At 55.6% G+C, this 426095-nt stretch carries 361 protein-coding genes, 2 tRNA genes and 5 pseudogenes; 211 read left to right on the top strand and 157 right to left on the bottom strand.

The window, feature by feature from the left end; translation table 11 throughout:
• Window positions 1-210 precede the first annotated feature (210 nt).
• The 8 genes from QGM61_RS03805 to QGM61_RS03770 all read left to right on the top strand — a co-directional run bounded on the left by QGM61_RS03805 (window position 211) and on the right by QGM61_RS03770 (window position 8992).
• Complete coding sequence (locus tag QGM61_RS03805; protein WP_281132049.1) at window positions 211-4026, top strand: SIR2 family protein; 3816 nt, start codon at window positions 211-213, stop codon at window positions 4024-4026.
• A 198-nt stretch (window positions 4027-4224) separates the two neighbouring features.
• On the top strand, window positions 4225-4656 hold the full coding sequence (locus QGM61_RS03800; protein WP_281132048.1) for a hypothetical protein: 432 nt from the start codon (window positions 4225-4227) through the stop codon (window positions 4654-4656).
• A gap of 141 nt (window positions 4657-4797) precedes the next feature.
• Window positions 4798-5403: a GNAT family N-acetyltransferase gene (locus QGM61_RS15320; protein WP_411268750.1), complete on the top strand. Its 606-nt coding sequence runs from the start codon at window positions 4798-4800 to the stop codon at window positions 5401-5403.
• Complete coding sequence (locus QGM61_RS03790) at window positions 5381-5962, top strand: hypothetical protein (RefSeq protein ID WP_281132047.1); 582 nt, start codon at window positions 5381-5383, stop codon at window positions 5960-5962. Before QGM61_RS15320 ends, QGM61_RS03790 begins: the two co-directional genes overlap by 23 nt.
• 809 nt (window positions 5963-6771) lie before the next feature.
• Window positions 6772-6990: a hypothetical protein gene (locus tag QGM61_RS03785; RefSeq protein ID WP_281132046.1), complete on the top strand. Its 219-nt coding sequence runs from the start codon at window positions 6772-6774 to the stop codon at window positions 6988-6990.
• A gap of 146 nt (window positions 6991-7136) precedes the next feature.
• Window positions 7137-7577 (top strand): hypothetical protein, encoded by a 441-nt coding sequence (locus tag QGM61_RS03780; RefSeq protein WP_281132045.1) that lies wholly within the window; start codon window positions 7137-7139, stop codon window positions 7575-7577.
• Between the two features lie 117 nt (window positions 7578-7694).
• Entirely contained in the window at window positions 7695-8261 is a 567-nt protein-coding gene (locus QGM61_RS03775) for a DUF1993 family protein (protein WP_281132044.1), read from the top strand.
• A 26-nt stretch (window positions 8262-8287) separates the two neighbouring features.
• Entirely contained in the window at window positions 8288-8992 is a 705-nt protein-coding gene (locus QGM61_RS03770) for an alpha/beta fold hydrolase (protein ID WP_281132043.1), read from the top strand.
• A gap of 80 nt (window positions 8993-9072) precedes the next feature.
• Here the strand turns inward: QGM61_RS03770 and QGM61_RS03765 are convergent, their stop codons facing one another.
• Entirely contained in the window at window positions 9073-9900 is an 828-nt protein-coding gene (locus QGM61_RS03765) for a MipA/OmpV family protein (protein WP_237132729.1), read from the bottom strand.
• A 246-nt stretch (window positions 9901-10146) separates the two neighbouring features.
• Here QGM61_RS03765 and QGM61_RS03760 point away from each other — a divergent pair, with 246 nt between their 5' ends.
• The 7 genes from QGM61_RS03760 (at window position 10147) to QGM61_RS03730 (ending at window position 18203) form a co-directional block, all read left to right on the top strand.
• Window positions 10147-11091 carry a hypothetical protein gene (locus QGM61_RS03760; protein ID WP_281132042.1) on the top strand — a complete coding sequence of 315 codons (945 nt, stop codon included), beginning with the start codon at window positions 10147-10149 and terminating at the stop codon, window positions 11089-11091.
• Window positions 11092-11152: 61 nt separating this feature from the next.
• Window positions 11153-12085, top strand: a complete 933-nt coding sequence (locus QGM61_RS03755; RefSeq protein ID WP_281132041.1) for a surface lipoprotein assembly modifier — start codon at window positions 11153-11155, stop codon at window positions 12083-12085.
• 123 nt (window positions 12086-12208) lie between these two features.
• Window positions 12209-14062, top strand: coding sequence for an oligoendopeptidase F (gene pepF / locus QGM61_RS03750; RefSeq protein ID WP_281132040.1), 1854 nt, complete (start codon window positions 12209-12211; stop codon window positions 14060-14062).
• A 187-nt stretch (window positions 14063-14249) separates the two neighbouring features.
• Complete coding sequence (locus QGM61_RS03745; RefSeq protein ID WP_281132039.1) at window positions 14250-15482, top strand: permease; 1233 nt, start codon at window positions 14250-14252, stop codon at window positions 15480-15482.
• 84 nt (window positions 15483-15566) lie between these two features.
• Window positions 15567-15887 carry a DUF1330 domain-containing protein gene (locus QGM61_RS03740; RefSeq protein ID WP_281132038.1) on the top strand — a complete coding sequence of 107 codons (321 nt, stop codon included), beginning with the start codon at window positions 15567-15569 and terminating at the stop codon, window positions 15885-15887.
• Window positions 15888-15908: 21 nt separating this feature from the next.
• Window positions 15909-16649, top strand: coding sequence for a DNA alkylation repair protein (locus QGM61_RS03735; RefSeq protein WP_281132037.1), 741 nt, complete (start codon window positions 15909-15911; stop codon window positions 16647-16649).
• An 18-nt stretch (window positions 16650-16667) separates the two neighbouring features.
• Complete coding sequence (locus QGM61_RS03730) at window positions 16668-18203, top strand: amidohydrolase family protein (RefSeq protein ID WP_281132036.1); 1536 nt, start codon at window positions 16668-16670, stop codon at window positions 18201-18203.
• A 50-nt stretch (window positions 18204-18253) separates the two neighbouring features.
• Here QGM61_RS03730 and QGM61_RS03725 read toward each other — a convergent pair whose 3' ends face one another.
• From QGM61_RS03725 to QGM61_RS03715, 3 genes are read right to left on the bottom strand one after another with little or no spacing between them, the layout of a single operon-like run.
• Window positions 18254-18649 carry a phosphate ABC transporter substrate-binding protein gene (locus tag QGM61_RS03725; protein ID WP_281132035.1) on the bottom strand — a complete coding sequence of 132 codons (396 nt, stop codon included), beginning with the start codon at window positions 18647-18649 and terminating at the stop codon, window positions 18254-18256.
• Window positions 18650-18660: 11 nt separating this feature from the next.
• Window positions 18661-19812, bottom strand: a complete 1152-nt coding sequence (locus QGM61_RS03720; RefSeq protein ID WP_281132034.1) for a porin — start codon at window positions 19810-19812, stop codon at window positions 18661-18663.
• Window positions 19813-19872: 60 nt separating this feature from the next.
• Window positions 19873-21348, bottom strand: a complete 1476-nt coding sequence (locus tag QGM61_RS03715) for a methyl-accepting chemotaxis protein (protein ID WP_281132033.1) — start codon at window positions 21346-21348, stop codon at window positions 19873-19875.
• A gap of 399 nt (window positions 21349-21747) precedes the next feature.
• Here QGM61_RS03715 and QGM61_RS03710 point away from each other — a divergent pair, with 399 nt between their 5' ends.
• On the top strand, window positions 21748-22425 hold the full coding sequence (locus QGM61_RS03710; RefSeq protein WP_281132032.1) for a glutathione S-transferase family protein: 678 nt from the start codon (window positions 21748-21750) through the stop codon (window positions 22423-22425).
• A gap of 9 nt (window positions 22426-22434) precedes the next feature.
• Here QGM61_RS03710 and QGM61_RS03705 read toward each other — a convergent pair whose 3' ends face one another.
• Window positions 22435-22692, bottom strand: coding sequence for a MarR family winged helix-turn-helix transcriptional regulator (locus QGM61_RS03705; RefSeq protein WP_281132074.1), 258 nt, complete (start codon window positions 22690-22692; stop codon window positions 22435-22437).
• A gap of 53 nt (window positions 22693-22745) precedes the next feature.
• Between QGM61_RS03705 and QGM61_RS03700 the strand changes: the two genes are divergently transcribed.
• The 7 genes from QGM61_RS03700 (at window position 22746) to QGM61_RS03670 (ending at window position 32157) form a co-directional block, all read left to right on the top strand.
• Window positions 22746-23339, top strand: a complete 594-nt coding sequence (locus QGM61_RS03700; RefSeq protein WP_281132031.1) for a GNAT family N-acetyltransferase — start codon at window positions 22746-22748, stop codon at window positions 23337-23339.
• 50 nt (window positions 23340-23389) lie between these two features.
• Window positions 23390-24124: a TMEM175 family protein gene (locus QGM61_RS03695; protein ID WP_281132030.1), complete on the top strand. Its 735-nt coding sequence runs from the start codon at window positions 23390-23392 to the stop codon at window positions 24122-24124.
• Between the two features lie 372 nt (window positions 24125-24496).
• Window positions 24497-26785: a carbohydrate binding family 9 domain-containing protein gene (locus tag QGM61_RS03690; RefSeq protein WP_281132029.1), complete on the top strand. Its 2289-nt coding sequence runs from the start codon at window positions 24497-24499 to the stop codon at window positions 26783-26785.
• Window positions 26786-26898: 113 nt separating this feature from the next.
• Entirely contained in the window at window positions 26899-29205 is a 2307-nt protein-coding gene (locus tag QGM61_RS03685) for a TonB-dependent receptor (RefSeq protein WP_281132028.1), read from the top strand.
• Window positions 29206-29220: 15 nt separating this feature from the next.
• Window positions 29221-30864: a hypothetical protein gene (locus QGM61_RS03680; RefSeq protein ID WP_281132027.1), complete on the top strand. Its 1644-nt coding sequence runs from the start codon at window positions 29221-29223 to the stop codon at window positions 30862-30864.
• Between the two features lie 90 nt (window positions 30865-30954).
• Window positions 30955-31740 carry a hypothetical protein gene (locus QGM61_RS03675; RefSeq protein ID WP_281132026.1) on the top strand — a complete coding sequence of 262 codons (786 nt, stop codon included), beginning with the start codon at window positions 30955-30957 and terminating at the stop codon, window positions 31738-31740.
• Window positions 31741-31809: 69 nt separating this feature from the next.
• The gene (locus QGM61_RS03670) at window positions 31810-32157 is read left to right on the top strand and encodes a tetratricopeptide repeat protein (RefSeq protein WP_281132025.1); all 348 of its coding nucleotides are present in this window, start codon (window positions 31810-31812) and stop codon (window positions 32155-32157) included.
• Between the two features lie 30 nt (window positions 32158-32187).
• On the opposite strand, the gene QGM61_RS03665 is transcribed toward QGM61_RS03670, so the two are convergent.
• Complete coding sequence (locus QGM61_RS03665) at window positions 32188-33639, bottom strand: amidohydrolase family protein (protein WP_281132024.1); 1452 nt, start codon at window positions 33637-33639, stop codon at window positions 32188-32190.
• Window positions 33640-33976: 337 nt separating this feature from the next.
• On the opposite strand from QGM61_RS03665, the gene QGM61_RS03660 reads away from it, so the two are divergent.
• From QGM61_RS03660 to QGM61_RS03650, 3 genes are all read left to right on the top strand, one after another.
• Window positions 33977-34411: an MAPEG family protein gene (locus QGM61_RS03660; RefSeq protein WP_281132023.1), complete on the top strand. Its 435-nt coding sequence runs from the start codon at window positions 33977-33979 to the stop codon at window positions 34409-34411.
• 270 nt (window positions 34412-34681) lie between these two features.
• Window positions 34682-34888, top strand: coding sequence for a cold-shock protein (locus QGM61_RS03655; protein WP_237132750.1), 207 nt, complete (start codon window positions 34682-34684; stop codon window positions 34886-34888).
• Between the two features lie 172 nt (window positions 34889-35060).
• Entirely contained in the window at window positions 35061-36647 is a 1587-nt protein-coding gene (locus QGM61_RS03650) for an EAL domain-containing protein (protein ID WP_281132022.1), read from the top strand.
• 5 nt (window positions 36648-36652) lie between these two features.
• Here the strand turns inward: QGM61_RS03650 and QGM61_RS03645 are convergent, their stop codons facing one another.
• Both QGM61_RS03645 and QGM61_RS03640 read right to left on the bottom strand, forming a co-directional pair.
• A complete protein-coding gene (locus tag QGM61_RS03645) occupies window positions 36653-38266 on the bottom strand; it encodes a methyl-accepting chemotaxis protein (protein WP_281132021.1) in 1614 nt (537 codons plus the stop codon).
• 141 nt (window positions 38267-38407) lie between these two features.
• Window positions 38408-40117, bottom strand: coding sequence for a GGDEF domain-containing protein (locus QGM61_RS03640; protein WP_281132020.1), 1710 nt, complete (start codon window positions 40115-40117; stop codon window positions 38408-38410).
• A 155-nt stretch (window positions 40118-40272) separates the two neighbouring features.
• On the opposite strand from QGM61_RS03640, the gene QGM61_RS03635 reads away from it, so the two are divergent.
• The 10 genes and pseudogenes from QGM61_RS03635 (at window position 40273) to QGM61_RS03595 (ending at window position 49137) form a co-directional block, all read left to right on the top strand.
• Window positions 40273-40518: a hypothetical protein gene (locus tag QGM61_RS03635; RefSeq protein ID WP_281132019.1), complete on the top strand. Its 246-nt coding sequence runs from the start codon at window positions 40273-40275 to the stop codon at window positions 40516-40518.
• A gap of 12 nt (window positions 40519-40530) precedes the next feature.
• Window positions 40531-41484: pseudogene (locus QGM61_RS15245) on the top strand (carboxylesterase family protein); the annotation flags it as partial.
• A gap of 3 nt (window positions 41485-41487) precedes the next feature.
• Entirely contained in the window at window positions 41488-42123 is a 636-nt protein-coding gene (locus tag QGM61_RS15240) for a carboxylesterase family protein (protein WP_317622135.1), read from the top strand.
• Between the two features lie 163 nt (window positions 42124-42286).
• The gene (locus QGM61_RS03625) at window positions 42287-43486 is read left to right on the top strand and encodes an MFS transporter (protein ID WP_281132018.1); all 1200 of its coding nucleotides are present in this window, start codon (window positions 42287-42289) and stop codon (window positions 43484-43486) included.
• Between the two features lie 44 nt (window positions 43487-43530).
• The gene (locus QGM61_RS03620; protein WP_281132017.1) at window positions 43531-44295 is read left to right on the top strand and encodes a YiiX/YebB-like N1pC/P60 family cysteine hydrolase; all 765 of its coding nucleotides are present in this window, start codon (window positions 43531-43533) and stop codon (window positions 44293-44295) included.
• Window positions 44292-44648, top strand: coding sequence for a DUF2200 domain-containing protein (locus QGM61_RS03615; protein WP_237132758.1), 357 nt, complete (start codon window positions 44292-44294; stop codon window positions 44646-44648). The genes QGM61_RS03620 and QGM61_RS03615 overlap by 4 nt, the downstream gene beginning before the upstream one ends.
• A 4-nt stretch (window positions 44649-44652) precedes the next feature.
• Window positions 44653-44868, top strand: coding sequence for a TIGR02450 family Trp-rich protein (locus tag QGM61_RS03610; protein WP_237132759.1), 216 nt, complete (start codon window positions 44653-44655; stop codon window positions 44866-44868).
• 20 nt (window positions 44869-44888) lie between these two features.
• Window positions 44889-45746, top strand: coding sequence for a LytTR family DNA-binding domain-containing protein (locus QGM61_RS03605; protein ID WP_281132014.1), 858 nt, complete (start codon window positions 44889-44891; stop codon window positions 45744-45746).
• A 105-nt stretch (window positions 45747-45851) separates the two neighbouring features.
• A complete protein-coding gene (locus QGM61_RS03600; protein ID WP_281132012.1) occupies window positions 45852-47735 on the top strand; it encodes a pyrroloquinoline quinone-dependent dehydrogenase in 1884 nt (627 codons plus the stop codon).
• A gap of 259 nt (window positions 47736-47994) precedes the next feature.
• The gene (locus QGM61_RS03595; RefSeq protein WP_281132010.1) at window positions 47995-49137 is read left to right on the top strand and encodes an alpha/beta hydrolase family protein; all 1143 of its coding nucleotides are present in this window, start codon (window positions 47995-47997) and stop codon (window positions 49135-49137) included.
• A 6-nt stretch (window positions 49138-49143) separates the two neighbouring features.
• On the opposite strand, the gene QGM61_RS03590 is transcribed toward QGM61_RS03595, so the two are convergent.
• The gene (locus QGM61_RS03590; RefSeq protein ID WP_281132008.1) at window positions 49144-51039 is read right to left on the bottom strand and encodes a DUF885 domain-containing protein; all 1896 of its coding nucleotides are present in this window, start codon (window positions 51037-51039) and stop codon (window positions 49144-49146) included.
• A gap of 242 nt (window positions 51040-51281) precedes the next feature.
• Here QGM61_RS03590 and QGM61_RS03585 point away from each other — a divergent pair, with 242 nt between their 5' ends.
• The 4 genes from QGM61_RS03585 to QGM61_RS03570 all read left to right on the top strand — a co-directional run bounded on the left by QGM61_RS03585 (window position 51282) and on the right by QGM61_RS03570 (window position 56070).
• Complete coding sequence (locus QGM61_RS03585; protein ID WP_237132764.1) at window positions 51282-53120, top strand: monovalent cation:proton antiporter-2 (CPA2) family protein; 1839 nt, start codon at window positions 51282-51284, stop codon at window positions 53118-53120.
• A gap of 5 nt (window positions 53121-53125) precedes the next feature.
• The gene (locus QGM61_RS03580) at window positions 53126-54691 is read left to right on the top strand and encodes an amidohydrolase family protein (RefSeq protein ID WP_281132005.1); all 1566 of its coding nucleotides are present in this window, start codon (window positions 53126-53128) and stop codon (window positions 54689-54691) included.
• Window positions 54692-54784: 93 nt separating this feature from the next.
• The gene (locus QGM61_RS03575; protein ID WP_281132003.1) at window positions 54785-55204 is read left to right on the top strand and encodes a MarR family winged helix-turn-helix transcriptional regulator; all 420 of its coding nucleotides are present in this window, start codon (window positions 54785-54787) and stop codon (window positions 55202-55204) included.
• A gap of 62 nt (window positions 55205-55266) precedes the next feature.
• Window positions 55267-56070 (top strand): penicillin-binding transpeptidase domain-containing protein, encoded by an 804-nt coding sequence (locus QGM61_RS03570; protein WP_411268749.1) that lies wholly within the window; start codon window positions 55267-55269, stop codon window positions 56068-56070.
• A gap of 18 nt (window positions 56071-56088) precedes the next feature.
• Here QGM61_RS03570 and QGM61_RS03565 read toward each other — a convergent pair whose 3' ends face one another.
• On the bottom strand, window positions 56089-56712 hold the full coding sequence (locus QGM61_RS03565; protein ID WP_237132767.1) for a glutathione S-transferase family protein: 624 nt from the start codon (window positions 56710-56712) through the stop codon (window positions 56089-56091).
• A 131-nt stretch (window positions 56713-56843) separates the two neighbouring features.
• Between QGM61_RS03565 and QGM61_RS03560 the strand changes: the two genes are divergently transcribed.
• Both QGM61_RS03560 and QGM61_RS03555 read left to right on the top strand, forming a co-directional pair.
• Window positions 56844-57797, top strand: a complete 954-nt coding sequence (locus tag QGM61_RS03560) for a helix-turn-helix transcriptional regulator (RefSeq protein ID WP_281132000.1) — start codon at window positions 56844-56846, stop codon at window positions 57795-57797.
• A gap of 27 nt (window positions 57798-57824) precedes the next feature.
• Complete coding sequence (locus QGM61_RS03555) at window positions 57825-58370, top strand: DUF924 family protein (protein ID WP_281131998.1); 546 nt, start codon at window positions 57825-57827, stop codon at window positions 58368-58370.
• Here the strand turns inward: QGM61_RS03555 and QGM61_RS03550 are convergent.
• Window positions 58359-58652, bottom strand: a complete 294-nt coding sequence (locus QGM61_RS03550) for a SelT/SelW/SelH family protein (protein ID WP_237132770.1) — start codon at window positions 58650-58652, stop codon at window positions 58359-58361. The genes QGM61_RS03555 and QGM61_RS03550 overlap by 12 nt on opposite strands.
• A gap of 41 nt (window positions 58653-58693) precedes the next feature.
• On the bottom strand, window positions 58694-59167 hold the full coding sequence (locus QGM61_RS03545; protein ID WP_281131995.1) for a hypothetical protein: 474 nt from the start codon (window positions 59165-59167) through the stop codon (window positions 58694-58696).
• A 64-nt stretch (window positions 59168-59231) separates the two neighbouring features.
• Here QGM61_RS03545 and QGM61_RS03540 point away from each other — a divergent pair, with 64 nt between their 5' ends.
• Both QGM61_RS03540 and QGM61_RS03535 read left to right on the top strand, forming a co-directional pair.
• Complete coding sequence (locus tag QGM61_RS03540) at window positions 59232-59948, top strand: glutamine amidotransferase-related protein (RefSeq protein ID WP_281131992.1); 717 nt, start codon at window positions 59232-59234, stop codon at window positions 59946-59948.
• Window positions 59949-60143: 195 nt separating this feature from the next.
• Window positions 60144-60962, top strand: a complete 819-nt coding sequence (locus tag QGM61_RS03535; protein ID WP_281131990.1) for a DUF2189 domain-containing protein — start codon at window positions 60144-60146, stop codon at window positions 60960-60962.
• Here QGM61_RS03535 and QGM61_RS03530 read toward each other — a convergent pair.
• The 4 genes from QGM61_RS03530 to QGM61_RS03515 form a co-directional block, all read right to left on the bottom strand.
• Window positions 60951-62291, bottom strand: coding sequence for an ectonucleotide pyrophosphatase/phosphodiesterase (locus QGM61_RS03530; RefSeq protein ID WP_281131987.1), 1341 nt, complete (start codon window positions 62289-62291; stop codon window positions 60951-60953). The two genes, QGM61_RS03535 and QGM61_RS03530, sit on opposite strands and share 12 nt — an antisense overlap.
• Window positions 62292-62406: 115 nt before the next feature.
• Complete coding sequence (locus QGM61_RS03525) at window positions 62407-62805, bottom strand: DUF6491 family protein (protein ID WP_281131985.1); 399 nt, start codon at window positions 62803-62805, stop codon at window positions 62407-62409.
• A 192-nt stretch (window positions 62806-62997) separates the two neighbouring features.
• Window positions 62998-64956, bottom strand: coding sequence for a transglycosylase SLT domain-containing protein (locus QGM61_RS03520; protein WP_281131983.1), 1959 nt, complete (start codon window positions 64954-64956; stop codon window positions 62998-63000).
• A gap of 92 nt (window positions 64957-65048) precedes the next feature.
• Entirely contained in the window at window positions 65049-66734 is a 1686-nt protein-coding gene (locus tag QGM61_RS03515) for an alpha/beta hydrolase (RefSeq protein ID WP_281131981.1), read from the bottom strand.
• 128 nt (window positions 66735-66862) lie between these two features.
• Here QGM61_RS03515 and QGM61_RS03510 point away from each other — a divergent pair, with 128 nt between their 5' ends.
• The 15 genes from QGM61_RS03510 to QGM61_RS03440 all read left to right on the top strand — a co-directional run bounded on the left by QGM61_RS03510 (window position 66863) and on the right by QGM61_RS03440 (window position 81761).
• Complete coding sequence (locus QGM61_RS03510; RefSeq protein WP_281131979.1) at window positions 66863-68029, top strand: P1 family peptidase; 1167 nt, start codon at window positions 66863-66865, stop codon at window positions 68027-68029.
• Between the two features lie 323 nt (window positions 68030-68352).
• Entirely contained in the window at window positions 68353-69141 is a 789-nt protein-coding gene (locus QGM61_RS03505) for a hypothetical protein (protein WP_237132779.1), read from the top strand.
• Window positions 69142-69239: 98 nt separating this feature from the next.
• On the top strand, window positions 69240-69515 hold the full coding sequence (locus tag QGM61_RS03500) for a hypothetical protein (protein ID WP_281131976.1): 276 nt from the start codon (window positions 69240-69242) through the stop codon (window positions 69513-69515).
• Between the two features lie 83 nt (window positions 69516-69598).
• On the top strand, window positions 69599-70120 hold the full coding sequence (locus QGM61_RS03495; RefSeq protein ID WP_281131974.1) for a GNAT family N-acetyltransferase: 522 nt from the start codon (window positions 69599-69601) through the stop codon (window positions 70118-70120).
• Between the two features lie 103 nt (window positions 70121-70223).
• Window positions 70224-70901, top strand: coding sequence for a uridine kinase (gene udk / locus QGM61_RS03490; protein ID WP_281131972.1), 678 nt, complete (start codon window positions 70224-70226; stop codon window positions 70899-70901).
• Window positions 70898-72106 carry a NupC/NupG family nucleoside CNT transporter gene (locus tag QGM61_RS03485; protein ID WP_281131970.1) on the top strand — a complete coding sequence of 403 codons (1209 nt, stop codon included), beginning with the start codon at window positions 70898-70900 and terminating at the stop codon, window positions 72104-72106. Before udk ends, QGM61_RS03485 begins: the two co-directional genes overlap by 4 nt.
• A gap of 18 nt (window positions 72107-72124) precedes the next feature.
• Window positions 72125-73063, top strand: coding sequence for an isopenicillin N synthase family dioxygenase (locus QGM61_RS03480; RefSeq protein WP_281131968.1), 939 nt, complete (start codon window positions 72125-72127; stop codon window positions 73061-73063).
• Between the two features lie 41 nt (window positions 73064-73104).
• Window positions 73105-74649 carry a leucyl aminopeptidase family protein gene (locus QGM61_RS03475; RefSeq protein WP_281131967.1) on the top strand — a complete coding sequence of 515 codons (1545 nt, stop codon included), beginning with the start codon at window positions 73105-73107 and terminating at the stop codon, window positions 74647-74649.
• Window positions 74646-76085: an aspartate ammonia-lyase gene (aspA, locus tag QGM61_RS03470; protein ID WP_281131965.1), complete on the top strand. Its 1440-nt coding sequence runs from the start codon at window positions 74646-74648 to the stop codon at window positions 76083-76085. The genes QGM61_RS03475 and aspA overlap by 4 nt, the downstream gene beginning before the upstream one ends.
• Before the next feature lie 88 nt (window positions 76086-76173).
• On the top strand, window positions 76174-76704 hold the full coding sequence (locus tag QGM61_RS03465; protein ID WP_281131963.1) for an RNA polymerase sigma factor: 531 nt from the start codon (window positions 76174-76176) through the stop codon (window positions 76702-76704).
• Window positions 76694-77221 carry a hypothetical protein gene (locus tag QGM61_RS03460; RefSeq protein ID WP_281131961.1) on the top strand — a complete coding sequence of 176 codons (528 nt, stop codon included), beginning with the start codon at window positions 76694-76696 and terminating at the stop codon, window positions 77219-77221. Before QGM61_RS03465 ends, QGM61_RS03460 begins: the two co-directional genes overlap by 11 nt.
• 61 nt (window positions 77222-77282) lie before the next feature.
• Entirely contained in the window at window positions 77283-78251 is a 969-nt protein-coding gene (locus QGM61_RS03455) for a DUF4097 family beta strand repeat-containing protein (protein WP_281131959.1), read from the top strand.
• Window positions 78252-78271: 20 nt separating this feature from the next.
• Window positions 78272-79930 (top strand): hypothetical protein, encoded by a 1659-nt coding sequence (locus tag QGM61_RS03450; protein ID WP_281131957.1) that lies wholly within the window; start codon window positions 78272-78274, stop codon window positions 79928-79930.
• Window positions 79931-80073: 143 nt separating this feature from the next.
• Window positions 80074-81204: a hypothetical protein gene (locus QGM61_RS03445; protein ID WP_281131955.1), complete on the top strand. Its 1131-nt coding sequence runs from the start codon at window positions 80074-80076 to the stop codon at window positions 81202-81204.
• Window positions 81205-81380: 176 nt separating this feature from the next.
• Window positions 81381-81761 carry a VOC family protein gene (locus QGM61_RS03440; protein ID WP_237132794.1) on the top strand — a complete coding sequence of 127 codons (381 nt, stop codon included), beginning with the start codon at window positions 81381-81383 and terminating at the stop codon, window positions 81759-81761.
• A gap of 27 nt (window positions 81762-81788) precedes the next feature.
• Here the strand turns inward: QGM61_RS03440 and QGM61_RS03435 are convergent, their stop codons facing one another.
• Window positions 81789-81974, bottom strand: a complete 186-nt coding sequence (locus QGM61_RS03435; RefSeq protein ID WP_281131953.1) for a hypothetical protein — start codon at window positions 81972-81974, stop codon at window positions 81789-81791.
• A 5-nt stretch (window positions 81975-81979) separates the two neighbouring features.
• Complete coding sequence (locus QGM61_RS03430; protein WP_281131951.1) at window positions 81980-82885, bottom strand: DUF1295 domain-containing protein; 906 nt, start codon at window positions 82883-82885, stop codon at window positions 81980-81982.
• Window positions 82886-83074: 189 nt separating this feature from the next.
• On the opposite strand from QGM61_RS03430, the gene QGM61_RS03425 reads away from it, so the two are divergent.
• The 3 genes from QGM61_RS03425 to QGM61_RS03415 are packed head-to-tail and all read left to right on the top strand — an operon-like array spanning window position 83075 to window position 84406.
• The gene (locus tag QGM61_RS03425; RefSeq protein ID WP_281131949.1) at window positions 83075-83623 is read left to right on the top strand and encodes an RNA polymerase sigma factor; all 549 of its coding nucleotides are present in this window, start codon (window positions 83075-83077) and stop codon (window positions 83621-83623) included.
• Window positions 83610-84089, top strand: a complete 480-nt coding sequence (locus tag QGM61_RS03420; protein WP_281131947.1) for a DUF4880 domain-containing protein — start codon at window positions 83610-83612, stop codon at window positions 84087-84089. The genes QGM61_RS03425 and QGM61_RS03420 overlap by 14 nt, the downstream gene beginning before the upstream one ends.
• Window positions 84086-84406 (top strand): YbjQ family protein, encoded by a 321-nt coding sequence (locus tag QGM61_RS03415; RefSeq protein ID WP_237132799.1) that lies wholly within the window; start codon window positions 84086-84088, stop codon window positions 84404-84406. The genes QGM61_RS03420 and QGM61_RS03415 overlap by 4 nt, the downstream gene beginning before the upstream one ends.
• A gap of 24 nt (window positions 84407-84430) precedes the next feature.
• Here QGM61_RS03415 and QGM61_RS03410 read toward each other — a convergent pair whose 3' ends face one another.
• The gene (locus QGM61_RS03410; protein WP_281132071.1) at window positions 84431-86356 is read right to left on the bottom strand and encodes an ATP-binding cassette domain-containing protein; all 1926 of its coding nucleotides are present in this window, start codon (window positions 86354-86356) and stop codon (window positions 84431-84433) included.
• Between the two features lie 99 nt (window positions 86357-86455).
• On the opposite strand from QGM61_RS03410, the gene glnE reads away from it, so the two are divergent.
• From glnE to QGM61_RS03380, 6 genes are read left to right on the top strand one after another with little or no spacing between them, the layout of a single operon-like run.
• Window positions 86456-89476, top strand: coding sequence for a bifunctional [glutamate--ammonia ligase]-adenylyl-L-tyrosine phosphorylase/[glutamate--ammonia-ligase] adenylyltransferase (gene glnE / locus QGM61_RS03405; protein ID WP_281131944.1), 3021 nt, complete (start codon window positions 86456-86458; stop codon window positions 89474-89476).
• Complete coding sequence (gene waaF / locus QGM61_RS03400; RefSeq protein ID WP_317622127.1) at window positions 89473-90543, top strand: lipopolysaccharide heptosyltransferase II; 1071 nt, start codon at window positions 89473-89475, stop codon at window positions 90541-90543. The genes glnE and waaF overlap by 4 nt, the downstream gene beginning before the upstream one ends.
• Entirely contained in the window at window positions 90531-91610 is a 1080-nt protein-coding gene (gene waaC / locus QGM61_RS03395) for a lipopolysaccharide heptosyltransferase I (RefSeq protein ID WP_281131942.1), read from the top strand. Before waaF ends, waaC begins: the two co-directional genes overlap by 13 nt.
• A gap of 8 nt (window positions 91611-91618) precedes the next feature.
• The gene (locus tag QGM61_RS03390; protein ID WP_281131940.1) at window positions 91619-92743 is read left to right on the top strand and encodes a glycosyltransferase family 4 protein; all 1125 of its coding nucleotides are present in this window, start codon (window positions 91619-91621) and stop codon (window positions 92741-92743) included.
• Window positions 92740-94302 (top strand): lipopolysaccharide core heptose(I) kinase RfaP, encoded by a 1563-nt coding sequence (gene rfaP, locus QGM61_RS03385; RefSeq protein ID WP_281131938.1) that lies wholly within the window; start codon window positions 92740-92742, stop codon window positions 94300-94302. The genes QGM61_RS03390 and rfaP overlap by 4 nt, the downstream gene beginning before the upstream one ends.
• A 1-nt stretch (window position 94303) precedes the next feature.
• Window positions 94304-96055, top strand: a complete 1752-nt coding sequence (locus QGM61_RS03380) for a carbamoyltransferase (RefSeq protein WP_237132805.1) — start codon at window positions 94304-94306, stop codon at window positions 96053-96055.
• Window positions 96056-96084: 29 nt separating this feature from the next.
• Here QGM61_RS03380 and QGM61_RS03375 read toward each other — a convergent pair whose 3' ends face one another.
• Together QGM61_RS03375 and lpxL are read right to left on the bottom strand one after the other, a co-directional pair.
• The gene (locus tag QGM61_RS03375; protein ID WP_281131936.1) at window positions 96085-97605 is read right to left on the bottom strand and encodes a hypothetical protein; all 1521 of its coding nucleotides are present in this window, start codon (window positions 97603-97605) and stop codon (window positions 96085-96087) included.
• Window positions 97606-97613: 8 nt separating this feature from the next.
• A complete protein-coding gene (gene lpxL / locus QGM61_RS03370; RefSeq protein WP_281131934.1) occupies window positions 97614-98576 on the bottom strand; it encodes an LpxL/LpxP family Kdo(2)-lipid IV(A) lauroyl/palmitoleoyl acyltransferase in 963 nt (320 codons plus the stop codon).
• A gap of 166 nt (window positions 98577-98742) precedes the next feature.
• On the opposite strand from lpxL, the gene hldE reads away from it, so the two are divergent.
• Complete coding sequence (gene hldE / locus QGM61_RS03365; RefSeq protein ID WP_237132808.1) at window positions 98743-100167, top strand: bifunctional D-glycero-beta-D-manno-heptose-7-phosphate kinase/D-glycero-beta-D-manno-heptose 1-phosphate adenylyltransferase HldE; 1425 nt, start codon at window positions 98743-98745, stop codon at window positions 100165-100167.
• A 60-nt stretch (window positions 100168-100227) separates the two neighbouring features.
• A complete protein-coding gene (locus tag QGM61_RS03360; RefSeq protein WP_281131931.1) occupies window positions 100228-100707 on the top strand; it encodes a c-type cytochrome in 480 nt (159 codons plus the stop codon).
• A gap of 199 nt (window positions 100708-100906) precedes the next feature.
• On the opposite strand, the gene QGM61_RS03355 is transcribed toward QGM61_RS03360, so the two are convergent.
• The gene (locus QGM61_RS03355) at window positions 100907-101773 is read right to left on the bottom strand and encodes a cytochrome c (RefSeq protein WP_281131929.1); all 867 of its coding nucleotides are present in this window, start codon (window positions 101771-101773) and stop codon (window positions 100907-100909) included.
• Window positions 101774-101860: 87 nt separating this feature from the next.
• The gene (locus QGM61_RS03350) at window positions 101861-103891 is read right to left on the bottom strand and encodes a PQQ-binding-like beta-propeller repeat protein (RefSeq protein ID WP_237132811.1); all 2031 of its coding nucleotides are present in this window, start codon (window positions 103889-103891) and stop codon (window positions 101861-101863) included.
• Between the two features lie 169 nt (window positions 103892-104060).
• On the opposite strand from QGM61_RS03350, the gene QGM61_RS03345 reads away from it, so the two are divergent.
• On the top strand, window positions 104061-105527 hold the full coding sequence (locus tag QGM61_RS03345) for a flavin-containing monooxygenase (RefSeq protein ID WP_281131927.1): 1467 nt from the start codon (window positions 104061-104063) through the stop codon (window positions 105525-105527).
• Here QGM61_RS03345 and QGM61_RS03340 read toward each other — a convergent pair.
• Entirely contained in the window at window positions 105461-106237 is a 777-nt protein-coding gene (locus QGM61_RS03340; protein ID WP_281131925.1) for a 3-deoxy-D-manno-octulosonic acid kinase, read from the bottom strand. The two genes, QGM61_RS03345 and QGM61_RS03340, sit on opposite strands and share 67 nt — an antisense overlap.
• A gap of 124 nt (window positions 106238-106361) precedes the next feature.
• On the opposite strand from QGM61_RS03340, the gene QGM61_RS03335 reads away from it, so the two are divergent.
• Complete coding sequence (locus QGM61_RS03335) at window positions 106362-107270, top strand: glycosyltransferase family 2 protein (RefSeq protein WP_237132814.1); 909 nt, start codon at window positions 106362-106364, stop codon at window positions 107268-107270.
• A 30-nt stretch (window positions 107271-107300) separates the two neighbouring features.
• Here the strand turns inward: QGM61_RS03335 and QGM61_RS03330 are convergent, their stop codons facing one another.
• Entirely contained in the window at window positions 107301-108569 is a 1269-nt protein-coding gene (locus QGM61_RS03330) for an alpha/beta hydrolase family protein (RefSeq protein ID WP_281131922.1), read from the bottom strand.
• A gap of 275 nt (window positions 108570-108844) precedes the next feature.
• On the opposite strand from QGM61_RS03330, the gene tal reads away from it, so the two are divergent.
• Window positions 108845-109792 (top strand): transaldolase, encoded by a 948-nt coding sequence (gene tal / locus QGM61_RS03325; protein ID WP_272907162.1) that lies wholly within the window; start codon window positions 108845-108847, stop codon window positions 109790-109792.
• A 20-nt stretch (window positions 109793-109812) separates the two neighbouring features.
• Here tal and QGM61_RS03320 read toward each other — a convergent pair whose 3' ends face one another.
• Together QGM61_RS03320 and wrbA are read right to left on the bottom strand one after the other, a co-directional pair.
• Entirely contained in the window at window positions 109813-110958 is a 1146-nt protein-coding gene (locus tag QGM61_RS03320) for an epoxide hydrolase family protein (protein WP_281131920.1), read from the bottom strand.
• A 343-nt stretch (window positions 110959-111301) separates the two neighbouring features.
• Window positions 111302-111901: an NAD(P)H:quinone oxidoreductase gene (gene wrbA / locus QGM61_RS03315; protein ID WP_281131918.1), complete on the bottom strand. Its 600-nt coding sequence runs from the start codon at window positions 111899-111901 to the stop codon at window positions 111302-111304.
• A gap of 129 nt (window positions 111902-112030) precedes the next feature.
• Here wrbA and sppA point away from each other — a divergent pair, with 129 nt between their 5' ends.
• From sppA to QGM61_RS03295, 4 genes are all read left to right on the top strand, one after another.
• Window positions 112031-113899, top strand: coding sequence for a signal peptide peptidase SppA (gene sppA / locus QGM61_RS03310; RefSeq protein WP_281131916.1), 1869 nt, complete (start codon window positions 112031-112033; stop codon window positions 113897-113899).
• Window positions 113900-113968: 69 nt separating this feature from the next.
• Complete coding sequence (locus QGM61_RS03305; RefSeq protein WP_281131914.1) at window positions 113969-115849, top strand: hypothetical protein; 1881 nt, start codon at window positions 113969-113971, stop codon at window positions 115847-115849.
• 264 nt (window positions 115850-116113) lie between these two features.
• Entirely contained in the window at window positions 116114-116452 is a 339-nt protein-coding gene (locus QGM61_RS03300) for a P-II family nitrogen regulator (protein ID WP_237132821.1), read from the top strand.
• Window positions 116453-116469: 17 nt separating this feature from the next.
• Window positions 116470-117777, top strand: a complete 1308-nt coding sequence (locus QGM61_RS03295) for an ammonium transporter (RefSeq protein ID WP_317622126.1) — start codon at window positions 116470-116472, stop codon at window positions 117775-117777.
• Between the two features lie 51 nt (window positions 117778-117828).
• On the opposite strand, the gene QGM61_RS03290 is transcribed toward QGM61_RS03295, so the two are convergent.
• From QGM61_RS03290 to corA, 3 genes are read right to left on the bottom strand one after another with little or no spacing between them, the layout of a single operon-like run.
• The gene (locus QGM61_RS03290; RefSeq protein ID WP_411268748.1) at window positions 117829-118620 is read right to left on the bottom strand and encodes an aldo/keto reductase; all 792 of its coding nucleotides are present in this window, start codon (window positions 118618-118620) and stop codon (window positions 117829-117831) included.
• A complete protein-coding gene (locus QGM61_RS03285; protein ID WP_281131909.1) occupies window positions 118617-119822 on the bottom strand; it encodes an FAD-dependent oxidoreductase in 1206 nt (401 codons plus the stop codon). The genes QGM61_RS03290 and QGM61_RS03285 overlap by 4 nt, the downstream gene beginning before the upstream one ends.
• Before the next feature lie 3 nt (window positions 119823-119825).
• Window positions 119826-120914 carry a magnesium/cobalt transporter CorA gene (gene corA, locus QGM61_RS03280; protein WP_281131907.1) on the bottom strand — a complete coding sequence of 363 codons (1089 nt, stop codon included), beginning with the start codon at window positions 120912-120914 and terminating at the stop codon, window positions 119826-119828.
• Window positions 120915-121107: 193 nt separating this feature from the next.
• On the opposite strand from corA, the gene waaA reads away from it, so the two are divergent.
• Window positions 121108-122400, top strand: a complete 1293-nt coding sequence (waaA, locus tag QGM61_RS03275; protein WP_237132826.1) for a lipid IV(A) 3-deoxy-D-manno-octulosonic acid transferase — start codon at window positions 121108-121110, stop codon at window positions 122398-122400.
• Here waaA and pepQ read toward each other — a convergent pair.
• Window positions 122397-123746 carry a Xaa-Pro dipeptidase gene (gene pepQ / locus QGM61_RS03270; RefSeq protein WP_281131906.1) on the bottom strand — a complete coding sequence of 450 codons (1350 nt, stop codon included), beginning with the start codon at window positions 123744-123746 and terminating at the stop codon, window positions 122397-122399. The two genes, waaA and pepQ, sit on opposite strands and share 4 nt — an antisense overlap.
• A gap of 56 nt (window positions 123747-123802) precedes the next feature.
• Between pepQ and dinB the strand changes: the two genes are divergently transcribed.
• Window positions 123803-124867: a DNA polymerase IV gene (gene dinB / locus QGM61_RS03265; protein WP_317622134.1), complete on the top strand. Its 1065-nt coding sequence runs from the start codon at window positions 123803-123805 to the stop codon at window positions 124865-124867.
• 7 nt (window positions 124868-124874) lie between these two features.
• On the opposite strand, the gene tesB is transcribed toward dinB, so the two are convergent.
• Entirely contained in the window at window positions 124875-125744 is an 870-nt protein-coding gene (gene tesB / locus QGM61_RS03260) for an acyl-CoA thioesterase II (protein ID WP_237132829.1), read from the bottom strand.
• Between the two features lie 189 nt (window positions 125745-125933).
• Here tesB and QGM61_RS03255 point away from each other — a divergent pair, with 189 nt between their 5' ends.
• Window positions 125934-126437, top strand: coding sequence for a lipocalin-like domain-containing protein (locus QGM61_RS03255; RefSeq protein ID WP_281131903.1), 504 nt, complete (start codon window positions 125934-125936; stop codon window positions 126435-126437).
• 39 nt (window positions 126438-126476) lie between these two features.
• Here QGM61_RS03255 and QGM61_RS03250 read toward each other — a convergent pair whose 3' ends face one another.
• From QGM61_RS03250 to QGM61_RS03210, 9 genes are read right to left on the bottom strand one after another with little or no spacing between them, the layout of a single operon-like run.
• Window positions 126477-127904 (bottom strand): MBL fold metallo-hydrolase RNA specificity domain-containing protein, encoded by a 1428-nt coding sequence (locus QGM61_RS03250; protein WP_281131902.1) that lies wholly within the window; start codon window positions 127902-127904, stop codon window positions 126477-126479.
• 36 nt (window positions 127905-127940) lie between these two features.
• The gene (locus QGM61_RS03245; RefSeq protein WP_281131901.1) at window positions 127941-129473 is read right to left on the bottom strand and encodes a complex I subunit 5 family protein; all 1533 of its coding nucleotides are present in this window, start codon (window positions 129471-129473) and stop codon (window positions 127941-127943) included.
• 2 nt (window positions 129474-129475) lie between these two features.
• The gene (locus tag QGM61_RS03240; RefSeq protein WP_317622125.1) at window positions 129476-130996 is read right to left on the bottom strand and encodes a proton-conducting transporter membrane subunit; all 1521 of its coding nucleotides are present in this window, start codon (window positions 130994-130996) and stop codon (window positions 129476-129478) included.
• Window positions 130993-132426 carry a complex I subunit 5 family protein gene (locus QGM61_RS03235; RefSeq protein ID WP_281131900.1) on the bottom strand — a complete coding sequence of 478 codons (1434 nt, stop codon included), beginning with the start codon at window positions 132424-132426 and terminating at the stop codon, window positions 130993-130995. The genes QGM61_RS03240 and QGM61_RS03235 overlap by 4 nt, the downstream gene beginning before the upstream one ends.
• Window positions 132419-132742, bottom strand: a complete 324-nt coding sequence (locus tag QGM61_RS03230) for an NADH-quinone oxidoreductase subunit K (RefSeq protein WP_281131899.1) — start codon at window positions 132740-132742, stop codon at window positions 132419-132421. The genes QGM61_RS03235 and QGM61_RS03230 overlap by 8 nt, the downstream gene beginning before the upstream one ends.
• On the bottom strand, window positions 132739-133665 hold the full coding sequence (locus QGM61_RS03225; RefSeq protein ID WP_281131898.1) for a hydrogenase subunit MbhD domain-containing protein: 927 nt from the start codon (window positions 133663-133665) through the stop codon (window positions 132739-132741). The genes QGM61_RS03230 and QGM61_RS03225 overlap by 4 nt, the downstream gene beginning before the upstream one ends.
• Entirely contained in the window at window positions 133655-133963 is a 309-nt protein-coding gene (locus QGM61_RS03220) for a cation:proton antiporter (protein ID WP_237132836.1), read from the bottom strand. Before QGM61_RS03220 ends, QGM61_RS03225 begins: the two co-directional genes overlap by 11 nt.
• Window positions 133960-134220, bottom strand: coding sequence for a monovalent cation/H+ antiporter complex subunit F (locus QGM61_RS03215; RefSeq protein WP_237132837.1), 261 nt, complete (start codon window positions 134218-134220; stop codon window positions 133960-133962). Before QGM61_RS03215 ends, QGM61_RS03220 begins: the two co-directional genes overlap by 4 nt.
• A complete protein-coding gene (locus QGM61_RS03210) occupies window positions 134217-134741 on the bottom strand; it encodes a Na+/H+ antiporter subunit E (protein ID WP_281131897.1) in 525 nt (174 codons plus the stop codon). Before QGM61_RS03210 ends, QGM61_RS03215 begins: the two co-directional genes overlap by 4 nt.
• 112 nt (window positions 134742-134853) lie before the next feature.
• On the opposite strand from QGM61_RS03210, the gene QGM61_RS03205 reads away from it, so the two are divergent.
• The 5 genes from QGM61_RS03205 to hemH all read left to right on the top strand — a co-directional run bounded on the left by QGM61_RS03205 (window position 134854) and on the right by hemH (window position 140695).
• Entirely contained in the window at window positions 134854-136227 is a 1374-nt protein-coding gene (locus QGM61_RS03205; RefSeq protein WP_281131896.1) for a DUF2868 domain-containing protein, read from the top strand.
• Window positions 136220-137662 carry a GTPase/DUF3482 domain-containing protein gene (locus QGM61_RS03200; RefSeq protein WP_281131895.1) on the top strand — a complete coding sequence of 481 codons (1443 nt, stop codon included), beginning with the start codon at window positions 136220-136222 and terminating at the stop codon, window positions 137660-137662. The genes QGM61_RS03205 and QGM61_RS03200 overlap by 8 nt, the downstream gene beginning before the upstream one ends.
• A 151-nt stretch (window positions 137663-137813) precedes the next feature.
• Window positions 137814-139085 (top strand): O-acetylhomoserine aminocarboxypropyltransferase/cysteine synthase family protein, encoded by a 1272-nt coding sequence (locus QGM61_RS03195; protein WP_281131894.1) that lies wholly within the window; start codon window positions 137814-137816, stop codon window positions 139083-139085.
• A 60-nt stretch (window positions 139086-139145) separates the two neighbouring features.
• Window positions 139146-139565, top strand: a complete 420-nt coding sequence (locus QGM61_RS03190; protein ID WP_281131893.1) for a hypothetical protein — start codon at window positions 139146-139148, stop codon at window positions 139563-139565.
• A gap of 50 nt (window positions 139566-139615) precedes the next feature.
• Entirely contained in the window at window positions 139616-140695 is a 1080-nt protein-coding gene (gene hemH, locus QGM61_RS03185; RefSeq protein ID WP_281131892.1) for a ferrochelatase, read from the top strand.
• A gap of 94 nt (window positions 140696-140789) precedes the next feature.
• Here the strand turns inward: hemH and QGM61_RS03180 are convergent, their stop codons facing one another.
• Window positions 140790-142142 carry a TolC family outer membrane protein gene (locus tag QGM61_RS03180; RefSeq protein ID WP_281131891.1) on the bottom strand — a complete coding sequence of 451 codons (1353 nt, stop codon included), beginning with the start codon at window positions 142140-142142 and terminating at the stop codon, window positions 140790-140792.
• Window positions 142143-142494: 352 nt separating this feature from the next.
• Here QGM61_RS03180 and thiC point away from each other — a divergent pair.
• The 4 genes and pseudogenes from thiC to QGM61_RS03160 all read left to right on the top strand — a co-directional run.
• A pseudogene (gene thiC / locus QGM61_RS03175) lies at window positions 142495-144321 on the top strand (phosphomethylpyrimidine synthase ThiC); the annotation flags it as partial.
• Window positions 144322-144326: 5 nt separating this feature from the next.
• Window positions 144327-145397, top strand: a complete 1071-nt coding sequence (locus tag QGM61_RS03170; protein ID WP_281131889.1) for a 3-deoxy-7-phosphoheptulonate synthase — start codon at window positions 144327-144329, stop codon at window positions 145395-145397.
• Window positions 145398-145553: 156 nt separating this feature from the next.
• On the top strand, window positions 145554-145949 hold the full coding sequence (locus QGM61_RS03165) for a hypothetical protein (RefSeq protein ID WP_281131888.1): 396 nt from the start codon (window positions 145554-145556) through the stop codon (window positions 145947-145949).
• Between the two features lie 119 nt (window positions 145950-146068).
• Window positions 146069-146266, top strand: coding sequence for a hypothetical protein (locus QGM61_RS03160; RefSeq protein ID WP_281131886.1), 198 nt, complete (start codon window positions 146069-146071; stop codon window positions 146264-146266).
• Between the two features lie 125 nt (window positions 146267-146391).
• Here the strand turns inward: QGM61_RS03160 and QGM61_RS03155 are convergent, their stop codons facing one another.
• Entirely contained in the window at window positions 146392-147087 is a 696-nt protein-coding gene (locus tag QGM61_RS03155) for a glutathione S-transferase family protein (RefSeq protein WP_281131885.1), read from the bottom strand.
• A gap of 294 nt (window positions 147088-147381) precedes the next feature.
• Here QGM61_RS03155 and pdsR point away from each other — a divergent pair, with 294 nt between their 5' ends.
• Window positions 147382-148095 (top strand): proteobacterial dedicated sortase system response regulator, encoded by a 714-nt coding sequence (gene pdsR / locus QGM61_RS03150; protein WP_281131884.1) that lies wholly within the window; start codon window positions 147382-147384, stop codon window positions 148093-148095.
• A gap of 33 nt (window positions 148096-148128) precedes the next feature.
• Window positions 148129-150330: a proteobacterial dedicated sortase system histidine kinase gene (gene pdsS, locus QGM61_RS03145; RefSeq protein ID WP_281131883.1), complete on the top strand. Its 2202-nt coding sequence runs from the start codon at window positions 148129-148131 to the stop codon at window positions 150328-150330.
• Here the strand turns inward: pdsS and QGM61_RS03140 are convergent.
• From QGM61_RS03140 to QGM61_RS03115, 6 genes are read right to left on the bottom strand one after another with little or no spacing between them, the layout of a single operon-like run.
• Window positions 150308-150934 (bottom strand): DUF2889 domain-containing protein, encoded by a 627-nt coding sequence (locus tag QGM61_RS03140; protein WP_281131882.1) that lies wholly within the window; start codon window positions 150932-150934, stop codon window positions 150308-150310. The genes pdsS and QGM61_RS03140 overlap by 23 nt on opposite strands.
• Before the next feature lie 57 nt (window positions 150935-150991).
• Window positions 150992-151750, bottom strand: coding sequence for a hypothetical protein (locus QGM61_RS03135; protein WP_281131881.1), 759 nt, complete (start codon window positions 151748-151750; stop codon window positions 150992-150994).
• The gene (locus QGM61_RS03130; protein ID WP_281131880.1) at window positions 151747-152292 is read right to left on the bottom strand and encodes a DUF2878 domain-containing protein; all 546 of its coding nucleotides are present in this window, start codon (window positions 152290-152292) and stop codon (window positions 151747-151749) included. The genes QGM61_RS03135 and QGM61_RS03130 overlap by 4 nt, the downstream gene beginning before the upstream one ends.
• An 8-nt stretch (window positions 152293-152300) precedes the next feature.
• Window positions 152301-153632: an SAM-dependent methyltransferase gene (locus QGM61_RS03125; RefSeq protein ID WP_281131879.1), complete on the bottom strand. Its 1332-nt coding sequence runs from the start codon at window positions 153630-153632 to the stop codon at window positions 152301-152303.
• 8 nt (window positions 153633-153640) lie between these two features.
• Window positions 153641-154390 carry a DUF1365 domain-containing protein gene (locus QGM61_RS03120; protein WP_281131878.1) on the bottom strand — a complete coding sequence of 250 codons (750 nt, stop codon included), beginning with the start codon at window positions 154388-154390 and terminating at the stop codon, window positions 153641-153643.
• Window positions 154391-154395: 5 nt separating this feature from the next.
• Window positions 154396-154842: a nuclear transport factor 2 family protein gene (locus QGM61_RS03115; protein WP_237132857.1), complete on the bottom strand. Its 447-nt coding sequence runs from the start codon at window positions 154840-154842 to the stop codon at window positions 154396-154398.
• 296 nt (window positions 154843-155138) lie between these two features.
• Between QGM61_RS03115 and QGM61_RS03110 the strand changes: the two genes are divergently transcribed.
• The 10 genes from QGM61_RS03110 (at window position 155139) to QGM61_RS03065 (ending at window position 163925) form a co-directional block, all read left to right on the top strand.
• Window positions 155139-155747, top strand: a complete 609-nt coding sequence (locus QGM61_RS03110) for a sigma-70 family RNA polymerase sigma factor (protein WP_281131877.1) — start codon at window positions 155139-155141, stop codon at window positions 155745-155747.
• A gap of 62 nt (window positions 155748-155809) precedes the next feature.
• Window positions 155810-156538 carry a ChrR family anti-sigma-E factor gene (locus QGM61_RS03105; RefSeq protein ID WP_237132859.1) on the top strand — a complete coding sequence of 243 codons (729 nt, stop codon included), beginning with the start codon at window positions 155810-155812 and terminating at the stop codon, window positions 156536-156538.
• A 126-nt stretch (window positions 156539-156664) separates the two neighbouring features.
• Window positions 156665-157303, top strand: a complete 639-nt coding sequence (locus QGM61_RS03100) for an NUDIX domain-containing protein (RefSeq protein WP_281131875.1) — start codon at window positions 156665-156667, stop codon at window positions 157301-157303.
• Window positions 157281-157793, top strand: coding sequence for a DUF1249 domain-containing protein (locus tag QGM61_RS03095; RefSeq protein WP_317622124.1), 513 nt, complete (start codon window positions 157281-157283; stop codon window positions 157791-157793). The genes QGM61_RS03100 and QGM61_RS03095 overlap by 23 nt, the downstream gene beginning before the upstream one ends.
• A gap of 21 nt (window positions 157794-157814) precedes the next feature.
• Window positions 157815-158606 (top strand): 3',5'-cyclic-AMP phosphodiesterase, encoded by a 792-nt coding sequence (cpdA, locus tag QGM61_RS03090; protein ID WP_281131874.1) that lies wholly within the window; start codon window positions 157815-157817, stop codon window positions 158604-158606.
• 45 nt (window positions 158607-158651) lie between these two features.
• Window positions 158652-160571, top strand: coding sequence for a DNA topoisomerase IV subunit B (gene parE, locus QGM61_RS03085; protein WP_281131873.1), 1920 nt, complete (start codon window positions 158652-158654; stop codon window positions 160569-160571).
• 21 nt (window positions 160572-160592) lie between these two features.
• On the top strand, window positions 160593-160814 hold the full coding sequence (locus tag QGM61_RS03080) for a hypothetical protein (protein ID WP_237132864.1): 222 nt from the start codon (window positions 160593-160595) through the stop codon (window positions 160812-160814).
• Window positions 160815-161747: a subclass B3 metallo-beta-lactamase gene (bla, locus tag QGM61_RS03075; RefSeq protein WP_281131871.1), complete on the top strand. Its 933-nt coding sequence runs from the start codon at window positions 160815-160817 to the stop codon at window positions 161745-161747.
• Window positions 161748-161763: 16 nt separating this feature from the next.
• Window positions 161764-162675: a glycosyltransferase gene (locus QGM61_RS03070; RefSeq protein WP_281131870.1), complete on the top strand. Its 912-nt coding sequence runs from the start codon at window positions 161764-161766 to the stop codon at window positions 162673-162675.
• An 8-nt stretch (window positions 162676-162683) separates the two neighbouring features.
• On the top strand, window positions 162684-163925 hold the full coding sequence (locus tag QGM61_RS03065; RefSeq protein ID WP_281131869.1) for a saccharopine dehydrogenase family protein: 1242 nt from the start codon (window positions 162684-162686) through the stop codon (window positions 163923-163925).
• Between the two features lie 25 nt (window positions 163926-163950).
• Here the strand turns inward: QGM61_RS03065 and QGM61_RS03060 are convergent, their stop codons facing one another.
• Window positions 163951-169500, bottom strand: a complete 5550-nt coding sequence (locus QGM61_RS03060) for a VCBS domain-containing protein (protein WP_281131868.1) — start codon at window positions 169498-169500, stop codon at window positions 163951-163953.
• Between the two features lie 172 nt (window positions 169501-169672).
• On the opposite strand from QGM61_RS03060, the gene QGM61_RS03055 reads away from it, so the two are divergent.
• Window positions 169673-170320: a response regulator transcription factor gene (locus QGM61_RS03055; RefSeq protein ID WP_237132868.1), complete on the top strand. Its 648-nt coding sequence runs from the start codon at window positions 169673-169675 to the stop codon at window positions 170318-170320.
• On the opposite strand, the gene QGM61_RS03050 is transcribed toward QGM61_RS03055, so the two are convergent.
• From QGM61_RS03050 to QGM61_RS03035, 4 genes are all read right to left on the bottom strand, one after another.
• Complete coding sequence (locus tag QGM61_RS03050; RefSeq protein WP_281131867.1) at window positions 170312-172759, bottom strand: sensor histidine kinase; 2448 nt, start codon at window positions 172757-172759, stop codon at window positions 170312-170314. The two genes, QGM61_RS03055 and QGM61_RS03050, sit on opposite strands and share 9 nt — an antisense overlap.
• An 84-nt stretch (window positions 172760-172843) precedes the next feature.
• A complete protein-coding gene (locus QGM61_RS03045; protein ID WP_281131866.1) occupies window positions 172844-175273 on the bottom strand; it encodes a YbcC family protein in 2430 nt (809 codons plus the stop codon).
• Window positions 175270-176733 (bottom strand): NADH-quinone oxidoreductase subunit L, encoded by a 1464-nt coding sequence (locus tag QGM61_RS03040; protein ID WP_281131865.1) that lies wholly within the window; start codon window positions 176731-176733, stop codon window positions 175270-175272. Before QGM61_RS03040 ends, QGM61_RS03045 begins: the two co-directional genes overlap by 4 nt.
• A 104-nt stretch (window positions 176734-176837) precedes the next feature.
• Complete coding sequence (locus QGM61_RS03035) at window positions 176838-177713, bottom strand: LysR family transcriptional regulator (protein ID WP_237132872.1); 876 nt, start codon at window positions 177711-177713, stop codon at window positions 176838-176840.
• A 72-nt stretch (window positions 177714-177785) separates the two neighbouring features.
• Here QGM61_RS03035 and QGM61_RS03030 point away from each other — a divergent pair, with 72 nt between their 5' ends.
• The 3 genes from QGM61_RS03030 to QGM61_RS03020 all read left to right on the top strand — a co-directional run bounded on the left by QGM61_RS03030 (window position 177786) and on the right by QGM61_RS03020 (window position 183049).
• Complete coding sequence (locus QGM61_RS03030) at window positions 177786-178805, top strand: hypothetical protein (RefSeq protein ID WP_281131864.1); 1020 nt, start codon at window positions 177786-177788, stop codon at window positions 178803-178805.
• A gap of 156 nt (window positions 178806-178961) precedes the next feature.
• Window positions 178962-182174 (top strand): TonB-dependent receptor, encoded by a 3213-nt coding sequence (locus QGM61_RS03025; protein ID WP_281131862.1) that lies wholly within the window; start codon window positions 178962-178964, stop codon window positions 182172-182174.
• A 143-nt stretch (window positions 182175-182317) separates the two neighbouring features.
• Window positions 182318-183049, top strand: coding sequence for a hypothetical protein (locus QGM61_RS03020; protein ID WP_281131861.1), 732 nt, complete (start codon window positions 182318-182320; stop codon window positions 183047-183049).
• A gap of 4 nt (window positions 183050-183053) precedes the next feature.
• Here the strand turns inward: QGM61_RS03020 and QGM61_RS03015 are convergent, their stop codons facing one another.
• Both QGM61_RS03015 and QGM61_RS03010 read right to left on the bottom strand, forming a co-directional pair.
• The gene (locus tag QGM61_RS03015) at window positions 183054-183815 is read right to left on the bottom strand and encodes an exodeoxyribonuclease III (protein WP_281131860.1); all 762 of its coding nucleotides are present in this window, start codon (window positions 183813-183815) and stop codon (window positions 183054-183056) included.
• A 41-nt stretch (window positions 183816-183856) separates the two neighbouring features.
• Entirely contained in the window at window positions 183857-184981 is a 1125-nt protein-coding gene (locus QGM61_RS03010) for a PA0069 family radical SAM protein (RefSeq protein WP_281131858.1), read from the bottom strand.
• A 138-nt stretch (window positions 184982-185119) separates the two neighbouring features.
• Here QGM61_RS03010 and parC point away from each other — a divergent pair, with 138 nt between their 5' ends.
• Window positions 185120-187369, top strand: coding sequence for a DNA topoisomerase IV subunit A (gene parC, locus QGM61_RS03005; protein WP_281131856.1), 2250 nt, complete (start codon window positions 185120-185122; stop codon window positions 187367-187369).
• Here the strand turns inward: parC and QGM61_RS03000 are convergent.
• Both QGM61_RS03000 and epmB read right to left on the bottom strand, forming a co-directional pair.
• Window positions 187329-189413, bottom strand: a complete 2085-nt coding sequence (locus tag QGM61_RS03000) for an EAL domain-containing protein (protein ID WP_237132881.1) — start codon at window positions 189411-189413, stop codon at window positions 187329-187331. The genes parC and QGM61_RS03000 overlap by 41 nt on opposite strands.
• Before the next feature lie 4 nt (window positions 189414-189417).
• The gene (epmB, locus tag QGM61_RS02995; protein WP_237132882.1) at window positions 189418-190413 is read right to left on the bottom strand and encodes an EF-P beta-lysylation protein EpmB; all 996 of its coding nucleotides are present in this window, start codon (window positions 190411-190413) and stop codon (window positions 189418-189420) included.
• Window positions 190414-190529: 116 nt separating this feature from the next.
• Here epmB and efp point away from each other — a divergent pair, with 116 nt between their 5' ends.
• The 3 genes from efp to QGM61_RS02980 are packed head-to-tail and all read left to right on the top strand — an operon-like array spanning window position 190530 to window position 192463.
• Window positions 190530-191099, top strand: a complete 570-nt coding sequence (gene efp / locus QGM61_RS02990; RefSeq protein WP_237132883.1) for an elongation factor P — start codon at window positions 190530-190532, stop codon at window positions 191097-191099.
• Window positions 191100-191102: 3 nt separating this feature from the next.
• Window positions 191103-192083: an EF-P lysine aminoacylase EpmA gene (gene epmA, locus QGM61_RS02985; protein ID WP_281131855.1), complete on the top strand. Its 981-nt coding sequence runs from the start codon at window positions 191103-191105 to the stop codon at window positions 192081-192083.
• A 59-nt stretch (window positions 192084-192142) separates the two neighbouring features.
• On the top strand, window positions 192143-192463 hold the full coding sequence (locus QGM61_RS02980; RefSeq protein ID WP_237132885.1) for a hypothetical protein: 321 nt from the start codon (window positions 192143-192145) through the stop codon (window positions 192461-192463).
• Window positions 192464-192482: 19 nt separating this feature from the next.
• Here the strand turns inward: QGM61_RS02980 and QGM61_RS02975 are convergent, their stop codons facing one another.
• A complete protein-coding gene (locus tag QGM61_RS02975) occupies window positions 192483-193841 on the bottom strand; it encodes a serine hydrolase domain-containing protein (RefSeq protein ID WP_281131854.1) in 1359 nt (452 codons plus the stop codon).
• 121 nt (window positions 193842-193962) lie between these two features.
• Here QGM61_RS02975 and QGM61_RS02970 point away from each other — a divergent pair, with 121 nt between their 5' ends.
• Entirely contained in the window at window positions 193963-195585 is a 1623-nt protein-coding gene (locus QGM61_RS02970; RefSeq protein WP_281131853.1) for a hypothetical protein, read from the top strand.
• 2 nt (window positions 195586-195587) lie between these two features.
• Here QGM61_RS02970 and QGM61_RS02965 read toward each other — a convergent pair whose 3' ends face one another.
• The 3 genes from QGM61_RS02965 to QGM61_RS02955 are packed head-to-tail and all read right to left on the bottom strand — an operon-like array spanning window position 195588 to window position 197658.
• The gene (locus QGM61_RS02965; RefSeq protein WP_281131852.1) at window positions 195588-196340 is read right to left on the bottom strand and encodes a YggS family pyridoxal phosphate-dependent enzyme; all 753 of its coding nucleotides are present in this window, start codon (window positions 196338-196340) and stop codon (window positions 195588-195590) included.
• Window positions 196341-196373: 33 nt separating this feature from the next.
• Window positions 196374-197129 (bottom strand): anti-sigma factor family protein, encoded by a 756-nt coding sequence (locus QGM61_RS02960; RefSeq protein ID WP_281131851.1) that lies wholly within the window; start codon window positions 197127-197129, stop codon window positions 196374-196376.
• Between the two features lie 52 nt (window positions 197130-197181).
• Window positions 197182-197658, bottom strand: coding sequence for an RNA polymerase sigma factor (locus QGM61_RS02955; RefSeq protein ID WP_237132890.1), 477 nt, complete (start codon window positions 197656-197658; stop codon window positions 197182-197184).
• Window positions 197659-197740: 82 nt separating this feature from the next.
• Here QGM61_RS02955 and QGM61_RS02950 point away from each other — a divergent pair, with 82 nt between their 5' ends.
• On the top strand, window positions 197741-199360 hold the full coding sequence (locus QGM61_RS02950; RefSeq protein ID WP_281131850.1) for a S8 family serine peptidase: 1620 nt from the start codon (window positions 197741-197743) through the stop codon (window positions 199358-199360).
• A 120-nt stretch (window positions 199361-199480) separates the two neighbouring features.
• A complete protein-coding gene (locus tag QGM61_RS02945; protein WP_281131849.1) occupies window positions 199481-200515 on the top strand; it encodes a type IV pilus twitching motility protein PilT in 1035 nt (344 codons plus the stop codon).
• A gap of 57 nt (window positions 200516-200572) precedes the next feature.
• Here the strand turns inward: QGM61_RS02945 and QGM61_RS02940 are convergent, their stop codons facing one another.
• The 6 genes from QGM61_RS02940 to QGM61_RS02915 all read right to left on the bottom strand — a co-directional run bounded on the left by QGM61_RS02940 (window position 200573) and on the right by QGM61_RS02915 (window position 207205).
• Complete coding sequence (locus QGM61_RS02940; RefSeq protein ID WP_281131848.1) at window positions 200573-201409, bottom strand: ion transporter; 837 nt, start codon at window positions 201407-201409, stop codon at window positions 200573-200575.
• Window positions 201410-201454: 45 nt separating this feature from the next.
• Window positions 201455-204343 carry an aminomethyl-transferring glycine dehydrogenase gene (gene gcvP, locus QGM61_RS02935; RefSeq protein WP_281131847.1) on the bottom strand — a complete coding sequence of 963 codons (2889 nt, stop codon included), beginning with the start codon at window positions 204341-204343 and terminating at the stop codon, window positions 201455-201457.
• Complete coding sequence (gene gcvH, locus QGM61_RS02930) at window positions 204340-204723, bottom strand: glycine cleavage system protein GcvH (RefSeq protein WP_237132895.1); 384 nt, start codon at window positions 204721-204723, stop codon at window positions 204340-204342. The genes gcvP and gcvH overlap by 4 nt, the downstream gene beginning before the upstream one ends.
• A 58-nt stretch (window positions 204724-204781) precedes the next feature.
• A complete protein-coding gene (gcvT, locus tag QGM61_RS02925; protein WP_281131846.1) occupies window positions 204782-205897 on the bottom strand; it encodes a glycine cleavage system aminomethyltransferase GcvT in 1116 nt (371 codons plus the stop codon).
• Window positions 205898-205975: 78 nt separating this feature from the next.
• The gene (gene lepB, locus QGM61_RS02920; protein WP_281131845.1) at window positions 205976-206635 is read right to left on the bottom strand and encodes a signal peptidase I; all 660 of its coding nucleotides are present in this window, start codon (window positions 206633-206635) and stop codon (window positions 205976-205978) included.
• Window positions 206636-206812: 177 nt separating this feature from the next.
• Window positions 206813-207205, bottom strand: a complete 393-nt coding sequence (locus tag QGM61_RS02915; RefSeq protein ID WP_281131844.1) for a hypothetical protein — start codon at window positions 207203-207205, stop codon at window positions 206813-206815.
• A 243-nt stretch (window positions 207206-207448) separates the two neighbouring features.
• Between QGM61_RS02915 and QGM61_RS02910 the strand changes: the two genes are divergently transcribed.
• The 4 genes from QGM61_RS02910 to QGM61_RS02895 all read left to right on the top strand — a co-directional run bounded on the left by QGM61_RS02910 (window position 207449) and on the right by QGM61_RS02895 (window position 215705).
• The gene (locus tag QGM61_RS02910; RefSeq protein ID WP_281131843.1) at window positions 207449-211933 is read left to right on the top strand and encodes a DEAD/DEAH box helicase; all 4485 of its coding nucleotides are present in this window, start codon (window positions 207449-207451) and stop codon (window positions 211931-211933) included.
• 72 nt (window positions 211934-212005) lie between these two features.
• On the top strand, window positions 212006-214474 hold the full coding sequence (locus QGM61_RS02905) for a zinc-dependent metalloprotease (protein ID WP_281131841.1): 2469 nt from the start codon (window positions 212006-212008) through the stop codon (window positions 214472-214474).
• Between the two features lie 149 nt (window positions 214475-214623).
• On the top strand, window positions 214624-215010 hold the full coding sequence (locus tag QGM61_RS02900) for a hypothetical protein (protein WP_281131840.1): 387 nt from the start codon (window positions 214624-214626) through the stop codon (window positions 215008-215010).
• An 11-nt stretch (window positions 215011-215021) separates the two neighbouring features.
• The gene (locus QGM61_RS02895) at window positions 215022-215705 is read left to right on the top strand and encodes a fumarylacetoacetate hydrolase family protein (RefSeq protein WP_281131839.1); all 684 of its coding nucleotides are present in this window, start codon (window positions 215022-215024) and stop codon (window positions 215703-215705) included.
• Here the strand turns inward: QGM61_RS02895 and ruvX are convergent.
• The 4 genes from ruvX to gshB are packed head-to-tail and all read right to left on the bottom strand — an operon-like array spanning window position 215692 to window position 218592.
• Window positions 215692-216144: a Holliday junction resolvase RuvX gene (ruvX, locus tag QGM61_RS02890; protein WP_281131838.1), complete on the bottom strand. Its 453-nt coding sequence runs from the start codon at window positions 216142-216144 to the stop codon at window positions 215692-215694. The genes QGM61_RS02895 and ruvX overlap by 14 nt on opposite strands.
• Window positions 216145-216148: 4 nt before the next feature.
• Window positions 216149-216745 carry a YqgE/AlgH family protein gene (locus QGM61_RS02885; RefSeq protein ID WP_281131836.1) on the bottom strand — a complete coding sequence of 199 codons (597 nt, stop codon included), beginning with the start codon at window positions 216743-216745 and terminating at the stop codon, window positions 216149-216151.
• Window positions 216746-216761: 16 nt separating this feature from the next.
• Window positions 216762-217610 (bottom strand): energy transducer TonB, encoded by an 849-nt coding sequence (locus QGM61_RS02880; RefSeq protein WP_281131835.1) that lies wholly within the window; start codon window positions 217608-217610, stop codon window positions 216762-216764.
• Between the two features lie 28 nt (window positions 217611-217638).
• Complete coding sequence (gene gshB, locus QGM61_RS02875; protein ID WP_237132906.1) at window positions 217639-218592, bottom strand: glutathione synthase; 954 nt, start codon at window positions 218590-218592, stop codon at window positions 217639-217641.
• Between the two features lie 144 nt (window positions 218593-218736).
• Here gshB and QGM61_RS02870 point away from each other — a divergent pair, with 144 nt between their 5' ends.
• From QGM61_RS02870 to QGM61_RS02850, 5 genes are all read left to right on the top strand, one after another.
• Window positions 218737-219192 (top strand): PleD family two-component system response regulator, encoded by a 456-nt coding sequence (locus tag QGM61_RS02870; protein ID WP_281131834.1) that lies wholly within the window; start codon window positions 218737-218739, stop codon window positions 219190-219192.
• On the top strand, window positions 219192-221198 hold the full coding sequence (locus QGM61_RS02865; protein ID WP_281131832.1) for a response regulator: 2007 nt from the start codon (window positions 219192-219194) through the stop codon (window positions 221196-221198). The genes QGM61_RS02870 and QGM61_RS02865 overlap by 1 nt, the downstream gene beginning before the upstream one ends.
• A 91-nt stretch (window positions 221199-221289) precedes the next feature.
• Window positions 221290-221802, top strand: a complete 513-nt coding sequence (locus tag QGM61_RS02860) for a hypothetical protein (RefSeq protein ID WP_237132909.1) — start codon at window positions 221290-221292, stop codon at window positions 221800-221802.
• Window positions 221783-222712 carry a glycosyltransferase family 2 protein gene (locus tag QGM61_RS02855; protein ID WP_281131831.1) on the top strand — a complete coding sequence of 310 codons (930 nt, stop codon included), beginning with the start codon at window positions 221783-221785 and terminating at the stop codon, window positions 222710-222712. The genes QGM61_RS02860 and QGM61_RS02855 overlap by 20 nt, the downstream gene beginning before the upstream one ends.
• The gene (locus tag QGM61_RS02850; protein WP_281131830.1) at window positions 222705-223676 is read left to right on the top strand and encodes a glycosyltransferase family 2 protein; all 972 of its coding nucleotides are present in this window, start codon (window positions 222705-222707) and stop codon (window positions 223674-223676) included. Before QGM61_RS02855 ends, QGM61_RS02850 begins: the two co-directional genes overlap by 8 nt.
• A 1-nt stretch (window position 223677) precedes the next feature.
• On the opposite strand, the gene QGM61_RS02845 is transcribed toward QGM61_RS02850, so the two are convergent.
• From QGM61_RS02845 to lptM, 6 genes are all read right to left on the bottom strand, one after another.
• Window positions 223678-224538: a phytanoyl-CoA dioxygenase family protein gene (locus tag QGM61_RS02845; RefSeq protein ID WP_281131828.1), complete on the bottom strand. Its 861-nt coding sequence runs from the start codon at window positions 224536-224538 to the stop codon at window positions 223678-223680.
• Between the two features lie 34 nt (window positions 224539-224572).
• Window positions 224573-228802 (bottom strand): glycosyltransferase, encoded by a 4230-nt coding sequence (locus tag QGM61_RS02840; protein ID WP_281131827.1) that lies wholly within the window; start codon window positions 228800-228802, stop codon window positions 224573-224575.
• A 283-nt stretch (window positions 228803-229085) separates the two neighbouring features.
• Window positions 229086-229775 carry a DUF484 family protein gene (locus tag QGM61_RS02835; protein WP_281131826.1) on the bottom strand — a complete coding sequence of 230 codons (690 nt, stop codon included), beginning with the start codon at window positions 229773-229775 and terminating at the stop codon, window positions 229086-229088.
• Window positions 229776-229808: 33 nt separating this feature from the next.
• On the bottom strand, window positions 229809-230669 hold the full coding sequence (gene dapF, locus QGM61_RS02830; RefSeq protein ID WP_317622133.1) for a diaminopimelate epimerase: 861 nt from the start codon (window positions 230667-230669) through the stop codon (window positions 229809-229811).
• Between the two features lie 120 nt (window positions 230670-230789).
• Window positions 230790-232046: a diaminopimelate decarboxylase gene (lysA, locus tag QGM61_RS02825; RefSeq protein WP_281131824.1), complete on the bottom strand. Its 1257-nt coding sequence runs from the start codon at window positions 232044-232046 to the stop codon at window positions 230790-230792.
• A complete protein-coding gene (lptM, locus tag QGM61_RS15315; protein WP_411268747.1) occupies window positions 232006-232197 on the bottom strand; it encodes an LPS translocon maturation chaperone LptM in 192 nt (63 codons plus the stop codon). Before lptM ends, lysA begins: the two co-directional genes overlap by 41 nt.
• Window positions 232198-232425: 228 nt before the next feature.
• Here lptM and QGM61_RS02815 point away from each other — a divergent pair, with 228 nt between their 5' ends.
• The 4 genes and pseudogenes from QGM61_RS02815 to QGM61_RS15310 all read left to right on the top strand — a co-directional run bounded on the left by QGM61_RS02815 (window position 232426) and on the right by QGM61_RS15310 (window position 240577).
• Window positions 232426-233151: a response regulator gene (locus QGM61_RS02815; protein WP_237132916.1), complete on the top strand. Its 726-nt coding sequence runs from the start codon at window positions 232426-232428 to the stop codon at window positions 233149-233151.
• Window positions 233148-238772, top strand: coding sequence for a GMC family oxidoreductase N-terminal domain-containing protein (locus tag QGM61_RS02810; RefSeq protein ID WP_281131821.1), 5625 nt, complete (start codon window positions 233148-233150; stop codon window positions 238770-238772). The genes QGM61_RS02815 and QGM61_RS02810 overlap by 4 nt, the downstream gene beginning before the upstream one ends.
• A pseudogene (locus tag QGM61_RS02805) lies at window positions 238733-240133 on the top strand (sensor histidine kinase); the annotation flags it as partial. The gene QGM61_RS02810 and the pseudogene QGM61_RS02805, both read left to right, overlap by 40 nt.
• 15 nt (window positions 240134-240148) lie before the next feature.
• Window positions 240149-240577: a response regulator gene (locus QGM61_RS15310; RefSeq protein ID WP_411268752.1), complete on the top strand. Its 429-nt coding sequence runs from the start codon at window positions 240149-240151 to the stop codon at window positions 240575-240577.
• A gap of 140 nt (window positions 240578-240717) precedes the next feature.
• On the opposite strand, the gene argH is transcribed toward QGM61_RS15310, so the two are convergent.
• Window positions 240718-242130 carry an argininosuccinate lyase gene (argH, locus tag QGM61_RS02800; RefSeq protein WP_237132919.1) on the bottom strand — a complete coding sequence of 471 codons (1413 nt, stop codon included), beginning with the start codon at window positions 242128-242130 and terminating at the stop codon, window positions 240718-240720.
• Between the two features lie 124 nt (window positions 242131-242254).
• Here argH and hemC point away from each other — a divergent pair, with 124 nt between their 5' ends.
• The 4 genes from hemC (at window position 242255) to QGM61_RS02780 (ending at window position 245676) form a co-directional block, all read left to right on the top strand.
• Entirely contained in the window at window positions 242255-243187 is a 933-nt protein-coding gene (gene hemC / locus QGM61_RS02795) for a hydroxymethylbilane synthase (RefSeq protein WP_237132920.1), read from the top strand.
• Window positions 243188-243253: 66 nt separating this feature from the next.
• Window positions 243254-244042, top strand: coding sequence for a uroporphyrinogen-III synthase (locus QGM61_RS02790; RefSeq protein ID WP_281131819.1), 789 nt, complete (start codon window positions 243254-243256; stop codon window positions 244040-244042).
• 7 nt (window positions 244043-244049) lie between these two features.
• Window positions 244050-245408, top strand: coding sequence for a uroporphyrinogen-III C-methyltransferase (locus QGM61_RS02785; RefSeq protein WP_281131818.1), 1359 nt, complete (start codon window positions 244050-244052; stop codon window positions 245406-245408).
• Between the two features lie 4 nt (window positions 245409-245412).
• A complete protein-coding gene (locus QGM61_RS02780; protein WP_237132923.1) occupies window positions 245413-245676 on the top strand; it encodes a heme biosynthesis HemY N-terminal domain-containing protein in 264 nt (87 codons plus the stop codon).
• Between the two features lie 10 nt (window positions 245677-245686).
• On the opposite strand, the gene ubiD is transcribed toward QGM61_RS02780, so the two are convergent.
• The 4 genes from ubiD to hemB form a co-directional block, all read right to left on the bottom strand.
• Window positions 245687-247150: a 4-hydroxy-3-polyprenylbenzoate decarboxylase gene (gene ubiD, locus QGM61_RS02775; RefSeq protein WP_237132924.1), complete on the bottom strand. Its 1464-nt coding sequence runs from the start codon at window positions 247148-247150 to the stop codon at window positions 245687-245689.
• 253 nt (window positions 247151-247403) lie between these two features.
• On the bottom strand, window positions 247404-248663 hold the full coding sequence (gene rho / locus QGM61_RS02770) for a transcription termination factor Rho (protein WP_237132925.1): 1260 nt from the start codon (window positions 248661-248663) through the stop codon (window positions 247404-247406).
• A 289-nt stretch (window positions 248664-248952) separates the two neighbouring features.
• The gene (trxA, locus tag QGM61_RS02765) at window positions 248953-249279 is read right to left on the bottom strand and encodes a thioredoxin TrxA (protein WP_237132926.1); all 327 of its coding nucleotides are present in this window, start codon (window positions 249277-249279) and stop codon (window positions 248953-248955) included.
• Window positions 249280-249383: 104 nt separating this feature from the next.
• Window positions 249384-250409, bottom strand: a complete 1026-nt coding sequence (hemB, locus tag QGM61_RS02760) for a porphobilinogen synthase (protein WP_281131816.1) — start codon at window positions 250407-250409, stop codon at window positions 249384-249386.
• 102 nt (window positions 250410-250511) lie between these two features.
• Here hemB and QGM61_RS02755 point away from each other — a divergent pair, with 102 nt between their 5' ends.
• A complete protein-coding gene (locus QGM61_RS02755; protein WP_281131815.1) occupies window positions 250512-252650 on the top strand; it encodes an FAD-dependent oxidoreductase in 2139 nt (712 codons plus the stop codon).
• A 36-nt stretch (window positions 252651-252686) separates the two neighbouring features.
• Here QGM61_RS02755 and fliL read toward each other — a convergent pair whose 3' ends face one another.
• Entirely contained in the window at window positions 252687-253154 is a 468-nt protein-coding gene (gene fliL / locus QGM61_RS02750) for a flagellar basal body-associated protein FliL (protein WP_237132928.1), read from the bottom strand.
• Between the two features lie 110 nt (window positions 253155-253264).
• Between fliL and QGM61_RS02745 the strand changes: the two genes are divergently transcribed.
• Entirely contained in the window at window positions 253265-254569 is a 1305-nt protein-coding gene (locus QGM61_RS02745) for a mechanosensitive ion channel family protein (RefSeq protein ID WP_281131814.1), read from the top strand.
• Window positions 254566-255075 (top strand): disulfide bond formation protein B, encoded by a 510-nt coding sequence (locus tag QGM61_RS02740; RefSeq protein WP_237132930.1) that lies wholly within the window; start codon window positions 254566-254568, stop codon window positions 255073-255075. The genes QGM61_RS02745 and QGM61_RS02740 overlap by 4 nt, the downstream gene beginning before the upstream one ends.
• Window positions 255076-255115: 40 nt before the next feature.
• On the opposite strand, the gene gshA is transcribed toward QGM61_RS02740, so the two are convergent.
• From gshA to yrfG, 4 genes are all read right to left on the bottom strand, one after another.
• Window positions 255116-256693 carry a glutamate--cysteine ligase gene (gene gshA, locus QGM61_RS02735; RefSeq protein ID WP_281131812.1) on the bottom strand — a complete coding sequence of 526 codons (1578 nt, stop codon included), beginning with the start codon at window positions 256691-256693 and terminating at the stop codon, window positions 255116-255118.
• Between the two features lie 68 nt (window positions 256694-256761).
• Window positions 256762-258336, bottom strand: coding sequence for a phosphoenolpyruvate carboxykinase (locus QGM61_RS02730; protein ID WP_237132932.1), 1575 nt, complete (start codon window positions 258334-258336; stop codon window positions 256762-256764).
• Window positions 258337-258459: 123 nt separating this feature from the next.
• Window positions 258460-258861: an RNA-binding S4 domain-containing protein gene (locus tag QGM61_RS02725; protein ID WP_281131810.1), complete on the bottom strand. Its 402-nt coding sequence runs from the start codon at window positions 258859-258861 to the stop codon at window positions 258460-258462.
• Window positions 258862-258888: 27 nt separating this feature from the next.
• The gene (gene yrfG, locus QGM61_RS02720; protein ID WP_237132934.1) at window positions 258889-259566 is read right to left on the bottom strand and encodes a GMP/IMP nucleotidase; all 678 of its coding nucleotides are present in this window, start codon (window positions 259564-259566) and stop codon (window positions 258889-258891) included.
• 282 nt (window positions 259567-259848) lie between these two features.
• Between yrfG and QGM61_RS02715 the strand changes: the two genes are divergently transcribed.
• Both QGM61_RS02715 and QGM61_RS02710 read left to right on the top strand, forming a co-directional pair.
• Complete coding sequence (locus QGM61_RS02715) at window positions 259849-262917, top strand: TonB-dependent receptor domain-containing protein (protein WP_281131808.1); 3069 nt, start codon at window positions 259849-259851, stop codon at window positions 262915-262917.
• 270 nt (window positions 262918-263187) lie between these two features.
• The gene (locus QGM61_RS02710) at window positions 263188-264135 is read left to right on the top strand and encodes a hypothetical protein (RefSeq protein WP_281131806.1); all 948 of its coding nucleotides are present in this window, start codon (window positions 263188-263190) and stop codon (window positions 264133-264135) included.
• A gap of 287 nt (window positions 264136-264422) precedes the next feature.
• Here the strand turns inward: QGM61_RS02710 and QGM61_RS02705 are convergent.
• The 7 genes from QGM61_RS02705 to QGM61_RS02675 all read right to left on the bottom strand — a co-directional run bounded on the left by QGM61_RS02705 (window position 264423) and on the right by QGM61_RS02675 (window position 271754).
• Window positions 264423-264498, bottom strand: a tRNA-Phe gene (locus QGM61_RS02705).
• A 92-nt stretch (window positions 264499-264590) separates the two neighbouring features.
• On the bottom strand, window positions 264591-264860 hold the full coding sequence (locus QGM61_RS02700; protein ID WP_281131805.1) for an oxidative damage protection protein: 270 nt from the start codon (window positions 264858-264860) through the stop codon (window positions 264591-264593).
• Window positions 264861-264898: 38 nt separating this feature from the next.
• Window positions 264899-265969: an A/G-specific adenine glycosylase gene (gene mutY, locus QGM61_RS02695; RefSeq protein WP_281131804.1), complete on the bottom strand. Its 1071-nt coding sequence runs from the start codon at window positions 265967-265969 to the stop codon at window positions 264899-264901.
• Between the two features lie 2 nt (window positions 265970-265971).
• A complete protein-coding gene (locus tag QGM61_RS02690) occupies window positions 265972-267975 on the bottom strand; it encodes an AsmA family protein (RefSeq protein WP_281131803.1) in 2004 nt (667 codons plus the stop codon).
• A gap of 193 nt (window positions 267976-268168) precedes the next feature.
• On the bottom strand, window positions 268169-268543 hold the full coding sequence (locus QGM61_RS02685) for a DUF4168 domain-containing protein (protein WP_281131802.1): 375 nt from the start codon (window positions 268541-268543) through the stop codon (window positions 268169-268171).
• Window positions 268544-268775: 232 nt separating this feature from the next.
• The gene (locus QGM61_RS02680) at window positions 268776-270266 is read right to left on the bottom strand and encodes a sigma-54-dependent transcriptional regulator (protein ID WP_281131801.1); all 1491 of its coding nucleotides are present in this window, start codon (window positions 270264-270266) and stop codon (window positions 268776-268778) included.
• A 51-nt stretch (window positions 270267-270317) separates the two neighbouring features.
• Entirely contained in the window at window positions 270318-271754 is a 1437-nt protein-coding gene (locus QGM61_RS02675) for a sensor histidine kinase (protein WP_281131799.1), read from the bottom strand.
• 109 nt (window positions 271755-271863) lie between these two features.
• Between QGM61_RS02675 and hisB the strand changes: the two genes are divergently transcribed.
• The 4 genes from hisB (at window position 271864) to hisF (ending at window position 274788) form a co-directional block, all read left to right on the top strand.
• Window positions 271864-272469, top strand: coding sequence for an imidazoleglycerol-phosphate dehydratase HisB (gene hisB, locus QGM61_RS02670; RefSeq protein WP_281131798.1), 606 nt, complete (start codon window positions 271864-271866; stop codon window positions 272467-272469).
• Between the two features lie 27 nt (window positions 272470-272496).
• The gene (gene hisH, locus QGM61_RS02665) at window positions 272497-273159 is read left to right on the top strand and encodes an imidazole glycerol phosphate synthase subunit HisH (protein WP_281131796.1); all 663 of its coding nucleotides are present in this window, start codon (window positions 272497-272499) and stop codon (window positions 273157-273159) included.
• A 66-nt stretch (window positions 273160-273225) separates the two neighbouring features.
• Window positions 273226-273969 (top strand): 1-(5-phosphoribosyl)-5-[(5-phosphoribosylamino)methylideneamino]imidazole-4-carboxamide isomerase, encoded by a 744-nt coding sequence (gene hisA, locus QGM61_RS02660; protein WP_281131795.1) that lies wholly within the window; start codon window positions 273226-273228, stop codon window positions 273967-273969.
• 45 nt (window positions 273970-274014) lie between these two features.
• Window positions 274015-274788 carry an imidazole glycerol phosphate synthase subunit HisF gene (hisF, locus tag QGM61_RS02655; protein WP_281131794.1) on the top strand — a complete coding sequence of 258 codons (774 nt, stop codon included), beginning with the start codon at window positions 274015-274017 and terminating at the stop codon, window positions 274786-274788.
• Here hisF and QGM61_RS02650 read toward each other — a convergent pair.
• Genes QGM61_RS02650 through gpmI form a run of 4 tightly spaced genes read right to left on the bottom strand, consistent with a single transcriptional unit; the run spans window position 274783 to window position 280003 of the window.
• A complete protein-coding gene (locus tag QGM61_RS02650) occupies window positions 274783-275796 on the bottom strand; it encodes a divergent polysaccharide deacetylase family protein (protein WP_281131793.1) in 1014 nt (337 codons plus the stop codon). The genes hisF and QGM61_RS02650 overlap by 6 nt on opposite strands.
• Window positions 275793-277193 carry a S41 family peptidase gene (locus QGM61_RS02645; RefSeq protein WP_281131792.1) on the bottom strand — a complete coding sequence of 467 codons (1401 nt, stop codon included), beginning with the start codon at window positions 277191-277193 and terminating at the stop codon, window positions 275793-275795. Before QGM61_RS02645 ends, QGM61_RS02650 begins: the two co-directional genes overlap by 4 nt.
• A gap of 26 nt (window positions 277194-277219) precedes the next feature.
• On the bottom strand, window positions 277220-278431 hold the full coding sequence (locus QGM61_RS02640; RefSeq protein ID WP_281131791.1) for a murein hydrolase activator EnvC family protein: 1212 nt from the start codon (window positions 278429-278431) through the stop codon (window positions 277220-277222).
• A gap of 15 nt (window positions 278432-278446) precedes the next feature.
• A complete protein-coding gene (gene gpmI / locus QGM61_RS02635) occupies window positions 278447-280003 on the bottom strand; it encodes a 2,3-bisphosphoglycerate-independent phosphoglycerate mutase (RefSeq protein WP_281131790.1) in 1557 nt (518 codons plus the stop codon).
• A 139-nt stretch (window positions 280004-280142) separates the two neighbouring features.
• Here gpmI and QGM61_RS02630 point away from each other — a divergent pair, with 139 nt between their 5' ends.
• Both QGM61_RS02630 and secB read left to right on the top strand, forming a co-directional pair.
• The gene (locus QGM61_RS02630) at window positions 280143-280562 is read left to right on the top strand and encodes a rhodanese-like domain-containing protein (protein ID WP_237132950.1); all 420 of its coding nucleotides are present in this window, start codon (window positions 280143-280145) and stop codon (window positions 280560-280562) included.
• A gap of 77 nt (window positions 280563-280639) precedes the next feature.
• The gene (secB, locus tag QGM61_RS02625) at window positions 280640-281167 is read left to right on the top strand and encodes a protein-export chaperone SecB (protein ID WP_237132951.1); all 528 of its coding nucleotides are present in this window, start codon (window positions 280640-280642) and stop codon (window positions 281165-281167) included.
• 118 nt (window positions 281168-281285) lie between these two features.
• Here secB and QGM61_RS02620 read toward each other — a convergent pair whose 3' ends face one another.
• Entirely contained in the window at window positions 281286-281762 is a 477-nt protein-coding gene (locus QGM61_RS02620) for a tRNA (cytidine(34)-2'-O)-methyltransferase (RefSeq protein WP_281131787.1), read from the bottom strand.
• Between the two features lie 158 nt (window positions 281763-281920).
• On the opposite strand from QGM61_RS02620, the gene pilM reads away from it, so the two are divergent.
• The 15 genes from pilM (at window position 281921) to QGM61_RS02545 (ending at window position 296270) form a co-directional block, all read left to right on the top strand.
• Window positions 281921-282859 (top strand): type IV pilus biogenesis protein PilM, encoded by a 939-nt coding sequence (gene pilM / locus QGM61_RS02615; protein WP_281131785.1) that lies wholly within the window; start codon window positions 281921-281923, stop codon window positions 282857-282859.
• A 3-nt stretch (window positions 282860-282862) separates the two neighbouring features.
• The gene (locus tag QGM61_RS02610; protein WP_281131784.1) at window positions 282863-283468 is read left to right on the top strand and encodes a PilN domain-containing protein; all 606 of its coding nucleotides are present in this window, start codon (window positions 282863-282865) and stop codon (window positions 283466-283468) included.
• Complete coding sequence (gene gspM, locus QGM61_RS02605; RefSeq protein WP_281131783.1) at window positions 283465-284157, top strand: type II secretion system protein GspM; 693 nt, start codon at window positions 283465-283467, stop codon at window positions 284155-284157. The genes QGM61_RS02610 and gspM overlap by 4 nt, the downstream gene beginning before the upstream one ends.
• Complete coding sequence (locus QGM61_RS02600; protein WP_281131782.1) at window positions 284150-284554, top strand: hypothetical protein; 405 nt, start codon at window positions 284150-284152, stop codon at window positions 284552-284554. The genes gspM and QGM61_RS02600 overlap by 8 nt, the downstream gene beginning before the upstream one ends.
• 140 nt (window positions 284555-284694) lie before the next feature.
• Window positions 284695-286431: a secretin N-terminal domain-containing protein gene (locus QGM61_RS02595; RefSeq protein ID WP_281131781.1), complete on the top strand. Its 1737-nt coding sequence runs from the start codon at window positions 284695-284697 to the stop codon at window positions 286429-286431.
• Window positions 286432-286450: 19 nt separating this feature from the next.
• Window positions 286451-287371: an ExeA family protein gene (locus QGM61_RS02590; protein WP_281131780.1), complete on the top strand. Its 921-nt coding sequence runs from the start codon at window positions 286451-286453 to the stop codon at window positions 287369-287371.
• A gap of 6 nt (window positions 287372-287377) precedes the next feature.
• The gene (locus QGM61_RS02585) at window positions 287378-288682 is read left to right on the top strand and encodes a tetratricopeptide repeat protein (RefSeq protein ID WP_281131779.1); all 1305 of its coding nucleotides are present in this window, start codon (window positions 287378-287380) and stop codon (window positions 288680-288682) included.
• Window positions 288683-288704: 22 nt separating this feature from the next.
• Complete coding sequence (locus tag QGM61_RS02580) at window positions 288705-290519, top strand: GspE/PulE family protein (RefSeq protein ID WP_281131777.1); 1815 nt, start codon at window positions 288705-288707, stop codon at window positions 290517-290519.
• 2 nt (window positions 290520-290521) lie between these two features.
• Window positions 290522-291838, top strand: a complete 1317-nt coding sequence (locus QGM61_RS02575) for a type II secretion system F family protein (RefSeq protein ID WP_281131776.1) — start codon at window positions 290522-290524, stop codon at window positions 291836-291838.
• A 139-nt stretch (window positions 291839-291977) separates the two neighbouring features.
• On the top strand, window positions 291978-292598 hold the full coding sequence (locus tag QGM61_RS02570) for a type II secretion system protein (RefSeq protein WP_281131775.1): 621 nt from the start codon (window positions 291978-291980) through the stop codon (window positions 292596-292598).
• Between the two features lie 352 nt (window positions 292599-292950).
• On the top strand, window positions 292951-293673 hold the full coding sequence (locus QGM61_RS02565) for a type II secretion system protein (protein ID WP_281131773.1): 723 nt from the start codon (window positions 292951-292953) through the stop codon (window positions 293671-293673).
• 110 nt (window positions 293674-293783) lie between these two features.
• Window positions 293784-294353, top strand: a complete 570-nt coding sequence (locus tag QGM61_RS02560) for a Tfp pilus assembly protein FimT/FimU (RefSeq protein ID WP_281131772.1) — start codon at window positions 293784-293786, stop codon at window positions 294351-294353.
• On the top strand, window positions 294346-294927 hold the full coding sequence (locus QGM61_RS02555) for a prepilin-type N-terminal cleavage/methylation domain-containing protein (RefSeq protein ID WP_281131770.1): 582 nt from the start codon (window positions 294346-294348) through the stop codon (window positions 294925-294927). Before QGM61_RS02560 ends, QGM61_RS02555 begins: the two co-directional genes overlap by 8 nt.
• Window position 294928: 1 nt before the next feature.
• Window positions 294929-295789: a prepilin-type N-terminal cleavage/methylation domain-containing protein gene (locus QGM61_RS02550; protein ID WP_281131768.1), complete on the top strand. Its 861-nt coding sequence runs from the start codon at window positions 294929-294931 to the stop codon at window positions 295787-295789.
• A gap of 58 nt (window positions 295790-295847) precedes the next feature.
• On the top strand, window positions 295848-296270 hold the full coding sequence (locus QGM61_RS02545) for a hypothetical protein (RefSeq protein WP_281131767.1): 423 nt from the start codon (window positions 295848-295850) through the stop codon (window positions 296268-296270).
• Window positions 296271-296310: 40 nt separating this feature from the next.
• On the opposite strand, the gene QGM61_RS02540 is transcribed toward QGM61_RS02545, so the two are convergent.
• A complete protein-coding gene (locus tag QGM61_RS02540; protein WP_281131766.1) occupies window positions 296311-296604 on the bottom strand; it encodes a hypothetical protein in 294 nt (97 codons plus the stop codon).
• Between the two features lie 283 nt (window positions 296605-296887).
• Between QGM61_RS02540 and QGM61_RS02535 the strand changes: the two genes are divergently transcribed.
• Together QGM61_RS02535 and QGM61_RS02530 are read left to right on the top strand one after the other, a co-directional pair.
• Window positions 296888-307411 (top strand): DUF11 domain-containing protein, encoded by a 10524-nt coding sequence (locus QGM61_RS02535; protein WP_281131765.1) that lies wholly within the window; start codon window positions 296888-296890, stop codon window positions 307409-307411.
• A gap of 67 nt (window positions 307412-307478) precedes the next feature.
• A complete protein-coding gene (locus QGM61_RS02530; RefSeq protein WP_281131764.1) occupies window positions 307479-308585 on the top strand; it encodes a S1C family serine protease in 1107 nt (368 codons plus the stop codon).
• 60 nt (window positions 308586-308645) lie between these two features.
• On the opposite strand, the gene QGM61_RS02525 is transcribed toward QGM61_RS02530, so the two are convergent.
• The gene (locus QGM61_RS02525; RefSeq protein ID WP_281131763.1) at window positions 308646-310601 is read right to left on the bottom strand and encodes an ATP-binding cassette domain-containing protein; all 1956 of its coding nucleotides are present in this window, start codon (window positions 310599-310601) and stop codon (window positions 308646-308648) included.
• A 120-nt stretch (window positions 310602-310721) separates the two neighbouring features.
• Here QGM61_RS02525 and QGM61_RS02520 point away from each other — a divergent pair, with 120 nt between their 5' ends.
• Both QGM61_RS02520 and QGM61_RS02515 read left to right on the top strand, forming a co-directional pair.
• A complete protein-coding gene (locus QGM61_RS02520) occupies window positions 310722-311423 on the top strand; it encodes a response regulator transcription factor (protein ID WP_237132974.1) in 702 nt (233 codons plus the stop codon).
• Entirely contained in the window at window positions 311420-312730 is a 1311-nt protein-coding gene (locus QGM61_RS02515; protein WP_237132976.1) for a sensor histidine kinase, read from the top strand. The genes QGM61_RS02520 and QGM61_RS02515 overlap by 4 nt, the downstream gene beginning before the upstream one ends.
• Before the next feature lie 11 nt (window positions 312731-312741).
• Here the strand turns inward: QGM61_RS02515 and QGM61_RS02510 are convergent, their stop codons facing one another.
• The 7 genes and pseudogenes from QGM61_RS02510 to glnA all read right to left on the bottom strand — a co-directional run bounded on the left by QGM61_RS02510 (window position 312742) and on the right by glnA (window position 322453).
• A complete protein-coding gene (locus QGM61_RS02510) occupies window positions 312742-314724 on the bottom strand; it encodes a Gldg family protein (RefSeq protein WP_237132977.1) in 1983 nt (660 codons plus the stop codon).
• A gap of 12 nt (window positions 314725-314736) precedes the next feature.
• The gene (locus QGM61_RS02505) at window positions 314737-315483 is read right to left on the bottom strand and encodes an ABC transporter permease subunit (protein ID WP_237132978.1); all 747 of its coding nucleotides are present in this window, start codon (window positions 315481-315483) and stop codon (window positions 314737-314739) included.
• Between the two features lie 65 nt (window positions 315484-315548).
• A pseudogene (locus QGM61_RS02500) lies at window positions 315549-316238 on the bottom strand (ABC transporter ATP-binding protein); the annotation flags it as partial.
• A 103-nt stretch (window positions 316239-316341) separates the two neighbouring features.
• Complete coding sequence (locus QGM61_RS02495) at window positions 316342-318255, bottom strand: alkaline phosphatase D family protein (RefSeq protein ID WP_281131760.1); 1914 nt, start codon at window positions 318253-318255, stop codon at window positions 316342-316344.
• An 82-nt stretch (window positions 318256-318337) separates the two neighbouring features.
• Complete coding sequence (gene glnG / locus QGM61_RS02490; RefSeq protein ID WP_237132981.1) at window positions 318338-319765, bottom strand: nitrogen regulation protein NR(I); 1428 nt, start codon at window positions 319763-319765, stop codon at window positions 318338-318340.
• 20 nt (window positions 319766-319785) lie between these two features.
• Window positions 319786-320910: a nitrogen regulation protein NR(II) gene (glnL, locus tag QGM61_RS02485; protein WP_237132982.1), complete on the bottom strand. Its 1125-nt coding sequence runs from the start codon at window positions 320908-320910 to the stop codon at window positions 319786-319788.
• 136 nt (window positions 320911-321046) lie between these two features.
• The gene (gene glnA, locus QGM61_RS02480; protein WP_237132983.1) at window positions 321047-322453 is read right to left on the bottom strand and encodes a type I glutamate--ammonia ligase; all 1407 of its coding nucleotides are present in this window, start codon (window positions 322451-322453) and stop codon (window positions 321047-321049) included.
• 360 nt (window positions 322454-322813) lie between these two features.
• On the opposite strand from glnA, the gene thiI reads away from it, so the two are divergent.
• Window positions 322814-324271 (top strand): tRNA uracil 4-sulfurtransferase ThiI, encoded by a 1458-nt coding sequence (gene thiI, locus QGM61_RS02475; RefSeq protein WP_281131759.1) that lies wholly within the window; start codon window positions 322814-322816, stop codon window positions 324269-324271.
• On the opposite strand, the gene QGM61_RS02470 is transcribed toward thiI, so the two are convergent.
• The 3 genes from QGM61_RS02470 to QGM61_RS02460 form a co-directional block, all read right to left on the bottom strand.
• Entirely contained in the window at window positions 324268-325419 is a 1152-nt protein-coding gene (locus tag QGM61_RS02470; RefSeq protein ID WP_281131758.1) for a HupE/UreJ family protein, read from the bottom strand. The two genes, thiI and QGM61_RS02470, sit on opposite strands and share 4 nt — an antisense overlap.
• A gap of 2 nt (window positions 325420-325421) precedes the next feature.
• Window positions 325422-326639 (bottom strand): hypothetical protein, encoded by a 1218-nt coding sequence (locus tag QGM61_RS02465; protein ID WP_281131757.1) that lies wholly within the window; start codon window positions 326637-326639, stop codon window positions 325422-325424.
• 94 nt (window positions 326640-326733) lie between these two features.
• A complete protein-coding gene (locus QGM61_RS02460) occupies window positions 326734-328182 on the bottom strand; it encodes a DUF4331 domain-containing protein (protein WP_237132988.1) in 1449 nt (482 codons plus the stop codon).
• Between the two features lie 388 nt (window positions 328183-328570).
• Between QGM61_RS02460 and typA the strand changes: the two genes are divergently transcribed.
• Together typA and dtd are read left to right on the top strand one after the other, a co-directional pair.
• Window positions 328571-330397 (top strand): translational GTPase TypA, encoded by a 1827-nt coding sequence (gene typA / locus QGM61_RS02455; RefSeq protein WP_237132989.1) that lies wholly within the window; start codon window positions 328571-328573, stop codon window positions 330395-330397.
• Window positions 330398-330430: 33 nt separating this feature from the next.
• Window positions 330431-330868 carry a D-aminoacyl-tRNA deacylase gene (dtd, locus tag QGM61_RS02450; protein WP_281131756.1) on the top strand — a complete coding sequence of 146 codons (438 nt, stop codon included), beginning with the start codon at window positions 330431-330433 and terminating at the stop codon, window positions 330866-330868.
• A gap of 66 nt (window positions 330869-330934) precedes the next feature.
• Here the strand turns inward: dtd and tatC are convergent, their stop codons facing one another.
• The 19 genes from tatC to fabA all read right to left on the bottom strand — a co-directional run bounded on the left by tatC (window position 330935) and on the right by fabA (window position 346423).
• Window positions 330935-331705: a twin-arginine translocase subunit TatC gene (gene tatC, locus QGM61_RS02445; protein ID WP_237132991.1), complete on the bottom strand. Its 771-nt coding sequence runs from the start codon at window positions 331703-331705 to the stop codon at window positions 330935-330937.
• On the bottom strand, window positions 331702-332430 hold the full coding sequence (gene tatB / locus QGM61_RS15305) for a Sec-independent protein translocase protein TatB (protein WP_411268746.1): 729 nt from the start codon (window positions 332428-332430) through the stop codon (window positions 331702-331704). Before tatB ends, tatC begins: the two co-directional genes overlap by 4 nt.
• A 39-nt stretch (window positions 332431-332469) precedes the next feature.
• Entirely contained in the window at window positions 332470-332718 is a 249-nt protein-coding gene (gene tatA, locus QGM61_RS02435) for a Sec-independent protein translocase subunit TatA (protein ID WP_237132992.1), read from the bottom strand.
• Window positions 332719-332777: 59 nt separating this feature from the next.
• Window positions 332778-333122, bottom strand: a complete 345-nt coding sequence (locus QGM61_RS02430; RefSeq protein ID WP_237132993.1) for a phosphoribosyl-ATP diphosphatase — start codon at window positions 333120-333122, stop codon at window positions 332778-332780.
• 9 nt (window positions 333123-333131) lie between these two features.
• A complete protein-coding gene (gene hisI, locus QGM61_RS02425) occupies window positions 333132-333539 on the bottom strand; it encodes a phosphoribosyl-AMP cyclohydrolase (RefSeq protein WP_237132994.1) in 408 nt (135 codons plus the stop codon).
• 17 nt (window positions 333540-333556) lie between these two features.
• Entirely contained in the window at window positions 333557-335128 is a 1572-nt protein-coding gene (gene ubiB, locus QGM61_RS02420) for a ubiquinone biosynthesis regulatory protein kinase UbiB (protein ID WP_281131755.1), read from the bottom strand.
• Between the two features lie 10 nt (window positions 335129-335138).
• A complete protein-coding gene (gene coq7 / locus QGM61_RS02415; protein WP_281131754.1) occupies window positions 335139-335783 on the bottom strand; it encodes a 2-polyprenyl-3-methyl-6-methoxy-1,4-benzoquinone monooxygenase in 645 nt (214 codons plus the stop codon).
• Between the two features lie 78 nt (window positions 335784-335861).
• Window positions 335862-337157, bottom strand: a complete 1296-nt coding sequence (gene purD, locus QGM61_RS02410; RefSeq protein WP_281131753.1) for a phosphoribosylamine--glycine ligase — start codon at window positions 337155-337157, stop codon at window positions 335862-335864.
• Window positions 337158-337186: 29 nt separating this feature from the next.
• Complete coding sequence (gene purH, locus QGM61_RS02405) at window positions 337187-338758, bottom strand: bifunctional phosphoribosylaminoimidazolecarboxamide formyltransferase/IMP cyclohydrolase (RefSeq protein ID WP_237132998.1); 1572 nt, start codon at window positions 338756-338758, stop codon at window positions 337187-337189.
• 51 nt (window positions 338759-338809) lie between these two features.
• Window positions 338810-339109, bottom strand: a complete 300-nt coding sequence (locus QGM61_RS02400) for a helix-turn-helix domain-containing protein (RefSeq protein WP_237132999.1) — start codon at window positions 339107-339109, stop codon at window positions 338810-338812.
• A 7-nt stretch (window positions 339110-339116) separates the two neighbouring features.
• A complete protein-coding gene (gene dusB, locus QGM61_RS02395; protein WP_237133000.1) occupies window positions 339117-340142 on the bottom strand; it encodes a tRNA dihydrouridine synthase DusB in 1026 nt (341 codons plus the stop codon).
• Window positions 340139-340762 (bottom strand): DUF3426 domain-containing protein, encoded by a 624-nt coding sequence (locus QGM61_RS02390; RefSeq protein WP_281131751.1) that lies wholly within the window; start codon window positions 340760-340762, stop codon window positions 340139-340141. The genes dusB and QGM61_RS02390 overlap by 4 nt, the downstream gene beginning before the upstream one ends.
• A 62-nt stretch (window positions 340763-340824) precedes the next feature.
• Complete coding sequence (gene prmA, locus QGM61_RS02385) at window positions 340825-341700, bottom strand: 50S ribosomal protein L11 methyltransferase (protein ID WP_281131750.1); 876 nt, start codon at window positions 341698-341700, stop codon at window positions 340825-340827.
• Between the two features lie 12 nt (window positions 341701-341712).
• Window positions 341713-343065 (bottom strand): acetyl-CoA carboxylase biotin carboxylase subunit, encoded by a 1353-nt coding sequence (gene accC, locus QGM61_RS02380; RefSeq protein ID WP_237133003.1) that lies wholly within the window; start codon window positions 343063-343065, stop codon window positions 341713-341715.
• Between the two features lie 12 nt (window positions 343066-343077).
• Complete coding sequence (gene accB, locus QGM61_RS02375) at window positions 343078-343545, bottom strand: acetyl-CoA carboxylase biotin carboxyl carrier protein (RefSeq protein WP_281131749.1); 468 nt, start codon at window positions 343543-343545, stop codon at window positions 343078-343080.
• A 37-nt stretch (window positions 343546-343582) separates the two neighbouring features.
• On the bottom strand, window positions 343583-344029 hold the full coding sequence (aroQ, locus tag QGM61_RS02370; protein ID WP_237133006.1) for a type II 3-dehydroquinate dehydratase: 447 nt from the start codon (window positions 344027-344029) through the stop codon (window positions 343583-343585).
• Between the two features lie 156 nt (window positions 344030-344185).
• Window positions 344186-344605: a protein-disulfide reductase DsbD domain-containing protein gene (locus QGM61_RS02365; protein WP_281132069.1), complete on the bottom strand. Its 420-nt coding sequence runs from the start codon at window positions 344603-344605 to the stop codon at window positions 344186-344188.
• Between the two features lie 37 nt (window positions 344606-344642).
• Window positions 344643-345860, bottom strand: coding sequence for a beta-ketoacyl-ACP synthase I (gene fabB, locus QGM61_RS02360; RefSeq protein WP_281131748.1), 1218 nt, complete (start codon window positions 345858-345860; stop codon window positions 344643-344645).
• A 23-nt stretch (window positions 345861-345883) separates the two neighbouring features.
• On the bottom strand, window positions 345884-346423 hold the full coding sequence (fabA, locus tag QGM61_RS02355; RefSeq protein ID WP_237133008.1) for a 3-hydroxyacyl-[acyl-carrier-protein] dehydratase FabA: 540 nt from the start codon (window positions 346421-346423) through the stop codon (window positions 345884-345886).
• A gap of 141 nt (window positions 346424-346564) precedes the next feature.
• On the opposite strand from fabA, the gene QGM61_RS02350 reads away from it, so the two are divergent.
• Genes QGM61_RS02350 through QGM61_RS02340 form a run of 3 tightly spaced genes read left to right on the top strand, consistent with a single transcriptional unit; the run spans window position 346565 to window position 350246 of the window.
• Complete coding sequence (locus tag QGM61_RS02350; RefSeq protein ID WP_281131747.1) at window positions 346565-348016, top strand: mannose-1-phosphate guanylyltransferase/mannose-6-phosphate isomerase; 1452 nt, start codon at window positions 346565-346567, stop codon at window positions 348014-348016.
• A gap of 45 nt (window positions 348017-348061) precedes the next feature.
• Window positions 348062-348886 (top strand): UTP--glucose-1-phosphate uridylyltransferase GalU, encoded by an 825-nt coding sequence (galU, locus tag QGM61_RS02345; RefSeq protein ID WP_237133011.1) that lies wholly within the window; start codon window positions 348062-348064, stop codon window positions 348884-348886.
• Window positions 348887-348905: 19 nt separating this feature from the next.
• Entirely contained in the window at window positions 348906-350246 is a 1341-nt protein-coding gene (locus QGM61_RS02340; protein WP_317622123.1) for a phosphomannomutase, read from the top strand.
• On the opposite strand, the gene QGM61_RS02335 is transcribed toward QGM61_RS02340, so the two are convergent.
• The 4 genes and pseudogenes from QGM61_RS02335 to pgi all read right to left on the bottom strand — a co-directional run bounded on the left by QGM61_RS02335 (window position 350243) and on the right by pgi (window position 353779).
• Window positions 350243-350680 carry a GNAT family N-acetyltransferase gene (locus tag QGM61_RS02335; protein ID WP_237133012.1) on the bottom strand — a complete coding sequence of 146 codons (438 nt, stop codon included), beginning with the start codon at window positions 350678-350680 and terminating at the stop codon, window positions 350243-350245. The two genes, QGM61_RS02340 and QGM61_RS02335, sit on opposite strands and share 4 nt — an antisense overlap.
• Window positions 350681-350693: 13 nt before the next feature.
• The gene (locus QGM61_RS15235; protein ID WP_317622132.1) at window positions 350694-351608 is read right to left on the bottom strand and encodes a RimK family alpha-L-glutamate ligase; all 915 of its coding nucleotides are present in this window, start codon (window positions 351606-351608) and stop codon (window positions 350694-350696) included.
• A 78-nt stretch (window positions 351609-351686) separates the two neighbouring features.
• Window positions 351687-352109, bottom strand: a pseudogene (locus QGM61_RS15230) (ATP-dependent zinc protease); the annotation flags it as partial.
• On the bottom strand, window positions 352106-353779 hold the full coding sequence (gene pgi / locus QGM61_RS02325) for a glucose-6-phosphate isomerase (RefSeq protein WP_281131745.1): 1674 nt from the start codon (window positions 353777-353779) through the stop codon (window positions 352106-352108). The pseudogene QGM61_RS15230 and the gene pgi, both read right to left, overlap by 4 nt.
• A 144-nt stretch (window positions 353780-353923) precedes the next feature.
• On the opposite strand from pgi, the gene QGM61_RS02320 reads away from it, so the two are divergent.
• The 5 genes from QGM61_RS02320 to QGM61_RS02300 all read left to right on the top strand — a co-directional run bounded on the left by QGM61_RS02320 (window position 353924) and on the right by QGM61_RS02300 (window position 363052).
• Window positions 353924-354001 (top strand) — tRNA-Thr (locus QGM61_RS02320).
• A 458-nt stretch (window positions 354002-354459) separates the two neighbouring features.
• Entirely contained in the window at window positions 354460-357279 is a 2820-nt protein-coding gene (locus tag QGM61_RS02315) for a TonB-dependent receptor domain-containing protein (RefSeq protein WP_281131744.1), read from the top strand.
• Window positions 357280-357374: 95 nt separating this feature from the next.
• On the top strand, window positions 357375-358955 hold the full coding sequence (locus QGM61_RS02310) for a tetratricopeptide repeat-containing sulfotransferase family protein (protein ID WP_281131743.1): 1581 nt from the start codon (window positions 357375-357377) through the stop codon (window positions 358953-358955).
• Between the two features lie 383 nt (window positions 358956-359338).
• The gene (locus QGM61_RS02305; protein WP_237133014.1) at window positions 359339-362233 is read left to right on the top strand and encodes a TonB-dependent receptor domain-containing protein; all 2895 of its coding nucleotides are present in this window, start codon (window positions 359339-359341) and stop codon (window positions 362231-362233) included.
• Window positions 362234-362392: 159 nt separating this feature from the next.
• Window positions 362393-363052 carry a putative 2OG-Fe(II) oxygenase gene (locus QGM61_RS02300; RefSeq protein ID WP_281131741.1) on the top strand — a complete coding sequence of 220 codons (660 nt, stop codon included), beginning with the start codon at window positions 362393-362395 and terminating at the stop codon, window positions 363050-363052.
• On the opposite strand, the gene QGM61_RS02295 is transcribed toward QGM61_RS02300, so the two are convergent.
• On the bottom strand, window positions 363036-364040 hold the full coding sequence (locus tag QGM61_RS02295; protein ID WP_281131740.1) for a class I SAM-dependent methyltransferase: 1005 nt from the start codon (window positions 364038-364040) through the stop codon (window positions 363036-363038). The genes QGM61_RS02300 and QGM61_RS02295 overlap by 17 nt on opposite strands.
• A 93-nt stretch (window positions 364041-364133) precedes the next feature.
• Here QGM61_RS02295 and QGM61_RS02290 point away from each other — a divergent pair, with 93 nt between their 5' ends.
• Window positions 364134-364559, top strand: a complete 426-nt coding sequence (locus QGM61_RS02290) for an acyl-CoA thioesterase (RefSeq protein ID WP_281131739.1) — start codon at window positions 364134-364136, stop codon at window positions 364557-364559.
• Here QGM61_RS02290 and cobB read toward each other — a convergent pair.
• The gene (gene cobB / locus QGM61_RS02285) at window positions 364549-365286 is read right to left on the bottom strand and encodes a Sir2 family NAD+-dependent deacetylase (RefSeq protein WP_281131738.1); all 738 of its coding nucleotides are present in this window, start codon (window positions 365284-365286) and stop codon (window positions 364549-364551) included. The genes QGM61_RS02290 and cobB overlap by 11 nt on opposite strands.
• A 104-nt stretch (window positions 365287-365390) precedes the next feature.
• On the opposite strand from cobB, the gene bcp reads away from it, so the two are divergent.
• Genes bcp through QGM61_RS02265 form a run of 4 tightly spaced genes read left to right on the top strand, consistent with a single transcriptional unit; the run spans window position 365391 to window position 368708 of the window.
• Window positions 365391-365897, top strand: a complete 507-nt coding sequence (gene bcp, locus QGM61_RS02280) for a thioredoxin-dependent thiol peroxidase (protein ID WP_281131737.1) — start codon at window positions 365391-365393, stop codon at window positions 365895-365897.
• The gene (locus QGM61_RS02275; protein ID WP_281131736.1) at window positions 365894-366679 is read left to right on the top strand and encodes an alpha/beta fold hydrolase; all 786 of its coding nucleotides are present in this window, start codon (window positions 365894-365896) and stop codon (window positions 366677-366679) included. The genes bcp and QGM61_RS02275 overlap by 4 nt, the downstream gene beginning before the upstream one ends.
• A 3-nt stretch (window positions 366680-366682) precedes the next feature.
• Window positions 366683-367426: a pyridoxine 5'-phosphate synthase gene (locus QGM61_RS02270; protein WP_281131735.1), complete on the top strand. Its 744-nt coding sequence runs from the start codon at window positions 366683-366685 to the stop codon at window positions 367424-367426.
• Window positions 367416-368708 (top strand): MFS transporter, encoded by a 1293-nt coding sequence (locus QGM61_RS02265; RefSeq protein WP_281131734.1) that lies wholly within the window; start codon window positions 367416-367418, stop codon window positions 368706-368708. Before QGM61_RS02270 ends, QGM61_RS02265 begins: the two co-directional genes overlap by 11 nt.
• An 11-nt stretch (window positions 368709-368719) precedes the next feature.
• Here QGM61_RS02265 and QGM61_RS02260 read toward each other — a convergent pair whose 3' ends face one another.
• Window positions 368720-369418 carry an arylesterase gene (locus QGM61_RS02260; protein WP_281131733.1) on the bottom strand — a complete coding sequence of 233 codons (699 nt, stop codon included), beginning with the start codon at window positions 369416-369418 and terminating at the stop codon, window positions 368720-368722.
• A 191-nt stretch (window positions 369419-369609) separates the two neighbouring features.
• On the opposite strand from QGM61_RS02260, the gene QGM61_RS02255 reads away from it, so the two are divergent.
• The 4 genes from QGM61_RS02255 to pdxH are packed head-to-tail and all read left to right on the top strand — an operon-like array spanning window position 369610 to window position 374242.
• The gene (locus QGM61_RS02255; protein WP_281131732.1) at window positions 369610-370293 is read left to right on the top strand and encodes an ABC transporter ATP-binding protein; all 684 of its coding nucleotides are present in this window, start codon (window positions 369610-369612) and stop codon (window positions 370291-370293) included.
• Window positions 370286-372931 (top strand): ABC transporter permease, encoded by a 2646-nt coding sequence (locus QGM61_RS02250; protein WP_281131731.1) that lies wholly within the window; start codon window positions 370286-370288, stop codon window positions 372929-372931. The genes QGM61_RS02255 and QGM61_RS02250 overlap by 8 nt, the downstream gene beginning before the upstream one ends.
• A 19-nt stretch (window positions 372932-372950) precedes the next feature.
• Window positions 372951-373580: an MORN repeat-containing protein gene (locus QGM61_RS02245; protein WP_281131730.1), complete on the top strand. Its 630-nt coding sequence runs from the start codon at window positions 372951-372953 to the stop codon at window positions 373578-373580.
• 23 nt (window positions 373581-373603) lie between these two features.
• Window positions 373604-374242, top strand: a complete 639-nt coding sequence (pdxH, locus tag QGM61_RS02240; RefSeq protein WP_281131729.1) for a pyridoxamine 5'-phosphate oxidase — start codon at window positions 373604-373606, stop codon at window positions 374240-374242.
• A 3-nt stretch (window positions 374243-374245) separates the two neighbouring features.
• Here the strand turns inward: pdxH and QGM61_RS02235 are convergent, their stop codons facing one another.
• Complete coding sequence (locus QGM61_RS02235) at window positions 374246-375508, bottom strand: 6-phosphofructokinase (protein ID WP_281131728.1); 1263 nt, start codon at window positions 375506-375508, stop codon at window positions 374246-374248.
• Between the two features lie 149 nt (window positions 375509-375657).
• On the opposite strand from QGM61_RS02235, the gene QGM61_RS02230 reads away from it, so the two are divergent.
• Window positions 375658-376233 (top strand): UbiX family flavin prenyltransferase, encoded by a 576-nt coding sequence (locus QGM61_RS02230; RefSeq protein WP_281131727.1) that lies wholly within the window; start codon window positions 375658-375660, stop codon window positions 376231-376233.
• On the opposite strand, the gene QGM61_RS02225 is transcribed toward QGM61_RS02230, so the two are convergent.
• On the bottom strand, window positions 376199-376684 hold the full coding sequence (locus QGM61_RS02225; RefSeq protein ID WP_281131726.1) for a TIGR02444 family protein: 486 nt from the start codon (window positions 376682-376684) through the stop codon (window positions 376199-376201). The genes QGM61_RS02230 and QGM61_RS02225 overlap by 35 nt on opposite strands.
• Window positions 376685-376764: 80 nt before the next feature.
• Here QGM61_RS02225 and mpl point away from each other — a divergent pair, with 80 nt between their 5' ends.
• Both mpl and QGM61_RS02215 read left to right on the top strand, forming a co-directional pair.
• Window positions 376765-378198 (top strand): UDP-N-acetylmuramate:L-alanyl-gamma-D-glutamyl-meso-diaminopimelate ligase, encoded by a 1434-nt coding sequence (gene mpl / locus QGM61_RS02220; protein ID WP_281131725.1) that lies wholly within the window; start codon window positions 376765-376767, stop codon window positions 378196-378198.
• Between the two features lie 60 nt (window positions 378199-378258).
• On the top strand, window positions 378259-378879 hold the full coding sequence (locus QGM61_RS02215) for an LON peptidase substrate-binding domain-containing protein (RefSeq protein WP_281131724.1): 621 nt from the start codon (window positions 378259-378261) through the stop codon (window positions 378877-378879).
• Window positions 378880-378909: 30 nt separating this feature from the next.
• Here the strand turns inward: QGM61_RS02215 and QGM61_RS02210 are convergent, their stop codons facing one another.
• On the bottom strand, window positions 378910-379398 hold the full coding sequence (locus QGM61_RS02210) for a chemotaxis protein CheW (protein WP_281131722.1): 489 nt from the start codon (window positions 379396-379398) through the stop codon (window positions 378910-378912).
• Between the two features lie 192 nt (window positions 379399-379590).
• On the opposite strand from QGM61_RS02210, the gene QGM61_RS02205 reads away from it, so the two are divergent.
• Window positions 379591-379773: a hypothetical protein gene (locus QGM61_RS02205; RefSeq protein ID WP_237133033.1), complete on the top strand. Its 183-nt coding sequence runs from the start codon at window positions 379591-379593 to the stop codon at window positions 379771-379773.
• Between the two features lie 45 nt (window positions 379774-379818).
• On the opposite strand, the gene QGM61_RS02200 is transcribed toward QGM61_RS02205, so the two are convergent.
• A complete protein-coding gene (locus QGM61_RS02200; RefSeq protein WP_281131720.1) occupies window positions 379819-379977 on the bottom strand; it encodes a hypothetical protein in 159 nt (52 codons plus the stop codon).
• On the opposite strand from QGM61_RS02200, the gene QGM61_RS02195 reads away from it, so the two are divergent.
• The 3 genes from QGM61_RS02195 to QGM61_RS02185 all read left to right on the top strand — a co-directional run bounded on the left by QGM61_RS02195 (window position 379976) and on the right by QGM61_RS02185 (window position 382145).
• Window positions 379976-380782 (top strand): S1 family peptidase, encoded by an 807-nt coding sequence (locus QGM61_RS02195; RefSeq protein ID WP_281131719.1) that lies wholly within the window; start codon window positions 379976-379978, stop codon window positions 380780-380782. The two genes, QGM61_RS02200 and QGM61_RS02195, sit on opposite strands and share 2 nt — an antisense overlap.
• 113 nt (window positions 380783-380895) lie before the next feature.
• The gene (locus tag QGM61_RS02190; protein ID WP_281131718.1) at window positions 380896-381375 is read left to right on the top strand and encodes a peroxiredoxin; all 480 of its coding nucleotides are present in this window, start codon (window positions 380896-380898) and stop codon (window positions 381373-381375) included.
• 20 nt (window positions 381376-381395) lie between these two features.
• Window positions 381396-382145 carry a dienelactone hydrolase family protein gene (locus QGM61_RS02185; protein ID WP_317622122.1) on the top strand — a complete coding sequence of 250 codons (750 nt, stop codon included), beginning with the start codon at window positions 381396-381398 and terminating at the stop codon, window positions 382143-382145.
• 56 nt (window positions 382146-382201) lie between these two features.
• On the opposite strand, the gene QGM61_RS02180 is transcribed toward QGM61_RS02185, so the two are convergent.
• Both QGM61_RS02180 and QGM61_RS02175 read right to left on the bottom strand, forming a co-directional pair.
• Window positions 382202-382828, bottom strand: coding sequence for a CoA pyrophosphatase (locus QGM61_RS02180; protein WP_237133037.1), 627 nt, complete (start codon window positions 382826-382828; stop codon window positions 382202-382204).
• Between the two features lie 50 nt (window positions 382829-382878).
• The gene (locus tag QGM61_RS02175) at window positions 382879-384984 is read right to left on the bottom strand and encodes a TonB-dependent receptor (protein WP_281131717.1); all 2106 of its coding nucleotides are present in this window, start codon (window positions 384982-384984) and stop codon (window positions 382879-382881) included.
• A gap of 344 nt (window positions 384985-385328) precedes the next feature.
• Here QGM61_RS02175 and QGM61_RS02170 point away from each other — a divergent pair, with 344 nt between their 5' ends.
• Together QGM61_RS02170 and QGM61_RS02165 are read left to right on the top strand one after the other, a co-directional pair.
• Window positions 385329-386129, top strand: a complete 801-nt coding sequence (locus QGM61_RS02170) for an SDR family oxidoreductase (protein WP_237133039.1) — start codon at window positions 385329-385331, stop codon at window positions 386127-386129.
• Between the two features lie 66 nt (window positions 386130-386195).
• Complete coding sequence (locus QGM61_RS02165; protein WP_237133040.1) at window positions 386196-386681, top strand: peptidylprolyl isomerase; 486 nt, start codon at window positions 386196-386198, stop codon at window positions 386679-386681.
• On the opposite strand, the gene QGM61_RS02160 is transcribed toward QGM61_RS02165, so the two are convergent.
• Together QGM61_RS02160 and QGM61_RS02155 are read right to left on the bottom strand one after the other, a co-directional pair.
• Entirely contained in the window at window positions 386678-387082 is a 405-nt protein-coding gene (locus tag QGM61_RS02160; protein WP_237133041.1) for a VOC family protein, read from the bottom strand. The genes QGM61_RS02165 and QGM61_RS02160 overlap by 4 nt on opposite strands.
• Complete coding sequence (locus tag QGM61_RS02155) at window positions 387079-388506, bottom strand: aldehyde dehydrogenase family protein (RefSeq protein ID WP_281131714.1); 1428 nt, start codon at window positions 388504-388506, stop codon at window positions 387079-387081. Before QGM61_RS02155 ends, QGM61_RS02160 begins: the two co-directional genes overlap by 4 nt.
• A gap of 165 nt (window positions 388507-388671) precedes the next feature.
• On the opposite strand from QGM61_RS02155, the gene QGM61_RS02150 reads away from it, so the two are divergent.
• The 5 genes from QGM61_RS02150 to QGM61_RS02130 all read left to right on the top strand — a co-directional run bounded on the left by QGM61_RS02150 (window position 388672) and on the right by QGM61_RS02130 (window position 394285).
• The gene (locus tag QGM61_RS02150) at window positions 388672-389820 is read left to right on the top strand and encodes a hypothetical protein (RefSeq protein ID WP_281131713.1); all 1149 of its coding nucleotides are present in this window, start codon (window positions 388672-388674) and stop codon (window positions 389818-389820) included.
• 48 nt (window positions 389821-389868) lie between these two features.
• The gene (locus tag QGM61_RS02145; RefSeq protein ID WP_281131712.1) at window positions 389869-390432 is read left to right on the top strand and encodes a peroxiredoxin; all 564 of its coding nucleotides are present in this window, start codon (window positions 389869-389871) and stop codon (window positions 390430-390432) included.
• A gap of 129 nt (window positions 390433-390561) precedes the next feature.
• A complete protein-coding gene (locus QGM61_RS02140; RefSeq protein WP_237133045.1) occupies window positions 390562-391410 on the top strand; it encodes a DUF3014 domain-containing protein in 849 nt (282 codons plus the stop codon).
• A 4-nt stretch (window positions 391411-391414) separates the two neighbouring features.
• Window positions 391415-393235 (top strand): DNA helicase RecQ, encoded by a 1821-nt coding sequence (gene recQ, locus QGM61_RS02135; protein WP_237133046.1) that lies wholly within the window; start codon window positions 391415-391417, stop codon window positions 393233-393235.
• 66 nt (window positions 393236-393301) lie between these two features.
• Entirely contained in the window at window positions 393302-394285 is a 984-nt protein-coding gene (locus QGM61_RS02130; protein ID WP_281131711.1) for a rhodanese-related sulfurtransferase, read from the top strand.
• A gap of 18 nt (window positions 394286-394303) precedes the next feature.
• On the opposite strand, the gene QGM61_RS02125 is transcribed toward QGM61_RS02130, so the two are convergent.
• Window positions 394304-394525 carry a DUF1653 domain-containing protein gene (locus tag QGM61_RS02125; RefSeq protein WP_237133048.1) on the bottom strand — a complete coding sequence of 74 codons (222 nt, stop codon included), beginning with the start codon at window positions 394523-394525 and terminating at the stop codon, window positions 394304-394306.
• A 123-nt stretch (window positions 394526-394648) separates the two neighbouring features.
• Here QGM61_RS02125 and QGM61_RS02120 point away from each other — a divergent pair, with 123 nt between their 5' ends.
• On the top strand, window positions 394649-394975 hold the full coding sequence (locus QGM61_RS02120) for a hypothetical protein (RefSeq protein WP_237133049.1): 327 nt from the start codon (window positions 394649-394651) through the stop codon (window positions 394973-394975).
• Window positions 394976-395080: 105 nt separating this feature from the next.
• Here QGM61_RS02120 and QGM61_RS02115 read toward each other — a convergent pair whose 3' ends face one another.
• A complete protein-coding gene (locus tag QGM61_RS02115; RefSeq protein WP_281131710.1) occupies window positions 395081-396343 on the bottom strand; it encodes a hypothetical protein in 1263 nt (420 codons plus the stop codon).
• A 288-nt stretch (window positions 396344-396631) separates the two neighbouring features.
• Between QGM61_RS02115 and QGM61_RS02110 the strand changes: the two genes are divergently transcribed.
• From QGM61_RS02110 to QGM61_RS02085, 6 genes are all read left to right on the top strand, one after another.
• Window positions 396632-398380 (top strand): peptide ABC transporter substrate-binding protein, encoded by a 1749-nt coding sequence (locus QGM61_RS02110; protein WP_281131709.1) that lies wholly within the window; start codon window positions 396632-396634, stop codon window positions 398378-398380.
• The gene (locus QGM61_RS02105) at window positions 398381-399313 is read left to right on the top strand and encodes an ABC transporter permease (RefSeq protein ID WP_237133052.1); all 933 of its coding nucleotides are present in this window, start codon (window positions 398381-398383) and stop codon (window positions 399311-399313) included.
• Window positions 399314-399330: 17 nt separating this feature from the next.
• A complete protein-coding gene (locus QGM61_RS02100; protein ID WP_281131708.1) occupies window positions 399331-400743 on the top strand; it encodes an ABC transporter permease in 1413 nt (470 codons plus the stop codon).
• Window positions 400740-401765, top strand: a complete 1026-nt coding sequence (locus QGM61_RS02095) for an ABC transporter ATP-binding protein (protein ID WP_237133054.1) — start codon at window positions 400740-400742, stop codon at window positions 401763-401765. Before QGM61_RS02100 ends, QGM61_RS02095 begins: the two co-directional genes overlap by 4 nt.
• Window positions 401762-402721, top strand: a complete 960-nt coding sequence (locus QGM61_RS02090; RefSeq protein WP_237133055.1) for an ABC transporter ATP-binding protein — start codon at window positions 401762-401764, stop codon at window positions 402719-402721. Before QGM61_RS02095 ends, QGM61_RS02090 begins: the two co-directional genes overlap by 4 nt.
• Window positions 402722-402810: 89 nt before the next feature.
• Window positions 402811-403527, top strand: a complete 717-nt coding sequence (locus QGM61_RS02085; RefSeq protein ID WP_281131707.1) for a DUF3450 domain-containing protein — start codon at window positions 402811-402813, stop codon at window positions 403525-403527.
• A gap of 82 nt (window positions 403528-403609) precedes the next feature.
• On the opposite strand, the gene rimK is transcribed toward QGM61_RS02085, so the two are convergent.
• Window positions 403610-404524: a 30S ribosomal protein S6--L-glutamate ligase gene (gene rimK, locus QGM61_RS02080; protein WP_281131706.1), complete on the bottom strand. Its 915-nt coding sequence runs from the start codon at window positions 404522-404524 to the stop codon at window positions 403610-403612.
• A gap of 252 nt (window positions 404525-404776) precedes the next feature.
• On the opposite strand from rimK, the gene QGM61_RS02075 reads away from it, so the two are divergent.
• From QGM61_RS02075 to QGM61_RS02045, 7 genes are read left to right on the top strand one after another with little or no spacing between them, the layout of a single operon-like run.
• On the top strand, window positions 404777-406435 hold the full coding sequence (locus QGM61_RS02075) for a hypothetical protein (RefSeq protein WP_281131705.1): 1659 nt from the start codon (window positions 404777-404779) through the stop codon (window positions 406433-406435).
• 4 nt (window positions 406436-406439) lie between these two features.
• On the top strand, window positions 406440-407423 hold the full coding sequence (locus tag QGM61_RS02070; RefSeq protein ID WP_281131704.1) for a glycosyltransferase family 2 protein: 984 nt from the start codon (window positions 406440-406442) through the stop codon (window positions 407421-407423).
• Window positions 407420-407785: a DMT family transporter gene (locus QGM61_RS02065; RefSeq protein ID WP_237133060.1), complete on the top strand. Its 366-nt coding sequence runs from the start codon at window positions 407420-407422 to the stop codon at window positions 407783-407785. The genes QGM61_RS02070 and QGM61_RS02065 overlap by 4 nt, the downstream gene beginning before the upstream one ends.
• Window positions 407786-407832: 47 nt before the next feature.
• Window positions 407833-409359: a M16 family metallopeptidase gene (locus tag QGM61_RS02060; RefSeq protein WP_281131703.1), complete on the top strand. Its 1527-nt coding sequence runs from the start codon at window positions 407833-407835 to the stop codon at window positions 409357-409359.
• Complete coding sequence (locus QGM61_RS02055; RefSeq protein ID WP_281131702.1) at window positions 409356-410786, top strand: M16 family metallopeptidase; 1431 nt, start codon at window positions 409356-409358, stop codon at window positions 410784-410786. Before QGM61_RS02060 ends, QGM61_RS02055 begins: the two co-directional genes overlap by 4 nt.
• Window positions 410764-411546 (top strand): SURF1 family protein, encoded by a 783-nt coding sequence (locus tag QGM61_RS02050; protein WP_237133063.1) that lies wholly within the window; start codon window positions 410764-410766, stop codon window positions 411544-411546. Before QGM61_RS02055 ends, QGM61_RS02050 begins: the two co-directional genes overlap by 23 nt.
• Complete coding sequence (locus QGM61_RS02045) at window positions 411491-413026, top strand: RimK family protein (RefSeq protein WP_317622121.1); 1536 nt, start codon at window positions 411491-411493, stop codon at window positions 413024-413026. The genes QGM61_RS02050 and QGM61_RS02045 overlap by 56 nt, the downstream gene beginning before the upstream one ends.
• Here the strand turns inward: QGM61_RS02045 and QGM61_RS02040 are convergent.
• From QGM61_RS02040 to QGM61_RS02020, 5 genes are read right to left on the bottom strand one after another with little or no spacing between them, the layout of a single operon-like run.
• Window positions 413023-414171: a GNAT family N-acetyltransferase/peptidase C39 family protein gene (locus tag QGM61_RS02040; RefSeq protein WP_237133064.1), complete on the bottom strand. Its 1149-nt coding sequence runs from the start codon at window positions 414169-414171 to the stop codon at window positions 413023-413025. The two genes, QGM61_RS02045 and QGM61_RS02040, sit on opposite strands and share 4 nt — an antisense overlap.
• A gap of 39 nt (window positions 414172-414210) precedes the next feature.
• Window positions 414211-414861, bottom strand: coding sequence for an OmpA family protein (locus QGM61_RS02035; RefSeq protein ID WP_237133065.1), 651 nt, complete (start codon window positions 414859-414861; stop codon window positions 414211-414213).
• Between the two features lie 53 nt (window positions 414862-414914).
• Complete coding sequence (locus tag QGM61_RS02030; RefSeq protein WP_281131701.1) at window positions 414915-415505, bottom strand: lipocalin family protein; 591 nt, start codon at window positions 415503-415505, stop codon at window positions 414915-414917.
• A complete protein-coding gene (locus QGM61_RS02025; RefSeq protein WP_281131700.1) occupies window positions 415495-417033 on the bottom strand; it encodes a cryptochrome/photolyase family protein in 1539 nt (512 codons plus the stop codon). The genes QGM61_RS02030 and QGM61_RS02025 overlap by 11 nt, the downstream gene beginning before the upstream one ends.
• A gap of 3 nt (window positions 417034-417036) precedes the next feature.
• Window positions 417037-418620, bottom strand: coding sequence for a methyl-accepting chemotaxis protein (locus QGM61_RS02020; protein ID WP_281131699.1), 1584 nt, complete (start codon window positions 418618-418620; stop codon window positions 417037-417039).
• Window positions 418621-418893: 273 nt separating this feature from the next.
• On the opposite strand from QGM61_RS02020, the gene QGM61_RS02015 reads away from it, so the two are divergent.
• The gene (locus QGM61_RS02015; RefSeq protein ID WP_281131698.1) at window positions 418894-420315 is read left to right on the top strand and encodes a PhoX family protein; all 1422 of its coding nucleotides are present in this window, start codon (window positions 418894-418896) and stop codon (window positions 420313-420315) included.
• A gap of 40 nt (window positions 420316-420355) precedes the next feature.
• On the opposite strand, the gene QGM61_RS02010 is transcribed toward QGM61_RS02015, so the two are convergent.
• Entirely contained in the window at window positions 420356-421351 is a 996-nt protein-coding gene (locus QGM61_RS02010) for a hypothetical protein (protein ID WP_281131697.1), read from the bottom strand.
• Between the two features lie 253 nt (window positions 421352-421604).
• Between QGM61_RS02010 and QGM61_RS02005 the strand changes: the two genes are divergently transcribed.
• Both QGM61_RS02005 and bfr read left to right on the top strand, forming a co-directional pair.
• Window positions 421605-421802: a (2Fe-2S)-binding protein gene (locus tag QGM61_RS02005; RefSeq protein ID WP_237133071.1), complete on the top strand. Its 198-nt coding sequence runs from the start codon at window positions 421605-421607 to the stop codon at window positions 421800-421802.
• A gap of 149 nt (window positions 421803-421951) precedes the next feature.
• A complete protein-coding gene (gene bfr, locus QGM61_RS02000) occupies window positions 421952-422416 on the top strand; it encodes a bacterioferritin (protein WP_281131696.1) in 465 nt (154 codons plus the stop codon).
• A gap of 3 nt (window positions 422417-422419) precedes the next feature.
• Here bfr and QGM61_RS01995 read toward each other — a convergent pair whose 3' ends face one another.
• The gene (locus QGM61_RS01995) at window positions 422420-423403 is read right to left on the bottom strand and encodes an alpha/beta fold hydrolase (RefSeq protein ID WP_281131695.1); all 984 of its coding nucleotides are present in this window, start codon (window positions 423401-423403) and stop codon (window positions 422420-422422) included.
• Window positions 423404-423569: 166 nt separating this feature from the next.
• Here QGM61_RS01995 and QGM61_RS01990 point away from each other — a divergent pair, with 166 nt between their 5' ends.
• Window positions 423570-423890 (top strand): DUF3301 domain-containing protein, encoded by a 321-nt coding sequence (locus QGM61_RS01990; protein ID WP_281131694.1) that lies wholly within the window; start codon window positions 423570-423572, stop codon window positions 423888-423890.
• Window positions 423891-423920: 30 nt separating this feature from the next.
• Here QGM61_RS01990 and QGM61_RS01985 read toward each other — a convergent pair whose 3' ends face one another.
• On the bottom strand, window positions 423921-425918 hold the full coding sequence (locus tag QGM61_RS01985; protein WP_317622120.1) for an alkyl/aryl-sulfatase: 1998 nt from the start codon (window positions 425916-425918) through the stop codon (window positions 423921-423923).
• Window positions 425919-426095 lie beyond the last annotated feature (177 nt).

The following is a 426095-nucleotide window of genomic DNA, read 5'->3' as shown; positions in this document are numbered from 1 at the left end:
GCAGAAAGTTGAGCTCACAGCTGCATAACCATCAATTCCACGCAGCCAGCTGCGCTGGTGCGTGAATACGGGCGTTATACGGTGGGTTTAGTAAGTCCGATTTTGACCCAAAGCGGACATTTGTGGCTTGAATAATTTTAAATAAGTTAGACGCGTTTTTAGGTGTAAAGCATATTAATTGGAAGACCAACTTAGAAGGCAAACAAAAAGATGCGTTTCTCTGAAGACGGACCTAGCATCCCCGACCATTTACTTGAGCGGCGAGATCAAGGCCGAGTTGTCTTTCTGTGTGGCGCTGGTGTTTCTCTCAATGCTGGAATGCCCACTTTCTACAAACTAACAAAGTATGTGGTGGACTTTTTTGACCCACCTAAAGACTCGGCCATAGAGTCGGAGTTTAGGCCCTGGGTAGAGGATAGTGAGAGTGGAGAAGATCGACCGAAAACTCCCCTAGATCAGATTTTTCACCTGCTCTATCAGGAATATGGTCGCGAGGAGGTCAATGCTTTGGTTGCTGATCGTCTGCGGGATACGGAGACGGGCGGGACGGAAAGCATTGAGCATAGTGTCATTGTGAGGATATCGGCTGACCAGGAGGGTAAGCCTCAGATCGTCACTACCAATTTCGATCTTTTGTTCGAGCCTGCGTTGGCGAAAGCAGAAAGCAAGTTCTACGAACCTCCGGCCTTCCCTGATATCAGCCTTGGTGTATCGTTAACTGGAATCACCTATCTACATGGCCGTCTTCAAGATCCGGATGCCGAGCAGCATCCATATGTACTTAGTAGCGCCGATTTTGGACGAGCCTATTTATCTGAGGGCTGGGCTACCAACTTTATCCGCTCGCTACTGAAGAGCTACACAGTTGTCTTAGTCGGCTATCAAGCTGAAGATCCGCCAGTTAAGTACCTACTTCAGGGGCTAAACCACGATGGGCTGTCGGATAGATCTAATCTCTATGCTTTCGATAAGGGAGAGCCTGAGGATATTGAGGCTAAATGGCGCGATCGAGGTGTAACAGCCATCGCCTGCAAAGATTACCCGAGCCTTTGGCAAAGCCTTGAAGCTTGGGCTGATAGGGCCGACGATCCACGGCAGTGGAGATCCAATGTCATTAACATGGCGATGAAGGGCCCTCGCCAGCTTTCTGCTCATGAGCGAGGCCAGGTTGCCCATCTGGTACGTACGACTCCAGGGGCACGGCTATTCGCCAGAACTGATCCCACGCCACCCCCAGAGTGGTTGTGTGTTTTCGATGCTTGGTGCCGAGTGGCTAAAGAGAATAGCGGTTATGGCGAGGGGGCTGAAACTTTCGACCCCTTTAAGGAATATGCGTTGGATGATGACCCTCCAAGAACCTCGGAGTCAGATAAGCAATCCAAATGGGTTCATGATCATATCTTTGAGTGGCGTCGTGGTGATACCAATCCATCCAATCTTCACAGGCTTGGCGGGCGGCCAGTTGCTGGTTTCGAAAGCCTGCCTCCGAGGCTGTGTCATCTCTCCGATTGGATTATCAAGCAGTTAGACAGCCCTGTTACGGCATGGTGGGCTGTTCGTCAGCGTGGACTTCACCCCAGACTGGCGAATGACATTCTGCGTGAGCTAAGAAGGAATGCGGAAGTCAGTTCTGAGGCTCGTCGTGTTTGGAATCTGATTCTCGAATATCACTCCGATAGTCGAAACTATTCTTGGGATCACGGTTGGTTCCAAATTAAGGACAGAATCCAAAAAGAGGCGTGGACTCCGAGCGTGCTCAGAGACTTCGAGGCAGTAACGGCCCCAATGTTGTCTTGTAAGCCTGCTAGGGGTGTTTGCGAGTCAAAGCCGCCATTTGGCAGCTGGGAGGACACAAGCTCCTCAGAGTTGGCAAGCTGGGAGGTCAAATTCCCCGATAGGCATGGTGAAGGGCTGGATGTTCCTGATTCGGTCTTGGAATCTGTATTCCGTATCGCTGAAGGGCATTTCCACCGAGCTATTGGGCTGATGGATGATTTAAAAACAGTCTATTTCACAGCGCCTACATGTTATCCCGAGCGAGAGGTTGAGGGTCGCAATCATGACGGGCATGCCGCCTTTATCTGGTTTCTGGAATTGTTTGCTCTCATGGTTTCAAAATTTCCAGTTAAAGCTCGAGCGCATGCGGCGATGTGGCCAGTCGATGATAGATTTTATTTCAGGGGGCTTAAGCTATTTGCGCTGAACCATGTTGAGTTATTTGGGGCTGATGAAGCTGCTGAAAGCCTACTGGAGGTATCTCAGGAGTGCTTTTGGGATACGAATGTACGTCGAGAGCTACTGTTCCTCATCAAGGATCGATGGCAGGATTTCTCCGCAGCGAATAGAGAGGCATTAGCAGAGCGCCTGCTCAACGGGCCAGACAAAATCGATCACTGGTCGGATGAAGAGTATCCGAAAATCAGGGATGAAATGGCATGTCGCTACACCCGATGGCTGACCCTACAGGGGAAGGAGCTGTCAGAGGAGCAGGCAGCGCGATTGGCCGAGATGATCTCAGGGTTGCCTGAATGGAGAGAAGGTTGGGCATCAAGTTTAGCTGAAGATAATTTCGGTTTTGTCAGAAGTGTTGGTACGGATGAAACACCCGACACAATTATAGATTTGCCGGTCAGCGAGGTTGTGGAACGCGTACAAGCTGAGCACGGGCGTGATTTCGACAGTTTTACCGAGAGGCGTCCCTTCACAGGACTAGTGAAAGTCAATCCGCGTAAAGCGCTGGCGTCACTGTCCCATAAGGCCAGGCGTGGTGAGTATCCTCAGGCATTTTGGTCCACTTTGATTAGTGATTGGCCAGACGAAACTAGTCCTCGGTTATTCCGTGTATTCCTGCACAGGCTTGGTCGCTTGCCGCATGAGGCTATTCGAGAGCTACGGCATCCAGTTGGGCGGTGGCTTCAAGAAAAGCTACTTTCGGCTTATGAGATTGATCAACCGCTTGCCTGGAATACGTTTGACCACCTATTTTCTGGGTTGATTTCTGAAGAGGGAGCCGCCACGGGCAGTGGAATTGGAGAGATGCGTATAGGCGGCGAAGTTGTTGAAAGGTCACGACGAACGATTGATCACGCTATAAATGGCCCTGTAGGACATGCAATGCAGGGGCTACACAACACGCTGAATTCACTAAAATTGGCTCAAGGGACAGAAATACCAGAAGAGTTTAAATCACGTATTGAGTGTTTGCTTGCCGCTCCCGGGGAAGGGGGGGATCACGCCGTTACCATTATAACTCGGCAGATTCGCTGGCTGTATTATCTGGACCCGGAATGGATTAGGGAGCGAGTCATGCCGTGGTTTAGCTTTGATCACGGTTTATCAGAGCCGGCGTGGAATGGATACCTATCAGCAGCAGAGTTTCCCCCGCATGAAATCGGAGTAGCCCTTAAACCACTCCTGCTTGAGTTATTTCCGAGACTTTATAAGTGGAATTGGGATCAACATCTTGCAACTGTAGCGGCTCAGATAGCGATTGAGCTTGCTGTATTTCGTAACGATGAGCCGGATGGTCTGACTGGAAAGGAAGCCCGCCATTGCCTGCGCAATATGAACGACAAAAATAGGCAGGATGCAATATTTAGACTTGGTGTGATAGGTAAGCGTGAGGAGGACGGCTGGTCTGACCATGTGGTTCCGTTTATCAATACTGTTTGGCCAAGGGAACGTACATTTAGGACGTCTAATCTCGTATCGTCGTGGGTGTCTCTGCTGGATGATACTGGTGAAAAATTTCCAGAGGTTCTGAGTGCGGTGCGTCGATTCTTGGTGCCTGTAGAAAGGGAAAGCCACTGGCTCTATCAGTTCAGTAGAGAAGTCGGAGGAGAGGAGCCTCTTACGATAAAGTACCCTGCAGACGTCCTGGAGTTGTTAGATGCAGTTATCCCTAATAGTGCCGAAGATGTTCCATATGAATTGGCGCAAATACTCGACCTTATTGAAGAAACAGAACCAGCCCTTGTTAGTGATCGTCGGTTCGTGCGGTTGATTGACTTGATTGAACAAACATAGTTTCTTAAATCCAATTTTGGTGCCAAGTAATAATCTCTCTTAAAATTTGGATATAACAACATGGACGTCCGCCTTTGGCCGAATTTGGACGTAACGAATTTGATTCAGGTAACGTATAACAAGCGCAAGCAGTCGGAAAAAATACTCGCTGCGCTTCCAATTTTCCGCTGTTGCGAGCGTTAGACAAGGGGCGTCATCGTGAAGTATTTGGTACTAATAATTATGGTTTTACCATGCCTGTCTTTTGCGTGCATTAGGGATAGTGATCCCACTGGTGGTGTCCCCTATAAAGAACGTGTCACCGAATACATTAAAAACGCGGATTACATTTTTTTGGGGAGAATAGATGCCCGTGAATGGAAACGGAATCCTGATTGGCAAAATGAAAATCCTTGGCACTATAATAAAATCTCTGTCATTGAGCAGTTTAAAGGTTCGCTCAATAGTCCAATAGAATATTGGCCTCCTTCTAGCTGTCACGAAGCATTCAGCGAAGTCGGAGAATATTTTGTCATTTTTGGCTATTTGGCAGCTGGCTCCATTCAGTTTCCAATGAACTCGGGAACCATATCGCTTCAGTACGCGAATGAGATAAAGCTATTGGACATATTAAGAGATTGGAACGAGTAAGTATTCTAGCAAGCGCTTCCAGACTGACGCCAAAACTTACGCGTTTTTGTGTTACTCGCTACGCTCAGAAAATAACACAAAAACGCTCCGGCTTCGGCGCAGCTGAAGCGGGCGTTAGGCGTCCGCATGAAGTAGGACACAGTGTTGGATATAAGAATCGACAAGCTGGAGGATTTACAAGTAATCGCATTGATACGCGAGCATCTTGAATCTATGGCGCCTACGGCTCCACCTGAAAGTCGGCACGCGCTTGATCTCGACGGTCTGCGTAGGCCAGATGTTACATTCTGGTCCATTTGGGATGGAGGGACTCTGGTCGGTATTGGAGCGTTAAAACATTTGTCGTCTGAGCATGCAGAAATAAAATCAATGAAGACTTCGACTACATATCTTCGTCAAGGTGTCGCTTCTAGGATGCTAAGCCATATACTGCTTGAAGCCGAAAAACGCGGCTACAATCGGCTAAGTCTTGAAACTGGGTCGATGCAATTCTTCGAGCCTGCCAGAAAATTGTATAAGTCTTTTGGGTTTGAAGCGTGCGATCCGTTTGACAGCTATGTCGAAGATCCAAATAGTGTATTTATGACAAGGTATATTGTTTGTGAAAGCGCCTTACAATTTCTTCCAGTCGGAACAAATCAGGCTGTCACGTGTCACGTCTTTTGCCGTCGGAAAAGCCCCGCCAGCGTGACTTGTCCGCTGAAGAGGGGCGTTAGAAAAAATTATGAGCATCGAAGAAATATTTAGAATAGCAGCAGCTATAATCGCTTCGCTAGGTGGAGGTGCTCTGCTCGTCGGAGCTTTTTCTAATTGGCTTGGGAGCCTATGGGCAAAGCGCATGCTACAGAATGAAAGGTCTAAGCATGAAGCAAGTCTTCAAGATCTCAGAGCTAGGAATGAAGCTGCACTTGAGGAACTGAAAGCTCAAATAGACACGTTGAAACAAAAGGAGCTGTCTCGACACTTTGATAAATTGGCAATCTACAAGGACGTAGTCCATATAGTGTCGGAGATTCTACGAGAATTGGAAGCTGTGTCATCATCAAAGCAATCTTTTATCAACAAAGATGTAGAACATTCATTCGCTTTGAATAGAAACAAAGCATATGGCTATATTGCCTTAGTATCTAGTCAGGCTGTATTGAATAGCTACAATGACATGATCGACTTTTTCATGCCGATAGTTTACGAAGGACAGCAAGCAACCTGGATTGAAATGAGGGGAAAGGCGGATGCAATGCTAAACGAAATGCGTGTTGACTTAGGGATAACCGAAGGGCCTGTTAGTTATCAAGGCGGTCGGTAAATTTATAACAAATGCATGCACAGGAAGCCAACTACGCGCCACCAATTGTGGTGCGCTTTGAGCACATTGCCACAATTGGCTCTGCTCCGTTGTCTCCCATGATGCAGGCGTAGTAAGACCAGCCAGTCGTGGAGTAACATTCAGGAATTAGGAGGGGATGCATGAGAAAAGGAGGAGGATCGATCTTGGGAAATATTTGGAAAGGATTAGTCGGGGACGTCTTTATATTCGGCACGGCATTGTTATTAATTAGTGTTTTCGCCTTCACTTCCATTTCCAATGCATATCTCATAGTTCTATCAGTGGTGGCAGTCATCGTAGTAGCATTTGTGGTTCTCAGAAGGTCCGGAAATAATGCAGATAGCTGAGTCTTCGCATCATAACAAAGCGCATCAGTATTCGCCTGGCGGTGCCGGACACCAGCCTTGTCGTCGCTGCTCCGCACGGTGTGAGAGACACCCGAGTTTGTTGCTCTCGAGACAGAAGGTTTTAATCTAATTGTCCACGTTGCACCGAATGAGAGTTTCGAGACGAATTTCAACACTGTGACGCTATTTCTAACGGTAGCTAGCCTGGACAAAGCGCGAGAGACGATCGCAGCATGCGGTGGTTCAGTCATGGAGGGAGAGTGGAGCAACCCTGTTTTCAAGGTCTGCAATGTTAAAGACCCAGAAGGTAATCATATTCAGATTCGTGAGTTCAAGTCATAACAAACGCGCGCAATATGCCGAAAGAACGCGGCCGTACGTCCTGTTCTGCGCTCTGTGCGTCGTTGGTGCTGGCTATAGGTGTACTGGAGGAGGGTCATCATGAGACTCAGACCGAGAATTAAAGATAAACCAACAGGTGATGGAATCAGCTCGCAAATTATCAGCCAGTGGGTGGCCATGGGTTTGTGTTTTGGAGTCACTGTTGGTGCTCTGACTGACAATGTTGGTTTAGGTATATCGCTGGGAATGTGTTTCGGGGCTGCTATCGGCTCTGTGATTTCCGAATATAGGAAGCGGGAAAAATCGGAAGGAAGTTAAGGTAAAAAGTATTTCCGCAGCAATCTTATTGTTACAGGCGTTATGAGTAGCTTGGTATGGAAGATATTCTAAAAAAAATGACAGGTTACACGCTCGCATTGAGAGATGATTTAGAGCGCACATTGTAATAGCCGAAAACCGGATCCATGGTTGGTCAACGCTATCCGGCGACAACGGGCAAAGGGTTGCCAGATAATGGCTGGAGTTTATTGAAGCGGCAGGAGTCGAGCTTTGATAAACATGACAAGCAAATCAACATTGTTCACTGCGTCCTCCAGTTAGTAGAAACTAAAGGCAGCGTCATGGTTAAAAAATTCTGGTTATTCGGTCCGCTCACGGGCGTTATATTTGCCTCCATAGCGGCACTTATATTTACGATGTGGGACTGGCTGGAAAATCCTGGCGGGATATTTCGTGACGCGAACGGTACAAACTGGAATTTCGTCTACGACACTGCAGTAAGCTGGTTTGTGCCGACATTTATTACCGTGGCGATAATCGCCTCAGCCGGCCACATCCTGTTCTCCGCTTTGCTCCTGGCCTATAGAAAGCGCCTTTCAGCTAAACATGATAGATTCAACACATAGCATTGGGTGCGGCTATCGTAACCACAAAGGCCAAAAAATAAGATGATGGTTCTGATGAGTGAGCTGCAGCCCGTGGTGTCTCTCCAATTGATCCTAACAGCCTGAAAAAGGAAGTATATGTCACTTACAAGTCTAATCGTTCCTACCTACACGCAGATGCTCGGCTCACTTTCTCGCTGGCTCTCAAAGGCGCAGCAACAAATGCCGGGAGACGACGCCGAGGCGCTACTGTCAGCGCGTCTGGCACCGGACATGTTTCCACTTTCCACGCAGATTCGCTTTGCCTGCGTTCAGGTTCATGAAGCGATCAGCAGGCTCCAGGGAGAGCCGCTGGCTCCAGTTGTCCAGGAGCTGCTGGAAGAGGGGCGTAATGCGGCGGATAAGCCTGGAATCCTGGCGGATGCGCAGGCCCTGATAGATAAAACTCTGTCGGCACTCAAGGAGCTCTCGGCAGATGCTCTGGACGTAAACGCAGGCAAACCACTTGTGCATGAGCTGCCGAATGGCATGATTCTGGATCTGACTGCCGAGCAGTACGCGCGCGACTGGTCACTCAGTCAGTTTTATTTCCATGTCATGATCGCTTATGCGATCTTGCGCAACAACAATGTGGAAATAGGCAAGGCCGACTACGTCGCACACATGTTTCCGTATATTCGGCCAGAAACGATACCCAAAGGCTGACAGCCTGGCATTGCTGGAGTCGAACGATGAAAGTACTGCTCGCGATAACATTGCTGCTTGAATCAATGGCCAGCCACTCAGAGGAATGTGTGATTCTGTTGCATGGCCTGGCCAGAACGGCCTCGTCAATGTCAGATATCGAAGAAAGGCTGACCGATGAGGGATACAAGGTTGTAAATGTTGATTATCCCTCGCGGGACGGCACGATCGAAGAGCTGGCTGAACTGGCAGTCAGTGAAGGTCTGGCTCACTGTAATAGCGCGGAAAGTTCCAGCATTCATTTTGTGACCCACTCGATGGGTGGGATTCTGGTACGGCAGTATCTGTCGCAGAACACAATAGAAAAACTGGGCCGCACGGTCATGCTTGGGCCTCCTAATCAGGGCAGCGAAGTTGTCGACAAGCTTGGCGAAATGCCCGGTTTCGAATTCATCAATGGTCCAGCCGGTATGCAGCTAGGCACAGGCACACATGATGTTCCGCAGTCGCTGGGACCAGCCAATTTTGAGGTGGGCATCATCGCCGGGACACGCTCAATCAATCTGATCCTGTCAGTGCTGATACCGGATACGGATGACGGCAAGGTTTCATTGGAGAGCGCCCATCTTGAAAACGAAACCGACTTCATTGAAATGCCGGTGACGCACCCCTTCATGATGCACAACGAAGAAGTGATTGATAACGTCGTTCATTTTCTGAAGAACGGCGTATTCATGGACTCGCAGGTATAAACAGCTGGTTAGAGAAACCAATGTGCTTTTCTCTAACCCGCAGATAGACGGCGCAATGGAGTGCAACTTGCGCCAGATGTTTAGAACACGTAGATAAAGCCTATGCCCACTTCCGCTTCATAATTGTTGCGTGAGATTGGGCTGTCCTTGACGTCGCTGCCATACAACTCGTAAAGCACTTCGCCGAAGATCTGCCAGTTCTCGTTAATGTAGTTGCGGTAAGTGTAATTGAGTCCCAGCGAGCGGAAGCCGCTGTTCAGTTGCGTCTGAGGCAGTCCGGATGCCGCTGCCTGCTGTGTGGTGATACCAAAATCGGTATTGGCCCGGTCGCTGTCATGGATCACGGCAACGACACCCAGTTCAGATCCGGTGCCATCTGTCTGCTCTCCGAAGCGGCGTCCAACGCCAAAGATGCCCAGCGTACCGTTGTCTCCCGTCACCACGCGGCCATCCAGCCAGTAACGCCAATCGGAGCTGAATGCGCGGCGTGCCTGCAGCACAACCTCAAAACTTTCTTCGGCGTTTCCGAGGCCATTCAATCGGCCGTCATCGGAATCGCCTTCTTCGCGGCCTTCTTCAAAACCAATAGCGGCGTCGAAGAACCACGTGTCGGCGCGGCGACCACGCCAGCCCAGTGCCTCACCGGCAAAGTAGAAAATGTTATCGCCGCTGCGCCACTGCACTGAGCCCGCCGGATCGACTTCGAGCCCGAACTCGTCCGAGCCTTCGTACGCAGTCTCATACTCAACACCCAGGCCCAGTCCGAATGCCCAGCCATCTTCACCCCGGGTGAAGTCGTCGATTGAGGGCAGGGGCACCAGGGCTGTATCTCCCCCCTGTGCCAATGCCGATTGAGATATGAACAGGCTGGTTAAAGCTGTCAGTAGTAAACCTGTAGATTTGCTCATATGGATCCGTGCCACCTTAAGCTGATGCAGAGTGATTAGTGAGATGGCAAAAATACGCAAACTTTTCTTGTGCAGATCACAGGCAGAAGGCTCAACCTGGCTGGATGCCGGTGGCGCAGTGTGGGCGGCTGCAGTACCCAAAGCAATTTGCTTGAGTTTTGGAGATGGTTATCGCCAACACCTGGAATAAACCCTCGCCGTATTCGTTAAACAACCGTCAATACTACAAAATGGGAGGAATTGACGATGCGTAAGACGAATATTTCAGATGTATTCAAACCTTCAATGCTCGCGCTGGCTTGCGCGGTGGCAATTGGTGCACCGGCAATTCATGCGCAGGACAATGCCTCTGGCGCTTCTGTAAACGCTCAAACAAGTGTATCGGTGCAAGCCGAGTCAGATACAACGGCCTCATTCGATACTGCTTCTGAGCAATCCACCGCTTCAGTAAATAACAGTAATTCGGTTGAAGCCGAGGCAGAGGCTGACGCCAGCGCCGATGCAGATACCCGCAGCGCGACTGACACTGCAGGTGAAATTGCCACGGCAGCAGAATCATCTGCAGCTCAAGCGGCAGGCACAGTAGAGGCGGGCCTGAGCACGGCTGCAACACAGGCAGAGCAGGTTGCTGTCCAGGCTCAGGCAACGGCCAGTGCCAATGTAGAACGTGCTGAAAACCTGGCGGTGAGCGCCCAGCAGCGTGCAGAAACGGCGGCCATGCGTGCTGAAGCCGCTACTGATTCGGCGAGAGTCGCTGTCATGGCGACTGCCGAGGCAGGTGCTAATGCAACTGGGCTTCTGGTTGCTGAGGCAGCCCAGCAGGCGCGAGAGGAAGTTCGCAACACAGCCGACGAAGCCACTCGCGAGGAAGTGCGGGGTGCAGTTGGTGCTGCGGTGAGCACCGCGGTCACTTCGGCTACCAAGGCTCAGGTCAACGAGTCCGTTCAATCTGACGTCGGCGCAACTGTGTCCTCAGCGGTCCGCTCTGAAGTGTCGCAGAGTGTTGCTGAATCGGCACGCGGAAGCGTCGCGGCCAGTGTGCGTGAGAATGTACAAAACACCGTCAAGGAAGATGTGCGTGGCCAGGTTGGCAATGAAGTGAGTCAGCAGGTCAGCAGCCAGGTTAACAGCTCTGTGCGTGAGAGTGTGCGCGGCAATGTCCGTAACACGATCACTGGCATTGGCAGCTAAGACTGGCGTATGTACGGCCGGCGCCTCCCTGGCGCCGGCTTTTTCCTGAATGGTGAGAGTCATGAAGAAGCTGAAAACTCCAAAATTGAAAACAGAATTCGTGGCACTACTGGCCAGCGGGCTTGTAGCCGGTGCCGCAATAGCGCAGGACGATGCACCACTGACTTTCAGTGGAACTCTCTCGGCCGGTGCTGAATACAACAGCAACGTCAGCGTTGCGGAGCTGGAAAGCGCCAGCGGGCAGTCCGATGTGGCTGCCATTGTTGATGCCGGGCTGGATGCCGACTGGCAGGTCAGCGACCAGCTCAACATCAATGGGGGCTACAGTTTCAGCTCCCAGCGATACCAGGATTTTGATGCTTTCGATCTGGACATGCACATGCTCTTCGGAGACATCAGCTACGATTTTGAGGCATTCACAGTGGGCACCAGTCACTATTTCGCCGATGCCGATCTGGGTGGCAACGAGTTTCTGCAGCTGAACCAGACGTCAATTTACGCCGGTAAGCTGCTGAGTGAACAATGGTATCTGCGCGGTGCTTTCAACATCGTCGACAAGTCGTTCACCGGATTTGAAGCTCGTGACGCCGATACAGAAGGCGTCAGCCTGGATGCATTCTGGTTCTTCAACCAGGGCCGCAGCTCGCTGACATTCGGTTATGCCTACGATGATGAGAGCACACGTGACCCGGCATTCGCCTATCAGGCGGATACGGTGCGGGTGCGCTACAGCAACGCGTTTTCGCTGTTTGGCAGAGACAGCGAAGTGGAGCTGGGCCTGCGGAATCAGCTGCGGGACTATAAGGCCAACACGCCATCTATTGGTGCGCCGCGAGACGACTCGCAGCTGTTTGTGGATGCCAGTCTGAAGATGGCGGTGCTGCCACGTCTGGCAGTGGTTGGCAAAATTGAACGCGGCGATTTTGACTCACGCCTGGCCAGTGCCAACTACTCGGAAGAGCGCGCCAGCCTCAGCCTGGAGTACGATTTCTAACCACGCTGTAACTGCGGGCAGGCCAAGACCTGCCCGCAGTGCCAACTCCCTGATTATGAGCTATTATCGGACGTGATATCTAAATCTGTCCGCATAAATCCGCTGATTTCAGGAGTTGTTGCAGTGAAAAAAGCCCTGTCCGTATTGAGTCTGAGCATTTCAGTTTTGTTGGGTACCCAGGCATGGGCCCAGGACGACACCGTCCGTTATGAATGGGATCTGACCGACATCTATGCCGATGTGCCGGCCTGGGAATCCGCCATGGATACCATTACGGAGCGCATCGATAATCTCTCTACCTTGCAGGGCACGCTGGGCGACAGCTCGGCGTCAATGCTGAGCGCACTGCGTGAAATCTCCGCTACGAACAAAGAGGCTGTGCGGGCATACGTCTACACCTCGCTGGAACGCGACGCCGACCAGCGTGTGGCGGAAACCCAGGAACGCTTTGGCCTGGCCCGCCAGCTGTTTACCAATCTAGGTGAAGCGACCTCCTGGATCAGCCCGGAAGTGCTGGAAGTGGGCGAGGAGCGGGTCAACCAGTTCCTGGCCGAAGAGCCGAGTCTGGCTGACTTCGAGTTCATGTTGCGGGACATACTGAGACGCGCACCCCATACGCTGGATCAGCAAACCGAGGCAATTCTGGCGCAGGCAGGTCTGGTGCTGTCTTCGCCGGAGCAGATCTACGAAAACTATGCCAACGCCGATATCCCCTGGCCGACCGTCACACTGAGTGATGGCCAGGAAGTAACGCTCAGTCAGGCAGGCTATTCACGCTGGCGCACCGCCGAAAATCGCGACGACCGCAAGCTGGTCTTCGATACCTTCTGGAATACCTGGAATCAATATGCCGATGGTATGGGTGCCACGCTGGCTTCCGAGGTACAGTCCAATTTGTTTACCGCCCGCGTGAGAAATCACGAAAGTGTGCTGGCTCACAATTTGTTTGACGATGGTCTGCCACCGGAGATCTACACGCAGCTGGTGAGTCAGGTGAATGACGCACTGCCGGTGTTCCATCGTTATCTGCAATTGCGCGGTCGTATGCTGGGTGTGGACGATCTGCGCTACTACGATATCTATCCACCTCTGGTTGAAGTTGATACCGGCGAGTTCGGCCTCAAGCGTTCCGAAGAGATCACCTTTGCCGCGCTGGAGCCATTCGGTGAGCGCTATCTGGAGCTGCTGGCCTACGGGCTGTCGCAGGACTGGATGCACAGCCATCCGCAACCTGGCAAGCGTTCCGGTGCCTACATGAACGGCTCTGTCTACGATGTGCACCCCTACGTGCTGTTGAACCACACCGACGACTACAACGCGATGTCCACCTTTGCGCATGAATGGGGTCATGCCGTGCATTCGCTGCTGGCCAATGAAAACAATCCTTACGAGACTGCCGGCTACTCCACCTTTATCGCCGAGATGGCGTCCACCATCAACGAGATTCTGCTGGAAGAGTATATGATCGCTAACGCAGAAACCGATGAGGAGAAACTGTTTTACCTGGGTGGTGCATTGGAAAGTATACGTGGCACCTTTTTCCGGCAGACCATGTTCGCCGAGTTTGAACTGGCAATTCATCAGGCCGCCGAGCGTGGTGAGCCGCTGACCGGTCCACGCCTGACAGAAATCTACGGTGACCTGCTTAAACGCTATCACGGTCACGACGAAGGGGTTCTGACCATCGATGATGCCTATGCCGTGGAATGGGCCTTCATTCCGCACTTCTACTATGACTTCTATGTGTTCCAGTACGCCACCTCCATCTCTGGTGCGGCCTGGTTTGCTGAACAGTTCCTGGCAGGAGATACAGAAGTGCGCGATGACTTCATTCGTGTACTCAGCGCCGGTGGTTCCGACTATCCGCACGAGATCCTCTTGAACGAAGCCGGTCTGGATATGACGCAGCCCGAAGCATACGGCCCGGTGTTGCGTCGCATGACAGATCTGATGGACCGGATTGAGGCGCTGCTGTGAAAACGCAGTATAGGATCATGCCTGACAGCGACCCGCCTAATGGGCAGCGGCATGATTGAGCTTCGTTATGATGTCTCGTATGCCTGATGGACGCTCAGCCGAAGTTACAGTGTAGCGGCCTTCCGTTTTTGAGTTGAGGCATGCTAGCGTGCTAGTTTGAACCTCAAACGCTAATCTGGGGTCAACTATGCAAGATTACCTTCAAATCTGGGGTGAGGCTGCAAGTACCAGTCTTGGTTTTTTCTGGATGGCCTTGTGGGCTTTTATCCTGGGATATCTGGTAAGCAGTCTGATACAGGTACTTGTCACACGCGACCGAATGCAGAAGGCGATGGGCAAGGATGGCCCCCGCAGCATGTTGCTGGGCACCTTTTTCGGCTTTATATCAAGCTCCTGCAGTTTCTCCGCCCTGTCTACCACGCGGGCCATTTTTTACAAGGGCGCGAGTCTGGCGCCCTCCATGGCATTCATGCTGGCGTCAACCAACCTGGTGATTGAGCTGGGGATGGTGATTGCGATTTTTCTGGGCTGGCAGTTTGTTGTGGGCGAGTATGTCGGTGGCATTCTGTTGATCCTGATCACCTGGGCACTGATTCGCATTACCCGGCCCAGACGACTGGAAGCGCAGGCACGCAAAAAGCAAAGTGATGATGAAGAACGCGAGGGTAAGAGCGACACTGACTGGAAACAAAAGCTGGTCAGCTTAAAAAGCTGGCAGCAGATTGGTCAGACCTATGTGATGGAATGGCAGATGGTCTGGCGCGATGTGCTGATTGGCTTTACGGTGGCCGGGATCATCTCGGCAATGGTACCTGACAGTTTTTTCCAGGCTCTGTTTATCGGCTCTGGCGGCGACAACAGCGCCAATCCGGGATTTTTTGCCGTTTTGGCACAGACGCTTGTGGGTCCGGTAGCCGCCTTCTTCACATTCATCGGCTCAATGGGCAACATTCCATTGGCCGCCGTTCTGTTCGGGCAGGGCGTGACATTCGCCGGCGTGATGGCATTTATTTTTTCGGATCTGGTTGTGCTGCCGGTGCTGCGAATCAATGCCCGCTATTATGGCTGGAAAATGGCCCTTTATATATTGGCCCTGATGCTGGTCGCTATCGTCATTGCGGCGTTAACCATGCATTATGCGCTGGCTTTTCTGGGGATGCTGCCGGATTTCGCAAGCGCAACGGCGCCAGGTGGGCGGGACTTCTTTCAACTGAATTATCAGCTGGTATTGAACGCCATCATGCTTGTCGCCAATATCGCCCTGGTGTGGTTATGGTTCCGGGGGAAACACAGTCATGACGGACACGGACATCACCATCACGAACATGGTGGAAAGTCCCTGACCGACCGTGTTTTGTCAGTTCTTGCATTTGTGGCGGCCATCTGGCTTATGGGTGGCGCTATCGTTGCAATGCTTTAAAACCAGGAGCAGGGCGACTGATTGATTGAGGTCTATCAGGAAAACGGAAATTCTAATAAGCTACAGAAAAACGGAGAGTGAGAAATGCCGGTATACGCACTGAATCTTTTCGATGTCTCAAACAAAGATGAATACATTGCCTACTCTAAACGCTCGGTCAAAGAAGTGCGGGCGCATGGAGGACGGGTTGTTTCACTGGGCAAATTCCGTCAGGCCGCCCAGGGTGACATCAAGCCACGCACGGTCCTGATCCTGGTTGAATGGGAATCCATTGAGGCGTTTGAGAGCTACAGAAATGATCCCGCGCTGGCTGATCTGCATCCTCACCGCGAGAATGGCACCGAGAACTATATCTGGCATCTGTTCGACAAGCTGGAAGACTTGCGACCCATTTTGAAGGAATAGGCACAGCACAGGAAATTCAACATGCAGACGGCGGATGTACTTAAACTGCTCGAAGCCGAGAGTGATGAGCGAGGCATCGCGCACTGGGACAATCTTGGTGAGCGCCGGGGTGGCCTTCGGAGTTTTGGTATTGGCCTTACGAAGTTGCGCAAGCTGGCAAAGCAGATTGGCCGCGACCGGGAACTGGCGCAGGAGCTTTGGCGAACCGACGTGTATGATGCCCGGATTATTGCATTGCTGATCGATGACCCGAAACAGATCACCTGTGAACAGGCGGAGCAGCAGGTTGATCAGCTGCACAGCGGCATGCTGGCGCATGTGTTTTCGTCCTGTGATGCCACGCTTGCCAAAACGCCCTTTGCCATAGACCTGGCGGACCAGTGGATTCGCCACGGTGACCGAGCGCGACGCGGAAGTGGATACGGCCTGCTGTATGAGACATCCAAGTTCTCGGCAAAGAAGGCACCCAGCGATGAGTTCTTTCTGGAACATGTGGCGCTAATTGCGCAGACCTTCAATGACCAGCCCGAGGGCGTACGCATGGCCATGGGCCTGGCACTGATGGGCATTGGAAAACGCAATGCTGTTTTGAATGAGGCTGCGCTCAATGTCGCGCAGACCGTTGGGCCAATTGAATTTACATCCGCCAGCGGCACCTGTGAACCGTTTGATGTGGCCAGGCACCTGACCACCGAGCGCCTTAGAACAAAGCTTGGTATCCTTAACAATAACGATTCTACTCTCTACAACGCAACACTCTAGTTCTCTCCGGGAGACATCTTGAACTTCAGTTCTTATCTTAAGCGCGTGGCGATTGCGATCGGCGCGATACTGGCTGTGTGTGTTTCACTTTTCCTGCTGGGCGTGGTTTGGCCTGTCAGGTCGCCAGCTCCTGCGCAGGCTGAGACCCCGATCGCGATTGTTAATGTGTCGGTTGTTGATGCACAGGCGAACCAGGTGGTGGCTGGGCAGACAGTACTGGTTGAAGGCGGGCGCATCAGTGCGGTGGGCGATGCCGCAATGGTCGAACTGCCCGAGAACGTTCGTATCGTCAATGGCAGCAGCCGATACCTGATTCCAGCCTTGTGGGATATGCACACCCACATTTACGCAATCTCACCACTTCTTGATTTGCCTTTGCATATTGCCTATGGCGTGACCAATGTTCGCGACATGCAGGGCTGTCCGCAGGAAGGTGACCCGTTTATTGCCTGTGCCGAAGACAAGCGCCGCTGGAGCGACGAAGCCATCGCCGGGCAACGTGTCGGGCCGCGCATTATGGCGACGACCAGTTTTATGGCAAACGGTTCCGTTATCCTCGACCGTATCGCTGGGCTGCCGGCATACTTTGCGACTGAAACACCAGAACATGCTGCGGCATTTGTCCAGCATTACGCAGATAGTGCGGATGCCATCAAAGTGTATGACCGTATATCCCGAGACGGATACGTCGCACTGGTGGAGCAGGCACGACTGGTGGGAATGGATGTGGTGGGTCACCGGCCTCTCGCCGTCAGCGCGATCGAAGCTGCCGCAAATCAGAAGAGCATCGAGCATGCACGTTTTATTCTGCATGAGTCATATGCCGGCAGTGAATCGCTGCGTCAGCTTGCCGGCACGCCTGAATGGGCCGAAGACCGCCGGCGCATGCTGGATGAGCATGATCCTGAAATGGCGAACTCGATTTTCTCAGCCATGCGTGAAGCAGGAACCTGGTATGTACCCACACATTTGACACGCTGGGCGGACGCCTATGCTGACGACGCCAGTGTGCGGGAGGATCCACTGTTACGTTATCTGCATCCATTGATGAAATGGCAGTGGATGGAAGATGTGAACGGCCTGCTGGCTCAAGATCCATCGCCAGAGGCGCGTCAAACCTATCGCGAATTTTATGAGAAAGGTCTGGCGCTAACAGGCGAGGCCCACCGTGCGGGCGTGAAGACACTGGTTGGAACGGATTACATCCTGGCCGGTGCCTATGTACACCGTGAGCTGGAGCAATTGGTGATGGCCGGTCTTACACCGGCCCAGGCACTCAATGCCGCAACACTGGCATCTGCTGAATACTTTGACCTGCAGGCAGAGTACGGAACAGTCTCCGCCGGGAAGGTCGCTGACCTCATTCTTTTGAATGCTAATCCTCTGGAAGATATTGCCAACACACAACAAATCGAGTCCGTTGTTTTTAACGGCAATCTGTACGACAGCGAGGCGATACACCAGATATCGCGACATGTGCAACGCCAGGCCCGAAGCTGGGCCGTTGCCTGCAAGATTCTGTGGCGGTTTATTCTTAATCCGGTGTCATACTGATGGAGCAGTGCCCGACAGGCAAGTTGAGCCTGCCGGGCGACAGAGACAGGTCATTCCAGTGTCAGAATGACCTTGACAGAACCGTTTACGCTGGCTGCGTCAACGTAGCCGATGGCATCCGGATTCGCTGCGACATGCGCGAGCATGGCAGCTTCGTTTGCCAGTTCTGCGGGTGGAGTACCTTTGCCAGTAAATACCAGTTTGGACCAGTATGCCTTGAGCTGGGCAGAAGCGCGACCTGCGCCTTTCTCATCAAACTCGGAGCGGATCGGCATGCCCTCGGCAAGATTGACCGCGGTCAACGCTGATGAGCGGCCAGTGTAGAGTCGATTGAGCTCATCGATATCAATGGCCGCTGCATTGCTTGGGTGTACGATAACAGCGATATCTGCATAGGCTGGCCATGCGACAGTCAGGCAGATCAGTAACAAAATTCTGTTTAACATGGTCGTTCTCCTCAAAATACCAGATCGATGCCGACAGAGATCAATGAACGGCGGTCGCCAGTCAGCTGATTGTCCTGATCGGTAAACTGAGCCTTGAATGCGGCCGACGGATGGAAGTCATATCGGAAGCCCAAGTTCCAGGTGTCATTGTCTGCGGCCTGACTGTCCACCAGGCCTTTGACTGGCACGAACAATTGGGCCGGCAGTGTGGACTGATACGCAGAGTAGGCATCTACCTGTGCGGTGTTGTCATCTTTCTCGTAGGAGATATAAGGCGTGAAACTGCCAAAGCGATGACCTACAGACAGGTAGTAACTGTCCTGTTCCGCGATAAAGCTGTTATCGACTTCGATATTGGTGATCTCAGACACAATGATCCAGTCACCGTTGTCATACGTCACGCCAAAACCCAAAAAGCTCGAATCGTCTTCCTGGATGGCAAGGTCAGCGACCAGTGCCGAAAGACCAACCTGTTCAAGCGTACCGAACAGGCCGCCGAGTGTTACGCCCGGTGCCAGCTGTACAGGCGCTGTATCGAATGTGGTCTCTCCAACCAGGTAGGCAACGCGTCCGCTCAGTGAACCCTGGGTCAGTTCCCAGGTCGCGCCAACGATGCTGTCGATCTGGGCGTCGATTTCGGTGCCGGAGAATGAAGTTGTTGAATCATAGTTGCCCAGTACAAACTGCAGGCTCGAGTCCAGGCGGCCAAACTGGTCGGTACGGTACAGAGAGACACCTTCGATGTTCGCAAAACCCAGACCATAGACGCTCTGTGGTGGTCTGATCCAGTCGTAGGCGTATCCCACATCAAGGAAGTCAGAGTACTTGAAGAATGGTGTGCGCAGTCTGCCAGCGCTGACACGAGTCTGGTCATTCAGTTCGTATGACAGAAACGCCCATTCAAAGTCGACATCAAAATCATCAGCACCGCGGCCCAGCAGCTGACCCGTGACAGACAGTTTATCGCCAAGGTCGGATTGCAGCTGAATGGCAAACAGGCTTTCGTTTTTGAGCTCAAACTTGTCATCGTAGCCGTAAAGGCTTTCGTTGCTGCCAGTGGTCGCACCCGCATTGATGGATGCAAAGCCGTTGATTGTTACATCCGCGACTGCTGCCGAAGAGATGGCAGACGCGACAACAGCCGCACAAATAAACTTGATCATGCTTTCCTCTACTTTACTGAAGTTAAATCCCGATGAAGGAGATGGTGGTGATTGCTGATATCAGGTCTCGAACTTGGAGCTTACGGAAACCAGCGAGTCAGAAAGGCTGCGAAGTTTGTCGGAAATGTCGTAAACAGAAACCTGAATGGTTTTAGCCTCGACAAACGAAGATGTCATTTTATTGGTATTGGCGACAATCTGCTCCGTAGCCATGGATTGCTGCTCAGTAGCTGCAGCGATCTGTGCGTTAAGCAGACTGATCTGCTCGATTTCATTATTGATTTTCAGAATGTACTGTCCGGCATCGTTGGCCAGCGATTCTGATTGCTGGGCAACATCAACGGCCGATCGCATCATTCCCACAGCCGACGAAACGTTGTCATTCAATTGCTTGAGCACGTCCTGGATCATGGTGACCGAACTCGATGTTTTCACTGACAGGCTTCTGACCTCGTCAGCGACAACAGAGAAACCGCGACCCTGCTCGCCGGCGCGAGCTGCCTCGATGGCTGCGTTTAGTGCCAGGAGGTTGGTCTGGTCGGCAATATCGTTAATGCTTTTCAGAATCTCGGTGGCGTCTTTGGTGCGATCTGCCAGGTCTGAAATCACCGATTGAGTCTGCCGTATTTCATTGGACAGCTTCTGGGAGTAGGAGACAACAGTCGACGTTTTCTCCTGTCCGATCTGCGACAGGTCGTGGCCACTTTCGGCATTGCGTGCAGCATTGCTTGCCGACTGACTGATGTCGCGAACCGACAGCTGCAATTCAGACATGCTCTGAGTAACGATCTGCGAGTCTGAAGTCTGCGATTCGGTCATCGCGTCCAGTCGGTCCATCCCTTTGGACAGATTATGCGCGCTGGCGGTCAGTGGTTCGATAATGCTGGTCAGGTCCTTGAATGAGGATTGCAGCATGGTAATGAACTGGTTGAATTCGGTGGCCACGACGCCGAGTTCATCGCGGCCGTGGACTGGCAGCCGGCTGGCCAGACTGCCCTTGCCACTGGCAAGCTCGGCCAGCGAGTCACCCAGTTCGCGCGCGGATGAACTGATACGGTTGGCGGTATAGTGTCCAATGCTGATGGTCAGTGCCAACAGCACGCCGCCGAGAACCAGCATGAATACCAGCGCAAAATTCATGTTCTCAGACAGGGCTTCAATGGCCATTGAGAACTGCGAGTCGGCATTTTCCTCAAACTCGTTGAACTGTTCGTTGAGGCGTTCGAACAGTGCAGTTTTTGTTTCAATATCGGACCCGACGGTGGTGAAGTCGACGACGCCGTCAATAAAGTCCTGGGCAATGTCCGCTGAAATCTCGGCATACTGTGCGGCATCTTCCTGCAGAGATCGGAGTTGTGTCGCGCGCCCTGGATTCAGTGTTATCAGCCGGGAGATATTGGCCAGCAGGGCTTCGTTATTCTGTTGTGCAGTTGCCAGCAGGTCGGGATCCGACAGCGTGACAGCCTGGGTAAAAAACTCATCAACGGCACGAAATTCAGTTTTAACTTGAGACGCCAGTTTGGACGTCTCATACATGAATTCCCCCATTTCCTGGGTCGTAGTGTTATTTCTGGCGGTAAAAAACACGCTTACCGCAACGACTGTCGAGAACGAAATTACTGACAGGCCGAGTACAAGCCATACTTTCTTGACGATCGATAAATTTTTCATAACGTTTATAAATCTGAGCCTTGAGCAGCTAAAAGGGGCCCGTGAACAGATGAGACACATGCTCACCGCCGCGCGGAAAGGGGGCGGGCGGCGCTTTCGATTCAGCGGTATACCCGTTAATCGACGGGCGCAGCCAAGACTTTAGGGGTTTTTGAATAATCTTTACGGGTGGGCGGGCTAACTGTCTGATTCCTATGGCCAGAGTCGCCATGTGAGGCTGCAGCGCGTACAATCGAACAGGTCAATTAACGATAGGGAACAACAATGATCAAACTACACGGCTTCTCCGCCAGCAACTATTACAACGTGCCCAAGCTCGCTCTGCTGGAAAAGGGCATCCCCTTCGAAGAGGTGCTGTCCTATTCAGGGGCCGGTCCCAAATACAAACCTGAATATCTGGACAAAAGTCCGCTGGGCAAGGTGCCGGCGCTGGAAACTCCGGAAGGCTTCATCAGTGAATCGCGGGCCATTCTTGATTACATCGAGCGTAGTTACCCGACACCGGCATTACTGCCAGACACGCCTTTCCACATCGCGAAAGTTCAGGAGTTGGCCCAGTTCATTGAGCTGTATTTCGAGCTGGTTGCACGTCGCCTGATTCCAAGCCTGTTGCTGGGCACCAAGCCCGATCCAACTGCGCTGAAAGAGGTAGAGAAAGGCCTGGAGAAAGCCGTGACGGCACTGCCAAAACTGTCCAGCTTCGAGACTTTTGCCTACGGCGACCAGTTCACGCTGGCCGATATCGCAGCCATCTTGAACCTGCCAATTGTGCGTAATGTGGGCAAGGCCTTCCTGGGCGGCGATCCACTGACCCAGGTGCCCAACCTGGATGCCTATTGTGCGCGAATGGAGGAGCGTCCACACGTCAAAAAGGTGCGTGCTGATGCCGCTGCCAATCGCCCCGACTTCATGGCCCATCTGAAGGCACTTTACGGCCTGTAAGTATTCAGATCAGTTGCGTGCTTCATCCAGGAGCACGCGCAACTTTCTCAGGATGGGCAATGCAGATTTGGCATCTTCGAGTCCAAACTGTGGAATCAGCTTCATCACATCAGCTGTGATGTTTTCGACTGCCCGATTTCTTAAAGAGCGGCCGGCGTCTGTCAGATAAATCAGCTTGCCGCGCCCATCCTGGGGATTAGGTACCATTTCTATCAGGCCGCGCTTTTCCAGCCCTGCCAGTGTGTGAGACATGCTGGTCTTGGGCACCTGAAAGCCAGTAGACTTGATGCAGGCGACAATCGAACAGGACAGACAGGCCAATGACCTTTATCCAGCCCATCACTCTGAACGCGAATGGCATCGTGCTGACACCACTCGACCACCACCATGAAGCTGGCCTGCGTGAGGCAGCGGCGGATGGAGAGTTGTGGAGCATACGGGTGACTTCAGTGCCTGCACCGGGTGAAACCGATGCCTACATCGAGAAAGCTCTGGAAATGCGCAGGCTGGGTACCCGGTTTGCCTTTGCGGTTATCGAAGAGGCCACGGGTACAGTACTGGGATCGACCAGTTATCACGACATCCTGCCGGAAGTGAAACGTGTGGAGATAGGTTATACCTGGTACGCCCGGCGGGCACAGCGCACACATATCAATACCACCTGCAAGCTGATGCTGATGACACATGCTTTTGAGACACTGAACTGCAACATCGTGGGCTGGCGCACCGACAATTTCAATTTCGCCAGCCAACGCGCGATCGAGAGGCTCGGGGCTAAAAAGGACGGCGTGATCCGCGGCAATAGTCTGCGCCGCGATGGCACGATTCGCGACACGGTCATGTACAGCCTGAGCAACGGCGAGTGGCCGGAAGTGCGTGCGCATTTGCAGTATCTGTTAAATCGCCCTCTTTAGTCGTTCAGGAATCTGCGGTATAAGAACCCAATCATTACGCGGGGGACAACATGACAACCGTTTCGCCATGGACCGAGGAACGCCTGGCCAGTCTTGACCAGCACGGACGCTTTCAGCTTCGCGGGGGCAAGGTGACGCGGCTGGAAACCTTTGTCGATGCAGCGTTTGCATTTGCCGTGACCATGCTGGTCATTTCTGTTGACGACGTACCGCAGAATTACAATGAATTCATCGACGCCCTGCTTAGCGCCCCGGCATTTATCGCCAGCTTTTTTCAGGTCATCATGTTCTGGCTGGGCCACCGGGCCTGGAGTCAGCGTTATGGGCTGGAAGATGGAACAGCGCTGTTTTTGTCGCTGGTACTGGTCTGCTGCATCCTGATTGTTGTCTATCCACTGCGTGTCATGTTCGCAGCCGCCTTTGGTTATTTCTCTGGAGGTTGGCTGCCATTTCCCTTTACCTTGGGCTGGGAAGAAATGCGCGCGGTGTTTGCCATTTATGGTTTTGGCTTTTTTGTCATGTGCATGTTTATCAGTGCACTCTACATGCATGCCTACCGTCGCCGCGACTGGCTTAATCTGAATGCAGCCGAAGTAATCGAGACACGTAACGAAATTGAGGCCTGGCTGATTCCGGCACTTACCGGCCTGACTGGCATGGGCATTGCCCTTGTTGCTCAGGGTGAATGGCTTTTGCTGGCCGGGTGGGTTTATATAACCATGTGTGTGAGCCTGCCGCTGCATGATCGTTTTGCTGCGCGCAGACACAGCAAAACGTCAGTCTGATGGTGATACTTCACTGTACCGTTAACATATTAAATTAATCGGATCTCAAGACATACCACCCGCCCTGATCACAATAGACATGCAGAGGGGGCACGGCCTCGCCGAAGGCAGGCGACAGAAATAATCCGGACGAAGAGCAGACGATTCGCCAGCTGCTGGCTGCATGGCGCGAGCGCCAGTGGCCTGTCTCCTCCCAAACCGCCTGAGTCCCGACTTTTCTGGACAAGGCTCTGATTTTTTTAGTAATCTTCCTGGCTTTTGTACCTGAAGGTTGAGGGTGCAGTGGGGCGTCAGGCTGCCAGGAAAGGATACATCTGCCGACATTCCGATTGCGTACAAAAACAAATTTATTCAGTTTTTGGAGGATCAACAGTGGTCGGCAAGCCAAGTCAGCGCAGTTCGCGAAGTATCTGCACGAGTATCATTCCCGCCCTTGTTGCGCTGACGCTGGGGCTTTCTGCTCACACTGTCGTTGCCCAGGATCCCGTTGTCACCACCGAAGTTCGTCCCACCATGCAGGCTGCGCGGATGCCGCAAGGGGCGGAAATTGAGCTGGACGGCCGACTGGATGAGTCGGTATGGGCACTAGCGACGCCAATCACCGAGTTTCGGCAGCAGGAGCCGGTGGAGGGTGGCGTCCCAAGTGAGCCGACCGAAATACTCATCCTTTATGATGACGACGCGCTGTACATCGGCGCCATGCTGTATGACTCCAACCCGGAAGGAATTCTTGCCTATCAGTTGCAGCGTGATGCCGGCCTTGGCACTGATGACCGCTTTATGTGGATTATCAGCACGTTCAACGACAATCGCACCGGCTACTTCTTCGAAACCAACCCGGCCGGTTTGCTGGGTGACGGCCTGATCGAGGGTGGTGGCGGCTTTAACAAGCGCTGGAACGGCATCTGGAATATCCGCACCGAAATTCACGACAACGGCTGGTCAGCCGAGGTCCGCATTCCTTTTTCCACGCTGAACTTCGACCCGTCGGCCGACTCCTGGGGTATCAACTTCCAGCGTACTATCCGTCGCTTTAACGAAGAGATTTTGTGGAATGGCTGGCGCCGTACCGAGGGGCTGTTCAGACCCGTCCATACCGGGCGGCTGGAAGGGCTGGAAGACATAAGCCAGGGGCGTGGCATCGAGCTTAAACCCTTTATCAATGCCTCAACCAATAGCGGACCTGCGGCTGGATCCAGCCGCGGCAGTGACACTGAGGTCGGTATCGATATTACATATTCCTTCACGCCTTCTCTGCGCGGTGCGCTGTCACTGAATACCGACTTTGCCGAGGTCGAAGTGGATAACCGGCAGGTCAACCTGACCCGTTTTCCGCTGCGCTTTCCGGAGCAGCGCGAGTTTTTCCTGGAAGGCTCAGGGGTATTCTCATTTAACTGGGCGGATCCCTTCTTCAGCCGTCGAATTGGTCTGGTGAACGGCCAGGAAGTGCCGATTGATTTTGGTGCGCGCCTCGGCGGCCAGGTCGGTGATTACGAGCTGGGGCTGTATCAGGTACGCACCGGCGATACCACGCTGGATAACGGTGACGGCACCGTCCGGCCATGGGGCGCCGAGGACTTTACCGTCGGTCGCGTCAAACGCCGTCTGTTTCAGCAATCGCATGTGGGTCTGATTTATACACGAAGAGCCTCAGAATCGGTAACTGGCGGTCCGATGCTGGACGATCGGCACACGATCGGTGCAGATTTCGACTTTTATACCTCGCAGTTCATGGGGCGTTATAACGCCCAGATTGAAGGTTTTATGGTCTACCACAACGACCCCGTACCCGGTGGCACCAGCAGTTCGTCGGACCGACGCTCTCAGGGCCTGCGCTGGTCCTTCCCAAACGACTTCTTGCGTGTGCACTCGTCTTATCGTGAATTTGGCGAGGCATGGGATCCCGCTGTGGGGTTTGTTGAGCGTCGTGGTTTCCGTCGTCACCAGCCCACCATCACCATTGCCCCGCGCCCGCAAAGCTGGCCATTGGTCAGGCAGACTGAGCACGAAGTGTTCTTTGAATACCTGACCGATCTGGATGACCGCCTGCTGACCCGCAACCTGAATATCACGCCGCTGCAGCTGAATTTTGAGAGCGGTGACCGTCTGGGTTTTGAAGTCGGTCAGAATTTCGAGCGACTGGATCGGGCATTTGCTGTGTATAACACCAGCGATGAGACCATCATCATTCAGCCCGGCGATTATGACTCCGATAAGTGGTCGATCAGCGGCAACACCGCCGGCCGTCGCATGCTGTCGGGCAGCTTTGAGTACGAGCAGTCCGAGTTCTGGGGTGGTGATCGCACCAGCCTTGATCTGCAGGGTACTGTTCGCTCACGCCGCGGCATGTCCCTGACTGCCAATTATCAGCACAATGAAGTGACGCTGCCGCAGGGCGACTTCGACACCAATCTTGTGCGGCTGTCCTGGGCCTGGAATCTCAACCCTCTGGTCTCATTTACCGGTAATGTGCAGTATGACGACATCTCCGAGGTCGTTGGGCTGTACGCGCGACTGCGCTGGATCATTCAGCCCGGCAACGATGTGTTTGTGGTCTGGAGCAACAACTGGCTGTACGACGATGGCCCGCTGCGGGACAGCCGTTTCACCCGACTGACAAGTGGTGGCGCCATAAAGGTCAACTACACCTTCCGCTTCTGACGTAAGAGCGCGCTGCGACACAGGGTGCGACACTGTGTCGCATTCTCCGTTGGACACCCATCCACTAAAATGCCTCGCATACCAGAAGACTGTTGGTTTGCGAGGTGTCTTACGTGTCTACACAATATGCAAAGTCTGTTTTTTCCCGTTCAGCGCTCTACGGCGCTGTTCTGCTGTCCATGTCTGGAGCGCTTCACGCTCAGCAGGGTGATGATTCGATTGCTGAACCGGCACCCCAGGTAGAAGAAATACTGATCTGGGGCCAGCAGCTTGGTCAGCGCAGCGACCTTTCGCACCCGGCCAGTGTGTTGACCCAGGCAGATCTGGTCAGCATCAACATTGCTACCACCGAAGATATCGTCAAATACGAGCCCAGCCTGGTCATTCGTCGCCGCTTTATTGGTGATTCAAATGGCACCATGGGGATGCGCGGCGCCAATATGTTCCAGACCTCGCGCTCGATGGTGTTTGCGGACGGTGTGCCTCTGCATTATCTGTTGCAGTCGCGCTGGAACGGTTCCCCGCGCTGGACGCTGGTATCTGCCAGCGAGATCGCCCAGGTCGAAGTACTCTACGGTCCGTTCTCCGCCCTTTACAGCGGTAACTCCATGGGTGGTGTGGTCAATATCGAGTCGGCGATTCCGCAGGAGCGCGAATTCCATTTTGACAGTTCCTTCTTCTCGCAGGACTTTAGCGCCTATGGTTTTGAGGATCGCCTGAACGGCTACAAAACCTTCTTCTCCGCAGGCGACAAAATTGGCGACTTCAGTGTATATGCCTCGTTCAACCGCCTGGAGAACGATGCACAGCCGCAGACTTTCTACAACGGCGCACCATCATCTGCAGCCAATGCGACAGAAATCGACGGCGGTGTTGCCGGTAATGACCAGATGGGCATCAATCGCCTGTGGCTGGGTGATACCGGCGTAGTGGATACGGAAACCAACAACTACAAACTGAAGCTGGGTTACGATCTGAACGAGTGGTCGGCCCTGCTGAATCTGGCCTACGAAGATCGCTATTCCGACAATGCCCCGAACAGCTACATGCGCGCCACGGATGGCCGTACTATCTGGGGTGGCACTGTCCGTCAGGATGGCCGGACCGTTTCGGTACCCGCTTCGCGATTCAGTGTTGGCGAGCAGGATCGCGACAGCCTGTCGACAGGCCTGCGGATCCGCGGCCCGGTGCTGGCGCGTTCCGAGTTGGAGCTGAACCTGAATCACTTTACTATCCTGCGCGATGAGTCACGCAACTCGCAGCGTAACCCCGCTGACCCTGCACACACGCTGGCTGGCGAAGTCACAGACTTTGGTGACACCGGTTGGGAAGGTGCGGAGCTTAAACTGGTCAGCCCGCTGAATGACGACGAAACGCTGACGCTGACCACCGGTCTGCGCCACGACAGCTATGAAATGGCCATCGCGGTGTATGACTCCAATAATTATCAGGCTGGCGCCAAGTCATCGCTCTCCAGCCGCAGCGGCGGTCAAACCACACTGCAGGCCGCCTTTGCGCAACTGAACTGGCTGCCGCATGAGCAGTGGGAAGTGCAGATCGGTGCGCGTCAGGAGTGGTTCCGCAGTCACGACGGCTTCTTCAGCAATGGCAGTGGTGCCGGTCTGACGCTGGAGAGTGTACCCGAGCAGAAGCGTAGTTCCTTCTCTCCCAAGTTCAGCACCTCGTACTCGCTGAACGACCGCTGGACGCTGAGCTACGCGGCGGCCAAAGCCTACCGTTACCCGATTGTTGAGGAGCTGTTCAGCCAGTATCAGGCCTACAATGCTATCAACCAGTCCAATCCTGAACTGAAGCCGGAAGATGGCCTGCATCACAACCTGGGTCTGGAGTACGCGATCACAGGTGGTTACATTCGTGTGAACGTCTTTCAGGAAAGTATCGAGGATGTGATTGAGTCGCAGTCGGAGACGCTGCCGGGCGGTCTTTCTGTGCGCACCTTTGTGCCGATAGATCAGGTCGACACACTGGGTACGGAGTTTATTTTTAACGCCAGTGGTCTTCTGGATGACAGACTGGATGTGCGCTTCAATGTGACCTACACGGACAATGAGATCGTAGAAAACCGTGTCGACCCCAGCATCGAGGGCAACGTCTATCCGCGTATGCCTACCTGGCGCAGCAACTTGATGGCAACCTATCGCATCAGTTCGCGATTTGATGTGGGAATCAATCACCAGTACGCTGACAGCAGCTTTGGTCGTAATGACAACATGGACATCGCGCAGGGTGTGTTTGGTGCGCAGGATGGTTATTCGCGTACCGGGTTCAAGAGCAATTATCGCTGGGACAACGGCTTTACAATGAGTGCCGGTGTGGACAATATTGCCAACGACATCGACTATGTTGCGCACCCATGGCCGGGTCGTACCCTGTACCTGAATGTGTCTTATGACTGGTAATAATCGGAGTGATTGATGCGGATTTTTTATAAGACTCTGGTGTTGGTTAAGGCGGGGCTGCTGGCATTTACTGGCAGCCTTGCCGTGACTGTCGCAACCGTTAACGCAGCTGCGTTAGAGCCCTGCGATGTGAGTAATCCCGGGTTGGTCCATTGCGGGTCGGCGCCGAGTGCCACATTTTCAGAAGATGGTACGCTTTGGGTTGTGTTTGAGTACCAGCAGCATGTCTGGTTGACTCAGTCCAGCGACAGCGGTCGGCAGTTTGCAGTCGCCAAACGTGTAACAGACGAGCCAGAAAACATAGAAATCAATGGCGAGAACCGTCCGAAGATTATCATCGACGAAGATAGTGATTCACTGTTTGTTTCCTGGACGCAAAAAACTGAAGGTATGCACACCGGTGATATCCGCTTCACCTATTCACCGGACATGGGCTCGACCTTTGAGTCAGTCAGAACCGTCAATGACGATGGTCTGCTGACCAGCCACCGTTTTGAGAGTATGCTGCTGACCGACGAAGGTCGGCTCTACATTACCTGGCTGGACAAGCGTGAGCTGGAGTACGCTAAAGAGCGTGGTGAAGAATACCGAGGCAGTGGAGTTTTCTACACGTTCTCCGACGACCATGGGCGCAACTTTGCACCCAACCAGCAGATTGCCGACCATAGTTGTGAATGCTGTCGAATCGCCGTAGCTCCACACGGCGACAATGGCATGGCACTGATGTGGCGCCATGTGTTTGATGTTAATACGCGCGATCATGCAATCGCCACCGTTAATGGCACAGAGGTCACACCGGTGGTTCGCGCAACAGTCGATGACTGGCAGATCGATGCCTGTCCGCATCACGGGCCGTCAATGGTGCCGGCTGACTCGGCGGAAAATTATCACATGAGCTGGTTCAGCGCTGGCGACACGCATCGCGGACTGTACTACGGCCGTCACGATGTTGCATCCGGAGAAACTACACTTGTGCGTCAGATGGATGCGCGTCCAGGTGCCGGACATCCCTCTTTGGCGGTTGCCGATGATGTTCTGCACATGGTCTGGAAGCGATTTAATGGTGTCGCCACCGACCTGATCCATGTCAGCTCAATGGATGGGGGGCAGAGCTGGAGTGAGGAGTCGGTACTGGCCAGCACCGAAGGTGGATCCGATCATCCATTGCTGGTTCAGGGCCCGGAAGCGCTTCATGTCAGTTGGATGACGCATGAAGATGGATACCAGTTTGTACGTGTTTCCGATGCAAAGCCTGACATCCGAGCCTTCACAACCACAACACTGGAAGACATCAAGGCGCAGCGTGACGGTGAGCCCTTTGTGCTGGCACTGTGGTCAGTAACCTGTCCGCCCTGCATGGTCGAACTGGAAATGTTTGGTGAGCTGTTGAAGGAATACCCGGACCTTCCCCTGGTACTGGTGTCGACCGATGACATCGCCGCTCTGGAGGATGCTCTGGACTTTCTGTACGACTACGAACTGGAAGGTATTACCTCCTGGATGTTTGCCGACTCGTTCACCGAACGCCTGCGCTTCAGCATTGACCCAAACTGGTTTGGTGAGCTGCCGCGCAGCTACTACTATGACCCAGCACATCAGGCCGAAGCCCACAGTGGCATTCTGAAAGAGGAGCAGGTGCGTGACTGGCTTGGCCTGTAATCAGGTCGTTTCAGGCGGTGTCTGACAGGGGTTGCAGCCAATATCACCTTGTGTGACGATGGACTGACAACCCCTCTCTGGAGTCCACTGATGCGAAACAGCCAGTGCGCTACCCAATCGGAACCCGCCTCCCGTCCAGTTATCTGGAAACGTTCACTTCTTGTTGCTTTGTTGTTGGTTTTGCAGGCCTGCGCAGCCAGACCTTACGGTGATATTGATACTCTGCTGGCCGATCTTGCTGACTTGCATGGAAGCAGACCAGACATCGTTACACCAGATGATGTGCACTATTTGACCGATCAGCAGAAAAGTGAATTTCTGGATTACTTTAACCGTCTTGAACTAAGTGCTTATCCAGCGCACCAGCGGCTGTATTTCTACATGAAGGATAAAGAGTCGGGGTTCAATTACCAAACCGAGACATTGCCGGCAGCTGAGACGCTGGAGACAAACAGTGGGAATTGCCTTTCACTTGCCATCAGGACAACGGCACTGGCGCAGCTGGTTGGGCTGGATGTTGGCTGGCAACTGATGAGTGAAGCGCCGGTCTATGACCTGACTGGCCCCTATGTGGAAAAAGGCGTACACGTGAGATCAGTCGTCTATTCGCTTGAGCACTCTCAATCTGACGGCGATGATAGGCTGAATCCATTTAACAGGGGCATTACAATCGATTATTTTCGCTCTGGTCGGGAGCGCTTCGTGGCCAACCTGAGTTACGAAAGTTATGTTGCGCTGTTTTACCGCAATGTGGCAGTGGAAGCTCTGCGTAAAGGCGATGTGGACCTGGCCTACTGGAACGCTGTTGAGTCGCTGAGATTTGCTCCGGATCACCCCGATGCCCTAAACACACTGGCGGTGATCAATCGACAGTAGGGCCGTTATGATGAGGCCGAGCAGATATACCGCTATGCCATAAGCCATGCTGACGACAAACTGACAGTATTGAAGAACTATCGAAGCCTGCTGGCCATTATGGGGCGTGACGCGGACGCGCGGCGTATTGAGAGACAACTGATGTCCATGCCGGATAGCAGCCCTTTTCACTGGTACCAGGTGGCGCAGTCGGCCATGGAGGAAGGTGATTATCCGCGCGCGATCGAGTTCTTTTACAAAGCGCTGGAAGTGGCGCCCTATCTGCACGAAGCCTATGCCGGCATTGCGAGTGCGAACTACCAGCTCGGCAATATCCACTCAGCCCGTCTGGCGCTGACCGAGGCCATGGAACAGGCATCGCGCCGCAGCGCCCAACGAGTCTATAAATCCAAAATGGCAGCCTACTATTCAGATTGAATATCCATTGAACGTCATTTTCAGGCCCACTCACATCCCGTCTATTTCTGCTACCACGTTCTGCAGCATGGTATCCAGTGCTTCACGATCATAGTACTGTTTTCCCATAAAAACGGCCTCAATCGTCATCGAATTACTGATGTCTTCCAACGGATTGGCGCGCAAAAGGATAAGATCGGCTACCTTGCCGATCGTTAAGTCGCCGTAGTCATCCTGCATGCCCAAAAACTCGGCAGCGGAAATTGTCGCCGCCTGCAGCGCCTGAGCAGGTGTCAGACCCGCCTTGACCAGCTCCTGTAATTCATCATGCGCGCTGGCGCCGAAGTACGAATAGCTGTCCCCTGAGTCGGTGCCCATCAAAATCCGCACGCCCGCGTCCTGCGCCTGGCCGGTCAGCTCCAGCCCTTTCTGATAGAAGCCAGCGACGATGGCTCGCTCCTCTGATGATGGTGCCATGGCCAGCATATTGTCGGCATCCGCATCCCAGCTTTGCAGCACTTCTGGCCAGATGTACTGGCGGCGCGGATCATTTCTAAAAGCGCTGTCTCCCGCCATGGCATCCATGCGTCGGGTGACATGCGTGGGGACGTACCAGGTGTCATTATCAGCCATGGTCTTGAGAATCTGTTCGCACTGTGCGCTGTTGTGTTCGGTTACCATGCGTTGCAGCCAGTCGACCGAAGGGTTCTGGGTGCGTTGCGTGCTGCGGAACTCCGACGAGCCCGGAAAGCAGTCGAATAACAGGTCACGGGCATGCTCCAGACTGTTAAGTCCGACCTGCACAGCTTCTGTCACGGTCATCGGCACAGGCAGATGCCCACTGACCATCAGCTCACGTCTTCCAGCTTCATCCGCCAGCCAGCGGAAGGCTTGTGGGCTGAGTCGAAAATATGTTTTGATCAGGTCAACGCCACGATTGTCCATTTCGGCGACCAGGCCACGGATCTGTTCCTCTGTGGCCTCATAGTCCCAGGGCGGATTGACAGGGAAACTGCTAAGCGCCAGCAGGCGAGGTCCGACAAGCTCACCGGCGTCAATCTGTTGTTGCCAGGTCTGCATTTGCTGCAGGCAGGGCGCGCCTGGTTGCGGGCCATCGCACTCAGAGTTCATCTCCCGTATGCCCGTCACACCATTGGCTACAAACTGTGGAAATATCAGTGTGGCTGCCAGTGGGTGTCGAATATGTGCATGCATATCCATCAGGCCAGGCATCAGGTATCCGTTATTGCTGTCTATTCGAAGAAATTCGGCATTGTGGTCGACGTTGTCTGCCACAGATTCACCAATAGCCACGATACGGCCGTCCTGAAGCAGAACCTGCTGAATGTCACTGACAGTCCCAGCTGTCACATCGATAATGTGCACTGAGTCGAGCAGGATGGTCCGGGGGTTTTGGGCTGTAGCCTGTGACTGGGAAAAGGCGGGCTGCAGAACTGACAGCGTTACAACGATAGTAAAAAGCAGTTTATTAATCCTGGTCATAAGCGTGCTCCTTGTCATTTGCCTCGAGGGCTTTGTTGTTTGTCGCCATTTGCCTGGCGTTGTGCGGAGAGACAATCAAAAATCGGACCAATTTCTATCTTTTTGAAAAGTATGAATATATTGAAGATGATGATGGGGCGCGACTGAAATTCTTAGGCTATCTGACTATTAAGTGGTGCATTTGTTAAGGTATTTATATTGAATTTCTGAACGGGCAAACAGTAAAGTTCGACATCATCCAGCATCATCGTTGTTCATGCTGGCGAGACTGATGCAAAAAAGGCCTGCAAATTGCGGAATACGTAAGCGAAGGACAGCAGAGAAGGAGAATCTCAATATGACCAACAACATTACCCTGCTTGTGGCCGCCACTCTGGCGATGGTCCTCCTGACCTTTCTGGTCGGCGCCAGACTGCTTTACACGCGGGTTACCGAGATGCGCCAGAAGCGTATCCACCCGCAGGCGGTCTCCACCTCATCCAAGATGGCTGCCAAACTGGAGAACGTCCAGACGGCTGACAACTTCCGGAATCTGTTTGAAGTGCCGGTGCTTTTCTATGCATTGGTGGCTGTTTCTCTCTCCGTGCAGCATACGCCAGTCTGGCTGGCTTATGGGGCCTGGCTGTTTGTGCTGCTGCGTATGGCGCACAGCATCATTCACTGCGGCTATAACCGGGTGATGCACCGCCTGGTGGCATTCCTGGGCAGCTTCCTTGTTATTGTCTGCCTCTGGTTGACGTTTTTCCTCTCTTTACTTGGCCGGACTGCCTGAGCAGCCCGGTCTCTGTATGGTAGGTGCCGCGTATTTCATTTTCAGAAACTGACTGAACAGTCATAAAAAATAAAAATAATAATCATTGACGCAGCCCCGGATTGCTGTAGACTGCCACCTATGCCGGAATAAAGGCTATATCTATATCTGCAATACGAAGTGCCGCACGTAGACCCCTCGTCCTGTAAATGTATTTGTAATCGTCGTTTTCTGCTGACCGAAGTTAATTTCGGTGCGTATCTAATTTAAGTAATTTTTAAGGAATATTTTATGTCTACAGTGACAGGTCAAGTGAAGTTCTTCAACGAATCAAAAGGTTTTGGTTTTATTTCCCAGGACGGCGGCGAAGATGTATTCGTACATTACAGCGCCATTAACTCCAGCGGATTCAAAACCCTGACTGAAGGTCAGCGTGTTGAGTTCACGGTCACCAAAGGCGCCAAAGGCCTGCAGGCCGAGAACGTCATCGCTCAGTAATCACCTACTGACGCGGTAAACAAAAAGGCTGCCACGAAAGTGGTGGCCTTTTTTTGTTTCCAGTATTATCTGCAGTGTGGGGGCAGGGTCACCTTGGCGTAATCGTAAGGCGTGGCTACACTGAATGTCCCAGCCAACTGCGCCTGCGAGGCGGCTTGGGTGAACTGGAAACGTGAAGATTAAGAATACAGGCGCAATCTGGTGGCTGCCGGCAATAGTCGCTTTTATGGCGCCTGTTGCCGCAGGGTTCTGGTATGCGCGCGACGAGGCAATCGATCAGCAGAATGCAGCACTGGCATCTGCAGCCGGTACCGTGCTTGCCCGCGCAGAAGACGTTGCCTACCAGTTTCGTGCCGCCACAGAGAGCCTGGTACCATTTGCCCCAGAGCCCTGCGGTGATGAAGCGCTGAGAGCCATGCGGCTCAGCTCCCTCTCCTTTCGCTATGTTCAGTCTGCACTTTACATCGAAGGCGATCGTTTACGTTGCTCCAGTGTAGAGGTACATAGTCCGGCATTTGATCTGGGAGAGTCCACGGGTCGAAACTTTCGTGGTGCCGAAATATGGATAGATGAGCAGCTACCCTGGGCTGTGGCATCCGCCCCTTTGATGATCCTCAAACAACCCTCAGGCTTTGGCGTTGCTCTCAACGCAGATGATATCTTCTATGGTTTTGAACCTGCGGGCACAGCTCTGGTTGTTCTGGAGTTTACAGAGAACGGCCCGGCACCCCTCGCGGAGTTCGGAGACATTCAGCCCGACCTGGCAATGATTGAGTATGTTTCCGGACAGGATAGCGGTACCTATCCGTACAACGAATACGTGCTTCACTATAAGGCCAGTGAAGAGGATCTCACCATTGGTGTGCTGGTTATGGCGTTGCGCAGTGCAGCGAATGCAAGCGTGCTTCAGCAGATCTATCGGGTACTGCCGTTCGCTATTGTAGGCGGGGCGGTGCTGGCTGGTCTGGCTACGCAATTGTTCTTCCGTCGAAGGTCGTTTCGCAAAGACATTGAGGCCGGCATCAGGCTGCGTGAGTTCTATCTGGAATACCAGCCCATCATGGATATTCAACAGCAGCGCTGCATTGGTGCCGAAGCACTGCTTCGCTGGCGCCGCAATGGAGAGCGAATTCAGCCTGATGTGTTCATTCCTCTGGCTGAACGCGAAGGTGTCATCCATGCGATCACTGACGAAGTTCTGCGCCTGATCGCCCGCGACATGTCATCCTTTTTGCAACAGACTGATGACTTCTACGTGTCGATCAATATCAGTGGCTACGATCTGGCCGATCCCAAACTGCCGGATCGCCTGTCGCGGCTTCTGGAAAGCTCTGGTGCTGATGCCAGTCGCTTTCTTGTCGAGATTACCGAGAGCAGTTTTGTCGACCGGCTGACAACACGCGAGGCCATTCAGGCGCTTCGAAGAATGGGATTCCAGATTGCCATCGATGATTTCGGAACCGGGTTCTCCAACTTTGCCTACCTGCAGCTCTACGATATTGATTACCTGAAGATTGATCGCCTGTTCGTAGAGACGATCGCTCAGGACGAAGTGAAAACACAGCTGGTATTCCATCTAATAGAACTTGCAAACAAGTTGAATGTAGAGGTGATTGCGGAGGGGGTCGAGCAGCAGATTCAGGCGGATGTGCTGCGGGAAAAAGGCGTCTGCTGCGCGCAGGGCTGGCTGTACAGCAAACCGGTCACAAGCAGGAGGCTGATTGCTCAGTTGCAGGGCGAGCAGCCAGCCTCTGGCTGATGGTTTCAGGTGTTAAATGCCGACACCAGTGAGGTCATCTTTTTCGCTGACTTGTCCAGATCGTCCGCCGTGCCCGAGGACTTTTCAGCGGCGACGCGAGACTTCTGGGCCTGTTCTACCGCCAGCAGCACATTGCGGTTGATTTCATCGGTAGCGTAGCTCTGCTCCTCAGCCGCCGTGGCAATCTGCGTGATCATGTCCTTGATCGACGCGATGGCCTGACCAATTTCATTCAGCGCCTGCTGTGAATCGCTTGCCAGCGTGACCGCCTCCGATGTTTTGGTCTGCCCGTGCCGCATGGCATCGGCCGCCGCACTCGCGCCATTCTGAAGCTCACTGATAATGCGCTGAATCTCGGTGGTGGATTCCTGCGTGCGCTGCGCCAGGGCCCTTACCTCGTCAGCAACCACAGCAAAACCGCGACCCTGTTCGCCGGCTCGCGCTGCTTCGATGGCAGCGTTCAGGGCAAGCAGGTTGGTCTGTTCGGCGATCGCCTGGATAACGTCCAGCACCGTCCCGATGCTACTGGTGTTTTCCTGAAGACGGTTCATCAGCGTCGCAATATGCTGAACATCGGTCGACAGCGAGTCGATTGCAGTCGAGGTGCTGGTCATCAGTTTGATACCACTTTGTGCGCTCTGATCAACCTGTTCGGCAGCGCTGGCCGCCTGTACGGAGTTACTGGCTACTTCCTGGATGGTCTGACTCATCTCGGTGATGGCAGCAGCCACCTGATCGGTGTAGTTTTCAGAGTCTTGAGTGCGCACATTGATTTCTTCAGAGACTTCATTGATATCACCGGAAGCGGCGGCCAGCGTCGCTGCCTCGCTCTGCACCGAGCGAATAATGCTGGCCACTTTGTCCTGCATCTGCGAGAGCTCGGTGCTCAACTTGCCGAGTTCATCCTTGCGGTTGGATACAATCGGCTCTGCAAAGTCGCCATGTGACATCCGCTCCACGACCTTGCCTATGTCCAGCAAAGGCTGAATGAAGCCCCGGCTGATGACCAGGTGCGTGATCAGCAGCACCAGACCGGCGATCACGCAGATAGCCAGGTAGGACAGCATCACCAGACGTTCACTGCTTGCCGACAATGAGGTGGCAGACTGTTGGCTGGCAGCGCTGAGTTCATCAACCGCTTCCTGAAGCAGACGAGTGGGCTCGCGGTCGATGCCAGATACGGCCTGATCGCCAACCGTATGGTCGAAGCCGCTGAAGACAAATGCATTCAGTCCGCTCTGGTAAGCGTCATACAGCTCCTGGTGACGCTCACGAAAGTTGCTGACCAGCTCACGCGCATCGCCCGGATGCATTCGCTGCAACAGGCTCTGGCTGCGTTGCTGAATGCTTTCATGTAACTCGGTAAACCGTGTCCAGTATTGATCCCGCCGCTCGGCATCTGCGCCTCGCAGAAGGACGTTTTTCCACTCCTGAACCTGAATTTTGAAGTCCAGATTGATGTTTTGAACATCACGTTCTATTGCTACCTGGTCAACAACCAGTTGTTCGTATGCAGCAATGGTTCGCTGCAGCATCGTAATGGCAATAATGCTGGCGACCAGGAAGGCGGCGAGGCCGATTGCCACAACAGTCATCAGTCGTGCTTTGATAGAGTTCATGTCTTTGCTGTCTTGGAAACTAAGTAGAGGAAATGTGTCTAGTCAAAATCAAGAAGCGGCAGTTCGGCGCAGTTCTTTAGGAAATGCGCGACGTTGTCACCAAACTGTCACATTTTTGGGAGGCGCACGACACTTTGTGCACTATTCGGGTGCAGTGCCGGCGTTTTCCGCGCAGATCACCCGGTTACGGCCACGATTCTTGGCGGCGTAAAGGGCATCGTCGGCTCGTGCCATAATACTGATGGTGGTGTCCCCCACTTGATAGGCGGCAATACCCAGGCTGAGCGTTAATGAAATGCGAGCATCAACGGTGTTGATGTCCATACTGGCGACCTGCTGTCGCATGCGTTCAGCAAGCAAGCGGGCCTCTGACGCATCGGTGTTGAGACAGATAACGGCAAACTCTTCACCACCCGTGCGTGCCACCAGATCGCCAGAGCGAGCGCAGCCAGCCAGCGCTGAAGCCACCCCTTTGAGTACCTCGTCCCCCACCAGGTGGCCATACTGATCGTTCACGCGTTTGAAGTGGTCAATATCGATACTGATCAGCGCCAGGTTGCACTGGCCACGCGCGGCGCGGCTCAAGTCGCGATCAAGGCTTTCGAGGAAAAGACGCCGGTTGGAAAGGCCTGTCAAGGCATCGGTTCTGGCGTCCGATTCAGCCTGATGCCGGGCTGCTTCCAGCTCGCGAGTCCGCAGCGCAACCAGTGCTCGCAGACGCCATACGTGCAGCGCAAGCAGAGCCGCCAGGATTAGCGCTGTGGTGGCAGCAAGTGCTATGCGGTAGCGCATTAGCAGGGACCAGAGACTGTCCTGCTGCGAGGGCACGTAGACAAAACCCGCGAGATCGACCGGAACGTCCAACAGTCCCTGCTCCCTGAATATGTTTTCGATGCGCTGCCAGCGCTCCAGGTTCATATAACCAACAGGCACAACGTTGGACAGTATCAGACGCGCTGACTCCTGTGCCTCGAACACCAGGTGTTCCCTGGATTTCTGTTGGGTGTTGTAGTCGGTCATGATCAGGTCAACCATTTCTTCAATGTTGGCAACAGCATATTCCCAACCCCGAATTGTGGCCTGCCTGAAGTTGGCGACGACCTCAGGCTGCGTGTTCAACAGCGATTCGCGTGTGATCAGGATGTCGCCATAAAAATCGACGCCGTAGTCCTGCGGCAGGAATACCCGAAATGGGACATTGCGCTGTTCCAGCATGTAGGGCTCATTGGTGGTGTAGCCGTTGTAGGCATCAGTCCCGCCGTTGATGAGTACATCGATAGAGGTGTTGCCAGGCACTAGCGTAAAGTCATTGCTGGTGATGCCAGCCTGCCGCAGCATTGACATCAGTTCGGCATTCATAAAGCCGCCGGCCAGCATTGCGCGCCTGTTGCGTAAATCGGCCAGGGTGTTAATGCCGGTGTCAGCTCGGGATATTAAAGCAGATGGCGAGTGCTGAAAAATGGCAGCCAGCACCACGATTGGGACACCGCTTGCCCGGTAGAGCAACGCGCCCGTGTCCGCGACCGCAAACTCTACCCGACCACCCATGAGCTGGTCGATAGGAGTGAGACCAGGCAGATGTTCAATCAATGTGACATCCAGGCCGGCCTCTTCGTAAAAGCCCTGATGAAGCGCAGCATAGTAACCGGCGAACTGAAACTGATGCGCCCATTTCAGTTGCACGCTAATGTGCTGCAGCTCTGGGTTTTGTTGAGAGTGACTGATGTTGGGCAGACTGGTCAGCACTGCAGCAGTGAGCATTGGCAATAAGATGCCACGTGTCGCGCGCATCGGCATGCCGCCGCATCGCAACAACACACCATGAAAGTTAAACAATATGCTGTCCCGCATTTGTTTTCTTGTCCGATCATTTTTTGCGTATTGTGTCTGGCAGTATACACACCGTTTATGTGGTCTGGGTATACTGACGGGGTGGTAATGCAGAGGATTACCCCCTACAGTTAATGGATAGTGATTAATCGGGGGCAGGGTATTCAGTTATGCGAATGTCATACAAAAACACTCATCAACCGTTGAAGGCATTCCTGTCAGTAGTGGCACTCGCGGCTTTGCTGGCAGCGTGCAGCCAGGAACAGAACTCCGCGCCTCAATCATCGATGATGGAATCGAATAGTGCCGCGACGGAATCAGCGCCCACGGATCCGACCTTGCGGTCAATCGCTCAAGGCGAGCTGCGCGGCGCGGTGCAGGCGGATGGCAGCCTGGCATGGCGCAATATCCCCTACGCGTAGCCTCCCGTTGGGGATCTGCGCTGGAAGTTACCACAACCACCTGAGCCTTGGACGGGCGTGTATGAGGCAAGTGAAACAATCCAGCCCTGTGTGCAGTTCAGCTCGTCCTTGAGTGCCGGTATTGCGGATCCTGATGGCGATGGCATCGTGGGCAGCGAAGACTGTCTTTATCTGAGTGTTTATGCGCCTTCAGACATCCCGGAGGGAGAGCAGCTTCCGGTGATGTACTGGATTTTTGGTGGCGGCAACAACAGTGGTTACGCAGGTGACTACAATGGCGGTGAGCTGGCGCAGTCACAGGATGTGATTGTTGTGACGGTCAATTACCGGCTTGGCAGTCTGGGCTGGTTCTATCACCCGGCCATTCTGGAACCGGGCGCCAGCGGAGCCGCGGCCAGTGGCAACTGGAGTACAGTCGATACTATTGCTGGCCTGCTCTGGGTTCAGGAAAATATTGCTGCCTTTGGCGGTGACGCCGATAACGTCACAATATTTGGTGAGTCAGCGGGTGGTGGAAATGTCATGAGTCTGGTCACATCGCCAATGGCGGAAGGTTTGTTCCATCGGGCCATCGTGCAGAGTGGTGGTATCGATACAACACCACTGGCGGAAGGCGTGAACTATGTCGATGACGATGTCCCGGGGCACGAACACAGCTCCCGCGAAATCATCAACAAGATACTGGTGCGGGACGGACGCGCGCCTGATCGCGACAGCGCCAAAGAGTTGCAGGGTCTGATGAGTGATGAGGAGATCAGAGAGCTTCTTTACAGTCAGGACGCTGCATCCTTCCTTCAGCTCTATAACCCGGAAGCTGCCCGCAATTACCCGGCGCCCAAAAAGTTCATGGACGGTACGGTGTTTGTCGAGCAGGATCCGCTGGATCAACTGGCTTCGGGAGATTACAACCAGGTGCCGATCATTCTCGGCACCAATCGCGATGAGCGCCGTATCTATCTTTATGCTGCGATGGCAGACCTGATTCGTAACGATCCTGACGAATACATTCGCTTCGCACATTACCCGTCAATCCAGTGGAAATGGCGTGGTGTCGACAACCTGGCACGTCGCATGGCACCAGCGCAGGATGCCCCGGTGTATGCCTTCCGCTTTGACTGGGATGAACAGCTAATCAGCGACGCAGGAATGGATATGTCGATTGCTATCGGCGCGGCGCACTCGACGGAAATGGCATTTATTTTTGGTGACTGGGATGTTGGTTTCATACCCGGAGACGCGCTCTATCACGAAGCGACCAACCCGGGACGCGATGAACTGTCAGCGGCAATGATGTCCTACTGGTCAAATTTTGCCTATACGGGTGAGACAGACCGTGGGCGCGACGGCGACCTGCCGGTATGGCAGCCCTGGCAAAATGGCGAAGGCAATCCAAAGACATTGATCCTCGATTCGGCCAATGACGGCGGCATTCGCATGATGGATGAAGAAGTCACGCTGGAAAGCATCAAGGCGCAGTTTATGGCCGAGACCTGGAGTGATCCGCAAAATCGTTGTCGAACTTATCTGTCCACGTTTGGCGGCACTGAGGCATTTGATGCCGACGAATACGCGGTATTAATCGAAGGCGGGTGTGCTGCGCGCTAATGCAAACCAGGTTGCCAGATGGCGCATACGGCGATCGCCTGGCTGGCCTGGGTTCCCAATCTGATCATCGCTGAGTGGGTGTTTGTTGCAGCCTTGATACCGCGACGCTGAGGCCCGGTTTCATCTGTGGTAGACTCTGCGGCTTTTCCGGAAACCGTAACTCATGTCAGTGCCTGTCAATCGACCGCCCATTTACCTGTTGGTTCCGATCAGCATGCTGTGCACGCTGGTGGCGGTCGTGTTTGGTCGACTGGCATACGGGCTGGTGCTGCCGGTCATGCGCGAAACCCTGGGGCTGACTTATACCCAGGCGGCCAATCTGGGCACGGTCACAGCGCTGGGATATCTGGTATTGCTGCTTTATGCGGGCGTGTTTGCAGGCCGGCACGGTGGCAAACGGTCGATTCTGCTGGGTCTTTCCCTCGCTGCCTGCGGTTTTGCGGGCCTGAGTCAATTCTCGGCTTATCCATTGCTGATGCTGTGCATGACTCTGATGGGGTTCGGCACGGCCTTCACATTCACACCGCTGGTTTCGCTGCTGGGCGCCTGGTACCCCGAGCGTCGTGGCATGGTGATCGGCTTTTCCGGCAGTGGCGTCGGCATTGGCATATTGCTGGCAGGCTCGCTGGTACCGGTTATTACCCAGTCCGGCGAAGAGGCATCCTGGCGTATGATCTGGGCCGGATTCGCCGCTATCGCGCTATTTGTTATTGCCATGGTGGCAATCTTTCTGCGCAACCCGCCTCAGCATGAAATGTCCGTGTCCATGGTGCAGGGGCTGAAAACCGTTTATCGAAATCCCCACGTGGTGCGAATGGCCATGATTTACGGCATAGTTGGTCTTACCTATATTGTGCAGGTGCTGTTTATGTACAGCTTTGCGCTGGATGCTGGTGTGCCAGCGCCAACGGCGGGTCGGCTGGTGGCGGTGATGGGCTTTATGTCAATTTTCTCCGGGCCAATATGGGGCTGGCTGGCAGACCGGGTAGGGCATGGGCGCGCGTTGACCTTCTGTATGTGTGTCGCCATATTCGCAACGTTACTGCCGGTAGTCTGGCCAGTCACTCTGGCATTTACGGTTCACTTTGTGCTGACCGGCCTGTCAGTTTCTGGACTGTTTACTTCCGTACTGGCCGCGGCAACAAGCACCGTTAAACCGCAGCATGCCGCCATGGCGGTCAGTTTTGTGACCGTATTTTTTGCACTGGGGCAACTGGTGGGTCCGGCGCTGGCGGGATTGCTGATAGACTGGCAACAGGACTTCAGACTGACGTTTGCGTTGAGTGCCGTCCTGATGCTTGTGGGTGCCGTCGCCAGTTATGGCAGCACGGCGGTTGCCAGGACACAGGCCCGCGCAGAATAAAGTTGTTGTTCGGCACCAGGAACATATCCGTGTAGAGGAACACCATGAACCCGCTGTTCTCCGCAATTGGCCGCGGCCTTGCCAATTACCTCAGCAAACCCCGTCCCGGTTACGAGCGACTCAGCCGCACCTCTTTGCAGGAGGTGATGGATGTACTGCAGCCCGGTGACATTCTGCTGGTCGATGGCAACAGCCGCATCAGTACAGCAATAAAATATCTCACACAGTCCACCTGGTCACACGCATGCCTGTATGTCGGCGCCAGTAAATGTGATCCTGATGAGCCATCGCTGATCGAAGCAGATCTGACACAGGGGGTCATCATGGTGCCGCTGAGCAAATACGAACAGTACAATGTGCGTATCTGTCGCCCCGTTGGTATCAGTGACACCACACGCGACACGATTATCAATTTTGCCCGCGAGCGCCTGGGTCACGTCTACGATCTGCGTAATATATTCGACCTGGCGCGATACCTGATTCAGAAGCCGGCTGTTCCCAATCGATTGCGACGGGAACTCATTACATTCGGCAGCGGTGAGCCCACCCGCGCTATATGCTCAACCCTGATCGCTGAAGCATTCCTGTCAGTGGGTTATCCCATTCTGCCAGAGTTCATCCGTGTGGAAGACCGCAAAGGGCAGCAGATCACCATACAGCGTCATTACACGCATTATGTGCCGGGTGATTTCGACCTGTCGCCGAACTTTCGTATTGTCAAACCCACACTGGAGCGCGGCTTCAGCTTTGAGAAACTGCGCCAGTCCATGGCTCGGGATGTCGAATTTGATGAGGTGACGCAGTCATGAATACAGGACACAAGATCTACTCGATGCCGTTCGCCAAAGTCTATCCAATGTACGTCCAGAAGGCAGAGCGAAAAGGACGCACCAGGGCCGAGGTTGACCAGATCATTGAGTGGCTGACGGGTTACGATCAGGCCGGCCTGCAACAGCAGCTGGACAGGCAGACAGACTTTGAATCATTCTTTGCACAGGCGCCCGCCATGAACCCGGCCACCGCCAATATAAAGGGAGTGGTTTGCGGTGTACGTGTTGAGGATATCGAAGACCCTCTGATGCAGCAGATCCGGTGGTTGGACAAACTGATAGACGAACTTGCCAAAGGCAAGGCCATGGAGAAAATTCTCAGGCAGATGTGAGCCCATGAATCAACTCAACCCCAAGAAACTGCTGCACAGCAAATGGACTGCCTGTCACCCTGTCGAAAAGCAAAAGCACTTTGAGGTCACCCGTGTGGTTTATGATGCCAGTGGGCAGGTCATCGACTGCCGTATCACGGCGGTTCATGGTGGGCAGGCCCGGTCGATTGACTGGCGTGAACTGCAGTCATCGGAACACTGGTTGCAGGGCTGGAAATAATAGTGCGGTGATTGTGTTATATGACCCTTAAGCAATATCTGGAAAAGCGCCGCTGGTATGAAGTCGCGGCCTTTGTCGCAATGACCACCCTGTTCGGTCTGGTCAATGCCACGTCCAAGATTCTGGAGCGGGTGCGGGAAGGCATGTCAGCCGACTGGATACCTGCCCTGGTGTCTGAGCTGACTGGCACCCTGGCTGTGCTGCCACTGATCCCGCTTCTGGTATGGTTTATTGAAAGGCTGAATCTCTCCTGGTCAAATGTTCGCTGGCGCATTCTCTGGCATGTTCCTGCAGCCATAAGTTTCAGCCTGGCGCATGTTGCCCTGTTCGTCGCCATGCGCAAGATTTTTTGGACGCTGGCCGGCGGCAGTTACCAATTCGGGCCGTTGCTGCTGGGTCTGCTGTACGAAATGCGCAAGGGGCTGCTGGTATACCTGTGTATGGTTCTGCTGATTGTAAGCTACCGCTTTATACTGGAACGCCTGCAAGGAGAAGCGGGATTTGTCGACGCTCAATCCGATCCGTCGCCGGCGTTCAGGCACCAGTTTTTGGTCAGCATGCTTGATCGTTCCTATCTGGTGAAGTCAGAACAGATAGACTGGGTGCAATCGGCGGGTAATTACGTATTACTGCATTGCGCTGATCGCAGCTATCCGATGCGGATGACCCTGTCGGGTATGGTGTCGCAGCTGGATCCCGCGTTGTTTTTGCGCATACACCGCACAGCCATCGTCAATCTTTCCCGGGTTTCCGCCCTGAAAGAGTCCGGCGAGCTGCAGCTTGAGCTGACCAATGGCACACTGGTCCCGGTCAGCAAAACCTACCTGCCGGCATTGAAACAGCAGCTGTCCGGGCAAGCCGCCACCATTCATCCCTGAATGCGTGGGTTTCGTCACAGCATCCGTCCCCAGGCCACAAAGTAACTACACTGCACCTACTACTGGGTATTATCAGCTCACTGACTGTATTGCGGAGCGCTGTTCATGAGCCCTGAAAGAATCCTGAAAACTGTTGTGCTGCTGGTCGTGTCCGGCATTGCGATGACGATGACGCATGCCCAGCAATGGGACCGTTATGGTGGCCCTGGCGGCCAGCAGTTTACGCACCTGACTGAAATAAACGCGCAGAACCTGCAGCAGCTGTCGCTGGCCTGGACGTATCGCACCGGCGACCTTAATGAAGGGTTTGTGTACAAAGGGCATTCCTTTCAGGCTAATCCAGTCATCTGGCAGGGGACACTGTATCTGAGCACCAGCGCCAATCAGGTGGTGGCAGTGGATGCTGCAAGCGGCACAGAACGCTGGCGCTTTGATGCTGGCATTCCGCGTGATATCGCGTATTCGGAAAGTGCCTCGCGCGGTGTCAGCATATGGCACGGAGAGTCTGTGGCATGCCCGCATCGAATTTTCCTTGGGACACTGACCGGATTCGTTCACGCGCTTGATGCTGAGACCGGTCGGCCCTGTGCGGATTTTGGCAACAACGGCAGAGTAGACATGCGCGAGGGCGTGGGCAACCACGACAACCTTGCTGGTTACTATGGCATTACCTCACCGCCAGCGGTAGCTGGTGATGTCCTGATCGTTGGATCCGCCATTGGTGACAATCAGGAAGTTGCCTCGCCGAGGGGGATCGTCCGCTCGCTGGATGCTCGGAGTGGAGCGCTCAACTGGATGTGGGATCCATTACCAGGTGGCGAGTCAGGCTCCGCCAATGTGTGGCCTCCCATCTCGGTGGACGTGGAGCGCGGTCTCGCGTTTTTGGCTACATCTTCACCCAGCCCGGATTTTTACGGTGGTGAACGTCCCGGCGACAACCACTATGCGAACTCTGTGGTGGCGCTTGCGCTAGACTCAGGTGAAGTGGTCTGGCATCAGCAGTTAGTCCATCACGATATCTGGGATTATGACGTACCGGCGCAGCCCGTGCTGACCAGTTTGCAACGCAATGGTGAGCTCGTTGATGCCGTGTTGGTCGTTACAAAAACTGGAATGATGTATACCTTTGATCGGTCAAACGGTTTACCCATTCATGCCATCGACGAGCGGCAAGTGCCTGCCAGCGATGTTCCTGGCGAGCAGGTATCGCCGAGCCAGCCTTTCTCTGCTCTGCCGCCTCTGGTCGAGCACCGGGCGCTGACCGAGGATGACGCCTTCGGTATCGCCTGGTTTGACCGACTCAGTTGCAAGAAGACAATCCGGGAGTCACGCAACGAGGGTATTTTCACGCCGCCATCGTTGCAGGGCACCATCCTGTATCCAAGTTATGCCGGGGGTTCCAATTGGGGAGGTGTGGCAGTCGATGCAGAACGACAGATCGCCGTCGCCAATGTGAACCAGGTGCCTGCGATTGTCCGGCTGATACCCCGTGATGATCTGACTGCTCTGGTTGACGGTGGAGAGCTTGAAGGTTGGCAGGTTTCCCCGCAGCGCGGAACTCCATACGCGATGGCTCGAAAAATTTTTCTGTCACCTTTGGGCCTGCCGTGTACGCGTCCGCCATGGGGCAAGCTTGTGGCGATGGATTTGCAGGCTGGCGACATTCTCTGGGAAATTCCACTTGGCTCTATTCGAGACCTGGCACCAGCGCCTGTGCCCAATTTTGATTGGGGAGTGCCTAATATGGGCGGCCCACTGGTCACTGCTTCCGGCCTGGTCGTCATAGGTGCAGCAGCAGAGAATAGCCTGCGCATCTTTGATCTGATGAGCGGCGCGCAGCTTTGGGAGTATCGACTTCCCGCGCCAGCCATGGCGACACCGATAAGTTACGAAGTGGATGGCAGCCAGTACATCGTTGTGGCTGTTGGAGGTCATGGGCAACTTGGCACAGAGATGGGCGACTATGTGATGGCTTTCCGGCTGGAGTGACCGCAATGGTGTATTCAATTGAGCAAAGTGATGCGTTCACGAGACACATTCTGCCGATTTAATTTACTTGTCACCTCCATAAAAAACTTCTTTGGTCCTGATGTACAGTGGTTTCGTAGCTTCCTCGCGAACCCAAATTAATCATATTTTGCGGCTGACATGCCAACAAACATCAATTAAGTTACTACTGTCACTTGTGTTGCCTGGCCATCGCGAGCCACTATCAGGCAAACACTGAGCGAAAGAGTCGGAACAGAACATGAATCGTCTGGGAAAAGCTGTAGTTATTGTTGTTGCACTGGTCGCAGTTGCTGCTGTTTATGTAATGAATCCGAACCTGCCAACACCGGACGGAGCGATCAGCGCCAGTTTGTACTCGCCTGGCGAGTTGGGCATGCGCCGGGAGTCGATCTCTCTTATAGACAGCTCTCGGCCAACCAGCGCCAATGGCGATTATGCGGGTGACCCGGCGCGGCAATTGGACGGGTTCGTCTGGTTCCCGGAGGATGTGGGGCAGGCGCCATTCCCGCTGATCGTATATAGCCACGGTTTCATGTCCTCGGTCGGTGAGGCTGACAATCTTGCCGAATTTCTGGTGCCCAAAGGCTATGTGCTGGTCGCCGTCGACTATCCGCTCAGTAATGGCGGTGCACCGGGTGGCCCCACTGTCACTGATGTGATTAATCAGGCGGGAGATGTCTCCTTTATTATTGACTCGATGTTGGCGCGTAGCATGGCGACAGACGACGAGCTGTCTGGCTTGATCGATGAGGAGCGGATAGCCGCAGTTGGCCTGTCACTGGGTGGTCTTACCACACAACTGGTCACCTTCCATCCGAGTGAACGGGACAGCCGCATCAAGATGTCTGTGTCGATTGCAGGCCCGAGTGCGATGTTGCAGTCCGGTTTCTTCGATAACGCCGATGTTCCCTTCCTGATGATCGCCGGCAGCAGCGATGCCATCGTTCCTTACCAGGATAATGCCGCCAGTATTCCTGAGAGAGTGGACAATAGTTTACTGGTAACACTGGACCAGGGCAGTCATGCCGGATTCGCCGGTATCTCGAGCACTTTCATGCGCTGGTTCGAACATCCTGATGAGCTAGTCTGCCCCATGCTGGTCAGCGGACTGGAGCGAGATCAGGAAGAACAGGATTCGATTCTGGAAGCCAATCTTGCCGCGGGCATTACGGCGACGGTATCAACGCCTTGTGCCATGGAAAGCTTTCCGCGCGCCATGCGGCCAGGTCAGCAGCAGATGCTGACAAGGCTGGCCGTTTACGCATTTCTGGAAAGCTCATTTGCGGAAGAGTCGTCGCGCCGTCAGGCCATGTTGCAGTATCTGCAGCAGGACCTGGCGGCGGAGAATTCGCCGGACGTAAGCGTCACGGCGAATCAGTAATCAGCCTTACTGGTTCTGAACGGAAGAAACCCACTGGTCGACTCGACGCTCGAGCAGGTGTAGCGGCATGGCGCCGCCGAGCAGGATGGCGTCGTGGAAACCACGAATGTCAAAGTCTTCACCGAGTTGCTCGCGAGCTTCTGCGCGCAGTTCCAGTATCCGGTTCATGCCGATTTTGTAGGAAGTGGCCTGTCCCGGCATGACGATGTAGCGACGGATTTCGGAACGGATCGCGGCAAGCGGTACTGAGGAGTTAGCCTGGAAGTAGTCGACGGCTTCCTGCTCGGTCCAGCCTTTGGCGTGCAATCCGGTATCGACGACCAGGCGAATGGCGCGCCACATTTCCGAGGTCAGTCGGCCAAATCGTGAATAGGGATCTTCATAGGTGCCAGGCATTTCACTCGCCAGATATTCAGAGTAAAGCCCCCAGCCTTCCGAATAAACCGTGAATCCAGCCTGGGTGCGGAACATCGGCATGTCTTCCAGTTCCTGCGCAATGGAAATCTGCATGTGATGGCCCGGCAGACCTTCATGGTAGGCAATCACTTCCAGCTCCGACTTCGGCATGGCTGTCATGTCGGACAGGTGCGCGTAATAAACACCGGGACGACTGCCGTCAGGCGTGCCCGGGTAATAGTGCTGTGCGGCACCATCCTGTTCCCGGAATGGCTCCACACGGCGTACAACCAGATCGGCCTGGGGCAGGGTGGCGAAATAGTCAGGCAGCACAGACTTGATATTTTCTATCGCTGCAGTGGCTTCATCGATATAGCCCTGACGACCTTCGTCGGTGTTCGGGAAGTAGAAACGCTCGTCGTCCCGGGTTTCACGCAGCATGACAAAAAACTCCTGCAGCGTGCCATCAAAGCCGACTTCATTCTTGATCTGTTCCATCTCGCCACGCAGACGTGCCACGTCAGCCAGGCCGATTTCATGAATTTCATCAGCAGTCAGGTCGGTGGTTGTGTAGGTCGACAGCAGGTAGTCGTAGTAGGCAGCACCATTAGGCTGAGCGACCAGACCGGTGGAGACCTCAGGAACGTTTTCCTGTTCTGCCTGCGCCCAGTCAATGACGCGCTGGAATGCCGGGGCGAAATCATTGATCAGAGCATCCTGGGTGCTGTCCAGCAGCGCATCGGCGTCAGGTTGTTCCAGTTGGCCGGCTTCTACCAGATTTGCTACCTGTGCTTTTGCGTGAGCCCAGATGTCTGAATCATCGCCGGCCTCTGTAAAGGGCGCACCAGTGATCACTTTCTCGGATTGTTCGATGACACCATCGAGCGCAAAGCCGGGCATGATCACACCACGGTCACCTGCCTCAATGGCACGGTCCAGCAGTTGATTCATGGCGCGGCCGGCCTGGCTGATTCGCGAAACCAGTGCTTCGTAGTCAGACACCGATTCCACGTTGTGGAAGCTGATGAGGAAGGTGGGAAGGAAGCCCTGGGCGCCATTCATCTGGTCAAAAACAAAGCCATTGTAACGAAACTCGGCAGCGCGCACCGCCTGATCGGCCTGGTACATCCAGATGTCCCAGGACGTCTGGGCTTCCTGGTTCAGGTCATCGTAGTTGAACTCGGCATCGAGCTCTTCGACGCTGGCCAGCAGCCATTCAAGCTGCGCTTCTTCAGCGGCGACAGACATATCATCGAGGTCACCATAGCGCTCCTTGCGACCCAGGAAGGTCAAGTTGATTGGGCTGAACTGTAGTTGTTCTTCGTATTTCTCATCGAACCAGGCGTTTAATCGCTCCGATTCGGTCTGGGCTGTTTCTTCGATGGCTTCAGCCGGGGCAGTCAGATCTGCAGATGTTTCCGTGCCGGTGGTCGGCGCAGGCGTATCCGGTTGTCCGCAGGCGGCAAGTAAAAATGACAGCGACAATAGCAGTAGCAGTTTATACATGGCGGGTAAGTCCTTGGTTAGCGCAGCGTTCTTTTAAAACGCCACATCAGGTGTTGTTGACGGGTAAGTCTGCGGCAAGTATCGCCGAATCGACTGTTGATCTCAAGGCAGCTAATGCGGGACCCGATGCAGATGCAACGTGGTGGAGTCTACAAAAGCCGGGTACACTTTCCAGACGGCCCGGCATGTGTGGCCCGAACAAGACGGAACTTTTCTGACGAGCGTAAGATAAAGGGCCTGGCATGACGGATTATCTGTTTCTCACTTTTCTATTCCTCATCGCAGGCGTGATCGCTGTGCCACTGGCCTCACGCCTGCAACTGGGCTCTGTTCTGGGTTATCTGATCGCGGGTATCGCCATCAGCCCTGTACTCGGCCTATTCAACGTGGATGTGGTTTCTCTGCAGCACTTCGCCGAGTTCGGTGTGGTGATGATGCTGTTTCTGGTAGGTCTGGAACTGGACCCTCATCGTTTGTGGCAGTTGCGGATGCGCCTGCTGGGTCTGGGTGGATTGCAGGTGGGGTTAACGGTGCTGGCTGTGATGGGCATCGCACTTGCCCTGGGGCTGAACTGGTCAGTGGCTCTGGCCGTTGGTCTGGTGCTGTCACTGTCATCAACGGCAATCGTATTGCAGACACTTACAGAAAAAGGCCAGTTGCGTTCCGATGGCGGTCAGGCCGGGTTTCTGGTCCTGTTGTTCCAGGATATTGCAGTCATTCCGATGCTGGCGCTGTTGCCGTTGCTGGCTTTACCAGAATTGCAGAGTGCAGGTGGTGCTGATCACCACGACGCAGGCATGAGTCTGGTCGCACATCTGAACGCGTGGCAGACGGCTCTGGTGACCCTGGCTGCAATCGCAGTTGTTGTGTTCGGCGGTAGCTGGCTGACTCCCAGGCTGTTTCGTTTTATCGCCATGGCACGGCTGCGTGAGCTGTTTACCGCCTCGGCGCTAATGCTGGTGGTTGGTATCGCCCTGTTGATGTCGCTGGTTGGCCTGTCTCCAGCACTGGGTACTTTCCTGGCTGGAGTTGTGCTTGCCAACAGTGAATACCGCCATGAGCTGGAATCGGATATCGATCCGTTCAAAGGGCTGTTACTGGGCCTGTTTTTCATGACAGTAGGAGCGGGTATCAACTTCGGATTGCTGGGCGACAATCTGCTGTTGATTGTCTCACTTACGCTGCTGCTGATTGCTATCAAAGTTTTGGTGCTGTGGCTGGTAGGCAGTCTGTTTGGATTGCGTGGCGCAAATCTGTGGCTCGTGGCACTTGGTCTGGCGCAGGCAGGTGAGTTCGGATTTGTGCTGCTCTCGTTCACCGTTAGCAGCGCTGTGATACCGGTTACGTTGGCAGACCAGCTGCTGTTGATTGTGGCCTTGTCCATGCTGCTGACACCTCTGCTGTTTATTATTCACGAGCGCCTGATAGCGCCGCGTTATCTGCGTGAATCCGAACGGCAGGCTGATAATATTGATCAGGCCTGCAAGGTGATTATTGCAGGACACGGTCGCGTGGGTGGCATCGCTAACCGGATGCTTCGTGGCGCCGGCTTTGAAACCACCGTCATCGACTACAGTTCGGCCCAGCTGGAAATGCTGCGTGCTTACGGCATCAAGGTTTACTACGGCGATGCCACACGTCCTGACCTGTTGAATGCGGCCGGTATTGCCAATGCTGATCTGCTGGTGATTGCCATCAACGATAAAGAAAAGATCACTGAAATGACGCGTTATGCCGTCGAGCATTTCCCGAATCTGCACGTTGTTGCGCGCGCAGTGGACAGGCATCATGTCTACGACCTGTGGGCGGTTGGGTGCCGTGACATTATTCGCGAAACCTTTGACAGCTCCCTGCGTATGGCGCGTTCAGCCTTGATCGCCCTGGGCATTTCGGAAGAGCGGGCGCGGGACATTTCAGCGCAGTTTGAAACAGTGGATCGACGTTATATGCGAGAGATGGCAGATCTGTACGATCCCAAAATCCCCAGCCACGAGAACCAGCCTTATGTCACCAAGGTGCGCGAACTGAATGCAGAGTGGGCCAGACAACTTAATGCTCGACAACAACAAGAAGAGGAGTGATACCGATGTCAGACAAGGACACAAGCGCAGGTCCTCAGAACGATTCGTACCGTCAGCCTGAATTGGCTGGTAGTCCGCTGCTGTCCAGGCGGGCCCTGTTGGCAGGTGCGACGGCCGCTGCAGGCGCAGCCGTCTGGCCGGGGCTTGGAAGTCACGCGCAACAGTCTGCAAATGGCAATAACGGCACGCTTGTGTTCACCAATACGACTGTGGTGACCAATGATGCGGAACGACGCACGCTGCTGAATGTGGCGCTGGCCGTGCAGGGCGATCGCATTGCGGCCATTGGTGATACCAGCGAAGTTCTGGCCCGTTTCCCGAATGCAGAAGTGTACGACGGCAGTCGCAAGGCCATTCTGCCGGGCATGATCAATTGTCATGCGCACCTGGCACAGGCGCTGGACAAGGGCTTTAATGAAGACTTCGGTTTTCCCAACAGTCTGCAATTGCCAGAAAGCCCGGCCAGCCTGATATCGCCCGAAGAGTCCACGTTGATGTCCATGGTAGGCGCGCTGGAAGCCCTGCGTGGCGGCACAACGACCGTGGTGCAGAACGTCGGTGGCATTGCACGTGATGCTGCAGCGCTGGCGTCAACCGGGCAGCGCTGGGTGTTTGCCGAGTCGGTACGCGATATCGAAACCGTCGACGGGCCGATGTCACCGCCGCGTCTCGCGAACAGCGTTCCGCCAAGATACTCCGATCGATTACGGGAGGAGGGCATGCAGCGCATCGCCGACCTTCACAGCGCCTGGCATGGACATGACAGCGGCCGCGTGCAGGTGTTTCCCGCGGCAGCTTTGGTAGAACTTTCTTCCCCGCAGTTGCTGCGCGACGTCAAGGCTTTTGCCGATCAGCACAATCTGGGTTACACCATTCACATGACCCAGTCACAGCCCGAAGTAGACTTCATGTTGCGTTATCACGGGGTGCGCCCGGCTATCTTTCTGGAGCAACAAGGATATCTTGGGCCGCGTCTGTTTGCAGCCCATGCCCGCTATTGCGACGATACTGAAATCGCTGCATTGGCGCGCAGCAACACGATTGTCAGTCATCAGGCAGCGATGGCGGCCAATCGCGGAGTGAATCCGCCTGTCACTGCTCTGCGCGAGGCAGGCGTTCGAATCTCCATGGGCACGGACAATAATAACAATGACATGCTGCACGTCTTAAAGACGGCCATTTCCATGGAGCGCATCCAGCGCAATGATGAGATACCTGGCACGCTTCCTCAGCCGGAGGACATGCTGCATGACTGCTGTACCAATGGGGCGCACGCCGTGAATATGGGCGAGAGCCTGGGTTCGCTGGAAGTGGGCAAGAAGGCGGATCTGTTGGTGCTGGATGTCATGAAACCGCATCTGACGCCGTCGGGCCGGATCCTGTCGGCCTGGATTCACAATGGTCAGCCGTCCGATATTGAATCAGTAATGGTCGATGGTCGTTTCGTCATGCGTAATCACCGTGTGTTGACGGTGGATGAAGCAGCACTGATGGAAGAGGCCTATCAGATCGGACAGCGGGTCTGGGGTCGAATCCTGCGTGACGGGCCAGTACCATTACCCAGATTCTGACTACCGCCAAGGCAATCTTCTTGCGAGATAGTTGACTAATCAAATATAAGTCAATATAGTTGCGCCCTCAACTATCTGGCAAGGAGAATCGCGATGACCGCAATTAAACAAAGCACTTTGTTGATCAGTCTGATCAACCTGAACACTCGACTGGAAAAATCCCTGAGCGGTCCATTGTCTCTGCATGGTATCAGCCTGACCGAATACATGGTCCTGCGGCAACTGGCGCAGGCGCCCGAGCAGAAGCTACGGCGCATCGATCTGGCCCAGCAGGTTGGTCTGAGTGCCTCCGGTGTAACACGCCTGCTCAACCCGATGGAAAAGACCGGTTTGATAGACAAGGAGCAGGTTGAGCGTGATGCGCGTGTCAGTCTTGTCACGCTGACGTCGGCAGGCAAGAAAATTCTCGAAGATGCGGGCACGACCTTCGATCAGTCCGCGCAGTCGATGCTGGCGCCACTAAAGCCGGCAGAGCAAAACACCCTGCAGGCACTTATCAGCGCTCTGCTGTGAATCTATCGGTGCCTGGTGTAATGTAAGCGACTGTTGTGGTTGGGTAGTTGCTCCAGGTTTACATGATGAAAACGTTAATTGTCATGCTGCTGTTGGTCGCGACAGCAGCATCTGCCGCCGAGCGGGATGTATCAACAGCCGACTGGCACGAGTCGGCTGCGGTGGCCGCGCTGTTTCAGGATGCCGGTGTTGAAGGTGCCTTTGTCCTGTTCGATGTGACTGGGCAGAACATGCAGGGATTTAATCTGAGACGCGCCAACCAGCGCTACGCACCTTCGGGAACATTCAATATTGCTCACACGCTGATTGGACTGTCGACTGGTGCCGTTGCCAGTCTCGATGAGGTAGTTACGTACCGGGGTGGCGATCAACGCGTGGATGCCTGGGAGCGGGACATGTCCCTGCGTGAAGCATTCACCCTGGCCAACGACGCCTTTTATCAGACCATGGCGCGTGAGATCGGACCCAGTCAGATGCAGCAGCATATTTCGGCGCTGATTTACGGCAATCGTGAATTCGGCTCGACACTGGATCCGTTCTGGGAAGAGGGCATTCTGCATATCAGCGCCGTCGAACAGGTGAGGTTTCTGTCATTGCTGGTGCGTGACGCCTTGCCGTATCCCCGCGAACTATTGTCCACTGTACGTGAACTGATGTTGCTGGAGTCCGGCGAGAACTGGCAACTATACGGCGACACTGGTTGGGAAAACGCCCCTGAAGCGGGTGTCGGCTGGTGGATAGGCTGGCTGCAAAAGGATGGTCGCTGGTACACCTTCGCCCTGAATATGGATATCGAAGAACCCGCCGATGCGAACGAACGCCTGAGCCTGGGTAAAGCCAGTCTGCAGGCGCTCGGCTTACTCTGACGCAGATCAGGATCGATGTCAGCCTGGCAGCGGTGCCAGCGCATCATCCAGCTCTGTGGCACGTTTGTGAGCCGGGCGGGCCTGGATGCGTTCCACGTATTCAGAGAACACTGGGCGGGGCTCTATGGTCTTGAACTGCATGCCCCAGCCGAGATTGCTGGCCAACAGCAGGTCGGCCACTGTGAACTGATCACCACAAAGATACGGACCTTTCTTCAGCGCGCTTTCCAGGGTGCTCATGACATCAATCACTCGACCACTGCCAATCGAGGAAGCGGACTTCTCCGTGATCTCCCAGTTAAACGCGGTAGCGGTGGTGGCCATTTCCAGCGGCCCGGCGATAAAAAACAGCCAGCGGTAGTAGCATCCCCGCAGCGGACTGTCGACCGGCGGTGCCAGGTTTTTATCAGGAAACTGATCGGCCAGGTAAGTGCAAATGGCCGCGACTTCCGTGATCACCATGTCCCCATGTTTCAGGGCTGGTACTTTACCCATCGGATTGATGGCCAGGTAGTCCGGTGATTTGATGTCCTTTTCATAGCTGATAACAACGGCCTCGTAAGGCTGGCCAATCTCTTCCAGCATCCAGCGTGCGATCCGGCCTCGCGACCAGGGGTTGGTGTACAGCGTCAACGTGCTCATACCTGTCTCCTTGTTGATATTTCTGGTTCGCGAGCAGCTTACGACGTATATAGGTTATATTCCGCCCTATATAAATGGTAGTTTTGTAACTATCTTTCCTGACCTGACTTACCCGTCCCACGGAGGCGCCCATGTCCGGCCCGACCACGCGCGTACTCGCCCTGCTGGAACTGCTGCAGACCCATGGTCGCCTCAGTGGCGCGGAGCTGGCGCAGCGTCTGCAGGTCGACCGGCGTACAGTAAGACGCTATATCACCGTACTGGAAGATCTTGGCATTCCCGTGACCACCGAGCAGGGTCGTTATGGCGGCTACATGCTGGTTGCCGGATTCAAGTTGCCGCCGATGATGTTCACTGATGAGGAAACGCTGGCCGTGTCGCTGGGTCTTCTGGCCGCTCAGCAGCTTGGGTTGGTGGAGGCGGCGCCGGCCATCGCCAGTGTGCAGGCAAAGCTGGAACGTGTGATGCCACCCAGGCTAAAACAACGGGCACGGGCTGTTGGTGAAACCACACGTGTAATCCTGCCGCGTGTCGAAGGCAGCTTCGACAACAATGCGCTGCTGACGCTGACACATGCGGCGCAGTCTGAGAAACGGGTTTTTCTGCGTTATCACACACCCGATGGAGAGGTGCTGGAGCGCCAGGTTGATCCCTATGGGCTAGCGTTCTTGAGGGGGCGTTGGTATGTAAGTGGTTACTGTCACTTGCGTAAGGATATGCGCTCATTCCGGCTGGATCGCATCAGTGGTGTCAGACAACTTGCCATGCCGTTCAAGCGCCCCGCCAATTTTGATGCCGCCGAACATCTGCGCAGCAGTATGTCGAAGCTGCCCCGTACCATGCCGGTCGAGGTGCTTCTGCAAACCGACGAAGATACGTTAACGCGCACAGTCGGGTTCTGTCCGGGCACCACCAATGTGTTTACGGAAACGGATAAGGGCTGGCTGATGCAGACGCGCACTGACAGTTATGACTGGTTTATCTGGTGGCTGGTCCAGCTGCGGATTCCGTTTCTTGTCAGAGGCCCCGATGGCCTGCGCGATGCCTTTCGCAGTTATATTGGCAAGCTTGGGGAAGCATTGTAGGCTGCAGGAATTACAGGAGAATACTCAATGCCGCAATCAGCACAGAACGTACTGGACTTCTGGTTTCGTGAAATAGAGCCAGCCATGTGGTGGAAAAAAGATACTGACTTCGACGCCACCATCGAAAGCCGGTTTGGCGACACGCTGCGGCGTGCAGCGCTGGCGGAGCTTTATGAGTGGCGCCGTGATGCCCCGGGCCGACTGGCGGAGATCATCGTGCTGGATCAGTTTTCACGGAATGTTTATCGGGATACACCACAGTCATTTGCGCAGGATGCGATGGCTCTGGTGCTGGCGCAGGAAGCGGTAGCCAATGGCGCGCTACAGGAATTGAATGAGAATGAGCGAACCTTTCTGCTGATGCCCTACATGCACAGTGAGTCAGCTGTCATTCATCAACAGGCTGAACAGCTATTCCTGGAGCATGCGCCCAAGCAAAACTATGAATTCGAGATAAAACACAAAGTCATCATCGACCGCTTCGGGCGCTACCCGCACCGCAATGAAATTCTGGGGCGAAAATCGACGGACGAAGAGGTCGAGTTTCTGGAGCAGCCCGGCTCAGGTTTCTGACTGCTTCGCTTTGCGGTCCACGTGTCCCAGGTCGCGATCCGGCGCAATGACATCCCGAACTTTCTGTTTAAGCACAGTAATCTCCGGAAACCCGCCATCATCCTTGCGTGACCAGACCCGTTGACCATTGGCATGCACCTCGAATATCCCGCCAGTGCCCGGACGCAATGTCAGTTCATCAATTTCCTGGTCGAAAGTCGTCAACAGCTCCTGGGCCATCCAGGTGCTGCGCAGCAGCCAGCGACACTGTGTGCAGTAAGTTATAACTACATGATTGCTCATACACAAAATCTCCGCGCCAGGATGATGACAGGCATCGCGATTCAGGACTCGGGTGTCGGGAATATGCCCAGATTGCGCACGCTTTCGAAATAGCCAGCGACACGCAGCTGGATGACCACTTCCTGGTCGCTGTCGTTTCTGAAGTACCAGCCATGTTCACCGGTAACCGGGGCGACCAGGCTGCCGTAAGAACTGGTAGCAGCTTCCTGCTCCTCATAACGGTACCAATAGGAGTCGTCATCCGGGTCGTGACCGTGAAAGTCTACATACACCGGCGACAGCGAGTACCACTGGTACATCATGACCTGATCTTCTGCCATGACGGCCTTGAATTCAGTACGCTCAGTGGGCTGCAGCACAATCTCTACCTGCTCGCTGCGAAACGGGCCTGAGTGGCCTTGATAGTCCGCCGGATCAGGCATGGCGATGGGGTCGTCCGATGAGCCACCGGAGCACGCGCCAAGAATCAGCAGGGCGGCTGTCAGAAAACCAGTAAGGCGCATGTATCCATTCATTATTTGTGCTTCTCCAGTAACCAGCGGTAAAGTTGGATTCTATTGAGTTTGGACGGTGCTGACCATGGTTAAACTGGCAATACTGGATACTGATATCCTTTATGACCCCTTGCAGGAAAAATTTGATAGCTACGGAAAGATGTTCAAGGATCTGCTGCGCAGTGTCGGTGTGGCGGACGCTGGTTGGGAGCTGGCGGTATATCCCGTCATTAGCGGCAAATTCCCTGTCTCGCCCGATGACCATGATGCTTACCTCATTACTGGCAGCAAGTACGACAGTTTCTCTGATGAAGAATGGATTGCGCGGCTGAGAGACTATGTTCGCGAACTGTATCAGCTCGGCAAACCCATGGTGGGCGTCTGTTTTGGTCACCAGCTGCTGGCGCATTCACTGGGTGGTCATACCGATCGCAGTGATGCGGGTTGGGGGCTCGGGGTCATGGCCTATCAGGTTAATCCGCAGGCCTGGTTCACACCAGTGCCGGAAACCGTCAGTCTGATCGCCAGTCATCAGGATCAGGTCAAAAAGCTGCCGCCAGAAGCGCAACTGCTGCTCAGCAATGATTTCTGCCCGTTTGCCGCCTTTCATATTCCTGAAAAAGTTCTGGCCATTCAGGGGCACCCGGAATTCACCGTCGACTATACTCGAGCCTTGCTGGACTATCGGGCTGAAAAGCTGCCCGCAGATGCGCTGGTAAAAGCACGCGAATCACTGGCCAATCCGCACAATGGCCGCCTGGTCGGCCAGTGGATCCGCGAGTTTGTGGAGCGAGCCGTCTGAGGGCCAGCATGTTAGTTTGCTGGACCAGATGGAACAAAATCCGCATGCACCGGGTCTGATTAGATAACAGGCTGTTGCGAACTATCGCAGTGCAACAACCTGCCGGACTGAAATCATTTCTGTGGGCCATCGCTTGATGCCTGGAAAATAGCAGTCAGTGCAGGGCGGTGTCCCTCTTGTTATCAGGAGGCGCCCATGCGCGTGCAAACTGATAGTGCAACACACGCTACGCAACAATCCTCTCTCGACGCTAACGAGCGCTTCGGTCTGCGCGACATCAAAATGGCTGACCTGCGTGAAGCCCTGCGCCGGGGAATGGACGATTTTTTTGCCAGCCCGACCCATGGTGTCTTTCTGACGATCATCTATCTGTTGATTGCTGCAGTCGCGGCGATTGTGGGCCTGGGCGAGAATCCCCTGCCATTGATATTTCCGCTGATTGCGGGTGCGGCGCTGATCGGCCCGCTGGCCGCCTGCGGCCTGTATGAACTGAGTCGGCGGCGTGAGAACGGCCAGAATTATGCCTGGTGGCATGTCTTTGATGTATTCCGAACACCCTCGCGATGGGCCATCGCGGGGATGGGGGCTATCCTGGCCTTGCTGTTTGTAGCGTGGATGCTGACCGCTGCAGCCCTGTACGGCACGTATTTTGGTGCCGAGCAGCCGGCCAGTATGCGGGCCCTGCTGGAACAGGTTTTAACCACAACGGCGGGTTGGCAGATGCTGATGAGCGGCGTGTTTATTGGTTTTTTCTATAGCGCTGTCGTTTATGTGGCCACCGTGGTCTCTCTGCCACTGATGATCCACCATAAAGTTGGTTTACCAGAAGCGGTTGGCCTGTCGATCAGTGCCGTGCTGCGCAACTGGCGTCCGATGGTGGCCTGGTACTTCCTGGTGGTCGCCCTGATGATAATCGGCAGCCTGCCCCTGTTGCTGGGGCTGGCTATCGTGGTGCCGGTGCTGGGTCATGCCACCTGGCATCTGTATCGGCGAGTTTGTCAGTCAGGGACGTAGTAACTGGCTTACGACTTCAGGGTTGCCATCGTTGTCTGCTGGCGTAATGCCGAGGATGGCAGCCATGACGTTATAGAGATCGACCATACTGATAGTGTCGATAGCATGTGGCTGTCGAAACGCCGGACCATGGGCGATAAACAGACCCTGCATGTCCGCTGCCTGATTGTCGTAGCCATGGCCGCCACGGACCTGATCAATAGTACCGTCGCTCAGCATTCCCTCCAGCCAGCTGCGGCGCAGCATTGCCCAGCCGGGCTCAGCAAGCACCAGTACCGGTGCGATACGGTGATGACCTGAGAAACGAAAACGCGCGGGCAGTGTTTCCTGCGTGTAGACCCCTGCCTGTGGTGGCAGGTTTTGCTGCAAAGTCGCAACAATGGTGTCCTGTTGTCCGACCTCAGGGAATATGCTGACCAGCTCCCGGGAATACAGTACCTGCTCTGCCAGAGACGGATCAAAAGCTTCATCGATGACGATGTGATTATTTAAATCTACCGCCGCCATACCGTGATCTGAGGTCACCATCATGTTGACCTGGTCGAACAGTCCGCGAGCCTTCAGTCCAGCAATCAGATAGGCAATCTCGGTATCCACGGCATGCATGGCCTGAGCGACCTGCTCTGAGGCTGGCCCGAAGTTGTGACCGGCAGTGTCCACATCACTGAAGTACAGAGTAATGATCTGTGGCCGTTCAGGATCTGGCATCTCAAGCCACTCAAGTACTGTCTCAACCCTTGTCCGGTTGGTGATGCTTTCGTCATAGGTAAACCAGTATGTCGGGCTGATGCCCTGGATGGCTGCCTCGGACCCCGGGAAAAAGAAGGTACCTGACACCATATCATTGTGGGCAGCGGTCACCCAGATAGGTTCACCCTGCCACCAGTATGGGTTCTGCACCTGTTCCCGATTACCAAGACTGAACCGTTGCTGCGTCTGCGGATCATACATATTGTTGTCGACGATGCCGTGTCGCGCCGGATAAAGCCCGGTCACCAGCGTGTAATGGTTGGTAAATGTTTTAGTGGGAAACACTGGCTGCAGCGTATGCGCCTGCAGACCCATGGCTGCGAGCTCCGACAGCGCGGGTGCCTCGTGCAACTGCAGATAATCGTGGCGGGCACCGTCGATGGAAATCAGAATCAGGGTTGGGTCAAGGTCCTGATTGTCCGGGTTCCCGCTGTGCTGCGCTGCTGCCGTAACAGGCGTCAGGCAAAAACAAAGCGCCCAGGCCAGCAGGGCGCTGGCCATGATAGACATGCGCCCCCAGGTGGTCTGGAAATTCGAACGGTCACGGCTTGTCGAGCTGTTGTCCCTGTAATGTGTCATCTCGCTACCCTGTAAATGCAATGGCAAAGGGAGATAACACAACTATGTGACAATGCCATGTATGCGCCCTGCCGGGCATTCAACAGTTGACCGCGATGCTGTTGGGCTGCCTGCCTTATTCGGCGTCCTCGATCGGCGCTGGAATCCAGCGGTGAATCTCGGAAATGGAGCAGGCAGGGGCGCGATCGTTGTCAAAACCGATGCGGTCGCCCGGGCTCAGGCAGACGCCTGTTCGAGACTCTACCGAAATTGTCGCAAAAGCCTCTGACGGCTGACACGCGCCGACCAGATCGACCAGGTAGTACTCGTCGATATTGGCCCGCAGGATGACGGACGTAGCGCTGTGTTCGCGCCAGCTGTCGATATTGCGACTGAAGCAGATGGAGTTGACCTGCTCGCCCGCCGTGCCATTTCTAAGCGCTTCGTTCTGCGGAGAGCTGCCACAGGCACTGAGCGCCAGTGCGAGTGTTGAAGCGAAAGCAATGCCTGTATTCCTGATCATCTTGCCTGACATAAGAATCCTCCTGATTGCTGTCTCGAAATGCCTTGAGCAACCAGCTGTCTGACTCATTTCCTGCATCGATGGCAGTACTGGCATGCACAAAGCGTTTACAAGTTCATAAAAACATGTCGCTGCGGGCGAATCAATTTCCAGGTGGCTTTTGTGTGGCTCTGGTCACACGCAGAGCGCGACACAATGTCAGGCTCACAGCAATGCAGTACGTTCCTGTGGCGTCATGAAAGGCACCGGGTTACCGCTGCGATGGCCGTAAATGACCGCGTATACCAGAACGTTCTGTACGTAACCGCGAGTCTCGAGGAAGGGGATCGTTTCAATCCACACATCAATGGGGACCGGATTGTCTTCTGTGCGTCGCAGCCATTGTTTGACACGGTTCGGACCAGCGTTATACGCAGCAGCGGCCAGAATACGGTTATTGTCAAACTCTTCCATCAGGCTGGCCAGATAGTGGCTGCCCAGCGAAATATTGACGTCGGGTGTATAGAGGTCATCACTGCTGATCTGCAGTCCCAGCGAGCGCCCCACCTCTCTGGCGGTGGCGGGCATTAGTTGCATCAGACCGCGCGCTCCGGCTGGTGAGCGCACGTCATGCATGTAGGCACTTTCCTGGCGGGTAATGGCAGACAGAAATTGTGGCTGCAGGCCCAGTTGCGCAGCAGCGGAGTTGAAATGATCCGCGTAGGCCAATGGGAAGCGCAGCTCAAGGTCGTCCCAGTGCTGCAACTGAATCATGGCCTGTATGGTATTGCGATGCCAGCCCCAGTCCAGCGCCAGACGTCCGCTGGCACCAATCTGTTCCGGACTCATGCGGGCAGTGGCGTGTGCCCATTCATTGCGGGCATTGATTTCATCGCCGATATGATACAGCTCATGTGCTCGGACAATCGCCGGCATGTCATACAGGGCCTGCCGCTGCGCCTGGCTGGCGGCCACTGGAATGTCTGTCATATCGTAGGGCTGACCCAGTCGGTCGGCTGCCAGATAACCATAAAAACTTCGATTGCCTGCCAGTGACTGATAGATGCCCTGCGCCTCGGCCTCGGCACCGTCATGATTCAGCATCACAATGGCTCTGGCGCGCCAGTACTGCCAGCGCTCCGATGCCCGGTCTTCTTCGGGCAGGTATGTAAGCAATCGGTACAGGCCCGGCCAGTCCTGATCCCGCAGTGCATCACGTAGCAGCCAGCTCACCAGCGTCTCGGTTGCCAGGCCGGGCGTGTTGCGCATCAGGGTTTCAGTTTCTTCATCAAAGCCCTGGACCAACAGGCGCATGGCAATGAAGCGCTGCAGTTCCAGCATGACCTCATCATCAAAATTCTGGTGCTCATGATGCTGATTGAGCAGCAGCATCGCCAGCGGCGCATCGATTCTGGCCAGGCGGCGCACACCATGCAGAATGATTTCTCTTACTTCAGGTGTTCGGGCGCTGAGTGAATCCAGATTGCGCAGGCGCTCAGGCTGCTGATCAATCTGCAGGTAAAGCTGGGCCAGCTGTTGCTCGCGATCTGGCATCAGTGTGCTGATGTAGCGTGCCAGTGATCGGTTGCCAGCTTGAATATTTTTGCTGAAGCGTTGCCAGGCAATATCGGGTGTCAGATATCCGGCCGCCATCCAGGCCTCAAAAACCGGGTCGCACTCATTAGGCTGCGAGCGGGCTACGTTCCAGAGCTCACCTGCTGCCGCCAGCTGGCTGTCGTCGCCGAGCTCCAGCCAGGCACGATGGGCGTAGCAGGTCAGGCTGGTGTAGGTGTTGTCCGGATTGTAATAGCGGACGATATCTTCCCAGCGGCGTTCGTCAGCCAGTCGGGCAAGCCATTCGCGTTCCAGGCGTTCAGCCAGATAGGATCCGGCATAGCGTTCCAGGAATGTATCAACGTCATCGAAGGGCAGGCGATTCAGTCGGCGGCTGAGATCGGCATAGTCGATGTATTGCACCAGCGGATAGTCATCAAGCTCTGCGCGCAGCGCCTGGTACTCCTGCTGGCGGTTAAGCTGCAAAGCTTCGCGCGCCGAGAGGTACCGCTGGCGCTGTTCATTGATATTGGTGCCATAGTGAGGCGCCTGGGCAAGTGCGGCAGGCAGGGACAGTCCCATAAGCATTGCTGTAACGACAAGATTGCGAAGCATTCTTTGGCTGTCCATGTTGGTCTCTGTTGTTATCGTTGCTGCTAAAGCAGACCCAGTAGCAGTGTGATTCGTTTCATGGCGGATTAGCCTGCGCGCAATGCTGGTGGCTAGCGCGCGGGCAGGCGGCCATCCGGGTGATCCTGCCAGAACTCACGCAGCTCATGCAATTGTTCTGCAGTCCAGTTGTCGGGTTCGCTCATGGCCAGCCACACGTCATGATAGTGCGCTGCCGCGTACCAGTGTCCAAAGCCACGTGGTGCGGTGCGGTTGGTCATATCGGCGGCAAGCTGCAGCATGGTGACCACGGGATACCATCGCAGCGTGGGCAATACGTCGGGACCGCGCTGAGCGCTCATCCAGGGCGGTTCGCGGTAAAAATACATCGGGTCAAAGAAGGTGATAGGGTCGCTGGCGTACTGAAGAAAGGCGATGCGAAACGCGCCCCAGGAATCCTCTGGATAGTTGGGTGAGCCGTATTGATTAAAGAAACGCACAACCGCGCCATCACGAAAACTGGGCCGCCAATGTGGCGTATCTGCATCGCGGCGCTGAGTGACATCGCGCCAGGTTTCGCTGCTGAACGGCGGGCCGCTCCAAAGCGCGCCATGAAACGGGTCATCTATGATGTCGTAGAAATCAAAGGACAGATCGGAGTTGCGGGCGCCCAGACTGAGCCCTGTCAGATAGAGTTTTGGGCGGGAGTCGGCAGGCAGCTCACTCCAGTAGCCGTATATGGTCTGGAACATCTGGCGAGCCTGCTCGACGCCATACTCACTCTCTGACAGCAGGGCCAGGGGGCTGGACAGGTAGGAGTATTGGGCCGCTACGCTGGCGACGCTGCCGCGATGCAGAAATTCCAGCGGAGTCACACTGGCCGGATCAATCCAGCCGTCACCGGTCGGTGTGACCAGCAACAGCACGTCCCGGTCGAAGGCGCCGGTGCGCTGCAATTCGCGAAGTGCGAGATCGGCTCGGGCGGCATTGGATGCCGCGGAATTAAGCCCGACATACACGCGAATCGGGCGCATGGCTGGCGCGCCCGAAACCGATGTTATCTGCTCAACCGTCGGCGTTGCACTGATGTATCGTCGGCCCTGCCTGCCCAGAGATTCCCAGGCGATCAGTGATTGCGCGCTACCCACCAGACCCGCATCCAGGGGCTGGGCTATTTCTGGTTCGATCAGCTCGTCTATCTGTTGATAGGACCGGTCAGCAGCCTGAAACGCCCGAGTAAAAAAGACACCGTCAATGATGGACCAGAACAGGGCGAAGGCCAGCAGCAGGCCAATAAGATGAGACACCCGGGCCGGAACAAAGCGTTGCAGGCGCGCGGAGAGAAAACGAAAGGTTCGCACAAACAGATGTGCCAACGCTAACAGACTGAGAAAGACGAGCAGAGCAACCAGGCCGATCGTGCTGATTTGCACGCCACTGATTTCATTCATGCCCATCAGGCGTCGCAGCTCATTCTGCCATTCACCGGCCTGCCAGATAAAAAGTACAGCAATTGCCAGACAGATGGCGCCTGCCAGCCACTGCAGCCGCCACAGAACTCTGGCGTTGAAACGCGGCAGATGAAAGTAGACCCACAGATGATACAGCGCCGCACCGATGCCGTAGCCGGCCAACAGGGATAGTCCTGACAGCAGCCCCTGCATGGCACCCATGCGGGGCACCAGCGAGGGGCTGAGCGACAAGGCAAAAAACAGCGTGCCCAGCAATAAGCCAGTGCTGTGAAAATAATGGCCTGCGCGGCGCAGCAATCGCCTGATGGTCCAGCGATTAATCGGCATGGTCAACAACTACCTGACTGTCCATAAAACATTACACGGGGTGGTTCAACTGATGAATAAAGCAGTATGCTTGAGCATTATTCATGCTACACGCCAGTATTGCGCACATAGATCCTGGGAGATACAGAATGCCAGCAAGATACCTCATCCCGACGGGAATTTCCCGGGCCCTGTTAACACTTTTTGTACTGAGTGCACCGCTGGCTTTTGGCAACGATGATGATCCGCGCGCGCGTGAGGTCGGTGTGGCGCCTGGCATTTACGAGCCAGGTCGACTCAATGCCATCACGGATGTGGCGGGCGTCAAAGTGGGGCAGGTGTCCATCATCGAGGGGGATGATATTCGCACGGGCGTCACGGCGATTCTGCCGCATGGCGGCAACCTGTATCAGGACAAAGTGCCGGCCGGTTATGCACAGGGCAATGGTTACGGCAAAATGATGGGCACCACTCAGGTGATCGAGCTGGGTGAGCTGGAGACACCAGTGCTGCTAACCAATACCCTGTCCGTTGCCGAGGCGGCAGCTGGCAGTATTGAATGGACGCTGGCGCAACCTGGAAATGAACGAGTCCGCTCGGTCAATGCCGTAGTCGGTGAAACCAATGACGCCAACATCAACAACATCAGGGCGCGAGCGGTGCAAGCTGAGCATGCCATCGAAGCCATTTCCGCGGCCACTGATGGCGCAGTGGACGAGGGTAGTGTGGGGGCCGCCATGGGCACCGTTACCTTTGGCTGGAAAGGTGGTATCGGCACCAGTTCGCGCGTGCTGCCCGAAGCCGATGGCGGATTTACTGTAGGTGTGCTGGTGCAGACCAACTATGGTGGTGAGCTTCACATCATGGGTGTTCCCATGTCGCCGGACGCGCTGGCATCAGCGGCCCAGCGTGTGCCACAGGATCCAACACCTGACGGCTCCATTATGATCATCATCGCCACCGATGCGCCGTTGTCGGACCGCAATCTGCACAGACTGGCCAGTCGTTCATTCCTGGGGCTGGCACGGACCGGTTCCGCCATGTCCAATGGGTCGGGTGACTATGCGCTGGCCTTTTCAACGGCAGAAACCGTGCGCCGCACACCAGAGCGGCGTGAGCAGGGTCATACTATCGAAGCCTGGCCCAATGACCTGATGACACCGTTGTTCCAGGCGGTGGTAGAGGCGACTGAGGAGGCCATTTATAACGCGCTGTTCAAGGCAAGTGATGTTCGGGGTGTGAATGGCGATCAGCATCCGCAGTTGCCGGTGGGTGGTGTTATCCAGATTCTCCGCGAACGCGGCGTTATTGAGTAAAAAACTACCATCGTTGCGATTGCTTCGTTAAAAGCAGGCTCAAAATGCTCATTTACTACTCGTAAATTGCGCTTTTTCGCCAGCTTTTGCCTCGCACTCGCGGCCTCGGCTACGTTTTTTCCTTTCAATAAGCAGCTCATAATGTTTAGTAATAAGGCTATAAATTGGCAAGAAAACCCATATTGGAAATTCATTCCTATTCATGCCAGATTAATTTTTAATTTAAATACAGTGTGTTATGGGGATGGCTGCGAATTGGCCCGGCATTTGCAGTGCTTAGCTGGTGTACGATAAATAAATAGAAATTAGCAAGGAGCTTGATCGTGAAAATGACCGCCTGCCTGGCACTGGCCGCCAGTATCGTTGCCCCCGCCGCATTGGCTGATGATTGTCGTTACAGCAAAGACATTGATCTTGAATTTGATTCTGAAGATGTTGCCCGTCTGATTGTCGAGGTGGATTCGGGATATCTGAATGTCCGTGGCGCTGGCAACGGTTCCCAGCTGGTGATCCGGGGTCGGGCCTGCGCTGACGATGAGGACAAGTTGGACGGACTTGATCTGGTTTCAGATCAGCGTGGTAGAGATCTTGAGGTTCGCATGGAAGCTGAATCGAATACCGGTAATTTGAATTTCAGTTTTTTCAATACAAGCTGGTCTACTTACGCCTACATTGACGTGGACATTGATATACCGGCTGGTATGGCGCTGGAAATCGATGATGGCAGCGGATCAATTGATATTCGCGACACAGTCGGTGACCTGCGTATTGACGACGGCTCAGGCAGCATCAACATCCGCGGTGTTGCCGGTAACGTCGATATTCGGGATGGCTCGGGCGGAATCGAAATTCGGGATGTGACCGGGTCCGTGCGTGTTAATGACGGTTCGGGCAGTATTACGATTCGTGAGGTGTCCGGGGATGTCGAGATCCCTGACGATGGCTCTGGTTCAATCGATATCAGCAATGTTGGTGGCAGTGTCGTCATAGACGATGATGGCTCAGGCAGCATTGATGTATACGATGTAGATGGTGACTTCATCGCCCGCAGCACTGGCTCGGGCGGGGTCGATTATGGCCGCATCGGTGGCCGGGTCGACGTGCGCGATTGATCGCAGCTTAGATGTCGGGGGTTGAGCGCAGGACTGCGGGTCTGTCTATGATAGACCCAGTGCTTGACCTGCCGTAGCGACCGTCGTAGTCTGAAGCCATGATCTCTTCAACCTTTTCTTACGGGTTCTCTGGTTTGCAAACTGCCTACCAGGGAATGACCCGATCAGCCCAGGACATTGCCAGCGCCAATACAGTGGATGCGGCGGGTGTGCGAGATAGCGCCACCGAGATTAACGCAGGGCTGACCGGTACAGCGGACACCAACACCGCCCTGATAAGCCTCAAACAAAACCTTCATCTGTTCGATGCCTCTGCCCGCGTGGTCAGCACCGCTGATCAGCAGATTGGCAGTCTGCTGGACATCACGGCCTGACAGGTCGCCGTCCGGCGGTATCGTCGACATAAACGTTTTACAAAAAGCATTCATCATAAGTCGGGTCTACCGAGGAACGAGTTATGTCTGCTACCGAGCCGGTGATTATTCGCCCTGAAACCCACGCCGATATCGAGGCGATCGAAGAAGTCATAGTGGCGGCCTTCGAAGATATGCCGTACTCGGACCATTCCGAGCAGTTAATAGTGCGTCAGCTGCGTGATGCCGGTGCACTGACGGTTTCGCTGGTGGCGGAATCGGAAGACGATGTGGTCGGGCATGTTGCGGTTTCACCGGTTGAAGTCTCTGACGGCTCATCTGGCTGGTATGGGCTGGGACCGATTTCCGTGTGGCCGTGCTGCCAGGGGCAGGGGATAGGTTCACGGTTGATGGATGCAGCGCTGCAGGCCTTGCGCGAACAGAACGCGCAAGGTTGTGTACTGCTGGGTGAGCCTGAGTATTATGGCCGCTTCGGATTTGTTGCTGACTCCGGGCTGGTGCTGCCCGACGTGCCGCCCGAGTACTTTCAGGCGCTGTTGCTGAAGGGAGAAATCCCTGGTGGTACAGTCGCCTATCACCCCGCATTCACGCAGGCCAGTCCCTGACCCGTAAACCCCTGCATTTGTCACTTAGCTGTCATAGTCTCCGCCGGCGGAATTGCGCATAATGCGGCTTTGCCTGATGCCGAGCGTCTGACAGGACCATTGAGTGAGCCACAATCCTGACCTTATCACTATCGTTGCCATCGGCGGCGCCTCCGCCTCTGGCAAAAGCCGTTTCGCCGCCCAGCTTAAACGTCATCTTCAGGCACATTGGCCGCATCGCGAAGTCGCGCTGATTCCCGAGGATGCCTACTACCGGGATCAGCAGCATCTGAGCTTCTCTCAGCGACTGCAGACCAATTACGACCAGCCCGAGGCTTTTGAACACGCTTTGCTGGCGCAGCATCTTTGGCAACTGCGCCAAGGGGAAGCCATTGAACTGCCTGCCTATAATTTTACTGAGCATACACGCCAGCCTTATACCACACCCGTAGGGGTGCCAAACGTGGTGCTGGTGGAAGGTATCCTGGTGCTCAGTAATCCGGCGCTAAGGGAGGTTGTCGATCTGTGTATTTACATCGACACGCCATTGGATGTCTGTCTGCAGCGCCGAATCCGACGCGATATGGCCGAGCGCGGCCGGACGCGCGAGTCAGTGATTGCGCAGTTCGAGACGACGGTGCGACCCGCGTATGAACAACATATCGAGCCTTCGAAGCAATATGCTGATGTAATAGTCGCTGGCAATGGCAGTGTTGATTCGGCCATTGAACATATCGCCAGTCGCATTATCGAAATGCAAAAAACAGAAAAATTAAATACGACGCAGGAGCGCGCCTCATGATGGCACTGGTTGGTATTGCCTTGCTGCTGTTGATTGCATATCTGGTGTGCAATGACAAAGCGCACATCAACTGGCGCACGGTGGGTGGTGCGTTTGCCATTCAGTTACTCTTGGGTGCCTTTGTTATATATCTGCCCTTTGGGCAGGCGGTGCTGTTGCAGGTCACGCAGGTGGTCAGCAATATCATCAGTTATGCCAATGACGGCATTGTGTTTGTGTTTGGGGAAATTGGCAATTTTTCGCAGGGTTTTATTTTTGCTGTGCATGTGCTGACAGTGATCGTGTTTTTCTCTTCACTGATCGCGGTGCTGTATCACCTGCATATCATGGGCTGGATGATTCGCCTGATCGGTGGTGCCTTACAGAAGCTGTTGCAGACCAGTCGTCCGGAATCTATGTCTGCAGCTGCCAATATTTTTGTGGGTCATACCGAGGCTCCGTTGGTGGTGCGCCCATTCATCCCCAGCATGACACGCTCCGAGTTGTTTGCCGTTATGGTGGGCGGACTGGCTTCTGTCGCCGGTTCGGTCCTGGCCGGATATGCCGGTCTTGGCGTTGAGCTCCGGTATCTGATCGCCGCCAGTTTTATGGCGGCGCCAGGTGGCTTTTTAATGGCCAAGCTGATTCTGCCGGAAACCCAGCGCACCAAAAACGATCTGGCAGAGGTGGTTGATGACGAGCGCTACACCAATGTCATTGATGCCGCAGCCACCGGCGCAGCCAACGGTATGAAGCTGGCGCTGAATGTTGGCGCGATGATACTGGCCTTTGTTGGTCTGATTGCGCTGATCAATGGCATGCTGGGCTGGCTGGGTGGCCTGATCGGTTTCGAAGGCATCACACTGCAATTGCTGTTTGGCTATCTGTTTCAGCCACTGGCATTTCTGCTGGGTGTAAGCTGGGATGAAGCGCAGCAGGCTGGCAGTTTTATTGGTCAGAAGCTGGTGATCAATGAGTTTGTTGCCTACCTGAACTTTGTGCAGGTTCAGGAACAGCTAAGTGAGCATACTCAGATCATAGTCACGATCGCTCTGTGTGGTTTTGCCAATTTTTCTTCGATTGCGATATTACTCGGTGGCCTGGGCGGCATGGCGCCCAATCGCCGGCAGGATATTGCCGAGCTTGGCATGAAGGCATTACTGGCAGCGACGCTGGCCAATCTGATGAGCGCCGCGATTGCCGGCTTATTCTTCTCTCTCTTGTAGCGGGTCAGGTGACGCAGTATGTCGACAGCCGTACCAACACTAAACATTCAGGAACTGGACAGCGACACTGAGCGCTTTGTGGAAGCCCTGGGCAAGGCCTACATGCAGTTTGGATTCTGTGGCATCACCGGACACGGCATCCCCCCCAGTCTGATCAAGGAAAGCTACAGGCAGGTACAGACCTTTTTTGATCTGCCTTTGGCGGACAAACAGAAATACCACATCCCTGGAGTTGGCGGCGCCCGCGGCTACACGGCATTGGGCATTGAAACTGCCCGTGACAGTAAGCATCCCGACCTCAAAGAGTTCTGGCATGTCGGTCTGGAGCTTGATGGTGACGCGCCACACCAAAGCCTGTATCCCAATGTCTGGCCGACGGAGGTCCCCGGGTTTGAACCGGCTCTTAAACAATTGTATGCAGAGCTCAAAGGACTTGGCGAACGGGTTCTTGAGGCGCTGGCGCTGTTTCTGCAACTGGATCGAGACTACTTTGCCGACAAAGTGAATTATGGCAACTCCATCCTGCGGCCCATTCATTACCCGCCGGTACCCGGTGATACCGGGGGATCCATCCGGGCCGGACAGCATGAAGACATTAATCTGATCACGCTGCTGATTGGTGCCAGCGATGCGGGCCTTGAAATTTTGCGACCGGACGGCAGCTGGTTGCCAATTACCACTCAGGGCGACACCATTGTCGTCAATATTGGTGACATGTTGCAGCGATTGAGCAATCACGTTCTGCCCTCGACCACGCACCGGGTGGTGAACCCGGTGGGCGACGGCGCTACCCGCTCACGCTACTCACTGCCTTTTTTTATGCACCCCAACCCTGACTTTGAAATTCGTACGCTGACTACCTGTGTCAGTGAGGACCGCCCGGACCTCTATCCGCTGCCCATCACTGCAAATGACTACCTGCTGGAACGACTGGCCGAGATTGGTCTGCTGAAGTAATATCCATCAGGTTGGTTTCAAAAGTGTTTTCGGAGGGTGTCATGCTTTTTGTTCGTCGGTTTGCGGCGCTCGCCGCATTATTGCTGCTGCCACTGAGTTTGCAGGCGCAGTATCTGAATACAACGTTCCACTTTGCACCGCAGGGTATGGCGGGAACAGACGCGCTGGTGATGCTGGTGCCTGCGGAAAGCGAACAGCTGCAGTTGTCCGGCTGGTCCCAGCAGACAGTTGCCCAGATAAGCCGGGCCATGGCTGCCGCCGAGTTTGATGGGGCCGTCCGTCAACGCCTGGAAATCATGGCGCCCGCCGGCCTGGACGTCGACCGGCTGATTCTGCTCGGCGTGGGCGATCCCGCCAGTCTGCAGCGTCCGGTAGCGGAAGAAATTGGCGCGGCGCTGAGTGCACACATCAACGGCAGTAATGCCCAGGTCATCGAGATTCATTCTGAGTTGATCGCTGACAATGCGCGTGCCGTAGACATCATGGCGTCCGTCGCGCACGGTGTAGATCTACGTAACTATCGCTTTGATCAGCTCAAGAGTGAGCCTGATGATCGTCCCAGCCAGACCTATCATTGGGTCTCGGCTGCGACCGGAGACCTGCAGCAGCGCTATAACGCTTTGCGCGCTCTGGCGGAAGGCGTTTTCACCGCACGCGAGCTGACCACACTGCCCGGTACCGATGGCAACCCGGCTGCGTTTGCCGAGTATGCCGCCAATACACTCACACCCCTGGGCGTTGACGTTACTATCCTGGGGCCTGAAGAAGTGCTGGAAGCGGGTCTCGGATCTCTGTACGGCGTCAGCAAAGGCAGCCAGCACAAAGCACATTTGCTGATCGCACACTGGCGCGGCAGCGATGATCGTCCCATCGCACTGGTCGGCAAGGGCAATACCTTCGACACCGGCGGATATGATCTTAAAACCACCGACTCTATCCTGGTGATGCAGACAGACAAGGCCGGTGGCGCCGCGGTAGTGGGTGCTGTCAAGGCACTGGCGGGTCAGCAGGCTGCTGTGAATGTGGTGGGTGTTGTGCCTTTGTCGCAGAACTCGATTTCTGGTGAGGCAATGCTGCCGGGAGACGTACTGACGGCTGGTGATGGCACGACCATAGAAGTGGCCTCCACTGATGCCGAGGGGCGACTGATTCTGGCGGACGGTATCTACTACGCCCGCGACCGTTACGACCCGGCAGTCATCGTAGACATTGCGACGCTGACAGGTGCCAAGTCTACGGCATTGGGCAGCGAGTTCTCTGCCATTTTCAGCGAGCATGATGATTTGATTGCAACAATGACCGAGGCGGGTAACATGACCGGCGAGCTGGTCTGGCGTCTGCCGCTTGGTCCTTATCCTGGCATTATCGACAGTCGCATCGCCGATATCCGTAATACGGGATCACCGGGTGCGCAGGCAGGTGCCGTGTTTCTGCAGCACTTTGCCCGTGATACACCCTGGCTGCACATAGACATGGCGGGCCAGGCGATTGTCAGCAGTCCCAGTGGGGTGCACCCGGCCGGTGGTACCGGTCACGGTGTACGATTATTGACTGAATGGGTCAAATTATACGCAGGTCAACAATGATTCCTATCCCTCGACAAGAAGATATCGTAAGCGGTCCGCATCGCATCGAGAAAGACCTGCTTGGCCCGCTGGCAGTGCCGGCTGATGTTTATTATGGCGTACAGACCCAGCGGGCGCTCGAGAATTTCATTCTTACTGGTGTGCCGCTGTCACACTTTCCCAAGATGATCATCGGCCTGGCCATGGTCAAGAAGGCTGCGGCGGCAGCCAACCATGATATTGGTCTGCTCGATTCGCAGCGCTTCAAGGCCATTGATCATGCCTGTGATCGGCTGATCAATGGTGAATTCCACGATCAGTTTGTGGTGGACATGATTCAGGGTGGTGCAGGCACCTCAACCAACATGAATGCCAACGAGGTGATCGCCAATATCGCGCTTGAATATCTGGGACACAAAAAAGGTGAGTACAAGCACCTGCATCCCAATAATGATGTGAATATGTCTCAGTCCACTAACGACGTGTACCCCACGGCCATCCGTGTGGGTCTGCAGTTGTCTCACTCAGAGCTTGTCGACAGTCTGGCGGCGCTGCAGGCTGCGTTTGCCACCAAGCGAGATGAGTTCAAGGACATTATCAAAATGGGGCGCACGCAGCTGCAGGACGCTGTGCCGATGACACTGGGCCAGGAGTTTGGTGCCTATGCCACGACACTGGGTGAAGACATCGAACGTATCGGTGGCATGTATGACCTGCTGCTGGAGGTCAACCTGGGAGGCACGGCCATTGGTACGGGCATCAATGCTGATCCCCGCTATGCCGTGCTGGCAGTGGATCATCTGGCGCGGATTGCGGGCTACCCGATGCGACTGGCCGCCGATCTGATTGAAGCAACATCGGATATGGGGGCATTTGTCCTTTTTTCTGGCATGACCAAGCGACTGGCGGTGAAGCTGTCAAAGATTTGCAACGACCTGCGTCTGCTGTCAAGTGGACCACGCACCGGTCTGTTTGAGATAAACCTGCCGCCACAGCAACCCGGTTCGTCCATCATGCCAGGCAAGGTGAACCCGGTGATCCCGGAAGCGGTAAACCAGGTGGCTTACCAGGTCATTGGTAATGACCTGGCTATCACCATGGCCGCTGAAAACGGCCAACTGCAGTTGAACGTGATGGAGCCCCTAATTGCATACAAGATCCTGGAAAACATGCGCCTGCTGCGCCGTGCCATGGATATGCTGCGTGAGCGTTGTGTAGTCGGCATCACGGCAAACGTCGACCGCTGCCGGGAGCTGGTCAACAACTCAATAGGCCTGATCACGGCGCTGAACCCTTATATCGGCTACGAGAACGCCACCCGCATTGCCGCCCTGGCCCTGCAGAGTGGGCGCGGCGTACTTGAGCTGGTGCGCGAGGAAGGTCTGCTGGATGAAAAGCTGCTTGAAGAGATTCTTAAACCTGAAAACATGGTCAATCCCCGCCAGCGATCAACATGATCGCTGGCGTGACAATCATTTAACACCCGTTTAAACCATACGCTGTATCACGCCGTCTAACGCTACAAACAACGGAATTTGTTTGTAAATGTCTCAGCAACTTGATCTTGTCGTGGTGCGCGCCCAGCGTGGTGACCGGCAAGCCTTTTATCAGATCTATCAGGAGCATGTCGGGCGCGTGTATGCGGTCTGCTGGCGCCTGCTTGGTGATCGGCAAAAGGCGGAGGACGCCGCTCAGGAGATATTTATCAAGGTCTGGGAGGCGCTGCCCGACTTCAAGGGAGACAGTAGCCTTGCGACATGGCTGCGCAGTATCGCAACACGGACAGCCATAGACCTGTGGCGCAAAGACAAACGACTGCATTTTGTAGATGCCCAAGACTTTGTCGCGGACATAGACCGGCAGGGGGGCGAGCAGGGCATGGATGGCGAGAACCGGGATCTGGAAATGGCGATCCAGCGTCTGCCGACCCAGGCCCGGGCGGTTTTTATCCTGTGTGCCCTGGAAGGCTATCAGCATAACGAAATAGCGGACCTGCTGCAGATAGCAGAAGGCTCCAGCAAGGCCCAGTACCATCGGGCAAGAACATTGTTAAGGGGGTTTTTGAGTGAAGACTGAAGACCAGCTTGATCAGGCGATTGCCGGTCTGCGCCAGGACATCCAGCCGCGGCGGGATCTGTGGATAGATCTTGAGCAGCGACTTCCGGAGCGTGAAACCGCTTCGGCGCCAAAGCGCAACCGGTTTACGGCGGGCGGTCGCTGGGCAGCCGTGTTTGCTATCGCGCTGGTCGGCACGCTGGCCCTGCGACTGGACTGGCTGCCGGATCCGGGGCTGGCACCGGGTAGCAACGGTGTGCAGATGGCTGAGACGGAAGGCCTCCCCCCGGAAGCCCTGATTGCACAGCAATTTGAAGCGGAAAAAGCCCGCCAGCTCAGCGAGCTGGGCGAGGTGAGCGACGATTTTGGCGACTGGCGTTACCAGATGGCGGTGTGGGACCAGGCGATCGGTCAGGTACAGCAGACCATGAACTATTACCCGGATGACCCGGCCTTACTGAACCAGATGGAAGGACTGTACCGACAACAGCTTGATTACATTCAGCTGATTGCCGTAACCGATACCAGCGGATATTGACCATTAGACTGCGCTGCCGGCCACGACACAGACACATAAAAGTTTAAACAGGAGAGAGACGATGAAAACATTACTGACATTTATACAGGCAGCGGCGCTGATTGCGTTGATTACCGCGCTGAGCATGGTGGAGGCTATTGCCCAACAGGTATCCATTGATGAGATGCGAGAGGTATCCGCCAATGAAAAAATCCGTATCGACGTGATGCGCGGCGATATCTCCATTTCTACCAATACGGATAATCGATTCACTGTCCGGGGCATGCTGGATGAAGACGCCGAGGGCTTTGAGCTCGATTCTGCGCGCGGCTTTACCGACTTTCGTGTGCAAATGCCACGGCGGCTGAATGGGCGCTCTAACAGTCGCGGGTCAGAGCTGGTATTTACGGTCCCCGCCAACAGCGATATCGAGTTTACCGGTGTCAATGTAGAAGTCAGTGTCGATGGGGTTCAGGGTGGCAGCCGCATTCGCACCGTTAATGGTCCGATTGATGCGCGTAATCTGGCCAACTTTGTGGAGTTGGATACCGTCAACGGGGAAATCACGACCATCGACAACCGTGGCCGGGTCACGATCACCACCGTTAATGGCGAGATCGAAGAGCGTGGCACCATTGGGCGTTTGATGGCGCAGGCCGTCAATGGAGAGATTAATGTCGACAGCCTGGCGGAAATTGTGGCGCTGAACGTCGTCAATGGGCGCATCCGAGGCCGTGTGCAGGGTGTACAGGAGCTTGAGATCGAAACCGTCAACGGGAGCATTGAATTGCAGCTGCCTGACAGCCAGGCGCCACGTGTCAGTGGTAGTAGCGTGAGCGGCTCCATGGTGCTAGGCTTTGATGCCAATGTCGACGCCCGGTTTACGCTGCGCAGCAATGCTGGTGGCAGTATCCGCAATGGCTTGACCGATGATGAGCCCGTGCGGGGCAGCTTCGGGCCGTCGCGCCGACTGGAATTCACCACAGGAGAGGGGGCAGGAGATGTCACACTGACATCACTGAGTGGACGCCTGGAGGTGGAACAACAATAACAAACCGCAGGAGTATCACAATGGTTCGAGTTTTCAGAGTGTTAATGGCAGCGTTTTTGCTGCTGCCACTGGCGGGCGTAAACGCGCAGGACGAACCGCTGGCAGTGCTGGTACCCGGTGGCGGCGACTACAGCCGCCCCACCTCTCTGACCAATCCACAAGCGCAGGCGTTTTTTGATCAGGGCCTGCGCATGGCCTGGAGCTTCTACTTCCCTGAATCCATTGCCTCCTACCAGGAAGCTGCCAGACTCGAACCCGATAATCCCATGCCGTACTGGGGCCTGGCCCACGCCGCTGGCCCCAACCCTAACAGCCGTTACGCCAATCTGCCCGATGACCCTCAGGGTGCTGGTCTGGAGGCCATCCGCCGCGCGCTGGAGCTGTCCAACAACGGCACAGCCAAAGAGCGCGAGATGATCAATGCGCTGTTTGTGCTGTACAACAAGGATGCCATCCCGGATGACCGCGAGCGCGATGCGGCCTACGTTAGTGCCATGGCGGATCTGCATGCTAAATATCCGGATGATCCGGATATCGCCACGGTGTACGCCGAGGCCTACATGAACACTACGCGCTGGGATTACTGGAATGCAGACGGCTCTGCCAGGCCAGGTACCGCCGATGCCCAGGCGGCGCTGGAGACCGCGATGACCGTCTCTCACGACCACCCGGGTGCAAATCATCTGTATATCCACCTGATGGAGGCGTCTTCACAGCCCGAGCTGGCCATGCCGGCCGCGCAAAAGCTGGAGGCCACCGTGCCGATTTCCGGCCATATGGTGCACATGCCCGGGCACATCTATCTGCGCGTTGGTGAGTATGAAAAGGCAGTCAGCACCAATGAGCGCTCACAGATTGTTGATCAGCAGTTTGCCGAGATTTGGGGCGAGACCAACTTCCCGACAATTGCCACCTACAATCTTTCGCATCGTTCGCACGCTGGTCACGCACTGGACTTTGTCCGTTACGCCAACATGCTGCAGGGCAATTACGCCAACGCCTCGGAGGCTGCCGCCCGCAATGCTGGCAACTCCATGCCTGGCATGGGCCGTGGACAAAAGTTCATCGCCCATGAGTGGGTGATGGACAAGGTATTTGGTCAGTGGGACAAGATTCATGCGGAAAATGCCGCGCGTCGCGAGCGCGCCACGACACCGTATTTGAGCGGCATGCTCAGTTACGTGATGGGCAGCGCTCACGTAGCCATGGGGCACATGGATGCCGCCCAGCAGGAACTGGACAATATCCGCACACAGATCGCTGCGGACAACGTCAACGAAGGCGTTGGCCCGACACCTGCTGACCATGTGCTGACGCTGGCCATGCACGCGCTGATGGGCGAGATGGAAGAAGCCAATGGCAACCTGGATGCCGCCATCATGCACTACCAGCAGGCCGTGGAATATCAGGACAACCTGAACTACACCGAACCACCGGACTGGTCGCACTCCATGCGTCTGTACCTAGGCGCTGCACTGATTGATGCCGGCCGTGCTGAGGAAGCCGAAGCGGTTTACCGCAAAGATCTGGAATGGAACCAGCAGAATGGCTGGTCTAATTTTGGCCTGGCACAGGCGCTGGCAGCTCAGGGCCGCGACGCCGAGGCGCAGATTATATTCCGTCAGTTTGAGGACCAGTGGCGCAATGCGGACGTCGAGCTGGAACGCTCGCGGCTGTGAGACATTAGCCAGGCAAGAGTACCAGACGATCAAAAAGATGGTGCTGCCGACAATCAGTTGATACCCTGACAGGACAACATACAACGCAAGGGAATGCGTCTGTCCGTCCAAGATCAATAATAATGATTCGGGGGTAGTTCTGTATGCGTCACCTGTCCGTCTTGCCGGCACGTTCTGTGCTGGCTGTTCTGCTTGTCCTGTCGTCCTCAACCGTGCTTGCCCAGACACTGGAGCCCACAGGCCCCATGCCCTATGACATTGTCGAAAGCTGGGCCAAACCCTTTGCCGAGCGGGGTTACTCGTGGGGCGGCAATTCCGGCATTCATATCGAGAATGAGGATCGCATCATCATCGTTCAGCGCGGTGAGACCGAACTGCCCGATCCCATACCGCCGGAGTACACCAACTTTCCCGGCTCCATGGGCTGGAATGTCATTCAGGGGCAAGGCCGGACCTGGCAGAATCTGCTTTATGTGATGAACAGCGAGGGTGAAGTCCAGGAGGTCTGGAATCAGTGGGATCATCTGTGGAAAGGCACAGACGGCCCCGGCCCGCACCGGCTGCGTGTCAGTCCCTACGATCCTGAGCGACGTATCTGGGTGGTCGAAGAAACCGGTCATGTCATCTATGTATTCTCCCAGGATGGCCAGCATCTGATTCGCATGCTCGGTGAAAAGAATGTCTCCGGCAGCGATGAAACGCATTTCGGCAAACCGCAGGATGTAACCTTCCTCCCTGATGGTCATGTGCTGGTCGCCGATGGCCTGGAAAACGCACGTGTTGTCATCCTGAATAATGAGGGACAGTACGTCGGTGAATTCGGCTCGCGTGGCGAAGCGCCCGGTCAGTTTCAGAGTGTGCATGGCATAGCGATGGGGCCGGATAACAAGGTGTACGTGGTCGACCGCGATGGTCTGAACATTCAGGTATTTCAGCAGACCAATCCGGGACGCGGCGAAGTGCCCAACTTTGAGTTTGTTGATCGCTGGACCGGTCCCAACTTCCCGCTGGATATCATCGTCAGTGATGAATACGCCTGGGTGACCGACATTCGCCCGCCCAAGATTCTGCAGTTCGATCTGGAAGGCAATCACGTCTACACCTGGCTGCTGCCTGGCGAGGGCCCCACTGCCTGGCTGGAGATGCATTCATTTGCGGTAGATGCAGAGGGCAATCTATACGGCACCGACAACCAGTATGCGCGACCTCAGAAACTGGTGCCGCGTGCGGATGCCGATCCAAAGCATCTGGTGCAAAGGCAGTATGTGCCGTGAAACTCGGTCAAGCCTGGAGTGTCAACGGCCTTGCATCAATGTGCAACGCCGTTGGCCGGGCTCACTTCTAAAATCAGCCCTCTACAAACACGTCTAGAACGCTGCAACCGAGCGGGCGCTCATGTATAGTGGCAGGCGTAATTTCCATCCGATAATCAAAGAGGAATGACACAACCATGTTCAGCCATGTCATGTTGGGTGCCAACGATATTGAACAATCAAAAAAATTCTACGATGCGATTCTGGGCACGCTGGGCGTCAAGCCTGGCTTTATTGATCCGAAAGGACGCTGTTTTTATCGCACCAGCGCCGGTGTATTCGCGCTGACCAAGCCTCTTGATGGCAATCCGGCCAGCCATGGCAATGGCAGCACACTTGGCTTCGCGGCGGAATCTCCTGAGGCTGTTGAGACCTGGCACAAGGTGGGGCTGGAAAATGGTGGGGTTGCCTGTGAGGACCCGCCCGGCATTCGCGAGGGTAACGGGATGAAGCTTTACCTGGCATATCTCCGGGATCCGGCCGGCAATAAAATCTGTGCGATGCACCGGGTTCCGTGATTTTAGAGAATAGCTAGCACTAGTCAGTCAGTTATCCGCCGGCCAGAGCTCAGGCTCTGAACTTTGGCCGGCGGGTACTTCTCCAGAGACGGGAATGATGGTGTCATCAGCTTGACCGTCGTCCAGCCCGGCCCCGCCTCTCGTTTCCTGCCAGAGTATGAAAAGACCCAGCAAGGCAATCAGCACCAGTTTGATCTGATGAGACCGCTTCACGGGGTTCAGCCCCTGGGCGGCATCGGTATCAGCACGGAAGTGCGTTGCTTGTAGGCCTGGTACTCGGCCTCGTCACCCCAGCGCTTGTCCGCTTTTTTCTCCAGCAATGGCACACCGCTGATTTTTGTCAGCAGAACGGTGACAAAGATCGGCGAAATCAATGTAGCGTACTGCCAGCCGCTGAGCACGGGCAGTGCGATCAGCGCCACACCGAACCACAGCGTAATTTCACCGAAGTAATTGGGGTGCCGTGACCAGGACCAGATACCCGAGGTAATGAATCGACCCTTGTTATCCGGGTTGGCTTTGAACTGTCGTTTCTGAATATCTGCGGTCATCTCGATCAGCATGCCCACTACCCAGACCGCCAGACCCACCCAGGCCAGTATGCCCAGTGGCTCACGAATCCCGTTGGTAATGGCAGCCAGTGCGGCAGCGCTGGTGACAAACACCCAAAGGCCCTGTAGCGTCCAGGTAAGAAAGAAGCGGCTGAAAACTGGTTTGATGGTATCAAAGCGGGTGTCTGCACCATCTTTCTTGATGCGCAGGAAGAGAAAACTGCCCAGGCGCAGAGTCCACAGAAGGATAAGCGCGGCCAGCAACATGCCGCGGGTGTCCAGATCGGGGGTCACTACCAGGGTTGTCAGCGTCACGGTGATAAAGCTCAGGCTGCCAGTCAGGTCGTAGTAATGCTCAGTCTGGGCCAGATACGAAGGCAGAAACACCAGCCAGTTGATGCCCATGGCAATAGCGGCACACAAAATCAATATTGGCACGTCCAGTCCTGCTATCGTGGTTGTGTTGCCGTTCTGGCTGCCGGCGAAAGCGATAAGGCCTGTAAATGCCGCAGCCACCAGGCTGTAAAAAAACAGTTTGCCGTGTTCAGGTTTGTCTTGTTGCTGATCTGCCATAAGGATACTCCAGCGTCTTCGTCGAGCGTCATGTTGTTCGGGCAGGGTGAGTATCTGCTCGCTTAAACCGGATATACGCCTGTTTATCAAAATCAGTTTATCAGATCGAATAAAGTAGTTTGGCCGGTGTAGTATCCAGAAGGAACCAATCAGAGACGAATGCAGGTGCAACAGGAACTTTCAAAGGACTTGATCAGGCGGTGCCAGACGGGGGATAGAAGCGCCTTCTCAGAGCTGGTTGGCCAGCTGATGCGCCCGGCCTACTTTCAGGCACTGGCGCTGCTCGGCAACGAGGATGATGCCCGGGAAGTCTCCCAGGAAACCTTTGCCAGAGTCTGGCGATCGATCGGTCAGTATGATGCGACACAGCCGTTTTACCCCTGGTTTTACACCGTGTTGAGAAACCTGGCAATGAATGCCCTGCGCAGCCGGCGTCGACGTCCGCAGGTGGGCGGGGATTTTGCGGACGCCTGGCTGGAAACGGCTGCTGATCAGGCCGGCCGGGAGCCAGAGCAGGAATTGCGGCGACAGCAACAGGTGGCGCGCGTCAATGCGGCCCTGATGCTGCTGTCGGTCAGTGACAGGGAGATCATCAGCCTGAAAGACATACACGATTATGCTTATAAGGACATCGCCGGCCTGCTGGATATTCCGATTGGTACGGTCATGTCGCGGCTTTATACGGCTCGCGCCCGTCTGCGGAGCCTGCTGGAGGAGGATGGTGATGAACAGCCCTGAGAAAAATGGGGACACATCAATCAGCGCGGACAATATCCATCAATGGCTGATGGCTGAACTGGACGGCGAGGTCAGTGACGCCCAGCGCATTGAAATACAGCGCTGGCTGGAATCTGACCCTGCCCTCCAGAAGGAATACGAAGCCATGAAACGAACACGGGAGCTCACTGTGACAAGCAGATTCAAAGAACCCTCACCCGAAGTATGGGATAACTATTGGCAGGGTGTATACCGTCGGGTAGAGCGTGGCATTGGCTGGATCCTGTTTTCAATCGGTGCCATTGTGCTGATGTTCTACGGTGCCTGGGAAATTGGGCGCAGCTGGTTTACCGACAGCAGCATTCCGCTGTGGATTCGCCTGGCTGGCGGCAGTATGGTGGCGGGTGGCACTATTTTGATGGTGTCGATCATAAGGGAGCGACTGTTTTTGCACAAAAACGAACGATACAAGGATATTCAACGATGATCATCGCAACGTCAGCAAGCATAGCCGGTCGGCCGGTTACCGAAACACTGGGAATCGTGCGGGGCAACACCATTCGCGCGCGTCATGTGGGTCGCGACATTCTGGCCGGACTCAAAATGCTGGTTGGTGGTGAGATACACGACTACACCAAAATGATGGCGGAGTCGCGCGAGCAGTCGATTGACCGGATGATTGCCGAAGCACAGGCGCTGGGCGCTGATGCCATTGTCGAGGTGCGATTTTCAACCAGTTACATCATGACCGGTGCGGCCGAGATACTGGTTTACGGAACAGCGGTAAGACTGGGCGCAAGCTGAAGCAGGTGCAGCTGAGGACGAGTGTTATTCGTCCTCAAGCGCCTGCCATTGCTCAAACAGCTGATCCAGTTTTTCCTGCAGGGCCGCCATTTTATCCAGCGTCGGCTGAATTTTAGTCTGCGGCTGGTCGTAGAATCCTGGCTCGGCCATGCTGTCTTCAACGGCCTTGATTTCCTGCTCGGTTTTTTCAATCTGCCGCGTGACCTGATCCAGTGCTTTCTGTTTCTGGCGGTCAATTTTCTGATTGGTTTTCTGTTCGGTGCGCTGTTCCGTTTTTTGGATTGATGCCGTATTGCTGGTGGGTGTCTTCGTGTCCTTCTGTTTGCGCTCATCTGTCAGGAAGGACAGCATTTTGCCGCCCTGATCCAGCCAGTCCTGATAGCCGCCAACATACTCCTTCACGATGCCAGGACCTTCAAAAACGATAGAGCTGGTCACCACGTTGTCCAGGAATTTCCGGTCGTGGCTGACGACCAGCAGCGTGCCACTGAAATCCAGCAGAATTTCTTCCAGCAGTTCCAGCGTTTCCATGTCCAGATCGTTGGTCGGTTCGTCCAGCACCACCAGATTGGCAGGTTTGCTGAACAGTTTGGCAAGGATCAGACGGTTCTGCTCCCCGCCGGAAAGGGACTTGATCGGCTGGCGCACGCGCTTGGGCGGAAACAGAAAATCCTGCAGATAGCTAATGACATGTTTCTGCTTGCCATTGATGTCGATGAACTCACGACCCTCGGCCAGATAGTCGATGATGTTCTGTTCAAGGTCGAGCTGGTTGCGCAACTGGTCGAAGTAAAGAATCTCCAGGTTGGTGCCCAGCTTGACCTTGCCGCTGTCGGGTACAATCTCGCCCAGCAGAATGCGCAGCAGCGTGGTTTTGCCACTGCCGTTGGCGCCAATCAGACCCACGCGATCGCCGCGCAGAATTTTGGTCGAGAAGTTTTTCAGAATAAGCTGATCACCAAAGCGGTGATTCAGGTCTTCCGCCTCCACAACAATTTTGCCGGAGCTGCCGGCCTGTTCCAGTGACATGCGCGCCGGGCCGCTGAGCTCGCGGCGCTGTTTGCGCTCTTCACGCAGTTGTTTAAGTGCCCGGACACGCCCTTCGTTACGGGTGCGTCGTGCCTTGATGCCCTGGCGAATCCAGCGCTCTTCCTCAGCGAGTTTCTTGTCAAACTCCTGGTTGGCTTTTTCTTCTGCTTCCAGTTGCTGTTCGCGAAACACCAGGAAGCGCTCATAGCCATATTCCCAGCTGCGCAGACGGCCGCGATCCAGCTCGATAATGCGATTGCTGATGCTCTGCAGGAACTGACGATCGTGGGTGATCACCAACACGGCGCCGCGGAATTCATTGAGCGTATTCTCCAGCCACTCAATGGTCGGGATGTCCAGATGGTTGGTGGGCTCGTCCAGCATTAGCAGGTCGGGTTCAGCGATCAGCGCGCGGCCCAGTGCGGCCCGCCGTCGGCTGCCTCCTGACAGGGTTTTCATTTTTGCATCGGCTGGCAGCTTGAGCACATCCAGCATGGCTTCGATACGATGTTCCACCGCCCAGCCATCTACCTGTTCTATCTGCTTCTGCAGACTGGCCATGCGATCCAGCACCTGCTGATCGCTGAAGTCGGTGTTGCTGTCCCGCGTCAACTGGTGGTACTGACGCAGCAGGTCGCCCAGGCCTTCCAGACCGCCAGCAATGTAGTCGTACAGCGTCTGCTCATCACGCTCCGGCAGTTGCTGGTCCAGATAGGCGACCTTGATGCCTTCGGCACGCCACAGCTCGCCGCCATCTGCCTGAATGCGGCCCAGCAGAACCTTCATGAATGTGGACTTACCCGCGCCATTGGGGCCGAGAATGCCGATACGCTCCCCTTTGTGGATGGTCAGCGATACCTGGTCCAGCAGTGGGTGGTCGCCAAAGGCGAGCGACAGATTGTTGAGTCTGAATAACAGCATGATGTCCAACAGTGTGAAGGCTGCGCTGGTCAAGCGCGCGGCTTGTATTTGAAGCGCTGCAGTATAAACTTAACTGCCTGGCCCAAACAAAGGATTACTGTGCTAATTACCGATCATCTCCCCGACGCCCTCAAACCCGTTCTCGAGCGATACTGGCAGCGTTTCCAGGAAGGCAAGCTACCCTCATCGCTGCTGCAGCGCCTGGAAGATCAGCCGGGCCTGCTGCGCGAGCTGGCCCAGGTCTGGGCCGCCAGCGACTACGCGGCTACTGTGTGCATCCAGCATCCGGAGTTACTGCTGGCGCTACTGGATTCGGGTACATTGCACCATCCACTGGGTGACGAATATCAGCAAACACTGGTGCAAACGGTGCAGGCTTCGGCAGAGTCTGAGACAGATGTCACGAGCCTGTCGATGGACACACTAAAACAGCGCTTGCGATTGAATCAGCAGCAGCAGATGCTGCGCCTGATATGGCGCGATGTCACCCAGCAGGCCTCCATGCGCGATACTGCGGCGGAAGTGTCCACGCTGGCTGAAGCAGCGCTGGATGTGACTCTGGAGATCCTCTATCAGCAGGCAGTTGCCGAGCTCGGCGTGCCGATTGGTGCGCGCAGCGGCGAACCTGTCCGGATGGTGGTGATTGGCATGGGCAAGCTGGGGGCAGGTGAACTGAACCTGTCTTCCGATATTGATCTGATGTTTGCCTATCCGGAGTCTGGCGAGACCACTTCTGAGAATGGCAAAGAGCCCATCACCTGCCAGCAGTTCTTCCTGAAACTGGGCCAGCAGCTGATTGACGCCCTGGATGCGGTCACAGCGGATGGCTTCGTATTCCGGGTGGACATGCGCCTGCGCCCCTATGGCAGCGAAGGTGTGCTGGTGTGCAGCTTTGATGCCATGGAGAACTATTACCAGTCGCAGGGGCGTGACTGGGAGCGTTACGCCATGATCAAGGCACGCGCCGTGGCGGGCGATATCAAGGCCGGCCAGGAGTTGCTGCAGCGACTGCGACCCTTCAGCTACCGGCGCTACCTGGATTTTTCGGCGATTGAGTCGCTGCGTGCCATGAAACTTCAGATCAACAAACAGGTGCGCAAAAAAGGCATGGATCAGGATATCAAGCTGGGCGCCGGCGGTATCCGTGAAGTCGAGTTTATTGTTCAGGCGCTGCAGATGGTGCATGGCGGGCGCGACAAACGCCTGCAGCAGGAGTCACTGTACAAGGCCATGGATGCGCTGGTGGCCGGCGAGTATCTGTCAGCAGAGACCGTGCAGTCACTGCGAAATGCCTACAATTTTCTGCGCGATCTGGAGCACAAACTGCAGGGCTTCGCAAACCAGCAGACACAGGCTTTACCCAGCTTAGAGCAGGAGCAGCTGCGGGTGGCCATCGCTATGGGCGTGCCTGACCTGAAAAACGCCTCATGGTCGACTCTGCTGGATGTGCTGGAGCAGCATCGCGCCATCGTGCGTGAGCATTACCGAGACGTGATTCAGGTTGATGACGAGGATGACGCGACCCGTCACGATGTCAATGACGCCGAACTGCTGGCGCTGTGGCAACGGGAGTTAAGTGACGAGGCCGCCGTTACCGAATTGCAGAATCTGGGCTTCGAGCAGGCAGAGGCCAGCTGGCAGTTGCTGTGCGAGTTTCGCCAGGATCGGGTATTCCGTACTTTGCCAGCTGACAGCCGGCAGCGCTTTAACCGCTTCATGCCGCTGCTGCTGGCCACTCTGGCGCACGAAAACACACCCAGCCTCGGGCTGGAACGGGTGATGAAACTGGTTGCTGCTGTCGCCCGGCGTACCGCCTACCTGGTGCTGCTGTCAGAAAATCCTTCCGCCATGCGGCAGTTCGTTCAGCTGTGCACCGCCAGTCCCTTCATCGCCGACTTCATGAGCAAACATCCGGTGCTGCTTGATGAACTGCTCTCGGTGGTGCGGCAGCCGCCGGAGAAGTCCGCACTGCAGGAAGAGCTGGTGCAGGGTCTGATGCGAATCAACGAAGAAAATTTTGAAGAGCAGATGGAATTCCTGCGCTACTTCAAGCAATGCCATACCCTGCAGGTGGCGGCCGCACAGATAACCGGCTCGATGACGGTAATGAAAGTCAGCGACTATCTGACATTTACCGCCGAGGCCATTCTTGAGCAGGTGCTGGCACTGTGCTGGCAGCACCTGACACGCAAGCACGGCTATCCGGTCAACAGCCATGACAAACACGGCGAAATGGACTTTGTTGTCATTGCCTACGGCAAACTGGGCGGTATCGAACTCAGCTATCTGTCGGACCTGGATCTTGTTTTTGTGCATGACGGTACGCTGGAGCACGACACTGTTGCTGCGGAAGGGCAGAAATCCATCAACAGCAGAGAGTTCTACACACGCCTGGCGCAACGTGTAATTACCATGCTGGGGACACACACCATGTCCGGCAAGCTGTATGAAGTCGATATGCGGCTGAGGCCCTCTGGCGAATCCGGATTGCTGGTGACCACCTTGCCCGCGTTTGAAAACTATCAACGCAAAGAGGCCTGGACCTGGGAGCATCAGGCGCTGGTGCGCTCGCGAGCAGTAGCTGGCTCTATGGTCATGGCCGAACAGTTTGAGAGCCTGCGTGCCACGCTGCTGAGCGAAGCGCGAGACATCGACAGGCTGGCAGCTGATGTGATCAATATGCGCAAAAAAATGCGCGATGAACTGACCCGTAAAGCGGGTCGCAAAGCGAACCAGCCTGCTTTTGTCATCAAGCAGGGGTTGGGCGGTATCGTTGATATTGAGTTTATCGTTCAATTTCTGGTGCTGTCGCAGTCTCAGGACTGCGCCGGTCTGACGCGCTATTCGGACAATATGCGCATACTGGAGTCCGCTGAGCAATGCGAGCTGTTGTCGGATCAGGCCATTAAGAACCTGATGGCCGCCTATCTGGCACTGCGCTCAACCCTTCACGAATTTGCCCTGCAGCAGACCGATGCCAGTGAGCTCAGTGAAGAGCAGTGTGAGGCAACCCTGGCCCCGCTGGCTGAATCGCGTGAACAGGTAGCGGCTATCTGGCAGCAGGTGTTTGCCCCTTATATGAAGTCGACTGAAGCTTCACCCACCGGAGTACCTCAGTGAGTACGCCACAACGCATTCTGATTGTTGGTCCTTCCTGGGTGGGCGATATGGTCATGGCGCAGTCGCTGTTCATTGAGTTGCGCCATCGTCATCCGGGGGCAGTTATCGACGTGCTGGCGCCGGCCTGGAGCCGCCCATTGCTGGCGCGTATGCCACAGGTAAATCAGGCAATCGATCTGCCGCTGGCGCATCGTGAGGTCGGTCTGGGCAAGCGCTATCGATTGGGCCGCAAGCTGGCGGAACAGCGCTATGACCAGGCCATTCTATTACCCAACTCCTTTAAGTCCGCACTGGTTCCGCTGTTCGCAGGCATTCCCCTGCGTACGGGTTGGCGCGGCGAAAAACGCGGCTGGGTTTTAAATGACTGCCGCGACCTGGACAAACAGGCACTGCCACTTATGGTGCAGCGGTTCGTGGCGCTGGCGTTACCGGCAGACACGGTGTTGCCGACTGACCTGCCAGATCCATTGCCGGTGCCGCAACTGCAGGTAAAGCGGGAGCAGGCCCGACAGGTATGTGAACAGTTTGCTTTACCGCCAGATCAGCGTTTACTGATGTTGTGTCCAGGTGCTGAATTTGGTGACGCCAAACGTTGGCCCTGTGAGCACTATGCCGAAGTTGCCAGAGACCACATCAACAAAGGCTGGCATGTGGTGCTGATGGGTTCTGCCAAAGACCAGGCAGTGACGGGTGAGATTGCGGCGCTGGCAGGCAGTGACGCCTGTCATGACCTGGCCGGCAAGACCTCGCTCGATCAGGCCATTGATGTACTGTCGCAGGCAACTGCCGTAGTCAGCAATGATTCGGGACTGATGCATATTGCAGCCGCGCTGCATCGTCCGCTGGTCGCGGTTTACGGTTCCACGTCGGCAGACTTTACGCCACCGCTGTCTGACCAGGTAGCGATCCTGAATACTGACATCGATTGCAGACCCTGCTTTCAGCGGGAATGCCCTTTGCAACACAAACGTTGTCTCACTGAACTTGAGCCGTCACGCGTCATCAAGGCGCTGGAGCGGCTGTCCGCCAGTATCATAGTGGGAGACATGCAACCTTGCGTATCCTGATTGTCAAAACCTCATCGCTCGGTGATGTCATCCACACCTTGCCGGCCCTTACTGATGCCATGCAGGCCATTCCCGGCCTGCAGGCAGACTGGGTCGTCGAGGAAGCATTTGCGGAGATTCCGGGCTGGCATCCTGCTGTTGTTGATGTGATACCGGTTGCTATTCGCCGGTGGCGCAAGAACTGGTGGCAGTCACTGACCGGTGGCGAGTACAGGCGTTTTCGTCGTCAGCTCAAATCACAGCGCTATGATGTTGTGATTGACGCTCAGGGTCTGGTCAAAAGTGCATTGATTGCCTGGCAGGCCAGGGGGCAGCGTGTCGGCCTTGACCGGGACAGCATCAAGGAACCGGCCAGCAGCCTGCTTTATCAGAAGCGTCTGGCAGTGCCAAAAGGTGGCCATGCTGTGCAGCGTGTGCGTCAGCTTTTTGCACAGGCGATGGGCTATAGCTTTGATCCCGATGCAATCGACTACGGTATTCAGCCCGGTTCCCCGTTACCTGCGTCCGGCGACAGGCCAGCGTTGATGTTTTTGCATGGCACAACCTGGCAGAGCAAACACTGGCCCTTGCCGTACTGGCAGGAGCTGGCCCGGCTGGCAGTGGCGTCAGGATACGAGGTCAGGGTTTCCTGGGGCAATCTGCAGGAGCAGGAGCGTGCCGAAGCGATCGCTGATGGCCTGACCGGTGTCACTGTGCTGGACAAACAGAGCCTGACCGGACTTGCACAGCAGCTGCAGCAGTGCCAGGGCGTAGTCGCGGTGGATACTGGTCTGGGACACCTGGCAGCGGCGCTGAATATACCAACGGTTTCTCTGTATGGAGCCACCAATCCGGGTCTGTCAGGAACGTTTGGCTACCATCAATTGCACCTGAAGGCAGACCTGGCCTGTTCGCCCTGCATGCGGCGCGAATGCAGTTATCGTGGTCAACCGCTGTTTGACACAACTGAGCGAGAGGGTGAGTTTCAGGTGCAGCCGCCGTGTTACCGATCGCTGGCGCCTGACATGGTTTTCTCTCATCTTTGTCGCATGATCACGGAAGCGGATACGCAGGGTGAGCAGCCGTGAAAATCGCCATGCTCATTTATAAGTACTATCCTTACGGCGGGCAGCAGCGCGACTTTATGCGCATTGCGTTGAGGTGTCTCGAGGCTGGTCACCAGGTCGATGTCTACTGCCTGTCCTGGCAGGGCGATGTTCCAGACGGTATTGTGAGACATCTGGTCCCCGTGTCTGCAATCAGTCGGCATGTTCTGTATCAACGTTATACCGAGTGGACCCAGGCGGCCTTGAAGAAACAGTCCTATGATGTGGTGGTGGGCTTCAGCAAAATGCCGGGACTGGATGTTCATTTCGCCGCTGATCCCTGTTTTGCGGAAAGGATGCGCCGGGAGAATCGCTTTATCAGCCGTTACCTGCCACGCTATCAGCACTTCCTTCGCTATGAGCAGGCGGTCTTTGGTGCCGACCGTCGCACTCAGGTCATGATCCTGTCGCCGCAACAGCAAAAAGATTTCACCGCGCACTATCCCGGCTGTGAAGACAGATTGCACATGCTGCCCCCGGGTATCAGCCGTGACCGCTTGCCTGGCGACGACACTGAAGCCGTCCGCACTGCAGTTCGCGATCAGTACCAGCGTACCCCGAACGAACTGTTAGTTCTTCAGGTCGGCTCCGGATTTCGTGTCAAAGGGCTGGATCGTTCGATTCGTGCGCTGGCGGCGCTACCAGCGGCACTCCGGCAGCGGGCTCGACTTCTGGTCATTGGCCAGGGTCGTACTACAAAGTATCGACGCCTGGCCCGTCGCCTCGGGATTGGTGACCGAGTGGAGTTTCTGGGTGGTCGTGACGACGTTCCCAGGTTTTTCGCCGCCTGTGATCTTTACCTGAATCCGGCTCACTATGAAAGTGCCGGGTACACCATAATAGAGGCTATCATCAATGGCATGCCGGTATTGACCACCGATGCCTGTGGATATGCATTCCATGTGCGTCAGGCTGGCGCCGGCCAGGTCTGCCCGTCGCCGTTTCGGCAAAAGGATCTGAATGCCCGACTGCACGAAATGCTCATCTCCTCCGACCGACATAACTGGCGCAGCAACGGGCTGGCATATGTAGACAAGGTCGACGTGTTCGGAATGGCGGATACCGCTCTGGCAATCATCGAGTCGGCGGCGAGGCTGGAGCAGGTGCCAGTATGAAGCAGAACCTGCAGATGCGCGAGGATATGCGATTGCACCTGGGTGACAGGGAAGTCTTCACCCAGGCTATGAATTTACAGGGCGACATTTACCGTCAGGCGCCCGGGCGACGGACTTTGCGATTCGAGGTGAATGGTCACGCTTATTTCGCCAAGATTCATCAGGGAGTCGGCTGGGCAGAGATACTCAAGAACCTGTTGACCTTGCGTATGCCAATCATCGGCGCGCGTACTGAATGGCAGGCCATCACTCATCTGACCGAACTGGGTGTGCCTACCATGAAAGTGGCGGCTTTTGGGGAGCGTGGCGCAAACCCGGCACAGCGCGAATCATTTCTGATCACAGACGAAATTGCACCAAGCATCAGTCTGGAGACCTATTGCGAACAATGGGCCAATGACCGCCCGCCGCGTCACTACCGCTGGCAATTGATCAGTGCAGTTGCTGAGATCGCGCGTCGCATGCACAGCAGTGGTATGTGTCACCGGGATTTTTATCTGTGCCATTTTCTGCTGAGCTGCCGTATGGACGGCAGCGTGGCTACCGACGCCGCACCGGTCCTGTCAGTCATTGATCTGCATCGCGCTCTGATCCGTCCTGCGCTGTCCAGGCGCTGGATCGTCAAGGATATTGCTGGACTGTATTTTTCGAGTGAGCCCGCGGGGCTAAGCCGCACAGACTGCTTTCGCTTTATTCGCGATTACACCGGACAGTCACCAGCACAGGTGCTTCGCGGAGACGCTGATTTCTGGCGCCAGGTCATGATCAAGGCAGGGCGCGTCGCCCGCCGGGACCGGCTGAAACCATTGCGCCGGATGGTATCTACGCTCTACCGCGATGGGCCGGACATTGCCCGGCAGCAGGACTTCGGGCGAGTAGCGCTGTTTCATCGCAGCGGTGACTGCGCCGCTCTTCAGCAGTTCATTGCTGATCCTGACGCAGCGATTGCTGAAGGCAGACTCCTTAAAGATGGTGACTCAACGACAGTCGTGAGCCTGCCATTGGGTGGCAAAACCTGTGTGGTTAAGCGGTATAATCTGCGCAATCCGGGCTACCTGCTGCGGCGCCTGTTTCGGCCAAGTCGCGCGTGGTACTGCTGGCGAAACGCGCACTGGCTGCAGCAGATGGGACTGAACACACCCAGGCCGGTTCTGATGCTGGAACATCGCTGGGGTCCGCTGCGGGGCGTTGCCTACTTTGTCACTGAGATTTCGGAGGGTACGGACTTACTTTCCATGCTGTCACAGGATGTGGAGTGCGAAGTGTGGACGGACGTGTTGCGGCAGTTCCGACGTCTTTTTGCGACGATGAAACAGTACCGGATGATCCACGGCGATATGAAAGCGAGCAATTTTCTGTATCATCAGGATGAGCAGGGCGGCAAGCTGATCACACTGGATCTGGATGCGATGCGGCGCGAAGGGCTGACGACGCGTTTTCACCGGTATTTTGAACGAGATGTGGAAAGATTTCTTGCCAACTGGCGCGATAAACCCACCGAGCAGCAGGCCGTCCGTTCGCAGCTTGGTGCTTCGATTACATTAAACAAGGCCGATTGATATGCCTGTGATCACATTGGGACTGTCTGGCGAACTGGGATACGACGCAGCCGCCGCATTGTTTATTGACGGCGAGGTGGTCGCAGCCGTAGAGGAAGAGCGTCTGGTCAGGCGCAAACACGCCCGCGGCATGATGCCAGTCAATGCCGTGCGCTACTGCCTGCGCTCCGCAAAACTCAAGCCCCGGCAGATCGACCAGGTCGCCATATCCTACGCACCAGTTTCCATCTTCGGACGCGCACGCTGGCACTACGCCGCGCGGATGTGGTACGCGCCTGATCGCGCACTCGATGCGCTGTTTAATGGTAATCGTCGTTATCGCCGCTACGTTAAACGCGTCAAGGCCATGCTGGCTGAACTGGCGATTCCCTGGGAGAAAGTGCGGTTTGTCCCGGTTGAGCATCAACTTGCACATGCCGCGAGTGCCTACAATCTCAGCGGCTTCAAAGGCAAAACCGCCATCCTGAGCCTGGACCTGCGTGGAGAATACGCCACGACACTGTTCGCTTATGGCGAAAACGGGCGCATCCACAAAATCAAAGAGCTTTATGAGCCTGACTCTCTTAAAGGTCTGTATGGTGCCATGTGTGATTACCTGGGCTTTGATTCGCTGGATGGTGAAACCAAAGTTATGGGCATTGCCACTTACGGCAACGCAGAAAAATACGACCTGTCGTTTCTGGCCGATTACAGTGGCAAGGATTTTCGCATCAACACCCGCATGATCCGCACTGTCGGTCTGCGGCGCTACAAGCAGCGCAGTGTCGGTTACCCCTACAGTGAAGATTTTATCGACCAGCTGGGCCCGCGCCGGGCTGGTGACGTGTTCCAGGATCCCTATGTGCACTACGCCGCCGCCATGCAGAAGTTGCATGAAAAGATTACAACCGGACTGGTCACCCATTATCTGGCAGATGTGCTGAAGGAAAACGGGCAGCTGGTGATCGCGGGTATGGGCGCGTTTAACGTTAAATTGAATAGGCGCCTGCTGGACCTGCCCTGGGTCAAACAGCTGTATGTACAGCCGATGGCAGGCGACGCGGGCACGGCCATTGGTGCTGCCGCCTACGCTATCAGCAAACAGAATATTGAGGTTGGCAAACTGCGGCATACCTACCTTGGTCCGCGCTTCACTACCGACCAGTGCATACGTGCGTGCAAGGCCCATCGCGATCGTCCGGTGTTCGAAATTCTCGACAGTCCTGCAGAAAAGGCTGCGGAACTGCTTGCCGAAGGTCATCTGGTGGCGTGGTTCCAGGGGCGCATGGAGTTTGGGCCGCGGGCGCTGGGTAACCGTAGTATTCTTGGGAATCCGCGCATCTCCGGCAGTGTTCAGGAGATAAATCAGAAAGTGAAGTTCCGCGAAAAGTGGCGCGCATTTTCACCCAGCATGCTGGAGTCGCTGGCCAAACAAATGCTGGACCTTGATCATGCAGCCGACTTTATGACCATTTCGTTTGACGTTGTGCCTGAATGGCGCGAGCTGTTTCCAGCTGTTGTGTACAAAGATGGCACCACGCGTGCCCATGTGGTGCGCAAGGCAAGCAATCCACGTTTTCATGCCGTGCTGGAGGCGATGGAGAAAAAAACCGGCTATGGGATTGTGCTGAACACTTCACTGAACCGTCCCGGTGAAGCGATGATCTGCAGCCCGGAGGATGCGCTGGACATGTTCCATGGGTCTGACCTGGAATACATGATCATGCAGGACGTGCTGGTTACCAAATCGGACGACGAGGTACAGGGCTGGTAGTCCGCTAAACGCCACGCTGACAGTCAGCGCTATGGCAGTTCCTTTTCAAACACCAGCAAATCTGCGCCGCGCTCGGCACTGAAGCTGCGGATCAGTCGCAGGGCGCCGCGATTGATCTCTGCCTGCAGTTGCTGATCAAAGCTGCCACGCGGTGTCAGGGCGAATATGGTGCCAGGCGAAGCCCGCATCAGCAGTTCCGGCTCCATCTCCCGGCGCACCACATCATAGTCTTCAACGCGGCCTGTTTCGTAGGCCAAATATATTTCATTGGTGACCAGTGGCGCATCGCGGCGCGTGCTCTGTTCAATCCATGCTGTGGCTTCCTGCAGGTGGCGCTTGGGATCCCCAAAAGAAATGTGTGAATCAATAAACGCAAACAGCAGCAGAAAAATCATCAGCCCGGCGAAACGTCTGATCCGGTTTTCGGCCGCAGCAATACGCCAGCTGCGATCGACAATAAACGGAATGAAGATCAGCAGTACTGTACAGAACATCAGCGCATAGCGGGTAGTGATAAATCGCGTCAGCAGGATGAAGGCCAGCAATATCAGCAATGATGTGCCGGCCCATATCAGCAGCACGTTCATCGCCGGATGCTCAAGTTTTACCAGACGTTTGAGATAACCGTAGGCCAGCAGGGGCGCGCCGACCAGTCCCAGGCTGTCAATCAGGCAGGCAAGCAGTACCGCCAACAGTCCAACAAAAAGGAATATACCGGAATACTGGCCCACGAACTGCGCACCGTAGTCGCCGAACACCGCTGCATTCAGTGCAGCGTCAGGCTGAAAAATATCCTGCAGATTGTTGAGAAAAGGCTGGTAGATCAGCGCGAAGTTTTGCAGTTGTTGTTGCAGCTCGACCTGGCTGAACGCGAACACAATCAGCAGCGGCGCAATGGCCAGCAGGGCGATGATTTCCAGACGCAGGAAACCGCGCCGGCGATTGTTCTCTGACAGTGATTTGTTCATCAGCAGCGTGACAGGTGACACATACATCAGCAGCAGTGCCTCCGGTCGGAACAGGGCGGCAGCCAGACTTGCGGCGACAAACAGCACGGCATGGCGCAGCAGCAGGGTGCGATTGAAGTGGATCAGCTGCAGCATGGCTATCAGTGCAAAACCCAGAAAGCCAATGTCACGAATAATGTAGGCCCGGAACTCATTGATCAGTGGGAAACTGAGGATGACCAGCATGGCAAGCCAGACCACGCGGCGGGTGGGTGCCAGCGCCGCAACCAGATTGACAAAGGCAAGGCTCATCAAAGCGAAGGTAAGTGCGTTTAATAAATAGGCTGCCTGAAACATGCTCAGCCCGGTAATTTTGTGGATCATCGCGATCACAAGTGACATGTGCGCCCACTGATAGTGACCGTAGGCGGCCGACAGGCCCTGCTCAAGCGCGATCTCTGCCGTTCGAACGTAGATGTATGCGTCAGTATTGGGCTGCGCATTCAGGGTCACCGCCAGCCACGACAGCAACAGGCTGGCGAGCACAGTGATCAGTCGGATCAGGGTCAGTGGCGGGAGATGGGGCCTGTATGCCGGGTTCATGGTTGCACTCAGTGACGATCGTGGGAAGGAGGCAGCTGCCTGCTGTACAGATCCGGGCTGCCTTCGGGGCGCGTCTTGAACCGTCTGTGCAGCCAGATGTACTGTTCGGGTGCTTTTCGAATGGCAGCTTCGATCAGTGTATTGATTCGTTTCACGTCGGCGTGGTCGTCGCCCGTCGGATAGTCTTCCAGAGGTTCGCTGAAATACAGGTGATAACCACTGTTGTCGGCGTTGCGATAATGCGCCAGAAAGATGACCAGCGAATTATTAAACCCGGCGTATTTGCTGGTCGCAGTGATGCTGGCGGCAGGTATGCCAAAGAAGTCGACAAAGATGGAATGTCTGGGCCCGTAGTCCTGATCGGCGGCGTACCAGAGCACATGGCCTTCCTGCAGGCGGCGTAGCGCCCGACGTACTTCTTTGCGCTCAACAACGGCGCCGTAGAGACGCTGCCGGCCGCGTTTCATCAGGGCATCGAATAATGGATTCTTGTGGGCGCGATAGGTTACGTCAATTGGGTAAAGCAGCGACATCAGACTGCCAACAAACTCGATGGTCGAGAAGTGAGCGCTGACCAGCAGTACGCCGCGGCCCTGCTCATGTGCCTTGATCAGGTTTTCCAGTCCGGTGGACTGCACCATGTGTTTGAAATCGGCAGGTTTGCGGCACCAGGCCAGACCGATCTCCATGACACCCACGCCATTGGACTTGAAGGTTTCGCGCACGAGTTTACGCTGCTGATCCTTGCTCAGTTCGGGAAAACACAGCTCAATGTTGCGTTGACAGACCCGGCGACGGCTGCCCGCCAGCCGGTACATCAGCAGCCCCAGTATCTCGCCGATCCAGACCTGCAGGCGATAGGGCAGATGTGCAATCAGCCAGATAAACCCATAGGCCAGCCAGGTCGGCCAGTAACGCGGCCCCAGATAGTCGCGTGGATTGTCGCTGTGTTGCGGTCGCTGCCTGCTCACACTTTACCTGTCAGTCTGATTATTGTCAGGCCGCATTGTAGCAGGAACCGCGGCAGGCATGACAAACCGGTGTCCTGCCCGGCAGGATGTCCGGATGGCGGGCTGTGCTATGATGGCCGCCATTGATTGTGTGTATCGCCGACGGGCGACAGGACAGTGAATCCTCATGAATATCGATTTACCGCAATACCCCCTGGCTCGTGTACTGGTGGCCGGTGATGTGATGCTGGACCGCTACTGGCATGGCAAGGCTTCGCGTATTTCGCCAGAGGCGCCGGTGCCGGTTGTCAAAGTGGCAGCCAATGAAGATCGCCCCGGTGGCGCCGCCAACGTGGCCCTCAATATCGCAGCGCTGGGTGCCGCCGCCTCGGTAGCTGGCATCACAGGACGCGATGAAGCTGCTGACGAGCTGCAGGGCAAGCTGCAGGCCGCCGGTGTCGATTGCCAGTTCACATCAACAGACAATATTCCGACCATTACCAAGCTGCGCATCATCAGCCAGCAACAACAGCTGCTGCGGGTCGATTTTGAAGAGGCCTTCCCTGCAGAAGCAGTGGATGCCATGCATCAGCATGTCCAGCAGGCGCTTGAGGCGACCCAGGTACTGGTGCTGTCGGATTACGGCAAAGGCTCGCTGGCACAGACGCGCCATCTGATCCAGGCAGCCAGAGAGCGCTGCGTGCCGGTCGTGGTCGATCCCAAGGGGACAGACTTCAGCAAATATCACGGTGCTACTGTTATTACCCCCAATCTTTCGGAATTCGAGGCGGTGGTGGGTGCCTGTCACAGCGAGGATGAGCTGATCGAGCGCGGGCAGCGGCTGCGGGAAACCCTGGCGCTGGACGCTGTCCTGGTCACTCGGGGCGAAAAAGGCATGACATTGTTGCAGGCCTCGCGTGCCGCGCTGCACCTGCCAGCCCAGGCGCGCGAAGTATTTGATGTAACCGGTGCTGGCGACACGGTGGTGGCTGTACTGGCCGCATCTTTGGCTGCCGGTGAGGACATGGAAAAATCCGTCATGCTTGCCAATCTTGCCGCAGGGCTGGCGGTTGCCCGTCTTGGCACTGCCGCGATCAGTGGCCCCGAGCTGCGTCGCGCCCTGCAGTCACTGCAGGGAACCGGCCGCGGTGCCATGACCGCAGATCAGCTGGTGATGGCGGTCGAAGATGCCCGCGCGCATGGCGAGAAGATTGTGTTTACCAATGGCTGCTTCGACATCATTCATGCCGGTCATGTGGGATATCTGGCACAGGCCCGGCAGCTTGGCGATCGCCTGATTGTCGCCATCAATGACGACGACTCGGTGCGCCGACTCAAGGGCGAAAGCCGCCCCATCAATCCGGTCGAACGGCGTATGGCGGTGCTGGCAGGGCTTGAGGCCGTGGACTGGGTGGTGAGTTTTACTGAAGATACACCGGAAAATCTGTTGACGCGCCTCCAGCCGGATATTCTGGTCAAGGGCGGCGACTACACCGATGAGCAGGTGGTCGGCGGTGATTATGTCCGCAGCTACGGGGGGCAGGTTAAAGTGCTTTCCTTTCTGGATAACTGTTCCACATCAGCCATTGTCGAGAAAGTGAGGCGCGGCTGAATTCATGTATACTCGCGAGAGACCATTTGCTTGTCAGTCTGAAACCAGGGAGTAAAAACAATGTTTAAAAAGGTGTTTGCTATTGGTACGTTGGTATTGTCGTCAGTGCTTGTTGTCACCGTGAGTGCGCAGCAGGATGAGCCCACACCGCAGGAGCGTGCTGCAGCATCGACTGAGACACGTCAGGCTGTTTTTAAACTGTTGGCGTTCAACATGGCACCCATCAGCGGCATGGCGCGTGGCGCCGAATTTGATGCGGCCCTGGCCGAGCGCAATGCTCGCCGTATTGCCGAGCTGGCACCAATGATTCCGGAAGTATTCGCTGCAAATGACACGCGTGAATTCACGGTGGAAACCGAAGCCCTGCCCATTATCTGGGACAACATGGCTGACTTTGAACAGAAAGCCAGTGAGCTGCAGGCGGCTGCGCTGACCTTTGCCGATGTCGCATCAGGCGGTGATCGCAATACCACGATCGCTGCAGTGCGCGCCTTCGGTTCGACCTGTGGCAACTGCCACCGTGAGTACCGCGTCGACTAACAGGCTGTTGAAAAACTATCTGCGTTGCCATTGCTTCGTTAAAAACAGGCTCAAAATGCTCATTTACTCCGTGTAAACTGCGCTTTTTCGCCTGTTTTTGCCTCGCACTGACTGCCTCGATTACGTTTATCAACAGCCTGCAAGCCTGCAAGCCTGCAAGGGCACTGGCAAATGGCCGGGTCGATTCAGACCCGGCTGTTCACAATCCCCGTTTAAAGAACGCTGCCATGGCTTGCCGGTCCTCATCGGTCAGCCGGCCGGTGTTGTGTTCAATGACCGGTTCCATCTTGCCACCGACATACTCGCCATCGGGTTTCAGTCCGATAAACAGGAACAGCGCCAGGTCGTCCTCAGACCAGTTGGCCAGTGACTCGGCGTCTATTGCTTCAACGTGCCCATCGGGCATTTCCCCGCCAGCAAACTCACGACTCATATCGCTGATGCCCAGTGCATTGCGCGGGGTGTGGCATTCGCCGCAATGGCCCAGATTGCGGCTCAGGTGGGCACCACGGGCAATCATCGGATCGGCGTACTCGGGCAACTCTGGTGTGTTCCAATCGGCCAGTAAGTTCCAGCCGGCCATCTGCCAGCGCATTACCCAGGCCGGCAGCTCATGCTCGGGGGGCTGATTGCTCACTGGGTCCTGCGCCATCAGCCAGGCGGCAATATCCAGTGCCTCGTCATCGCTGATTCCTGAATAGGCGCGGTAGGGAAAAGCGGGATAGTAAAAACGGCCATCGGGCGAGCGACCATGTTTGATCGCGCGAACCACATCCTGGCCGCTCCAGCCGCCAATGCCAGTTGATGTATCAGGCGTGATATTCGATGCGTAGAAGGTGCCAAACGGTGACTCTATTGCCAGCCCGCCACTGAGTCCGCCAGCGTCCCCCTCATGACAGCTAACACAGCCGCCGGCACTGACGAGGTATTCACCACGCGCAATGGCGTCAGACTCGCTGCTGATGTCGTATTCAGGAACAGATGGGGGAGAGAACGCAAAGATGGAGAGTGTAACAAGTAACGCGATGCTCAGGGCCAGGACGACCCCCAGGAGTTTCTTGATCATTGTGCGCTGTACTCCGGCTGGTGGCTACCGGCAACTGGCGTAGCGAGCATCATGCCCGCCACGCCAGGTGGCACACAACAGACTATATCAGTCTGGCAGTGCCACTGCAGTCAGCTTGCTGCCAGTTTGCAGCATGACGTACTGCTTGCCTTCATGAACGTAGCTCATCATACCGAAATTGCTGGTATCAGGCACTTGTACACGACCAATCTCTTCACCGGTCATTTTATCTACGGCAAACAGGTAAGGTGTACCATCACTGCCTTCGCTGGCGTAGAACAGCATGTTGGCGGTAACCGTCATTGGTGCCAGAGCGCCGGTGCCGGTGCTGCCAATATCCACTCCTGCCAGAGCTGGGTGATCCTTGATACGGTCTGGCGTGTCGCCAACCGGAATCATCCACAGGTGTTCACCAGTGTTCATGTCGATGGCTGTGATGCGGCTGTACGGTGGCTTGTACAGGGGCAGGCCCTGTGGTCCACGTACCGGCAGTGATCGCAGTGCTGCAAAGCGCGAGAAAGTCTGGCCAGTCGGCAGCTCGATCATCGCATCACGTTCCTGTGCGTCAGTCACAACGCGTGAGGAGCAGGCTGAACGCGAAGTCACGTACAGGATGCCATTGACCGGATCAGCGACGGCAGGCCCAGGGATATTGGCGCCACCACCATCACCCGGACACCACAGAGCCGCCATCTTGCCCAGATCATTGTCACGGTGCAGTGGCGGGTTGAACAGCGGTCCAATCTCGTACTGAGCCAGCGAGTCGATTGCCTGCTGACGAAGTTCTGGCGTGAAGTCGATCAGATCTTCGTGCGTCAGGCCCTGCATGTCGAAGGGCGCTGGTTTGGTCGGGAAGGGCTGGGTCGGCGACAGTTGCTCACCCGGGATACGCGACTGCGGTACAGGGCGTTCCTCGATGGGCCATAGCGGCTCACCCGTCAGACGGTTGAAGGCGTATACAAAGGCCTGTTTGGTAGCCTGTGCAATGGCCGGCACCGTGCGTCCGTCGATTTCGACATCCAGCAGCACCGGGGCTGTTGGCGTGTCGTAGTTCCAGACATCGTGGTGAACGAACTGGAAGTGCCAGACACGCTCGCCAGTTTCTGCATCCATGGCGATGATACTGGTACCAAACAGGTTGTCACCGGGAGCATGACCGCCGTAGTAGTCGATCGTCGGCGGGTTGGTCACTGCGTACACAATGCCTGCTTCAACGTCGGCAGACAGCGGTGCCCAGGGCGATACCTCACCCGTCAGCTCTCTTGGGTTCGGGATGCCTTCCCAGGTTTCGATGCCGAACTCGCCGGCTTCCGGGATGACGTTGAACTTCCACTTGAAATCACCGGTTGCGGTATCAAAGGCCAGGATGTCCCCTGGGATGTTTTCGATACGCGTCTGGTTATAACCCTGCTCGGCAGAGTTACCCACAACCACTGTGTTGTTGACCACGATGGGTGGTGATGAGGCCGTGATGTAACCTTCTTCCAGCGGAATGCCGTAGTAGGGGTCGAAATCGTAGCCCATGTATTCAGCAATGATGCGCTGCATGTCGACCACGCCGGTCTCAGGAAAACCTTCGATGCCAACCGGGCCGCCGAAGCCTTCCAGTGGGGCGCCGGTCTCGGCATCCAGAGCTGTCAGGAAGAATGCCGGGCTGATGATATAGATGACTCCCCGGCCGTCTACTTCACCGTAGGCAACGCCCTTGCCGTAGTCCTTACGCATGGAATATTCATGACGGAAGGTATGTGGCTCGCGATAGGACCAGATGGTCTCGCCGCTTTCCGGATCGATGGCGATAACGTGGCGGCGCTCACCAGCAACGGTGAACAGTTTGCCGTCCACGTAGCTTGGGGTGGAACGACCACTGGAGGCATCAAAACTGGCACCATCCCAGATCCAGGCGGTTTCCAGCTGGGTGAAATTGTCTGCGTTGATTTGTGTGGCGGGGGTATAACGTGTGTGAGCGTGATCACCACCGAGGGTTACCCACTCGACGGTCTCCTGGTCCTGGGCGGACAGCGAGGTGTGCGCCAAACCAATACTTATGGCCAGCAGACCTGCCAGCCGCAACGGGTGTGCAGCTCGACCAGTCCCGGCCGGACGTGTGATTTTCATTGTTGTTACTCCTTGATTTTTATTATTCCCGGAGAACCGGAGAGCCTGAACTCCGACACGCAGGTTATGCCTGATTGCACAATGCTGCAAGTGGCAATTTTTACAGTGCGTGGATTCGTCATATACTCAGTGAATTGTGATAAAAACTGAACCAACTCAGGAATCTGCCATGTCAAATGAAAACAAGGACCTGCTTGATGTTGTGATTGTAGGGGCAGGTCTGTCCGGGATAGGCGCCGCCGTGATGCTGCAGCAACAGTGCCCAGACAAGCGCTACTGCATTATCGAAGCGCGGCAGTCACTGGGAGGGACCTGGGATCTGTTTCGTTATCCGGGTATCCGCTCGGACAGCGATATGCACACACTGGGTTATCGATTCAAACCGTGGCGCGATGCCAAGGCGATTGCCGATGGGCCGTCCATTCTCCGTTATGTCAAAGAAACTGCTGCCGAGCACGGTGTCGACAAACAAATCCGCTACGGACAGCGCCTGGTGGCGGCCAACTGGTCGGATGTGGATGCCTGCTGGACGCTGGAGCTTGAACAGGCTGATGATTCGGTCGTGACTCAGCGCTGTCGAATGCTACTGATGTGCTCAGGTTACTATCGCTATGAAAAGGGGCATACACCGGAGTTTGAGGGACAGGCCGATTTCAGGGGGCAGCTTGTGCATCCTCAGCACTGGCCACAGGATCTGGACTACAGCGATAAGCGCGTGGTGATTATCGGCTCGGGTGCCACCGCCATGACGCTGGCGCCTGCCATGGCGGACAAAGCCAGCCACGTTGTCATGCTGCAGCGCTCCCCAACTTATGTGGTTTCCATGCCGGATCGTGATCGTGTAGCCAACGCGCTGCGCAGGGTTCTGCCGGACACCTGGGCCTATGCTCTGACGCGTTTCAAGAATGTGCGGTTCCAGCAATGGGTATACCGGCAGTCGCGACGCAAGCCGGAAAAACTGAAGAAGCGCATTCTCGACTTGGTACGTAAAGAGCTTGGGCCAGACTATGATGTCGCGAAGCACTTTACGCCCTCCTACAATCCCTGGGATCAGCGCCTGTGCCTGGTGCCGAACGCCGACCTTTTTCAGTCCATCCGCGAGGGGCGCACTGAAGTGGTCACCGAACATATAGACCGTTTCACCGAAAACGGCATTCTGCTGAAAAATGGCCAGGAACTGGCTGCCGACATCATCGTGACGGCGACGGGCCTGAATATGCAGATCATGGGCGGTGCGCAGTTCAGTCTGAACGGCAAACCTTTGGATTTCGCTGATACCTGGGCCTACAAAGGCCTTATGTATTCAGGCGTGCCCAATCTGGTCATGACATTCGGGTATATCAATGCGTCATGGACTTTGCGGGCTGATCTGACGGCAGAATTTTTCTGTCGCCTGATCAATTATATGGATGAACATGATGCGCGCGTCGTGCGCCCGACGCTGCGTGAGGAAGACCGGGGAATGGAGGCTAGACCGTTCATTGATGACTTTTCGGCGGGCTATATGCAACGCATGATGCATCGCTTCCCCAAACAGGGTGACCGGGCACCGTGGCTGAACACGCAGGATTACGGCAAGGACCGCAAACTGCTCAGCCGTGACTCACTGGACGACGGCGTTTTGGTGTTGGGGTGACTGTAGCCGCGCTGTAAGGCCTGCCAGTGCTCTTTGTTAAAGTGGAACGTTGCTTCGCGCTGTTCCCATTTGCCGAGTGAGCGGCGCAGGCGGTTGAGGTTGTCACGCCGCCAGCCCTTGTGCCGTCCGCGGCGGATGGCACACTTATCAAAGTCTATCAGGTAGATTTTCCCCGATCGGGTCAACAGGATGTTGCAGGCGTTAAGATCGGTATGGTCGATATTGTGGTGGTGGAAGCGCTGGATGATTCGCCCAATGGCTTCCCAGGAGGTGTCTGACAGGTTTTTTTCGCTGAGGACTTCTGCCAGTGTCTGGGCATCTGCGATACGTTCCGTGATCAGGTCACCCTGGTAGCATAATGGCGAGGTTCGCACACAGCGTGTTGCGACCGGGCGAGGGACGGGCAGCCCCAGGTCCCGCATCTGCCCAAGCAGCAGGAACTCGCGCCACATTCGGCTGCGTTCAGTGCCACTGAATAGATAGGAATTTTTGATCATGCGGCCCAGCAGGCCGCCACGGTGGTAGGTCTTCAGCACCAGCTGCAGGCTGTCATGTTCATAAAACATGACATTACCGCGCCCGCGCGAGCACGTGTCATGTTGTTCGCGCGCGAGTGTTTCGCGGCAGAACAGGCCTGGCTGGTAGTCGGCCAATACCTTCTGGTTGATCAGTACCGAGGCATTTTTGTCTTTATAGTGTTTATATTGCATGTGACCACTCTACGCGAAGGTCATTGTCATCTTCGTGACGTAGATCATTGTTCTTATGTACCAGACCGAAGATTACCGCGCCTGTTTTCGATAATATAGCGTTTTTTGAAAAATATGGTGCCTCATGAGCGAATACCCAGTCCCCCCGTCGCGCTGGTATGACGGCCTCTACGGCCGCTTCCTGCGGCTTGCCGCCGGTGGCATGGTGTCTCCGCGCTGGTTTCAGCGTGAGCTGCCGTCTCGCGAGCAACTGACTGCCAGAACAGGTCGGCTGCACCTGGAGATCGTGAGTCACTGCTGGAATTACGCGCATATGCAGACCTATCAGCTCAGTTCGCTGGTACTGTTCCCGCCGACTGACATGGATGTCACGATGACGGTGTTTTACGGCGAAGCGGATACTGAGACCGTGAAACTGCTGAATTTCTTCAGGCAGCAGAAAATTCCGGGCATTCGATGGAACTGGCGCCCTCTGCCAAAGCAGGCACTGTTCCGACGCGCCATTGGTCGCAATCTGGCAGCCAAAGAGACGACTGCCGACTGGGTCTGGTTCACCGACTGCGATCTGCTGTTCCGCGAGGGCTGTCTGGATGGTTTGAGCAAGGCGCTGCAGGGCCGTCAGGACGCGCTGGTGTTTCCATCGTCAGAATACTGCACCGATCTGCTGCCACCGGATGCACCCCTGCTGTCGCCGCCGATGGATCCGCCTGAGGTGGTGGATATCGACGAGGCGCTGTTTCAGCGATTCACCCGGGATCGCGCCACCGGGCCGCTGCAGATAACTCATGGGGACATGGCGCGCGCTGTCGGCTACTGCGAAGCGCTGCCCTACTATCAGCAGCCTTCGGACACATGGTGCAAGGCTTACGAGGACAGGGCGTTTCGCTGGTTGTTAAGGACCCAGGGTGTGCCGATAGAGGTGCCCGGCGTTTATCGCATCAAGCACCAGGCCAAGGGCAGATATACGGGTGGTGCCCTGAACACGGGCGTGCGCAGTGCGCTGCGGCAGGCTGCCGCGAAAGTCAAAAGCTGATGTTGTCGATGGAGTTTGCCGACTGATGGATCAGTCGGCTGGTTCGTTGTGGTAAAAACGCAGCCCGACGGCATCGCCATCATCAAACCCTTCCCAGGGATTGTCGCCCGCGCCCTCAGTCGGCAGCTCTAGATAGCGGCGCTGGTTTTCATCCCCTTTCAGGTACAGATTCAGGAAGGCTGTCGCAAAATGCTGCAGGATATTGTTCATGCGCAGCGTGTCCCAGACCGGGTCCGTGTAATGGCCTGCGCCAGAGGTATCTTCACGACCCAGAAATTCGGCAGGCAGGGGGATGGGTGCCGCCACGCTATGGCCGGCGTTCTTGAACACCAGCATATAGCGCGGATCGGCATTAACGGCGCCATTGTAGGCTGCCTTGACGCCATTGTCGTAACCTGAAGTCTGGTCAGCATCGCCGGCCACAAACAATACCGGGCCGGTCAACGCTGCCAGGCCTTGCGCCTCCCAGAAAGCCATGTTCATGCCCCAGGGCGCAATCGGAATGCCTGCCTTGATGCGCGGGTCGCGCAGGCTGGCAAATTCCGCATTGCTGGCGGCAAGCTCGTGCAGCAGGCGATTTGGGGGCGCGCCAATAAAACCCACGCCCGCATCGCTGTAGCCGGCGCCCAGATTGTTCAGCACGCCGTAACCGCCCATGGAGTAGCCAATCAGTGCCGTGTTGTTCGCATCGGTGCTGGCGCTGATAAAGGCGGCCTCGCTCTGGCCGCTGGCGATGGCATCCAGCACAAAACGCTGGTCCGGCGCCCGGTTATAAAGCGTGCTGCTGAAGTTCTGCTGATCCTCATAGGTGCTGTCCGGATGGTCAATGGACGCAACCACATAACCCTTACTGGCCAGATTTTCACCCAGGTGGCTGAGCAGGTAACGGTTGCCCGGATAGCCGTGTGACATGATGACCAGCGGGAAGCGCTCAGCTGTTTCAGGTTCTGCATCACGAACCGCGCGCCCATGCAGCGTGGCGATGATGGCCGGGTTGCGGGTTGGGGTGGTGTATTCGGTGCCTGCCTGCGTACTCTGGTCCGCCGTGGCCGGATACCAGACTTCAACGGTCAACTCGCGATCGTAGTAGCTGATCTCTGCTCCGTCGCTGGCATTGAGAACATCCGGCCTGTCCGTGTCCACCAGTCGGATGGTACGTACGCCAATCGGATGATCGCCAAACACCGCCAGCGCAGGTGCGTCGGGACGGGTCAGGTCTATGCGATTGATGGGGTCGCGGTCTTGCGCGTGTGCGGAGGAGAAGCTCAATGTCATCACCAGAATCAGTAGTCTTTTCATAGAATAATCTTCATTATGAAGCTAACAGGGCAGATGTACCAATGCCCAATTCTATCTGACTTTTAGTACACTCTGCCCGGGTCTCTGGTGAATAATCCGGGCAGAACTTCGCATTGCGACAGCTTACGTCACGAACGTTGCAGAAATATTACGTCACCAGGACAGCCACAGTGCATGCGGCCAGCGATTGACCGGCCTGCAAGGATCGACTAGTTTTAAAAAAGACCCATTGACATGATAAGGCGTCGTATTGCGGCGCGATGGACACAGAGCTCATGGACAAACTTCAGGCACTGAAACAGATGACCACCGTCGTCGCCGACACTGGTGATTTTGCGGGTATCCGGCGTTTTGAACCCGAAGACGCAACCACCAATCCCTCTCTGTTACTGAATGCTGCGAAGCAGGAGCAGTATCAGGAGCTGGTGGCCGATGCAATTGCGCATGGTCAGCGCACGGGCGCCAGCAAGGAGTCACAGATTGATGCTGCCATGGACAAACTGGCCGTCAATTTCGGGCAGAAAATAACTGAAGCCGTGCCGGGTTATGTATCGACAGAAGCGGACGCCTGCCTGTCGTTTGATACCGAGGGCACGATACGCAAGGCACACGGACTGCTGGATCTGTATACCCAGGCTGGCGTTGACACCTCGCGAATCCTGATCAAGATTGCTGCGACCTGGGAAGGTATTCAGGCCGCCCGGCAACTGGAGCGCGAGGGTATCAAGTGCAACCTGACGCTGCTGTTCGGCTTCAACCAGGCTGTTGCCTGCGCGGATGCAGGCGTGTTTCTGATTTCTCCCTTTGTGGGGCGCATCCTCGACTGGTACAAGGCAAGTACCGGGCAGGAATACACGGCAGAGACTGACCCAGGCGTGCTGTCCGTGAAGCGGATCTATCGTTATTACAAAGCCAACGCGTATCAGACGATTGTCATGGGCGCCAGTTTCCGCAATATCGGTGAGATAGAAGCGCTGGCTGGCTGTGACCGTCTGACTATTTCTCCAGCCCTGCTGGAACAGCTGCAGGCCGATCAGGGTGAGCTGCCGCGACAGCTCGATCCGCAGCAGGGCAGCGATGATCCGCGGGGCAGCCTGACAGAGTCCGCTTTCCGCTGGCAGTTGAATGAGGACGCCATGGCCAGCGACAAACTGTCAGAGGGCATCCGTAAATTCCACGCAGATTATCTGGCGCTGCGTGAGGTGCTCAGTCGCTCTGTTTAACAGCCTGTTAGCATTTGCGGTTAAAGGCTACGGAAGAAGGCCCGAACATCATCAAGCAATAATTCGGGTTCTTCCATGGCGGCAAAGTGCCCGCCCCTGGGCATAAGCTTCCAGCGCACGATGTTGTACTGCTCCTCGGCCCAGCGTCTGGGCGTCAGGTAAATCTCCTTGGGAAAAATGGCGCCGGCAGTCGGCACTTCGACATAACCCAGTGGCTCTGCTGCCGGAAAGTTGCGGTTTTCGTAGTAGATGCGCGCAGAGGACGTGATGCTGGCGCTGAACCAGTAAATGCTGATGTCCGTGAGCAGGTCGTCTTTGCTGAACTTGGTGTCCAGACCATTGACGCTTTGCCGGTCAATATCGCTCCAGCCGTGGAATTTCTCAACGATCCATGCCGCCAGTCCTGCCGGTGAGTCATTGAGTGCAACACCCAGTGTCTGTGGTTTGGTGCCCTGAATCTGCTGATAACCGACTTCATCGGCCATGAAAGCCTGTCGCTCCCTGCGGGCCGTCATCTCTTCTTCTGTCACGTCGTCCCGGATGGCAGGATCCTCCGGAGGGCTGGCCAACACAAAATTGGAATGCAGGCCCAGCACTCGATCAGCAAACTGATCGGCATGAATCCTGTTAATAATCGCTCCCCAGTCTCCACCCTGCAGGCCGTATTGATCATAGCCCAGCCGTTGCATCAGGGCGGCCAGTATCTGCGCCATGCGCTCCGGGTTAAACCCGCGCTCCTGAGGCTCTCCAGAAAAGCCAAAGCCAGGCAGGCTGGGTGCGATGACATGAAAGGCGTCCTCAGCATTGCCGCCGTGTTGCTGGGGTTCTGTCAGTGGACCAATAATATGGCGAAACTCGGCGATGGAACCTGGCCAACCATGTGTGATCATCAGCGGTGTAGCGTCTGGGTTGGAGGAGCGCTGGTGTATAAAATGAATCGGTACGCCATCAATGGTGGTCACGTACTGATCCAGGGTATTCAGCTGACGTTCCTGTTCCCGCCAGTCAAACTGGTGTTGCCAGTAATCGACAAGCTCTGTCAGGTATTGAGCGTTGGTACCATATTCCCAGCCAGTGCCCGGAATCTGCGCCGGCAGCCTGGCGTTGGCCAGGCGATACCTCAGATCGGCAATTGCCTGGTCAGGGACATGAATCTCGAACCGCATAATGGCTGAATCGCCGGCAGGCTGAGCCTGCAGTGTGGTGCAGGCAATGCATAGGCAGAGAGTGTTAATCAGGTGACGTATTGTTCTTGATACGGGCATTTTAATACCTCTGAATTTTATGCTTTCGAAAGATTTTGCTAGTCGCTCAGCTTAGCGCGTTTTTGCCCTTCATAGCTGCTTCTGTGTCTGTTATTCGCGGGAGTGGTGAGGTGGGAATGGGGACGATGATACGGCTACCGGCAGTGTTAGAGCACAGAAAAAGTAAGGACTGGGTGGAGAGAGAAGCCGGAACGGCTTCTCTCTGTTGCTGCTATGTCCACTCAGCGGGCGCGGAGTGAAGGCCTCAGCCTGCCAATTTAGCGGCAATTTCTGCGACGCGCTTGCCCTGATGACGCGCGATGGCCAGTTCACGATCATCTGGCTGGCGCGAGCCGTCCCCACCTGCCAGGGTTGAAGCACCGTAAGGCGTGCCGCCGCTGACTTTGGAGATATCGAACATTTCACCTGTGGTGTAGCCCAGCGGCACAATGGTCATGCCGTGGTGAGCCAGGGTTGTCCACGTGGATGTGATAGTCATTTCCTGACCGCCACCTGTCGCTGTCGATGTAAATACACTGCCAACTTTGCCGGCCAGTGCGCCTTTGGCCCACAGACCGCCGGTCTGGTCCAGGAAATTGCGCATTTGCCCGGACATATTGCCGAAGCGGGTTGGTACGCCAAAAATGATGGCATCATAGTCAGCCAGTTCGGTCGGGCTGGCGATGTCAGCAGCCTGATCCGTCTTGCCCCCAGCCGCCTTGAACGCCTCTGTCGGCATGGTTTCCGGGACCCGTTTGATGGTAACCTCAATCCCTTCAACGCTGCCTGCGCCTTGCGCTACAGCGTTAGCCATCGTCTCGATGTGACCGTACATGGAATGGTAAAGCACTAAAACGCGTGTCATGAATCTATCCTCTTGTGTGAATTGCGACTGCGACGTCTATAATCAGCATAGCTGGGAAGATTCCGATGAATGGTGCAGTTTTTCTGCGCGATAGATCGAATTTTTTAATGAATTGTTAGGAGATCACTGATGCGGCGATTTTTTTCGGGGCTGGGACGCCTGATCGACGGCCTGATGACCATTACTGGCAGAATCATTTTTCTTCTGGTTCTGGCTTTTGTTCTGTTGCTCATTTTCTCCAGTCCGGCGACCGTCACCGTCCCGTCCACCAGCGCCCTGGTCTGGGCACCAACCGGTGTCATCAGTGAGCAGCGTTCACCGGCCGCAGCCAGCGACCTGATGTTTGGCACCGGGCTGCCGCAGAACAGTCTGATGCCGGAACTGCTGGAGTCGCTGGCAGTTGCAGAAAATGACGGGCGAATTGGCGCGCTGGTGATAGATGTCAGTGAACTGCTGGGCGTCAGTCCTGCCCAGCTGGAAACCCTGGGTGATGCCCTGCAGCGATTTGCGGATACCGGCAAACCCATCTATGCCTTTGGCGAATACTTTACCCAGGCTCAATACGCGCTGGCCTCCTACGCGGATAACATCACGCTGCACCCTATGGGTAATCTGATGGTGACCGGCTTTGGCGGTAACCAGCTTTACTTCCGCGATCTGCTGGAGCGCCTGAATGTCCAGGTTCATGTGTTCCGCGTCGGCGAATTCAAATCTGCGGCCGAACCGTTCTCACGCATGGATATGTCTGAAGAGGCGCGTGCCGACAATCAGAATCTGTTGAATGCACTCTGGTCGCGCTATCTGACGCGGGTGGCGGGCAACCGTGAAATGAGTACGGCCCAGTTGCAAAGCTATGCCGACAATTACCCGACATTGCTGGAGGCGGCGAATGGCAATATGGCTCGCGTCGCCTTTGAACAGGGTCTGGTGGACAATATCGCGGATGCCAACAGTTTCCGGCGCCAGGTCGCGGCCGAGGTGGGTGTCAGCAATGGCAGTTTCTCGCAGATACACTACCTGGACTATCTGAACGCGACTTTTGCTCCACAGGTACCGGGTACCGATCAGGTCGGTGTGATTGTTGCGGAAGGTACCATCATGCCGGGCGAGCAGCCGCTGGGCATGATTGGGGCGGACAGCCTGACAGCGCTGATTCAGCAGGCGCAGCAGGATGCCTCCATCCGGGCGGTTGTCCTGCGTGTTGACTCTCCCGGTGGGTCGGCGCTCGCCTCCGAACAGATTCGCGGGGCGCTGGATCAGCTGCAACTCGCAGGCAAGCCTCTTGTTGTATCGATGGGTGGCCAGGCGGCCTCGGGCGGCTACTGGATATCGGCCAGCGCCGACCAGATCTGGGCCTCACCATCTACAGTGACTGGCTCAATCGGTGTGATTGGCATGATTCCCACGTTTGAACGGGCACTGAGCGAGCTGGGTGTGGGGGTTGATGGAGTGGGCACAACCGAGCTGACGCGTGCCGGCGACCCCTTGAGCGGCCTGAACGAACCCATGCGGCGGGTGTTCCAGTCGAGCATAGACGACACCTATGCGCGCTTCATCAATCTGGTGGCAGAGGGTCGTGACCTGCCCCGTGAGGATGTTGAGAATATCGCTGGCGGGCGCGTATGGAGCGGTGAGCAGGCGCTGGAGATTGGCCTGGTTGACCAGCTGGGTGATCTGGATCAGGCGATTGCAGCTGCCGCCGAACTGGCGGAACTGGATGACTACGAGCGCGTTTATCTGAGCCGTCCGCTGACCTTTGGCGAGCAGTTGCTGTTGCAGCTGGCCGACAGTATGGGTGGTGCGCAGATCCTGTCGACTATGATGGCAGCGCAGAATATGCCTGCGTCGTTCAGCGGCCTGGCGACTGTTTTGCCGGCTCTGTCAGCCGAACAGCGCCTGCGCTGGCAATCCCTGCTAAGTCTGGTATTGCCTGCCAATCACCGGCCGGATCAACTGCGCACCCTGATGTTGTGTGACGACTGTCTCACGATAAAGTAGTCGAATCCAAACCCTGGTGCGCCGGTCTGCGTCTAAACAGATACAGACTCTCGTTTATTGGTCAGCACCATGAGTACCAGCCAGACTGACAGCCATCGCCCTGAGCCAGCTCAGGCCGGGTCACCGCCCGGTCCGCGCTGGCCATGGTCAGCATTCTGGCTGGCGGTGATTGCCGGACACAGCCTGTTGCTGGCGCTGTTGTACCTCCTGCCATTGCAAACCGTATCTCAGCCCTTGGCAATCTCGATGGTGCTGGGACTGGCAGCGCTGATCTACGCCTATTACCTGCCACTGCGTTTTGTGCGTCGCCGTGCATTGCTGGCACATATCACTGTCCAGCAGAGCATGATCAGAAAACTGCTCTGGAACAGCGCATTGCTCAAATTCACGCTGGCAATCAGCTCGCTGGCGCTGGCGGTGCTGATGCTGGTCGCCGTAGCAGCCTTGAAGCCTCTGGACTGGCTGGTCATCGCCCTGGGCATTCCGTTGGCAGTGCTGGCCTTTCAGTTTGCTCGGCGGCTGCTGGGCCCTCAGTTCAACAGTGTCTATCAATTCCCCTATGTTATTCGTGTCGGCAATCTTCTGCTCGTTGCTCTGCTGACCATCCTGCTGGTGATCGTGAATCTGTTTTGGGTGGAAGTGCCCGATACGCGCTCGGCCGACATTATTCTGTTGGCACAGCAGGCATTTGCGAATGCTCAGTCACAGGCCGCATTCCCGGAGGCGGGATGGCTGCTGGGAGCAAGTGCCGTGGTGGACCAGCTGGGCTGGCATCTGATGCAGCAGCTCAGTGGCTCCGTCACCGCAGACGGCTGGCTGAAGCTTCTGGCATGGCTGGCGTTTCTGCTGCTGAATGCAATGAAAGCGGGCCTGATCTGGACCGCATGCAGCGGACTGACCATGCTGGCGCGGCCACTGGCGATACCGATCAAGGGGGCAGCCTTGCCACCGACGTTGCGTTCATTTGCGGTTATGGCGTCTGTCCTGCTGTTTGGCGGCTGGCTGAGTCAACAGGGCGTACAGGAAAGCGTCGTTCCGGTGCGACTGACAGCGCTGATTGATCCCTGCCGCTGGCAGGCGCCCCAGCAACAACAGCAGCTGATCCAGGCCTCGTCCCAGGCGTTGGGCAACCATCATCAGAATCTGGACGCTGTGATGCAGCAACGCATCGCGGCTGAAGTTGATGCGGCATTCGCCGCCGCACAGCCGGGTATCGAGAAATTCCTGGACTGGAATTACAGTCTTGGTGGCCAATACACACAACTGGCCTATCTTGGGGCCACCACACTTGGCCTGCCAGGCCTTGAGCACGCCAATCTCGAAGAGCTGCTGGATGCCCGTATTTTTGAGGCCATTGGGCAGCCACTGGATCAGTCGACGCAGCTGGCACTGGTGCGGGTTCATGAAACCTATGACCAGCAGGCCGGGCAGCTCCTGGCCAGTCAGACTGCTTTGCTGAGCCAGCTTGCGGCGCAGGCGGACTGCCTCAGTCTGCCAACCACATCCTTTTCGCTGCAGGCGTTTGCGGATAAATCGGCCGTCGGCGCTGGTGCGCTGGCAGGTCTTGCTACCGCCCGGCTGGCCAGTCGGGCTGGTGTCAGAGTCATCAGCGGCGCAGCTTCCAGGCGGGTTGTGTCGGCGGCTTCGGCACGCGCGGCCAGCAGCGCGGCCACGGGTTCCAGTGGTGCGCTGTGCGGCCCGATGGTCGTGATTTGTACGCCGGCACTGGCGGCTGGCGCCTGGTTGCTGACCGATCTTGCCCTGAACAGCATTGATGAAGCCATGAATCGAGACGAGCTGCGCCAGCAGATCCTGATGTCACTGGAGTCTCAGAAGAAACAGCTGAAGGCCGAGCTGACCGATCATTACGCCATGGCATCCCGTCAGATGATCGCTGCAGTGGACGGTTATCAGCAGCAGCGATTCAGAGTCTTGCGCGACGGTCTCTGATCCCTTTCAGGCTTTTTTGAATTCCTGTGTGCTATCTCACTGCGTGCACTTATGCGGCGCACCATTCGCGCATCGTTGGTGCGCATGCCTTTTTGCAGGGCGTTCCAGAAGCGGCCTGATTCTTGCTCAGAAATAAACTGCACCAAAAACAGCCACTGAAACCCGGTTTTCAGCGCATTACTGCACCCATCAGGTGCGCATCGGGGATATTGGCACCATAAGAGTGCAAAAAACCAAGATCAAAAACAATCCGGGAGAAAAGCTATGAAGATGATCGTAGCAATCATCAAGCCGTTCAAGGCGGACGATGTGCGCGAGGCCCTGAGTGAACTGGGCGTCAGCGGCATGACCGTCACCGAGGTAAAAGGTTTCGGGCGTCAGAAGGGGCACACTGAGCTGTATCGGGGCGCTGAATATGTCGTTGATTTTTTGCCGAAAACCAAAATAGAGGTCGCCGTCTCTGACGACGTGGTAGAGCGTGCTGTCGAAGCAATCTGTCAGGCGGCAGCCACAGGAAAGATCGGCGACGGCAAGATATTTGTGCAGGCGCTTGAACAGGTGGTGCGGATCCGCACTGGCGAAACTGGCGATTCAGCAGTGTGACGGGGAGACAGATGCAAATGATCAATAGAACAATAAGCAAACTGGGTGTGGCAGCTGCTGCACTGGGCCTGCCAGCCACCGCGCTGGCGCAGGAAGCCATCAACGGCGCCAACACTGCCTGGATACTGACTGCGACCGCACTGGTACTGTTCATGACAGTGCCGGGTCTGTCGCTTTTCTATGCCGGGCTTGTGCGCAGCAAGAACGTCCTGTCAGTGCTGATGCAGTGTTTTTCGATTGCTGCAATCATTTCAATACTGTGGCTGATGTTTGGTTACAGCATTGCCTTCGGTCCGGGCGACACCGGGTTCTGGGGAGGGCTGAGCAAGGTCTTCCTGAACGGCATCACCGTTGATTCTGTCTGGGGTGACATCCCGGAGCCATTGTTTGTCGCATTCCAGATGACCTTCGCCATCATCACACCGGCGTTGATCGTTGGTGCATTTGCCGAGCGCATGAAGTTTTCATCACTGGTGATTTTTGTTGTGCTGTGGGCAACCCTGGTTTACTTCCCGGTCTGCCACTGGGTATGGAACAGCAATGGCTGGCTGTATCAGATGGGTCTGATCGATTTCGCTGGTGGCACAGTGGTTCACGTCACGGCAGGCGTGGCGGCCGTTATCATGGCCATCATGCTGGGCAAGCGCCGTGGGTTTCTTACCGCACCGCTGATGCCGCACAACCTGACCATGACCTTTACCGGTGCTGGCATGCTGTGGGTCGGCTGGTATGGCTTTAACGCCGGTAGCGCACTGGGTGCCTCTGGTGGTGCCAGTATGGCATTGCTGGCGACCCATATGTCAGCCTCGGCTGGCGCGCTGACCTGGATGGGCATTGAATGGGTGCGTCACGGCAAGCCGAGCGGCCTGGGTGCAGTCACCGGCATGGTTGCCGGTCTGGCGACAATTACACCGGCAGCGGGTTCGGTTGGACCGGCTGGCGGCATGGTGATTGGTATCATGGGCGGTGCGCTGTGTTTTGCGGCCACCAACTTCCTCAAGCATCGTGTGAAAATCGATGACTCTCTGGACGTTTTCCCGGTGCACGGTGTTGGCGGTATCCTTGGTACGCTGTTGGCAGCTGTATTTGCCTCGCAGGAACTGGGTGTGTTCAGTGGCAATGGTTATGCCGAGGGCATGACCATGGGTTCACAATTCGGCGTGCAGGTCATTGGTGTGCTGGCGACCGGTATATACACGGCGGTTGTGACCATCGTGCTGATGAAAGTCGTTGGCGCGCTGACCTCCGGTAACCGCGTGACACCAGAGCAGGAATTGACTGGTCTGGATATCACCGATCACGACGAGAAAGGCTATTCCATGTAAGCATTGCCTGGTGCATGAGGGGTCAAATGGCCTTCGTGCGCTGACTGGCTTTTAGTCTAGACAGGCCCGGACGTTATCGCGCAAGTGATGGGAGTTGATCGTGCCCACCACAACCGCGCTGACGCCGGGCTCCTGCAGCGAGAACTGCAGATTGCTGCGCACCGGGTCGGCGCTGCTATCCACGACAGCATGACCGCTGGCAAATGCCTTTTTAATCAGTACACCCTTGTTAAGCTTGCAGGCCTGCTGAATGACCTGTCGTTCTTCCTGTTGGTCTGGATTGAAGGTCACCATCACGACATCGCTGTGCTGCAGGGCGAGCAGCCCACCCTCGACGGTTTTGCCAGACAGGCCAAATGCGCGAATGTTGCCTGCCTCTTTTAACCTGGCCAGGGTTTCGAAGCAGTCGCTGTGTTCGATAATCTCACGGTCGCGCCCATCAGAATGGACCAGCACAAGGTCCAGATAGTCTGTGTTCAGCCGTTTCAGGCTGCGGTGTATACTGGCGCGCGTATGCGTGGCGCTGAAGTCGAATCGCGACTGGCCATCGACGAACTCTTCGCCAGTTTTTGTGCAGATGACCCATCGCTGCCTATCCCTTAGCAGCTCACCAAGACGTTGCTCGCTGACGCCATAGGCGGGTGCGGTATCGATCAGGTTGATGCCAAGCTCAGTTGCTGTCGCCAGCAGATTCAAAATGTGTCGGTCATCCGGAAGCTCAAAGCTTGAGGGATACTTGACGCCCTGATTTCTTCCAAGCTTGACAGTTCCCAGGCCCAGGCAGGAGACATCGATGCCAGTGCTGCCCAGTGTTCGTTTTGGGGTCATCAGAACTTCATTCATCGCAGCGCCTCCCAGGGGGCAGAGGCGAGCGATGCTGCTGGCAGAGACTGCAACAGGGGAGCGGCATCCTGCCCGGCTGGAGTAAGCGTTTCGGCGACCTGCTTCAACACCGTATCTCCAAGGTCAGGACACAGCGTCAATTTGGTCGGCCAGCACACCAGCAGTGAATCGCATCGCGATACATGTGCGGTATCGGGGCGGCGCAGGTCGGCAATTGCCGGTTCTGCGCGGTCGACATGTATGCTCTGCCAATTTGCCCCTGATGTATTTACCCAGGGGAACAGCCGGTTCAGCTCCTGTTCGGCGCGCTGATGCTGTTGAGTATCCGGTAACCCTACACCTGACTCTGCCAGTTCACCACCCAGGTACCAGACCCACTCATTGGTTTCTGGTGTTTTCACAGGGTGACAGGTGACAGTCAGTCGCGGTGTCATGCCAAAGCTGTCACCGACGCAGTGCACATAGGCGGGAAGAGGATGGTCGAGTCTGACAGCGACCATGTGCAGAGGGCGTCGCTGCATGGCGGGTTTGTTGACCTGAGGGGCTGCCGACCAGGACGCCAGCAGTGCCTCGTTACCAGCACCTGCGCACAGGATTGTCATCCGGCAGCGCAGAACTGTCTGCTCATCGCCCTCAGTCAGGCGGAGCAGCTTATCGCCCAGCTCAATGCGCTGGCATTGGCGGATACGGTCACTGTGAGCACTGGCCAGCGATTCAAGCAGGCTGGGGGTGTCGACAACAAAGTCAGTCAGCTGATACAAAGTGCCGCGTGTCCCGCCTGATGCTGCCTGTTGGAAAAACGCAGGATAGTCATCAGGTTTTAAGGCATCGATACGGCCGCGTAATGCCTTGCTGCCCAGGAATGTCTTGAAGCGCGAGCGCACCGAACCGTCTGACCACATATAGTAATTGGGTGACAGGACGCGCACATTACGAAGATCCAGTTCGCCCGTGCCGTCCAGGCAGGATCGCCAACGGTCCGGCATGTCGGCAATTGCGCTGCTGGCAGGGCTGAGTACACCATTAAGTGCATACTTCAGGCCGCCATGGATGATACCTTGCGAGGCAAGCGTCTGACCCTGCCCGATCTTTCCCTGTTCTACAAGCACACAGTCGTACCCAGCCTTCTGCAGGCGATTCAAAACCCACAGGCCGGCAATGCCGCCGCCAACTATGGCAACCTGTACTTGCTGTTCACTCATGAATTACCACCATCGTCGCCATTTAAAATATAGCAGCAGGCCGCCACTACACAGGGCCATAAAAAACAGTGCGGCAGGGTAACCCCATTGCCACTGCAGTTCCGGCATATTTTCGAAGTTCATGCCGTAGATGCCAGCAATGAAAGTCAGCGGCATGAAAATGCTGGCGAACATGGTCAGCACTTTCATGACTTCATTCATGCGCTGGCTGACGCTGGATACATACAGGTCCAGCAGACCCGCCAACAGGTCGCGGAGAGTTTCGATGTTATCAATGATGTGTATGGTGTGATCATAAACATCGCGCAAAAACATGCGAATCTCGTCGCTGAGAATGACACTCTCGTCACGGCTCAGGCTGCTGAGTACTTCCCTGAGCGGCCAGATGGCCTTGCGCAGCAGTAACATCTCGCGTTTGAAATGATGTATGCGGTTGACCGTATCCTTACTGGGCTTATCCAGCAGTTCAAACTCCAGGTCCTCAATCGCATCGCCGAGTTTTTCCAGAATCAGAAAATAATTGTCGACCAGCGCATCTATCAGGGCATAGGCCAGGTAGTCTGGACCCAGTCGCCGGATGCGGCGGCCACTGCGCAGCCGTTCGCGAACGCCGTCAAAGACATCGCCCGGTTTTTCCTGAAACGACAGTACGTAGTCGTCGCCAACCACCAGGCTTATTTGTTCGAATTCAATGTCGTGCGCCTGGTCATTGAACTGCAGCATCTTGATGACGATATACAGGTGTTTGTCGTGAACTTCGATTTTGGGTCGGTGATCGGTGTTCAGGATGTCTTCCTGAATCAATGGGTGCAGCTCGAAGCGGTCGCCAATTTCGCGAATGATGTCCGGATTGTTCAGTCCGTCAATATTGAACCAGCTGGTGATGTCCGAGGCTTGTGGTGGATGGCACTGTGCCGGGTCCGAAAGCTGGAATTCTTTCAGGGTGGTTTCGTTATAAGCAATGAGCCGGATATTGATATCGGTGTTTTTTGTTTCACCGACGTGGATAAGGGTCCCGGGCGCGGCGCCCACTTTTTTGCCGCGTTTTTTGATCAGCTTTGCCGAGTGGTGTACACGATGCGGTTTTGCCATGTGCGCTCAACTTTATTTGATTTGCACGGGTGCCGGAATCCTGTAATCATTCCCGCCAGAACGGCGCTATGGTACCACGCCCGGGCGCTGACTTGTCATAAACGTCGCATTGATGCGTGTGTCCTCGCAGCCCCGGCCAGTCCCGAATCGGGCGTGATACCTGGCGTATTGCAGGACAGGAAAGGGAGTCTGAGTGAACAGGACTGTTTATAACTTGGCATTTTATATGGTGCTGCCACTGATCGTGTTGCGGCTGCTTTGGCGCGCCCTGTTTTTGCCCGCGCCCGAGTATGCCCGTCGCTGGGGCGAACGACTGGGGTTTGTTGACAAGGCGCGCGCCGGCCGGCAGGAACGGCGGTGGATATGGGTACATGCAGCGTCCGTGGGCGAATCGGTTGCAATTTCACCACTGGTCAAGCGGCTCAGGCGTCTGAATCCGCACTGGGGTATCGTGGTAACCACGATGACGCCAACCGGTTCGGAGCGCGTACGCGAGTTGTTCGGCGACGACATTTGTCATGTCTACGCGCCCTATGACTACCGTGGCGCGGTCACACGCTTTTTGCGTGCTTTTAAGCCAGCCATGGTGATTCTGGTTGAAACGGAGTTGTGGCCCAATCTGGTCCACTACAGCAAGCGCAGCGGCGCGGCCATCATGGTGGCCAATGCCCGCCTGTCAGAAAAGTCATTTCGCGGCTACGAGAAGTTCTCCGCGCTGGGTAAACCCATGCTGCAGCAGATCGATCTCATTGCTGCGCAGACTGCAGACGATGCCGAACGCTTCCGAAAGCTGGGTGTGCCAGATACGGCGCTGCGCGTTACCGGCAGTATGAAGTTTGATATCGGGCTGCCAGCCGATCTGCAGGCGCGTGTTGATCAGATGCGACTGCGCCTCGCACACTCCGACCGCCCGATCTGGATCGCTGCCAGTACCCGTGAAGGCGAAGATGAAAAAGTGCTGCGGGCCTTTGAGCTGATAAGAAGATCAATCCCGGATGCGCTGCTGGTTCTGGTGCCGCGCCACCCGGAGAGATTCAATTCGGCTGCCAGGATCTTCGAGAGCGCCGGTTACGAGGTTGTTCGCCGCAGCGAAGACACAAGCGTCAGTGCAGAGACAGCCGTTTTTCTGGGTGACAGCATGGGTGAGCTGCCCGTCTACATGAGTCTGGCGCAACTGGCTTTTGTCGGCGGCAGCCTGGTGAATACTGGCTGTCAGAATGTGCTGGAGCCCGCTGCGCTGGGGCTTGCTGTGATCACCGGCCCCTCCCAGTATAACTTTCAGGCCATTTGCGAGCAGTTGCAGGAGCGGGGTGCCCTGCTCACAGTGCACGATGAAACGGCTCTGGCAGAGCAGGTGATTAGACTGCTTCAGGATCGCTCTGCACGGGAGCAGATGGGACTGGCCGGCCAGCAGGCGATTGCAGCCAACCAGGGGGCGCTGGATCGCGTCTATGATCTGGTGCTTGAGCATCTGCCGAGCGTTTAATCGGGCAGCGGCCGCATGGTCAGATTGTGTGGCTGACCATTATTTACCCAGATATTGTCCTCAATCCGTATGCCGCCATATGGCAGCAATTCGTCTACCAGTTTCCATTGCACAAGACCCACGTGATCGCCAGCGCGTGCTTTGTCCAGCAGCATGGGGATGAAGTAAACACCTGGTTCGATAGTGAAGACCATGTTGTTCTGGATAGTACGCGTTGTCCGCAGGGCCGGAAACTGAGGTGGTGGAGTGGCGATGGTGCCATCCGGCGCGGTCATGCGCCCGCCGACATCATGGACCTGCAGGCCCAGCAGATGGCCAAGGCCATGAGGCAGGAATGTGGTCGTCAGGCCAGTCTCAAAAACCTCTTCAGCCGTGCCGATACAAACGCCGGTATCGACGAGCAGCCGAGCCAGCAGGCGGTGCGAATGGACGTGCAGATCGATGTAATTCATGCCAGGTTTGATGGCTTCGATCACCTCGCGTTGCAGTGATTGCACGCCGGCCAGCAGGGCTTTGAACTCGGGGTGACAATCAGGGCGAACCCAGGTGCGGGTAATGTCCGAGCAATATCCCGCACTGCGACAGCCGGCATCAATCAGCAATACCCGGTTGTGGCTCTGATCGGCTGAGGAACGGCGTTGCTTGTGCTGATAGTGCAGCGTCGCGGCGTGTTCATTAACCGCAACAATGCTTGGATAGGGAAGGTCCTGATCAAGCGCGCGGCAGGCACGCAGATAGGCCATGTGAATATCGTACTCATCGCTACCGTCCAGAAAGGCGTCATGGGCTGCCTGGTGACCGGTAAGAGCCAGCGCATTGGCGTTTGCGACTCGGTGCACCTCGTAAGCAGTTTTGAACGCCCGTCGAAAGTCGAGCTGGCTCAGCAGCCGCGGCGGATTGATGGCTTGCGGTGCGATATCCAGTGATTCGGCCAGTGCTATGCCTTCGCCCAGAAACACAAGTTTTTCATGTGTATCAAGCCTCGGGCGTAGCTCTCTGGCGAGTTGTGATAAATCACTGAGAATCACGATCTCGAATTCTTTTGCCCACCACAAAGGCATATCCACATGCTGGTCATGCCAGAAATCCTGGGGAATGACGGCAAAGAACACGGGCGTTTTGCCTGGGCGAATCAGTACCAACTGATCGGGACGGTCGACGGGTAACCAGCGCAGGTAGTGGCCCCACGCGCGAAACGGCATGGCATGGTCGTCTGCGTAGTGGTCATGCGACATACCGCTATGGACCAGCACGCTGTGTTCAGCCAGTTTTGCTGCCTGAAGCGCCTCAGAGTATTCCGCTACCAGGCACTTCAGGTGTTCGGCAAATAATTCTTCGGTCTTCATGCTGTGTGATAATACGCCTAATAAGTGTCAAGTGACAGACCATGAACGCATTCAGTATTCGAAAGATTATCCATTGTGATTGCGATTGCTTTTACGCGGCCATCGAGATGCGGGATAACCCCGAACTGCGCGGCAAGCCTCTGGCCGTCGGTGGTTCAAGTGAGCGCCGCGGCGTCGTGGCAACCTGTAACTACGAGGCGCGCAAATATGGCATTCATTCTGCCATGCCTATGGCAACCGCACTCAGGCGTTGTTCGCAGTTGCGCGTAGTTCCGCCACGTATGGATATATATCGGCAGGTATCTCGCCAGGTTCAGGCCATTTTCAGCGACTACACGGATCTTATTGAACCATTATCGCTGGATGAAGCCTATCTTGATGTATCCGAGGCTCAGGCCTGCCGTGGCAGTGCCACGCTGATTGCATCGGAGATACGTCAGCGGGTCCGGGAAACGCTGGGTATTACGATTTCTGCCGGTATCGCTCCGAATAAGTTTCTGGCCAAGATTGCCAGCGACTGGAACAAGCCGGATGGTCAATATGTCATCCGTCCACAGGAAGTCGATGACTTTGTCCGCCAGTTGCCGGTAAAAAAACTCTTCGGTGTTGGCAAGGTGACAGCAGGGCGCCTGCACTCATTGGGGATCTCTACCTGTGAGGATCTGCGTGCTTACAGTGAGCAGGCATTGCTGGCTCAGTTTGGCAGCTTTGGAGCGCGATTACATCAACTTTGCCGGGGCATAGACGATCGGCCGGTCAAGGTTGAGCGGCAACGCAAGTCACTTAGTGTGGAAAACACATTTGCGGCTGATTTGCCCGACCTTGATGCCTGTTTGCTGCATATTGATGAACTTTATCAGCAAATGCAGCGACGATGGCAGTCAATCCATTCACGTTACCGGGTATCTGGCTGTTTCGTGAAGCTTAAATTCAACAATTTTGTCTCAACCACCGCTGAGCACCTGGCCGATGATATGCATCGTGACTGGTTCCCGGGATTGATGGCCCAGGCCTGGCAGCGTCATCAACGCCCGGTGCGATTGATTGGACTTGGGGTGCGACTGAAACCGCGCGACCCGGAGACGGAAGTCGATCAATTGCAGCTGGCGCTGGACGACTGACAGGGTCTCAGTCGCGCAGGCGAATCAGACCTTCCTGACACACTGATGCCACCAGCACGCCGTCTCTGGTAAAGATATTGCCGCGGTTAAACCCGCGCGCCTGCGACGAAGACGGGCTGTCCTGGCTGTAGAGCAGCCACTGATCCATGCGGAACGGGCGATGGAACCACATGGTGTGGTCAAGGCTGGCGATCTGCAGCTTGGGGTCGAACAGGCTCTGGCCGTGTGGGCGCAGACTGGTCTGCAGCAGCGTCATATCGGACGCGTATGCCAACAGGTGTTCATGGTAGGGGTAGTCTTCAGGCAAATCGGTATTGATGCGGAACCAGACGCTGGTCTGCGGCGCTTTTGGCGTGTTGTCGAACAGGCTGTTGATATCGACATGGCGCAGGTCCACTGCAAACTGCCTGGAGAAGCGGTCAAGCAGCTCATCCGATATTTTACCGCGAAACTGTTCAGCCATCTGTTTGCGATCGGCACATTCCTCAGGTGGCGGCACATCAGGCATATCGACCTGGTGCGACAGGCCTTCTTCGCGCACCTGAAATGATGCGGACATGTTAAGAATGGCTTTGCCGTGCTGGATGGCAACGATGCGCCGGGTCGTGAAGCTGCGACCATCCCGAATGCGATCTACCTGGTAAATGACCGGGTGCTTGAGGTCCCCAGGTCGCAGGAAGTAGGCATGAAGTGAGTGTACGTGACGATCCTCGGGAACGGTGTGAGTGGCACTCAGCAGCGCCTGAGCCAGCACCTGGCCGCCATACACACGGAACCATCCCTCATTGTTAGAGGAGGTTCGATACAGATTCTCATCCAGCTTTTCCAGAGCCAGATGATTCATAAGTTGTGTCAGTTGTTCGTTGTCGCTGCTCATTGTTACGTTCCTGCTTGGCGATTATCAATGCGATATTACCGGTAGTTTACCAGTTTGCACGCAAGTCTACCGATGCATCTTGCCAGTCGACCGGGCAGAGAGCGCAGCTTTCTTTACCAGGCGACATGCCAGGCGTATGATTCAGGAACAAAGCAAAACAACAATAATCAAGTTTGGAGGAGAGAGCAGATGCGACGGACATTGATGGGGGCTGCGCTGGTATCGGCCGCAGTTCTGTTAGCGGCAGTTTGGTCCAATGAATCGGCAGATGCAGCCCAGGATGACGCGCTGATGGCGGTCAAACAACAGTTTGTTGGCCACTACGAACTGGTCAGTTTTGTCAGCTTCCCGGCCACTGGTGGTGAAGTCGACAATAACTATGTTGGCCGCATCATGTACGATGAAAACGACCAGATGTCCGCTCAGGGAATGCCCAAGGATCTGCCTGAACGTGCTGCGCAGACCACAGAGCTGGTGCGCGGAGGGTTTGCATACTGGGGGCCTGTCACCTGGGATATCTCCCAGAACAAAGTTACACACCACGTTGAAGGTTCGCCTACGCGCGGCAGCTGGGTGGGTGAAGACAATGTGCGCTACTACGAGTTCACCCCGGAAGGCTTGTTGAAACTCTCAATTCGTGATGAGAACGGTCGTACCACCGGCACCCTGACCTGGCGACGTATCGAAGACTGAAGACGCTACAGAAAGCCTCCTGTGATGGCGGCATTCTGATTAAAATTCAATGCTGTCCCGGTAAGCAGGTATTTCGGCTCGAATGCCCTTGTTCTGCTGCAGCCGGTCGGAGAGTGCCTGCAGCGCCTCTGTTTCGCCATGGACCAGCATGACACGTGGGCGCTGGGTTTCAGTGCCGGGTGACTCTTTGCGGAAGCGATCAATCCAGTCGATCAGTTCATCCTGTCCGGCATGCGCTGACAGACCGCCGATGGTCTCGATACGCGCGCCGACCTTGAAATCGTCACCAAACATCTTGAACGTTTCGACGCCATCGACCAGCATCCTGCCCAGCGTGCCGCGTGCCTGAAATCCGATAAAGATTACTGTGTTTTCGCGTTTCCAGATCCGGTGTTTGAAATGATGGCGAATTCGCCCCCCGGTACACATTCCGCTACCTGCGATGATCAGGGCGCCCTGCTTGATGGCATTGATCTGCATCGAATCTTCGGCCGAACGGCACAGTTTGAGAGTCGGCAGAAACTGCGCCAGTGACTCACGGTTGGCGTCGCTAAGGCAGCGAATGTCTTCGTCGTCCAACAGATGTAGCCAGCGGTCATAGATTTCGGTTACCTCAATGGCCATCGGGCTGTCCAGAAATACCTGCCAGTTATCCAGTTCACCACTGTGATGCAGGCAACCCAGGTAATAGATCAGCTCCTGTGAGCGACCAATCGCGAAGGAGGGAATCATGACATTGCCGCCTGCCTCCCAGGTCTCGTGAAGAACCTGTCTGAACTGCTCGAGTGTCGCATCGTGGTCGCGGTGATTGCGGTTGCCATAGGTGCCTTCCATCAACACCAGGTCGGCCTCGTTAACATATTCTGGATCATTCATCAGGGCGGAATGGCGGTTGCCGAGATCGCCTGAGAATACAAGAATTCTCGGTTTGCCGTGCTCAATGATCTTCAGGTGCACAATCGCTGAACCAAGAATATGACCGGCATCCAGAAAGGTCAGCTCAACATCCGCTGCAATACCGAATGGTTTTCGGTATTGCTTGCCATCGCAGAGGCGAAGCACCTTTTCCACATCATGTGCTGTGTATCGAGGCTCAATTAATGGGCGACCAGCACGCTGCCGACGCAGGTTATCCCTTTCCAGATCTCGCTCATAAAGGCCGCGCGCGTCCTCCAGCAGCACGCGAAGGAGCTGACGGGTAGCCTGAGTGCAGTAGATTGGGCCGTCGAAGCCCTGATTTACCAGTGTCGGCAGCAGACCGGAATGGTCCAGGTGACCATGCGACAGAATCACTGCGTCAATCTCGGCTGGATTAAAGGGGAAACTTTCCTCATGAACGCGGTCAACCGCATCGCCGCCCTGATGCATGCCACAGTCAAGCAGGATTTTGCCAACAGCTGGTGATTCCAGCATGTGGCAGGACCCAGTCACTTCCTGGGCGGCACCATAAAATGTCAACTTGGCCATAAGACTTTCAGATCCCCTAATTGATGCATCATTTGCTTACGTCGATAACAACACAATAGTCAGCACCGTTATGATCACCAGCAGAGTACTGCTCAGATTCACCGTACTGCCATGCCACAGACGGTTCCAGCGTCGTTCCATGTTTCGCAGTGAGCGTGTGTCGAATTGCCAATCGGGAGTCTCCTGCGTCAACCTGCCCAGTGTTCTTTTGAGTCGCAGTGACATTGGAACCATAAGATTCGGCAGCCACCGGCCCATCCTGTCTGCCTCAAACGGCAAGCGACTCCCCAGCGCATACATCACCATGGCGATACCCAGCGGCCAGCAGAGCGCCCACAGATTGCTCGCGCTCAGGCTGTAGAGAATCGACTCACGCATGCTGGGCCACAGCCATGGCAGCACAGCCGGGCAGCTGGCCAGTACAATCCACGCGGACAGTTTGCGGATACCTGGCGGCGCAGTGTCGGGCTCTGCATTACTGTGTGATGATAAGCGCCGGAACAGCACCAGTGCCTTGATCATGATCAAGGCACTGGTGATTGAACCAGCAATAATAAGATTGCGCCAGATCGCCAGCTCGTCAGTTGCCAGCGCGGATTTAAGCTCACTTTTCACCGCTGCGCCGGAGGTCAGCGGAAGGCCAGCGATTGACAGAGCAGTTGTCAGTAGAAGCACGGCCAGCAGAGCCTGTAACCACGCTGTCGGGATGCGGTGTTTGAAAAGGTCGGCTGCCAGAAACAGTGTGCCTTTGGCCAGGCCATGATGCACGCCGTATAGCATCAGGATGACGGCAATCTCTGAGCGCTGCCCGGGCAGGTGCCAGCTCAGGCCCACCAGAAACAGCAAAAAACCGATCTGGCTGATTGATGAAAACGCCAGTAACTGTTTGACATTGCTTCGCGTCAGACCCATCAGTGCGCCATAAAACGCACTGAATACAGCCACAGACATGACTGGTATGGCCCATTGCTGCATCAGCGAAGCAGCAGGCAGAATTTTCCACAGACCAAGAATGCCGGCCTTGATCATGACGCCGGACAGGACCGCGCTGGCGGGCGCCGGCGCCGCCGGATGTGCTAATGGCAACCAGACGTGCAGAGGCCAGAAGCCCGCCTTGAGGCCCAGACCGGCCAGCACGAGCGCTGCAGGCAAGGGATTGATATCGCTGCCCTGCCAGGCGGCAAACTGCACGGCACCGCCAAGCTGATAACTTATCATGATCAGACCGGATAACAGCGCCATTTCGCCAAGGACAGCAAGCTGCAGATAGATGCGACCCGCCCGGCGAGCGACGGGAGTTCTGTCGTGAACGACCAGACCATAAGCCGCCAGGCTCATCATGGAAAAACCGATGTAAAAGCTCAGGGCATCCTGCGAGACGATCAGCAGCAGGTTGCCTGCCATTGATACAAGCCAGAGGGTCCAGAATACGGGGCCCCGTATTGATCCCGCCGCATAAACAGATGACAGCAGCCACAGTGCCGCTGTAAACAACAGCCACGCAGCATCAAGCGGTCCCTGAATGCCAATCAGGGCGTCTGGCCAGAAACTGTCGAGTGGCATCGTCATGTTCACAGGGCAAACTCCTGGCTGATGATGAATTCCGTCCAGCCCAGCGGGCTGGCCAGGCTGCCCGCAAAAATGCCGGCAAGCAGGGACAGCAGCGCCGTGAACAGTGGTGGCAGCAGCATCATCCAGTGAGTCTCAAAGCGTGATTTCTTGAAGTTGTCCTCAGGCCACCCCGCTGTTGGCGGCTGAGCAAACCAGCCGCGATATATCAGCGGCATGAAATACATGGCGTTCAGAATTGATGAGCCAATCAAAACCGCCAGCATCGCATCATTGCCTGACTCGAGTGCCCCCAGCCCGAGATACCATTTGCTGAAGAAGCCGGCAATCGGTGGCACACCAATCATGCCAAGCGCACCGACTGTAAAGGCGCTCATGGTCAGAGGCATGCGTTTACCCAGACCATCCATCTCCTGAATTCTGTGAATGCCAAGAGTCTCCGCCATGTTGCCGGCACAGAAAAACAGCGTGATCTTCATCAGGCCCTGATGCACCAGATGAACTACTGCGCCGATAGCCGCTGTCGGCCCTGCCATCGCAACACCAAGCGTAATGTATGACACCTGGCTGACTGTAGAGAATGCCAGCCGGCGCTTGATGTCAGTCTGTCGCAGAGCCTGAATGGAGCCGTAAAGAATGGTGAATGCGGCAGCCAGCATCAACACCGGAGTCAGGCCGAGTGCAATGCCCGTTTCCACACCAAATACATCGTAGACCACGCGGATTATGCCAAACGCGCCAGCCTTTACAACTGCTACCGCGTGCAGCAATGCGCTGACTGGCGCCGGCGCTACCATGGCTCTGGGCAGCCAGCCATGCAGGGGGAACAGTGCAGCTTTAACTCCCAGTCCCACAATCATCAATGCGAATGCCGCCATCAACGCAAAGCGGTTTTCTTCTACCGCGCCGGAAACATAGCCGCCGGGTATAAAGTCACTGGTACCTGTGATTGAGTGCAGCAGTGCCACGCCCATCAGCAGCAAGGTACCGCCAGACAGGGTATAGACCAGATAAAGCCGCCCGGCCTTGAGTGCCGCATCGGTGCCGCGATGAACAACCAGTGGAAACGTTGCCAGCGTCAGCAGTTCAAAGAACAGCAAAAACGTAATCAGATTGCCTGACAGTGCGATACCGACAGTAGCACTGACACATAGACTGAAGTATCCAAAGAATCGCGACTTGAGTTGCGATTTCTGCAGGTAGCCGATGGCATAGATAGTTGTAGCCAACCACAATATTGACGAGAGCGTTACAAACTGCAGAGATAGTGCGTCGCCCTGCAGAACCAGGCTGGCGCCGGGCAGAAAGTCCACTTCGAATCGAAAGCGCAGTCCCTGGCTGACTCCGAGCAGCATCAATAGAACCAGGCAGAGCTTGATGACAATTCCGCCCAGGTTGAGGATGGTGCGCCGTCTGGCGGCGTTTTCTGGCGTGGCGAATATCAATAGCGCCGGGATCAGAGAGCTCAGTATGATCAGCACCGGCAGCAGGCTGGTCCAGCGCATCATTTGCACCAGGATCATACGCCACCTCCGGCCAGCAGTCCGATCAGTTGTTCACCCAAAAGTGCCATGCCCCACACAATAAGTGCTGGCAGCAGGGCCAGCCAGTGGCCCATCAAGTGCGGGCGCGTGTCTGGTGGGTTGATCGTGGCGCGATCAAACGCCAGGACCACAACGCGAAAAATATATGCCGCTGATACCAGCGTGCCCAGCAAGATGCCAAAGGCCCACGGCCAGTTCTGTGGCTGGCTGAGAATGGGTTCCAGCAGTACCCACTTCGCCAGAAAGCCGCCACTGGGAGGCAGTCCGATCAGACTGCCACCGGCAACCGCAAAGGCGAACATGGCTATCGGCACGGTCTGCGTGGCGCCACGCAGACCAGTCAGGCGGCGCGTGCCCAGCGTGCCCTGCATCTCGCCGGCCGCCATGAACAGGGAGGCCTTGGCAAGACCATGAGCGATTACAAACAACCACAGGGCAATATGCATCTGGGGAATTTGCCATGACATCAACAAACCCAGCGCCATCAGCGCGTAACCAAGCTGCGCCACAGTCGAATAGGCCACCAGAACCTTGATGTAGGGTGATCGCATCGCCGCCCAGCCACCGGCGACCAGTGCGATCATACCGGCCGTTGCAACCATGGGGCCGACCTCACGGGCAAGATCGGCGGGTGCCACTTCAGTCCAAACCAGCCACAGAATGAACAGCGGGCCTTTGACCACAACGGCAGATAACAGGGCACTTACCGCTGCGGGTGCGCCGGCATGCGCTGCCGGCAACCAGAGATGCAGTGGCCATAGTGCACCCTTTAGCATCAGGCCAGCAGTAATCAGGGCCAGCGCCAGACGTGTCCTGGCACTGTCGGCGCTCACGGAGGCTAGCTGCATGACATCCAGCGTGTGGTACTCACTGTACAGAAAAACCACACCCAGCAAATAAATCATTGAAGCTGCCAGTGAAAGCAACAGATAGTCAGCAGCAGCCTGATAGGCTTTCGGGCCGCTAAGCGCAACCATGGCAACAGCGGCCAGCCCAATCAACTCCAGTGTGATATACAGATTGAACAGATCTGCTGACAGCCACAGTGCCGCCAGCGCGGTGTGCAGAAATGCGCTCAGCACCCAGAAGTCGTCGCCGGAGGCAAAGCGGCTGAATCGGGCATACAGCCCTGCCAGCAAGTGAATCAAGGCAGTAAAAGCCAGCAGCAGGGCACTGAGTGGAGACAGGCGCAGTCGAATGGCGAGGCCATCTTCCCAACCGCCAAGATTGAGTGTCTGTGTCGCTCCACTGGCGGTCACTGTCTGCAGGGCGAGCAGGGCTGCTGCGGAACTGAGCGCGCTTCCCAGCAGCACGACCACGCTGGCCCGTCGAGGTGTCATCGCAGGGCCGGTCAGTACAATGAGCGCTGCCACCAGCGGGGTAACCAGACTTAGCAGGGCGTCATTCATCCTCTGCCTCCGTGCTGCCGCTCGCGGCTGCCTCCCGGGACTCGCGGGCAGCCAGAATCAGACGCAATGCAAAGGCGGTCGCGCTGATGGCAACAACCAGGCCTGTCACAACCAGTGCATGAAGAATGGGGTCAGGTGGCTCCTGTCGGCGCGCGAATGCGATCATGGTCAGGAACGTGCCCGACCCCATGATATTGATTGCAATCAGACGGCGAATAGGGTCCTTCAAAACCAGCAGACCATAAAGACCCAGCATCACCAGTGCTACAGCAACCAGCAGGTAAAGAATGATGCTGTTGGCTGCCAGTGAGCTCATGAGCAGAGATCCTTGCGTTCACCGGCAACCAGCAGGGTGAGAATGATGGCAATTGACAGGGTTGCCAGCGTCTCGATCATCAGAATCAGCGTGCCGGCGTGGGCCTCCGGATAGTCCAGCCAGCCGGCACCCAGCGAATGCGTCAACACCGCAGTACACAGGAATAGCAGTGTGCCGGCACAGACAGAGCCGCGAACCGCGAACGAAGACCAGTGCAGCGGTGGCAGCATGCCGGTGATCCTCAGCATCACACAGCCTGCTGCCAGCAGGGCACCTGCCTGGAATGCACCGCCCGGTCCGCTGGCGCCGCGCCAGAGTAGATAACCTCCCACGAGCAACAGCAAAGGCACCAGTGTACGTGTCCAGGACACCAGTAATTGCCAGGTACGTGCCGGTTCAAGAGATTCCTTTTCGATCGGGAAGAGTTGTCTCAAGCCGGTAATGGCAAATAACAGAACCAGAAGTTCCAGAAATGTGTCCCAGGCGCGGAAGTTCAGGAGCACTGCGGTGACTGGATGACTGACGCCTGAATCAGACATGGCGGCTGCGACCGGAGAGTCGATATTATTGGCAGTGATGTCTGCGGGTGAGGGCAGAATTATTGAAACAGCAAAACCGCTTACAGCAACAACAATGAATGTCAGCGCACCCAGGTGACGACGATAGTCGAAACGACGTGCCGACGAGACGGGCAGCTTGCGCGCGGCACGCAGCAGCAGCACGCCAGTCAATCCTGCGCCAATGGCCGCTTCAGCCAGAGCCAGGTCTGGTGCGCCCAGGCGCGCCCAGACCAGGGCAACGATCATGCCGAAAGCCACAAACAATGCCATGGCATCGCGACGTGTGGAAGCGAACAGGGCACTCCATGCCACAACCAGCAGCAGAACGCACAGCACCAGGTCGGGCAGCAGTTCAACTGTCATCTTTGGACTGCTCCTGCTCGAGTTTGTAGCGGGCGAGTAACTGGCCGTTGACGGCGGCTGATGCCATGGCAATCAGATAGATTAGAAAAATGTAACACGCTGTGTGCAGGGAGCCGGAGGCAATAGCCAGGCCCAATGCCAGGAAACCTAGGCCCAGCGTGTCGGTCTTGGTCACGGCGTGCAATCGGCAATAAAAGTCAGAGAAACGGAGCAGCCCGAGGGCCCCGGTGAGATAAAAACATATACCTGCTGCCATCAGCGTCCAGGACAGTATGTCGACCAGTGTGCCTGGCGTCATGGTACCTCCGGCTCTGAGGTCTTGCGAAGCAGCTGGACCAGCGCCGCCGTGATGACAGCAGCCAGCAGCGCCAGCACCAGGGCGACATCGCGCCAGGTGTCTGATTGCTGCCACTCCGCCAGAAGCAGCAGGACGGCGATGCCGGTGCTGCCCAGCATCTGCAGGCCCATCAGGCGTTCAGCAGTGCTGGTTGCCTGGCCCAGTCGCCACAGGCCGGCACTTCCGGCAATCAACAGCAGCGTGGTCATCAAGATCATGACGAGCCCCCCTCAGGAGTTCCAAGCAGTTTGCTCAAATGGCGTTCCAGAGTGGCCACTTCGCTTTTCCAGTCGAGTCGCTTATCAAGTACGTGTATGAGTAATTGATCTGATTCGATTCGGGCGCCGAGTGTGCCTGGCAGCAGCCCAATCAGCGCCGAGAGCCCAATGCGGGTGTTCAGGGCCGGGCAGGTAAACGGATAGTGGACCCAGGCGGCATGACTGCTTGCATCGCGCTGGAAACTGCGTTTTGCTACATCCATCCCGCCCAGAAGCTGGCGGCTGACAAAGTAGGCAATGAAGCTGGGTAGATATTGAAGGCGAAATGCGAGAGATGGGGGCTGCAGAATGTAACTCAGACCGGTAGCCAGGCAGATGACGGGAATGCCTATGTACCAGCCCTGGCCTGAGCTCAGCAGTGTCCAGATCACGGTGTATACAAGTGCCCAGAGCAACACTCTGACGATTCGGAGTCCCTGCTGCTGCGAATTTTCAGAGCGTTTACCGCGGGTAGCCGCCATTGCTTCTCCCTAAATTAACGTCTACAGCCGAATGCCAGTCTAACGCAATCGGGTGCAGTCGTCAGGAAGTATCAGCTAGAATGACCCAATCACTTGCCAGGGGTTGTGAGGATTGTCAGACAAGCAGGCTAGTTTCAAGGCGCGATGGCAGGCGGAGGCGGTGCGACTTCTGCAGGGGGCCGCGTCGGATCTCCAGGCTGAGGCAGGGGCTCGTGAAGGCGCGGCGACTGAGGCTGAACAGCGAGTGCTGCGCTGGGCGGCGATTATTGGCGCCCGACACCAGTTGCCGGAAATCCAGTCCGCCTGGCGACGTCACTGTATCCTGATCCTGATGGTCATCAGCGTTCTGGCGCTGGCTGGTGGTTTCACAACGGCGCTGGCAGTTCTGGGCGACGGTACGCAAGCCGTCAATATCCCCTGGGCGCTGGGCGGTCTGCTGGGTCTGAATCTGCTGATGCTGCTGTTCTGGCTGCTGGGAATGCTGGCGCGCTCCGATGGTGCCCTGCTGGGTCGCCTGGTGTTCCAGTTAACACATTATCTGCCGGGTGAACACCACAAAGCTTTGACCCGGGCTTTTGCCACTCTGAACCAGCGTGCTGATCTGATGCGTTGGTGGCTGGGCCTGCTGAGTCACACGGTGTGGCTGTGCGCGATGCTGGGAGCGCTGTTTGGCCTGTTATGGACACTGGCTCTGCGCAGTTATGCGTTTACCTGGGAAACCACCATTCTGTCGGCCGACGTGTTCACGGCGCTGGTCCATGGGCTTTCGCTATTGCCGCAGACACTGGGTATCTCCATCCCCGATGCAGCAACACTGGTGGGCGCAGACCAATCACAGGCGGACGAGGTGCGACGTCAGTGGGCGGCCTGGTTGACGGCATCGGTTGCCCTCTACGGGTTGATGCCAAGGCTGGTGTTGATCCTGATCAGTTCGATCCGGTTGCTGGTTGGTCTCCGACAACTAAGGCTGCAAACTACGGCGCCAGAGTGGGCGCCACTGGTGCAGCGATTGACGCCCGATCTGAATGAGCGGCATGTGACTGATCCCGCCCCGGAAGCCGGACAGGCGGCACGCATAGTTCCGGTCTCCAACCCACGTCCGGGTACCAGCGTTCTGGTTGCCTACGAACTGACGGCCATCAAGCCCTGGCCACCGGCTGAATTGCCGGAGCACACCCAATGCCTGGAGGTGAACAGCCGTGGGCAGCGTCAACAGAGCCTGAGTGCGCTGGCCGAGGCGCGCCCTGGCACCCTGATGGTCATCTGCGATGCGCGACTGTCGCCGGACCGGGGTACCCTGCACTGGCTGGTGAATGCCGGCAGTCTGGCCGGGGTCACGCAAATTGTTTTGCACAACAGTGAACAAAGCAGCGACGAGCGTCTGACAAGCTGGCACGATTCTTTGCGCGATATCGGCGTGGACAGTGCCCATATACATCACGCGATGACCGAAGCGCTGAACCAGCTGGGAGTTCATAATGGTTGATAGCCTGAAAATTTCGGTGGTAGGGCATACCAATACCGGCAAGACCTCGCTGTTGCGAACCTTGACGCGTGATGCGCGATTTGGTGAGGTTTCTGGGCGACCCGGCACTACGCGGCATGTTGAAGTGGCGCGCCTGAATGTTCAGGGGCAGACGCTTCTGGAGCTCTACGACACGCCCGGCATCGAAGATGCGATAGACCTGCTGGATTTGCTGGACCAGCAGAGTGCGCAGGTCGAGCAACGTGTTGCTGCCAGGGAAGATGGTCCGACGCGCATTGAACGTTTTCTGCAGTCGGCTCCCGCCGCCGAGCGCTTTGAGCAGGAGGCCAAGGTATTGCGGCAGATGTTGCGCAGCCATGCTGCGCTCTACGTGATCGATGCGCGTGATCCGGTCCTGTCCAAGCACCGCGATGAGCTCGAAATTCTTAATATGTGTGGTGTGCCCCTGTTGCCTCTGCTGAACTTTGTTGCCGGGCAGAAGACCAATGAGACCGAATGGCGTGAGATGCTGGCCGGGCTTGGACTGCATGCCATTGTGCGTTTCGACTCCGTAGCGCCGGCCCGGGATGGCGAGAAAACACTCTACACCAAACTGGCCAGTCTGCTGGATGCCCATGGTGCGACACTGCAGCGATTGATCCGCAGTCACGAGGCGGATGCACAACAACGCCACACAGCAGCGCTCGACCTGATTGCAATGCTGTTGGTAGAGACTGCGGCACTGAAGCTGCGCATCAGTCGTGATGAGCAGTCACTGCAACGCGGAATTGAACGTCTCAACCAAGCCGTGCGTGAGCACGAACAGTCGTGTGTCGCCCAGCTGCTGAGCCTGCATCGATTTTATCCTGACGACATTGACGCAGATGGCCTGCCGCTGGTCGACGGTCGCTGGGAGCAGGATCTGTTTGACCCTTACACTTTGCAGAACATGGGAATACAGCTTGGCAGTGGCGCAGCCGCTGGTGCAGCAGCAGGGCTGGGCATTGATCTGATGGTGGGCGGCATGACGCTCGGTGCCGCGGCAGCGACAGGTGCGCTGCTGGGTGGTGGGTTTCAGACCCTGCGGCACTATGGCAGCGACCTGATGGCGCGTGTGACTGGTGAAAAAACCCTGCGCGTGGACGATAGTATTCTTAACGCACTGGCAACCCGGCAGGTAGACCTGCTGGCCGCCCTGGAGCGGCGCGGACACGCCGCCCAGCAGAAGCTGGCGCTGGCGCGATTGAGCGACATTGGCGGTGGCAGTCGGGAACCACTGTTCGTTCACAATGAGTTGCCCGAGAGTCTGCGTCGCGCGAGATCCCAGTCTGGCTGGGCCCGTGACAGTGACGCCGTCATGGGCAGTTCAGGAAAGCATCAGGCAGTTCAACAGCTGTCGAAAAATCTTCAGGACCTGCTGGCCAGCCGTTACAGGGACGAGCCGGATCAGCGCTGACACAACAGCCGCGAAGGATCTGTCGACCCTTTCAGACATTCATTGAGATTCCTGTTCTAGGGGGCGGAGTACAAAGCAGGTATACTCTCGCCCTAAACACAAAAACCATCAATACGCCCGCACAAAGCATCACTATTCAGGGGAGATCACCATGAGACTCGAGTCTTTGGCACTTCATCACGGTTACGAATCCGAAGCGACTACAAAATCTGCAGCAGTGCCCATTTATCAGACCACGTCATACACCTTCGACAATACACAGCATGGTGCCGACCTGTTCGATCTGAAAGTGCCCGGCAACATCTATTCCCGCATCATGAATCCGACCAATGACGTGCTGGAACAGCGTCTGGCGCAAATGGAAGGTGGTATCGGCGCACTGGCACTGGCATCCGGTATGGCGGCGATTACTTATGCAATTCAGTGTATTACGCGTGCAGGCGACAATATCGTCAGCACCAGCCAGCTGTACGGCGGCACTTACAATCTGTTCGCACACACATTGCCGAATCAGGGCATCGATGTTCGCATGGCGTCCTTCGACGACTACGAAAAGCTGGAAAGCCTGATTGATGACAAGACACGCGCTGTATTCTGCGAGTCGATTGGCAACCCGGCGGGCAATGTTGTGGATCTGCAGCGCCTGAGTGAGATTGCTCACCGTCATGGCGTACCCCTCATCGTCGACAATACCGTGGGGACACCTTACCTGTGCCGCGCCTTTGATCATGGCGCTGACATTATCGTGCACTCACTGACCAAATACATTGGCGGTCATGGCACCACGGTAGGCGGAATCATCATCGACTCGGGCAAGTTTGACTGGGTCGCCAACAAAGCGCGTTTCCCGATGCTGAACGAGCCGGACCCGTCCTACCACGGTGTTGTTTATACTGAAGCGCTGGGCCCAGCGGCATTTATCGGTCGCTGCCGTGTTGTGCCGCTGCGCAATACCGGTGCTGCGCTTTCACCGCATAGTTCTTTCCTGATTCTGCAGGGGCTGGAGACGTTGGGGCTGCGTATCGAGAGACATTGCGACAACGCGCTGGCCGTTGCCCGTCATCTCAAAAAACATCCAAAAGTGGCCTGGGTCAACTACGCCGGGCTGGATGACAGTCCCTACCGTGAAGTGTGTCAGAAGATATGCGGCGGAAAGGCGTCAGGTATTCTTAGTTTCGGTATCAAAGGTGGCCGTGAGGCAGGTGCCAGATTTATCGATGCGCTGCAGATGATTCTGCGGCTGGTGAATATTGGTGATGCCAAGTCACTGGCCTGCCATCCGGCGACAACCACCCATCGTCAGTTGAATCCGGAAGAGCTGGCACGCGCTGGCGTCAGTGAGGATCTGGTCCGTCTGTCGGTAGGCATCGAGCACATCGACGACATTATTGCCGACATTGATCAGGCGCTGTCGAAGGTATGAGTCTCATCGTGCATCAGCAAAAGCACAGCGTAACAACTCGGGGCGGGGATGCAGGTGACCATGGACAAGCCTGAAAGAGTCAACGATGGGATGGGCCACTGGGTCGCCGGTGCGGTCGGTGCGCTGGTCTATATTCTGATCGCCAGCGTTGGTCAGTCACCGGTGGCCTGGTCGAGTGTCAGCTATTTTGTTCTGGGCTGGCCCATCTTGTGTGTGGGTATCTGGCTGATTACACGACAGTTTCCGCAGCGCAGCTGGCGCTGGCCGCTCAGCATGATGCTGGGGCAGGTGTTTGCGTCCATCCTGTATGGCAACGGTGCAACGATCCCGATTGCGATGATCTACGTAACTGTGCTGTCGCTGCCGCAGTTTGCGGTGGCGGCACTGGTCAGCTCGCGCCACGCCGGCAGCCTGCAGTCTGATGCGGAGGCCGGGCTAGACACTGGTGATGAGCAGCAAAAGCAGGATAAACAGTCATAACACAGTCTGAATATTGACTGGGTTTCGTTCGAGTTCGAGAGAGACAAAGCATGAAATTCACGGGCAGTCCGACTTTTACGCATCGGCAACAGGACAAGATAGGCGTTCTGGTCACTAATCTGGGAACGCCGGATGCACCTAAAACTTCAGCCTTGCGACGCTACCTGAAGCAGTTCCTGTGGGACCCGCGAGTGGTGGAGGTGCCGCGACCTGTCTGGTGGCTGATCCTGCATGGTGTCATTCTGAATATCCGACCGCCACGATCGGCCAAGGCGTATGCTACGGTGTTTACCGAGCAGGGTTCGCCATTGTTGTTTCACACGCGCAACCAGGCGCAGGCGCTGGCCAAAAAGCTGAATGAAAATGGCCATGACAATCTGGTGGTGGATTTTGCCATGCGATACGGCAACCCCTCCATCCCTTCGGTATTGCAGAAGATGATGGACCAGGGCGTGCGCCAGCTGCTTGTGTTGCCTCTGTATCCACAGTATTCGGCCTCCACGTCGGCGTCCACGTTTGATGCCATCGCCCAGGATTTCGCAAAACGGCGCTGGCTTCCGGATTTTCGCTTTGTCAGCCACTACCATGATTTTGATCCTTTTATTCAGGCCGCTGCGACGCGCATTCAGGAGCACTGGCAGCAGCACGGTCGTGCGGACAAACTGCTGTTTTCCTACCATGGTGTGCCCAAGAAGTACCTGCTGAATGGCGACCCCTATCACTGCGAATGCCACAAGACTTCACGTTTGCTGGCGCAGGCTCTGGATCTGGGCGACGATGAGTGGCAAACCACATTCCAGAGCCGGTTCGGCCGCGAAGAGTGGCTGAAGCCCTACACCGACGAGACACTGAAGGCCATGCCAGCGCAGGGCATCAAGTCAGTACAGGTATTCTGCCCCGGTTTTTCCGCTGACTGCCTGGAAACCATTGAAGAGATTGGTGAAGAGAACCGCGAATACTTCATGCACTCTGGCGGCGAGCGTTACGAGTACATCTCTGCGCTTAACGACAGGCCCGAGCACATCGATGCGCTGGCGACGCTGGTAGAGAAAAATCTGACTGGCTGGTCAGTTGAGACGGTAGACGAACATCGTCAGCAACTTGCGCAGGCGCAGGGCGCCAAAGACTAGCAGGCTGCTGAAAAACTATCAGCCTGGTTGGTAAGTCGGGGGGGTGCGTTTGGTATGGCGACAGTAATTTGTCGCCATGCCGGTTGCGATAGGATTACTGAGCGGAGGCGGCCTCGGCTTCCAGCCACTCATTCAGGTCGATCACGTCCTGCGGTGTCAGTACACCGGCAGTGCGCTTCAACTGCAGTGTGTCGATCACATAGTTGTAACGGGCATCGGAGTAGTTGCGCAACGCCACGAACAGGTTCTGGCGCGCCAGTACGACGTCAACGATGTTTCGTGTGCCCACTTCATAGCCGGCTTCGATGGCGTTCAGAGCAGCTTCGGCTGACACGATGGCCTGCTGACGTTGCGCAATTACCATGGCGTCGGTGTTGACGCGTCGAAACGCGTTGCGGATATCCTGGGTTACCTGACGGCGAGCCAGATTGGCAGATTCCTGCTGAGCGACCAGATCGTACTCAGCCTGCTCGCGGCGCGCGGTGGTGGCAAAGCCTGAGAACAACGGCACACTCACTGTCAGTGACACGCTGGCGCCCTCGATGGCACCGGCGTCACGCAGGCTGCCGTCAGCTCCCCGGGTGGAGTTGGATTCAGTATTCTGGTAACCACCCTGCAGGCTGACAGTCGGCAGGTGGTCAGAGCGACGTGCCTTGGCAATCAGCGTCTGGGCGTCAACACCGGCAAGAGCAGCCTGCAGTTGCGGGTTGTTGTTCATTGCTTCGCTGACCCACTGCTCAATGTCGCCTTCGGCGGGTGTTACCGGGAAGTCTTCGCGGAGCACATCAATGTTCGGATGCGGCTGTCCGGTAATGGCTTCCAGCGCCTCGTAACTGCTGGCCAGGGTATCTTCGGCCAGAATGGTGTTGTTGCGCGCCAGGTCGTAGGCTGCCTGGGCCTCGTAGACTTCGGTGATCGCGACCAGGCCGACTTCCTCGCGCTGCTGAGTACGTTCGAACTGGCGCTGGGACGCCTCTTCTTCCTGGCGACGGGTATTCAGATCGTCGATCGCGCGCAGCACATTAAAGTAGGCTGAAGCTACACGGATGATCAGATCCTGTTCCTGAGCCTGAAAGTTGAACATACGGGCCTGATCAGCTTCCTTGGCGCCCTGGTAACTGTACCAGCTGGCCAGATTCAGTAGTGACTGGCTGACGTTGATACCGTAACGGGTGGTTTCCTGGTCAAGGTCTGTCAGGGTGACATCGCCTTCGGGGCCAGAAGCCTGGCGTTGTTCGGTGAATGAAGCGCTGGCCTGGGGCAGCAGGCTGGCGCGGGCCTGAACGACCTGTTGCTGGCCGGACTGTAATTGGGCCTGGGCCTGCCGCAGCGCCGGGTCATTGCGCATGGCCAGTTCCAGTATGGTCACCAGATCGTCAGCCACGGCCAATTGAGAGGCAAATACCAAGCCCGCCGCGAGAACTGTTTTGCGGAAAAAACGTTGCATATTCAGAAGTCCTGTTACATTAATCATTGGCTGAAAAAATGCCAGCTGTGAAAGCGGCCTGGATTCAGCCAGAGAGGGCCCGCAGAGCATCGATCATTCTACACAGTGTTACGAAACTATCCAATTAACAGATTGTGAAGAGATTGTGTCGCCTGACATTACACTACCTGCCGCAGGCGGTAACACTTTGCCTCGCTTTAAGGCATAATGAGCGGCTCTGAACCGTGCCTATAAATTTCTATACAGCAGGCCCGATAAGGCCTGAGAGCAGGATAGACCAATGAGTGCCAAGCCCGAACACTTTCTCGACAGGATTACCGAACTGGACGACAGAACCCGATATTCGTTCAGCGGATCGCATAAAGTGTATGTATCCGGCAGCCGACCCGACCTGCGTGTGCCCATGCGTGAAATCGTGTTGGCAGATACCCAGACCGAAAAAGGCCTGGAACCCAACGTGCCGGTGCGTGTTTATGACACCTCGGGCGTCTACTCGGACCCGGAAGTAGAAATAGATCTGCGCACCGGTCTGCCGGCTATCCGTGAAGCATGGATCGAAGAGCGTGGCGATACTGAGCAGCTGCCCGGCGTCAGCTCGGAATTTGGCCGTCAACGCCAGGCTGATGTACAGACAGCCCATCTGCGCTTTGAGCATATGCGTCGTCCACGCCGCGCCAAAGCCGGGGCCAATGTGACCCAGCTGCATTACGCGCGGCAGGGCATCATTACTCCGGAGATGGAATACATCGCCATCCGCGAGAACATGAGCATTGCCCAGATGCGCGAGCAGCAGCTCGGTGGTGGTGATGTCAATGATCTGGGATTCCAGCACCCGGGTCAGTCTTTCGGCGCTGCCATTCCCAAGGAAATAACCCCCGAATTTGTGCGTGACGAAGTCGCACGCGGTCGCGCCATCATCCCGGCCAACATCAATCACCCGGAAATTGAACCGATGATCATCGGCCGCAACTTCCTGGTGAAGGTCAATGCCAATATCGGCAACTCGGCTGTTACATCTTCAATTGAAGAAGAGGTGGAGAAGCTGACCTGGGCTGCGCGCTGGGGTGCAGATACCGTGATGGATCTGTCGACAGGCAAGAACATTCACGAAACACGTGAGTGGATCATCCGTAACTCCATGGTGCCGATAGGTACTGTGCCTATTTACCAGGCGCTGGAAAAAGTCGGCGGTGTCGCCGAGGACCTGACCTGGGAGATTTTCCGCGACACGCTGATTGAGCAGGCCGAGCAGGGTGTGGACTATTTCACAATTCATGCCGGTGTTCTGCTGCGTTATGTGCCGCTGACCGCCAAACGCGTGACCGGCATTGTTTCGCGCGGTGGTTCGATCATGGCCAAATGGTGTCTGGCGCATCACAAGGAAAACTTCCTGTACACGCATTTTGAAGACATCTGCGAAATCATGAAGGCCTACGATGTCTCCTTCTCGCTGGGCGATGGCCTGCGTCCCGGCTCGGTGGCAGATGCCAATGACGCCGCGCAGTTTGCCGAGTTGGAAACGCTGGGTGAGCTTACCAAGATTGCCTGGAAACACGACGTACAATGCATGATCGAAGGTCCAGGACATGTGCCCATGCACATGATCAAGGAAAATATGGACAAGCAGCTGGCAGTTTGCGACGAAGCGCCATTTTACACGCTGGGGCCACTGACCACCGACATCGCGCCGGGCTATGATCACATCACCTCGGGCATTGGTGCCGCGATGATCGGCTGGTTTGGCTGTGCCATGCTGTGTTACGTGACTCCCAAGGAACACCTGGGACTGCCAGACAAGCAGGATGTAAAAGAAGGACTGATGGCCTACAAGATTGCAGCCCATGCTGCCGATCTGGCCAAAGGGCATCCGGGCGCCCAGCTGCGAGATAATGCGCTGTCCAAGGCGCGTTTTGAATTCCGCTGGGAAGACCAGTTCAATCTGGGTCTGGATCCGGAAACGGCGCGGGCCTTCCATGATGAAACACTGCCCAAGGACTCCGGTAAGGTGGCGCATTTCTGCTCCATGTGTGGTCCCAAGTTCTGTTCCATGAAGATCAGCCAGGAAGTGCGTGACTACGCCGCAGCACAGGATGCTGAGGAGCAGGCTGCGCTGGAAGGCATGCAGAAAATGGCAGAGGAATACAACAGTACAGGGCGCAAGCTCTACCACAAGGTTTAACAGGCATGACAGATATCAAAGCAGACGATCTCAACATAGAGTCCATTGACACATTGATGACCCCGCAGCAACTCAAGGAAAAGATGCCACTGCAGGGAGCGGCGCTGGAATCCGTTCGCAAGGGTCGACAGACCATTTTCGACATTCTGGATCGAAAAGATCCGCGACTGTTTGTGGTGGTTGGTCCGTGTTCCATCCATGACCCGAAAGCGGCCATGGATTACGCCGAGCGCCTGAAGAAGCTGGCGGACGAGGTGCAGGACAGCCTGTATATCGTCATGCGCGTCTATTTTGAAAAGCCGCGTACCTCCGTTGGCTGGAAAGGGTTGATCAATGACCCGTTCATGGACGACACATTCCAGATTGAAGAAGGCCTGAAGATTGGTCGCAAGCTGCTTCTGGACGTCGCCAGCATGGGGCTGCCGGCATCGACCGAGGCGCTGGACCCGATCTCTCCCCAGTACCTGCAGGATCTGATTGCCTGGTCCGCTATTGGTGCTCGCACCACCGAATCACAGACGCACCGGGAAATGTCCAGTGGCCTGTCATCAGCAGTTGGTTTCAAAAATGGCACCGATGGTGGTTTGACAGTTGCTGTCAATGCCATGCAGTCAGTCAGCCATCCGCACCGCTTCCTCGGCATTAACAAGGACGGTCAGGTAGCTGTGGTACGCACCAAGGGCAATCCCTACGCACACGTTGTGCTGCGTGGTGGCTCAGCCGGCCCCAACTATGATTCGGTACACGTGGCGAAAGCCGAGGAAGCACTGAAGAAGGGCGGAGTGAGCACCAATATCATGATCGACTGCAGCCACGCCAACTCCAATAAGGATCCGTCCATCCAGTCACTGGTGCTGAAAGATGTCACGCACCAGATTCTGGAAGGTAATGAGTCGATCATCGGTGTCATGCTGGAGAGCAACATTAACTTCGGCAACCAGAAGATCCCCAAGGATCTGAAGGAGCTGAAATACGGTGTATCAGTGACAGATGCGTGTATCGACTGGGCAGAAACCGAACGCAGCATCAAGGAAATGGCTGCCAAGCTGAAGGATGTGTTGCCCAAGCGCAGATAGTCCAATTCCCCGTCAAGGCCGGCGGCGGCAATGCGCCCGCTGCCGCCTGTTCCTACCCCCTTGAAATCTAAAGATATAGCCCGTACCCTGAAAGTGAAGTTGATGATTCATGAATAGAATCAGCCATGGACGATGACCGTGGCGAGGAGACTAAATATGAAAACGTCAATTCACCATAAGTCAGGCATGACGGCTATTCTGGCAGCTGCGGCAGCGTTTATCGCCGCTTCTTTTGCAGGGCAGTCTTACGCGCAGGGTATGACAGACTCTTATCTGGAGTGGCAGGCCCGCATGCAGGCTGGTCCCGACGAATATCTGTTTTTCGAGGACGACCGCAAGCAGGTTGTCTCCTACTCTCAGGAGCGCATTGTGCGAGTCTGCGCAGGTGAAAGCTCGATTGTGACACCGCTCAGCATTGAGTACGACGACAAAGAAACACTGGTGATGCCGGGCGACTGTATCCGGGTAGAGGCCATGGAAGTGTATCTTGAGCCTGCAGACACGCTGGAACCCAATACCTTCCTGCGGGTTCAGGTTGATACCTTGAGTTGATCTTAACGGTCAATTATTGATACAGACTGGTACTAAGAGTAGAGAGAGCGTCACCCCGTGGCGCTCTTTCTCGTTGGGCAAATGTTGCTGGCAGCAAGGAATTCAAGACGAGGGACATCATGGAAACGAAGAAAGAGAAAAAGGTCCGTCGCCGTCGTGGCAATATCGCGCTGGCGGTTGGACTTGGCTTGAGTGCAGGTGTCGGATTCGGTCTGGTGCTGGCCAGTTTGTTGTTTGGCGTGCTCGCGGCCGTAATTCTGGGTGGTGGGCTCTGGGTTGCTGGCGTGGGTGCCCGAAAAGAAGTCAGCCAGAAATGAGCGCTTGATCAGAATGCGGGACACTTGTTGAGAGACCAAAAAAAAGCAGGCCACAATGGCCTGCTGAATATTCACGATGGCGGGGCAATCAGCAGCCCCACACTTACCACTACCCACACTAACGACTACATATTGCTTACTATTCCCAGCGCGACCTGCTCGGTTCGCTCGGCACGACCCTGCGCGACCCAGTCCTCAACCCAGGGGTTGCGTAAAAGTGTGTCTGCATAACGTTGTGCTGGCGCGCTTAGTACCGCGCCATAAGCGCGAAAAGTGACAGCGACGGGAGCGTACATACAGTCTGCAATCGAGAATCTGCCGAACAGATAATCGTCGCCGGCGCCGTATTTCCGGCGACAGCAGCTCCAGATGGCGTCGATACGTGCGATTTCATTGGCGATGTTTTCAGATACGTTGAGGTCTACGCTGGCCTGACAGTTCATTGGCCAGTCGTGCTTCAGAGCCGGGAATTCCGCGTGTACCTCCGCGCAGACCGAGCGCGCAGTAGCGCGCTTGCGCGGACTCGCTGGCCAGCCGCGGCCGTCCAGAAAAGTCTCGTTGATATATTCACAGATAGCCAGTGATTCCCAGACAGTGGTTTCCTGGTGGATCAGCGCGGGTACTTTCAGCGAGGGCGACAGTGGACCAAGTTTTTCCGCGGTATTGCGCTGATACAGGGCAACGTTTACTTCCTCGAAAGGTATCTGGAAGTTTTTCAGCAGCAACCATGGGCGCATGGACCATGAGGAAAAGTTCTTGTTGCCGATCACCAGTTTGATGCCACTCTTGGTGAACGGTGTTGTGCTCTGGGGTGAATCCATCTGATCAGACTCCTGCGTGTCAGTCGGCTTGGCTACGTCAGCACATTGGTGGCAATGGCCCCCGCGTGATGTGCTTTCCTTACCTGTACAGCCTGTCGATATTTTTGTTATGTCACCGATTAGACCGCAGGTTTATTGCAGCGTCAGGCATAAACCCGGGCTTTGTCCTGACTAATTGTGGCAAAATACTGACAAGCACAGATGGCCACCAACTGACGGATTAAATGCCTCGTCTAATGCGTTATAGTCGGCGCAGCAGTCAGGCTGCTCGTGCACGTGTATTGAAGGTGATCTATGGCAAGACGTATCGCGATCGTAGAAGATGAAGCTGCCATTCGGGAGAACTATGCCGACGTTCTGCGCAAGCAGGGCTATGAGGTGCAGACTTTCCCAAACCGCCGCGAGGCAATGAAGGCTTTTGACCTGCGTTTGCCCAATCTGGCAATCATCGATATCGGCCTGGAGAATGAAATCGACGGCGGTTTCACGCTTTGCCAGTCGCTGCGCTCGATGTCGGAAACCCTGCCCATCATTTTCCTGACCGCAAGGGACAATGACTTTGATACCGTCAGCGGCCTGCGTATGGGTGCGGATGATTACCTGACCAAGGATATCAGTCTGCCGCACCTGTCGGCGCGAATTGCCGCGCTGTTCCGCCGCCAGGATGCCCTCAACCAGCCGACCTCTCCGGAAAACCTGCTGCAGCGCGACAAGCTGCTGCTGGATATTGGCCGCCTCACGGTGCAGTGGGCCGGCATCTCAGTGCCACTGACAGTGACTGAGTTCTGGATGGTGCACGCATTGGTCAAATTTCCCGGTCACGTAAAAAGTCGCCAGGTATTGATGCAGGAGTCCAAGATTTTTGTGGATGGCAGCACCATCACCTCCCATGTCAAACGCATACGCAAGAAGTTCCTGCAGGTTGATCCAGAATTCGACTGTATCGAAACGGTGTACGGCATGGGGTATCGCTGGAATATCCCGGCGAGTTCGGCCAGCGCCGAATAATGCCCCGTCGCATTTTTACTTCGGATCACTGATATGGCCCGGGCTCTGAAAACACCGTTTGGTATCCGCTTCAAGCTGGTTTTCCTGTCCAGCTTTCTGCTGGTCATACCCTGGCTGGGCTACCAGTATATTCTGGAGATGGAAGACTATTTGCGTCGTGGCCAGGAGCAGGTTGTGCTTGGTACAGCAAGAGCGCTGGCAACCGCACTGAATGAACGGCCTGAACTGTTTGATGAAGGTACCTTCAGTCCCACGCTTCGCCGCAGCGATAACCTCTATGTCTATCCAATCTATTATCCATTGAGCCTGGACGACGAATCACTGGTCGACTGGCGTGACTACCAGCGTTACGAACTGCCCTACGGACGCGCCAATACGATTGCCACTCAACTGAACCCGCAAAGCGAGTTCTCGCGTTATTACCACAATGACGAGTCGCTGAATTTTCGCCTGCTGGTCGGCGAGCACAACCGTTATCTATATGCCTACCTGAAGGTGGTCGACAACCAGCTGGTGTATCGCTCGCCGGACAGCCTCAGTATTCATCGCAGCGACTTCCTGCAGATCTCGCTGGTGTCGCCGGAAAATGAATTGCATCGCTATGTCATTTCGCCGCGTGGACCGGAGTTCATTTATGCCTACGAGATCGGCAATGACCTGCGGGACATAGGGGCGCTGACACACGAGGAAAGGATCAGCGGTCAGTGGTATGAAACTGAAGACGGTTATGTCGTCGAGCTGCGTTTACCCTTGACGATGCTCGGCCAGCGGCTCGGGTTTGCCATCTATGACGTTGATGACCCGGAGACCCGCAATGTCACGGCAGTCGTGGCCACGTCAGATGTGAACCAGCGAAGTGAGGTCGGCAATCTGCTGCGACCGACACCGGAGATCGACAAGATCGTGGAAGGCATGGGGCATACCAACTCGCGCATACAGGTTGTCGATCGTGGCAGCCGGGTCCTGCTGAGTGTCGGGGATATCCAGTCAGCCACGGGACTGACGCTGGCTGCAGAAGAAACCGAGAGGGACCGCAACCGTTATTGGGCGTGGATGGAAGATAATGTTCTGCATCCGCTTTATTATCAGATTCTGACCAAACCTTCGAATGACTTTATTGACGACCTGTATGTCGGCAGCACGCTGGAGGGGGCGCATCTGAGTGCGGCGCTGGACGGAGAGTCGATGACGCAGTTCCGTACCATTGATCCCAGTCAGACCCGCATCCTGGAAGCTGCCTATCCGATCTTTGCCGACGGCGAGGTGATGGGGGCAGTGGTGGTTGATCAGAACATGAACGGCTTGCGCACATTCCGTAATCAGGCGCTGGAAACACTGTTCAATACCATCCTGGGCGTGATGCTGCTGGTGGCCTTTGGGCTGTTCTTTTTTGCCTCACGCATTTCCGCCCGCATCCGGGCACTGCGCAACCAGGCGGAAAACATTATTGATGACCATGGCCGCTTGAAGAACACCATCGTGGCCAGTCGCAACTCTGACGAGATTGGTGACCTGTCGCGCAGCTTCTATAACATGGTGGAGCGCCTTGGGCAGTACACCAACTATCTGGAAAACATGTCCTCACGCCTGTCGCATGAACTGCGCACACCCGTGACCGTGGTGCGCTCCTCACTCGAAAACCTGGGCATGACCGTTCACGATCGTGAGTCCGCGGTTTACATTCAGCGCGCTGAAGATGGCATCAATCGTCTGAACCTGATCCTGACCAATATGAGCGAGGCCACGCGCCTTGAGCAGATGCTGCAGACCTCGGAAAAAGAGCGCATCGACCTGGCGAAAGTGGTGGCAGGCTGTGTGGAGGGTTACCGGCTTGCATACCCGGACGCGGTGATTGAGGATGATCTGCAGGGGCCAGTCATCGTAAGTGGTGTACCTGAGTATATTGCCCAGCTGATGGACAAACTGATTGCCAATGCGGTGGAATTTACCTACTACCGCAAACCCATCACCGTGTTCTGTAGAGCCATCAAGGGGCGTGCCGTGCTGCGCGTGACCAACTATGGCCCCTACCTGCCCGAGGAAATGAAGGGGCGTCTGTTTGACTCAATGATCTCGGTGCGGCCGCAGGAAAAGCAGCGCGAACCACACCTCGGCATGGGGCTTCATATCGCGCGACTGATCACCGAGTTCCACCAGGGGCATATCCGCGCCGAGAACATTCAGGAATTTGAAGGAGTCGCGATTACGCTGATTATTCCTTTGTTGCAGGAGTAGTGGCGTCAGTGGCAATTGTTGCACTGGCGCGTTCGCTGCGCTCCGCAGGCACGTAGTAGTCAGGTGCGTTCTCTTTTACGACCGGTGAAAACTCCGCCCAGGCATGACAGGTGTTAAGTACAAACGGTTTGCCAGCGGAGCGACGACTGTCCGAGTCGGCCAGCTTGCGCCGGTGATTCTGTAGCGGCCGGATAGTCTGAATGGCAACAGTCGCCATCGGAAACAGCAGTTCAGTCAGATGTGTGCAGCCCTGAATGCCGCCGACTTTCTGTCGGACTGCCTGGCGCCAGCCGGGCCCCATGGTCAACCCTTTTAACGCTTTGTAGGCCGGCGTGATATCGGGACACATTGCAAACGGACTGTGATCCGTCGAAGCCTCGACGTCCTGCACAACAAACTGGTCATCAATGGTCACGCGTAACCACATACCGTGAATGGGCACGCCTGGCTCAATATTGCCGCGCCAGTTATTGGAGAAAGCATAGGACTTGGTGTCTGTCAGGTGTGCTTCGATGTCAAACATTCCATCGTCGCGTTCGTAGCCTGCAAAATCGATTTTTCGGGTATGAATGTGCTGGCGCTGCGCCGGTGTCGGCAATGGCATAACTGGTCCTCCGCTTCAGGCGCAGGATTATAACGTAAAAGCGGGTGCTCGTTTTATTTAATAATATTCGAAGGTAATCAGTGCGTTGCGCGACTCACCCTGCTCGTCGCGTAAGTTGCTGATGCCGTTGAAGACGCGCAGCCGCTGGCTCTGCGGGTCATAGCCAATTGCGATCGGGTCGACAAACCAGCTGACCACACGCAGAAAACCTGCCGGACGGATAAGGAAGCAATGCACCTCGCCCTCTGGTTGTGCGCAGTCTTCTGTATCCGTGCGGCTGATGCCAATGCGAACCTTGTCGAGACGTGCAGGGACCAGAAAGTCAGCGGTCACTCTGTCGCCCTGGACCAGCGCGTCCCAGTTCTGTCGGATAAAAACATCAAAGCCTGCGTCGATAATGAGGTTGTCGTCGCTACTGATACGCACCTGTTCAGCCTGCTCGGCGTCGTGACCGCGATAATTAAGCTCCACAGTCAGCTCGTCGCCGGATGCAATTCGACTGATCTGGATCCGGGCGTTATTGCGCAGGTCCTGCTGGTTCAGCTCGGGGCTGGCCAGTGGCTCCTGGTAACTGAGCTGCTTTTCTGCAAACAGTTCGCCATCCGGGTAACGGTATTCCACACGAGTTGTCAGCTCTCGCTCCGCATTGGAAAAATGAAACTCGTAGTACTGAATCTCACTGCCATCAGGCGTTCGCGCCGTTCCCACTGCCCAGACGTCATCCGGGATGGTGATTTCCCCGGTGTTATTGCTGAACGCGGCAGAGGAAATGCCGCAAATAAGAAGACCCAAAAACAGCCCGGTCGCTTTTCTCATGATTCGACTCCCGCAGGACGCATGGCTTGAGTGTATAAATGAATCACCAGTGGGAATATCAGTGCCCATGAAAGGCCGATAATCAACAGGCCCAGCCAGTCCGGCTGCATCAGGGCAACCCCCGCCATCTTCGCGCCACCAAAATAGGAAAGCGGTGCGAACAGTCCGCCGCCCAGCGCTGAAAGCACCATGCGATGGTGAAACAGACGCATCGGGTAACCAACCGTGGTGGCGAATAACACCCAAAGGCAGGTCAGCCAGGCGGGCGGCAGCGTGCCGCCGGTCGCCAGCACGCCTGTCTGTACAAACAGCCAGTCGCAGGCAAAACCTATTGCCAGCACTTTGCCGATATACTGAAGCTCAGCGCGGGCGTTGTTTACCAGGGTCAGGTGCAGCGCCACCACAGCGACGGTAGTCAGTACGGCAACCAGCGAACCAAACCAGACACACACCAGCCAGGCGATCTGGAAGACGACCGCGTTGAGCACAATATGTTGACGTTCGCTGAGACCGCCTGCCATTAGCGAATGAGGTGCTGCCATGATTCGCCTCAGGCTCGGCCTTGACCCGAGGTGCCTGCCTGAACGCGGGCATGCAGGGGCGCCAGTCGATACTCAGGTTTTGCCATGAGAATCTGCGCTGTATGGATGACCCGCTCCATGAAGCCGCCCTGGCAATAGGCCAGATAGTAGTCCCACATGCGTATGAAGGCTTCATCAAAGCCCTGGGCACGCACACTGTCGAGCTTGCTGAGGAAGGCGCGACGCCAGTGATCGAGTGTCATTGCATAGTCTCGAGTGATGTCCTCCAGCCCGACAATCTGCAGATCGGTATGCTCAGCCACCTGGCCGGCAATGACCGCATTACACGGCAAACACCCGCCCGGGAAGATGTAGCGCTGAATGAAGTCGACCTGCTGCAGTGATTTTTCGTAGCGCTGATCGGAAATCGTAATTGCCTGAATCAGCATCAGACCATCGGGTTTCAGCAACGAGGCACATTTTTCGAAGTAGGTGGCGAAATACTGGTGACCGACTGCCTCGATCATTTCGATGGAAACCAGCTTGTCATACTTACCCTGAAGGTCCCGGTAATCACTCATCAGCAACTCGATCCGGTCTTCCAGTCCTTCCTCTGCAATGCGCTGACGGGTGTACTCATATTGCTGCTGTGAGATGGTGGTAGTGGTCACACGGCAGCCATAATGCTTGGCGGCGTGAATGGCCATACCGCCCCAGCCGGTGCCAATTTCAACCAGATGGTCGCTGGGCTTGAGTTGCAGTCTTTCACAGATATGCGTCAGCTTGGCTGTTGATGCCTCATGCAGCGTCTGAGTCTGGTCACGAAAAACAGCCGCTGAGTACATCATCGTGGGATCAAGAAACAGCGAAAAAAAGTCGTTGCTCAGGTCATAGTGGGCAGCAATGTTCTTGCGCGAGCCGCTGACTGTATTGCGATTGGCTTTGTGGGCAAACCAGTTGAGCAAGCGTGCACCCATTGATTTGCCGCGATCCATCCCCTGTAGAAAACTGAGGTTCAGCACCATGATGCGAACCAGCGCGACCAGATCTGGCGTATGCCAGTGCTGCTGCATGTAGGACTCCGCTCCGCCGATGCTGCCATTCCATGCCACCGCGCTGTAGAACTCAGGATCTGTCACAACCACATTGGCATGGACTGGGCTGGTGCTGCTGTCACCGAAGTGAAACTGTTCTGACCCCTCGGTGATGGTCAACATGCCTCGCGAAAGCCCCTTGAGCCGTCGAAACAGCAGGTTGCGCGCCAGTTGCTGGCTTCGGGTGCCCTGAGCCGGTTGAGTCGTGCTGCTGGCGACGGCGCCGGTGTTGACCAGTCCTGCCTGATAGTTGCCGGGTGATTTCATGGTTTGATTTAGCTCCTCATCATCATCCGCTTGGGATGGGGGACAAACGGTATGCGTTTCAGATATATCCGCAATGCCTGCCAGTAAATGGCGGCGGCGACCTGCACGGTCATTAATGGATACGACAGCAGGGTACGAAGCAGATTGCCGGTCGTGACAGGTCGTGAGGTAAGAGAGAGGCTGGCATTAAACGCCTGTTCGCCGTCACGCCAGTTCTGCAGGTTGATATTCAGGCGATCGGCAGGTGTAGTGGCCCGCCAGTGATACTGCATGTCCATCGGCATGAAGGGCGAGACGTGCATCTGCTTGTCGAAGGTATGCAGGGTGTCGCGCTCCGGATAGCAGGGAATCACGTAGCTGGTAGTTTCACGCCAGGGTGTGTTGGTTACTTCGGCGACAATGTGTTGCAGATTGTTTTCCTGGTCGAACACGTAGTAGCAACTGATCGGGTTGATCAGATATCCAAAGTAACGAAGGTTGGTCAACAGTCGGACTGGTCCGGTCGGTCGCTCACCAGTCTCCTGCTCTACTCGATCATAGACCGCCTGTTTGAGCGGGACGTTGGCAGGGCCCAGATAGTCCGAGCGCCGGAACCAGGCCGGTGCGGGTCGTTTGTGCGACCAGATCCAGCGCCTGCCGAATACCTCGTCAAGTTCATCGAGGTCGAGATACATCATGAAGACCGGGTAGGAGAAGTGGTGGCGCTTTGGCTGCAGGCGACGATGACGGACCCGGCCACTGTAGATCGCGCTGTGCATCGGCACTAACCCCCGATCCGCCTGTTAACCAGTCGCAATACGGACCCCAGTAGCGGAATGTGCTGATACACGGCTGAACCCATGTCGAAGAAATCTTCCTGATAATAAATACGGTCTGTGTAACGTATCAGAGTGATGCCTCTTGATTCAAGCACCTGATTTGGCTTGATTTTTTTGTGTCTAAAACGCATCTTCCAGACCAGGGTGGCGCTGTTGTCGCTGATTTGCTCATCTTCGCAGATCATCTGCACGCTGTGTGCCTGAGATAAGAGGCCACGCAGCTGGTTCTTGACGGCCAGCCTTCCGTACAAAGAACGGACCGGGTCGTGGAATTCGATGTCCTGGGTGTATATCCGGTCCAGCCCATCCAGCTTGGACAAGGAGGGTTCGCGATAGAATTCCTTGAAATCGCGCAGTAATGCGGCGCGCAAATTCTCCGTAACGGAACTCATGTTCGTGGCCATAATTGTATATCTCACCTGTTGCGCGTAAGCTTGCCTGGAGGGCAGGTCACAACTTAACGAATGTGGAAATGCCATAGCGTCTGCGCGTGTAAACTCTGTCTTCCTGGCTGTAGGAAGTCAGACGGCGTTGTTGCTAGTGAGTGTTACGCACCCTGCCGACTTGCGGATCAATCATGCAGGCTTGGGCAGGGACCGCAAACGTCAATCAGGACCAAAAATTGTACCGGCTTGGTGATCCAGTGTTGAATCCGGTCCGTAATTCACCTCAAACGCATGGACACTATGTGGATAACAACGACGATATGGAAAATGCAGCCAGTGCAGTAGTGAATCGCCGCAGTGAACCAGATCCGTGGGCGGAGCTGGTTAGATTGGTCGCGCACAAGCGTGACAGATCGGCATTCCAGCGGCTTTATCAACATTACACACCAATGATCAGGGCGTTTCTGCTTAAAAGCATGGGCGCTTCCGCTGATCGGACAGAGGCGGAAGAGATCACTCAGGAAGTACTGATAAAGGTCTGGAACAAGGCGGCTTCATTTAATCCGTCCAAGGCCAGTGTGAATACGTGGATATTCACCATTGCGCGGAATACACGAATCGACTTTATCCGTCGTAATGAGCGAAACGACAGGAAGATTGATGTCGAAGATATCTGGCACGACGCCGAGTCACCGGAACCACTGGTAGATCTGCAGCAGCGTCGAGCTGAACAAGTTATCAAGCAGGCCATGCAGACTCTGCCCGATGAGCAGCTGCAGGTGCTGTATAAAGCGTTTATGGAAGGCAAGTCGCACAACGAAGTGGCAGAGGAAATGGGTTTGCCGCTGGGTACCGTCAAGTCACGTATCCGGCTGGCATTAAGCAAAATGCAAATTTTGATTGACCGCTGATCTGATCGATCCCAGAAAAATTGCAGCGGTAGACAAAGCTTACGCGAACAACAGGTATCAACATGGTTACATTTCATCCAGATTCAAGATTTCTGACCGATTATGCGGCGGGTACACTGCCGACATCGGAGGCGATTTGCGTGGCAGCGCATCTGGAATTCTGTGCCAAATGCAGGGCGCACGCCCAGCAGCTGAGTGATCTCGGCGCACAGATCATGGCAGCCATGGAGCCAGCAGTGGATGCGGATTCCTCGTCGCAGGATGATGACTTCATGCGTCTTATGAACAAAATTGATGCACGAGCTGCCGATGCCAGCAAAAAAGCCGACATAAGCGTGCCGGACTCTGCCAGGACCATGCAGTCGGACAATCACAGTGCAGCAATGTCAGGCATGCCACGAATTCTCCAGAAATTGACCCAGACACCACTTGAGTCAATGCGCTGGGTGCAGCTGGGCAAATATCTGCGAGTTGCCCCTGTCGGGCTGGGCAGTGCCGGTCGTGACATTGCGCTTTACGATATCAAAGCCGGCGGTCAGATGCCCGAGCATGAGCACCACGGCGAAGAAATTACAGTACTGCTGAAAGGCAGCTTCTCGGATGCGGAAGGCCAGTACGTGCGAGGCGATTTTGTGGTACGCAATGCCGGCGAGAAGCATCAGCCAACAGCGACCATGGACACAGATTGTCTGTGCCTGGTGAGTCTTGAACAACCGATTCGTCCAACATCCATCTGGTACCGACTGTTGGACCCTCTGGTCAACATGCGCCTGTCCAGCGTCACTAACTGACAGACGCTCGCATCCTCGTCACCACCTTGCGGGCTCGATGCCGGCAAGGTGGCAGACAACCTTCCTCTGCGGCATAATGGCGACCTTTTGAAAGCCTGCTTTTTCGATTGAGGGCATCTGCCGTTCATGACTTACAAACCTGTTTTCAGTCGCTCTGATGTAGAAATTGTTGCGCGCGAAACGGCGTTTAAGGGATTTTTCTCTGTGCAGCGTCTGACGCTGCGTCATCGCCTCTACAAGGGCGGGTGGAGTGATTCCTTTACGCGAGAGCTGTTTTGCCGTGGCAGGGCTGCTGGTGTCCTGTTACATGATCCGAAGCGCGACCAGCTGGTCCTGGTGGAACAGTTCAGGGTCGGGCAGATTGATGAGACCGATCGGGCGCCGTGGGCGCTGGAGCTGGTTGCCGGTATGCTTGATGCGAACGAAAGTATCGAACAGATGGCCATGCGAGAGGTTCAGGAAGAAACCGGCCTGAGCATCAGCAATCTGCGCTTTATCTGTGATTATTACAACAGCCCCGGCGGCAGCGATGAGCGTATCAGTGTTTTTTATGCCCAGGTAGACGCTGCGAATGCCGGCGGTGTCTTTGGGCTAGACGAAGAGCATGAAGACATCAAAGTGGTCGTACTGTCTGTGTCTGAAGCGATAGACCTGCTGTCGCAAGGCGTGATCGACAATGCCATGGCGATCATCGCCCTGCAATGGCTGCAGCTGCATCACAGCTCCCTGCTGAGTGGTGGCAATGAGGTTTCAGGTAGTGAGTAACAGCTTCTATCCCTCTTTGGCGGATCCTGAATTTCGACCGCGATATCGCGTTGATCTGGCCGCGTACATGCGTACCTGTGATCGCAATTTTAGACGTTTACTAACGCTGATGCCTGATCTAGAATCGAGTAAAGAGGGTCGCGTGTGGAAGCACCGTCTGGGCGACGATTTGAACGTGATGTTTACCCTGACAGAGTCTTTTCCCTACACGGCGACACTGCAAGTGGCGCTGGCTAATGGACGGTCGGCCTGGCCTGCGAGACTCAGTATGCCAGTCATCGATGTAAGGCTTTACTTCGATGCCAGAACCGCCGAGCCAGTGAGTTATCAGGGACGACGGCGCATACCGGCACGCAGCGCAGTACCGAATGCGGATATGTATCATCAGGATGAAAAGAGGCAGATTAATGAATTTCTTGCGCAATGGTTGCAGCTGTGTCTTGCCTCTGATGCCGATGCGCGTCCGTCCAGTCTCCTTTCCATTGACTGACCTGGTTTTGTGATCTCGCTTATGCGAATACTGCAGATCACAGATACACACTTGTTTGGCAATTCAGAGCAGGCCCTGCTCGGAATGAACACTTCGGTCAGTTTTGAACGCATCATTTCAGATATAGCCAATGATTCATTGTCGGCAGATCTCATCGTAGCCACCGGCGATATCGCTCAGGACGCATCAGAGCAGGCCTACCTGCATTTCGACGCCGCCGTTCGCAAACTGTCATGTCCTTACTACTGGATACCCGGCAACCATGATGATCGGGAGGTGATGACCTCTCTTGCGCTTGCCGACAACCCCTTCATCGGCGATGCGGCCCTTGGTAACTGGCTGTTGATCATGCTTGATACCAGCGTGCGGGGCAGTGTGCACGGTCTCTTGCCGGAGTCGGAATTGCAGCGCCTTGCTCAGTTATTGGAGTCCGTCGAGCGAAACAAGTCTCTGCAGCACAGTCTCATCTTTTTGCATCATAATCCTATTCAGGGCAACGCCGGGTGGATGAGCGATATTGGCCTGCACAACGCCGATGAGTTTCGTGAGCTATTGGCCCGCTATTCATCGGTCAGGGCCGTTGTTTACGGTCATATCCATCAAGAGCTGGACGCGGTCTACGACGGCATTCGCTATATCTGCACTCCATCGACCTGTATCCAGTTCAAACCTGGTGTGGAGGATTTTGCACTCGACAGAAAAACTCCAGCCTACCGATGGTTGGAACTGCAGGACAATGGTGAAATCAATACCTGGGTGCACCGTCTGGAAAACTTCAAGATTCAGATCGACGAGCGAGCCGCCGGTTACTGAATCCAAAACAAAAATACAGTCTCGAACGCAGAGAACGAGTAGTCTATGAGTAGTAGTTATAACGCAGATGCCATTGAAGTACTGACTGGTCTGGATCCGGTCAGGAAACGACCCGGCATGTACACTGACACCACCCGACCCAATCACCTGGTCCAGGAAGTACTGGACAACAGCGTCGATGAGGCGCTTGCGGGTCATGCCAAAACCATCACCCTGACCCTGCACAAAGACGGTTCTATTGAAGTCGAGGACGATGGTCGCGGCATGCCTGTCGACATTCACCCGGAGGAGAAGGTGTCGGGCGTGGAACTGATCCTCACGCGCCTGCACGCAGGTGGCAAGTTCTCCGACAAGAACTACAATTTTTCCGGTGGTCTGCACGGCGTGGGTGTGTCGGTAGTCAACGCACTGTCGCATTATGTTGAGGTCACTGTGCGCCGCAATGGTGGTGTCTACCAGATGCGTTTTGCGAATGGCGACAAAGACACTGAGCTGAAAGAGATTGGCACGGTTGGCAAGCGCAATACAGGCACGACTTTGCGCTTTTTGCCCGATGAGAAATATTTTGATTCGCCTCGCGTTTCCATTCCGCGACTGAAACACGTACTGCGAGCCAAGGCAGTGCTGTGCTCCGGATTGCGCGTTATCTTTATTGACGACACTGTCAGTGAAGACAAAGCGCAAAGTGAGGAGTGGTGTTTCCAGGAAGGTCTTACCGACTACATTCTGCAGGGAACGGGTGACTATCTGACTCTGCCGGTTGAGCCATTCACTGGTGATATGAAAGGCAATGATGAGGCCGTTGAATGGGCCGTGCTGTGGCAGCCCGAGGGCGGTGAACTGCTGCAGGAAAGTTACGTCAACCTGATTCCGACCGCGCAGGGTGGTACTCATGTCAACGGTCTGCGGACCGGCCTTCTTGATGCCATGCGCGAATTTTGCGAGTTCCGAAACCTGCTGCCTCGCGGGGTCAAACTGACGCCTGATGATATCTGGGATCGCTGCAGCTATGTGCTGTCGATCAAAATGAAAGACCCGCAGTTCTCCGGTCAGACCAAAGAACGCCTCTCATCGCGTCAATGCGCGGTGTTTGTCGCAGGTGTTGTCAAAGATGCTTTCAGTCTTTGGCTGAACCAGCATACTGATGATGCGTTGGCGCTCGCCGAGCTTTGTATCAACAATGCGCAAAGCAGAATGAAGGCGAGCAAGAAAGTGGCGCGCAAAAAAGTGACATCTGGTCCTGCACTGCCGGGCAAGCTGGCAGACTGCGCGACCCAGGATGTGATGGCGGGCGAGTTGTTTCTCGTGGAGGGTGACTCGGCAGGTGGCTCAGCCAAGCAGGCGCGCGACCGAGAAACCCAGGCCATCATGCCATTGCGCGGTAAAATCCTGAACACCTGGGAGGTTGATTCCAATGAGATTCTGGCGTCCCAGGAAGTGCACGACATTGCCGTCGCACTAGGGGTGGATCCGGGCTCAAACGATATAACCGGTCTGCGGTATGGCAAGGTCTGTATTCTGGCTGACGCCGACTCTGATGGTCTGCACATCGCAACCCTGTTGTGTGCTTTGTTCGTGCGACACTTCAAGCCGCTGGTGGCGGCCGGACGTGTCTTTGTGGCGATGCCGCCGCTTTACCGTATCGACGTAGGCAAGGATGTTCACTACGCGCTGGACGAAGATGAAAAAAACGGCATTCTCGACCGAATCGCCGCCGAGAAAAAATCTGCTCGCCCCAATGTGCAACGATTCAAAGGTCTTGGTGAAATGAATCCGCTGCAATTACGAGAGACAACAATGAGTCCGGATACGCGGCGACTGGTTCAACTGGTTGTGCCAGAGGACGACCGACGCGCTGGCTACAGCGAAACCGAAGAAGCACTGGACATGATGCTCGCCAAGAAGCGTGCAGCGGACCGCAAAAGCTGGCTGGAGGAATACGGCAACCTGGCGGAGGTGGTCTGAATTTACTAAGGGAGGCGCAAGATGGAAGTCTTTACATTTATCGTTCTGATCGTTCTTATTACTCAGTTTTTTGAGTATCGCAAAAGTATGGCCAAGCTTAATGCGAAGATGTCAGAAGTTAATGAAAGTGCCGTTCAGAAGGAGCTCGACGCGGTCAAACAGCGTCTTGTAGTGCTCGAAAGAATTGTGACCGACAAGGGGTATGAGCTGCGCGAGGAGCTCGGCCGCATAAAAGGTGAATGAGTGCGAAAAATAAAAATACTGGCGGCAACTCTGGCAATGCTTTGTTGCTCAGCTGACTTGTACGCCCAGCAAAACACCGGTATTCCCGGCCGCATTGATCGCATGTCCATGGAGGATCGCATCAACAGCGGGCTGGTTTTTCACACGCATCAGTCAGAACCTGTTGAGCCTTTCCGTATTATCGGCAACGTCTATTACGTGGGTGCACTTAACCTTGCTTCCTATCTTATCGCCACTCCTGAAGGCCACATACTGATCGATACCGGTGTGCATGATATGCCGGTGCAGATACGCGACAGTGTCGACAAGCTGGGATTCAGGGTCGAAGACATAGAAATCATTCTCTCCAGCCACGCGCATTTCGATCACATTCAGGGCCACGCCATCATGAAGCGAATGACAGGCGCGCAGGTCATGGCCTCTGATGCGGATGCCGATGCACTTGAAGCAGGGCAGGATCTTTCTCCACTTGCTTTCGAGGGCTGGGAGCCGGTGGTTGTTGATCGACGCCTGCAGGATGGTGAGTCGATTGCGCTGGGTGGCGTTACACTGACGCCTACGGTAGCGCCAGGTCACACCCCCGGGTGCACGGTCTGGAGTCTGGACGTGGAAGACATGGGGCAGACCTACACCGTTGGTTACTTTGGCTGCAATGGTCCGAACGCAGGTGTTCAGCTTGTCAATAACCCGCGCTTTCCGACCCTGGTGGAAGACTCACTGGCAGGCTTCGACAATATGGCGCAACTGGATCTGGATATCTATCTGACAGGTCACCCGGAGCAACCTTTCGAAGGCATAGAACATGCGATGCGTGTTCAGGTGCGTCCACATCCACTGCTTAATCAACAACCCTGGGCTGAGTTTATTGCTGAACGGCGCGCAGAGTTCCTGAGTCGTGTGGAGGCGGAAAGACAGCAGCTGCGATTACAGTAAAAATAATCTTGAAAGTATGATTGATACTAAATCCATACCACTGCAGTTTCTGGTTTTTTCATTCAATCGGGGCGACTTCCTGAAAAATTGCGTGGACAGCATTCTTCGCTGTGTACCCAATTGCAACGTTATCATCTGGGATGACAACAGTGATGATGCTTTCACTCTCTCGATATTGGATGATCTGGCAAAGAACTGCGATATCAGGCAACAGGCGAAATACGAATCAGGTGAGGGAAAACTGCATGGCGGATTGTATAAAAATATGCAATCGGCGATCGAATCTGTTTCCGGAAACCCCCTGATCTGCACAATTCAGGATGATATGCAGGTCGTGCGACCACTTCTTACAGATGAAGTGCCGCAGTGGCATGCGCTATACGAAGAAAATAAATTTAATGGTCTGCTACACCCTGGGTTTATAAAACGACTTAAAGAAAAAATTACTTTTGTTCCAAAACTGAACGGATATCACATTAATCGGCTGAATCGCAGTGCGGGTGCGCATTACTCTGATGTATTTCTGACGCGCAAGGATGTGCTTCTGCGAGCAAACTGGCATTTTTCGAGCAACGAGGCCGATAATGAACAACAGGCCCGAAAGAACTTGTCCCAAATGGTATACATGAAAAATCCATTTGTAGCCTGGCTGCCTGGCGTCCCTGCCTGGCGAGGCCGCAAGCGTACCTGGGCGATGCGAGTCGCAGAGCGCAAAGGCAATTGTGGATTTTACCCCTTCGAAATAATGGACGAAGCTTCAGCCAGACAGTTCTGTGAAAGACCCGCTAAAGATATCCCTCTGGCCGAAAGCTGTCTAACGTTGACAGACAGCTCATTGCCAAAACCCTGGTTCTACTCTCCCTTGCAACACCGCGTGATCCTTAGAAAGCTAAATAAAATCGAACTTCGATTAACCCGCTCATCATGAGGCCCGATATGCAAAAATCACTGATCGTGTTTGGCGCGACAAGTTTTGTCGGGCAGATTCTCTGTCGCTATCTTCATGCACTCAACCACGATGGTTCGCTTAAGTGGCTGATGGCGGCGCGCTCGGAAGAACGTTTAAAGGCACTGCAAAAATCACTGGACGGTCCTCATACGCCAGATTTCCTCATCGCCGATGCCAATGATGAGACTAGTCTTCGAGTGCTGTGTGATCAGGCGAGTGTGATTATTTCCACGGTTGGCCCCTATGCACTCTATGGTGAGCCGCTGGTCAAAGTCTGCGCAGAGACGGGTACCGATTACTGCGATCTGACCGGCGAAACGCAGTGGATACGGCGCATGATTGAGCGCCACGAAGAGGCAGCCAAAAAGAGCGGTGCACGAATCGTGCATTGCTGTGGTTTTGACTCCATCCCTTCCGATCTTGGTGTGCTGTATACCCAGCAACAGTCGCAACAACAATTCGGCGAGCCGTGCCAGCACATCAAAATGCGCGTCAGAAAGTTCAAGGGTGGGTTCTCTGGCGGAACCGTTGCCAGCATGATGAATGTCGCTAAAGAGGCTGCCGCAGATCCGGCACTGCGCCGGGAGCTGCAGGATCCCTATTCAATCTGCCCGCCTGACCGTAAGCCAACGGTCATGCAAAACAGGATCACCGCTGTCCGTGAGGAAGAAATCGAGAGCTGGATTGCGCCTTTTGTCATGGAGGGCATCAATACCCGCGTTGTACATCGCTCACATGCGCTGCTGGGTCATCCATGGGGAATGGACTTTCTTTATGATGAAGCCGTCATGACGGGGGACGACAGCAAAGGCAAAGCGCGGGCCAGACGCACGGCGCGTGGCCAGTCATTGATGATGCTGGGTTTTGCTCTGGCACCAACCCGCTGGCTGATGAGCCGCTTCCTGCCAAAACCGGGTGAAGGGCCCAGCCCGGAGATGCAACGTACCGGTTTCTTCGATCTGGTGTTTGTGGGCCACACTCGCAGCGGTGAAACCGTTCGCACTAATCTTTATGGTGAGCGTGATCCCGGCTACGGCGCCACAGCGCGTATGCTGGGACAGGCCGCTATTTGCCTGTCACAGGACATAGACCGTAGCGAGGTGGCGGGTGGTTTCTGGACGCCAGCCTCTGCGATGGGATCCAGATTGATCGAGCGGCTGCAGCAGCATGCGGGTCTTCGTTTTAGTACAGTGCTGGAAACAATGACCCCGCCTAGGCGGGGTCTTTAGTGTTACAGAATAATGCCTGGCTGACTTAACCGACGTCTTCGGCTACACCTATAACGGTGATGGTGACAGTATTGGTTGTACTGGCGCTGGCACCATCCACATCGTACTGGTACGTCAGATCAACAGTTTCGCCCTCATCCAGGAAGTCGACACTGCCCTTGTCAAAAGACAGGATGCCGTTGCTGTCCACATTGGCATTAACGGCAGGGCCACCGACCTGTATCAGGTCACTCACGCTCAGAATGCCGCCGTCGGGATCGCTTGCGCCAGACAGTAGATCGAAGCGGAATGTGGCGCCACCCATTTGATCAAGCGTATAGCCCAGGAAGTCGTCACGGTGCTGCGCGCCCAACTGCGCCAAATCGAAGCCCCATGTGGCGGCCACAAACGTACCCGGGTCATTGACCACGGCAATGTCGTTGCTTGAGTTATAGGCGCCCCAGTTTGGAATCTCCATCAACATCGACGTTGTTGACCCAATGGCATTGAATGCCGACAACATCGTCCCGCCGTATGTGCCACCCGGATATGAGTTCAAAGTGTAACTGCCATCAGGCCCCACAGCGGAGTTCAAGTTGGAACTGATCGTTGGCATATTACTTTGATAGTTGGAAATACCCAGGTACTGACTGGCGAAGCTTGAAATATTGGGCTCGCTATAGACACTGTGCCCGCCCGCGTACAGAAGCTTGCCACCCTGTTGCAGGTAGCTGGTCAACGTACTCACATTCTGGCTGGTAAGGTTGGTGTACGCTCTGTCCCCGACAGACCAGATAACAAGATCATAATTATTCAAGTCTTGAGAGGGGTTGTTATTGACCCCGATCGTAGTCTGGTCGTAGTCATATCCATTAGCGTCGAGAGCAGAAAACCACAAAGACTTCCAGCTTCTGCCGTTGGAGTCATCGACGAAAAGAATGCTTGAAATCTCCCCGTCAATCTTTTTCTCACTCACTGTAACGCTCAGTGGTGCAATGGTAGGAGCCGACGGGTTTTCTGCCCCAGTAACCGTAATGCTCAGCGTTGCCGTATCTGAATTACCCAGGTTGTCGGTGACGGTATATTCAATCACCTCAGTATAAGTGTCACCTTCAGGCAGGGTAGTGAACTGACCCTGATCATCGTAAAAATAGCTGCCATCCCGATCCACTTTGAGAATGGCGCCAGACGCCAGCGTCAAAGTAATCGAGTTGCCCACAATGGCGCTGCCGTTAACATTGCTGACTTCGAATGTCGCTGCGGTGCCAAGGTCATCATTGCTCAGTACATTTCCGGAAACCGTCGCAGATTGGGCAACACCATAGGTGCCGATGGTGAACGCGTTCCAATTTTCATCGGCCTGGCTTTCCCAGGTCAGGGAGTCCAGTGCGTTGTTGATGGCCAGCACACCATGGAACTCTGTTTGACCGTATACTCCGGTGACAGTCGAGTCGGTGCTGATGCCGTAACGACCTGGCTCCGGGTTGGTTTTGACCCAGGCATCGGTCCATCCGAAATAACCAGAGTCTGAGCTGCTGTCGGCACTGGAGACTACTTCGAAGTCCTGGTCGAAGATATATCCATTTCTGTTCATGCTGACGATGGCAAAGAACAGGTTTTCAACCGGTTCGGAGAATGTCAGCGTGCGAGGAGAGTCCGCATGATTCAGTCGGATTATGTCGTTGTTGGTAGGTCCGTTAGCAACCTCAGCAGAAGTGTATACTCCGACGCCTTCGGTGCTGGTAATCACGCCCCCGTTCTTGGTGACATAATAGTCTTCACTGCCGGCATCGTTAAACTGGACACCTGGCACAGAACCCCAGGGCTCGGCAGCCTGACCTTGATACGTGACACCAATAGTCCGGTCACTTAGTGTGATGGTTCCCTGCACCAGATAAGTGGGGTTTCTACCACCGACCTGAGAGACAAGCGTCGCGCTGGTCCAGTCAACCCAGTAAACCGTGTTGTCAGTATTGGTTGTTGCTGCACTGGCAGTAAGCGCATTGCTGTCGTCTTCAGCGGTTGGGCCATCAGGGGTGCCGGTGATGTTGACGGTCACGGTGCTGGTTGTACCGTCAACACTGCTTACAGTAAAGATATCAGTGACCAGCTCGCCTTCTTCCAGGTCGTTTAGTGCACCATCGGAGGCAAAGCTCCAGTTACCATTGGCATCGATACTGAAACTGCCATAGGTGCCAGCAGTATTTGTTTGGGCATTGAAGAATGCCTCGCCATTATCGACATCAGTTATCGACAAGGTGCCAGACGCAGTGAGCTGAGAATCTGTCTCGGTCAGGTCGACCACTGCGTTACCCAGCTCGGCAACATCATTGGCGCCTTCAATTGTGATGCTCACGGTCTGGGTGTCCGTGCCACCCTTGCCATCGCTGACAGTCACTACAAATTCCTGCTCCGCCGTTTCACCCTCGGCAAGCGATTTGAGGCTCTCCTGTTCTTCTCCACTGAGCTCATAGGTCCAGGCGATGTTGCCACCAGTACCATTGCCGGTTGTATCAGTTGTCACTGACGCCGTCAGAGTACCGACCGTGCCGCTGTTGGCAGCAGTGGTGCCAACGCTGTGAACGTCAGTGAGGTCGACGTCTTCAAAATTAAGCGTGCCATTGGCCTTCAGCGTGCTGTTACCAACATGCTGATAGATACCAGTGGAGTTTTTGTAGCTCAATTCCAATGATGCTTCGCCACCACCCTCATAGAAATACAGTTCAAGCGGATAGATGCCGGGCTCAAGATACTTGGTGCCTTCGAAGGCTGTTTCCGCGAAGTAACCTGAATTGCTGATGATGTAGTCATTGTTAACTGACAAAAACACACCATCATCGTTGAACGTGCGGAAGGTGTATGTGTCGGCCTCTGTGATCAGGATCTGCGTCGTTAATCTGGCGAAGAAATTGTTGTTGATACCACCCGTTGTGCTTTCACCCGTGGCCTGCGCCGCTGGCCACGGGGTGCTGCCGGGTATCTCTCCGGCAAAACCACCTGGGTCATCCGTGTAGTCTACGACACTGGTGTATACAGTGTAGTCCGGTGAATTATTGGCTGCGTAGGTCTGCAGATTCGACAGTTTGTCGGAGTTGTAACCGACCCATTGCTCAACCTTGAATGGCGCCTGAATCGGGTTCATGGTAACCGTTGCACTGCTGTCGCCGCCGGTTATCTCCGGTGCGTCATTAACACCAGTGACAGTCACGGTGACGGTATTGGTAGCGCTGGCCCCGTGTTTGTCCGTGGCCTGAACCTGAAGATCAACAGTGGTGGTTTCACCCTGCGCAAGAGACTGGAAGTCACCGTCCGGGTTAAAGCTGAGTACCGAGCCATTAACTTCAGTACTGCCACCGGCAGGCGTATTGAGAACCACGTAGTCCAGCGTGCTGCCGTTGTCATCACTATCGATATCATTGCCGAGTGCGGCCAGGTCCAGCGTAACAGCAGAGCCATCTTCTGTAGCGGCGATAGCTGAGGCTGCCAGCGTAGGCGCATCATTCTCGCCCGTGACTGTTACAGTGACGGTGTTGCTTGTGCTGGCACCCCGGGAATCGGTTGCCTGTACCTGCAAATCGAAGCTGGTAGCCTGATCTTTGGCGAGATTCTGGAAGTCTGTACCGGGGTCAAAGCTCAGTACGCCGTTTGCGTCGATGGAAGCCGAGCCGCCGGGCGCTGTGCTGAGCAGGCTGTAGGTAAGGGAGCTGCCAGTGTCTTCGCTATCTACGTCATCACCCAGTGTGGTCAGGTCCAGCGAAGCGGTAATGCCATCTTCCTGCGCAGCAAGTGTAGCTGCCGCAAGCGTCGGCGCATCATTAGTGCCGGTGACGGTGATAGTGACATCGTTGCTGGCGCTGGCACCGTGGGCATCAGTAGCTGTTACACCAATGACAACCTGACGCGTTTCACCCTCGTTCAGATCCTGGAAGTCGCTGCCAGGTGCAAAGCTCAGGCTGGTACCAGTGATACTGGCGCTGCCTTCTGACGGAGCCCCGCTGATGCTGTAGCTGAGATTGCTGCCATCATTATCGCTGTCGACATCATCACCCAGCGCGGACAGATCAACGGCGATCGCGCTGCCGTCTTCGGTAGCTGTGCCGGTGCCGGCTGCCAGCGTCGGATCATCATTGGTGCCGGTCACATCAATCGTCAATGTTGCCGGCGCGGATACTGCGCCTTTATTGTCGGTGGCGGTATAGGTCAGCGAAATGGTGGTGAGTTCATCTTTGGCCAGGCCCTGGAAGTCGCTGCCCGGATCAAATGTGAACGTGCCATCCCCATTGTTGGTCAGCGATCCGGCAGATGGACCGCCGATAATGTTGTACTGCAAGGTGCTGCCGCTGTCGTCACTATCGACGTCGTCACCAACGAATGCGCCAGTGACCGTGTTACCGTCTTCAACGGCTGCCACTGAAACTGCCTCAACAGTTGGAGCATCGTTTTTGCCGGTGACGGTGATGGTGACATTGTTGACGGCGCTGGCGCCATGTGTGTCGGTTGCGGTTACTTCAACGATGACGTCGCGAGTCTCGCCTTCGGCCAGGTTCTGGAAATCATCATCAGGGGAAAATGTAAGGCTGGTGCCGCTGATGCTGGCGCTGCCTTCGGCTGGCTGGCCGGTAACCGAATAGGTCAGGCTGCTGCCGCTGTCGTCGCTGTCGACGTCATCGCCCAGCGGCGCAAGGTCGATACTTACGACGTTGCCGTCTTCATTGGCTGCACCCGCGCCGGCGCCGAGCGTCGGCGCATCATTGACGCCGGTCACGGTGATAGACAGTGATGCCGGATCAGAGACTGCGCCATGGCGGTCGGTTGCGGTATAACTCAGGGTGATGGTAGTAGGCTGACCCTGGGCAAGACTCTGGAAATCGCTGCCTGGGTTGAATGTAAAGGTGCCGTCGCCATTATTGGTCAGCGTGCCGGCATTTGGCCCGCCAACAATGGTGTATGTCAGGTCATTGATGTCATTGTCCGAATCGACGTCGTCGCCCTGGAAAGTGCCGGAAACAGCCGATCCGTCTTCAATTGCTGAGATAGCTACAGCTTCAACGGTTGGGGTGTCATTGACACCGGTCACTGTCACTGATGCCTGGGCCCAACTTAGCGTGCCATTGGACATGCGGATAGCGTAAATGAAACTATCGGTCAGCGTGTCGCCCAGTGCCAGTTCGGTCAGATCCGCGGAGGGCTGGCCAGTGATGCTGCCGGCATCGTAGGCGATTTTACCGTCAGTAGTAATCCAGATGTTGGCTCCAAACTGACTGGTGTTTTCAGTCAGCCCTGCGACGCCAGCGTCGTCTTGCGTCAACAGATCGCCGGCTTCATATCCTTCCATGGCGCCGCTGTCATTGACGCCGTCGTCAACTGACCAGAGCCACTTGGCATTGCCGGCCAGGTCATTGTTCATCACATCCAGATAATAAACTGAGTCCTGATAATCAATCCGTCCGGACCCGGTTCCGAACAAATCGTCCTTTGCCTGGGGCGTGTTTCTGAAGGATTGTTCGGTGCCCCCGCCTGTATTCTTGGAGTTGCCTTTGCTGCTGTTATCGCTGGTTTCGGCAGTCTGTTCAGCGTTGCCTTTGTTTTTACTCATTTTTTTCTCCTTGGCTGACGGGGAATTACACATTTTCAATCTTAGGCCGATATTACTGGGTTGACCATCAACCCAAAGGTTGAATCTCTGTAACAAAAAGTAGAGCTGTCAGTCTGTTAGCAAACATTCTGGTAAGATTGGGGCAGGCTTAAATAAGGTTCGAGACTGAAAATTGAAGATTCTGCTGATTGATGATCATGTGTCTTTTTGTGAGGGGCTGAAGTCTGCCATACTCGCTGCGAGCAATGAGTATCAGGTGGAATTTGATGCCAGCGCAGAATGGATACCTGACGCATTAATGGCCAGCAATGACTATGACTTGCTCATTATTGACCTGATGATGCCTGGCATGGGTGGCATTGAATTGCTGCGCTACCTTCAGCAAAGCCACAATTCTACGCCCGTCATGGTGTTGTCCTCGGTTGAGGATCCTGCAGTTATCCAGCATGTGATCGAGCTGGGCGCCATAGCCTACCTTCCCAAGTCCTATAGCGTTTATCAGATACTGGATGCCATAGAAGAGTGTCGACAGGGACAGATTCATCTCCCCAGGCACTTGATGGTCGACGCGATTGACACTGCTACTGACGCAGCTGCCGACTCGTTACTCATGGGCGGCCTGACACGACGGCAGCTGGAGATCGCCGGACTAATGGAGAAAGGTCTGAGCAACCAGGAGATTGCAGACCATCTATGTATCAGCAAAGCGACCGTTAAAACACATGTGAATCACATGTTCAAGAATTTTAATGTCAGTAACCGGATCAGCTGCCTGCGCGCGATCAAGGAGCGCCAGCGCGAGAATTCAGTATCAGGCTGATGCCCTCATATGCAGCTTGCGATGGATCAGCGAACGGAACTGCATGGGTGAAATTTTCGCGTCTATGACAAGGTGGCTGGCGGATCTCAACCGGCTGGCAGGAAGGGTTTCATCCGCTGCCGTGACAACTATCACTGATGTGTTTTCCAGCACGTTCATCCAGGCTTGACCGCTCAGGTACGCAACACTATCAATCACGCAGATACTGGCTCCTTTGGTAGCGCCATTTATCGTTGACAGGTCATTGTTGTCAGAAATGTGGGTCACGCTGGCGCCCCAGCTGGTCAGATACTGATGCAATGGTGCGAGGGCGCCTCGGTAATCGATCACCAGCACGGATATACCCTCGAGTGAGGTTATCAGCTGTTTGTGCGGGAGGTTTTCTTTTTTGTGTGCGGCCAATTCTGACTGGTGCTGATCTGAGGTCGCTGACTCCAGTGTCAAGGTAAAACGGGTGCCATACCCGACGGTGGATGCCACATCAATACTGATATCCAGCAGGTTCGCAAGTCGCTTCACTATCGACAGGCCCAGTCCTATGCCTTTGCCCGACTGCCCCTGGTAAAAGGCTGTAAAAATATGCGGTAGTCGGTCCTCAGGGATGCCAACCCCGGAATCTCTGACCGACAAAATAACCTTTGAGCCTCTCTGACGCGCGGACACGCGTATTTCCCCACGCTCAGAGTACTTCAGGGCGTTGTCCAGGAGGTTGCGCAAAATCTGACTCAGGCTGATGCGGTCAGTGAATACAACCGCTGCTGTATTTTCCATGATAAGCGACAGTTTCTTGCTTGCAGCTCTGGGGCTGAATTCTGACTTCAGTTCCATCAGTAATTGTTCCAGCCTGACAGCTTCGAGCACCGGGTTGCTTGCCTGGCGCTCGACACGGGAAAGCCTGATCATGTTGTCAATCAGCTCTGAGACGTTTTTCACGTTCTGATCGATAGCGTCGAGATCACGATCATGGTGATTGGGTTGTTTCAGTCGGAAGGCTTCGGTGTAATGACTGATCGCCTGGATTGGGCCACGCAGGTCATGGCCCACAGCAGAGACAAAATTGGACTTGGCATGTTCAAGATCATGAGACAGGCGCAAGCTTTCTACCGCCTTTTGTTGTGCCTTGATGCGAGAATGTTGTTCACTGCGCATGGTGTACGCGATCAGCGCTGACAAAACAATAGTGTCCAGCAGTGTGGCGAGCTGCGCCAGGTGGTAAGGTGCGATGCGCAGGTCCAGCGAGCTGTTCATCAGCATTGGCCAGGCAGCCATCGCCCAGGTGTGGATCGTCACTGCCGTAAACCAGAATCTCACCAGCAGGGACTGGCGCCAGTGTGTGGACAGTGTATAAATGTAAACCAGCTGACTGATCAACCAGACACCCGTCAGAATACTGAATGTGATACCAATACCATCAGTCGAATAACCGCCATCACGCGCCAGATACATGATAAGTGGCGTTACACAGATGTTGATTGCCAGCACGGCAATCCACATACGATACAGGCGGCTGTGGCGATCGCTTATATTGAGCAGGGACATACTGAAAATCGCCGCTGTGATTCCGATAAGCCCCTGGAACAGATACGCCAGCGGAAGAGATAGCGGGAATGGGTTTTGAAGGCCTACAATCAGTGACAGACCCGAGCCGATATAGATCATGCCCGCACTGGCAAAAATGAACAGGCAGAAATACAGGTGCATGTTGCGACGCAGTGCGATGTACAACAACAGATTGTACAGAATGAGCGCAATCACAAGACCGAAATAGGCACCATCCAAAAGTGTTTGCTGCAATCGCACTGCCCGGAATCCATCGTCATCCCAGAGAGTGAAGGTCGCGTATTTTGCCTCTGTGACTGTCATGGCAACGATATGCAGTCGATACGGGTGGTTCGGAACCAGATTGAGAGGCATCACGGCCTTGGTATCAAAAACGGGTCTGCCACCCTGGGGAGCCGAGAAGTCGTCCCAGTGGCTGATGGTTTCGCCAATGTGGTTGACGTAGACCCAGCCAACGCCATCCATACCGGTCATATCCAGCATGAACTGCTCGGCTTGAGTGCCCCGATAGATCAGGTCAACAACAATCCAGTTTAGTCGGCTGGGGGCATCCAGAAGCAGTTTGTCACTGGAGTTGAAGGACCAGTCCTGCGCTGCGACATTTGAGTCTGCAATTGATTGGAGAGCAATGTCCGAAGGGAATTGGCTCAACAGTTCTGCGAATGTGTCGGCTGGCGCTTGCAGCCACCGATCGAGAAATTCTTCTGACAGATGTGAGGTCAGCGCCTGCTGCCCAAGCAACAGGCGCTCTGTGTCACTTCTTACGGTTGTCTGAGCCTGAACGCCGGCGCAGACGAAGCAAAGAGACAGGACAAAGCCGGCTAACCAGACTGCGGGCTGCCTGCAGGGGCGCTTTGTAATTGGTTGATTCTGGTGCATCGAGGTCGTCGTTACTGAATGCTATGGCCATTGTTGGTTTAATTGTCGCCAGGCGGTACGACGATATCCGCGTGTTAACCAGAATCATACACCTATGGCGGCCCCGCTGGTAGGCAGGCAGTCAGGTTGTGGCGATGAGCTGATGTCAAGCGCCGGCACAATCTGTCCGCTGCCGATATCCCAGGCGTAAAGCGACATCCAGCCATTACGCACAAGCTGCTCAATGGCCGTGTGACGGCTTGCGATCTCCGCAATGATTGTCGCAGGGGCTGCGATGTAAACCGCCAGGCGAACCGGCTGATGACGCCATTTCTCACCGTCGTGCAGCGACTGCCTCGCCAGGCCAATACGCAGGTCACCGCCATTTCCCTCGAAGACACCAATATGTTCTCCGACCACATTGTGAAGCAGCTTGTTGCCGCTGCCATAAAGTCTGTTATCCACTGTGGAGGCGTAATACTGCAGATTGATCCAGTTAGTGACAATCATTGGCCCCGACATGATCAGCTCAAGCGTTTTGTACTCATCATCCTTGTGCCAGTCGTAGTCATGTAAGAATGTACGGCCCTGAAGGTTGAGGTGACGCGTTGCTGCTCGTGGTGCAACGATGAATGCGGCATTATTTGCCAAACCCCATTCAGGCTGGATCTCCGACCAGTTGCGACTGCGTCTGGTCAGTTCACTGGCCAGATTTTTTACATCTTTGATGCCCGGTAAGGTAGCAGCACGCTGATGTTGGGCACTGGCTGTCGCCTTCGTCAGAAGCGATGTGATATCGCTGTTTGTGTTGAGTGCATCGCCGTAACAGTGGATATTGTCAGTAGTGGTGTTATGCAGGCCAGCTACGAACCGCGTATCTGCGGGGATAAGCAGGCCTGTTGCGGCCAGCCCTCGTCTGATGGCCGGGTCATTCAGCAGCTGGGCCAGTACTTTTACATTGACCTCTCCAGTCTGTCCGCCACAGGCACCGCAATCCAGGCTGGCTGCCTGGGGATTGTTACTGGTTTCGCTGCCATGACCCAGAAGTAATACAACTGGCGCGAACTTTTCTGTCAGGCCCATGTGGCGCAGTACTGTCGCCGCCAGATCTGTGAGTTCCGCAATGCTAAGCTCTCGACCCTGCTTGCTGAGCACGAACGGCCGCATATCGCACATGTCATTGACAGGGTGCTTCGGTGAATCTGGCATCAGGCTGCTGCCCAGCAATGACAGCGATTTGACCGCGCCAAGCATTTCCACCATGCCAAAACTGGCGGACGGCGTAGCAAAGCTTTCTGCCTGCGCATGAGCGTGCCTGTTCTTAAGAGTCAGACGCCTGGATGGTCTGCCTGTCTGTACGGCTTCGATGGCGGGCGCCAGAAGTCCCGGTAATTGCGGGCGCTGGTAGCTGTGTCCTGATTGTCGATATGACAGTGGCAATCCGAAGAAGCCCGCGAAACCGAGTGTCTCGATGTCGGGGTGTTGTGCTTCAAGTGCCCGGCGCATGGGCTCGGATCGGACATCGATACAGAAAGCGGCCTGTAGCAGTGGACGGGATTCTCGCGGCACGACTGTGCTGTTGCTCAGCATGTTCTGCAGCGGCAATTGATAGGAAAGTTCAAGCGCACGTTGCCACACCCACAACATTGATTGCTGGTTTTGATGATGTGCTCTTATGGATGCCATTTGTGAAAACTGGTCAAAGAATCGCTGTTGTGTGCGATCACCGGTTGATGCCGCCTGTTGTTCGTTGTGTCGCCACAATGCCAGTTCCCAGGCCATACGGATTGCCAGTAGCTGAGCAACCCAGTCATTGTTGACGCTTTTGAATGCCTCCTGCCACTGTTGATACGCGCCCCATGATGCCCACCCGTGGATATCAAGCAGCAAGGCAAACGCGTAGTCTGCAAAATTCTCCGGGCAGCCCAGTGCCTCCATAAACTCATGACAAAGCAGGGCAGGATCGTCTGGCAGCTGTTCGAATTGACGGTGCAGACCATGCGCGGCCGTCAATACTTCGATGCCCACATCACCTCGGGTAATTTCAAGCCAGTTACGGTATAGCGCAACCGTCGAGTCCTGATGCTCAGTAAAATAATGTTGATACTGGAAATACAGGCCACAGAACTGACTGATCTGCTGCACGATTTCATCATGCCAGGAAATCTTTCTGCGTCTGTCTGGCAGGGCATCCAGTAGTTCACTGTAATTGTGCCAGTGCGGGAGCACTTGCTCTGGTTGCGACAGAAACTCGACAAGCTGCTCCTCGGACCACGGCTCATTTCTTTCCTCAATGGCGGCTTGAAGGTGCTCTGGTTTGATGACAGCCTGCCATTGCTGCCTGTAGTACTCCCGGCGCATCAGGCAGTTCACCTGGCCCAGCGCCTGAAGTTCGGCGGCAACATCTTCAATGGGCTGGTCGCGCAGCTCCCACCAGGGGTTGACTGCGATGGACTGATCCAGAGGCCAGACGGGTGCTATACGCTGGCAGGCAACTCGAACTGACTGTGGGTAGTCGGGCACAACAGTTTTCATACTGAACCTCCCAATTGGGTTTCTATGGCTGTGGCAGACCTCGATTGCAGGTGCTTGCGAAGGTTTGGTTTGTGTCTTAGCGGATAAAGCCACAGCGTGACGCGGCTGGCCCACTCATCCAGATAGAACCCGGCGTTCATGATCACAAACAGACGTCTGGCAAGTGGCTGATGTGAAGCGTAGTACACGAACAGGAACAGTCCGAACTGGCTGATGAACAGGGTACTGATCCAGAGATCTGCGGACACTGATGCCAGAGGGTATGGTGACTCGCCGTCTGGATAAGCAATGTGAGCCGCGATGGTTGTCAGGGCGATGTAAAGCAGCGGCGCGGCGGCGGCCAGCAGCAAGCCGCGCGCGGTACACCCAGCCCGCCCGTAACTGAAGTGCCATGCCAGCACAGTGGCACAGGCGATACCAATCAATATCCAGGGACTGATCAGCGACATCGGTGACAGCCATGGGCTGACGGCCAGCGCGGCCGCGACAGTGATGGCCATGGCCATCACCCAGTGCTGCAGACGCGGCAGTCTGTAACCCGCTGCCTGGCCGGACAGATAGCTGGCGACGGCGGTTCCCGAAGCCAGAAACGCGTGCGCTTTGTAGAAGGAGTGCGCGACCAGATGAAGCAGTGCCAGGTGATACAGACCCAACGCGCACTCAACCAGCATCAGTCCCATTTGCGCTACAGTGGACCAGGCCAATCTGACCTTGATACTGATTCGGGTCATCATAACCAGAGCAGCCAGCACACAACTGAGGCCAGCGACAATCAGCAGTAACCACCGCGCCGCATCGGCAAGACTGATCAGAGGCGCAAACAGCAGCAGCAGGAAACCACCCAGGTTGACGATGCCCGCATGCAGCAGGGCTGAGACAGGCGTTGGTGACTCGACGACCTGAATCAGCCAGCCATGCAGAGGCATCTGTGCGCATTTGATGAGCGCAACCAGCGCTAGCAATACCGCGACGCTCTGGTCCTGCAGTGTGAGCGTGTCCACGGTTTGGTAATGTAGGATTATCGACTGGATATTAAGCGTTTGATGCTGCAGCCAGAGCAGCAGAAATGCCACGATAAGCAGTGCCTCGGCCATCCGGGCAAACAGAAATTTTTTGTGTGCGGCCAGCACTGCTCGCGATCGATCAGGGTAGAACAGCAACAGCTGATGCAGGCTCAGGCTGACGCAGATCCAGCCCAGGGCAAACAGGATCAGGTTGTTGCTTGCTACTGTGACGACAACGGCTGCCATAGTCAGAACCATGGCCCGCATGAACCGGCGAGCCGAAGCTTCGCCCCGCATGTTGTCGTGAGCATAGCGGAGCACGACCAGTCCGAGCAGACCAATCAGCGCAAGAATGGTCGTTGATAGCGGAGAGATGTGAATCCAGTAGTTGCTGAACCAGGCGTCAGTCAACGCAGATTCGAATCCGGAAGTGGCGGTCCAGGATGGCCAGGGCATAGCTGAAGTCTCTCAGTTGTGAATGTGGCGCTATTCTGAGAGATAGAGTTCGTTTAGTAAAATAGATATAAAAGCACTTAATGTTCTGTATTTAAGAACAAAGATCAGGTGTAGCGCGCCAGCAGTGAACGCACGCGCGGGTGCACGAGCTGGCGCTGGATACTGACGGCATAAAAGTTTTCGAACACATTCGGCAGGGTCAGGTACTGACACAGCAGTCCGGATGCTAGCTCGTCCCTGACCACAACATGAGGAATGACTGCCAGAGCGCCGCTGTCGCGAGCGAGCAGTCGCAGCATGGGCATGTCATCGGCTTCGGCCTGAACCTCAGGTTCCAGTTGGTGTTGTGCGGCCAGTGCATCGAACGCAGTGCGGATGGTACTGGAGGTAGGCGGCAGTACCCATCGGCGTCCTATGTACTCAGGCCCAAGACGGTCTGGCAACTGCTGGTCGGGTGGTCCGATCACTGACACAGGCTGACTGTCCAGCAATTGGCAGTGCCAGATCTGCCGGCCGCTGCCCTGTACTTCGGCGTTGGTCAGTGCCAGGTCAATCTGGTGATTGGCCAGCGCGTTAAGCAGTCCGGTCTGACTCATTGAGGTCAGGCTGTAGCGATCATGCTCACTGTCGATCAAGGGGCCGATGAATGCCTCGATGAAGTTTCGCGACATGGTGGCCAGTGTACCGATTCGAACAATGGCATCTTCAGGCTGATGACCTTCCAGCAACAATTTTTCCAGCTCATTGCCACGCGTAAAAATTTCTTCGGCGATCCGCAGCGCCTGATGGCCACTTTCAGTCAATTGAAGTTGGCGACCTGTTCTGTCGAACAGCTGCACCTTAAGCGAATCTTCCAATTGGCGAATCTGTGAGGAAAGTGCAGACTGTGCGACATGCAACTGATCTGCTGTGCGGCTCAGGTTGCCGTTTTTTGCCACCTGCCAGAAATAATACAGGTGATGATAATTGAGTCTGCTCATTCGCTTGCAGCGCCTGTCACTGGAATTCCGGACCAGTATAGCGAATACTGGTCCCAGAGGAGGGGTATTCCCATGAAAAAGCTAACAAAAGTGGATAGAATCCGTCACTCGAAGTTAATTGATGTGCCCAGGCGTTGGTCGGCACTGATGCTGTTGACCGCTGCCGCTACCATTTCAGCGTGTCAGACTTCCATGCCGGAGCAACGCAACCAGCTGGCTAATGGTGCTCAACTCGCTGGTGCCAGCTGTGGGGCATTTGGCGGCGATATTTCCAGCCCGGCTAACGCCACGGAACCCAACAGTGGTCGACAGTTCCACCTTGAATATCCCTGTGACCTGGGGCCATCCGAGCCGGTTGTACTGGTGCTGAATCTGCACGGGGCAGGCTCATACGAACAATGGCAGCGTCTCTATTTTCCGATCACCGATTACGCGCAGGACTATCGCATGGTGGTTGCCACACCTACCGCTCTGACGGCGGAACCGATTCGTGTCTGGCGCGAGGAGGCCGATGATCAGTACCTGCAGGACGTGTCGAGCCTGCTGATTGATGCAATCGGTGAGTCCAATGTTCGCTCTTTCTGGCTGACCGGGCACAGTCAGGGCGGTTTGACTTCCAATCGCATCGTCTGTTCTGACTATTTTAGCGATAAAGTCGACGGTTTTGTCAGCCTTGCCGGTGGACGGGTCGGCGGCCGCCATGAACTTCAGGGCTGCGATTTCTCGCACATCCACACTACTGGTGAGCTTGATACCGCCGGAGTAGCTGGTATTCCGGATACTTCACCGCTGGCCGATCGCTACAGCTGTGGACCACAAACGCGCCTTGCAGACATCGTCGATACGCAGCCAGGCAAGGTTTACGATTCCCGCACAGAGGAGAACGGCCGACCCACGCGTCCGGGCTGGGGCGGCATGCCCGGGCCAGGTGTAGCAGAGGTCCTGGTATTCCCGAATTGTGAAGACAATCGAGTGGTCGCTGATATCGTGCGTCTGGACAAGGGACACACGGAGGGACTGGAACCCCAGGTAACCCGCTACATCGCCAGAATGATGGCATCCATTCCTGGTGGTAAGCTGCGCGGGCAGTAGTCCTGGCTTCCCGCGCACACAGCTGGGCGTCCTGTGCAATCGCAGGGTGACCCGGTCGTGTCGAAAGCGTCACACAAATGCCACAGCTTGTTCACCTGCTTGTCATGCAAGCGCCTTATCGTTGCCCGGTAGCCAAATTTCTGCAGGGGAACGGATATGTATTTTTCAAAACTCACGATAAAGAAAAAACTGCTGGTCACATCAGTGTTGGTCGGGCTCGGCCTGTCAGCGCCAGTCTGGGCGCAGGATATGACATCAGCCATTCGCGGTCGCATCAGCGGCACCGATGGAGCTCCACAAGCCAACGCCACGATAGTTATTGAAGACACCCGCACGGGCGCCACGCGCACGCTGCAAACCAATGACTCTGGAACTTTCTATGCGACCAACCTGTCGGTGGGGGGTCCGTATCGTGTGACGGTAAATGGCGGCAGATCCGTTGTCGTCAACTCAATTTCCCTGGGTGATATCTACAACCTCAGTATTGATCTGGGTGCGGCGCAGGTAGAAGAAGTGCTGGTGCTGGGTCGGTCCGGCAACTTTGTGGATGTGGCTTCTGGCCCTGCAGCCACTTACTCCACATTTGACCTGGAAACATCAGTCGCCTTCGATCGTGACATCAAGGATGTGTTCATCTACGATCCGCGACTGAATCTGGACACAAACTCTGCAATTAACTGTGTCGGAAAACACCCACGTTACAACAGCATCAGTCTGGACGGTGTCAGCCAGAACGACCGTTTCGGTTTGAATGACAATGGTTACTCAACCGCAACAGGTATGCCGTTTCCCTTTGAAGGAATCGCTCAGGTTGCCGTCGAACTGGCACCTTTTGATGTCACCTATGGTGGCTTCACGGCCTGTAACATCAATGCGGTGACGCGCTCAGGAAGCAATACCTGGACGGGTACCGCTTTCTATGAGTTCAACAACCAGGATCTGCGCGGTGACTCGCTGACTGTTGACGGTGTCGAAACGAAGTACGAAAGCCAGGATTACGAAGAAGAAAAACGAGGCTTCAGTTTTGGTGGTCCCCTGATGCGTGATCGCCTGTTCTTCTACGGTGCCTACGAAGAAACCGAAGAGCCCGAGTTTATCGCACAGGGTTTCTCCGGTTCAGGCAATGGCGTTGAGCGACCCTGGCTGAGTCAGACAGACTTTAATCGAATTTCTGACATTGCGTCGCGCATCTACGACTACGACGCTGGCGGCATGCCCGCTGATGGCGCGCAGACCGAAGAGAAATACATGTTGAGGCTGGACTGGAACATCAGCGAGCAGCACGATGCGTCAGTGATTTACAACTTCTATGACGGTATTGAAGATCGCGCCTCAGACTCAGACAGCAACGAGTTTGAGTTTGCCAATCACTTCTATCGCAAGGGTGCCGAGTCAGAGACTCTGACGTTTAAACTGGCTTCGCAGTGGACCAGCGAGCTCTCTACCGATCTGTTTGTCAGTCGCAATACAATGGACGACTCTCAGGTCACGGTGGGGCCGCAGGATTTTGCCGAAGTTCAGATTTACATGGGTAGCAACACCGTCTATCTGGGTGCGGACGATTCGCGACAGGCCAACAACCTGAACACCGAGTCGGACTTCATGAAGTTCACGGCTGAGTACCTGTGGCAGGATCACGTCATTACCGCTGGTTATGAGCGTGAAGACCTGTCCATCTTCAATCAGTTTGTCCAGCATGCACGCGGCGGTGAATACCGGTTTGAAGACCTTTCGGCCAATAACCCGGCTTTCTGTGCGGGGCTGACAGCAACAGGCCGACAGAGCAATCCTGCCTGCGGTCTTACCGGCATCGATCACTTCGAACTGGGTATCCCGACAGACATATACTACGGTAGTGGCGGTGGTACCAACAACGCCGACGATGCCGCCGCAAGTTTCAGCAATGTACTGAACACTCTGTACATTCAGGACGAGTGGCGCCTTGACGAATACGCCCTGACACTGGTTGGTGGTTTGCGCTACGACTGGTTCACCAGCGACGACCGTCCTGCATTTAACCAGGCCTTTACTACACTCAATGGTGGTCTGCGCAACGATGCCAATGTCGATGGCCTTGACCTGTTGATGCCACGTATCGGTTTTACCTGGGAAGCCATGGATAACCTGACCATGCGAGGTGGTTTTGGCCTCTACTCGGGCGGTAATCCAAACGTGTGGCTGTCCAATGCCTGGAGTAACGATGGGATCTCCAACGTTCAGGTTCGCGACCGCAACAACAATAATCAGTCAATCCTGACTGACTATCAGTTGAGTGGCAATCAGCGCCCCGGCTACGATGTGCCGCAGGCATTGAAGGATCAGGTCGCCGCGACAACCGCAGCGAATGCCTCCAACAGCTTCCTGGTGCTGATCGATCCGGATTACGAACAGCCTTCAGAATGGAAATTTGCACTGGGTGCAACTTACACGCTGCCTACCGGCATGATTCTGGAAGGTGATTACCTGTACTCCGTGCAAAATGATCCAGCCTACTATGTGGATGTTGCACAGGATGTGACCGGAACTACGGATGCCGGCCAGCCCATCTACAGCAACGTTCGTGGCCAGAGCAACTTCATGTTGACCAACTCAGGTGAGTCACCGAAGAGCCATTCCCTGTCACTGCTGGCCAAGCAGACTCACGACTGGGGCCTCGACTGGACCTTCGGCTATGCATACACCCAGGCAGAAGACGTAAGCCCGATGACCTCGGCAGTGGCGAGTTCAAACTTCTCCAACCTGGCGCTGTATGATGTCAACAATCCAGTTTCTGGCACATCGAACTATGAATCGCCGCACCGTTTCACAGCGCGTGTGAGTTACGGTCGCGAGTTCCTGGCTGGCTATGAAACCCGTGTTACCGCGCAGTGGTTCCGCGCCAAAGGCCAGCCACAAAGCTGGGTGATGAGCAGCCGAGGACTGGAAGGTTCCAACAGCAGCAACCGTCGCCACCTGTTGTACGTACCAGGACCAAACGACTCCAACGTAATTGCTGGTCCAAACTTCGACGTCCAGGCATTTTCGGACTTTGTTGCCGCTTACGGCCTGGAGCAGGGTTTTGTGACGCGGAACGATCAGTACTCGCGCTGGACCTCACGCATGGATCTGCGTCTGGATCAGGAGCTGCCAGCCTTCTTTGATGGCGCCAAGGCCCGACTGTACGTCAAGGTCTACAATTTCCTTAACATGATCAACGACGAGTGGGGACATCAGTATGATGCGCAGTTCTTCTCGCCAGACGTTGTGACCCAGTCAGTGAATGCGCAGGGGCAATACGTGTTCGAGCGCTTCAACAATCTGTCGGTCAGCGACCTGCAGGAGACACAATCACTGTGGCAGGTACGATTGGGTGTGCAGCTGGAGTTCTGATCCTGTTGCAGTAAGACTGGCGGGATGAAACGAGCAAGCGGGCCGACAGGGAATGTTGGCCCGTTTTTTTTTGGACAGTAACAGACCGAATGTGTAAAGCTGTCAGCCTGATCAAACGCTTAAGTTCACGTCAGGCGGGTGCAATGATGAATAACAAGAAATATAAAGCGGTTGCAGTAGTACTTTTGACTCTGCTCGGAGTCAGTTCGGGCCTGTCTGGTGCCCAGACCAGCGCAGGGCCGATACCGACTGAAGGTGATCCCGAGGACTTTATAGGACACAGTGAACCCCTGCGAGTTGTCCATATTCTGGATGAGCCGCGGCACCGAACGGTGTTTAAGGGCGAGAGATTCACGCTGCTTGATGTCCAGATCAATCCGGGCGATACCACGCTGCCACATACCCACGATGGTCCGATTCTTTACACATTCATCAGCAATGGCCAGGGTTACCTGGACGGCCGTCTGTCCAGCATCACCCGATATCTGGACGAAGCCTACACGCACCGTGTTACCAATGCCGGTCCCGGTCTGTTCAGGATCATTGCGTTGGCCAGTTTCGGCCCCGGGCTGAGCGAGCCGTCTGATGATCTGCCAACAGGTCTTGAGGCATCCGATATCGAACTGGAAAATCCGTGGTTCCGCGCCTGGCGGCTTACGTTTGAACCTGGCGCCCGGCACACAATAATTTCACACACCAATCCAGCCTTTGTGGTGCAGGTGTCGCCGGCCGGCGCATTGCATGTGAAACGGCAGGACGGGGTGATTCATGAGCTTGATGCAGCTGGCGACTGGGCGGCACCGATGCAGGCTTACGAACTGCTCAACCCCGGATCCGAGCCGGTGACGCTGGTGATCAAAGAGGCGCGGCAGTAACTGATCAGCTCAGTGTCAGTACCACTGGGCAGTGATCAGAACCGTACACCTCATTCAGTATCTCGGCGCTCTTGATACGTTGTTGCATGGCTTTGGAAACCAGAAAATAGTCCAGACGCCAGCCCACGTTTCTGGCGCGTGCACCACCACGCATGCTCCACCAGCTGTACTTGACGGTGTCGGGGTGCAGATAACGGAAGCTGTCGATAAAGCCGGCGTCGATCAGGCTGTTCATACCATCGATTTCACGCTGGGTATAACCCGCGCTTTTGTTGTAGTTCGCATCCGGCCGGGCGATGTCTATGGGTTTATGACACACATTCAGATCGCCACAGATAATGACGGGTTTGTGTTTTTCCAGCGACAGCACATAGTCGCGAAAATCCCGATCCCATTTCTCCCTGTAATCAAGGCGTTTAAGTTCGCTGCCAGAATTGGGTGTGTAAACCGTGACCAGGAAAAAGTCCTGATACTCGGCGCAAATTACACGTCCTTCCTGATCGTGCTCCTCAAGTCCTGTGCCAGGTGTGACAGATTCGGGCTTGCTGCGACTCAATACGGCCGTACCTGAATACCCGGGACGGACCGCCGAGCTTGTGTAAACGTGATAACCATCAAGCTCGGAAATAGCTGCAAGCACCTGTTCGTCCTGTGCCTTGGTTTCCTGTATACACAGTACATCTGGCTGCATGTCCGCCACCGCCTGCAGGAAGTCTTTCTTCACTGCTGCGCGGATGCCGTTGACGTTCCAGGAAATCAGTTTCATTGCGGTTCGACTCCATGCCGGTGAATATTGACTGGTGAAGATTAGAACATATCAAATTGAGTGGGGGTACCGGCGTTCTCACTTTGTCTGGCCGCAGGTACTGAAGTCGGGCGTCTGAACAGGCTGCAGTCGAGGCGACCAAAGTCAGCAGTGCGTCTTTCGGACAGACGGGTTTTGGCGATGATGGCGGCGTAACGTTTTGCTATCAGCTCTGCCCACAAGCCCTCGCCGCGCATACGGCTGCCGAATGTGGCGTCATACTCCTTGCCGCCGCGCATGTCGCGAATACGGTTCATAACGCGCTCAGCGCGGTCGGGCAGGTGTGCCTGCAGCCATTGTTGAAACAGCTCATTCAGCTCCCAGGGCAGCCGCAGGATGATGTATCCCGCGCTGCTGGCGCCGGCGTCGGCTGCTGCCTGAATAATCCGCTCCAGATCCTGATCGGTCACGAATGGAATGACAGGCGCCACATTGACGCCAACCGGAATGCCTGCCCTGGCCAGACGCTCAATAGTGGCCAGGCGTCTTGTCGGTGAAGCCGCGCGTGGTTCCAGAGTTCTGGCAATGTCGTGATCCAGTGTTGTAATTGTGATGGTGGTGGCAACCAGATTTTGGCTTGCCATGTCGGCCAGCAGGTCCATGTCCCGTTCTATCATCGCGGACTTGGTAATGATGCCAACAGCCTGGCGGCACTCGTGCAGGACCTCCAGTACCTGGCGGGTTATGCCCAGCTTTTTCTCACAGGGCTGGTAGGCGTCCGTATTGACGCCCAGCGCAATCGGTTCGGTTTGCCAGCCGGGCGCTGCCAGCTCACGGCGCAGCAGCTCGGCCGCGTTCACTTTGGCGAACAGGCGTGTTTCAAAATCCAGACCGGGCGACAACTCCAGATAACTGTGTGTAGGCCTTGCAAAGCAGTATATGCAGCCGTGTTCACAGCCGCGATAAGGATTCAGCGATACATGAAAGGGCAGGTCTGGTGACCGGTTTCGAGTAAGAATGGTTTTGGCCTGCTCGTGCGTAACAATAGTGCTGGGCCGACCTTCGCGGTCTTCATCGTCATCGCGCGGCCAGCCGTCATCAAAGGCTTCCAGCTGTTGAGTCTCGAAGCGCCCCTGTGGATTGGATACGGCACCACGGCCCTTGATCATTTCGGAGGTGTATTTCATGATACTTAATCTGATACTGTATATAAGCACAGTATTTGAATGTCACAGGAATGTCCAGCGCTGCACTACAGGTCAGCCGCGCGAATATGCTATAACGACGCATCCGTGTTCCACCTACGAGAGACTCGCAGAAACCGTATGACCATGAACATCACCATCAACCAGGACGGCGTCGAACAGATTGCCCTGGGCAGCTACACCCGTCAGGCCTACCTGAACTACTCCATGTACGTGATCAATGACCGGGCGCTGCCGCATATCGGCGATGGTCTCAAGCCAGTGCAGCGACGCATCATTTACGCCATGTCCGAGCTCGGGCTTAAGGCATCTGCCAAGTTCAAGAAGTCAGCGCGAACGATTGGTGATGTGATCGGTAAGTTTCACCCGCACGGTGATTCGGCCTGCTACGAGGCCATGGTGCTGATGGCCCAGCCATTCAGCTATCGCTACCCGCTGGTGGATGGGCAGGGCAACTGGGGCTCGCCGGATGATCCTAAGTCTTTTGCGGCAATGCGTTATACAGAGTCGCGCCTGCAGAAATATGCCGAGCTGCTGCTGTCCGAACTGGGGCAGGGCACGGTTGAATGGAAACCCAACTTCGACGGCACGCTGGATGAGCCGGCCATGTTGCCAGCCCGCGTGCCCAATGTATTGTTGAATGGTGGTAGTGGTATCGCGGTAGGTATGGCCACTGATATTCCACCCCACAACCTGCGCGAAGTGGTCAGTGCCTGTATTCGCCTGCTGGACGAACCAAAGACCGGGCTGAACGAACTGATGGAGCACGTCAAAGGCCCTGACTTTCCGACGGAAGCAGAGATCGTCACCCCGGCAGAAGATCTGCGAACACTTTATGAAACAGGGCGCGGCTCTCTGAAGGCACGCGCTGTCTATCGAGTGGAAGACGGTGACGTCGTCATCACCGCGCTACCCTACCAGGTATCCGGTGCCAAGGTGCTGGAACAGATTGCGGCGCAGATGCAAAAGAAAAAACTGCCGATGGTCGTCGATCTGCGCGATGAGTCGGATCATGAAAACCCGACACGCATTGTAATCGTACCGCGCTCCAACAGAGTCAACGCAGACGAGCTGATGTTGCATCTGTTTGCAACGACGGATCTGGAAAAAAGCTACCGCGTCAACTTCAATATGATTGGCACCGACGGCAAGCCGCAGGTCAAGGATCTGCGCACTGTGCTGTCAGAGTGGCTGGTATTCCGCACGGAAACAGTCAGACGCCGTCTGCAGTATCGCCTGCAGAAAGTGCTGGATCGCCTGCATATCCTGGAAGGTTTGCTGACGGCATTTCTGAATATTGATGAGGTCATTCACATCATCCGCACCGAGGACAAACCGAAGCCGGTGTTGATGGAGCGTTTCGCACTGACTGATACCCAGGCTGAAGCCATTCTGGAACTGAAACTGCGACATCTGGCCAAGCTGGAAGAAATGAAAATTCGCGGCGAGCAGGACGAGCTGGCCAAAGAGCGTGAAACGCTGGAAGCGCTGCTGGGCTCTGACCGCAAATTAAAAACACTGATTAAAAAAGAGCTGACCGCGGATGCTGAAGAATACGGCGACGACAGACGTTCGCCGCTGGTGCAGCGCTCAGAAGCACAGGCCTTCAGCGAGGTCGAACTGATTTCCTCGGAGCCGGTGACAGTCGTTCTTTCCAAACATGGCTGGGTGCGATCGGCCAAGGGCCATGAGGTGGACCCGGAAGCACTTCAGTACAAATCGGGCGATGGATTTAAGGCGGCCGCGAAAGGCAAGAGTAATCAGTCAGCGGTGTTTATCGACTCTACCGGTCGCGCCTACAGCCTGCAAACGCATACCTTGCCGTCGGCGCGTGGGCAGGGCGAACCTTTAACGGGACGCCTGGCGCCTCCATCGGGTGCGGCATTTGAAGGCGTATTACTGGCGGATGACAAGCAGCCAGTCCTGATGGCCAGTGATGCCGGTTACGGTTTTATTGCCAGTGTGGGCGACCTGCAGGGCAAGAACAAGGCCGGCAAGTCAGTGCTGTCATTGCCCAAAGGTGCCAGGGTTTTGCCGCCAGTGCTGGTCTCCAATCCTGAAACTGATCTGTTGGTAGCCGTCACCAATGAAGGTCGCATGCTGTGCTTCCCGGTTGCCGAGCTACCGGTGCTGGCGCGTGGCAAGGGCAACAAGATCATTGGTATTCCATCAGGGCGGGTTGCTGACCGGCTGGAGTTTGTTGTGTCAATGACCGTGCTGCCGGCAGACGGCTCGATTACAGTCTACGCTGGCCGACGACACCACAACCTGAAAGCGTCTGACCTGGAGCATTATCGTGGTGAGCGCGGTCGCCGTGGCAACAAACTGCCTAGAGGCTTTCAGAATGTGGATCGGGTTGAGGCAGGCTGATCCGTTGCTCCTGGAACAGCCCGAACTCCAGTAAGTCACTGGGCTGTTGCAGGCAATTGCCCTGCACAAAGTTGATGTTGGCCTGCCACAACAGTGGCAGCAACTCGACATCTTCTACCATGGGCGCGATGACGCGAATGCCCTGCGCATGCAAATGGCGAATGACTTCCTGCAAGCGTTCGCGTTGCTCAAGGTCGATGTCGATCTGTTGCCAGAGTGAACGGTCCAGTTTTACAAAGTCCACTGGCAATTGACCCAGCAGGCGGAACGGATCGAGGCTGCAGCCAAAATGCGATAGCGACAGTTCAAAGCCCAGCTCACGCAGGCGTTGACAGAAAAGCCGGACCTGATCCGGTGAGCCCATCACGTCCATTTCGCTGAACTGCAGAATAAGACTCTTGGCGCTTTGCTCCTGTCTTTTTAGCTCTTGTGCCAGCCACACCGCAAAGGTCTGGCTGAGCAGCGTGTTGGATGTCAGGTTGACGGTCAGACACAGCTGCGGGTTTTTCTGGTTGTTCAGTGTTCGCAGAGCATGACTGATGACATAACGGTCAAGGCGCTCACCATAACCATGCTGGTTGGCGATCTGCAAAAACTCGTTGGGGTAAATCATCCGGTCGGCGATGGGAACGCGGATGCGTACCTCATAGAACTCCTTGGGATCGGTGCGCAGGCTGACAGTGGGTTGATACACCAGCAACAGGTTTTCATCGCGCAGGGACTGCCGCAAGGGCGTGAGCACGTCGATCGAAACTGGCCCGTTTGTATAAACCTGGTGCTGGCGAATAATCTGGTGCTGGCGGGCCCGAATAAGGAGAGTCTCGGCGTCTGGCGCTTCATCAGTGACCATGGCGGCGCCGCTTCTGAAACTCAGCGACAGCCCCTGGGGTGCCATCGCCTGCAGCGCCGTCTCCAGGGTATCCAGCCGCATCAGCGTTGACTGGCAGGCCTCAGTATCAGCATCCGGCAGTAACACGGCAAAATCGCCGTCATCCAGTCTGCCAAGTATGGCGGGTTCCGGGCACTTGGAAGCCAGCACAGAGGCGATATCGCGCAGCAGAATATGTGTGTCGGTTTTGCCAAGCACTACGGAGATTTCGGCGAGTTGTGGCGCCGTCATCAGAATCAGTGCACTGCTACGGCCCTGATAGACGGCACTGCTGATGGCCTGGTTGATGACCTTGTGAAAGCCGCGATCATTCAACAGCCCACTTTGCAGATCCTGGCTCATCGCCTCGCGGACGGCGTTCTGATGTGTGGCATTGCCGAGTGCTGCCTGCACCATCAATTGCAGAGACTGTTCCCCATTGACGCTGATAGATGCGGAGTCCAGCGCGGTCAGAATCTCACTGCCGTCGCGCCGGATGGCCATGAACTCGCAGCGCTGCATACCATTGTTAAATGGCTGTCTCATGAAGGCTCGCACGCGGTCCGCGTCTTCGTCTGCGACCAGATCCAGAAACGGTGTGGCATGCAGCTCGGTATGATTGCGAAACCCAAAATAGGAAAGCCAGGCGTTATTGGCATACTGGTGCAGGCCACCCTGCAGTGTCGCCACCGCGTCGGTGGTGTGATCAGTAAACAGCTGCAGCCGCTGGTGCAGCTCTCGGATACTGCTGCTGGCCCGGCGGAATTGCCGGCGCAGGTTAAGGTGTTCCAGCTCGCGTTTTATCTGGTAAACAAACTGCACCTGGCCGGTGGGCGTCTCAAGCTGTGTTTCATTGATCAGCGCGGCAGCGCCCAGACTCAACATCGAAAGCCAGCGCGACGGTGAACGGCAGATCAACAGGCAGGGAATATCGCGCCGGGACGACTGCAGCTGGCGCAATAGCAGCTCGCAGTTTTGCCCAGGGCTGTCGGTGAACAGCAGAATCAGGTCGTGCGAATCACAGCCGGGAACGTCGTCAGGCAAATGGCCGGTCGTCAGCTCTTTGGCGCGAAACTGAATGCCAGCGCGTCGCAGCAGATTCAGGACCGCCTGCGATCGCGGACCCGCGCTATGGTTGATCAGAATCTGGTACGTGTTGGAATCCATATCGCTCATACTGCTATTGTAGTCCGGTCTTGGAGCTGGCGCCGGGAACCTCGCGCACCAGCCTGGGTACCAGATATCCTGGCAGTTTTTCCTTCAATTCAGCCATAAGTTGCAAGGCGTACGTCTCGCTGACATCAAAATGTGCGACTCCCTGCACGCGGTCCAGTACGTGCAGGTAGTACGGCATTACCTGAGCATCCATCAAACGCTCGCTCAGGTCAATCAGCGCAGCTGCACTGTCATTAACGCCTTTCAACAGCACGCTCTGGTTGAGCAGCGTGACACCTGCCCGCCTGAGATTCTGCAGGGCTTCAGTCACTTCCGCGTCAATTTCATTGGCGTGATTGACGTGTATCACCATCACTTTCTGCAGTCGACAGTCTGACAGCCAGGCCAGCAGCTCATCATTCACCCGCGCAGGAATCATCACCGGTGTACGGGTATGTATACGTAATCGGCCGATATGGGGTATTTCTGAAATACGATTTGTCAGCCAGGCAAGATATTTATCACTGGCAGCCAGTGGATCGCCGCCACTGTAGATGACCTCATGAATCTCTGGCTGTCCGGCCAGCCACTCAAGACTCTGCTCCCAGGCCTGACGACCGGGTGTATTTTCCTCGTAGGGGAAGTGCCGCCGAAAGCAGTAACGGCAATGAACCGCACAATGGGGCGCGACCAGGGCCAGCACGCGGCCATGATATTTGTGAAGAATGCCGGGCTGAGGGTTGAAATCGGACTCTGAAAGTGGATCGAAGTCGAATCCGGGGGTATCATCCCCTTCTTTGTCGCTGGGCAGCACTTGCAGCAGCAATGGATCGCTGGGATTTCCAGCCTGCATCCGTGCTGCAAAAGAGCGCGGCACCCTCAGCGGGAATTGTTTCAACACCTGGGCCGAAACCGACAGCTGAGAGGCGTCCAGATTCAGGGTTCGCAACAGTTCATCAGGATCGGTAATCACGTCTGACAACTGCTGCTGCCAGGATCCGGCGGTTGATGCGATCAACATGTTAATCAGTTTTCCTGCGCTGGTATCTCGATAAAAAGCGTATCTCGGTAAACAAGGTCGGCCATGGTAAACCGAAGGCAGATGTTTACAGAAGTATTATTTAAGAGAGGTTACAGATGGCAAGTTTTTCTACCAACGAAATCAAACCCGGCATGAAAGTGCTGCTCGATGGCGACCCCTGTGCCATCGTAGACAATGAGTATGTGAAACCCGGTAAAGGGCAGGCCTTCAACCGCATAAAGCTGCGCAATTTGATGAACGGCCGGGTCTGGGAGCGTACATTCAAGTCGGGTGATTCGCTGGAAGCCGCCGATGTGCTGGAAACCGACATGAGTTACCTGTACACCGACGGTGAGTTCTGGCACTTCATGAAAACTGACGGCAGCTTTGAGCAGTTCCCGGCCGACAAGGCGGCGATGAGTGATGCGCTGGACTGGCTGAAAGAAGAAGAGAGTTACGTGGTAACGCTGTTCAATGGCAATCCCATCAATGTCATGCCACCAAATTTCGTTGAACTGGAAGTTGTCGATACAGATCCCGGTATCAAGGGCGACACTGCGCAGGGCGGCAGCAAACCAGCGACTCTGAGTTCAGGCGCTGTGGTGAAAGTCCCCCTGTTTGTGAACATCGGCGATGTACTGCGTGTTGACACCAGAACACGTGAATATCAGAACCGGGTGCGCTGATTGATGTCAGCTTCATGGCGGCCTACAGCGTCGCTTGATCTGCTGCGACAGCGGGCTTCACTGCTGAACTGTATCAGGGCTTTTTTTGCGCAGCGGCAGGTGCTGGAAGTGGAAACGCCGCTGTTGTCGCAGGCCACCGTGACTGATCTGCACCTGGACAGCATGGTAGTTGAGTTGCATGACTCAAAGCGCCGGTTTCTGCAGACCTCTCCCGAGTTCGCCATGAAACGTCTGCTTGCCGCGGGCAGTGGACCGATTTATCAGATATGCAAGGCGTTTCGGCGCGATGAGGCAGGGCAGCGGCATAACCCTGAGTTCACCATGCTGGAATGGTATCGGCCCGGTTTTGACGACCAGCTATTGATGGCTGAGATAGAGGCGCTGGTGTGCACCTGTGCTGAGCAGTCTGACAACGGATCGTCCGATTGGGCGGTATCTGGATTTGAGCGAATCAGCTATCGTGATCTGTTTCTATCACGGCTGGATATTGATCCATTTGCCGCCAGTGATCAGCAACTGATCGACCTGGCCCGACAGCAGACTGCCAGCGACCATCTGACACTGTCTCGCGATGATGCATTGAACCTGCTGATGGCTGTTGTCATAGAACCAGCGCTGCAGGCGCCGGTATTTGTAACGGATTTTCCTGCCAGTCAGGCTTCGCTGGCTGCAACTGAGCTGACTGATGATGGGCATCGGGTTGCCAGGCGATTCGAGCTGTTCATTCGAGGTATGGAGATTGCCAATGGTTACCTTGAGCTAACGGATGCTCAGGAGCAGGCACGCCGCTTTGCTGCGGATAATCAGCGTCGCGAGCAGGGTGGTCTGCCTGTGCAGCCGGTAGATGAATTCCTGCTCGCGGCGCTTGCCTCAGGTTTGCCGGATTGTGCCGGCGTGGCGCTCGGTTTTGATCGTCTTCTGATGCTGATAAGTGACCGTCAGCGCATAGCCGAAGTCATCAGTTTTGACGACAACAATGCATGAGCCCGCGAGCTCATGATAGGCTCTCAGTGCACAGCAGCATTATGGAGATACAACAGTAGATGAACCCTTCCGAACAGGAGCAGTATGGTCCCCAGCTGCTGCAGATCAAACGGGCGCGCAGTCGCCTGATGGTGTGTTTTTTAACGTTTCCGCTGTACGTCGTTGGTGTTACCCAACTGCTGAACAATGGCCAGGATATCACCTGGCTGATGCTGGTCTACATGGCCATCTATGCCGTGTTTGGTATAGGCATGTCGTCCCGGCGTTGCCCGCGGTGTAACCAGCACTTTTTTGTGAAGCACTACTTTCTGAATCCGTTCCGGCGTAACTGCGCACACTGCGGGCTATCTTTTGTTGCGAATACCGGGGAACCTCAATAGCGGCTTATTGCCGGTCGCTTCATTCCGTAGTTAACCATCCCATAATCTGGACGATCCGGTCATTGATCGGGTAACGGCCCGTGGTCCAGCCCAGCCGGACAACAACGAGATCCTGCGAGGGCAGCACAGTTACCGATTGCTCGCGATTGCCATTGGCCGCGTAGGCGTCTGGCGGCAGATCCGGCCAGCGCTGGTCGGCATTGCCGCGATTAAGCCAGAACTGATAACCGTAGGCGCGGTTGTTGCGCGAGCTGTTGGGTGATGTCGCCCGTTCCACCCAGTCTTCACTGACGATACGATGTCCATTGAGGACGCCGCCATTGAGCATCAACTGACCGATTCGCGCCCAGTCTCGCGCTGATGCGTAGAAATACGAGCTCCCGACCAGAACGCCTGCAGCATCTGGTTCGAAAACAGTGTGCTGAAAACTCAAAGGCGTTGCGATGTGTTCCCGGTAGTCAGCCAGACTGTCAGCCAGCGTTGCCCCAGTGTGATTAAAATAAACACGGGAAAGTATGTTTGCTGTTCCTGAGCTGTAGTTGAACTGCGTGCCTGGGCGCTGCGCGACGGGGCGGCTGATGGCGTAATCGGAACCGGAGGCCTCGGTGAACAGCATGGCAGTTGCGTCGTCGCCAGGATTGTAGGCCTCCGAAAAAGCCAGACCATCGGTCATCGTCAACAGGTCTGTCAGTTCGATATTGGCGCGCTCGTCATCAGCCCACTGTTCAACCACCGGAGTTGTGGTCGGATCCAGCAGTCCCCGGTATTCAAGATTGCCCAGCATGATGGCCATCAGGCTTTTGGCCATTGACCAGCCCAGCAGTGGCGTTTCGGCATCCGCCTCGCCAGCGTAGGACTCAGCGATGATCTGACCATTGTGCACAATCAGCAGTGCGCGTGTGTCCAGGCCCTCTGTGTTGTCAGCTGCGATCATAGCGTCGAGCTGCGACTGTATGGCGGAGTCGATCGTTTCTACTCGCGTGCCGTGCGGCCAGCGGCTGCTGAAAACAGGCATCGGGATTCTTTCTTCAGCAGCGTAGTCTGCCCGTTGCTCGAAGCCCTCGTAGTCGGCGTAGCAGCCGATGCCATCAACATGGGTGGCTGTGGTTGTGGCAAGGCCAAGGAAAGAGGTGGTGACGCGCTCATTGCTGTCATCAAACTCTACGCTCAGATAGTCCAGCAGCGGTGAGTACTTAACGAGATCATCCAGCGCCTGCTGTTGACTGAAACCGCTGACATAGCGTCCGCTGCAAAGCAGTTTGGCACCAATTCCTGATGCAACGCCCGGCGCGCTGGCCACATAAGCGGGAGTAATGCCATTGGCAAAGGCAATGCTGAGCACCGCGACGATGGCCACAGTGACTATTATTTTTTTCATAAAAACTCACATGTGATGGCAAAAATGAGACGCCGCTCACGATTATGTCACAAAGAAATTGGCGGGGGCCATGTCAATATTCTAGACTGCAGCGACTAGTGGACATCCGCAAGGACTGCCGATGATAGATGCTCGACGGGCGCGGGATCTGATCACGTTGCTCGAGCAAACAGCGTCCGCTTATCCGACGTTGGCGTTATACAACTTTATAGCCGCAATGCCAGGCGCGGTGCAGGCGATGACCGGCAGTGATCTGCTGCACCGTGCTCAACTTCTCGCTGGCAGCCTTCAGGCTGTGTCCGGGCGACGTCGACACGTGGTGTTGATGTATACCAATGACGAGTTGCGCGAGCTGGTTGAGGCATTGTTCGCTGTAATCCTGTCGGGCCATGTGCCGGTGCTGGTGAGGGCCAATCTGCCTGCCGATCGGCACAGCCTGCTCTCAACCATCACCACGCTGGAACCTGCCGTGGTGCTGGTTTCCGAGCAGCGATTGCGAACGCTGGCCGACTTGCTTGCTCATCACCGCCTGCCCTTAACCCCCCATGTGGCTGCACTATCGACTCTGAAGCGCGGCCCCTGGCAGCGCCCTGCATTGAATGGCAGTCATGTCGCTCTCAAACTGCCCGCCAAAACAGGAGTGCGCTCCGGAGCTGAGTCCAGTTCCGCAGCCGGATTCAAGGCCTACACGCATGCCGATGTGTTGAACTCGCTTCGACACCTTGATAAAGCCATGGCTCTTCGGGACGACGACAGGTTGTTTGCCTGGCAGGCCATGAACGGCATTCGGCCCCTTCTCCTGCATGTCCTGATGCCCGTTTACGCGGCACTGCCAAGCTATCTTGGCATGGCTGCCGGGGTGCCAGTGACCCCTGAACGCTGGTGGTCGGCGATCAATCAGTATGGCTGCACGGTGGCCGGAAGCTACACCACGTCACTGTTGTCCGGGAAAGATTCGTCCGTTGTGGTGGCTGGTGGCAAAAGTACATTGCGTTTGTATTATGAAAGTGACCGTCTCGCAAACCCGGTCCTGCTTAAGCGGATGATGGCGTGCTTTCGTCGCCAGCAAATACAGCCGCCGAAGCTCTGTTTTCTTTATGAGCCTGCGCTGTTCGATGGCGTCATTCTGGCCAGGCAGGACATCAGCACCATAAGCATTGCAGGTCGCAGGCTGCTTGGTGTCGGTGGCGAATCGGGCTCACATCGCTGGAATCTGCAGCGCTTGCCAGAAGGCATCGCCCGAAATCTGGTGCCTGTTACAGGCGATGCCTGTCTGGTCAGCTGGACGCGTGCCGGCGCTGGAAAAGCGGTCCGGCAGACGCCAGTGCAGGACATTGTCGTGGTGCGAAATGACACGCTGTATATTCTTGGGCAGTTCGACAACCTGATTCAGTGTGGCAGTCAGCTTGTTTGCGCTGAGCATCTGGAAGCGCTGATCACGCAACACTTCCTGAAGCGTCATATCAGCCATTGCATGGCGATTGGCGGGAATCACCGCCAGGAGATTGTGCTGATGGTGGAATGTGCCCGCAAGGCGCCGGCCGAAACCTGGCGGGGCCTGGTGCCGGACATTGTAAAGCTGATGGCGGAGGTACTGGGACTGCCGGCACCGAGGGTTTTGCTGTTGCGACCGGGCAGTCTGCCCAAGACGGATGCTGGCACATTGCAACGAGCGCGCTGCCGGGAACTGTTTCAGTCTGGAGCAATCATGACGCGGCTGCAGCCAGTGAGGGGCAAAGCCTGAACTCAGCTGCCGCGCTGGCCAAACAGGGCCGTGCCGATGCGGATGATTGTGGCGCCCTCCGCGATGGCGGCTGGGAAGTCTCCACTCATGCCGATGGACAGTGTGTCCATCGTTGCATAACGTGTGCGCAACTCGTCGAATAGTTCTTTGAGAGGGCGAAACGTCTGACGCTGCTGCTCGTAGTCAGAACTGACAGCTGGAATCGCCATCAGGCCTCTGAGAACCAGCCGGTCCATCCGGCTGATCTCCTGACAAAGTGCTGCTGTCTCCGCGAGTGAGACGCCTGACTTGGTATCTTCATCTGACAGGTTCACCTGAACGCAGACGTTTAATGCTGCCTTGTTGGCAGGGCGCTGCTCGTCAAGCCGGCGGGCGATTTTGACACGATCAACGCTGTGCACCCAGTCAAATGCCCCGGCTATATCCCGGGTCTTGTTGGACTGTACCGGACCGATGAAATGCCAGTTTATTGCCAGGGAGTCAGCCTGAGGTCCAGCCATAGCGGTGGACGAAACAGATTCCGGCGTTAGCGCAGTAATTTTTTCCAGCGCTTCCTGCACGTAGTTCTCACCAAAGTCACGTGCGCCGGCATGCCAGGCTTCGCGTATCCGGTCTACGCCATGCGTTTTGCTGACCGCCAGCAACAAGATGCTGGCGGGGTCGCGACCGACCTTGAGGGCTTCGTCGCGTAATTGCTGCAGCAAATGCTGGTAGCGGCTGGCAACCGATGAGTCGTTCTGTGTGTTTGCTGTCATGCCGTGAATAATACCACGCCTTGCAACACTTGATTAACGGGCCAGCTGAGACCGTTCCTGCTCCGGCTGCAAAGGGCCATTCACCATCAGGGAATCCAGTATCTGGTCAATGCTGGTCGCACTTGATGTAGCCGTCTGGTAGGTGGCTCCGGCCGCGTCAGTACTGATTGTCATTTCGGCGACGTTCAGCCACTCGTTGTTGGCTCGACAGACCACGCCCTCGCGCTGTTGTTGCGGGCTTTCAAGCAGGTAGTGTCGACACAGGCGCGCACCAGCATCTTCAAAGCTAAAACTGATTTGCAGCTGCTGATTACCGGGCAGGCTGACAGACTCGCCACTTGCGGCGCTGCTGATTGCTGCCAGAAATTCTGCCTGGCTGCCAGGCTGGGTCTGTGCGATATCTGTCTGCATGCCATTGGATGAGCTGCCACTGCCGAGCAGATAACCGCCAGCCAGCCCCGCAGCCAGAACCAGACAGGCTGCTTTGGCAAGATGTTGTTGAGCGTTGTCTGACAGTGTCTGGATGGATTTGCGCCACGCAGACATCTGAACGACATTGTCGGTCGAAGTGGTCTGCGTGTCCTGCAGCATGGCGAGAACCGATGCCGGCATCGGGGTGTCGTCAATCAGCCTTGCGTGACGTCGCACCAGCTCATCAGCCTGTTTCAGTTGCGCCAGCCGCGCTGCCAGCTCTTTGTTCGCTGCAAGCTGCTGCTCCACCTCGCGCTTCTCGGCGGGGGACAATTCGCCATCAATAAAGGCAGACAGTGTTTCGTCGGTTATCGTCATGGTTTCGACTCCGTAAGCCGATTGCTCGGGCGGACTGTGAAAAAAAAACATCTCAATTCGTTAATTGCAGCGAGCTGGCGAGTCGTGCGCGTGCCCGGGATAGCCTGCTCATCACGGTGCCGATCGGAATTTCAAGTTCGTCGGCGACCTGTTGGTAAGGAAGGCCCTGAATGGCCACCATGGTCAATACTGTCTGCTGGTCTTCAGGCAGATGCTTGATAGCTGCCATGACACGCTCCAGTTCCATCTGCGAGTGGACATCGCTCTCACCATCCACCTGACCGGCTTCGTAAACTTCGGGCTCAACATCCACATTGCGTCGAATTTTGCGGGACCGGTATTCATCGATCCACAGATTCCGGCAGACGGTAAATGCCCATCGCGCCAGCTCAACGCCGTCGGGCACACCTTTCTTCAGCAGCCTTTCGACAGTTGCCTGCAGCAGATCGTCCGCATCATGCACGGACTGGGTCAGTGACCAGGCAAAGCGTCTCAGCGCTGGCAATAGCTCCAACAGCTCAGCTTTCATGGGGCTTGTTTTTCTCCTTCCTTGTGTCGATAACGAACAATCGTGTAGTTTATTCCGCCTGTAATCCAATTCCGAGCATATCATGTTGTTCCAGGCTCACCGTTATTTCTTTAAGCGTGTCAGAACCATTGGTCTGGCGGCCCTGATCGCCATGCAGCTGGGCGCCTGTGTACCGCTGACGGCCGTGGTTGATGAGGCCCAGCAGGCCTATGAGCGACTTCGGGACCACAACGTGGTAGCTGCCAGGGAACGCAGGGAGCAGGAAGAAAGTGAGCGCTTACAATCTGGCTCAGGCGGTGGAGCAAATGAGAGCGTCGGCCAGAATGCTCAGACAGCACCCTCGCGTGGTCGGGCAGCAACAACATCTGATGCCTCTGCCGCCGTCAGCGGAGACATCATGCGGCGGGTTCAACAGGGTCAGATCGAGGTGGCCAGTGCCGGTTTAACCACGCAGCCGTTTGTTGGGCCGGTCCGCCGCGCGGCGCCAGACACTGAGGGAGCGCCGCGACCTTTGCAGGGACCGCCCAGAAATCCCGTTGGTCTGATTCCGCCTCTACCGGTCAGGCTGCAATTACCCGTTAGCGGCGGTGAACCTCTGGCGGAAATTGAAGTGGCGCCCAACGTGCGCGCCATCGAGCGGCAGTGGGTCATGGTCGTGAATCCCGAGCAGCGCATCCAGCTGGAGATCCAGGCGCCTGTGGTCCTGCAGTTCATGATCAGGGAGCATGAACTCAATGCCATGAACCGGGATGTACTGGTATTTGATGTGCCGGCAGAGCTTGATGCTGATGATGCCATTTTGCAACTGTTGCCAGATAGCCTGCGACCATTAATGGATCGCAATCATGTATATCAGGCACAGGCTGGTCCCGTGCCAGCGCGCGGCAGCAGTGTGTCCCTGCCAGTGCCGCTGGCCGCTATCTGTCAGGCACCGGTCTCTATAGGCATTATTGATTCTGCCGTAGACAACAATCATCCGGCACTGGCATACCGGGGACGTCAGGCACCTGTAGTCAGCCGCAGTTTTATCGAAGAGGGGCTCAGCAGTCCGCCCGCGCATGGCACCTCAATCGCAGGTGTACTGATAGGCCAGGGTGATGATCTGGCACCTGTGGTGCCGAATGCCACTCTTTATAGTGCGGCGGTTGTATACAGCCAGGATAACTATCGTCAGGGGGCCAGCGCCTCCAGCATCATGCAGGCACTTGACTGGTTGGCAGGTGAGTCAGCCGTCAGCGTTATCAACCTCAGTCTTACCGGTCCGGCCAATCGAGTCCTGGAGCAGGGCGTCAATATTGCCGCCGACCAGGGCAAGGTACTGGTTGCCGCTGCCGGCAATAACGGACCCTTTGCGCCAGAGCAATATCCATCGGCCTATGACCCGGTTGTTGCAGTGACTGCCGTAGCCGTTGATCGCAGCATCTATCGTTGGGCGAACCAGGGTAACCATGTGGAATTTGCCGCACTGGGTGTGCAGCTGCCAACAGCAGGAAATGACGGACGGCTGACACGCCAGTCTGGCACCTCTCTGGCGGCTCCAATTGTAGCGGCCTTTTTCGCCTGTGAGCTGTCGCGCAATGGAGGCAGTATAGCTTTGGCCCGGGAAACCCTGCAGGCCCTGGCCGAAGACCTCGGCGACATCGGACGTGATGCTGTATTTGGATATGGCCTGTTACATCCCTGGCCAATACCCCAACGCTAATGTGGAACGGTGCAGGCGATTAAGCATACCGGCCGCAGAGCCGCTATAAAGACCTTAGCAGGCGACTGATTGGCGCTGCTGACGTTTTTCTTTTTTGTTGAAGAATAGGTAATGATTTAAATGGATATAACCAAGCTGCTGACCTTCTCTGTAAACAATGGAGCATCGGATCTCCATCTGGCGGCGGGCATGCCACCATTGATCCGCGTTGATGGCGATATGCGCAAAATCGATTTGCCTGTTATGGACCACAAGACGGTGCAGGGGCTGATCTATGAAATCATGTCCGACCGGCAACGCAAAGACTATGAAGAGTTCATGGAAACGGATTTTTCATTCGCGATATCGGGTGTGGCCCGTTTTCGTGTGAACGCGTTTACGCAGAATCGGGGCGCTGCGGCTGTTTTCCGGACTATCCCGGACAAGGTGCTGACAATGGAGCAGCTTGGGATGGGCAAGGTGTTTGAAACCATCGCCAGTCTCAGCAGAGGCCTGGTACTGGTTACGGGCCCGACGGGTTCGGGCAAGAGCACTACGCTGGCAGCGATGATCGATTTCATTAACAAGTCGCGCTATGAACACATCCTGACCATAGAAGACCCCATCGAATTTGTGCACGAAAGTCACAAGTGTCTGGTCAACCAGCGTGAAGTACAACGTGATACCCTGGGATTTAACCAGGCCCTGCGCTCAGCACTGCGTGAGGACCCCGATATTATTCTGGTGGGTGAGTTGCGTGATCTGGAAACCATCCGTCTGGCACTGACGGCTGCTGAAACAGGACACCTGGTATTTGCAACACTGCATACCAGTTCTGCCGCCAAGACCATTGACCGTATTGTGGACGTTTTCCCGGCTAGCGAGAAAAGCATGGTGCGTTCGATGTTGTCAGAATCCTTGCAGGCCGTCATTTCACAGACGCTCCTGAAGAAGAAAGGTGGGGGCCGTGTCGCGGCTCATGAAATCATGATGGCCACACCCGCCATACGTAACCTGATTCGAGAGGACAAGATCGCGCAGATGTACTCGGCGATTCAGACTGGCGCCGGGGTGGGAATGCGCACCCTGGATCAGTGCCTGAAGGAGCTGGTTACTGCCGGTACCGTCGAAGTCGAGATTGCGCGCAGCAAGGCGAAGATGCCGGATAGTTTCTAGTGCAGGTCACGCGCTTGCTGCCCGGAAACTGTCATCAGGCCAGGGGTAGCTGCTGGTTTATTCGCTGGACGTCCGGGACGGCTGCGGGATAGACGCCTGCAGGCGATCGACCTTGTCATTGAGTTCACGAATCAGCACCAGCATTTCCTCACGTTCGGCATGCGCGGCATTTTCTTTTTCGTCGCGACGGCGATTCTCTTCTTCGTAGTGACTTTCCTGCATGGTGCTGACGATGATACCGATAAACAGGTTCAGCACAACAAAGGCTGTTATCAGGACAAAACTGATAAAGAACATCCAGGCATAGGGGTAAATCGCCATGACCGGTCGCGATACACCTTCTGACCAGCTTTCCAGTGTCATCACCTGGAACAGCGTATAGAGTGTGCGGCCCAGCGTTCCAAAGTCTTCAGGGAAGCGTTCGGCGAACAGTTGCGTGCCCATGACGCCAAAAATATAGAACACCATTGACAGCAGAAACAGAATCCAGCCGATGCTGGGAATCGCGCGCAACAATGACTCGATGATACGGCGGAGCCGATCGATTTTGGTCAGCAATCTCAGTACCCTGAGGATACGCAGCGCACGCAGGATCGCCAATGGCCCGGTGGCAGGCAGCAGGGCAATGCCAACTATCACAATATCAAAGACATTCCAGCCGCTACGGAAGAAACGGTGTCCATAAGCGTAGAGTTTCAGCGCGATCTCGGTGACAAATATCGCCAGTACAAGCTGCTCGATTATTCTGAGCGGTTCGCCGGCAATACGCATCACGCTGGCGGAAGTTTCCAGACCCAGCGTAATCGCATTAAAGATGATCACCCCAATGATAAAATTCTGGACTATCGAGCTTTCTATCCAGCGTTCAACGCGCTGACGAAACGACTGCTTCATGACACAACCTCAAGACCTGGCGGGCAACATGCGTTCGCCAGGCTCTTATGTGTAGATCTCAATGGCCGGACATGCACAGAACAGGTTTCGGTCGCCATAAACGTTGTCGATACGATTAACCGCGGGCCAAAACTTGTTGTCACGCAGTGAGTCGACTGGGAATGCCGCTTCCTGCTTGCTGTAGGGACGGTCCCAGGAGTCGTCCATAATGTCGGCAAGTGTGTGCGGTGCATGTCGCAGCATGTTGTTCTCGGCGTCCAGTTCACCAGAGGCAACCCGGGCAATTTCCTGGCGGATGCAGATCATTGCCTCAATGAAGCGGTCTAGTTCTGCTTTGGGTTCGCTTTCTGTCGGTTCGATCATCAGCGTACCGGGCACCGGGAACGACATGGTCGGAGCATGAAAGCCGTAGTCCATCAATCGCTTGGCGACGTCTTCTTCGGTGATACCGGTGGCTGCCTTTAAGGGACGGAGGTCGATGATGCATTCGTGCGCGACGCGACCGTTTTTGCCAGTATAGAGAACCGGATAATGCGAGCTGAGTTGGCGCGCAATGTAATTGGCGCTGAGAATCGCGACCTGTGTGGCTTTCAGCAGGCCGGACGCGCCCATCATGGCGATATACATCCAGGAGATTGGCAGAATGCTGGCGCTGCCCCAGGGTGCCGCAGACACGGCGCCACTGTCTGGCAGGGGGCCGTCCAGCTGCACGACCGGATGGTTGGCGACAAAAGGAGCCAGGTGTTTCTTGATGCCGATTGGCCCCATGCCGGGTCCGCCACCACCGTGTGGAATACAGAAAGTTTTGTGCAGATTGACGTGGGAAACATCGGCACCGATATCGCCAGGGCGTGATACGCCTACCTGAGCATTCAGGTTGGCACCATCCATGTATACCTGGCCACCGTGATCGTGCACGATCTGACAAATGTCCTTGACCGACTCTTCGAACACGCCGTGCGTGGACGGGTAGGTGATCATCAATGCTGCCAGGGTGTCACTGTACTGCTCTGCTTTCGCTTTCAGGTCATTGATGTCGATGTTGCCATTCTTGTCGCAGGCGACAACCACAACTTTCATGCTCAGCATTTGTGCGCTGGCCGGGTTCGTCCCGTGGGCCGAGCTTGGAATCAGGCACACATTGCGGTGCTGCTGTCCCTGGCTGTCGAGGTAGCGGCGTATGGCCAGCAGCCCGGCGTACTCGCCCTGGGCACCGGAATTTGGCTGCATGCTGACGGCGTCGAATCCACAGATTTCGGCCAGCATATCTTCAAGCTCGCCTATCATCTGCAGGTAGCCTTTAACCTGCTCACGCGGCACAAATGGGTGCGGCTTGCTGAATTCTGGCCAGGTGACAGGCTGCATTTCTGCTGTCGCGTTCAGCTTCATGGTGCATGAGCCCAGCGGGATCATCGCGTGCGTCAACGAAAGGTCGCGGTTCTCCAGACGTTTCAGGTATCGCAGCATGTCGGTTTCGTTGTGATAGCGGTTAAACACCGGGTGCTGCAGATACTCAGATTGGCGTTGCAGGGTAGCAGGAATGCCAACGGCGTCATCCAGGCTGGCATCAATATCACTGACGTTCAGACTGCTTGCTTTATCGCCAAGGAAGACCTGCCACAGCGTGACAAGGTCCTCGACACTGCTGCATTCATCGAGGCTGACACCCAGTGTGTCTGCATCAGTGTCACGCAGGTTGACACCTGCCGCTTTGGCGCGTACCAGCACTGCCGCACGTTCAGTGCTTTCAAGGCTCACTGTCAGTGTGTCGAAAAAGCTGCTGTTCAGTTGCAGTCCGCTATTGGCGAGACCAGTCGCCAGGATTCGTGTGAGTCGGTGAATCCGCAAGGCTATTTTGCGGATGCCTTCAGGGCCATGATACATGGCATACAGAGCCGCGATGTTGGCCAGTAAAACCTGGGCCGTACAAATATTGCTGTTGGCCTTTTCCCGGCGGATATGCTGTTCACGGGTCTGCAGCGACATACGATAGGCCTGTTTGCCGCGTGCGTCGACAGAAACACCGATGATGCGGCCGGGGACCGCGCGCTTGTAGTCATCACGGGTAGCAAAGTAAGCAGCATGAGGGCCACCCATGCCCATGGGAACGCCAAAGCGCTGAGTATTGCCAACGACCACATCGGCGCCCAGTTCGCCCGGTGAGCTCAACAGAGCCAGGCTCATCAGATCGGCAGCGACACAGGCAATCGCGTCGCGCTGATGCAGTTGCTCGATAATGTCGCGCAAGTCCACCGCTTCGCCATTGCAGTTGGGATACTGGAAAATAGCGCCAAATACATCATGTTGCGCAGCCTCGGCAGCAGGTCCAACAACGATGTCGAATCCGAAACAGCTGGCGCGGGTCTTGATCACATCAATGGTCTGCGGGTAGCAGCTCTCATCGATAAAAAATACATTGGCCTTTTTGGCTTTGCTGACACGCTTCGCCAGCGCCATGGCTTCGGCTGCTGCAGTCGATTCATCCAGCAGGGAGGCGTTGGCCAGTTCCATTCCGGTCAAATCCAGGACCATCTGCTGATAGGCCAGCAAGGTCTCCAGTCGACCCTGGGAGATTTCCGGCTGATAGGGTGTGTAGGCGGTGTACCAGCCCGGATTTTCCAGCACATTGCGCAGGATTACCGGGGGAGTCACGGTGTCGTAATATCCCAGACCGATATAGGAGCGGCACAGCTGATTCTGCTGTGCCAGTTGCCGCAGTCGTTGCAGTGCCTGTTGTTCGCTGGACGGGGCGTCAAGTGCCAGCGGCCTGCCGAGCGCAATCGCTGCTGGCAGCGTTGCGCTTATCAGGGCGTCCAGTGAGGGGTAGTCCAGCTCGGCCAGCATGGCCTGGATGTCATTCTCATCCGGGCCGATATGGCGAGCAATAAAAGACTCAGAATCGTGCAGCGAGCTCAGCGGCGACTTCAGGTTCATTCACACATTCCAGCGTAGGTGTTGGCATCCAGCAGCTCTTCCAGTTCAGCCGGGTTGCTTGGCAGTATTCGGCAGATCCACCCTTCGCCGTAAGGGTCAGCATTAACAGTTTCTGGTGCATCGGTCAGGTCTTCGTTGACAGCGATGACTTCGCCAGAGATCGGTGCGTAGATATCCGAGGCAGCCTTGACTGATTCGACGACACTCATTTCGTCTTTGGCTGAGACGGTGGCGCCTTCTTCCGGCAGCTCAATGAACACGATGTCGCCCAGCAATTCCTGCGCATGATCGGAGATGCCAATTGTCACGCTGCCATCTTCTTCAACGCGTACCCATTCATGGGTGGCTGCGTATTTCAGTTCATCAGGAAAATCACTCACGGGTCGATCCTCATAGTTTTGACTGTAAACTTGGTTTGATTATCAAGGCTTGCCGGCATCAGTCGAAAATCTGCTTGCCGTGGCGGACAAAGCCGGGTTTGACGGTGCGTACGGGCACAAGCTTGCCGCGGATCTCGACCGCACACTGTGTGGTACCAGTCGGGATTCTAGCCAATGCGATAGCATGCTTCAATGTAGGTGAAAAGGTACCGCTGGTGGTGATGCCATCGGCAGTGCTGCCGTCTTCCAGCGTGCAGACAACACGCATGCCTTCGCGCAGAACACCGCGTTCTGTCATCACCAGACCGGCCAGCACCGGCAGTGAGCCATCGGTCAGCTGGTCAGCGTGCAGTGCGACTGCGCTGCGACCAACAAAGTCCCTATCCTCAGGTTTCAAGGCAATCGTCCAGCCCATATTTGCAGACAGCGGTGAGACTGACTCGTCCATCTCGTGCCCGTAAAGGTTCATGCCGGCTTCCAGGCGCAAGGTGTCGCGGGCGCCCAGGCCAATCGGACGGACGCCGGCTGTCAGCAGGGCATCCCACAACTCGGGAGCCTGTGACTCCGGCAGTATGATCTCCACGCCATTCTCGCCAGTGTAGCCAGTACGAGCTACCAGCCACTGGTCGTTTTCGGCAGCGGTGAAGGGTTTTAGCGACTGGACTGCATCAGCCAGTTCAGGCTCGCCGCGACTGCGCAAAATGTCATCAACAATTTTCAGTGCCTTGGGGCCCTGCACGGCAAGAATTGCCAGTTCGGGGCGTTCCGTGAGCGTTGCCTGGTGAGACTCGATATGTCCCTGCAGCCATGCCAGATCCTTCTCGCGGGTGGCACAGTTGACGACCAGCCGGTAGCCGTTGCGCAGGCGGTATACAATCAGGTCGTCAATCACGCCGCCCGTGTCGTTCAGCATCGCTGTATAGAGGGCCTGGCCAGGCTGGCCGAGGCGCGCGACATCATTGGCCAGCATCCAGCGCAGCCAGGGTTCGGCGTCGTCGCCGGTCACATCCACGATTGTCATGTGAGAGACATCGAAGACACCGGCATGCTGGCGCACTGCGTTGTGTTCTTCGATCAGGGAGGTGTACTGGATGGGCATATCCCAGCCGCCAAAATCAACCAGCCTCGCCCCTGCGGTGCAATGGCGGTCATAAAGAGCGGTTTTTTGTCCCACAGCGGCCTCCGGAGGCGTATTCACGCCAAAACGCAATATTTTACGGTGAAGCGAAGGGATTTAACAGGGGTAAGCGCGTCAGTCCAGCTGCGCCATGAATCGTCCGGCCCGCGGCTTGAAATTGTGCTGGCTGTCCAGCGAGAAAACCACCGAACTGGATCGGCCGACCAGCTGATCCCGCGGTATGAAGCTGTACAGACGGCTGTCTGCACTGTTGTCGCGATTATCGCCCAGCACAAAGAAATGGTCGGCCGGGACTTCGGCAGGGCCATAGCTGCGTGTCGACCGGCGTCCGTAGCCATTGGTGATCAGAGCCTGATGCGAGTCATCCACCAGGTGCTCAACGATGATGGTGCCCTCCTGGTCTTCACCGAGTACTTCATAGTCAACGATGTCGCCATTGAGAACCAGCATGTTGTTGCGCATGTAGATTGTGTCGCCCGGCACACCGATGATGCGCTTGACCAGACGCTTGCCGGCTGCCTCAGAGTCAATGATGACGATATCACCGCGCTCGGGATCAGACAGGCTCAGCAGAGAAATATCGGTAAACGGGATGCGGACATCGTAGGCAAGTTTGTTTACCCAGACTTTGTCGCCATCCAGCAGCGTGGGCTGCATGGAGCGGCCGGAAATTGAATTGAGATCAGCCACTGCGCTCTTGAAACAGACAATGGACGCGAGGATCAACAGAAACTTCTTGTTTTCGCGCCAGAAAATGGCAAGGTATCGTTTCATGCAGGCCAGCTTATCCTTTAGACTTCCGGAGTTATCGGACATTCAATAAATGCCGTTTCCCAAAGGTAGCCATATCTGAGGATTCGGTCAACCGCCTGCGATGAATCGAGTGTAATCAGCGGTTCAGGTGCCCGGCAGTGGGTCTGCCGGGCAAGAGTGGCTTTCTGAAATACAGGCTTACTGCTGGACAATGCCTGTATAAAACAGTGGGCGCGTCACAATTACTGCTCCGTCCCGGTCTTTGATGGTCAGGTTGCCGTTCAGGGTGCCATCGATATCGATTTCTGCCAGAGACTGGTCGAAGAACAGCTGGCAGACAAATCGTTTGGCAGGCGTCTCAACGCAGGTGCCTGTCACCGGTGTTCCGGCAGTCTGGGGAGCAGAGCTGCCCAGTACACCGTTGACCCGAATGTAGCGCTGGGTGAATGCAACATCCAGCTTGATGCTGTTGTAGCTCTTGTTCTGTACCGTAAACGTATTGACGCCCCAGTCGATGCGCGACTCGGTAGCAGCTGCAGCAGTGCCGGTCAGGCACAGTAAGGCGATGAAAAACGATGAAAGGTATCGCATTCCAGATATCTCCGGGAGGGTTGTTGTGACATGCAGGGTACGGCCGGTTGGACGCGGCAATACTTTGATCCTGCAATTGACTCCTGTCAATACGACTTAAGTACTGGTCGGCGCTGTTCACGCAGCATGGAGCGGCGTATACTGAGCTGTATGTATACACAGTAATCAGCGATTGGAAGCCATGCCCGGCACTCAACAGCCAGAGGCGGAAACTGGACAAATTGAAGGTGCACAACCACTGACATGTCGACTTCTTCTGTACTTTCAAACTTTCATCCGGCCAGCCGTGCCTGGTTTGCCAGCACTCTGGGCCAGCCGACGCCGGCGCAGGCCGATGCGTGGCCGGCCATTCAGGCAGGAAAGCACACTCTGATTGCAGCCCCCACCGGTAGTGGTAAAACGCTGGCTGCTTTTTACGCTGTCATTGACCGCATGGTGTGTGAAGCACAGCAGAAACCGTTGGTGACTCAGACCCGGGTCCTTTATATCTCGCCACTGAAGGCCCTCAGTAACGATATCGAGCGCAATCTCAAGCAGCCGCTGGCGGGCATTGAGGACGAGCTGTTCCTGCAGGGGGCTCATCCGGCTGACATCCGGATCGCCGTGCGCACCGGTGATACACCGCAGGCCGAGCGACAGAAAATGCTCAAAAACCCGCCCCACATCCTGGTGACCACTCCCGAATCCGTCTATTTGTTGCTGACCAGTGCGCATGGCCGCAACATGCTGCGCAGTGTCGACACCATTATTATCGACGAGATTCACGCCATGCTGGGCGACAAGCGTGGCTCACATCTGGCCCTGTCGCTTGAGCGCCTGCAGGCCCTGACGGGACGCCCGCTGCAGCGCATCGGCCTGTCCGCTACGCAAAAACCGATGTCGCTGGTCGCCAATTATCTGGTTGGCGCAAGGAGCGGAGAGCCTGCCGCCGCGCCGGTCATCGTGGATACAGGGCACCGTCGCACGCTGGATATCAATATTGAAGTCCCTGCCTCGCCGTTGACCGCTCTGATGAGCAACGAGGTGTGGGGCGAGTTGTACGAACGGCTGGTGGAGCTCATTCAACAGCACCGCACAACCCTGGTGTTTGTTAACACCAGACGCCTGTCCGAACGTCTGGCGCTGGCGCTGTCTGAGCGACTGGGCGCCGACAGTCTGTATGGCGAGGCTGGCGCGTCCCTGGTCAGCTCCCACCATGGCAGTATGAGCAAGGAGCGGCGGCATAACGCCGAGCAGCAACTGAAGGCGGGCAAACTGAAGGTGCTGGTGGCCACTGCATCCATGGAATTGGGCATCGATATTGGTGCTGTGGATCTGGTGGTGCAGTTCTCGTCGCCGCACAGCATTGCGACATTCCTGCAACGGGTAGGCCGCAGCGGCCACCATGTCGGCGGAACCCCTAAAGGCATTCTGTTTCCGCTGACACGAGACGACCTGGTGGAATGCAGCGCTCTGGTGGACAGCGTGCGACGAGGTGAGCTGGACCGCATCATCATGCCTGAGCAGCCATTGGACATCCTGGCGCAGCAGATTGTTGCTGAGCTGGCGGCGCGGCAGGACGAAGATGTGTCAGCACAGCCGCTGGATGAGCTGTATCAATTGATGACACAGGCCTGGCCTTATCGTGCGCTACCCCGCGAGCAGTTTGATCAGTTGGTAAAAATGCTGGCAGATGGTTATTCAACTCGACTGGGGCGCCGTGGTGCCTGGCTGCATCTGGATCGTATCAATGGCAGAGCCAGCGCCCGTCGGGGTGCCCGGCTGACGGCGCTGACCAATGGCGGTGCAATTCCCGACATGTTCGACTATCAGGTGGTGTTGGACCCTGATGACATTGTGGTGGGCTCACTCAATGAGGACTTTGCGCTGGAAACCCTGCCCGGGGACATATTTGCGCTGGGCACCCATGCCTGGCAGATGGTACGCGTGGATGGGCTTAAGGTTCGGGTACGTGACGCGCACGGTCAAAAATCCACTGTACCGTTCTGGCTGGGCGAAGGGCCGGGGCGTACCACTGAGCTGTCTGAAGCGGTATCCAGGCTGCGCGTAGAGATCGACGAACGGCTGATAGATGATGCGCCGGAGGCGGCCATCCAATGGCTGGTCAAAGAGGTCGGGCTGCCGATTTCGGCAGCGTCCCAGGTAGTCGACTACCTCAGGGCTGGACGAAATGCCCTGGGCATGATGCCGACACGGGATCGCATTGTGATGGAGCGTTTTTTTGACGAAGTGGGTGACATGCATGTTGTGATACATGCTCCGTTTGGCAGTCGTCTCAACAAGGCCTGGGGGCTGGCGCTGCGCAAACGCTTCTGTCGTACGTTCAACTTTGAGCTGCAGGCTGCTGCCAACGAAGACAGTATTGTTATCTCGCTGGGTTCTGTACACAGTTTTCCGCTGGACGAAGTGTTCCACTACCTGCACAGTAATTCAGCAACCGATGTGCTGACCCAGGCCCTGCTGGATGCACCAATGTTTGAAGTACGCTGGCGCTGGAATGCCACACGGTCACTGGCGATTCAACGCAATCGCAGTGGCAAACGGGTTCCGCCGCAGTTTCAGCGCATGGATGCCGAGGACCTGGTGGCTCAGGTGTTTCCGGATCAGATTGCCTGTCAGGAGAACCTCACAGGCAAACGCGATGTGCCGGATCATCCACTGGTTGTGCAGACCATCAATGACTGTCTGACAGAAGCCATGGACATTGAAGGTTTGCTGGCGCTTTTGCAGCAGATGGAGGCAAGCCAGGTCGAGCTGGTGGCACTGGACCTGCGCGAACCCTCACCGTTTGCACAGGAAATCATTAACGCCAGCCCCTACGCATTCCTTGATGATGCGCCTTTTGAAGAGCGCCGCACTCTGGCCATTCGCAATCGAAGCTGGGTGGATCCTGCGGAGTCAGACGCCTACACCCGTCTGGACGAAGCAGCCATTGCGCGCGTCAGGGATGAAGCCTGGCCGCTGGTTCGCGATGTTGATGAATTGCACGATGCCCTGTACTGCGCAGGTTTCATGACTTGCGATGAGTTAGGCCGGGTTATTGGTGGCGATCGCCTGTACCGGCAATTGCTGGAGCAAGGGCGCGTCTGTGCCATAAAGGCGGAAAGCATGCCGGGCGAGCTGTTGATTACGGCAGAAATGCTGCCGGTTTTCCGCCAGGTATTCGAGTCGCTGCAGAGCACACCCGAAATTGAGCTGCCGGCAGACATGCTGACAGAGGCCGGGTCTGAAGAAGATGCGATTCAGACCATCATTCGGCGTCGGCTGGATGTCCTAGGGCCGGTCACCGCCGCCTGCCTGTCCGACAATAGTGGAATTCCCGTCAATCAGGTAGACATGGCGCTGATGGTGCTGGAGCGACAGGGCTTTGCCTTCCGTGGCCGGTTTACACCTGGCAGTGTCGCAAATGACGACCCGGCTACACTGGAGTGGTGTGAGCGCCGCCTGCTGCAGCGCATCCATCGCTACACACTGGATGCTCATCGCGAAGCCATCAAACCGGTTTCCCTGCAGGCCTATACCTGCTATCTGTTTGAGCATCATGAGCTGCGGCAACAGACACTGCAGCCGCGGCCGCAGCCATTGCCGTCAGCGGCGGCTGCGCAGGCCATACTGGAGAGAACCCTGGAACGTCTTGACGGTGTGGCAGCGCCTGCGGCGGCGTGGGAGGGCGAAATCTTCCCGGCCCGGATGGCGCTGTATGACCCAGGCTGGCTGGATATCCTTTGTACATCGGGCCGGTTGACCTGGGGGCGTTACTTACCACCTGCTCAGTTAACCGCAGTTCGGGCCGACAGTCGACGTGCCGCAGGTCCCATCAAGACCACGCCGATTACCCTGTCGTCGCGTCAGTTGATGGCCAGCTGGCAGCAGTTACATGGTGGCGCCTGGCAGGATCAGGCCCGGCTCAGCAGCAATGCCGAGCGTGTCCTCGACGACCTGAAACAGCGCGGCGCCAGCTTCTTTCATGAAATACGGCAGCGTACCGGCCTGTTGGCAGCCCAGCTGGAGCAGGCCTTATCTGAACTTGCTGCGGCTGGCAAGCTGACCAGCGATGGCTTCACCGGATTGAGGGCGCTGCTGACCCCTGATGCACGTAAACCATCCACCAAAGGCAGCCAGGGTCGCTCGGGACGCAGCCGGTCGCGTGGCTACAGTGTCGAAGATGCCGGACGCTGGTCTTTGCTGTATCCACCCGATGCAGGCCCGTTGAATGACGAAATGACTGAAGAACTGATCATGGTATATTTGCTGCGCTGGGGTGTGATCAGCCGGCAAATTGTGTCACGTGAAAGTGCGGCCCCGGCCTGGCGCGACCTGTTGACAGTGCTAAGGCGACTGGAGTTGCGTGGCACCTTGCGTGGCGGGCGGTTTATCGAAGGCCTGGGGGGCGAGCAGTTTACGCTGCCAGAAAATGTCGCTCCTTTGCGTGAGCAGGCACGCAAGCTGAGAGAGCGCGACACGTCAGACTGGTCGACGGCTGACTACTGCAGTCTGGCAGCAACTGATCCGGTGAATCACCTGGCGCTGTTTTTGCCGGAAATGAAGCTTGCCAGAACCAGTCGCAACCGTGTCTTGTATAAAAACGGTGTACCTGTCGCTGTTCTTGATGGCGCCAGGGTAAAGTTCCTGCGTGAAATACCCGCTGAACACCAGTGGGCGCTAGAGCAATTATTGCGTCGTCAGGAAATCAATCCGCGGCTGCGATCCTATCTGGCCAACAGTTGAATGTAGGTTGCAGGCGAGTACCGATCCTGACCTGTAGCCATTAGCAGAACCACAAACAAGGAGAACAAGCGCATGTTGTCAGTTACGGAATCCGCGCGCCGCACTTGGCGCACGTTTGGCTTGCTGGTTTGCTGGACGATGGCGGCAGGCCTTGGCTCGCTTGTTCATGCGCAGCCAGAGTGGGATGCAGAGACCAGCCAGACGCTGGATGGTGCAAGTTTCCACGACGGTTATTTCGATTATTACTACCAGCCCGCAACCGGGCGGCTGTTTCTGGTGGTTGATCGCCTTGATCAACAGTTCCTCTATGTGAACTCATTATCGACCGGTGTTGGCTCCAATGATATAGGCCTGGATCGCGGACAGATTGGCGACAGTCGTGTTGTACAGTTCGAGCAGCACGGCAATAAAGTTTTCCTGAAGCATATCAATCTCGATTTTCGCGCCGATTCCGATAGTTTCATGGAGCGACTGTCTGTTCAGGAGGCTTTTGCCGAATCGATTCTGGCTGGCTTTGAAGTGGTAGACAGTCAGGATGGCGTGGCCCTGATCGACATGACAGACTTTCTGCTCAGCGACGCGCACGGTGTGGTGACGACGCTGCAGAATTTGCAGCAGGGCAGCTACAGTCTCGACAAAGCGCGCTCTGCCATTTATCTGGAGCGGACCAGAAACTTTCCATTAAATACCGAGTTTGAAGCGCAGCTGACCTTTGCAGGCAACTCGCCCGGCGCCTGGGTACGCTCGGTAACACCGACACCGCAGGCCATCACAGTCAGACAGCATCACTCGTTTGTGCAACTGCCTGACGATGAGTACCAGCCGCGTGCCTTCCATCCGGCTTCGGGCTTCTGGTCTCGCGGATTCCAGGACTTTGCTGCACCAATCAACGAAGACATGACGCGCCGCTTCATACCCCGACATCGTCTGCAGAAGCGCAATCCCGACGCGGCTGTCAGTGAGCCCGTGACACCGATTATTTATTATCTGGATCCTGGCGTACCCGAACCGGTACGCAGTGCATTGCTGGATGGCGCACGATGGTGGAATGCTGCCTTTGAGGCAATTGGCTATGTCGATGCGTTTCAGGTGGAGTTGCTGCCAGAAGATGCCGACCCCATGGATATTCGCTACAACGTTATTCAGTGGGTACACAGATCCACGCGCGGCTGGTCCTATGGCTCCAGTGTGGTTGACCCCCGCACCGGCGAAATCATCAAAGGCAAGGTGACACTTGGCTCATTAAGAGTGCGGCAGGATTACCGCATCGCTCAGTCACTGGTTGGCCTGGCATCGGAAGGTTCCGACCAGGCCATACAGGAGCTTGCACTGGCCCGGATTCGTCAACTTTCCGCACACGAAGTCGGTCATACGCTGGGCATCGCCCACAACTTTGCGGCCAGTGTTAATGACCGTGCCTCCGTCATGGACTACCCGCATCCGCTGCTGGATATCACTGATCAGGGCGTACTCGACGCACTGGATGCTTATGATGTTGGTCTTGGTGCCTGGGATTTTCAGACTATAAAGTATGGTTACTCGGAGTTTGCCAGCGAGGATCAGGAGGCGCAGGGTCTTGCTGCCATTCTGCAGGAGAACAAGGACGCCGGCCTGTTGTATATCACCGATCTTGACAGCCGTGCGGCCGGTGGCGCGCATCCCCTGTCGCATATGTGGGATAACGGCGCCGATCCGGTAGTCGAACTGCAACACCTTCTGGATGTCCGCGGATCTGCTCTGCAGCGCTTCGGCGCCGCCAATCTGAAACCCGGTCAGCCTTATGGTGAGCTGGAGGACATTCTTGTTCCCCTGTATCTGCTGCACCGTTATCAGGTTGAGGCAGTCCATCGACTGGTGGGCGGCACCTACTACGAGTACTCAGTTTATGATGGACAGGTCGCCGAGTCAGAGCAGGTCATTCCGGTCGCTGCGGATATGCAGCAGCGTGCTCTGGATGCCTTGTTGCTGACCCTGACGCCAGAGCAACTGATGCTGCCACCCGAGATACTGGCGATGATTCCTCCGCGGCCTCCAGGTTATGGCCGGACCCGCGAAAGTTTTCCACTGCGCACTGCGCTTGGCCTGGATTTCCTGAGCATCGCCGAGACGGCGGCGGACCACACGGTCAGCGGGATTCTGCAACCGCAGCGGCTGGCGCGAATCAACAATCTCAACATGCTGGACGACTCACTGCCCTCTGTACATGATGTGCTGACCCGTTTGCTGGAAGGTACTCTCTATCAACAACGTCAGGCCGGGCAGTCTGGTGCCGTACAGCGGGCTGTGGATCACGTCGTCCTTTATCATCTGCTGTCTCTCGCAGCAGATGACCAGGTTGGCAATCAGGTCAAAGCAGCCATTCACCTGCAGCTGGAAACACTGGAAGAGTGGCTGGATGATGCGGTGGACCAATCCCGCGATCGCGACTGGCAGGCGCATTATCAATTGAGCCTGGATGCGATTGATAGCTGGCGTGACAGTGGTGGTGAGACTATGCTGCTGACTGCGCCGCTGGCGATGCCGCCGGGCGCCCCGATATGAGATAACATGGTGAGATCAGGTCTCCGACTTGAGAGAAAAGCCTGTGGTCCTGTCACAAGGTGGCTAACAGCCTGCTAAACAACTGAACAAGGTAAAACAACAATTAGTGTGTCAGTGTTTATTTAATAGCCAGACAGGAGGGTAGCAAGATGAAAAAAATGGTCGTCGCAATTATAGCGGCTTATGCCGTGTGGACAGTTATCTGGCTGGTGGGCAATGCGACACTGTTTGCCGATGTGGCGGCGCAGTCTGCAGATGGCACACCGGTGACGGCAGTCGGCGTGCTACTGGGTATTCTATTGCTGAGTATCATCTGTTCCCTGGCCGCCGGGGTGGTGGCCGCCCGACTGGATCGTGCAAACGCGTTTCGGGCAGTGCTGATCACCGGCGTGCTGCTGGTGCTCACTGGTGTTGGTGTTCAGGCTAGTGTCTGGGAATTGATGCCTGTGTGGTATCACCTCAGCTTTTTGATTTTGATTGTGCCGGTTGCGCTTCTGGGTGCCCGGCTGGTAAGTGGCTCAAGTGCCGACGAGTGAGAGAATAAACAATGAAAAACCTGTTTGACCTGACCCCGCCCTCATTGCCCATCGTTGACAGCGATATCCGCTTCCCCGTGAATCGCGTTTTTTGTGTTGGTCGCAATTACGCCGACCATGCCCGGGAAATGGGCGCGGACCCCAGTCGTGAGGCACCGTTCTTTTTCAGTAAACCTGCCTGTGCGGTCTGGACGCCTGATGGCGAAGTGCCTTATCCCCCGCGAACCCGGGATCTGCATCACGAGGGAGAGCTGGTGGTTGCGCTGCAGCAGGGAGGCAGCCGACTGTCACTGCCACAGGCGCAGGCCGCCGTTTATGGTTATGCCGTCGGTGTCGATTTTACGCGACGTGATTTGCAGGCAGAGGCCAAATCAAAGGGTAGACCCTGGGATGTCGCCAAGGGCTTCGATGCCTCTGGTCCGGTGTCGCCATTAACGCCTGTCAGTGACACGGGCTGGCTGGAAAAGGGGGCGATCCGGTTGTCTGTCAACGGTCAACTGCGCCAGCAGGGCGACCTGGCAGACATGATATGGAAAGTCGATGAAATCATTGTTGAACTGTCGACGCTGTTTACTCTGCAGCCCGGCGATCTTATTTTCACTGGAACACCCGCTGGTGTCAGCGCAGTGCTGCCAGGCTATCAGGTTGAAGTGACGATTGATGGGCTGCCAAAACTGGCGTTCAGGATGGTGTAGCGGGTGATACGGCTGGCAATCCGGCCAGCCAGCTCTCCAGTATCAGGCGCGCGGCAATACTGTCGACGGCGTCGTCACGATTGCCTCGCAGTATTTCACCCCGGGCGACGAAGGATGTCAGCCGCTCGTCAATCCCAAAGCAGGGTTTGTGCAGCTGCCCTTCCAGGCGTTTGCCAAACTTGCGTGCCCGCAGCAGTAAATCACTCTCGGAATCATCCATGTTGTAGGGCAGTCCTACCACAAAAACATCGGGCTGCCAGCGCGTGACCAAAGCCCGCAGCATGTCCCAGTCAGGGATACCATCGCGGGCGGGGATGATGGGCAGGGCCTGCGCAGTCCCCGTCAGTGACTGGCCGACAGCGACGCCGATACGTTTGGTGCCGAAGTCAAAACCCAGGACTGTCAGGTGTTTCTGGACGCGCGAGGGATAGCTGTCCATTGCGTCAGGAATGTCCAGTCAAAGAGGACAATTGACTCAGGCTCACGCCCAGAATGCCGGCCGCTGCTTTGGCCATATTGTCAAAGTCTTCAGAGAACAGAATTTCAGGGTCGGCTGGCACTGTAAGCCAGGCATTGTCCGAAATTTCCTGCTCCAGCTGTCCGCTTTCCCAGCCCGCACATCCCAGCGCGATCAGGTAGCGGTCCGGTCCTTCACCGCGTGCGATGGCCTGCAGAATATCCTTGGACATCGAAAGGCTGACGTCATCATTGACGCGCATGGTGTATTCCCACTCATCCGTCGTCGGGTGCACGATAAAGCCTTTGCTGCGTTCCACGGGGCCACCGGCCATCACTTTTTTCTCGGACAGTCTGGCAACCATGTCATCGCTTACGGTTATCTTCAGCTCACTCATCAGGTCTGAAATAGGAAGCCGCGAGCAGCGGTTGATGACAACGCCCAGTGCGCCATTATCGTCATGGCGCCACAGGTAGGTGACAGTGCCATTAAAGTTGGGGTCGCGCAGCTGAGGCATGGCGATCAGAAAATGGTGTTCAAGACTGGTGGCGTTTTCTTCGATTGCTTTGTGCATACTGCCCATGAATACGTCTCCTGGTTCACTGACTGCTAAAAGCATTTCCGGGTCTGAATCGCCATGTGCGGATGATTTCCAGAATATCAACCTCGCCGCGCAACTCTTCTGGAAAAGGATCGAACGGCGCTGCCAGTTGCACAATTTCCACAGCCGCCATGTCCAGTAGCTGGTGTCCTGATCCCTGCAGGATGCGGATTTCCGCGACGCTGCCGTTCGGGCGCAGCGCGACCATCATGCGCAGGCTGCCATAAATGTCATTCTGACGTGCTTCTTCAGGATAGTGCTGATTGCCGACCAGCTCAATGCGTTTGCGCCAGTTGTCGAGATACAGCGCATCATGTCGTTGCTGCGTGGATGCCGAGGAAATGGTGTAGCGCCGGGGCCGGTTGGCATAAGCCTGCTGCTGATGATCAAGCTGGGCCTGCAGGCTGGCGATGGCCATGGCAATTTCTTCGGGCGAAGAATCTTCGGAGAGCAGTCGTGAGTCCTGTTCATCGCGCGATTCCAGTTGCTGGCTCTGCTGTTGATCAGCATCGGTACTGGTTACAACACGAACGTCCTCACGTCGCTGTGCGGCAGGCGCTGGCGTCGGGATGGGTTGTACCTGCTGTATGGACTCATCGTAGATGGGGGACTCAAACGGTGTTGCCGGAGCCGCCGTATCTTCCAGCGAGCCGCTGCCCTGCTGATTCGCCTGCGCGATAAAGTCCGCCTGCTCCGGTGCCTGCTCACTCTGAAACTGCGCCAGCGTTATCTCGATGGCCGGCGTCGATGGTCGTTCGCTCAAAAAGCTGAAACCGACACCGGCGATCACGATGACGTGAAAACAGGCCGAGATAAAGATGGTGAATCCGAAGCGTTCTTTTTCCATAACAAACTACAGCTGAACGTGGTCAGAATCAGGCCTGGCCCAGACGTGCAGCGATGACGTCCATCAGGTCGCCTGCAATATCAAGGTCGTGGGCCGCGTTAATTTCGCGTACGCAGGTCGGGCTGGTGACATTGATTTCCGTCAGGTAATCACCAATCACATCCAGTCCCACAAACAGCAGTCCACGCGCCTTGATGCTGTCACGTACCTGTTCGCAGATCCAGCGGTCCCGATCTGACAGTGGCTGCGCAATGCCACTGCCGCCAGCTGCCAGGTTGCCACGGCTTTCGCCTATCGCGGGAACTCTGGCAAGCGCATAAGGAACAGGTTCGCCATCAATGAGAAGGATGCGCTTATCCCCTTTGACGATTTCCGGTATGTAGCGCTGCGCCATGATCGGGCTGCGGCCGTGCTGGGTGAGCATTTCCAGAATCACACTGATATTGGTGTCGTCGTTACGCACCCGAAAAATGGAACTGCCGCCCATGCCATCCAGAGGTTTAAAAATCACATCACCGTGGGATTTGTGGAATGCCTTGAGCTTGTCGGCACGGGCGCTGACCAGAAACGGAGGACAGCATTGCGGGAACTGGGTAGCAAACATTTTTTCGTTGCAGTCGCGCAGAGCCTGCGGTTTGTTGACGATCAAAGTGCCTACCTGTTCAGCGCGTTCCAGCAGATAGGTGGAGTAGATGTAGTTGCTGTCGAACGGGGGGTCTTTGCGCATCAGGATGACATTAAGCTCAGACAGCGGACGCTCAACCGCCTCACCCATTTCGTACCATTTATTGGGGTCGTAAGCGACCGAAAGGGGGCGCATATGACCCATGGCAGTTTCGCCCTGCAGATACAGGTCGCCCTGTTCCATGTAAAAAAGCTCCCAGCCGCGCTCCTGAGCGGCAACCAGCATGGCAAGGCTGGTGTCCTTTTTGTAGCTAATCTGGCTGATGGGGTCCATCACAATGCCCAGTTTGATCTGCATGACGCGAAAGTCTCCGGTGATAGTGCGATGGCCCATCATAACATGATTGCCTGACTGCCCCGCGTGGTGCTGCACACACTCTTTTTGTCTGCTAAAACATTGAGAAGAGGTGTCACGGACAGAAGCGCGATCAGGGAGGATCGGATGAACCAGCAAAGCAGGGTGGCAGACGGGGATCACCAGAACCGGGGAGGGGCGCTGGCGCAGGCGGCTGAGCCTCTGAAGATAGTGCTGGCCGAGTCAGCGGGGGCCACCCGCCAGCGCATGCAGCAGGTGCTGAAAGGTCACGATTATCATGTCACCTGTGTGGAGGATGGCTTTGAGGTGTTGTGTCGACTGCCAGAACTTCGGCCCGATATTCTGATGATGTCCTGTGCGCTGCCCCGTCTCAGTGGTGCGCAGGTGTGTACATTGCTACGCCAGTCACCCGACTTTTCGGAGCTGCGTATCGTGCTGCTGTCCGAGCAGCCAAATTTCCTGGATTCCGTCAACGCAGAGCGCGTGGCTGCGGATGGCTGCCTGCCCAAGCCGTTTCGCAGCAGTGAGCTGAGCGCTGTGCTGAGTGGGTTGGCGGCCAGGGCAGAGGCGGCCGCACTGTAGTGTCGCTGATACTGCTTATTGACGACAATCAGCATACGCGCTTGGCCACCACTGAGTTGTTGCAGGACCAGGGTTGGAAGGTGGTCGCGGCAGATACGCTGCAGGCTGCCAGGCGACTGCTGGTTTCTGCCGGACGCAAGCCCCAGCTGCCCGATCTGTGCCTGGTAGAGCTGGTGCTTCGCAGGGGTAACGGCTTCACGGCAGGAGCCTTGCTCGCCAGGCACTGGCGAGACCGGATTAGTGCGGTGCCAACGCTGCTGATCAGTGATCGGCTGCAATCTGCGGACACGGCCTGGGCGCGGGCGCGTGGCATGTCAGGTGTTGTTTCACGCTGCAGTGGCCCTCGGGGGATGGTCAGACAGATCAGCCAGTATCTGCAGGGACAGCCCGAATCCAGGAGCCACGATCTGGTTGCCAATACGCAAAAGTGCGATGCTGAAGCAACGCCGAGTGGCGCTGATGATTGTGTCGCGGCGCTGGCAACGCTGCTCCTGGCGTCATTGCGGCAGTTGCTGGCTCAGGCCATGCAGATTCCACCCGACAGAGACGAATCGATCGCAGAGTGGCGACAGGCGGCGATGACGTCACTGCAAGGGATCAGGCACTGCTGGTGTTTCCTGCCAAATGCTGTCTCTTTCGGACAACAAGGGCAGATGAATGAGCTGCAGCCTGCCGACGCCAGAGCGCTTTGTGGCATGGTGCTAAAGGCAGTTGAAACACTGGCATCGTTTGTTGATTGTCGCCAGGCTTGTGACTGGATGGGTCCACGGCAACGTTGCAAAGCCGCACTGGCGGAGCAGCTGGAACTCTGTCGCGAAAGGAACAACGACGGTCAGCAAAACGCTTCACTGACTCACGCGGCGCGGGCCGCACTTGGCTTGCACGCTGTCGGAGTGGCCAATACCCGAGGCTGGCTGCTGCTGATACTGAGGATGCTCTACTTTCCCCACGCACGGAGTGCGTCTGCCTGGCAAACTCTGTCAACCGCACTTCAGACAAATGACATGTTTGAGCCGCTTGACGGGTCAGAGCAGGACCCCGCAGATCTTCTTTCCACTGCGGATACGGCAGAGCGACTGCGGCATCATGTGTCCAGCATGCTGGCAGAATCCCGGGCGCAGCTACCAGACCGGACCGTGCAGGCCGAATTCTGGTACAAATTGTCTGCGCTGCTGCGAATGCAGGAAAATCAGCCCGTCCTTTTGATTGTGGTGACAGACAGCTGGTACCGTCACAATGCGCTCGCCCGGCATACGATGCCATCAGGCTTTGTCGACTCATTGCGCTGCTTTCAGTCGCTGCTTGATCCCGGCTTATCCGAGATTGAGAAAATTGACCAGGCTTTGACTGTCGTCAGGCTTAGCCTCGCCAGTACAGGTGCTGAGCTCGCCCTGAGCCAGAGCGAGCAGCTGGAACTCGCATCCAACCTGTACTGGCTACCGCATTCCCGGGATTGGGCGGCAGGCTTGAGTGCGGAACAGGCGGACCTGGATCTATTTGTCGAAGAACTGGGGCGTGAGCTGAACACGGTCTGCGAGGCGGCTGCCCGACTTGAGATTGCTCCACTGGGGTCCTTAAGTCTTGTGTTATTACAATTCTACCGGGTAATCCAGTTGCAGCCTGCCCTGTTAACTCAGACGACAATTCGCCGTACGCTGATCATTGCGCAGCATCAACTGTGCAAAATGCTGGATCGGGTCGCCGCGTGGCAACAGGCCGATCCCGTTGGTCTCCTAGTGGAGCGTCTCTATCGTCTTCTGGAGCCGGGCGCAACAGACTCGATCAATCCGTGTGCATCTGGCAGGCAATCGGCGACGTATTCAGTGCACGAGTCTGAACCCTGGGCGGCGCAGACCTGGGCCGAGTTGGACGCAGGCAATCAGCGCCTGCGGCGATTGTTGAACAGCTCTGCCGACACAGCCGGCCTGAAGCCTGTTTTGCTGGAGCTGCTGAAAATGCAGCGCGACACAATCAAGCGCCATCTTGCCTATCAGCCGCCCGGCTAAGTGGCTATAATGCGGCCTTCGTCTGCAAAGTCGATTAAGGCCATCAGGGTGCATTGGCGGTAAGGTTGCATTTGCAAGAGGCAGTAAACAGGTGAGAGCGTTAGGTTATATCTGGGGAATCGGCGGCATCGTGCTGCTGCTGTCATTTGCGATTGTCCGCCTGGGCGGTGTTGCGCTTGAGCTTGATCCGGGTGCCTTGCAGCCGCAGCACTGGGCAGTCATGCTGGCCTGGCTGATCTACATGATCTGGGCAGAGGGCTACAAAGGATTTCACAAGGCTTTTGCGCCTCGTGTAGTAGTACGCGCCAACTATCTGGCTGATAACCCCCGTATCTCGCATCTGCTGCTGGCACCGTTATTCTGCATGGGCTATATCCATGCCACAGCGCGCCGACGCCTGCTGTCAGTGGGACTGACCACCATGATAATCAGTTTCGTTCTGCTGGTTCGCCTGCTGCCACAGCCCTGGCGTGGTATCGTTGACGTCGGCGTGGTGGCAGGCCTGGTTGTGGGTGTGCTGTCGATTTTCTATTACGTTCTGCAACTGAGACAGAGTGGCGCGGCCAGTCTGCCGGTGGCTACCGATGTCCCCATCCAGGCCTGATCAGAACGCCCAACGTCTGACACCATCGCAGTGCTGCGCGATTATTGTCACCTGGCAACCTCAGATAACCGACCTTGTTGCCCTGCTGGAATCGCTGAGTGCCCAGGGCTGTGCCAGCATAGTCATTGATAACGGTTCAGCCAATGCCGAGGCCCTGACCCAGGCGCTGCATCCAATGCGGGATGACGTCACCCTGCTGTCCTGGTCTGAAAACCGGGGCCTTGCCGCCGGCATGAACGCTGGCATATTGCAGGCCCGCGCGCAGGGCTATCGATTCGTATTTTTGTTTGATCAGGACAGCTGCATCGGCGGCCGATTTTGTCAGTCTATGCTGGCGGCCTGGGGACAGGCCGTCAAACTGGGGCATCCGGTAGCAGCCATCGGACCACGTCTCCAGGACCCTCAAAGTGGTCGCAAAACGCCGTTTAAGTGCTTCCGCCTGTTGGCGCGCAACGATATACCCGCAGCGCCCGGGCTGTTCGCAACTGATTTCCTGATTTCTTCAGGTACGCTTCTGCCATTGTCTGAACTGTCACGCATAGGCCTGATGAAGGAAAGTTACTTCATAGACAATATTGATCTGGAGTGGTGTTTCAGGGCGCGCTCGCTGGGATACGCCCTCTACGGAACTGATCGGACCGTGCTGTTTCACCGGATCGGTGAGGACAGTCAAAATCCGCTGGTCGCGGCAGGAATCATGGTGTCACACAGTCCGCTGCGCAGCTATTACTCCACGCGCAATCGCCTGCATCTGCGCCGCCAGTCGTACGCCCCGAGAGACTGGAAGGTGCGCGACCTGATCAGGTTTGCCATCAAAACAAGCTGGCTGCTGATATTCAATCGCCGACGGCGCGAATATCTGCAACAGATCCGCCGCGGCATCAAGGATGCGGGAGATTTGCGTGACTGACACTCAGGCGGCCACTCAACTACCGCTCATCGTTATTGTGCTCCCGGTATACAACGGTGCCCGCTGGCTGGGTGAACAGCTTGATTCCATCATCGCACAGACCCACGGCCGCTGGCTGTTGCTGCTGCGTGATGACGGCTCAACGGATAATTCCAATGATCTTATTGCACAGTATGCCCTGGTGGACAGTGAACGCATAAAAGTGACTCAAGATGATCGTGGTAATCTCGGCGCTGCGGCATCGTTTTCACTGTTAATGGAGAAGGCACTGACAATTGTCGAGTCAACGCCGGAACCGGTTTACGTGGCGCTGGCAGATCAGGATGATGTCTGGGCGCCGGAAAAGCTTGCCGTGTGTCTGCAGCGCATGCAGACGGAGGAGCAACTGGCCGCCGCGACCAATGCAGAACGAGAAACGCCCGTGTTGATTCACAGTGATCTGCGAGTTGTCGACAGCGCTGGCCAGGTGCTGGCCGAGTCACTGTTGAACTACCAGGGGCTGGATGCAGATCGGCACGACTTTTCCGCACAATTGCTGAGCAATACTGTCACTGGTTGCACAGCCTTGCTGAATAGAGCCCTTTTGCGCCAGGCCCTTCCTGTGCCGACCGGGGCGATGATGCACGATTGGTGGCTGTCCCTGGTAGCCAGCAGGTTTGGTCGTCTGCGCTGCGTTGATCGGGTGCTGGTTGATTACCGGCAGCACGGTGCCAATACAATTGGCGCCAGGCAGCACACTCCAGGCAGTCTCAGCTGGAAGACATTTCTCAAGCTGTTCCAGTTGCGCAAATCAGCTCAGGCGCAGGCCCTTTTCGAAGGCAGCGCAGCACAGGCACTGGCCTTTGAGCAGCGGTTTGCAGATCAACTGAATGAGGCAGACAGGACCTTTTTGAAACAGGTACAGCGAATGCCCGATCTTGGTCTCTGGCGGCAGCGCTTGATGTTTCGTCAGTTGCGCCGCTGATTCACCCCAGCTTTCGGCGCAGCCAATTGCGCAGTCTGTTCACATTCTTTTGCAGTGCTGGCGTATCTTCGGCGCTCTGCTGGCTTACTGGCGGGCGCATTACCCATTCACCAGGCTTGATCCATTCCGGATTGCGAAATGCCAGTTTGCCTGGCTTGCTGTGCATCGGCGTATAGTATTTGCAGTTGTCGAAGAAATAGTGCGTTACCTGAGAGTGTCGGGTGCGCCGATGATCGTTCTGTTTGGAGCCACCATGCAGAAGATTGGCGTGCCAGATCAATGCATGCCCTTTGGGCATATAGCCGTATGCTGGCTCAACACCCAGCGACTCCAGATGTTTGGCGATAAAAGCCTCGTACTGCGGGTAGTTGTGATAACCAGGCTCCAGACCGGCATCTTCCATGGTAATTTCTGACAGCTTGTGAGTGCCGGGATAATACTTCAGAGGCCCGTTGTCCTCGTCTATATCTTCCAGGGCGACCCACACGCCCGCCATGTAGCCGGACGGCAGGCTGTTGAAATGAATGGTATCAGAATGGGTTGCCTGCTGAGTGCCAACCGGAAAGTTCAGAGTCTGGAACGGTAGTGGTTTTCTACCAAAAAGCTGTTCCAGGGCGCTGAGCACATTGGCGTTGGTCGCAAGCTCGTGGGATGGCTTCACGAACTTCCAGGCATCCTGTATGCGGGCACCAAAAGCCGGAGCCTGCAGGTGTTCAGGGTTATAGTATGGATGCAGTGTCTCGATCAGTTCATCAATCTGCTGTTGCGTAAAACCAAAATCAACGATGACATAACCATCATCATTGAATTTCTGAATCTGCTCTTGTGTCAGATACCCGGCCTGTTCTGAGACGGACGACATAAGCCTAACCTCTTATCATTATTGTGTTGTCAATTCAGCGCGTCTGCGAATGTCCCTGCAGTCGCCTTTCGATATTCTGTAGTCGCTGCTGCATGCGTTTGCCGATTGCAATGGCAGAGAATTCGCTGATGATTGTCTGTCTGGCCCTGGCCCCCAATGCGGCTACCCGCGCAGGGTTCTGTGCCAGGTCGCGCATCTCGTCTGCAGCATGGCTGATGTCAGGCTCAGCCCAATGCTGGTGCGCTTCGTAGGGGCCGTAATCCTTGCCGAGTGTTTTCAGTTCGTAGCGAATGGCCACGCAATTGTCATTGCGCATGTATTCGGTATTGCCAGACCAGCCTGTCAGCAGAGCTACCTTGCCCATGAACATGGCTTCAGCGGGTCCCAGCCCAAAACCTTCGGCGTGATGCAGTGAGACATAACAATCACTGCAGTTGATCAGCGAATCAATCTGCGCACGATCGAGATGTGTGTCGATAAGAATAATATTCTGATAGACAGCGATACACTCTTTCAACACTTTGATGCTCGCCGCATCGGCATTGTTTATCTTTATTACCAACTGTACCGCCATGTCATCAGCTGCGAATGCCTGCTGAAATGCGCGTATCGAACCGAAGGGATTTTTTCGTTTGGCAATACTGTGTGTATCAAACATGCTGATAAACACAAACGCGTCTTCTTTGATGCCAAACCACTCGCGCTGATACTGACAGGCCCCTTTCATGTCTACGTCGATCACGTGCGGTATAGTGACAACTGGCACAGGTGATTTGACTGCGACTGCCTGATTGACATAACTGGAGGGGACCCAGACCTCATCGACTATCTCGAAACTGGGCAACCACCGGTCAGGAAACTCTGGCATTTCCCATGCCCAGAAACCGATGTTGTAGCGGCCAGCGCTGCTTGTACTCTTGAGATCACCCATGACGGTTGGCAGATGGTCGGCATTAATGTGCCAGAGATTGATTGCAAACCTGCTGCGTTCGATCTCCAGTTTTTGCCAGCGCAGGTTGTCCATGCGCGATGGATTTCCGCGCTCGTAGTTGATAATGCCAAACGGTATGCCAGATGCATGCAAAGCCGATGCGTTGCCCCGGGAGGCTTCTCCGACGCCCATGCTTGCACGAATGTAGGCGATCAGGTTGACACCAAAATCTGGCTCACTGCGGGTGCTGGATTGCCTGCTGAGCAGGCTGCTCTGATGTTCAGTCAAACTGCCCAGTGTGCAGTCTTCACGGGTCAACGACAACGCAGGATTGTAGTAAGGGTCACCGCCTTTAAAGCGATGTCCCCAACGTTCCCACATGGTGCGTTCATCCTGCCCGATGGGGTTGGTTTTGCGGCTGACACTTTCGTGATGAATCAGTTCGCTGTGTGGTGTCCAGACATTGCGCTTGCCAGCTTCCAGGCAGCGCAGACACAGATCAATATCGTTTCCAACAATTGCCAGATTTTCATCGAACTGTCCCAGTGACATGAACAGTTCGCGTCGAATCATCAGGCATGCGCCGGTGTTTGCAGATACCTCGCGCACGCACTGATCCAGGTGCTGGTATATGCCCTGACCTGGCAGCTGTTTGTGAAACAGGTGGCGTGCGCCGCCACCGTGATCGACCAGAAACACGCCAGCGTGCTGCAGAGTTCCGTTTGGGTAGAGCAGGCGTGCGCCAACCGTGCCGACATCAGACCTGATGGCGTGTCGTACAAGTTGTGTCAGCCATTGCGGGTGCATGACTTCAATGTCGTCGTTCAGGAATAGCAGTATTTCACCCGAGCTATTGGCAACGCCGATATTGTTCAGTCGCGACCAATTAAAAGGCTCATTGCACTCAATCACCCTGGCGCCCTGGTCATGGGCAAACTGGATACCTTCCCGGTGTTCGCCGCGACCGTTATCGAGGATGATGATCTCGAAATCCGGATAGTCCGTGCTTGCAAGCGTTTCGAGGCAGGGTCGCAGATAGGTCAACTTGCCTGTGGTGGGAATGATGATCGAAACGCGTGGAAAATTGACTGGCAGTGGGGCGTACGTCTGGGCGGAGTCTACGGCCGGTAGAGTTTCCTTTGCTGGCTCACTCCATAACACTTCAGCTACGCGTACAGTGTTGGTCAGCGTTAATTCCGGCGCTACTTCCAATAGAAGCTGGTGGCGCCAGTCTGCTGCGTTCAGGTCTTCTGCTGCCTTGGTGCTCAGCGCCTGCTGTGCCAACCGGCTGTCGATGGCGTAAGTCGCACCGATATAGTCCTGGCTGCGCAACAGATCAGGTGCCCATGACCATGTAAACCATGGATTCTGTCGGTAATCGCCAACGAGTTCGTCATGATCTGTGTAAAGCAGCCTGGTATCAGGAAGCGCCCGGGTAGAAATTCGCGCGACGTAATCCTGGTTGAGCAAGGTACCTGGTTTCAGCAGAACCACCATGGCCGGACAGCTTTCAAGTGCAGCCAGCAGCGTGGGGTGAGTTTCTGTATTTTTTTCAGCAATGTTCGCCAGTATGTCCACTGACGCTGGTTCGCCCACAATATGAAGGTGCCAGCGGGCGTCTGACTGCTGTTTAAGTGACAGGAGTGTTGCCAGTGACTCGCTGGACGGGTGGTTGTCAATTTCGCTGGCCAACATCACAAAGCATGTGGTGCCAGCTAACCCTCTATCAGGGTGGTCTGCCTCTGACTGCTGTTCGCTGGCGTTTGCAGAATGAGCCTGCAACCAGCGCATGTACAGGTGTTGAGGGTTCTGCACAACAAACTGCTGCTGCAGCTGTCGCGTGTTACCAGCCTTGTCCACGATGCTGACAATCAATTCATGGGGGCCTGGTGACAGATTGGCAATAGGTACTAATGTGGCGAATCCTGTGCGTTGGGCCTCTTCAGCGCTTTCATGCGGGCTTAATGCTGGTGATTCCAATTGCTGCCCGTCGACCAGAACATCAACAGACTGCAGGCCGTCTGGTGACCATGCCCACGCCTGCATGGTCAAATCCGAGCTGTATACCCGACGCTCCAAAGCCGGTTGCAGTATGCCAGCTGCAATGGGGCCCTGATATTCAGTCTGCGCGCCGTCGCCCGATTGCTGGGGATGCGATTGACTGTCCGCTGACAGAAGACCTGATGATGAACCGGTTTTGCTTGTGGGCCTTAACTGGCTGTTAAGGCGATTTACGAATGGCTCAATCACACGATTGAGACGATTGCGCACATAGCGGTAGGGGCCGGTCACGCGCCAGGAAAATGAATTGAGTATTTCGCGCACACCCTGGTCCAGTTGTTCATGAGCCAGGTTCAGTTCAATGTGGGCTGATTGCAGCATGGCATACTGCTGCTCTGAGTCATTAAGGCGAGTCTGTGTCTGCTGCAGGCGAGCTTCAGTCTCGGCAAGCTCTTCGCTGAGCGCATGAGTTTTACTCTGCAGCGAGTCGATCTGTCGCTCATGAACGGACTGGATGTTGTGTGCGGCCTTCAGCTCGGTGTGCAATTGCTGGACGGTCACAGACTGATCCAGCAAACCCATGACTGCGTTGATTTCGGCACCTGACCAGCGCAGCCGCCACTTATCCAGCACCTGCGCGCGCGCATCGGCCATCGGATGCCCCGCCTGGTAGCGGGCGTTGTGCTGTTCCAGCATGGTCTGCGAATCACCGCCCTCGCGGTAAAACGCCCCAACATGCTCGGTCAGGCAGAAATCCGTGTGTTCGGCACATTGCAGCCAGAAATCCCAGTCTTCATAGACTGCCAGGCTGGTATCAAAGTACACGCCATGCTCCAGCAATCGGCGATTAAACATTGCGGCATGAATCGGGATGAAGTTGTCGCGGCGCAGCACAGTCCGATCAAAACCCACCGCAATCACGTCGTCACTCAGCTTACCATCCGCGCTGGCCTTACGGGTGGCGCTGTAGACGACCTGGCACTCGGGATGCTTTGCAGCCGCTGTGAGCAGCTTTTCTATATGAGAGTCCGCGATCCAGTCATCATCATCGAGAAACAGCAGGTAGTCACCGGTTGCATGATCAAGTCCGGCATTGGCGGCTTCGGGCCGATCAAGTGGCTTGCCGAGATTGACCAGCTTGAGTGTGACATGGTCTTTCAGCGGTACGGGGCAGGTGAGGCCGTGACCAGAGGCATCAATGAGTACCAGCTCCAACGCCTGCCAGCTTTGTCGATTGACGGATTCGAGCGCCTCTGTCAAAGAGCTGCGTCCCACAGTGCGGCATAAGATGGAAACGAGCGGGGGTCGGGCTTTTGCGTTGGTGTCGGTCATTCGGAGGGCGGCTTGCCTGTGAGTGGTCAAGGAACGAATTGTACCGGCTTACAAGGCGCCGCGTGAAGCCAAAAACCCCCTCTGAGGGAAAAATTCCCATAAAAAACACCCCCGGCAGGGCCGGGGGTCAACAACAGCCGGCTGTGGGGGGAAGCCCGGTACGTGGCTTCACCTGCAGGGGCTCCGGCTGTGAGCTTCGGAGGTCTCCTGCAGTTATAACGTGTGTTAACGGTGATTATTCCCGTCAATTACAAAGCTGGCGCACCGAGGTGTCTGAGCGTGACTACTTGCGGGGCGTAGTTCGCTGCAACCGGTCGATCAGGGATGCCAGTACCTCGCGAATGAAGTCCAGGAACAACGTGTCCAGCTCATCGCTGAAATAGTCCTGGGCGTGATTGCCGATCACCAGCACAGCCAGCAGGCTGTTGTGGTGGATAACCGGGCACAACGCCACAGAGCGGATCGTCGCGCTGGCTTCAGGGAATAAAAACTGACTTCCGGACTTGTCTATGACCTGAGTGATGACACTGCGGCTGCGCATTGCAGCCGGGAACCGGTTCTGTAAATCGGCAGCTGCCTGTCTTTCGTCCAGCACGATTAACCGACAGGCATCAATGCCTGGCTGAGTCATCAGATTGGATTCAGTGACATGTGTCAACTGCGAAAGGGTATCTTCTTCAAGCAGGCTCAGGATGAGGTGACGAGTGACACTGAACAGCTGGTCATTGTAGCGGGCGTTTTCCAGCAGCGAGTTCAGCGTATGCCGCGATTCGATGCTGCGCTCACGAAGTATCTTTACCTGTCGTTCGAGCAGAGAGATTGCTTTGCCACTCTCGTGCGGTACTGTCATCTCTGCCAGCAGGCTGTCCCGGTCAGTAAAAAAATCAGGATTCTCGCGCAGGTAGCTGGCGACATCATCCGCAGAGATTGCCAGATTATTTTTTTTCTTGGCCTGAACGCTATCAACCGTCATGAGCAAGTTCCTGTCATTGCCTGTCTTTGATTTCTATTTATCGCCGGGTGATGCTGGCGCCAAAGGTGTTTCGATTGAGATGCTGCCTTCGTAAACAGTTTCGGCTGGCCCAGTCATCAACACTGAACTGTCGCCACCCTGCCATTCGATTGTCAACTCACCTCCGGTCAGCAGGGCTTTTGTACTATGGTCCAGCAATCCGGCCTGAATGCCACAAACGACGGCGGCGCATGCGCCCGTGCCACACGCTTCTGTTTCGCCCGCACCTCGTTCAAAAACACGTAAGCGGATGGTGTTGCGGTCGATGATCTGCATGAATCCCACATTCACCCCCTGGGGGAAGGCAGGGTGTGAGCACAGGGTTTTACCCAGCGTGCCAACAGGTGCCTGTTCGCAGTTGTCGGTCAGCAGTACGATATGTGGATTGCCCATAGAGACCGCGAAGAAACGGGCCGATACGGTTGCCTCTCCGGAAACGGGCGTCACATCAAGAGAATACTCGTCTGCCTGTTCTGCCGTAAACGGCAGCGCTGCCGGGTCAAAATCCGGTCGTCCCATGTCCACCTGTACCAGGTCACCGTCTTTGAGGTGCAGTTCCAGCAGCCGGTTTTCGGTTTGCACGCGCACCGGCGCCCTGGCAATGAGACCGCGGTCAAGGACATAGCGGGCAAAACATCGCGCGCCGTTGCCACAATGTTCGACTTCGCTGCCATCCGAGTTGAAGATGCGGTATGTGAAGTCCGCGTCCGGACGCTTTGGTGCGTCGATCACCAAAAGCTGATCGAAGCCGATACCGCGATGGCGATCGCCCAGCCGCCGAATCTGCTCCGTATCCAGCGAAACAGGATTGGAGATCATGTCGAGCACAACAAAGTCGTTACCGAGGCCGTGCATTTTAGTGAACGGCAGACGGTTGGCATGGCCCGTGTCGGGCTGCCTTCGTCGTTGTCCGGCAGCATCACGATTGCGTGGTGAGCGGCGGCGGTTTTTTTTCGGTTGACGGGTGCTCATTGCTTATTCCGGCAATAGACTTTCCAGCTTCAACTGGTCTTCAAGAGTTTCGCGTTGACGGACCAGGTGAACCTGGCTGCCATCGACCATTACTTCCGGCGCTCGATTCCGCGTGTTGTAATTGGAGCTCATCACAAATCCATAAGCGCCTGCCGAGCGCACGGCCAGCAGGTCACCAGCGGCGATATTGAGCTCCCTGTTTTTGCCAAGAAAATCGCCAGATTCACAAACAGGACCGACCACGTCATAAATATGTTGCTCACGCGCATCGTGTGGTCGTCGGTCGACGCTGACAATGTCTTGCCAGGCCCCATAAAGTGAGGGCCGCAACAGGTCGTTCATGGCGCCATCGATGATCGCAAAATGCTTGTGATCTGTGTGTTTCAGGAACTCGACCCGCGTCAGCATGATCCCGGCATTGGCTGCTATGGAACGACCTGGTTCCATGATCAGTGTCAGTTTGCGGCCTTGCAGTTTTTCCCTGACAGCAGCAATCAGTGCGCCTGGCGCGGGTGGTTGTTCGTTGTTGTATGTGACACCCAGACCACCGCCAATGTCGATGTGCTCTAGATGAATCTCATGCTCCGCCAGCTGGTCAACCAGCATCAGCACGCGGTCCAGCGCATCCAGAAATGGCGCAATCGAAGTCAATTGTGAGCCAATGTGGCAGTCCACACCTGTGATTTGCAGATGTGGCAGGCTGGCGGCCAGTTGATAGACTTTCAGGGCGCGGGCGATATCGATGCCGAACTTGTTTTCCTTCATCCCTGTGGATATGTAGGGATGAGTGCCTGCGTCCACATCAGGATTGACGCGCAATGAGATGCGGGCTTCAAGGCCAAGTTGCCCTGCGACGCAATTGATGCGCTCCAGCTCCGGCTCTGACTCGACATTGAAACACAATATCCCGGCCTGTAATGCCAGTTTGATTTCGCTCTCAGTTTTGCCCAGTCCCGAGAAAATGACTTTGGCAGGATCGCCGCCAGCCTTCAGGACGCGGTTCAGTTCGCCGCCTGACACAATGTCAAAACCTGCACCGCGACGCGCCAGAACATTTAGTACGGCGAGATTGGAGTTCGCCTTCACAGCATAACAGGTGAGGTGATCCACGCCGGACAGAGCGTCCTCGTAGGCTTGCAGATTCTGCTCAAGGGCTGCGCGGGAGTATACGTAGCAAGGTGTCCCGAATTGTTCAGCAATAGTGGTCAGTGGCAAGTTTTCAGCATAAAGCTGATCGTTCTGGTAATGAAATGCTGTCATGAGATCCTGATTCGGTAATCGCTGACAAAGCGCCGTATTCGGCCACCTGTTGAGTTTCGGGACGTTGCAGCGGGCCTTTCTGGCCGCAGGCACTCAGTCCCAGCAGGCAAAACACGACTGTGATCAGAAGCATTGGCACGCGCGTTCGCATGTTCAAATGACCCGGTTGAAGCTCTGTAAGCTGTAAATTTTGAACGCGATTATACAGAGGAATGCTCTGGGCAGCTAATTTCTGTACATGTCAGCTTTTGTGCTGACAGTATCGGTATTTCTCTGGCTCACCTACCCATTTGGGTAGTCGTGTTGCTATCCCATATGTGCCAAAGTCCTGAATCTACAAATTTCCTCACAACAACGGTATGCTAGACAGGATGTAGATATGGCGGCGGCTACAGCAGCAACGACGGATGGGAGAGCGCGGGTGCGCATATTGCTGATCGACGATCATGACCTGTTTCGCGAGGGACTGAAGTACCTGTTGCCCGTGCTCGACAGCAAGGTTCAATATTTTGAGGCGGGTACGCTCGATGATGCCCTGCAGCTGAAATGCGAGGAAGGGTTTGATCTGATCCTGCTGGACTATTACATGCCTGGGGTTAATGGCATGGATGCACTGGAGAAGTGTCGTCAGACGTTTGAAAGTGCCACCCTTGTTGTAGTTTCCGGAGAGGAAGATCCGCGCATCATCCGCCAGTCAATAGAGCAGGGTGCCTCAGGGTATATACCCAAGTCATCGTCACGTGACGATCTGGTCGAAGCGCTGCGACTGGTGCTGGCCGGCGGGACCTACCTGCCCAGCCATGCCTATCGGCCTGTCAGTCCGGCAATCAGTTTTGCAGTGCAGCAGTCCGACGCGGGCAATGAGATCATGATCACCAAGCTCTCGCGCCGCCAGTTCGAAGTATTGATGAAGGCCGTGCAGGGAAAGTCGAACAAGACCATTGCCCGCGAACTGGATATCTCTGACCATACCGTCAAGGCCCACTTATCGGTTGCGTTTCGCACCCTGGGTGTCCAGAACCGCACAGAGGCCGTGTATGCGGCTGCCAAACTGGGTATCCAGCCCGGGCAGTCAATCCGCTACGAGGAGGTTGCTCAGCAGTGACGAACTGGCTTTCCGAGCCTGTCGAGACACTGCTTCTGAATAACGATTACCCCTTCGAAGACCCTGAGGCGCAGTCCCGATTCCGGCTACAAACTGATGTTCTGGTCATTGGTTCTGGCTATGGCGCGGCGATGGCAGCGCTGGCCCTGCTTGAGCCAGACAGACAGGGCAGGCGGATCTCGCAAAAGCTCTGGGTGTTTGAACGCGGCAACGAATACGTGCCGGATGACTTCCCGAAAACCATGGCCGATCTTCCCGGATTGATTGGCACTGACAGGATCAACCCTGCCGGGCTGTGGGATGTACGCGCAGGTGATGGTGTCGTGACCATTACTGGTCGTGGTATTGGCGGCACCTCACTCGTCAATGCCAATGTGGCTGCCCGGCCTGCTCCGGATGTTGTCGATCGCTGGCCGTCCAAACTCAACAGTACGCCATGGTCACAACGCCTGGCTACTCACTATCCCAAGCTTGAGAAATTGCTGGGTGTGTCGGTGCAGCCAGATGTGGACCATTCGGTATCCTTTCGAGCTTTGCGTGGCAGCGCCGATCGGCTGGGCAGCGTGGCCGCTGCCGCACCCGTGACAATCAACTTCAGCGGACCCACTGAACACAGCGCCGATCATGAGCCATGCAATCTGTGTGGCAACTGTGTCATGGGTTGCCATTCAGGTGCCAAGGGCTCACTGAATATGAATGCCTGGCCGCTGGCGAAGCAGCTGGGCGCTGCGCTGTACAGTGGTGTAACCGTAAGCAGTATTCAGCGCAGCGAAAACGGCCGATGGCTGGTTCAATGCCATGTCAGTGCTCGAGATGAGCTTGCGCTTGTAGTTGATGTCGGGCATGTCATTGTTGCTGCAGGTACGCTGGGCAGCACCGAGATCCTGAGTCGCTCGCGTGATAAGCACGGGCTGGCACTGTCGTCACAGCTTGGTAAACGGTTCTCGACTAACGGTGATGCGCTGGTGTTTGCGGCCGGACAAAATGCCGTTGTCAGCCAGGATGCATCGATTCCTGGAGAGCAGCCGCCTGCCTCCCAGCCAGGACCCACCATCAGCGGCATGGCCATGATTGATCTCGCCGACCCCCAGGGCAGTGCCAGCGCAGTGACCCTGGAAGACGCTGTCATACCCTATGCGTTGCGCGAGGTCTGGCAGGAAATGCTGGTAAGCCAACTGTTGCTACGCAGGTTTGCGGATGGTGCAGTAAGTGCCTGGCATCACAATAATCAGGAGCATGACCCACTGGCCCGGTCAAAAGCCCTGGGAGAGCACAGTCAGGCGCTGTTGATCATGGGGCTGGACGAGAGCAATGGCGAACTGGCCTGGGAAGGTAAGCAGTTGCGACCAGTGTGGCGTCGCGATGGCAGTTCAGATTACTTCAAGCGACTGGATGAACGCTTCAGGTCAGACGAAAAAACAGTCTTCGATGGAGGACTGTTTGCGCAGAACATGGTTTCACAACCTTTGCCGCCCGGATTTGAGGGTGTTGTTGAGGGTGCCGACGAACTGGCCGGGCAATTGCTGTCTGTGCATCCCCTGGGTGGATGTGCAATGGCCGAATCCGCCGAGACAGGTGTTGTTAATGAGCTCGGTCAGGTGTTCTGCGGCGAAAGCGGTGAGGATGTTTACGAACACCTGTACGTTCTTGATGGGGCGATCATTCCGGATGCCATTGGAACCAATCCCCTGCTGACAATCGCAGCTGTCAGTTACGAGCTGGCCGGTCAGCTGCGAAGCATGCTGCCTGGTGATTCGGTTAGTGAAGCCGGCGAGTCATTTCCACCACTTCAGGAGACACATCGCAAGATACCGCCGGGTGCACTCAAACATATACCTGTCCCCTCTGAGCTAAGTGTCGAAGCGGATTTCAGTGAGCGCATGGTATTGCACCTGTCGGACAGCAAGCGCTCCATGTTTCCCTGGAGTCGTCCGGTGTCTGTCGGAGTCGATCAACTGAATCGGCTGTTCTCCGGGCGCCTTTCAGGCATTGACCGGCTTCCTGAGACAACCCGCGCCATGGCGCTGGATGTGGTATTCAGTTTTTCGGGTGAGCAGTCACTTGATAAATGGCTTGAGAGTCCGCGCCATCCATTGCCGGCAGCTGCCGTTCTGTCGATGGATACGGTAGGAGGCATTCTGACAACGGCTGACGCTCACCTGACTCAGGTTCTTGAGCTGAAAGGCGAGGTCAGGCTGGGTGCATTTCAGTCGGTTGGGCGCGTGAGGCAAGCGCTGCGCACGGTGTCAGCGATACTGCGATATCTGCGCTACCGGGGAATGGATTTGTGGGTGCGATTACCAAAAGGGCTGGCTCGCTGGCTGTTGCCTGCTCGCACCTGGCAGCTTCGATACGGTGAGAGTGCCCAGTCCGTGCGCAAGGAAGCATCGATATTAAAGGAGATTCGCACGTTCTGGCGTATTGGCAGTCTTCAGGCGGAAAGGCGATACCTGGAATATGAGTTCAAATCCGCGAACGGTGTTGTTATTTCAGGGCACAAGACGCTGGCATACGGGCTGGGGCTCCCTGACCTGCTGAAAGGACTGCTGGTGTTACCGGTCACAATTTCGGCAGGCTCCCGTAGTTTGAAGGCCGCACTGGAGCTGGATGTGCAACGCATTACCAATGGCCCTTCTGTCATGCAGGTAACCAGGTCACCCAATTTGCCGACATCGGTGCTGGCCATGGGCGGTTTTGCGATGTACTTCCTGCGCATGATCATGTCTACGCATTTCTGGTCTTTCGGGGCACCTTCTTACGAGCATTTCGCTGTGCGCCGACAACTGGAGACATCTGAGCGACAGGGACGATTCTACGAGCCACCTGAAGTTATCTATTATGGGAGAGGCGGTGCCGGGCGGAGCACTCCGCGAGAAAAGTATGAGAGGGCCGGGTTTCGCAATGGCAAACCCTCGCCGGTATCCCGCCTGGTACGTTACCAGCCTGGTTCTGCTGACACGGCAGGTCGGCGCAGCATTCTGCTGGTTCATGGCCTGGCTCACAGCAGCCGGGTATTCTGGACTGATACCATCGCCTGCAATTTTGTTCAGTACTTTCTCGATAACAATTACGATGTATGGATTCTCGACCACCGCGTCAGCGCCAACTATGTGCGTGAGGTCGATCCGGCGCATACCTGGGATGATATCGCCCGCAATGACATTCCATGGGCAGTAACAACTGTATTCAATCAGATAAACCGACTCTCAGTACCTGGCCAGGAACGTGGTGTCCACATTTTTTCACATTGCATTGGCGCCGGAGCGGTCGCCATGGCAGTGCTTGGCGGACATCTGAATCACGAGTACCGAAGTGCCAGTGGGGACCTGGTCAAACGCAGCATGGTAGCGTCACTTGTGCCACATGCTGTCACGCCCTGGCTCACGACATCAGGTGAGAATCGCACCCGCGCCAATCTATGGAGCCTGGTGAAAGAGTTTGACCCGATTCGCATCATCGAGCCCTTGCCGATGCGCAATCCGGGTCCGCTGGAGATGATTTACGATCGACTGGCCGCTCTCGCCGTGACTGCTGATGAGCGCCGACAGTGGTCGTCCTGGCGGGAGTATCGAGACTGGCGAGGGCCTGGCTTCGCCCGTACGATCTACACGCGCTACACCATTTTCTGGGGTCGACAGTGGCACAACGCGAACATCACCAAAGATACCCGTTACGAATTTGCCGGCATGATCGGTCCTGTGCCGATTGGTGTGATTCAGCAGGTTTACTTCTCGCTGACACGCGGATTGCTGGCGGACAACGACGGTGGCAATAGCTACGTGAAAACTGAAAACTTTGCCAGGCACTGGACCTTTCCTACTCTGTTCCTGCACGGCAACCGCAATACCGTATTTGACATGGAGTCGTCGAGGCATTCTGCAGACCAGTTGACCCGGCTGAGAATGCAGGGCAGCACCGGGCAATGGCCGGCAGGTCAATTGCGGCCGACGGATTACGCGCGACAAAAGGTGTGGATAGAGATGCTGGATGACTATGGTCACATGGACATGATATTCAGCAAAAGCGCCGCCCGTGATGTTTATCCCAGACTGCACGAGTTCTTCGTGAGCGCAGACAGGGATAACATGGAGGAGCACTATGCAAACCGCTGCCAGTCCGAGGCTTCGCTGAAGGATTTTCAAAGACGCTGTGCGAGCAACAGTCATCCATTGCCTCCCGCCACGCTGTTGACGGGGCCCATCATTTCATCGCCGCGCAAGCGCAATGGCAGCGAGTGGCAGGTGACAATCTGGGGGGAGGCACAGGACTATACTGCGCAGTCACCCAGCGCCATGTCCGTTGTTCACGATCAGGTAGTGACTCAGTCACATCAACATCTGGATCACGAATTCTGGCGCAACAAGGTGGTTGTCAGTCAAGACCTGAAGTCGCCAATGCATCTGCGCCTGGATTATGACGGCGTTGCCAATGACAATCATGATGTGCACCGCAGGACCGCCTTGCATTGGCAGCAGTTACCCTGGTTCAGGCGCCTGCAGGAATCCTCCGGACCGGATCCGCGACCTCTGACTCTGCTGCTGGGGTCCTGTCTGTATCCTGGCATGCCTTTCGATCGGGATCTTGCCATGTCGATATTCTCCGGCATGGCGAAACACATTCCTGACCAGACCATGCGTGGCGCAGATTCAGTGCTGCTGCTGGGGGATCAGATATACGCAGATGCCACCGCCAACCTGTTCGATCCCAAAGTACCCTACGAGCGTTTCCGAAACCCTTATCGAACAGCGTTCGGACACCGGTTTACCCGGCAGCTGTTCAGCCAGATTCCAGTGTACTTTGCAGTCGATGATCACGAGTTTCGCGATAACTGGCGTGGTGACAGCGCTGAAGCTGAAATCAATTTCCAGTATTCGCGGGAAATGGCCTCACGGTTCCAGATGCACAGCGACTCGGCCTGGCAACAGACGACACCAAAGCTCTGGCATCAGTTTGAGTGCCAGGAGTATCCCTTTTTTGTATTCGATACCCGCTTTCAGCGACGCCTGATTGCTAATGGCGAAACAGCGCTTCTGGATCAGGAGCAGGCGACCGCTTTCGGGCGCTGGCTGGATGACAACAGGGATGCGCCGGTGTTGTTTCTGGTAAGTGGGTCGCCACTTGCGCCACTGAGCAAGGATATTGCAGGTCATCCAGCACGCGCCAGCACGGATGACAGTCTGCTCGCATATCCTCGATTCCTGGAACAGCTGCTTGGCTTGTTGTCCACAGTGCCTGCTGAGACCCCGGTTGTCTGGCTGACAGGCGATCCGCATTTCTCCTGCTTTGCTGATGTCAATCTGTGCGCTGGTTCACAAAATCGATCAGTGGTACAGCTGTGCTGCTCTGGATTGTATGCGCCGATGCCTTTTGCCAATGCTAATATTCACAACTACGACTGGGATCAGACCGTGAGTGTCACATTGCGTCATCACGGTGTTGAGCCCGTCACCATCAGTGCACGGCAATATCTGCTGAGTCACAGCCTGCAGCATTTCATACGACTTGATCTGCAGCCCCAGAATTCAGGGTTCCGTTTGCGCATGCAGGCATTCGACGCTCAGGGTCGGCCCTGCGGCCCGGCATGGAGGACAGGAGGCAGTATTGCGGAGGTCGAACCATGAGGTTGTTTGACTACATTGCAGGCTTCTCACGTTATGACCAGGAGCTGGATCCGCGGCTGTTGAGCCTGACATTGGAGTCGCAGCGAGTTCGCGTCCACCAGTCACACAAGGCCTTATGGCTGGTGCTGGGTGCAGGGCTTGTTTATCTCTATGGTCTCTGGGACGAGGTGCCGCCAGCGTTGCTCAGTGCCTGGATAGGGCTGATCATACTGTTCGCTGTGATAAGAGTCTTTGTCTGTCGGCGCGTGGAAAGCAAGCTGCCCAATGCAAGCGTACCGACTCTCTATTACAACGAAGCCATGCTTTACGTGACCTCTGTCGCCAGCACACTGGCGGTGGGGTCCGGGTTCTGGTGGGTTGGTCTGTCCGGACCTGATCGTGCTGATTTTGCTGTGATCATGTTGAGTCTGATATACGCGATTGGTACCACCATTAATTCTTCGATTCATATCCGTGGTTTCTCATGGATGCTGATTGCCAACCTCGGGCAGGCGTTAATATTCCTGTTGTTTTTTACTGAACCTGTTGCTCTGGAGAGTGCCGCCGCCATGCTGGCCATTCTCATTCTGCTGATTGAGTTTGGCAGGCGAAATGCTGATGTCTTTGCAGAGTCCATTCGAATCAGGGACGAAAACCGGGAACAGAATGCGAAGCTGGAAAAAGATAAAATCATCATTGAAAAGGCGCTCAACCTGGCTCGCAAGGCCAATGAAGAAAAAAACCGCTTTATGGCTGCGGCCAGTCACGACCTGCGCCAGCCATTGCACGCCATGACCCTGTTTCTGGGGAGTCTGCGGCATATCAGCACCGACGAGCGCATGATCGAGCTGGTCGACAAAATAGACGAGACCAGCACCCTGCTTCACGAGCAGTTCAACAGCCTGCTGGATCTGTCAAAGTTCGACGCCGGTGTTGTTGCGGCAGATCTTTCTGATTTCAGGCTGGATGTATTATTGAAGAATATTGTGGACGCGGCCAGGCATGAAGCGCAGCCCAAAAATCTTGCCATCCATCTTTATGCGACGCCGGTGACAGTTCGCTCAGACATGCTGTTGATGGAACGCCTGCTTCGCAATCTGGTGATGAATGCTGTCCGCTATACAGATCGCGGTTCGGTGAGTATTCAGACACGACGTCTGCGGCAGGGCCTGAGTGTTTCAATCATTGATACTGGACTTGGCATCGCGCCGGAGGATCAGGAAAAAATCTTTCAGGACTATTATCAGGTCAGCAACAAGGCACGGACCAAGGGCAAAGGCTCAGGTCTGGGGTTGGCAATCGTCAAACGAATTGGCGCCTTGCTGGATCTGAAAATAAGCCTGAAATCCGAAGTCGGTGTCGGCAGTCATTTCACAGTTTTGATCCCGGCCCGTTCGGTGCAGGAAACTGAGGAGCCGGAGGTCGCAGCCAAGCTCGATGTACTTGACGATTCGCGGCTGCGTGACAAAGACATACTGATTATTGATGACGATGCCTCAATCCTTGATGCGATGGCCGTGTTGTTGCAGACCTGGGGTTGCCACACGATTCGTGCGTCGTCACCCGATCAGGTTGATCGCCTGATGAGTCACGGCGACCCTTTTGATCTGGTCCTGCTGGATGACATGCTGGACGACCGTCTGTCGGGGCTCGATATCGCCAATAAACTGGCAGCCATCATGCCGCGACGGCGCATTATCATGGCGACCGGTAATGCCAACAGTGCGCGTATCACCGAGATTCGCAATGCCGGGTTCAAGGTGTTGATCAAACCGGTTGAGTACACCGTCCTGCTGAAAAACCTGCTGGAGGCCCTGGAAGACTGACCAGGGGCCCAAATCTAACCCATATGGCTAATATCGCACCGCCGTCCCGCTGTGCCACACTGGGCACGCTGACGACAACAATGGACGTTGTGGGAGGGGATGGACCCTCTCCTGGCAGCAGGGTGTGCTGCCAGCAGCACTCAGCGCTGTTGAAGCAGGATGCGATAATTGGCAGCTGCTGCCCGCACCTGATCGGGTGCTGTGCCACCAATATGATCACGCGCCTGAACGGAACCTTCCAGAGTCAGAACCGCAAACACGTCATCTTCAATTTTGTCTGAAAAAGCTTTCAGTTCATCAAGGCTGAGTTCGCTCAGATCTTTCTTGTGCTCAATGCCATAGGCAACCGACTTCCCGACCACTTCGTGAGCATCTCGAAACGCCATGCCTTTTTTCACAAGGTAGTCAGCAAGATCGGTTGCTGTTGCGTAGCCTTTTTTGGCTGACTGGTACATATTGTCGCGCTTGGCTTCGATCGCCGGTACCATGTCGGCATAAGCCTTAACGCAGTCACGCAGTGTGTCCAGCAGGTCAAACAGGGGTTCTTTGTCTTCCTGATTGTCTTTGTTGTAGGCCAGTGGCTGCGATTTCATCAGTGTCAGCAACGAGATCAGGTGGCCATTGACACGACCTGTCTTGCCTCGTACCAGCTCGGGCACGTCCGGATTTTTCTTTTGCGGCATGATCGATGATCCGGTGCAGAACCTGTCAGGCAGATCGATGAAATCGAACTGCGCTGATGTCCACAGCACCAGCTCCTCAGAGAACCGTGACAGATGGGTCATCAGGAGGCTGCCGCAGGCGGCCAGCTCGATGGCAAAATCGCGGTCGCTGACCGAATCCAGTGAGTTGCGGGTGGGTGCGTCAAAACCCAGCAACTCTGCTGTGTAGTGGCGATCAATCGGGAAACTGGTGCCGGCCAGCGCCGCTGCGCCCAACGGTGAGACGTTCAATCGTCGTCGGCAGTCCATCAGACGACTGTAGTCTCGGTCGAGCATCTCGTTCCAGGCCAGCAGGTGGTGACCCAGAGTGATAGGCTGCGCCGTCTGCAGGTGCGTGAAACCAGGCATGATGGTATCGGCTTCTTTTTCTGCGAGGTCAACCAGGGCATATTGCAGGCGAATCAGGTCCGAGGCCAGAGCGTCAATTTCGTCCCGTACATAGAGGCGAATATCAGTCGCCACCTGGTCATTGCGCGAACGACCTGTGTGCAGTTTCTTGCCGACGGGGCCAATGCGCTGAGTCAGTGCAGACTCAATGTTCATGTGCACATCTTCAAGCTCAACTGACCAGGTGAACTCGCCATTGCGGATGTCGGTACGAATCGCTTCCAGGCCGCTCTCGATTGCCTGCTGTTCTTCGTCTGTCAGGATGCCGGCTTTGGCGAGCATGCGTGCATGAGCTATCGAGCCATTGATGTCCTGATTGTACATACGCTGATCGAAGCTGACTGAGGCTGTAAAGCGTTGTACAAAGGCGTCAGTCGGTTCAGAGAAGCGGCCACCCCATAATGTATGGGTGTCTGCACCGGCGGTTTTGTCTTTCTGGCTCATGAGTATCACCTGCAAGGAAATCAGGGGCGCGATTATAGCATGGCCGCTTTGCGGGGCGCATTTGTGCTGCAATTGCCGTAGAATGGCGCCATTACATTGTCTTTAAACAGTTAGCGGATATCTTATGAATTCAAAAGTCATTCGCATTGCTACGCGCCGCAGCCCGCTGGCGTTATGGCAGGCGGAATTCGTGCGCGACGAGCTGATGGCGCGCAATCCGGATTTGCAGGTGGAACTGGTCGGCATCGCCACGCGCGGTGACAAAATACTGGACACCCCCCTGGCGAAAATCGGCGGCAAAGCCCTGTTTGTGAAGGAACTGGAAGTCGCCATGCTGGAGGGCGAGGCTGACATCGCCGTCCATTCCATGAAAGATGTGCCGATGGAGTTTCCTGAAGGCCTGTTTCTGCCAGTTATTTGTGAGCGTGAAGACCCGCGCGATGCTTTTGTCTCCAATCACTACCCGGACGTTCTGTCGCTGCCACCGGGTGCGCGCGTTGGTACTGCCAGCCTGCGCCGTCAGTGCCAGCTGAAGTCTCTGCGCCCGGATCTGCAAATAGGCACTCTGCGAGGTAATGTACAAACCCGCCTTGGCAAGCTGGATGCTGGTGAATTCGATGCCATTGTGCTGGCCGCCGCAGGATTACTGAGGCTGGAGCTTCACGAGCGCATAGCACAGTTCATCCCCACGGATTTGTCTTTGCCAGCAGGCGGGCAGGGTGCTGTTGGCATCGAGTGCCGCAGTGACGATCAACGCGTCATCGACATGCTTATGCCTTTGCATCATCTTGACACAGCTGATCGCGTCATTTGCGAGCGCGCCCTGAACCGCCGCTTACAGGGTGGCTGCCAGGTACCAATCGCCTGCTACGCCGAACTGAACAATGACGATCTGCACCTCCGCGGTCTGGTGGGCGAACCTGATGGCAGTATTGTGTTGCGAACCGAGCAGCGCGGCCACCGACGTGATGCAGAAGCCATGGGAATAGAAGCTGCCGAACACCTGTTGGCTCAGGGGGCTGACAAAATACTGGCAGAACTGTACGCTAATTCCTGAGGTCACGCTGACCGGTTTGACTGATTGTGCTGCGGCTAAACTACTAAGCGGCCTATTGGACTGAATATGAGTGCACAGTATGATCTGTCTGGCTTGAATGTATTGCTGACACGGCCTGCCGGTCAGTCCGACAGTCTGAGCGATACCATCAAATACTGCGGTGGCAGTGTCTGTGAATTGCCATTGATCGAAATTGAGCCAGTCACTGACCCGGATGCCTGCGAACGGATCAAGTCGCGTATTCTGAACCTTGATCAGTATGTCGCAGCGATTTTTATCAGTACCAATGCTGCCAGACTGGGCATGAGCTGGATAGACCGTTACTGGCCGCAGTTGCCCACCGGTCTGTCCGCTTACGCTGTGGGGCCTGGCACGGCGGCAGTACTGGGCGAGTTTGACTGGCCTGTGTACTGTTCCGATCAGGGTGTGACAAGCGAGCATTTATTGGCATTGCCAGGCCTCAGGAATGTCGCCGGGCAGCGCGTCGCCCTGTTTCGCGGCGTTGGTGGCCGCGAGCTGATTGCCGAGACGCTGCGCGAGCGCGGTGCCCAGGTCGATTACATAGAGCTCTACCGCCGCAGGACGCCTGATTATAACGCCGATATAGTGGCTGAGATGGTACGTGACAGAAAGGTGAATGCGCTGGTGGTTACCAGTGCGCAGATACTGGATGTGTTGCTGCACTTTGTGCATAACGATCCGGCTGTGGTTGGGTCTGTCCCGGTCATCGTGCCGTCCGCACGGGTCAGGGATCGGGCGCTGCAGGCGGGGTTCAGCAGTGTGATCAATGCAGGTGGCGCCAGTGACGCGGTCATTCTGGAAAGTTTAGGCGATATCGCCAACGCAGTGAGGTGAGCAATTGATGTCTTCAGATAACGACAAGTCGGCCGCAGACAATGCAGAGACCTCTGACATCATGCCGCAGGAAGAATACGTTCACGATCCGAAACCAGCTGGTGGGTCGCAAAAACAGCAGGCTGAATCGGTAAAGAAGGACACAGGACCCTCAGGTCCTGATGCCGGGCAGGAAAAATCCTCGTCTGCGCGGCAACATACCCCCCAGTTTCTGGATGAAATCGATCGCAGGCGCGGACGCGGCGGTTCGGGTCGCCGTCAGTCGCGCTGGCCGGTATTTCTGTTATTTCTTCTGCTCTGCGGTGTGTCGGCGGCTGGTGCCTGGTTTGGCTATCAGCAGTGGATGACTCAGCAGTCTCAGGCGCAGACCATAGCGCAGCTTAGAGACGAGCTTTCACAAAATGCCAGTCAGCTGGAACAGCAGATGTCGGCAGCACGCGATGAGTTAATGGCCGGTGTCGAAAGCGAACTGGCAGGTCTTGCGGCGCGAGAGTCAGAGCTGCAGGAAGTCCTGGCTGAGGTTGAAGCAGCTGGCACGCGCGACGATCAACGTTTTGCTCGTCTGCAGCAGCAGGTCGGGCGTGATATGCAGGATGTGTCAGATCTGGTGTCGGCGCTGCAGACACAAATGGCAACAATGCAACAACGCGATGCCCGCTGGCTGAATGCCGAGGCGGCCTATCTGATGCGACTGGCACAGCGGAAGCTGACACTGGAGGCGGACATCAGCTCTACCGTCATGCTGCTCAACTCAATTGATTCACTGCTCTCGCAGCAGGACAGTCTGCTGGCGAACACTGCACGCCAGAATATCCAGCAGGACATAGAGCGACTGGAATCCCTGCGGCTGCCAAACCGTGTGGCACTGGCCGAGCAGTTATCTGCATTGAGCGATCAGCTGCGAGTGGTTTCGTTTGCCTCGTCGCGTCAGGACGCCTATGTCGAGTCTCTGCAGGATCGCTGGCAGCAGGGAGCTGGTATTGGTGAAGGGCAGGAAGCAACCTGGTGGCAGGCGACGCTGGATCTGCTGCGAACGGTGTTTGTATGGCGAGAAGTTGACCGTTCAGAGCCAGCATTTCTGCAGCCTGATCAGGAACAGCTGCTGAAACAACAGATGCTGTTGCAGATAGAACAGGCCCGGCTCGCGGTCGTGCAGGCCGATCAGGCCATGTTCCAACTGGCGCTGGAGCAGCTGGCAAGCATCATCAATGAATATATGAATGATGAGAGTGGACAGACACGCAGCCTGTTGTCAGAGATTCAGCGTCTGCACGATGTAAGGATTACCGCCGAGCTGCCGTCGCTGGACGGCTCTGCCGATCTGATCAGGCAGCTGGGTGCCAGTGCCTCAGGACGGGTGGAATAAGGCCATGAAAAAAACGTTCATACTCATTCTGCTGGCACTGATAGCGGGTGTTGCACTGGCCATCCAGCTGGCGCGTGATCCTGGTTACCTGTTGATAGCTTACGGCGACTACACCTTCGAAACCAGCCTGTTCGCATTGCTGGTGGCGATAATTCTGCTGTTGATTATCGTCAAGCTGATACTCAGCCTGTTTCGCTGGCTTAACCCGATGCGACTGTTTAGAAGTGGCGACAGTCGGCCATCAAAGCGCTCAAGAAGCTCACTCTGAGAAGTCGCGTTCAGATACCCAGCTGATCCCACAGCGCATCAATACGTGCCTTGACCTCCGGGTCCATGGAAATGGGGGTGCCCCATTCTCTATCTGTTTCACCTGGCCACTTGTTGGTAGCATCCATACCCATCTTGGACCCCAGGCCCGACACTGGCGAAGCGAAGTCCAGGTAATCAATTGGTGTATTGTCGATCAGCACGGTGTCGCGTGATGGATCCATACGAGTGGTCATCGCCCAGATCACATCGTTCCAGTCACGGATATTGACGTCATCGTCAGTCACAATCACGAACTTGGTGTACATGAACTGTCGCAGGAACGACCAGGCACCCATCATCACGCGCTTGGCGTGACCGGGGTACTGCTTGCGAATGCTGATCACTGCAAGCCGGTATGAGCAACCCTCTGGGGGCAGATAAAAATCCACGATCTCCGGATACTGTTTTTGCAGCAGGGGCACAAACACTTCGTTCAGAGCCACGCCCAGCATGGCGGGCTCATCTGGCGGGCGACCGGTATAGGTGCTGTGGTAAATCGGGTCTTTGCGGTGCGTAAGCTTCTTGACCGTAAATACCGGGAAGCGCTCCACTTCGTTGTAGTAACCAGTATGATCCCCAAAGGGACCTTCGTCGGCCATCTCTTCTGGCTCAATGACGCCTTCCAGAACAAACTCAGCGCTGGCAGGTACCTGAAGGTCATTGGTGAGGCACTTTACTACCTCGGTTTTGCTGCCGCGCAGCAGGCCCGCAAAGGCATACTCGGACAGTGTGTCAGGCACTGGCGTCACGGTAGCCAGGATGGTTGCCGGGTCGGCACCAATGGCGATGGAAATCGGGAATGGTTCGCCCGGATGTTTCAACTGCCAGTCGCGAAAGTCGAGCGCACCGCCGCGATGCGACAACCAGCGCATGATCAGCTTGTTGCGCCCCAGAAACTGCATGCGGTAAATGCCGAGATTCTGCCTTTCTTTGTCCGGGCCGCGCGTAATGACCAGTGGCCAGGTAACCAGAGGTGCGGCATCTCCGGGCCAGCAGGTCTGGATGGGCAGGAACGACAGATCGATGTCATCCTCTTCGATCACCACGTCCTGGCACGGTGCGTTTCTTTTGACGTTCGGCGCAATATTGAGCACCTGTTTCCAGGTGGGAAGATTCTCCCAAAGATCGCGCCAGCCTTTTGGCGGGTTCGGTTCTTTCAGGAAGGCCATCAACTTGCCGACATCCCGAAGACCTTCGGTGTCCTGCTGCCCCATGGCCAGCGCAATGCGCCGCGTATTGCCAAACAGATTGCCTAGCAGGGGAATCGAGGATCCCTTCGGGTTTTCAAACAACAACGCTGGCCCGCCCGCCCTCAGCGTGCGATCGCAAATCTCCGTAATCTCCAGATTCGGGTCAACTGGCACACTTATCCGCTTCAGCTCACCCTCAGCCTCCAGCAAGGCAATAAACTCCCGAAGATCCTTGAATGCCATCGATGTATGTGCTCCGTAGTCGTATGCCTGGGTCAGTGAAGTTGGTTTTTCGCCAGGTGAAAGTAATACAGTTTCGATTACGTTTGTCGTTCGTTAAAGGATTCTTTTTCTAAGCCATTTAAAGAAGATAGTTGAAGCGTAGGCGAGGCAGCAGTAGCGAGACAAAAAAGGCCGGGAGAGCGCAGTTTACAAGTAGTAAATGAGCATCGACCGGCCTTTTTTAACGAAGCTAATGCAACGACGCTAGCTTCAACTATTTTCTTTTCATCATGTTGAAAAACTCTTCGTTCGTCTTGCTGTCCTTCAACTTATCAATAATAAACTCCGCCGCCTGCACATCTTCCATGGCGCTCAGAATCTTGCGCAGAATCCACATACGCTGCAGTTCTTCTTCGCTGGTCAGCAGTTCTTCACGGCGTGTGCCGGAGCGACGAACATTAATGGCTGGGTAAATTCGTTTCTCGGCAATCTTGCGGTCAAGATGGATTTCCATATTGCCGGTGCCTTTGAACTCTTCGTAAATCACTTCGTCCATCTTGGAGCCGGTTTCTACCAGGGCTGTGGCGATGATGGTCAGGCTGCCGCCTTCTTCCAGATTACGTGCGGCACCGAAGAAACGCTTGGGGCGCTCCAGGGCGTGGGCGTCCACACCACCGGTCAGTACTTTGCCTGATGAGGGCACGATTGTGTTGTAGGCACGCGCCAGACGTGTGATGGAGTCGAGCAGTATCACTACATCTTCTTTGTGTTCCACCAGGCGTTTGGCTTTTTCGATTACCATTTCTGCGACCTGGACGTGACGCGCGGGCGGCTCGTCAAAGGTACTTGCGACCACTTCGCCGCGCACTGAACGCTGCATGTCGGTCACTTCTTCCGGGCGTTCGTCGATCAGCAATACAATGAGTCGGCATTCTGGATTGTTGCGCGTAATGGATTGCGCAATGTTTTGCAGCAACAGCGTCTTACCAGCTTTGGGCGGTGATACGATCAGGCCGCGCTGACCTTTGCCAATGGGGGCTGTCAGGTCAATGATTCGTGCACTCAGGTCTTCGGTGCTGCCGTTGCCCAGCTCCAGACGCAGTCGCTCTGTCGGGAACAGTGGTGTCAGGTTTTCGAAGAGGATTTTTTGCTTTGAGTTTTCGGGTTTTGCGAAGTTTACTTCGGAGATCTTGAGCAGGGCGAAGTAGCGTTCGCCGTCCTTCGGGGGTCTGATTTTGCCCGCGATTGTGTCCCCCGTTCGCAGGTTAAATCGCCGAATCTGGCTGGGAGACACATAAATGTCATCAGGACCTGCCAGGTAAGACGAATCAGCCGATCTCAGGAATCCAAAACCATCCTGAAGAATTTCCAGAACACCGTCACCACTGATGTCCTCGCCATTCTTGGCGTGTTTTTTCAGTATGGAGAAAATGATGTCCTGTTTGCGGGTTCGGGAGAGGTTTTCAAGGCCCATTTCCTGGGCGGTTTCCAGCAGTTTGGCAATGGGTTGCGTTTTGAGATCGGTAAGGTTCATAGGCTAAGGTTTAATTGATTCTGGGTACAGAAGATCTGGGAATTGGCAACACAGCCGGGTCAACAAATACAGAGGTATTGATACAGGCCGGGATGCCGGTTGGTTTAAAAGATTCGGGTTTAAGCTAAGGATTCAGGCTTAGTGTCAGTCAGGTATGAGACTGGAATCCGCACCGCTTTCGCGGGGATGCGACTGAATATAATGACTTCTGAAACCGGTGTCTAGTAAAAAGTGTATTTATTTGTGCCCCGGGCAGTCAGGCCGTCCGGGGCACTTTCCTGATCGCGTATCAGATGACGCTGTCGATAAATGCGGCCAGTTGCGACTTGGACAGTGCGCCAACCTTGGTGCCAGCGACCTGTCCGTTCTTGAACACGATCAGTGTTGGAATGCCGCGAACACCGAAGCGTGGCGCGGTTTCTGTATTAGAATCGATATTCAGCTTGCAGATGGTCAGCTTGCCGGAATATTCATCCGCCAACTCGTCCAGTACGGGGGCGATCATCTTGCAGGGGCCACACCACTCTGCCCAGAAATCAACCATCACAGGGCCATCAGCCTTCAGTACATCTTGTTCAAAACTGGCGTCGGTGGTGTGAACGATTTTGTCGCTCATAAGTAATTCCTTGTCATTACGTCTGGTGGTGCCCGCTACGGCCATGAAAGTTGACAAGCTGTTAACGGACGATGAGATCTATCATAAGGCCTAAAAATATCGTTTCAAGTGCTTTGCAGCAGCCGGGCCACCTTTTTGGCAAAATAGGTCAGGATGGCATCGGCACCAGCGCGCTTGATGGAGATCAGCGATTCCATCGCTACGGCGTCTTCGTCCAGCCAGCCATTCGCGGCGGCAGCCATGTGCATGGCATACTCGCCGCTAACCTGATACACCATGGTCGGGGCCCCAAATTCATCCTTGACGCGCCGCACGATATCCAGGTAGGGCATGCCGGGTTTGACCATGACCATGTCTGCACCCTCGGCCAGGTCGAGACCCACTTCGTGCAGGGCTTCGTCACTGTTGGCGATGTCCATCTGATAGGTGTATTTATTGCCTGCGCCCAGGTTGCCGCTGGAACCCACGGCGTCGCGGAACGGGCCATAGTAGCTGGACGCGTACTTGGCAGAGTAGGCGAGTATGCGGGTATAGATGTGACCCTCGGCCTCCAACGCCTGACGGATTGCGCCAATACGTCCATCCATCATGTCGGATGGTGCCACAATATCGGCGCCGGCTTCTGCATGCGACAGTGCCTGTTTGACCAGCGCCACTACTGTCTCATCGTTGAGCACATAACCACTGTCGTCGATGATCCCGTCCTGACCGTGTGTCGTATACGGGTCCAGTGCAACATCGGTAATGATACCCAGTTGCGGGTAGCTGGATTTCAGGGCACGGACGGCACGCTGCACCAATCCGTCCGGATTCCAGGCCTCTTGCCCGTCAAGGCTTTTGGTGTCCTGGTTGGGTGACGGAAACAGGGCTATGGCGGGAATGCCCAGATCTACCAGCTCCGCGGCCTCTTTCAGCAGCTCGTCGATGCTGAGGCGGAAAATATCAGGCATTGAAGCGATTGGCTGTCGTTGCTCGCTTCCCTCGACGATAAAAATCGGGAAGATCAGGTCGTCAGTCGACAGTCGCGTTTCGCGCATCAATCGGCGGCTGAAGTCGTCCCGTCGCATCCGACGCATGCGGGTGGACGGAAACAGGCGCCCATTGGGCCGTGGTGAGGTATGATCAGACACTTTATTCACTCTGGGTGGTGATGAAAAAGAGCAAAAACTATAGCACAGCACCCAAATCATTCAAAAGTCGGCAGGTCCGGCAGCTGTATAACCGAGGTATGTATGTCAAAACTGAGACTGGCCATTGTCCTGTTGATCGGGCTCGCTTTCGCCGCCTATTTTTCGCTCGATCTGGGCCAGTATCTCACGCTCGGTTTTGTGCAGTCGCAACTTGATGTGTTGCGCGACTACAGTCAGCAGGAGCCGTTGCTCAGTTCACTGATTTATTTTGGTGTTTATGTGTTGATGGCAGCGCTGTCCATTCCTGGCGCTGCCGTCATGACTCTGCTCGGTGGTGCCATTTTTGGTCTGGCCTGGGGGCTGGTGCTGGTCTCGTTTGCCAGCACGATGGGCGCGACGCTGGCATTTCTGGCATCGCGCCTGTTGCTGCGTGACTGGGTGCAGGCACGGTTTGGCAATTCGCTAAAGACCATTAACGCCGGTATCGAGCGCGATGGTGCTTTCTATCTGTTTACGCTGCGCATGATTCCGGTGTTTCCGTTTTTCCTGATCAATCTGGTGATGGGCCTGACGCCGCTGAAAACGTTTACGTTTTTCTGGACCAGTCAGACCGGCATGCTGCTCGGTACTGCGGTGTATGTGAATGCCGGTGTCGAGCTCGGACAGCTTGATTCGCTGTCGGGCCTGCTGAGTGGATCGCTTATTGTTTCGTTTGCATTACTGGCACTGCTGCCCTGGGTGGGACGCGCAGTGATCAACATCATTCGACGCCGGCGCTGGTATAAGGCTTACAAAAAGCCAGCTCACTTTGATACCAATGTGGTAATTCTGGGTGCCGGTTCGGGCGGACTGGTCGCCGCCATTATCGCGGCTGGTGCCAAAGCCAAAGTAACGCTGATCGAAAAACACAAAATGGGCGGGGATTGCCTGAACACTGGCTGTGTGCCCAGCAAAACGCTGATAGCCAGTGCCAAGGTAGCCGAAACCATTCGCAAGGCTGCGGACTATGGCATCAAGGGTGCCAGTGGCGAAGTCGATTTTGCAGCGGTGATGGATCGCGTGCGCGGTGTGATCAAGACCATCGAACCCCATGACTCAATTGAACGCTTTACCAGTCTTGGCGTCGACTGTGTTACGGGCCATGCGACAATCAGGTCTCCCTGGGAAGTTGAGGTCGATGGGCGCGTGATCACCACCCGCAGTATTGTGGTTGCCACCGGAGCGCGCCCGCGCGTGCCAGATATCCCCGGATTATCGGATATGGATTATGTCACCTCAGACACCATGTGGGACTTGTCTGAAATGCCGAAGCGACTGCTGGTGCTTGGCGGTGGCCCGATTGGCTGCGAGATGGCACAGAGCTTCTCAAGGCTGGGGTCTGAAGTGACAGTCGTGGATCAGGCCGGGCAGCTGATGTCGCGCGAGGATGAAGATGTTGCACAATTAATCGAAAAGCAGTTTAGCGGTGCAGGCATCCGTCTGCTTCTTTCGCACCAGGCACATGAGTTCGGCAGTGACGACGACGGGCAGTATGTCATTACCGAAACCAGCGATGGTGAGCGTTGCAAAACCTATTTTGACAAGCTGCTTGTAGCACTTGGGCGCAAGCCGAATGTCGAGGGTTTCGGTCTCGAAGAACTTGGGGTCGAAATTAACCAGAGCGGTGCCATCGCCGTGGACGACACGCTCCGCACTTCCTGTCCCAATATTTTCGCCTGCGGCGATGTCGCCGGCCCGTACCAGTTCACCCACATGGCTTCATTCCAGGCCTGGTATGCTGTGCTGAACGCGCTGGTTGGCGGATTCAAGACATTCCGTGCCAGTTATCGTGTTGTGCCACATGCTACTTTCACCGATCCGGAGGTAGCTCGAGTAGGTATGAATGAGAGGGATGCGAAAGAGCAGGGTGTCGACTATGAAGTAACCCGGTACTCCCTTGATCATCTGGACAGGGCTCTGGCAGACGGGCAGAACCTGGGCTTCGTCAAGGTGCTCACAGTGCCCGGCAAGGACCGTATTCTGGGCGCCACGATAGTTGGGCCGCATGCCGGCGAGTTGATCGGCAGCTTCGTTTTTGCCATGACACACAACATGGGGCTGAAAACTATCGGTGCAACCACGCACATCTACCCGACGCTACTGGAAGCCAATCGCTTCGCAGCCAATGCCTGGCGCAGCGCACGCGTGCCACAAAAACTCCTGCCGGTCGCTGAAAAGTTTTTTGCCTGGCAGCGCCGTTGATTTTTTGCAAGCAGCCTTGCTCCGGCTGGAGGAAACTCAGCGCTGCAGGACGTACGAGGTGAAGTACAGCTCCAGAATCTGGTCGGCGACAGACGGCGTCTCGAGCATCTGCAGTGCATGTCTGATCTCGACCAGAGCCTGCTGGCGCAGCGCTTCCTTGCCCTGAGTCGATTGAAGGGTTTCTTCGAGCTGACCGGAGAACAGTACCACCAGGCGATTACGGATATAGGGCAGGTGTCGCTCCAGGTAGGGCTGGGCTGTCAGACGTGCCAGCACAGAAATATCGGCCTTGAGGTATTTCAGGCGTCCAGAGCCGTCGTAGTTGGTCACAAAGCTTGGGCCAAGCGTGAAGTACTGCATAGCCAGTTCAGCCGCTTCGGGGTCATCCGGCGAAACACCAGGCGGCAGAATGAACTCAGGCTCTGCCTGAGGGGCGGCAGCAGCGTGTACAGATTGATTCAACAGGCTGAGACAGGCAATCAGTGCCAACGCGGCATACTTCATTAGCTACAACTCCAGGTCTATTTGTAAGCCTTATCGGCATCTACTGGCGATACTGTAGCAAGGTTTGTTAGGATTGCGCGCGATCCTACGGCAAACAGCAGAGTTACGACGTGACTGACGACTTCCTTTTGAGACTGCCCCTGCCGCCGCTGGTCAACGAGTGGCTGGCCAGTTACCCCTGGCTGTCAACTCTGGCCGTTGCGCTGCTTGTCCTGCTGGCTGCCTGGTTACTGGACCTGTTTACCAGGCAGATTCTGGTTAACTGGCTGATGCGGCGCCTGCAGGCTCCCGCAGAGCGTTCTTCAGACTATCGAAAGTTCAAGTTTATTCCGCGACTGGCGCATGTGGTGCCTGCGCTGGTCATCACCTTCGGCGTAGCGCTGGTGCCCGGCCTGCCAGAGGGTGTCATCGTGCTGGTGCGCAATGTCGCCAACGCATTTATTGTCCTGACCCTGGCGCTGGCATTGTCGGGTGTGCTGGACATGATCAATCATGTTTACAGTCAGCGCCCGGATGCGCTGGATCGCCCCATCAAGGGTTATCTGCAGGTCGCCAACATCGTCATATTCGCGGTTGCGGTACTGCTGATGATCGCGACGCTTCTGGATCGCTCGCCGCTGATACTGCTGTCAGGCCTGGGCGCGCTGGCCGCCGTGCTGATGCTGGTATTTCAGGACACCATCCTCTCATTAGTCGCCAGTGTGCAAATTACCTCCAATGACATGATCCGCGTGGGTGACTGGATAGAAATGCCCCAGCTCAATGCAGATGGCGACGTGATTGATATAGCACTTCACACGGTCAAGGTGCAGAACTGGGACAAAACGATCACGACCATTCCCACCAAGCGATTTATCAGTGACTCCTTCAAGAACTGGCGCGGTATGGAGGAATCGGGTGGGCGCCGCATCAAGCGGTCGCTGTTTCTGGATCAGACCAGCGTCACCTTTCTCGACAATGAGCAAAAAAGTCACTTGAGCCGGTTTACCCTGTTGCGGGATTATCTGGCGACCCGCCAACAGGAAATCGACGAGTGGAACGCGGCGCTCAAGGAGCATGGGCAGGTAGCTGCCAATACCCGGCGAGTCACCAACCTGGGGACTTTCAGAGCATATGTGGCCAACTACCTTAAAAGCCACCCGCGCCTGCGCCAGGATATGACGCAGATTGTGCGTCACCTGTCGCCGGGGCCTGAAGGCCTGCCGCTGGAGGTTTACTGCTTTACCAATACAACGCAGTGGGTCGATTATGAGGGCATACAGTCGGATATCTTTGACCATCTGCTGTCAATCCTGCCAGAATTCGGATTGCGCGTTTTTCAGGCACCCAGTGGCGTCGACATGCGGGCGATGACGGAAAACTTTTTTGATCGCGAACAATCGCGATCGCCAACTGATACAGGAAAAGGATCATGATCGACCGACTGCTGGCGCTGATGCCCAACTCCAGGCTGCTCAATCTGCTCATATTCATAGCCACCGTGCTCATCATTGGCGGGGCTTTGTATATGGAGCACGTCATGTTGCTGGAGCCGTGTGGTCTTTGTATTACCCAGCGAGTCTTTGTTGTGGCGGCCGGTCTGGTGTGTCTGGCAGCAGCGATTCATAATCCTGGTGTGCGTGGTCGCCGCAATTATGCCCTGGGGGCGGCAGCCATGTGTGTGGCGGGAAGCTATTTTGCCATTCGGCAAATCTGGCTGACCTATCTGCCCGAAGATCAGGTGCCGGCCTGCGGGCCAGGGTTCAGTTACATGGTGGAGAACTTCCCCCTGATGGATACGCTGAGTTTCCTGCTGCAGGGTGATGGTAACTGTGCTGAAGTGCACTGGCGTTTTCTGGGAATCCTTTCCATTCCCGAACTGGCTCTGATCGGGTTCATCGCGCTGTTTTCCCTGTGCCTGTTCCAGGCCTTCCGACGCTAGACCATTGTCATCAATCTGAGCCAGCCCTCAGCGCGCTGGCTCAGATGTGATAGTCGTTCCAGCGCGCCAGAAACTCATCGAAGCTGCTGTCTTCCGCGGCTTCGCCAGCTGTGTGTTCGTCTACTGAGTGTTGACTGGCCGCCTTGAATTCGGCCAGCCTTGCTGCGTCAATCGCACTTTCCTTGAAAAACTTCTGCGTATTTTCCGAAGCCTGCATGCCAAATTTGCAGAACGGCATCTGTTGCGCTTTCATCATGGCGAGGATTTTGGCTGATGGCGTATTCTCAGGCTCGTCCACCTTGGCCTGCTGCTGGCTCAAGGCTGAATTGTAAGCGGTAGTGTCATGCGCTGAGTCAAGCAGCTTGGCGCTATGCCGTATATCGCCAAGGAGCTGTGTGGCCCACTGTTGCAGTGAAATTGCTTCGCCCTCGCGGGTCAGCATCAACCCGGGCTCGCGCCCCCTATTCACTGTCAGTGACAGATTCTTCTCGATCTCCCGGTTCTCGGCCTGATGGCACTCGGGGCTTTCCGCGAGCAGGCAATACAGCAGAAATGCATCAAGGAAATGAATCTGCTCGGCATCAATGCCAAGTGGCAGAAAGGGATTGAGATCGAGTGCGCGGACTTCGATGTACTGGATGCCGCCTGCCTTGAGCAGTTGCAGGGGGCGCTGACCGCCTTCGCCGACCCGCTTTGGTCGAATGGTTGCGTAGAACTCATTCTCGAGCTGCAGCAGGTTGGTGTTCATCTGCAGTCGCTTGCCGCTGGCATCAGTTGCGCCGATCTGCTCGTAGGGCGGGTAGGGCGTAATCAGTGCGCTGTACAGGCTGTCGATATAATTGTTCAGGTCGTTGTAACAAACGAATATCGAACGCTGCGCATCACTTTTGTAACCCAGGTCGCCCATCCGCAGGCAGGTGGCATGGGGTTTGTAAAGTGTCCACTCATCAAGTTCCTGTAAATCATGCGGGCGATCTTTGGTAAAGCACTTGCACACTGCCGGGGACGCACCGAACAGGTAAACCAGCAACCAGGAGTAACGGTGAAAGTTGCGGATCAGATGCAGGTAGTTCCGGGTGCGGAATGTCTGCAGATCTTCTGAGCTGCCCTGCATTTCCCGGTACTGTTCCCAGAAATTGTCTGGCATCGAAAAATTGTAGTGGATGCCGGCGATGGTCTGCATCAGTCGCCCGTAGCGGTGACCCAGGCCCTCCCGATAGAGAGTCTTGAGTTGCCCCATGTTGGAGCTGCCATAACGGGCCAGCGGGATCTGCTCGTCGCTTTCTATAAGGCAGGGCATGCTGGATACCCACAGCCGTTCACCGTCAGGCAGATTGGAGTACACATATTTGTGCAGATCGCCCAGGAACGACAGGGTCTCGGTAATGGAATCCGAGACGGGTGTAATCAGCTCCAGCAGCGCTTCTGAATAATCCGTGGTGATGTACGGGTGCGTAAATGCCGAGCCCAGCGCGCGAGGATGTTCCGTCTGGGCCAGGCGACCGTCTGGTGTCACGCGCAGGCTTTCTTTTTCGATGCCACGATGGATATTGGCCCAGGTGGACTTGACGGCCGGCAACCTGAAACGATCTAGGGATTCCTGCAGTGTATCGGACAAAATATCAGCCTCTTCTGCGCCAGTAATGCGCTGGCGCCGTATTATAGACCACCTGATGCCTGCTTTGGCTAGCTCGCCTGCGGGCCGGCTGACACAATGGCTTCCGAAACCTTGAACCGCTTGAAGTTGTTGCGGAACTGATCAATCAGGTCGGCCGCCTTGGCATCGTAACGTGACGGATCTGCCCAGGTGTCTTTCGGGTTCAGCAGTGCACTGTCGACTCCGGGTACGGATGTCGGAATGGTCAGGTTGATGCCATCGAGATGTGTGGTTTCCGCATTGCGCAGGGCACCTGTCTGAATGGCATGCAGAATCGCACGGGTAACAGGAATTTTGAAGCGCTTGCCAACGCCGTGAGGGCCACCTGTCCAGCCGGTATTAACCAGATACACCTGGCTGTTGAACTCGGCAATGCGTTTGATCAGCAGCTCAGCGTAGACGCCCGCCGGGCGTGGGAAGAAAGGCGCGCCAAAACAGGTTGAAAAGGTGGACTTGATGCCATCACCTGCACCCACTTCGGTGGAGCCAACCAGTGCGGTGTAGCCGCTGAGAAAATGATAGGCGGCAGCTTCAGGCGTCAGGATTGACACTGGAGGCAGCACGCCCGTCAGGTCGCAGGTTAAGAATACGATCGATTTGGGTTCACCGGCACGGTTTTCTGCCACGCGCTTGGGGATATGGGTCAGCGGATAACAGGCGCGGGTATTTTGAGTCAGGCTGGTGTCGGCATAATCAGCCTGACGCGATTTCTCGTCGATGACAACATTCTCGATCACGGATCCGAACTTGATCGCATCCCAGATGACTGGCTCATTTTCCTGGCTCAGATCAATACACTTGGCGTAGCAACCACCTTCCAGATTGAACACGGTGCCTTTACCCCAGCCGTGCTCGTCATCACCAATCAGGTAACGTGCTGGGTCTGCAGACAGGGTGGTTTTGCCGGTGCCAGACAGTCCAAAGAACAGGCAGACATCACCGTCTTCACCGACGTTGGCAGAGCAGTGCATGGGCAACACGTCTTTTTCTGGTAACAGGAAGTTCTGTACCGAGAACATCGATTTTTTCATCTCGCCAGCGTAACGCATGCCTGCCAGCAGCACCTTGCGCTGTGCAAAATTGATGATTACTGCCCCGTCCGAGTTGGTGCCGTCGCGGCCAGGATCACAGACAAATTCCGGTGCGCTGAGAATCTGCCAGACTGCCTTGTCTTTCGGGTTGTAGTTGTCCGGTGATTTGATGAACAGCGTGCTGCCAAACAGGCAGTGCCAGGCATACTGCGCATTCACCTGTACGGGAATGTAGTGTTCTGGATCCGATCCGACGTGCAGATCCGCAATAAAAACGTCTTTATCCGACATATAGTCACTGACACGCTGCCACAGGGCGTCAAACTTTGCCGGATCAAAGGGCTGGTTGACGGCGCCCCAGTCGATCAGGCCTTCTGAGGCTGACTCTTTTACGATGAAGCGATCCTTGGGGCTGCGGCCAGTGCGCTGTCCTGTCGTGACCACCAGGGCGCCATTGTCGGCCAGCGTGCCTTCATTCCGCTGCAGAGCAATTTCGATCAGTCGGGCGGGAGCGAGGTTTTTGTAGATCGTGCGCGTAGCGTCCTGCGTAATGTCCTGCGTAATGGTAGTCATACGTTACCTTCCTGGACTGCTTGCATCGGGATGAGAGATCGTCGGCATTATGCCAAAAAAGCTCAGGTGATCATACTGTGATTATCATGGGTCATTCACGCCGTATCGCGTCAGCGCAATGGCCTAAAAGCGGCCCTTCATGGCCTGTCGCAGGCGACGGTCTTTTTTGTTGGGTTTTTCACTTGAGAAAGGTCCGGCTGACTGCATTTTTCGAAGCTCTGCCACGCGCTGGCGCTCGCGAATACTTTCTTCGGTCTCCTCATAAAGCTGCTGCGCCTCGGGAGCACCTCGCCGTTGTTCGGAAAGCTTGAGCACTGTCATGATGCGATCATCCCAGCCCTGACGCACCTTGAGAATCGTACCGACCCCTATTTCCTTGCCAGGCTTGGGTTTCTGGCCGTCAATTTCCACTTTGCCGCCTTCTATGGCGGTTTTAGCAAGAGCCCGTGTTTTGAAAAGTCGCGCGGCCCACAACCATTTGTCCAGTCTGACTTTGGCGGGCGCGTTGTTAACCTGGTCTGACATGGGTATGAGTTTTGTCTCTATTGCTGATCAGTTGGCAGAAACCGCTTCAGTTGCCTGAGGCATGATATCGATAAAGTGGCGTACCTGGTAGAACTCGCCCTGTTCAACGGGCGGGCGCTGACTGTCTGGCTGCTCAATGGCATACAGATGCGCTATGCCCTCTCGCTGGGCCTGTCTCAGCACATTGAGATTGTCATCGAATAGCGCGGTGCGTGCAGGCAGGAATGGGTGTTGCTGGCGCAACTGCTCCCAGAAACCGTGGTTCTCTTTGGCTTTGCCCAGGGAATGTGAGCTGATGGTTGCGTCGAAGTAGTCACCTATTCTGGTGTGATCGAGCTTCAGGTTCAGGCTGCCAGGATGCGCGTTGGTGACCAGCAGCAGTTGTTTTTCCAGTTGTTTGAGGCGTTGCAGGAATTCGGGAACGTGCTGCCGTACCGCAATCTTGTGACGCAGCTCGTCTTTCATCTTCTGGATGTCCAGCTGCAGGGTGCTCGACCAGTAGTCAATGCAGTACCAGTTGAGCTGTCCGTGCAGGTTGCGGTATTGCTCGCTTAGTCGTGCCCACGCCTCCTGCTGCGACAGGCCGATTCGGGCGCCCCAGGTGGCAGGAACCAGATGTTCCCAGAAATAGTTGTCAAAGTGCAGATCGAGCAGGGTGCCGTCCATGTCGAATATGACAGTATCGATGTCTTGCCAGTTGATCATAGTACTTGCTTGATGGTTCGTTTGGAGTTGTACACCATTTAATGACATGGGTGCGCCAGTTGCAAGCATGGCGATCGCCCGCAGCGGTGCGCCGAATGGGAATTGTTAGCAATACATTTGTAACAGTCGGTTGAGTATTGCTTGAATCTGTAACACCCAAGGAAAATAGTCAATTTCGGTCATGACAGTCAGCAGTCGTCGTCGATTCCACGCGGTAGCTGTATCAGTGGTGCTTTACGGACCATTCGAGTAGAAAAACAATAACTACAGGAGCGTGACCACATGCAAAATGTCTACAAAGGCAGGCGTCATTCTTTGGCGCTGGCCATCATGCTTGCGAGCACCGCGGTCCCGATCGCTGCCCAGGAAGCAGAAATCGAAGAAGTCATCGTAACAGGTTCACTTATCAGGGGAACCCCGGTTGACACCGCACTGCCCGTTGAGGTCTTCTCAGCAGCCGAACTTCTGGAGACCGGTAGTCCCACAGCTCTCGAATTCGCCAAAACCCTCACTTCAGGTGGTCCCATCACCGGTGAGGCGTATTATTTTGGTGGTTCAGGCAATACCGGTAATGTCAGTTTCAACCTGCGAGGGATTGGCTCTGACAAAACTCTGACCCTGTTTAACGGACGCCGGACCCCACAGAACTCCTCACTGTTTCCGTCATCAGTGACCTCTCGCATAGAAATACTGAAGGATGGCGCTGCCGTGACTTACGGTGCGGACGCCACCGGTGGTGTCGTCAACTTCATCACCGAAGACAGTTTTTCGGGATTTGAGCTGAGCTCATCCTACAAAGGCGGATTCGATTCCGACGGTGACTGGAATGTCACTGGTAAAGCCGGCTGGGATGTTGGTGACAGTAATATTCTGGTGGCAGCTGAGTGGGATCACCGCTCACGCTTACAGACCAAGGACAGGGATTTTTCCAGCCTGCCTTACGGTGTTAACCCGGCGCCATGGTCGGGGCTGACCAACCTGGCGGGCTGGGTGCCCAGAGCGACGCTACCCTCTAACCCTGGCCTGACGGCAAACTCGGAGTGGGGCACGCCGCTGGGGCTGGTGTCAGACTTTACACCAGAGTCATGTAATGCGGTGGGTGGTATTTACGTCAACGCATTCACTTGTAACTATGGCTATATTCCGTATTACAACGTGGTTGAGGAAAACGAAATCTATCGTCTGTTTGGCCAGGTGACGACACAAATGTCGGATACGCTGGAGTTCTACGCCCGGGCAGCATATGGGCGCGTATACACTCCAGAGGCCTATGGCTCGCCATCGCAACCAGTGGTCCGTGGCCCGGCGCAGACATCGGGGCTGACCTATCAACTTTATGTTCCTTCGACCAACCCATTTGTTCAAGAGTTTGCGCAGCGTACCGGCTGGGCGAATAACCGTCTGTTTGGCTTGACCCAAGGCTATACACCCATCACCTATCGTGCTTTCGCGCACGGCGGTAATGACACCTGGGCGGGGCCCGGTCTGCACAGCACTCCGAACGAAAACGAAAGCCGTAACTGGCACATCTCTACTGGCTTTACCGGTGAGTTGTCCAACGACATCAGCTGGGATCTGGCGTTTACCTACAATCAGTCGGACATCCGCAGCTCTGCACCGGACATCATGGGTGCCCGCGTTCAGCAGGCCCTGAACGGCTTCGGTGGGCCGAACTGTAATGCGCCAGATCTGGATCCCAACCGCCTGGGCACTCAAAATCCGGCACTGGCCGGTGTTGGTGACTGTATGTGGTACAACCCGTTTGCCACCAACTTTGCCAGTCAGCCTGAACTCGGTCTGCCAAACCCCGCATTTGATCCATCGCTGCAGAACCCGCTGGAGCTGCGTCAATGGCTGTTTAATGACCGCTACACAGAAACCACTGCCTGGAGCGCCACAGTAGATCTGGTCTTCAGTGGCTTGACGCCCATTGAGCTGCCCGGCGGTAATATTGCCTGGGGTGCCGGTGTTCAGTACCGGGACAGCCGCAACCGTCAGACAGTGCCAGACCCCATCTATAACGGCGCTATGCCCTGTTTCTGGGATGAGCAGACACCACGGGATCCAACTGATCCAGAGTACAATGGCTGTACGCCAGATGGTCCTGGCCCGTTCTTCTTCTTTGGTATCAACCCGCCAGACTCCACCAGCCAGCAGCAGGAATCGGCGTTTGCTGAATTCAGCCTGCCACTGCTGGATCGTCTGAACATGACTGCAGCGGTTCGTCACGAGCGTTTCAGTGGTGACCTCGATGCAACGGTGTACAAGGTTTCAGGCAAGTACGATATTACCGATAACCTGTCGTTCCGCGGATCATACGGCACCAACTATCAGGCGCCAGGCGCAGGTCTGAACCCGGGTGAAGTTAACGTAGGTGTCAACAGCTACACGATTGCGGGTGGTGACTGGCGTGGCGCGACCACGGTGACGGCGACCGGTATCGAGCCAGAAACTGCAACGGTATGGAATACCGGCTTTATCTGGCAATCGGAAGGCTTTGATGCCGGCCACGACTTCCAGTTCATTGTGGACTACTTCAGTATTGAAACCGAAGATGAACTTGGCCTGCTGGCATCAGCCAACACTATTGCCAGCTCGGTGTTCAGCATCCCGCCACCCGGACAGACCAATGTGCCCAGCAACCGGACGGCGCTGGCGGACTGTTCACACCCATTGATCGGGCGTGTTCAGTTCAATGGCGGCACCTGTACCCAGGGTGTCACGACAGCCAACGACTTCGCCGCGATTACTACCGAGTTCGGTAATGGCCCGGGCCAGCTGACAGAAGGCTTTGATGTACAGGCGAACTACAGCTTCCCGGCTTTTGCTGGCGACATGCGGCTCGGTCTAACGCTGACCAAGGTTGAGAAGTTTGAGTTTGGCGAAACCACGCTGGACGGTTTCCTGCTCGATCCGGGCGATGACCGTCTGGGAACATTGAACTTCGCAACCATTGCGCAGGCAGCACCTGAATGGCGTGCCAACGTCAACATCAACTACGGTCAGGGAGACCATAACTTCCGTCTGGTGATCGGCTACATTGATGGCGTCAAGGATGAGCGTTACTACAATGCTGATGGCACCATTAACGAGGCGGCCCTGGTTCCCAGTGGCTTCCAGCCAGGTACTACGACGCCGTTTGAGCCTTCCTACTATGGTGTTGATCCGGGCGGCTGGCTGGCCGGTGATTTCCACTGGATATGGGATCACGAATGGGCAAGTTTCACTGCGTCCATCAACAACATCACAGATGAAGATCCGCCGGCGTCACGTCAGGAGTTTGGCTACGATCCGAGGATCGGTAACCCGCTGGGCAGGACGTTTGAGGTGGGTATACGTAAGACGTTCTGAGGAATGAGATAGGCCAAAACCGAGCAACAGCGGGCTACAGAAAGTGGCCCGCTGTTGTCGTTTCTGGGCAGTGGTTTCCTGTCGAGCAGTATTTGATCTTTGTCAACAAGCCTGGCCCTTTTGCAGCAGTTTGCCCGTCGCGTCTCACTATCTTTTGCGATAACAGATAATATCCGGTTCAGACAATAACCAACGCAGAGGTTTTTGATGAAACCGGCCAAGCACACTCCGCTGCTATATTTTTCGACAGTCTTGGTGCTGGGGATGCTTATGCATTCAAAGGCTGATGCAGAGATTCCGCGATTAAGCAGCGGCAAGCCGGATTTTCAGGGCTATTGGACCAACGAAACCGAGACGCCCCTGGAGCGGCCGTCACAATTCGCTGGTCGCCAGGCCATGAGCGCTGAGGAAGCGGCTCAATGGCGACCCGGTTCGGCGGCCGGACTGACAGACCTTACGGATACTGATAATGGCTTTCTGGATCCAGACCGCGGCCCACCGCCGAAAGGCGGCCCGATTGCGCTAGAAGCCGACTGGTATTTCGCTAGTGGCTACGTGGCTCGCGTGGATGGTGAGTACCGTACCTCTCTGGTGGTCGATCCTCCTGACGGCAGAATCCCCTATGCCGAAGATGGCAGGGGGCGGGACTTTGTCAGCCAGGCGCTGGCGCGAACGGGACTGGATGCTTTTGCAGGTCCGGAGGTGCGTCCAACCGGGGAGCGATGTCTTCTGTCAGTATTGTCGACAGCCGGACCGCCGATGTTGCCCATGTCGTACAACAGCAACTACCAGATTGTCCAGACAGCGGACTACGTCATGATTTTGGCAGAGATGGTGAATGACGTTCGAATTGTTCGTATTGATGACAGCCATGGAGACCCGGCATTGTATCGATGGATGGGTGACTCTGTCGCTCGCTGGGACGGTGATACGCTGATTGTGGAAACCCGCAATCTTCATCCACAGCAATCCTTCCGAGGTTCCTCAGTGGAATTGACCACAACCGAGACATTTCGATATGACGATGAAGGTCAGCTTATCTATCGCGTGACGATGAACGACCCAGAGGTTTTTGGAAGACCGTGGACGGCCGAAGTTCCTATGCGCCGAATGCCGGAAGGTAGTCAAATACTGGAATATGCCTGTCATGAGGGTAATTACTCTCTGGTAGGCGCGCTGGCAGGTGCGCGGCGCCAGGAACAGGATTCAGCGCAGTAAAGGTGGATTTTGGGTAGGGCGGTGGATTTCATCCGGCCCCCTCTTGGATGAGGAGACAGCACATACAAAAAAGCCCCGCTAATGCGAGGCTTTGAAGCAGAGTAGTGGTTTGGTCTACGGGGCGGAAGTATCGTAAACAGCTTGTGGCTGTTTACGACCCTGACGGGCTTCGCGCTGGCGCGCTCGTTGCAAACTACTGCGTAGTTTGTCGAACCAGGCGGTGGTTCTCATCCAGCCCCTGGACGCCACATACAAAAAAGCCCCGCTAATGCGAGGCTTTTTGTATGTGGTGCCCAGGGGCGGAATCGAACCACCGACACGAGGATTTTCAATCCTCTGCTCTACCGACTGAGCTACCTGGGCGTAATTTGGCTGTCGTATGGCGACAAGGCGCGTATTAAAACCGTTGCGGCTGCCGGAGTCAAGTCTCTGAACGGGATTTGATGGGCAATTTTCTATTCCGGCGCGACGTACCCGCTGGCAGTATCAAAGTCTTCATTATTGAAAAATTTGTCCATTTGCGCCTGCAGGTACTTACGGTCGTCGGCGCTGGCCATGCTCAGGTGTTTTTCGTTGATCAGCATGACCTGCTGCTTCTGCCAGTCCTGCCAGGCCTGGGCGGAAACAGACTCGAATATCTCCTGGCCTTTGGGACCCGGATAGGGTGGCATTGCCAATCCCGGAAGTTCTTTCTGGTACTTCTTGCAGAAAACAGTGCGGGACATGTTGTTCCTCTATGTCTTTATGATCTGAATAATCGTTTTCACGTCAGCTGCTGCAATAGCTTCTTGACTGGTGCAGCCAGACCAACCTGGGGCGTCTGTGTCTGGCTGTGATACCAGATTATACCTGCAGAATCTGCGACCCCTCGGCCCGGTTGGCCAGCGTCGATTGAACCAGTGACATGCACCGGGGTGATGTGCAGACGAAAATGACTGAATGTGTGGCTGACCTTAGGCCAGATGCTGCCAATCTGCAACTGACGATCGTGCAGCCACTGATCCAGGGAATCCCTGTCTTCGCACTCGGGGAAACTCCACAGGCCACCCCAGATGCCGGAGGCCTGTCGCTGCTGCAGGAATATCCGGCCATCGGCGTCCTGCCACATGATCATATAGACAGACTTCTCCGGTAAGGGTTGGCGTGGTTTGCTGGCCGGAATTTGCGACTCAATACCCTGCTGTCTGGCCTGACAGTGTTTTACGAGCGGGCAATGCAGGCAGGCCGGTCGGCTGCGCGTGCAGAGCGTTGCGCCCAGGTCCATCATGGCCTGGGCATAGTCACCAAAGCGTTGCTCTGGCGTCGAGGCGTCGGCGAGCTCCCAAAGTTGAGTCAGGGTCTTGCTGTTGCCGGGCCATTCGGAAATCGCGTAATAACGGCAGAGAACGCGCTTCACGTTGCCGTCCAGAATGACGCCACGCCTGTTCAGCGCCAGAGACAGGATGGCGCCAGCGGTGGAGCGACCTATGCCGGGCAATGACTCAAGTAATTCAAGCGATGCGGGAAACTCGCCGTCGAATTCGCTGACTACTTTCTGGGCCGTTTTGTGCAGGTTACGGGCCCTGGCGTAGTAACCCAGGCCTGTCCACAGGTGCAGCACTTCATCAAGGGGCGCAGCAGCCAGCGCTTCGACGGTCGGGAAGCTGCTCATAAAGCGCTGGTAATAGGGGATGACCGTGCTGACCTGAGTCTGCTGCAGCATGATTTCTGAAACCCAGACGCGATAGGCAGTCTGATCATGCTGCCACGGCAAATCATGCCGGCCGTGGTCATCAAACCATTCCAGGACCACTTCTGAGTCCAGGAGTGGCGGATTGTTCCTTGCTGATGGCACTATCAGTTGTTCTGGAAAAGTTCGCGCACGCGGTTACGCAGGCGCTCGACCTGCTCGCCAATGGCCTCACTGGCGCGGCGTTCCACTTCATTGCGCGCCATTTGCGCAAACACCTCGCGCACGCGCTGCAGGTCGGGGCTGCAATATTGCAGGCCGGGGTCCGCGAAGGCGGCGTCGCATCGAATGGGCCAGGGAATATTATGATAGTTCGGGTTGACTCGTATTGTCTGAGGTGCCGGCTCGCCCAGAATAGTGAACTCTACGCTGTAATCAAACTCACCTTGATCCAGGTTGATTCCGCCGGTACCGCTTACGTCGAAATTATCCAGTCGCATGCGCAATTCCTGATTCTCATCGAGACCGTCGTTGAACAGCAGGTATGCTTCGACACTGTTGAAGCGAACGGTGTCAGGCCACTGCGCAGCGAGGTTGCCATCGGGATTGAGCACTGAGATGGCTGCAAACACCTGTTTCAGCATAGTGATGTCCACCGAGCTGTTGGCTACTTGCATCTGGCTCGCGCCAGAGATGCTGTTGAGCAGGGCGTCAACGGTATTGCCCTGCATGGTATGGCTGGTATTGGCGTTAAAATTACCAGTGAAAAAGCCCAGTCTGGGTTTGTCCTCAGTTAGTGCGACAGCACTGACATTCTCAAGCTGAGTCTCAAGCTCGACACGCGCAGGCCTGTTGCTGGCATTGACGGAGGCGGTCGCAGCCAGCGTGCCGTCGTAGAAACCTGCGGGCTGGCTGACCAGATTAAGCACGCCATTCTGGATTTGCAGGGTGGCACTTACTGGTGCCAGACGCAGACCAGAATAGCTGATGGAGTCAAAGGAATGGTTGCCGCGCAAATCCAGTGTGTTCAGTATCTCCAGTGGCAGCTCAGTTGCATTGGCGGTGGATGCGCCACCACTAGTGCCAGAGCCTGTTGCAGAGGCTTGTCCTTCTTCGGAGGCAGGCAGCCAGTCGTCGAGGTTGATGTCGCCGCCGCGTAACTCGTAGCCAATCATCATGCGACGGTTGCCGGTAGCGAACAACAGGTCGCCGGACAGTTCCAGGCTGGTGTCATTGAGTCCCAGCAACAGCTCCTGCAGCGTGACTCCTTCGGTATCGCCGTTGACCCGCAGAGTCTGCACAGTAATCTGCTGCTCGTCTGGCGCCGGCATGCTGTCTTCTGGCAACGCCATGAAGTTTTCCAACAGGTAACTGAGATTAAACGGCTGGCTGCTGAGGTCAGCCTGCCAGCTCAGATCGTTGCGGAAGTTGTTGATTTCGGCTGAGCCGGTAATCAGCAATGGGCTGAGGTTGAACCTGATGTCGCTCAGTGCGATGTCACCAGCGTCCAGGTCGATGGATGTGTCGCTCTGCAGATTCAGGTCGAGGCGCCGGTTGGTAGTCTGATCAATCAGCTGAGTGCTGATTTCCAGTGGAAACTCCTGACCCTGCAGATTGGTATTCGAGCCCGACAGGTTCAGGCGCCGCAGGCTGGCATTGAGCCCCTGCTGCTGATCCTGTATGTCGATGCTGGCATTATTGAGGGTCACCTGTGCGATGTTGATATCGACCGGTATGCTGCCGGCACTGCTGGTCTGGGCAGGTGCCTCACTGGGTGGCAGGTCCAGCAGCCAGTTTGTCTGGCCGTTGCTGTCGACGGTCCAGTTGATGTGCAGGTCTTCGGCAATGAATTCCTGAAGATTCAGCTCGCCCCGAAACAGGCCCGCTGGTTCCAGCCTAAGTGCTACGTTGGAGAAGGAAGCCAGCTCCTGCGGAGTCACGCCATTGCTCAGGCGCACATCCTGCAGGCTGAGCCCGAAAACTGGCCTGAAAGTCCAGTTCATGTCCCCGGCAATCTGCAGTTGCAGGCCAGTCTGGCTGGCAACCAGGTCCTCCAGCACGGGTCGGTACCGATTGGGGTCGATTACCACAAATAGAATCAACGCCAGCGCAACAACAAAAACAAGCAGGCCGGTGATAAAAAAAGTCAGATACTTCAATAACTTTGACATGGATTGCCGCATTCCCGGAGCAGACTGAACATGGCCTTTGATTGTCGCACGAAATCGGATGGGTGCAAAATTTGCGATTTTTTAGGAAGCTGTGGCGGGAGATCAGGCAGTGGTTGCAGGGAAGCTACGCTGCGAAAAAGCGAAGCGACGGCTGCCTGGCAGCAGCCGTCATTGCTGCGCTTAAAGAAGCCCCTCAGGAGTTGGCTTCAATGGCTGTCTCCAGCTCCTGCAGAAGTGCCGGGTCAGCTGAGGCCATCTGAATGATCTGATTGTACTGCTGAATGCTCAGATCATTGGCTTCAACGGCCTGCTGCATCTCTCCCTGTGCAGCCTGCTGCAGGGTGTTGGCTTCAGCTTCATCAGTGACTGACTGCAGCTGCTGTGCATACCGCATCTGGATTTCCATGATGTCAGTGTAGGCTGCCACAAAGTTATCCTTCAGCTCGGCTGTCAGTTCCATTTGCGGCGCACCCTGTGGCGCGGCCTGCGGTGCTGGCTGGGCGTGAACCGGTGCAGCGAGGAAGGCAAGGGCGCAGGTCAGCGGCAAGAAAATCAGCTTCTTCAACATGATGAGTATCCTCCATAGTGTTCATGTGCCGTGGTGATATTCAAGCATCATGCCAGTCTGTGGAGTTGTCTAATCGACTGATATTGTTAGTTAAATTATTTTTGATCGAAGCTGGTCCGGTGTGTCAGAGTGGCGCATGTGCCTCCATGGGTGTGTCAGACAGCCATTCAGGCATCAATTCAGGCACCAATTCCGCCAGCCCGGGCGCGGCCTTGCCGGCACGCTGATCCAGTTAGCTGTGATCGCCAGTTTCCGCATCTGTGTCATCGCCGAGCTTGCGATACAGCGTTCTTCGACCAATACCAAGGGCATTGGCGGTTTGCCGTTTGTTTCCTTTAAATCGCTGCAGGGTATAGTCAATATAGGCCTGCTCCAGCGAAGGTAGTGAGGTCCATTTCTCCGGGTCCGGCTGGCTGCCCTCAAGGCGGTTGATCAATTCCAGGAATACGGATTCCTGCGACGTCCTGTCACCGATCTCTGCCGTGTCTGCATCACTGATTTTGGGTATCGACAGTGTTGAGCTGGCGTGCCGCAGGCGCTCCGGCATGTCCTGCAGCCCGATTTCGCTGCCCTGACAGAACGTGACGGCTCGCTCGATGGTGCTGGCGAGTTCGCGCACATTGCCGGGGAAGTCGTATTGACGCAGCCGCAACAGGGCGGGCTCATCGATTGCCGTTATGTTTTTGTTCTGCTGCAGGCTGACGCGCCGGATGAAATGTGCGATCAACAGATCAAGATCATCGTCACGATCACGTAGCGCGGGTACCTCGATGGCGAAGGTCTGCAGTCGAAAATACAGGTCCTCACGAAAGCGACCGTCGCTTACCTCCTGCTCCAGTTTGCGGTTGGTGGCGGCAAGAATACGGACATCCAGCTGTTTCTCCTGATCTGCCCCTACCGGTCGAATACGCCCATCCTGCAGGATTCGCAGCAACTTGGCCTGCATCTCGACAGGCATTTCACCAATTTCATCCAGCAGCAGACTGCCACCGTCGGCCTCGGCAAACAGACCCTGACGTGCCTTCTGGGCACCCGTAAATGCGGTTGCGGTGTGGCCGAAGAGCTCACTTTCCAGCAGCGCTGGCGGGATGCCCGCGCAATTTATGGCAATGAAAGGCGCGTTTTTTCGATCGCTTTCGGCATGAATGGCGCGGGCCACCAGCTCCTTGCCAGTACCACTTTCACCGGAGATCAACACCGGACCGCCTGCTCGCGCGACCATCCGGATATTGTTGAATAACTGCTGCATGGCCCGACTGCGGCCCAGCATGCCGTGAAACTCCTGGTCGTCAATCAGGGCCTTGTAGCGTGCCAGTTCTTCCTGAAGCCGGCGGCGCTGTATGACCCGGTCGGCACTGATTCGCAAGTGATCCAGTTTGATGGGTTTGGTTAAAAAGTCATCGGCCCCCTGCTTAAGAGCGTCGACGGCCTGCTCTACGGTGCCAAACGCAGTCACCATGATAAACCCTGGTCCAGGGCTGTTTTGCTGAGAGCTGGTTGAGCGGATATGACCCAGCAGATCCAGGCCGGTGTCCCCGGGGAGGCGCAGGTCGCTGATAATCAGCTGCACGTCATGCTTCTCCAGCATCAGCGCGGCTTTGCGTGCATCACCAACAGCCAGCACCTGGTAGCCGGCATCCGTCAGCTCTTCGGTGAGCAGCTCGCGCAGTGACTCATCGTCCTCGACAATTAAAACGGTGTCTTGTGTGATGTTGTCATCCATTCGATGTCCCGGTGCGTTTCCTTTGGGTAATTGATGGGCGGTCAGGGTGCGTCATGCCTGAGGGGCTGGAGCAGGCAGATGGATCGTGAAGCAGGCGCCGCCCAGACGTTCGGAGCGCGTCACCGAGATATGTCCTCCGTGGTCAGCAACGGCTGCGTGGGCAACAGCAAGTCCCAGCCCCGTGCCCTGACCCACTGGTTTGGTCGTAAAAAATGGGTCGAAAAGATTCGGCAGCTCGTCTTGGCTGATTCCGTCCCCATCATCCTCGATCATGATGCGGGTTGATTGCGACCCTGATGTGTCCACGACATCCCAGCTGATCATGATCTGAGACTGACAGGCATGAAGCGCATTGCCGACCAGATTACTGAGAGCCTGATCGAAACGCATCGCGTCCACGCGCACACGCAGGGGTTTGCCCTCGACCTTGATAGTCGGCTGGGCGTCGCATAGTGAGTCTCTGGTGCTGGGCGCTGCTGCCAGCGCATGGTCGGTGGCCTGTTCGACCAGCTGGCTGATTTCCAGACTGACACGCTGCAGCGGGTTATCGCGGCCATAATCCAGCAACTGCCGGATGATGACTTCCATGCGCTGGGCCTGGGCGCGAATCTGCGTCAGACAGCGACCGGTCCGGGACTCGCGGTCCGTTTCGCGCAGGGCCTGCTGGGCTTTGCCGTCCAGAGCCGCCAGCGGGCTGCCGAGCTCGTGAGCGATACCGGCAGACAGGCGCCCAATTGTTGCCAGTTTTTCTGAGCTCTCGATGCGGTCCAGCATATTGTTGATGCTGCCAGATATATTCCTGACTTCTGCGGGGCCCTCGATAGCGAGGCGGGCCTGGGAGTCCTTGCTCCTGATCTGCTTTATCCCCCCCAGCATCCGGCGCAGTGGTCTGCCCAGTGCATAGTGATGACCGCCGATTACGATAAGGGCCAGTATCAGGCAGAGGCCGGCAAGCGCAAACCATGCGGTGGCGCGCACCATGGCAATGTAGTTACTGAAGTCGCTGCCGCGCCGGGTCAGTTGCAACAGCCCGTTGATGCGACCACCGGCATCGGTGAGAGGCACGAAGTAGGAAAAAATTTCCTCATTGCCTGCCTGGGAGAATTCGCCCAGCTGGTCGCCTGAGGCGGCCAGTGATGCTGCCTGGTCCGTCGCCACGCGAGCCGCGCGTCGGCCGCTGCGGGCTACTTCTTCACCATTTTCGTCGTAGACATAGGCGCCGTAGACCACGTCGATGGTGAATGCGGAGTTTAATGCCTGGTTGATTGAGCCGATGCGATCCCGTTCAAGCGCATGACTCAAGGGCAGGCGGATAGCATGTGCGATCAGCTCGATATCCTGCTGCATGCGCTGATTTACCTGATCTTCCAGCAGGCGCAGCGACCACGAGCCTGCCAGCGCAACCACCAGCACAACCGGGATCAGTACGCCAGCCAGCAATGCCAGGCGCAAGGTATAAAGATTTTTGACCGAGCCAGGAATCTGCATGTTTTTTTACTTTAGCAGTCCGGCCGGCGGATGGGAAACGCGCTACTGGCTGGCAATGGCCTTAAAGGCGTATAATGCGCGCGCAATTCAGACTTTTCAGGATAGGTTGATGTCTATATCGTCAGAGCAGGGCCGTCAGGCAGCGGTCGAGCGCAATACCAAAGAAACGCAGATCAAGGTTTCAGTTAACCTGGATGGCAGTGGCGTATTGAAGTGCCAGACAGGCTTGCCGTTTCTGGATCACATGCTGGATCAGATTGCCCGTCATGGCCTGATCGACATGGATATCGTTGCCAATGGTGATCTGGAAATTGATGCACACCATACCGTCGAGGACCTGGGCATCACACTGGGTATGGCATTCAACAAGGCGCTGGATCGAAAGGGCATTCGCCGCTACGGACATGCCTATGTGCCGCTGGATGAGGCCCTGTCGCGGGTTGTCATCGACTTTTCCGGCCGTCCTGGTCTGGAATTCCACGTGCCGTTCACCCGCGCCTCTGTGGGTGGATTTGATGTGGACCTGTTCCACGAGTTCTTCCAGGGATTCGTCAATCATGCGCTGGTAACGCTGCATGTCGACAATCTGCGCGGGCACAATACTCATCACCAGATTGAAACCGTATTCAAGGCCTTTGGACGTGCGCTGCGCATGGCCATGGAAATTGATCCACGCAGTGCCAATGTTGTGCCCTCCACCAAGGGTTGTCTGTAAGCCATTGAACGACCGGTCGACACGCGTATGAATAATGTAGCTGTTATCGACTACGGGATGGGTAACCTGCATTCCGTATCGAAAGCCATGGAAAGCCTGGGCGACGATGTCCGAGTAGAAATTACCAGCGATGCTTCGCGCATTCTGGCAGCCGACCGAATCATTTTCCCTGGCGTCGGCGCCATACGTGATTGCATGGCCGAGATCCGCAGACTTGGCGTTGACGATATCGTCAGTCAGGCTCTGGAAGCCAGCAAACCCGTACTGGCCATCTGTGTTGGCATGCAGGCCTTGATGGAAAGCAGCGAAGAAAACGGGCACGTAGAGTGTCTGGGATTGCTGTCAGGCACGGTCAAACGCTTTGGTGGCGAGACTGGCAATGGCGTATTGCTTGATGTTGACGGCAAACGTCTTAAAGTGCCGCACATGGGCTGGAACCAGGTACAACAGAGGCAGGCCCACCCGCTGTGGCAGGGCATCGAAGACAACAGCCGCTTCTATTTTGTTCACAGCTACTTTGTGGCACCGACGGATGCGACGCTGTGTGCAGCGACCACAGATTACGGGCATACATTTGCATCCGCGTTGAGCAAAGGCTCTCTGTTTGCTGTCCAGTTTCACCCTGAAAAAAGCCAGCACAGCGGCCTGCAGCTGCTGCGCAATTTTCTGGCCTGGGATGGTCGCGCCTGAGCGGTGGCCGACTGCAGGCGTTTGATTTTCCCGAACGAAGACAATTTTTTTGCAAGGTTTTGACTCATGCTGGTGATACCCGCGATTGACTTGAAAGACGGCCAGTGCGTTCGCCTGCGCCAGGGGCGCATGGAGGACTCAACGGTTTTCTCCGACAACCCGGTCCAGACAGCGCAGCACTGGAAGGAACAGGGTGCCAGACGATTGCATCTGGTCGATCTGAATGGCGCGTTTGCTGGTGAGCCGGTCAATGGGGCCATCGTTGAGGCGATCGCCAAAGCCTACCCTGACCTCCCCTTGCAGATCGGCGGTGGTATCCGTGATCTGAAAACCATCGAATACTATCTGGGTGTTGGTGTTCAATATGTGATCATCGGTACGCAGGCTGTCAAAGAACCTGCGTTTGTGACGCAGGCCTGCCGCGAATTCCCTGGTCGGGTAATTGTGGGTCTGGACGCCAAAGATGGCTGGGTTGCAACGGATGGCTGGGCGGAAGTATCAAGCACCAATGTAGTAGACCTGGCACAACAGTTTGCTGATGATGGTGTTGAAGCCATCATCTATACAGACATCGCTCGCGACGGCATGATGCAGGGCGTTAACGTCGAAGCCACCGTAAGGCTGGCAAGTGCGACGCGTGTCCCGGTGATTGCGTCGGGCGGTGTCAGTCGTATGGAAGATATTGCCGAGCTGGTTTCGGTCGCCAAAACTCCTTCTGGTGGCGGTATTATGGGAGCCATTACCGGACGTGCAATCTATGAGGGTGCATTGGACCTGGCAGCGGCGCAGGCATACTGCGACGGCCACTGAACACTGGCATAATCATTCAGGATGACCATTAGGAATTAAAGGCGCATGGCACTAGCAAAACGAATCATCCCCTGCCTGGACTGTGACAAGGGACGGGTTGTCAAAGGCGTAAAATTCGAAGACATCCGCGATGCAGGTGACCCGGTCGAAATATCGCGACGTTACAGCGATGCAGGGGCGGATGAAATCACGTTTCTTGATATAACAGCCTCCAGTGAAGGGCGCGAAACAACCGTTCAAACTGTGGAAGCAATAGCTGGTCAGGTGTTTATACCGCTGACAGTTGGCGGTGGCATCCGCACTCTGGATGATATCAGAACCATGCTCAACGCCGGCGCCGACAAGGTGTCGATCAATACCGCCGCTGTGGTAAACCCGGAGTTTGTACGCGAGGCTGCAGCGCGATTCGGGTCTCAGTGCATTGTGGTTGCGGTGGATGCCAAGAAAGTAAGCGAGGCCGGTGAGCCTGACCGCTGGGAAATATTCACGCATGGTGGACGCAAACCAACCGGCCTGGATGCCATTGAGTGGGTCAAGCGCATGGTATCTTACGGGGCAGGAGAAATTCTTTTGACCAGTATGGATCGTGATGGCACAAAAATCGGATTCGACCTGGCCCTGAATCGTGCGGTCAGTGACGCGGTTGATGTGCCTGTCATCGCATCAGGTGGTGTGGGTGAGCTGCAGCATCTGGTAGATGGTGTGCTGGAAGGTGGCGCTGACGCGGTATTGGCTGCCAGTATCTTCCACTTTGGTGAATACACAATCCCGCAGGCCAAACAATACATGGCCGAGCATGGCATTGAGATGCGCCTATAGTCTGCTGCTGTCCAGCAGCGTGGACACCAGCACCAGCTGCACACTGCCTGACGCCTGAAGCTGCGGCAGCCTCTCTTCAAGATAGGCGAGAGTTGCGGGGTAGGGGTGGCCGATGGCAACGGCTAATCCGCTTTGCTCAGCAATGCCTAAAGCACGCTGCATTTGCGCATCGATCGCCGACTCCTCGGCAACATTATCCAGAAAGACATGGCGCTTAAGCACCGGAATGCCGTTCGATTGTGCCACGGTGGCTGCCACGCTCTGGGCGCTGGTCATGCTGTCAACAAAATACAGATCGTGCAATTTCAGTTCTTCCATCACCCACTGCATCGATTGAGTGACAGCAGTCAGTTCACTGCCGGTATGATTATTAATGCCCTTGAGGTGCGGGATGTCAGCAATCGCACTGCGAAGTGCAGCTATCAATGATGTCTGGTCCTGTTGGGCAGTCAGTGCGCCAGGTCCCGGGTCGCTACCGGCAAGATTACTCATTGGGGCATGCAGCATGATTTCCTTGCCTGCCTGGTGTCCCGCTTCGGCAAGTCCGTGTGCATGTGGGGTGAATGGGAGAATGGCCAGCGTGACAGGGCCGGGCAAGTTCACTGCCTGTAGTCCTAGCTCCAGATTGTTGCCGATATCATCCAGAATAATGGCGAGGCGCGGAACCGCTCCATTGAGTGCCGGGCTGGCCGCTGGTTCGCTAGGTTCAGCAATTTCCTTGGGTTCAGCAATCTGGGCCTCAGGTAATGCTTCACCAGTCTCGGTGCTAGAAAGCGGCGTGTCATCTTGAGTGACACCAGACACCTCCGTCACTGCAGCTGTTTGCAGTTCTGCAACCTGAAGGGCAGGATTTGCCGTCGAATTTTCCTGATTGGCTGGTGCGGAGGGCTCCAGAACCAGAATCAAAAGGCCCAGAAGAGTGATGGCGATAAGAACATGCTTGTTTGCATAGGGCGCTGCGCGAGCAAGCAGCGCGCGCAGCCGGGTCGTGCCAGGTGATGGGCTCATCGGCGTGATCGCTGCATGATGTGCCAACCTTTCAACAGTGTGAGCGCCTCATTCAGCTGATAGTCGCTGACCACAATCTGCTCGGACGATGTCACCGGGCGCGGGCCGGATGGTTCCGGGTCACTGTTTTCATTGACGCCAGGCAGGTGTCCCTCCAGGTCGCGCTCCGAATAGATGCCGCGGCGTTCCAGGCTGCGTGTGACCAATGCCTCATCAACGCTGATATCCGGTTCGATACCAAAGGCCTGAATGGAGCGTCCACTGGGTGTGAAATACAGCGATGTTGTCAGCTTGAGTGCACGCTCATTGTTGATTGGCAGCACAGACTGAACAGAGCCCTTTCCGAAACTGCGGGTGCCCATGATCACGGCGCGCCCCTGATCCTGCAGCGCGCCCGCCACAATTTCGGCTGCCGAGGCGGAACCGGTGTTGATCAGCACTACCAGAGGTACACCCTGACTGGGGTCGCTGGCAGTGGCCTGATAGGTTTCATTTGATTCGTTCATGCGTCCTTCGGTGTAAACGATCTGTCCATCAGTCAGGAACGCATCGGCGACTGCCACTGAAGCTTCCAGAACGCCACCCGGGTTATTGCGAAGATCCAGTACCATGCCGTTCAATGGGCCACCATTGTTTCCAATCAGGGTCTCCAGTGCTTTCACCACTTCCTCGCCGGTATTGACGCGGAACTGGGCGATACGCAGGTAGGCATAACCCGGTTCGAGCATCCGGTGCCGAACACTCTCTACCGAAATCACCTCGCGTGTCAGGGTCAGGTCAATCGGTTCTGACTCGTCATTGCGCATCAGCGTCAGGTCGATGGTCGTACCTGGCTCGCCGCGCAGCATTTCAATGGCGTCGTTGACGATCATTTCACGCAATGGACGGCCGTCGATCTCGACGATCAGGTCTCCGGCCATAACGCCGGCCCGATCAGCCGGTGAGCCGTCCAGAGGCGTGATCACCTTGATGTATCCATCTTCTTCGCCAACCTCAATACCCAGGCCACCAAACTGACCTTCGGTGCTTTCCTGCAGTGAGTCGTAATCATTGGCATTCAGGTAGGCGGAGTGCGGGTCGAGGCCAGCCAGCATGCCGCGTATGGCGTACTCGATCAGAGTCTGGTCATCGATGTCCTGCACATAGGCGCTGCGAATGGCCTCCAGCGCCTCGGCAAACATACGTACTTCGTTGATCGGCAGCGGTCTTGTGTCAGCGGTCGGCTGCCCGGCTTCCGGGTTGTCCATGACAGGCTGCGCAGACGTGGATACAGATGCTGTGGTGAGTATCAATCCCAGCAGTGCACCGAGCACGGAGCCGGCTGAGCGCGTAACAGATCTTGCGGCACGCCTGTCTGTGACAGTTGCCGACGCATCATGGGAATGTAGTGTGTTCATGAACTCTCCTCGTAGTGCTCAGCAGTTTAGCGCACTGTTTCAAGCCATTCGACCGGATTTAATGTCTGACTGTTGCGGCGGATCTCGAAATACAGGCCAGGCATGCCCATGCCCGCATCCGTTCCGGCGGTTCCGACCGGTTCTCCGCGGTTTACCCAGTCTCCGCTTTGTTTGTTTAATGACTGCTGATGCGCGTACAGGCTGAGATAGGCATTGCCGTGGTCGACGACAATCAGATTACCTGATCCGCGCAGCCAGTCGGCAAATACAACACGTCCGGGGTGAATGGCGCGAACCGCAGACCCTGCTTCCGCAGCAATGATGATGCCCTGGCGCTGAAGGTTGCCATCACTGTAGCGATCGCCGTAGCGCGCCAGCAACTCACCCCGTAGGGGCCAGGGCATGCTGCCGCGCGAGTCTGCGAATGGCATGAGATCTTCAGGCGCCGGGATGTCTTCGACGATGCGATTGATCTCGTCGATCAGCTCCTGCAGCTCCTGGCGATCCTGCTGTAGTTGACTGAGCTCATCGCCACGTTCAGCCAGTTGTAAATCCAGGCTGGCGATGATTTCCCGCCGTTGCTGCTGTGCCTCTGCCAGGGCACTCTGCCGGGTATTTAACAGTTCCGACTGTTGAGCGATGGCCACCTGAGCAGTGCTCAGTTCATCCGAGTTGAAATCAATCTGTGAAAGGGTTTCGCGCCACTGCCTGATCTGCTCGAGTCGATCCTGGTTTATGTGCTCGAAATATACCAGCATGCGCTGGGTGGTTGCAGGGTCCTGCTGGTTCAGTAGAAGTTTTAGCTGGCTGTCGCTGCCTGATTTGTAGGTGGCGCGCAATGCCTCGGAAATTTGCTGGCGCTGAGCGTCGCTGCGCTGCAATAATTCCAGGCGCTGTGATTCCAGGGTACGCAACTGGTTATCCAGACTGGCGAGCTGCTGCTCGTTCTGCGCGATCAGTTGTGACAGGTCTCTTGCCTCGGCGCCAAGACGATCCAGTTCACGCTCCTCGGCGGATCGTTGCTGCCGGGTCTCCGACACCCACTGCTCAATGGCCGTAATGGCATTGTCCAGCTCGATCAGCCGGGTCTGATTGCCGTCCTGAGCAATCGCCGTTGTTGCGATAAACACGCCGGCCACAAAGACTGCGACGGCAACACAGTCAGGAAGCCGCAGAGGTCGCTGCTGCCAGCCCGAGCCAGCAGGCCGATCCGCTGTCGCGTCCCACTCGATTGCCATGAATTCAGTCCAGATTCAGGGTGCCATCAGCACGTGGCCAGTCATTTCTGGCGGAACATCCAGATCCATCAGCTTGAGCATGGTAGGCGCGATGTCGGACAGCGCACCCTCCTGTGTGAAGCGCCACTCGCGCGGACCCACATAGACAAGAGGCACAGGGCCAGAGGTATGTGAGGTCAGTGCCTGGCCTGACTCCGGGTCCAGCATCTGCTCGACATTGCCATGGTCGGCGGTGATCAGCATTTGTCCGTCGGTAGCGCGAATTGCTTCTACCAGGCGGCCCAGGCATTCATCAAGTGTTTCCACAGCTTTTACAGCGGCGTCAAAATCGCCCGTGTGACCCACCATGTCGCCGTTGGCATAGTTGCAGACGATGGCGTCGAATTGTTTGTTGCTAATGGCTTCCACCAGCTTGTCGGTCACCTCCGGTGCGCTCATTTCAGGCTTCAGGTCATAGGTGGCGACGTCCGGCGAAGGGATCAGAATACGCTCTTCGCCGTCGAAGGGCTCCTCGCGCCCGCCGCTGAAAAAGAAAGTGACATGCGCATATTTCTCGGTTTCGGCAATCCGCAGCTGGCTGCGATTCTGGTTCGCCAGGTATTCACCCAGACTGTTGGTCAACTGCTGCGGGGGATAGGCACAGGCCGCGTATTCGTTAAGATCGGCGGCATATTCGGTGAGCATGACAAAGGCGCCGAGTGTGGGCTGAGCTTTGCGCACGAAACCGTCAAAGTCCGGATTGACCAGGGCATGCGCCAGCTGACGGGCCCGGTCTGCACGGAAGTTCATGAACACCACTGCGTCACCATCGGCAATTGCTACCGGGCTTTCTCCCTCGGCAGCGATGGCAGTGGCCTGCACGAACTCATCGTCTTCATCCCGCGCGTAGGCATCGGCCAGTGCCTGTTCGGCAGTGGGAGCAACGAATTGGCCCAGGCCTGCCGTGATGAGGTTGTAGGCGGTCATCATACGGTCCCAGCGCTTGTCCCGGTCCATGGCGAAATAACGCCCGACAACAGACACGATGCGGCCCAGGCCCTTTTGGCGCAGGGCTGCATCCGCCTTTTGGATGGATGCCAGGGCGCTGCGTGGCGGCATGTCACGCCCATCAAGGAAGGCGTGGAGATAGATGCGCTTGACGCCTTTCTTTTCGGCCAGTCTGATCATGGCCAGGATGTGGTCTTCGTGGGAGTGGATGCCGCCCGGCGACAGCAGCCCCATGATGTGCAGGGCGCGGTCTGAATCGGCGGCTTTCTGGGCGGCAGCGCACAGTGCCTTGTTGTCGTAAAAGCCTCCGTCAGCGATGTCCTTGTCGATCATGGTCAGGCTTTGATACACCACCCGTCCGGCACCCAGGTTCATGTGCCCCACTTCGGAGTTGCCCATCTGGCCGCCGGGCAAACCAACATCTATTCCTGAGGTCTTGATCAGGGTGTGAGGGCAGTGCTGCCACAGTGAGTCCCAGACAGGGGTGTTGGCGGCAGCGATGGCGTTGGAGTCAGTTTCCTCCCGATGACCCCAGCCATCCAGAATAAGCAGCAGGGTGGCGGGGCGACTGGTAGTGTTGGTCATTGCTGTAGTCCTTGTGGTCTCTAGTCTGTAGCAGGTCGTTGACTTCGCCATTATCGCGGAACCGAGGCAAAAGTACCAATAGACATAAGGCCCGTGTATACTTCGCGGCTTGGTAGATTAGAGTAACGGGCTTGAAGGCATGGCACAGTTTATCGAATTCGTGGGCAATCACTGGATGCTGTCAGGATTGTGGATGGCGCTGTTGGTGGCGTTCCTGTTCCACCGCAGTAAAACCAATGCGCGCGCGGTTGGCACTCAGGAAGCTGTCATGCTGGTAAACAGAAAAGATGGTGTGATGCTGGATATCCGTGATAAAAAGGAATTTGACGCAGGACACATCGTCGATTCGATCCATATTCCCGCCAACAAGCTTTCAGAGCGATTGGCTGAGCTTGAAAAGTATAAATCCCGTCCCATTATTGTTGTATGCAAGCTGGGGCAGCATTCCGCCGACAGTTGCAAGATCCTGTCGAATGCAGGGTTTGATCAGGTCGTCAGGCTGCGCGGTGGTATGGCAGAGTGGCGTGGTCAAAACCTGCCAGTCGTGCAGAAAAAGTAGCACGAAACTCTACTTTACAAGTTAATTTACGCTAACAGCGTACTTCACAAACAGACAGCAAGAGAGATAGTCAGATCATGGCAGAGAACGAAAACAACCAGAATGGAAACGGCCAGGCAGCTTCACAATCAGCACAGCAGGCTGGTCAAGAAGGTCAACAGGGACCAATGTTCGCGCTGCAGCGCATTTACCTGAAGGATTCATCATTCGAATCCCCCAAGACGCCGGAAGTATTCCGCAGCCAGTGGGCTCCAAAGATCACTTTCAACCTGAACACCAGCAACAGCAAGATCGCTGACGGCGTTTACGACGTGGTCTTGAAGCTGACTATCGAAGCCAAGCAGGACGACAATATTGCCTTCCTGGTGGAAGTGCAGCAGGCCGGTATATTTACCTGCAATGGCTTTGCAGAAGCAGATCTGGAGCGCGTTCTGGCAACAGTATGTCCGAACATCCTGTTCCCATACGCTCGTGAAACCATTGATGCGCTGGTAACGCGCGGCAGCTTCCCGGCCGTCATGCTGGCCCCTGTTAACTTTGATGCAGTGTATGCGCAGTCCAAGGCGCAGCAGCAAGGTCAGAGCGGCGAACAGCCCGCTAGCTGATCAGCAACGAAACTGCCTGTCGGTCATCATCTTGAGATCGGCAGGCAAATCCACTTCATTCTGCATGTTCCCATCATTTCTTGAGTTTTCATGACTTTTGTCATGAAACCGCGAGAATTTACAACAAATCTGGGAAGTCTTTTTGTCTGAGCGCTTCGTACAAAGCAATAGCCACCGTATTGGACAGGTTCAGGCTCCTGCTGTTGGCCTGCATCGGCAGGCGCAGTTTCTGACTGGCAGGTAGTGCGTCAAGCAGGTCCGGCGGCAATCCGCGGGTTTCGGGCCCGAACAGCAGTCCATCTCCTGCGTTGAAGGCAGCTTGATGGTAGTGTCGACTACCCTTGGTGGTGAAGCCATAAATCAGGTTGTCAGGATAATGAGCCTGAAAATGCTGCTCGAATGATGCCCAGTCTGACCAGCGTGTGACCTGGCTCAGCTCGTGATAATCGAGGCCGGCACGGCGTACTTTCTTTTCATCCAGGTCAAATCCGAGTGGCTCGATCAGATGTAGCGACGCACCGGTATTTGCGATTAATCGAATGATATTGCCGGTGTTGGGAGGGATTTCAGGTTGATACAGGATGATTTGAAACAATGTCTTGTCGCTGAGCCGTTAAAACGTCCCCAAATATACCCCTGAAGGGGGCTTTTTACTATAGAAATTGGTAGTTTGACGCTTATAATTCAACATATTATTAAATTGGCCGTCATAGTAGTCGGGCATTGTGTGAATGGTCACTTGAGGTTGCGACATTGTTGCAGTGGTTAGGACGAAAAAATCGCGTCGACGGCCTGGTAGGCTTGTCGATTAATGAGCGACGCATATCGCTTGCGCATATCTCTCGCCGACGCGATGAGGTCGTTCTGGAGCATTGTGTTCAGCATCAACTGGAGCAGCAGAACCTGCGTGATGGCCTGGCTCAGCTTGTCGACGAGCAGGGGCTGGAGCGAGCCGACACCAATCTGGTGCTGGCGCCAAACGACTACAGTGTCTACCTGGTGGACATGCCCCAGGTCGAAGCCGCCGAGGTGGCTGCTGCTGTGCGCTGGAAAATCAAGGATCTGCTGGACATGCCGGTCGAAGAGGCAATTATCGATGTGTTTCCTCTGCCGGAGGATGCGTTTCAGGCGCGTAAGCAGATGATTTACGCTGTTGCCGCCAATCGCCCAAAGCTTGAGCAGTCCATTGAGGTGATCGAGCGCAGTGGTTTATCCCTGAGCAGTATCGACATACCAGAAATGGCGATGCGCAACGTAACCAGTCAGTTCGGGGATGACAGTAACGGTCTGGCGTTTATTGCGCTCAAGGCCAGTGGCAGCATGATGAATGTGACACGCAATGGTGAGTTGTATCTGACGCGCAAAATCAATACGCAGGTTGGGCCCGATGCTCTGCTTGAGTCCGACTGGGAGATGGTCAGGGACCGGCTTGCCCTGGAAATTCAGCGATCGCTCGACTACTTTGAGAGCCAGATGGGGCAGAGCCCTATCACGCAGATCATGATAGCGCCGCGGCAGAAGGATACCGAGTCAATGATGAGTTCGCTGGCGGATGCGCTGGCATCTCCGGTTGGTATGCTGGATTTTTACAACGATATCGAGGCGCCGCAGGAAATTACGGCGGAAACCAAAGGCGCTTGCATGATGGCAATAGGTGCTGCACTGAGAACAGATAGCGTGGGAAATGCCTGACACATGACCAGCATAAACCAACAGATCAATTTGTACTTGCCGGAGCTGAGGCCCAGACGTGATCTGGTGACGGCTTCGCGGACTGTTCTGGTTTTGTCAGTGCTGCTGGGTCTGGCTTTGCTGATGTCCATCGTTCAGTGGTGGCAAACCACATTGGACCAAAACCGCCTGGTCGACGTAGAACAGGCACTACAGGAGCAGACCGCCCGCACTGAAAGGCTCGAGAATGAAGTCGCTGCCCGTGCGACGGATCAGGCGCTGGTCCGTGAAATGGATACCAGGGAGTTGAGAGTGCAGCAGGCGCGTGAGCTCTACGACTTTATGCAGGGCACGACTTTGGGAAACCTGGTGGGATATTCGCAGCATCTCAAGGATCTCTCACGGGCGTCCTTCACTGGTCTCTGGCTCCAGGAAATACGCATTGTAGGTAATGCTGACCGAGTCATGATTCGCGGTGTTGCCCAGGAGCCAGCCATGCTGCCAGATTTCGTGGGTCGTCTGAGTGGAGGTAACAGCGCAATCAGTACCCGTCGATTCAATCGGCTGGTAAGTGCGCGGGATGCGAATCAACAGTCCCTCTACGAATTTACGCTGGAGGCGGGCGAATGAGTCTGAAACGACGAATGCAGATTGCTGGCGACTCGTTTGATCGCCGGCCCGCGGCAGAAAAGACCATACTCGCGGTACTCGGTATTGCCGTGATTTCATGGCTGTACCTGATTTTAGTGTTCGAGCCATTAAGCACTGCACGTGAAGAAGCTGCCCGGCAGTTGATGGCAACCGAAGGCCGTCTGGCTACAATGCAGCAGCGGGAGCGCACAGCGGTGATCATGGGTGATGAAGATCCCAACGAAGCTGTGAGAGTCCGCATCGAACGTGCTATGGAGAGCCAGCAAAGGCTGCAGCAGCAAATTGAAAGCCTGGCAGGTAATCTGGTGACACCCCAGTCGATGACGAGGTTGCTGACCTCAATGCTTGAGAGTCGGGAGGGGCTGGAGCTGATCAGAGTGGAGAACCAGATGCCCATTCCGATGCGTGAAAATCTGGCTCAGGCCGCTCAGCCCGACAATAGCGCGGCACCACAAGACACTGATCGTCTTCAGGTATACAAACATGTTTTGCGATTGGAGCTGGAAGGCGACTATTTGAGCTTGATCAGTTACTTGCGTAGCGTCGAAGCATTCTCGGAACGGTTTTTCTGGGACGAGTTACATTTCGAACAGACCGCCTGGCCAAACGCCCGAGTGACTCTGCAGCTACACACACTGAGCGCCGAGGAGGGTTTTGTTGGTGTTTAAACCCCGCAACTTGACAGGTACGCGTGAGCTGTTGGCGACTTTCGCGACATTGGCAGTCAGTAGTGGTCTTGCTGCCCAAACGCTTACTATCGATGGCGAAGTTTTTCGCGATCCCACTCAGCCGCTGCCAATTGTACTGACCATGCAGGCTGCAGAAGTGCTGGATGTCGGTGGACCTGAGATTGCCATTAACAACACCAACTACGTGGTTAGTTTCGTCCGAACCGGCGGAAGCAGGCCTGTTGCCGTCATCAATGATCGCCAACTGACTATAGGTGATAATGTTGATGGCGCCGAGATAGTGGATATTCGAAATGGAGAAGTTGTGTTGTCAGCCGCGGGCAGAGATTATGTGCTAACAGCCTTCACACGCTCAATCAGGGAGCCGATTGAATGATAGTGGTTTTTAGCAGACAAATGACCGCCAAAAGCCAGTCTTGGTTGCGAATCATTTTTGCTCCGTTGGCAATTGCCCTGATTGGCGGGTGCAACAATTCGGCGGTTACTAATCGGCCCAGTACAGAGGTTCTGGGCTCAATGCAAAATGTGTTGAGTGAGGCTGAATTCGGTTACGACGAAGATCTGGCACCGCCGCCCGACGCGGATGTCGTCAGAAGTCTGATGCCCCGCTTGTCGCTCAACGACGATGCTCTGGTCACCGTCGAAGAGCGATTCAATATCGTCGCCAACAATGAACAGGCGCGCGACTTCTTTAACGGTCTGGTCGCAGGCACTAACTATGGTGTGACAATTAGCCCGGATGTAACCGGCGAGATAACTGTCAACATACCCAATACGACAATCGCAGAAGCGATGGAAGTGGTTGCTGATACGTACGGATTTCAGGTGACGCGAAACGGAAACACCTGGCAGGTTCGAGAGCCAGGCATGGAAACGCGTATATTTACGATTGATTATTTGAACGTGAGCCGCAGTGGTAATTCCAGCGCGCAGGTTTCATCCAATGGATCCGGCGGTGGTAGCGGCGGTGGCGGCGTCGGTGGTGGCTTTGGCGGTGGTGGTGTCGCTGGAGGCGGGTTTGGCGGTGGCTTTGGCGGCGGCGGTGTCGCAGGAGGTGGTTTCGGTGGTGCCGGTTTGGGCGGCGGCGGCGGAGGCGGAGTCGGTAGCGGCGGAGGCGGCAGCGGCGGAGGTATGGTCACAACGCAAACCGAGACCGACTTCTGGAGTGATATCCAGCAGACACTGGAGGGTATGCTCGGTCTGTCATCTACAACCAGGGCCCCGGACGTTTCACAAAGCGGGATAGGATCCGGCCTGTTGTCGGGCATGGTGAACAATGCCCCTCGCGCGAGCGCGATTACAGATGAAAGTGGACGCTCGGTGGTGGTCCAGCCGCAAGTTGGAATGATAATGGTGACCGCTACTCCTCCGGAGCTGGAACGTGTTGCTAACTACATCGAGACGGCACAGGATATATTGGGGCGGGAAGTGACCATCCAGATTCAATTTTTGGAAGTTATTCTCAATAAAGGGTTTCAGTCTGCAATTGACTTTGACACATTCGGCCCCGGTGGATCGAGCGGGAGCGATAATCGCGTCACTGGGCGATTCGGTGCTGGCGAGGAGTCAGCAAATATTGATGGTATCTCCAACCCCCTCACGATCACAACCAACTTCACTGATTTCGATGCAGTCTTGAGAATACTTGAGTCGCGCGGCACCACGCAGGTGCTGTCCAGCCCCAGTCTGAAGGTGCTCAACAATCAAAAAGCAGTATTCCAGGATGGCGATCAAGAATTTTTCCAGACCAATGTTGGCTCTAACGTCGTCAGCAGCGGTGGCGCGGTGACAGAGTCGTCGTCCAGCAGTCTGCAGCAGTTCTTTTCCGGGATTTCGATGGACATTACGCCGCAGATCAGTGCTGATGGCGAGATTACGCTGCACGTTCATCCAATCATTACCACTGTGACTGAACAGAATAAATCTGTGGATGGTCAGCAGGTACCCCTCGCGCGCACTGCTGTGCGCGAACTCGACAGCATTATTCGGGCAAGGGATGGACGCATTGTGGTTCTTGGCGGGCTTGCCTATGAACGCAGCATAGACACCTCGGCTGGGGTGCCGGTACTTAACGACATTCCTGTTGTTGGGGCAGCGTTTGATCAGCGTCGACGAACGACTGTAAAAAGCGAGTTCATCATTCTCTTGCGCCCCATTGTCGCTAATCCACAGTCGGAACAGCGGCTGATTCGCGAGCGCAGTGACAGGCTGCGCGCATTAGGGCAAGATATCAACCCATTCGCGAATCAATAGCCAAGAGTTGGTAGGCGCCATGTATCTGGAACATTTCGGCCTGCAGGAATCACCGTTCTCGTTGACGCCCAATACCGAGTTCTTCCTGAACATGGCGAGTTATCACGAGACCTTCAATATGCTGATGGTCGCAATCGCCAACCGGGAAGGGTTTATCAAGGTAGTTGGCGAGGTTGGTACGGGCAAGACAATGCTGTGCCGCAAAGTGCTCAATACGCTGGAAGAGGATGAGCAGCGTTACGTCACTGCGTATATCGCCAACCCGGTGCTGAGCCCCAAGGGGCTGTTTCTGGCCTTCGCTGAGGAGCTGGGCATCGAAGTCGACAATGATATCGGTCACCACAGTCTGCTGAAAAAAATATCCCGCGTCCTGATGGAGCTATCTCTGGAGGGGCGGCAGGTCATACTGTTTATTGACGAGGCACATGCGATGCCTCAAAAAACACTCGAAGCACTCCGACTGTTGACCAACATAGAAACCGAGAAGACCAAATTATTCCAGGTGATTTTGTTCGCACAGCCTGAGCTGGACGATATGCTTCGCGACAAGTCACTGCGACAACTCCTGCAGCGCATCACCTTTGCATATCGCCTGGAGTGTCTGGACCGGGATGGGGTCGAGCGATATGTGTCGCATAGAATGGCCAAGGCCGGGTACAACGGACCTGCCGTCTTCACTTCCAAAGCGCTGGATGACTTGACGTCCGCGTCGAGGGGAATCCCCCGCTTGATCAATATTCTCTGTCACAAGGCTCTGATGGTCGCATTCGGGCGCGGTGATCGCAGCATCGAGCGCGACCACATGCAACGTGCTATTGCTGATACAGAGGGCGTGGAACTGCCGCCGCCGGCGCCCAGTTATCTGCGACGCATCAGTGCGGTTATGGCGGTGATGGCCGTTGCCCTGGCGATTTATATGCTTAATTACTATTTACGGTAATTTGTCATGAGTCTGATCAATGACATGCTGAGAGACCTGGACGCGCGTCGCCGTGATGCGCCCAGTCATGGCGCTGGGCCTGAAAAGCTGGTACCCGCGTCTCCGAGCGCGGCCTATCGCAGTGCAAAGCGCCAAAAGTTGCAGCCCTGGTTGATTGTGCTTGCAGTTATGTTGCTGGCAACACTGGTGACGGCCTACTGGTTTTTGCGTGACTCGGGACTGGAGCAAAGAACTCTTGCGCCGGTGCCGATGGCAACCAATACCGTCGAATCTGATGGATCTTCAGCGACACAAATTGCCGATTCCGATGCAGAGGCTGAAATGATCCGCGAACTGGAGCGGCGCCTCCAGGATCTGGAGCGCCAGAACCAGGCTCTCGCCAGTCAGCAGGCAAGCCCGGAGCCGGGCCCGTCTTCCTCCGGGAACACAATGCAAAGTCCCTCGACAGTTGAAAGCGTGCCTGGCGTCGCGACGAGCATGGCGCCCGCGCAAGCACCCGGCGACTGGCAACCACGCAACTGGGAAACAGATGCGCAAAGTCAAAGTCAGCAACAGACCCAGACGCAACTATCCCAGGCAGGCCCCACAGGCACACAAGAAACACAGATAAGCTCTGCAATGGTTTCAGATGCGACATCTGCCATACTGGCGCCCTCCAGTCAGCCTTCAGAAGGCGTGTCGCCGCCGTCCAGCCAGACACAGGGAATTGTGCGCGAGCAACGTCCTCTGTCGCTGAGCGAGCGTGATCGTCGCGAGGTACAGATGGCCTTGGAGCAGTGGGCAGATGGACAAAGGATGGCTGCGTTGCAAACACTGGACAGCTTTATCTACAGGGAGCCGGAGGCACACCTGTCACGAGAATTACTTGCAAAGCTGTTGATTCAGCAGGGTGAGCCAGAGCGTGCCTTGCAGGCGGTGGAGCTGGGGTTGCGAATTTCGCCCAATCAGGCGGCATACAAAAAAATCAAGGCACGTTTGCTGGTTGATTCGGGTCAGACCCAGGAGGCGGCTGATGTACTTTCGCAGCGCCCACCAGCCTTGAGTGCCGATATTGAGTACCACGACATGCTGGCCACCGCGCTGCTTGCCAGCCAGAATTTTCGCGAGGCGATAAACACCTATCAGGCACTATTGAGCCAGAATGATGCGGTAGGGCGTTGGTGGTACGGTCTGGCGGTTGCTCTGGACACCATCGGTCGGCGCCCCGAAGCCGCTGATGCATACCAGCAGGCGGCCCGGCGTGAAGATTTGCCGCCCGCGCTACGTGAGCAAAGCCGGGAACGGCTTGCCTTGATCAGAGCAGCTCAGTAAATAGAAGGCAACGGACTAACTTATGGCCGTTAGACAGAAAATCAGAATCGGTGACCTGCTGGTCAAGAACGGTGTCATCACCGAAGAGCAGTTGCAACAAGCGCTCTCCAAACAAAAAACAACCGGCCTGCGGCTGGGTCGTACCCTGATCAACCTGGGTTTTGTCCAGGAAGACAGGTTTCTCGAATTTCTATCGGAACAGCTTGGCGTTCCATTTGTCGATCTGCGCCGTTACAAGTTTGACTCGACGGTGGTGCAGCGGCTTTCGGAAACCCACGCACGCCGCTTCCGCGCCATTGCCTTGTCTGAAAAAGGTGGCTTGTTACTGGTCGGCATGGCTGATCCCACCGATATCTATGCCATGGATGCCCTGGAGCGATTGCTGCAACAGCCCATTGAGGCAGCTGTGGTTCGAGAAAGTGAGCTACTGGCGACCTTGGACATGGTTTATCGCCGAACTGACGAGATTGCCGGGTTTGCCGAGGAGCTGGACGAGGAACTGACCGATGGACAGTTCGATCTGGCATCGCTCACACCTGCCGAAGACGATAGCGATGCGCCGGTCGTTAAATTGCTGCAGTCGCTGTTTCAGGATGCCGTGCAGATTCGCGCTTCTGATATTCACATCGAACCAGATGAAACTGTGCTCCGGATAAGGCAGCGCATTGACGGCGTGCTCCAGGAGCAGATCGTGAAGGAACGTCGCATTGCACCTGCGCTGGTGTTGCGCCTGAAACTTATGTCCGGGCTGGATATTTCCGAGAAACGATTGCCGCAGGACGGTCGCTTTAGCCTGAAGGTAAAAGAGCGCAAGATTGACGTACGATTGTCAACCATGCCCGTCGAATACGGTGAATCTGTGGTAATGCGTCTGCTTGATCAGACAGATGGCGCCGCGGACCTTGATCAAGTTGGTATGGCGGCTGAAATGCTGGAGCAGTTCAGACGGCTCATCCACATGCCTCATGGGCTGATTCTTGTCACTGGTCCAACCGGTTCAGGTAAGACTACAACTCTCTACGGGGCCCTGCAGGAGCTGAACGACGCGGGCAAAAAAATAATCACCGTCGAAGACCCGGTGGAGTACCGGCTTCATCGCGTCAACCAGGTGCAGATCAATCCCAAAATTGGTTTGAGCTTTGCTCGTGTGCTGCGAGCGGCATTGCGTCAGGACCCGGACATCCTGCTGGTTGGTGAGATCCGCGACCAGGAAACCGCTGAAATTGCATTGCGGGCCGCGATGACCGGTCACTTGGTCTTGTCAACGTTGCATACCAATGATGCAGTCTCCAGTGCGATGCGTTTGGTGGATATGGGGGCCGAAGGGTTTTTGGCTGCCACAGCAATCCGTGCTGTGATGGCACAGCGACTGGTGCGCAAGCTCTGCGACAACTGCTATGTTGATTACACGCCTGACGCGCGCGAAATGGCCTGGATACAACACACCATGGGTGAGCGAGCTCCAGCCCATGTGTCGCTAAAGCAGGCCAGCGGCTGTCATCGCTGCAATAATACCGGATACCGCGGCCGCATCGGGGTGTTTGAATTGCTGGTGCTGAATGACGAAATGGCCGATGCGCTGCGACGCTCCGACTCGTCAGCTTTCGTGAAAGCGGCCAGGCGTAGCAAGGGCTACCGCCCCCTGGTGGTCAGCGCCATGATGGACGCGCTGCGTGGCATGACCAGTCTGGATGAGGTTTATCGTGTCGCAGAGCAGATCGATGAAAGTGGCGACTGGATGCAGAGCGAGCCGACGGAGGAATCGGCACACGCGGATACCGAACACAAAGAACAGGCTCATGACGATCATACCATTGCCTGGGATGAAGGCAGCTGAGTATGGCCTACTTTCAGTACAAAGCTCGCAACAACAAGGGTGCCTTGATTTCCGGTAATCTGGAGGCGGTCAATCTGGATGCCGCTGCCAGTGAGCTGCTTGGGTTGGGGTATACGCCTATTGACATAAAGGCGGCGCGGGGACGGACTCCTGATTCAGATCGCGATTCTGTGGCGAAAAAAACACAAGCGCGTTCCAGAACAGCAGCAGGGAGCAAACCCGGTCGGGTTGATTTCAACGCAGACGCTTTTCAGGCGCTTAACGCTGCCTTGAAAAAACGCAAGATAACACTTGATGATCAGATTATCTTCGCCCGTCAGATGCAAAGCCTGACCAAAGCAGGCATGCCGTTGGACAGGGCACTAAAAGGTTTACAGGCGTCAAACAAGAATCCCTCATTCCAGGCAGTCTTGAAACAGATCCAGCAAAGTCTGGAGTCTGGCCAGACGCTGTCTACGGCACTGGGGCACCACCCCAAGATATTTTCTACGCTGTTCATATCGCTGGTTGATGTGGGGGAAAATACAGGACGGCTGGATATGGCGTTTGAACAGATCGTGCGTTATCTGGAGCTGGAAAAAAACACGCGTAAGCAGGTCAAAAGTGCAACGCGCTATCCGTCATTCGTGCTGGTTACGATCGCCGTAGCACTGGGTGTCATTACCTACTTTGTTATTCCCGCATTTGCAGATACGTTTGCCCGTCTGGGCGCTGAATTGCCTTTCGAAACTCGCCTATTAATCGGGATATCGGACTTTGTTGTCAATTGGTGGCCGTTTCTGCTGGGTGGTGGTGCGACGCTTATCCTTACTTTCAAGGCCTGGGCCCGCTCTGACAAAGGAGGGCTTGCGTGGGATGAGAAAAAGCGCTTCCTTCCTTTGGCTGGCGGCGTAATTGAAAAAGTAGCTTTGGCGCGGTTTGCCCGGACCTTCTCAATGATCCTGAAGGCCGGTGTCCCCATCGTGCACGGCATGGGGATCGTGGCCAGCACTGTAGGTAATCGATTTATTGCCAAGCGTGTCATTAAGATGCGCGAGGGCATATCGCGGGGCGAAACCCTGTACAACACAGCTGTGAATGCCGGAATGTTTTCACCGCTGGTTCTGCAAATGATCGCGGTAGGTGAGGAAAGTGGCACGATTGACCAGTTGATGGAGGACGTCGCTGAATTCTACGACGCAGAGGTTCAGTACGAACTAAAGCGAATGGGAGAGGCGATAGAACCAGTTCTAATCATGGTAATCGCCGGCATGGTCCTTATTTTGGCATTGGGGGTATTCCTGCCCATATGGGATCTAAGCGCGGCAGCACGTAATTGATGCCGACTCGTCGCAGCAAGAGCTGGGAAAATTCCGGGACAATTATGCCTGTCGACAGGCGCATTTGGGGACGCAATCGACCGTATCGGCTGGCTTGAATAAAACTACACTGCTACTCTGGCACCCAGGATAAGCAGTTATGCCAACCGAGGGTTTGCAGATCGAGCATCGAATGAGTTACTCCAGATTGTCTGAAAGGCCGATCAGATCACGCAGCGCCGGTTTCAGTCTGTTTGAGTTGATGGTCTACATTCTGGCGGCATCCATATTGTTTGCTGCCGCCTTTAACCGATACCAGGACTTTCCTGGCGAGGCGGAGCGGGCCAACTTTCTGGCGATACAGGCACAACTGAATGCGGCGATCAATTTGCAGATGATGCAAATCATCGCCTCCGGTGGCTGGGATAATGCCCGCCAGCTCGATGGCATGAATCCCATGGAGTTGATGTTGACGACGCCAGGCAACTACGTTGGTGCGTTAAGTGGGGCGGATATTGCGCAATTGCCCCGGCGTATCTGGTTTTTTGATCCGGTAAGAGGCGAGCTGGTGTACCTGGCCGAGAATTCCGAAAACCTGTATTTGCTCAATGACGGGCAGCGTATCGCTACTGAGCGATTGGGATTCAGGGTCAGTAACAGGTATTCGGGTACCGGGTCATGGGAAGGATTGGTGCTGGCTCCAGTACAACCTTACGAGTGGCAGTCAGTACCTCTTAACGTGCCGGAGCCACAACAAAGCGTTATCGCTTCGGGACAGTAAGGGTAAAAATTCCTGATATTCATGCAAATCAGGGGCTGACAAGCCGTAATACGGGACAAAAAGGGGTAAAAAAGGAAAAATTGGGGAAGCTTACAGGCCTGGCACCTAGCCGGGTGTCACAAGCGCTGATACGATGATTCTCAAGCTAGTTACAGTAATGACTGTTATAAGTGATTGACTTGAAAGGCTAACAGACGCGGTGCTTAGCACATGTAAAAAAACGTAGCACTGCAACAGGCGATCAAATATAAAATCGAAAGACAGAAAATCAGGCAAATGACATTTTAATGCTGGTATAGGGAATGACGAGGCGACAGCCAACACCAGACCCGCAATTGAGGAGTGATGAGAGATGAAAGTCCAACTGAAAGCTAAACAACAGCAAGGTTTCACCATTATCGAACTGGTAGTGGTCATTCTGTTGCTGGGTATTCTGGCGGCAACGGCTCTGCCACGCTTCCTGGATGTAACTGAAGAAGCACATGATGCGGTCGTCGATGGCACTGCATCTGCACTGCAAACTGGCGTAGCTCTTTATCGTGCCCAGTGGATCGCGCAGCAGCAGCCAGCGGCTGGCACTGTACTGAGCTCTACTGAATTCGGTGGTCTGGTTATCGGTACAGCGGGCTACCCGATTGGCGTAAGCAACAGCAGCACTGGTCTGTTCGACGCCACTGCTGCCAACTCAGAAGCGCAGTGTGTAGAAATTTACAATGGTCTGTTGCAGGCCGGTCGCGCACCGGTTTCTGGTTCAGCCCTGACAACGGCCGATACGGATGTTCCAGAGTCGCCGACTGCTTCTACAGCTGAATCAGCCACTAACAGTGATTTCTTCGGCATCAGCCAGGGTTTTGTCGCCAAGCAGGTTGAAGGCGTAACCAGCATTGGTGATCTCGCTGCCAACTCACTGGCCGCTGCTGATGAATTCTGTGTCTACGCCTATGTGGCCGATGCCAACCGACGCAGCACAGTAGACGATGCAGTACCTGCCATCGTGTACTTCCCGAACGCAACAACCGGTACTGCAACTGCAGCCCGATTTGAAGCAGGTTCCGTAGTACAGACCGTCCTGTAATAAACGGAACAACGTTCGATCAATGCAAGGCCGTTGGTTATTAACCTGCGGCCTTGTTTTTTTCTGTAGTATTAGCTCAGTCGCAAATCCGATTGTTGCGGGAACCAGCCATGAGTCTCAGCGATGATTACAAGGGCCGAACTCTGTCCGTCAAACTGGCGGGCTTCACTATTATTGAGGTTGTCATTGCCATCGCGTTTGTTGGCATTATCGCAGCACTGGCCATGTCGCGAATCCTGCGATCTGATACCTATAACGCCATTATCGTTCGTGACCAGGTTATTTCCCTGTCACGGTCCGCACAACAACGAGCCATTGGGCGATCCGACGTGGTGCTGACCCTCAGCCCTGCTGGCAATAACCTCGAAATCCAGATAGAAGATGACAACGCCGTCATTCAACGAGCGACGTTGGATTTAAGGGGTGTCAGTCTGGGGGCGGATGTGAATGAACTCGATAGCTGCTCTGGGACGCCCGCTGCAGATGCGGTGACGACCAGCAACGATCTGGTATTGGAGTTCGACCAGCTGGGCGACCTGCTGAGGGGCGGAGTAACCGACGCAACTGGTTACCCCGCAGCTATCACATCAGGCGCACGTCTGTGTATAGATGGTGTTACAGAGATGTCCGTCTGCTGGTCTGCTTCCGGGTACGCCTATGAGGGGGCTTGCGTTGACTAGTCATCCAGTATTCAGTCGCCAGCAAGGGGTTACTTTAATCGAGCTTATCGCAGTCATTGTGATACTTGGTATCTCTCTTATTGGCGTCACAACAGCGATCTCGTCAGCGGTGTCACGAAGCTCAGATGTGTTGTTGGAAGCACGGGCGCTGGCGCTGGCACAGAGCTACCTGGACGAAATTCTTTCGCGGCGGTTCGACGAAAATACCCCGCCAAGAGGTATTCCTCCTTGCCGAAGCAACTGTACGGACGAAGTCAATTTTGGACCCGACGGAGGTGAGTCTGATCGTCAGGACTTCGATGATGTGGATGACTATGACGGGCTGGACGAGGGGTATGAGCAGGCAAACCCGCTGCAGGACGCGGAGGGAAACACAAGGACGGGATATGAAAATTTCCGCGTACGAGTATCCGTGCGATATCTCGAGCTCGGGAGTGGTGGCGCAGAAGAGAATCTCGCCAGTGCGCCTAATGATCTGACTGACGCGCAGGACGCCAAGTTCATCAAAGTTACTGTCAGTCACGTTGAGCGGCCTGATGGCTGGGAATTTGGCGTATACAAGGCGAACTTTTGATATGAACACTCATTTGCCTGAAATGTTGCCAGTCAATGGCCAGCGCGGGTTCACGATTATTGAAATCGTGATTACGCTGCTGGTCTCCTCAATACTGGCAATCGGCATCGTAGGCTATATCGGCGATGCCATCGAAGGGTTTGCGGCCTCGGGTAATCGCAACAAGCTGGCAAGTTCCGGGCGTAATGTAGTAGATCGCCTTGCCATGGAGCTTCACAACGCTGTGCCCAATAGCATCCGAGTCTCAACCGCCCAGAGTAGCGGCGATCAGTGTCTCGAGTTTATACCGTTTACCGGAGCCTCAAATTACCGCGACGCACCGTTCACCGGGAGCGGTGGTACCGATTTCGAGGCGATTGACTTCAATCCCGTACTAACATTGGCCTCGCCCGCCGGGCAGTATGCGGTTATTTACCCGATCGATACCCAGGATCTTTATGATGGGGGTTCGCCTGGCCCGCGTGCGCTCATTGATGAAATAGAGGATACCGGTGGCAGTGATGGACTTGTCACTGTGAGGCTGGATTCTACCCACCGGTTTTCACGACGCTCTCCGGTGGAGCGTCTTTATGTCGCCGATCAACCAGTCAGTTTTTGTGTGGAAAACGGACAGTTGTTCCGTTACGAGCAATATGGCTTTCAATCGACTCAGTGTACGCCTGACACTGCTTCCTGCCTGCCAGCGACTGCACCCAATCGCACCTTGATTAGTCTGAACATCGACAATAATACCCTGACGGCATTTGAAATACTGCCGGCCACCCTGCGCCGGAACGCCATTATTGCCATGGATCTGAATTTCACAGACTCAGGTGACGAAGTGAGGCTTAAACATGAGGTATTGTTGCGAAATGTGCCCTGACCTCAGAAAGACTACTGCTGGTTTGCGAACGACGGTACCCAGCCCGGGAGCGCATTCGTTGAGATTCCGGTACCAGCGTGGTGTGGGGCTGCCCGCAGCAATTTTCGTGATTACGCTGATGGCCGCGATCGCGGTCGGCGTTAATCTGCTGGTGTCGCAGAACGCAGAGACTTTTCAGGAAGAAACTCAGCTCACTCGCGCGTTTTATGCTGCAGAATCAGGGGCTGGTTTCGCCATGAATGCACTCTTTCCCCCAAATGAATTTCCCAATTACAACACTACAGCTATATGTCCAGAAAATGCGGGGAGCCCCCGTGAGTATGATTTTATGTCAGAGGGGCTTTCTGGGTGCAGCGCTGCCGTCAGTTGTGTGACCGACGCAACTGTCGATGGCGTAGACTACTTTACGATCACCAGTGTTGGTAGTTGTGGCGATGTATCACGTTCAGTGCGTGTTCGCACCAGTTTTGACGCCAATTAGGCTGGCTCTGGTGCGATGATTGCGGTCAACAGCCGGCCGCCTATATTGCGCCTACTGCAACAAAGATGGCCAGCACTACCAGAATGGTCAGCACCGCTGTGATGCTGTAAGTCACAATATTGCTGGGGCCTACATGACAGCGATATGGGTCAATTTGCCGGGTGTGGTCACTGTCGCGCTGCGCGATGTCGCGTTGCAGGCGGATTTTGAAGTTGTCGAACTTCTCAACGAGTTGCCAGCCCGCCTGAGCTTCTTCGTGCAGGGTCTTTTTCAGATTGGCGGGTTTGGCAAAGTAGGGAACGGTCGATTGAATGACTTTGTATTCCAGGTCCATGGTCGTCTCCGCAGCCGTTGAGGATTTTGTAAATCAATTTTGTGGCCAGCCGGTCTATTATGCAACGACTCGTGCGGCTAGAGTGGGACAAATTGGGGCATTTTTGTGGGCCGAAAGATACGACAGATCTGAATTAAGCCGCCATATTAGATAGAATGTGTAAGTTGATAATAATGCATTATTTATTCAGGTGTGACCTCCAATGCGAGACCAGCGGCTAACGCGGCCTCCACATACAAGCAAGGCCCCTGACTGTCGTCGGGGTAAATCCGCTGGCCGACAGATGCTCGGCTGGGGCGCACGCCTGCTCGCAGCTGTTGCTGCTGGCACTATGGGAGTCAGCCTGGTGATCGCCCAGACACCAGGGCCGCTGCCCGTTATTGGCACCGGCGGCAACACCATTCAACAGGTCACTTCACCACTTTTTGGCACCGGCGGAAATTCCCAATATACCCAGGGCGCCTATCGTGTACATGTATTTACTGGTAGCGGCACATTCACGCCGCCTCAAGGTCTGACGCAGCTTGATGTGCTGATTGTAGGCGGTGGCGGTGGTGGTGGTGGCTTCCGTGACGGTGGCGGCGGCGGCGGTGCCGGCGGTTTGCGTTGGGAAACCGGCGTGACAGTCAATCAGTCAAGCTACAATATTGTCGTCGGCGCCGGTGGTGCTGGAGGCAATAATACCAACACTGCCTCTGGAGACGGCCAGGCGGGTGGCAATTCCTCGTTCGGCGCCCTGACAGCCACCGGTGGTGGCGGTGGTGGTCGTGGTGATGGTAGTGCAACCACGTCGGCTGGCAAAAACGGCGGTTCGGGCGGTGGCGGCGGTTCAACCAACCAGAACAATAACCCCAGAGCGGGCGGTTTGGGCACGTCGGGTCAGGGTAATAATGGTGGTCAATCCAATACAAGCTCCAATAATAACAACCAGGCTGCCGGCGGTGGTGGCGGTGCCGGTGCGGCAGGTGCTGCCGGTAGCAATGGCGCAGCAGGTAACGGTGGTATAGGTCAGGACTTCAGCGCTCAGTTTGGCACGGGTGTAGGCGCCAGCGGCTGGTTCGCGGGCGGTGGTGGTGGTGGCAAGCGGAATAGTCAGTCTGCAGGTACCGGTGGTCAGGGCGGCGGTGGTAATGGTAATAACCAAAATGGCGGCGGCAGCGCTGGACAGGCCAATACCGGCGGTGGTGGTGGCGGCGGTGGTGGTGTAGGCACGTTTAACGGCCAAAACGGTGGCAGCGGTATAGTTATCGTGCGCTACATTCCACCCACAGAGAATTTCGTTGTTCACAGCTTTACCTCCAGTGGAACATTCGTCCCGCCACCAGGCGTCAGTTCCGTAGACGTGCTGACTGTCGCCGGTGGTGGTGGCGGTGGTACCTCGCGGGGATTTGGCACGGCGGGCGCCGGTGGTGGTGGCGCGGGTGGTCTGGTATACCGAACCGGATTTGCCGTGTCCGGTTCCGTGGCAGTTACTGTCGGTGCTGGCGGTGCGGCAGGCGCAGGCGCTGCCAACCAGAGCGGGGGTAATGGCGGCAATTCTACGTTTGGTTCATTAACTGCTCTCGGTGGCGGTGGTGGTATTGGCGGCAATGGTCAGGGTAACGCCGGTGGTTCGGGTGGCGGATCCCGGGGTGCTGCAGGTGGTCTGGCGCAACAACCAGGGGCAGCGACGACGGGTAGTGGATCGGCCGGCGGCACCAGTGGTGGTTCTCCTGGGGGCGCTGCTGCCACAGGCGGTGGTGGTGCGGGCGGCGCCGGCCAGAACCTGGCGGGTACCAGCGGCGAAACGGGCGGCAACGGTGGCGTCGGTCTGTCTTATAACATCAGCGGCACATCAACCTTCTATGCCGGAGGTGGTGGTGGTGGTGCAGCGCAAAACCTTGCGGCCGGCGGCACCGGCGGTAATGGCGGCGGTGGTAATGGTGGTAACGACGCTACGCCCCCAACTGCGGGTACCGCCAACCGTGGTGGCGGTGGTGGTGGTGGTAATAACTCTGTAGACGGTGCGGCTGGTGGCAGCGGTATTGTGATCGTTCGTTACCGACCGCCGAGCGCTTCAATCACCACGCAGCCGTCAACATCAGCCATCAGTGCTACGCCCTTCAATCAGCCAGCCGTGGTCACGCTGCTGGATGCCAGCGGCAATCCTGTCGTGGGCAGGAATGTCACAGCGAATATTGAGACTGGTGGTGGTACGCTTGGCGGCACCACTACGGTGGCGACCAATGGCTCGGGTCAGGCAGTGTTTACCGATTTGACCATCACGGGCTCGGCGGGCGTTCGAACGCTTGGATTTACCCCAACCGGCACCAATACAAAGTTGATATCGAACAACGTCACTTTGATCTCCTATCACTTTGAGATTTCGCACCAGACGAGCAATGGGCGTTGTAGTGCGTTTACACCCATCACCATCAGCGTTGTCGACTCCAACAATAACCCGGTCACCAACTTTGCCGGTACCTTCACCCTCAACAACAGCTCTGTGGGCAGTTACGCGCTTGCCGCTGGTCAGCAGGGATCAGTAAACGACGCGACGCTGAATGATGGTCAGGCCCAGGTAACCATGGTTGCCGGCAACAATGGCAGCATTGTGGTCAATTTCTCTACCAGTGTGGTTCAGACCTATCAGTTCAATGCCAGTGCGGGCTCTATTGGAACGCAGAACTATGCCATATCATTGACCATTGAGGATTGTGCGTTCCGTATTTTCCACGATGGTGCGAGCAGCGCCTGCACGGTTGAACCGATTACCATTCGTGTCGTTACCGCATCAGGTACCACAGTGGCAGGTTATACAGGCAGTGTGAATATAAGCACAGCAGGAGTTACCGGAGGCAACTGGAGTAAAACCAGCACAGCCAGCGATGCGCTGGGAACCTTGACACCCGGCACAGCGAATACCGGTGCCGCCTCGTACACGTTTGTCGCCGCAGATAACGGCGAGATTATTCTAAACTTTCAGAACAACAGCATAGAGACGGTCAATTTTAATATTGTGGCGGCGAATGTGTCGCAACCGTCTGGCCAGTACGATCCGAATTTAACCAATACCGCCTGTACGTTTCGGGTAACGCATAGCGGCAGCTCGGACGTCTGTTCCATTGAGCAGATAACCCTGACGCTGGTCAACAATGTTGGTACACAGATCACCAACTACACTGGCACTGTCAATTTGAGCACCAGTACCGGCTTTGGTACCTGGGTTGATATAGGGCAGAGCGATGGCAGCCTGGTCGATCCGGTAAACGAAGACGGTAATGCCACTTACGCGTTTCAGGCGTCGGACAACGGCCAGATTGTCCTTGGGTTCCGGCATAGCTCCAATACCGGACCAGTCAATATCAATGTCTCTGATGGCGTCTCGCTGGATCCCCGCAGCTCTGCGAACATGTACGACCAGAACATCCAGATTGCGCTGTGTACTTTTGAAATCTCCCATGGATCGGCGGCCAACGCCTGCGAAATCACGCCAGTCACCTTTACGGTACGTGACAGTAGCAACAACATTGCGACCGACTATATCGGAACCATGCGGATCAGTAACAACACCAATGCAGGTGACTGGTTGCTGTCCGGCACTGCCGAAGGCTCCATCACTGCTCCATCCGGCGTCAATACCGGCATCGCAGACTATACGTTTGATGTGGATGATCAGGGACAGGTCATTTTGAATTTTACCAGCACGATAACCGGCATTATCAATTTCGATGTCGAGGACGGATTGATAGTCGAAAATGGGGCATTTGACCCCAATCTGTTTTATAGCGGCTGTTTTCCATCAATATTTGATGGCGCCCAGTGTACCAACCCCGGTACCTCAACATCGGTAAGTATCCCTGCTACAAACACCCAGGCATCACTTAAATCGCGGATGGTGCTGATGGCCACCATGCAGATTGGTGATTCCAGCCCTGGCACCTCCGCGACGTTTGCAGGTGTGCCCATGACGCGTGTAATTCGTGTTGAGAATGATGACCAGGCGCTGGGCGTTACGACGGAGATCTGGGCCATTTTTGACGCCGATCTGCCATCGGCAGCGGGATCTTACGCTGGCGTATTCAGTGGGGGGGTAAATAATCCTTCCATCTGTATGATATCGGTTACCGGTGTCGAGCAGGGTATACCTATCCCCGCGGCGACTCCCAGCCAGGGGCCAGTTAACGGCAATACCTACACTGGCCCCTTTGTTAATGGCCAGCATACGGTCTCATCAGGTATCACCACGGATACGAATAACTCCTTTGTCTTTAGCGTGGTAGCCAACGATACCATTCTGTTTAACAGCTTCAACTCCTGGTTCTTCCGACCCTCTCAACCACTGTCGACCTTGAGCGGAATTTGGGGAGGGTACATCTCGAGTGGCAGCCCGCCCTTCAGGGAGGCGCCTACACAGTCACGGCCGAACCAGGCGCCGGTGGGAGACGATGATCCGAGGGGTGCGTCGGCTGGCTCAGCCGGTGTGTTGAGTGCCGCCGGTTTTATCGAAGTAGTCGAGCCCTTTGAGGGCTTCAGCTTCCAGGGCCCGACCATGAACGCGATGGCGGTGGCAGCATTCCGGCCATTGATCAACGGGGAGCCGCTGGCTGACGACTATGTGCCCGTCACACTATACGAAACCTACTCAGGCTCCATGTCCTATGTCGCACTGGGTAACTCCATGAGGCTCAATGGGTCGAGAGCTGACCTGGTTCCCGATCCCTCTGTGGATTGTACTTTCGTTGCCGAGGGTACCGGCACTACAGGTACGCTTTCCCTGCCCGCAGGCTCAACGGTGACAGCAGCCTATCTCTACTGGATGGCCTCAGGCGACGAGGAAGACGCCGATAATCAGGTGTCGTTCGGTCCTGACGGTAGTGAAGTGGCGGTTGTTGCAGACCAGATGTTCCAGGCTGTAAATGTGACGGCAGTGGATGCCGGCTTCTTTGCCGGTTATGCGGAAGTGACCTCGCTGGTCTCGGGATCGGGAACCTACCGGGTCAAGGACCTGGCTGTGCAAAATGGTGGCGTGTGGGATGATAACGGTACCTGCGCTGGTGGATGGGCCATGATTGTGGTTTATGAACATCCGGACGAGCGTTTGCGTGTGCTGAACCTGTTCCATGGACTGCAGCCCTTTCAGTACTCGGCATTCACACTGGTGCCGCGTAACTTCCGTATGGCTACTTATGATTTTGCTGAAATATTACCTAATGGTCAGGTAACCCACATTACTCTGGAAGGCGACGAGCAGCTATCCACGGGGGATGAATCTCTGGGAATACAGACGGCGCCCAACGCGACAACATTCAGTTCGTTGCCGAACAGCTTCAATACATCAAGCAATGAATTTAACTCAACCGTGACGCGACCGATTTACGCGGTTGGCGGAACCGGATTTTTTGAATTCCAGTCCACAGCAGGCATCAATGGCGATGGCTACCAGATCGACTTCCCAGGGCCTGACGCACAGGAATCGGGGCGCAGCGGTAATCAGATTGGCTCAACCTGGGGTATTGACGTTGATACGCACTATCTCAGTCCCACCGTATTGCAGAACTTCTCTCAGCCAAACGCCGAGGCTGAGGAAATCACCACGCGTTATAGCGCAGGCCAGGACGTCGTGCTGCTGGTCTCCGAGGTTATCAGTGTCACCAACTTCCCGATTGCGGATATGGAAGTGTTCCTGTCGCAAAGCGGTACACTCAAAGTCAATGGAACCGCGAATTACCAGGTGACCGTTACCAATAATGGCAATGGGTCGGTATCCGGTGGTGATGCCAATGGTGAAGTCACCGTCGCCATGAGGCTGCCGGCAGGCATGAGTTTCACCTCAACAGGCGCGGTTAGTGGCACAGGCTGGACCTGTAGTGTTACGTTGTCACCAGGCGCATTCACATGCACCTATGATATCGCCACGACCTATTCCGGCGGGCAACTGCCCTCCGGCAGCAGTTTGCCAGTTATCAACATCAACGCTCAGATCGGCAGTCCCACAGACTTCCCACTGCTGGATAACACCACACCTGTCGTTGTAAGGATGCAGCACACCGGCGGTAACTGTACTGCGGAAGCCGACGGTTATATCCCCGACCCGGAAAGTTGTGATCGTGCACCGCAGTTTGATAACCGAAACGACCTGCAGGGTGGCGTGATTGACATCGATGACCTGAATCAGAAGTCATCCAGCAACAATAATGTGGATCGCGTTGTAAGTTCCATTCGTGGCCTCGAAACCAATCTGCGCATGCAGAAGTCTGTAATCGGCACGCTTGAGACCGGACAAACAGGCCAGTACCAGCTGATTGTTACCAACCTGGGGCCGGATCCCACATCAGCGACAATCACGGTGACAGACAGTCAACCAACTGGTGTTCAATTTACGAGTGCGTCAGGTGTGGGCTGGACCTGTGGCACGGTAAGTCCGACCCTCAGTTGCACCTATGCAGGGTCGCTGGCAGTCAATGCCAGCGCGACCATTCTGTTGAATGTTGATGTAGTGGGCGGTCAGGGCTTTAACGTAACGAATACGGCGCAAGTCAGTATCGGTACCGGAAACTTCGATACCGTGCCCAGCAACAATGCCGCAACTGATATCACCACGATTGTGGGACCACCAGTAGCTTCACAAGAGCGATTCCTGCTGTCAGTGTCGACCCCGGCGAATTCGACAAGTATTGGTGGGCTTGGACCGTTCGAGAATCACGACCTGATTATCTACGACCCGGCGACGGATCAGGCCACAATGTTTTTTGATGACAGCCTGGTTAATAGTGGACGAATCGATGACATTAATGCGGTGCACTTGCTCAAAAATGGTCATCTGATTCTTTCAGCCAATGGTTCCAGCACGATTGGCAGCAATAACCTGGCCTTTGGTCCGTCTGACCTGGTGCGATACGACCCTATTCTCGATCAGGCGACCCTGTTCCTGGATGGTGACACTGTTTTTGCGGATCCCAATAACACCAATATCAATGGTGTGTACGTGATGGATGACTGCAGCGCCAACAATAATAATGAAACCTGTAGTGTACTGTTCACTACCACTACAGGTGGAGTTGCCGGTACCAATAACCTGGCATTTACCAGCTCGGATATTGTCATTTACTATCGTTCCGGTCCTCTGGCTGGACAGGCAGCGATATACCTTGAAGGCAGTGATTCGGATGTATTTGGTGCAACCGAAGGCAACGGCAATGTAAACGTAGATGCGTTTTACCTTCGTGTTGATCCAAACAATCCCAGTGGTGTGATTGATACCTTTGTGCTTTCGGCTGACAACGCGACCGCTGTCATTGGCGAAGGCCTTGATCCGGTAACGGGTACCTTATTCACGCGAGATGATGTCACGGAGCTTGATAGAACGGCAGGTGAGACACAGAATCTTTTTGTGGGTGACGAGCAACTCGGCGTTTTTGAGACCTCGAACAATAACCGTCGCCTGGATGCTTTGCACCTGATCGAAGATGGCTATATCGGGCACTTCAGGGTTCGACAGGACCAGGGCGGCAGTGTGTGTGAAGCGGGCGTCATTCGCATCAGCAAGCACGACGGTCTGACCCATAATCTTGATACAGACTATTATGGGTCGGTACGCATCAGCACCAGCACAAACTACGGTACCTGGCAATTGCAGACCGGGAATGGCACTTTCACTGACCTGGGTAACGGTGATGCCCGTTACACGTTCGCTTCATCAGATGGCGGTGAGGTAGTGCTGCGACTGCTGCACGACCAGGCAAATACCGTCAATGTAAACGTTACCAACGGGATTGCGACCGAACTGGCGGGCAGTGAAGACCCCAACTTTACATTCAATGATGTCCTGACCCCCATTACCTGGTTCGATACCTTCACCACGTCTGCGTTCACAAACAATGAGGGTAGCCGCAACTGGTCTGGCGCGTGGACAGAAGTTGACGGAGTGTCTGGGACAGTTGGCAGTGGAGCAGGTCCGGGAACCGGTAATATCCAGGTCATTACGGCCACTGGACGCCTGCGTCTGACCAGCAGTGTAGCAGCAAATAACAACAGCATTTCACCGTCACTGACTCGCGTGTTTGACCTGGACGCAGTGCCTTTCAGCGAAGATGTGTTCCTGAATTTGCGGTACGGACACACGGCGCTTGCTGCCAGTGACTCACTGGTCGTCGAGGCCCGAGGGTCATCCAGCGACCCCTGGTTGTTGGTCAACAATTTCACAAACATCACGGCCAACCAGGCCAACTCGTCAATTCCAGTGTCGTACAACCTGAGCACGATTCTGGGTAATGGTTCCCAGAGCTTCTCTGCCACCTCGCAGGTCCGCTTCCGCGTAAACAGTGGATACGAGCTGGAACGCTACTTCTATGTGGATCAGATCGAGATAGCGACCGCAACTAACGAGTGTGGCTACACAGGCACGGGTTCGCTGGACCACTACGCTATTTCTCACTCGGGCTTTGGTATCTCCTGTGTTGGATCGACCATCACTATAACAGCGCATGACTCGCAGGATGATCCGATTGATGCGGGCGGTGAAACGATAAACCTGAGCATCGCGCCTGCCAAAGGCGTCTGGGCTCGTGTATTGTCTGGCGCCGGTGCACTCACCAGTATTGCTTCACAGACCGATAATGGTGTCGCGTCGTACACATTTGCACCTGGAGAACAAAGTGTATCCCTGCTTTTGAACTACACGGTACCAGCAGGTGCCTCGCAGCCGGTCAATATCAACGTGCAGGGTGTAACCAGTACCAAAACAGAGATTGAGGATCCAGCCCTGCAGATATCTGAAGCCGGCTTGCGTTTTTACAATGAGACTCAGTCAAACGAAACCATTCCGTATCAGATCGCAGGTAAGCCTTCCAACGTGAACCCGCTGGCGCAAATACTGACTTTGCAGGGTGTTCGCAGCTCGGATGACAATCCGCAGCAGTGTGTGCCGCTGTTCGATGCGGGCCAGACTCTGACAATTGGCGTGGCCGCAGAATGTAAGAACCCGGGCAGCTGTCAGGCTGGAGAGTCGTTCAGCGTTAATGGTGAAACTGTTTCCCTGGTAAACGATAACAGCACTGACGGAGCTACAACCTACACTGATATCGACTTGAATTTTGTCACGCAATCCAGTGGTGCACCGGGTGCTACACTGGTGCTGAATTATTCCGATGTTGGTGTCATGCAGTTGCACGGTCGTTTCGACATTCCGTTTGGTTTCTTTGGTACGCCATCGCCGGATAATCCGCTGACAGCGCCTGGCTACTCAGGAGACCTGATGGTGGGCAGCAGTGAAGAGTTTGTTGTAAGACCATTCGGTTTCGCCATCGACTTTCCCGGCGCGCAAGGACTGGACCGGGCTGGCAGTCTGCCAGCAAACAATTTTGCTGACCGCAACGGCGCCACTGCAGACTCCTATGCCGCGGACCAGGACGGTAATGTTTTTGTAAATGCTGGTGAGGGTTTTGATCTGGTTGTGACGTCAATGGGATGGCAGGCTGGTGACGACGTGGATCAGAATGGTCAGCCAGATGCGGGTGCCAACCTGCATGATAATCGCGCAACACCCAATTTCTACTATGACAGTGATGGCGTCAGTGATAACTATCGCATCAAACTGTCGGTCACAGAAAACCAGGTGGAAGCTCTGGGCGGCGTGCGTGGGACGCTCAGCCAGGATATTCTCAATTACAACAGTTTTAATAACTACGCGGTTGCCGCAACAGGGTTCCTGAATACCAATTATAATGAAGTCGGTATCATCGACTTACAGGCGCAATTGGTCGACAGCAATGAAGACCCGGTCACTTACCGCGGAACTGATGTGATTAATGGTGCAGTCAGTGACGTTGGACGCTTCTACCCGGTTCGTTTCGAAGTGACCAGTGATATGTTGCTGCCACGTGTTAACGCCACGTGCAGTCCGCCATCGGTATTTACCTACATGGATGAGCCTTTTGGTGTCGAAGTAGAGCTGGTCGCCCGCAATGTGCAAGGCGACCCGACTGTAAACTACCGTAATGTCTTCGCAAAGCTGGGCGCATACAACGACCTCAATTTCCGGGCGATCGAGGAAAGTAACCCCGGTGACAATAATAACCTGACGACGAGACTGGCAAACAGCAGCGTGCCAACTAATTTCCAGACTGACTGGGGGTCCATACAGGGTGGCGAGCTGGTGCTTGATGGCAATCTGATATTCCAACGGGCCAACCCGGCTGACCCTGACGGCCCATTCTCTGGTCTGATCATTGCCATGGTACCGATTGACAGTGACGGCGTGACGCTGGATGCTGGCGATCTTGATGCCGAGATAACGGACGGCGACCCAGAGTTCTTCGAAATTGACAGACATGATTTCCGATACGGCCGTTTGCTTGTAAACAATGCCTACGGTCCGGAAACCGAGCCGCTCGCCATTACGTTACAGGTCGAATACTTTGATGGCAGCCGGTTTATCATTAACAGCGACGACAACTGTACATCGATAAACGCCGCAGAGTTGGACCTGCTGTCGGGCACCTATACCGGCAATCTTGATGACGGTGAGACAGCGATCACTACACCACAGACCTCCACTTTCCATGACGGCCGCATACAGGGAGTTCAGGCAGCTACCAACCCAACTGATCCGACGTTGGAAGCCAGCGCGCCTGGCGAAGATAATGGCGGCACCGTAGATGTGGAGCTCGATCTGGACGACCTGGGGCTGCAGTTCCTGCAGTTCCGCTGGCCACATCAGGATGTGAATTACAATGAGAACCCGCGTGCTCAGCTTGAGTTCGGTCAGTTCCGCAGCCACGACAGGGTCATCAACTGGCAGGAACTCTATAACGGGCCGTCCCCCTGACGGCCCTTGAAATTGACCTGGGCAGCTACCATGATGAACAGAGTATGTTTCTGTAGCAGGATTGCCCATGAACACATTCTCAGCCCGTTTGACCCGCTTGCTGGCTGCCTGCTGTGTGCTGCTGTCGTCCATCCTGGTTCTGATACCCGCACAGCTTGCCGCGCAGCCAGCCCCTGACTACACAGCCTTTCGCACCAATGATGAAGACAACAATATCGAGGTCTTCAAAAAAGCCAGCCCATCGGTGGTCTACATAACCAATTCCCGTCTGGTTCGGCGCTCGTTCCTGTCTCTTAATCCGGAAGAGATACCGCAGGGCAGCGGCTCAGGTTTCGTATGGAATAGCGATGGTTATATTGTCACCAATTTCCATGTCATTCAGAACGCATCACGCCTGACGGTTCGCCTTCAGGATGGTACTGCCTGGGACGCGCGAGTGGTGGGCGTTGAGCCCGACAAGGACCTGGCGGTGCTGCATATAGAAGCGCCTCAGGATCATCTGGTTCCCGTTGAGCTGGGAGACTCCTCATTGCTGGAGGTCGGGCGCAAGGTCATCGCCATTGGCAACCCATTTGGTCTTGATACCACTCTGACCGTTGGCGTGGTCAGTGCATTGGGTCGCGAAATTGATTCAGTGACGCGGCGTCGGATCCGGGACGTCATTCAGACAGATGCTGCCATCAATCCGGGAAATTCGGGTGGACCACTGCTGAATTCCCTGGGCCAGCTGGTCGGCGTGAATACTGCCATCTATAGCCCCAGTGGAGCCAGCTCCGGTATTGGTTTTGCGATACCGGTTAACACCGTCAAAAAAATTGTACCTGAGCTGATTGAGTTCGGACGTGTGCAGACGCCAACGCTGGGCATTGCCATGTTCCCGCCTCAGTATGCTGATTATTATCGCAGCCGCTGGGGTATCACTGGCGTGATTGTGCTGGATGTTATCGAGGGCGCCAGTCCCGAACGCGCGGGCATGCGAGGTCTGACCGAGACCAATCGCGGTATCCTGCTTGGTGATGTCATTATCGAGGTGGATGGTGAGCCGATCGCTGACGAAGATGATCTGCTTAACGTGCTGGAGAATCGCGAGGTCGGCGACATCATCGAAGTTATTTCAATGCGCGACAACCAGCGGCTAAGCTACCGTATTGAGTTGCGGGCCAGCCGGCAATGATCCAGTAAAATGTCTCGCAACAGGCGCCCGTATTATACTCAGGCGCGCGGCTTGCACTGATCAGTTCGCACCCTCCAGCAGAGCACTTTTTTCCAGCCAGGCTTCTTCGGCCTGGCTTAGTTCCGCGCTGCAATATCCCTGCTGTCGCACCAGATCAGCAAGCTCGTCGCGGCGGTTGTCGTCATACAGTCCGGGGTCAGCCAGCCTGTCTTCCAGCAATTTTTGTTCGGCAGTTAATCGGTCGATCGTTTTCTCCAGCTGTTTCACTTCCCGGCGCAATGGCGCCAGCTGTTCACGTTGCTGGGCCGCCTGGCGTCGCTGTTCTTTTTTGTCCCCCGACGAGCGGTCCGCGCTGGAACCTGCTGATGCCGCGTTACTTTTTCCTGATGCATTACCAGCCTTGTTGTCCGTTTTTTCGGTAGCGGCTGTAGCAGGCTTGGCTGCCGGGGCGTCAGGGTTCTGCATCCAGGCGGCGTAGTCGTCCAGGTCACCCTCGAATGTGTCGAAACGCCCGTTGTGGACCGTATAAAACTCGTCGACCGTGTTGGCTACCAGGTGGCGATCGTGAGAGACCAGCACCAGCGCTCCCTCAAAGCCCTGCAATGCGACGGTGAGTGCGTGGCGCATCTCAAGATCCAGGTGGTTGGTGGGTTCGTCCAGCAGCAGTACATTGGGCTTTTGCCAGACTATCAATGCGAGCGCCAGTCGTGCCTTTTCTCCACCTGAAAAGTTGATGATCGGCTCAACAACACGATCGCCGCGAAAATCAAAACCGCCAAGGAAGTTGCGTACTTCCTGTTCGCGCACTTTCGGGTCATGTTGCTGTATCAACTGCAGGGGGCTGGAGCGCAGGTCTATGACGTCGACCTGATGCTGTGCAAAATAACCGATACGCAGATGTTTGGAAGCGACTGTCTCACCATCCAGCCAGGGCAACTGGCCTGCCAGTGTTTTCAAAAGTGTGGACTTGCCCATGCCATTGAAGCCAAGCAAACCGATTCTTGTCGTGTCCATCAGCTTAAAACTGATGCCTGAGGCGACAGGTGTCTCATAACCAATCACTGCTTTCTTGACGCTTAGTAAATCGCTGGCCGTCTGTGGTGGCTTGAAAAACTCAAAGCGAAACGGTGAGTCAATGTGCGCCGGAGCAATGTCCTGCATGCGGGACAATTCTTTCAGACGACTCTGTGCCTGGCGGGCTTTGCTGGCCTTGGCCCGGAAACGCCGCACGAAATCTTCAATTTCAGCCTTGCGTCGCTGCTGCTTCTCAAACTGCGCCTGCTGCTGGGCCATACGCTCCGCGCGCTGTATTTCATACGCAGTAAAATTGCCGCGATACATGAACAGGGTCTGTTGCTCAAAACTGATGACGTGGTCGATCACCTTGTCCAGGAAGCTGCGATCGTGAGAGATCAACAGCAGTGTGCCTGGATAGCGATTGAGCCATTGCTCCAGCCACAGGGTGGCTTCCATGTCCAGGTGGTTGGTTGGCTCGTCCAGCAGCAACAGATCGGAAGGTGCCATCAGTGCGGCTGCCAGGTTCAGTCGGATCCGCCAGCCTCCTGAGAATGACCTAAGCGGCTGTTCAAACTCGGCTACCTTAAATCCGAGGCCGGAGAGCAATTGTTCGGCACGAACGCGGATGCTGTAGCCGTCGATTTTGTCGAGCTCGTTGTGAAGGCTGGCTATCGCATGTCCATCGTGTGCTTCCTCGGCCTGTGCCAGCTTCGATTCGATTTGCCGATACCGTTCATCGCCATCTATGACGTGATCGATCGCCGAACGCGCCGAACCTTCTGTTTCCTGCTTCATCCAGGCACAGCGCAGACCATCGGGCATCAGCAGATCGCCAGCGTCGAGACCGATCTGTCCGGTCAGGCAGGCAAACAGGCTGGATTTACCGGCGCCATTGCGACCGATGATGCCGGCCTTCTGGCCTTTGTTAATGGTCAGGGTCGCGCTTTCCAGCAGCACGTGTTCACCGCGCATCAGGCGCGCGTTTGTCAAATTGATCATGATTGGCGTTCGAGTCTGCGGGAAAAAAGGCGTATTATACGTGACTGCGGCCGACTTGCAGGCCTGCGCGTGTTTTTATCAGATTGATTTATCCTTGGCAAATTCGTAAACTCCCGCGTTATGAAACAAATCCTGATCATTGACGACGACGAAAAACTCGGCCAGCTACTGACGCAGTATCTGGAGCGCTACGATATGCAGGTTACTGTGGCGCACACGCCGTCGAAGGGATTTGAACTGCTCAAGCGCTCCAAGCCGGACCTGCTGATTCTGGATGTCATGCTGCCAGAGAAAGACGGCTTTGAAATATGTCGCGAAATCCGCGCAAAATCCTCTGTCTACGGTCACCTGCCCATCATGATGCTGACAGCACATGGCGAAGTGACTGACCGCATCGTGGGTCTGGAGCTGGGTGCAGACGACTATCTACCCAAACCCTTTGAACCCCGTGAGCTGGTCGCCCGGATTGCCAACATTCTGCGCCGAGCTGGTGATGATACGCGACCCAGCAGTGACCTGCCATCAATCGAAGGGCTGGAGGTTGATACAGCTCGCCGGACTGTGCATCTGGACGGTGAACTGATCGAGCTGACCACGATGGAGTATGAACTTCTGGTGCTGTTCATGCAGTCGCCCAACAAGACCTTTACACGTGACGAGCTAATGAATCGCCTGCGTGGTATTGATGCAGAACTGTTCTCTCGCGCTGTTGATACGCTGGTCAGCCGATTACGTCACAAACTCAAGGACACCTCCAAAACGCCACGCTTCATTAAAACTGTCTGGGGGCGCGGCTACACGTTTGTCGGCCAGTTAAAATGAAGTTCCGCCTGCCGAAAGTCACGGAGTCGCTGTACTTTCGACTCTTTCTGATCTTTTCCGGCACTGTGATTTTCTTCCTCATCACGATTACCCTGTCTCTGCGTCAGATCGACGAAAACTGGCGCCGCGAGCGGCTTAATCCGCTACCCGTTTTTTATCTCGATAATGTTCGCCTGATCATAGATGCCATCGGCATTCCTCCCAATATGGAGCGTGCAGAGCAACTAGCCGAAGATCTGTCGCTGACCATCATTATTCGCAGTCCCTACATCAACTGGCAGTCAGATGATCAGTCGGATCTGGATATCTCGGCTGCTGAGTTTGTGCGGCGCCTGTCAGAAGATGCGGAGATGCTTGCCGTTGGCAGTGAGCAGGTGATACGTGTCGCCCGCGGTGGTTATGAGTATTTCCTGAACCGGAAGTCGCCCTCCCTGAGTGACTTCGATTACCTGGTGATTTACATCGGCCTGGGTTTTGCGATTGTCATACTATTCTCCAATTACCTGCTGGTCCGGCGTTTGATGGATCCGGTCGGACGCCTGCGTCAGGGAGCGGAAAAAATCTGCGAGGGTGATCTCGGCTATCGCGTTGAAGTCGCCCGTAATGACGAGCTTGGCGAGCTGACGGAAAGTATCAACCACATGGCTGATTCGCTGCAGTCCATGCTGGAGGCAAAGCGGCAGTTGCTGCTGGCGATCAGCCACGAGCTGCGCACGCCCGTGACCCGAGCCAAACTGCAACTGGAGTTCATGGACGAGGGCGATCTGAAGGAAGCCTTGAGCGAGGACATCAATGAGATAGACCTGCTCATTTCCGACCTGATCGAAGCAGAACGCCTGAGCACGAAGCACTCGGCACTGACTTCGGACGATGTGGATTTTGCCGACTATATCGGCATGCTGTCGGAGCAGTACCGTGAATACGAAGGCGGGCTGGTGGTCGAGCTGCCTGACGACGACAGGGCCATGCATATCGACAAGCTGCGTATACGTCTGTTGTTTGCCAATATCGTCAACAATGCCATGCGGCATGGCCGCAACCGCCCTGTTGTTGTTCATGTGGAGTTTTCAGATAACGAGGCGCTGCTGCAGATCTCTGACTCCGGAGAAGGTATCTCTGCTGAGCACCTTAAACACGTCAAGGAACCCTTCTACCGGGTGGACAACTCCCGTACGCGTAATACCGGCGGGTTTGGGTTAGGACTTTATCTTTGTAATCTGATTGCGGAAGCGCATGGTGGTCGTATGTTGATAGACAGCCGACCCGGAGAGGGCACCCGGGTCAGCATCTATCTGCCTATCCACTAACAGGCGCAGGCTTAGCGTGCGTGCGCGAATCGGCGTCGGCGACGCGACTTCAGCAGTGACACTGTCAGTACGACAATAATCAGCAGTGCTGGAATCAACCAGGTGTTGATGATCTGCAGCACGGTGCCCAGTCGATCGATTTCCTGATTCAGGCGGAACTGCACGTCTCTCAGTTCGCGGCGGGTCTCCAGCTGCAGCTGCAGGAACTGTTCAATTTGGGCTTCCTGCTCCGGTGAAATACCGGTAGAACCTTCCTGGTTCAGCGCCATCAATTGCTGCTCGGTTTGCGACAGGCGCTCCAGCAGACGGGTTTCTTCCGCACGCAGCCGCTCGTCAGCTTCACGCTGCAGATCCAGTACCCGTGTAAATGGGCGTGCGTAGCGTCCGCGGCTGCGGATGTTGACCAGTTCGGTGCTGCCGCTGAGATTGTCCAGCGCATTAATCATGAAGTCGCCGTTGCTGGCAAAGGCATTTATGACACGCTGACCGGCAATTTGTTGTGACTGCGCCCACATGCGATCCGCCAGCACGTCGCTGTCCGCAACCACGATAACGGCGATATCGCCGTCGGACTCGCTGAGGTGGTTGTCTGGCATGCGGTAGGTCACTTCTGCCTCAGCGGGCTCTTCGGTTTCTTCCGCAGCGCTCAGGGGGTCGTCGGAGGCCTCGGTCGCTGGCGCACCAATGGTCACCGGAGCAGGCTCTGGCTCAACCGGCACACCCTGCGGGAAGGCTGTCTGGGCGGGGCCTGATACGCGCGCGGCAAGCGTGTGCCGTCGGTTCTCAGACTCAAACTCATCGATCAGCAGAGTCGGGTCACCCATTTCACTGAAGAAACCGGGCGCCATCAGCATGGTCTGTTCCGATGTCTGAATCAGTGGATCGAATGTGGTGCTGGCGCTCTCAATCGGTGAAAGTGAGCCAGTGGATGACATGTTCATCACTTCCAGCTGTCCGCTGACGATATCGTCAGCGAAGCCTTCGCGCTGAATGCCCAGCATGCCGTAATGTGCAACCGGACGCTGTCCTGCCTGAAGGGTCACGTAAAGGGCGAGTTCGCTATCGGTGACAACCTGTTCCGGGTTGTAGTCAACTCCCCAGGCTTCCAGCAGGCCCGGCAGGTCCGATGCCATGGTGTCACGGAAGCCACCACCGCTCATTGCGATCTGTGTCTGCGTGTCGGAATTGGGATCAACAAACACAATCGCCCGACCGCCACGCAGCACAAACTGATCAATGGCGTACAGTGTCTGTTCGGGCAGATCCTGAGGATGGACGATCATCAGGATATCGATATTCTCGCCAATCTCCTCGACGTCCAGCTGCAGACGTTCCACGTCATACATATAGCGGACGGTATCCATAACCGCCCAGGCACGACTTGCCTGGTTCGTGGCAGGGTTGAAGCCACCATCGATGTCCAGTGAAGTGATAAGGCCCACCACGGTCGGGTCCGGGTCAATGACGCGAGTAATCAGACGCGCAAATTCGTATTCCAGGAACTCTTCCTGATCCGGGCGGATTAGCGGAATCGTTTCATAGACACCGGGCTCACCATCTTCTGCGGTGCTGGGGTCAGATGCCACAACGCCAAAGTAGACTGATTCCCGGCCCTGTGCCAATGGTACGGACTGTATGCCGTAGGCTGTGGCGAGATCCTCTTCCGCGGAGAAGGGCTCCGGATCAATCATTTCCAGACTCAGCATGCCATCACTGGCAATGACGATCTCGCGCAGCATTTCCTGGACGCGTTGTGCATAGGTGCGCACCTGAGGCACCTCGGAGGCGGCTTCTTCCGAGTAGAAGAAAGTCAGTTCCAGCGGGCGGTCAAGATCGCTGACGATGTCGCGGGTTGCATCACTGAGGGTATAGAGATTCTGCTGGGTCAGGTCCAGTCGCAGTCTGGGCAGCAGACTGATCAGGGTAATGACAATAATCAGGCCGACTGCGACAGTAGCCAGCCCGGCAGGCGAATAGAGTGCTTTGTTCTTCATGGCCGGCTGCTCCTAGTTGGCTTTCTTGATTTCAATGACGATGGCCGATGCCATTAGCCAGGCACCAATGACAGCTGCAAAGAACAGCATGTCGCGGATATCCAGCACGCCTTTACTGATGGCATCGAAATGCGTCAGAAAACTCAGGCTGGCGATGGCGTTGGTCAGAAACTCTGGCGCCCATCCTGAGAACGCGTTGAGCACAATGGCAGAGCCAGAGGCTACAAAGGCAAAACAGATCGCCACCGTCAGAATGAAGGCAATCACCGCATTACGGGTCATTGCTGACATGCAGGAGCCGATGGCGAGGAAGCCGCCGGCCATAAGCCAGCTGCCGATATAGGCCGCCAGGATGACGCCATTGTCCGGATTACCAAGGTAATTGACGGTAATCCAGATCGGGAATGTCAGCAGCAGGGCAACGCCACTCAATACCCACGCAGCCAGGAACTTGCCGAGTACGGCGTCGCGCAGTTTGATGGGCAGTGTCATCAACAATTCGATGGTGCCAGTCTTGCGCTCATCGGACCAGAGTCCCATGGCCAGTGCCGGGATCATGAACAGATACAACCAGGGATGGAAGTTGAAAAATGGCTGCAGGTCAGCCTGCCCACGAATAAAGAAACCACCCAGGTCGAAGGTGAATATGCCGTTCATCACCAGGAAGATGACGATAAACACATAAGCCAGAGGCGTGCTGAAGTAAGCCATCAGCTCGCGTTTGAAAATAATGCCGGTTTTGCCGAATAGTGAGTCCATGCTGATCAGGCCTCCTGCGCTGTGACACTGCGGAAAAACGCTTCGAGGCGTCCCGGTGCTGTCGGCATGTCGGCAGCATCGGTAACCGGGGCCTGCGCTTCCAGTTCGTTAGGTGTGCCGTCGGCAACAATACGGCCATTGGCGATAATGATGGCGCGTGTGCACACGGCACTGACTTCTTCCAGAATATGCGTCGAAACGATGACGATCTTGTCTTTGGCCAGGTTGCGAATCAGTTGGCGAACCTGATGCTTCTGATTGGGGTCGAGGCCGTCCGTCGGTTCATCCAGAATCAGGACCTTGGGATCATGCAGGATAGCCTGTGCCAGTCCTACGCGCCGTTTGAAGCCCTTGGACAGGGTATCGATGGTCTGTTCGCAAACGCTGCTCAGGTCAACGTCATTCAGGACCTTTTCGACGCGCTGCTGCATTTCTGTGCCAGAGTAGCCGCGAATCTGTGCGATGAACTCAAGGAACCCCAATACAGTCATATCGGGGTAGCTGGGGGCGCCTTCTGGCAGATAACCAATGAGCTGCTTGGCAGCCAGCGGATCGGTGCGAATATCATGACCGTCTATGGTCACGGTGCCCGAAGTGGGAGCCAGAAAACCGGTGATAATCTTCATGGTCGTGGACTTGCCCGCGCCGTTTGGACCGAGGAACCCAAGTACCTCGCCTTCGGACACGGAGAAACTGAGGTCGTCCACCGCCGTAAAATGTTCAAACTTCCTGGTTACGTGACTGATTTCAATCATATTCTTATTGGCCTGTCATGATGTGCGGACTTGTGTCCAGCCTGGGCAGGACATCACATGGTTGGCTGAATATAGGGGCGCATAGGCGATTTTTCAACCGCTGTCACCCGCTTGTTTTTTCCATTTTGAAACAGGCGGAGCCGGTGGGGGTGATCTGTTCGACATTTACCGGTTTGCCCTCGCTGTCGAATTCGACGTAACCCATGCCGGAGGCGTTGAAAAGCCGCTCGCCGCGTGAAGCTCGCGAATGGCGGTAGGGGATGATTTCCAGGGGGCGCCGGCGTGTAAACCAGTTCAATGGTGAACGCGGGGCATAAAGCCAGCGATTCAGACGATCCAGCGTGTCCAGCAGCCGATCCGGAAAGCAGTTCTTGATGCCGCTGCTGGTGATTTGCCAAAGGTGTGGACTGGTGGTTCGTGAGGAACGCAGGCGGATACCGTAAACGAAGGAATAATGCACATCTCCGGACAGGATGACATAGTTTCTGGGTGTGCGGGCGTGACGAAAAATATTGAGGATGACATTAGCTGTGCCGGGGTGGGCCATCCAGTTTTCTGCATCTACCATCAAGGGCTTGCCCAGCCAGGTAAACACCTTTTGCACGGCTTCGATCAGTTTGACACCAAAAACCGGTGCCGGTGAAACCATGATGATCGACTCATGATTCAGAATCTCATTCTGTAGCTCGCTGAGAGCCTCCCAGTCCATCAGCCCCGAGGGGTGGCGCAGATTGGTTTCAGACCGCCAGCGTCGTGTGCGGGTGTCCAGAACCAGCAATTTGGGGCTGGTGTCGAGGCTGTAATGCCAACATTGAAGTCCCAGCAGGTGCTCGATAATGGCATTCTGCTGTGAGCTTTGCGGTGTCTGACACCAGCGCATCACGCAATCCATGGTGTCGCCCTCGAAGGCGTCAGGATTATTGCCCCAGCCCTGACATAACAGATAGGCAAACAGGGCATTGCCGATAATGCGCCGTGAAAATGGGTGGCCGTATGCTGTCTGCTCCCAGTCGGCGGTCAGATTCCAGTCGTCGGTGATATCGTGATCGTCAAAAATCATCAGCGTAGGCAGTTGCGCCAGTAATTGGCGAACTGACCCCAGTCCGCTTACAAACGCCCGTAAGTGCCGCCTCTCGCGCTCATAACGTTGATTGTGCTCTTTCGAAAGAGCCGGCCTTGTGTCGGCGTCGATCATCTCCCAGGGGACGGGTGACCACACCAGCAGGTACATGGCAATGACTTCCGCGAACGTCACCAGGTGATTGTCGGCATTGGCAGACGTGAATACCGGCTTGCGAGCGCCTTCAAAAAAGCGTTTTTGCAGGCTTTCATTGTTTTCAATGTCCGGCAGCAGCTCGCCGCGACGGTAGTAATTGTATTCACAGTCGAACAGCTCTTTGCTGTTGTTGACCAGAGCGCCTTCGATGGTTTCGGGGTACAGGCCAAGTTTATTGATCAACTGATGGATGGCGGTAAGCATGGGGCCGGCGACATCATCCACATAAACCTGATCGCCAGACAACAGCAGGGCGCCCGGCCACTGATCTGGCTGTTCGCTGCGCTGCGCCAGCCAGTTTGCTGCCGTGACCATGCCGTCATCGGATGCGTGATGTGGCTTGCGACAGGAGCCGTGCAACAGTTTGTCCATTCGGCTGCGCAGCACAAATCGTGGCAGAGACTGTCCTGGCTGTGCAGCATCCGCAGCCCATTCAGTCAGGCCATGCCAGTCCTTTGTGTGCCCGTCCAGCCATTGCAGGTCGTACTCTATGAACCGATCTTGCGGCAAAGGTGCTGCAGGTGTGAAGCTCAACAGGTGGAGATAACAATGTTCGCCTACCCTGACCGGGTGGTGCGTGACAGGTAGCACGGATTGCCATTCGTCGTGGTCGACGGACAACTGTAGCCGGAAATCAAGTGGGGACTGACTCGCCAGCCAGATGACCAGCCGCCCCGGTTCCATCCTGCGTAGTATGGGGCCCGCCAGTATCTGCTGGCGTTGTTCTGTGGTGTTGGGCATGCCCCGATTATAGCCACAGACGAGGGCGTCGCGTCCACGCCTGAAGCTACACAGGCAGAGCTAGCAGGCGCGGGGCGAGAGATCAATCTTCGTCAGCGTCGCCGCCCGAATCCTCGATCTCCAGCTCCTTGATCTTACGGGTCAGGGTGTTGCGACCCCACCCCAGTAACTGCGCTGCATCCCGGCGCCGACCGAGAGTGTGTTTCAAAGCGACATTGATCATGGTGCGCTCAAACTCCGGTGTAGCCTGATCGAGAATGGCCGAGTGCCCCAGATTCAGCTCCTGGTTTGCCCATTCCTCCAGCAACTGTGTCCAGCTGCCTGAACCGCTGCTTTGTGCCTGATGATCCATCAGTTCTGGCGGCAGGTCGTCAATGCGGACTTCGCGACTGGAAGCCATCACGGTGATCCAGCGGCAGAAGTTTTCCAGCTGACGGACGTTGCCCGGCCAGCTAAGCCCCGTAATGTATTTCTCGGTTTCCGGGCGCAGCACTTTGGCTTCAGCATCCAGCTCCTCAGCGGCCCGTGCCAGGAAGTGGCGGGCCAGACGTGGGATATCCTCGCGGCGATCACGCAACCTCGGAATGTGAATGCGGATCACGTTCAGGCGGTGGAACAGGTCTTCCCGGAACAGGTGCTGGCCGACCAGCTTTTCCAGATTCTGGTGTGTTGCCGCGATGATTCGTACATCCACTTTGATTGGCGTTGTGCCGCCAACTCGATAAAACTCACCGTCAGAAAGAACACGCAACAGGCGAGTCTGCGTATCGGCGGGCATGTCGCCAATTTCGTCAAGAAAGAGTGTGCCGCCATTGGCTTGCTCAAACCGGCCGGTGCGGTGAGTCGTGGCGCCGGTGAAGGATCCTTTTTCATGGCCGAACAGTTCGGATTCAATCAGATCCTTGGGAATGGCGGCCACGTTTAGAGCAATAAAGTGCCTCTCCCTCCGTGGGCTGTGCTTGTGCAGGGCATGAGCGACCAGCTCCTTACCTGTGCCGGACTCACCGTTAATAAGTACCGTGATATTGGACTGAGACAAGCGGCCAATGGCCCGAAAGACTTCCTGCATCGCTGGCGCTTCGCCGATGATTTCCTTGCTGTTCTCCAGCGTGGGCGCAGGAATGTCCATGTGCTGTTCACGGGCATGCTCCAGAGCGCGCTGAGTCATGGCAACCGCTTCATCAATGTCAAACGGCTTGGGCAGATATTCAAATGCGCCGCGGCTATACGATGAGACAGCGCTGTCCAGGTCAGAGTGCGCCGTCATGATGATGACCGGAAGGCTGGGGAAGCGAGTATGTACCGTCGACAGCAAATCCAGGCCGTTAATACCAGGCATCCGGATATCACTGATGATGGCATCAGGTCGGTCTTTTTCCAGGCGGTGCAGCAGGTCGTCGCCGTTATCAAATGAGTGTGTACTGACTCCCGCGCGACTCAGAGATTTCTCGAGAACCCAGCGGATGGACTTGTCGTCATCCAGAACCCAGACCGTGTTGTGTTTGTTCATGACATATTACTCCGTCAAGGCTACTTGCCAAACTGGCCACTGCCGATGTCGTTGGATGGAATGGTCGGCGTGTTTACCGGCAGGTAAATGGCAAAACACGTGCGGCCAGGTTCGCTCTTGCATTCGATAATGCCTTTGTGTTGATTGACAATTGAGTGTGCAATAGACAGGCCAAGTCCAGTGCCTTCGGCCCGGCCGCTGATCATCGGGAAGAAAATATTGTCTTTTAGCTCTGCTGGAACGCCCGGGCCGTTGTCGATGATATCGATACGCGTCACCAGTCGGTGATAAACCGTGCCGATGGTGATATTGCGCATGATACGGGTGCCCAGTTCGATGATGCCCGAGCGATGTTTTACATGAGGACTTTCCAGGGCCTGTACGGCATTGCGCACAATATTTAGAACGGCCTGTATCAGCTGCTCAGAGTCACCCTGAATTTCCGGAATGCTGGGGTCATAATTGCGAACCACGGTGATATCCATGTTGCGTACTTCAGCCTCGACCAGGTTGCGCACACGTTCGAGCACTTCGTGAACGTTAAGCGTACGGAACTCCATGGGCTTTCTCGAGCCAACCAGGCGATCGACAAGCTTGTGCAGCCGGTCAGCCTCTTCGATGATCACACTGGTATAGTCGGTCAGGTCGGTATCGGCAGGCAGTTCAGAGGCCAGCAGTTGCGCAGCCCCGCGAATGCCGCCAAGCGGATTTTTAATTTCGTGCGCCAGGCCGCGAACCAGTTCCCGGGTTGTTTCATGTGTAGAGATCAGGTTCTCATCGCGACTGATGCGCTCAGCATAGTTGATGCCCTGAATTTCCATGACCAATGCAACTTCATCCATATCGGTCATGGGTGTGATCGTGTAGTCCACCTGCAGGGTCTTGCCGTGCAGAAGGTGAATCTGGGTTTTGCGTTTGGTAAAGCTGTGACCCTGCTGAAGGGCCGTGCGAATATCCGCGATATCCTGATCGCCATTGACCATGATGTCGCCGATAAACGACTGATTGAATTGGCGGCCGCTGATGGCCAGCAGACTTTCCGCTGCAAGATTCAGGTAGCGCAGCCGCAACTGATCATCCATCACCAGGATGGCCGTGGACAGTGTGTCCATCAGTCGGCGGTATAATTTGGTGCTACTCAGCATGAAATGTCCGTCAGTCAGTTAATCGTGGGACTCATTAACGCAGAGATCCCTTCGCGTTGTTCCAACAAAAACGCCTGGCTGGGGAGCCCGGCCAGGCGCTTTGTTTTAACCATCAGATGATAGTGACAAGCAACCCTTACAGGCTGTAGTACATATCAAACTCGACCGGATGCGTTGAGCTGTTCAGACGTGTGCAGTCCTGACGCTTCAGTTCGATATAACCATCGATCAGGTCGTCACAGAATACGCCGCCTTTCTTCAGGAACTCGCGATCCTGGTCCAGAGCATCCAGCGCTTCGTCCAGAGAGAAGCAAACGCGTGGAATTGCTGCTTCTTCTTCCGGCTCCAGGTCATACAGATCTTTGCTGGCTGGGTCGCCAGGGTGGATCTTGTTTTCGATACCGTCCAGGCCAGCCATCAGCAGGGCTGCAAAGTACAGGTAAGGGTTGGCTGTGTTGTCACCAAAACGCACTTCGATACGGATCGCTTTCGGGTTGCCGCCCAGTACGTATGGGATACGGATGGAAGCGGAACGGTTGCGTGAGGAGTAGGCCAGCAGTGTTGGTGCTTCGAAGCCTTTTACCAGACGCTTGTAGCTGTTGGTTGAAGCGTTGCCGAAAGCATTCAGTGCCTTGGCGTGCTTGATGATACCGCCAATGTAGTACAGAGCAGTTTCTGACAGGCCAGCGTAGCCGTCGCCTGCGAAGGTGTTCTTGCCATCTTTGGAGATAGACATGTGAACGTGCATACCAGAACCGTTATCGCCTACCAGTGGCTTGGGCATGAAGGTTGCGGTTTTGCCGAAAGCGTGTGCTGTGTTCAGTACGCAATACTTGAGGATCTGTACTTCGTCAGCTTTGTAAACCAGAGTGTTGAACTTGGCACCAATTTCACACTGACCAGCGTTGGCCACTTCGTGGTGGTGCAGTTCGATGTCCAGACCCATGGCAGTCATGGTGTCGCACATTGCGCCACGCAGATCGCTCAGTGAGTCGACTGGAGGAACGGGGAAGTAACCGCCTTTGACGCGAGGACGGTGACCCAGGTTGCCGCCTTCAATGCTCTTGCTGCTTGACCATGCGGCTTCTTCACTGCCTATCTTGAAGAAAGAGTAGTCCATGCCAACGTGCCACTTGATTTCGTCAAACACGAAGAACTCGTTCTCAGGGCCGAAAAACGCTTTGTCACCGATACCGGTAGACTTCAGGTATTCTTCTGCACGGCGTGCAACAGAGCGTGGGTCACGGTTGTAACCACCCATGGTGCGTGGCTCAATGATGTCGCAGCGCAGGTTCAGTTGTACTTCATCAGAGAAGGGATCGATGACGGCAGTAGTGTCATCCGGCTTCAGGATCATGTCTGACTCGTTGATGCCTTTCCAGCCGGCTACGGAGGAACCGTCGAACATCACGCCGTCCATGAAACCTTCATCGACTTTGTCGGCCGGGAAGGTAACGTGCTGCTCTTTGCCCTTGGTATCGGTGAAACGGAGATCAACCCATTTCACGTCATTTTCTTTAATCATTTCTAATGTCTTAGACATTCCTGATCCTCCGAGTGATCGAGAATTAATAGTGGCCTCCCCGATCTGAAGTCGGGTGCGGACACAGGTTAAAGGTCTTGCAATAATCTGCTCTCAACAAGCAGGGGAATCGGCACTATAATGTTTTGGTTGCCGCCTGACCCCCAGTGCACTGAGATGAGCAAGACTCATGCCACAATGGAAGGTGTGGTCAGGTCTTGAATATCAAGCAGTTAACACATGCGTCCTGTTTGTGATGCACCAATAAAGTGCATTGTGCAGCTACATGCACTGGTATAGTGCCTATCGCCCTGTTTTAAGGCAAGCTTTTACTGACAATCCTAGTTTTGTCTCATATTCCCCAAAATCCAGAGGTAGTTAATGCTTTATGTAGTACGTTTTTTTCCAGAAATGACCGTCAAATCACGACCTGTGCGTATGCGACTGGTCAAGGCGCTGCGCCGCAATCTGCGCATTATCCTGCAGCGACTGGACGAGAAGATTTCTGTGGTTGGCAATTGGGACATTCTGGAAGTTGATACCGGGGACCTGGACCAGGCGCTGGAAAGCGGCGTCCTTGATGCATTGCTGAGCACGCCGGGCATATCAGTGGTAAGGCCTGTGGAGAAGCTCCCGCTGCCGGAGAGCATCGACGAAATTGCAGAGTCTGTGCTGCTGCACTATCGTGGTGCATTGGCCGGAAAAACTTTTGTGGTGCGCTGCAAGCGTACCGGCACGCATGACTATTCATCCGGCGATATCGAGCGTCAGGTGGGTGGGTATCTGTTGCACAACAGTGATGCTAAAGGGGTGGACCTTATTAATCCCGAGATCACGGTTCGAGTCGAAATCCGTCACAAGGTTCTTTACGTCGTCAAAGAACAGATCAATGGCCTGGGTGGATATCCGCTGGGAACTCAGGAGCAGGTGCTGTCACTGATATCGGGCGGATTTGATTCAGCAGTTTCCAGTTTCATGACAATGCGCCGCGGCCTGCAGACACATTTTGTATTCTTCAATCTGGGTGGCAGGGAACACGAGTTTGCGGTGAAAGAGGTTGCGCTTTATCTATGGATGAAGTTTGGCTCTTCACATCGCGTGAAGTTTGTCAGCGTACCGTTCGAGGGCGTCGTGACGGAGATTACGCAGAAGGTCGACAGCGGCCACATGGGCGTCATACTCAAACGGCAGATGCTGCGTGCAGCAGAGCGCATAGCGATTGGTATGCGGCTACGAGCACTGGTGACAGGGGAGGCGATTTCTCAGGTCTCCAGCCAGACGCTGCCTAACCTGAATGTCATTGATCGAGTCTGCGACATGATGATCCTCCGGCCATTGATCGTCACTGACAAGCAGGAAATCATCAATACAGCCCGAGCGATAGGCACCGAGCCCTTTTCAGTGAATGTGCCCGAGTACTGCGGCGTCATTTCAGTGAAACCTACCACTCACGCTAAACGCAGCCGTGTAGAGCACGAAGAGCGTCAGATGGATCCGGCGGTGCTGGATGCTGCCATCGAAGCCAGTGAATACCAGAGCATTGACCGGGTTGTCGAGGTGCTCAACAGGCGTGATGTCGAGCCTCCAGAGTTTTCTGTGGCGCCCCCGGAGGCTGTGGTCATCGACATCCGCCACCCCGACGAGCTGGAGCGGGCACCATTTGAGCTTTCAGGTCATGAAGTGCTGCAGGTGCCGTTTTTCAGGCTGGCGAGTCAGTTTGCGACAATGCCGCAGTCACGCCAGTACCTGCTGTATTGCGACAAAGGCATGATGAGTCGACTGCACGCCTCGCATCTGAAAGATGCCGGTTATGCGAATGTTGGTGTTTTCAGGCCCTAGGACAATACCGGTACCGACAGTGACAGCGAGCGTTCCAGAAGCCACAGTACACCAAACACGGTGATGACCAGGCCGGCGGTGCCGAGCGCAAGCCGCCGGCTGAAAGTGGCCCTGCCCAGCAGGGCCAGTATTGGCACCAGCACCAGAACAATCGCGATCTGCCCCACTTCGACGCCAATATTGAAGCTCAGCAGGCTGCCAAAAAGCAGCTGTTGAGGTAGAGCGAGATCGCCCAGCACGCCGGCGAATCCAAAGCCGTGAATCAAGCCGAATATGAAGGCGAACTGCCAGGCACGTGTTCTGAACAAGGGATAGAGTATGTTGATGCCTGATATCGCCACAGATAGCGCGATGACCGATTCCACAAATCGCCCGGGCAGGGAAACCACCTCAAGTGTGGCCAGTATCAGTGTTATGGAATGTGCGATTGTGAAAGCGGTAACAACTTTGATGACGTCGTAGAGATACGTGCTGAACGGTACATTCGCAGGTTGTTGCTGGCCGGTGGCGCCTGGGGTTTTGACCAGTACGATGGCCACCAGAAGGGCAAGCAGAAAAAGAATGTGATCCAGTCCGATCCAGATGTGCCAGATGCCCTCAATGAAAAAGGTCCATAGATATTCGGCATCTGATGGAAGTTCAGTGTCAATCTCATATGTCGCAGTGTCGGGTGAGAAAACCCTGACATAAGTTTCATCGTTGCTCCGCAGACTGAGTATGCCTCTGTGTGCAGAGTCGATGTCGAACATCAGGCTGTAACTCAGGGTGACTTCCGCGACGCCATTGCACAGACCGGTAATCGGCAGGTGAACAAAAGGACCCGCATTCAATTGCTCGATCATCAGCGTGCCAATTTCAAGGGAGCATGGCTGGCCTTCGGACCCCATAGTGAGGCGGGAAGCTGCGTAGTCTCTGATCTGTGAACGGTGCTGGCTAATTTCACCCCATGTAATGGCTGAGTCGGCGTTGCCATCCAGGCCAATAGCCAGTTCGAGGTCCTCGACGGCAATCAGCCAGTGACCCGAAACACTCTGCTGATCCAGTGAAAGGTTCAGGTAGCTGTCACTCAAGGTGTGCGCGCTGAGATTGCCCGACGCAACAAGGCACAACAGCGGCAACACAAATATGGACATCAGTCTGCGTTTCATGATTACCTCGCGTTGCCAGTAGCAATGAGTGTGTCGAGAGCTGCGTACTGCATGCCAGTGCTGTCCGTCCAGTCACGCAGGTTTTCTATAACGTCCTGACGCGAAGCGGCAGCTGCCGCTTCGGCCAGCAGCAAAGCATCAGAGGGCTCTTTCTGGGAGGTCCAGTTTTTCATGGCTGCCTCCAGTGCGGCTTCAGGACGGCCCTGAATGTCCAATGCGAAACGGGCAAACTCCTTAACGGGCACATTCTCTCCTCGTCGGTAGGCAGTCTCAAAATAGGCCTCCAGTTCTGCGATCAATGACTCTGCGCGGTTGCTGTTGGCCGCATCCGGTGAGGAAAGCAGTGCGTTTGTCAGCATCACGCCAAGTTCTACATTACTTGTTGGATCCGGTTCTGATCCCAGCAGCGCGATCACGTCGCGGTATCTTTCCTGCTGGAGCAACCACTGTGCATAGTTGTTCAGCAAATAGGTGTTATCTGGCGCCATTGTCAGAGCTGCAAGGTAGTGCTGGCCGGCCATATCATTTTCACCCAGCCGGTGTGCTATTGTGGCGATCGTAATATGTACTTCCAGTAATGCCTGGCGACTCATCGGGCGGCCGGAGTCAAGTTCCTGCGTCAGTGAATCTAGTGCCGTACCAGCTTTGCCGGTAACCCCATCTAGCTGTGCCTGACAGTTAATCTGGAATGCTCGCTCCACGCGGTCTACAAGTGCATCGCAGCTTTTCTGTGTCAATGGGTAGTGAGCCGTTACCAGGCCTATCTGTGCCTGAATCATTAATGCCTGTGCGTTACCTGGCTCTTCTTCCAGAACGCTACGAAGTTCATCCAGTGCAGGCGCGAATTCATGATTGTGTTGCAGCACGGCCGCAGCAATCAGCCGCAGCGAAACCGGTTTGCTAACGTTGTCTGGCCACTGTTCAATGATCGCCAGCGTTCTACCGTAAGCCCTGGGATCCTGCTCGCTCAGCGCCAGTTGATAGGATCGATATGCCTGGGCGAACAACTCTTGAGGATTGTCATTGCGGCTGCCTTCAGTGGCGCGCAATTGTTGGGACATCGCCACCACTGCGCTCGGCAAGCGCGTGATGATGGTGTTGTCGTTGTCTGGTATGTACGGTGCGGCTTGAGCGGCCATGGCGCAGCAGGAAATGCCCAGCAAAAGGGTTTTTCTGAGATTTGGAGCAAAAAGTTTCTGCGCATTTCTGAAAACCAACATGTACCTGCCCTCGCAGCTTGAGAAGTATTCTGATGAGTTCTGAGTGCATAAGAATTCGCCAGACAGGGGTGATCCTGCCTGGCGAACAGATCGCTTACTGAACCGCTGAACCAGGCAGAGGTTCATTCAGGTAAGGGAATGAGGTTTTAAAATCCCCTGCAGATACGGTCGTCTGATCCGTGAACGGTGCAGTTCGGTTGGGCGCTACTGCAGGATCACTGATCAGGGCGCCCATCATTACTCGCAGGGCAATGTCGACAACATCGTCACCCGGGCGGCGGCCGTTCGGGAAGCCGGCGTTGTCACCGGCCAGTACGCCCATGTTTTGCTGCTGTGACGGCATGGCAGGCGCAATGGAGGTGTTAAGCCGCAGCATCTCACTCCGCGGGAAGGTGCCGTCAGCGACTGATGCTGGCAGGTTCAGGCCAGGTACACCAACAACGGCATCTACCAGGTCACTGCGCGGTGAGTTGGTTGGAGCCACTGCACCTGCATCCTGGAACAGTACTTCCAGTAAGTAGGGCAGCGTCGGTTTTTCCACGTAGGCGGCGAACTGCGCGTCGTTGACGGGATGGCTACTGTTGAACTTGTCCTTGTCCGGCAGGCCGATGATTACCTCGTTCACCAGTGGGAAGCCCAGGCGTGATACCTGCATGGGTTCGCCGCCGGCCATATCGAGGCTGGCAGTGGTCCATGCGCCGATAACAGGATCCTGATCAACAAGACAGTTGGTGGGGATTTCAAGCGCCAGGGAGGTGACGTTGGTATCACCAATCGGGTTGGCAACGGCATCAGCGGCGCCAAGCGGGTTCAGGTTGACCAGGTCGAATACCTGTCCCAGATTTACTGCAAACCCTTCTTTACGCTGGCCCACAAACACGCGTCCCTGGGTCTGGCAGCCCGGAATGCTGATGGGGTAGATATGTGCACTGGCGTAATCGGCATAGTTTGGGATGGATTTGGTGCCGATATTGTCTACTGGCTTCCGGAAGGTCGTGGTTTGCGTGGTAACGTTGGTTACCGCTTGAGCGGTACCAGTCCTGGCGTTGCCGCGAATGACGTCCAGAGTATACTCCTGCCGCGAATTGACCGCGCTGGTGTCAGTTGCTCCCGGCCCGATGGCACCGGCGTTGATCAGCGGAATTGGAATGTTTTCGCCGCCGACTGGGACAGCAGCACCTGCCAGGATGGTTGAGAAATCAAAGCGAAAAGTGATGTCCTCCATGGAGTCACCGGTGTTGTCGATGTGGATCTCATAGATTCCGGCTGTCTCCAGGTCGAAATAGTTTGGCCCGCCGTAGGCCGCCTGTAGCGGAAAATAGTTGGCAATCAGGGTGATGTAGTCCTGGCGGCCAGTCTCATAACTCCTGAACATGTACAGGTCTGTGGCATCCAGGCGGGGCAGGCCGGCAATCATGGGTGCCTCACGGTGGCTTGACGCATAGCCTAAAGCCGAGCAGCCCAGCAGAGCCGCTGTCAGAGCGCTGACCTTCAGGCGCATGTATTTGTTACTTTCTCTTGTCTTGCGGTTATGTCTTTGCATGTTGTGCTCCCATATATGGTTGGGTCGTTGCGTGAGTGTTCACTCAAATCCGTGTGAAAGCGTCGTCGTGTAAAATTTCTATGCTGCTTTCTTTCGGTCTTGTTCCCGGGCTTACGGCCTGGTCTCTCAGCTGGACCTGATAAAAAGTCTTTGCTTGCAAGGCAGTGTCATGATCTGTGACGTGCATCCCAGTTCGGTGAGGAAATCGACTGATTTTGTGAACTGGTTCCGGGGCGGGTAGAGACAGCTATTGAGCTGACTACAAACTCTGTCGCGCCAGCGTCATGGTAATCAAAACTGTCGTGGTGTATAATTCGCGGCCATTTTTACGCGTCCGCACAGGGCGCTCCAGTCCCAGCGACGCGCTCGCAACCACAGGTAATCCGCAGTGATCGAGAAAATCCGCAACATCGCCATTATTGCTCACGTTGACCATGGCAAGACCACCCTGGTTGATAAACTTCTGCAGCAGTCCGGAACGCTCGGAGATCGCGGGAGCGCGGTTGAGCGTGTGATGGACTCCAATGATCAGGAAAAGGAACGCGGCATTACGATCCTGGCGAAAAATACCGCCATCAACTGGAACGGTTATCACATCAATATCGTCGACACGCCCGGACACGCTGATTTCGGCGGCGAGGTAGAGCGTGTAATGTCCATGGTGGACAGTGTATTGCTGCTGGTTGATGCGGTTGACGGCCCGATGCCGCAGACGCGTTTTGTGACCCAGAAGGCATTCGCTCAGGGCCTGCACCCAATTGTTGTCATCAACAAGGTCGACCGTCCCGGATCCCGTCCGGACTGGGTGCTGAACGAAGTATTCGACCTGTTTGACAAGCTCGGCGCAACCGACGAGCAGCTGGATTTCCCGGTGGTTTACGCATCTGCATTGAACGGTATTGCCGGTCTGGAGGCTGATGAGCTGGCCGATGACATGACACCGCTGTTCGAGACAGTGGTCAAACATGTACCGCCACCGCCGGTAAACGCCGCGGCGCCATTCAAAATGCAGATCAGTGCCCTGGACTACAACAGCTATGTGGGTGTTATTGGTATCGGCCGTATCACCGGTGGTGTGGCTAAACCCAATATGCAGGTTATTGTTGTCGATCGTGAAGGCAAGGAACGCAAGGGCAAGATTCTGCAGGTGAAAAACCACCTTGGCCTGGAGCGAGTAGACGTGCAGGAGGCCACGGCTGGCGAGATCGTCTGCATTACCGGTATCGACAAGCTGAATATTTCCGATACGCTATGTGATCCTGATCATGTTGAAGCCATGCCGCCTCTGACTGTCGATCAGCCCACGATCAGCATGACATTCCAGGTCAATGATTCGCCTTTTGCGGGTCGTGAGGGCAAATTCGTCACGACACGTAATATCAAAGAACGGCTGGAACGTGAGTTGATCCACAACGTGGCGCTGCGTGTTGCACAGGGTGAAAGCCCCGACAAATACAAAGTATCCGGCCGTGGTGAGCTGCACCTGTCCGTATTGATCGAAACCATGCGTCGCGAAGGCTTTGAGCTAGCCGTATCACGGCCGGAAGTGATCATGAAGGAAATCGATGGTGTGCTCAGCGAGCCATTCGAAACACTGGTTATCGACTGTAACGAAGAGCACCAGGGTTCCGTGATCGAGGAGCTGGGTCTGCGTCGCGCCGAAATGCAGGACATGTTGCCTGATGGCAAGGGTCGTGTACGCCTGACCTTCGAAATTCCAACGCGCGGCCTGATCGGTTTCCGCTCGCAGTTCCTCAGCCTGACCTCGGGCACCGGTATGATGAACCACGTGTTCGATCACTATGGTCCGGCCAAGGCAGGTGATCTGGCCAAGCGTAAAAACGGCGTGCTGGTCTCTATGGTGACGGGCAAGGCGCTGGGTTATTCGCTGTGGGCGTTGCAGGAGCGCGGCCGTCTGTTTATCGATCCCAACGTGGAAGTGTATGAGGGCATGATTATCGGCCTGCATAGCCGCGACAACGACCTGGTAGTGAATCCGATCAAGGGCAAGCAGCTGACCAACGTGCGTGCATCGGGCACGGATGAAAACATCGTCCTGACGCCGCCAGTAAAGCATTCCCTGGAGCAGGCCATGGAGTTTATCGATGAGGATGAGCTGGTGGAAATTACACCTGCCAACATCCGGATTCGTAAAAAGCACCTGACTGAGAGTGACCGCAAGCGCGCCAGCCGTGGCGGTGCCGCTCGCGGCTGACAGACTGGGCTGGATTGACGGGGGAGCCTCTGCATGATTGCACTGATTCAACGCGTCAATCACGCCAGTGTCAGTATTGCTGGCAGCGAGTACAGCCGCATCGGCAAAGGATTGCTGTTGCTGCTCGGTCTGGAGAAGCATGACACGCTGGCCGATGGCCAGCGTCTGCTGAGCAAGGTGCTGGACTACCGGGTCTTCGCCGATGCTGAAGGGAAGATGAACCTGAGTTTGCGAGCGATTGATGGCGAGCTGCTGCTGGTCTCACAGTTCACTCTGGCTGGCAGCACGGACAAAGGCCTGCGCCCCTCCTTCTCGTCGGCCATGGCGCCAGGTCTTGCCCGCGAGCTTTACGATCAGCTGGCCAACTGGCTGCTGCAGGCCCACCCCGCCACAAAAACAGGGCAGTTCGCTGCCGACATGCAGGTCAGTCTGGAAAACGACGGACCGGTGACCTTCCTACTTAACTCCTGAGCAGGCCTTGGGAGGCTATTCTATCCATTGCCAGAGCCACTGGTGGCGCTGCTTCCTCTGCCTGGCCTACTGATTCTCTGACGCTTCCTGTTCAGCTTTTTTGCGCAGGAAAACCCGGCCGAAATAAATACCGGTTTCAAACAGCATCCACATCGGAACGGCAAGAATGGTTTGAGTGAAGGGGTCGGGTGGCGTCAGCAACATCGATATGACAAAACAACCAACGATAACGTAAGGGCGTTTAGCCTTCAGATCATCCGGTTCGAGTATGCCTGCCCAAATGAACAGGAATACCGCGATAGGTATTTCGAATGCGAAACCAAACGCAAAGAATATCTTAAGGACAAAGCTCAAATAGCTCGCAATGTCGGGTGCTACTGCTATGCCCTCGGGTGCCACCGATACAAAAAAGCTGAACACGATGCCGAACAAAACAAAATACGCAAAGGCCATGCCAGCATAGAAAAGCAAAACGCTGGAAACGAACAGAGGAATCGCCAGTGACTTTTCATTTTTGTAGAGGCCCGGCGCGATGAATGCCCATAATTGATAAAGAACGTAAGGCGCGCAAACAAACAGGGCGGCGTAGAACGTCAATTTAAATGGTGTAAAAAACGGCGATGTCGGATCGATGGCGATCATGCTGGTATCAGGCGGCAGCACAGAGACCAGCGGGGCAGCAACGTAGGCGTAGATATCATTGGCGAAATAAACCAGGCCCAGAAACACCAGTAATAGCGCGGCCACACACTTAAGAATTCGGTCGCGCAATTCGACCAGATGGCCGATCAGTGATAGCTCTTTCTGATCATCGTGGATGGGGGTGTTTTCGCTCATGATGATTTGCTGTCGTCGGCGTCGGGTTTGTCAGAGTCAGGCACAAACCGTCCACCCTGAGTTGTGATACGGCCGGTTGGCGGCGTATTGTAAAAATCCTGTTTGACCGGTTTGGGTTTCGGTGTCGGATCCGCTGACTGCGATTCGTGAGATGCTCCGGAAGACTCATCTTCAGGCGTAGAAGTGTGTTCTGCTGTGGTGGACGTCTCGCTAGTCGAGGTATTGTTACTTGATGAGGTCTCTTTACTAACAGAGGACTCTCTACTAGCTGAGGGCTTTTTATCAGCTGAGGGCTCTTTATCAGCTGAGGGCTCTTGACCAGCTGAGGGCTCTTTATCCGCCGGGGTAGCCTTGGCGGTGGGCTCTGTTGGGACGCCCTCTTCGGCACTGCTGGTGACCGGTGTTACCTCGCGCGCACTGTCCAGAGCCTGCTTGGCCTTTTCACTGCTTTCCTTGAAGTCCTTGCGGGTATCTTCGACCAGTTTGTTGGCGTTCTTTTTGGCTTTTTCGATATCGGCAAGAATAGATTCGTTATGCAGCTGACGCCGGATGTCGTCTGCATTGAGTTGCTGTTCTATCTCGGCTTTGGCCTTGTTAAAACTGCGCTTGGCACGACCGACCCAAAGCGCGCCTGTACGAATGGCACCTGGCAGCTTTTCGGGGCCCAGCACCAAAAGTGCTACGACGCCGATAAGCAGCAGCTCCATAAACCCAATATCAAACATCGCTCAGATCCTGTGGTGCTGCCCGCCAGGGCATGCAGCTTACTTGTCCTGCGTTTTTTCGGTGCGGGCACTCGTGGTTGCGCCGGTCTGTTCCTTGTCTGCTTCCAGCTGCTCGGGCTTTGAGTCCTCGTCGCCATCCTTGTCTTCGTCTTTCATGGCATTTTTGAAGCCCTTCAGCGCGCCGCCAAGGTCAGTTCCCAGGTTGCGCAGTTTTTTGGTGCCGAACAGCAGCACGATGATCAACGCGATGATTAAAAGTTGCCAGATACTGATACCGCCGATTCCCATACTTCCTCCGAAGGTTCTGTCTGCGTGATAGCGTCAGGCGACAGACCTGTTATCGTTACTTACTGTTGCGATCTGGCTGCCTTTTCGTCCAGACCAGATATGTTAAAACGCTTTGCCAGTTCTTCCAATACCTGCTCGTGGCTCAATCCGAGGTGGCTCAGCATCACCATGCTGTGAAACCACAGGTCTGCCGTCTCGCCTATTAGTGCCTGTGCATCTTTGCCGGCCTCGACATCCCGCGCGGCGAGAATGGTCTCAACAGCTTCCTCGCCCACTTTTTCCAGGATTTTGTTCAGGCCCTTGTGATGCAGTGAAGCCACATAGGATGAATCCGGAGTCGCAGATTTGCGCTGTTCCAGCACCTTTGCCAGTTCTGTCAGTGTGTCTGAAGTGGTTTGAGTCATGCCACGCCTTTACTGCTTTTTGTACAAGGACGCAGGGTCAATCAGGACCGGGTCAATAACCTGCCAGTCAGCCTGCTCATTGTCACCCTGCAGCTGTTTGTAAAAACAGCTCTCACGTCCGGTATGACAGGCCACGCCGCCGACCTGGTCAACCAGATAACAGACTGAGTCGCCGTCACAATCCAGCTGGATCTGACGAATGTGCTGCACATTGCCGGACTCTTCGCCCTTGCGCCAGATTTTCTGGCGTGAGCGTGACCAGTAAACTGCGCGGCCTTCCTGCTGGGTCAGCCACAAGGCTTCGCGGTTGATCCACGCCAGAGTCAGCAGTCTGCCGCTGGTGGCGTCCTGAGTGACGACGGGGACCAGACCGTTACTGTCCCACTTGATCTGGTCCAGCCATGCTGCATTTTTCATCAATTCAGTATGCTCTTTCATCGGCCAAAATACAAAGCTGCCAACAGGGCGCCGGCCATGACTATGATAGCGAACATGGCCCTGCGCTCGCTGCGTCGCTGTCGCTCCTCGCGCGCGCGCTGCTCCGTCAGCACGTGGGAGAGCGTGTTGTTCAGCGCTTCCACCTGTTTGTGCTGATTCAGGCTGTCCAGCACCAGTTGTGGCAGGTGCGGGGCCTGTTCAACCCAGTCAGGGACATTCTGTTTAAGCTGCTTCCACAGCCAGGAAGGCTGCATGCGCTTGCGATTCCAGCGCTCCAGAAATGGTAGCGCAGTCTGCCACAGATCAAGCTCCGGGTATAGCTGTCGACCCAGTCCCTCGACGTTGAGCAGGGTTTTCTGCAGCAGCACGAGAGACGGTTGTACTTCCATATTGAAGCGACCGGCCGTGCGAAACAGCTGGACCAGCAGATATCCGAAAGAGATGTCTTTTAAGGGTTTTTCAAAGATCGGTTCGCATACCGTGCGCATCGCCGCTTCGAATTCAACCACTTTGGTATTTTTGGGAACCCAGCCACATTCCACATGCAGCTCGGCGACTTTCCGGTAGTCACGCTTGAAAATCGCCAACAGGTTGCGCGCCAGATATTGTTGATCGTCGCGGCTGAGTGAGCCAATGATGGCGCAGTCTATGGCGATATAACGCGGATTCAGGGGATTATCTGCATCCACAAATATATTGCCGGGATGCATGTCGGCATGGAAGAAGCTGTGTTCAAAGACCTGTGTGAAAAATATCTCTACACCGGTCTCAGCCAGCTTTTTGAGATCAACGCCGCGTTCCCTGAGAGTATCGATATTGGAAACCGGTATGCCATGTATACGTTCAGTGACCAGCATGTTGTCGCGACTGATATCCCAGTAAACGCGGGGCACATACAGCAGTGGAGAGTTCTCGAAATTACGTTTTAGCAGGGTGGTGTTGGCACCTTCCGCGGTCAGGTTCAACTCATTCAGGATCACGTGCTCGTAGTCGTCGATTACTTCACGTGGTCGCAGGCGGCGTCCATCGGGTACATACCGCTCGACCAGCCGCGCTATCCATTTAAGCACGGCGATATCCTGACGGATTATTTCGCCGATGCCGGGGCGAAGCACCTTGATGACAACCGCGGTTCCGTCAGGCAGTGTGGCAGCGTGCACCTGAGCGATGGAAGCGGACGCCAGGGCATCTGTTTCCACGCTCGCGAAATGTGACTGCCACGGCGACTCCAACGTCTGTTCAATTACCTGCAGGATACCGGGCTCTTTAAAGCCTGGTACTTTGTCCTGAAGGCTCTGCAGCGCTTCACTGACCTCGTAAGGCAGGAAATCGCGGCGGGTTGACAGCAGCTGGCCAAATTTTATGTAAATCGGTCCTAGCTCTTCCAGCGCGCTGCGCAGTCGCACCGGGGCTGGCAGTTTTCGCACTGAAGAGAATGCCCAGGGTAAAGCCAGCAGGCCCATCACCAGACGCAACGGGATAGATTTGGCCGTCAGTGGGCTAAGGTGATGCAGTCGGTACTTGGCCGCAACCGAGATGATCCTTATCAGGCGTGGCAGGTGCGACACAGGCGTTGCCTCAGAGGCGGCGGGTCAGCGTTTTCATGACCCCTGCCATCAGTTTCATGCCAGTGCGCACGGGAAGTGGCAGTTCTGCGCCACCGGCTGCCATGGCTGCTTCGCCGTGTTTTTGCTCGTCTGTCATCATCTGCTGCACCACAGCACGGCTACGGTTGTCATTGGCAGGCAGCTGATCCAGATGTTCACCCAGGTGTTCGCAGACCTGGCGTTCGGTTTCGCCAACAAACCCCAGGCTCCAGCGATCACCAATCAGGCCGGCTGATGCACCCAGGCCAAAGGACAGCGCGTAAAACGCCGGGTTGAATACACTCGGACGGCTGTCCAGCTCTTTCAGTCTGTCCTCGCACCAGGCAAGGTGATCGACTTCTTCCTGGGCGGCATGATTCATCGACTCGCGCACCTGCGGCAAACGCGCCGTCAGCGCCTGGCCCTGATAAAGAGCCTGGGCGCAGACTTCGCCGGTGTGGTTGATGCGCATCAGACCCGCCGCAAGCGCTCGTTCAGTTTCGGTCAAATCGCCGTCGTCCACCGAACTGGCGGGCGAGGCCCTGTCAGCGTGGCTGCTGCCAGGAACCAGTGTGTGGAGTGCCTGGTCAAGTTGCAGCACCAGACGATCAGCCAGGCTGTAGTGCTCTTGTTGCATGCGACTCATCCCTTGTTACTGCGAAATTGTTATCGAGTAAGCACCAAGCTTATTCGAGATTGTCAGCAATTACGATTGTTAAGAACGACCCTGTTCGCGCGCTATGGCCCGATGGCCAATATCGCGTCGATAGTAGAGTTTATCCCACTCAATCTTTTCTGCCAGTGCATAGGCGGCCTGCTGGGCCTCGGTGACAGTGTCGCCAAGTGCAACAGCACACAGTACGCGACCGCCGCTGGTTACTATGTGTCCGTCTTTCAGGGCAGTACCGGCATGGAATACTTTGCCACTGTCAGACTCGACGGCTTTATCAAGACCCGATATGACCGCGCCCTTGTCATAGGCGTCAGGGTACCCACCACTGGCCAGCACCACACCGATACTGGCGCGGGTGTCCCAGTTTGCCTGCGCCTGATCCAGGCGTCCCTCGACAGCTGCCAGACAAAGTTCGGCGAGGTCTGACTGCAAACGCATCATGACAGGCTGCGCTTCGGGATCACCAAAACGGCAATTGAACTCAATGACATTAACTTTGCCGTCAGGAGAAATCATCAGGCCAGCATATAAAAACCCAGTGTAGGGGTTACCTTCTGCGGCCATGCCCTCGACAGTTGGTCGAATGACTTCGGCCATGATCCGTTCATGCACGTCGGGGGTGACTACGGGCGCGGGAGAGTAGGCACCCATGCCGCCGGTATTGGGGCCACGGTCGCCGTCGTCACGCGCTTTATGGTCCTGTGAAGTAGCCATCGGCAGTACGTTCCTGCCGTCCACCATTACAATAAAGCTGGCCTCTTCGCCGTGCAGGAAGGTCTCAATAACAACACGACTGCCAGCGTCACCAAAGCGATTGCCTGACAGCATATCGCGAATGGTCGCGGCGGCTTCGTCCTGCGTCTGCGCGATGATCACGCCCTTGCCGGCGGCCAGACCATCGGCCTTGATGACAATGGGTGTGCCCTGTTGCTGCACGTATGCAATGGCCTGTTCAGCGTCGGTGAAATTCTGGTAACTGGCCGTCGGAATTTTGTGACGGGCCAGAAAGTCTTTGGAGAAAGCCTTGGAGCCTTCCAGCTGGGCCGCGCCCCGGCGCGGACCGAAACACTTGAGGCCCTGCTCGGTGAAGTAGTCAACAACACCTGCCACCAGTGGTGCTTCCGGGCCAACAACGGTCAATTCAACGGCATTGGCTCGGGCGAATTCTACCAGCGCCGGAAAATCCAGTGGATCAATTGCTACGTTCTCAAGGCCATTCTCAGTGGCCGTTCCCGCATTGCCGGGCGCCACGAATACCTTTTTAACCGCAGGGGACTTGGCGAGTTTCCATGCCAGGGCGTGCTCACGACCGCCGCTGCCCAGTACCAGTACGTTCATATAAGTGTTCTCTGTTTCTGTGGTGGCTATCAGTGACGGAAATGGCGGATGCCGGTGAAGACCATTGCCATGCCAGCTTCGTCGGCCGCGGCGATGACTTCTTCATCACGCATGGAGCCACCAGGCTGAATGACCGCTGTAATGCCAGCTTTGGCTGCTGCATCAATACCGTCGCGGAACGGGAAGAATGCATCTGACGCCATCACAGAGCCGGCTACCGCCAGGCCTTCATCTTCTGCCTTGATGCCTGCGATCTTGGCGCTGTATACACGGCTCATCTGGCCGGCGCCTACGCCAATGGTCTGTTGTTTGCGGCAATACACAATGGCATTGGATTTTACGAACTGTGCGACTGTCCAGGCAAACATCAGATCTGCCAGTTCCTGCTCCGTAGGCTGGCGCTTACTGACTACTTTCAGGTCGCTGTGACTGATCTGGTGATTGTCCCGATCCTGAACCAGCAAACCACCATTTACGCGCTTGTAGTCCCAGGCGTCGGCAGGTTTCTCTGGCCACTCACCACAGGCCAGGACGCGCACATTGGGTTTAGCCGACAGCACGTCCAGCGCTTCGTTGTGTACGGAAGGAGCAATGATCACTTCACTGAACTGCTGCTCGATAATGGCCTTGGCCGTAGCCGCGTCCAGCGGTCGGTTGAACGCAATGATGCCGCCAAACGCCGACGTCGGGTCGGTCTTGAAAGCCAGTTGATAGGCCTGTTCGATAGTTTCGGCAAGCGCGACGCCGCAGGGGTTGGCATGTTTGACAATGACACAGGCGGGTTGAGCAAAGCTCTTCACGCACTCCAGCGCAGCATCCGTGTCAGCAATATTGTTGTAGGACAGCTCTTTGCCCTGCAACTGTTCAGCTGTGCTGACACTGGCTTCCTGCGGGTTTTTCTCGGTGTAGAAGGCTGCATTTTGATGCGGATTTTCGCCGTAGCGCAGATCCTGCTTTTTGACAAACTGGCTGCTGAAGGTGCGCGGGAACTGGCTGCCAGTAATGGTCTTGCCGAGATAGTTGGCAATCGCCGCATCGTAAGCTGCAGTGTGTTCGAAGGTCTTGGTCGCCAGATCAAAGCGCGTCTGTTGTGTCAGACCGCCGTTGTTCTGCTTAATTTCCGAGATGATGGTCTCATAGTCAGACGGGTTGACCACTACGCCCACCCAGGCGTGGTTTTTGGCGGCAGCGCGCAGCATGGTCGGGCCGCCGATATCGATGTTCTCGATCGCCATATCAAGATTGCAGTCAGGACGTGCCACCGTGCTTTCGAACGGATACAGATTGACCACCACCAGATCGATGGGCGGTATGTCGTTTTCGCTCATGACTTTGCCGTCGATATCGCGTCTGGCCAGAATGCCGCCATGCACTTTTGGATGCAGCGTCTTGACGCGGCCATCCATCATTTCCGGAAAGCCTGTGTAATCGGCAATTTCCGTGGCGGGAATATTGTTGTCCTGCAGCATGCGGTAAGTGCCGCCAGTGGACAGGATTTCTACACCTGCCGAGTGCAGGTCGCGTGCAAATTCAACAATACCGGTTTTGTCCGACACGCTGATAAGGGCGCGACGGATGACTGCTGTGTTCTCAGTAGACATAAGCTCGATTTCTAGGTTTATAAGCGGGTGGGAAATGGCGGATTAACGGCATTACACGCGCAATCCATATTGCCTGATTTTCTTGCGTAGAGTACCACGATTGAGCCCCAGCATGGTAGACGTGCGGCTCTGGTTACCTGCGTTGTGGTCAAGAACTGCCTGTATCAGAGGGGGCTCGACCTCGCTCATTACCAGGTCGTAAAGATTGGCGACCAGGTTCTCGTCTTCCTCATCAATATCCGACAGATACACTGCCATCGAGCGCTCAACAGCCTGACGCAGGCTGAATGGTTCGGCGATATCGGTGGGTGTGGGTGCGCCCATCTGTTGCTCAGTGGTATCTTTTTTCATGCGAGTCTTATTGTGTCAGGCTGAAACTGGCTAAATTCTCGTGGTAGTCGGCAAGTATATCACGCTGCTCCATGACATCACGGCTGTCCATGAAGCGGGATTTGAGCTCTGCGCCAGCTGGCAACTCCTGGCTGTACCAGTCGATGTGTTTGCGCGCGAACAACGCCCCTTTGAAGTCACCATAAAAAGCGTGCAGGGCGCGGATGTGATCAACCATTAGCTGGCTGATAGCCTGGGCTGGGGGACGTTCGGTCGTTTTACCGGATTGCAGAAAGTCGTGGATCTGCCGGAACAGCCAGGGACGTCCCTGCGCGGCCCGCCCGATCATTACACCGTCTGCCTGCGTGTAGTCCAGTACAAACTTTGCCTGCTCGGGAGACGTGATGTCGCCGTTGGCGATCACCGGAATGCTGATTTCCTGCTTGATGCGGGCAATGGTGTCGTATTCTGCATTGCCTTTGAAGCGGCACTCGCGTGTACGTCCGTGAATGCTCAGCATGGCGATCCCGCAATCCTCAGCAATGCGGGCGATCTGCGGTCCGTTCCGTTGTTCGCGACTCCAGCCGGTGCGGGTCTTTAGAGTCACTGGCACTGGTACCGCGGCTACCACAGCGCGCAGTATTCTCTCGACCAGCTCGGGATCCTGCATCAGAGCCGAGCCAGAGGCACGTTTGAGCACTTTCTTGGCGGGGCATCCCATGTTGATGTCGATTATTTCAGCACCCATCTCGACATTCTTTCGCGCCGCATCGGCCATCATGTCCGGATCAAAACCGGCAATCTGGACAATCTCCGGCCCACATTTGCCTGAGCGTTTCAGGCGCAGGCGGTTTTTTTCGCTCTGCCAGACCTGTGAGTCGGCAGGCACCATTTCGGCAATGGTTAAAGTCGCACCCTGCTGCAGGCACACTTCACGAAATGGCAGGTCGCTGACACCAACCATGGGCGCCAGAATGACGGGCTGCTGCAGAAAGTGTTTGCCCAGGTAGAACCCCTGCGGCATGGTGTCGGCATTAAGTCCGATGGCGCTCATGGCTGAATCGCTCGTGGCAAGGAAGCCGGTTTAACAAACTGAATGTCGTAGTTTACGGCATTGCTGCCAGGTTCGGTAAACTCGATCCGGGCAGATGCCACCTCGCCGGGTTGCAGCGGGGCGGGTTCTGAGTCCGTGTCCAGGTAGTCGCTGGCTGACAGCTGGTCGCTGACCAGCAGGTCTCCCGACATACTGCTGAAACGGACAACGACGTCTGGCATGGGTTGCGCATAGCTGCCGCGATTCTGGAAACTGAACTCGAGCAGGGCCGTGTCAGCCAGAAACGGGTGTTCCCGGTAGTCGAGCCCGCTTATTTCGAAAGCCTCTGGATCTACCCGAGTCGGCAACTGAAAGGGGCAGCGATCAAGGCATGCTGTTTCGAGCCAGTCGTAAAAAGCAGGATGTGTCGCAGTCAGCTGTGGGCGGAACAGGAGCAGCTGCACAGGAATGGCCAACAGCAGACACAAAGCAGCCAGGAATGAAAGAGTCGTCCCAAGTATCCTGCGTGCGCGAAGTTTCCGTTCGGGCCGGGTTGGCCGGGCGGATGACTCCAGCTCCAGAGCTTCATCGATGACCGGAAGCTCGATTTGTGGTTTGTCTTGTTCAATGATGGTCCACATAGTCAGTTCGACAAGTCTCTATGCCAGATGCTGATAACCGGTTAACAGGACGGCCTGCCAGGCTAACGCCGGACACCGCTTATTCGCACCCACTCATCCTGCAGAACTGGTGGCTGCATTTCAAATGTTTCCCGGTAGGAACTCAGCAGTGCCTCAGTCTGCTCCGACAATACCCCTGACAGCACCAGTTGTCCGTTGGGCAGGGTCAAATGCGAGAGAATCGGTGTCAATTCTACCAGTGGTCCGGAAAGAATGTTGGCAACCACGATAGGGGCAGGGGTATCGTATTCGCCGGGCAGGTAGACCGGCAGGCGGTCCGCAGCAATCCCGTTGGCGTCACGATTGGCCGCCGTGGCGATAAGGGCCTGCGGGTCATTGTCGATGGCGATGGCCCGCTCCGCACCCAGCAGAATCGCAGCGATGGCAAGAATGCCCGAGCCGCAGCCGTAATCAATGACAGTCTTGCCTTTCAGGTCCTGCTCATCCAGCCAGGCCAGGCACAGTGCCGTTGTCGGGTGTGTGCCAGAACCAAATGCCAGCCCCGGGTCCAGCATGACATTGACTGCGTCAGGCTCCGGTGGTTCGCACCAGCTCGGGCAGATCCAGAGCCGCTTGCCAAACTGAATGGGCTTGAAGTCCTGCATCCAGGCGCGTTCCCAATCCTGGTCCTCAATCTGTTCGATAATCAGCTCGTTTTCCTGCAGACGGCTGCCGGCCACAACAGCTGCGATTACATCAGTAATCACGACATCGCTTTCGAACAGCGCACTGAGCATGGTCTGCTGCCATAGCGGTGTGCTGTCCGGCTCCAGTTGGAAAACGGGTTCATCTTCTGCATCCAGAAACGACACAGACACGGCGCCCAGTGACTGGAACAGTTGTTCCATCTCTGGGGCTTCCGTGTCTGTGACTCTGGCCTTGATTTGTTGCCAGGGCATGTTCTTACCAGCTTACGATTTTTTGTGGCCGCTCAGCATGTGCTCCAGATAGTGAATGTTTACACCACCTTTGCGGAAGTTGTGATCACGCAGAATATCTTTGTGCAGCGCGATATTGGTACGGATGCCATCGATCAGAATTTCATCCAGTGCGTTTTGCATGCGCACCAGCGCCTCGTCACGATCAGAACCGAAGGTAATCAGTTTGCCGATCAATGAGTCGTAAAACGGAGGTACGGTATAACCACTGTAAATATGCGAGTCGACGCGCACACCATTACCGCCCGGTGCATGATACAGGTTGATCTTGCCGGGGCAGGGCATAAATGTGCTGGGGTCTTCAGCATTGATACGACATTCCAGCGCGTGGCCCTTTATCTGCACCTCTTCCTGTTTGATGGAAAGAGGCTGGCCACTGGCGATTTTTAATTGTTCTTTGACAATATCAATGCCGGTGACCATTTCAGTAACGGGATGTTCCACCTGAACACGCGTGTTCATTTCAATGAAGTAGAACTGCTCGTCCTGGTAGAGGAATTCCAGTGTGCCGGCGCCGCGATACTTCATCAGCTCACAGGCCTTGATGCAGGTTTCTGCTACCTGCTGGCGTATTTCGTCAGGGATGCCCGGAGCAGGAGCCTCTTCAATAACTTTCTGGTGGCGACGCTGCATCGAGCAGTCGCGGTCACCCAGGTACAGCGCATTGCCCTGGCCGTCACCGAGCACCTGGATTTCCACGTGGCGCGGGTTTTCCAGAAACTTTTCCAGATAGACCGTATCGTTGCCGAAGGCTGCCTTGGCTTCCGATTGTGTAACGTGAATGGCCTTGAGCAGTGAGCCTTCGTTATGCACCACGCGCATGCCGCGACCACCACCGCCGGCTGCGGCTTTGATGATCACCGGGTAGCCAATGCGACGGGCGATATCCAGCGTGCGTTCAGGATTACCGTCCAGTGGTCCGTCAGAGCCCGGGACTGTCGGTACGCCTGCTTTTTTCATGGCCTCAATGGCGGAAACCTTGTCACCCATCAATCGGATCGTCTCGGCGCGCGGACCGATAAAGGTGAAGCCACTGCGCTCAACCTGTTCAGCAAAATCTGCGTTTTCTGACAGGAATCCGTAACCGGGGTGAATTGCCACGGCGTCGGTGACTTCCGTGGCAGCGATAATCGCTGGCACATTGAGGTAACTTTGCGAGGCGCTTGCCGGGCCGATACAGACTGATTCGTCAGCCAGTCGGACGTGCATCAGGTCGCGGTCGGCACTTGAATGGACGGCCACGGTTTTAATGCCAAGCTCTTTGCACGCTCGCAGAATTCGCAGAGCTATCTCTCCGCGATTGGCGATCAGGACTTTTTCCAGCATAGCTATTGACCCTTAAACGATTGTGACCAGTGCCTGATCGAATTCAACGGGCTCGCCGTCCTGAGCCAGAATGGCTTCGACCACACCGGCGTGATCCGCCTCAATCTGGTTCATCATTTTCATCGCTTCAATAATACAGATGACATCGCCCACTTTTACGTGCTGGCCAACCTCAACAAAGGGCGGAGACGAAGGTGACGGCGCGCGATAGAAGGTACCAACCATAGGAGATTTGACAACATTGCCGCGAATTTTCTGGCTTTCTTTGCCGCCCGCGTCGGTATCAGCGGCAGCCGGAGCTGGCGCGGGTGCAGGAGCTGCTGGCTGGGGCGGCGGTGCTGCCTGGTACTGGATGGGGGCTGCGTTGACTGTGCTGCCGCGGCTGATGCGAACCGCCTCTTCACCTTCCTTGATCTCGATTTCCGCAACATCGGAAGATTCGAGCAGTTCGATGAGTTTTTTTACTTTTCTGATATCCATGATTTCTTCTCTTTTTGCCGGTAGTGGATCAACTTGATTAATGAGTGTCTGTCAGTCTCGTGAGCGCCGCCTGCAGCGCCAGGTCATAGCCCTGGGAGCCAAGCCCGACGATTGCGCCGCTGGCAATGTCCGTGAAATAGGAGTGATGCCGAAACGGTTCGCGTTTGTAGACGTTAGACAGGTGAACTTCGATAAAGGGAATGCCGGTGCCAAGCAGAGCATCGCGCAGGGCGACGCTGGTGTGCGTGAAGGCGGCCGGGTTAAAGATAATGAAATTAATGCCCTCGCGTCGCGCGTCGTGGATCCGCTCAATCAGCTCATATTCTGCATTGCTTTGCAGATGCAGCAGGTGGTGTCCAGCGGCCAGGCAGGTGCTGCTGAGGCGCGAGTTGATATCGTCCAGCGTCTCATTGCCGTATATCTCAGGCTCACGGGTGCCCAGCAGGTTCAGGTTGGGGCCGTGCAACACTAGGATTGTCGCCATATTCTTAATCCAGCTTGTGGTGCGCTATTGCGATCATTGAAGCGGGATTTTCGCAGATTTTTCTTAGATTTTCACCACTCAATTGTGGCTTTTCTCTGATCTTTTCTCGAAGGTGGTGTTAAGACCGCCGCCCCCGGTGTCGGGCGATGGGGTGAATCAGCGGTAAATCGGGATCTCGCGGGATTCTGGAGGGTAGCACAGGCCTGCCTCCGCACAGCCCTGGTAGTCCAGCTGCAGGACAATGTCTTCAGTGCTGGCAGTCAGTGTCTGCGGGAGCTGCAGCGATATACGCAGGCTGTCGTAAAAAACTGTAACGTCGCCAAAGTACTCGTCATGATGAGCGACCCCGGCGGGAAGCTCGAAGGCAAGCTCGCCCGAATCAGATTCCGGGCTGCTTACCGAAACGCTGAACTTGTCAGCATACAGGTAATATCCCGGAGCAATGGTCCAGTGAATGCTGATCTGCGAATCGCTGTCCAGGCTGGTGTAATAGCTGAAGGCCTGATCAACTGGCAGGAAGCGCGAGCCGCCGAACAGCGAACTGCCCGGCTGGGCATCAAGCCCGGCCGGCAGCATCAATGCCAGAAAGCAGCCTGCAAGCAGGGCCTGGCGTCTAGTCCGAATAACGCTCGAAGATGAGGGTTGCATTGGTACCACCAAAGCCAAAGCTGTTGGACATGATGCAGTTCAGGGTGACATCGTCCATGCGCTGAGTTGCGATGTTCAGACCATCGGCCTCTGGAACAAGTTCCTGAATATTGGCCGATGCGCTGACAAATCGGTTTTCCATCATCAGCAGGCTGTAGATCGCTTCCTGCGCGCCAGTAGCGCCCAGCGAGTGGCCAGTCAGGGATTTTGTGGAGTTGATGATGGGCGATTTGCCGTCAAACACCTGTTTGATGGCTTTCAGTTCGGTCACATCACCAACTGGGGTGCTGGTGCCGTGCGTGTTCAGGTAGTCAATTGGCTGTTTGCTGGTGGCCATGGCCATGTTCATGCAGCGAATCGCGCCTTCGCCGGATGGCGCGACCATGTCATAACCGTCTGATGTCGCACCGTAACCGGTGATCTCGGCGTAAATCTTGGCGCCACGTGCCAGTGCGTGGTCAAGTGCCTCGATAACCAGCACTGCGCCACCGCCGGCGATAACAAAGCCGTCGCGACTGACGTCGAATGGGCGTGATGCCTTGGTGGGTTCATCATTGTGGCTGGTTGTCAGCGCGCCCATGGCGTCGAACAGGTTGGTCAGCGTCCAGTGTTCAGATTCGCCGCCGCCTGCGAATACCATGTCCTGCTTGCCCATCTGAATCAGTTCCATGGCATTGCCGATGCAGTGCGCGCTGGTTGCGCAGGCTGATGAGATGGAGTAGTTCACACCTTTGATCTTGAACGGTGTAGCAAGACACGCAGAGACGGTGCTACCCATAGTGCGCGGTACACGATACGGCCCGATCTTGCGCAGACCCTTGGTGCGCAGAATGTCGGCTGCCTCCACCTGGTCTGCAGACGAAGAGCCGCCCGCGCCCATGATGATGCCAGTGCGCTCATTGGATACTTCGTTTTCGGAAAGGCCGGCGTCTTTGATGGCCTGTTCCATGGCGATATAGCCATAGGCTGCAGCATCGCCCATGAATCGCAGCACTTTGCGATCGATGTGCTCTTCGAAATTGATGTCTACCCGACCAGAAATATGAGCGCGCAGGCCCATTTCTTCATATACCGGGTTGTAGCTGATTCCGCTGCGGCCTTGCTTCAATGAATCAAGCACGGTCTGCTTGTCATTGCCGATGCAGGAAACAATACCGATGCCAGTTACAACAACGCGTCTCATAGGTACCTCTGTGTAGCGATCGTTCAGAATTTGGCGTCAGGCGTAAACAGGCCCACTTTCAGGTTCTTGGTGGTATAGATTACCTTGCCATCAACGGCGACGGTACCATCCGCAATCCCCATGACCAGTTTACGTTCAATGATGCGGCTGAGAGAAATCTCGTATGTGACTTTTTTGGCCGTGGGCAGAATTTCACCGCTGAATTTTACCTCGCCGGCACCCAGCGCCCTGCCTTTGCCAAGGTTGCCGCGCCATCCCAGATAAAAGCCCACCAGCTGCCACATCGCATCCAGCCCCAGGCAACCTGGCATGACGGGATCTTCCGGGAAATGACAGTCAAAAAACCACAGGTCCGGGCGAATATCGAGCTCAGCAACGATAAGACCTTTGCCGAACTCGCCGCCGTGATCGTTGATCTCGACGATTCTGTCCATCATCAGCATGTTGCCGACGGGCAGTCGTGCGTTGCCGGGGCCAAACATTTGACCATAACCGCACTGCAGAAGTTCTTCGCGGTCATAGGCATTTTTGGGAGTAAATATTGGATTCCCTGTATTCTTCATAGGCGGTTTGCATCACCAGTTTGCTGCAAAGCGTGCAATATTATCGCGAGCGGGCGAAATAATCGATAATATTTTGCCCCTCCTGACGAATCACGCGGATTTGGGATAGACTTGCGACCCAGGTTATTAAAAGGATTTGACATGATTATCCCCGTCATACTGGCCGGTGGCACCGGGTCCCGCCTGTGGCCACTGTCTCGACAACTTAATCCCAAGCAATTTGTTGATATTGCTACCCACGAAGGCGATCTGACCTTGTTTCAGGCGACACTGTCGCGATTGCAGGGTCTTGCGGACCTGGCTCCGCCGATAGTCATCTGCAACGAGGAGCACCGTTTCCTGGTCGCCGAGCAATTGAGACAGCTGGCTCAGCAGGGAGTCACTGGTGCGGACCAAGCAAGTCTGTTACTTGAGCCGGCAGGACGCAATACGGCTCCGGCATTGACGCTGGCAGCGTTGCTGGTTCAGCAGCAGAGCCATACAGATGCGGTAATGCTGGTCCTGCCCGCAGACCACCTGATTGCTGATACCGCTGCATTTCATGCCTGCGTGCTCACAGGGCAGCGACAGGCAACCAGTGGTGCCCTGGTGACCTTCGGGGTGACGCCGGGCTACCCGGAAACAGGTTACGGCTATATCCAGGCAGGTAGCCCGCTACCCGCGAGTGACGGCAATGCGTGCCAGGTGGCCCGTTTTGTGGAGAAGCCCGATGAGGCGACTGCACGCAGCTACCTGGAAGCAGGTGGCTATTACTGGAACAGCGGTATGTTCATGATGACGGCGGATACCTGGCTGGGTGAAGTGAATCGGTTGGCACCAGGGATCGCCAAAGCCTGTAGCCAGGCATTTCAGGTGCTGAATCGCGATGGTGACTTTCTGCGCGTCGACGAGGCCCGTTTCAGCGAGAGCCCGTCTGACTCGATTGACTACGCCGTCATGGAGAAAACACCGCTGGCAGCCGTCGTGCCAATGCAGGCGGGCTGGAGTGATCTGGGCGCCTGGAATGCGCTGTGGGAAGCCAGCCCCGCTCGCGACGACAACGGTAATGTCAGCCATGGTGACGTGTGTCTGAAGCACGTCAGCAACAGTTATGTGTATGCCGGGTCGCGCCTGGTTGCTGCGGTCGGCATGGATCATGCAGTTATCGTCGAAACAGCAGACGCCGTGCTGGTGGCGAACAAGGATCGGGTGCAGGATGTAAAAGGCGTCGTGCAGTGGCTGACACAGCAAAAGCGCAGCGAGGCGGTGTCCCATACGCTGGTATATCGACCCTGGGGTTCTTACGAGAGTCTGAGCACTGGACCCGGATTTCAGGTGAAACGGATACGCGTCAAGCCTGGTGCGTCGCTTTCATTGCAGATGCACCATCATAGGGCAGAGCACTGGGTCGTGATCAGTGGCAGTGCAACCGTCACCTGCGATGACCAGGTTTATGTGCTGGAGGCTAATGAATCAACATTCATTCCGCTGGGCAGCAAGCATCGCCTGCAGAATGAGGGAACAGATTGGGTTGAACTGATCGAAGTTCAAACCGGCAGTTATCTGGGAGAAGATGACATTGTCAGATTTGACGATGTCTACGGGCGCAGCTGATCAACAGAGGCCGCGCAATGACATGCATCATGGAGGCAACGATAGATGATTAAGAAATGTTTGTTCCCGGCCGCTGGTTATGGCACCCGCTTTTTGCCAGCCACCAAAGCGATGCCCAAGGAGATGTTGACACTGGTCAACAAGCCGCTGATCCAGTATGGCGTTGAAGAGGCTGTGGCGGCCGGTATCACGGGCATTGCGATCGTCACTGGCCGTGGCAAACGGGCGATCGAGGATCATTTTGATATCAGCTATGAACTCGAACACCAGATCAAGGGCACCTCCAAAGAAAAAGCTCTCGCGCCGATTCGACAGATCATCGACACCTGCACCTTTTCCTACACGCGTCAGATTGAAATGAAAGGTCTGGGGCATGCAATCCTGACTGGCGAGACACTGATTGGGTCTGAGCCTTTCGCCGTCATTCTAGCCGACGACTACTGTGTTGCCGAGCCGGATCCGGTGCTGCTGCAGATGGTGAAACTGTTCGAAAAATATCAGTGCAGTATCGTGGCCATCGAGGAAGTTCCGGCAGAAGAGACTTACAAGTACGGCGTGATAGATGGCGAAGAAGAGGAAGAAGGTGTATTCCGTATTCGCCAGATGGTGGAAAAGCCTGATCCCAGTGAGGCGCCTTCCAACCTTGCGATTATTGGTCGTTATATTCTGACACCCGACATTTTCGATATTTTGCGTGATACACCACCTGGTAGAAACGGTGAGTTGCAGATTACCGATGCGCTGATGACCCAGGCCAGCGAAGGTCGTGTACTGGGTTACCGGTTCAAAGGCCGTCGCTTCGATTGCGGCAGTGTTGAGGGGTTTGTTGAGGCAACCAATCACTGCTATACCAACTACTACAAAAAATAACGGCAAAGGATGCAATATCGTGCAGATTAATTGTTTCAAGGCCTATGACATAAGAGGGCGTGTGCCCGACCAGCTAAACGAAGATATCGCCTGGCGCATTGGTCGCGCCTGTGCGGAGTTTTTGTCAGTTGAAACCATGGTGGTAGGGCATGACATCCGCTTGAGCAGCCGCAGCCTGTGCGACGCCCTGACGCGCGGGCTGACAGAGGGTGGTGTTGATGTGATCGATATCGGGCAGTGCGGCACAGAGGAAGTGTACTTTGCGACCTCTCACCTGAAGGCAGGCGGCGGTATTGTGGTGACGGCCAGTCACAACCCAATGGATTACAACGGTATGAAGCTGGTGCGCGAGGAATCTCGCCCCATCAGCGGTGATACCGGACTTAACGATATCCGGCGACTCGCCGAGGCTGGCAACTTTGCCCCGGCAGCGCGCACAGGTTCGGTAACACAGCAGGATACCCGTCCTGCCTACATCGAGCATCTGCTGTCCTACATCAATGTCGGTGAGCTGCGGCCGCTTAAGCTGGTAGTCAATGCAGGCAATGGCGGTGCTGGACCCGTGGTCGATGCGCTGGCAAAAAAGCTGCCTTTTGAGCTGATTCGGGTTCATCACCAGCCTGACGGCCATTTTCCCAATGGCGTGCCCAACCCTCTGCTGGAGGAGAACCGCGCGCCGACCATCGAAGCGATTCGCGAAAATGGGGCCGATCTGGGTATTGCCTGGGACGGCGACTTTGATCGCTGCTTCTTCTTTGATGAGACGGGTTACTTTGTCGAGGGTTACTACATTGTGGGTCTGCTGGCGCAAAGCTTCCTGAGCAAACAGCCTGGGTCTGCCATCATCCACGACCCGCGTCTGACCTGGAATACCCAGGAAATCTGCGAGTCGATGGGCGGGCGCGCCATTCAGTGCAAGACCGGCCATGCCTTCATCAAGGAGCGCATGCGCAAGGAAGATGCTGTGTATGGCGGCGAAATGAGCGCGCATCATTATTTCAGGGACTTTGCCTACTGCGACAGTGGCATGATCCCGTGGCTGCTGGTCACAGAACTAATGTCCCAGACCGGCAAACCGCTGTCCGATCTGGTAGCCGAACGACAGGCCGCGTTCCCTGCCAGTGGCGAAATTAACCGGCAGGTGGAAGACGCAGCATTTCTGTTGAACCAGGTCGAGGACAGATACGGCAAAGACGCTGTGTCGATAGACCACACCGATGGTTTGAGTGTGGCCTTCGCTGACTGGCGCTTCAATTTGCGCATGTCCAACACGGAGCCGGTAGTGCGACTGAACGTGGAGTCGCGTGGTGATCCTGAGTTGATGCGACAAAAGACGCAGGAGTTGCTGGCGCTGTTTTAAGGCGTGTACAGCATCCTGTATCGATAACGGTCTTCAGACTCTATGGCCAGCCCCAGCTTGAGATAGAAATTGTAGGCAGGGTTGGCCTTGAGGACGTTCAGGCGCAACACTTTCTGTTGCTGCTGACTGGCAGAGAACAGTTTTTCCATCACGGCTGTGCCAACCCCATTGCGTTGCCAGTCGGGGTGGATCAACAGCATTTCCAGTCGAAGATAATCAGCCTCAGATTTCAGGCTGTAGCCACCAATATCCTTGTCATTGTGGCTGATCATGGTAAAGCTGGATGCGGGAATATTCTCTTCGAAACTGTGGCGCTGAAACAGTTCGTCCCAGCCCCAGGTGTCCGCAATGTACTGTCTCATAACGGTGCGAAACAGCTGGTAGGCCCAGTCCATATCTTTGGGGTCTGCTTTTTTAAAGTGCAGGGTGATCATGGGCGCGGCCTGTTCACCCTTCAGACTTCACAGAGCTGGCTAGCTGGCGCTTCCATCCCAACTGTTTTTCAACTGCGCTGACCATGGCGCCGGCCAGATCCTTGCCACATACCTCTTCCAGGTCTGCCAGTGCTGGTGAGCTAGTGATCTCCAGTATCAATGGTCCTTTGCGGGAGCGCAGCATATCCACGCCAGCGACTTTCAGGCCTATGCTGCGTGCGGCCTTGATGGCGAGGCGGCGCTCTTCGGTGCTGATGCGGGCCACTGTCTGACGCGCCAGTTGTTTTTTGTGGCGAAACTGCCCCGGAATGCCCTGGCGCTCGACCGCACAGACAACTTTTCCGTCGACAACCAGCAGCCGCAGAGATTTGCCCTCGGATTCGCGAATGTATTCCTGAACCAGCAGATTCGCCTGCAGCGATTTAAAGGCGTTGATCAGGCTTTCGCCAGCCGTGCGTGATTCAGCCAGCACAACGCCGCGTCGCTCCGGCCCCTCGAGCAGTTTGACGATCAGCGGGGCGCCATTGACCATGTCAATGAGCTCATCGGTATCCAGCGGGCTGTCAGCGAAGCCGGTGGTCGGGATGGGCAGCCCGTTCTGTAACAGGTGCTGCAGGGAATAAAGCTTGTCGCGTGAGTGGGCAATCGCTTCTGCACTATTCAAAGAATAGATGCCGAGGCTTTCAAACTGTCGCACCAGCGCACAGCCGTAAAACGTCAGGTCCGGTCGGATGCGGGGAATGACGGCATCCAGTTTGTTCAGCAACTTGCCGCCACGATAGTGTATTTCGGGGTGCTCGGCATCCAGCTTCATGTAGCACTGTCGCACATCGTAAAGCCGGATGCGGTGGCCACGCTCTTCTCCGGCTTCCAGGATGCGCTGATTACTGGCCAGTTCAGGATTGCTGGCCAGCAGTCCAATACGCAAGCCTGATGGAGTGCGTGAATGCGCCTGGTACAGTTCCTCGATCTGCTGGCTGGCGATGCGCCCGCACAGAAAGCTGGCCGCCGGGTCTACCAGAATACGCCCGTGCATGGCCTGGCGTCCCAGCAGCATTCGGTAGCCCATGGAGTCGCGATTGGTCAGCGTAAGCTCAACTGGCCAGGATTGCCCATGCAGCTGCAGTTCAGTCTGAATGACATAGCGTTTTTCGCCAATGCCACTTGAGCTTTTGACGATGCGTTTGTCCACCACTTCCGCCTCGCATCGGATAATGGTGCGCCGATTGTTCTGCAGAGGGTGTACCTCAAAGCTCACCCAGGGCTGGCCACCCTTGAAAAACGGACGAATATTAAAGGCGTGCAGCGAGGATGTCTTGGCGCCGGAGTCGACTCGCGCCTTGGTCGCCGGGATCCCAAGCGCAGGCATGGCGCACCATTCCTCGCTGCCGACTATGATCTTGTTGTGGAATACGTCTGACTTGCTCAATCCTTAACTCCGCCGCAGGCCTGCTGACGGCAGTATGCCACTAATGCAGCACTGGACGCATCCAGTTCGGACGAGCCGGCACCGGACTGCAGCGCATCGAACAAAGGCGTGCAAAGCTGTTTGCCAATCTCGACACCCCACTGATCAAATGCGTTGATATTCCAGATGACACTTTGCACAAACACTTTGTGCTCGTAGGCGGCCAGCAGGCAACCCAGGCTGAAGGCATTAAGTTTTTCCAGCACAATGGTCGTACTGGGTCGGTTGCCTGGTACCCGTTTATGGGGCGCCAGTCTGGCTGCCTCGGCGGCAGACAGCCCCTGCTTGATTAGCTCCTGCTCGGCCTGTGCAAGCGTTTTGCCGCACATCAGCGCGCGGCTCTGACTGAAGCAGTTGGCCAGCAGGTATTGGTGCTGGGTCTGGGCCTGCTCCGACGCCTGTGTGTCGGCCTGCGCCACAGCAATAAAGTCTGCAGGGATCATCTGCGTACCCTGATGCAGCAACTGATGAAAGGAGTGCTGTCCATTGGTACCGGCACTGCCCCAGATCACCGGGCCGCTTTGCAGGGCCAATACATTGCCGGCGAGGTCAACCGACTTGCCCAGGCTTTCCATGTCCAGCTGCTGCAGATAACCGGGCAACATGGCCAGGTCCTGCGCGTATGGCAGCACCACGTGAGATCCGGCATTCCAGTAGTTGCGGTACCAGACAGTCAGCAGGCCCATCAGTACAGGGATATTCTGCTCGAGCGGAGTGTCTGCAAAATGCTGGTCCATCAGTGCGGCGCCGCTAAGCAACTGTCGAAATGTGGCCATGCTGGTTGCCAGCGCAATCGGCAGCCCGATCGCGGACCACAGTGAAAAGCGGCCACCCACCCAGTCCCACATCGGGAAGATGTTTGACGCTGCTATGCCGAACTCAGTCGCAGCCTTGATGTTGCTGCTGACGGCGACAAAGTGACGGGATACATCGGCATCTGCATCGTCAGCCAATAGCCACTGTCTCGCGAACAGGGCGTTGTTGAGTGTCTCCAGAGTGCTGAATGATTTTGAAGCAACGATAAACAGGGTGCTGGCAGGATTCAGGGTGGCCAGACAGGCCTGCAAATGTGCCGGATCGATATTGGACACAAAGTGACAGCGTAACGATGGATGATGTTCCCGTCGGAGCGCAGCTGTGACCATGGCCGGACCGAGGTCGGACCCGCCGATACCAATGTTGACTACGTCGCTTATTTTTTTGCCCGATGAGCCGTGCCACTTTCCCGAATGGATTTGCTCGACAAAGGACTGCATCTGCCCCAGTACCTTCTCCACTTCACGGCCGGTCTCTGGCTGATTGGCGGCGCGATAACCACGCAGCGCTGTGTGCAGGGCGGCGCGTCGCTCAGTGGTATTGACGGTTTCACCATCCAGCAGGGCCTGGCGTCTGGCTGGCAGTTCGTGCTGTTCTGCCAATGACAGGAGTAACTGCAGGGCCCGCGCATCGAGCAGGTTCTTGGACAGATCAACCCGCATGGGCCCGCAGGCAAATGTGAGTTTGTTCGTTCGTTCAGGGTCTTTGAGGAATAGCGAAGCCAGCTGGTCGGGGGAGCTTGCCAGAAATGCCTGGTGGCTCGACAACTGTTGGTGAATCCCGGCGGGGTTATCCTCTGGAGTATTCCGTGTCATGAATGACGAGTCTCAACGGCTGCGGATTGCCTTAACTTAGCGGATTCCCCATTGCTGATCAATTGCTTTACCACGTACAAAAAAATGTTGATCAAATTCTGATTCGTTGGTAGGATGCGCGCCCTATACAGATAACACTGTAACGCCGACATAGCTCAGCTGTGGTAGAGCAACTGACTTGTAATCAGTAGGTCCCGGGTTCGACTCCTGGTGTCGGCACCAATCTAGATTTACCCCTCAGCATTAACTCTAGCTTTGAATATTGCAGCTAATTCAAAAAACGCAGAGCCCCATCCGTCAAAGATTTTCTCGTAATCTTTTACAGCAATGTCACGAGTCGTCACAAATAAGTTACAAATTTGCCATTATTTGGACATTTTTCGTTGATTTTCTGAATGCGTTCAGTTAAAACTGTCTCGTTGTCGTTTTTTGCTTATCCGATTTTTGATGAGTAACTTGCGCATTCTAAGATGAACTAAAAAGTAGAAAATATTGCGGTAATCTCAGTTTTACATCTCATGTAAAAGCTCCATTGAGCAAGTCATAAGTGGCTCGTTTTGAATTTCTCGCGACATGTTCGATAGTAAATTGGATATGTACACGAGTCGTTAAAAGCTTGTCACACGTACTCTATGCTTCTACAGATTGGCGCGAAAACTGCTATTGTTTAGGGGATATTTATGAAAAGAAATACACTCTCACTGGCTGTTGCCAGTGTGCTGGGTTTGGGTAGTGCAGCAATCTTGCCTACCTCAGCGTTGGCGCAGGAAGCTGCGGAAACACTCGAAGAAGTGGTTGTGACAGGTTCCCGTATTCGACGAGCTGACCTTGAAGGGTTTAACCCGGTCAGCGTCATTGACCGAAGCATGATAGAAACCCAAAGCCAGGTAAGTATTGGCGATATTCTGCAAAGAATGCCGTTCTCTGCAGGCGCCGCTGTGAACACTGGTGTCAATAATGGCGGCTCGGGTGCCGTCAACTTCTCGCTACGCGGATTGGGTTCCGAGCGCACGCTGGTCCTGATTAATGGTCGCCGTGCTGTGGCGTCCGGTCTCGGTGCCAACAGTGTCGTTGACCTGAACAACATCCCGCCGAGCATGATCGAGCGCGTTGAAGTGCTCAAAGATGGCGCATCAGCCGTGTACGGCTCTGATGCGGTGGCAGGTGTCGTCAACATCATTACTCGTCAGGATTACACAGGCGCGGAACTGAATGTGCAGACAGGCGTCACCAGTGAGAATGACGGTGACCAGACTACGGTAGACTTCAATCTGGGTACTTCCAGCGATCGCGGCAATTTTGTTGTATCTGGCTATTTCGCAGATCAGAAGCCAATCTGGGCAGGCGATCGCGATTACTCGAAAGAAGAGATCTGGTATCACCCATACTGGGATCCGACCGGCCAGGTACCTGGTGGATCATCAGCAACACCTTGGGGTAACCATGTCAGCCCGACATCAGTCGGCGGTGACGGCGTCCGCTACACTCGAGGTCCGGAATTTGGTGGCTGGAGGCCGTACAGTGGCGCTACTGACCCCTACAACTACGCCCCAGCCAACTACACCCAGACTCCCAATGAGCGATGGGGCCTGAGTGGCTTTGCAAACTACAACCTGGGTGACTTTGGTGCGATTCGTAACGTCGAGGCGAGTGCCGAGATGATGTACACGCATCGGTCGTCGCAGCGACTGATTGCTCCAGAGCCCCTGGCGCCGCTGGCATTTTTCGGAACTGCCGCGCCTTACTCCGCTCTGAACCACTACAACATCACGCAGGGGCCCAAGCACAGTGTCACTGGCGAAACCATGACGCTGACGGACTGGCGCCGTCGTATGGTCGAGACCGGAGGTCGCGATCAGATTCATGAAACCAATACACACCAGATCACACTGGCTCTCAGCGGGGAGGTCGGAACCTGGTTCTGGGATGCCTCAGCATTCTACGGTGAAAACGACGCCAGCGTGCTGGATGTGGGTTATTTCCAGCTGGAGCGTGTTGCTGAAGCTGTCGGCCCAACGTACATGGACGCCTCCGGAAACCTGTTCTGTAGTACTGACGGTACCGAAAGCGGTGTGATCGACGGTTGTGTGCCGCTTAACGTTTTCGGCCAGCCTGGCACTGAAAACGCGATAACTGACGAAATGTTGCAGTACATTTCAGGCAATTACGTGTCCATGACACTGGGTGGCAACGACATTTCAGGTGTCCAGTTCAACGCCTCAGGCCCTGTGATGGATTTGCCGGCGGGTGAGCTGGGCATGGCGGTCGGTCTGGAGCGCCGCAAAGTCAGTGGTTTCTCGCAACCCGACTCATTGCAGTTGCTCGGTGTGTCGACTGCTGGCTCTGCACTGGCGACCCGAGGCGGCTACAATGTCGATGAAGCCTATGTGGAATTTGCCGTACCGCTTGTCGCAGGTGTCACTGGTATTGATAACCTGGAGCTAAGTGTTGCGTCACGTTATTCGGACTACAATACGTTTGGTAGCACCACCAACTCCAAGCTGGGCCTGCGCTGGACAGTTAACGATGAGCTGACCTTGCGTGCCACAGTCTCGGAAGCGTTCCGGGCACCTTCAGTGCCAGAGCTGTTTGATGGCCAGTCAACCGGCTACCCTCAAGTCAGCGACCCCTGTGCGGCCAACCCATCACAGTTCTGTGTGGCAGATGGTGTGCCAGCCGGTGGTTACGACAATACAGGTCTGATCCAGTTGCCGACACTGTATGGTGGCAGCACTGCACTGCAGCCTGAAGAAGCGGATATCCTGACAGCTGGCTTCGTCTACCAGCCCAGCTGGCTCCAGGATCTGTCTTTCACCCTAGACTACTGGGAAACTGAGATCGACGGTGCAATCTCAACGTTGGGACCACAGTTGATTCTGGATAGCTGTCAGCAAAGCGGTCAATACTGTGAGCTGATCGAGCGATGGGGCCCAGGCAGTGGCGCAACAGTCGGTGATGTCAAGCTGATTCGAAACCTGAACATCAACGTGGGTGGAACGGATGCCGCTGGTGTTGACCTGTCAACACGATACGCACTTGATACAGAGCGCTACGGCAGCGTGGACCTGGGTCTGGATGTGATTCACCTGATCGAGTACGACAAGCGCATGGCGGATGGCTCAATTATTCCTCACGCAGGTCGATTCGAAGATAACCACGATGGTAACTTCCCTGAGTGGCGCTGGAACTTCACCACTGACTGGTCGTACAACCAGTGGGCGGTGAACTACACTGCGCGTTATATCGGTGAAGTGACTGAGCCTCTGGTGAAGTGGTTCCACGTCGGCAATGAGGAAAATGTTGTGGAAGAGCAGCTGACTCACAGCATACAGGCAAGCTACGATCTGGAGTCCTACAATACTCGCTTTACGCTGGGTATTGAGAACCTGACAGACGAGCAACCGCCGTTTGCATACTCGGGTTTCAATGACAATACCGACCCGCGTACCTACGAGACTCGTGGTCGCTTCTACTATGGTCGAGTAAGCTTCCGCTTCTAATCGGTCGTAAACCGCCCACTCATGTGGCAGTAAAAAAAACCAGCCTGCAAAGGCTGGTTTTTTTTTGGCTGTGATAAATAAAAAAAAATGGGACAATGAACCACATGAGTAGTTTAAACGACATGCTGATGAATCTGGACGGCGCACTTAACGCAGGCAAGCTGTCGCTGGCGATTGAACTGGGCACCAGCTTGGTGGGTCAACACCCAGACAGTCAGCATGGCTGGTTATCATTCAGTGAGGCGTGTCGCCTCTCAGGGGATACGCAAAAAGCGCGAGATGCCGCAGAAAAAGCCTGGCTGCTGCAGCCGGTTGCACTTTTCGCGATAGCACAATATGCCCGCTGTTTGATTCCCTATGCCGATCACCGACTGATTTCGCGGCTGATCAACGATGCCATCAGCATTGAGGCTGACAATGAGTGGGCGTTCGGCACCCTGGCGTCATGTGCCGTCGCAATCGATGAATGGACAGTGGCATTGCAACTGTACGAGCGTCTTCTTGGCAGTAATCCGGCCAATCCGCATTATCGCTACATGCAAGGGCTCGCCCTCTCAGTCTTGGGTGAGTCTGATCAGGCTCTGGAGGCGCTGGAAAAAATCAGACAGGACCCGGATTTCGTAGGTAGGGTTCTTAATCTAATTCAGGATATTGACCCCGGAAAAATCAGCCAGCAAGAGCTTGAGAAGGCTATTGCCAGCCAGAGACCACGGGCCTCGAATGATGCAGTCTATGCTCTCCAGGCCTTGGGGCGATTGCACCACGCGCATCGGAGCTTTACGGACGCGTTTAGTTGCTGGCAGCGGGCGAATGATCTGAAGTGCGCGACTGTAAAATACAGGCCTGATGAGTGGCAGGTATTCGCTGATCAGATCATGAAACTGATTGAACCTGGCGGCAGGTCAGATACACGTCCTGAACTGGTCGACAAGGCACCGATCTTTATTGTCGGTTTGCCAAGATCCGGAACCACACTTCTTGAACGAATTTTGGTGAATTCTGGAAAAGTTGCAGCCTTAGGTGAATTAAGGGACTTTGAAGTCTTATTGCAGATGCATCAGGGGTTGCCTGTTACTCCCATGCCATTTGCCATCAAGCGCGATGCAGTCGAGCGGCTAGACTGGCAATTAATCGGGAAGGCCTACCAGGATCGAATAGCGTCGCGGGACGCTTCCAGCCGTCGACCCTGCGACAAAAACCCGTTCAATTTTTTGTTTAGTGGGCTGATTTTGAGCGCAATGCCCGAGGCTCAGATAATCCATATAAAAAAGCACCCAATGGACGCGGGCCTGGGAAATTTTCGTCATATCTTTGCAGCCGCAGCACCGTGGTCGTACCGCCTTGACGATATCGCTCATTTTTATTCGCTGTACGAAAAGGTCATGGCGTACTGGGCGGCAATGTTTCCAGATCAAATTTATCAAATCTATTACGATGACCTGGTCTCCGCGCCACCGGCACAGAGCGAGAAGCTTTTTGAGTGGCTGAATCTGCCTTGGAAAGAAGATGTGCTTAACACGTCGGGCCGAGGCGGTATCGTTCGCTCTGCCAGTGCCAACCAGGTGCGTGCACCGATTCATAAACAATCAGTCCAGGTGTGGCGCAATTATGTGCCTGAACTGACACCGTTGCATGATGCCCTGGTACGCGCCGGAATCATTCAGACCCAGGAATGATATTTTCCTGGAGAAGAGCTTTCATGCAGCCTTTTGCCCCATTGTTGACTTCATTCTGCTGACTGCGCAGTCCTTACTTCGCCTGCAACGCACCTCGTGATTGAGTTTCTTAAGTCGCATTTCGACGTGTGAACGACACGTGCTGTTACACTTTTTATACAAAACTGTAACTTTTGCGATATTAATCGTTGCTTTTGTGAATGTGTTCAGATAATACTTCCGGCGTTACGCAACTTTTTTCTGCTTTGTGCCGAAGAAGTTGACCAAAAACAAAAATATAAGTGTTTGAAATGACAACCAAAAGATGACGCAGGAACCTCTCCCCCTGAACACGGGACGGGCGTTTTTGTGTTGAATAAATCTATCTTTAAGGTGGGATAACTATGAACAAGAACTACAAACTCAGCCGTGCGATCAAATTCGCGATGCTGTCGGGTGTGTATGCTGTAGGCGCTGGAGTATTCTCCACTGCTCAGGCACAACAGGCCGAAGAGCAGATCGAAGAGATCACCGTTACCGGTAGCCGTATTGTCCGTCGTGACTTTGAAGGCACCAGCCCGGTATTCACGCTGGATTCCAGCTCCATCCAGGACGCTGGTACACCACAGATCGAACAGGTACTGAACGAGCTGCCACAGCTGGTTCCAACAATCACCACAACGTCCAACAACCCGTCTAACGGTGGTCAGGCACAAGTTGACCTGCGTGGTCTGGGCAGTAGCCGCACGCTGGTGCTGATGGATGGAATCCGTCTGCAGCCTTCTAACGTCTCTGGCATCATCGACCTGAATACAGTGCCCTCTGGTCTGATTGAGAGCGTTGAGATCGTGACCGGTGGTGGTTCTGCGGTCTACGGTTCCGACGCTATTGCTGGCGTTGTGAACATCAAGCTGCGTCAGGATTTTGAAGGTGTGCAGGTTCAGTCCACTTACGCACAGACTGGCGAAAGTGATGGCACCACACAGACCATCAGCCTGACCATGGGCGGTAACTTCGACGGTGGTCGAGGTAACGCGGTCATGTACATGAGCTACGACGATCGTGAAGCCGTATTCGCGGGTGATCGTGAATTCTCAGCGGTTGCGCTGGGGCCATCCCTGAACCCACTGGGTTCTGTGGCAATCCCTGATGGCTTCTTCGTCCCAGCTGGTGCGAACGCGCCGTCCCAAGCCGCTTACAACTCGGTTTTCGGCGCCGGCCGTGTGCCGAACACTGACTACATTGGTTTCAATACTGATGGCACGTTGTTCTCACGTACTGGCACGGTTAACTACAAGGGTGATACCAGTGATCCTGGCTTTAACCCGGCCAGCTACAGCTATAACTACTCGCCAGTGAACTACCTGCAGCTGCCCCTTGAGCGTCGCCAGGTTGCGGCCTTCGGCCACTATGAGCTGGCTGACAATGTCGAAGCCTATGCCAAGATGAGCTATACGACCTACAATGCGGCGCAGGAGCTGGCAGCGACACCAATCACCTCTGGTGTTGGTTCAACCATGCCGGTCACCAACCCGTTCATCCCGCAGGATCTGCGTACCATTCTGGCATCACGCCCAAATCCGACTGCCCCCTTCACGTTGTTCAAACGTACTACGGAAGTTGGTGGACGTAATGGTGACAACAACTACGACGTACTGCAGATGATCTACGGTACCCGTGGTGACTTCCAGTTGAGCGATTACACCTGGAACTGGGATATCTGGGGCAGCTGGGGTCGTACACAGCGCACAGAGATCCAGACCGGCAACGTCTCGCGCTCTGCGCTGAACCGCGCCTATAACGCGACTGCAGCGAATCCGGATCCACTGGGCTGTGGCGGTTTGAATCCCTTCGGTCTGGGCCAGATCTCTGACGCCTGTGCCGCCGCTATCGCTGTTCAGGCACAGAACACCACTGTGCTGACCAACACCATGGCGGGTGCCACCATGACCGGTGGCGTGTTCGAGCTGCCAGCAGGTACCTTCCAGGTGGCACTGGGTGTGGAATACCGTGAAAACGTTGCGGATTTCAAACCTGACCAGTTCCTGGCCAGCGGTGACGTAGTAGGCTTCAACGCCCAGCAGCCGACAACAGGCGCCATCGATGTGAAGGAATTCTTCGTTGAATTTGATGCTCCGCTGTTGAGCGGTGCGCCCATGGCTAACTACCTGGGTCTGAACGGTGCGGCGCGTCATTCTGACTACAACCTGGCCGGTGGCGTAGACACCTACTCACTGGGTCTGGACTACGAGCCGATTGATCAGTTGAAACTGCGTGGTTCTTACAACAAGGCGATTGCAGCACCTAACGTCAGTCAGCTGTTCCGTCCGCAGAACGAAGGCTTCCCGTCCTACACCGATCCATGCTGGAACGGCAGTGCCGAGCGTACTGGTCCAAACGCTTCGCAGGTCAACGCGCTGTGTGCGGCTCAGGGCGCCCCCGCCAACTTCCCGCAGGGTAACAGCCAGGTTCGTGCTCTGACCGGTGGTAACCCGGACCTCGCGCCGGAAGAAGCCGATACCTACACATTGGGTTCCGTATGGACGCCTGATATTCAGGACGTGAATCTGCGTGTTGCAGTGGACTGGTTCCGCTACGAGATCACTGAGCGTATTGGCAGTGTTGGTGCGTCATCAATCGTGTCTCGCTGCTTTAATGCGCAGGACTCCAACCCAACGTTCAGCCCCAGCAATCAGTGGTGTTCGTTCTTCGAGCGCAGCACATCTGGTGTCGCTGAAAACGTTCGAGCAACTGACCAGAACCTGGGCAAGATGAACATCGACGGTATCGACCTGCAGGTGGATGGCGCGATGCAGTTTGGCCCTGGCGAAATCACCGCCAACCTGGCCTGGACTCACCTTCTGAAGTGGCAGCAGCAGGAAGACCCTTCAGCTCCGCTGACTGATCAGGAAGGAACGATTGGTATCATCGTTGCTGAAACGCTGCCAGAGAACAAGGCACGTCTGTCGACTGGCTACGCGCTGGGTGACTATAGTGTTCAGTGGACCATGAACTTCATTGAAGGCATGGATGTGGTTAACTCGGACGCCCCCCGTTCGCCTGTGGCCAACGGTATCGTACCAACCGTTGGTTCCTACACGTACCATCGTTTGACGGGTACCTGGAACCCCAGCAATGTGGAAGGTCTGAGTCTGACAGCAGGTATCAACAACCTGTTCGACAAGGCGCCACCGATCTATACATCTGACTCACGTGCTGGCATCCAGGCCAACACTGATCCGTCAGTGTACGACGTGCTGGGTCGTCGCTACTTTGTGACCGCTTCTTACCGCTTCTGATACTTCAGATAAGGTAGAGCTGTTGTAAAGCAGCCCCAAAAACCACCGCCCGCTTCGTGCAGGCGGTGGTTTTTTTATGCCTGATGACAGGCATCGCGCACAAACGCTATTATCCAGCGAATAAGTGAGCGACCGATCGATGACATGATGGAGAGATTAATGAACGCCAGCCAACTGGAAACCAGACCGCTGTTTGCTTCGCCGGTCGCCACGCGCTCCCTGCACCAAGCTGAGGGTCTCAACCAGGAACTTGCGCAGCTGATTTTGCAACGTGAAGCCGAACCGTACCGCAATCCGAATCCGACCCACATCCCGCAGCGTGAAGTGTTCGAAAGCAACTTCGATATGTTTCGCTGGCCAGAGCCCTGCGTGCAGACTTTGCGTGGTTTCATGATGGAGTCCATTGCTGAGGTCGTGGCACAGCTCAATGGTTATTCGGCGGAGCAGATGCGGCAGTTCAATATTCACAATCACACCTGGTTCCATGTCACCCGGTTTGGTGGCTCGTTCGTGGCGCACAACCATCCAATGGCATCCTGGTCAGCCGTTTATTGTGTGACGCCCGGGGAAGAAGTGGCGGATAGAAGAGACAGTGGTGTGTTGCGTTTTCTTGATCACAGGCCTGGATCAAACATGTTTCTGGATCCGGCCAATGCCAGGCTGCAGGTTCCCTATAACTTTGGGCACTACTCCATGCGTCTGGCAGCAGGCCAGCTGGTTATTTTTCCTTCCTACCTGGTACATGAAGTGGCGCCGTTCCTTGGCAAGGATGTACGCATTACGGTTGCCAGCAACTGCTGGTTTACCCAGCGCACCTGAAACGCAGCGCCCAGCCCAGAAGTTCGCCGGAACTTCTATGCAGCGGAGAATGCGACAGGTTTTCCAGACCTGATTGAGCCGCGGTCTGAATCAGCTTTGAAATCGCCTGCTCATCGTGAGCTGCGTCAATGTTGGCTTGAATTCGTGCTGAGTGCGCAGCCATCTCCTGTTCCAGTACTTGCAGTACATGCTCCGTGTTCGCTCGCCCGGCGCGAGGGATGGCGTTCAGTGTGATCGCGAACTGAGTGCCAATATCGCGGGCAAAACCACAGTCAGGGTGTGTATGGCTAAAGTCGGTGATGCTGCTCAGCTGGCGCTGAATGCGCTGCATGATTTCTTTAGCGTTTGGATCAGTGGCAATCAGCGCAGGGTTGCTGATCAGCCCTGTTTTATCAAAGTGCTGAATCAGCGCCCGAGAATCGTCAAACAAGTTCAACTGTTGATAAAAATAGTCGAAGAAGGCCAGCTCGTTGCGGCTGACCGTAACGATATTGGCGTCTGTGTGGTGCACAATAAATGCTGCGATGCCACCTGGCACCAATACCCGGGCCACCTGGGCAAGTGACAGGTCGACACGGGTATACTCGATGGCATACTGGCTTGTGACGAGGTTCACGCTGTCATCAGCATGATCGAGGTGCTCGCTTGACTGATTGCCTCTAAGTGTCAGTGCGCACTGGCCCGAGTTTATTGGCGTATCGGCGGACTGTATGTCAGCAGCATCGATACCTTCAATCTGCCAGCTGAAGCTGCGACTCGCCGCAAAGTCCAGCGCCAGGCGAGCTATAGCGCCGTTGCCTGTGCCAATGTCCAGAACCTTGCTGTGCTCGCCGAGCTCCGCAAAGGTGCTGTGCCAGAACTCCCTGATGCTGTCTTCGTAGTTACCCTGAAACGCTCCCGGGCAGGAGTGCAGGTGGCCTCTGCGCCAGTAATGGCTCCAGGCGGATTGTGAAGATGTTACGGGTCTGCCATTGCTTGTATTATTCACGGTCCGGTGCCAAGCTTTCTTCTGAATCAAACTGCCATCATAACAGACCTTGCTGACAGTAGATGGCCGATAGCAACACGAATGGAAGGTATCATGTCCAGCTCTCCAGTTTTTGAATGTCCCATGGCGGTGCGCGATTACGAATGTGATATGCAGGGTATCGTCAATAATGCCGTGTATCAGCATTACCTCGAGCATGCCCGGCACGAATTCCTCAAGACAGCAGATCTCGACTTTGCGCAGCTGACCGCGGAAGGGGTCATTGTGGTTGTTGCCCGAGCGGAAATTGATTACCTGCGCCCATTACGCAGTGGAGACCAGTTCATTGTGACCGTCAGTCCCTCACTCAGCGGGCGGGTGCGTATGGTATTTGATCAGCAGATTCGCCGCTCCGACTCACAGGAAGTAATGGTGAAAGCACGCATCATTACAACAGCGGTGAATGCAAGAGGTCGTCCGTGGATGCCCCCGCAGTTGCATCGTTTGCTGGAAGCTGTGACAGACGGCGCTAAAAAGTAAGCGGGTCAAGTTGCCGGATTACCCGGTCCACAAAAGCAGGCACGATCTCGCTGGCCTGACCGTAAATATGCTCATCAAAATGCGATTCAGTAGGATCAAGATTCAATTCTACTGTGTGTGCACCCGATGACTTGGCGTTTTCATAGAACCCGGCTGCAGGATAGACATTGCCCGAGGTGCCAATCGACATAAACAGATCACACTCGTCAAGCGCGCGGGTAATACGTGGCATTTCCAGCGGCATTTCACCGAACCACACGACGTGTGGCCGCAGGTTGCCGGGCACCCGGCAGCAACGGCATTCGTCGCCGACCTGAAGATTATCGCGATGATCGAAAACCAGCCCGCTCTCTGCGCAGCGGATCTTGAGCAGCTCACCATGCATGTGAACCAGTTCGCGGCTGCCTGCGCGCTCATGCAGATTATCGATATTCTGGGTGACCAGCAGGAATTTGTGGTCTGGCCGCTGGCTCATCTCGTATTCCAGCCGTGCGAGTGCGGAGTGAGCAGGATTGGGTCTGATATGAGGCTGTTGCAGCTGATGTCGCCGACCATTGTAAAACTGGTGGACGGCCACAGGGTTGCTGGCAAAACCCTCAGGAGTTGCCACATCCTCGAGACGATGATTTTCCCAGAGGCCATCAGAGGCGCGAAACGTCTGGATACCGGATTCAGCAGATATACCAGCGCCCGTCAGCACCACGATGGATCGGTAAGGACTTGTCACAAATTACTCCTGCAGGTGTTGGGTCTTTATCAACAATCCGCCGCCCGCCATGACGACTGTCTATCGTAACGCTATAATGTATTGTTTTTAAAGGGAGCATGTCCATGAGTACATCTGACACCAAGACAGCAAACAGACCTCAGTTGCCGCAGACAGGCAAGCAGGCGCCAGCCTTCAAACTGCTTGATCAGCGCGGGGAGCCAGTGTCGCTGGCTGATTTTAAGGGCAAAAAGAATGTAGTGCTGTATTTCTATCCAAAGGCCATGACGCCGGGCTGCACGGTTCAGGCGTGTGGACTGCGTGACAGCCAGAGTGAGCTTGATGCGCTGGATACCGTGGTGCTGGGCGTGTCGCCTGACCCGGTTGCCCGCTTGCAGAAGTTCATCGACAAGGAAGAACTGAACTTCACCCTGCTGTCAGATGAGGATCATGCCATCGCCGAGAAATACGGTGCCTGGGGTCTGAAGAAGTTCATGGGCCGTGAGTATATGGGAATACTGCGACAGACCTACATCATCGACAAGCAGGGTAAACTGCAGCACGTGATGGACAAAGTGAAAACAAAAACCCACCATGACGATGTCATCAGCTGGATTAAAGAGAATTTGTGAGCAGCGTAGCACTTAACTTCAAAAAGTACGGTTCAGGCGGCGAGCCGTTGATCATCATTCACGGCCTGTTTGGCAGCCACAGCAACTGGGCCTGGCATTGCCGCAGGTTCGCCGAACATTACACCGTTTACGCGCTCGACATGCGTAATCACGGTGCCTCGCCTCATGTGCCATCCATGGATTACGCGGCAATGGCCGAAGATGTTGTCCGCTTCATGTCAGAGCAGGAGCTGGATCACGCACGTGTGCTGGGTCACTCCATGGGTGGCAAAGTGGCCATGCAGCTGGCGCTCAGCAAGCCGTCGCTGGTCGATCGACTGATCGTCGCCGATGTGGCGCCAGTGCCGTATGGCGGTGAACGTGGTGAACACGACGAGATCTTTGAGGGGCTTTGCGCATTGCAACCCGAAGCGCTGGAGACAAGAAATCAGGCCGATCAGCAGCTGGCAGAGTGGGTGGAGGATGAAATAGTCAGGCAGTTCCTGCTGTCAAATCTGGTGCGACGTGAGGCTGGTGGTTTTCAATGGCGCATCAACCTGCCGGTGCTGAAAGAAAGCTACCCGGCACTTCGAGACGGGCCGTCTGCAGAAGGACCTTTTGACGGGCCTGTACTGTTTATTCGCGGTGATCTGTCTGACTACATCAAGCCCGAACACAAAGACGCTATATTAAAGCTGTTTCCCAAGGCAACCGTAAAAACCATCAAGCAGACCGGACACTGGCTGCATGCAGAGAAGCCGGAAACATTTCACCGATTGGCTGCGGATTTTCTGGGAGACTGAGTCATGACTCTGCTGAGTGTCAACGTAAACAAGATTGCGCTGCTGCGAAATTCGCGTGGTACCAACTACCCGGATCTGCTGGCATTTGTTGAAAAAATTCTTGATGCTGGTGTAAAGGGTATTACCGTACATCCGCGACCCGATGAGCGGCACATCACGCGGCAGGACGCCCACGATATCGCCGGGTTTTTAAAGGATCGCCCGGACGTGGAGTTCAACATAGAAGGCTATCCGTCTGATGGTTTCATGCGGCTGATTGAAACCATAAGACCGGCCCAGTGCACACTGGTGCCCGACGAGCCAGGGCAGCTGACCTCAGACCACGGCTGGGATGTGCGAGCCAGCAAGGGGCTGTTGACTGATGTACTGCCCACACTGCGGGGCTGGGGCGTGCGCAGCAGTCTGTTCCTGGATCCTGTTCCCGCGCTTGTCGAGGATGTCCGCGCTGTCGGGGCCGATCGCATCGAGCTTTACACCGAACATTACGCCCGCGTTTTTGCAAAAGCTGACAGTCAGCGTCTGCAGCAGACGCTGGAAATCTATCACCAGACGGCGCGTGCTGCTGTTGAGGCTGGCATTGCTGTCAATGCAGGCCACGATCTGAACCTGCAGAATCTGGCGGCCCTGCTTGAGGGGGGGCTTGTTCACGAAGTGTCTATTGGTCATGCCTTGATTGTGGAATCGCTGGAGCTGGGCATGGCCGAGGTCCTGGCGCGATACCTGGCCATCACCCGCAATGCTGCCTAAGCCGCCTGTCTATTATGGCTACTGGATAATTCTGGCGGCCTTTGTTACCCAGTTTGTAGCCATTGGCATGCAGAACTACATCATCGGCCCATTCACGGTACCGATGATTGATGAATTTGGCTGGTCGCGGGCCGAATTTACCTCTGCGCGATCGATAGGTCAGATGGTTGCTGCGTTTACCGGATTTTTTATAGGAGCCGGTGTCGACCGCTGGGGCGGCCGTCCCTTCATTCTGGCGGGTCTGGTTGTGCTGTCGGTGTCACTGTTTGCGCTGGGCAGCGTGCAGTCGCTGGGGCAGTGGATTGTCATCAATGGTGTAGCGCTGACTGTCGGCTCGGCGATGATCGGCAACCTGGTCGTCAACGTCACACTGGGCAAATGGTTTGTGACTCAGCGTGGGCGTGCGGTCGCACTGGCGGCCATGGGTATTTCACTCAGCGGCGTATTACTGCCGCCGATCACGACTACCCTGGTGGATACCCTGGGCTGGCGTGAGGCCTGGCATGTGCTTGGTATCGCAGCGGCGATCCTGATATTCCCTGCGGCGCTGGTCATCAGGCGCAGTCCCGAAGACTACGGCATGAACCCCGATGGCCACACTGCCGAGCAGATGGCCACCGAACTGGGCGACAAAGCCAGACTTGATTACGCCAGCTCCATGACAAGGCGTCAGGCCATGCGCACCGGGCGCTTTTACACCCTGGTCGTCGCCTTTGGCCTGTTCCAGATTTCCATTACAGTGATGCTGCTGCAGACCGTGCCCTTCATGACGGATGCCGGATATTCACGCATCGTCGCCGCCTCAATGATTTCACTGACATCCATACCTGCGTTTATCAGCAAACCTTTCTGGGGCATTTTGATTGATCGCTATAGCGCACGACCACTGGCGGCAATTGGCGCCGGCATTACCGGCTTCTCCTTGATCATCATTGTGCTGGCGGTGCAGGTGAAAAACGACATGCTGGTTTACGGCGCGTTTTTGCTGATGGGTGTCGGCTGGGGAGGCCTGGTGCCGCTGCAGGAGGTCATCTGGGCAACCTTTTTCGGGCGCCGTTATCTGGGTTCGGTGCGCGCCACTGCCATGCCTTTCACGTTTGCGCTGACAGCACTGGGTCCAGTGATGGCGGCCGGCTACTACGATCGCGCGGGCAACTACGACAATGCTTTTCTGGCGATGGCGGTTTGCAACCTGATAGCCGCAGTGGTCCTGATGGTGATTTCTGACAAGCGCCCGCTGTATGTGCAGCCTACTGTTGATGACTCAGCTAACAGGCCTTAGTTTCGGTTGCGTCAGCTTTCAGGTTCCATCATCGGCAATAACACGGGCCATACAATATCAACAATCATGCCCTGCGCCTCAGCGCGCGGGTGAATGCCGTCATCCTGCATTAACTCGGGCTGGTCAGCGATGCCGTCCAGCAGGAAGGGAATCAATGTCGTACCGTACTGGTCCGCAAGTTCCTGGTACTGGTCGTAGAAGGGCTGCGTATAGCGTGGCCCATAATTGGGTGGAATCTGGATGCCAACCAGCATGACGCGTGCGCCTGCCTGCTGGCTCAATTCGATCATCTGCTGCAGATTGGCGCGAATGGTGGGGACTGGCAGGCCGCGCAGGCCGTCATTGCCGCCCAGTTCAAGGATCACGATGTCGGGTTGCGTGCTGTCGAGAACTGCAGGCAGTCGCGCCAGACCGCCACTGGTGGTTTCGCCGCTGACACTGGCGTTTTGCACCTGCCAGTCCAGGCCGTTAGTGTCCACGCGCTGCTGCAGCAAAGCCACCCAGCCCTGTTCCTCATCCATGCGGTACGCAGCGCTCAGGCTGTCTCCGAATACCAGCACCACGCCAGGTTCGGACTCTGCCCACGTAGCCGCCGGCACAGAGGCCAAAACTGTGATGAACGCCAGGGTCGCGACCTGAGCCACGAATCGACACGAAAATGCGACCTGTCGCAACAACTTGCGGCAGGCAGGAACAGATTTGTCAGGCATAAGTCAGTACAATACACCGTTTGTGAAAAGACGATTGCAAAACACTAGAGTAAGACTTCTGCAGCATCGCTGCAATGCAGGGAGTCCGGTTACTGCCGGCAGCAAAATGAACCTGGCAGCCACTCTCAACGTATTCATTACGCTTTCTAGATACGAGCGAACCGTAAAATCAGGTTAGGAGACGCCAGCGCATGACAGCCATTCTGGAAGCCAGACATCTGGCCAAACAAGTCAGTACCAGTGAGGGCCAGCTGGTTATCCTCAAGGATATCAATCTGAGTATCAAGCCGGCGGAGACAGTTGCCATTGTTGGCGCATCGGGTTCCGGCAAATCCACGCTACTTGGGCTGATGGCAGGTCTGGACACAGCCAGCAGCGGCGACATGCTGCTGGATGGCGAAAATCTCTCGGCAATGAACGAGGACGAGCGGGCCATCATTCGCGGCCAGTCAGTTGGTTTTGTGTTTCAGTCCTTTCAGCTGCTGCCCAGTCTGACAGCGCTGGAAAACGTCATGCTGCCAATTGAGCTGAAAAATGACAGCGATGCCCGGGGCAAAGCGGCAAGGCTGCTGCAGCGTGTGGGGCTGGAGTCGCGTCTGCATCACTACCCCAACCAGCTTTCCGGTGGCGAGCAGCAGCGCGTCGCCATCGCCAGAGCCTTTGCCTCCGAGGCACGTATCCTGTTTGCGGATGAACCCACGGGCAACCTCGATACCGCGACCGGTGCCAAGGTCATTGATCTGCTGTTTTCGCTGAATGCTGAATTTTCCACGACCCTGGTTCTGGTAACTCACGATGACCGCCTCGCGGCGCGCTGCAAACGAGTGATCCGACTGGTGGCGGGCGACATCACTGAGGACAGCCGGCATGAGTGATCAAGGCAGCAAAAGCGTCAACGGCGCTGGTCTGCAGCCCTTGACCCTGATTCGCATTGCGCTGCGCCTGCTCTGGCGCGACTGGCGCGGCGGCGAATTAAAACTCTTGCTGTTCGCCATGATCATGGCTGTCACATCAGTCAGTGGTATCGCGCTGTTTACTGACCGGCTTGAACGGGCACTGTTGCAGGAGTCAGCCAATATGCTGGCTGCTGACCGCGTGCTGAGCGGGCGTACGCAGCCGCCCCGTGAATGGCTGCAGGAAGCGGAATCCCGTGGCCTGCAGACTGCCGAGTTTGTTGCCTTCGCATCCATGGTATTTTCCGATCAGGGCAATATGCTGGTGTCTGCCAAGGCAGTCAGCGATGCCTACCCTCTGCGTGGCGAGCTGCAGGTGGCGGATCGGCCATTCGGTCCTCCTTATGTCAGTGATCAGGGCGGCCCCGAACCGGGCGAAGTCTGGGTGGAGTCACGCATCCTGCCAGCGCTGGGTGCTGAGGTGGGTGACAGCCTATATCTGGGGGACGCAGAATTTGTCGTCAGCCGTGTTCTGGTTCAGGAACCGGATCGACAGCAGGGCGGCATGATGGAAAACGCCGGTCCACGACTGTTGATGCATCTGGAAGATGTGCCAGCCACCAATATCATTCAGCCTGGCAGCCGCTTGACCTATCGCTATCTGTTTGCCGGCGACCAGGTGGCACTGGAAACCTTCGAGGATTGGCTGCAGTCTCAGCCGGAGAACGGCTTCCGGCTAAGCGATGTGCGTGATGAAAGTCAGGAAGTGGCTGAGGCCCTGGGGCGTGCCGAGAGCTTCCTGATGCTGGGCAGTCTGTTTGCGGTGCTGCTAGCTGGTATCGCCATCGCATTGACGGCGCGTCGCTATAGTGAGCGGCATTTTGACTATGCCGCCATCCTGAAAACCATGGGCTGCACGGCGGGGCAGATATCGGCGATTTACTTCGTTATTCTGGCAGCCCTGCTGGTGCTGGCCGTAGTCCTGGGTTCGGTGCTGGGCTGGCTGGTTCATGAAGCCATTCTGATAGCCCTGGCCTCAGTTATTCCTATTCAGCTGCCAGAGGCGTCTTTCCTGCCCTACACTGTAGGCGCGGCGACGGCGCTGATCTGCCTGTTCGCCTTTGCCCTGCCACCCTTGCTGGCGCTCAAGCACACCTCTCCGCTGCGAGTGCTGCGCAAAGATCTGGATGACTCCCACCTGAGTACCCGCTTGCCTTATGCGCTCGGTCTGGCTGGTGCGCTCGTGTTAATTCTCTGGTACAGCCAGGACCTGCTTATCAGTGCCATTCTAGTCGCTGCCGTGGCGGGTGTCGCGGTGACTCTCGGCCTGCTGTCACTGCTCCTGCTGCGCAGTGGCTCGGCGGTTGGCATGCGCGCTGGCAGTGCCAGTATGCTGGCCATGTCTGCGGTGCGGCGGCGACGTCGTCAGAGTGTGCTGCAGGTGCTGGTGTTCTCACTGACCATCATGAGCCTGTTAACGCTGGCGCTGCTGCGGACAGATCTGATCAGGGACTGGCAGGCACAACTGCCCGAGAATACCCCCAATCATTTCATGATGAACATCACTGAATCCCAGGTAGATGGCATGGAGGCGTTTCTGGCACAGCGGGATATCGCGACAAATGCGTTTTACCCGATGATGACAGCCGGACTGGTCAGCGTGAACGGCGAACCGCCCCGCAACCCCTGGGACGATGACGATGATGAGGGACAGCAGAATCTGACCGAACGCAGCGGACAACTCAATGAGATGTCGCCCGAGGATGGCCAGAGCGGCGACGCTCAGAGCGAAGGCGAAGAGGGGGAGCGTGAGCGGGTGATCAATCGTCAGGTGACCTATACCGATTCGTTACCTCCGGACAACCAGATTGTCGCCGGCGAATGGTGGTCGGGTGAGGACATCGCCGGCCAGGTGTCTGTTGAAGATGATTATGCTTCACGGCTGGGTGTGTCGCTGGGCGACGAACTGGTATTCCGTGTCGGTGAAGACGAAGTGACAGTAACAGTGACCAGCATGCGCAGTGTTCGCTGGGACAATATGCAGCCGAATTTCTTCTTCATATTTTCGCCAGGCACGCTGGACTACCTGGGCGCTACCTATCTGTCTACGCTACTGCTGGAGGGCGAGGAAAAGTTGCAGCTAAACGAGCTGCTGCGGCAGTTTCCGACCATCGTGGTACTTGAGGTCGATGCTCTGATTGAGCAGATTCAGACAATCATTGCGCAGGTCAGCTCGGCAATTGAACTGATTGCGGTGCTGGTTCTGCTGTCTGGAGCGCTGGTGCTGCTGGCCTGTGTCAACGCCACGCTGGATGAGCGTTTTCGGGAGAACGCGATCCTGCGAACCCTGGGTGCGGGCAGGCGGCTGATCTTGAATGCGCTGCTGCTGGAATTTGCCTTTATCGGGTTGTTGGCCGGTTTAATTGCTACCATAGGAGCAGAATTGAGTCTTTACTACCTGCAGACGCAGGTATTTGGCCAGGACTTCAGATTGCACTATTGGGTGTGGTTTGCCGGTCCATTGGCGGGAACCATCATTATCGCTGTACTGGGCGTCAATGCCACGCGGCGAGTTGTCAATACCAGTCCCCTGGCGGTGCTGCGGCAATTGACGGTCTGACAGAACAGGAGTCGACACTATGAGACTGACAGGAACAATCAAACAGGGCATGCAGTGGCTGCTTGCCTTGACCCTGATGAGTGCGGGCGCCATCAGCCTGGCGCAGGAAAGCGGCGTGGATGAGCTCAGCCGTGAGTGCGTGTATGGTGACTGCCAGGAAGGTTTCGGCACGCTGGAAATTCGCACGACACTGGGTACCGATCGGTATGAAGGTAACTTTCAGGACGGCAAATTCCATGGTCATGGTCGCTACGAGCGGATGATCAGTCGTTTTGAGCGCGCCTACTACGAGGGAGACTGGGTGTTGGGAGTCAAGGAAGGGCGTGGCACCTATTGGGATGGTCGCGATCGTCTGTACATAGGCCAGTGGCGTAATGACCGCAGACATGGTTATGGCTCCTATTTTATTGGCATAGAAGACTGGCATCCCAACAAGCATTCCGAGCACTGGCTGCGTGAAAATGTTGAAAACTATACCGGTGATTTTGTGGATGATCTGTATCAGGGGCAGGGAACTTACCGATGGCCGGATGGTCAGAGATACGTCGGCGGTTTCTACGCCAATGAAAAACATGGACCTGGCACGTTTTACTATCCAACCGGCACTCGTCGTGATCAGGTTTGGGAATATGGCCGCTTCGTCCGATAACCTGGAATAATAGAGACGCTGTAATGGATTTGCAATCGATTCGCCGTGAGTATTTGCGCGGCAGCCTGACCCGCGAAGATCTGCTGGATGACCCAATCAAACAGTTCCAGCGATGGATGGAAGAAGCCATCAGGATGGAGCAGACGGAACCCACTGCGATGGTGGTGGCGACCACGCCACGCGACGGACAACCCAGTCAGCGTGTTGTATTGCTGAAGGGAGTTGATGAGCGTGGTTTTACGTTCTTCACAAATTACGAGAGCCGCAAGGCCCGTGAGATCGCGGTCAATTCGCGTGTCAGTCTTCACTTTCCGTGGCTTAGTATTGAGCGTCAGGTCATCATCGGTGGCGTGGCCGAGAAAGTATCTGTGGAAGAATCCCGCGCCTACTTCAGCAGTCGTCCTAGAGAAAGCCAGCTAGGCGCCTGGGCTTCACCACAAAGCCGTGTGCTGGAGTCTCGCGAGAGCATGCTTGCGCAATTTGATTCGATTTCCAAAAAGTTCAAGGACGGTGATATTCCGCTGCCGGAATTCTGGGGAGGGTTTCGCGTGCGTCCCTGCCAGATCGAGTTCTGGCAGGGAGGGGCGAGACGCCTGCATGATCGTTTCGTTTATACCCTGCAGGCTGGCGGAGACTGGAATATCGAGCGGCTGGCGCCCTGATTATCAGCGCGCTTCCCAGTCGGGTAGCTGCTTCTTCTCCAAAACTGATTTCAGGCGTGCATACTGTGGCAGACCGTTTTTATACGGCGGGTAGTCCTCACCCTTGATCAGCGGTGAGAAATACCTGCGTGCCGTTTCAGTGATACCGAAACCATCTTCTGTAATGTAGTCTCGGGGCATTGGCTTTTCGACGTTTGCGACGTCAGCCAGTGCTGCTTCGCCAATTTCCCAGTCATACTTGTCACCAGGTTTGCGCACAATAGTTGGCATGACTGCATTCTTGCCAGCCAGTGCAAATTCCACAGCAGCCTTGCCGACAGCGTAGGCCTGCGCCACATCAGTTCCCGACGCAATATGCCGTGCTGCGCGCTGCAGGTAATCGGCGACCGCCCAGTGGTATTTGTAGCCAAGTTCCTGTTTGACCATGCTGGCAATAAACGGTGCCACGCCGCCCAGCTGTGTGTGTCCGAAGGCATCTTTGCCGCCAGCGTCAGCCAGGAACTGCCCGTTGTCGTAACGAGCGCCTTCTGACACAACAATTGCACAATAACCGTACTGGTTGACGCAGTGTTTGACGCGTCTCAGAAAGCTTGCCTTGTCGAATGCGATTTCCGGGAACAGAATAATGTGAGGTGCGTCACCCTCCTGCTCTGAAGCCAGACCTGCTGCGCCGGCAATCCATCCGGCATGGCGCCCCATTACCTCCATCACAAACACTTTTGTTGAGCTTTCGCACATAGACGCGACATCAAGGCCAGCTTCGCGAATTGATACCGCGACATACTTGGCGACTGATCCGAACCCGGGACAGTTGTCAGTGATTGGCAGGTCGTTATCGACAGTCTTCGGAATGCCGATGCAGGTGATCGGGAAGCCTTCTTTGAGGCTGAGCATGGACACCTTGTTGGCGGTGTCCTGCGAGTCGCCACCACCGTTGTACAGGAAGTAACGGATATTGTGCGCCCGGAAAACATCCATCAGGCGCTGATACTCCGCGCGGTTGTCTTCCAGGCTCTTGAGCTTGTAACGGCAGGAACCAAATGCGCCTGCGGGTGTGTGGCGCAGGGCCGCGATGGTGGCATCGGACTCTTTACTGGTGTCGATCAACTCTTCACGCAGTGCGCCGATGATGCCATTCATGCCGGCGTACACTTTGCCGATCCTGTCTGAGTGTTTGCGGGCGGTTTCGATAACGCCACAGGCGCTGGCATTGATGACGGCGGTCACGCCGCCGGACTGAGCGTAAAAAAGATTGGCTTTGGACATGCTGTACCTGTGGGATTTCCTGTGAGCGGTGGAGGCGAGATGCAAAGTGGAACGGGTCGGGGCATAATGGTACAAATTGTGTCGCGCATTGGCAATCCGCCGCCGCGCGTGTCTCGTATCGTAGATTCCTGCCTGATTCGGATTTTTACATGAAGCGATTGATCATAGGGATGTCAGGGGCCAGCGGGCTTATTTACGGCATCAGACTCCTGGAAGTGTTAAAAAACACCGACGACGTCGAAACCCACCTGGTAATGACACCCTCAGCACGTCTGAATATCAGTCTCGAAACCGACTGGCAGGCTGATGAAGTAATCGCGATGGCTGACCAGTTTCATTCCGTCAAAGACCTGGCTGCCAGCATTGCCAGTGGCTCCTACCGGACGGATGGCATGGTAGTCGCGCCATGTTCGATCAAAACCCTGTCGGCCATTGCTAACTGCTATGCCGATAATCTGCTCACCCGCGCTGCCGATGTGGTCCTCAAGGAGCGGCGACGACTGGTGCTGATGCCGCGTGAAACGCCTCTGCACACCGGGCACTGTGAATTGCTGTTGAGGGCGAGTCAGATGGGGGCCATTCTTGCGCCGCCCATGCCAGCCATGTATGCGCGGCCGCAGTCGGTTGACGACATCATCAACCACAGCGTGGGACGAGTGCTGGATCTGTTTGATATCGAATCAGGTCTGGTCAAACGCTGGCTGGGAGCTGCGGCGCAAACCTGAGCAGCGCCTGCCACCGGGCATCGGGGATAGCGGGTGCAAACAGACCACCATAGCCGCACAGATTGTTCCGGATGGACTGCTGGCTACCGCTGGCAGTGGACTGTTCGATCCAGGGTACGGCCATTGCTTCGAGCTCTTTCAATAGTGCGAGCTCGGCCTTCAGCTCTGCGGCTTTGATTCGCTCTCTCAGTTCAGACTGTGCCTGCCAGCCTTCTTTCATCCAGCGACGGGCAGCTCGCAAGGGCCGAATGACCTGCTGCGACAGGGACTGACTGTGCGCCAGTGTCTTTGACCCCAGAGTCTCTGGCAGGTCGCCCACGCAGGCGCCGTACCAGCAAAGGAACAGTGCGTAGGGCACATCGATGCCGTATTCATCCTGCAGGAACAGGCAACACCCCTGGACTTCAGGTTGCTGGTACAATTCGAGCGCGTAGTCGGTCAGCGATATCATTCGGCAATGACTGTCTTGTTGGATTTATCCTGATCGTCGACAGGATGCTACATTAGGGATATTAGCGTACAGGATCACTTATGCGAATTCATATTCTGGGTATTTGCGGCACATTCATGGGCAGCCTGGCCATTCTGGCCAAGGAGCTGGGCATGCAGGTGAGCGGCTCGGACGCCAATGTGTACCCGCCCATGAGCACGCAGCTTGAGCAGCAGGGTATCGCCTTGCACGAGGGTTTTGATCCTGGCCATCTGCAGCCGCACCCTGACCTGGTGGTCATCGGCAATGCCATGTCACGCGGCAATCCCAGTGTCGAGTATGTGCTGAACCGCGGTCTGCCTTACTGCTCTGGTCCCGAATTTCTGTCCCGTTATGTATTGCCGGGCAAGTGGGTGCTGGCAGTCGCTGGTACCCATGGCAAGACCACCACCAGCGCCATGCTGGCATGGATTCTGGAATTTGCCGGTATGCAGCCAGGTTATCTGATTGGTGGTGTTCTCAAGAATCTGCCGTCCTCGGCCCGACTCGGAGGCAGTGATTTTTTTGTTGTCGAGGCGGATGAGTATGACAGCGCCTTCTTCGACAAGCGCTCGAAGTTTGTTCATTACCATCCCCGAACACTGATTCTGAATAATCTTGAGTTCGACCATGCCGACATTTTCCCGGATCTGGCGGCTATCCAGCGACAGTTTCACCATTTGCTGCGCACGGTGCCGTCTGATGGGCTCATCGTCTGTCCCAGTGACATTACGGCCCTTGAGCAGGTGTTCAATCAGGGGTGCTGGACGCCCGTGCAGTACCTTGACTGGCAGGGGCAGGAACGCGCCGATCGATCGGGCATAGGCTGGCAGGTCGAGTTGCTCAGCCCCGACGGCAAGGTGTGTGAAATCCACAGAACCGGCCCGCAAGGCAGCAACAGCAGGGCGGTTATAGAGTGGCAACTGACCGGGCGCCATAACGCCTTTAATGCGCTGGCTGCGGTGGCCGCCGCCTATCACGTCGGTATCGATATTGGCGTCGCCTGCGAGGCGCTGTCGGCGTTTCAGAGCGTCAAACGACGCATGGAGTTGCTTGGCGAGGTACAGGGTGTGTATGTATATGATGATTTTGCGCATCATCCAACTGCCATCGAAACAACGCTCGATGGCATGCGCAAGTCGCTGGGCAGCACGCCGGGCGCCAGATTGATCGCAGTCATCGAGCCACGCTCCGCAACCATGAAGCTTGGCGTTCATCAAAGCACGCTGGGTGCATCCACTCAACACGCAGACATGGTGTTGTGGATGGCCGCGGATAATTCTGGCCTGGATGTTGAGCAACTGGTCAATGAAAGCCCCGTGCCGGCACTGGCCTTCAATCAGGTGGACGATATAGTCAATTATCTGGCCAACTACTCGCGCGCAGGTGATCATATCGTCATCATGAGCAACGGGGGATTTGGTGGCATCCACCGTTTGCTGCTCAATGCGCTGGCGTCGAGAAATTCAGCAGGCGCCGAGCTTGAAGAATCATAGGGCCAGAGTCTGTGCTCGGACCACGACCTAAAGCCCTGGTCGCCAACAGGAGAAATCGCTGTGGACAAGCATGAACTGATTCCACTGTTTCCTCTCCGCTCGGTATTGTTTCCGGGTGGAAGACTGCCGTTGCAGATATTCGAACAGCGCTATCTGGACCTCGTGAGCCAGTGCCTGCGCAGCGACAGTGGTTTTGGTATCTGCCTGCTGAAAAAAGGTGAGGAGACGGTCCGGGCCGGCACCAGTCAGCAGGTCCACCGCACTGGCACGTATGCCCGCATAGTAGACTGGGACAAGCTGCCAAACGGCCTGTTGGGTATCACGGTTGAAGGCACACGCAAGTTTCGCGTGCAGGAATGCTGGCCTCGGGCAGATAAAGTCCTGATGGCTACAGTCGAGTGGGCTGATACAGATTTTGTGGGCCAGCCTGCGATTGAGCCCAGCGATGATCAGGCACATCTGGTGGATCTACTGAAAGACCTGATGGTGCACCCGCTGGTGGAGAATCTGGGGCTGGAAATCGATATGCGCGATCAGCGACAGGTCGCCTGGCGACTGGCCGAGCTGTTGCCGGTGCCCGCCGACGACAAGCAGCGACTGCTGGAGCTGGATGATACCGATGAGCGATTGCGGGAGCTTGAAAACCTGCTGGCAACAGTGCTGCGTTACACATCCGGCTGAGCGGCCTGCAGGGCCACGCAGCCAGTCCTGTTACCTTGGCAACAACTCAACAATCCGGTCAAAACCAACCAGAATCAGCAGCAGGTCTTCCTGGTTGTAGACACCCTGGATGAATCTGGCTGAGGCATCCTGTCCAGTGTTGGGGGCAATTTCCATGGCTGTTTCGTCGAGGTCGACGACGGCGGCGACTCGATCCACCAGCACCCCCACGATGAAGTCTTCAACCTCGACCACGATAATCCGCGACTGTGAGGTTACATCGCGCCCTGGCAGGGCAAACACCGTGCGTGCGTCGATGACAGTCACAACATTGCCGCGCAGGTTGATAATGCCCAGGATGAAACCGGGAGCGCCCGGCACGGGTGTGATTTCGGTGTAGCGAAGCACCTCATTTACCCGTGCAGCATTGATCGCGTAGGTTTCTTCACCCAGTGCAAAACTGACGTGTTTGATGACGTTGCGCGGCAGCTCTTCATCGTGCTGGTTGGCGTCAACGGCCAGCGCTTGGCTTGCGTTCATGAATTAATCCTGTCGTTGTCGTAACGGCTACTTTTCTGTTAGCGGCCAGTTTCAAAAAAAATTGAGTATCAGAGTGTACCCGGGTGCTGCACTGGCGAAGCCGGGGTATATCATTCATAATTCGTTGTCACCGGGGCTGTTAACCCAGCCTGCAACGGCGGTAAGTGACACAGCAGGAAATCAGGAGATTGCATGGCGGAAGTTTGGCTTAGTCCAGGCAGCTGGACGCACGAGCAGTGGTTGATCGTCAGTATTCTGGCCTTCATTATCATCGCGGTTATTGTAATTGCTTACCGATTGGCAAAAATTATCGGCAGTGTCGGCAAAAAGCGGGAAATGCCGGTATTGCGCCCCGGCAAGAGACCGAGGCGTTAGTTCGGCGCCCGGGTGATGAGGGTTGGTGAACAGCCCGGCTGTTGATTACAGCAGCATGATGTCGAGCAGCGCAGCCACACCGGCCAGTGCCGCAACGACTACCCCAAGCCAGCCCAGCAGTGCCCAGATTCGAAACGCTTTGCCGTTCTCCGGGTACAAACCAGATTGTTCATATTCACGTTCGGGTTTTTCTGAATCGCTCATGGCAACCTCCTGGCTGAAACGCATAAATCTACAGATGGCGACCCTGTTGTGTGTGGTCAGCTTGCCTGCCAATGCCATAATGATGCGTCATGATACCGGATACACGCGCTATCTCGCCAGTGAATCAGAGTATCCGGCAATCTTTCCGCTACTTGAGGATGAGCGCAGCAAGACCTGTGTGGCAACGCTTATCGCGGCGCGTTGGGCCATCACGGCCGCTCACTGCATAGAGCAGGTCGGCATGGATGTAAAGGACGACACACTTGGCCACCCCGTGCAGATCAATAAACAATCTCACACGGTTACCAGAGTCCACTTTCACCCCCACTGGCCAGGCCAGGCGGGCCCGCTGAACAGTGCTGGTGAGGTGGACCTGGCTCTGCTCTACCTTGATAGTCCTGTGGCAGAGGTTGCGCCCATACCCTTGTATCAGGGCGATGCTGAGCAGGGCCGGGAGATGAGTTTTGTCGGCTGGGGTTATGCCGGTTTCGGCAGCAGTGGTCAGCGTTTTAATGATGGCAGACTGCGACGCGCCGCCAATCGCGTGGATGAGGCAGCTGCCCGGCTGCATTTTTATTTTGATGACCCTGCTGGACCTGCAAGTACCGCATTGCCTCTTGAGGGTATTCCCGGTCTGGGGGACAGCGGTGGACCAGCACTTGTGCTGGAACAGGGTGAATGGCAGCTCGCCGGCATAGCCGTGGGTGAAATTGACCAGGGGCAGCGCTGGGGGCGTTATGGCGCCCGGGTTGTCTATGAACGCATCGGGCAGCACATTGACTGGGTCCGCCAGATCATCCGCTAGCCGTTCAGCTCCGTATCGACTCTCAGGTGAATTTGCTACACTCGAAAGCCTGTGCTGAATAACTCAGCTTTCCCGATTCAAGTTTCTCATTCAACAATCCATGCGAGGTGCACATGAGCGTTAACAAAGGTGACAAGATTCCAGCAGCGACACTAAAAGTAATGGGCAAAGACGGCCCCGAGAGTATCAGCACCGATGCAGTATTCGCAGGCAAAAAAGTTGTGCTGTTCGCCGTTCCGGGCGCTTTTACACCTGGCTGCACCGTGACCCACCTGCCTGGTTACGTCGTCAATGCTGACAAGATCAAGGCTAAAGGCGTCGACACGATCGCCTGCGTTGCCGTAAATGACGCGTTTGTCATGGACGCCTGGGGCAAAAGCCAGAATGCTGACGAAATACTGATGCTCGCTGATGGCAATGCAGAGTTCAGCAAGGCGCTGGGCCTGACGATGGATGCCAGTGGTTTCGGAATGGGTACCCGCAGTCGCCGCTACGCGATGATCGTCAATGATGGCGTGATCGAGCATCTGGCGGTTGAGGACGGTGCCGGCGTCAATGTCAGCGCGGCAGAAAAAATTATGGAGCAACTGTAGCCGTTGCGGAGGCCCCGACCATGCTGAAGACAGAATATATCGAATATCAGGATGGAGATGTCGTCCTGGAAGCCTATGTGGCTTACGATGAGGACGCCAAAGAGCCGCGCCCATGTGTGCTGGTGGCGCATGACTGGACCGGGCGCCGTGCCTACGCCTGTGCTGGTGCCGAGCGCATGGCCGAGCTGGGTTATGTGGGATTTGCGGTGGACGTCTACGGCAAAGGCAAGTTTGGCAAAGAGGGTGATGTCGAAGGTAATTCGGCACTGATGAAGCCATTCGTGGAAGACCGTGCGCTTTTACGTGGCCGCATGTTGGCGGCCCTGGCGGCGGCACGCAAACTGTCGCAGGTAGACGACAGCAATATGGGGGCCATGGGTTACTGCTTTGGCGGTATGTCAGTGCTTGAGCTTGCGCGCTCGGGCGCGGATGTGAAAGGCGTTGCCAGCGTGCACGGCCTGCTGTTCGCAGGCGAAGCCCCTTCCAGCAAGGCAATCCAGTCCAAAGTGCTGGTGCTGCATGGGCATGATGATCCCATGGTGCCCCCCGAGCAGGTATTGGCATTCGAGCAGGAAATGTCGGATGCTGGTGTAGACTGGCAGGTACACGTCTATGGCGGCACCAAACATGCCTTCACCAATCCTGGGGCCAATAACCCTGACTTTGGTACCGTCTACAGCCAGACTGCCAACCGTCGGGCTGAGCAGGCTCTGGCCAACTTCTTCCATGAGTTGTTTGTGGATACTCCCCCGCTGGATGTCGCTCCCTGAGCACTTCCGATGGCCCGGTCTGGTCTTTCCGAGCAGCTCCGGGTCAACTCGCAGAGTCAATGTGAGGCGTGCAGCTGTTCTGCCAGATGATGCAGGATGGCTGCCGTGGCGCCCCATATCCGGTAATGCCGGAACTGCAGCTCCCGAAACTTGCGCTGTCGGTTCTGAAACTCCATGGAACTGATCCTGTACTGTGAAGGATCAAGAATCAGTGAGGCCGGCGCATAAAATATTTCCGCTACCTCATTGGGGCAGGGTGTGACCGGTGTGTCCGGAGGCACCAGACCAACAACCGGAGTCACGTGAAAAGCTGACGGCATCAGCAGGGCTGGCAGCGTTCCCATGATCCGCACCGAGTCAGGTGGCAATCGGGTTTCTTCCTCGGCTTCCCGCAAGGCAGTGGCAATCAGATCAACATCTTCCGGGTCTCTGGAGCCGCCGGGCAGACTGATCTGTCCGGCATGGCTGCGCAGATGCTCCGTGCGCCGGGTCAGCATGATCATGGGTTCCGGGCCTGAGGCAATGATGGGAATCAATACGGCAGCCTGACGCACCGGCTTGCCGTAGATGTGGCTTGCCGGTCTCAGGATCTGGTCTTCAGGATCGGGAGGTTTAATCAGCCCGCTGGGCGAAGGCGAGAGCTGAAAGAAATCCTCCAGCCTTTGAATCAGTTCCTCGCCCATGGTCTGTTTTTACTCTCCTGTATCAGCCCTCACTCTTTAAAGAGCCAGGATTAATTGAAACGCCAGTTAAGGGCAACAAAGGCGCGCAGCGGTTCGCCGGGGAAGTAGCGGTCTCCGCCGAAAGCTGACCAGTCAGCCCGTTCTGCATACTTGCGATCTGTCAGGTTGAGGATATTGACTGACAATGTCAGATCCTCAGTGGCATCCCAGCGCGTGCGCAGATTCAGTACGTCGTGGCCTTCGTAGCTGTTCAGGTTGTCGGGGCTTGTGTAGTACTCACCCTGTGCTACCCACTGCAGCTCTGTCATCAGGCTGGTGCTGGGGCGCCACTGCAGCTGTACACTGCCAAAGTTGCGTGGTGCTGTAGCGACATCCTTGCCGTTCAGGTTGACACCATTGGATATCTCGTCATTCTCGTAGGTATGACGTGCGTGGTTGTATGCCGCGCTGAGGCGCCAGGCGTCACTGATCTCGTATGCGCCTGACAGTTCAATACCGCGATGACGGGTATGCATGTTGTTCAGGTTGATACGATTGCTGTCGGTGATAATCTCGTTGTCCTTGTCCATGTAGTAGGCAACGGCTTCGTACTGCAGTCGATCCACAGAGCCTTCAAAGCCGAGCTCCACGCTGTCTATTTTCACCGCGTCCAGGTCAGCCACGTTCTGATCATTCTGCAGGCGATACAGCTCAGTGGCCTGCGGCGCGCGATAACCGCGTGTAACGCGGAACTGCACATCATGCGAATCATTCAGTGCATAGCGCAGCGCAAATTTTGGCGCCCAGTTGCCAAAAGTATCCTGTCTGTCAGACGGGCGGTTGTAGCGACATCCGCCGAAGCCACAGGGAGTACCATCTTCACGGGTGCGACCAGAAATCATGTTGTTGGTGTAGTCGTAACCGATGCGCTCGAAGCGCAGACCGAGGGTTACGTCAAAACCACTGTCCCAGTACTGCTGATATTGAACGAACGGTGCCATTTGCGTAGCGTCTACGTCATAGTCGTAGTGACGCCCCTGAGGGATCGTCGCCTGCAGAAACGCAGAACCCTGAGTTGGCTGATCCTGACGCTGCACCAGCGAGCCGCTGGTAAACTCGACGTCTACACCGGCAGCCAGTTGGCGCTGTTCATCAATCTGTTTGTAGCTGGCGAACTGCATGCCGACGCTGCTGTGCTGATTGGTTTCGGTTGGTGTGCCGGGCAGGAAGTGCTGGATGAAGTCCAGATCGGCATCGCGGTAATACGGTGTCAGCACGACATCCCAGCCGCCATCCAGCTCATAGCTGATGCGCGTCCAGGCGCGCATGCTGCGATTGTTGCGATAGGCCTCGGGGTTTGGGTTGGTGCGGCGCAGATCGTCATCTTTATACGCTTCGGCGCCCACGACGTAGCCTGCGGTTTCCTGATTCAGGTTGGTGAGAGTGATGCCACCGTCCAGCGTCATGCCGTTGTCCAACGTGGTTTCATACAGCCATGACCCCTTTTGCTGGTCGTAACCGCTCTCTGGTCGGAATCCTTCCTCGCTGATGCCGTTAAGCAATACTGTCTGGCGCACGCCGCCATCTTCGCCAAAACCGATGCGGGCATTGCCGCGCAAGGTGCCACGTGGGCCATATTCCACAGTCAGGTCATTGCCAGTACCGGCGCGTGGCAGTACCACGTTGATCATACCGTGCACAGCGTTGGATCCGTAGAATGCAGTGCCCGGCCCGCGGATGACCTCAATGCGTTCTGCGTTTTCAGAGTGGGAGTCGAACAGCTCGTTTACATTACAAAAGCCTGCTGCGCGCAGCGGGATACCCTGTTCCGCCAGCAGGAAGGCGCCACATGCGCCACCACCGCTCAGTACGGGCGAGCGGATCGCAGTCAGGCTTTCCTGGCCGTTATTGCGGTTGATGTTAACCCCGGGCAGGCGGTTGGCCGCTTCCTGAATATGCGTGTGGGAAATTAGCCGGAGCTCTTCCTCACTGAGCACCGCAATGGATGCGTTCACGTCCGAGAGGCTTTCCGGGCGGCGTGAAGTGGAAATCACCTGAATTTCCTCAATCGCCGGCGTGCCGCTCTGCGCAAAAGCTGACGGTATGACAGCGGCTGAAGCAGCGGCGCAGGCGGCTGCAAGCAACGTCTTCTGAAATTTTCGATTAGCTGTACTCATAATAACTCCCCTTGATACATGCTTGTTCCTCGGCGCTTGACTCTATGCCCTTTGGGGTACCTGTGCCCATTTGACAGCGGCATCGGTGCTTTACCTGCTATGGGCAGCACTTCTTATAGGCATTCAGAGTGGAGATCGCCGAAAAAATCGCCATTAACATAACACAAATAGCGCCTGCCACGTTATCGCCTGCGTTGACTGGTGGTATCGTTTGGTTGTTCTGCATAAGGTATTTTTTGCAATTGTCATACAGAGGTGGTGTTATCTTGACCGGCAGAACAACATAAGCAATTCAGGCGTGCAGCCTGTGATACGGACGATTGACTGAATCTGGGGGAAAATACGTGCAGATCAAAGACAAGGTGGTAGTGGTAACGGGTGGTGCCAGTGGTATCGGGCGCGCATTATGCGAGCGTTTCGCTGAGGAAGGCGCATCGGCCGTAGTAGTGGCTGATATCAATCAGGCAGGCATCGACGAGGTGGTTGCCGCGATTAGCGGACGCACGCGCACCCTGGGTATTGTCACAGACGTCAGCAAAGAGGCGGATGTGCAGCGTCTGGTAGAAGAAAGCAGAAAGGCTTTTGGTGACATTGACCTGTTTTGCTCCAATGCCGGAATTTTCACCATTGGTGGTGAGGAAGTCAGCAATGAAAACTGGCAGCGGATCTGGGACATCAATGTCATGGCGCACATTTACGCGTCCCGCGCGGTTCTGCCAGCGATGCTGGAGCGCGGCGAAGGCTATCTGCTCAACACGGCTTCGGCTGCAGGTTTACTGAGTCAGATCGGCTCTGCACCCTATGCGGTAACCAAGCACGCAGCCATAGGGTTCGCTGAATGGCTGTCGATCACCTATGGCAATAGAGGCATCAAGGTCTCTGTCCTCTGTCCGCAGGCTGTTCGCACGCAGATGACAGCCAATACCCGCGGTGGTGGTGTGGCTGGTGTCGATGGCATGCTGGAGCCGGAGGCTCTGGCGCAGACCGTCATCGAAACGCTGGCCGAAGAGCGCTTCCTCTGCCTGCCCCATCCGCAGGTGTTGACCTACATGCAGCGCAAGAGCGGCGACTATGATCGCTGGCTGGGCGGCATGCGCAAACTGCAGGACAGATTTGCCGAGCAATACAAGCGCTCAGGGGACTGACAAGACATCGACGCCCATAAATGTTAGGGTATCGCGGATTTTTAGAAAATACAGGAAATGATCACAATGAGTTTAATGATAGGCAAAAATGCAGTCGTAGGTATCAACTACACACTGACCAATGACGCTGGTGAAGTTATGGATACCTCAGAGGGTCGCGGCCCGCTGGTTTACCTGCATGGAGCCAATAACCTGATTCCGGGGCTGGAAAAGCAGCTGGAAGGCAAGGCCGAAGGCGCCACTTTCAAAGCAACCATAGAGCCGGCTGAGGCTTATGGCGAGAGCAATCCGGAGCTGGTGCAGACGCTTCCGCGCGAAATGTTTAAGGGCGTCGATAACATTGAGCCTGGCATGGGCTTTACGGCTCAGGGTCCGCAGGGACAGCAGCACATCGTGGTAACCGAAGTGAACGGTGACGAAGTCACTGTAGACGGCAACCACCCGATGGCTGGCAAAACGCTGCACTTTGATGTGGAAGTAGTCAGTGTTCGTGACGCGAGCGAAGAAGAAATCGCCCACGGTCACGTCCATGACGGAGATCACGCGCACTAAGCGCTCTCCAAAAGCTCTACCCAGTTACCGTCCGGGTCGGCGACCATGGCAATGGTCACACCCGGACGGATGACTTTTGGTGGCACCGGAATCTTGAACCCCGCCTTTTCGCAATGTGCCACGCTGTCCGCCAGATTCTTAACGTAAATCGTAAAGTAACGCATGCCGGTTGCTGCCGGAATGCCGCCCGGCGCTGCGTCGTGTGGTGGTGCCTTGTCCAGTTGAACAATCTTCAGCACACTGTTGCCGACCTTCAGTCTATTCATGGTGCCCCCGGAAGGCATCGGAATGACACCCTCCAGTTGCAGACCAAGTACATCCTGATAAAACGCCAGCATGGCATCCGCATTCCGGGTAATTATTCCCAGGTCTATGGCCTGCTTGCCGATATCAAGGCTCATGCGTTGTAGCCCATCACGGCCTTGATCTCAAGATAGTCATGGAAACCTTCTTCGCCCCATTCGCGACCATTGCCTGATTGCTTGTAACCACCAAACGGCGCGGCAAAGTCCGGGCCGGCGCCATTCATGTGCACCATGCCGGTTCGCATGCGACGCGCGATCGCGCGGGCGTGCTCCGGCTCCCCGGATACATAGCCGGACAGGCCATATACTGTATCGTTTGCGATGCGAACGGCATCCTCGTCATCCTTGTAACCGATAATCGACAGCACCGGTCCAAAAATTTCCTCGCGAGCGATGGTCATGTCATTGGTGACATTGGCGAACACGGTAGGTTTAACAAAGTAGCCGGTTTCCAGGCCTTCGGGTTTGCCAGTACCGCCAGCAACCAGCGTGGCGCCCTCGTCGATACCGGCCTGGATCAGGGACTGGATTTTGTCGTACTGAACCTGGCTTACCACTGGGCCCAGTCGTGTTGCTTCATCGGCCGGGTTACCAGGCACTGCTTTGGCAGCGACCACTTTGGCGATCTCGATGGCTTCAGCCATTTTTGACTGTGGTACCAGCATACGGGTTGGGGCATTGCAGGACTGACCACAATTGCCAAAACAGCCCATGATGCCGCCTTTAACAGCCGCCGCAAAATCGGCCGAGTCCAGAATGATGTTGGCAGACTTGCCACCCAGTTCCTGGCACACGCGCTTGATGGTGTCGGCCGCTGCTTTGGCCACTTCACGTCCGGCGCGCGTGGAGCCGGTGAACGAGACCATGTCCACTTCCGGGTGCGAGGAGATGGCAGCGCCAACGCCAGGGCCATCGCCATTCACCAGATTGAATACACCTGCCGGCACGCCAGCGTCGTGAATGATTTCCGCCAGTATCATTGCGCTGATGGGAGCCACTTCACTGGGTTTGAGCACCATGGTGCAGCCCGTTGCCAGTGCCGGCGCGACTTTACAGGTCAGCTGGTTCAGCGGCCAGTTCCAGGGCGTGATCATGCCGCATACGCCGATGGGTTCCTTGATGATCTGGGTCTTGCCGCGAGCTTCTTCGAATTCGTAGTTGGCCAGAATCTGGCGGGCGGTCGCAAAATGGCCGAGGCCGGTGCCAACCTGCGCACTGCGCGCAAAGCTGATCGGCGCACCCATTTCCTGCGAGATGGCCTGGGCCAGGTCCTCGGAGCGTGCCTTGATGCCCGCCAGGATCTTGTCGAGGATGGCCAGCCGCTCTTCCACGCTGGTCTGGGACCAGGCCGGGAAGGCGTCACGCGCTGCCTTTGCAGCCGTATCAACATCGGCCGCTGTCCCCAGCGACACGCGGGAAAACACCTGTTCTGTTGCCGGGTTTATGACACCAACAGTGTCGCGACCTTCCGGTTTAATCCACTCGCCGTTGATATAAAACGACAGGTAATCATTGCTCATTTATGTTCCCCCAATGTTGTTACGTCAGTTCGGTAGTCAACTTCAGACGCCGATTATGGGATAAATCAAAGACAACTGCCAATCCGTGCGCGCTGGCGTATACTGAAGGCTGGTGAACGAAGCCTGTTGGCACTGCGGTCATCTACCAGACCCAGGCACATTCTTGTGAGGTTGCTGCGACACACCATGATTCAGGCCATTTCCAGCCAGCACCGTCTGCTGTCAGTCAGCAGAGCGACACCTCTCGCGGCCAGCGTCGGCCGCGCGTTGGCGGTATTGCTTGTATCTTTTCTGGTCTTGCAGACACTTCCGGCCATTGCGCAAAACCAGTCCGGCGATTCTGAGCCAGGATCTGCAGGAAGTATGGACGTTTCTGAGGTCGAAGCGACACCAGAGGTAGATCCTGAGCGGCTGCAGTGGGAGCGTGACGCTGCCGGGCTGATAGCGCAGCTGGACAATCTGACCAACTCACTGGGGTTATATGACCCGGCCCTGCTGGAGGTTCAACGGGATCTGGGTTCTGCATTGCTCAGGCTGGATCGCCACCAGGAAGCTGCCGATGTATACGCGCGGGCGTTGCAGCTGGCCCGCGTCACGGATGGTCTGTACAGCGCGCAGCAGCTGGCTGTGCTGGATGGGCTGATAGCGGCTCACAGCGGCCTTCAGGACTGGGAAAAGGTGGACGACTACGAACACCTGCGCTTCTCCCTGGCAACCCATCAGCAGGACCCTCAGTCACCAGAATACATCGATGCGCTGCTTGCCCGCAGCGAATGGTACCTGCAGGCCTCACGCCACAATCTTTTGAGCCGGCCGGGAAATGATTTTCAGATCCGGCAATTGCATGATCTGAATCTTGCACACGAGCAGGCACTTGCCACCGCCAGTGAGCAGTCAGACCCCGCGCTGCACTGGGAGCTGCTGGACACCATGCTGCAGACTGATATCGAGATTGCACGCCATGTCGCCTACCAGGGCATGAGGGACATTTTTCCGTCCGAACCTCGTTATGTAATGCAGACCGTCTGCCGTATGGTCTCGGATGGCAATGGCGGTGCGCAGCGCGTGTGCTGGCAGCAGCGAGTCAGCAATCCGGATTTCTACAATTCAGCTGCCAATCAGCGTCGCCACGAACTGGAGCGCACGCGCGCCAATCTGCTGACAACCCGGCGGGAGATGGAGCAGTTCATGGTGACGCATCCAGATTTTGTCAGCCAGCGTAGCGATGAGGTCAACAATCGTCTCGCTCAGATTGACCAGGTGGTTTCAGAGTTGCAACGTGAAGCCAGTCGCGCCGCTTTCAGGTCCTGGTAGCCGAAGCAGGTCTGATCGCAAAACAACACTAATAACAGGAGTTTTGGCATGAAAAATACATCTACAGCATTAACCCGCCGGTTCGCCGTAGTGGCCATCGGTTTGCTGGCTGCGCTGGCGCTGCCATTCGCACAGGCACTGGAGGTTGGAGACAAAGCTCCTGATTTCACGCTGCAGGCTTCTGACGGCAATACCTACAGCCTGTCGCAGTTTGTAGGCAAACAGCCGGTAGTGCTGGCATTCTTCCCGGCTGCCTTTACTGGCGGCTGCACCATTCAGTGCAAGGCAATCCGCGACAGCAGCGACGAAATCAAAAGCTTTGATGTCGCGTACTTCATGGCCAGCGTCGACACTGCTGAGAAAAATACCGAATTCGCCACCGAATATGGCCTCGATTTTCCGGTTCTGGCCGACCCGCAGAAAACCATGACGGCTGACTACGGTGTGCTCAGTGAACGGGGATTTGCCAATCGCTGGACCTACTACATTGACGTGAACGGCGTGGTAGTGAAAATAGACAAACAGACCAACCCCAACACAGCCGGCCAGGATCTGGCTGATAATATGGCAGATCTGGGTTTTCAGCGACGGACAGCAACGGCATCGCGCTGATGAGGTTCCGAGCCTGTACTGGCTCATTACCAGTTTGTGGTCTCAATCTGACGATTGCGGGCAAAGTAGTGATGTCCGCAATCGTTGTCTTGCCCCTGTCATTAGCGTTGTGCCAGAATAGTTGTCACTATGGCACATAAAACATTAGCTATCTTTGCTGCACTGTCGCTGATCGGCGTCGTATTCCTGATCTATCTGGCGATGACCTTTGAGCCGCCGTCGGAGACCCGCACGACGGAACTGGATACGCCCATTCCGCGGCCCGTGACAACCACGCCCGATCCGGCGCCTACCATCACCGAAACTGAGCCCGCCGAGGCTCTGGTCGAGGTTGATCCGGTGGAGATTACGCCTGCGGAGCCGGAAGCCGATCTGCCAGACGCTGAGCCCCTGCCATCTCTTAACGCCAGTGACGCCGAGCTGTTTGCCCGGCTGGCTGAAATTGAGCTGGGTGCCAGCCTGATGCGATTGATGGCACCTGATGATGTAATCCGTAAATTCGTTGTGTTTGTGCACAATGCCTCAACCGGTGAGTTGCCCCAGCTGGACTACCCACTGCGCGACATTCCGTCTGATTTTGTGGCCACAGAAGTAGACGAGAATCTGTTTGAAATGGACCCGGCCACGCACAGACGCTTTGATACGCTCATCGACACGCTGGTGAGTATCGAGCCGCAGGCAGCCATGTCGATTTATCGTGCATTCAAACCACTGTTCCAGGAAGCCTACGCCGAAATCGGCTTTCAGGAAGATTTTGATGCAGTTCTGGTGCGTGCTATCGATCAGGTTATGGAGGTCCAGCTGCCGGAAGGGCCCTTCCAGTTGATCAAGCCTTCTGTGATGTTCCTGTATGCCGATACCAGGATTGAAGATATGGACCCGGTCGACAAGCAGCTGATACGCATCGGGCCCGCGAACACCGCCAAGCTAAAAGAACGTCTGCCTGCCTACCGGGAGCGACTCCAGGCCGGACGCTGATCGCATGAGCGAGTCGTCCAGGGCATTGGCCGTACTGCGGGAAATATTCGGCTACGAACAGTTCCGTGGTGCCCAGGCTGAAATTGTTGATACGCTTGTCGCTGGTCACAGCGCATTGGTCTTGATGCCCACCGGTGGTGGCAAATCACTCTGTTACCAGGTTCCCTCCATCGTCCGGCCGGGCGTTGGCATCGTCATATCCCCGCTCATTGCCCTGATGCAGGATCAAGTAGATGCCCTGCGCGAACTGGGTGTGCGCGCTGGTTTCATCAACTCCTCATTAAGCCCGGAACAATACGGTGAGACCATGCGGGCATTGCGTGCGGGTCAGCTTGACCTGCTGTACCTGGCGCCGGAGCGGCTTAGCCAGCCATCCACTCTCGATCTGCTGGACTCACTGGAGATTGCCCTGTTTGCCATTGATGAGGCGCACTGCGTGTCACAGTGGGGACATGATTTTCGTTCAGACTACCTGACATTGTCGGTACTGCAGCAGCGCTTCCCATTGATACCCCGGGTGGCTCTGACAGCAACGGCTGATACCGCAACGAGACAGGAGATTATTGAAAGGCTGGCGCTGGAAGATGCCCGGCATTTTGTGTCGGGTTTTGATCGACCCAATATTCAGTATCGCATCACCCAGAAACGCAATCCGCGCCAGCAGTTGATCGATTTCCTGCGCCGAGAGCACAGCGGCGATGCCGGCATCATCTACTGTCTGTCACGGCGCAAGACCGAAGAGACCGCTGCATGGCTGCAGCAGCAGGGTTTTGATGCGCTGCCATATCACGCCGGTCTCAGCGCTGAAGAGCGATTGCGCAATCAGCAGCGCTTCCTGCGGGAAGATGGTGTGATTGTGGTGGCAACCATCGCCTTTGGGATGGGCATAGACAAGCCCGATGTTCGATTTATAGTGCACCTGGATCTCCCGCGCAGCGTCGAGTCCTACTATCAGGAGACCGGTCGCGCTGGACGTGATGGGGAACCAGCCACGGCCTGGATGGTCTATGGTCTGCAGGATGTGATCAAACTGCGGCAGATGATGGATGGATCGCAGGGCAATGAACAGTTCAAACGTCTGGAACGGATCCGGCTGGATGCCATGCTTGGACTGTGCGAGATCACAAGCTGTCGCCGGCAGGCGCTGCGGCAGTATTTTGGCGAGCAGGCACCGGAGCAGTGCGGCAATTGCGACACCTGTCTGAATCCGCCCCCGACATGGGATGGCACCGAGGCGTCGCAAAAGGCACTGTCATGCGTCTACCGGACCGGGCAGCGCTTTGGCGTAGCGTATCTGATTGAGGTGCTGAGCGGGGTTGAAAGCGAGCGAGTGCTGAGTAATGGACACCATCGTGTGACGACATTCGGCATTGGTCGCGAGCTTGATAAAGCGCACTGGCAGTCAGTATTCAGGCAGCTTGTGGCGCGCGGTTATCTGGGCGTGGATCACACCAGCTTTGGTGGTCTGTATCTGACAGAGAAGGCGCGCCCAGTGCTGCGCGGTGATGAACGCCTGCGTCTGCGTGAGGATATCAGCGACGTGGCAGGCGGACGGCGTCGATCCGGCGACCGTGGCGAGGTGCTGCTGCCTGAGGACAGGCGTCTATGGGAGGCATTGCGTCAGTGCCGCAAGCAGTTGGCGGACGAACATGATGTGCCGCCCTACGTGATCTTTCACGATAAAACCTTGCTGGACATGGTGCAGTTGCGGCCCCTGAATGCGCAGCAACTGCTGGCGGTTAATGGTGTCGGGCAGGGCAAGTTGAGCAAGTACGGTGAGGAATTCTTGCGAATAATCAATGAGCACGAGCTCGATATGGTATAGAATGCGCCCCGTTTTTCGTTAAGCACCGGATTTACGTTCCGGAGGGCAGACAGGAGATTGGCAGGAATGACAGGCTCGGTAGTAGTGGCGGCCATGTACCGCTTTGCACGATTGGAAGATTTCACAGATTTACGCGCACCACTGCATCGCGTGATGCTGGATAACCAGGTCAAAGGTACCTTGCTGCTGGCGCGTGAAGGCATTAACGGCACCATCGCAGGTTCGCGCGAGGGCATCGACGCCGTGCTGGCCTGGCTGCGCAATGACGATCGTCTGGCCGCACTGGAAGTCAAAGAATCCTACACGGAAGACAATCCTTTCTACCGCACCAAGGTCAAACTCAAGAATGAGATCGTGACCATGGGCGTGGAAGATATCGATCCCTGCCATATTGTCGGCACCTACGTGAAACCGGCGGACTGGAACGCCCTGATATCCGACCCGGATGTGACGGTAATCGACACGCGTAATGACTACGAGTACCAGATTGGCACCTTCAAAGGGGCGATCAACCCGGAAACCGACGCCTTCCGTGAATTCCCGCGCTATGTGAAGCAGAATCTCAATCCGCAGAAACACAAAAAAGTGGCCATGTTCTGCACCGGCGGCATTCGCTGCGAGAAGTCGACTGCATTCCTCAAACAACAGGGTTTTGAAGAGGTCTACCACCTGGAAGGTGGCATCCTCAAATATCTGGAGGAAGTGCCGCAGGAGCAGTCACTGTGGCAGGGTGAGTGTTTCGTGTTCGACAATCGGGTGACGGTTAACCATCAGCTGGAGCGCGGCTCTTACGATCAGTGCCATGCCTGCCGCATGCCCATCACGGATGAGGAAAAAGCCTCGGAGCATTTCCGTCCGGGCATCAGCTGCCCGCATTGCCACGACAGGCACAGCCAGGAACAGCTGCGTCGCTATGCCGAGCGCGAGCGCCAGATGCAGCTGGCCCGGGAGCGGGGTGAGCATCACATTGGTGAACCTATGTCAGCCGTCATCAGGCGACGACGACAGGAAAAGCTGGCAGCCAAGCTGGAGCAGCGTCAGGCTGGTTGATGCTGTCCTGGCAGTAGCTCAGGACTGCTCTTCGCAATACGCAAACCTGGGCACATGCTTTCCATCAATACTGACGGTTTCAGTAAACATGGTCAGCGGCCTGACCCACAGGCCGCGTTCGCCATACTGTGGCCGGTACACCACCAGCGCTTCCTCGGTTTCGCTGTGACGGGCTACGCCGATCACATCGTATAGTGGTCCTTTGTAGTGGCGGTAAGTACCGGGCTTCAGGTCGGTCATGACAATTCCAGACAGTAAGTTGGCGAAACAGGGATTGTCGCGTAGTCTATTACAGCTCTGAATCCAACCCAACCGTATAAATGACGCTGGACAGCGGCGTCAGTATTTAATCAGGAGTATTGCATGATCGCGCCGGGACGCCTGTTGTTAACCTCATCCGTGTGTTTGTTGCTGGCGGCTTGTGCCTCTCAGCAGCCTTCCAAGCAGGTTCTGATTCAGGGCACCTGGACGGCGGAGTTTGAAGGGCAGGCGGTGACGCTGGAATACAGTGTCAGCGAGGTCACCGTGCGCGATTTTGGTATCAGCTTTCCCTATGAATGGGTCGATGATAATCATATCCGCCTGAATGCCATGGGGCAGCAGGTTGTCAGTGCAATCGAATTCGAGACGCCCGATGAAATGCATCAGATTACTGATGGTGATGTGCAGGTATTGTATCGCGTCAGGTAACGCCACAGGGCTTGCTGTCACAGCAATAAACTTGTCACAGTAATAAAAAAGCCGCCAAGGGCTTGACCCGTGGCGGCTTTTTGTTTGCCAGTGACTTAAACTGGATTATTCCTGTTCACCTGCACCCTCCGCGCAGATGGTCACGAAGGCGGCAACATCGCTGGCCCCCGACACAGCAATCGATGGAATGATGACCGTGTTAACGTCGCCAGTCCAGAACAGCCCTCCGCTGAAGGGTGCGGTTGTATCAATGCTGTAAGTTATCGGTTGATCAACTGTGTAAGAGCCCTGGGCGCCCACATACAAATCAACGCGGCGGATGTCGAAACCAGTAACTGGCGACAGGATCATGCCGAAGGCGCCGACACCGGCTGACGAAATCGTGCCATTGCCGTAAGCTGCACCTACATCAAGTGAGTCAGTCAGAACAAATGACTGCCCTGAGCCATTGAAGACCAGAGGCAGACCGACGCTACGCGTATCGGTAATACCGCAGTTTTCGGGCAGCCCGCTGCCGTTGTCATCGTCATCATCATCGTTCGCGCATTCGGCGTTGACACCGAAGTAGGTCGCCCAGCTGCCTTTCTCTGTGAAGCGGGTTTCACCTGCCCAGGCTGATTCGGTCTGTCCGGATTTAGAGACGACACCATGAGCTGCAACCAGCAGTGCGGAGGGGTCGGCGCAATAGCTTTCCGGATCAATGCCCAGATCGCTGGCGGGAATCGTGAACGTGTGGGTACCAACGCCCATCACACTCGCCGTATAGGGAAATTGCCCCGGGCTTGGGCTGCCTTTTCTGGTGGTGGGCGCATCATCCAGGGATGTTCCAACCCACAGGTGCGGCTCGGACAGTTCCCAGCCATCTTCCAGAATGTAGTCTACCAGCAGGTTGTCGCCGTCCAGCGTCACACAGACACTGCCCACTACGATATGCTGTCCTGCGCGGTAAATGGCGCAATTGCCGTCTACAACAGCGACATCATCGCCGCTGCCAGCGCTGTCGTCGTCATCATTGCTACCATGGTTGTGCCCATGGCCTTTGCCCTTATGGTCCGGGTGACCCTTGCCGGGTCCGTCGTGATCATGACCACGATCTTTATCTTTTCCCTTGCCTTTATTGTCGCCGTCATCGTCGTGATCACTGCCTCCATGGTTGTGCCCATGGCCTTTGCCCTTGTGGTCCGGGTGACCCTTGCCGGGTCCGTCGTGATCGTGGCCGCGCGCTTTGTTGTTCGAATCGGAGGCGTTGGTCACTTCAGCCTGATTCTTGGACTTCGCTTCAGCAGCCTGTGCGCCCAAAACGGTGAACGCGGCCAGGCCGCAGACGGCAATGGCCAGCGTCAGTTTTTTAGGTGTTATCTGATGCATGATCGGTGTCCTTCTTTCTCGATTTTCGTTTCAGTTGCAACGCCTGATGCAGCATGGCTTGCAACGAGAGTTCATAAGGGACTATGCGGTGATGGTAATTCTACTCTCAATTGAGCGATATTCCAGTGGTTTGTGGCGCGGACTGTGGAAAAAAGCGGGTAATTTTGGGTAATTCCCCGGGCTATTTGCCGTTAATATGAATTCATTCAATTTTATGTCACAGACTATCGACGCGCGCAAACGCGCTGGGTTATGCTTGGGGCTTGCCTTGACCTGATTGAATTCGATATGAAGCAGTCCGAATCCCTGCCAACGACAGACCCATCATCTACAGTGCCGGCACCCGGTGACCGCATGACCCGCGCCGCAGCCAGGCAGCTGGCGATCTATGCGGCTGTTGTAGTACTCGCGCTGGTGGTGGCCATGTTTGGCTTGAATTATCTGGCCAGCCTGACTAGCAGCGCGGCCGGCATGTCGCGCGAAGCCGTTGATGTGGAAAACAACATCATCACCTCCTATCTGCGCGAAGAACCTCCTCAGATGAACAGCATGCGCTCCAGTGATGCCATCAGCAGCATGGTCATGGCGCATGTTATGGAAGGTCTGCTGCGCTACGACGAGAACAGCGAGCTGGCGCCGGGTGTTGCCGAGCGCTGGGAGCAGGACGGCAGAACCGTTACATTCTGGCTGCGTGACGATGCCCGCTGGAGTAACGGCGAGCCGGTCACCGCCCATGACTTCGAATTTGCATGGAAGAACGTGCTGGCACCTGCTACAGGGTCCCAGTATGCCTTTCTGCTGTATCCCATCCTGAATGCCGAAGCCGCCAATAATGGCGAAGTCTCCACTGATGAAGTCGGTGTCGAGGCGGTAGATGATCATACGCTGGTGGTCACGCTGGAAACCCCGATTGCCTACTTCGACCGTATGGTGGCCTATATGACCTTCATGCCGGTCAATCAGGAATTCTTCGAACAGACGAATGGCCGTTACGGCGCTGACGCAGACCAGATGATCTACAACGGGCCCTTCATCATGACCAGCTGGGTGCATGGCGCGAGCATGCAGTTGCGCAAGAACCCCTATTACTGGGACGCGGACCGGATCAAGCTGGATGGTATTGATTACGCCCACATGACCAGCGACTCCAATACCCTGCAGAATCTGTTCAAGGACGGCCAGATCGTGATTGCCGATCTGACCTCCGAAATGCTTGAGGAGGCCATGTTCCAGCGCTGGCCGCTGAGCCAGTTCATGGAAGGCACTACCTTCTATGCCGAATTCAATCATCGCCCTGAACGGCTGACGCGTAACCTTAATCTGCGCAAAGCCATGCTGCTGGTCCATGACCCCAGCGAACTGGTGAATCGTGTTATCAAATTGCCCGGATATGTGCCTGCCGAGACGCTGTTCCCACGCTGGGTTCAGGGTATGGATGGTTCATTGCGAGAGGAATACCCGCTGCCACCGCTGCAGCGAGATGTTGAAAAGGCCCGCGAACACCTGCAGATGGCGCTGGATGAACTCGGGCTGGAAGAGTTGCCACCACTGGTTTTTCTCTCCAGCGATACACCGGTAGCCCGCATTCAGTCGGAGTACTATCAGGAAGTATTCCGGCGCTATCTTGGTATCGAGCTGCTGATCGACAGGCAGGTGTTTCGACAGCGACTGGAGAAAATGACGGCTGGCGATTTTGACCTGGTTGGCGCTGGCTGGGGGCCGGACTACAACGATCCGCTGACCTTTGCTGATCTTTTCGCGTCCTGGAACCTTAATAACCGAGGCCGCTACAGCAACCCTGAGCTGGATGCCCAGGTCAGAATCGCACAAAGTTCGCTTGATCCGCAGGAGCGCACAGATGCCTTTGGTGAAATCCATCGCATCATCCGCGATCAGGCAGTGATCATGCCAGACTACGAGCGTGGCTATGTGTACGTGACAGATCCCCGGGTCAAGGGCATCGTTCGTCACGTGTTTGGTGCAGAAACTGACTTCACCAATGCCTGGATTGATGCCGACGCAGGAGAAGAACAATAAATGTGGTTGTATACCCTTAAACGCCTGTTACAGGGTGTAATCACTGTCTGGTTTATTGCCACCGCCACGTTTTTTGGCATGCACAGCGTTCCTGGCGACCCATTGTCTGGCGAGCGCGCCACCAACGAAGTCATTCGCGCCAACCTGGAGGCGCGCTACGGCCTGGATCGGCCGGTCACTGAGCAGTACTTCATTTTTATGGGGAACATGCTGCGTGGCGACTTCGGCATTTCCTACACGCAGCAGAATCGTGAAGTAAATGACATCATTCGCGAGCATTTCCCTGTTTCAGCGACTCTTGGTCTGCTTGCTGTGCTGTTTGCCGCAGCCGGTGGCATCCTGTTTGGTGCCCTGACAGCGCTGTATCGAAATCGCCTGCCCGACTACATCATCATGTTTCTGGTCATCCTGGGTATATCGGTGCCCAGCTTCGTATTTGCCGCGCTGGGTCAGCTGTCGCTGGTAAACGTGAACAACGTTCTGGGATTTTCGATTCTGCCGGTGGCTGGCTGGGGTACGGTGGGCCATATGCTGTTGCCGGCGCTGGTACTTGGTCTCGGTACCATGGCCTATATGACACGCCTGATGCGCTCCTCAATGCTTGAGGTAATGAGTGCTGACTATATCCGTACGGCGAAGGCCAAGGGGCTTTCGCCCACCCGCATTTTTGCGCGCCATCAGCTCCGCAATGCAGTCATGCCAGTGATTACCGTGCTCGGTCCGGCCATTGCGGCCATCACTACCGGTGGATTTGTGGTAGAGCTGGTATTTGCCATTCCGGGCCTGGGACGTTACTTCGTTCAGGCGGTGCAACAACTCGACTACACCGTCATCATGGGAACCACCGTGTTTTATGGTGCTTTCCTGGTGTTCATGGTCATCATGGTGGATCTGGTCTACAGCTGGATTGATCCGCGCGTCAGACTGCAGTAAGGGGATCAGGTCACGGTATGGATCAACATTCAAAACACCCATCGGCAGCCGTTGTGCCCACCCTGCGTCCCACCGATTTTGAGGTGCTCGGCACCCAGTCGTCTGCGCCTGTGCTGGTGCGACCTTCACGTTCCTACTGGCAGGATGCCTGGCAACGACTGAAATCCAACAAACGTGCGCTGGTGTCACTGTATCTGGTTATAGGCCTTATTCTGTTCACTTTTGTGGGGCCGCTGGTGTGGCGGGTAGATCCAGCGCTGCAGGATATTGACCAGATCAGTCTGGCGCCCGGCGCAGATCGCCGTGCACTGGTCGTTGAACCATTCTCCGCCTGGGATGGGGTAACTGAGTGGCAGCAGTCGCAGGGGCAGAGCGGTCTGCGCGTGGCTGACAGTCCCAACACCCAGAGTGTCCGTCTGAAATGGGATGCGTCGCTAACTGCGGGCGGTTACCTCGTTTATCGCAATATCTACGAACCGGAAGGCATGGATTCGCTAGGGTTGCCATTGATGGAAATCGAGAACCCGGCACAGGCTTATTACGAAGATCGTCTCGATCTGCAACCCGACGTCTATTATTACTCGCTGGTAGAGCTCAATGACAACGGGCAGCCCATGGGTGGCTATCAGATGGTGACAGCCGAGGTCAGGCGCGTCATTACTGTCGATGAGGTAATCGCCCGCAATCTGGTTGACGATCCTTCAGCATTAATGCCGGGTGATGAGGTCATGCTGGCCTGGCACCCGCTGGGTACGGACTACCTCGGTCGCGACATGCTGGCCCGCCTTATGGCAGGCGCTCAGGTATCCCTGTTTATTGGTCTGCTGGCGCCTCTGCTGTTCGTCAGCTTCGGTGTGGTCTATGGCGCTACTGCCGGATTCATTGGCGGTCGTCTGGATCAGCTGTTTATGCGTTTCGCTGACTTTGTGGTGGCATTGCCCTTCCTGCTGTTCATGATTCTTTTCCAGGTCGTATTTGGGATTGGACCAGGCGAAAGCGGCATCATACCGATGCTGGTGGCGCTGGTGATATTGTCCTGGCCGGCCACTGCGCGCCTGGTGCGCGGGCAGATTCTGCAGATTCGAGAGGAAGCCTATGTCAGTGCCGCGAAGCTACTGGGCGCATCCAACAAGTATCTGATTACCCGCCATATGATTCCCAACACCCTGGGTGTCATTCTGGTTACCCTGACCTTTGCGGTGCCAACTGCCATCTTTACAGAGGCATTCCTGTCCTTTATTGGCATGGGTGTCGCGCCACCCACGGCGTCCTGGGGCAGTATGTGCAACGAAGGTCTGAAGACCATGCTGACGCATCCTCATGAACTTATCTTCCCGGCTGCCATGATCAGTATTACCGTGCTCGCCTTCAATCTGCTGGGCGACGGCCTGCGCGATGCCCTGGATGCGAGAATGAGGAGTTCCGAATGAGCGCGTTGTTGAGCGTTGACAATCTGCATGTTCAGTTTGCCACTTACGGCGGCATTGTGCAGGCCGTGCGCGGGATCAGTTTCAGTGTGAATGCTGGCGAGACTCTGGCGATTGTTGGCGAGTCTGGCTGCGGCAAGTCCGTGACCATGCAGGCTGTGATGGGGCTGATTCCGATGCCACCGGGCAAAATCACCGCCGGCACCGCGCATTTGCGGGGTGAACCGTTTCTGGGTCGTTCGCATTTGAACGGCAAGGCGATTTGCGGCGATGAAATCGGCATGATTTTTCAGGACCCGATGTCCTCGCTGAATCCAACCATGCGCATCGGCGACCAGATTGCCGAGACACTGGAAGTGCATCGCGGATACAGCCGTAGTGAGGCATTTGCCCGCGCCATTGAGTTGCTGGAGCTGGTTCGCATACCCGAAGCCGCCAAGCGCGCCAGGCAGTATCCGTTTGAATTCTCGGGTGGCATGCTGCAGCGCGCCATGATTGCGATGGCCGTCGCCTGCAAGCCATCTGTGCTGATTGCCGATGAACCAACAACGGCGCTGGATGTGACCATTCAGGCGCAGATTCTCGATCTGCTGAAGGACATTCAGCGCGAGACCGGCATGGCCATTATTCTGATCACGCACGACCTTGCCGTTGTGGCACGCATGGCTGACAAAGTAGCCGTTATGTACGCCGGGCAGGTGGTGGAGTATGCCAACGTGGATGACCTGTTCGCCAAGTCCTCTCATCCCTACACATTGGGGCTGAAGCTTGCGATGCCGAGTAAGGAATCCGACGAGACGCATACCCTGCAACCGATACCCGGCAGCCCGCCCGATCTGTTTTCGCCGCCCAAGGGTTGCGCCTACTGTGCTCGCTGCCCGTTTGCCATGCAGGTTTGCCAACGTGAGGATCCGCCGGCATTCACCATCGCCAGCGATCATCGGTCGCGTTGCTGGCTGCAGCATCCGCAGCAGTCCAGGCCTGTCTCTGGCCTGTATCGCCGCACAGATGAGGTAACCGCATGAGCGCTTTAGTCAAACTTGACCAGCTCACCAAACACTTTGATCTGGGGCGCGGGCAGCGCGTGCATGCTGTTGATGGTATCTCGCTGGAAATTCAGCGCGGTGAGACGCTGGGGCTGGTAGGAGAGAGCGGTTCTGGCAAGTCCTCACTTGGCAAGACGCTGATGGGCCTGCACGACAAGACATCTGGAAGTGTAATCTACGATGGTGAGGAGCTGCCCAAACACTACAGGGCTGCTGACTTTCAGCGCATGGCCAGTCGCATGCAGATGATATTCCAGGATCCGTATTCGTCGCTGAATCCACGGATGACAGTAGGCGAAATCATCAGTGAAGGCCTGCGCGGCAAACCACTGAGCAAAGCGCAGAAGCAGAAGACAGTGGGCGAGTGGCTGGAAAAAGTCGGCCTTAACGCGGCTCACGCTTCGCGCTACCCACATGAGTTTTCCGGTGGCCAGCGGCAACGTATAGGCATAGCCCGCGCGCTGATCATGTCGCCAGAATTTGTTGTCTGTGACGAGCCGATATCTGCCCTGGATGTGTCTGTGCAGGCTCAGGTGGTCAATCTACTGAACGATCTAAAGACTTCGATGGGGCTGACCATGCTGTTTATTGCCCATGATCTGTCCATGGTTCGCTACATCAGTGATCGTATGGCCGTCATGTACCTGGGTGCTCTGGTCGAGCTCGGCAATGCCAAGGATGTCTACTTCCAGCCGCGCCACCCCTATACTGAAGTGCTGATTGCCTCCAATCCCGAGCCTGATCCAGTGACAGAGCGCGAACGCGCCTCGACGACAATTCAGGGCGAGATACCAAGCCCTGTGAATGTGCCGGCAGGGTGCCGATTTGCCGGCCGTTGCCCCAAAGTGATGCAGGTCTGCCGGGAGCAGACACCTGCTTTGTTGCCCCTGGTGGACGAGGATCGTCTGGTTGCCTGCCATCTGTACAGTCAATAGCATTTAACGTAAAAATCGGCATGGTCGGCGGGTTGTTTTCGTCAGGCCATCTGATTTACTATGTGGGTCCCCAACGAGGAAGAATAATTATGAAGTCCCTGCATTACTTTTCCAGGTCCACCGTTTTGGGACCTGTCGCTGCAGCCGCGATCACTCTGGCTGCCCTGAGCACACCAGTTAGCGCGCAAACCGTCCAGGAACAGTTCAACCAGGCGAATGCCCAGTTGGTAGCTCTGGTCGAGATGAATGAGCAGCTGCGTCAGCGTATTGCCCGTCAGGAGCAGCTGATCGGCGAAATGGCAGAGTCTATCGAACATGCAGCCCTGCTGGCGAACGAAGAAAGCTCACCGCTGAATGACCTGATCGAACGCATGATGAGCAGCATCGAGCAGTTTGTTGAGGCAGATCTGCCCTTCGAGCTGGAAGAGCGTCGCGAGCAGGTGGCACGTATTCGCGGTCTGGTTGATAACCCCGAAGCACCTTTGGCGCAAAAGCTGAGCCTGCTTATTTCCCTGTATCAGGCAGAGGGCGGTTACGGCAGAACGTTGGACACCTACGAAACCACCATGGAAATCGACGGTGTTGAGACTGAGGTGACGATTACCCGTGTTGGCCGCATCATGCTGGCGTATCAGACAGCAGACCGCACGGTCACAGCAGTCTGGGACAACAATCAGGATCAGTGGGTCGAGCTGGCTCCGGGTGAATACCGCACCGCTGTGACGCGCGCCATGAATGTTGCTAATGGCACACTGGCACCTGAGCTGATCAACATCCCGATACACGCTCCGGTAGACGCCGAGTAAGTAAGTTTAGACCGGCGCCGCAATTCACCCGCGTCGCCCCAAAAAAGCCGTCAGAACTTCGGTCCTGATGGCTTTTTTGTTTCTATCCCTTGCCTTTCATTTTGTTCGGGCCTTTGAGCGAATCCTTCTCGATATACTCAATAATCGCACCCGCGATATTCTTGCCAGTCGCTCTCTCAATGCCTTCCAGGCCAGGCGATGAGTTCACCTCCAGCACCAGCGGGCCATGATTGGAGCGAATGATATCGACGCCGGCAACATCCAGACCCATCACCTGCGCCGCCTTGGTGGCCAGTTTGCGCTCGTCGGGCCGTAGCTTGACGACCTCGGCAGAACCACCCCGGTGCAGGTTGGAGCGATACTCGCCAGCTGCTGCGGTACGCTGCATCGCTGCTACAACCTTGTCACCGACAACAAAACAGCGGATGTCCGAGCCGGCAGCTTCCCTGATGAACTCCTGCACCAGAAAATCAGCTTCCAGGCCACGGAAGGCATTGATCAGGCTCTCCGCGGCCTTTTTGGTTTCGGCCAGCACCACACCATTACCCTGGGTACTCTTTAAGACCTTGACCAACAGCGGCGCGCCGCCAACCGACTGAATAAGATCCGCCGTGGCGTCAGCAGAGTGTGCATAGCTGGTAATGGGCTGGCCAATGCCTCGGCGCGCGAGCAATTGATGGGCGCGCAGCTTGTCTCGAGAGCGGGTAATTGCAATGGATTCATTGACTGAATAGGTGCCACTCACCTCGAACTGTCGCAGTACGGCCGCGCCATACAGCGTGACACTGGCGCCAATGCGCGGTATCACGGCGTCAAACTCCAGCGCTTCTGGCGCACCACTGCCCTTGTAGAACACAGTCGGATTATTGGCAGTAATGTTCATGTAGCACTTCAACACGTCAACGACGCGTGCATCATGGCCGCGTTCCCTGGCTGCTTCGACCAGACGTCGTGTTGAGTAGAGCTTGGAATTGCGCGACAGAACGCCAATTTTCATGACGGAGAACCTTTGTGACTGGTGCAAGAGTTAAGTGGGCGTTTGTATATCTAGAATATCAGAGCCGATGCCAATACCCAATGAGGCGTGCCATGACACAAAACCATGGCCTTTGGGCTGGGTGGGCCCGGAAAGGCGGCATAAGGTACCACAAATCCGGCATCTTACAACTGGCGTGTGCTTACTTTGGCTTGCTGCCAGTGCGGGCAGCATGCGAAGATTCGGCAATAACATAACAGGATAATGGTGCGGATGCCCAGAACAATGCAATACCTGCTGGCTGCCATCGGATTTGTGCTGCTGGCGCTGCTCATCAATTTCGGCGTGCTTGATGGCAGCTGGCGCTGGGATGACAGTCAGATTCTGCTGCATGCGCACCAGTTCAACTGGCTGCAGGATTTCACGAACCCCGAAGTATGGCAGCAGTTTTCTCCCGCCAACCTGACTCCGCTGCTCATTCTCAGCTTCGAAGTCGACCTCATTCTGTTTGGCCTGACCCCCTCGATGTTTTATCTGCATCAGCTGCTGGCGCTGGCGGCCGCCGCCTGGATGATGTTCCTGTGTCTCAAGTTCTGGTGTCGGGGCGGATTCGCGGTGCTGGGCGGTGTACTGTTTTTGATTGGCACGCCAACCTTGCTGGTTGCGCAGCAGTTGATGACGCGCCACTACGCAGAGGGCCTGGTGCTGGCGCTGGTGGCGCTTTACGGTTTCGTTCGCTTTGTTCGTGGTGGTGCAGTGCTGTGGCTGGTGCTTGCCCTGGTCAGCTACGCCCTGGCCTGCATGGCAAAAGAAGTCTACGTGCCATTACCGCTGATCCTGCTCTGCATTCCTGATGGGACGTTTGCAAAGCGTCTGCGCGCAGCCGCTCCGTTTTTTCTGCTCACCTTGCTCTATGCAATCTGGCGCAGCTGGATGCTGGAAAGCGTGACGGGTGGTTATGCCTCAACCGCAAGCTTTTTTTCAGGCGCGTTTATTCAGCAGGTTGTGATTACGTTTGCCGGATTCCCGCGCCTGCTGGGTGGTGGATGGTGGCCTGTGTTAACGCTGGCCGCTGTGCTGGTGCTTGTGACATACCTCTACATTAAGCGCCATGTGCCCTGGCGAATGCTAATCGTGGCAGCCATGGTGTTGCTGCCTCTGGCGCCATTGGTGCAGTCACCAGGTATTGTGCTGGCAGACCGCTATCTGCTGGTGGTGTGGGCGGCTACAAGCTTTGCCATAGCCTACATGCTCAGCCAGGTCTGGCAGGCGACTACAGAGTCGATGGGCTGGGCGGGCACAGGCACGGTGGCGCTGACTGGTCTGCTGGCGCTGGCGGCGGCCGTGCAGGGATTCAGCGTCCGCAGTGCCCTGGCAGCGGTTGGCAAAGAATTCGACGTGCAGGGACAATTTCTCTGGCAGCAGGATGATTCAGTGGCCATGATTCCATCAGGGAACGTGGTGCCTGCGTTCTGGTTCGTCACCGGGCTAAGAGACTTCAAACAGGGCCTGGGACTGGGCTCGTCACCAGTCACTGTCGTCGACGATATCTATCTGCAGCAGTCTGGAGTGGATCAGCTCTACGGCTGGCAGCAGGATTGTCAGTGCATGGTGGACATTTCCGAACAGGTCCCGGGTCGGCTGGCAGCCTACGAGGACAGTCTGCGGCCGCAGGCGCCGCTGAACCTGCGTTACGGCTACCAGGGGGGGTATTTCACCTGGCAGTTCGGGCCCTACAGTGATGGGCAGTACCATCTGGTATCTGACGTCATTGGCGTGATTCCGGCGCCTGCAGCTGGTCAATTGCGCGCGACGTTGACAGATGGAGCACCATTTTATATTCGATACACATCGCCAGAAGGATGGATGACCTACTCCGCGCAGCAGCGGGTAGTTCGCGACGGGCCTGAAACAGCCTGGTCCAGGGAGTAAAAACATGAAGCAGGTCGTGATCATCATTCCGGCGCTGAATGAGGCAGCCAATATTGTTGCCAATCTGAAAACCATTCAGGGCCACCTGGCATCTGTGACAGATGTCAGTTTCGACTTGATGGTGGTTGACGATGGCTCTACGGACGATACGGCGGCACTGGTCCGTAATCTCGCGGAGAGCGAGCCACAAGTTAAACTGCTGAGTCTCAGTCGACACTTTGGCAAGGAGTCGGCGATTACCGCTGGCCTGAGAGCGGCCCGGGATTATGACGCGGCGATTGTCATGGACAGCGATCTGCAGCATCCGCCAAAAATGATCCCGGACATGATTGCGCACTGGCAGCAGGGAGCATCGGTCGTAGAAGCTGTAAAGGAATCACGCGGTAATGAAACCCGCATGCGTGGAACCCTGGTCAAGCTGTACTATGCGCTTTTTAATTATCTGACACGACTGAGTATCTCTGGCGACACCGATTTTAAATTGCTGGACCAGTCGGTCGTACAGGCCTACTGCTCGTTGCCCGAGCATGGACGCTTCTTCCGCGGGCTCATCAAGTGGATGAATTTTCCATCGGTGCAATTGAGTTTTGATGTGCCGGAATCCACACGCAAACGCTCTGCCTGGGGCAATGGAGCCCTGTTCCGCTACGCCATTGCGTCCATCACGTCCTTCACGGCCTTCCCGCTGCAGATTGTCACGCTGCTGGGCGGCATGACCTTCCTGCTGAGCCTGGTAATTGGTGGCATGGCGCTGGCAGACAAGCTGGCTGGCCGGGCTGTTGATGGTTTTACCACCGTCATTCTGCTGATTCTGTTGATCGGCAGCGTGTTGATGTTCAGCGTCGGCCTGATCGGAATTTACATTGGCAGAATTTACGATGAGGTCAAACGGCGACCAAACTATCTGGTGGATCAGCAAAAGAGTCTGTTGCCCGAGCGCAGACAGTCGACTGGCAAAAGCCCGCAGCAGGAGAACGAAACACCATGATGGCAGGCAAATATCTTTCTGTGCTGACTCATGCACTGCTGCTGGCAACCTTGCTCGCCACCTCGCACGCCGTGCTCAAATGGGTGTCCGTGCAGCAGCACGATAACTATATTCAGCTGTTGCAGACGCAGTGGAAAGGCGTTTTTCTGGCGCTGTCTCTGTATGGCTTTATATTTTTTTACTACATCGTCGTGCTGCGCAGCAGCCCGGTGTCTATACTCTATCCTGTATACACTGGTTTATCGGTACTGTTTGTGTTGCTGGCCGGCCGTTTTATTTTCAGCGAGCCCATCAGTGTGACACAGGTATTCGGTGCGATCTGCATTCTCGCCGGTATCGTGCTGATGGGCAGCGGACGTTAGTTCAGTAACATGCAATTGAAAAGAACATGGCGAAACGAGGGAAAGGTATGACTGACTCAATCAGCCAATGGCGACATCGACTGACAGCGGGCATTCTGGCGCTGTCCATGCTGACTGCGATCAGCGCCAGTGCTCAGGATATTGAAGCGCTGGCAGAAAGGGTAAGCGAGTTCACACTGAATAACGGCCTGCATTTTATTATTATTGAACGGCCGGTTGCACCGATTGCCACGTTTGTCACCTTTGTTAATGTCGGCGGTGCAGATGAGCCCGTCAACAACACTGGTGTTGCTCATATTTTTGAGCACATGGCCTTTAAGGGCACACGCACCATCGGCACCAGTGACTACGAAGCCGAGCAGCTGGCACTGGATAAAATGGATGCCGCCTATACGGCGTGGATGGAGGCAGGGTATCGGGACAATGCCAGCGAAGAGGAGCGACAGGCTCTGTGGCAGGAATTTGAGCACTGGCAGGAGCAGGCTGGTCAGTATATTCAAAGTGAGGAGTTCTCCCAGATTATCGAGCGAGAGGGCGGCGTGGGGCTGAACGCTTTCACCAGTGCTGATGCCACTGGCTACTTCTATTCGCTGCCTCAGAACAAGGCTGAACTGTGGTTCTACCTTGAGTCACAACGTTTTCGATTTCCCGTATTCCGCGAATTCTACGTGGAAAAAGATGTGATCATGGAAGAGCGGCGCATGCGCACCGACTCCAGTCCACAGGGCAGGTTGCTGGAAGAATTCCTGAGCGTGGCGTACTCGGCCCACCCCTATCGCAATCCGGTGGTGGGTTGGGAGTCCGACATCATTGCCACAACCATCGCCGACACACAGCGCTTTTATGAGACCTATTATGTTCCTTCCAACATGACCATCGCGATTGCCGGTGATGTCGATCCGGCTCGCATGCGCGAGCTGGCGGAGCAGTACTTTGGTCCCATGCCGGCCGCACCACACCCGCCCAGCGTCAAGACTATTGAGCCCGAGCAGCGCGGCGAACGACGCTTTGTCATCGAAGATACCAGTCAGCCCCTGTTCATCGCGGGTTACAAAACGGTTGCCGCCGATCACCCGGATGCAGCAGCGCTTGAACTGTTAAGCCAGATTCTGTCGTCTGGGCGCACATCACGCCTTTATCGACGTATGGTGCAGGACGAACGTCTGGCGCTGGGTGTTCAGGCTCTCACCGGTTTCCCGGGCGTGCGTTTCCCTGCTTTGTTTGTAACCTTCGCTGTGCCCAATATGGGTGTGCCGCTGGAAGACATCGAGCGTGTGCTTAACGAAGAAATCGATAAGGCCAAGCAGGGTGATATCCGCCAGGAAGAACTGGATCGGGCGGTCACCAATTCACGCGCTTCGGTCGTGCGGGGTCTTAACTCTAATATGGGGCTGGCGCTTAATCTTGCCCAGGCTCACGCTCAGCTCGGCAGCTGGCAGGATGCTTTCTCCTATCTCGAGGAGCTGGAGCAGGTCACACTTGAAGATCTGCAGCGAGTCGCCAATGAATATCTGGTCGAAACCAGCCGCACGGTTGGCATGGTTCGCAATGCGATGGCAGGAGGTGCTGAATGAAACAGCGTATTCAACAGCAGATCTGGATCGCGGTGCTGGCTGTCACTTTCAGCATCGGGGTTCATGCCCAGCAGGATGTCTGGGAGTCGTTCGACTACCCTGAGCTGAACAGTTTTGACATGCCGGAGCTGGAGATATTTGAAATCGACAATGGTGTGCGCTTCTACCTGGTTCAGGATGCCGAACTGCCACTGATCGATGTGACAGTTCTTATCCGCGCCGGTGGAGTCAACATTCCGGATGATAAAGTTGGCCTGAACAGCCTGGTTGGCACCGTCATGCGCAGCGGGGGAACCAACGAATATCCAGGTGACGCATTGAACGAATTGCTGGAAAATCGTGCGGCGATTATTGAAACGCAGTTCGGTTTTACGTCCGGCAGTGCCACCATGAATGTGCTAAGCGAGGACTTCGAACGACTGTTGCCCGTGTTCATGGACGTGTTGCGTCAGCCGGCATTTCCCGAGCCTCGTATTGAGCTGGCAAAAACCCAGCAGGCCAGTCTGATTGCCCGCCGCAATGACGAACAGGGCAGTGTTGCCAATCGTGAATTCCAGCGCATCATCTACGGCGAGGACAGTCGGTATTCCCGCCGAGTTGAGTATGCCACGCTTGACAATATCACTCGCGAAGACATGATCGACTTCCATGCACAGGCCGTTGTTGGCAGTAACCTGATGGTAGGTGTTACTGGTAACTTTGATATGGAGGAAATGAAGACGCTGCTGGAACAGGCGTTTGGTGATTTACCGGCCGGCGAGAAGAACGAGCTGAAGTTCCCCGAGGTCGATTACGAGTTTGAACCCGGGATTTATTTTGTCGACAAACCCGATGTCAATCAAAGTTATATCCTGATGGGACACATCGGCGGCATGCGAGACAACCCCGACTATGCCGCGCTGCAGGTGATGAATCGCGTGCTCAGCGGCGGTTTTTCCAGCCGTCTCATGCAGGTGGTGCGCAGCGAGATGGGTTTGGCCTATTCTGTATTTGGCAGCTACGGCAGTGGCGTATATTTCCCAGGCACATTCTCCGCAGGAGTGATGACACAGAGTGAAACCACCAGTGAGGCAATCAACGCCATCATTGCGCAGATCGAACGAATTCAACAGGAACCTATCAGCGAAGAAGAACTGAGCCAGACCAAGGAACAGTTCCTTAACACGCTGGTCTTTCAATATCCCAGCATCAGTTCTGTGCTGCGCGAAAGAATGAGCAATGACTACGCCGGCTTGCCGCCCGATACCTTTGAGCGACTGGTTGAAGAGGTACGGCAGGTGACAGTGGCCGATGTACAGTCGGTGGCGCAGCGTTATCTGCGCCCCGACAGCCTGCGCATTCTGGTTGTGGGTAATCAGGCCGAGCTGGGTGATCAATTGCAGCAATACGGCGAAGTGCAGCCGATTGATATCACTATTCCTGAATGAGCGCGGCCTGACCATGATCCTGCGGCTCGGGAAATTACACATCACGATCAACTGGCTGGTTCTGCTGTGTTTTATATCCAGTCTGGGCATGTTTATCAGTCTGGCGTTCTGGCAACTCGATCGCGCCGAAGAAAAACGGGCGATGGCACAGGCACTGGAACAGCGCGCTTTGGCGGATCCATTGCCTCTTGAGCAGGCCGAACAGACTGCGCTGTTTGGCAATCAGAGCCGAGTTGTAGTGCAGGGTGAATATGAAACCAGCATTTCGTTTCTGGTGACTTTTCAGTTTTATCGTGGCCAGGCCGGGTTTGAGGTTGTTACGCCATTTCGACTGAGCGATGGATCGCTGGCACTGGTCAGTCGGGGCTGGCTGGCCCCAGCCGATGACGGTGGTGAGCCGCAGGTACCTGAGGTCAGTGGACTGCAGAGCGTGGTGGCCGAAGTCTATCTGCCAGATGAGGAAATTCCGCCTGCGACAGTGACAGACCAGAGCTGGCCAGTCAGTCTGTCACGCCTGAATGTAGCGCAGGCCGAGCGTCTGCTGGGTGAGCCGGTCTACCCGTATCTATTGCGCCTGGAAGCAGATCAGCCAGGTGTGCTGGCCCGCCATTGGCAGGCTCCCAGCGTCTCAACCCGGACACATATTGGCTATGCTATTCAGTGGTTTGTCATTACCATAGTGGTATCGATACTGGCGCTGATGTATGCCAGCAATATTCTTGAACTGTGGCGTCAGCGACGTCACGGTCAACCCGGTTAATGACGAGGTTAGCATGTCACAGCTCTATCTGGTGGTTGATGATATCGAAGGCTGGGAACACCAGCTGCAGGGTCAGGCGGTCATCAGTTTTGAAACCTATCTGACGGAACATCCCGTCAAAGGCGAAAAGAAAACCCGCATCATCAATCTTTGCAATACCGATCAGTACCTCAGTAAAGGCTACTACTGCTCGCTGCTTGCAGAAGCGCGTGGGCATAAGGTCATGCCTCCCATCAACACACTGACGGATCTCAGCAGCCAGCAGTTGACGCTGGTCATGGCCAGTGAAGTGCTGGAGGAAATCGACACCGATGAACTGGTGCAGACAGATGATGGCTATCGCCTGCGTGTCTACTTTGGCAGAACTGAGTATCCACAGTTAAAAATCCTGGCGCGCCGCCTGTTCGAGCGCTTTCCCTGTCCGATTCTTGAGGCAGTGTTGATGCATGCCGGTGACGGGTGGCAGGTTCGCTCGATTCGTGCTGTTGCCTACGCCGAACTCGAAACGGACGAGATGCCGGTGTTTGTAGATGCGCTGGAACGTTTCACCAAAAGTCTGTGGCGTAAACCTCGCAGCAGTAAATCGGCTCGCTGGGACATGGCGATACTGGTCAATCCGGAGGAGCAACTGCCGCCCAGCGACAAAAGCGCCATCAAACGCATGACACGTGCTGCCGAAAAAATCGGCTTTGCAGTAGAGATCATCGGCCCGCAGGACTACGCCCGTCTGAATGAGTTCGACGCATTGTTTCTGCGCGAAACAACCGCCATTGATCACCATACCTATCGCTTTGCGCGCAAGGCAGAGATAGAAGGCCTGGTGGTCATAGATGATCCCACATCCATCCTGCGCTGCTGCAATAAAGTGTTTCTGCAGGATGCCTTTACCTATAGTGGTGTGCCAACGCCCAAGACGCGAATTGTGTCTTCGAGCAATGACGTCGCTCTGGACGAGCTGGAGGCCGCTTTTGAATACCCGATCGTGCTGAAGATCCCTAACAGCGCATTTTCCGTTGGTGTCATGAAAGCAGAGGATCGTGAATCGCTGCGTCAAAAACTGTCAGAGCTACTGAAGAAATCGGCGCTGATTCTCGCCCAGGAATACCTCTACACAGAGTACGACTGGCGAATTGGTGTTTTGAACAATCGGCCACTTTTTGCCTGTCGCTATTTCATGGCAAAAGGGCACTGGCAGATATACAAGCATGGCGAGGGACGTGTTGGCAGTGGTGGCTGGGAGACTCTGCCAACCTATGAGGTCCCCAAGGCGGTACTGGATGCCGCCATGAAATCCGCTCGCATCATTGGTGATGGTCTCTACGGCATCGACATCAAGCAGCAGGGGAATAAGGTCTATGTGATCGAGGTTAATGACAACCCCAGCCTTGAACACGGTGTTGAGGATGAGTTCATTGGCGATGAGCTTTACATGCAGATCATGGCGGAGTTCGCCCGCCGTCTGGAGAACCGCGGCCGCTAACGCGCCGCTGTTTTCTTTCTGGATATACTCTTTCTGGAAATAATAAGGGCCGCCCGCAATCTGTCCTTGCCAAACTGGGACATGCGGGCAAAGTCTGACCTGGCAATTGGCAGGTCTTCGCAGTCCAGGCCTGTCTGTTCCTCAAATGACGGGTCAGGGTCGTGTATGTAAAAGCAGGCATCGTCGAAAGCAGTAATTGTCACCCAGTGAGGCGCTTTCTTGCGATCCAGCCTGTAGCTGCTGATCAATGCCAGCACAACTGATCCGTTTTTGATGGCGTGTTCTATATCATCCTGACTTACGTCACGTCGCTCCACATGAATTTCTTTCTTGGCGACGCGTTGCTCAAACTGCTCATGAACCAGCGCCATGATGGTTTTCTTTTCCGGGTCACGAACCCCCTCCAGAAATAGCGGGCCACTCTGATTAACAAAAACAGTTGGTTTGAACCCGCGTTTCGCAGCCGCCAGCGCCAGTCCAAGTGGATGACAGCCGCCATGCCCTGATGTCATGAAGATGGTGGTAGCCTCGCGCCATATATCGAGCTCTGTGGCCTGATTGGGTACGCGTTTTCTATCCAGTGCGGCCATCGCCATCATAAGGGCTGCCGGGCCGCAGGTGAATGCAGTGGACTGCTGATACCAGGGCACATCATTACCGCGGCGACGCTTGGGCGCATAACGAATGATCTTCTGCATGCGCAGGGCATCGCCATGATCCTCGTAATAATCGGTCAGGGTATCGAAGGCAACATAGCCAGACGACTGGTAGAGGTGTATGGCGGATGGGTTATCTGTGGCAACCTCCAGCCTCATGAAAAAGCGATCGCGATTCGCGGCAGCGGTTTCCAGTGCCTGCAGAAGCGCGCGGCCTACACCCTGCCCGCGGGCATCGGGTGAAATGGCTATCGAATACAGGCGGGCGAGATGGGTGGCGCCGTGGAACAGCACCAGCCCATAGCCGAGAATTTGTTGCTGGTTTTCAGCAACCATAAATTCGCGGTTGCTCGCCAGGATCCAGTGACGCAGCCGACGGCGGCTCAATCTGTCAGTGTCAAAGCAGACATTCTCGAGAGCGTGGAGTGCGTCAAGATCCTCCAGTCTGGCGTTGCGTATCGTTAAAGCAGCGCCCTTGGTCACCGACATTTTGTCACCGCCATCCCGTCTTCTGGATCATGGATATCTTCAGTTCTGAATGGCCACGATCTGTAATTCAACGCGGCGGTTCATGGCGCGACCTGATTCAGTGTCGTTGCTGGCAATTGGCTGATCTGGACCCACACCCTGAGTGATCAGTCGGCCCTGGTCGATGCCGTTTGCGGCGAGATAATTGGCCACGCTATTGGCGCGGCGATCCGACAGGTTGTAGTTGTAATCGCGCGAGCCGGTGGAGTCGGTATGGCCTGTTACGCGTAAACGTGTGTCTACATACTTGGCGAGAACCTGAGAAACGGAATCCAGCACCGAGTGGAAATTTGGGCGAATTGAGTATTCATTGGTATTAAAGGTGATGTTACCAGGCATGATCAATTCCAGTTGATCGCCATTGCGTTGTACCTGCACCCCGCTACCCTGTAGCTCCTGGCGCAACTCTGCTTCCTGGGCGTCCATATAAGCGCCCACGCCAGCGCCAATTGCGCCACAACCGAGAGCAGCATTGCGGGCTCGCGTGCCGCTTTCAGCGGCGCCGATCAGTCCACACACAACACCACCGATCGCACCATAGGTCGCGGCGCGGCTGGTCTGCTGTTCGCCTGTGTAGGGATTGATCGTGGTGCATGCAGCAAGCGCTGCGGTCATGACTGCTGTACCAATAAGTTTGCCAGTGGTAGACATAATATACTCCTTTTGCGTCCTGGGTTAATCAGTAAACGACTGGCCGGGTTGAATTATTCCGCTTCAACCGGCGCATCTGACTTATGCTCGACAAAAATCAGCTCGTCGGTGGCAAAGCCGGCCTGTTCCGCCATCGACACAAGGCGAGCCTGTGTATCTGCCGCCAGATCTTTCTGCCTGGCCAGTATCCACAGGTAGTTGTAGTTGTTGCCAGTTATCAGCGCCCATTCATAAGCATCCTGATCCAGTGCAACGATATTGTAGGATGCGTAGAAAGGGCCGAAGAAGCTGACTTCCAGCGCCCCCTGAGATGACTCTCCGGCGAATCGTGCCCGGCCTGTCGCCTGTTCCCACTCACCGTTCTCGGCATTATAGCCGCGGTTGATCACGGCGATGCTGCCGTTCGGGTTTTCTGAATACTCCGCTGTCACATGGCTGAGCCCGCGCTCGAAGCGATGGTCCAGTCTGGCGATCTCATACCACTGTCCCAGATAGCGCTGCAGCTGAAAGTCGTCGACGACGCTCAACTCGCCTGGCGGCGCGCCCGTGCAGGCCACCAGCATGCCCATGGCAGCTGCAATCAAGGTGGTATGCAGAACCCGTTTGTACACGACCATAAGGCTGTCCACGGTCTCACAGCGCATCAATGTGCTCCAGAACAAAGTCACCGCGTTTTTTCAGTGCCCGCTTTTTGTCATCGGACATTTTATCGAGATTACGATAAATCATACTCATGCGCGGATTGTCTCTCAATAGCGTGTCATGTCGCATGATGAAATGCCAGTAAAGACTGTTGAAGGGACAGCTGTCATCATCCACCGCTGTTTTTACCGAGTAATGGCAGTGTTTGCAGTAGTCCGACATCCGGTTGATGTACGAACCGGACGCGGCATAGGGTTTGCTGGCCATCAGGCCGCCATCGGCGTGCATGACCATGCCCAGCGTGTTGGGCAGCTCCACCCAGTCGTAGGCGTCTGCGTAAACCGCCAGATACCAGTCGCAGATCTGCGTTGGCTCAACGCCGGTCAGCAATGCAAAATTGCCGGTAACCATAAGGCGTTGAATGTGGTGTGCGTAGGCATTGTCGAAGGTGTTTTTCAGACTCTGTGCCATACAGTTCATGCGCGTGTCACCGGTCCAGTAACACGCTGGAAGATTGCGCTGATTCCTGAAGTGGTTGTGTTCGGCATAGTCTGGCATCAGCCACCAGTAAAGCCCGCGCACGTATTCGCGCCAGCCGATGATCTGTCGTATGAATCCTTCGGCGGCGTTGATGGGCACATCACCTTTTTGCCAGGCACGTTCCGCTGCCTTGCACACTTCGACAGGGGACAGGAGGCCCATATTCAGACTGGTGGCCAGCAGGCTATGAAACAGGAAGGGCTGCCGGTGGCTCATGGCATCCTGGTACTGGCCAAAATCGGGCAGGCAGTGTTTGACGAAAAAGCGTAACGCAGACTGCGCCTGCTTGCGTGTTCTTGGCCACTGAAACTGATCAGCGTCCGCATCCAGATGACCTGGATGGTCAGAAAAGTTCTCAGCGACAAGCTTGATGACTTCACGATCAACACTGTCCACATCAAAGCCTTTGCGATCCGGTATGTCTACGTCATCACGCAGCGACTTGCGGTTTTCAGTATCGTAGTTCCACTCACCTCCAGCTGGCTGGTCGTCCTCCATCAGTAATCCGGTTTTGCGCCGCATCTGCCGATAGAAATATTCCATGCGTAACTGTTTTTTGCCTTGCGCCCACTCGGCAAATTCTTTTTTGTCGCAAATGAATCGGCAGTCACCCAGAACGGAGACCTCAATATCAAGCTCTGATGACCAGTTGTCGATCTGCTGTTGCAGGCGATGCTCGCCGCACTCGGTAACAACCCAGCTGTCGACCCTGTGTTTGCCAGCAACTTCTTTGATGACATCCGCAAACTTTTTCAGTCGGCTGTCAGGCTCATATTTGTAATAGTGAACACGCCAGCCATCGGCTTCCAGCTCGCTGGCAAAATGTCGCATGCCACTGAATAGCAGGGCAATCTTTTGTTTGTGGTGTTTGACATAGGTGGCTTCTTCATAAAGCTCTGCCATGACAACGAGATCCTTCCCGCGGTCAAGCGCCTCCAGTGTAGGCAGGTCTCTGTCCAGTTGATCGCCCAGTATCAGTCCAGCTCGCACCAATCAGCCCTTTCGGCCTGAATCAAAGCGCGATAACTGATGCTGCAACGAATCGCTCAGCTGGTGCAGAGAGTCGCTGATGCCAGACAGTTCGCGCGCCTTTTTAAGATTCTGGGAGGCGATTTCATTGACTGACTGCAGATTGTTGACGACCTGATCTCCCGACACTGACTGCTGTTGCGCTGAGGCAGCAATCATGTCGTTCTGACTGGCCATTTGCGAAATCTCATGTGTCAGCTGCTGGAGGGTGCTGGTACCTTCATTTGCTGATACCAGACACTCACCCACAGCTTCCTGGCTGCGCGTCATGGCCTGGCGGGCTGAGTCAGAGGTCTGCTGAAGTCGTTTGACCAGTTGCTGAATCTCCTTGGTCGATTCAGAGCTGCGTCGAGACAGCGACCGCACCTGATCTGCCACTACAGCAAAGCCGCGCCCGTGGTCTCCAGCGCGGGCTGCTTCGATGGCCGCATTCAGCGCCAGAAGGTTGGTCTGTTCGGCGATGTCCTTGATGATGTCTACCACTTTATCGATGTCGTTCGCCTGACTGGCAGTGTCGCCTACCGCTTTGCTGGTGATGTCGATATCGCTCTTCAGAGTGTTGATGCTGCTGCTGATACGCTGCACAGCGGAACCACTGTCGGCGGCGAGTTCATTGGCAGTATTGGCACCGTTAGCTGCATATTGAGCATACTGGGCTACCGTTGCAGTCGCAGTGCTCATCTCCTGCATGGCATCAATCATCTGTTGATTGACCGATGTCTGCCGCTCGGCGCCCTGTTCGACATCGGCAGCATTGCGCGTCAATGCCTCGCCCATCTGCTGAAGAGTCCTGAGTCGATCCTGTACATCAATGACCAGCGTTCGCAGTTGCCCCAGGAAGCGGTCGAAAGATTGTCCAGCTTCCGTGTCGTGATTGACCTTCAGGGTCAAGTCCATGCGATCGTCGTCGCGCGTCAGCTGTTCGCACGCTGAGGCCAGTGCCTGCCCTTCCGCGGCATCCGCCGCTGCCAGTTTGGCCAGGTAGAACAATGCTGCGGCCTCGACCAGTACATAGCCGGCATGAACAAATATCATGCTCCAGTGAGCATGTTCGGTCACCCAGACAGGGAAGCCGTTGATTTGCATGTAAAAGAACAGGAAGTGGTGTGCTGCGATCACAATTGTTGCGACGGCGATAGGCCGCCAGTCGCGATATGCAATCAGAAGCGCCAGTAACACGAAAATCGAGAAGTGCATCTCGATGGTTCCATGGCTCTGGTGAATGTGCAGTGCTGACATGACCATGAAGGCAGCAGCAATAAGGCTCGGTAAATGCCTCCCCAGCAGCTGCCCCTTCCAGGCGATGATGGTTGCAGTCAGAGTGCCACCACCCACCAACAGCGCTACCCCCCAGGTACCATGCCACGGTGCCAGCGCCAGTGCGTACAACTGGCAGCCGATCAGTACACCAATCATGATGCGGTTGGTCTTTTCGAGATACCAGTGACTGTTGTTACTGACTGCGGCGCCTGATGTATGTCTCGAGGCGGGAGTTGAGGAACGGTCAGACGGCGCGGCGGAAATGGGCGACGATAGTGATATAGCCATAATACTGATTCGCTTAATGATGAAGAATTAACTTGGACGAAAGACCTACTACTGCGATCGCACCGTGAATTGATACGCGATCCTTGTCGTTTCGGTTCATGGCGCAGTATTGTTATTTTCCTGTCACATGCTTGTGCTGAAATTGCCGGCCTGATCAAGTGATAAATAATGAATCTGGTGAATCACACAATGACCAACTCAAAATTCAATTCCAAGCGTGAGCGACCCAATACTGTTATCGGCTCGCGCCGCAATTTCCTTAGGGGTAGTGCCATGACAGCAGCCCTTGTGTCCTCTCCTTTAGTTCAGGCATTCCAGTCTTTGTCGACACGTCAGGTCTCTGCAGGCGGCCCCGCATCTCGACGCATGGACAGCCCTTATGGACCAATACGTCCGGTCAAGGATGAAGTGACGGGCCTGGAGCTGCTGCAGTTGCCGGAAGGTTTCTCCTACGCCAGTCTGTCCTGGGCGGGCGACGCCATGGCGGATGGCAACCCTGTACCGGCACGGCACGATGGCATGGGTGTAATTGCAGTTGATGATGACACCATCATTCTGGTGCGCAATCACGAGGTGGGCTCTGGTCGTCCGATATCAGCTGCCACCGTATATGATGAAGGTATGGTGTCGGAGAGCGCCCGCGCGGGTGGCGGCAATACCACGATTCATTTCTCGCGCAGCAACCGCCGGGAGATTCAGACGCTGCCAAGCCTGGGTGGCACCATGGTCAACTGTGCTGGCGGCGTCACGCCGTGGGGCACGTGGCTGAGCTGTGAAGAAACCATCCACGATGCCAGCGCGACTGGCGGCCGTCGTCATGGTTATGTGTTTGAGGTGCCGGCAGATCCGGCAGAAACGTCGGGCGTGCCTATCGTCGGCATGGGGCGTTTTGAGCATGAGGCGGTGGCTATTGATCCGGTAAGCAGCTACGCCTACCTGACCGAAGACAATCGCAATCAGTCCCCGATCTACCGCTATGTGCCAGACAATACCAGTCAACAGGCCGGGTCTCTGGAGCAGGGCGGGCGCCTGCAGGCTGCCCGCATCAAATCCATGCACGGCGCCGAATTGCTGGCCCCGGCAATGGGTGATGAATACGAGCTGGAGTGGGTCGACATCGCAGACCCGGATATGGACCCGCAAGGCGACACCAGTGGGCCCTGCCTGCAGGCTCGCGCGGCGGGTGCGTTCACGATAAGCCGTGGTGAGGGTATCTGGTACCACGAGGGCCTGATGTACATCGTCGACACCAGTGCTGGCGTCAATGACGCAGGGCGCGCGGGTTATGGTGAAGGTGCGGTGTGGATGCTGGATCCACACGAGAATCGAATGCGCTGCATCTTTGCCTCCACCGATGCCAATATGGCCAATAACCCGGACAACGTAACCGTCAGTCCCCGGGGCGGCATCCTGATGTGTGAGGATGGTGGCGGCGTCGAAGACGAGTTTGGACCCGGTGAACGCGTGATGGGGCTGACGCCGACCGGTGAGTCCTACGTTCTGGTCAAGAATAACGTTGTCCTGTCTGACACCGATATTACGGTGAGCGGCAAAATTACCGAACCGGGTGACTATCGACAGACCGAAATTGCCGGTGCCTGCTTCGATCCCTCAGGCGAGTTTCTGTTCATCAATGTGCAGAATCCAGGCATCACCTTTGCTATCTGGGGCCCGTGGGAGCGCGGCCCTGTCTGAAGCCTGGGCTGTCAGGGCAGTTAGCGATTACACCACCCATTTACTCCGGGTCGGCGTCAGCCTGCTCCTGGCGTCGGGTGCCAGCCAGTATGCCGGGCAGGGCATAGTTGCCCTCATGGCATGCGTACTCGTAAATGCGTTCACCCTCCGGTCGGGCGTAAAGCACCATCTCTGCCGTCCAGGGCGCCGTGTAGGCCACCGGGTCGTTCATGGTAAAGCTGTACACGATTTCCGTTTCAGAGACCATTCGCAGTCGCTCGGTCACTTCAAGGCCGGGCCCTGAGCCGTAGTGCGATTGCTGCGGATGCAGGTGGCGAGTGCTGATGACCAGCGTATCGTTGTCCCAGTAGCCCGTGGAGTCGCCCATCCATTTGTAGATCTCGGGCGGCTGGTGTTCATCGTTCAGGCGGATGATGCGCGCGTCGTGCATCATCTCCGCCATGATCACCACATAGTCCTCAGTCTGTATGATCTGATAGTTGTTGTTATAGATGATGGGCATCATGGGCGGGCCGGCGCTGGAATTGGATGTGCGGAAGTCATAGAACAACAGGCAGCGCTCACCGATTGTCGCCATTTCCGGACCCAGAAACGCCTCATCACCATGCTCGTCGCGCCAGCGCTCCATCATGTTCTGTTCGGGTGCGCCCTCACGAAAGGGTATCTGACCATCTGGCGGGTCGATGATCATTGATGTGCGATATTCCCCATCGATGTGCAGCACCTGGCTGCCACGATCCAGCCAGAACAGGTTATATGCCGCTGCGGTATTGCCGTCGCTGGGTGGTGGTCGGTCGGGGTCACTGGGAGCGTTGCCGCGTTCCTCTGCGGCCAGTGCGCGCTGCTGCAGTTCAATCGCCTCTTCTTCAGACATCGCCTGCCGCTCACCAAACCGCTCAGGTCGCTCCAGAGGCGTCTGTGTGGCATTGGTCCAGATACCCTGAAGGTCGGGTTTGCCCTCAGGCGTTCTGGGCAGCTCGGCGGCTACCGCCCCGAAAGTAAAGCTGGCCAGAATCGGGATCATGAAAAGTTTCATGGCTCGCTCCTGCGTTGTCGTTATTGTGCTTATAAGTTGCTTTATTGTCGTTGCTGCCGGCACCGACAGAGCGCTGCATGTGCCTAAGCTACCCCCCGGCGTGGTGGCATGCAAATAATTCTCATCTTTTTTACGAGCGCTATTGACAATCATTCTTATTTGCATTTAAGCTTGCATTCACTGGCCGAATCCACACTGCAACACCCGCCAGTAGTAAACCTGCTAACGAGACCTGCAAACGAGAAAAGCGCCCATGTACGTATGCATCTGCCAGCAAATCACTGATACTCAGATTCGCGAGTTCTGCAAAGGTCGTTCAGTTTCCATGAGCGAAGTACGTGCCGAGCTAGGTCTGGCCAGTGACTGCGGTCGTTGTGGCAAATTCGCTAAACAAATCATGGCAGAAGTCGCTCAACAGGTCGATACATCGTCCATTGCCTACGCCGCCTGACGCCATCGCGTCTGCAGGTGCCAATCGCAATCATTCTCTTTCTCTTTTTTCATTATTATCAATAACTTGAATAAATTTCTGGCTTGACTTTTGCCAGTATTCAACGCACGCTTGCGCCTAAGAATCAATGCAGTCCGAAGGAGCAGGCTATGAAATCCGATAAAACCATGATCAAACACCTGAACAAGGCGTTGGGGAATGAGCTGGTTGCCATCAACCAGTATTTTCTGCACTCGCGTATGTTCAAGGACCGCGGCTTGACCAAACTGGCGGACAAGGAATACGAAGAGTCAATTGACGAGATGAAGCATGCCGATCAGCTGATCGAGCGTATCCTCTACCTGGAAGGGCTTCCCAACCTGCAGAGCCTGGGCAAACTGCTGATCGGCGAACATACACGTGAAATGCTGGAGTGTGATCTCAAGCTGGAGAATCAGGCCATTCCTGATCTGCGCGATGGTATCGAGTATGCCGAATCCATCCGCGACTACGGCAGCCGTGAACTGCTGGTGTCCATTCTGGAAAGCGAAGAAGAACACGTTGACTGGCTGGAGACCCAGCTGCAACTGATCGACAATGTCGGTATCGAGAATTACCAGCAGTCCATGATTTAAGGCTTACAGACCCTCCAGAAACTCCAGCAGGGCTGCATTGGTTTCTTCCGGCAGCTCCTGCTGAATCCAGTGACCGGCCTCCGGCAGCAGTATGACGCCGCGCAGGTCGTCCACCACTCGACGCATGGCGCCTTCCAGACGACCTTGGCTGGCGCCGGCGATCACCACATCATTCTCACCGGCAATAAACAGGGTTGGCACCGTGACACGGGCGTTGGCCAGTTGCGGTGTGATTTCCCAGTTGCGGTGAAAGTTGCGGTAGTAGTTAACGCCGCCGCGAAAGCCAGCCGCGGTGAACTGCTTAACAAAGTAATCGAGATCTTCTTCGGTCAGCCAGTCAGGCAGCCCGACCGGTGCGCCGAGTCGCGGAATCCAGCCACCTGCCGAACGATGACGGTCTGTGACCTGTGGCGGATGGCGCGGTGAGTCCGGCGACAGGTACAGCCGGCTCAGGATGCCGCGCGGATCAGCGTCATATTCAGCCTCAGCCACGCCGGGTTCCTGGTGATAGAGGATGTAGTAGAAGTTATCGCCGTATGCGTTGCGCCAGCTCACCAGTGGCGATTCCGCAGCACGTCCGCTGTAGGGGACGCTCATGGCGACCAGCGCCGAAAAGCGCTCCGGGTGCAACAGGACTGTGTTCCAGGCTACGATGGAGCCCCAGTCATGGCCGATCAGGATCGCCTGATCCTCGCCATAGGCATCGACGATGCCAACAATATCGGCGGCTATGGTCACAATATCGTAATCCTCAACATCGGGTGGTGCGTCGGTGCCGCCATATCCGCGCATGTCAGGCGCAACCACCCGATAACCAGCCTCGGCAACAGCCTTGATCTGGTGGCGCCAGGAATACCAGGACTCTGGCCAGCCATGCGCCATGATGACCAGCGGGCCGGAGTCACCCATGGTGGCCAGCCGCATGCGAATGCCGTTTGTCTCGATGTACCTAAAGCTGATGCCGTCTATTGGCGATTGTTCATCCATCAAAGGGTTCTCCTGTGCCCGTGTATGCGTGCTGCCCAGCCCAAGTGATAACAACACCGCGCTTATGGTAAGCCACGTTCTGAATTTCCTGTTCATCGCCAGCCAGCCTCCTGTTTTTGCTATGATGCTGAAGTTTCTCATAATCAGGATCGTGGTACATAGGTAGATGTTCACATTAATGGATATGGTCTGGCTGGCTTTGCTGGCGCTGCTGGTCAACCACTGGTGGCGCTCGCGCGATGCCAAGGCTTTCGCCCTGCAATATGCAGCGCAGCGCTGTGCCGAGCTGGACCTGCAGCTGCTCGATCAGAGCATGGTGCTGCGCAAAAGCCGGCTACGCCGGGGCCAGGACGGTTTGCTGGCCTGGTTCCGCCGCTATGACTTTGAGTTTTCATCCACCGGAACCGAGCGTTATCCAGGCTCCGTCGAGCTGTTGGGTAATCGTCTGCAGGCCATTGAGCTGGCACCGCATGTGACGGTTCACTGATCCAGGGGCCGTCGTTAGCCGCCCAGCATCTTACTGGCTGGCAGCCGTGCCAGGCATGATCTCAAACACCGGATCAAACTCGACCAGCACTGAGGCCAGTTGCTGCAGCACGCCGATATCACCCTCAACCTCGCCTGCGCCCGACGTGAGCTGAGCTGCCAGCGTGGTCTGTCCCATGATGACCTGATCGAGAATGCTGCGGTTCAATCTGATTGTTGCACTGGCCTCTTCAGATTGATATCCGGCGATCGCAGTCAGCGTTCCACTGCGCATTTCTATGACAAATGTCTCGCTAGTGTCAGGTGTCACAAAATTGATGATAAACGCCATGCCGTCGGCACGCTGGCTGTCGACCCGGGTTGCCATGGCGTCCCACCACTGCAGTGTGGTCATCGCGCGCGCCAGATCAGGGCTGGTGCCACGCGCCGGTCCGGCTGGCGCGACGCCATAGCGCAATTCCTGCGCAGCAACCAGAAATGCATTGCGAACACTGGCACTTTCATACTGATAACCCAGCTGTTCGAAAATGCCCGCCAACAGGTTCTTGCCGTCCTGATTGTCAGGCTCGGCATAGACCAGTTTGTTTACTATCTCCATGGCCAGGTGATACCGCCCCTCATCAAACAGCGCCTGGCCGCGCTCCAGCACGGCGTCCGCGCCTCCCATCATTTCGATATAGAGTGGGGCCGAGTCGGCCGGAGACAGCGGCACCAGAGTCGCCGGGTTACCATCCCAATAACCCAGGTAGCGATTGATGACCGCGCGGGAGTTATGGAATTCGGAGCCGTGGTACTGCCGCACAGCCCAGCTTTGCTGCAGAGATTGCGGTACCTGATACTCGTTGTGCATTTCATTGATGGTGACGCCACGGTTGGCCAGATTCAGCACCTGGTTGTTCAGGTTGGCATAGGCATCGCGCTGATCGCGCATCACTTCCTGGATGCGCTCGTTGCCCCAGCGTGGCCAGTTGTGCGAAGACACCATCACCTCCGCCTGCTGTCCGAAGCGGTAAAGCGCCTCATTGATCTGTCTGGACCAAGCCAATGCATCGCGCACCAGTGCGCCACGCAGTGTGTAAATGTTGTGAATGGTGGCGGTGATATTCTCGGCGGCCCAGAAAACCCGGCTGTCCGGGAACCAGGCATTCATCTCGGCCGGGGCCTCAGTGCCAGGTGTATTCTGAAATACAACACGCACGCCATCAATCGTGTGTTCTTCAAAGTCGTCGCGAATCACAACAGTGGGGGCGATCAGGCCACTGCTGCCCCGCGCCAGTGCCTTGCCGATGGCTGAATCCACCTGCCCAAAAGGGCTGGCGGCCAGGGGATTGCCGTATTGATAGGAGGCGCGGCGACTCATGGCATTGCCCGCGTAGACATTTTCGGCAATGGCTTCATCCATGAATCCCACCGGTGCATAGATATCGACCTGCCCGGACTGTACATCTGCCTCGTCAACAACACCCCGCACTCCGCCAAAGTGATCGATGTGAGAATGCGAGTAGACAACAGCAGTCACCGGTCGCTCACCCAGTTGCTCATTGGCAAATGCCAGCGCCGCGGCTGCGGTTTCCCGCGTCAGTAGAACATCGAACAGAATCCAGCCGCGCTCACCGCGCACCAGCGTCATATTGGCCAGGTCGTAGCCACGGATCTGGTAAATGAAATCTGGCACCACTTCATACAGGCCGTAATTCATGTTGAGGGTTGCCTGACGCTGCAATGAAGGGTGGATACTGTCGTAGTCCTGCCCATTGAGCAGAAAATCATATCGTCCCATATCCCAGACTACATTACCGGCTGCACCGAGAATCTGCCGATAGCCGGGTGCGGCGATAAAACCCCGTTGGGATTCCTCGAAGTCGCGCTGGTCTGCGAAGGGCAGGGTATCCCTCAGCATCTGCTGCTGGCGCGCAGTAGCTTCGGTAGCGGGCTGCTGTGCGGAGGACTGCGCCAGCGCCGCCGGTGCCTTGCTGCCAATCAGCATCACCGTGAGCAGAGCATATAAGAGTGGCTTGAGGCGGCTCATCGCTGGCGATCTCCTTGCAATTATTGTTGTCGTAAATTATGAATGTGTTCATAACCGTGGCAAAAGCCTACTCGGTTTGACTGACAGGAGCAATAAATGCCCGCTTTGACAAGGGCGTAAGCTGATTCTATGCTCGAAAGTCGCGATTCAGTAAACACATCAGGCGTGAACCCACCG

It is taken from the genome of Pseudohongiella sp. SYSU M77423, from assembly GCF_029911965.1.
Lineage (GTDB): Bacteria > Pseudomonadota > Gammaproteobacteria > Pseudomonadales > Pseudohongiellaceae > Pseudohongiella.
Note: the sequence above shows the minus strand (reverse complement) of the source record. Positions and strands in the feature narration are given on the sequence as shown.

What these genes read in the sequence shown, in the direction of transcription:
- QGM61_RS03040 (WP_281131865.1), bottom strand. Translation starts at nt 176,733, where the DNA reads ATGCCCTGGCCATCCTGGACCGCCACTTCCGGATTCGAATCTGCGTTG.
- QGM61_RS03210 (WP_281131897.1), bottom strand. Translation starts at nt 134,741, where the DNA reads ATGGCGGCTACCCGCGGTAAACGCTCTGAAAATTCGCAGCAGCAGGGA.
- QGM61_RS02715 (WP_281131808.1), top strand. Translation starts at nt 259,849, where the DNA reads ATGCAAAATGTCTACAAAGGCAGGCGTCATTCTTTGGCGCTGGCCATC.
- pdxH (WP_281131729.1), top strand. Translation starts at nt 373,604, where the DNA reads ATGGATTTGCAATCGATTCGCCGTGAGTATTTGCGCGGCAGCCTGACC.
- QGM61_RS03530 (WP_281131987.1), bottom strand. Translation starts at nt 62,291, where the DNA reads ATGACACATTACAGGGACAACAGCTCGACAAGCCGTGACCGTTCGAAT.
- QGM61_RS02560 (WP_281131772.1), top strand. Translation starts at nt 293,784, where the DNA reads ATGAGTCTCAGCGATGATTACAAGGGCCGAACTCTGTCCGTCAAACTG.
- QGM61_RS03765 (WP_237132729.1), bottom strand. Translation starts at nt 9,900, where the DNA reads ATGAGCAAATCTACAGGTTTACTACTGACAGCTTTAACCAGCCTGTTC.
- dtd (WP_281131756.1), top strand. Translation starts at nt 330,431, where the DNA reads ATGATTGCACTGATTCAACGCGTCAATCACGCCAGTGTCAGTATTGCT.
- dapF (WP_317622133.1), bottom strand. Translation starts at nt 230,669, where the DNA reads ATGCACGGCCTCGGTAACGACTTTGTTGTGCTCGACATGATCTCCAAT.
- QGM61_RS02305 (WP_237133014.1), top strand. Translation starts at nt 359,339, where the DNA reads ATGAACAAGAACTACAAACTCAGCCGTGCGATCAAATTCGCGATGCTG.
- QGM61_RS02020 (WP_281131699.1), bottom strand. Translation starts at nt 418,620, where the DNA reads ATGGCTATATCACTATCGTCGCCCATTTCCGCCGCGCCGTCTGACCGT.
- QGM61_RS03515 (WP_281131981.1), bottom strand. Translation starts at nt 66,734, where the DNA reads ATGCCGATTAATCGCTGGACCATCAGGCGATTGCTGCGCCGCGCAGGC.
- QGM61_RS03485 (WP_281131970.1), top strand. Translation starts at nt 70,898, where the DNA reads ATGATGGCACTGGTTGGTATTGCCTTGCTGCTGTTGATTGCATATCTG.
- QGM61_RS03120 (WP_281131878.1), bottom strand. Translation starts at nt 154,390, where the DNA reads ATGCACAGCGCGATCTACAGTGGCCGGGTCCGTCATCGTCGCCTGCAG.
- QGM61_RS03105 (WP_237132859.1), top strand. Translation starts at nt 155,810, where the DNA reads ATGGTTACATTTCATCCAGATTCAAGATTTCTGACCGATTATGCGGCG.
- QGM61_RS03320 (WP_281131920.1), bottom strand. Translation starts at nt 110,958, where the DNA reads ATGCGGTTCGAGATTCATGTCCCTGACCAGGCAATTGCCGATCTGAGG.
- QGM61_RS02945 (WP_281131849.1), top strand. Translation starts at nt 199,481, where the DNA reads ATGGATATAACCAAGCTGCTGACCTTCTCTGTAAACAATGGAGCATCG.
- QGM61_RS03360 (WP_281131931.1), top strand. Translation starts at nt 100,228, where the DNA reads ATGTTTAAAAAGGTGTTTGCTATTGGTACGTTGGTATTGTCGTCAGTG.
- pepQ (WP_281131906.1), bottom strand. Translation starts at nt 123,746, where the DNA reads ATGAAGACCGAAGAATTATTTGCCGAACACCTGAAGTGCCTGGTAGCG.
- QGM61_RS02915 (WP_281131844.1), bottom strand. Translation starts at nt 207,205, where the DNA reads ATGCGATACCTTTCATCGTTTTTCATCGCCTTACTGTGCCTGACCGGC.
- QGM61_RS03180 (WP_281131891.1), bottom strand. Translation starts at nt 142,142, where the DNA reads ATGCAACGTTTTTTCCGCAAAACAGTTCTCGCGGCGGGCTTGGTATTT.
- QGM61_RS03545 (WP_281131995.1), bottom strand. Translation starts at nt 59,167, where the DNA reads ATGAATGGATACATGCGCCTTACTGGTTTTCTGACAGCCGCCCTGCTG.
- QGM61_RS02540 (WP_281131766.1), bottom strand. Translation starts at nt 296,604, where the DNA reads ATGGACCTGGAATACAAAGTCATTCAATCGACCGTTCCCTACTTTGCC.
- QGM61_RS03715 (WP_281132033.1), bottom strand. Translation starts at nt 21,348, where the DNA reads ATGTATGAGACGTCCAAACTGGCGTCTCAAGTTAAAACTGAATTTCGT.
- QGM61_RS02085 (WP_281131707.1), top strand. Translation starts at nt 402,811, where the DNA reads ATGAAGTCCCTGCATTACTTTTCCAGGTCCACCGTTTTGGGACCTGTC.
- QGM61_RS02950 (WP_281131850.1), top strand. Translation starts at nt 197,741, where the DNA reads ATGTTGTTCCAGGCTCACCGTTATTTCTTTAAGCGTGTCAGAACCATT.
- QGM61_RS02870 (WP_281131834.1), top strand. Translation starts at nt 218,737, where the DNA reads ATGAACCAGCAAAGCAGGGTGGCAGACGGGGATCACCAGAACCGGGGA.
- QGM61_RS02980 (WP_237132885.1), top strand. Translation starts at nt 192,143, where the DNA reads ATGAACCCTTCCGAACAGGAGCAGTATGGTCCCCAGCTGCTGCAGATC.
- QGM61_RS02530 (WP_281131764.1), top strand. Translation starts at nt 307,479, where the DNA reads ATGAACACATTCTCAGCCCGTTTGACCCGCTTGCTGGCTGCCTGCTGT.
- QGM61_RS03710 (WP_281132032.1), top strand. Translation starts at nt 21,748, where the DNA reads ATGATCAAACTACACGGCTTCTCCGCCAGCAACTATTACAACGTGCCC.
- yrfG (WP_237132934.1), bottom strand. Translation starts at nt 259,566, where the DNA reads ATGATCAACTGGCAAGACATCGATACTGTCATATTCGACATGGACGGC.
- QGM61_RS02885 (WP_281131836.1), bottom strand. Translation starts at nt 216,745, where the DNA reads ATGGGCAGTATGCACAAAGCAATCGAAGAAAACGCCACCAGTCTTGAA.
- QGM61_RS03135 (WP_281131881.1), bottom strand. Translation starts at nt 151,750, where the DNA reads ATGAGAAAAGCGACCGGGCTGTTTTTGGGTCTTCTTATTTGCGGCATT.
- QGM61_RS02460 (WP_237132988.1), bottom strand. Translation starts at nt 328,182, where the DNA reads ATGCAAAGACATAACCGCAAGACAAGAGAAAGTAACAAATACATGCGC.
- QGM61_RS03770 (WP_281132043.1), top strand. Translation starts at nt 8,288, where the DNA reads ATGAAAGTACTGCTCGCGATAACATTGCTGCTTGAATCAATGGCCAGC.
- QGM61_RS02010 (WP_281131697.1), bottom strand. Translation starts at nt 421,351, where the DNA reads ATGAAACTTTTCATGATCCCGATTCTGGCCAGCTTTACTTTCGGGGCG.
- QGM61_RS02685 (WP_281131802.1), bottom strand. Translation starts at nt 268,543, where the DNA reads ATGTTGAAGAAGCTGATTTTCTTGCCGCTGACCTGCGCCCTTGCCTTC.
- QGM61_RS03340 (WP_281131925.1), bottom strand. Translation starts at nt 106,237, where the DNA reads ATGCAATATAAACACTATAAAGACAAAAATGCCTCGGTACTGATCAAC.
- QGM61_RS02055 (WP_281131702.1), top strand. Translation starts at nt 409,356, where the DNA reads ATGAAACAGCGTATTCAACAGCAGATCTGGATCGCGGTGCTGGCTGTC.
- QGM61_RS03065 (WP_281131869.1), top strand. Translation starts at nt 162,684, where the DNA reads ATGCAAAAATCACTGATCGTGTTTGGCGCGACAAGTTTTGTCGGGCAG.
- QGM61_RS03725 (WP_281132035.1), bottom strand. Translation starts at nt 18,649, where the DNA reads ATGTTAAACAGAATTTTGTTACTGATCTGCCTGACTGTCGCATGGCCA.
- QGM61_RS02910 (WP_281131843.1), top strand. Translation starts at nt 207,449, where the DNA reads ATGTCGACTTCTTCTGTACTTTCAAACTTTCATCCGGCCAGCCGTGCC.
- prmA (WP_281131750.1), bottom strand. Translation starts at nt 341,700, where the DNA reads ATGCCCTGGCAACAAATCAAGGCCAGAGTCACAGACACGGAAGCCCCA.
- QGM61_RS02205 (WP_237133033.1), top strand. Translation starts at nt 379,591, where the DNA reads ATGGCGGAAGTTTGGCTTAGTCCAGGCAGCTGGACGCACGAGCAGTGG.
- QGM61_RS03170 (WP_281131889.1), top strand. Translation starts at nt 144,327, where the DNA reads ATGACAGATATCAAAGCAGACGATCTCAACATAGAGTCCATTGACACA.
- QGM61_RS02350 (WP_281131747.1), top strand. Translation starts at nt 346,565, where the DNA reads ATGATTATCCCCGTCATACTGGCCGGTGGCACCGGGTCCCGCCTGTGG.
- QGM61_RS03695 (WP_281132030.1), top strand. Translation starts at nt 23,390, where the DNA reads ATGACAACCGTTTCGCCATGGACCGAGGAACGCCTGGCCAGTCTTGAC.
- QGM61_RS02505 (WP_237132978.1), bottom strand. Translation starts at nt 315,483, where the DNA reads ATGGACTCACTATTCGGCAAAACCGGCATTATTTTCAAACGCGAGCTG.
- QGM61_RS02650 (WP_281131793.1), bottom strand. Translation starts at nt 275,796, where the DNA reads ATGAGCCCATCACCTGGCACGACCCGGCTGCGCGCGCTGCTTGCTCGC.
- lepB (WP_281131845.1), bottom strand. Translation starts at nt 206,635, where the DNA reads ATGAAACGATACCTTGCCATTTTCTGGCGCGAAAACAAGAAGTTTCTG.
- thiI (WP_281131759.1), top strand. Translation starts at nt 322,814, where the DNA reads ATGCTTTATGTAGTACGTTTTTTTCCAGAAATGACCGTCAAATCACGA.
- bcp (WP_281131737.1), top strand. Translation starts at nt 365,391, where the DNA reads ATGAGTACATCTGACACCAAGACAGCAAACAGACCTCAGTTGCCGCAG.
- QGM61_RS02230 (WP_281131727.1), top strand. Translation starts at nt 375,658, where the DNA reads ATGAAGCGATTGATCATAGGGATGTCAGGGGCCAGCGGGCTTATTTAC.
- QGM61_RS03605 (WP_281132014.1), top strand. Translation starts at nt 44,889, where the DNA reads ATGACCCTTAAGCAATATCTGGAAAAGCGCCGCTGGTATGAAGTCGCG.
- QGM61_RS03215 (WP_237132837.1), bottom strand. Translation starts at nt 134,220, where the DNA reads ATGATCTTGATGACCACGCTGCTGTTGATTGCCGGAAGTGCCGGCCTG.
- QGM61_RS02855 (WP_281131831.1), top strand. Translation starts at nt 221,783, where the DNA reads ATGTCCCCATCCAGGCCTGATCAGAACGCCCAACGTCTGACACCATCG.
- QGM61_RS02260 (WP_281131733.1), bottom strand. Translation starts at nt 369,418, where the DNA reads ATGCCTGACAAATCTGTTCCTGCCTGCCGCAAGTTGTTGCGACAGGTC.
- QGM61_RS02060 (WP_281131703.1), top strand. Translation starts at nt 407,833, where the DNA reads ATGACTGACTCAATCAGCCAATGGCGACATCGACTGACAGCGGGCATT.
- QGM61_RS02390 (WP_281131751.1), bottom strand. Translation starts at nt 340,762, where the DNA reads ATGTGGACCATCATTGAACAAGACAAACCACAAATCGAGCTTCCGGTC.
- QGM61_RS02895 (WP_281131839.1), top strand. Translation starts at nt 215,022, where the DNA reads ATGAAAAACCTGTTTGACCTGACCCCGCCCTCATTGCCCATCGTTGAC.
- accB (WP_281131749.1), bottom strand. Translation starts at nt 343,545, where the DNA reads ATGGATATCAGAAAAGTAAAAAAACTCATCGAACTGCTCGAATCTTCC.
- QGM61_RS02120 (WP_237133049.1), top strand. Translation starts at nt 394,649, where the DNA reads ATGATCGCGCCGGGACGCCTGTTGTTAACCTCATCCGTGTGTTTGTTG.
- QGM61_RS02225 (WP_281131726.1), bottom strand. Translation starts at nt 376,684, where the DNA reads ATGATATCGCTGACCGACTACGCGCTCGAATTGTACCAGCAACCTGAA.
- QGM61_RS02940 (WP_281131848.1), bottom strand. Translation starts at nt 201,409, where the DNA reads ATGAAGCAGTCGTTTCGTCAGCGCGTTGAACGCTGGATAGAAAGCTCG.
- QGM61_RS02005 (WP_237133071.1), top strand. Translation starts at nt 421,605, where the DNA reads ATGTACGTATGCATCTGCCAGCAAATCACTGATACTCAGATTCGCGAG.
- QGM61_RS02550 (WP_281131768.1), top strand. Translation starts at nt 294,929, where the DNA reads ATGAACACTCATTTGCCTGAAATGTTGCCAGTCAATGGCCAGCGCGGG.
- QGM61_RS03645 (WP_281132021.1), bottom strand. Translation starts at nt 38,266, where the DNA reads ATGAACTCTATCAAAGCACGACTGATGACTGTTGTGGCAATCGGCCTC.
- QGM61_RS03240 (WP_317622125.1), bottom strand. Translation starts at nt 130,996, where the DNA reads ATGATCCTGGTGCAAATGATGCGCTGGACCAGCCTGCTGCCGGTGCTG.
- QGM61_RS03095 (WP_317622124.1), top strand. Translation starts at nt 157,281, where the DNA reads ATGAGGTTTCAGGTAGTGAGTAACAGCTTCTATCCCTCTTTGGCGGAT.
- secB (WP_237132951.1), top strand. Translation starts at nt 280,640, where the DNA reads ATGGCAGAGAACGAAAACAACCAGAATGGAAACGGCCAGGCAGCTTCA.
- QGM61_RS02245 (WP_281131730.1), top strand. Translation starts at nt 372,951, where the DNA reads ATGAGACTGACAGGAACAATCAAACAGGGCATGCAGTGGCTGCTTGCC.
- QGM61_RS03230 (WP_281131899.1), bottom strand. Translation starts at nt 132,742, where the DNA reads ATGAGCTCACTGGCAGCCAACAGCATCATTCTTTACCTGCTGGTTGCT.
- QGM61_RS03660 (WP_281132023.1), top strand. Translation starts at nt 33,977, where the DNA reads ATGACCAACAACATTACCCTGCTTGTGGCCGCCACTCTGGCGATGGTC.
- QGM61_RS02580 (WP_281131777.1), top strand. Translation starts at nt 288,705, where the DNA reads ATGGCCGTTAGACAGAAAATCAGAATCGGTGACCTGCTGGTCAAGAAC.
- QGM61_RS03455 (WP_281131959.1), top strand. Translation starts at nt 77,283, where the DNA reads ATGAAAACATTACTGACATTTATACAGGCAGCGGCGCTGATTGCGTTG.
- QGM61_RS03495 (WP_281131974.1), top strand. Translation starts at nt 69,599, where the DNA reads ATGTCTGCTACCGAGCCGGTGATTATTCGCCCTGAAACCCACGCCGAT.
- QGM61_RS03615 (WP_237132758.1), top strand. Translation starts at nt 44,292, where the DNA reads ATGAATACAGGACACAAGATCTACTCGATGCCGTTCGCCAAAGTCTAT.
- tatC (WP_237132991.1), bottom strand. Translation starts at nt 331,705, where the DNA reads ATGAGCGAAAACACCCCCATCCACGATGATCAGAAAGAGCTATCACTG.
- QGM61_RS03195 (WP_281131894.1), top strand. Translation starts at nt 137,814, where the DNA reads ATGAGACTCGAGTCTTTGGCACTTCATCACGGTTACGAATCCGAAGCG.
- QGM61_RS03160 (WP_281131886.1), top strand. Translation starts at nt 146,069, where the DNA reads ATGGAAACGAAGAAAGAGAAAAAGGTCCGTCGCCGTCGTGGCAATATC.
- QGM61_RS03200 (WP_281131895.1), top strand. Translation starts at nt 136,220, where the DNA reads ATGGTTGATAGCCTGAAAATTTCGGTGGTAGGGCATACCAATACCGGC.
- QGM61_RS02160 (WP_237133041.1), bottom strand. Translation starts at nt 387,082, where the DNA reads ATGAGCCTTGATATCGGCAAGCAGGCCATAGACCTGGGAATAATTACC.
- QGM61_RS02835 (WP_281131826.1), bottom strand. Translation starts at nt 229,775, where the DNA reads ATGACGGTTGATAGCGTTCAGGCCAAGAAAAAAAATAATCTGGCAATC.
- tatB (WP_411268746.1), bottom strand. Translation starts at nt 332,430, where the DNA reads ATGTTTGATATTGGGTTTATGGAGCTGCTGCTTATCGGCGTCGTAGCA.
- QGM61_RS03520 (WP_281131983.1), bottom strand. Translation starts at nt 64,956, where the DNA reads ATGGACAGCCAAAGAATGCTTCGCAATCTTGTCGTTACAGCAATGCTT.
- QGM61_RS02070 (WP_281131704.1), top strand. Translation starts at nt 406,440, where the DNA reads ATGAAGCAGGTCGTGATCATCATTCCGGCGCTGAATGAGGCAGCCAAT.
- QGM61_RS03220 (WP_237132836.1), bottom strand. Translation starts at nt 133,963, where the DNA reads ATGACGCCAGGCACACTGGTCGACATACTGTCCTGGACGCTGATGGCA.
- QGM61_RS03155 (WP_281131885.1), bottom strand. Translation starts at nt 147,087, where the DNA reads ATGGATTCACCCCAGAGCACAACACCGTTCACCAAGAGTGGCATCAAA.
- ruvX (WP_281131838.1), bottom strand. Translation starts at nt 216,144, where the DNA reads ATGGACAGCTATCCCTCGCGCGTCCAGAAACACCTGACAGTCCTGGGT.
- QGM61_RS03415 (WP_237132799.1), top strand. Translation starts at nt 84,086, where the DNA reads ATGATCATCGCAACGTCAGCAAGCATAGCCGGTCGGCCGGTTACCGAA.
- glnA (WP_237132983.1), bottom strand. Translation starts at nt 322,453, where the DNA reads ATGTCTAAGACATTAGAAATGATTAAAGAAAATGACGTGAAATGGGTT.
- QGM61_RS02110 (WP_281131709.1), top strand. Translation starts at nt 396,632, where the DNA reads ATGAAGCAGTCCGAATCCCTGCCAACGACAGACCCATCATCTACAGTG.
- hisH (WP_281131796.1), top strand. Translation starts at nt 272,497, where the DNA reads ATGAATAATGTAGCTGTTATCGACTACGGGATGGGTAACCTGCATTCC.
- QGM61_RS03070 (WP_281131870.1), top strand. Translation starts at nt 161,764, where the DNA reads ATGATTGATACTAAATCCATACCACTGCAGTTTCTGGTTTTTTCATTC.
- QGM61_RS03115 (WP_237132857.1), bottom strand. Translation starts at nt 154,842, where the DNA reads ATGAGTTCCGTTACGGAGAATTTGCGCGCCGCATTACTGCGCGATTTC.
- accC (WP_237133003.1), bottom strand. Translation starts at nt 343,065, where the DNA reads ATGCTGGAAAAAGTCCTGATCGCCAATCGCGGAGAGATAGCTCTGCGA.
- glnG (WP_237132981.1), bottom strand. Translation starts at nt 319,765, where the DNA reads ATGAACAAACACAACACGGTCTGGGTTCTGGATGACGACAAGTCCATC.
- aroQ (WP_237133006.1), bottom strand. Translation starts at nt 344,029, where the DNA reads ATGGCGACAATCCTAGTGTTGCACGGCCCCAACCTGAACCTGCTGGGC.
- QGM61_RS03140 (WP_281131882.1), bottom strand. Translation starts at nt 150,934, where the DNA reads ATGCCATTGCCGACACCGGCGCAGCGCCAGCACATTCATACCCGAAAA.
- hisA (WP_281131795.1), top strand. Translation starts at nt 273,226, where the DNA reads ATGCTGGTGATACCCGCGATTGACTTGAAAGACGGCCAGTGCGTTCGC.
- QGM61_RS02210 (WP_281131722.1), bottom strand. Translation starts at nt 379,398, where the DNA reads ATGAACGCAAGCCAAGCGCTGGCCGTTGACGCCAACCAGCACGATGAA.
- QGM61_RS02140 (WP_237133045.1), top strand. Translation starts at nt 390,562, where the DNA reads ATGGCACATAAAACATTAGCTATCTTTGCTGCACTGTCGCTGATCGGC.
- QGM61_RS02065 (WP_237133060.1), top strand. Translation starts at nt 407,420, where the DNA reads ATGATGGCAGGCAAATATCTTTCTGTGCTGACTCATGCACTGCTGCTG.
- QGM61_RS02965 (WP_281131852.1), bottom strand. Translation starts at nt 196,340, where the DNA reads ATGACAGCAAACACACAGAACGACTCATCGGTTGCCAGCCGCTACCAG.
- QGM61_RS03475 (WP_281131967.1), top strand. Translation starts at nt 73,105, where the DNA reads ATGCTTTTTGTTCGTCGGTTTGCGGCGCTCGCCGCATTATTGCTGCTG.
- QGM61_RS02115 (WP_281131710.1), bottom strand. Translation starts at nt 396,343, where the DNA reads ATGCATCAGATAACACCTAAAAAACTGACGCTGGCCATTGCCGTCTGC.
- QGM61_RS03100 (WP_281131875.1), top strand. Translation starts at nt 156,665, where the DNA reads ATGACTTACAAACCTGTTTTCAGTCGCTCTGATGTAGAAATTGTTGCG.
- QGM61_RS03305 (WP_281131914.1), top strand. Translation starts at nt 113,969, where the DNA reads ATGAGTACCAGCCAGACTGACAGCCATCGCCCTGAGCCAGCTCAGGCC.
- fabA (WP_237133008.1), bottom strand. Translation starts at nt 346,423, where the DNA reads ATGAAGAATACAGGGAATCCAATATTTACTCCCAAAAATGCCTATGAC.
- QGM61_RS03355 (WP_281131929.1), bottom strand. Translation starts at nt 101,773, where the DNA reads ATGATCAAGAAACTCCTGGGGGTCGTCCTGGCCCTGAGCATCGCGTTA.
- lysA (WP_281131824.1), bottom strand. Translation starts at nt 232,046, where the DNA reads ATGACAGCATTTCATTACCAGAACGATCAGCTTTATGCTGAAAACTTG.
- QGM61_RS02525 (WP_281131763.1), bottom strand. Translation starts at nt 310,601, where the DNA reads ATGATCAATTTGACAAACGCGCGCCTGATGCGCGGTGAACACGTGCTG.
- QGM61_RS03500 (WP_281131976.1), top strand. Translation starts at nt 69,240, where the DNA reads ATGATCTCTTCAACCTTTTCTTACGGGTTCTCTGGTTTGCAAACTGCC.
- QGM61_RS03570 (WP_411268749.1), top strand. Translation starts at nt 55,267, where the DNA reads ATGATGAAAACGTTAATTGTCATGCTGCTGTTGGTCGCGACAGCAGCA.
- argH (WP_237132919.1), bottom strand. Translation starts at nt 242,130, where the DNA reads ATGAGCCAGAAAGACAAAACCGCCGGTGCAGACACCCATACATTATGG.
- QGM61_RS02035 (WP_237133065.1), bottom strand. Translation starts at nt 414,861, where the DNA reads ATGTCTACCACTGGCAAACTTATTGGTACAGCAGTCATGACCGCAGCG.
- QGM61_RS02045 (WP_317622121.1), top strand. Translation starts at nt 411,491, where the DNA reads ATGCCAGCAATATTCTTGAACTGTGGCGTCAGCGACGTCACGGTCAAC.
- mpl (WP_281131725.1), top strand. Translation starts at nt 376,765, where the DNA reads ATGCGAATTCATATTCTGGGTATTTGCGGCACATTCATGGGCAGCCTG.
- QGM61_RS03580 (WP_281132005.1), top strand. Translation starts at nt 53,126, where the DNA reads ATGTCAGACAAGGACACAAGCGCAGGTCCTCAGAACGATTCGTACCGT.
- pdsR (WP_281131884.1), top strand. Translation starts at nt 147,382, where the DNA reads ATGGCAAGACGTATCGCGATCGTAGAAGATGAAGCTGCCATTCGGGAG.
- QGM61_RS02165 (WP_237133040.1), top strand. Translation starts at nt 386,196, where the DNA reads ATGAGTTTAATGATAGGCAAAAATGCAGTCGTAGGTATCAACTACACA.
- QGM61_RS02645 (WP_281131792.1), bottom strand. Translation starts at nt 277,193, where the DNA reads ATGAACACACTACATTCCCATGATGCGTCGGCAACTGTCACAGACAGG.
- QGM61_RS02185 (WP_317622122.1), top strand. Translation starts at nt 381,396, where the DNA reads ATGCTGAAGACAGAATATATCGAATATCAGGATGGAGATGTCGTCCTG.
- QGM61_RS03595 (WP_281132010.1), top strand. Translation starts at nt 47,995, where the DNA reads ATGAATCGTCTGGGAAAAGCTGTAGTTATTGTTGTTGCACTGGTCGCA.
- QGM61_RS03290 (WP_411268748.1), bottom strand. Translation starts at nt 118,620, where the DNA reads ATGAATGAAGTTCTGATGACCCCAAAACGAACACTGGGCAGCACTGGC.
- QGM61_RS03555 (WP_281131998.1), top strand. Translation starts at nt 57,825, where the DNA reads ATGCCGCAATCAGCACAGAACGTACTGGACTTCTGGTTTCGTGAAATA.
- QGM61_RS03590 (WP_281132008.1), bottom strand. Translation starts at nt 51,039, where the DNA reads ATGTATAAACTGCTACTGCTATTGTCGCTGTCATTTTTACTTGCCGCC.
- QGM61_RS03060 (WP_281131868.1), bottom strand. Translation starts at nt 169,500, where the DNA reads ATGAGTAAAAACAAAGGCAACGCTGAACAGACTGCCGAAACCAGCGAT.
- QGM61_RS03635 (WP_281132019.1), top strand. Translation starts at nt 40,273, where the DNA reads ATGTCATACAAAAACACTCATCAACCGTTGAAGGCATTCCTGTCAGTA.
- QGM61_RS03450 (WP_281131957.1), top strand. Translation starts at nt 78,272, where the DNA reads ATGGTTCGAGTTTTCAGAGTGTTAATGGCAGCGTTTTTGCTGCTGCCA.
- fliL (WP_237132928.1), bottom strand. Translation starts at nt 253,154, where the DNA reads ATGAAGTATGCCGCGTTGGCACTGATTGCCTGTCTCAGCCTGTTGAAT.
- hisB (WP_281131798.1), top strand. Translation starts at nt 271,864, where the DNA reads ATGTCTATATCGTCAGAGCAGGGCCGTCAGGCAGCGGTCGAGCGCAAT.
- tesB (WP_237132829.1), bottom strand. Translation starts at nt 125,744, where the DNA reads ATGAGCAGCGACAACGAACAACTGACACAACTTATGAATCATCTGGCT.
- QGM61_RS03535 (WP_281131990.1), top strand. Translation starts at nt 60,144, where the DNA reads ATGCGCGTGCAAACTGATAGTGCAACACACGCTACGCAACAATCCTCT.
- QGM61_RS02730 (WP_237132932.1), bottom strand. Translation starts at nt 258,336, where the DNA reads ATGACTACCATTACGCAGGACATTACGCAGGACGCTACGCGCACGATC.
- QGM61_RS03625 (WP_281132018.1), top strand. Translation starts at nt 42,287, where the DNA reads ATGTCAGTGCCTGTCAATCGACCGCCCATTTACCTGTTGGTTCCGATC.
- parE (WP_281131873.1), top strand. Translation starts at nt 158,652, where the DNA reads ATGAGTAGTAGTTATAACGCAGATGCCATTGAAGTACTGACTGGTCTG.
- parC (WP_281131856.1), top strand. Translation starts at nt 185,120, where the DNA reads ATGACCATGAACATCACCATCAACCAGGACGGCGTCGAACAGATTGCC.
- QGM61_RS02100 (WP_281131708.1), top strand. Translation starts at nt 399,331, where the DNA reads ATGGATCAACATTCAAAACACCCATCGGCAGCCGTTGTGCCCACCCTG.
- QGM61_RS02520 (WP_237132974.1), top strand. Translation starts at nt 310,722, where the DNA reads ATGAAACAAATCCTGATCATTGACGACGACGAAAAACTCGGCCAGCTA.
- gshB (WP_237132906.1), bottom strand. Translation starts at nt 218,592, where the DNA reads ATGCAGATCAAACTGGGCATTGTGATGGACCCCATCAGCCAGATTAGC.
- QGM61_RS03790 (WP_281132047.1), top strand. Translation starts at nt 5,381, where the DNA reads ATGAGCATCGAAGAAATATTTAGAATAGCAGCAGCTATAATCGCTTCG.
- QGM61_RS03390 (WP_281131940.1), top strand. Translation starts at nt 91,619, where the DNA reads ATGCTCATTTATAAGTACTATCCTTACGGCGGGCAGCAGCGCGACTTT.
- QGM61_RS03050 (WP_281131867.1), bottom strand. Translation starts at nt 172,759, where the DNA reads ATGCACCAGAATCAACCAATTACAAAGCGCCCCTGCAGGCAGCCCGCA.
- QGM61_RS03410 (WP_281132071.1), bottom strand. Translation starts at nt 86,356, where the DNA reads ATGCTGTTATTCAGACTCAACAATCTGTCGCTCGCCTTTGGCGACCAC.
- QGM61_RS02880 (WP_281131835.1), bottom strand. Translation starts at nt 217,610, where the DNA reads ATGGAAAAAGAACGCTTCGGATTCACCATCTTTATCTCGGCCTGTTTT.
- QGM61_RS02400 (WP_237132999.1), bottom strand. Translation starts at nt 339,109, where the DNA reads ATGAAAAAAGATACCACTGAGCAACAGATGGGCGCACCCACACCCACC.
- QGM61_RS03190 (WP_281131893.1), top strand. Translation starts at nt 139,146, where the DNA reads ATGGACAAGCCTGAAAGAGTCAACGATGGGATGGGCCACTGGGTCGCC.
- QGM61_RS02970 (WP_281131853.1), top strand. Translation starts at nt 193,963, where the DNA reads ATGATAGATGCTCGACGGGCGCGGGATCTGATCACGTTGCTCGAGCAA.
- coq7 (WP_281131754.1), bottom strand. Translation starts at nt 335,783, where the DNA reads ATGCAACAAGAGCACTACAGCCTGGCTGATCGTCTGGTGCTGCAACTT.
- QGM61_RS02510 (WP_237132977.1), bottom strand. Translation starts at nt 314,724, where the DNA reads ATGAAGAACAAAGCACTCTATTCGCCTGCCGGGCTGGCTACTGTCGCA.
- gpmI (WP_281131790.1), bottom strand. Translation starts at nt 280,003, where the DNA reads ATGACCAACACTACCAGTCGCCCCGCCACCCTGCTGCTTATTCTGGAT.
- QGM61_RS02090 (WP_237133055.1), top strand. Translation starts at nt 401,762, where the DNA reads ATGAGCGCTTTAGTCAAACTTGACCAGCTCACCAAACACTTTGATCTG.
- QGM61_RS03000 (WP_237132881.1), bottom strand. Translation starts at nt 189,413, where the DNA reads ATGAGCGATATGGATTCCAACACGTACCAGATTCTGATCAACCATAGC.
- purH (WP_237132998.1), bottom strand. Translation starts at nt 338,758, where the DNA reads ATGTCTACTGAGAACACAGCAGTCATCCGTCGCGCCCTTATCAGCGTG.
- rho (WP_237132925.1), bottom strand. Translation starts at nt 248,663, where the DNA reads ATGAACCTTACCGATCTCAAAACGCAACCCATTGCCAAACTGCTGGAA.
- hldE (WP_237132808.1), top strand. Translation starts at nt 98,743, where the DNA reads ATGAATATCGATTTACCGCAATACCCCCTGGCTCGTGTACTGGTGGCC.
- QGM61_RS02105 (WP_237133052.1), top strand. Translation starts at nt 398,381, where the DNA reads ATGTGGTTGTATACCCTTAAACGCCTGTTACAGGGTGTAATCACTGTC.
- QGM61_RS03375 (WP_281131936.1), bottom strand. Translation starts at nt 97,605, where the DNA reads ATGAACCCGGCATACAGGCCCCATCTCCCGCCACTGACCCTGATCCGA.
- QGM61_RS03780 (WP_281132045.1), top strand. Translation starts at nt 7,137, where the DNA reads ATGGTTGGTCAACGCTATCCGGCGACAACGGGCAAAGGGTTGCCAGAT.
- QGM61_RS01990 (WP_281131694.1), top strand. Translation starts at nt 423,570, where the DNA reads ATGTTCACATTAATGGATATGGTCTGGCTGGCTTTGCTGGCGCTGCTG.
- glnL (WP_237132982.1), bottom strand. Translation starts at nt 320,910, where the DNA reads ATGCTGAGTAGCACCAAATTATACCGCCGACTGATGGACACACTGTCC.
- QGM61_RS03610 (WP_237132759.1), top strand. Translation starts at nt 44,653, where the DNA reads ATGAATCAACTCAACCCCAAGAAACTGCTGCACAGCAAATGGACTGCC.
- QGM61_RS03465 (WP_281131963.1), top strand. Translation starts at nt 76,174, where the DNA reads ATGTCTCAGCAACTTGATCTTGTCGTGGTGCGCGCCCAGCGTGGTGAC.
- QGM61_RS02030 (WP_281131701.1), bottom strand. Translation starts at nt 415,505, where the DNA reads ATGCGCTGTGAGACCGTGGACAGCCTTATGGTCGTGTACAAACGGGTT.
- QGM61_RS02630 (WP_237132950.1), top strand. Translation starts at nt 280,143, where the DNA reads ATGGCACAGTTTATCGAATTCGTGGGCAATCACTGGATGCTGTCAGGA.
- QGM61_RS02570 (WP_281131775.1), top strand. Translation starts at nt 291,978, where the DNA reads ATGCCAACCGAGGGTTTGCAGATCGAGCATCGAATGAGTTACTCCAGA.
- QGM61_RS03420 (WP_281131947.1), top strand. Translation starts at nt 83,610, where the DNA reads ATGAACAGCCCTGAGAAAAATGGGGACACATCAATCAGCGCGGACAAT.
- pgi (WP_281131745.1), bottom strand. Translation starts at nt 353,779, where the DNA reads ATGACACGGAATACTCCAGAGGATAACCCCGCCGGGATTCACCAACAG.
- QGM61_RS02780 (WP_237132923.1), top strand. Translation starts at nt 245,413, where the DNA reads ATGAAAAAAACGTTCATACTCATTCTGCTGGCACTGATAGCGGGTGTT.
- QGM61_RS02200 (WP_281131720.1), bottom strand. Translation starts at nt 379,977, where the DNA reads ATGAGCGATTCAGAAAAACCCGAACGTGAATATGAACAATCTGGTTTG.
- QGM61_RS02265 (WP_281131734.1), top strand. Translation starts at nt 367,416, where the DNA reads ATGCTGCCTAAGCCGCCTGTCTATTATGGCTACTGGATAATTCTGGCG.
- QGM61_RS02175 (WP_281131717.1), bottom strand. Translation starts at nt 384,984, where the DNA reads ATGAGTACAGCTAATCGAAAATTTCAGAAGACGTTGCTTGCAGCCGCC.
- QGM61_RS02640 (WP_281131791.1), bottom strand. Translation starts at nt 278,431, where the DNA reads ATGGCAATCGAGTGGGACGCGACAGCGGATCGGCCTGCTGGCTCGGGC.
- cpdA (WP_281131874.1), top strand. Translation starts at nt 157,815, where the DNA reads ATGCGAATACTGCAGATCACAGATACACACTTGTTTGGCAATTCAGAG.
- QGM61_RS02845 (WP_281131828.1), bottom strand. Translation starts at nt 224,538, where the DNA reads ATGTCGTCCGTCTCAGAACAGGCCGGGTATCTGACACAAGAGCAGATT.
- QGM61_RS03600 (WP_281132012.1), top strand. Translation starts at nt 45,852, where the DNA reads ATGAGCCCTGAAAGAATCCTGAAAACTGTTGTGCTGCTGGTCGTGTCC.
- QGM61_RS03245 (WP_281131901.1), bottom strand. Translation starts at nt 129,473, where the DNA reads ATGACGATGCCACTCGACAGTTTCTGGCCAGACGCCCTGATTGGCATT.
- QGM61_RS02565 (WP_281131773.1), top strand. Translation starts at nt 292,951, where the DNA reads ATGAAAGTCCAACTGAAAGCTAAACAACAGCAAGGTTTCACCATTATC.
- QGM61_RS03380 (WP_237132805.1), top strand. Translation starts at nt 94,304, where the DNA reads ATGCCTGTGATCACATTGGGACTGTCTGGCGAACTGGGATACGACGCA.
- QGM61_RS03020 (WP_281131861.1), top strand. Translation starts at nt 182,318, where the DNA reads ATGATGAATAACAAGAAATATAAAGCGGTTGCAGTAGTACTTTTGACT.
- QGM61_RS03025 (WP_281131862.1), top strand. Translation starts at nt 178,962, where the DNA reads ATGTATTTTTCAAAACTCACGATAAAGAAAAAACTGCTGGTCACATCA.
- tal (WP_272907162.1), top strand. Translation starts at nt 108,845, where the DNA reads ATGGACAAACTTCAGGCACTGAAACAGATGACCACCGTCGTCGCCGAC.
- QGM61_RS03165 (WP_281131888.1), top strand. Translation starts at nt 145,554, where the DNA reads ATGAAAACGTCAATTCACCATAAGTCAGGCATGACGGCTATTCTGGCA.
- QGM61_RS02465 (WP_281131757.1), bottom strand. Translation starts at nt 326,639, where the DNA reads ATGTTGGTTTTCAGAAATGCGCAGAAACTTTTTGCTCCAAATCTCAGA.
- QGM61_RS02130 (WP_281131711.1), top strand. Translation starts at nt 393,302, where the DNA reads ATGACAGGCTCGGTAGTAGTGGCGGCCATGTACCGCTTTGCACGATTG.
- QGM61_RS03250 (WP_281131902.1), bottom strand. Translation starts at nt 127,904, where the DNA reads ATGGCCAAGTTGACATTTTATGGTGCCGCCCAGGAAGTGACTGGGTCC.
- QGM61_RS03585 (WP_237132764.1), top strand. Translation starts at nt 51,282, where the DNA reads ATGACGGATTATCTGTTTCTCACTTTTCTATTCCTCATCGCAGGCGTG.
- purD (WP_281131753.1), bottom strand. Translation starts at nt 337,157, where the DNA reads ATGAACGTACTGGTACTGGGCAGCGGCGGTCGTGAGCACGCCCTGGCA.
- pdsS (WP_281131883.1), top strand. Translation starts at nt 148,129, where the DNA reads ATGGCCCGGGCTCTGAAAACACCGTTTGGTATCCGCTTCAAGCTGGTT.
- QGM61_RS02585 (WP_281131779.1), top strand. Translation starts at nt 287,378, where the DNA reads ATGAGTCTGATCAATGACATGCTGAGAGACCTGGACGCGCGTCGCCGT.
- QGM61_RS03010 (WP_281131858.1), bottom strand. Translation starts at nt 184,981, where the DNA reads ATGAAATACACCTCCGAAATGATCAAGGGCCGTGGTGCCGTATCCAAT.
- QGM61_RS03255 (WP_281131903.1), top strand. Translation starts at nt 125,934, where the DNA reads ATGCGACGGACATTGATGGGGGCTGCGCTGGTATCGGCCGCAGTTCTG.
- QGM61_RS03430 (WP_281131951.1), bottom strand. Translation starts at nt 82,885, where the DNA reads ATGGCAGATCAGCAACAAGACAAACCTGAACACGGCAAACTGTTTTTT.
- QGM61_RS02710 (WP_281131806.1), top strand. Translation starts at nt 263,188, where the DNA reads ATGCATTCAAAGGCTGATGCAGAGATTCCGCGATTAAGCAGCGGCAAG.
- QGM61_RS03760 (WP_281132042.1), top strand. Translation starts at nt 10,147, where the DNA reads ATGCGTAAGACGAATATTTCAGATGTATTCAAACCTTCAATGCTCGCG.
- QGM61_RS02255 (WP_281131732.1), top strand. Translation starts at nt 369,610, where the DNA reads ATGACAGCCATTCTGGAAGCCAGACATCTGGCCAAACAAGTCAGTACC.
- QGM61_RS02535 (WP_281131765.1), top strand. Translation starts at nt 296,888, where the DNA reads ATGCTCGGCTGGGGCGCACGCCTGCTCGCAGCTGTTGCTGCTGGCACT.
- QGM61_RS03560 (WP_281132000.1), top strand. Translation starts at nt 56,844, where the DNA reads ATGTCCGGCCCGACCACGCGCGTACTCGCCCTGCTGGAACTGCTGCAG.
- QGM61_RS03785 (WP_281132046.1), top strand. Translation starts at nt 6,772, where the DNA reads ATGAGACTCAGACCGAGAATTAAAGATAAACCAACAGGTGATGGAATC.
- QGM61_RS03080 (WP_237132864.1), top strand. Translation starts at nt 160,593, where the DNA reads ATGGAAGTCTTTACATTTATCGTTCTGATCGTTCTTATTACTCAGTTT.
- QGM61_RS03295 (WP_317622126.1), top strand. Translation starts at nt 116,470, where the DNA reads ATGATCAATAGAACAATAAGCAAACTGGGTGTGGCAGCTGCTGCACTG.
- QGM61_RS01985 (WP_317622120.1), bottom strand. Translation starts at nt 425,918, where the DNA reads ATGAGCCGCCTCAAGCCACTCTTATATGCTCTGCTCACGGTGATGCTG.
- QGM61_RS02270 (WP_281131735.1), top strand. Translation starts at nt 366,683, where the DNA reads ATGACTCTGCTGAGTGTCAACGTAAACAAGATTGCGCTGCTGCGAAAT.
- QGM61_RS02595 (WP_281131781.1), top strand. Translation starts at nt 284,695, where the DNA reads ATGCAAAATGTGTTGAGTGAGGCTGAATTCGGTTACGACGAAGATCTG.
- QGM61_RS02310 (WP_281131743.1), top strand. Translation starts at nt 357,375, where the DNA reads ATGAACCACATGAGTAGTTTAAACGACATGCTGATGAATCTGGACGGC.
- QGM61_RS02680 (WP_281131801.1), bottom strand. Translation starts at nt 270,266, where the DNA reads ATGGATGACAACATCACACAAGACACCGTTTTAATTGTCGAGGACGAT.
- QGM61_RS02155 (WP_281131714.1), bottom strand. Translation starts at nt 388,506, where the DNA reads ATGAGCAATGATTACCTGTCGTTTTATATCAACGGCGAGTGGATTAAA.
- QGM61_RS03735 (WP_281132037.1), top strand. Translation starts at nt 15,909, where the DNA reads ATGCAGACGGCGGATGTACTTAAACTGCTCGAAGCCGAGAGTGATGAG.
- efp (WP_237132883.1), top strand. Translation starts at nt 190,530, where the DNA reads ATGGCAAGTTTTTCTACCAACGAAATCAAACCCGGCATGAAAGTGCTG.
- QGM61_RS03480 (WP_281131968.1), top strand. Translation starts at nt 72,125, where the DNA reads ATGTCGACAGCCGTACCAACACTAAACATTCAGGAACTGGACAGCGAC.
- QGM61_RS03680 (WP_281132027.1), top strand. Translation starts at nt 29,221, where the DNA reads ATGCGGATTTTTTATAAGACTCTGGTGTTGGTTAAGGCGGGGCTGCTG.
- QGM61_RS02575 (WP_281131776.1), top strand. Translation starts at nt 290,522, where the DNA reads ATGGCCTACTTTCAGTACAAAGCTCGCAACAACAAGGGTGCCTTGATT.
- QGM61_RS02700 (WP_281131805.1), bottom strand. Translation starts at nt 264,860, where the DNA reads ATGTCCCGCACTGTTTTCTGCAAGAAGTACCAGAAAGAACTTCCGGGA.
- gcvP (WP_281131847.1), bottom strand. Translation starts at nt 204,343, where the DNA reads ATGAACCTGAAGTCGCCGCTGAGCTCGCTGCACGATTCTGAGTCTTTT.
- QGM61_RS03300 (WP_237132821.1), top strand. Translation starts at nt 116,114, where the DNA reads ATGAAGATGATCGTAGCAATCATCAAGCCGTTCAAGGCGGACGATGTG.
- gspM (WP_281131783.1), top strand. Translation starts at nt 283,465, where the DNA reads ATGAGTCTGAAACGACGAATGCAGATTGCTGGCGACTCGTTTGATCGC.
- QGM61_RS03675 (WP_281132026.1), top strand. Translation starts at nt 30,955, where the DNA reads ATGCGAAACAGCCAGTGCGCTACCCAATCGGAACCCGCCTCCCGTCCA.
- QGM61_RS02755 (WP_281131815.1), top strand. Translation starts at nt 250,512, where the DNA reads ATGTCAAAACTGAGACTGGCCATTGTCCTGTTGATCGGGCTCGCTTTC.
- QGM61_RS02195 (WP_281131719.1), top strand. Translation starts at nt 379,976, where the DNA reads ATGGCAACCTCCTGGCTGAAACGCATAAATCTACAGATGGCGACCCTG.
- QGM61_RS02515 (WP_237132976.1), top strand. Translation starts at nt 311,420, where the DNA reads ATGAAGTTCCGCCTGCCGAAAGTCACGGAGTCGCTGTACTTTCGACTC.
- QGM61_RS03035 (WP_237132872.1), bottom strand. Translation starts at nt 177,713, where the DNA reads ATGAGCAGACTCAATTATCATCACCTGTATTATTTCTGGCAGGTGGCA.
- galU (WP_237133011.1), top strand. Translation starts at nt 348,062, where the DNA reads ATGATTAAGAAATGTTTGTTCCCGGCCGCTGGTTATGGCACCCGCTTT.
- QGM61_RS01995 (WP_281131695.1), bottom strand. Translation starts at nt 423,403, where the DNA reads ATGGATGAACAATCGCCAATAGACGGCATCAGCTTTAGGTACATCGAG.
- QGM61_RS02815 (WP_237132916.1), top strand. Translation starts at nt 232,426, where the DNA reads ATGGCGGCGGCTACAGCAGCAACGACGGATGGGAGAGCGCGGGTGCGC.
- QGM61_RS03130 (WP_281131880.1), bottom strand. Translation starts at nt 152,292, where the DNA reads ATGGCAGCACCTCATTCGCTAATGGCAGGCGGTCTCAGCGAACGTCAA.
- hisF (WP_281131794.1), top strand. Translation starts at nt 274,015, where the DNA reads ATGGCACTAGCAAAACGAATCATCCCCTGCCTGGACTGTGACAAGGGA.
- QGM61_RS02610 (WP_281131784.1), top strand. Translation starts at nt 282,863, where the DNA reads ATGACCAGCATAAACCAACAGATCAATTTGTACTTGCCGGAGCTGAGG.
- QGM61_RS03235 (WP_281131900.1), bottom strand. Translation starts at nt 132,426, where the DNA reads ATGAATGACGCCCTGCTAAGTCTGGTTACCCCGCTGGTGGCAGCGCTC.
- QGM61_RS02960 (WP_281131851.1), bottom strand. Translation starts at nt 197,129, where the DNA reads ATGACGATAACCGACGAAACACTGTCTGCCTTTATTGATGGCGAATTG.
- QGM61_RS15240 (WP_317622135.1), top strand. Translation starts at nt 41,488, where the DNA reads ATGGCAGACCTGATTCGTAACGATCCTGACGAATACATTCGCTTCGCA.
- QGM61_RS02955 (WP_237132890.1), bottom strand. Translation starts at nt 197,658, where the DNA reads ATGAAAGCTGAGCTGTTGGAGCTATTGCCAGCGCTGAGACGCTTTGCC.
- QGM61_RS02015 (WP_281131698.1), top strand. Translation starts at nt 418,894, where the DNA reads ATGACAGCAGCCCTTGTGTCCTCTCCTTTAGTTCAGGCATTCCAGTCT.
- QGM61_RS03440 (WP_237132794.1), top strand. Translation starts at nt 81,381, where the DNA reads ATGTTCAGCCATGTCATGTTGGGTGCCAACGATATTGAACAATCAAAA.
- QGM61_RS02470 (WP_281131758.1), bottom strand. Translation starts at nt 325,419, where the DNA reads ATGAAACGCAGACTGATGTCCATATTTGTGTTGCCGCTGTTGTGCCTT.
- QGM61_RS02235 (WP_281131728.1), bottom strand. Translation starts at nt 375,508, where the DNA reads ATGTCCAAAGCCAATCTTTTTTACGCTCAGTCCGGCGGCGTGACCGCC.
- QGM61_RS03665 (WP_281132024.1), bottom strand. Translation starts at nt 33,639, where the DNA reads ATGACCAGGATTAATAAACTGCTTTTTACTATCGTTGTAACGCTGTCA.
- QGM61_RS03445 (WP_281131955.1), top strand. Translation starts at nt 80,074, where the DNA reads ATGCGTCACCTGTCCGTCTTGCCGGCACGTTCTGTGCTGGCTGTTCTG.
- QGM61_RS02315 (WP_281131744.1), top strand. Translation starts at nt 354,460, where the DNA reads ATGAAAAGAAATACACTCTCACTGGCTGTTGCCAGTGTGCTGGGTTTG.
- QGM61_RS02335 (WP_237133012.1), bottom strand. Translation starts at nt 350,680, where the DNA reads ATGATCACCCTGCACTTTAAAAAAGCAGACCCCAAAGATATGGACTGG.
- sppA (WP_281131916.1), top strand. Translation starts at nt 112,031, where the DNA reads ATGCGGCGATTTTTTTCGGGGCTGGGACGCCTGATCGACGGCCTGATG.
- corA (WP_281131907.1), bottom strand. Translation starts at nt 120,914, where the DNA reads ATGGCAAAACCGCATCGTGTACACCACTCGGCAAAGCTGATCAAAAAA.
- hemC (WP_237132920.1), top strand. Translation starts at nt 242,255, where the DNA reads ATGAATTCAAAAGTCATTCGCATTGCTACGCGCCGCAGCCCGCTGGCG.
- QGM61_RS03720 (WP_281132034.1), bottom strand. Translation starts at nt 19,812, where the DNA reads ATGATCAAGTTTATTTGTGCGGCTGTTGTCGCGTCTGCCATCTCTTCG.
- QGM61_RS02145 (WP_281131712.1), top strand. Translation starts at nt 389,869, where the DNA reads ATGAAAAATACATCTACAGCATTAACCCGCCGGTTCGCCGTAGTGGCC.
- dusB (WP_237133000.1), bottom strand. Translation starts at nt 340,142, where the DNA reads ATGAGCGCCATCGGACTTAATGCCGACACCATGCCGCAGGGGTTCTAC.
- QGM61_RS03550 (WP_237132770.1), bottom strand. Translation starts at nt 58,652, where the DNA reads ATGAGCAATCATGTAGTTATAACTTACTGCACACAGTGTCGCTGGCTG.
- QGM61_RS02075 (WP_281131705.1), top strand. Translation starts at nt 404,777, where the DNA reads ATGCCCAGAACAATGCAATACCTGCTGGCTGCCATCGGATTTGTGCTG.
- QGM61_RS02430 (WP_237132993.1), bottom strand. Translation starts at nt 333,122, where the DNA reads ATGACTCAAACCACTTCAGACACACTGACAGAACTGGCAAAGGTGCTG.
- hemH (WP_281131892.1), top strand. Translation starts at nt 139,616, where the DNA reads ATGAAATTCACGGGCAGTCCGACTTTTACGCATCGGCAACAGGACAAG.
- QGM61_RS03655 (WP_237132750.1), top strand. Translation starts at nt 34,682, where the DNA reads ATGTCTACAGTGACAGGTCAAGTGAAGTTCTTCAACGAATCAAAAGGT.
- trxA (WP_237132926.1), bottom strand. Translation starts at nt 249,279, where the DNA reads ATGAGCGACAAAATCGTTCACACCACCGACGCCAGTTTTGAACAAGAT.
- tatA (WP_237132992.1), bottom strand. Translation starts at nt 332,718, where the DNA reads ATGGGAATCGGCGGTATCAGTATCTGGCAACTTTTAATCATCGCGTTG.
- QGM61_RS02300 (WP_281131741.1), top strand. Translation starts at nt 362,393, where the DNA reads ATGAACGCCAGCCAACTGGAAACCAGACCGCTGTTTGCTTCGCCGGTC.
- fabB (WP_281131748.1), bottom strand. Translation starts at nt 345,860, where the DNA reads ATGAGACGCGTTGTTGTAACTGGCATCGGTATTGTTTCCTGCATCGGC.
- QGM61_RS02190 (WP_281131718.1), top strand. Translation starts at nt 380,896, where the DNA reads ATGAGCGTTAACAAAGGTGACAAGATTCCAGCAGCGACACTAAAAGTA.
- QGM61_RS02290 (WP_281131739.1), top strand. Translation starts at nt 364,134, where the DNA reads ATGTCCAGCTCTCCAGTTTTTGAATGTCCCATGGCGGTGCGCGATTAC.
- QGM61_RS02975 (WP_281131854.1), bottom strand. Translation starts at nt 193,841, where the DNA reads ATGAAAAAAATAATAGTCACTGTGGCCATCGTCGCGGTGCTCAGCATT.
- QGM61_RS02040 (WP_237133064.1), bottom strand. Translation starts at nt 414,171, where the DNA reads ATGTCGGTGACCAAGGGCGCTGCTTTAACGATACGCAACGCCAGACTG.
- epmB (WP_237132882.1), bottom strand. Translation starts at nt 190,413, where the DNA reads ATGTTGATCGCATCAACCGCCGGATCCTGGCAGCAGCAGTTGTCAGAC.
- QGM61_RS03755 (WP_281132041.1), top strand. Translation starts at nt 11,153, where the DNA reads ATGAAGAAGCTGAAAACTCCAAAATTGAAAACAGAATTCGTGGCACTA.
- QGM61_RS02590 (WP_281131780.1), top strand. Translation starts at nt 286,451, where the DNA reads ATGTATCTGGAACATTTCGGCCTGCAGGAATCACCGTTCTCGTTGACG.
- QGM61_RS03805 (WP_281132049.1), top strand. Translation starts at nt 211, where the DNA reads ATGCGTTTCTCTGAAGACGGACCTAGCATCCCCGACCATTTACTTGAG.
- QGM61_RS02900 (WP_281131840.1), top strand. Translation starts at nt 214,624, where the DNA reads ATGAAAAAAATGGTCGTCGCAATTATAGCGGCTTATGCCGTGTGGACA.
- rimK (WP_281131706.1), bottom strand. Translation starts at nt 404,524, where the DNA reads ATGAAAATTGGCGTTCTGTCGCGCAATTCCAAGCTCTACTCAACACGA.
- QGM61_RS03285 (WP_281131909.1), bottom strand. Translation starts at nt 119,822, where the DNA reads ATGAGTGAACAGCAAGTACAGGTTGCCATAGTTGGCGGCGGCATTGCC.
- QGM61_RS03775 (WP_281132044.1), top strand. Translation starts at nt 7,695, where the DNA reads ATGTCACTTACAAGTCTAATCGTTCCTACCTACACGCAGATGCTCGGC.
- QGM61_RS02180 (WP_237133037.1), bottom strand. Translation starts at nt 382,828, where the DNA reads ATGGGCGAGGAACTGATTCAAAGGCTGGAGGATTTCTTTCAGCTCTCG.
- rfaP (WP_281131938.1), top strand. Translation starts at nt 92,740, where the DNA reads ATGAAGCAGAACCTGCAGATGCGCGAGGATATGCGATTGCACCTGGGT.
- QGM61_RS03620 (WP_281132017.1), top strand. Translation starts at nt 43,531, where the DNA reads ATGAACCCGCTGTTCTCCGCAATTGGCCGCGGCCTTGCCAATTACCTC.
- QGM61_RS02495 (WP_281131760.1), bottom strand. Translation starts at nt 318,255, where the DNA reads ATGCCCAACACCACAGAACAACGCCAGCAGATACTGGCGGGCCCCATA.
- QGM61_RS03350 (WP_237132811.1), bottom strand. Translation starts at nt 103,891, where the DNA reads ATGAAAATCACACGTCCGGCCGGGACTGGTCGAGCTGCACACCCGTTG.
- wrbA (WP_281131918.1), bottom strand. Translation starts at nt 111,901, where the DNA reads ATGACACGCGTTTTAGTGCTTTACCATTCCATGTACGGTCACATCGAG.
- QGM61_RS03525 (WP_281131985.1), bottom strand. Translation starts at nt 62,805, where the DNA reads ATGTCAGGCAAGATGATCAGGAATACAGGCATTGCTTTCGCTTCAACA.
- QGM61_RS03510 (WP_281131979.1), top strand. Translation starts at nt 66,863, where the DNA reads ATGCCAGCAAGATACCTCATCCCGACGGGAATTTCCCGGGCCCTGTTA.
- QGM61_RS03640 (WP_281132020.1), bottom strand. Translation starts at nt 40,117, where the DNA reads ATGCGGGACAGCATATTGTTTAACTTTCATGGTGTGTTGTTGCGATGC.
- hisI (WP_237132994.1), bottom strand. Translation starts at nt 333,539, where the DNA reads ATGAAAAATGCAGCATGGCTGGACCAGATCAAGTGGGACAGTAACGGT.
- QGM61_RS02690 (WP_281131803.1), bottom strand. Translation starts at nt 267,975, where the DNA reads ATGTCAAAGTTATTGAAGTATCTGACTTTTTTTATCACCGGCCTGCTT.
- QGM61_RS02365 (WP_281132069.1), bottom strand. Translation starts at nt 344,605, where the DNA reads ATGCTGCCGGCCGGGCTTGATGCCCAGCCGGGCAGTTCGCTGTTCGGC.
- QGM61_RS02740 (WP_237132930.1), top strand. Translation starts at nt 254,566, where the DNA reads ATGATCGACCGACTGCTGGCGCTGATGCCCAACTCCAGGCTGCTCAAT.
- aspA (WP_281131965.1), top strand. Translation starts at nt 74,646, where the DNA reads ATGATTCCTATCCCTCGACAAGAAGATATCGTAAGCGGTCCGCATCGC.
- QGM61_RS02725 (WP_281131810.1), bottom strand. Translation starts at nt 258,861, where the DNA reads ATGTCAGACCAGGTTAACAACGCGCCCGCCAAAGTCAGACTGGACAAA.
- QGM61_RS03700 (WP_281132031.1), top strand. Translation starts at nt 22,746, where the DNA reads ATGACCTTTATCCAGCCCATCACTCTGAACGCGAATGGCATCGTGCTG.
- QGM61_RS03565 (WP_237132767.1), bottom strand. Translation starts at nt 56,712, where the DNA reads ATGAGCACGTTGACGCTGTACACCAACCCCTGGTCGCGAGGCCGGATC.
- QGM61_RS02905 (WP_281131841.1), top strand. Translation starts at nt 212,006, where the DNA reads ATGTTGTCAGTTACGGAATCCGCGCGCCGCACTTGGCGCACGTTTGGC.
- QGM61_RS03125 (WP_281131879.1), bottom strand. Translation starts at nt 153,632, where the DNA reads ATGAAATCACCCGGCAACTATCAGGCAGGACTGGTCAACACCGGCGCC.
- QGM61_RS02840 (WP_281131827.1), bottom strand. Translation starts at nt 228,802, where the DNA reads ATGACCGACACCAACGCAAAAGCCCGACCCCCGCTCGTTTCCATCTTA.
- QGM61_RS03740 (WP_281132038.1), top strand. Translation starts at nt 15,567, where the DNA reads ATGCCGGTATACGCACTGAATCTTTTCGATGTCTCAAACAAAGATGAA.
- QGM61_RS03045 (WP_281131866.1), bottom strand. Translation starts at nt 175,273, where the DNA reads ATGAAAACTGTTGTGCCCGACTACCCACAGTCAGTTCGAGTTGCCTGC.
- QGM61_RS02095 (WP_237133054.1), top strand. Translation starts at nt 400,740, where the DNA reads ATGAGCGCGTTGTTGAGCGTTGACAATCTGCATGTTCAGTTTGCCACT.
- QGM61_RS02125 (WP_237133048.1), bottom strand. Translation starts at nt 394,525, where the DNA reads ATGACCGACCTGAAGCCCGGTACTTACCGCCACTACAAAGGACCACTA.
- QGM61_RS02250 (WP_281131731.1), top strand. Translation starts at nt 370,286, where the DNA reads ATGAGTGATCAAGGCAGCAAAAGCGTCAACGGCGCTGGTCTGCAGCCC.
- QGM61_RS02675 (WP_281131799.1), bottom strand. Translation starts at nt 271,754, where the DNA reads ATGCAGATTCCTGGCTCGGTCAAAAATCTTTATACCTTGCGCCTGGCA.
- QGM61_RS03030 (WP_281131864.1), top strand. Translation starts at nt 177,786, where the DNA reads ATGAAAAAGCTAACAAAAGTGGATAGAATCCGTCACTCGAAGTTAATT.
- QGM61_RS02790 (WP_281131819.1), top strand. Translation starts at nt 243,254, where the DNA reads ATGAGTGCACAGTATGATCTGTCTGGCTTGAATGTATTGCTGACACGG.
- QGM61_RS03575 (WP_281132003.1), top strand. Translation starts at nt 54,785, where the DNA reads ATGACCGCAATTAAACAAAGCACTTTGTTGATCAGTCTGATCAACCTG.
- QGM61_RS03540 (WP_281131992.1), top strand. Translation starts at nt 59,232, where the DNA reads ATGGTTAAACTGGCAATACTGGATACTGATATCCTTTATGACCCCTTG.
- QGM61_RS03335 (WP_237132814.1), top strand. Translation starts at nt 106,362, where the DNA reads ATGAGCGAATACCCAGTCCCCCCGTCGCGCTGGTATGACGGCCTCTAC.
- QGM61_RS03225 (WP_281131898.1), bottom strand. Translation starts at nt 133,665, where the DNA reads ATGACAGTTGAACTGCTGCCCGACCTGGTGCTGTGCGTTCTGCTGCTG.
- recQ (WP_237133046.1), top strand. Translation starts at nt 391,415, where the DNA reads ATGAGCGAGTCGTCCAGGGCATTGGCCGTACTGCGGGAAATATTCGGC.
- ubiD (WP_237132924.1), bottom strand. Translation starts at nt 247,150, where the DNA reads ATGGCATTCAAGGATCTTCGGGAGTTTATTGCCTTGCTGGAGGCTGAG.
- QGM61_RS03345 (WP_281131927.1), top strand. Translation starts at nt 104,061, where the DNA reads ATGTCAAATGAAAACAAGGACCTGCTTGATGTTGTGATTGTAGGGGCA.
- epmA (WP_281131855.1), top strand. Translation starts at nt 191,103, where the DNA reads ATGTCAGCTTCATGGCGGCCTACAGCGTCGCTTGATCTGCTGCGACAG.
- lptM (WP_411268747.1), bottom strand. Translation starts at nt 232,197, where the DNA reads ATGCGAACGCGCGTGCCAATGCTTCTGATCACAGTCGTGTTTTGCCTG.
- QGM61_RS03015 (WP_281131860.1), bottom strand. Translation starts at nt 183,815, where the DNA reads ATGAAACTGATTTCCTGGAACGTCAACGGCATCCGCGCAGCAGTGAAG.
- bfr (WP_281131696.1), top strand. Translation starts at nt 421,952, where the DNA reads ATGAAATCCGATAAAACCATGATCAAACACCTGAACAAGGCGTTGGGG.
- QGM61_RS03330 (WP_281131922.1), bottom strand. Translation starts at nt 108,569, where the DNA reads ATGAAAAGACTACTGATTCTGGTGATGACATTGAGCTTCTCCTCCGCA.
- QGM61_RS03745 (WP_281132039.1), top strand. Translation starts at nt 14,250, where the DNA reads ATGCAAGATTACCTTCAAATCTGGGGTGAGGCTGCAAGTACCAGTCTT.
- QGM61_RS02785 (WP_281131818.1), top strand. Translation starts at nt 244,050, where the DNA reads ATGTCTTCAGATAACGACAAGTCGGCCGCAGACAATGCAGAGACCTCT.